The organism is Shewanella goraebulensis, assembly GCF_030252245.1.
In the GTDB taxonomy this organism is placed as follows: Bacteria; Pseudomonadota; Gammaproteobacteria; order Enterobacterales; family Shewanellaceae; genus Shewanella; species Shewanella goraebulensis.
Map to the genome: position 1 here is coordinate 1,845,489 of NZ_CP126972.1, position 461,373 is coordinate 2,306,861.

A 461,373-nucleotide genomic window follows, 5' to 3' on the forward strand; every position below is an offset into this window, starting at 1 on the left:
AAAATAGACAGTCTTTTTGCGGGAGCACTTGCATTTTGCATAGCTGTTTCCTAAAAATAAAGGGATATAATGTTTTAAAGCAATATATGTTCCTAGTTTTATTTATTGTTTATTATCATTGGTATAGGTGTTAATTCGCAATGTGCGATATTGTGTGTTTTCATTTTGCAAATTAATTTTTGCAAAATGCAACGAGGTGTTCCATAGTGAGTTGTGGCGTGCTAAATATTGTATATAGAATCAGTATTTACCCAACAATCTGGATAGATGTGCAAACTGCATTAGGAGAAGGAATTTGTCTTTTAGATTAAAAGCAATCATTGCGATTGGGTTAATGCAAGCCGCGTTACTCTTAATGCTAATTTATAGCAGTTTAGGTGTTATTCAAGTTGCCAATCAGACAGAAATTCAACAGCAAGGCCACATATCTGCCATCTTGGTGGCTAATAGTGTAGACGTTAATAACCCACGTCAATCGATACTCCTTCTCAAGCAATCCCTAGAAGAGCACCACATAAGTCACATCGAATCAGTTCAAGTATTCAAAGGTGATATACGACTTTATGCCGCTCAACGAAATAGCCAAGGTGTTTTTGAATTACTTGATGCTGCAATGTCTGTGCGAACTGAGGACTTAGTGTTAGTTGAGGCCGAATCGAATAATGGTACAGGTATCGACATCAAGTTGATGGTCAATACCATCGAGTTTGATGCCAGTGTTGAAAATGTAGCGATGAAATACAGCGCATTGATGTTACTAGTTATTATTTTGATTTCTATTTTGTCTTGGTTTCAAGGCTTACAGCTTATTAAGCATGTATTTAATATTCAACATGCTTCAAAGAGAGTGCTTGAAGGGGAAATGGGAGTGCAGGTTGATGAACCTGGCACCCAAGATATTATTGATACCACCAATGCGTTTAATGAAATGCTAAAAACCGTCGATGAAGAACGTCACGATTTAAAAGGCGCGAATGTGCGACTTAATACCATTCTCGATTCTGCCGCTGATGGTTTTGTCATAATCGATGTCGACGGTGTGATTAATGAAGTGAACAATGCGGTAAATAAGCTGTTTGGTTACCAAAAGGAAGAGTTAATTGATGAAAACGTATCAATCCTCATGCCGATGGCAGACCGTTTTATGCATGATGGTTATATTCAAGATTACTTGAATGGTGGCGATGCTAAAATTATTGGCTTTAGTCGTGGTCGTGAGCTTCAAGCGCAGCATAAAGAGGGGCACCTATTTCCTATAGAGTTATCAATTTCTAAAATGGAGATTGATGGTCAAGTGTTATTTTTAGGCTTCATAAAAGATGTATCCGAACTTAAAAACGAGCAAGCTTCAGCTGCAAGAACCCAATCGATTCACTTAGCCACGCTAGAGGCGAGTCATGATGCGTTAATTACCATTAATATTGCAGGGCGTGTAGAAGAGTTTAATGCTGCGGCGGTAAAACTATTTGGTTACGAGCGAGAAGAAGCCCTTGGAGAATTACTGGAAGATTTAATTATTCCTGATGGTTTTCACAAGGCGCACAAAAATGGCATGGACCATCACCGTAAGACCGGTGAAGGCCCTGTATTGAATAATCGAATAGAAGTACCAGCACACAATAAAGCGGGTGATGAGTTCCCTGTCGAATTAAGGGTCATCCCTGTTCAGCTTGGTGATGAGATGTATTACACCGCGTTTTTACGTAATATTTCAGAGCAAAAATCTAAAGAAGAAGAATTACGCCAAGCCAAAGAACAAGCGGAAGAAGGCAGTAAAGCTAAATCGCGCTTCTTAGCCACCATGAGCCATGAAATTCGCTCGCCTCTTAACGCTGTTTTAGGCAGTGTCGACTTATTACTTGATTCAAGTCTTGAAAAAGGTCAGCGAATGTATGCTCGCACAGCTAAAGAGGCTGGTTCGGTTTTATTAAGTACCATTAATGACATTCTCGACTTTTCAAAAATCGAAGCCGGCCAAATGGTACTTGAGCCGAAAGAGTTCGAGCCTGATCAATTAGTTGCACAAGTGCTGCAAATTCTATCTCATAAAGCTCATGATAAAGGCGTGCACTTAGCCAGTTACATTAACCGAAATGTACCGCAAATGCTGGTGGGTGATGCTCAGCGTATTAGGCAAGTTGTGCAGAACTTAGTGGATAATGCGATTAAGTTTTCGACCAGTGGTTGTATATCCGTTGAAGTATGGATCCCTAATCGCGGCAATGACAAGGTGGAACTATGTTGTCGTGTGACCGATCAAGGAATTGGGATAGGTGAAGCTTCCCAGGAAAAACTATTCCGTGAATTCTCTCAAGTACATGATACCCACACTACCAGTTACGCTGGGACGGGGTTAGGTTTGGCGATATGTTCAGAGCTGGCCAAAATGATGGGAGGCTCGATATCAGTAACGAGCACGCTAGGCGAAGGAAGTCAGTTCACATTATCTGTGCTATTGGATGAGTCCAGCCAAGCCACTAATCATAATGTGAGGCTGCCAGAGCATCCAAGAGTCTTATTACTACACCCTGATGAAACCGTATGTAAGCTAATTAAGAAGCAATATAGTCAATATGGCGTTGAAACTAGATATGAGCATCAGGTTAATAATGTATTTAATAGTGTTCGTGTGCGAGGGCGTTTTGATTTGGTGATGATAGATGATATTTGTTTAATAGCGGCGAAAGAAAAAGAGATTGGCTTATTAAGAAGCGATTATTTGTTTGAGTCAGGTTATATCTCGGCATTATCTTCTGGGGGCCATAACGATATTCAGAAGACGATCTCATCTTTTGGGATAGAGGAATCAGTAAGCAAGCCACTAAGTCGTGAAATGTTACTGAGCCTGATAAGTGGCGCAACTGCAGATAATACCCATGAAAAGCCATTAGAAAAAATTGCGAGTTTGCCTGAAGGTTGCCGTATTTTATTAGCTGAAGATAGCCCTGCCAATCAAATGGTTGCAGGCACTATGTTAACTAACGAAGGCGCCGTGATGACTTACGCCAATAATGGCGTCGAAGCAGTAGAGCAAGCACTTAACCATGATTTTGATTTAATCCTGATGGATATCAGAATGCCTGAGATGGATGGTCTTGAAGCTTGTCAGAAAATTTTGGCTCATAAACCAGACCAAATTATTCTGGCAATGACGGCAAACGTGTTTAGTGAAGAGATAGCAGCTTGTAAAGCTGTTGGAATGTTAGATTGTATTGGTAAACCGGTTAATAAATCTGACTTGATTTCTGGTGTCAGTCATTGGCTTGGGCAAGTGAAGCAAGACTCGGCAATGGGAATGGGCATGCAATTAAATCATTCTGTTGATAGCGATATAGATTCTAACAATGTTTCTAATTGCGATGCTAATGCAGATAAGCATGAGAAAGATACAGCAGCTGAAGCAACTGCAGTTAGTGAAAACACGATTTTAAGTGACACTAATACTGATACTGACACTGCTAGTGTAAGTAAAGAAGCTTCATTATTAAATCAGCAAGTGTTTGATGAATTACAACATGCAGTTGGTAAAGCCAGTTTAGCTAAAATGATGAATGTGTTTTATGGCGAAACTAAAATGAGGATTGATACCTTAAAAGAGCTGACGCCAGAAGGAAATCGAGAAGAAATTGAAGATCAAGTTCATACCATAAAGAGTAGTGCCGGTAGCTTTGGCGCACAAAAGCTATCAGAAGTCGCAACCGAGTTAGAAGCGGCTTCAAGAACAAGTGATGAGCCATTAACAGTACTGTTTGAACAAATATTTACAGTCTCTGAGCAAAGCTTATTACAGATTAAGCTGAGGTTTGATATTGAATCTGAAGATTAAATATCAAATCATAGTTATGGAAATCTGAATGGTTAAATAAAGAATCATTGGGTTAAGAGTCGTTGAAACAAAAGACATTGAAATAAAAAGGAATCACCTCATGGGATTTAGTGCCATTCTTGTAGAAGACAGCATGTCATTAGGCGCGTTATACAGTGAATACCTTTGCGCAGAAGGCGCGGAAGTCACCCATGTTAATTTTGGTGAAGACGCATTAAAAGAATTAGCGCTAAAGCAGCCTGATTTATTGGTATTGGATATCAAATTACCTGATATGTCAGGTATGGATATTTTGACGAAAGTACAAAAAGAATACCCAAACATTACGGTCATAATGATCACTGCCCACGGCACCATTGATTTAGCTGTCGATGCTATGCGTGCAGGTGCGTTTGATTTTTTGATTAAACCTTTTGATAGTAAAAGGTTGTCAATTACAGTTCGAAACGCCCTAAAGCAACGTGATTTACTCGCGTTAGTTTCAAACTATGAAAGTAGTTTACCGAAAACAAATTTTCATGGTTTTATTGGTGATTCATTGGCGATGCAAACGGTTTATAACACCATTGATTGTGTTGCGAACAGCAAAGCATCTGTATTTGTCGTGGGTGAAAGTGGCACAGGTAAAGAGGTATGTGCGCAAGCGATTCATGAAGCTGGAATTCGAGCGCAGGAACCATTTATAGCGTTAAACTGTGCATCTATACCTAAAGACTTGATTGAGAGTGAGATATTCGGCCACACCAAAGGGGCGTTCACCGGCGCTGTAAGTAATCGTGATGGCGCTGCAACACGAGCAGATGGTGGTACTTTATTTCTTGATGAATTATGTGAGATGGATTTAGAGTTGCAAAGTAAATTGCTGCGCTTCATCCAAACAGGTGTCTTTCAGCGAGTCGGTGGTAGTAAAGAAGAAAAAGTCGATGTACGTTTTATTAGTGCAACCAACAGAGATCCTTGGAAAGAAGTTCAAGATGGTCGCTTCAGAGAAGATTTATATTATCGCCTCCATGTTATTCCCATTGAATTACCGCCATTAAGGCAACGTGGAAAAGACGTTATTTCAATTGCGAAAAAACTGCTTAAACAATACAGCAAAGAAGAGGGTAAGACCTTTAAGCGTTTTAGCACAGAAGTTGAGCGTTGCTTCACTCAATATTCTTGGCCTGGTAATGTGCGTCAGCTGCAAAATGTCATACGGCAGGTTGTAGTACTTAATATTGCTGACGAAGTGAGTGTATCGATGCTTCCAGCTCAAGTTACAGCCGCGTTAACCTTAAAAGATAAGGTTGCTGGACAAGGAAGTACAATTGCGACAGTGACTGAGATTAATGCTAAATCAGTATCTGAATTGGAAGCTCAAACGGAACAACAATTGCAATCATCTGTAGAATCATCTGTTAACTCACAACAAATTACCAGTGCAAGTATTGCTTCGAGTGCGTCAGCTGCTGTTGCTGAATCGGTCGCTAGTGCACTTGTTGAGTCAGTCGCTAGCGCAGTGGTATCAGAAGAGGACATTCAGCCATTGTGGTTAACCGAAAAAATCACGATTGAAACTGCGATAGCACAATGTGATGGTAATATTCCCAAAGCAGCAGCTTTATTGGATGTAAGTCCATCAACAATTTATCGTAAAAAACAGCAATGGGAAGATAAAGGCTTATAACGACAGGTTCGTTTCAACGCTATAAAAAAGCCCATCAAACGTGATGGGCTTTGTTTCTATCATATTAAATACCAAGAATGATTTTTAACTTAACTCTTGCTATTGGGGGTTAAAAATCACGTTCCCAACCTGCATAGAAGGTGGTCTCCCAGTCGCTACTGGTGTCGATTTCTGGGTATTCGCTATAACCGACAGTACCACCAAGTTTGAGTTTTCCGTCATAGAAAGGGCGGTGATAGCTAGCATCTAATTGGTATAGGCGTTCATAACGACCTGGAGATACGGGGTTACCACCTTTGTTACTGTCAGGATAACTAACATCAGTACCATCAAAGTTAAGTTTAGCATAACGCAACTTAGTGCTTAGGCTCTGTCCGTGCTCTAATTGGGTTATACCACCTAGAACCATCACTCGAGAATCATTATCATAGGTGCTACCGAGACTTCTTCCGTAATAGCGGTAACCATCTTGGTAGAATCCATGCTCATACATACAGTTATAAACATCTGACTCAATACCACATGATGCTGCTGTGTCAGAATACTCAGCAAAAAAGCGTGTGCTTAACTCAGCAATGTAGATATCTATGCCACCCATGTTAGATGCATTAATTAACTGGTTTTTTCCGTTGTGGTAATCTTCGTGAATTCGTTCGTAATAAATGCCGTATGGCACGCCCCAAGCAGTATCTGACCATCTGAAATCATAGCCAGCAAGCATGTTTTCTTGACCATTTTCATAGTCACCTTCATCGACGCCGCCATTGGTTAAGCCATCCCACCAATCAGATAGACTATTACCATAGCCTTCACCGCCCCATTGCATGGTCCATGAGAAACCAATTTCTAATTTTGAAATAGGTTTAATCGTTCCGCGAGCGCCCCAGTGTTGGGTATCTGGCACGTAGCGTTCGCTTTCCATTTGGCTAAAACTGGTAGTAAATGTCCAAGGGCCAATCCAATTAAGCCACGGCGTTTCAAAGGCATTACTGTTGTTACGTGATAAAGTCACCCCAGGCATTGGGCGAGCATTAGTGGTTTGAATTAAGCCTGAATCCCATCCGGGGCCCCAGTACTTTTGCACTGCGCCGCCAGTGAGTATCCAGTTGCCAAGTTTCACCGCTGCAAAACTGTTATCAAGACGAGAATCATTACCATCAATGGCATCGTAATGATAACTTGCAGCAAGGCGACCACTAAACCAGTCTTGCGTCACTTCAGCTGTAAACTCAACTTCGGCTTTATCACGGTAATCATTACCGTAACCGATAAACCTAGCTTGTTCGTTCGCACCTGCAAGCCTGGCACCTAAATTGACCGCTTGGTGATCTTTGTTATAAGCGCGCAGCACACGATGAAAAGCATCTTTTTGATGCACAGACATCGGGTTTTCAGCAGCATTATCAAGATCAGACTTAATCCCTGACCACATTAATGGGAAAGTCGTGACAGGTTGGAGAATAATACCTGTATCGGCTAAAAGTTGAATGTCAGCGCGAAGTGGTAAGTCGGTAGGTTCAATCCACCAAGCAGCTTGTGTTGAAAAACTGCTCAGTAATGCTATCCCTGCTAGTATTTTTAACTTCATTTGGTTCTCATTTAGATGAAAGTGTTGCATCAAAAAATAAAAATAGGCTGTTATCAGTAATGATAACAGCCTATTGAATATGAGACCTAATATTGAAGTGAGTTTTTTACTGCTTGTTACACATGAGTAAGAGGGTCAGAAACTATAGTTAATGTAATTAATATAAATGTTATAAATTAGCCATTTAAACACTTTCATTAATACTTTGCGTCGTTTCAATATAAGTATTCAACATATCTTGTTGATTGTTCATGTTGGCAGCTTGAACGGTTGCAGCTCTAGCATCATCATTATTTTTAACCATATAGACTGAGGTTGCGCTCATCGAACCATCATTACCGTTAGCAACGCCAGCTAAGTCAGAATAGAACTGATATTGTGCTTGGGCTTTTTTGTAATGAACATAGTTCTCAACTTTTTCCCCGTCATTTGGCAGTGTTGGCTGAGTTTCTGGCTCAGAGTGTGTTTTAGCTGCTTCAGACAGAGATATTGCTTTAGCACTTAAGTTCACGGTATCTGATTGAGGGTTCGATTGGGTTATGGTTGAAGTCGCGATAGGTTGTGCAACTGCAGTGTTATTATCCACAGAACTTGAGGTATTGACTTGATAACTATTGACTGAAGATTGAACCTGCATTTCGAACTCCTAAATTAAAAATAATACTTATAACCACTCACCTAGACTAACAGTAGATGCTAATTCTAGAAGTTAATTGTAAACATAGTTCTTCACGGTATTAGCTGTTTTCATAATTGATTTGACTAAATATATGAGTCTATGAATTTAACTATAGCCTAGTTTAGCTTAACTGTTATTGAACCAAATCGTTATAAGCCATTTCTTGCTTATATACGATGAGGGTTCTATTTTCTTCAGCTAAATGAGCGATATCATTTAGAAACGACATCTCGAAATCTACCCCAAAAGAACGGTATGAAAATATTAGTCATTATTATAATGTTTACGTGCAATGTGCGTCATTGGTTTATTTTTCCGCAGTAAAACGAGTGCGATCTGCGCAACATTTGTATGTTATAGGTTATATCTTTAGCTGTTTTATATTAACAATTGATCTTTGGTTTAACATGCTAGAGGTTGATTATGGTCTTGAACTAAGGTTCATTGTTTTAGAGAGAATGTAAGCTTATTGATAGAGTTTATTGTTTTTTTGGGAAATTCAAATATTCACAGCGATTAATACTCCAGCGATAAGCATAATACTACCTGCAACTCGATTTATAACTCTATGAGCCTTAGCTGAACTGAATATTTTTTTAGCTTTTACAGCCATTAATGCATAACACAAGTTGATACTGCCAAATGCAAGGGTTGCAATCCCCATGACGATAGCTGCATCATTAAAGCTAATATTACTCGAAGGGACAAATGCTGGAAAAAATCCAACATAAAATATAATCGCTTTAGGGTTACTTAGTCCTATCATTAAGCCTGTTACTGTATTTTTAATTCCGTTTGAATATATTCCGTCTGTGATTTCGGTTATTTCAGCCGTATGTATTTTGCTAGAAATGAGTTGATACCCTAACCAGCAAAGGTAAGTGGCACTTAAGTATTTTATAACCACGAATGCTGTTCCCATTACGCTTGCTAATGCGGTTAGGCCAAACAGTGCAATACAAATAAATAAGTAATCTGCTATTAAAACCCCGACAAATAATTGTATTGCAGGGACTAAGCCGTGAGAAAAGGAGCGTGAAATTATTGCAAATACTACTGGGCCTGGAACCATTGCGAGGACTAGCATGGTAAATAAAAGGCTGAGTGATTGCTGTAGTTCCATTATAATTGTGCTTCCTGTGATATGAGTTGCTGAGCTTATCTTAATTAAATACAAAAACGCAATGTCCTCTTAATGCGTAATGCTGAGTTAAAAATCCTTTTAAAATGAAAATTATATTGCTCACCCATCAAAAAGAAACTACCAGACCGACTAATACTGGCCGTTGGGTCAAACAGATTATGGATGACAACGCGTTAGTTATTGAATGGGATAGAGTTAACCCAAATATTGATCTGATTAGATTCATAAATGAGGCAAGAGTAGGCTTACTATTTCCTGACACTACCCAGCAACATACTTTATCTAATTCTGCTGTTCATTCTGTGACTTCTTCTGTTCGTACTAGCGATAAAGAGACCAATGATGTGTCAGATTTTGATGCATTAATTATTATTGACTCTACATGGCAAGAAGCCCGTAAAATATACAATCGTAGTCCTTATTTAAAGGAACTCAAAAAGGTGTCAATTGATAGTTCTGTTGGTTCTATTTATGAACTAAGAAGAAATCAGCTAGAAGGTGGTTTGTGCACTGCAGAGTGCGCAGCGCATATTTTAAAACAATGCGGTAATTTACAATCCGCTGAGAAAATTATGGATTTACTTAGGTTACAAATCTCAGTTACAAATTGAATTGAAAGAATAGCGAGAACATGGACGTATTATGATTAGAAAATTATTAGCAGTCTTATTAATTCTATATGGGTTAATTGCTGCTATGTTATTGATGTTCGCACAGCCGACTCATACACAATGGTTTTATCAGTTTAGTTATAGCCTAGTGTTTATTGGTACTCCTTTTGCTGGGAGTTACTGCGTGCTTAAAGAAAATAGATGGGGAATATTTCCTTTGGTGTTTTTGTTTGCCACGCAAATCATAAGACCATTAACACCCTTTGAGTATTTTCCTTTTCAGGCGCCTTTTTCTCTTGCAATCCCTTTTGGTAACTTGTCACAGGGAGAAGGTTATCTAGTCGATTTTTTTGCTATTACCATGTTACTTGTTGTCGTCTTAATGTTAGCTAAACAGAAAGTTAAATAGGAATTGTGATTATATTTCGGAACTCGAGGCTAGTTATTCAGTCTTATTAAACATCAAATATCAAGTCGGTGCCTCCAATAGCGCTTTTGGGTAAGGTGTTCAAATAGATTAAGGGAAGAGTAATGTTTATCATCAAGGGATTGTTAATCACCGCTGCAGTAGTTGTTGCACTTTATCCATTATGGGGAGTATTGCAGCCAATGAGTTATTTGGCTGAAATACTAGAGACGTATCCATTTGCAAAGGGGGCTAATGAGGCGCAAATTAGAATAGCTTCAGGGTTACTTTTAATTAGTAACAGTATTATGAGCTTATCGCTTTTATTTATTTCATTTTACATAACACGTCCAATATCTACACATTTTTTAAAGTTATCTGCTTTATTGCTGATTAGTTACCCTTTAATATTAAGCGTTGTTGAAGTTTTTTCTTCTAAAGAGTTATCAAGACATTTGGACTCACCAATAGTTACGTTAGAGTTTTCAGCCATTAAATTGCTCTATATGGTATTCGGTATCGCTTTATTCGGCATTTATAAAACGCTAAAGCAAACAGAGCCTGCAAAACTTGGATCTAGAAGCTAGAAGTTAGAAACTGAAGAACGAATAACGTAAACCGAGAGTGAATTTGCTCGGTTTACGCAGTTTTGAAGGATGGACTTTAGCTCAGTTCTATTAAGCTATTGTTGATATTGAAAACTTTTATGTAATCGAATGTCTTCGACTGATGAACCAAGCATAACCTTAAACTCACCTGATTCAGCTAACCAGTCATTGGTTTTTACATCCCAAAACGATAAGTCACGCTTATTAAGATTAAAACTTACTTTGCCTGTCTGGCCAGCTTTAAGCCAAACTTTATCAAAACCTTTCAGCTCTTTAAGCGGACGAGGCACACTGGCCTTCATATCATAAAGATAAAGCTGCACAACTTCAGCGCCATCGGTTTTGCTGGTATTGGTGATACTGGCAGAAACAGTTAACGTGTCATCTCCGCTGAGCTTGCTACTGGAGAATTTAATATCGTCATAGCTAAATTCACTGTAAGACAAACCATGGCCAAACGGGAATTCTGGCGCAATTTTTTGTTGCTCAAACCAGCGATAACCAATAAATACGCCTTCAGAATATAACGACTCTTTTTCGTTATAGTCATTTAAAGCGATTGGCGCAGTATCTTGCAGCTTTTTAGGTAAAGTAATCGGCAATTTACCGCTTGGGTTAACATCTCCAAATAAGACATCGGTATAAGCATGGCCAGCTTCCATACCACCATACCATCCCCAAGCAATGGCATTCGCTTTTTCAGCCCAAGGCATTTCAACGGCAGAGCCACCAATTATGAATATTACGGTGTTAGGGTTAACAGACAATAGCTTGCTAATGATTTCATCTTGCTGGCCAGGTAATTTCATGTCTGGTCTATCAATGGATTCGCGGTCATCAGCATGGCTTAAACCTGCGTAATAAATGACCGCATCAGCACTTTTGGCAGCGTTTAAATACTCTGACTCTGAGTTATACAAGCTATTGGGTGTTTCCCAACCTAATGTGACATTTTTCTTACCTTGGTAAACTAATTTAAAGGCATAAGTTTCACCAGCTTTAAGTTCAATATCTTCATTAATCACATTGGTATGCTGAGCGTTTTGGCTAAATAATAGTTTATCATTAATCAGCAGAGAAACCTTACCATCACCTAGGACTTTTAATGTGTGTTTACCTGATTCCATCGGTTTGATATTTGCCTGTATTTCAACGTTTTGTTGCTGACCTTTGGCATCAAACTGCGGATCTGCTATCCATGACTCACTGGTTAACTGTTTAAGTTGATTATCTGCATAATAGTTAATTTGCCAAGAAGGGGTACCAGTCCAGTGACGTGTGGTTAAGTAGTCATTGGGAATAGGCATAAATTTGCTACTTGCTGGGCGCATATGCTGGATATTGACCTTGTTACCTACTTGCTCAAACTTGGCTTTTAGGCCATCAAGCGGGCTAACTTCATATAAAGCTTTTACCTCAGATGAACCGCCACCAAAACCGTGTCGTTTATCTGCGTTAGGTCCTAATACTAAGATGTTTTCGACCTTATTTGTATCAAGGGGTAATACTTGATTATTGTTCTTTAATAGCACCACGCCATTGGCCGCTATAGTGCGGGCATCTTCACGGTGGGCTTGAGTATTGCGCTCACCTGATAAACGTTGTTTGTCCATCATACCGATGCTTAATTGCACTCTAAGAATACGGCGAACTTTGTCGTCAAGCTCAGATTCAGGCACTTTACCGGCTTTTATCATCGCTAGTAGTGGATCTGCTAAAAAGTATTCATCATAACTCTCGACAGCGGTGCCCATTTCAATATCTAGGCCGTTCATGGCTGCGTCATAGGTATTGATGTCGACATTCCAGTCAGTAAGGAGCACACCTTCGTAGGCCCATTCACCTTTTAAAATGGTTTTAATAAGATGATGGCTTTGGTTAGCATTAGTGCCGCGAAACTCATTATATGCCCCCATAATGGCATGCACATTGGCTTCTTTTACAGCAGCTTCAAATGCGGGTAAATAAACTTCACGCAGAGTACGCTCATCGGGTTTCGCATTCACACCTGTACGGTTTAACTCTTGGGTATTAAGGGCATAGTGTTTAACCGTTGCCCCTACGTCATTTGCTTGAATTGCCTTGACTGTGGGAACGACCAAAGTAGCAGCTAAATAAGGGTCTTCGCCCATGTATTCGAAATTACGTCCGTAAAGCGGCAATCTGGCAAGGTTAACCCCAGGCCCGAGAATAAGGTCTTTATTACGGTGGCGCGCCTCAGCGCCAAGAACATTACCATGAAGACTTGCCATTTCAGGATCCCAACTTGCAGCTACGGCCGTGAGTGGTGGTAGATAAGTTGAGTAGTCATTGGTCCAGCCAGCAGGAGCCCATGAGTTTCTGTCAATTTCGTAACGTACGCCGTGGGGACCGTCAGACATCCACATTTCATGGATATTTAAACGCTCAATAGCGGGGATATGAAATTTACCGCCAGCATGCACCAGTGATACTTTCTCTTCTAAAGTGAGCTGTGGCAGTAAACGTTCAATTTCAGATTCAACCGTAGATAAGCGAGCTTGTAAGCGTTGTTGTTCGCTATTGCTAAGAACAGAAAGGGCATGAGGTTGACTGATTATACTCTCTGAAGGTGCCGCAACCGTTACAGTTGTACTAAGCAATAACATTGAAGCTGAAATGGGCAATGAAACCGACAATGTTCTAAGCATACGATTATTGAACATTTTTGTGTCTATCACACCTTTTGTAAGCGCTTTCATTTTTGGCCGTTTTTTGGCTGTCATCTCAGGCTCCTTGCTGATTAGTTATTGATTAAGTATTGATTGGGATATCTGTTAAATGCTCTATTCGAGTGAGCAATTTTTGGTGATGACTCATTTGAAGCTACACCTAGAAGCAATGTTAAATAGAACTAAATCCTAGCTAACATTGATAAATATATTGGCAGTCAAACGTCCAGTTTTGGGATTACTGTCAATATCAGTTTGGTGATTAACTAAAGTCGAATGCAATAAATTTCCTGGGTATATGACCAAGCGATGCTGTTTGTATTCTATGTGATGATGCTGTTGATAATACTCGTTACTTTCAACAAAATATTGAGCCGGAAAGGGGGCTAATTCTTGTAAGTAGGGCTCGGCCGCTCTGAAGTATTTGTCCATGTTCGATTGGGTGATACGTTCATAACCTGTGGGTTGGTGCTTAAAAAATGCAGTTGCACCGTGGGGGCTATCATTGAGGTATTGCAGTACAGCAAAGTAATAAGGAGCTGGTGTGTCAAAGTGTGGAATACGCTGCAAAGTGGTCAAGCTTTCAGGCTGTCGATTGATTAAAGAGAAGTAAGTCGCTTGGGGTTTGATGCGCAAATTGGTCGGGATCTTGTAAACATCATAAATTAATTGAAATACATGGTTCAGCACTTCGATGACGTAATCTTTTGGCAACTTAGCCCTTACTCCTGGGTAGTAAGAGCCTTTATCTAAATCAAAGTCGACTTGGTTAGCACAGTTTTGTAGCTCCGAGATATCAGCAGTAAAGTCATCGATGACAATCACAGGTGTACGCAGTTCACCGATATAATGGATCTCAGGCTTAATTGGCTTATTCACCAATATCAGCGGATTAAGATCGGTCATGTCCTGTGCTTGTTTACGCTGTGTATTTTGATCTGTCATATACAACCTTACTGACTCGCTAATTAAATAACACTACCATTGGATTTATAACATTTTTGACTTGCAATAATTCTGCACAAAGTCGTAATGATCAGGTAAGTTAGCCACTTTTTGCTTTGCTTTTAACTTTATATTACCTAAAAAATGCTCAAGCTCTTCATCTTCCATCATATCGACAATAGGGTGATACTGCTTTGGTGCGAGCCCTTGTCCCATCATCACCTGTATCCATGAGCTTTCGCCAAATAACTCATTGCCGTGCTTATAGACTTTGCCAGAGGCATCAAACATATCAATACGATGCTGCAGCGATGCTGGCACACTCATGTTTTTACAATAGCGCCAAAAGCGAGTATCAGTGCGGTCAGTGACTTTATAATGCAACACAATAAAATCGCGGATATTTTCAGTTTCAGTGCGGGTTTGTTCGTTAAATTCATTAATGTCTTCTTCAACAATACCTTGTGAAGGGAACATCTGGAGCAGGCGAACAATACCGCGTTGAATAAGGTGGATGCTGGTGGACTCTAATGGTTCTAAAAAACCAGATGATAGTCCTATTGCGACACAGTTTTTATGCCATGTTTTACGGCGGCTACCAGTGCGGAATTTGATCACCCGAGGATCGGTGAGTGGTTCACCTTCAATGTTGTTCATTAAGGTGGCTTTGGCATCTTCATCACTCATGTATTTACTGCAAAAAACGATGCCATTACCAGTGCGACTTTGCAGTGGTATACGCCATTGCCAACCTGAATCTCGAGCGATTGAGCGAGTATATGGAATCGGCTTTTCAGTGGTTTTAGTTTGTACGGCAATAGCGCTATCACATGGTAGCCAATGGCTCCAATCATCAAAACCTGTATTGAGTGTACCTTCGATAAGCATGGCTCTAAAACCCGTGCAATCAAGGAATAAGTCACCCTCAACCAGTTCACCTGACATCAGCTTTAAACCACTGATATTACCAGTATCTTCATGCTGAAGAACATCTGAAATCTTACCTTCAATTCGGGTGATGCCGTGCTTTTCGGCGATGACCCGTAAGAACTTGGCATAAAGCGTCGCATCCATATGATAAGCATGGTTGTAATCTTGATTTGGCAGTACAGCAAAGCGGCCTTCACGGGCGGCTAAATGCTCGGTGCAATAATCGCCTATTTCACTAACGATACCGCGCTGTTGGCCTTTAAGCCAAAAGTGTTGGAAACCACAAGCCCAGCAGTCTTTTCCCAAAAAACCAAAGGAGTGAATATAATCTTTGCCTACATCATGCCAATTTTCAAATGAAATCCCGAGCTTGAATGTGGCATTAGTCGCTGCCATGACATCTTGCTCTTTAATGCCCAGTAACCGATGAAAAATATGTAATGTGGGAATTGTCGCTTCGCCAACACCGACTGTACCAATTTCGTCAGATTCAACGAGTACCACTTCTAAATTTTTACCTAATAACTTTGTTAATGCAGCAGCCGCCATCCAACCTGCAGTTCCACCACCGGCGATAACCACTTTTTTAATCGGCTTATTGCCAGTGCTAGCTTTACTGTTTTCATTGTTGGAGTGTTGCTTTTGCATAACAGGGTTTCCTTAGGGCTAAGTCACTAAATAGTGATTTACTCTTTGTTATTCATTTCCAAAATTATCAATGAGCACATTATTAATCAGTTATCTGTTTAGTTGTGCTCATACACGATTATCGTTTTAGTTTATTAATCAAATCAGCTCTTAATTTTCTAGCATTTAATTCATCAAGTGGCTTGGTTTGCATCCCTTGGGCACCTTCGGGGATGTGACTGACATCATCGTCATCATGATCAAAAACATAATGGTCGAAGTGTGCTTTCCAAGCTTGTCTTTGCGCTTTAGGCAGTGAGCGAAGGCTTAACATTGCCATAGCGAGGGCGTTATTGGGTCTACCAAGGTAAGCGGGCGTATCACGCCACCAGTGGGTAATCAATACGTTAAATGATTCAATACCACTCACTTGATGCCACCACATACTAGGGACATAAAGTACATCACCGGCTTCAAGTTCTGCGGTTTTTGCAGCGGCTAATGCCTGCTTGTATTTAGGATATTTTTCAAAGTCTGGATTATCAAAATCAACCATACTGATTTCTTGACCACCGGGAGCAAACTCCATAGGGCCGATATACAAATTACTCACTTGTTCAGGTGGGAAAAGGGTAAAGGTACGTTTGCCAACTACATTACAAGCGAGATTTTGCGGAAAATCAAAATGGGCTGCGATTCTTGATTGATTGCCTAGCCAAACACTGGTTAAAGGCCTAATAGGCTCAAGCTTTAAGCTATTGTCATCAGCTAACCCCGGCAGGAACTGATTAATTTCAGTAGAGCCCATATAAATACTTGGTGGTAATTCGTCATCTTTATGGGCGAACAGCTTATCAATTACTTGATTTAAATTAAGTTGAGCAGCTTGGTAATTAAAACCATTAACCTGCTCATTATAAAACACTCGGCCTTTATGTTTTGGCTCAACATAATAAGCCGTTACAGGTGTATCTTTATAAAAACTAAGTAAGTAGTCAGCTGCTGCTTTAGCGGAATCTAAACCAGCTTGCACAAGTGGCCATGCCAGACAAGCGCCTTTAAAAATGACTGGCTCATCCGTTTGAGCCATCATTAATGCGATATCAGATAATGGACAATTTTCAATTACCTTAACTGTCTGACTATGTTCCATCTACAACAACCTTGTTTACCTAGTTACGGCTAATGACAATGCCTAATGTTATTGAGCGTTTTTAAAATTCAATAATTGCCTGATATTAGATTGTGACGCCAAGGTCATATAGATAGCATTGAGATAACCTTGCTGATGGAGTTCTGCCAATGTTTCAGCTGGGAGGGCTGCGAGGGTTTCTTCATTAATGGTATAAAAACCGATCATTTGATGCTTTTCACCGTTATCTAACTCAATATCTAAAGTAAATGACTCAAGTAATTCGAGTTTGATTAAGGTTTCAATAAAGTTTTTGCTATCAATTAACCCATGGTGAATGGTTTCTAGCATTTCACCGACTTCATCAAGATAAGGCGTGTTACCGCCATAAGGGAAGAACAACGGTTCACCTTCTTCCTCATTGATTCTTGGATGATTTGGGTCTAAGTGGATCACGCGTTGAATTTGTTCTACGCCATCTTCTTGAACGGTTTGCTGACCGATTAAAAATGGCTGACGGCGAACGGTTAATGGAATATAGGCAGCTTGCCATTTGCCATCTTGGAGGAATAAATTCTCTTTATGTTGGAACCCAAACATTGCAATTGAGTAAAATTGACCAGTATTGCTGTCTTTTTGAAAAAAGATGGGATAGTGCGCTTGAACACTTCTAAATTCAGCTGGGAAAGTCACTGTATACCAAAGATTATCACCATACTTTTCTGAACGTTCGGTGATGATTTTTAGATCTTTATGATCGACACTATTAAGTAATACTGGTTTGTTCATGCTGACATCCTAATCAAATACAGCCTTAGCTGTGCTTATTTTTTAATGATAATTTTTTAGTTTTAATGCTCATGTATTACAGCTCAAATATTCTTGTTTAGAGCTAAATCTTAGGTAATCCATATTGGGCAATTTTTGCCAATAACTCTCGGTTAGTGGGCAAAAGTTGTTTCAATCCTTGGGTGCGTTTTACATTTTCAGCAAACAGTTGTTGTGCTCGGTTTTGCAGTGATGGTTTTAAATGGCTTGGGATCATAGTTTGAAACTCCATGCCGTAGAGCACGAACTGAAAACTGGCGGCAGGAAATAATACATCGGTGTATTGAATATCATGCTTGTTTGGTGTTTGAGTTCGCCATAATTCAATTTGCTGTTGCAGTGAATCTGGTATGGTTGATGATTCACGATGGTCGTGCCAATAGTCACTGTCACTGCGTTTACTAAGCACATAATGTAACTTTAAAAATTCAATAATTTGTTGCCAATGCTGGCCAAACCTTTGATTGACTCGCGCAGCAATAATATCCATAACTTGTCTGTTACTCGGTAGCTGTTTGGCTAATGTATTGGCACTCCATTCAACTAATGCTAAAGCTGAAGCTTCAAGCGGCTCAATAAACCCAGAGGCCATGCCGATAGCCATACAATTGTTTTTCCAACATACTTTTCGATGACCAGGTGCAATCGATAGCTTTCTTATATCGAGGTTATCAACATCAATATTGACTGTGGGTCTTAGGTATTCAATTAATTGTTGTTCAGCTTGTGCTTGGTCAGTATGGCTTGATGAATATACATGACCGACCCCGCGTCTGGTAGGTAAGCCTATATCCCAAATCCAGCCATTGGTTTGTGCAGTCGAATGAGTACAAGAGGCAATTTCAGAATCAGCTTGTGGGTAAGGGACTTGTATCGCTAACGCAGAGTCGTTAAATAACACCGACTTTTGACACACAAAGGGAACGTTTAATTGCTCGCCGAGCAATAAAGATTGTACCCCAGTGCAATCGACAAAAAAGTCACCTTGTAGTTCTCCAGATTGTTTAGTCGATAAATGATTGATATCCCCACGGTCATTTTTATGAATTGCAGTCACATGGTCTCGAATGTGTCTGACCCCAAGTTTTTCAGTGCAATGCTTTTGCAGTAATTGGCTAAATTTCCCTGCATCGAGGTGGTAGCCATAATTGTTTTGAAACTGATATTCGCCAGTGGTGATTTGTTTAGGCGCTAAACTGCACTGACTTAATTGATTTTGCTGGCCAACGGCATCAGCAAAGCTAACTTGCTCTTGATGAGGCAACCAGTAAGGGCAAAGGTCTAATTCATTAGTACCGATAGGCAAGCTAAAAGGGTGCAGATAATGATCTGCTGAACTGTTATTCGCTTGGTGATCATGAGTCCAATTAATAAAACGTGAGCCTTGCTTAAAACTCGCATCGCAGCTCATTAAAAAATCTGTTTCACTAATACCGATGTTTTTTAACGTGGTACGCATCGAAGGCCAGGTGCCTTCGCCGACTCCAATGGTCGGTACATCAGGAGATTCTATTAAAGTAATATTGAGTTTAGGGGAGGGCGATAGTTTGCCATTATCAGCGTTATGCTCAGCAGCCAGTATCCCTGCTGTTAACCAACCTGCAGTGCCGCCGCCAACAATAATGATGTTTTGTATCGCTTGTTCCATGAGCTGCCTATTTTTAGTGTTATTGATAAGGCTATACTTTTGTTGTGCTAACTAATTTGAATTGAGGTAACACTTACCTAGCATTGAATATTTTTCAATCGCTTACAAGTGTTTGTAAGTAATAATTTGTAATAATGAAATAGAATTGTAAGTTCGTAAAAAAGGTGCAACTTCCTTGTTGCAAATTGGATTTAGCTTAAAAAAAGAGGTGACCATGGCGGCCACCTCAAACGACCTAATCTTTACAAAAGTACTGTTAGAAAGTGTAACGAGCACCTAGGCTGTAACGAGCTCCTGTTTGGGTATAGTTAAGTACTTGGCTATATGAGCGACCATGTGTACGAGTATTTTCTTCAGTAATATTTAACCCTTCAAAGAATACCGTTAAGCCTTCAACTGCGGCGATGTCATAACCAATATTGAAGTCAACTTGTGAGTATTCTTCGGTATAACTTGGGTTAGCACCAGTACCATCACCTGTTGAGTTCAAGAACTCATCACGCCAGTTCCATGCAAGACGTGCAGAGAAACCGTAGTTTTCGTAGATAGCAACAACGTTAGCAGTATCACTGATATTCGTTAGTACATTTTGTGGATCATCACCAGGACGGTTTAGGTTGAAATTGTCATAAGAATCCCCTGCATTTACTAATGTGTAGTTAGCTTGCATACCAAAGCCTGACTCACCGAAGAAATGCTGAACAGCGAACTCCCAACCATCAATCACAGAACTGTCGCTACTGTTAGAAGGTGTTGTAAGTACAAAGTTAAGGCTTGGGTCACCTGGGTTACCGGTGATTTCAATATTGCCGTTATCTGGGTTTAAAGTTACATTTGGATCGGTTGCACCGTAAGTGTCGTAAATCCACTGACGCTGATCAATTGCTGTTACATTTCCTGCGGCAATCGCTTCTGCAACATAAATCCCATTTGATGGATCTGCAATTTCATAAATAGTAGAGTTTACAGGGTTACTATCAATAAAATTGGTCACGTCTTTACGGAAGTAGCCAATAGATACGTAACTTGCGTCAGCGTAGTACCACTCACCTGAGAAGTCATAGTTAGTTGATTCAAGTGGTAATAAGCTTGGGTTGCCACTTTCACCACTACCACCGCCTCTGTTTGCTAGTGTACCTACAGTGGTACCACCTTGAATCGAGGTGTAATCTGGACGGCCAATAGTTTCACTATATGCTGCACGTAAGTAAACATCTTCTACCACTTCGATATTGAAGTTAAAGCTAGGTAGGAAGTAATCATAAGAGCCAGTTTGCGTACCAAATACTCGGTTATCTGTAGTCGTGCTTTCAAGCGCGATTTCTGTTTCAGCAATCCAAGTCGCTTGGTCATATGAAGACACTGCAGATTTAGATTCAACATCGGTTTTTTCATAACGTACGCCGAAGTGAACATCAAATGGCATATCGCCCCATTCGCCTTCGAAGTTGTATTGGATATAAGCTGATTGCGATTCTTCTTGAGTGAAACGGTCGGTATCGCTGGCGTAATCAGTAGATGGACAGAATCCATTACCACAATCACCAATTGCTGTTGAACCATATAATTCTGCAGCACGAGCTCTAACAGCTTCAAAATCCCATAAGAAAATCACATCTTGTGGGTCAATAGAGGCTGAACCTTCATAATCAGAGAAGTCACCTTGTGACCCATCAAATTTATCTTGAACACTACCTGCTGGGAACCAAGAAGGGTCGAAGTCACCTTCAGCGCCAACACCACCCCAGTCATTACGTTGGACGTTGACTGATTGAGAGTGATTATTTACGTCAGTAGCTGCGATACCAAAGTCAATGCTACCTGCTTCTTCAAAGACGTAAGTACCATTGATTTGTAGTTGCTCAACTTCTGATTTATTACGAGCATTACCAAATACTGAACCAGTTACACGCATATCTTCTGGGCGAACAGCATTACCACCGCCAACAGCCAATACAGGTACATCACCAGTAAAGTCAGTTGCAGCGCTTGTACGAATAAATGCCGCAGTACTTAAGTTACTGTTACTACCGTTCGGGCTATTTGGTGAACGTTCAGCTTCTGAAGTATGGTAATCCAATGATAAGAATAAGTTATCAGTAGCATCCCACTCTAAGTTAAAACCTAAAGAACCACTTTCATCACGGGTACCGTAATCACCCGCAGCCATTGATAAATCAGCGCCGCCATCAGGGTAAGTTTCAGAATAAACCAGTGGAGAAGATACTGGGCCGTCAGACCAAGTACTTTCTTGAGTTGGAACAAAGTTAAACCATGCAGAAACATCGTGTGACTGTGTATCTACATCATTTTGCATATAGGTGTAGTCTAATGTTGCACGTAACGAGTCAATAGGCTCATATTGCAACACTAACTGACCGTTAGTTCGGGTACGTTGTTGCTCTTCAAAACGGTAAACCGTGGTTTGAGGAACAGCATATACATCTCCTTCACCTGGGCGGTTTATTTGATTGTCATCTTTTGGAACACCACCCCATTCAGCGTTATCGCCGCCCCAGTCTTGGTCAACAATACCTGGGAAACTACGCCAACCTGTACCAACTTGTGCTTGTTGGTTACCACTTTCACGTTCTTGGTAACTGGCAGAAATCGAAATACCAAATTTGCCATCTGCAAAAGTGTTTGAGTATAAACCTGAAAGTTCTGGTGTGACTGAGCCTTCATCAGTTGATTGATCATCAACAGCTTTAACACCAAAGGTCGCTTTTAAACCTGGAGAGCTTAATGGGCGATGAGTTAGAACATTAATGGTTGCACCGATACCACCAGTTGAGTTTTTCGCTTGGCTAGTTTTTTCAACTTCAACTGCACTGATTGCTTCAGATGCAATGTTGGCGAAGTCGAAAGAGCGAGAACCCGTTGTTACTGGCATTTGACGATTATTGAGCATAACCAAGTTTTGGTCTGCACCGAAACCACGAACAGATACACGGCTACCTTCACCATTTTGTCTGTCGATTGATACACCAGTAATACGTTGTAAAGACTCTGCTAAGTTACTGTCTGGGAACTTACCAATGTCTTCAGCGTTAATTGCATCTACGATACCGTCAGAGCTACGCTTTAAATCCATAGATTTAATTAAGCTTCCACGAATACCAGTGACCTTAAGTACTTCAATGTTTTCATCTGCAGCGACTTCGTCGGCTGCAAATGCTGGCATCATGGTACTTGCACTCAGTACTACCGACAAACTAGTGGCAATTCTGGTCTTTTTAAATGTTCTAAATTTCATCTAAGTCTCCCCTCGACTAGATCTCAGGCTACTACTCTCTGATTTTTTTATTCGGATTACGAATGAACGTAATGTGTTTTATTCATCATTTGTAAACGCTTTTAAAAGCCTTTATGTAAAAGTTAATGTAAGCGCTTACATAAAACTAGATTAATTTGTTAACAGCGTCAACAATAATTACTACAAAAAATTACAATCCGTTAACCTTGTTTTTGTGGTAGCACAATCATCACTCTTGTAAGTTGTTGAAATAATTTATTTAAAATAAGTAAATTACCATTTTCAATAAAAGTAATAAATGAAATAATTTTGTGATAGCGCTTACATTTTTTTTGTTTTATCTGGGTTAGGGAGGTGCTTTGTTGCAGATAGAGGAAGGTCATTTTGTTACAAAGACAGTTTCATCATGATACATAGTTAACTATGCCTATTTTGTATGACAAATAAACAGTTCTTTATCAACAGAATAATGAGCGAAATTAAGCTCATTACGTAGGCATGTAAATGACATTGTTTATTGAGATAAGTTAACTATCTGAGATATCAAAAGTTGCAAAGAATCATTGGTTTTTTACTTTAAATAGGCTTAATTAGCTATTAATTGGCAATATTAAAGTTAATAGAAAGCCAAATCCAAACGTTACATGGGAAATGAGCAACAAAGTTAATTGAAAAGCTAGAAGAAAAATAACTTAAAAAGTCTTAGAGGCTATGGCATTTAAAAGCTTGAAAGGGTGGGACAAGATCTTTTTTAAAAAGAATTATTGATACAGATGACCTTTGAGCCTTATTGTCTCTAATACTGCTAATTAATTGTTGTACTTTGCCTTAAACAAGTGTGAAAAAAATGGGCAATAAAAAGCCGTAACTTAATATTTAAGTTACGGCTTATAAAGGTTAGCCTTTAAGCTTTAGTCTAAGATATCAAAGTATTACTTACTCATTGGCTTAGTCGCAGAGTCTCTTACGATAAGTGCTGGATTAAATGTGTTTTCAACTAATGGTTTAGGGTCATTATAAATATGCTTCAGCACCCATAAGGCTGCCATTTTACCCATTTCATGAATTGGGTTATTCACTGTGGTGAGTTTTGGTGAGATATATTGCGGAAAAGGAATGTTGTCGTAGCCAACAAACGATAGCTCTTCAGGAATACTCATGCCTTTCTTAAGACAAACCGCAATAGCACCAGAAGCCATTTGATCATTGGCACACACTACAGCTGTAAAGGGTTTATTAACTTTGAACAGTGCATCCATGGCTTCACTGCCACCTTGCTCTTTATAGTTTCCTTCGTAAAAAAGCTGTTGATCAAACTCAATGTTAAATTCAGCTAAAGCACGCTTATGGCCAGACAAACGGTCTTGCGAGTCGAGTTTAAACAGTGGCCCAGAAATATAGGCCAGGTCTTTGTGACCATGCTCCAGTATATGTTTTGTTGCTAGGTAACCACCAAGCTCATTATCTAGATATACACAGCGCTCACTGATTTCGTCAATGTAACGGTTAATGAGTACAATAGGAGTATTACCTTGGTGAAGCTTGATGAGGTATTCATCATCAACGGCTTCAACATCTAGAATTAATGCATCGCAGCCTCGGCTAATTAAAAACTCTACACCGTCTCTTTCTTGAGATTCGTCGCTGTGACCTGCTGCAATGATAACGTGCTTATTACCTGCACGAAGGGCTGTCTCAATTTCGGTCATCATCGGACCGTAGAATGGACCGTCAAGTTGCGAGACAAGAACGCCAACACTATTAGAGCGGCTAGACGCAAGTGATTGAGCAATGGTATTTGGGCGGTAACCCAATTGATCCATCGCACTCATCACTTTTTGTCTGGTTTTTTCACTGACCTTGGTGTTGTTATTCATCACGCGTGAAACGGTTGCCAGTGATACGCCAGCTAAGACTGATACGTCGTATATTGTCGCCATATATCCCTATTTAATACTGTTTAGCTTATGAAAATCAAAACGTCGGTTAGACTAGCATGAACTATTTAGCATAATCATTAAAAAAAAGTCTTAAACAGCGAAGAATAATGAAACAACTTAACTGTTAAATAGTTTTTTCTATTGAATGTATAAATTGTATCAGGCCATAAAACCGTTAACTATATACAATTTTGAATAGTTCATAAGAAATTCTTAAGCAATAAGTATCTGTTTATTGAGTTATTGCTGCATGCACTTCTTCAACTTGTTTATTGTCTAATTTATACCACTTCATCACTATTGCTACGATAATAGAACCTACAGCAGGGTAGATAGTGAATGAAATTAAAATACCTTGCTGAGTCGCTGCTGTTTGTTCAACATCGGCTTGATAACCATATAACGCTAGTAACCAACCTGCAGCTGCCCCGCCAATTGCGACACCTAATTTGATAAAGAAAATCACCGATGAATAAATCATTCCGGTTATTCTAACGCCGGTTTTATATTGGCCGTAATCAACAACATCAGCCATTTTAGCCCAAAGCAGTGGCGTGCCCATATTGAAGGTAAAGCCCCACAATATAAATAAGGCAAAAGCGATTTCAACTTGATCACCTGAGACAAAATAAGCAGCAATACAGAGGGCTGCAGCGATAAATTGAATCGTAATGTAGGCTTTGACTTTACAAACCCGTTTAGCTAATGGCTCAGCTAAAATACAACCAAAAATGTTACCAATCATACCTAAGGTAATAAAGAGAGTGATAGAGTCAGGCATATGCAAATAATATTTAACGTAATAAATCGCTAAACTGGTTTTAAGTACCATACCCGATAACAGCCAAATTGCGGCAATTGAGAGGATGCGCCATTGGTCGTTTTGCCAAAGTAACTTGAAGTCTCTTTTAAAGCTCAAGTTTTGATCTTTAGGTGGGTGTAAACGCTCTTTAGTACCTAAAAAGCATAAGACAAACATCACTACGCCTAACGCACTCATTGCCGCTATTGTAAGTTGGTAGCCTTTTGCTTGGTCGCCTTGGCCGAAATATTCCACTAACGGTAAAGTTAATGCCGACACCATTAATCCGCCAATCATGGCAAATACAAAGCGATATGATTGGACTGACACGCGTTCTTTAGGATCTGCAGTTAATACACCGCCTAATGCACAGTAGGGAATATTAATAGCGGTATAAACCATCATTAATGCCGTATAAGTGACGAAGGCATATATCATTTTACCTTCTTCGGCTAAATCTGGTGTGGTAAAAGCAAGTACACTGATTAAACCAAACGGCAGCGCGAACCACATAAGGTAGGGACGAAACTTACCCCATTTGGTTTCTGTTCTATCAGTTAATGCGCCCATTAGCGGGTCTGTTATCGCATCGATAAAGCGAACGGCAAGAAACATGGTGCCGACAAATGCAGGTGAAATACCAAAAATATCAGTATAAAAAAAGGTTAAAAACAACATTACTGTTTGGAACACTATATTACTGGCTGTATCACCTAATCCATAGGCTATTTTCTCTTTAATGCTAATCATGCGAACCTCTTTCGGGTCATTATTATTTTTAAAGTATAAAGTAGGGTATCAAGCACATACCTGTGCTGATTGGTGCCGGTAGTAATTATTTAGCTCTTTGGCTAATAAAATCACGATAAGCTAATCCGCTTCGCTTAATGGTGCGTTGTTGAGTTTGATAGTCAACATACACTATCCCGAAGCGTTTTAAATAGCCTTCAGCCCATTCAAAATTATCCATTAAGCTCCAAGCAAAATAACCATCTACTTTAACACCTTGCTCCATAGCATCATTAACCGCATTTAAATGCGCTTGATAATATTCAAGTCGGTCTAAATCATTTACAGCGTCATCAACAATTTTATCGTCCATCGCTGCGCCATTTTCTGTGATGTAAATTGGCGGCAATGTATAGGTGTTATGTAAGCTAGTTAATAAGTCAGTGAAAGCGGCTGGATAAATTTCCCACCCGATATCGGTTTTAGGGGCATCTTTCATGTCTATTTGGACAAATTGATTGTCACTGCAGGCTTGATATACAGCGCGGGTATAAAAGTTAATCCCCAAGAAATCAATTGGCTGGCTAATAATATCCATATCACCAGGTTCAATATTAGGTTTGTCACCATCATCAAAGTCATTAATGATGGCTGGATACTCACCATCCATAATGGGTTTCATGTACCACTGGTTAAAGTAGTCATCAGCGATTTGAGCAGCCTTTTTATCTGCGGGGCTATCTGAATAGGCATAACAAGGGGTGAAGTTGAGTACGATACCGTTTAAAGAGTCAGGGCTATTTTTTTGAATAACTTCCATCGCAAGACCGTGAGCTAATAATAAATGGTGAGCTGACTTACGTCCGAATGCTTTAGTCGCAAGCCCTGGAGCATGAATACCGATTTCATATCCTAAGTAAGAGCTACAAAAAGGCTCATTCAATGTGGCGTAGGAATGAACACGGTTACCTAGAGCTTGCGTTATTTTATCGGCATAGTCTTGAAAAAGATAAGCAGTGTTGCGGTTAAGCCAGCCACCTTGATCTTCAATGTGTTGTGGTAAATCCCAATGGTAGAGGGTTGCGTATACTTTAATACCACGGCTGATGAGTTCGTCCATTAGCTTGGTATAAAAGCTCACACCTTCTTGATTCAGGCTGCCATCTTGATTAATCACGCGTCCCCAAGAGATTGATAATCGATAAGCATCAACGCCCAATGACTGGATAAGCTCAACATCATTTTTCCATAATGCCACATGTTCACAAGCTTGCTTGCCGTCAGAACCATCACGAATTTTTTGTGGCGTCGCACAGAAGGTATCCCAGATACAAGGTAAGCGAGAATCTGCCGCTCCTTCAATTTGAAAAGAGGCGGTAGCAACCCCAAAAGTAAAATCCTTTGAGTGCATTTTAGAATCTGATGGTAAAGATATTTTCATATTTATTATTCACTTAATATGTTTCTGACGTATTCCTGTCAATTCAACTCCAATAGCTGAAACTCAAGCTGTTATTGAAGTGCTGTTACAATTTTTACTAACAAAAATCGTTGACTTTCGTTATCGGTATGTTAAAAATGAAAGCGCTTACATCGAGACTAGTGATTAATTAACAAAAGGTCAATAATTGATTTAGATAATTCTCGAAACAGCCTATCTGTGTACTACAAAAGGTGTAGAACAAGCGTGTTTAGATAGTCTTTGACCATAAATACATAATAATTAAAGAGGAAATGTCATGGCTAGCGCACCGGTAAATGCAGATGCTGCTGAAATGGGAAGTGTTCATCAAACGGGGAATTTCAAATTTGCCCTGATGGCATTAACGTCACTATTTTTTATGTGGGGTTTTCTAACCTGCTTAAATGACATCTTAATTCCTTATTTAAAAAATATGTTCGAATTAAGCTATACCCAAGCCATGTTAGTGCAATTTTGCTTCTTTGGTGCTTATTTTATTGTATCAATTCCAGCAGGGCATCTTGTCGGAAAAATTGGCTATCAAAAGGGCATTGTTACTGGGCTTGCCATTGCCTGTGTTGGCTGTTTGATGTTCTATCCATCAGCAAGTTACGCATCTTATTGGATGTTCTTGAGCGCTTTTTTTGTTCTTGCTGCAGGGATTACTATTTTACAAGTCGCAGCAAACCCATATGTCAGTGCACTTGGGCCTGCTGAAACGGCTTCATCAAGATTGACCATGACCCAGGCTTTTAACGCCTTAGGTACAACGGTCGCGCCATTTTTCGGTAGTTACCTTATTTTAAGCAACATGAGTCATGGCTCAGAATCAGGAGGGGCTGATTCGGCAGTGTCAACAGCAACGGTTGAAGCTGTTCATCAAGCCAGTACAGTGCAAGTGCCTTATTTAATGTTAGCTGGCGCATTATGTGTGTTAGCGATTATTTTCTTCGTTCTTAAACTACCAGTACTGGGTATTAATGAGCAAAAAGCTGACACAGATTCAACAGCAACAGGCAGTGCGTGGAAATATCCTCATCTTGTATTAGGTGCAGTGGGTATTTTTGTTTATGTCGGTGCTGAAGTCGGTATAGGTAGCTTTTTAATTAACTTTTTAACCCAACCTGACATTGGCGGTTTTACTGAAGCACAAGCAGCCAAGTACATCGCATACTACTTTGGCGGCGCTATGGTTGGTCGTTTTATTGGGGCGTTAGTAATGCAGAAAATTGCTGCAGGTAAAGTACTGGCATTTAACGCGACGTGTGCAGTGCTGTTAGTTGCAGTAGCAATGCTTGCAGAAGGCACCACAGCTATGTGGGCATTATTATTAGTTGGATTATGTAACTCCATTATGTTCCCAACGATTTTCAGTTTAGCGCTGGCTGATTTAAAACAACATACTAGTCAGGGCTCAGGTGTGTTGTGTTTAGCTATTGTGGGCGGAGCAATCGTGCCGTTACTGCAAGGCATGCTAGCTGATTCATTTGGTATTCAATTGGCATTTATTTTACCGCTAGTTTGTTATGCATTTATCGCTTATTACGGTTTAGTGGGCAGTAAAGCCAAGCGTCCACAACAAGCGGTTTAATTAAGTTTTAACTGAGTGGCTGACATCGTGAATTCATTCAGGCAATCAAATTTAGACATTACTAAAAGAATAGATAAGGCAAAATTTATGAAAAAGGCAAATAGGGTTATCGCAAGGAAGCAATTAACGTTGCCACTGCAAATCATCGCCGTATTGGTTGGACTGTCTGCTTGCTCGGATGATGATAAAAAGGCTATCCCAACTGAAGTTGAGTCAGATAAACAAGTGGTAGTGAAAGTTACAGAAACCAATGAAGCTGCTAACACAATGGAAAATAATATTGATATTTGGCCTACTTTAGATATTCCGTTAGCGAAAGACGCTGAATTAGAAGCACGTATTTCTAAGCTAATGGAAAAGATGACCTTAGAGCAAAAAATTGCCCAAATGATCCAACCTGAAATTCGCGATATCACTGTTGAAGATATGCGCAAATATGGTTTTGGTTCATATTTAAATGGCGGCGGAGCATATCCAAATGATGATAAGCATGCAACTCCAGCTGACTGGATCAAGCTTGCTGAAGATATGTATCAAGCATCCATTGACGACAGTGTTGATGGCATAGCGATTCCAACAATGTGGGGAACGGATGCGGTACATGGCCACAACAACGTGATTGGGGCGACTTTATTCCCCCATAACATTGGTCTAGGTGCAGCTAATAACCCTGACTTAATCCGTGACATTGCCGCGATTACAGCAAAAGAGGTGATGGTTACCGGTATTGATTGGGTGTTTGCACCAACGGTTGCAGTGGTACGTGATGATCGCTGGGGACGAACGTATGAAGGTTATTCAGAAGATCCTCGCATTGTGAAAGCGTATTCGCACTCAATTGTAGAAGGTTTACAGGGTAAGGTTGGTGATGACTTTTTATCTGATCAACATGTTATTTCTACCGTTAAGCACTTTTTAGGTGATGGCGGTACCGAGAAGGGCATCGATCAAGGCCAGAACATGGACTCTGAACAAGAGTTATTTGATATTCATGCTCAGGGGTATGTCGGTGGATTAACCGCTGGTGCGCAAACTGTAATGGCCTCATTTAACAGTTGGCAAGGTAAAAAAATCCACGGCGAGAAGTATCTGCTAAATGATGTCCTAAAAGATAAAATGGGTTTTGATGGTTTTGTAGTTGGTGATTGGAATGGTCATGGACAAGTTGATGGTTGTACCAATGAATCATGTGCCCAAGCTGCTAATGCAGGACTTGATGTATTTATGGTACCAACAAGTGCTTGGAAGCCATTATATGAAAACACGATTGCACAAGTAAAAAGCGGTGAAATTACTCAAGCTCGAGTTGATGACGCGGTTCGCCGTATTTTAAGAGTTAAGTTCCGCGCTGGTTTATTTGAAAAACCAAGCCCAGCTAACCGTGCTATTTCAGGTAAAACTGAATTAATTGGCGCCAAAGCACATCGTGATGTCGCAAGACAAGCAGTGCGTGAATCATTAGTGCTATTGAAAAATAACGCTAATATTTTACCGCTAGCACCTAATTCTAAGGTTCTTGTTGCTGGTGATGCTGCGGACAACATTGGTAAACAGTCAGGTGGCTGGAGTATTACTTGGCAGGGAACGGATAACTTAAACGAAGACTTCCCTGGCGCAACGTCTATTTATGCTGGTATTGAGCAAACAGTCAATGCGGCTGGCGGACAAGCTTGGTTAAGTGTTGATGGCCAATTTGAAGCTGTGAATAAACCCGACGTTGCGATTGTAGTATTTGGTGAAGAGCCCTACGCTGAAGGTAACGGTGATATTGATAACCTTGAATATCAGCGAGGTGATAAGCGTGATTTAGCCTTGCTAAACTCTTTTAAGTCACAGGGTATTCCAGTTGTTTCAGTCTTTATCAGTGGTCGCCCTATGTGGGTTAACCCTGAATTGAATGCATCAGATGCCTTTGTTGCTGCATGGTTACCGGGTACTGAAGGTGACGGTGTTGCTCAAGTATTATTTTCAAATGTTGATGGCAAAGTGAATGCTGACTTTGTCGGTAAGCTTTCATTCTCATGGCCAACGACACCGCAGCAAACCACAGTCAATGTGAATGATGAAAATTACCAGCCATTATTTGCCTATGGATATGGTCTTAAATACGGTGAAAAAAGCCAAGTTTCCGATAGTCTTTCAGAAGATAACTTTGCATCTGAAGCCAAACTTGAGCCGTTAGCTTTATTTGAACGTGCAGTGAAAGCGCCATGGAAATTGATTATTGGTACTGAGAGCACAATGGACACTGTAAGTAGCAGTATTCAACAGAATGATGCATTGACCCTAAGAACCTTTGATAAAGCTGTTCAAGAAGATGCTCGTTTGGTTAACTTTAACGGCACAGGTCTGGGTTTTGTTGGCTTAATCAGTAACTTCCCGCGTGACTTACGAGCTTATTCAAACAGTAATGCTGCCTTATCTGTATTAATCAAAACCACCAATAAGGTTGAAAAACCTGTCATGCTGGGTGTTGCGTGTGATAGAGATTGCCGCGCAGATGTTGATATTGCTGGTGCTTTAAATTCTTCAGTTGGTGATTGGCAAACCATTAGTGTTGATTTGAAATGCTTTGCTAACCAGCAAGTTGACTTCGGTAATATTAATACGCCTTTCTATTTGGCAACCGATGGTAAAGCTGAAATTAACTTCAGTGATTTATTAATCGTTCCAAATGCGGCAGATGACGCCACGATTACCTGTCCAGTTTCATAACTAACCTTGCTACTTGGCTAGTCTCTCACTAGGGATTCACTAGCCAAGTGGTTCTTTACTCCTGCACTGCTGTGAACTTGCAATTAACTTTGTAAGGGATTTTGTTGGATTTTTTTCAAGATTTTTTGCTATTTCCTTGGGGGGAAAATGAAAAAATTACCACCAGTTTTAACTCTCACTAGTGTTAGTGCTTTAGCTGCATTGTTAATCGCTTGCGGTTCAGACAATACATCAGAGGAGGTTGTAAATGATACCGCAGCCGCTGATAACAGTGTTGAACAACCACAAGAAAGTCCTTGGACGCTTATTTGGAGCGACGAGTTTGATGGGACTGCGATTGACTTAGATAAATGGAATCTCGCCCACAATTGTTATGGTGGCGGTAATCAAGAACATCAGTGTTATACCCAACGGGATGAAAACAGTAAGGTCGCTGACGGTTTATTGGTTATCACTGCAGAACGTGAAGATTTCAGTGGTCCAGCCGTTGCCTTGGGCGATCCTAATTATGATGCTGCAGACACTTCTAAACAGCAGCCATATACTTCGGCGCGATTAGATTCGACTAATAAAGGAGATTGGAAATACGGCCGCTTTGAAATCCGCGCCAAAATGCCACAGGGTCAAGGTACTTGGCCTGCAATCTGGATGTTACCGACAGACTGGGTTTATGGTCCTTGGGCAGGATCCGGTGAAATCGATATTATGGAGGCGGTAAACCTGAAAGTGGTCACAGAAGGCTCTGAACCTGAAGCTAAAGTGCATGGCACTTTGCATTACGGTAAAGCGTGGCCAGGCAATGTTTACTCAGGTGCTGAGTATACATTGCCAGAAGGCGCTAACCCTGCTGATGATTTTCATGTCTACGCCCTTGAATGGGAAAAAGATGAAATTCGCTGGTACGTTGATGACGTTCACTTTGCTACACAGCGCTCAACAGGTTGGTATAGCCAATACACAGACAGCGATGGCAATCTACAAAATGCCTTGGAAGATGGCCCATACAATCAATCATTTCATATGATTTTGAATTTGGCTGTCGGTGGTACTTGGGCTGCAAATGTCAATAATACAGGGGTAGATGAAAGTGTATTCCCACAAACTTTAGAAGTTGATTATGTACGTGTTTATGAGTGCAGTGTTTCGCCTGAAACTGGACAAGGTTGTGCTTCCATAGATGAAGCAGCAGAAGTGGTCGAAGGACATTTAGCACCAGAAATTAGCACACCATCAACAGATATTGGTGCAGGTCCTGAGTTCATTATGTACGACGATGCCCTAGCTGAAGGGTTGAGTTTAGACAGCTATAACCCAGATAATTCAGTGACGTTAACCTCAGTTCAGGTTGAAGACCGTGGTGAAGTACTTCAATTGGATAAAGTGGGTGCAACGGGTAACGCGTATTTTGCTTACCCGCCAACAGCAGACTTGTCCCACTGGTCAGCTAACGGTGTTTTGGTATTTGATTTAAACGTGATAAGCACTGACAACGATGTCGATTTGTTGGTCAAAATTGACAGTGGTTGGCCTAATGTCAGTGATACTAATGTTGAACTACCTGCGTTAAATACTTGGACAGAAATTCGCTTACCGATTGATGAACTTGTAGCAAGTGGTAATCAATTTTCACCGGGTAGTTTTGCTGATTTAGCATCCGTTTCAAATCCATTTGTTATCGAGCCATTGGGTAATATGAGTTTGCAAATTGATAATGTGCGTTATGAATATGATGTGGCACAAACAGATGAACTGATTGTATATGATGATGCTGTCAAAGCGCCTTTTGAAATTGGTTATTATGCGGCAACAGGGAGTGTCGGGATTGAGCAAGTTGATGTGGGCGGTGATAACGGATTAGTAAGTCAATTTAGTTTCAATACAAACGAAGCGGTGGTTTATTTTCAAAGTCCTAATTTTCAACAAGATGTGAGTAGTTTTAATTTTGTTGAATTTGACTTAAATGTCACCACAGATCCCAGAGAAGTTCGAGACTTTAATATCAAAATTGATTGCGGACACCCTTGTAGTTCGGGAGATTTTGCTATCAATGCACCAGCAGTAGGCGCATGGACTCACTATAAAGTAGCCTTAGCAGATGTAGTAGCCAATACTGGTTCTAGTTTAGATTTAACCAAAGTTGATACGCCTTTAGTTGTTTTCCCTGCATGGGGAAATCAAAATGGTGTGGTCATGCAAGTTGATAACGTCATGCTGACTAAATAACTTGAACTTGGTTTAAGGCGTATTATTTAATCCTAGTTGGGTTTTAACAGTTTGAATACGAATGCAGTCAAGGCGTTGAGGGTTTTATGCTCATCGTTCTTGGCTTACTATCAAACTGAGGTTACAAATAAGTAACAATGGTGTGTTTGTTATTTAGGTTCGAATACGTAAATTAGGAATTTTTTATATAAGTGCATTCATACAAATGAATTTGTACAAGTACATTTATATAAGTGGATTCATATAAGTAATTTTAATAGGCAGTTTTTAATGTCTAAGACAAACTAAATAGTTATAAATCTTTAATACAGTCAATGGCATAATGTGAGCTGATTATTTTCTGGCTTAAAAGTCAGTATTTTCTAAGGAATGACCTTTGACAATTAAAGCATTAGAACAACAAATTAGTTTAACTAAAGCACAACTAGATATCGTGATTGCCATTGCTAGACAAGCAGGCGATGCCATTATGCAAGTGTATTCGACACCTGACTTGCAAGTAGAGCAAAAACAGGATGACAGCCCGGTAACAGCGGCTGATATCGCCAGCCACAATGTGATTGTGGGCGAGCTTGAAAAATATTTTGCTGATATTCCAGTGATGAGCGAAGAAGCTGCGGATATTGACTGGGACGTACGTAAAACATGGGCCACTTACTGGTTAATCGATCCATTAGATGGCACCAAAGAGTTTATTAAACGTAATGGTGAGTTTACCGTCAATATTGCGCTTATTCATCAAGGTAAAGCGGTTGCAGGTGTTGTTTACGCCCCCGTTTTAGATAAATGTTATTCAGGAATAGTAGGTCAAGGAGCTTGGCTTGAAAGTGATAATACGCAACAAGTATTGGATATCAGTGAGCAACCCATTAATGCTAAACCTATTGTCGTAGGTAGCCGCTCACATATTAGCCCAGGCCTTGCTGAGTACGTTGCCAATATTGGTGAGCATCAAATGCATAGCGTTGGTAGTTCGCTTAAGTTTTGTTTAGTAGCCGAAGGCAATGCCGATGTTTATCCACGTTTAGGATTAACAAGTGAGTGGGACACTGGAGCTGCGCAAGCCGTATTAGAAAGTGCAGGTGGTCAGGTGCTTAAATTCCCTGAATTAACCCCACTTGAGTACAACCAAAAAGAAGATATTTTAAATCCGTATTTTATTGCCGCATCACCTAAATGGTTTGAGCGTAAATAGTTTTTGTATCAAGGTTTGATTGAACATCTGAGTGTATTTAAGTCATAGCACACAGTTATTTCATCAAGGATACAGGCTTTACACAATCAAGATTGCAGCACCAAATGCGTATTTAGCTACAAATTATAATTAAATGGAGAGAGAAGTTATGATGCGCATGGGTGTTGACCTTGGCGGGACAAAAATTGAGTTAGTGGCGTTAGCGGAAGATGGCAGTGAGCTGTTTCGTAAACGTGTTCCTACTCCTAAAAATTATCCAGGCACTCTAGATGCCATTATAGGTTTAGTGGATGAAGCCGAAGCTGAAACTAAACAAAAAGGTTCTGTTGGTGTTGGGATCCCTGGTGTGGTTTCTCCTTTTACAGGCTTAGTTAAAAACTCAAACTCGACTTGGATTAATGGTCATCCATTAGATAAAGATTTAAGCGCTCGACTTGATAGAGAAGTTCGCGTGGCAAATGATGCTAACTGTTTTGCGGTTTCTGAATCTGTGGATGGCGCTGCAGCGGGCAAAGGTGTGGTCTTTGGCGTTATCATTGGCACGGGTTGTGGCGGCGGACTATCGATAAATGGTCGAGTTCATGGTGGCGGTAATGGTATCGCAGGTGAGTGGGGACATAATCCACTACCTTGGATGACATCTGATGAATTTAATTCGACTTCATGCTTTTGTGGCAATAAAGATTGTATTGAAACCTTTATTTCAGGTACTGGCTGGGTTCGTGATTTTCGCCGTGCAGGCGGTGAAGCGGATAGTGGCATTCAAATTTCTCAAATGATGTCAGAAGGACATCCGTTAGCCACACAAGCATTTGTGCGCTATATCGATCGTTTAGCGCGCTCACTAGCACATTTGATTAATATGATTGACCCTGATGTGATTGTTTTAGGTGGCGGGGTATCAAACATTGATGCCATTTATAACGAACTACCAAAAGTATTGCCTAAATATGTCGTCGGACGAGAGTGCGATACCATTGTGGTTAAAAACCAATTTGGCGCTTCTTCAGGTGTTCGTGGCGCTGCTTGGCTTTGGGGCAAAAACGAACATTAAATTACAGTTTAAAATGTTTGATAAAATATTTAACGGCGCTTTTTAGCGTCGTTTTTTATTGTGAAATTGATGATTAAAGTGATTGATATCTGCTTATTTTCGCAATCTACTTCAACAGTCGATACAATAGGGGGATTCCACTTTAGCTAACTCTAATTGAGCAGATTAACAGCAGATGAAATTGATGTTTTGGTTTAAAAAAGTCCTGTCGCAATTTGTCATGCCAGTTCCATTTATATTGATATGCTTATTTGTTGCGCTTTTTATATGGCGTTTTAAAGCTAAAAAACTCAAATCATTTGGTCAGTTCTGTTTAGCGATGGGTTTATCGGTTTTAATGCTATTGAGTAACTCTTTTATATCTGCCAATCTCGCAGAAAGTTTAGAGTCTAGATACCCTGTAAATGAACTCCCTCTAACACAAATAAATCAAGATGCATGTTATGTGATGGTGCTAGGTTCAGGACATCGCGAAAAGCAAAACATCAGCGCGGTGCAGCAATTATCATCTACGGCATTATCTAGACTTTCAGAAGGGATTAGACAGCTTAAGCTGGCTGGTAGTCACTGTACTTTAGTTGTCAGTGGTTGGAGCGGTGGGCTAACTCCAACTCCTCATGCTGTGATCATGAGACAAGCTGCCATTGAACTTGGTGTTGCTGCTGACAACATCGTTATTTTTCCTGATGCGCTAGATACCATTGAAGAGGCACAATCGATGAAGTCGCTTGTGGGTAACACCCCATTTATTTTAGTGACTTCAGCAACTCATATGCCTCGCTCAATGATGATTTTTACCACCAATAAGCTTTATCCCGTTGCCGCACCCACTAACTTTCTAAGTTCGCTAGGGTACTGGTGGCGATTCAGTGCAGAAAATTTATTTATCTCTCAGCGCGCGATTCACGAATATGTCGGTATGCTTTGGATAAATGTTAAAGGGCTCATCACCAATGTCTTATGAAACACCTGAAACTGATAATCAGACCAACAAAAACAAAGGTCCAAACCAACAGACTACAAAAACACAGCTGATTAGTCCTTATGGCAAACGAAACGGCATAACACTCAGTGTGTTTGGCGCGATAGCGCTGTTTATCAGCCTTATTTTATTTATTAATGCTAAAAGCTTGTTTGGTATTGGCATTGTGTTATTTGGTTTCGGCAGTGTGAGCTTAATTTTAGGTATCGCCAAAATTAACCAGCCTAAAGCCAGTTTTAAACTTACTGAGACAGGGCTAGATTTTTTTCACCAACGGGGCACAGTTCATATTGGTTGGGACAATATTCAAAGAGTGGATGTGTCACGGGTCACTCAAAATCTTGAGTTAATTGAACTACCCTACATTGGGTTTAAATTAAAACGAATAAACCCCATTCTTGATTGTATTTCACCGCGTTTGGCAACGGGTTTATTAACAGAGCAACGTCCATTGCTCATGACTGCTGCAACCCAAGATGAAGACTTACAGAGTTTAGAAACCTATTTAGGGGCCGAGTTTACGCCACTTGTAGTCAATGGGGATAGGTATCGTGGAGTGTTAGCAATGTTCGGGCATCGTTGCCAAACATTAGAGAGTCACTTAGGATTTCATCTTTATATTTCAATAGATAGCCTTGATAGACCACCCGCAGAGTTTGTTGAGCTATTACGCGAGTGGCAACAAGAGCATTTACTTTAATAGAGTTAACTTCAGTAAGGCTTACTTCAATAAGCCCATTGAGCTTAAGCTATTTAGCTTATGGCAGATAGCTCATGGCAGATAGCCTACACACTAACTGCAGAAAGCTGTGGGCTTTCAGCTGGTTCATCAGAAGGACTGACGACTTTTTCATTTAGCAAGCTGTTGTGCTCTAAGCTTTCATCATAGGCTTTGCGGTAACCAATAAACTGGCCGTTATCTAAGATTTCCATACGTTTACTGTATACTTCGCCATCGAAAGTACCTGTGTTAGTGATGGACAGTTTTTCACAGGTGATATTGCCACTCATTAGGCCAGATACTGTAGCTTCAATACAGACTACTCCGCCTGTTACCACGCCAGAAGGTTCTACTGTTACATTGCCAGATGCGCGAATTTCACCATTGATTTTACCAGCGATGAGCACATCTCCAGCGACTTTTATATTACCCGTTAATTCACAATCATTAGCGATGAAACTTAAGTTACTGGTAGGGCTTTTTTTACTAAACATGTAGGCTCTCTTTTTTCGCAAATTAGTCCACTATCAATAAGCGACCGAAATGGCTTTATTATAAAATTTAACAATTAATATAACGGCAAATAAAATCAAAAAAAACCATTAAATTTTGACTACCATGTCTTTTTCTGGCGGATAGTAGAATAAATCACTACTATTCACTGATTTTTGACTCATTGATACTAATTGACGCAGCAGGACAAGGGGATACACAAGCACCGCAGCCTGTACATGCATCGGTATCGACAATGGGTTTAGGCACTTGACCGACAGCCATTTTAAAGCTGATGGCGCGAGGATCGCAGGCATCTTTGCAACTTTGACACCAAACACCTTTATATGTCAGGCAAGAGTCATTAATGATGGCTTTGATCGTCCAAGGAGTAGCTTGAGTAAGATCAAAAATAGGTTCTTTACATACAAGAGCGCATTGCTGACAAAAAGTACACTCGTCTTCGGTAAATTTGATTTCAGGGAACCCGCCATCTCCTTTGATTAATACTTTGGTTTCGCATGCATCAATACAAGCATTGCAGCGAGTACACTCGTCGGTAAACTCGATTTCTGATTTAACCCATGGTGGCCTTTGTGCATCAAACTTTTTGCGACGAAACAAATTTCTGCGACTGTGATTAATTGATTGGCTCATATTTATTCCGATGACACTGATGTCGTAGTTTGACTATTACTTTAACGAACTCTTGATTTAACTTCAGAGCGATTGATTGCACTTTTTAATCGTTATAACCATTAGGATTAGTTGATTGCCACAACCAGCTGCTTTCAACCATTGACTCAAGTGTATGTACTGGTTGCCAGTCTAATTCTTCATAAGCAAGAGTAGCGTCGGCAAAGTATGCCGCAAGATCGCCATCACGACGCTCACTAAAACGGTATGGGATTTTCTTACCGCAAACTTGCTCAAAGGCCTTAATGATTTCGATTACGCTATAGCCGCGACCGGTGCCAAGGTTATAGGTTACGATTCCGGGCTGTTTAGCTAATTTTTGCAGTGCTTTTAGGTGGCCTTGGGCGAGGTCTACCACATGAATATAATCTCTAACGCCTGTGCCATCTGGGGTGAGGTAATCACTACCAAAAATGTACAGTTCGGGAAGTTTACCCACTGCAACTTGGCAAATAAACGGCATTAAGTTATTTGGTGTATCAGTTGGATCTTCACCAATTAATCCGCTTTCATGGGCACCGACAGGATTAAAGTACCTCAACACAGCAATATTCCATTGCTTATCAGCAATTTGTAAATCTGTTAATAGCTGCTCAACCATCAGTTTTGATTGGCCGTAAGGGTTAGTTGCACCTGTGGAAAAGTCTTCACGAATCGGTAAACTCTCAGGGATCCCATAAACTGTGGCCGATGAGCTAAATACCAATTGTTTAACGTTATGCTCTGCCATCACCTGGCATAAAATAATCGTTCCTGTGACATTGGTCTCGTAGTACTGCAGTGGTTTATTGACCGACTCGCCAACGGCTTTTAAGCCAGCAAAATGAATTACCGCGTCTATTTGATGATCTGTAAAAATTTTATGTAATAAGGCTTTATTGAGCACACTGCCTTGGTAAAACACACAAACATTACCAGTTATCTTTTCGATACGATCTAGAGCGTTGACGTTGGCATTAGATAAATTATCTAAAATGATAACTTGCTGCCCAGCATTCAAAAGTTCAACAACAGTGTGGCTTCCAATGTATCCCGCACCGCCTGTTACTAAAATTGCCATGGTCTTTCCTTAACTCTGTAGAGCAACACTTTTTGTTGAGTCATGTGTCATATTACTAACTGTTTAGCACAACAGTGCTGAAATTGGGGCTGACCAACCTAATACAACAAAAGCTAACCTATTGTCGTTATTGTACTGAAGTTATCGGTTTGAATATAACATTTGTTGTTTTAAATCATTTTAAACCACTAAACCGTGAATCCGTAGCCTAGTAAACTGGGGATTTTTCCAATAGTTCTTCTTGTTTGTCAAACATTAACTACATTTTAGTTTATTGATTTTAAATGACTAAATAGCATTATATCGATGGTTGTAGTGAAAAGTTTACGTTTATAGCTACCACATGAACCAAGAATAAACCCTGAGGTTGTTAACAAATATGAAACCTTAGCACACTATGAAGGGAGAGAAGTTTACGTAAAGTGACACTTATGAGCAAAGCAACAAATTACCAAGCTAAGATCCCTGATAGTCAGGGCTATATTCAATACACAGATGAAGAGCACGATGTTTGGCATGAGTTGTATCAGCGCCAAGCTATCAATATGCCTGGCCGAGCATGTGATGCATATATGCAAGGGCTTGAGGCTTTGGCAATGCCAAGTAACCGAGTACCGCAATTAAAAGAAATTGATAAAGTGCTACTCGATGCAACAGGCTGGAAAACTGCAGGCGTGCCTGCACTTATTTCATTTGGCAAGTTCTTTGAACTGCTAGCCAATAAGCAGTTCCCCGTTGCGACGTTTATTCGTACTAAAGAAGAATTTGATTACTTACAAGAACCCGATATTTTTCATGAAATATTCGGTCACTGTCCATTATTAACTAATCCGTCATTTGCCCGTTTTTCGCATATCTACGGTCAATTGGGACTCGCTGCAACTAAAGAGGAAAGAGTGTATTTAGCTCGTCTTTACTGGTTTACCGTAGAGTTCGGTTTAGTGAAAGCCAGTGATGGCGAATTAAACATCTATGGTGGCGGTATCTTAAGTTCTCCTGGCGAAACCCTGTATGCGTTGAGTGATGAGCCTGAACGTAAACCTTTTGATTTAATTGAGGTGCTTAGAACACCTTATCGTATCGATATTATGCAGCCTATCTACTATGTAATTGAAAGTGTTGATTATCTTGATGAAATAGCCAAGATGGATATCATGGCCGCAGTGACAGAAGCACGAAAGTTAGGCTTACTTGAACCTAAGTTTGCACCTAAAACGATTGCCAGTTAGCGATAATGAACTAAAGAACATTAATAAGAAGAAATTATTTTACCCAGGAGTTGTTATGTCTGATCTATCAGAATTGAAATGTGAAGCTTGCCAAATTGATGCACCGAAAGTCACAGACCAAGAAATGGTTGAATTTAGTAAAATGATCCCTGAGTGGCGCGTTGAAAATCGTGATGGGATTAATCAATTAGAACGGGTATATAAATTTAAAAACTTTAAGCTTGCGATGGTATTTACTAATCAATTAGCGGAACTTGCTGAAGCAGAGTTTCACCACCCTGGAATCTTAACTGAATGGGGCAAAGTCACCGTAACTTGGTGGTCACATTCAATTAAAGGCCTGCATAAAAATGATTTTATTATGGCTGCGAAAACAGACCAGTTAATCGGTTAATCATTTTAACTATTAATTTCAGCAGGTTACGTTAACGCAACCTGCCTTTGTACTTCCTCTGTTACAATTCTACTGTAAACAACACTTGCCACACGCCTCATAACCTTTTAACGTATCGCTCACAAATAAAGAAGGATGGTATTTCTCATTATTTTTTAATGAGTTTTCTTTAATCCTCGTATATTCCAGAAAATGACTGATAGGGAATAGTTGTATATGCGTTTGGAAGTGAGCTGTTTAGATCGCATCGGCCTTGCGAAAGATATTCTCGAAGTATTAGAAAACTATGGCATTAATTTAATTGCCATTGATGCCAGTAATAAAGGTTTCTTGTACTTACAATTTGCTGAAATTGGTTTTGAAACCTTAAGCGAATTAATGCCTCTTATACGAAAAGTAGAAAGTGTTCATGATGTTCGTACTGTGTCATTTATGCCTTCAGAACAAGAACATTATGCATTAAAAACCTTATTGCAAACCTTACCAGACTCGGTTTTTTCCATTAATTCAAAAGGTCGCATTCGCATTGTGAATGAATCTGCATTGTTGACCTTAAACATGCATGAGCATGAGGTCATTGATGAGTCATTAAATCATTGGGTTCAAGGTTTTAACTTTTCACGTTGGTTGACTGAAGCGCCAGTACTTGCACAAGCAACCCGAGTGCAAATTGGTAGTAACGAATACTTAGCCGAAATGCTGCCGATATATCTGCCGGATGAAAACAATGCCAGTATCCTTGCTGGCGCAGTTGTGTCGCTTAAATCTCCAGCAAGAGTGGGCAAGCAATTTAATGCACTGCAAAACCAAACCACAGGGTTTGACAACGTGTTAGCGGTGAGTGACAAGATGAAAGATGTGCTTAAGCAAGCAAAGCGCATGGCACAATTGGATGCACCGTTACTTATTACTGGTGAAACAGGTACAGGTAAAGAGTTAATGGCTAAAGCGAGCCATGACGCTAGCATGCGCCGTGAACATCCCTTTATCCCAATTAACTGCGCCGCACTGCCTGACAGCGTTGCTGAAGAAGAATTATTTGGATTCGTTTCTAATGACGGTCAAGTGGTAAAACGTGGTTTGTTTGAAGAAGCTAAGGGCGGCACAGTCTTCTTAGATGAAATAGCTGAAATGTCGAAAGCGGCGCAAGTGAAACTGCTTCGATTACTACAAGATGGCACCTTTAGGCGTATTGGTGGCGATGAAGAAGTAAGAGCCGATGTACGTATAATTTGTTCTACCCAGAAAAATCTGGCTGAGTTATGCCAATCTGGTGAGTTCAGAGAAGACTTATATTATCGCATTCATGTGCTGAGTTATCACATGCCGTCATTGCGCGAGCGTAAAGTCGATGTCATACCGCTAACGGAAATGTTCTTAGAGCACTACAGCCAGCAGCTTTCTAGTCCACTTCGTCGTATTTCAGCTACTTGCCGAGATTACCTATTTACCTATGCGTGGCCAGGCAATGTCCGTCAATTAAAGAATGCAATTTTTAGAGCTGTATCGATGTGGGATGGTTCTGCTGAGTTAACTGTAGAGCAATTAAAACTACCATCTTATGCTGAAGGTTTTGGCTATTTTGATGAAGAGTTCGAAGGCAGTTTAGATCAAGCCATGAAAGAATATGAAGCGAGTTTATTAAGACGCTTATATCCAGCTTATCCAAGCACTCGTCAATTAGCGAAAAAACTTGGGGTTTCCCACACGGCGATTGCCAACAAACTGAGAGATTACAAAATTACCAAAAAGCGTTAACGCTTATTAGAGTTGCGGTTGTCATCAGTGACTCGATGGTATAAACAAAGTATGTGTAACGATTTAATGCCAGCCATATGCTGGCATTGTCGTGTTTTTAAGACGTATATTGGCTTAATTGGCAATAAGTTGAGCAATGTATCAAAAGGTTTACAAAACTGCTGACACCTTGCAAAAATGTGATTTGCCTCACGCTATATTAATTTGGCTAAGCTTAAGGTATTTCTAGCCTTAAGAAGGCTATTTTTGTTGATATTAACCTGCGAAAGTCATGATTGAATCATCAGTTAACGAGATTGATGGATTCAATATACTTAGCAGCAATGATAATTTTATAAATTTAATATCGACCTTATTTGTACCTATTTAGGAGTCAAAATGAAACTTGCAAGTTATAACAACGGTCGCCGTGATGGCCAACTTATGTTAGTTAGCAAAGATTTAACTAAAGCCGTTGCAGTACCTGCTATTGCTAAAACAATGCAGCAATTACTTGATGCTTGGGATTTACTTAATCCTCAACTACAAGAGTTGTATGAAGCGTTAAACGCAGGTCAAATGGATAATGCAGTGGATTTTGACGAAGCTCGTTGTTTATCTCCGCTTCCTCGTGCTTACCAGTGGGCTGACGGTAGTGCTTATGTGAACCATGTTGAATTAGTGCGTAAAGCTCGTGGCGCTGAAATGCCTGAAAGTTTTTGGACGGATCCTTTAGTTTATCAAGGTGGCTCAGATTGTTTTATCGCACCTAAAGCTGATATTGAAATGGCCAGTGAAGAATATGGTATCGACTTTGAATCTGAAATTGCTGTCGTAACAGATGACGTTGCTATGGGCGTTGATACTGAAAATGCGGCTAAGCACATAAAACTATTAATGTTAGTAAATGACGTGTCGCTACGTAATCTTATCCCTGGTGAGCTAGCTAAAGGTTTTGGCTTTTTCCAATCAAAGCCATCAAGTGCATTTTCGCCAGTGGCAATCACTCCCGATGAGTTAGGGGACAAGTGGCAAGATTCTAAAGTTCATTTACCATTAGTGACCCACTTAAATGGTGAATTATTCGGCCGCCCAAATGCGGGCGTAGATATGACGTTTGATTTTAGTCAGTTAGTGGCACATGTTGCCAAAACTCGTCCATTATGTGCTGGCGCTGTGATTGGTTCAGGAACTATTTCAAACTACGACCGTAGTGCTGGTTCTAGCTGTTTAGCAGAAAAACGTATGTTAGAAATCATTGCAGACGGCAAGCCAGCAACGCCATTTATGCGCTTTGGTGATACCGTTCGCATTGAGATGTTTGACGAAAACGACAGCAGTATTTTTGGTTCTATCGATCAAAAAGTTGTCGAATACAAAGGTTAATCCTTCATATTAATGAAGCATTTAATTAATCAAAAGCAATAACGTTGTGCGTTATTGCTTTTTTTATACCTTTTAAACACTCAGTTCAACACTGATAAGCTTTACACAAGATTGATGAATAAGGATATACGATGAAACTATACGGCTACTGGCGCTCTAGTGCGGCCTATAGAGTGCGAATTGCACTTAATTTGAAGCAGCTTAACGCTGAACAAGTCTCAATTCATTTAGTTAAAAATGGAGGAGAGCAGCACAGTGAGATGTTTAGTCAGTTGAATCCACATCACTTAGTGCCAGCTTTAATCGATGAAGATGAGCAAGGGGAATTTACACTTACTCAGTCAATGGCCATTGTAGAGTACCTTGAAGAGCAATATCCTCAGCACCCGATATTACCAACAAACCTGAAAGAACGCGCTATAGTCCGCGCAATGTCGCAGTCTATTGCTTGTGAAATTCATCCGTTAGATAACCTGCGTGTATTGCAGTTTTTAGTCAAAGAAATGGGCGTGGATGAAGAAGCCAAAATGAAGTGGTATCACCATTGGATCCATCTTGGTTTTAAAGCGCTTGAAGTTCAATTAGCTGACACCGCCGGACAATTTTGTTTCGGTGATTCGCCGACAATGGCAGATATCTGTCTGATCCCTCAGGTTTATAATGCATACCGATTTAATGTCGATATGACACATTATCCAAACATCGTCAGGATTTGGCTGCAGTGTAATCAATTGCCTGCATTTGCCAATGCCGCACCTGAAGCACAAGATGATGCTAGTTAGGACTTTATTTCGAGATAATAATTCGTAAAGTTTACATGTTATTGAGTGAAGCCCGAAAAAGATTGTGTTAGCTTTAGCTGATAAAAGCACGCTATTGATTACATTTGTTGTCAACTCATTTGCAATGATTATGTATTAATATTCTGTTTTTATTGGCTATTAATCATTATCGGTATTTTCTATGAACTATGAAACTCAGTTAAAAAATTGGTTGTTAAGTGAACCAATAAGAATGTCTGCGCTTAAGTTAGTTGCGGATTTTTTTGCTGAAAATGAAGTTCAAGATTGGTACATAGCAGCAGGGTTTGTACGAAATCTAGTGTGGGATAAATTACACGATGCTCCGGTGTCTGAATTAAAAGATATTGACGTCATTTATTGGTGCCATGAAGAAACCAGTATTTATCGAGATAAACTCATTGAGTTGGCATTAACGGAGCAAATCAATTTACCTTGGTCTGTTAAAAATCAGGCGAGAATGCATAAGAAAAACAAGCATCCAGCTTACAGTTCTTGCTTAAATGCAATGTCATATTGGCCCGAAAAACAAACAGCTGTTGCAGTAAAGCTAGATGAAAATGGTGAGCTTGTTATTAATTCGGTGTTTGGTTTGGAGACGGTATTCAACTTAACAGTTAATTATAATCCCAAAGCAGATGAGTCAGTTTTTATGAAGCGGGTATCAAGTAAACCTTGGTTTAATAACTATCCAAAATTGTCGTTAGAGCTGTAGATCTAAACCCAAATAAGGTCTAACTAGATATTTTGAAACAAGATTTCTAATGTGAATGTAAACACCACTTGATTGATTCTTTCAGCATCCTCTTCCTTAGTCCAAGTGTATTCAGGTGTTAATGCAAAAAACAGCCACTCTCTTAAATAGTTCTGACGATATGTTAGTCCAACACTGGCTGTCTCTATATAGTTGTACGGCTCAGTTACACCATTAATTCTTGCTTGATAACTGATTGCCTGTGTATCACTAATATATTGATAGAGTTGCAATCCTGTTCCTAATTCCCAACCATTATTTCTATTCTCATATTGAACCGCACTATTCCAGCGTAGTAAAAACTCGTCATTAAAAGCGTGTTCGAAATCGAACTCTGAGGTTTCACCGGTGACTTTTTTCTCTTGATATAGTGTCTGTGTAAATCGCCACAGGGTATTTTGAGATATTGGGTAGGTATAGCGATAGCGCGCTTCAATTTTAGGTTTAAAGCTGGCTTTTATGTTAAAGCTGGTTCTATCTTTTGCGTACCAGTCATAGCGCAAACTGACGTCGCGTTCATTGTCATCATCTGGGCTTTTGATAAATGAAAAGGGATCATCTTCGCCAGTTGAATCAAATATCAGCTTAAGCTTTTTACTCATACCAGGCAGATTCAAGTGAGCTTTGATATTAGAGCGATATTTAAAGCCTTCTTTTTCAAAATATGTAAAATCGTTGTACCAGCGAATAATGGTTCCCGCTCTTGCGTCGTCAGTAATTCGCTCATCAACAAAAAAGCTATCGAACCAAATTGCAGGCTGACAAAATTTGGTATTTAAATAAGCAAAGGTTTTGTCTAATGGCATATCGGTTTGCGAGCGGCTGTAGCAAGGTGAGTTTTCTATGCTTTCAGAGATAGACTCATCGACGTCTTTATTAACTGATTGCTGGTTTGACTCATTAGACTTTGTGGTTTTTTGAGGGTTAGCTTTAGTTTCCGTGCTTTTTGCAATGTCACTTTTAACACTACTTTCAATTTTGCTATTATTTTCAATCGTTCCCTCTAACTTTCTGTCCCTGATACTGCTTGTAATATTAGAAACGTGAGCAGCGTTTGCAGAATTGATACTTATCACAATTGAATTGATTGTTAGCCATAACATGGTTTTCCATTTACACGTCATTTGAAAAGAGCACTACCCAAAACTATTAAACACTTGTATCTCAATCGTATCATTTTTCGGCCTGTAAAGGTTTGCTAGATAAAATTTATTCACAGTTTGAATGTTGTATTTATGTAAGCAAAGTGCATATTTCAAGTAATTCTCTAGGGGCAGGGAAAGGACTATTAAGTGGTTATTTAATCGACAGTTGCGCTCTTTAAACATACATATAATAAGCATCTTTGTCATGAATTTAGTTGTTTTTGTGATCGAGATCAATCTAAGTGAGTACCTATTTAGGTGTAAGGGGTTTTATTGATCTGTATCAATATTGTAACGATTAAACTCTGGCAGTGTAGCGCCAATTGTTAAATGTGTTTACGTAAAAGCACTAATTATGTTGCATACATGGAGTCGTCATAATGAATAAAAAATTAGCCCTTAGTCTTGTTGCCGCCAGCATTTTATCTGCTGGAGTTTCTACTTCTGCATTCGCTCACCAAGCAGGTGATTTTATTGTACGAGTAGGTGCCGCTGCAGTGGTACCTAATGAATCTAGCCCAGTGATCGCTGGTATCTCAGAATTTAGTGTTGATGATAATACTCAAGTTGGTTTGAACTTTACTTATATGCTTACGGATAACTGGGCTGTTGAGTTATTGGCTGCGACTCCTTTTAGTCATGATATTTCATTAGATGGGGTGGGGAAAATTGCAGAAACTAAACATTTACCACCGACCTTAGTGGCTCAATATTATTTTGGTAATGCAAACTCGAAATTACGTCCTTATGTTGGTGTTGGTGTGAACTTTACTAATTTCTATGATAACGAAATTACTAATGAAACCTCACTTGAATTAAACAATTTAAGTCTTAGTAACTCATGGGGTTTAGCTGCTCAAGTGGGTATAGATTATCAAGTGAATCAAAACTGGCTAGTCAATGCTTCAGTTTGGTATGCTGACATTTCAACAGATGTGAACTTCAATGCGGGTGAGACTGCATACCCTGAAACGACTGTTGATATTAACCCTTGGGTTTACATGGTCAGTGTTGGTTACGTTTTTTAGAGTTAGAACTAATTTGAAGATATCTTAATGAATTAATCTTCCCCCAAAATAAACAGGAGCCTAGAGCTCCTGTTTTTATTTGATATTACTCAATATTTTACTTTTTCTTTTTAGCTTTCCAGTGACGGGTATTATAAATAAACTCTGGTAAGCCCATTGTTAACCAAGCCACTAAACGCCAACGCTTAGTCACATATACTCTCCGCTTACCTTTCTGCATCGCTTTGATGATTTGTGTCGCGACTTTAGGCAATGGCGGCAGCCACAATTTACTCTGCTGCATTGCTGCTTTATCTAATAAGCCTAATTGAATATCAGTGATGGTAATAGGTAACTTCAAGCGCTGTGCGTGCATACTCAAACCTTCAAGATAGTTTTGTGCATAAGCCTTTGAAGCATGATAAGCCACACTTGGTCCGCCACGTAAACCTGCGATTGAGTTTATAGCAGCAATTTGGCCGTAGCCTTGTTCACGCATCAAACGGAATGTCGTATTACAAATGGCGGTAAAGCCGCTGACATTCACATCAATAATATCTTGCTCTAATTGCCAAGGCAGTGATTCGTGATATCCATTTAATCCAGTATTGACCAATACCAGATGGGCACCATCCATGCTCAACCAGACTTTCTCTAATTGGCTAATAATTGCAGCTGGATTTTCAATATCCAATGGTAAAACGTCAACTTTAGTAGGAAGTTGCTCGGCAAACTCCTTCATGTCATCAGGATTTTGAACAAATAGCACTAATGAAACGTTTTGCTGCGCTAATTGGCTTGCGATTTCTTTACTAAGGTGTGAGCTAGCGCCCACTATTATTGCGTTTGCTTGTGTCATACGCTTTATGGCTTCGAAATGATGGCCTATCATAAAAACAACTGCTTTCGATAACAAGTAAGAATATTATTCAAGGTGAGACGTATAGACTTCTAGAAGTCTTAATGTATGATAAGGAGATTGGTTATGGGGAAAACGATGAAACACACACTCGCTAAATTAGTAATGCCTATTGCGTTATCTTTTGCGTTAGTTGTAGGACTGGTTGGTTGTGCTTCACATAATGATCTGGTGACGATTTCAGGCGATGTGATGTATCGAGAACGCATTGCATTACCAGCAGATGCGGTCATTAAAGTGCAGTTAAATGACGTCTCATTGCAAGATAAAAAAGCGATTGTGATGGCAGAAATGATCACTGATAACGTGACAACACCGCATCAGTTTGAGTTTCAACTTGCCAGAGATCAGTTTCAACAAGGCCATACTTATGCAATTGGTGTACGCATCGAAGTTGATGGCAAATTGTGGTTTATCAATACCCAGTCTTACGTTGTAGACATTAATGGAACTGAACCCGTTAATGTACTCGTGAATAAAGTCGGTGGGTAATCATTACAGTGCATTGAGTTAATATCTTGATAATTAACTCAATGCAATAATGGTTTATTGCACCGAATGTTTTTGTATTAAAAGGTGCCTTTAATGCCGGTTAGAATTCCAGACAATTTACCTGCTGCAGAAATTTTAGAATCAGAAAATATCTTCGTGATGTCCGAAACTCGGGCTGCAAACCAAGATATTCGACCTATGCGGGTACTTATTCTAAATCTTATGCCAAATAAGATTGAAACCGAAACTCAACTCTTACGTTTATTAGGTAACACACCTTTGCAAGTGGACGTCGACTTATTGCGTATTCACGACAAAGCATCAAAGCATACTTCTATTGACCATATGAACACCTTTTATCGTGATTTTGAGGCGGTAAAAAGTAAAAACTACGATGGCTTAATTATCACTGGCGCGCCCCTTGGCCAATTGGATTTTGAAGATGTGGTGTATTGGGAGCACATAAAAGAGATTATTGATTGGTCGCAGCAACATGTAACTTCAGTATTATTTTTGTGCTGGGCCGCTCATGCTGGTCTGTTTCACTTATATGATTTGCATCGTAAATTATTAGATGAGAAACGCTCAGGGGTATTCTGTCACCGTCGTTCAACGAAACCGCATCCTTTGTTACGCGGATTTGATGATGAATTTTTTGCACCGCACTCCCGTTTTGCTGAGATGAATGTGGAAGACATTAAACAACATCCAGATCTTGAAGTATTGGCAGAGTCTGAACAAGCTGGCGCCTATATTGTGCTGAGCCGCAATAGCCGTAACTTGTTTGTAATGGGTCACCCTGAGTATCAAAAGTCGACTTTACAAGATGAATACGAGCGAGATCTTGCACAAGGACTTAATCCATCAGTGCCCAGCCATTACTTTAGAAATGACGACCCAAACGAAGAAGCAATTGCAAGGTGGCACAGTCATGGCAGTTTACTTGTCAGTAATTGGCTAAACTATTACGTTTATCAGCTTACGCCATATGATCTTTCTGATATGAGCGGGATCACACCGTGGGAATCTGAAAGTTAACTCTGTTACCTTTTTCTGAATAAACTCCGTTAAAACACTTGTTTGAGAGTCATTTAGTCTTACTAGATGGCTCTTTTTGTATATATGCTAAATATAAAAATACCCATAAGAATTAGAGATTGATGCTGGCTTCATACTTGGGGATGAAATGTTTTACCGACTATGTCGTCATAGAGTTTCTTCGGTTAGGATTTTTGAATACTTAGTTAACGTAGCCGAGTCTTTCTGAGTAGAAATTTCAAACGGAACTGATTTTTATACGAGGGTATTCAATTGAATAACAACAAATTAATCCCACTAGCGTTCGCTATTGCTGGGCTCTCAGGAAGCTTGCAGGCTGCAGAGCATGCTCCAATACCACAAACCGGTGCTTTTGATATGGTGATTGCTGATGAGCAAAAACTAATTCAAATGCTTAAAAATTCTGGAAAAATATCGCAAACAGCCTCTTTAAAAGAAGCTGAGTCGGCGCTAAAAGTGTATTTGAAAAAGCGTCAAGCTGAAGCAATCGTGAATGCAGCAGCTCAAGATGCAGCAATCACCAATCATTATTCAATGACTCAAGAAATTAAAAGTAAAACTAAAATGGACCGCCGCCACGAAGCATCGAAAGGCAGCTTAACAGGGCGCTCTATTCGTAATAGTCCCGGTAATGTACAAGAAGAGTTATATGATGGTCCAACTCGTGAAGCACGAGTTCTCGCTATTCTAATGGAGTTTCCAGATTTTGTTCATAACTCAATCTTGCCAGAAGAGTCAGGCATGTATTACGAGGATTATAATCAAGATCATTACCGTCAAATCCTCTTTGGAGATGATGGTTGGGTAGCACCAAATGGTCATCATGCCAATTCGTTTCGACAATTCTATGAAAAGCAATCTGGTGATAGCTACACTGTCACTGGCGATGTTGCTGGTTGGTATATGGCAACAATGCCAGCGGCATTTTACGGTAATAATGTCGATGGTGATGCCCGTAGTTTAATTCGTGAGGCGCTAACAGCGGCATCATTAGATCCAACATTAGATTTGAGTCAATTTGATATTGAAGATCGCTACGATCTTGATGGTGATGGTAACTACTGGGAGCCTGATGGATTAGTGGATCACGTGATGGTGTTCCATTCTGCCGTGGGTGAAGAGGCTGGGGGAGGCCAAGTCGGTGAAGATGCTATTTGGTCACATCGCTGGAACCTCGGTGGTGTATACGGCATTCCTGGTTCGGCAACTGATGTTCCTTATTGGGGAGGTGTGATGGGGGCTTTTGATTATACAATTGCTCCTATTGATAGTGCTGTGGGTGTAATCAGCCATGAGTATGGCCATGATTTAGGGTTACCCGATGAATATGATACGCAATACACAGGTGAAGGCGAGCCAGTTTCCATGTGGTCAGTCATGTCTTCTGGTAGTTGGGCAGGTGAATTAGGCGGTACTGAGCCTGTAGGCTTTAGTCCATTTGCTAAAGAGCATCTTCAAGCCACTCTCGGTGGTAACTGGCAACATGGTGCGATTGTTAACTTTGATGATATTCCTCGTCGTGGAGTTGTGGGTTTACTGGACCAAGCATCCAGTAAAGGAACGAACCATGATGTAATTAAAATTACCCTTCCTAACAAGGTGCAAGTGGTTACTGAGCCGACAAGTGGTGAGTATGCTTATTTCAGTGGTTCTGGAGATAACTTACAAAACTTGATGGGAATGGCTGTCGATTTAACAGCTGCTACAACTTCCTCAATTCAGTTCCAAACGTGGTATGACATTGAAACTGACTGGGATTACGCTTACGTAATGGCGGTAGGTGAATTTGGTCAAGTGATGCTAGAGGGTAATATTACCTCTACAACTAACCCAAATGATACAAATCTAGGTAATGGAATCACGGGGGCATCTTCAGGTTGGATTAATGCTGAATTTGATTTAACGTCTCTTGCTGGTAATGCGTTTAATTTATACGTCATGTATCAAACTGATGCTGCCGTTTCTAACCCTGGAATGTACGTTGACGATATTAGTCTAGTCGTTGATGAAGTAGAGACCTTTGCTGCAAATGCTGATTCATCGCCAGAAATGATGATGTTAGATGGCTTTGAAATATCTTCTGGCTCTTCTGAAACTGAGCATTATTATCTGGTCGAGTGGCGTACTCATCATGGTGTTGATAGCGGCTTAGAGCATATAAATGTTGCTGGCCAACCGATGACCTATGAGAAAGGTATGTTGATTTGGTATGTCGATAATCAATTTTCTGACAACTGGGTTGGTGTGCACCCTGGCGATGGTTTCTTAGGTGTGGTTGATGCTGATCAAAATACCTTGTCTTGGAGTAATGGCAATGTTGCGACGACTCGTTATCAAATTCACGATGCAACCTTCAGAATAGATAGACCTGAAAAAATGTTTATCGATTTGTCGGAGCAATATGGCATCACTATGTATGATAACCGCACTCGTGCGCAACGTACATTTAGAGATTCGCGTGATTACACTGGCGGTGATTTACTTGACGCTGGACGAAATATTCCAGAATACGGACTAACGATTCGGTTAATCAATCAAAGTGAAGACAGAAGTGTGGGCGCTGTGATGATTACCAAATAAAGTGTTTTGAAGCGAAAACGGATTAAACCTTACAAAAAGCGCTGATATCAGCGCTTTTTTATTTTATTTTTTAAGCCTAATTACGGAGTAATCTATTGCAATTAATGTTTCTATAGCTAAGTTGAATGAGAAAAACTTAAACCTTAGAATTTTTGACTAATAATTGACTTTTAATCGCTTAAATACCTATGACTTAGTTTTTGATTTTTCACTGCTTTTCAGACAAAGTTACTATTGTTGTTATAATGTTAAAGTCGACATGGCTCAATAGGGACTTTCAGTGATTTTATACTCCTTCATGCATCACACACATACCAGACTTTATCGATACGCTTCTGTCATTTCGCTATTGAGCGCAATGGCATTGAGCAGTTCAGTACTCGCAGGCGATTTTCTAACTACTGAAGCGGGGACTGCAAATGCCTCAAAAACAATCAGGGAAGCTGCTGTTGAAGGCAGTAATGAAGTAAGAATTGAAGAATATCTCGAAAAGAATATTGAACAACTAAAACTCAAATTATCTACGATTGAAGCGACTGATGCCCGTTTAGCTTTTTTATTGGATCAAAAAGAGAAACTAGCTGATTGGAGCATACAACAACGAGCGCAGTTTTATCATTTGTTAGCGATTGAACAAGAGGCGAATGCGCAACTGGATAACGCTTATGCCAGCTACAATGATGCCATTGCGATACTTGAAACAGAGCCTGTGTCTGACATGCTGGTGACAAGTTACATTGAGCGCTCCTATATCATCTATTTACAAACTAACTCACAAGCCACTTATTGCCCTGACAGAGAACACGCATTAACCCTTGCTAGGCAATTAAGCTCCCCAGATATTCTCGTTAAAGCTCTGACTCAAAGTGCGTTTTGCTATGCAGATGTGGACCGATTCGAAGAAGGACTGAGTCGACTAGATGAAGCTTTGATATTAGCAAGAAAACATCAGTTTACGGCCAATAGACAAGCTATGATTTATAACTCCACTGGAGCTATTTATCGCTCTAATGGCTTACATAAATATGCCTTTGAGTATTTCCGTGAAGCTTATAATTTATGGCGTTCAGTTAACGATTACCAAGATATGTTTAACATGCTTCATAATATGGTGGGTGAATCGATAAAAGTATCGGATTGGGAAACGGCCGAAATTAATGTTGCTGCTTTATTTACATTAGCTGAGCAACACCCAGACTTTAACGATTTCCTGTTTTTTGCTTATAGTAATGCAGGAAGAACTCAGTTCTTTCAACAAAACTTTGATCAAGCTATCGAACATTTAGAGGCGGCATTACTGATAAAAGACACCACCAAAGAAACATATTTCATCGATTTGATTTATGGCTATTTATCCCTAAGTTATATGCAACAAAATGATGCTGAAAAAGCTTTTGAAATGGCATCTTTATTTATCAACTCTAATAGTTATCAGTCGAGTCCCATTTTTTTAAAATCTTCAGTATTGGCATTGGAGAAGTTCGCTGTTCAGGATTATCAGCAAAGCTTTAATTTATTACTTAATAGTCTCGGAAATGAGCGAAAAACCTACGCTTCAATGATGGATAAAGATGTTATTTACTCTTCTTTAGAGCACAGTGCCAAAGTTTCAGAATACGAAGTGCAAATTCTTGAAAATCAGTTATCAATAAACTTACTCAAACTTAAATCAGAAACAGACAAGCAACAGATTTCAAAACTGAGCTTATTAGTCACAGCCCTTATTATTGCGGTACTTTTGGTGATAATGGCATTTTTAGTACAGTCGCGCCGTTTTTTTAAGCGTCGCTCGCAGACAGACTATATGACGGGGATTGCTAACCGTCGATATACCATGGAGAAGGGCGGAAAAATATTTGCAGCTGCGCAAAAACGCAATGAAACTTTGGCTGTCATTATTTTTGATATCGATAAATTTAAAGCCATTAATGATACATATGGCCATGGAATTGGTGATTTGGCGATTAAAGCCACGGCAAGTAAAGCTAGAAATTGGTTTAAGAAGCGTGATTTGCTTGGCCGAATTGGTGGTGAAGAGTTTTTATTGATTCTTCCAAATACTAATTTAGACCAAGCTGTGGATATTGCTGAACGTCTGCGTTTGAGTATTGAGCAACACCAATTTCAATTTAACGATATAAAACTTCAGTTTACAATCAGCTTAGGGGTTAGCGTAAAGTTGGATGACACAGAAAGTCTGGCTCAATTAATCAAATGTGCAGATACAGCGTTATATAAAGCAAAAAACAACGGACGTAATCAGGTGTTTTCAGCTTAGAGTCATTTACTTAATTAAGCTGACGGTATAAACCTAAACCCGCAAGCGAGTTTGTTGTGACTTAAATACATATAACCAAGTGCAAATGGTTTATTGGTTTAGGCTCAGCTGTTTGTTAATGATGGCAGCTTATAGCTTTACTACCTAGAGTTTAGCCCTTAGATATTGCAGCAATCAACCTCGAAACCTTATCATAGCCCAACACCATGGTTTTCATATTCTAATACTCCACTTCCACACCTTAATACTTAATTTCTCCCCAGTATAGAGTTGTTCCATATCGGATGCTTAAAGGCCTTAATTAAGCTAATAACTCAGTTTAAGCTCAATACTGATTCGACTTTTAACTTACTTTAATCAAATTATTCAATATCTTATTGTGATTGTAAATTTTCAATGACAGCTATTTAAAATACTTGATGTTAATTTAATGGATTTTTCTTGCTTTACGTTAGCGTAAACGTCACAGTGTGAATATTGAACTAGATCACATTTTACTGTGTATTAATCTCGGCCATCTTGATAGCCGGTTTACAGCGGAGAAGTTATGAGCACTACATCACCACAAGATATCGTTATCGTCGCAGCAAAACGCACCCCAATGGGCGGATTTCAAGGCGCTTTATCAGCCGTTACATCACCTACATTAGCAGCTACAGCAATTAAAGGTTTAGTCGCGCAAACGAATATCGATACTCAGCAAATAGATGAAGTGCTAATGGGCTGTGTATTACCGGCAGGTTTAGGCCAAGCTCCGGCGCGTCAAGCAAGCCTAGGTGCTGAACTGCCGCTAAGTGTTGGCGCAACGACAGTCAACAAAGTTTGTGGTTCAGGCATGAAAACAGTGATGTTAGCTCACGATTTGATTAAAGCTGGCTCAAGTGAAGTGGTTATTGCTGGTGGCATGGAAAGCATGACTCAAGCGCCTTACTTATTGGATAAAGCCCGTGGTGGGATGCGTATGGGCCACGGGAAAGTGCTCGATCACATGTTCCTTGACGGTCTTGAAGATGCCTACACTGGCGGCGCAATGGGCACATTCGCTCAAAAAACGGCAGATGACTTCGGTTTAACCCGCGAAGGTATGGATCAATTTGCCCTAAGTTCACTCGAAAAAGCCAACGCGGCAATTAATTCAGGTGCGTTCAAACAAGAAGTTGTGCCAGTCACCATTACTAGCCGTCGCGGCGATGTCACTATCGATACTGACGAGCAGCCTGGTAACGCTCGACCAGAAAAAATTCCTACATTGCGACCTGCGTTTGCTAAAGACGGCACGATTACAGCGGCAAACTCAAGTTCAATTTCAGATGGCGCTGCAGCATTAATGCTTATGAGCCGTGAAAAATCTGAGTCATTAGGACTAGAAGTTATGGCAACCATTAAAGGCCATACAACTCACTCTCAAGAACCTTCAATGTTTACAACTGCGCCAGTCGGGGCAATGAACAAGCTCTTTGACAAAGTGAACTGGTCTAAAGGCGATGTTGATTTATTTGAAATTAACGAAGCGTTCGCCATGGTAACGATGTTGGCGATTAGTGAATTGCAGCTTGACGAAACCAAAGTGAATATCAATGGCGGCGCGTGTGCATTGGGTCACCCAATTGGTTGTTCTGGTGCCCGCGTACTCGTGACCCTTATTCACGCGTTAAAAGCGAAAGGGCTATCAAAAGGTGTCGCATCACTTTGTATTGGTGGCGGTGAAGCGACTGCGATGGCTATCGAAGTATAAAAACAGCACGAATTATTCAACAAGACTCAAGTACTGAAAGAGCTCGGCAGTTATTGGCAACAATAATTAGCCATAATAAAAAAGCCGTCAGTACTTAACTTTTACAGAGCTTTGGGGCTCAACAGGGATTTAGGAAGCATCATGACAGTTCAAGTTAAACATTATATTAATGGCGAATTTACCGAAGGAGTGGGTTCACAGGTTATTTCAGTCACTAATCCAGCTGATAACAAGGTTATTGCTAACATCAATGCAGCAACGTCTGATGAAGTTAATCAAGCCATTCATAGTGCCAAAGAAGCATTTCAAACATGGAAAGAAGTACCTGTTTCTGAACGTGCCCGCGTGATGTTACGTTATCAGCACTTACTAAAAGAACACCATGATGAGCTTGCAACCATCCTTGCTCAAGAAACGGGTAAAACTTTTGAAGATGCCAAAGGTGATGTTTGGCGTGGTATTGAAGTCGCTGAGCACGCTTGTAATATCGCGTCTATGTTAATGGGTGAAACCGTTGAAAATGTGGCTCGTAATATTGATACCTACAGTTATACCCAACCTTTAGGTGTATGTGCGGGCATTACGCCGTTTAACTTTCCTGCGATGATCCCGTTATGGATGTTCCCATTAGCAATTGCTTGCGGTAACACCTTTATCCTTAAACCGTCAGAGCAAGATCCAATGACGCCACAACGTCTCGTTGAGCTTTTCGTTGAAGCTGGCGCGCCAAAAGGCGTACTGCAATTAGTGCATGGTGATAAAGCTGCGGTAGATATTTTACTAAATGATCCTGCAATTAAAGCCATTTCATTTGTAGGCTCAGTTGGTGTGGGTCAATACATTTATAAAACCGGTACTGATAATTTAAAACGCGTTCAAGCTTTTGCGGGCGCAAAAAATCACTGCGTTATCATGCCTGATGCGAATAAGCAGCAAGTGATTAATAACATGGTAGGTGCTTCAGTAGGCGCTGCTGGTCAGCGTTGTATGGCTATTTCTGTCGCAGTATTTGTTGGCGCTGCGAAAGAGTGGATTCCAGAGCTTAAAGAAGCATTAGCAAAAGTGCGCCCAGGGTTATGGAATGATGAAAATGCCGCTTACGGTCCTGTTATTAGTCCTGCAGCAAAAGAACGTGTACTTAAGCTGATTGCTCAAGGTAAAGAAGAAGGTGCAGAGTGTTTGCTTGATGGCAGCGATTGCACTGTTGAAGGTTATGAGTCTGGTAACTGGATTGGCCCAACCATGTTCAGCAACGTCACTACCGACATGGCAATTTACAAAGAAGAAATCTTTGGCCCTGTTTTATGTTGTATGGAAGCTGAAGATTTAGACCAAGCCATTGAACTGGTTAATAACAGTCCTTATGGTAATGGCACTTCTATTTTTACCGCATCTGGCGGTGCTGCACGTAAATACCAACATCATATTGAAGTGGGGCAAGTAGGGATTAATGTACCAATTCCTGTGCCATTACCATTTTTCTCATTCACAGGTTGGAAAGGCAGCTTCTATGGCGATCAACACGCTTATGGTAAGCAAGCTGTACGTTTTTATACCGAAACTAAAACCATTACTTCACGTTGGTTTGCTGACGAAGTGGTCAGTGGCCCGAACATGAGCATCGATCTTAAATAATTACCTTGAAGTGAACAATTAAGGCCTTCTTTTGGGAGAAGGCCTTAGATAATGCCAACGACTATTACTAACAAATCGCAAAATATTAAGTAAATAATCTAACCGTTAGTATTTGCCGAGACATGCCATTCAGCAGGATGCTGAATAACTGCAGCAAACAACAATAACTCCGCTAAGATCATTCGCACTATCGGGCAAGATAGCTCATACAAAAAGAGTTGCGATGATTGAAGCTTAAGTGACCACAGAGTCATAGTAAAAAAGGATTCAGACCATGGATTTTAATTTCAACGAAGACCAACGCCAATTCGCCGATCTTGCTCGTCAATTCGCAGCAGAAGAACTCGCACCATTTGCAGCCCAATGGGATGAAGAGCATCATTTTCCTAAAGATGTAATGAAAAAAGCTGGAGAACTTGGCTTCTGCTCACTCTATTCGCCTGAGTCAGAAGGTGGCATGGGGCTATCTCGTCTTGATGCATCAATCATTTTCGAAGAGTTATCTCATGGTTGTACTGCAACAACAGCCATGCTGACCATTCATAATATGGCAACTTGGATGGTAACGACTTGGGGCACAGAGTCACTTCGTCAGCAATGGTCAGAAGGCTTAACTACAGGTCAGTTATTAGCCTCATATTGTCTAACTGAACCAGGGGCTGGAAGTGATGCAGCATCATTGCAAACTAAAGCGGTAAAAGACGGTGATGACTACATTATCAACGGCTCAAAAATGTTCATTTCAGGTGCAGGTGAAACCGAATTATTAGTGGTAATGTGCCGAACAGGTGAAGCGGGTGCAAAAGGTATTTCTGCCATTGCAATTCCAGCAGATGCCCAAGGCGTTACTTATGGCAAAGCGGAAGATAAAATGGGCTGGAATGCTCAGCCAACGCGTTTAATTAGCTTTGAAAATGTACGTATTCCTCAAGCAAACTTACTAGGTGAAGAAGGTCAAGGCTTCACTTTTGCAATGAAGGGATTAGATGGGGGGCGCATTAATATTGCCACTTGTTCAGTAGGTACAGCGCAAGCAGCATTAGAGCGCGCCACTGAATACATGAATGAGCGAAAACAATTTGGTAAACCCATTGCTGCATTTCAAGGGCTACAGTTTAAATTAGCAGATATGGCAACTGAGTTAGTTGCGGCGCGTCAAATGGTGCGCTTAGCTGCGTTTAAACTCGATCAAAACGATCCTGAAGCCACGGCATATTGTGCAATGGCGAAACGCTTTGCTACAGATATTGGCTTTCAGGTGTGTGATAGTGCATTACAAATCCATGGCGGCTACGGTTATATCCGTGAATATCCGCTTGAACGCCACTTTAGAGACGTGCGCGTGCATCAGATTTTAGAAGGTACGAACGAAATTATGCGCCTGATTATTGCTCGTCGTTTGTTAGCCGAAAACGCCCATGCAATTTTATAAATGTCACCATTTAAGGAACGAATAATGACAAGCTCTGATTCAACGCAAACAAACGATGCAGCACAAGCAATTATAGAAACCATCAATGGTAATACGGCAATATTAACCTTAAATAACCCACCTGCGAATACGTGGACTGCAGACAGTTTAGTGCTGCTGAAAAATATCGTGGAGCGCTTAAATAGAGATAACAACATCTATGCATTGGTGATTACAGGTCAAGGTGAGAAGTTCTTTTCAGCGGGAGCCGATCTTAAATTATTTGCCGATGGTGACAAAGGTAATGCTGCGACAATGGCTAAATGCTTTGGCGATGCTTTTGAAACCTTAAGTGCATTTCGTGGCGTGTCTATTGCAGCGATTAATGGTTACGCTATGGGCGGGGGATTAGAGGTAGCGTTAGCCTGTGACTTGCGTATTGCTGAGTCTCAAGCGCAAATGGCATTACCTGAGGCTACAGTTGGTCTTCTACCATGTGCTGGTGGCACCCAAAACTTAACCGCTTTAGTCGGTGAGGGCTGGGCGAAAAGAATGATTTTATGTGGCGAGCGAGTTGATGCCGCAAAAGCTGAGCAAATTGGATTAGTTGAAGAAGTGGTAGAAAAGGGGCAATCATTGGACGCTGCAGTAACATTAGCAACAAAAGTTGCTCGTCAATCACCAAGTAGTGTGACTGTGTGCAAAAAGCTGATTCAAGCTGGACGTACAATGCCACGCACACAAGCTTTGCCATTGGAACGCGAACTTTTTGTTAGCTTATTTGATACCCAAGATCAGGCTGAAGGCGTCAATGCCTTTTTGGATAAACGTGCGGCAAATTGGAAGAACTGCTAATGACTCAAGATGTAATATTTCAAACATTAGGCACCTTATCTGGTAAATCCATTGGGGTGATTACACTCAATATTGAGAAAGCATTAAATGCATTAAATCTTGATATGGTAAAGGCCATGACAAGCCAATTACGGGCTTGGAAAGACGATGATGATATCGCCTTTGTTGTGTTAGATGGTGCAGGTGATAAAGCGTTTTGTGCTGGTGGTGATGTGCGCGCAATTTACCATGCCTCAGTGGCTACCCCTGGTGAAATGACATCACAAGCCTGTGATTTTTTTACTCAAGAATACCAGCTTGACTATTTGCTGCACCAATTCGGCAAACCTGTTTTAGTGTGGGGTGATGGAATTGTAATGGGTGGTGGTTTAGGTCTCATGGCGGGCGGTAGCCACCGTGTGTTAACCGAGCGCAGCCGCATTGCTATGCCTGAAGTGACCATTGGTTTATATCCTGACGTGGGTGGCAGTTATTTCCTAAACAGAATGCCAGGAAAGTTAGGGCTATTTTTAGGCTTAACGGCTTATAACATGAATGCTGCAGATGCTTATCATGTGAATGTGGGTAACCATTTCATGGGCAGTGGCGAGAAAGAACCATTATTTGATGCCATCGCTGAAGTGAGCTGGAGTGATGATGAAAGCTTAAATCATCAGCAGCTCACTTTGTTACTGAATAAAATGCAAGTCAGCTCAAGCGCACAACTGGGTAATAGCCCGCTAGCAGACTACCAGCCTCAAATTGATCAACTAATGTCTGGTGAAATTGAACAAGTGCATCATCAAATCACCACATTAGATACTGAGCTAGACTGGCTAAAACGTGCTCAAAAAACAGCATTAGCTGGCAGCCCATTAAGTTGGTTCTTAATTTTTGCACAAGCCAACTTAGGCACCACAAAAACCTTAGCAGAATCGTTTAAATGGGAACTCGGTGTGAGTGTTAATTGCTGCTCCAATGGTGATTTCTGTGAAGGGGTTCGTGCATTGTTGATTGATAAAGATCGTCAACCACAATGGCGTTTTAATCATGCAAGTGACGTAACAGCTGAAGCAGTGACTCAGTTACTAACATCACCTTGGGAAGCTGATAAGCACCCATTAAAAGGCATCTAGATAAAAGACAAGTAAAAGGAATTTAACATGGCTACAGTTGCATTTATTGGTTTAGGTAACATGGGCGGCCCAATGGCGGCAAATTTAATCAAAGCGGGTATGACAGTAACCGTTTTTGACTTAGTACCTGCTGCGGTTGAAGCGTTAACAGTGCAAGGAGCACTCAGTGCTAAAACTGCGTGTGGTGCTGCTGCGGCAGCAGACTATGTGATTACCATGCTGCCAGCTGGCAAACATGTGCATAACCTTTATATCGGTAACGATGAAAATAAAGGCCTACTTGATGTGGTCGCTAAAGATACCGTTTTGATTGATTGCTCGACCATTGATGCAGGTACTGCGCAAGTTGTCGGTGCTCATGCTGCTGAAAAAGGCATCGAGTTTATGGATGCACCGGTATCGGGTGGTACAGCAGGCGCAGCAGCAGGAACCTTAACCTTTATTTGTGGTGGTAGTGATAACGCTTATCAAAAAGCGCAAACAGTATTAACGGTTATGGGCGCTAATATTTTTCATGCAGGAGCTGCTGGTGCGGGGCAAATCGCTAAGATTTGTAATAATATGCTGTTATCAGTATTAATGGTCGGCACCAGTGAGTCATTGCAATTAGGTATAGATAATGGCTTAGACCCTAAAGTGTTATCTGATATCATGAAAGTCAGTAGTGGTGGTAATTGGACCCTAGAGAAATATAATCCTTGTCCAGATGTGATGGAAAATGTGCCTTCATCCAATGATTATCAAGGTGGCTTCATGGTCGACCTGATGGTTAAAGACTTAGGTTTGTCTCAGCAAGCGTCGGTAGCATCGAATTCAAGTACACCAATGGGAGCGTTAGCACGCAGTATGTACGTTAACCATGCCCGTCAGGGAAATGGCCGTCGCGATTTCTCAAGTATTTTTGAACAATTTGCCCCTGCGGATGAAAAGTAATCAATCTATGTTGATAGATTCAATTGAAATAGTGTCAGTTTAAATAAGAGTAGAAAGGATCCAGTTAATGGAAATTAAAGATAAGGTCGTAGTCATTACTGGCGGTGCTGGTGGTTTAGGTTTAGCCATGGCGCAAGACTTTGCTGCACAAGGCGCGCGTTTGGCGCTTATCGATGTAGACCAAGAAAAATTAGAACGTGCTTGTGCTGATTTAGGCGCTTCTACCGAAGTTCAAGGTTATGCACTGGACATTACTGACGAAGAAGATGTAGTTGCTGGTTTTAATTACATTTTAGAAGATTTCGGTCAAGTAAACGTGTTAATTAACAACGCGGGTATTTTACGTGATGGCCTAATGGTGAAAGCCAAAGAAGGCAAAGTGACTGATCGTATGTCTTACGAGCAATTCCAGTCAGTTATCAATGTAAACCTAACAGGCACTTTCTTATGTGGTCGTGAAGCGGCAGCAGCAATGATCCACTCACAGCAAGCTGGGGTGATTATTAATATCTCCAGTATCGCTAAAGCGGGCAACATGGGGCAGTCTAACTATTCAGCTTCTAAAGCGGGTGTAGCTGCAATGAGCGTAGGTTGGGCGAAAGAGTTGGCGCGTTACAATATCCGTAGTGCTGCCGTTGCTCCTGGTGTTATTGCCACTGAAATGACTGCTGGCATGAAACCTGAAGCATTAGAGCGTTTAGAGAAAATGGTGCCGGTTGGCCGTTTAGGTGAAGCGCAAGAAGTCGCTGCTACAGTTAAGTTCATTGTCGAAAACGACTATGTTAATGGCCGTGTAATTGAAATTGATGGCGGATTAAGCATGTAATGCTTTTGAAGTGACGCTTTAATAGCATCTGCTTTTGGCAACTTTTAACGCACTTCACGTTTGTTTTAAGCTCACTTCAAATAAGACTGTAATTGAATTAAAGCCAGCCTGTTAATGGTTGGCTTTTTTATTGATTAAATTATTGCTACCATCTTAGCAGCGTTTAACGCTAGTAAATACATAAGTTCAATACCGAAAAGTAAAAATAGGGATAAGAAATGGAAAGGCTAGAGAAAGCAATGCGGATGACTATGCTAACTGTGGGTATTGCAGGAATAGCAGTGATCTATTTTGGTTTTTTCTACTTACAATTCAATGACCAACACGGTATGACTATGCCTTGGTACTTTTTACTTTCACCATGGATTTGTGTCTATTTTGGTTTAAAGCAACAACAGCAAATCGATACCATTGCTTGGCTCACCAAAAAGTTTAGCTTTAAAAAGTAATCTCGATATAGCAAAGCATTTGCTGCAATAATGGCCGACCTTGTTGGCTATTTTTATATTGAAGTTAACAGACACTTTAAATTCATCAATTTCCCCATTAAATTATCCTCCTAAAAGCCCTAAGTTAAGTTGAAAAAATAAGCTGAAATGCTATAGTACGCCGCCTAATTATTGTGACCATGCTTATTGTTTTAAGGGTGGTTTAAAACCAGTGCTATTTACATACAGCCGCTATACTCGTTAAGCAATACTCATTTTGTTAAACGCAGTGGCTAATAAAGTCGGCACTGGTTTTTTGTTTTTGTCATAACTTGAATTTTGGAATCTCATTTTGATTACTACAGCTAACATCACCATGCAGTTTGGTTCAAAACCACTGTTTGAAAATATCTCAGTTAAATTCGGTGGCGGAAACCGCTACGGTCTTATCGGAGCCAATGGCTGTGGTAAATCCACCTTCATGAAAATCCTAACCGGTGACCTTGAACCTACAAGCGGTAATGTTTCGATTGATCCAGGCGAACGCATGGGTAAGTTGAATCAGGATCAGTTTGCTTATGAAGCATTCTCAGTGGTTGACACTGTGATCATGGGTCACAAAGAGTTGTGGGAAGTAAAACAAGAACGTGACCGCATTTATTCTTTACCAGAAATGAGTGAAGAAGACGGCATTAAGGTTGCTGAGCTTGAAATGGAATTTGCTGAGATGGACGGTTACACCGCAGAATCTCGCGCAGGTGATTTACTGATGGGTGTAGGTATTGGTGTTGACCAACACTTTGGCCTAATGAGTGAAATTGCCCCTGGTTTCAAATTACGTGTACTGCTTGCTCAAGCGCTGTTTTCAGATCCAGACGTGCTGTTACTTGACGAACCAACCAACAACTTGGACATCGACACCATTCGTTGGTTACAAGAAATGCTTAACCAACGTAACAGCACCATGGTTATTATCTCGCATGATAGATATTTCCTAAACTCTGTTTGTACTCATATGGCTGATATCGATTACGCTGAGCTACGTGTGTACCCTGGTAACTACGATGAGTACATGATGGCAGCGCAGCAAGCTCGTGAGCGTTTGCAGTCAGACAATGCGAAGAAGAAAGCGCAAATTGCAGAGCTTCAAGGTTTCGTTGCACGTTTCTCTGCTAACGCATCTAAAGCGAAGCAAGCAACGTCACGTGCTAAGCAAATTGATAAGATTAAGATTGAAGAAATCAAAGCATCTAGTCGTGTTAATCCATTCATTCGTTTCGAACAAGAAAAGAAATTGTTCCGTAATGCACTAGTGGTTGAGCAACTAGCGAAAGGTTTTGACGAAAAGCCGCTATTCTCAGGCTTCGACATGATGGCTGAAGTCGGTGAGCGTATCGCTATTTTGGGTGAAAACGGTGTGGGTAAAACCACCTTGTTACGTACTTTAGTACACGACTTACCGCAAGATGCTGGTACTATCCAATGGTCTGAAAACTCAAATATTGGTTACTACGCACAGGATCACGAAGCGGATTTTGCTAACGACATGACTTTATTTGACTGGATGAGCCAATGGCGTAAACCAGAAGATGACGATCAATCTGTTCGTGGTATCTTAGGCCGTATGCTATTCGGTTCTGACGATATTAAAAAGTCAGTAAAAGTACTTTCTGGTGGTGAAAAAGGCCGCATGTACTTTGGTAAATTGATTATGCAAAAGCCAAATATTTTGCTGCTTGATGAACCTACTAACCACATGGATATGGAATCAATTGAGTCATTAAATAACGCCCTAGAAATGTATGAAGGCACACTGTTATTCGTTTCTCATGACCGCGCATTTGTATCATCGCTTGCTACACGTATTCTAGAAGTGACGCCAAACGGCATTAACGACTTCAAAGGAACTTATGATGAGTTCTTGGCCAGCAAAGGCGTTGAAGGATAAGTTAAAGTTTTTACTTTAGATGTCGATAGAAACCTGTAAGGCTAATTAACTAGCTGTTACAGGTTTTTTTTTGCGCGAACAACAACCAGCTACTATTTTGATCTAGAATTAAGTCGCCTTAATTACATCAAAGCATGTAATTAATCGCGAAATTGCATGGAGCACTTACTCTAAGGGTAAAGATACAATGAAATGGATTACTGACCTTAAAACGCTACACAAACTTCTTCTACTGATTATTCCACCCTTGGTTATTTGCCTCATATATGGCGGCATGTTTGTGCATAATAAATATGAAACCAAGTCAGAATTAACCACAGTACTTTCTTTAAGTGACCTCGCTGTTATTAATAGCGCACTAGTACATGAGTTACAAAAAGAGCGCGGCATGAGTGCTGGCTTTATTGGCTCTCAAGGGAAATCTTTTGCCAATGGTTTACCAAACCAAAGAGCAATGTCTGATAGGCAAATCAATACCTTTAATAATATTGCTGATATTGACGATTTTCCTGAGCAAATTAGTTCAACTCTTCGTCAAATTAAAAATGAATTACAGCAATTACAATCTATCAGACGCGCCGTTGATAGCTTATCGATTTCAGTCGCCGATGAAGTGAAGTATTACACTGGGCTCAACACAGCTTTATTGTCAGTGGTCGATGAAACTGCAATGCAAAGCACTGACAGTGAGTTGTCATTAAAACTCGCCTCATTCGGGGCATTTTTACAACTTAAAGAACGTGCAGGTATCGAGCGGGCGGTATTAAGCACTACCTTTGGCCAGCAAGGATTTAAAGACGGAGTTTACGCCCGTTTTGTTACCTTAGTATCTGAACAAAATACTTACGCTGAACGTTTTAAAGCGTTAGCGACATCAGATTGGATATTGAAGTTTGATCATGCCAGTCGCTCGCGAGAAGTGAGTGACGTTGAACAACTTCGCCAAATCGCATTTTCCCAAAGTGTTGCAGCTATCAGTGAGCAAAACCCAGAAGATTGGTTTAAAACGTCAACAGGTAGAATCAATGTTCTAACAGATTTTGAACACTTCCTTGCTGATGATTTGATGACCTTAACTCAACATCGTTTAGGTTCTGCGAGCCAAATGATGTGGACATCATTATTAGCGCTGACAGTTTCCATCGTATTACTGGCGTGGTTGAGCCTGTCAGTATCAAAGTACCTTAACCGCAGCTTGAGTCATTTATTTGATAAAGTGACTCATGCAGGGAATAACTTCGATTTAAGTACCCGCATTGAACATCAGTCTGCGGATGAGTTTGGGCAACTTTCAAATGCCTTTAATGCCATGATGAATGACTTTGAAACTATTATTTTACAAGTTCGCCAAAGTGCTACTCAAGTGGTGGGCGTGGTTGAACAAGTCAATGGTTATACCCATACCATGAAACAAGATGTGGAGTTGGGTTACCTTGAAGCTGAACAAGTTGCTTCAGCCATGACAGAGATGAGCGCCACTGTAACGCAAATTGCAGCCAATGCAGTACAAGCTTCAGATGCGTCTTCATCTGCTAATAAAGAAGCACAAGTTGGTAATAATGACGTTAACAAGACAACGGTATCGATTAAGCAACTCGCTGAAGAAATCAACGAAGCATCTCTCGCTATTGAAAAACTTGACCAAGATGTGCAATCGATTGCCACTATTTTGGATGTGATTAGTGCTATTTCTGAACAAACTAACTTGCTTGCATTAAATGCAGCTATTGAAGCTGCAAGAGCTGGCGAGCAAGGGCGTGGTTTTGCGGTTGTCGCTGACGAAGTCAGAACTTTGGCTCAGCGGACTCAATCTTCTACCGATGACATTAAGCGCATGACTGACCGATTAAAGTCTGGTGCACAATTAGCTGTAAAAACAATGCAACGGGGCATGGAGAGTGCTGAGGAAAGTGTTAATGAGGTTGAGCATGCAGGGCAAGAGCTTAAGCAAATTGTGGCTGATGTGGATGTGATTGAGAGCATGAATCAGCAAATAGCTTCAGCAACTCATGAGCAAGCAGCAGTGGCGGAAGAAGTGAATCAAAATGCAATGAAAATCAGTGAAATTTATAATCAAACGCAACAAATTGCGGTATCCCTGAGTCAGCTTAATGAAAGCTTGCTAGAAGACGCTGCTGCGATGTCTGAACAAGTGCAAAAGTTTACTTTAAGCAAAAACTAAGCGAGTCAAAATTATTATAACTCTATGAGTTATTTGCGTTAATATTTAAAGCCGACCTAGATAATGTCGGCTTTTTTATAGACAATTGATAGGTAAATATTAGCGCTAAAATGTGAATCTTTATTTTACTTTGCTAATATGAGCCAATAATATTGAATAATTAAAGTATTGGATAAGTTATGGACTACCTTAGCGTCAATCAGCATGCATGGAATGAACGAGCTAAAATACATTTTGACTCTTCTTTTTATGACGTGCCAAGCTTTATCGCGGGTAAGTCATCATTGACTGAAATCGAATCAGCAGAGCTTACTAATGTTGCTGATAAGTCTTTATTACATCTGCAATGTCACTTTGGTCTAGACTCGTTATCTTGGGCGAGAAAGGGCGCTGTTGTCACTGGCGTTGATTTATCTGAGACGGCAATTAAAAAAGCTGAAGAGTTGGCGACTGAGTGCAATATTGCTGCAGAGTTTGTTTGTTCAGATGTCTATAGTTATACAGCTAAACGTCAGCATAGTTTTGATATTGTTTTTACCTCGTTTGGGGTCCTATGTTGGTTACCATGTTTAACCCTATGGGCACAGGTAATTAGTGATAACCTCAAAACTGGTGGAACATTTTATATGGCTGAGTTTCACCCTGTACAAGATGTATTAGAGGGTTATCCCTACTTTCACAAACCAGAGCCGGATGTGGTAGTTGAGGGCTCATATACTCAAGCTGAAGACTCTGCGATAGAAAGTGAGGCAGAGGTAACAACTGAAAATGAAAAGCAGACTATGGTGACTTGGGCGCATTCACTAAGTGAAGTGATAAATGCACTAATTCAAGCAGGTATTCGAATCGATGCCGTTAATGAGTTTCCATTTAGTCCTTATAATTGCTTTGAAAACCTTGTAGAGAAACAGCCAAATCAATTTCATTCCATGATAAAAGGTCAATCTATTCCGCTGGTTTTTTCCATCAAAGGAACTAAGTGTTAATGCTATTTGACTCAGGAAATAAACTGGATATTGCCAATCGCTGGGGTCGCATATTCTTCAAAATTGCAGCTGGTATTTCAACCGTGATTCTATTGATGTATCTAAGCTACTTTTATGTCAGTCCAAGTTTGACAATAGAAAATCGTTCGGACTTTGTTATTGAATCAGCAGTGATTAATCTGCCACTTAGCCGGATGGATTTTGGTGAAATAAGCACTGAAAAAGACAATACTATTTATTATGATTTAGCTCAGCTTGATGGCCAATACGAGTATCAATTATTGCTTAATAGTGGTGATATGCTCCAAGGGAAGTGCGGTTACGTGACGAACTTTGAAATTAATAAGCGTGCAGTACTTATTCTGAATGACATTGGCGAGATAAGTTGTAATTTTTAAGGCTCAATTAGCCTTTTGGTATTAAATCCATTTACCTAGTCATTAAACCATCGTTTATATTACTAGTTGATAATACCTAGTAAATTTTAAAGTTTGGCGATAATATTTTCATAGCTTAACTTGTCTAGTTTATTCCCCTATAAGATACACTCCTAACGTAATGTATCGCTATCGATACAAGTGTTGATTTTAGCTGCCAAGGCTACGTTGAGTGTTAAGTCCTTCACTTTTACTGTTATCAGTTTAACGATATATACAGGTGTATCATTAGAAATATCTTATTTCTATTTTTTTTAAGCTTAAATTAATATCAAGTCTCTATTATCCTCCCTCCCCAAATTCTGCTGTTTAATTTATCTACAACGATAAATGAAAAATTGAATGCATGCTGAGTCATTATTTTTAAGCTCAGCCCAAAGCTTTATGTTGAGTTTTTTAAGGATTACCAGTTCTAATGCTAAGAATTTTCACTGTTTTTTTATTATTTACTATCACCGCATTTAGTCAATTTGTAGTTGCTGACGATGCCATTGAAGTGCCGCAAAAATATCAGCGTGCATTTCCTATTTGGGCGCAAGAAGCGATTGATTTAGGTCATGAATTACCTAAGCCTTATGGCTTTAGCATTAATTATATGACGATGGACCAACCTCTTGTTGTCGATAGTGTTGCCTTTACGGGGTTAGGGGACTTCATTGATGACAGGATTTCCATCAATGGCAGTGAAGCACTACAAGATTCTGAAACATTAACCTTTCGTGCAGACATGTGGGTGCTGCCATTTTTGAACTTGTATGGTGTTATTGGCCATACAAAAGGCAGTAGTGTCGCTAATGTTCAGGTGGATGTTGATTTACCTTTCTTCCCTGAACTCGATCCTTTTGATTTTGAATTAAACTTTAAAGGAACAACCTACGGGGTTGGTGGCACCATTGTAGGCGGTATTGATAATTGGTTTGCGTTATTGGATGTGAACTACACTAATACCGATCTGGATATTCTCGATGGAGAAATTAGCACGATTGTTGTGTCGCCGCGAGTGGGCTACCGAACAAAAATTTATGGCCAAGATCTGCAGGTTTGGGTCGGTGCTATGTATCAAAACGTTGAGCAAACATTCAGTGGATACCTCAAAGATATTTTACTTATCGGTGGTACAGAAATTGGTGAGTTTATCGGAGATGGTAAGTTTGAGGTTAATCAACATCTTGAAGATAAATGGAATACCTTAGTCGGTGCTCAAATAAGCCTAGGCAAAGGCTTTGATTTATTACTTGAAGGCGGTTTTGGTACTCGAACAAGCTTTATGGCTGGCATTGGGTATCGTTTCTAGTGACTTTTAAAACATTGTTTTTCATCTTGATGTCAATATTGATAAGTGGTTGCTCTACTGTATCAATGGTTGATAACTATCAACAGAATCAACTGTTCAAGGCTGGGTTTGAACAGCGTCAATTGACACTTGATGAAGGCGGGGAGCTGCATTACTGGCAAGGTGGTTCCCCATCTGACTCAGTGATTATCTTACTGCATGGTTTTGGTGGCACCGGCATGACGAGCTGGTACGAAATCATGCAAGATTTAGTTCAAGACTATCATGTTATCGTACCTGACTTGCTTTGGTTTGGCAGCTCGTACAGTGATGCTCCAGCGACAATAATGAGTGAAACCCAATCGATTCAGCAGCTTATAAATAAGCTTTCGCTGACTGATGTGAGTCTTGTTGGTATTTCTTTTGGTGGCTTCGTGACATTTGATCTGATGATCAACGAACCAGAAATTGATAAAGCCGTGATGTTAGCAAGCCCTGGCATCGTATTTGCCGATGAAGACATGGATGCAATGACAAAACGATTTGGTGAAACTTCACCTGAATCGGTATTTGTGCCGCAAGATAGGGCAGGTGTCAGGCATCTACTAGAAAATACTTTTGTAAATTATCCTTGGTATCCAAGCTTTATTGATGAGCAAATATATCAAGTATATTTCGCTGATCACCTGACCGAGAAACAATCCCTTATTACTACGTTACCCGCTTATCGTGACCAACTTAACCCTAATGAGTTTAAAGACCATTTGCCACCATCATTACTTATCTGGGGTGAAAATGACATGGTGTTTCCACAGGAAAAGGGCATAGAGTTTTCTGAGTTTTTGAACGCGCCAATTATTATTATTCCAGACGCATCCCATGGCTTGAGCAATGACTTTCCCGAACAAATTAGTCAAATGATCAGAGACTTTATTCAATGATGTGTAATTATCAGCAAACTGCTTTAATGGGCACGATTTTACTTACGACTTTACTTGCTGGCTGTTCAACCAGTGAATGGCAGGTAAGTGCAACGCCTAATGAATCAGCAGTAGTCGCGGCGTTAGATAGTCAACCTGATCCGGCATTATTGCGCGATATTAGTTTGCCGTTGAATGCGCCAATCACACTGCCTACAAGTGTAAGGCCCTGCTGCGCATTTGGCAGCGGACAAAAGGTGAAGCTTGGCGCCATGACGATTCCATTTTATCGTCATGCTAATACCATATCTCTTGAAGACTTAGGTGCCCATGCTTATGAAGCTGGTAGCTTTAGCCACCAAAAATCAGCGCCCGATGAGGGTCGAAGTGGGGAGAATAATGGCATAATTTATACTCGTAAAGGCGGTTTTATTGATTTAGCCCACGTACGAGATACCGCAGATAATGCCGTGGCATTGTTTTATCAAATACACCCGCGTCTTGGTGAACCGCTCTCAATCTCTCTTCCATTTGAAATTGGCCCAAGAACCATTGAAATTGAGGCCTTTAAAGTTGGCCATTTAACAGCCGCTCAACGTTGGGAGTTAGCAGCTGCGATGGCAGTTCGTTTGGCTTATTCAATGGCTGAGGCTCATGAAATAGCTCAGTACCATGGTTATCGCAGTTTTGCACCGTGGACTGAAGATGTATCGGCTTACTCGCCAGAAGACCTTTATTCCAACATGTTAGGGTCAAAAATTGCGCTCGCGGTGCTGACTAACAATTTAGCCATGACACGCCAGCAATATAACTACCATATGACCTCATGGATATCAGCAACGCTGGCATGGTTAGAACCTGTTTCGGCGACAGAAACTGATGCTTTATTTGATGTTATTGATGGTTATTGGTGGGATGCTAACGAGCCAATGCCAAATAAATTTATGTTACTTAAACGTCACTATGAGTTAGGTGATAAGCAATCGCCATATTTGGTGCCTAAAGACATGGCCATAAAAAGTAACAACTGGTCAGCGCTTGAGCATATATATCATTCAGACAAAGCAGCGCATGACCTTACATTAGCCAATAATGTCCACGGCATTGTTATTGATGATGTCGCTAAGCAGTGGCTTTATGTCGATGCCAAATTTGAGGCAAGTTTTAACCATATACCTGAATCATTGTGGCGTGATGGATTTACACAACAAGTCTTTTTTGAATTGAGCCAGTACAACCAAATATTAGACGAACAGATGCTACAGGACCATTTATCTCAGCGCCCGCAATTACCATTAGCGAAAGAGCAATCAACACAAGGGCAACTGTAATGTCGGTGAATCATTATTTTATCTCTGGGCTGTTGTCTGTTTGCATTTTTTTTTCAGCAAGTGCATCAGCGTCAGAGACAAGTCAACTAGCATCATCAGCAGGCGAGTCTTTAACAAGTGACGAAGAACTTGGCTGGCTTGAAGATTTTTTGCAAACTCTAGGTGCTGATGGTGAGTTTGATGCAGATAAACTGATTGATTTTAGTTTTTTACCTGGCCCTTTTTATAACCCCGAAATGGATTTAGGCGTTGGTATTTCAGCCGTTGGTTTGTATCAAGTTGACCCTAATGATGAAGTGAGCCAGTTATCTTCTTTGGTGATCAATGGTTTAGCATCAATCAATGGCGCACTCGGTGTCGGCATCGAAAATAAAACCTTTTTAAATGAAGACCGTCAGCGGTTTTATTTAACCGCTGAAATGTTTGATATACCAGATGTGTTTTACGGCGTCGGTTATGATGAAAATCATCAAGATGATAATCGAGTCGACTTTAACGGTCGGTTAGTTCGAGTCAACCCGATGTTTTTACATCGGCTAACATCCAATGTTTTTGTTGGAGCAGGGTTTGATTTTAATTATGCCAAAGCGAGTAGCATCGACATGCTAGATTCAGATGTCGATGTTAGCCCTTTACTCGAAACATCACGCAGTGTCGGGGTTAACTTTTTAATTAACTACGACAGCCGTGACAATGTGCTTAATCCTGAACAAGGTAAAATAGCGCAAATAGACACGGGTATTTATCGTCAGGATTTGGGCAGTAAAACTGACTTTGAAATCGTTAATGCACTTTACAGTACCTATTATCAAATGGGTGACTCTGATGTTCTTGCATGGCAAGTGCGTGGCAGATTTACCCATGGTGATGTCCCGTGGGATCAGCTGTCAAAAGCAGGCGGTGGAGATTTACTGCGGGGTTACACTTCAGGTCGATACCGAGACAAACAAATGGTATTGGCGCAAGTTGAGTACCGCCAAGACTTACCCGGTCGTCACGGGATGGTTTACTGGGTTGGCGCTGGCGTGATTTCAGATACGTTCAGTGAATTAGCTTCAGCCGACATATTACCTAATACAGGAATAGGTTATCGATTCGAGGTTAAACCAAGGGTGAACCTAAGATTAGATCTCGCTTTCGGTGATGGTGATACTGGGTTCTACTTTAACGTGAATGAAGCATTTTGATGCCTATTGCTTGTCGGTTATTTAGCTAAAACCGACAAGGTCAATTTTGTACAAAAGTGAGTTAGGAACCCCCTTGGCTAATTAGCATTTGATCAATAATTAAGTTTATTCTGACCCCACATGTTTAAATATTATACATTTCAATTCGTTAGGTGAAATTGTATGTCCTTTTCGGTGTAACATTGCATGACAATTGGGGCATACTGGAATAAGGTCTTTAACTGGATCAACTTCATATTCCTTTTTTATTTCTGATAATGGCACTATGTGATGAACATGAATGAACTCCTTACCACGTTCACCATAAGTTTTTTCAAAGTCAAACTCACAAATCTTGCAGAGATACCCCAATTCATCTAAACAAGCCTGACGTGCTTGAGGGTCTCTTTCATATGCATTAACGGTTATAGTTTTTTTTGCTCCCTCAAAAATCGAACTGCCACTTCCGGTAGTTTCTTTACTTTGGGTAACTTCTATTTGAACAGCTTTAAAAATATCACCTTCAACCACCAACTTTCTTTTTTCTATTAATGGATTAAACCCATTAGCTAATGTCTCACCTTTTTTATTCTTCTTAGTTATGGTCTCAAAAACTAAAAGGTCGTATCCTTGATTTAGAACTTTATCTATATGTTTTAGAGAATGTGAGTAGCCATTTCTCGACCATGAAGGGCTTAAAATCACATCCCCATTTCCCACATTCAGACTAAAAAGAATCTGCTTTTTTGAGTCACTACAATAAGAATACTTACCTTGGGTTGATTTAAATGAGAGCCCCATAACTCGATTAACAAATTCTGTTCGTGTTTCATTTGCCATTGTAATCCCTATTTACAGATAATTTATATGAATAAAGTGCGGACAATTGAGGCCCAGCTAACGCCCTAATAATGGGCAAAAAATTGTTTGCTAAAATGTTGAGGTACGAAAACAGCAAACTGTTTTTTGTCCTTATTAATTAGCTTGTTAAGTAGCATTATACGCTACTGCCTGAATCCAACCATTAAAGTTTTTGCTATATCTTTTTATGAACTCGAGCTGTTTATTAAATACATCTAGTCGCTCGTTTTCGTAACCACCTGCAATATATAATTGCCTAGTTGATGGCTTTATTTTTGAATGTAATAACATTAATGAAGCATGGCTATAACCGTTATAGAATTTCTTAGCCCCAACCAAAAACTCCACTCCGTCCTCGTTTAAGCCAAGTGCAACTTTATTTTTAACTACAACATCAATTACTTTATCAGCCCTAGTGTGGTTACTCTTTTTTAAGTAATCGTTATAGAAGTTAAATTTGTGCTTACCGTTAGCAACAACTAAATCGACTTCCTTTTTTAATAATGCCGAATAACAAAGAGATTCATAAGATATTCGCATGGAATTACCAGCGGGAGCAATATGTCCTAATACAAGTAATTGACTAGCAGTAACAGCTGATTCAATAGCTAGAAATATATACCCCGAAACAGTTGATGCTCTATTAGATGGATCGTTATTACACGGGGACTTTTCGAGTAAATTAAATGCATCTGAGAATATTTTCGAAAGTTCTAGAAGTTCAGTTTCAAAATCATTGATAAATGCTTCTCTCGATTTATCATCATCGCTTGAAATGTATTTATAAATTTCTGAATATTCCACCGAGCTAGTCCTTGCTACTTAACAGCGTATTAGCGCGAATTCCGATAAACACCCTAGGGTACCTTACCGAATTCTAATCACTTTCAGCTTTATTTATTAATAATTTTAGTAACTTATCAGTAAGAATTCTGTGAGGCAATGACCATTTTTGCGGCGAAAACGAGAATGTGGATAATCGAGAATTGTTTTGGGTCGTTATGTAAACTTTCTAAAGTTTAAAATGCATATATTTCAATGATATAAATTTATTAGTTTGGGAAATCGAGAATTTTTGGCTTTTACATAACGAGAAGCAAATACAGTTAATTGCTGCATTTTAATTATAACTGTATAAATATACAGTTAGTTGCAGAACTTTCGGGGCAAAAACGTTTTAAGTCCATCAACTCTATACTTCATTTATATTGGCTCTTATTCAGCAGTCCATCACTTCAGCTTAACCAATTGCCTGCCGCAGGCTTTTATGCAGATACATCCAAGACACGCCGTAAACACATCCATGTGGGCTCTGCGAAAACATCCATGTTTTCGAAGGTCTTGAACGCATCTACATTGGGGTTATTATCTCTTCGATTTGACTGTAATTGTGACAATTTAAAGAGTTAAAAGACTCAATTTGAATTGAGGACGTTGAAGAAAATCGCGTGAGTCCTGACATGGATGTCAGGCTAGCTTTCGAGGGGAAGGGAGGCCCCATCGGAAGCATTAGCATTTTCGAATAAGTCTGAAGTTAGCAAAAAACGAAGTTAAAAGCTGGATCATTCCCCATCGAAAATTATGCGCTTTTCAGCATTTTTCGTCTGGGGCGCTGAGGGTTTGTTAAGGGGGGACAAGCGCTTTCCCCCTTGACTCTGGTGTGGGCGAAGCACCACGACGTTAAATTGTCTAAAATTACAAACAAGGAATGGGGCATCAATCATTTAGCCCCAAGCAATTCTAGACTGTTTGATATTACTGCTTTTCGGCAATATGGTTGTATTTTAAGCCTGCTTCCTGAAAAATTTTTTCTAACGCTTCTTGGATCATGAAATCTGGATCTTTCCTAGCTAAAGAAGTTCGGAAAGACTCACCAGTAATTAGCAATTGCTTATTTTCAGCTTTTCTAAAATCTATCTTTATCTTGATCAAGTAATTCGTAATATCCCACTGCCAATTATCAACATAAGTGATAACAATATTAGCGTCATTTGGAACTTCAGTACCATCCAAAGGAGTGGCTGGATAACCTAGCAAAGTTAGCTTATCCGCAATAATGTAATTCAAGTTTCTTTTATCAGGGGAAAAATGTTGTACATATACATTACCTAATTCAGTCAATGATTGACCAGGGGCAACAGTTGCTTCAAGTCTCGTAGCGCAGCCCGTCATAGTAGCTATTACACTTAACAGCAATACAAATTTTAATATTTTCACAACCATACTCTTATAATTGTTATTTGGAGCGTAAATACTAAACTATCTAAAAACCTAAGTAATTGACTTAAAACAATGTTGAATATGCACAATGTTGTGGCTAAGTAATATTGGCCACCGTTCTAGATTGATTAGTGCAGAACATGTGAAATAAGAAAATCTATGGTAAACCGAAATTAATATATTGCGATTTAGAAACAACGTTAACTCATTTCGGGGCATCAACGTGTTACCTGCGTCAGCTTTTCTCTGTTTATGGTGCTCTTAAAACTAAGTCTGCTTTAAGCGACATAAGCATCACCGGTTTAGGTTATTTTATTCCCAAACCAATCTATGCAACACTAAGCCATTAAACTGTTTTGTTAACGCTGCAATTTGAGAATCGAGGTGTTATTTTGAGTAAAATCGTTATCTTTGGAAACTCAGGTTCGGGTAAGTCAACCCTTGCTAAACAGTTAGCAAAACAAAACCGTTTAGCGCATTTAGATTTAGATACCATAGCTTGGCAGCCAACCAACCCACCTCAAAGAACATCGATTGCAGAGTCGAGTCAGTTAATTGATAAGTTCTTACAACATGACTCATGGATTATTGAAGGCTGTTATACCGACTTACTGGAATTAGCCACGCCTCATGCTGATGAGATAATTTTTCTAAACCTTCCCGTTACTGACTGTATTAGTAACGCCAAAAATCGCCCTTGGGAGCCCCATAAGTATTCTAGCAAACAAGCTCAAGATGCCAATTTGGAAATGCTCGTTGACTGGATTGCTCAGTATGATTGCCGCACCGATACCTTTTCAAAGCAGGCTCATGAAACGTTATATGCCCAATTTACTGGGAAAAAGATCATGCATCTTACTAACCGGTCCACATAAGTTCACACCATATAAGTTCATAGCAAATAAGTTCATACCAATTAAGTTTATATAAGTGACAGACTAAGGCTTAAATAGTGTGCACTTCAATGATATTTATACCGTTTCTCTATTGGTTATGCTCAACTTAAAGCTAAACTGGGTGATGGGAATTTGCTATTAGCTATTGTAGTATGCCAATGGCTGCTAACTCAAAACGTGTGTTGGCACCATTCCATAAAACAATAACTAAATGGACTGTAAATGAATTCCCCAGATCAAACCCCAATTTCCTCAAATAACAGAATATCAGCTGTCGTTAACAGCTCACGGCAGATGCCAGATACTCTGGTGATTATTTTCTTTGTCGCATTAGCGGCTGCGTTATTAACTTATGTTGTTCCAATCGGTTCTTTTTCATCTCAAGATGCTCATTACGTGATTGATGGAGTTGAGAAAACTCGCAGTGTTATCGATCCCACATCATTTCAATATGCCTTGAATGAAGCGGGCGAGCCTAAGCTTGATCCCATTTCATTATTTAAAGGAAATGGCGAAATCGGTTTTTTTAATTTTGCCTTTGAAGGCATGGTGTCAGGTTCTAAATGGGGAAGCGCTATTGGTGTGATTATGTTCATGCTGGTCATCGGTGGCTCATTTGGGGTGGTCATGGCTACAGGGACAATTGATAACGGTATTTTACGGTTAATCGATAAAACCCAAGGGAATGAAAAACTCTTTATTCCGGTGATATTCAGTTTGTTCTCATTGGGCGGCGCGGTATTTGGTATGGGCGAAGAGGCGATAGCTTTTGCTATTATTATTTGTCCATTAATGATCCGCTTAGGTTATGACTCTATCTGTACTGTGATGGTGACTTATGTGGCGACTCAAATTGGTTTTGCCAGTTCGTGGATGAATCCATTTAGTGTAGCAATTGCCCAAGGAATAGCGGGCGTGCCAGTACTATCGGGTGCTGGGGTTCGCTCAGTGATGTGGTTTGGATTTACTCTTATTGGCATAGGCTTCACTATGCGATATGCCAGTAAAATAAAGCGTAATCCTACTGAGTCGTTTAGCTATAAAACCGATCAGTTCTTTCGCGAGAATCAACAAGGTGATGTTAAAGATAGTCGTTTTAACCTTGGTGATATTTTGGTGCTACTGACGATTATAGGCACTATTGCTTGGGTGATATGGGGAGTGGTTGCACATGCTTGGTTTATTCCTGAAATCGCCAGCCAGTTTTTTACCATGGGGATAATTGTCGGCATCATTGGGGTGGTTTTTAAACTGAATGATATTGATATGAATAAAGTCGCGGTGAGCTTTAAACAAGGTGCTGGCACCATGTTGGAACCTGCTGTGTTGGTGGGTTGCGCCTCGGGTATTTTGCTTTTACTGGGGGGGGCAGGAGCCACTGAACCTAGCGTGCTCAACACGATATTACACAGTGCTGGTAATGTGATTGGCCAATTACCGACAGCGTTATCTGCATGGTTTATGTTGCTGTTTCAGTCAGTGTTTAATTTCTTTGTCACTTCAGGTTCAGGGCAGGCGGCGCTGACAATGCCGTTAATGGCACCGCTGGCTGATATTGTTGGCGTGACTCGCCAAGTAGCAGTTTTAGCTTTTCAGCTAGGAGATGGTTTTACCAATGTTTTGGTGCCAACGTCAGCTTCACTAATGGCTACATTAGGTGTGTGCCGTGTTGATTGGGGTAATTGGTTTGCGTTTATTTGGCGCTTTCTACTTGGCTTGTTTGTGCTGTCTAGCATCATTGTGGTAACTGCACATTATTTAGGTTTTAGTTAATCTTAGACATAAAAAAACGGCATCAGATACATTTGATGCCGTTAGAGTCGGGAGACACTTAAAGTTGTATTACATTAACGCTAGAACTTAACTTCACCTTCAACAAACCATTCACGTCCGCGAGCGTTGTATACGCCACGAGGGTAGTGAGGCCATGATGTGTTGGTTGGATCAAAGTTAGGACCTACGTCAAATAGGTTGACGATACCAGCAGTTAACTTCATGTTATCAGTGAAGTTATATGCTGATGTTAGATTCCACTTAGTTTGTGATGCGACTTCTAAATCTTCTTCATCAAAAGCTTCATCATCAATGAATGAGCTGTAAGACACACCATGCATACGTGCAGTATGGTAAGCACCTAGCGTGGTTTCAAAGTCATTAATGAAGTAGGTGAAGATCATGTTGGCACGGTACTGAGGTAATCCGCCATCTTCAATGTCGTCATCAACATCTGAAGTTGGGTTTAATTGACCTTCAGATAACAAAATGTAAGTACCATTAAAGTTAACTCGCAATTCACCCATGTCATTGAAGTCCCAGCTGTAACCAGCTGTTAAATCAATACCACGAACTTTTTGATACGCTAAGTTTTGCGCTACAGTGTTGATGTGAGTAATCGTGCCACTTGCATCACGAGTAATCATATCTTCATAGGTATCGTATTCTTGTGCGGCAGTTGAAGCGCTGATATCGCTTACCATGTCGTCAAGTTTCCATTCCCATAAATCAATCGATGCTTCTAAGCTATCGCCACCCCATACAGCACCGATGTTTGCTGTGTAGCCGGTTTCAGCTTCAAGCTCTTTGTTAGCGCCCGTTGTAGTATCAATGTGTAATTCGTTACAGATTTCATTGATGGTTGGATCTGGGTTGGTAACACCAGGTTGGCCACCCATTGCTTGACACTGTTTAAAGTCGATAACTTGAGTGAAGCCGTTGGTTGCATCGCCGTATACGCGGTGCATATCTGGGGCACGGAATACGCTGCTCCAAGAACCACGAACTAATAACTCATCAACTGGACGGTATTCTACGGTCACTTGTGGTGATAAATTGCCACCAAAGTCGCTATAGTGGTCGTAACGAAGCGCTGCTGCGATCGTTAATTCGTCCATTAATGGCACACTTAATTCTGCATAAGTTGCCCAGAAATCACGTTCGCCCGCACCAGATGAACCGCCTGTTGTTAGCACTGAACCATTTTGGGTTTCTGAATCAGATTCTGTTTCATAATCTTGTTCTGTGTATTCAGCACCAAATGCAAACATGGCATCGCCATCTGGCATTTCAAACGCCATACCGGTAATGTTTGCTTGAATGTTCTTTTGAGTAGACTGAGCTCGTTCAAATGGAGAGTAAGACGCTGCTTCAACATCTTCTTCAGACATATTTTCAAGTAATGAATTACCGTTTTCACCTGCAGTGATGTAATCGAACATGCCACCAACAGTGGCAAAACCGCTGCGGTAAACATCGACGTTGGTACGGCCGTAGTTTACAGACATATCCCAGTCGTACTCATCAGCTAAAACGCCTTGTAAGCCTGCTGAGAAGAAGTAGTTATTGGTGTTCGTTTCGCCACTACGGTTATCAAATTCGTGTAGACGACGAACATAGTAGTAATCGCCATCAGTGGCATTAGCGAAGTCACCACCAAGCCCGGTAGATTTGTTGAATGTCTTGCTCATCAAATCGCCGTAACTCACGGTTAAGTCATCACCTGAAACATTGATATCGTAATCATCAATAGCCATTGGTTCAAAATTGGTGGTTGATTTAGCATTAGCAAAATCAAGACGACCTAAGAAAGTGATATCGTCAGCTAGTTCATAGTTGAAGTTGGTCGTACTGATAAAGCGGTAGCTTTCAGGTTCTAAGTCACGCCATTCTGAACGGTCAAAACCACAAATACTGCGGGCATCGTCCCAGAAGAATCCGCCATCAGTACATTCTTGTGGTGACAGCGAACGAGCACCAGTTCCTGTACCCGCAATACGAGCACCATAAGAGCTGTATTGTGAGTAATCACTGTGAGGGACTTTATCTGTATGTAGTCCGAAGTTTTCACGATCTGTGGCTTGTAATGCTTCATTACTGCTGAATTCAATGAAAGTTGATACGTTGCCTTTTTCGTTTGAAGAACCTAATGAAAGTGCGATACGGTCATTCATTCCGCCGCCTTCCATGGTGTCGCCATGACGGTATTTAAGGGCTACGCCGTCAAAATCTTTTTTCAAGATGATGTTGATAACACCACCAACTGCATCAGCACCGTAAATAGCTGAACCACCCGATTGCAGAACTTCAATACGTTCAACCGCTTCCATTGGAAGGTTGGCAGTATCAACAAAGTTATCCGTTCCGCCGGCAGGTTTTGGGTACTGGTTTAAACGCTTACCATCAATAAGCGTTAATGTACGGCTTGCTCCAGCGTTACGTAAACTGATTGAAGATGCTGCAGGGGTAAAACCATGGACTTCTTGTGTCGTCATCGCACCAGTAGTTGATGTGAGGTTTTGTAGTGCATCTTGAATTGTCGTGAAACCTTGTTTAGCCATGTCGTCAGCACTAAGTACAGTAACAGGGGTGGCGGTTTCTAGATCGGTACGTTTAATACGTGAACCGGTAATTTGAATTCGTTCTACATCAGCACCTTCTTCTGCAAGTACTACTGGCGAACCTAGGGCTGCGGTAAACGCACCACCTACCAATGCAATGCGAATTGCGCTGGCCAATCTTGAATTAAGCTGCATCTCATCTCTTCCTTATCACTTTTATTGTAACCGCGTTTTTATTTAGTAAATCTCATTGCTAACTTGTAAATCTGGTTAACAAGAGTTTGCGGGAGGTGGGTAAAACCATACTTATTCAACATAAACAACGGACTGTTTACATGTTGATTTTGTTGATTTTGTTACAGCTTAGTTGGTTGAATGTAATCCTGATTTAACAGCTTGTTCTGGGATCTAATTTGTTTGTGGAAAGGAGAGGTCTAGATCAAATAAATTGATGGATTTTTAGCTCGATTAGACTTTGATGTGTGTGTTTTTAGTGTTGAGGTTGTTAATGATTTGAGTGTTTGCAGGCTGGGGAGTGATTTGCTTGAAATGTAAAATGTTACAGAGTGCATCATTTTTACAATGAAGATTTAATGTTGCGTAATTGGATTTGTGAGGTTAATCACTATTTAACATTTACTCTGTTCTCTGTAATGCCTAGCTTTGGAAGGGATGTTGACGAGTTTGGATAGTATTTAAATGTTAAAAAAGCCCTTAATGGGCTCTTTTAAATATTAACAAGTTAAAGAATGTTCACGACGGTTTTATTTTACAACGCAGTAATGTGTGGCCTAAACCAATATTATCGACATCTTCATCGACATAAAGTCCAGCTTCACTGATCATCTTTAACATATCTTTACTGTGGTACATTCTACTGTAGCCATTGGCAATAGCGGTAAAATAAAGCGATGTGGCATTAACGCAGTAAGCACCAGCTTCATACGGTTGTCTGTCCCAGTATGTTTCTAATATGCACAGTTCACTGCAGGGGGTCATTGCTGCCACTGTTCGTTTTAAAATAGTGACGATTTGTTGTTTTGAGAAACAATCGAGAAATTGGCTCATCCAATACAAATCAGCGCCTTGGCAAAACGGTTTGTTTTCATCTAACAAGTCTGTTTCGAAAGGGATTACTCGTTCTGCAACATTATTATTGCGCGCATTTTCCATCGCAACTGCTAACTGCCCTGGTAAATCCATGATGGTGATGTTGACGTTAGGATCATAGCTTGTACAAGCAAAAGCCCATTTACCCGTATTGCCGCCAACATCCACGATATGCTGTGGTTTAGATTTAAAAATCATTGGCAAGAGGCTGTCAAAAGCATGATCGGAATAATAATGATCAAACTCGAACCAACTTTGTTTAGTTTGTTCTGGCAGTTGGCTTAAACCAGGGTAAATGGTCTCCCAATCACCTAAGTGTTTCAGACCTGCTGCATTGCCTTGCTTAAGTGATGCTTCAAGTTCAAATAAGCCTTGATAACAAACATCATGGATGAAGTTTAGGTTTTTAGATGCCATGTCATCATGCAGTAGAAAGTGACCAGTTTTATCCAAACGATAATGGTCATCTTTACACCAAAATAATCCCATACTCAGGCCCATATCCAGTAATACGTGAATCGCATATTCTGACAGGTCATTGTTTTCGGTGAGCTGTACCAATGTAATGCCATTTTCACCGGTGTCATCAACCTGTTTGAGTATGTCAAATTGGCTAAGGCAGCGAGCGACTTGGAAGCTGACTGGTGCAAAGGCAATTTTTTGTGCTTCAAATTTTGCATCGAAAGCGGATATTTTTTTAGGTGATTGGTAAAAAGACATAAAATGAGTCAATTTCTTGGAGTGGAGTTAAAAGTATGCGGATGTTAACAAACGTAATGACATAAGAATTTGATCTAGCTCTATTCCTGATTGAAATAGATGACGTAGCGATGTATCTATGGAGCCATAGTTATTTTCAATGGATATAAAATGATTAATACAGAGCGTTTAACGCTTAGAGAATTCACTTTGGACGACGGTGAATTCATTTATCAACTAATGAACTCACCTTTATATATTGAGTTTATTGGCGATCGCGGTATTAAGACATTAGAAGATGCACAGGAATTTTTATCAACCAATCTTATTCCAAGTTATGAGATTAATGGTTATGGGCTATTTGCCGTTATTCGAAATCAAGATGAATGCGTAATTGGCATGAGTGGCTTAGTAAATCGGGAAGGACTGCCTTATACCGATATAGGTTTTGGCTTTTTACCTCAATATATGGGAAAAGGGTATGCCTATGAGTCTGCAAAAGCTGTGATGGATTATGCTAGTGGTACCTTAGGCATAGCACCGATTTTAGGTATAACCAGTTTGGAAAATACTGCTTCAATTAGTTTACTTAATAAACTCGGTTTAGTGCATCAACAACGGATTTTATGGGGAGAAGAGCAGGAATTAATTTTAATGCTCAGCACCGAAGAGATTAGCTCTAGTCTTACTCTTGCAATGAGTTAAACTCATTGCATGATTTCAGTGAATCCTCACCTTGAGACATAAAAAAACCAGCATTTGCTGGTTTTTTGATTTACTGCTAACTATTTCAATAAATGATTATTGAACGTTTTCGCTGTCACCAAATGCACCTGCGAATAGTGCTGATGATAAGTAACGCTCAGCGGCAGAAGGAAGAATAACAACGATATTCTTGCCTGCAAATTCTGGCTTTTCTGCAATACGGTTTGCGGCTACAACGGCTGCGCCAGAAGAAATACCTACTAGGATACCTTCTTCTTCCATTAAACGACGTGCCATTTCAATAGCGTCGTCATTGCTAACGGCTTCAACAAGGTCAACCATATCTAAATCTAAGTTGCCAGGGATAAAACCTGCGCCAATACCTTGAATTTTATGTGGTCCAGGAGTTAAGTCTTGACCTGCTTTTGCTTGCGCGATAACAGGTGAGTCAACTGGCTCTACTGCAATAGATACAAGGTCTTTGTTTTTGCTTTTTAAGTAACGGCTAACACCCGTAATCGTACCACCAGTACCAACACCAGCTACAAATGCTGCAACTTCACCATCAGTATCATTCCAGATTTCTGGACCTGTTGTCTTTTCATGAATTTCAGGGTTAGCTGGGTTGCTGAATTGGCCTAAAATAAGGTACTTAGCAGGATCAGATTGGCGAATTTCTTCAGCTTTATCAATCGCACCTTTCATTCCTTTGGCGCCTTCTGTTAGCACTAGATTAGCACCTAAAGCTTTAAGCAATTTACGGCGCTCAAGGCTCATAGTATTTGGCATAGTTAGGGTTAATTTGTAACCGCGAGCAGCTGCAACATATGCAAGTGCAATACCTGTATTACCTGAAGTTGGCTCTACAAGCTCTACTTCTTTAGTTAGAGTGCCTTTCTTTTCAGCATCCCAAATCATGTTTGCGCCAATACGGCACTTAACACTAAAACTTGGATTACGTGCTTCAACTTTGGCTAACACTTTACCATTGCTTACTCGATTAAGGCGCACTAGTGGGGTATTACCTAGCGTATATGAATTGTCTTCGTAAATGTTGCTCATGGTTTGCTCCTATGTTGGCATTGTCTAATGATAATCGGTTTAGGGGGCTTTAACAGTGATACTTTGTTATTCGTTATTCCTTTTAGTTATTAAAGTTAACTCAATTATAATAATAAAGCATCTTCTTATATAACAAGATGTTAGTTAAGCACGCTAATAGGTTGTTGATGGTCTGACCATCGTTAAATCAACATTTAGTGCTTAATGAATAGCAAAGATAGTAATAGACTGAGATTACAGAAACGCAATTTATCCTTCTTTAATGGGCGAGTTATAAACCTGTATAACCGTTTCCAAGATTAAGCATTGTAAATTTACGATAAATTGCTGTATTCACCAATATAGATATGGCAGACATAATATGAATAAAGTGGTTATCTCAGGTAGTGGTTTATATACACCGCCGCACAGTGTCAGTAATGATGAGTTAGTTGAAAGTTTTAATACTTATGTTGACCAGTTTAATCGACAAAACCAAGTAGCAATTGATGCGGGCGACGTCATGCCTTTATCGCACTCATCTTCTGAATTCATTGAAAAAGCATCAGGCATTAAAAGTCGTTATGTGATGGTTAAAGATGGCATATTAGATCCAAATATTATGATGCCGCTTATTGAAGATAGACCATCAGATTCGTTATCGATGCAAGCTGAAATTGGCATTGAAGCGGCTAAACAAGCGCTGAATCAAGCGCAGCTGAGCGCTGAAAATATCGATTTAGTCATTGTGGCCTGTGCTTATACTCAACGTTCATATCCAGCAATCGCCATTGAAATTCAACAAGCGATGGGCACCAAAGGGTTTGCTTATGACATGCTGGTGGCCTGTTCATCAGCGACGTTTGCCATAGTGAATGCGGTTAATGCAGTTCAATCAGGAACGGCATCAAGAGTGTTAGTGATTAACCCTGAAATATGTTCGCCACAAGTGAATTACCGTGACCGTGACAGCCATTTTATTTTTGGTGATGTAGCGACAGCAGTTGTGGTGGAAAAAGCCTCATTAGCTCAATCCGAACACGCCTTTAATGTGCTTTCAAGCCAGTGCTTTACAGATTACTCCAATAACATTCGCAGTAACTTTGGTCATATTAATCGCTGCGATCCCGATACAGCAAACAGCAGTGACAAGTTGTTCCACCAACAAGGCCGAAAAGTATTCAAAGAGTTGCTGCCGATGATCTATCAACATTTAGATAAGCAGTTGGCAGAAGAACAGATACAAGCTAATGAATTTAAACGTTTATGGTTGCATCAAGCGAATATAAATATGAATATGTTTGTAGTTCGTAAACTTCTCGGTGATAATGTTACAGAAGGTAAAGCTCCTGTAGTGTTAGATGAGTTTGCTAACACTGCGTCAGCCGGGTCGATTATTGCATTTCATAAGTATAATCAAGATTTTAAAACCGGTGATTTAGGACTCCTGTGTTCATTTGGTGCTGGCTATTCTATTGGGAGCATCATTTTAGAAAAAACCTAATAGTAAAACGGGTGAATTAATTGCGTATTCTGATTGTTGAAGATAACGAAGCTGTATCTAAGGTACTTCGGCATTTATTAATGCAAGACTTGCATTGTGAAGTGGACATCGCTGCTGATGTCGCTTCAGCTAATGCATTATTAGAACAGCATAAATACTTTGTCGTTGTAGCAGAATTAAATTTACCAGATGCTCCAGATGGTGAAATAGCCCAACTTGTATTGATGTCATATCAAACACCCTGCATTGTTTTATCCTCTAACCTTGACTCTCGTCAGCGTAAAAAACTCCTTAAATTAGGCATTGCAGATTACGTTCTTAAAGAGAATCGTTTTAGCTATGAATATGTAGTTAAACTGGTGGCTCGTTTAGACCAAAATCAACATGTAAAAGTTCTAGTGGCTGATGATTCTGTTGTGAGTCGTAAGTTCGTTAAGGTTTTATTAGAACAACAGTTATTTACAGTGCTTGAAGCATGTGATGGCGCAGAAGCGATTCAGGTTTTAAATGAAACCCCTGATATTCAATTGCTGATTACTGATTACAACATGCCAAATGTTGATGGCTTCGAGTTAATTCTAAAAGTACGCGAAAAGTTTAGCCGTGAAGATTTAGCCATTATTGGTCTATCAAACGATACGGACGAAAGTTTATCTGCTCGTTTTATCAAAAATGGTGCTAATGACTTTTTACAGAAACCATTTGTACATGAAGAGTTTCATTGCCGCGTATTAAATACCTTAGACTCGCTTGATATGCTGCGTAGTCTCTGGGAGCAAGCTAACCGAGATTACCTGACGAAAGCTTATACTCGCCGTTATTTTTTCAAGCAACATGAAAAAGATGTCAGTGAGGCAGGGCAATTAGCCTTAGGATTAATTGATATCGATTTCTTCAAAAACGTCAATGATACCTATGGCCATGATGTGGGCGATCAGGTTTTATTTGAGTTTGCTAAGCGTTTGAAGAGTGCCTTTGGTCAGCACTTTACCGTTGCCCGTTTTGGTGGTGAAGAATTTGTGGTGGCATTTAAAGGCCTAGACGGCGAGCGCGCATTTACTGTGATGGATAAATTTAGGCAGCAACTTGCTGCGCAGCCATTTGCAACTGACGCTGGTGAATTAACCGTTAACTTTAGTTGCGGAATAGCGAGTGCTGAAAACACAGATATTAATCTAGATACCATATTACATCGCGCTGATTTGGGGCTGTATGAAGCTAAAGAAGCTGGACGTAATCGGGTTATTTATTGATAGTTTTTATTTGAATAACACACATTAAAAAGGACTGCTAAGCAGTCCTTTTTAATTCACTGATATTTTAGCTTTTATTAGGTTCTTTAGCTTTTTAAAGCTGAGTAGATAAGCCGTGCTTAACACTTAATTTGTTGAGGTGAACAGCTAAACTAAAACTAAAACTAAAACTATAGCAACCAAGCATAGCTAACTTTCATAAAATAGGTTTCATCTCTTTTAGTCAGTGAATCAATATCATCATTTGAAATTAATCCATCAGAGTAACCCACATAAAACACACTTTGTGGGTTGAGTTTATAACCGTATAAAATTTCATTGCCTAACTGTTGGTATTGCTCATTTGGCGACTGATATTTGTATAAATCAGGGTCACGTTCAATATCAGTATAAACACTGGTTAAGCGTAAAAAACTGTTTAAGGTGATCTGCCAGTTAAGACGCAAGTCAGTTAGGTTTGCAGTAAATAAACGTCCTTCATCGACATCTAACGCTTGGTATTTATGGTTAACATCTAAGATGACAGATTCGGTAATTTTCCACTCAAAAGCAGGATTGAACATGGTGATGGTCGCAGGGCGATCATTGGCATAATCAATATCATCACCATAGTTCATATCAAACTCTAACTTTAAAGATTCGATAGGGACAAAATTAGTGTAAAACCACATTAAATCAAGTGTATACATTGTAGTGTTGTCATCAATGGCAAGTGATGAACTGTCCTGACGGCGCCCGACTCGGTCTTTGTGAACAAAACCACTGGCAATATAGCTTTGCCAACCACCATTAAGGCGGATTGCAGCTTCTGCTTCTTGTTCGATTTTTTCATTATTTTGATTATGGGTAATATCCCAGTCGCCACCAAACTCAACCTTGTTAAAGAAGCTATCTGTTGGGTACCAATAGTAATTACCACCGGCAACAAATTTACTGGCATCGATTCTTTCAATAAAGCCTAAGTCGGCTCTAAAATCTTCCCCAATAGATTCATAACGAGAAAATGCTCGCCAGTTACGTTGCTCATGGTCATAACTTATTCGGTACATACTGTCTGAAAAGTTATCTTGTTTTTTGGTTCGTAACACTCGCTCGTTGTAATCACAATTACCTGTTTCGCATTCTTGTGGTGGGGTTGAGCAATCATCACCATTACAAAACTGCTGAAAAAAATCCTCTGGGTATTCGGTATCTGAAAACACATATTGAGCAGTGAAAGTATCTTGCTGTGTGGGTTGCCATTTCGTATCAAGACTAGCCACATAGTTATGGTAGTTGTCGGATTGTTTAGCTGTCACTAGACCGCCAAAGGATAGTTCTTTACTTGGATCGAATCGATATCTTGCTGCGAAGTTATAGCTTTCTTCGTCAATGGTCGCGACGTCCGAGCTTAAGTTGCCAGGTACTAAAAAATGGGTTTGTTCATCATTTGCAGCGAGAACAGCTAGTGTGTGGTCATCTGTTTTGCTGGTAAGTTTTACCCCGTAATCTGGCGAGCTGATATTTCGGGTATGCAGCAAACTCAGTTGAGTGTCGAAGTAGTCTTTATTGTCCAGGAAGAAAGCGCGTTTTTCAGGGTAGAACAAGGCAAAGTTGTTATTGACATCAAGCTGGCCTGAATCCGCTTCAACTTGCGAAAAGTCTGGATTAATGGTGGCGTTTAATAATGTAGTCGGTGTAATACCCCAACGTAAATCAAGGCCAACTTCAACATTGTCGTCATCTTCCCAAGGTTGGTTAGGGTTTAACTCTCGATTACTGTTACGTGAACCTACCACTGATGGGGTTATTTGAATATCTTGCCCTTGCTGAGCACCAGCAAGGCCAGTCGCTGTACCAAGCTGACATAGCTGACATGAAACATTACGGTCAATTTTGTGGCTAGATATTCTATGGGTTTCATTACGAGGGTAAAAACGAACTAACTCAATCCCCCAAGTCTGAATATCTTTATTATCATCAAAATTAAACAGGCGAAGTGGTAGTTCAACTTCGACTTGGTAACCTTGGTCTGTCAGTTTACCGCTGCTGTACCAAATACCATCCCATGCATCGCTTTCTTGGCCTGTTAACTCATTTTCTATGGAATCATTTTGCACCCCATAAGGGTTAATAAAAAACTGATAGGCAAGACGGGCATTATTGAAGGTGTCGAGCTTAATACCCACTTGATCGTCACCCCAAGAGTTATCTCGATCTCGTAAGTTGGCTCTTATTTTAGATGGGTCTGTGTCATGGGCGATAAAGGCGACAAATAAACTGGTTTCAGTAGCAAATATTTTGGCATCAGTGGTCACCGGCGCGGCGATGTTTTCACCCGGCGAAGTTTCGTATTTGAGCTGAACTTTTGCTGCTTGTTGCCATTGAGGTTCTGATAAATCGCCATCTACTTCGATGCCTGCTGCTAAAGTGGGAATATTGACATTAAATTGTGCAGGGTCGCCGGCTAATGCTGATGCTGATACGGTAGAGCCCGCCAATAACAATCCAGTTAAAAGAGTTTGAATCGATAAGGTTTTATTCACAATGCACGCTGATTTTTAATTTAGTTTGTGCAATTGTCGCAAATACTTTTAAAAAGGTCGTTAATTATTTGTAGGATAATAGTTTCAAATTGTTACTGGGTTGAAAGGTCACCAGTTGAATTAAATATGTAAATTAATAAATGTGTCAAATAAAAAGCCCCAACTAAATAGTCGGGGCGGTTACATAGGTTTTAGTGTTTCGTCAATATGGCGCTAACTTGCCTATTCAGGTGCGATTTCTGGGTGTTTGTAGGCTTCACGGTATTTATCTACCCACATTGCTGTTGCACCGCAAATGGCGACCGGCATGACAATAAAATTTACTATCGGGATCATCGAAAATAATGTCACGGCAGCGCCAAAGCTATAACTGGTTCCTTTAGTTTGGCTAAGGGCGAATTTCATATCATTAAAGGGCACCTTGTGGTTATCAAATGGGAAATCACAATATTGAATTGCCATCATCCATGCGCTAAATAAAAACCATAAAATTGGTGCGGCAGTTTGCCCGACAACAGGGACAATAAATAATACTAAAAAGATTAATGCGCGGGGCAGATAGTATTTAAGCTTTATCCACTCTCGGCCCATTATGCGGGGTAAATCTTTGATTAAATCAATAGTGGTGCCAGAGTTTAATGATTTACCTGTAAGGTGCATTTCTACTTTTTCAGCCAATAAGCCATTAAACGGTGCGGCAATCCAGTTCATGACAGAGCTGAACACAAATGACATCACCACTAATAAACTGACTATTGCCAGTGGCCATAAGAAGAAATTCAACCAAATGAGGTACTCTGGTATTTGGCTATTCATCCAACCAAAGAGCTCATCTAATTTGCCTATAGCAAAATAAATTGCGGTTGAGAATAATACCAAGTTAACCATTAATGGAATGAATACAAAGGTTCGAAGACCCGGCTGTTTAATCAGCTTAAAGCCATCTATAAAATAGTTAACGCCACTTTTTACGGGTTTGACTGCCATCTAATACGTCCTTGAAAAAACTACTTATTACTGATTGTGGTGATGCATTGGTCGGAAAACAAGCCTTAAAGTGTGTTTAAGTCATAAAAATCGTTACAAAATGCAGCGTGATTGGTAAAGTTAGTAAAATGTCTATCCTAGACAAATTGATTATTTTTCATCCTTACGGACGACCATAAAAGCACAATGCGATTAAAACAAATAAAACTTGCTGGCTTTAAGTCGTTTGTTGACCCTACCAAAATTCCCTTTAACCATCCCTTAACGGCCATTATCGGTCCAAACGGCTGTGGTAAATCCAATGTGATTGATGCTGTGCGTTGGGTATTGGGTGAAAGCAGTGCTAAAAATCTTCGTGGCGACTCAATGATGGACGTTATTTTTAACGGTTCCAGCGCGCGTAAGCCTGTATCTGTTGCTAGCATTGAGCTTAGTTTCGAAAACCTCGATGGTCGTTTATCTGGTCAGTACGCCAGTTATCAAGAGATATCAGTAAAACGCCAAGTGAGCCGAGAAGGTGACTCTAATTATTATTTGAATGGTCAAAAGTGTCGCCGCAAAGACATTACCGACCTATTTATGGGGACCGGGCTTGGGCCACGAAGCTACGCTATTATTGAGCAAGGCACCATTTCAAGACTCATTGAGTCTAAACCTCAAGAGTTAAGAGTATTTATTGAAGAAGCGGCGGGAATATCTCGTTACAAAGAGCGTCGCCGCGAAACGGAAAACCGTATTCGTCACACCCGTGAAAATTTAGAACGCTTAAATGACATTAGATTAGAACTTGGCAGTCAGCTAGAAAAATTAGATCAACAAGCACAAGCAGCAAAACAATATCGCGAATTGAAACAACAAGAGCGTGATTTACACGCGCAATTGCTAGTGATGCGATATCAAGAATTGCAAAGCCAGACTGATGGCCTTGCAAAAGAGATGCAGCAACTTGATGTCAGTATCGCAGCAGCCAATGCTGATGGAGAAAGCACAGAGCTTACGTTAACCCAGTTAAAGGCGCAGTTAGCTGATTTATCTGACTCAGAACAAAGCTTAGTGGCTGAGTTTTATCAAGCTGGCACTGAAATCGCCAAACTTGAACAACAGTTAAAGCATCAGCAACAACAAGACTCGCAACTTGAAAAACAACTGCAGGATTTGCTGATTCAACAGCAAACTGCCACCGAAGAGTTACAAGCGCTTAGCCTGCAAGAGAAACAACTCAATACCGATGTTATCGGCTTAAAGCCGAATTTACAGTTTGGTGAAGCAGAACTGCAAACCATTGACGAGCAATTGCATGACGTTGAAGAAAGAGCATCTGATCTACAACAACATTTAAGTCTACTTTCTGATTCTGTCTCTAATGCAAAAATGGAAGCGGCGCTCACTCAAAACAAACTCCAGCATCAGCAATTAATCTTAACTCAGCAACAGCAGCAATTAATCGAGTTGAAAGCTGAACAGCAACGTAATATCGATGAAAATAGCCAAGCTGAATTGACTCAACTTGATGCGCAAATAAATGCTTTTACCCAACAACTTGAAGTTGAAGATGAAGTGAAGCATCAGCTCAGTGAAGTTTTAGACGAAAGACAGGCTAACTTGCAGCAATTGAGTGATCAATATCAGCAGAATAAACAGCATTTAACCTCATTAACGGCTCGTCATGACTTAATTGACCAATGGCTGAGTAATAATGAACCTGATGACAACCAAGCCCTTTGGCAAGTGGTTGAGGTGACGCCCGGTTGGGAGCAGGCGGTTGAGCTCGTTCTGCAAGGTGTGCTGAATACTGCGGTTCATCCAACTAATATTGACGATGTTGAACAGGCGTTAGGATTTACATTTAATCCTGATGCAGGCACAACTAACGAGCAGTTTTCAGCGCCTGTTAATTTAACTCCATGGTTAAACAAAGTCACTTGGGCTGAAGATGTTGTGCAAGCGAAACATCTATTAGCCACGAGCGCTTTAATGGATGAAGCTACTTTAATTGCCAGTAAAGATGGTTATTTGTTAGGACATGGTTTTGTTATCAGCAAAACAGAAGGTAAGCAATCTGAACTTGCGTTAAAAAATGAGCGCCAACAGTTATCATTGCAAATTGAACAATTACAGGCGCAATTACTCAAAGAGCAAATAGCAGTTAGTGAATTGACTCAGCAAGTGGCAGATGTGCATGGGCAAATGAGCGCTTCGCAAGCTAAATGTCATCAACTGCAACTAGATTGCAGTAAACTTGATGCTCAAAGCCAAAGCCTACTTAAACAACAACAAGATAATCAGCGCAGACGAGCAAGCTTAGATGAGCAAGTTGCCAACTGCGAAAATCAAATTGGTCTAGGTGTGCTGCAAGTTGAGCTGTTAACCGCAGAAGCAGAGCAGCTTAAAAGTTTGCATCAGCAACAGATGAGTGAGCAACAACAAGCCAATCAAGGCTGGCAAACGGCAAGTAATCAGTTACGAGAATATAAAACTAAGCGCAGTCAGCAGGACAGAGAGGTGGTTCAGCTTCGCCACCAATTGCAGCAACTGCAAACTCAAGCCGCTGTGACTCAAGCTCAGCTGAGTAAACAACAGCAACAATGTGATGCTTTAGTAGAGCAAATTAGTTCACTTAGACTATCGCAACAGCAAAGCAATGAATCATTGGGTGATAAGCAGCTTGAACAACTGCAGCAGCAACTAGCTCAGCAGCTAGACGTTCAGCAATTAAAGCAACAATTGTTAAATTCAAATCGCACTCAACAAGCAGAGTTACAATCTCGGTTAGATAGTGCGGTATTGATTCAAAAACAACAGCTTGGTGGCCTTCAAAACTTGACTCAATCGCTCAGCGGGTTAAAGTTACGACGTGAAGGTTTAAAAGGTCAGGCTAATGGTCAGTACCAATTACTCGAAGAACAACAAATTAATATTCAGGCGGTGCTAAAACAGATCCCTGAAGATGCCAAAGTCAGTATTTGGCAGAAAAATCTTGATAAAGTAAGAGCTAGGATCAGTCATTTAGGCGCAATTAACCTCGCGGCGATTGAAGAATTTGAACAACAAAGCGAACGTAAAGCTTATTTAGATAATCAAGATGATGATTTGAATAAAGGGTTAGCAACGCTTGAAGAGGCTATTCGCAAAATCGATAAGGAAACCCGAAGTCGATTTAAAACCACTTATGATGCGGTGAATGCTGATTTATCAAAACTATTTCCGAAGGTATTTGGTGGCGGTAAGGCTTACCTTGCACTGACTGATGACGATTTACTTGAAACTGGTGTGACGATTATGGCTCAACCACCAGGTAAGAAGAATAGTACAATTCACCTTCTTAGTGGTGGAGAAAAAGCGCTAACCGCTTTATCATTAGTATTCGCCATATTTAGATTGAATCCAGCACCTTTTTGTATGCTAGATGAAGTTGATGCACCTCTAGATGACGCCAATGTTGAGCGCTTTTGCCGCTTACTAAAAGAGATGTCACAGAGTGTGCAATTTGTTTATATCAGCCACAATAAAATTACGATGGAAATGGCTGATCAATTAATAGGTGTCACTATGCATGAACCAGGCGTTTCACGTATAGTCGCAGTAGATATCGATGAAGCGGTGGCGTTAGCCGACGCGGAATAAACAGGATTACAGGGTCACCAATGGAAGATTTTCAACTGGTTTTGTTTGTACTAGGTGCAATAGCAATTATCGCAGTACTAGTTCATGGTTTTTGGTCTATTCGTAAACAACAACCTAAAACCCTAAAAGACAACCCGATGACGGGGTTTTATAAAGACCAATCACAGCAACGTGATTCCCAAGGTTTTGATGCTGATGGTATTGGTGAAGTCAGGCGTGTTTCGACCGAAAATGACTCAGCGGAAGAATCATCAGCGACAATGCAACCTAGGTCTTCTCAGCAAAGCATGTCTTCTCAACAAAATAAACCTGTTGGTCATAATACGTCTTCTCATAATGATGTTGAAATTAACGAAGCTGGCTCTAAAAAGGGCATTGGTTTACAAAATCAATCAGCAGTCAATTCACAGGCGCCAAGTTACAACCCTGGCCGTAAAGAACCTGTATTACAAACAGCTGCTGTAGAGCCGCAAGTTTCTTTTGAACCAGTAGCTGACAATACTTTTGAAAAGCCTGCGCCAGAAGCCGAGTCACATGTTCCAACTCAACAAGCTTTGTTTGCTGAAGACACTTTTGAGGCTGTGCAACAAGCACCGACTCAAGAATTAAAAACAGAAGCATTTACTGAAACTGCACCGGTTGATGAATATCCCGCTGACTTTGACGCAGAACCTCAATTTGAGCAAGCAGCTGAAACGGTAGCTAAACCGTTAACTGCTGAACCATTAAAAGAAGCAGAGGAGCCATTAGGCGACCCACAAGACGTACTAGTACTGCACGTTGTTGCCCGTGAAGGTGAACAATTACATGGTGCTGAACTACTGCCTTGCCTATTATCATTAAACTTCAAGTTTGGTGATATGGATATATTCCACCGTCATTTGGATAACGCTGGCAATGGCAAAGTCTTATTTTCGATGGCTAACATGTTAAAGCCGGGTGTGTTTGACCCTGATAACATGGAGCAATTCGTGACTCAAGGTGTAGTGTTATTTATGACATTGCCTTGTCATGGTGATCCGTTAATGAACTTCTCAATCATGCTTAATTCAGCTCAGCAACTTGCTGATGATTTAGGTGCTGAAGTGATGGACGATAAACGTCTAACTTGGACAGAAACCAACAAACAACAATATTTAGCAAGAATTAGGGCTGTATCATAAACCCTGATTGATTTCTTTTTTATGAGGCCGCGCTTGCGGCCTTATTTGTCTTTAGATGAGTAATTTTTATGCAAGACATTAAAACCGAACTACAGCAAATAAGCACTGAGCTTCATAGCCACAACATCCGTTATTATGTTGATGATGCGCCCAGCATTCCTGATGCAGAATATGACAGATTAATGCAGCGTTTGATTGCAATTGAAACTGCTCATCCCGAGTTAATCAGTAGTGATTCACCGACCCAGCGAGTGGGCGGTGCGCCGTTAGCCAAATTTGATCAAATTACTCATTTAAAACCGATGTTGAGTTTGGATAACGCGTTTGAACAAGCAGATTTTGAGGCGTTCAATAAACGGATTACCGATAAAGTTGATACCGTGAGCTATTGCTGTGAGCCCAAGCTTGATGGATTAGCTGTCAGCATTTTATATCGCAATGGAGTCCTTGAACGCGCTGCCACCCGAGGCGACGGTGCTGTAGGTGAAGATATCACTGAAAATGTCCGTACCATTAATTCTGTACCGCTAAAGCTGCGGGGTGATAATTACCCAGAACTATTGGAAGTACGCGGTGAAGTGATTATGCCAAAAGCTGCATTTGATGCCCTAAACGAACGTCAATTAAGCAAAGGTGAAAAGGTATTTGTTAACCCTAGAAATGCAGCCGCAGGCAGTTTGCGTCAATTAGACAGTAAAATAACCTCAACCCGCGCCTTAGGTTTTTACGCTTATGCTCTAGGCGTGGTTGAAGGTGAAGTGACCCCATTAGCTGACAGTCACTTTGGCCAACTTAACCAGTTAAAAGGTTGGGGCTTACCATTAAGTCAAGAAGTTAAAGTTTGTGACACCCTGCCTGAAGTGTTTGCCTACTACGCTGACATAATGGCAAGACGAAGCGCACTGTCATATGAAATTGATGGTGTGGTGATTAAGGTTAACGACATTACCAAGCAAACGACTTTGGGCTTTGTCGCACGTGCGCCTCGCTGGGCTATCGCTTACAAATTCCCAGCTCAAGAAGAAATGACCTTACTAGAAGAAGTTGATTTTCAAGTGGGCCGTACAGGCGCGGTTACGCCAGTTGCTAGGTTAAAACCTGTTTTTGTTGGCGGTGTGACGGTATCCAATGCCACTTTGCATAATGCTGATGAAATTGCTCGATTGGGTGTAAAAGTAGGTGATACCGTTATTATTCGCCGTGCGGGTGATGTTATCCCACAAATTGTCGCTATCGTGCCTGAAAAGCGCCCTGAAGATGCTAAAGATATTACATTTCCAACAGAGTGCCCAGTTTGTCAAAGCTTGGTTGAACGCCTAGAAGGCGAGGCTGTTGCTCGCTGTAGTGGCGGTCTATTTTGCGAAGCTCAACGTAAAGAAGCGATTAAACACTTTGCTTCACGTAAAGCACTTAACATCGATGGTATGGGCGATAAAGTTGTTGAACAACTCATTGATAAAGAGTTAGTTCAAAGCCCTGCAGAGCTATTCACCATTACTGCGTCAATGGTCACCATGCTTGAACGTATGGCAATGAAATCTGCCACTAAACTTATTGCAGCCATTGATGATGCTAAAAAAACGACCTTGTCGCGTTTTATCTATGCCTTAGGAATCCGCGAAGTCGGTGAAGCTACAGCTGCGAACTTAGCGAGTCACTATAAAACCTTAGAGGCGATAAAAGCCGCTAACGTTGATGAATTAATGGAAGTGGATGATGTAGGTGCTATTGTTGCTAAACATATTTGCCACTTTTTCGCTCAGCCTCACAACCTCGAGGTGATTGATAAACTTATTGAAGCTGGGGTAAGTTGGCCAGCAATTGATGCTGTGGATGAAGCAGAGTTAAGCCTTAAAGGTCAAACATGGGTCTTAACTGGGACTTTAACCCAGTTAAATCGTAATGATGCAAAAGCGCAATTACAAGCAATGGGCGCTAAAGTGGCAGGTAGTGTGTCTAAAAATACTGATTGTCTTGTTGCTGGTGAAGCAGCAGGCTCAAAATTGGCTAAAGCGCAAGATTTAGGGATAAAAATCATGGATGAAGACCAGCTTTTGGCTTTATTGAATGGTTAACCTAATACTTTAAGTAATAAGCCCTGAGCATTAACTCCTGTGCCCCATATGTATGTCGGTATGGGAGTTATTTACAGTGATATTACTGTTTAGATTTGGCATCTCGCTTGTTTTATGAGGTTTTGCCCTCATGTGTATTAAACAGTGACAGATTTTTTTAAATCTAAATCGTTAATAATAGGTACTCAGTGAATTTCAGTAATATCACTTGGCTAGATGAGAAAGGCCACATTAAACCACCCTTATTTTTGTATTTGATACTGATATTTTTGGCTCGTGGATGGTGTGTGTTTGCAACATCGCTAACTCAGTTTAATGACCGCTCTGGTTTAGTCCGTTTATTTTATCCTGATAAAAGCGATTTTTTAATGGCATTAGTTGCAGGTGTCGGGGCTGTTATTATTTATGCGCTTATTATCGCAGAAAGAAAACGTGCACCGCAGTTTGCTAGGCCATTATTTAATAAGATTAAATACGGACTTTGGCTATTATTAATAGTCGATGCCATAATATTAAATCAACGGCTTATGCATGATGATTTTTTGTTTCGTGTTAGTTTTGCATTAGATGCGCTGTTTATCTTTTGGTCTTGTATCTATTTACTGAAGTCAAAGCGACTTCATTATTATTTTAATGACTGGCAGCAAGAGACAAACTATCAGCAAGCTGAGAAGTTAAAACAACAAGAAAATCCTTCTGAACCCGATGAAGACAGTGATAAGCAATTAATTGAACAAGCGGTGGATGACCATCATATAAAGCATTACAATCGACCAAGAAATCACAGTGCTTTATCACAGCCTTTAACGCCTAGCGATGGCCATTCAGATAATGAGGAAGCCGATGATGAGAATGAAAGCGCAGAAGCAATATTGCAGAAAAAGTAACAACTAATAAATAACAATGAATAAGTAAGTGAACAGGGACTATTACTCTGTTCGATGCAATTACCCAATGGATTAAATGGATATTTCGAAGGTAAGCAATAGTGTCAAAAACGGAATCAATTAATATACCTTTGTCACAATTGGTGGTTGGCCTGACGGTTAAACTGCCAATTTCGTGGTTCAATAATCCATTCTTCAGAAATAAAGTCCCCGTGACATCTCGCGCAGAAATCGAATTAATAAACAGCCTAGATATCACCTATGTAACGGTGATTGATGGTCATCATTTGTTAGCAAATGATGAAGACGTTAAAGAAGTGGTTGTTGAAGAGGTTGTGGCCGAGTTTGATATTCAAGGTGCGATAAAAAAATCGGTTCATTCTAGTCAGCAAAGGTTTAACAAGGCAGCTAGCGACTTAAGGCCTGCTTTTAGTAAAGTCATCAGCGATGCAGAAGTCTCATATAGAGAATCCGCCACAGTGGTTGAGCAATTGATGACTCACCTCAATGAAAGTAAGCAACCTGAAATTGTTTTTGTAACCAGTGTGGATAAAGAGCATAGTATTACTCAGCACAGTGTGTCAGTTGCGGTGTTAGCAATGATGATGGCAAATAGTATTGGCTTGAGTCACAGCGAATTACGTGATTTAGCGTTAGGCTGTGTTTTCCATGATGTCGGCAAACTTAAAATTCCCGATGCAATTAGACGAAAACGCACAGATTTAACCACTGTTGAAGTTAATTATATGAAAACTCACCCAAATCTTGGTTATGAAATGCTAGATAGAAGTGGGTTATTTCCAGCGTCCGTGCTCGACATCGTGCTGCATCATCATGAGTTTTTAGATGGCAGTGGTTACCCCAATAAACTCACCGAAATTAAAATTCCTAAGTTGACTCAAATAGCGGCACTGGCAAATGACTATGCAGGCTTATTGATGAAGACTGGTTCACCGCAAGTGGCGCTGGGAACATTATTCAAAACTAGAATGGGCAAACACTCAAAAGACTTGATACAAGTATTAGTAAAAGTGTTGGGAATTTATCCACCAGGCTCAATAGTAAAACTATCTGATGGCAAGATTGCTAAAGTGATGATGACGTCACCTGAGTCAAAACAGCCTCATGTTTATAGTTGTAATGATCGCGGTGGACAGGCAACGTTTCGCTGTTTAACTGATGAAGATGTGACGATTATTGAAACTATTAAAATCGAATCTTTGTCAGAAAAATTAATCAGCACTTTACAAGCTAATAGCCCAGTTTGTTTCTATATTAGTCATATCATTGAGTAGCGTTCGAATAACGATCGAATTAATTCATCACACAATACCTTTAAACTCATATTACCCTCGGAATAATTAAATGAACAAAGTAGCAATTGTCGGCTGCGGCTGGTTCGGTTTACCGCTGGCTCAGCAATTAGTGAAAGATGGGCTGTTAGTGGCAGGCACTAAAAGAACTCAACAAGGTTGTGATGAGTTAGTTCAACAAGGCATTACACCGTTTGAGCTGGATTTAAGCCAAGTTAATGAGCAAACGATAGAGCATGATACGACGAGATTAGCGCCTCTTTTTGATGCTGATGTTCTAATTGCCAATATTCCACCAGGGCTAAGACGGGGGGAGAGTCATTATCTAACGCACATTCAGCGGCTGAAGCAGCTCATTAATGGTCATGAGTACAAACGGGTGATTTTTATCAGTACCACAGGTGTTTATCCTTCAACGGATAAAGATATGTTTGAAACTGATGCTACGGCTTATGATGATAAAAGTGCGGTTTTGCTTGAAGCTGAATCTCATTTTGCTGCGATGCAAAATAGCTGCATTATTCGCTTTTCAGGATTGATTGGGCCTAAGAGGCACCCTGGGAAGTTCTTTGGGGGAAGGCAAGATATTGCTGGTGGTAATGTTGCAGTAAACCTTGTTCATCTTGATGATTGTATTGAAGCGATTCGCACTATTTTACAAGCGACTGAAAAAGGCACTGAAGTTGCGAGTATTTATAATTTAGCGGCGCCCAATCACCCCTCAAGAGCTGATTTTTATCAAGCTGCCGCAGTGCATTTAGGCTTGGATGCGCCGCAGTTCAATCACCAAGTTTTGCCAAGTAAGACCATTATTGGCAATTTAATTTGCCAACAGCTAGGTTTCAACTATATTCATCCCGATCCTGTTAAAATGCTTGATGCTTGTTAGTCCAGTTAATTAATTTTAAGTTGAATTGAGCTCAATCAATTGTTTCAACGATTGATTGCTTTACTGGCAGGGTTTAAGCATTGGTATTAATCCATGTTCAGGTATAATGCCGAGCATATTTATGATGAAAGGCCAATATTAAATGAGCAGCGAAGTTGCAGAGTTCCCACTATTAAGTGGCGATGAGTTTGTAGAGTTATATAAAGTATTAAAAGTACAAGGTTTAGTAGATGGCGGCGGCGCAGCTAAGCACGTTATCTCTGAAGGTTTCGTTAAAGTGAATAACGAAGTTGATACTCGCAAGCGTAAAAAATGTGTTGTGGGTGATGTCATTGAATTTAATGGCGAGCTCATTAAAATTGTTGCCAGTGCATAAGGACAGAACAATGCAATTTCCTGATGATGATAATGGTAAAATGTTAGCGGCTATGGCTGAATCTGGTATCGATTTATCGGTAGCATTGGATGTCGATTTCTTTTTAATTTTTGATGATCAGCGTGATGCTGAGTCAGCGCTTGAAGCATTAGCACAAACTGATCTTAATGGTGAGTTAGAGCTTAACTTCAGCGAAGAAATCGAAAAGTGGGAACTGATTGTTTGTTTAAACATGGTACCTAGCTATGACGATTTAGTCGCAAAAGAGATTGAGCTGAATACCTTTGCTCAAGAATTTGACGGCATGACTGACGGGTGGGGCGTAATGCAACATCAAGAAGGCGATGATGAGTTTGCTGACGAAGATGATCATCAATGTGATGATAATTGTTCACACACGCATTAATTTGCGTTGCACTCTTAATATGCGAATAGTTGATATTTGAGAGTGAGTCGGTGAAAACTTGCTCTGTGAAAAACTCTTGCGAAAAGCTCTTCAGTACATGACGGTTTGAATATCATTCTAGCCAATATGTTCACCAGTTAAATGATGAATATGTAGTGCCTGAATTGATTCATCAGTTAACGAAATAATTACTGTTAAGTTTATGAAAACAAAAACCACCTTTATGGTGGTTTTTTTGTGTCTTTTTGGCACCTTTCTATTATAGGATGGAGCCATATGCAGAAATAGATAACAATAATTATTAATGGAGTCGCATTCTCAATGGCAAGACATATTAGTTTTGGTACACCAGTTAACGACGCCGAGCGTTGGGCATTTTCTCTTTTATCCGAAGAACTTCCAGAAGATTATTTACTCCTTACCAATGTCGAAATCCCTACTCATACCGGCCAAGCTATGGAAGTCGATGCACTAGTTGTTGGTGAATTTGGTGTCTATGTTGTCGATGTAAAAGGTTATATTGGCCGTTTAAATGCAGGGCTTCATGCGTGGTCATTAGATGGCCGTCATGTGGATAATAGTTTGTCAAAAGCTAACTATGTTGCCCGAGTGTTGGCGGGTAAATTAAAAAACAAAATCCCAGTGGGAGTGTATGCGCCTTGGTGTCAAGGAATGGTATTTGTCACTGGCCGTAAAGGCGAAGAAATTCTTGTTGAAAAAGATACCGGCAAACTCAGTATTTACACTCCAGCAAAAATCATTGCAGCGCTGACCAAAGAATGGGGCTTAACGGCGCCGCACATTCACCCAGTTACAGAAACACAAAAAGAAATGGTGTTAGACACCATAGGTCAAGTGGCTCTAGTTGAGCAGCGCAATAATAAGATTCAAGATTTTATTAAGCTTAAATGTCTGTTTTTACAACAAGGATTAGAAGTTTGGCAATCAGAGTATAACCCTGGTGGTTGGACTGCCCCTTGGTTACTTAAAATTTTAGTGATCAGTCAGTTTGAGGATGCTATAGAAGCTAACTCTCACGAACAGAAGTTACGTGATGAATTCAAACGAATTCAATCTCTGTCTGGGTGCAGCTGTGTGCCATTTTGCGCCCCCCTAATTCAAGACGGTGAGCAAGTCGTTCTACCCATCAGAATGCCCCGCGGCGTGCCATTGAATATTTTCGATGTAGAAAAACAAACAACTTACCAATTATTAGAGATTCTGCGTCGTAGTGTCACTGGACTGCAACAAATTCATCGCCGTGGCTACACCATTGGTGGCTGGGCTGATAACTGTATCTTTATTTCTGAAGATGCAGACGTTGAATTTATCGATATTAAAGACTCCTTGAACACCAGTGAGGATATTCAAGCTTACGCCAAAGCATTTTTGGATTTAGCTGAAAAGACATTGCAGCCACGTATTTACCAATGGTATCGCGCGGCAGCTAATGGCAGTACCATTGACTTAGATGCAATTCGCTGTGACTTATCGGCTCTTATCGACTTAGGTGTTTGTGATACTTTGCCGCAGAAAATCGAAGTGGAAAAAGGCGCCATCGTTGATCATCATTATCGTCTAGATCAATTTATCTCGGCGACTTCTCGTAGTCAGCTTTGGCGTGCAATGCATTTACAGGGTAATTATCCGTGCTGTGTTAGCGTTTATCAAGATGTTGATAGCCAATGGAATACTTTAAGCAATATGTACCGTAGTCTAGCCAAAATCTATCATCCACATGTTGAACGGGTACTCGCTTTTGGTCAGTTGCCTCAGTCAGATGATTTATTTATTGCCAGAGACTGGGTACAAGGTGTGGGACTTGATGAAGTGCCAACCATTGAAGTCGGTCAGCCTCGCTTGTGGTTTGTGCAAATTCTAACAGCTTTACAGTACCTTCACAGTTTAGATATTCACCACGGAGCTATTTGTCCGAAGAACATTATCTGTCGAGATGGAAAAGCGACGTTAGTCAATTTCGGTATTGGGTCAGATATTGCCGCCAGCCATTATGCCGCACAATATGCTGATCCAACTTTATGGTCTGTTGAAGGTGATGCTGAAAAAGATTTATATGGCCTTGTTGCAAGTTTTATCGACGCTATGGCGCCTGAATCAATTAAGCAAGGCTCAGGTGCAGATGCAATGCTACGCGCATTGCAACAATATGATAAACAATGGTTGGGTGAAGAGTTTTATGAAGCCTGTCATAAAATCTTAAAGTTTGAGTTTAGAATTGTGCCAAACATCAGCTATGCCAAACAATTAGGTTTAGATGAGAAGGAACTTGAAAATTCAGGCCTGTAAGTGAAGCACTTGCAGGCTTTAAAGAGTGTATGGAGCAGAAAAACAACCTTGAAAGATTAACAGACCATAGTAATCCATTAGGATTAATAACAATGTTCAATTGAGGAAAACGATGATTTTTAATCGTATAACTTTGACCGACTATAACGATATCTTGCCTTTATTTGCGCAATATATGTCGTTTTATGGTGTGGACTCTGCTGAGAGCGAACATGCATGTTATTTATCAGAGCGCTTAAAAAATAAAGATGCGTATATTTTTGCTGCTTATAATGATAAAAATCAAGCTGTCGGATTTGTGCTAAATTATCAAACTTTTTCTACCGTTGAGTTAGGTAAGGTGGTGGTTTTAAATGATCTATTTGTTGATGCCAGCTCAAGGAACCAAGGCATCGCCAATAAATTAATCCAATGCTCTATTGAATTTTCGCGAGGGATTGAAGCAGTACGTGTTGACTTAGATACCGCAAAAGTCAACTTTCCAGCCCAATCTGTGTATGAAAAAATTGGCTTTGTGAAAGACACACGCTTCTTTTCCTATAGCTTATCAGTGAAAGGGCACCCTCCAGAAGGTTAGCTTTTTGCTGGTTGTTATATAAACTCACACGGCTAATACAAAAATAATAATGATAACTAGGATAGATATGCAAACTAACGAGTCTTATGGCATAGGTGTAACTGGTCAAAAATGGTCGGACGAACATAAAAAGCAATGGTTGTCGCAGCAACAGATAAAGCGCAGTTATCAGCAAGAAGTCGTCAGTAAAATTGATGCTTTACGAGCGCGTTTTACCGTGTCTCAATATGGTGCTCTTTCTTATGATCAAGCTAAGTATCCATTACTCATGATTCAATCAGCATGGGACCCTAACAAGCCGTTTATTTTGGTGACTGGGGGAGTGCATGGTTATGAAACTAGCGGTGTGCAAGGCGCGATTCGTTTCGCTGAAACGAAAGCTGAGGAGTATGCTAAGCACTTTAATATTATCGTTGCCCCATGTGTGAGCCCTTGGGGGTATGAAACCATAAATCGTTGGAATCCAAATGCTGTCGATCCAAACCGTTCATTTTATGCCAATAGTCCTGCAGAAGAGTCCGCAGCTTTGCTTAATATGATGGCAGAGATTGGGGTTAATATTTTAGCTCATATTGATTTACATGAAACCACAGATACTGATAATTCAGAGTTTAGACCTGCACTGGCAGCTAGAGACGGTATAGTAAATAACAATTGGAATATTCCAGATGGTTTTTACTTAGTTGGCGATACAGAAAATCCACAAGCTGAATTTCAACGAGCCATTATTGAAGGGGTTGAAAAGGTCACTCATATTGCGCCTGCTGATGACGATGGGAAATTGATTGGTGTTGAATTAGCCCAGTTCGGCGTTATTAATTATCCATGCGGTAAACTTGGTCTTTGTGCAGGTTTAACTCAAGCGCAATATAAAACCACCACCGAAGTGTACCCAGACAGTCCATTATCTGACGATGAAAATTGTATTTTGGCGCAAGTTGCTGCTATTTGTAGCGGGCTTGATTACCTATTGGGTCTTTAACATGAGTTGTGCACCGTAATAAAATGCCGCTTAACATGTTGAAATAGCATTCGCTAATTGAAATTAATGAAATTCAGGGCTTAACTGACTATAACATTGGCTTTTTGTAGTGTCAGTCGTTTAATTATTGAATTAAAAACCTACTTTAGCGGTAGGTTTTTTTGTGCCTTTGATTTAGACCTTGCTCACGTTCTGGCTAATAAAGTCGCTTTGAGCTAGTCGGGCTGCTGGTTTGTTAGATATGGATCACAGTTTTTAAATGGGGTTAAACATTCAGTTCGAGTTGAACAAATCGCTAAATGCCTTGTTTTGGAACTTAATTACCACAACATAAGTATGGTTACTGTTCGTTTTGGTCGCATAATACCACTTAAGTGAGGCGTTGCTCACATTTAGCTTGATTTCAAAAGTAATAAATTAACCGAAAAACAGTGCTTTATCTTAGTCCCTTGTGTGCTTTACATTGTTCTCAATAAAAATAAGGGAGGGCGCTTTAATGGAAAACACACCAAACAAGTCATCAACGGCAGTATCGAATAAAAAAGACTTTATTATTTTGTTTAGTAATATTGCGCTATTCGCTTTGCTGTACAATTTTTTACCTTTTGAGCCTGGCATAAATACTGGCTTATCACTGTTAATATTTGCTGCGATTTTATGGTTAACTGAAGCTATTCATATCAGTATCACAGCAATTTTGATTCCAATTATTGCTGTCTTTTTAGATGTGTTTGATACGCAAACAGCCATGAGCAACTTTGCTAACCCAATCATCTATTTATTCTTTGGTGGTTTTGTTTTAGCGGCAGCGCTAAATCATCAGGGTATTGATCGCTTAATTGCACAAAAAGTCCTGTTACTTTCCAAAGGTAAGCTCAGTATTGCTTGTTTGCTGTTATTTTTGGTGACAGCTGTACTGTCTATGTGGATCAGTAATACTGCTACGGCGGCAATGATGTTGCCATTGGCGTTAGGTATATTGCATCAACTTGATTTTAAACATCATAAAACCACTTACTTATTTGTGCTTCTAGGTATTGCTTATTCAGCTAATATTGGTGGTATTGGTACTTTAGTCGGAAGCCCACCAAATGCGATTGCAGCAGCTCAAGTCGGGCTAACCTTTAGTGATTGGCTTGCATTTGGCTTACCTACTGTTGCCTTAATGCTACCTGCTATGTTGATAGCGTTATACATTTTTCTAAAGCCCGACCTATCGGCTACTTGTGAAATCAAGTCAGAGACAGAGTCTTTGTCTACAAGTGGTAAGCTGACTTTAGTCATCTTTTTAGCGACGGTTTGTTGTTGGATTTTCAGTAAACCGCTTTCTCAAGCGTTAGGTGGAATTAGTAAGTTCGATACCATAGTCGCATTAGGCGCCGTTGTGGTGCTTGCCGGTCTTAAGTTAGTTGATTGGAAAAAGATTGAATCGACTACCGATTGGGGTGTATTAATCTTATTTGGTGGTGGCTTAACATTAAGTGCAGTGCTTAAAGCGACTGGTACCAGTGTATTCTTAGCTCATTTCGTGACTGATATTTTTGGTAATGCGCATATGGCATTGTTTGTGATTGCTGTGATTGCTTTTGTAGTAATGCTGACTGAGTTTGCCAGTAACACCGCCAGTGCAGCCTTATTAGTTCCAGTATTTGCTGCTATTGCGGAGCCATTAGGTTTATCACCAGTAATGATATCTGTGGTTATCGGTATCGCAGCGTCGTGTGCATTTATGTTACCAGTGGCAACACCACCCAATGCGATAGTGTTTGGTTCAGGGTATATTAAGCAATCAGAAATGATGCGTGCGGGTATTATTATTAACTTCATCAGTATGTTTATTCTGTTCTTAATCACGAATTTTTTCTGGGGCTTTTAACTTAAGTTATCTTGTTTAGATGCTTCAGTTGTATAACAGACATAAAAAAAGCAGCCTTGGCTGCTTTTTTTATGTTTTGAGTTTAATTAAACAACAGAATTGTTAATGGTTTCTTGCAATTAGTTTTATAAAATACACAATCTTATCTTTGTATCAGATAGCTTTTGAATTTTGCTTTTAAAGCAGGTCTAATGGCCTATTAATAATAAATTAAGACCTTATTCATGTTTGAGCTGACTCTACAAATCGCTATTATTTTATTTTTTGTTGCTATTCTCGCAGGCTTTATTGACGCGATAGCAGGCGGCGGCGGGTTATTAACAATCCCAGCCTTGATGTGGGCAGGTTTGCCGCCAGCGGCTGCATTAGGCACCAATAAATTACAGGCGTGTGGTGGCAGCTTTTTTGCCAGTTTGTACTTTATTCGCAAAGGGATGATTAATTTAAAACAGGCAAGGCTTTCCATTATTTGTGCTTTTGTTGGCGCTGCTGTGGGAACCATCATAGTACAAATGATTGATGTCAGTATTTTGCAATTAGTTCTTCCTTTCTTGATTCTAGCAATTGGTTGTTATTTCTTATTTTCTAAGAAAATTTCAGAAGATGATAAACAGCAAGTGCTCACGCCAACAATGTTTGCGTTTACTGCTGCATTGGGCGTCGGCTTTTACGATGGCTTCTTTGGGCCAGGTACAGGGAGCTTCTTTGCTTTGGCTTTTGTATCACTGGCCGGATACGGGCTTGCTAAAGCAACCGCTCATGCCAAAATCCTTAACTTTGCCACTAACGTTTCGTCATTGATTTTCTTTCTTATTGGCGGCCAAGTATTTATTGTTTTGGGTTTAATCATGCTTATTGGTCAGGCTATTGGCGCAACATTAGGTTCGCGGTTAGTGTTGTCTAAAGGCGTTAAAATCATCAAGCCACTAGTGGTGACAATGTCATTCCTAATGAGTTTCAAATTGTTATGGGCCCAGTACGCATAAGCTTTGCTGCGTCTTTTCTAACAAATGCTTGCCATTAATTTACGTACAACTTTTAGCAATATATAGGTTCTCATGCGCATTATTCACACATCGGACTGGCATTTAGGTCAAAATTTTTACGGAAAAAGTCGCGCTCAAGAGCACCACTTATTCATGCAATGGTTATTAGCGCAAATACAACAGCATGACGTTGATGTACTGATTGTTGCAGGTGACATTTTTGATACGGGCACGCCGCCAAGTTATGCTAGAAGCTTATACAATCAGTTTATTGTTGATATTCAAAAGACAGGGTGCAAACTAATCGTGTTGGGTGGTAACCATGACTCGGTTGCTACATTAGGCGAGTCTAAGCAGTTACTTGCTTGTTTAAATGCAACGGTTATACCTGGGGCATTAGATGATCCCAATCAGCATGTCATTCTCGTTAATGACAAGCATCAAAAGCCTTGTGCTATTGTGTGCGCTCTTCCGTATCTGCGGCCCCGTGATTTGGTGCTCAGTCAGTCGGGTGAATCAAGTGCTGATAAACAGCGTAAATTGGGTAATGAAATAGCCTCTTTGTACGAGCAATGCTTTACTGAAGCCGAGCGTTTGAATGCGAAGCAAGCTCAGGCTTTACCGATTATTGCTACTGGCCATTTAACCACAGTGGGCGCAAGCACCAGTGAGTCCGTAAGAGATATTTATATCGGTAGTCTTGATGCTTTTAATGCATCACTTTTCCCCGCTGCCGATTACATTGCCTTAGGTCATATTCACAGACCACAAAAAATTGCTAAGACCGAACATATTCGCTACAGCGGGTCACCGATCTCACTGAGCTTTGATGAATTATCAGGGCAAAAAAGTGTGTTTCTTGTCGAGTTCGAGCAAGACAAACTAGCCGAAGTCACACCGATTGAAGTGCCACGTTTTCAAGCAATGGCGAACATAAAAGGTAGCCTTACTGATATTGAACAACAGTTATCGGAATTTGCGCTTAAACCGACTGAGAAAGGCGATATGACTGCTGAGTTAACTTGGCTCAGTATTGAAGTGGCACAACAAGACTTTTTAAGTGACTTACAGACTCGTATTGCCGATATAACAGAGCCTTTAGCGGTTGAGGTCTTACAACTCAAGCGTGCCCGTAATCAGCGTCAGCAGCAAATAGAGCAACTGGATAATGAAACCTTGTCAGAGTTATCAGTCAATGATGTATTTGAGCGCCGCCTTGCGCAAGAAGATTTTACAGAGACAGATCAGCTGCAAAGACTTGCAAGGGTAAAGCAACAATTTAGCCAAGTGGTGGCTCAGGTTGAAGCGCAAAGTGCTGAGGAAGACAAATAATGAAAATCCTTAGCTTGAGATTTAAAAACATTAACTCATTAAAAAATGAGTGGAAAATTGATTTTACCCAGTCACCCTTTAAAGAAAATGGCTTGTTCGCTATCACAGGGCCGACGGGTTCAGGTAAAACCACCATTTTAGATGCAATTTGTTTAGCGCTTTATCACCGCACACCAAGACTAAAAGTTATCTCAAAAACCACTAACGAGCTTATGACCCGTGGCACCAGTGACTGCTTGGCTGAAGTTGAGTTTGAAGTAAAAGGTAAAGGTTATCGCGCCTTTTGGAGCCAGCGTCGCTCCCGTGGTCAAATTGATGGTAACCTGCAAGATGCACAAGTTGAACTTGCAGAACTTGATTCGGGTAAAATTTTAGCAAGCCAAGTTAAACAAAAAACTGAGCTAACTGAGGCAGTTACAGGTTTAGATTTTGCCAGATTTACTAAATCAATGATGTTGTCTCAAGGGCAGTTTGCCGCATTTTTAAATGCCGATGCCAATGATCGCGCAGAGTTATTAGAAGAGCTTACTGGCACTGAAATCTATGGCCTCATTTCAGAACAAGTTCACGTAAACTTCAGTGAAGCCAAGCAAGGGCTTAAACTGCTCGAGGCGAAAACTGATAGTGTTGAGTTGTTAAGTGATGCTGACATAAAAGATAAACGACAACAGTCTGCGCAATTAGAGCAACAATCCAGTGAATTACACACACAAGTTAAATTGTATCAGCAGCAATTATCTTGGGCACAGCAGCATAGTAAAACCCAATCTCTGCTTAAACAAAGTCAAAGTGATCTTGCTAAAGCTGAAGCAGAGAGTGAAGCTGAGACATCATCATTAAATAAGTTGAGTGCTAGTGAGCCAGCTCAAGTTATCGCCCCTTTATTTACTGCGCTCAATAAGTTGAATGAGCACCAATCTCAGCTTTCTGCTAAGCAACGAACACTGAACTTAAGCCTGCAGCAAGCTAAAGTGGATTTTGATACCGCTGCCGCTCAACATGAGGATAACCTGCAAGTATGCCAACAGCTCAAACAAAGCCACCAAGTATTACTTGAGTTAATAGAGCAGCAGGTTCAGCCTTTAGACAATAAAATTGAACAGCTTAATTTTCGGCATTCGCAGCAGCAACAGGCTCAGGGGCAGTTGCAAATTCAGCAACAAAACTTAACGAGTGAGCAAGAACAAAATATAACCCAACTCTCTGGGGTAAACCAAGCTCAGGCAACTAATGCTCAGTTAATTGAACGTTTCCCTCAAGGACAATTTATCCAAAGCCATATTGCAGTTTGGAAGCAACAGGCAACTCATTATCTTGGATTAAGTCAGAAAGAATCACAATTAGCTCAATTAATTGAGACAAATAACCAGCAAGATGGAGAGAATCAGCAACAGCTAAATCTGCATCAGCAGAACCTTGTTTTGATACATAATGAAGCCAAAGACAAATTAGCGTTGGTAACAGCAAGTGAGCAAGCGTTATCGCAATTGCTAGGTGAAAGCTCAGAGGCTATCTTGCAAGGGCAATATCAAACCTTAATTGACCAACAAGTTTCTCGTAGTCGACTGCAGCAGCTTCAACATTTGCATAATGAACTGCAACAAGAACAAACAATTGAGCTTAATGAGTCACAGCAGTTAACTAGCCTAATTACGCAAATTGACCAGCAGCTTAATCAGGTGCGTAGTGAGTGGAGTGAAAAAAATCAGCAAGTTAAAGATTTACAAACCCTGCTCAAGCAAGAACAACACATTGTTAATTTAACCGCCGAGCGGGCTAAATTGATTCAAGGTGAGCCTTGTGCATTATGCGGCGCAACTGAACACCCGTTAGTCGAGCACTATCAAGCAATTGATGTCAGTGATACTGAATTACGTTTTCAAGCTCAATCAGATGCATTAAATGAGATTAAGGCACAAGGTGAAAAGCTTAGTCTTGATAAAAAGCAGCGCCAACATCAGCTTGAGCTATTAACAACCCAGCAATCAAAACGTCAGAGCCAGCTTGCGCAGTATTTAGTAGAGTTTACGCAACTTACTGAACATTTAGCTGTGGAGTATCTAGCGCCTGTTAACAATGTGATAGATGGTCAGTCAGTGGTGCAATTTATTGAGCAAGCAAACGAGTTACAACAGCAACGGCATCAACAATTGGAAGATATCCGTAAGCTTTCCCATGCGCACCAACAAAATATCGAACAATATCAAACTGCAAAATCAAAAGCTGAACAACAGCAGCATCAGCTGAACTTACTTGAGCAGCAATATCTAACCCAACAACAAAAGTCTCAAGAGCATAAACAGCAGCGGCAGGATATACATCAACAGCTTGCAGACTTATTAGCCGATAGCCAAACGAGCATCTCACAAGCAGGCTTAATCATGCCGGAAATGAGTCAATTTGAGACTTGGTTAATCCAATTAGACACGCAAATTGTTCAATGGCAAACAGCGATTGAAGCACAAGGTCAATTAGAGCAACAACATAAGTTGTGTGAGCAAAAAAGTGCGAGCCTTGTAACGCAAATTACAGACTTGACTGAGCAAGTAAAGCAGATAGATAGTCAAATTAAGCAAACGACAACAGAGTTGCAAAGTCTAACTCAGCAGCGTTTTGATTTATTTGCCGATAAACAATGTGTCAACGAGAAGCAAGTCAGCCAACAGTCAGTTCAGCAAGCTGAGCAAATTTTGAGTCAAGCCAGTGATAGTCGAATGACACAGCAGCAAAAGTTAGACAAAGTGGCGGCAGAGCTTCAAGCTAATCAGCAACAAATTGATCGTTTAAGTCATGAATTAACCCAAGCAAAAAGTGCATTTGATAGTGCACTTTTGCAAAGCCCGTTTGAAACTCAAGCTGAATTTGAACAAGCCGTGATGCCCACTGAGCAGCGAGAGGCTTTGCAACGACTTAAGCAACGATTAGAGCAAGGGATGGTTAAAGCTAGCACTTTAGTTGAGCAGGCAAAAAGTCAGCTTGCTGAGTTAACAAATCAAGGTGAGCAGTTAGGCTATGATCAAGTTGATATCGAACAAGTCAGTGAATTAAATCAACAAGCTGAAACTCATCTTGCAGAGGTCAAGCAACAGCTTTGGCACATCACCCATCAATTAGCGGAAGATGAAGATAAACGCACTAATCAGCAGCAATTAATGCAGCAACTGGCTAAAGCAAGGCAAGACTATGATGATGTGGCTTATTTACATTCGCTTATTGGCTCTCAAAAAGGCGATAAGTTCCGTAAATTTGCCCAAGGATTGACTCTTGATCATTTGGTGACTTTGGCCAATCGCCAATTGGATAGGTTACAAGGTCGCTATTTACTGGAAAGAAAACAATCTGAAGCGCTGGAGTTACAAGTCTTGGATACTTGGCAAGGTGATGCTGTACGTGACACTCGAACTTTGTCCGGTGGTGAAAGCTTTTTAGTGAGTCTGGCTTTAGCGTTAGCGCTGTCTGATTTAGTGAGTCATAAAACTAGCATTGACTCTTTATTCCTTGATGAAGGCTTTGGAACTCTTGATAGCCAAACATTAGATACTGCATTAGATGCATTAGATAATTTAAACGCGTCAGGAAAAATGATTGGGGTTATCAGTCACATTGAGGCAATGAAAGAACGTATTAGTGTGCAAATCAAAGTGAATAAGATGAATGGCCTGGGCGTTAGTCGATTACAAGCTGAATATAAATTCGATACACCCGCTGTATAAGTTTTGGTAATAAATGAGCGCAAATTCAAGCTTTAATTCAAATGTTACTTGAAGATAAAAGGGCGATAAGCGACAGCTTTATCGCCCTTTTTTGATTGAATTACTCGTCATGTTTGGGGTTAACAGTCTCTTCGCAAGATTAAGTTATCAGCGCTAACTTCAGATTAATTTAAACCTAATACGCTTATCGCTAAATCCTGATAACAGACTTTACCCAAGTGCGTCACTTACAGTTATCGATTGCCGCAATAGTGGGCAGGTGGCCTCTGCTGACTTCAAATTTATGCAGTTCAAACGCTAGATTATATTTTTATTAGGCTATTTATTTGGTATAACAGTTCGCTAATATATCTTCTAGTGCTTAAGTATGCACCTTATAGGTGGCCGCATTGTCTAATCGACTTAGCTAAAAGGTATTACTTTTTATATATTTATGGCGGATTTAGATTGCTTTCAGTTAAAAGAGGCGAGATGCAAGCACGATTGAGAAAAGTGCCGAACCTGCCTGTATTACATAGAAAATTATTGCTTGCCAGCGTATTTGTAGTAGCGGCTGCCTTGCTGTGGCCGACTCCGCAAGAATTCTCTTCCCAACGTATTCCAGTAGCTTTAGATATTGAATCTATAGTGACACATACATCTTCAACGTTTGAAGTTATCGAGCCAGTAAAGCCTGATTTTGAACGTGTGATCCAAAATGGCGATACATTAGGCCACTTGTTTGAGCTTGCAGGCATTGGCCAGCAAACCATGTACAAAGTGCTCGAAGCTGATTTAAATGTTTTAGCGTTAGATACATTGTCTTTGGGGAACCGAATTCAATTCTTTCAAGATGAGCAGCAAAACCTCACTAAACTTGAGTTGTATTTTAATCCTGCTTATCAAGTAATATTCACTCGGTTTGATGATGGTAGCTATGGCGTCGAAGAAATCAATATTGAAGGTATTTGGCAAAATCGCATCATTAGCGGTGAGATAAATGGATCTTTCTATCTATCCGCTCAAAGAGCGGGTTTGAGCGCGGCTAACATTCAAACTATTGAAACTTTGCTTTCAAGTAAACTCGACTTCTCACGTGATTTACGTGCTGGTGATACATTTAATGTATTGATGAACGATCAATATATTGAAGGGGAGTCAACTGGGATCTCGCAGCTACAAGCCGTTAGGATTAATACCCGTAGAAATAACGTTAATGCTTTTCAAAATGTTGATGGCAATTATTACGATGAGCGCGGTCAAGGGCTTGCAAGTGCATTCCAGCGGATACCGTTAGAGCGTCAATATCGCTTATCATCGCATTTCAACCCTAATCGCAAACATCCAGTAACTGGGCGAGTATCGCCTCATAACGGTACTGACTTTGCGACACCTATTGGCACCCGTGTGGTTGCACCAGGTGATGGTGTAGTATCAATGGTCACTAACCATCGCTTTGCTGGTAAATATATCGTGATTGAACATGATAACAATATCAGAACCCGCTATTTGCACTTATCAAAATTCTTAGTACGTAAAGGGCAGCGTGTTAAGCGAGGTCAAGTTATCGGTTTAACTGGGAATACAGGCCGTGTTACTGGGCCGCATCTGCATTACGAATTTCATGTCAACGGCCGCCCTGCGAATCCGATGAAAGTCAGTATTGTTGAAGCGTCAGTGTTACCTAAAAACCAAATGGCTAAATTTAAAGAGTTGGTGAGCAGCAAACAAATGATGATGGATTTAGGTTAACACCATCACAATCATTTTTTGTAGATTAAAACCACTTTCGATATTATTGAAAGTGGTTTTTTTATGGACTAATTTTAAGCTTCGTCATTGTCAGACTTGCCTAAATTACAAAGGTCACAGAGTATTTGTAGGTTGTCGATGTCTAAAGCAAGTTGAGGATATTTTGACCGTGGTTTTATATGGTCAACGTGCATGACGGCACCATCTTTTGCACTTCTTCCGCAGCAAATGCAGGTGCCGATATATTTATTTAATGCTTCTTTTCGAAGAGCTTTCCATTTTTGAGATGAATAAAAATCTATTGGCTTAGGTTCTTCAAATGGAATTTCTTCCCAGTTGTAAAATTCGTTAGGTTCAATTCCTGGCCCCATTAAACCAACAGAAAACCCTTTTAGTTGATTACCCATAAGCCAATGTCTTATGGCTTTCATAGCGGCTTTTTCTGATTTGTATTTACGGGTACGGCGATTATCACCTCTGAATGTTGCTACAAACATAACTATTTCCCCTGTAAATTACTTATATCAACACTAGTACATGCAGTTTAATACGGTGACTTTCCTAGCTCAATACAGGTTAGTAATAAGCGTAAATCTAATTCCAGTTGGTGATAATCAGCGGTCATGTATTTGCACAGTTGATAAAAAGCTTTGTTATGGTCTTTTTCTCTAAGATGAGCCAGTTCATGTACAACAACCATTCTTAATAATGGTTCAGGAACATGGCGCAGTCTTGAAGATATTCTAATCTCATTTTTGGCTTTGACCTTATTGCCTTGAACACGATTAGCATAGGTGTGAAGCCCTAAAGCTTGATGACTTAAACTGATTTTTTCATCAAAAATGACTTTTGATATAGGGTCTGACTGCTTTAAATATTGCTGCTTAAATTCCATAGCATAGTCATATAAGGCCTTATCGGTGCGTATGTCATGTATGGTTGGATAACGACTTAATAGCAAGTTTTCGAGGGTGTCATTTTCAATATGATGTTTAACTTGTTCTATGGTGCTGGCTGAATAGCCATTAAGGTATTTTAACTGGGCTTGCTGTTTTTGCTTTGCTTGCACATCTTTACTGGTCACAAGACCTGCTAAGGTATCTTTTGCCGCTGCAACTTTAGCTGAGCTGGTTTTAACTGCCATTTTAGGCGGCGCTTTACGAGCTGGTTTGTCTGCTAGTTTGCTGGATGCTTTTTTGGAGCTCATAGCTTGTTAGTTTGCCCAATGGAATATGATTAATTAGCGGATAAAACTAAGCCTACCAATTCATCTTAATGTTTTCATCAAACTGATGACTAAGGGAATCGATAGGCTTATTGTTTACTTTAGCTTAAGCTGATTTTTGTCTTAAACTTTGCCGTACATGCGACGGTTTTGCTGTGCGTAAGCAGCTTCAAAAGCAGGTAATTGTACGCGCTTTAGGCCAAGCGTCTCTAGATCCGCTTGTGGCGGGTTACGCTTTAGTTCTTCTTTAATAATAACAGGGCTAATGATGCTAACAGGTAATTCAGTAATTTGAATTGCCGCTTCTGCTTTGAAGCTAGTTGCAGAGCCCGCAAACTTTCCTTTTTGTTCACGTTCAATGATGACGATTTCGTCAACTTTGTAATCTTCCATTAATTTGTGGAAAGCAAAATGAAACTCACGAATTGATTCTGTTTCAGCTGATTTAGAAATGCTGAATGAGATTTGACGACATTCAGGTACATTGAATGTTTCTACTTCATAAGTTAATAAGCTAATGATGGCTTCGCCACCTTTTAATTCCACGCCACAAATTTTCATGTTTCACCTTACTTTGGTACTAGTTTGATTTTGCCTAACGCTGCGAAAGCTGCATTAGGCTTAAATTGGGTTTAATCTTCGCTAAGCTCTTGTTCATCATCTTGAACAATCGAGTTATCGTTTTCAGTAATCTTTACTGGTTTGGCTTTACGGCGCATTGGCGCATCACCAATATCAACACCAGTAATAAAGCGTTTATCACGCTTAGGTGCTGTTTTAGGCTTATTGCTTGTACTACGCTTTTTGTTCGATGTTTTGGCGTCGTTTGCTTTCGCATTTTTGTTGGCCGCTTTAGGCTTATCTTTCAGGCCATTGAACTTGCCTTGGAGACCTTCAATAGTCGAAAAGTCGAAATTCTTACGTAAGAATACTTGGATTTTCTTAAAACTGTCCCAGTCTTTAGGGCCAACTAATGAAATTGCATCTCCTTTGGCACCGGCACGGCCAGTACGGCCAATACGGTGTACGTATTCTTCAGCAAATTTTGGCATGTCAAAGTTAATCACTAATGACACGTTTAATAAATCGAGTCCACGAGATGCAACATCCGTTGTCACCAATATTTTTTGCTGACCGCGGCTGAACTTATCCATAATCTGATTACGGGCAGATTGATTTAAGTCACCACTTAACGCTGCAGTTTCTAAGCCTTGTTCAGCGAGAAGTTTTGCTAACCTGTCCGTGTCCGCACGAGTTGCTGTGAAAATAATTACTTGCTTGTGCTGTTCAGTTTTAAGTATGTGCTGCAATAGTGCTTGTTTGTGATCTAAGTGATCAACTAAATATACACGCTGTGTAATATCTTTATGTTCGTTGTGTGATGCACCAATAGCCACGTGGCTTGGGGTTTTCAGTAATGTCGCAGCAATATCATTAACATGGTCATGATCGAGTGTGGCTGAGAACATCAAGGTTTGTCTGCGCTTGTGATCCGCTGCGTCATTAATGGCTTTTAGTTGTGGTGCAAACCCTAAATCAAGCATGCGATCTGCTTCATCTAGAATAAGCAGTTCTAGGCCATTAAGGTAAAGATGACGCTGCTGAAGATGATCGGCAATGCGCCCCGGTGTAGCCACAATGAAGTGAGGATCACGGGATAACGATTTTGCTTGATCGTTAAAGTTCTCACCACCTAAAATGCTCACCGCTTTATATTGAGTGTTTGCCACCAATAAACGAAGCTGGCCATAAACCTGCTGAGCAAGCTCTCGGGTTGGTAATAAAATAAGTACACGCGGATCTTTTTTAGATAAGGCCTTTGTTGATATTACGCGCTGCAGTGCTGGTAATAAAAATGCCAGGGTTTTACCTGAACCGGTTTTTGAAGATGCCATTAAATCTTTACCCGCTAGGGCAATCGGCAGGGCTTGCTGCTGAATTTCAGTTGGCTCAGAAATGCCCATATGCTTTAGACTTTCAAGTAAGCGTTTGTCTAAAGAAAAATCGGTAAATAACAAAGGTAAATCCCCTAAAAAATGATAGCCAGATATTATAACGTGTAAGCCTGAGATAGCCAACAGCTTAAGCCTCAGTTATGCTGAGTTTTACCATTTTAATTTTGTCGTATTTTTCGTTAAAGGATGTATAAAAACATGTCGGATGTCCCCAAAGAAGCAACTAACACCAAACAATTACGAATAGGTGTTGCCTTAGGTAGTGGTGCGGCAAAAGGTTGGGCGCATATTGGTGTGTTAAAAGAACTTGCTGAAATGGGGGTTTATCCAGATAAAATTGCTGGATGTTCAGTGGGAGCATTAGTTGGCGCGGCTTACGCCAATGATCATCTCGATGAGTTAGAGAGCTGGGTACGCGGGTTTTCTAGCTGGGATGTTTTAGGTTTGATGGATTTAAGCTGGCGCAAGGGGGGCTTAATCAGTGGCGAGAAAGTGTTTGATGTCTTAGCAGGCCGAATTGGTGAACTTAAAATTGAACAATTGAACAAACCATTTTCTGCCGTTGCGACAGATTTATACTCAGGGCAAGAAATTTGGTTTAAAGAAGGTGATTTACGTCATGCCGTTAGAGCATCTTGTTCAATGCCCGGGTTTTTACCGCCAGTGCAACTCGAAGATCGCTGGTTGGTGGATGGCGCAGTAGTCAATCCAGTTCCAGTATCAATGTGCCGTGCAATGGATGTGGATGTGGTTATTGCGGTTGATTTGAATGGTCACCGTCGCAATAGTATGCATATGTTGCCACAACAAATGAAAAGCCGTGCGCCGACAGCACTTGAAAAACAACAGCAAGAAGCAAAAGAATCTGAGTCAGCGTTTATGGATATTCTGGGTAAAGGTAAAGAGTACATTTCTGGTCTGACTGAAAAGTTTTCGATGTCGACTAAATCTCACCCCGGAATGATCGCAGTGATGTCTCAATCAATGGATATTTTAGAGCAGCGACATAAGCGTGCACGTTTGATGGGTGACCCACCTGATGTTTGTTTGGTGCCACAGCTTGCAGATATTGGCACCATGGAATTTCATCGCGCTGCAGAAGCCATAGAAGCAGGTCGACAAGCAGTACGTCAAACCGCTCATTTAATCAACTCTTCGCTAGGCCGATAACGGTTTTCATAATTCTGGTCAAGCTCTGTATTGCTATTTAGTGCAGAGCTTGGCAGTAATTTTTTTCATTTTATATGCCTTCATTAAACTATGATCCAGATCATGGATTTCTAGTCTTCATTATTGCTTAATGCACCATATCTTGTGTTTGTTAGTTCTTTGCTGTGGATATATAGTGTTTATATCCTGTGCATAAATGGAGTAAAAGTAATGCCTGTAGTAATAAAAAGGGACGGTTGTCGGACTGTATTTGATGAGTCTAGAATAAGGGATGCCATTGTTGCTGCAATGGCGACGGCTACAGGTCATGCCGATGTAGATTACGCAGCTACTGTAGCTTGTGTGATTAAAGAGCAGCTATCACACAAACAAGAAGTAGAGATTCATCATCTTCAAGATTTGGTTGAAAACTTACTAATGGAAGGGCCTCATAAAGAAGTGGCTCGCCATTATATCGAGTATCGCCATGACCGCGATATTTGTCGTGAAGCAAAAAGTAAACTTAACTGTGAAATTCGTGGTCTAGTTGAACAAAGCGACAGCTCTATTCTTAATGAAAATGCCAATAAAGACGCAAAAGTTATTCCTACTCAGCGTGATTTATTAGCGGGTATTGTGGCTAAGCATTACGCTAAATCGCACTTATTACCTAAAGACATTGTTGCAGCTCATGAGTCTGGTCAACTGCATTATCATGACCTTGATTATGCACCTTTCTTCCCAATGTTTAACTGCATGCTAATTGATTTAGCGGGCATGATGACCCATGGATTTAAAATGGGTAACGCAGAAATTGATACGCCAAAATCAATTTCAACAGCGACAGCAGTTACTGCACAAATTATCGCGCAGGTTGCTAGCCACATATACGGCGGTACTACCATTAACCGTATCGATGAAGTGTTAGCAGAATTTGTACAAAAGAGTTACCAAAAGCAATTAGTGATTGGTAAAGAGTGGGGCGTTAGCGACGTTGAAGCCTTTGCTATGGCGCAGACAGAAAAAGAATGTCATGACGCATTCCAGTCTTTAGAGTATGAAGTGAACACACTGCATACAGCAAATGGCCAAACACCATTTGTGACCTTCGGTTTTGGTTTGGGCACCAGCTGGGAATCTCGATTAATTCAAAAGTCGATACTAACAGTACGTATGGCAGGCCTTGGTAAAAACCGTAAAACCGCGGTGTTCCCAAAACTTGTATTTGCTATTCGTGATGGGGTAAATCATAAAGCTTCTGATAGCAATTATGATGTTAAAAAGCTGGCATTAGAGTGTGCCACTATGCGCATGTATCCAGATATTCTTAACTATGAACAAGTTGAACGTGTCACTGGTTCATTTAAAACCCCAATGGGTTGCCGTTCTTTCTTAGGTACTTACGAAGAAAATGGCGAGCTTGTTCACGAAGGTCGTAACAACTTAGGTGTGGTTAGCCTTAACTTGCCAAGAATTGCGATTGAAGCAAAAGGCGACGAAAAAGCATTCTTCGCATTACTTGATGAAAGAATGACATTGGCTCGTAAAGCATTAGACACGCGTATCGCTCGACTAGTTGGGGTTAAAGCCCGAGTAGCACCAATTCTGTATATGGAAGGCGCATGTGGTGTTCGCTTAAAAGCTGATGATGATATTTCTGAAATTTTCAAAAATGGTCGCGCGTCGATTTCATTAGGCTATATCGGTCTGCATGAAACCATCAATGCGTTATACGGAACAGAAGAGCATGTATTTGATAGTGAGTTACTTCGTACCAAAGCCATTGAAATTATCAATGTAATGAAGCGTGCAACAGAGTCTTGGAAAGCAGAAACTGGTTATGGCTTTAGCTTATACAGCACCCCAAGTGAGAACTTGTGTAGCCGTTTCTGTCAGTTAGATGCAAAACAGTTTGGCGTAGTTGAAGGTGTCACTGATAAAGGTTACTACACCAATAGCTTCCACTTAGATGTTGAAAAGAAAGTTAATCCATACGACAAAATTGATTTTGAATTACCGTATCCAGAAATCACAAACGGTGGTTTCATTTGTTATGGTGAGTTTCCTAACATGCAACACAACATTGAAGCATTAGAAAACGTATGGGATTACAGTTATAGCCGAGTGCCTTATTACGGCACCAACACGCCAATTGATGAGTGTTATGACTGTGGCTTTGTAGGCGAATTTAACTGTACTAGCAAAGGTTTTGTTTGCCCTAAATGTGGTAATCATGAACCAAGCAGAGTATCGGTAACACGTCGTGTATGTGGTTATTTAGGTAGCCCAGATGCGCGTCCGTTTAACCACGGTAAGCAAGAAGAAGTGAAGCGCCGCGTTAAGCATATCTAGTTGTGTCATTGAGTTAAGATAGAATCAAATAAGGCGCTGAATAGCGCCTTATTTATTTGAAAGGTAAGTGTTATGAATTTTCATCAGTATTATCCTGTCGATGTGATTAACGGCCCCGGTACGCGCTGCACTTTGTTTGTATCAGGTTGCGAACATCAATGTCGCGGTTGTTATAACCAGTCGACTTGGGATCCTCGCTCAGGTCATGAAGTGGATAAGCAAATGGAAGATCAAATCATTGCTGATTTAAATGATACTCGAATCAAACGCCGTGGATTATCTTTGTCAGGCGGCGATCCGTTATTTCCAGCCAATCTCACCGCTATATTATCTTTAGTAAAACGTGTAAAAGCGGAATGCCCTGATAAAGACATTTGGCTGTGGAGTGGTTATAAACTTGATGAAATGTCGCTGAAACAACAGCAAGTGTTGTCGTATGTGGATGTATTAGTTGATGGCAAGTTTGAACAAGACTTAGCCGACCCAAGCCTAAAATGGCGTGGAAGTTCAAATCAAGTTATTCATGATATGAGTGAGTTAATTACTGTTGGTTAACTATTGCTGTTAGTAAACTTTTAGTTGTGGCTTGCTGATTGTCATGAAAGAGCTTTTTGAAGCTCACTTTTGATGGATTTGTTTTACAACTATTAATAACTGGGACATGAACAATCAGAGTTTGTTTTCATCGATAATGACGTTATTACTGTATCGAGTTTAACTTAAACGTTATAAAAAACTATAGTAATCAAAGTCCAATTTATACCCATTAGACGATGAAGTACCCATACCAGTGATGAAATAGTAAATTTATGCGTTGTAACGGGCTTTGAAGTTAGCTAATTCAACCTCTTTAGGTATATAATTTGCGTTCGAAAAAGTGTTGTTCGATATCAAAACAACTCATTGCTATCGATAACATGAAAGAATTTAAGGTAAAGAAATGAATTTAAAACAAGAACTGCAAGCATTAAACGATAAAGCAGAGAAGTTTCGTCGTAAACTTGCTGCCGCTGAAGCTCGTGAAGATAAAGCGATTATCATGCAGTTTAAGAAAGAAATTGCCACAGTCACTAAGCGAATTGCTAGTTTGAAAAACCAGCAATCACGTCAACTGAACAAACAAGGTCAAGAAGTTAAAGGCTTAAAGTTCAATCGTGCGCTGACTAAAGCTGAACAAGCTGATATGGGCAAACTTAAAAAGTCAGTTAAAGGACTTGTAGTTGTTCATCCAATGACAGCTATGGGCCGTGAAATGAATATCACTGTTGTCACCGGTTTTGCTCCTGCAAAATTCTAGTCCAATATACGAAATAGTCATGACATATATGTCAGTTCAAGGATGAATAGTCTCAAGGATTGAGCGTTGTCTTAAAGGTTTATCCATGTCGATTAAATATATCGCCACTTCTAAGTTACCTACGCCTTGGGGCGTATTTGCAATGCATGGTTTCGAAGATACAGAAACCGGCAAAGAGCATGTGGCGTTAACTTATGGTGAGCTCAATGCCACCGAGCCGATGTTAGGCCGTATTCATTCAGAATGCCTAACTGGCGATGCTTTATTTAGTTTACGTTGCGATTGCGGTTTTCAGCTGCAAACTGCAATGCAAAACATTGCTGAGCAAGGTCAAGGTTTTATTCTTTACTTGCGCCAAGAAGGGCGTGGCATTGGTTTATTAAATAAAATCCGTGCCTATGAATTACAAGATCAAGGTGCTAATACCGTAGAAGCAAATGAGCGTTTAGGCTTTGAAGCTGATATGCGTAAGTACGATATGATTGAGCCTATGCTTAAGCAAATTGGTGTGAGTAAAGTTAAACTCATGACTAATAATCCACGTAAAGTAAAAGCGATGCAATCTGTAGGTATTGAAGTTGCTGAAAGAGTGCCTTTGCAAGTGGGAAAAAATCGCTACAATGAAGATTATTTAAAAACGAAATCAACAGAACTAGGTCATTTAATGACTGAGCATCATTTTGTCGATAACGAAAAATAACCTTGATTCATTTTGAATACATTAACTTGTAATTAAAACAGCTTATTAAAATGGGTTACCGCAATTGAAAGCGTTTAGCTTTATCAATTCTAAGAGCGTTGCAATGTTATTTGCAGCGCTTTTTATTAGTTTTTTTATGATGCCTAGCAGTCATGCTGATGAGGCAAATAATCCCGATCTATCTCACTACGCTTTTGCCAATTACATTGGTAGTGGTATTTACCGCGCTTCTGGACAAAATGCTGCCGTAGTGAATATTCCGTTTGCGTTTGATATTGAAGAGTCTGAAGATCATATTTTGACATTAAGATTACCTATCTCATTAGGTTTTTTTAATTACTCTTTCAGTGACTTACCCGAAGGTGAATTGCCTGACAATGTTGGCACAATGACCATCACGCCAGGAATTGAATACAAATGGCTTTATGATGAGCAGCTGACATTGGAAAGCTATTTAGATTTAGGCTATGGGCACAACTTTTCCAATTCAAGCAATGTGGGTATTTTCTCAACAGGTGTGTCAGCCTTATATGAGTTGGAGCAAGCTAAATATACTCCGGTATGGGTGAATCGAGTTTATTATGCGGGCTATAAAAGTAGTATTAATGACAGTTCTGAGAGTTATTCAGTATTGCAGTCGGGAATAGACTTTGGCCTTGGCCAGCATTGGGATTGGGGGGATTATACTATTGAACCTAGACTATTCGTTGCTGGGCGCTGGTATTTTAATAAGCTTAAGTTTATTACGCCGTTAGAAGATGACATTCACACATCAAGCACTTATGAAGTAGGTGCGACCTTGGCGTTATCAAAACCACTTGGCTGGGGTTGGTTTAGCACCGACCGATTTGGTATCAGTTATCAAACTGATGGTGAGTTACAGGTGTGGCGTTTAATCTTTGAATTCCCGATGTAGGCAAGTTTAGCTTTAAGATTACTCAATAAAAAAGGCATGAATTTCATGCCTTTTTTATGCTTATTAATACTGTGAGTCAGCTAAAACGATAAAGTGACTACTTGCCCCAAATGTTGGCATTAACACCTTCAGTACTTTTATCAGTATGAAAAGACTTTGAGTCTTTTGCTGCAGGAGCGTCCTTTCTGTCCACATAAGGCTTTGGTGCAGGCAAAGGAAGTTTATTCATTTTAAGCCATAAGTATTCGACCTTGTCTCTAGCCCATTCGGTTTTACGTAAAAATTTTAAACTTGATTTAACACTTGGATTGTCGTTAAAGCAGCGAATGTTAATACGGCTTCCTAATTCTTCCCAGCCGTAATTATCGACTAAATCATTAACGATGGTTTCAAGTTTTATACCGTGCAGTGGGTTGTTTGCTTGTGTCATTACTCAGGCTTAATAAACTAATTTGTGGTCATTATAACAAATGACAAAAAAAATACTTAAAACCAATGAGTACAATCGCAGGTTAATTGATAACAATGAAAAGGCCGATAACAAAGTTACCGGCCTTTAATTAATCGTTTTTATAAACGTTTAATGAATGGTGAATCGTTAAGCTTCAGTTGAGGCTTTACCTGATAAGGTTTGCGTTAACTCTTCATCATCTTCAACTTCGCCTTCGCCTTTGCCTTTGGTTTTTACCATAATCAAAGCGGTAATCACTAAAGTAGAAATTACTCCTGCAATAGTCGATACCGTCATGTTCAAGCCAGCGCCTAATGTCGGTGAGCTTAATAAGAAGCTAATCACAACACAGGTCATGAACATTGCAGGTACGGTACAAATCCAGTGTAGTTTGTTGTGACGTAGTAAATATGCTGAAGCAGTCCAAAGCATCAATACTGCCGTTGTTTGGTTAGCAACACCGAAGTAGCGCCAAATAATACCAAAATCAACTTGGGTCAAAATTGCCCCAATCACAAATAATGGAATAGCCAGTAATAAACGTTTAGAGATTTGAGTTTGTGGCATCTTGAAAAATTCTGACAAGATCAAACGTGCAGAACGAAATGCGGTGTCACCAGACGTAATCGGTAATACAATTACACCTAAGATAGCTAAGAAACCACCTACAGCGCCAAGTAAACCGTTTGAAGCAGCATAAACCACATTAGCTGGATTACCGTCCATACCTGCGTTAAGACCTTCAATACCGCCAAAGAATGATAATGCGATAGCACACCAAATTAATGCGATAACACCTTCACCAATCATTGCACCGAAGAATACAAAACGACCATTAGATTCATTTTCAACACAACGTGCCATTAATGGTGATTGTGTGGCATGGAAACCAGATACGGCGCCACAGGCAATGGTAATAAACAATGCAGGCCATAGTGGCATATCATTCGGGTTTAAATTAGTTAAAAAATCTTTTGCTTCAAAACCAGGTAGCAATGAGTGCTCGCTTGAAACAATAATGGCTAAGGTCAGGCCGACAGACATGAACATTAACAATGCGCCAAAGAATGGGTAGAGGCGGCCAATGATTTTATCTACAGGCACTAAAGTAGCAATTAAGTAGTAGCTGAAAATAATACCAACAAAGATAGCCATGTCGTAGCCAGTTAGCTTACTTAATAAGCCTGCAGGGGCTGAAATAAATACCACACCCACAAGTAACAATAAAACTATGGCAAACACATTCATGAAATGTTTTGCTGGTTTACCTAAGTATTTACCCGCAAGGTTTGGTACCGATTGGCCGTTATTTCTAACTGATAACATACCAGAGAAGTAATCATGCACCGCACCGGCAAAAATACAACCGAACACAATCCATAACATGGCTGCAGGTCCATAAAGTGCACCAAGGATTGGACCAAAAATAGGACCTACACCTGCAATATTCAATAGTTGAATTAAGTACACTTTTCCTTTCGACATTGGAACGTAATCCACGCCGTCAGTTTTTGTGAATGCGGGGGTTTGTCTTTGAGTATTGATCCCAAATACCTTTTCAACAAACGCACCATAAATAAAGTAGCCGCCAATTAGCAAGCCTACACAAAGTAAAAACCAAGTCATTTTAAACATCTCCCATTTTCAATGGCGCCACTTTAACGAGGTTAAGGCAAGAAAAAAGGACAAACTGGGTAATGGGTCGATTTGAGAGGCTAAGCGGTACTATGGCAGATTAAGCGGTTAAACTAAGAAATGAGAGAGAGTGCTATGAACTCAGCGTTATTACTATCCGTTAAGCAGTCAAGGTGAAAATAGAATTAGACTGTCGCCTTTGAATTCTGATTCACCTTAAGTCGTCAATTAGCGTTTTTTGGACTTGTACTTATTCATTAGCGATATTACTGGAAACCGAGCACTTGTTTAAGCGGCTTTAAATAACGTCGAGAAACTGGGACTTTTTTACCACTGTGGGTGGTGACTTCCGCTCCTGTATCGAGCAACTCAATTTCTGAAATCGCTCTCGGTGCGAGTAAGTACTGTTTGTGGCATCTCACTAATGGGGTTTTTTCTTCTAACACCTTTAACGTTAATTGAGTATGGCAATAGTTGTTACTGGCATTTACATGAATGCCGCCAACATCACTATAAATGAATTCAACTTCTTCAGTGGCAACAACTTTTAATTTATTGCCGCAATAACAAGGTAAGTGTTCGATATATTCAGGCGCAATCGATTGAATCGCTTGTGGAGTTAAATCATTTCTGACTTTGGCGATGGTTTGCTTAAAGCGATTATCTTCAATGGGCTTAAGCAAGTAATCAAATGCATTATTATCGAAGGCCTTAACGGCATACTCATCAAAAGCGGTGACAAATACCACTCGTGGCATGTTGTCTGGCGATAGCATACTGATAAGTTCTAAGCCGGTAATTCTTGGCATTTGAATATCAAGGAATATTACCTGAGGTTGATGTTTATTAATGGCATGTAAGCCGTCAATGGCATTACTGCATTGTTCGATAATTTTAAAGTCAGCTTCTGATACTAAAAGATCAGCTAATTGCTGGCGGGCAAATGGTTCATCATCAATGATTAAACAGCTAATCATCATACATCTCCTGAATAAGGAAGGTGGATTGAAATACAGGTAAATTTATCCTTCTGACAATCTACTTTTACCCCATATTGATCACCAAATTGGTTTTGAATACGTTTATGAACAATGTTCATTCCAAGCCCTTCTGAATGTTCAGGAGGGTTGTATAAACCTGCGTTATCAGTGACTTTTAATATCAACTCTTCATTTATTGTTTCTGCAGTGACAGTGATGACCCCTTGTTCAATTAAATGCGAAGTACCATGTTTTACCGCATTTTCAATAATGGGTTGCAAGGTAAAAGCGGGCAGGCGCAAATAATGTAACCGTGTAGGAATATTAATATCTAGTTGTAGTTTATCGATAAACCTTGCTCGCTCAATAGAGAGATAAGCCTCAATGTGCTCAAGTTCATCACTGAGACTAACAAGACCTGTGGTTCGTTTTAAATTGATCCGTAAAAACTGTGAAAGTTGCTGTAGCAGTTGCTTTGCCATTTGTGGATCACGTTTAATAATGGCGCTGATAGTATTTAAAGCATTGAACAAAAAGTGAGGATTCACTTGAGCCTGTAATAATTTCAACTCAGATTGAGTCAATAAATTTTGCTGCTGCTCATAGCGGCCAAACAAGATCTGATTCGACATCAGTTTTGCTATCCCTTCACCTAAGGTTTTGTTGATATTTAAAAATAACTTATTTTTAGGTTCGTAAAGTTTGATGGTGCCAATCACTTCATTTTCACAGCGAAGCGGAATAACAAGGCTTGAGCCTAACCGGCAGCTTTTATCAGCAATAGAGCAGCAATAGCTTGTATCGACGCCATCGGCAAACATTACCGTGTTATTCGCTATGGCATCTAAGGTAATTTGGGAAGAAATAGGAGTGCCTGGAATATGATGGTCATCCCCTATGCCAATAAAAGCTAACAGCTTTTCTCTATCGGTAATAGCGACAGCACCCACTTGAGTCTCTTCAATGATAATTTGTGCGACTTTGCTGGTGGATTGCTGATTGAAGCCTTTAGACAGCAAGCCTACGCTGCGCTCAGCAATTTTTAATGCTTTAGTTGAGAAAGCAGAGGACAGTTTATCAAACATAGTTTTTTGATCGAGGATCATACTCATAAACAAAGCTGCACCTAAAGAGTTAACCAGTAGCATAGGCGGCGCGATTGCTCTTACCAACTCTAAGGAATGATCAAAAGGTTTAGCGACTAATAAAATAATGCTCATTTGCATTAATTCAGCACAAAAAGTGATTAAGAAAACTAAAAGCGGATTGTAAATTAGCTCTAAATTACCGCTACGTTTGAGGTAATAGCTGACCATTCCTGCTGAAAGGCCTTCTAAAGTGGTTGAAATGGCGCAGGCGAGGTCGGTAAACCCACCTAAACTGTAGCGGTGTAACCCACCAGTTAACCCAATGAAGAACCCTGTAACTGGCCCTCCTAACAATCCGCCGAGCACAGCCCCCATTGCCCGTGTATTAGCAATGGCACCTGTGGTTTGCTCACCAAAATAAGTTGCCATAATACAAAAGCTTGAAAACACCACATAGATAAAAATCTTATGGGGTAAGCGAGTTGATGTTTCAGCAAACATTTTGAACAAGGGGGTTTTACTGAACAGGTATACGATAACAAGGTACAGGCACATCTGTTGGGTCAGGAGGAGAATAAGTGCCATAGAGGTAGCCTATTGATTCAAACTTAAGTTATGTCAGCAGAAAGTAAATTAGTGCAATATAAAGTGCTTAAACGATCTTGGCGCAGCAAACTTAAATGAGCAACGGTTTTTGTGTGATAAGTTAGCAAAGATCACATTTTGTATCTGCACTAGCAATACACTGACATTTGTTTTTAGATAATCAACCCTGATGAAACAGGGTCTGGTGGTAATTAGTAATTAATAATTGCTTATGCGTCAAATTAAGCATTAATATAATCTTTAACCCCAAAATGAATTACAAGATTAAAACTCAAAGTTGTTATCAGGTGGGATGGCAAATAATTCTTCTGCAATGGCGCTAATTTCTTGTGCGGCTTTGCCTTCAGGATCGATCTCTAACACAGACGAGCCACTTTCTTCGCTGTCATCGTAAATATTGCGGTTAAAGGTCACCGCATTTAGTGCTGTAAGTCCAAATGATTTAACAACATCTTTAGCTTCTAGAATACGCTTGAACTGAGAGGGAAGTGCAGGGCACTGACTGATGACGACAGTTGCCACCATTTTAGGGTTAACCATTTTACAGGTACTGAGCATGTCTTCCATGTGAGGTAAGGTTTTTAAGTCTCGACGTTTTGGCCTTAGCGGTATGACGACATAAGTCGCCACTGACATGGCTGCACGCATTGCTAGATTATCTTGACCACCACAATCGACAATGACGTAGTCAAAGCGTTCGCCCAAGCTTAATAAATCATTACGGATTTTACCGTAAAGCTGAATACAATTAATTGGCTTTAAGTCAGTTTGGGTGTTGCGGGCTTGGATCCAATCTGATGTTGTGCGCTGAGGGTCACAATCAACCATTAATACATTAGCTTTAAAAGTATCGGTAACATATACAGCAAGGTTTTGAGCTAAACAACTCTTGCCGCTGCCGCCTTTTTCTCCACCTACCAGTATTATCATAGCGCTACCTTATTTGATGAGATATCTATCGCCCTAAATTAATCATAGTAGAAAATAACTCATTAAATCAGAAGTATTGAAATCAGCGGCAATAAAAATTTTTATATTAATAATCCAATTTGTAATTGGTTATCTCAGACATTACCGGTGAATTATCAAAGTAATTGCAATGCAATGTGAAAGCTTTGCGGATTTGCTTGTGTGCAGCGGCATACTTGACCTTTAATAGTATTTTGTTTTTCTGTATTTTGATTAAAGGTGATAGCGATTAAATCTCCAAGTTCGAAAGCGCTTTTGTAATCAATGAGTATCCCTTTGCGTGCTAAGTCAATACAAACACCGTAATCTTCATTAGGCTCGCCGGCACTATCAATCCAATGTAATAGAATGCGCTCAGCTTCCATATCCACTCTTAATGAGTTTCGTTTTTCTTCAAATCCTGTGGGTTCATTAGACATTGCCGCGTCACTCCGTGTTGGCTTTTGTTAATGCACATTGTTTATGTACATTGTTTATGCACTTAATTAATACTAATCAACATCCATAAAAAAAGCGATAAGTTAGTTACTTATCGCTTTAATTATCAATATTTGATTGGTGCTGAGAGGTTACTGATTAATGATCTAAATCTTTATTCTTCGGGTATGGCAGTTTGAGTTGACCCCAGCGTATAACAATAACGGTGCAGGCAAGTACAATGGTGGAAATCGAAATAGCCAAAATACGCCAGTCATCCATACCTTTCATATCCAGAATTAAATAACGGGCTAGGGCCACAATGGCGATATAAATCGGCATGCGGATTGGTAATTTACCTGACTCTAGATAGTTAACCACCATAGCTAATACTTCGAGATAGATGAATAGTAAGAGTAAATCTGCCAGCTCGACTGTTCTAATTTCGAACATGTGGAGGATTTCTTCGCCGATAGCAAACACGGTCGCAACGGAAATAATAAATAAAACGACGTGTTCAACGCTTTTTAGGCTCTTGATGCCTATTTGACGAAGGATAGGGAGCGGCATAATGATGTTATCTCTTGTTATAAATCTAATTGATAATTCAGTATATTCTGCTAGGAGCCAGTTTGCTGAGTGATCCAGATCAAAAAAGATAAATTTATATGATTTATACAATAAGCCATTGATAAATCGCAGACATAAAAAAACCGCCAATAACAATTAAGTCTGGCGGTTTTATGTTCTAACGGTATGTTGTTAGAAAAGTGATTAGCGTTTTAAGCCTTCATTCAATAAAGGACGCATGATCTTAACAAGCTCTGAAGTCACCTTAGGCGAACCAGCAACAACGTTACCAGATGCTAGGTAATTATGGTTACCAGTGAAGTCAGTCACGGTACCGCCAGCTTCACGACAGATTAAATCACCTGCTGCAATGTCCCATGGCTTAAGACCAATTTCGAAGAAACCGTCTAAACGACCAGCTGCTACATAAGCTAAATCTAACGCGGCAGAACCTGCACGTCGAATATCAGCACATACTGGGAATACTTCACCAAGAATGTTCATGTAGGTTTCAGTGTGTTGACGAGACTTGAACGGGAAACCAGTACCTATCATGGTATTAGCTAGTTCATTTACACCTGTTACACGTAGGCGGAAGTCGTTAACTTTAGCGCCTTGGCCACGTACTGCAGAGAATAATTCTTCGCGAACAGGATCGTAAATAACGGCAACTTCAATTTTGCCTTTATATTGAACTGCGATAGATACTGCGAAATGAGGGATACCACGAACGAAGTTGTTGGTACCATCCAAAGGATCAACTATCCATACATAATCTTTATTAGAACCACGGTTTTCACCGTCTTCTTCGCCAACAATCGTGTGGTCTGGGTAAGACTTGCGAATTTGGTATGTGATGGTAGCTTCTGCTTCCTTGTCTACACTTGTTACAAAGTCATTTAGACCTTTTGAATCAACTTCAACTTTGTCGAGTTCAGTATAGGCGCGCATAATAGTTTGGCCCGCAGCGCGTGCAGCGCGCGTGGCAATAGTCAGCATCGGATGCATAGCAATCCCCTGGATGTTAAAGAACGAATAAATCAGCCGCGTAATTATACGCATTTTGACAGGTTTATCAAATGCAGATTTTCATATAAGGAATTAATTGCTGCTTGTGTTACTATCCGCAAATAGTTTTTTAGACAATTAAAGTAGTTTCATGCTGAGTAATATACGCGTTGTTTTAGTTGGGACATCTCATCCCGGAAATATCGGCTCTACTGCTAGAGCCATGAAAACCATGGGCTTATCAAATCTGTACCTTGCAGAACCAAGAGTTGAGCCTGATGGTCAATCAATCGCACTTGCAGCAGGTGCCGCCGACTTGATTAGAGACGTCACCATTGTTGATTCATTATCTGAGGCCATTGAAGGTTGCAGCCTAGTTATTGCAACAAGTGCACGTAGCAGAACCTTAGATTGGCCAATGCTTGTTCCAAAAGAGGCGGGCGAAAAATTAGCACTTGAGAGTCTAAAAGGGCCTGTTGCTATTGTATTTGGTCGTGAAAACCACGGTTTAAGTAATGAAGAGCTGCAAGAGTGTACTTATCATGTTGCTATCCCAGCCAATCCTGAATATAGCTCACTTAATTTAGCTCAGGCAGTGCAAATCATTTGTTATGAAACCCGCATGGCACATTTAGCGTTGGATGAAAAAGCAACTTTTGAAGAGGAATACCCACTATCAGAAGACTTACAACGCTTTTATGTTCATCTTGAGTCGACATTGACTAAAACCAATTTCATTATTAAAAATCATCCAGGTCAGATTATGACTAAGCTGAAACGTTTATTCAGTCGTGCCAGAGTTGAGACGGCTGAAATGAATATTCTGCGCGGTATTTTAACCTCGATAGATAAAAAAATGCCGCAAGAAGATAGCAGCAAAGACAAAGAGTCATAAACTGTTGTTAGTGTCATTTGTATAACGAAGTAAGTAAGACATTCGAAGTTGTAAAAGAAGGACTGTGACATGGGCGTGATAGCGCGATTGAAGGAAGATATTGAATCTATTTATCACCGCGACCCAGCGGCAAATAGTAGTTTCGAGATTTTAGTAAACTATCCAGGCATGCATGCGATTTGGATTCACCGCATTAGCAATAAGCTTTGGAATGCTAAATGGCATTTGCTAGCACGATGTTTATCTACCTTCTCACGTTGGTTCACTGGTATTGAAATCCACCCTGGCGCAACCATTGGACGTCGATTTTTTATCGACCATGGTATGGGGGTTGTTATTGGTGAAACTGCCGAGATAGGCGATGACTGTACGCTTTATCATGGCGTTACATTAGGTGGCACCACTTGGCAAGCAGGCAAACGTCACCCAACGCTTGAGAACAATGTTGTTGTTGGCGCAGGCGCTCAAATTCTTGGACCAATTACAATGCATGACGGGGCAAGAGTGGGTTCTAATTCGGTTGTGGTTAAAGATGTTGCCAAAGAAACAACGGTTGTGGGTATTCCTGCTCGCGTTGTGGCAAAACCTTCCGAGCAATCGAAAGAGCAAACTGAGCGCCGCAGTGCTATGGCTAAGAAGTACGGCTTTGATGCATATGCAGTATCGCCAGATAATCCTGATCCTGTAGCAAGTGCCATTGGTCAGATGTTGGATCACATGCACTTAATGGACTCAAAAGTACAAGAGATTTGCCAAGCAGTACAAACCATGGGCGGCGAAGTCTGCACTGAAAAGTTACCTGAACTCAATGTTGATAACTTTACAGAAGCAGAGCAAGCAGCTGCTGAGAAGCGAATTCAAGAAATTGATAAGTTCGATCCAATTATTTAAGCATTAGCCTTGAAAATGACTTAGTCGATACCCATTTAAAGGTATCGACTTTTTTATTTCTAAGTGGTCGGGTTTTCACAGTAATCAATTTTTTTTGACATACTGCAGTTTTATCACATATTCGGTCAATTATTAGCTCTCTAGCATTGAATCTTGCGGTATAAAAAGGTTAAATACCCCTGCAATTTTTAAGACCTAAATTGTTAGACGCGAACGAGATATAATACTTGAGTGATTTAGTAGGTTAAATACTTGACTAATTTACTCGGGTATGGTGAAATTGCCCTATAGTATATGGGAGCAAATAACGTTATGAAACTGACATCAAAAGGTCGCTACGCAGTGACAGCTATGCTGGACGTTGCTATTCACTCAGCCACCGGGCCAGTTCCCTTAGCGGATATCTCTGAAAGACAGGGAATATCGCTTTCCTATCTTGAGCAACTCTTCGCTAAGCTTCGTAAACATGGTCTTGTATCTAGTGTTCGTGGCCCTGGAGGCGGTTATCGTCTTGGGCAAGAAGCGAACGATATCTCTGTTGGCATGGTCGTGCATGCTGTAGATGAGTCAGTTGATGCGACTCGTTGTCAGGGAAAAGGGAATTGCCAAAGTGGCTCCCGTTGTCTCACCCATTCTTTATGGGGAGATTTAAGTAAACAGATTTCAGAATTTTTAGATGGCATTACGCTTGCTGGATTAATGCATAAACGAGATGTTCAATTTATCTCTTTAAAGCAAGATGAAATGCAGAATGAGCACAGAGTTACTTTGTAGTTTTGTGTTGATGTATCGATAACAATATATGTACGTTGTAAGTGGTCACACAGATGACTACTCAGTACGGAGTGTATGATGAAGCTTCCTATCTATTTAGATTATGCCGCAACAACCCCTGTCGACAAACGTGTTGCCGACAAAATGGTCCAATTTATGACAATGGACGGTGTGTTTGGTAACCCTGCATCACGTTCTCACCGCTACGGTTGGCAAGCCGAAGAAGCAGTTGATATTGCTCGTAATCAAGTGGCTGATTTAATCAATGCCGATCACCGTGAAATTGTTTTCACATCTGGTGCGACTGAATCAAGTAACCTTGCTATTAAAGGTATTGCGCATTTCTATAACAAGAAAGGCAAGCATGTCATCACCAGTAAGACAGAACATAAAGCAACACTTGATGCTTGTCGCCAGTTAGAGCGCGAAGGCTTTGAAGTGACTTACCTTGAACCAGGTGACAATGGACTTATCCCATTATCAGTGATTGAAGGTGCAATGCGTGATGACACAATTTTAGTGAGCATCATGCATGTGAATAATGAAATTGGTGTTATTCAAGACATCAATGCAATTGGTGAATTATGTCGCTCAAAAGGTATTTTCTTCCACATGGATGCTGCACAAAGTGCAGGTAAATTACCGATTGATGTGAAAACGACTAAAGTAGATTTGATTTCAATCTCTGGCCATAAAATGTATGGACCAAAAGGGATTGGTGCATTATACGTGCGTCGTAAACCACGCATTCGTTTAGAGTCTCAAATGCATGGTGGCGGTCATGAGCGTGGAATGCGTAGTGGCACATTAGCTACCCACCAAATCGTTGGCTTAGGTGAAGCAGCAGCTATCGCTAAGCAAGATATGATTGAAGATAATGCGCGCATACTTCGTCTACGTGACAAGCTATGGGCTGGCATTAAGCATATCGAAGAAACCTATATCAATGGCGATATGGAACAACGCTACTGCGGTATCTTTAATGTGAGCTTCAACTTTGTTGAAGGTGAGTCATTAATGATGGCGCTAAAAGATTTAGCCGTATCTTCTGGTTCAGCTTGTACCTCTGCAAGTTTAGAACCTAGCTATGTACTACGTGCATTAGGCTTGAATGATGAAATGGCACACAGCTCAATCCGCTTCTCAATTGGTCGTTTTACCACTGATGAAGATATCGAGCATGCAATTAAAGTAATTGATGACTCTATCGGTAAGTTACGTGAAATGTCTCCACTTTGGGAGATGTTTAAAGATGGTATCGATCTGGACCAAGTTCAGTGGGCACATCACTAATACATTATTATCGATAGCGATAAACGGAGCAGAATTGTTATGGCTTACAGCGAAAAAGTAATCGAACATTATGAAAATCCACGCAACGTGGGTTCATTTGATAAGAATGATCCTTCAGTGGTAACAGGTATGGTTGGCGCACCAGCATGTGGTGACGTGATGAAGCTTCAACTAAAAATCGGCGAAGACGGTATCATTGAAGATGCTAAATTCAAAACTTACGGTTGTGGTAGCGCAATCGCTTCTAGCTCGCTGGTAACAGAGTGGGTTAAAGGCAAAAGTGTTGATGAAGCAGCAACGATTAAGAATGCTGACATTGCTGAAGAACTTGCATTACCGCCTGTTAAAATCCATTGCTCTATTCTAGCCGAAGACGCTATTAAAGCAGCATTAGATGAGTACAAATCAAAGCAAGACAAGTAATACCGGAGTTAAGATGGCAATAACAATGACCCCAGCTGCGGCTGAACGAGTGAAATCTTTCCTAGTTAATCGAGGAAAAGGCTTGGGTTTACGCCTAGGGTTAAGAACATCTGGCTGTTCTGGTATGGCTTACGTGCTTGAGTTTGTTGATGAAGCTAACGATGATGATGATGTTTTTGAGATTGAAGGCGTTAACATCATTATCGATGCTAAAAGTTTTATCTATCTTCAAGGCATTGAATTAGATTTTGTTAAAGAAGGCCTAAACGAAGGTTTCCAATTTAACAATCCTAATGCCAAAGGTGAATGTGGTTGTGGTGAAAGCTTTACTGTGTAGCAGTAGAGCCTCACTCTAATTTACCAACATAGAGCATGATATCTGCCAATGAATTACTTTGAATTATTTCAAATAACACCTTCCTTTGATATCGACACCGCTAACCTTGCAGAGCGCTATCGCGAACTGCAAAGGGCGGTTCATCCCGATAAATTTGCTAACGAGTCTGAACAGCAAAAATTGCTGTCTGTGCAACGTACAGCGCAGGTTAATGACGGTTATCAAACGCTAAAAAATCCATTAAGACGTGCAGAGCACATGCTGAGTTTACGTGGCATTGATATAAGCCATGAAACCACTACAGTCAAAGATACCGCTTTTTTGATGCAGCAAATGGAATGGCGTGAATCCCTAGAAGATATCAAAGATAGTCAACAAGCTGATGAATCAATTGATGATTTGTACCAATCGTTTGCTGACTTTGAAAAGACACTTTCGCAATTACTTGCCCAATTATTAGTAACCAACACAGATGAAGATAATTTATCTGCAGCGGATCAAATAAGAAAGCTAAAATTTATGGCAAAATTGCAGGATGAACTCGCAAGAATTGAAGATTCACTACTAGATTAACAATTTGCTCTGTTACTGTAACAGGGCTTTTTATTATCTTTTGAATGATTCTTGATTACTAAACAATTGGAATACTATGGCCCTTTTTCAAATCGCTGAGCCCGGTCAAAGCGCTGCGCCACATCAGCACCGCCTAGCTGTGGGCATCGACCTAGGTACAACAAATTCATTAGTTGCGGCTGTGAGAAGTGGTGAAGCACTGACTTTACCTGATAGTGACAACCAGCATTCGCTACCTTCGGTTGTGCATTACGGGGACGGCATTATCGAAACTGGCGTAGCAGCTCAAATTCACTCTGCCAAAGATCCTAAAAATACCATAGTTTCAGTGAAACGTTTTATGGGGCGAAGCCTTGCCGATATTCAAGCTGGTGAGCATCAACTGCCATACGATTTAACAGCCAGTGACAATGGTCTTCCTATTTTTAATACGGCTAATGGTGCTGTTAATCCTGTTCAAGTATCTGCAGAAATTCTTAAACCGCTTATTAGCCGTGCTGAAAAAACCTTAGGTGGTGATTTAGAAGGTGTGGTAATTACTGTACCTGCTTACTTTGATGACGCACAGCGTCAAGGCACTAAAGATGCTGCTGAGTTATTGGGCGTTAAAGTATTACGTTTATTAAACGAACCTACTGCTGCAGCTATTGCATATGGTTTAGATACTAAGCAAGAAGGTGTTATTGCTATTTATGATTTAGGTGGCGGGACTTTTGATATCTCAATCCTTCGTCTTAATCGTGGCGTATTTGAAGTCTTAGCAACTGGCGGCGACTCTGCGCTAGGCGGCGATGATTTTGACCACCTTTTACAAGCGCATTTACAGCAAGCTTTAGGGCTTAATGACCTTTCTGCCTCTTTATCGCGTCAGTTATTAATTGAGTCGTGTCGAGTCAAAGAGCAATTAACCAATACTGATACTTGTGTTGCGTCTGTCACTCTAGATAATGGCGATACGGTAAATACTGAAGTTTCAAAAGCTGAGTTTGAGTCATTAATCGGCTCACTGGTTAAAAAGACCATTGCAAGTTGTCGCCGCACTTTACGTGATGCAGATGTCACTGCTGATGAAGTTATTGAAACTGTCATGGTTGGCGGCTCTACTCGTGTACCGTTAGTACGTGAGCAAGTTGAGAGCTTTTTCAAAAAAGCACCACTGACGTCTATTGACCCAGATCGCGTTGTTGCCATTGGCGCTGCGATTCAAGCCGATATTTTAGTGGGCAATAAGCCAGAATCAGATTTATTATTACTGGATGTGATCCCGCTTTCCCTTGGTATCGAAACCATGGGGGGGTTAATTGAAAAAGTCGTTACGCGTAATACCACCATTCCTGTTGCCAGAGCACAAGAGTTCACCACATTTAAAGACGGCCAAACGGCTATGGCTTTTCATGTTGTACAAGGTGAACGTGAGCTAGTAGATGATTGTCGCTCATTAGCGCGTTTTACCTTAAATGGTATTCCTGCATTAGCTGCAGGCGCAGCGCATATTCGGGTGACTTTCCAAGTGGATGCTGATGGCTTGTTGAGTGTTACAGCGATGGAAAAATCAACTGAAGTTAAAACCACGATTCAAGTTAAGCCTTCATTTGGTTTATCTGATACCGAAATCGCGACTATGCTAAAAGACTCAATGAAACATGCGAAAGATGATATCACTCGTCGAATGTTAGCTGAGCAACAAGTTGAAGCTTCAAGAGTGGTAGAAACCTTGAGCGCAGCATTAGCCAAAGATGCCGATTTACTTAATCCTCAAGAGCAAGCTGAGATTAATACCGCCATTGAACAGTTACAATTAACTGCTCAGGGTGAAGATACCGACGCTATTGAAAAAGCGATTGAAGCATTAGATGCACAAACTCAAGAGTTTGCTAATCGTCGTATGGACAATTCAATTCGAGCAGCGCTGAAAGGTCAGTCTGTCGATAATATATAGGTGATGAAATGCCACAGTTAGTTTTTTTACCACATGAAGAGCTGTGTCCAGATGGAGCAGTTGTTGAAGCCGAAGTTGGCGAAACCATTTTAGATGTTGCATTAAAAAATGGCATCCACATTGAACACGCCTGTGAAAAGTCGAATGCATGTACTACATGCCATTGTATTGTTCGTGAAGGCTTTGACCAACTAGAAGAAAGCGATGAGTTAGAAGATGATATGCTTGATAAAGCATGGGGTTTAGAGCCTGAGAGTCGTCTATCTTGCCAAGCTAAAGTGGTTGATTGTGACTTAGTGATTGATATCCCCAAGTATACTGTCAACATGGTGTCTGAAGGACATTAGGCTAGATTCTAACTTAGAATATGAAAGGGCAATAACAGCAATGTTATTGCCCTTTTTTGTTTATTCATATTTGTGTAGTTCTGCTTCTTAATAGTAAAGGGGCATGTGTGTTTTAGCCGTTCGTCATAAAGCCATTTATCCCAAATTAGCAGTTTTGAGCAAGAGATTGGCTTTATTGAATTGACATCCAAAAGTATTGACAAGTAACAAGATTAATTTGAATGTTAATCTTCTGCTCATGTTATCTTTAGTATGATTATGTCATAGAGTTCGCCATATAGATTTTACTGAGTTTATTGTCCAAGCATTTAATTTTTAAAGTGGGGTTATATGAGATTATTGTTGGTCGAAGATTCTGAAGCATTACGTCGACCGGTGGTTAAAGCCTTAAAAGCATCTGGATTTGCAGTTGATGCCACAGGTGATGGACAAGAAGGTTTATGGATGGCATTAGAGCATGATTATGATGTCATCATTCTTGATATAATGTTGCCAGGCTTGGATGGCCGTGAAGTGCTTAAAAAACTACGTGAGGCAAACAATGAAACCCCAGTGTTGTTCTTAACTGCAAAAGATTCTATTGAAGATAGGGTAGCTGGACTGCGTTTAGGTGCGGATGACTATTTAGTTAAATCTTTTGCAATTGAAGAATTGATTGCTCGCGTCGAAGCATTAGCTCGACGTAAATATCAACACCGTTCGCCGAAACTTGTGGTTGCGGATCTTGTATTGGATAGGTCTGCCAAAACGGTAAAACGTGCAGAACAAGCCATCGCTTTACCTTCTCAGTTGTATGCATTACTAGAGTTGTTGATGTTGCACACTGATAGCGTTATTTCCCGTACTCAAATAGAACATCATATTTATGATGAACAAGTATCCCCAACGAGTAATGTTGTCGATACTGCAATATGTGCATTAAGAAAAGCCATTAGCGTATCTACATCAAGTGCACCGCTTATTCATACTCGAAGAGGTATGGGTTATATGATTAGCCCGAAAAAACCATGAAGAGTATTCGCAGTAAACTTTTAATATGGCTAGTACCAAGCTTTGTGATTATTGCCATATTAGCGGGTTCATTATTGTATTTTTCTGAACAGCGCAGATTAAATGCCAGTCTTAATAATGAGCTAAATGAATTTTCTCGGATCATGAAGTTAACGTTGATGAGACCAACACCTCGTTTCGGCGCTGTAGTTATAGAACAAGGCTTTGCTTCAAGCACCAAATTAAAACTCAACGATGTGGAAAGTGGTTACTATCTGCAAACTTGGGGCCTCAACGGTCAAACTCTGAGTAAATCAATTAGCTTAGGTAGTGAACAACTTCATCTCTCCGAAGAGCTAGTTGCAACGAACAATGTTGATGGGATTCAGTTCAATAGCCAATTAAGCTCCGGTGCTGATATCCGTGTTCACTCATTTACGCTAAAAGGTGGACCAAGACGACCTGCTATCAATGTTTCTGTGGCGATTAACCGAGAAGATATTAATCAGAGATTATCTGCGTTTGCTTTTCAATTATTGTTAGGCGGGCTGTTTTTCTGCAGTTTATTATCAGCGATTCTTATTGTTGTAATTAAAAGAGCATTAATTCCTATTCATGACTTGTCAGAGCAAGTGGCTAATGTCGAAGCGGGGTCATTACACAATCGATTAGTTGAAGTTGATGTGCCTGCTGAAATTACGCCGCTGGTGGCAAGATTAAATCAATTACTTGCTAGGTTAGAGCAAAGTTTTGCAAGAGAACGTCAGTTTAATAACGACTTAGCCCATGAGTTACGCACACCACTAGCGGCGATGCGCACCACAAGTGAAGTAGCGCTAAAGTGGCCTGAGCAATCCTCAACAGAAGATTTCCATTATATTGCTGAATCTTCAGCGCAATTGCAACAGACCATCGATGGTTTACTTTCATTAGCCAGAGTTGAAAACTCACGTGCTGAAGTTTTGTTAGAACAAGTGAACTTAGCGAGCCTTGTTGGAGAATGTATCTCGTTACACACTAATCAAATTAACCAACGCAACATGACAATTATTCAGCTTATTGATGATGGTTATTGTGTCCTGAGCGATCCTCGGCTTTTAAGGATGATTATTTCGAACTTAATCAGTAATGCGGTGGAATATGCCCCAGAGAATAGTGAAATCACAATCGACAGTGAAAGTAGATATTCCGTTATACGAGTCGTGAATGATGCACCTAATCTCAACCGAGATGATTTGAATACTATGTTTGATAGATTGTGGCGTAAAGATCTGTCTCGAACAGGAACTAAGCATGTAGGGTTAGGGCTTTCAATAGCACAAAGTGCAACACAAGCATTGTCACTTGAACTCATTGCTGAACTACATGGACAACAGTTATATATGAATCTCAAATATCCTATAGAAGCTAAGTAAACACAAAATTGTTATAAAGTTATTAGTAAAATCTAACTTAACCTTCAGTTATTTAATGATAAACATCTCTTTGCGTTATAAACCTTAAATCAATTTTATTTGCTCATCTTCCGCTCATCTTTGTCAGTTTATGATACAAAAAAGTTAACAACATATTGGAGCGGTATTGTGATAACCAAACTAAAAATTAAAAGCACACTTCGTATTCTCTGTTCTTTGATATTCATTTTTTTCTTAGCAAGCTGTGGTGGTAGCGATGACTCCAATTCCAGTAGTGATGAAACTGAAATAGGAGGCGACCCTGGTGAAGGAAATACGGGTGATGAAGATTCGGGGGAAGACGGTTCAGGTGGAGAAGATAATGAAGATGGTGGTGGCGATGGTGGTGAAGGTGGGAATGACGGTGGTTCTGGTGAGGCGCCAGTGCAAAATTTCAATCTTGGCATGGCTGCGCTCAATGACACCGGGATTGGTTTTGGGTCGGACTATGACAGAAACGGCACTGATTGCAGTGTGAGTATTACGGCAAGTGATAATGTAACGAATTTAGCGCAAGACTGCAGCCAAGGACGAAGTGCTGTTACTGACTCAGGGCAAAATGGTGCTAATGGGTTTGATTTCACTCGTATAAATGCAGATGGCTCTGAATATACTGGCAGTGGCAACTATACATCTTCCCCTTGGGCCTGCGTTCGAGATAATCGCACAGGATTAATGTGGGAAGTTAAAACTCGAGACGGTGGTATTCGTGATGCGAGCAATACTTATCGCTGGGGCGGGTTAACTGCACGAGAAAGGGAAGGGATTGAACGAAAAGGTGATTACTATGATGACTGGAATGGGTTAATCATCACAACCAATGAAGAAAACCTTTGTGGTTACAGTGACTGGCGAGTACCGAGTAACAGCCATTTAATGTCAATTGCGCACTTTGGTGCCTCAAGTCGTGCGACAAAAATAGATACCGATTACTTTCCGAATACTGTAAGTGAATTCTATTGGAGTGCGTTACCTTACAGTGGCGAGCATGGTGAGTTCTATGCTTGGGCTTTTCAATATGTATTTGGGAATAATAAAAATATTCAACGTTATCAATCTGCTGCAATACGTTTAGTTAGAGTGATTGATCCCGTTTCAACTGAAGCCAATATACAAGAAACGCCAGATGAGCGTTATGTGGTACATGATGATGGCACCGTAACAGATTCGGCTACAGGATTAATGTGGGCTCAATGTGTTGCCGGTCTTGATGGGCTGCAGTGTGATAACGGAACTGCTGATGCGATGGATTGGGGGGATGCGTTAGCGTTTGCGCAGAATCATGATTTGGCTGGCTACAGTGATTGGCGTTTACCGAACAATAAAGAGTTATTTTCGCTGGTTGATTTCACAACCGTTTCACCTGCGATTAATTTAAATGTATTTCCCGCCACAGCCCAAGAATACACTTGGAGCTCATCACCTATGATTGAGTTTTCACAGGACTCTTGGTTTATTAATTTCAAAACAGGGTTAAATTGGTTTAAGGGCCGCAGCGATGCAATGTTAGTGAGAGTCGTACGTTCTGGCATTGACGATTTACAGCTTTCAGAAGTTGATGTTCAAGAAGGAGAGGCCATCATAAGTGATGATGGTTTAGGTACGATATCTGGCAGCATGGAACCTGTTGATGTTCACGCTCAAGTGCTAATTAATGAACAAGGCTTAACGGGCGACCCAACTGTAGGCCGCGATTTACCTAACATCAATGATGCCAAAGCCCAATTAGGTAAAGCATTATTTTACTCTAAACGCTTAAGTGGCGAATACGATACTGCATGTGCATCTTGTCACCACCCGGTGCTTGGTGGTGGTGATAATCTATCTTGGCCAGTGGGATATGATGCGGTAGATGTTTTTCATGATTTTAACCCCAATTTGCTTGGATCAGGCCGTTATTTTAATGGCAGTGATGCAGGTGAGCTAGAAGGCTATCCTGTTATTGGTCGTAATGCGCCAACCATATTTAATCTGGGGTTGTTAGATAGGGGCTTATTTTGGGACTCCAGAATAGAAAGTGTTAATAATACGCCAGGTGCTCGCGGCACTGATGGCGGTATTATTACCCCAGATTCAACTAGTTCTACCACTGCTGATAACAACATTCCTTCGGGGGCATCGCTTGCCAATGCTCAGTCGCGTTTTCCAACCATTACTCACAATGAAATGCGCGGTGATGAGCCTTTAGGCTCAAGCAATCAAGCGTATCGCGATATGCTCGCTGAACGTTTTGAAGGAGATGCTGAATGGGAGGCATTATTTATTGATGCCTATGGCAATAACACTATTACGTTTGATTTAATTGCCGAAGCACTAGCCGCTTTTGAGGAGTCGATGATTTTTGCTGATAATCCATGGAAAGAATACCTCGCAGCTTTGCGTGGTGAATCTAATAAAGACATTGATACATTGAGTTTTAATCAAAAAGTCGGAGCGGTGTTATTTATGACCGCGGGTGATGAAGGCGGCGCAGCCTGTAGCCAGTGTCATTCAGGTGACAACTTTACCGATGGTGAATTTCATGCCATTGGTTTAGGTCAGGTTGGCCCAGGTAATGGTGATGACAACCAGTTTGTCACTGGTAGTGATTTTGGGCGTCAGAATGTGACGGGTGATATAGGAGATGCATATCATTTTCGCACTTCGCCTTTGCTTAACATTGCTGTGACAGGGCCTTATATGCACAACGGCGCGTTATCGACATTGACTCAAGTGATGGATGTGTATGGCAATCCTGGTGGTGCGATGAATAACTTACTCGGCATCAGTACAATTCTTAATGCTAATGCTTCATTTAATGAAATAGGTAATGCTGAGTACTGTGAGCTAACTTCGATAGTTGATATCATGAGTAAGTATGGTGAAAGTTGTGAGCAGGTTTATAACAACATGAATCCTTATGCGTTCGACAATACCCGCTTTTTATTTAGGCAGAGTTTTGATGAGACAACATCTAATTCTCCTGCGCCAGAAATCGATATTAACATCGATCAATCTAATACCGTTGTTGAGTTCATGGATGCGCTAACTGATCCTTGTGTGACCGATAGAACGTGCTTACAACCATGGATTTATGATGCTAGTAATTGGCAGCTGCACCCTGACTACAACAGCAACCCAAGTTGGATCCTCATTGGTGAAGATAAAAATGGTGAACAGCTATAGTTAGTTAGCAGCTTTAGTTAACTGCTGCTGGTAGGCCAATTTGGGCTAGCTCTGTTTAGCAAACACCAAGCAATTGACGTTGAGTTGATTGAGTCTACGTGAAAAGCAACGGCACTCAGCCGTTGCTTTTTATTTCGTCACTTGATTTTATAGCGTCAAATTGCGATATAAATAATGGCCACACAAAGTGAATTATCACTTTTAGGCTTTGAATTAACCTTGAGTTAGAGTTTGCCTACAATAAATTGTATGATGCGATGAGTTATTCTCACTTATTGATTTTGAATGGAATAGTCAATGTCAGCACCTGATTTACGTCCGAAACAAAAACGCAGTCAAGAAACCCATGATAAGTTCCTAGTGTCGTTACAAAACGCCCTTAAAGTTAAATATTTTGAGCACATCAGCATTAAAGAATTAGCTGAAGGTGCAGGGGTGTCCGTAGGTACTTTTTACCGTCGTTTTGAAAACAAAGAAGCGTTATTGCCGCTGCTTTACGATGCGTTTGGGAAGGAACTAGGACAATGGATTGATCAAATGGAGTCCGCAGAATGTCATACGCTTGAGCAGCAAGTGACTTTGTTGTGTCGTTCAACCAACGATTTTCTTGATGCTAGAAAAAGCGTTTTTAGGACTATTCATTTAAATGCACGGCTTCATTCAGATACTATGTTTGCTAACCCCACTCTAGATAGAAATGAAGCCTATAGCCGTTTATCAAATTTGTTATTAAAGTTTTCTCCCGACAACAATGATTCGATTCAAGTTGACCTTAAAAAGCAGCAAGCTGCCGACATGGCGATATACATGTTGATTAACAGTTTACTTGATAAGATTCTATACCCTAGTTTAACGCCTGCAATAGCATGCTCAATGGATCAAGAAACCTTCGTAACAGAACTCCCCCAAATGCTGCTTAACTACTTACTGCCGAGTTTTGCGAGCCAGTAATGTACAGTGCTTTATTGGTTTGAACTATGGCTAAACAGAGTCGTTTAAATGTGAGTTCTTTATTGCTGAGCAGCTTGAGGTTTATCACAAATTGAGTAGAACCTAAGTCACATGGTTACATTTTGATTATGTGATGCCATTAGGCCTATGCATGTTGACGTAAATTTCGTATAATCCGCGCGAATTTAAAAACCCTATATCAAGAAGGAAGCTTTTCATGGCTATCGAACGTACTTTTTCTATCATTAAGCCTGATGCTGTTGCAAAAAACCACATTGGCGCTATCTACAACCGTTTTGAAACTGCTGGCCTGAAAATCATCGCTTCTAAAATGGTTCACCTAAGCAAAGAACAAGCTGAAGGCTTCTACGCTGAGCACAGCGAACGTCCTTTCTTTGGTGCTTTAGTTGCATTCATGACTTCTGGTCCTATCATGGTTCAAACGCTTGAAGGCGAAAACGCTGTTCTAGCTCACCGTGAGATCTTAGGTGCTACTAACCCAGCTGAAGCAGCTGAAGGTACAATCCGTGCAGATTTTGCTGAAAGCATCGACGAAAATGCTGCTCATGGTTCTGATTCTGTAGCATCTGCAGAACGTGAAGTTGCATACTTCTTCAGTGCTGAAGAGTTATGTGCTCGCACTCGTTAATTCTTACTGAATTACGCAAAAAAGGAGCCTAATGGCTCCTTTTTTTGTGCCTAAAAATTGCTGATAGCTCTTCTTGCTTCTATTCCAACCCCTGCTCGGAACTTATAGCCGTTTTATCGATTGATTTTTCTTTGTGTTTCCAATCGAAACCGAGACTTTCTTATTTTCATATATGTGAATAAGTATTCCTTTTTTATTTGCTAAAAATTCAATTGTTGCAATTACCTTCGAATCAGATTGAGTTATTACTCTTTTCAAACCTGGCTGAATGTCGGTTATTTGTTAAATAATAAACAGGCTCAACTTCTAATTATTAATTTTATTGTGATTTAAAAATTATTTTTTAATAAAAAGCTGTTACTTAGGTTAAGATTTTGTTAACTCTAGGTCTTTTCTTGGATCTATTATTTAACCTAAAGCATAATTGAATTAACTTATTTGGTTAATATTTGATCTTATTTAATGTTATTAATAACCATTGGTTAACAAAAGTTATCATTATATTTAACCGCCAAAAGATGTATTTTTATAAGTCTTTGTTTTTATTTGTTTTCATTTGTTTTAACATTGTTTTAACACGTGTCAAAATTAAGTCTGTATCAACACTCCTGCACTTGGTTATTAATTTGTAATAGATGTTGACTAATGTGATTTTATTTAACAATAATGCTCTAGGTTAATTAAATGTTTAACCTAAAAAATAAAAAATATAACGTTATGGCTTTATATGTGGCATAGCGAAGGGAGTATTATAATGAGTTCAGTATCTTTAACAGCTAAGGCAATCCGCCGTGGCTTTTTGACAATAGCAGCAACAACTGTCGCAACAGGTTCAGTATTTTCAGGAAGTGTTATCGCTGAAGAAGCACAAGCTGAGAAAGTAGAAAGAATTGCGGTAACGGGTTCACGTATTAAGCGTACCGACATGGAAACTGCCAGCCCAGTAAGCGTAATTGATGCTTCGGCTATCATCGCTTCAGGCGCAACCTCTATTGATGACGTACTACAGAAGATGACTTCTTCTGGTGGTGCTATGACTAACGCAGCTGTGAACAACGGTTCTGGCGGTAATGCTCGTGTTAACTTACGTGGTCTAGGTTCAAACCGTACTCTAGTTCTTGTTAACGGTCGTCGTATGATTGCATCAGGTACAGGTGCAGCATCTTCAGTTGATTTAAACACTATCCCAGTTTCTATGATCCAACGTGTTGAAGTACTTAAAGATGGCGCATCAGCTGTTTACGGTACTGACGCTATCGCTGGTGTTGTAAACGTAATCTTAAAGCGTGATTTCGATGGTTTTGAACTAAACGTTCAAACTGGTATGTCTGGTCAAGGTGACGCAGATGAAACTAGCCTAGATTTCACTGTTGGTAACACATTCGATAAAGGTAATGTTGTTATTAACGCTCAGTACACTAAGCGTGGTGATGCAAGTCAAGCAGATCGTGACTTCTCTGAATGTCCAATTGCTGAAGGTGATGACGGCCTATATTGTGCCGGTTCTTCATACTCAGAAGGTGGTCATATTTGGGGCGCAAATGGTGCTGATTTAAGTGGTCGTGGTGGTGAATACCATGAGTTCACTGATGCAGACCGTTATAACTACTCAGCTTCTAGCTTTCTATCTACTCCAATGGAGCGTTTGAATTTAAGCATGGCTGGTACTTATGAGCTATCTGATTCAATCATGTTCTTCTCTGAAGCAATGTACTCTAAGCGTTGGTCTGACCAACAAATGGCGCCACAACCAATTTGGAACAGTGAGTCTTGGGAATATCAACCAATATCAGCTGGCGGTTGGATGACTGATGATCTATTACCATGGGTAGAAGATGGCGAACTTGTAGACTACGGCCGCCGTATGGTTGAATCTGGTTCTCGTGACTTCTCTCAAGTTGTTGATACTATTCGTTTAGTTGTTGGCCTCGAAGGTGAGTTCGATAATGGTTGGACTTGGGATGCTTCTTACAACAAAGGTAAGAATGACTCAGTTGACACACTAGCTAACTTACACAACATTGGTTCTATCAACGATGCTGTTCAAGCTGAAGAGTTTGACCCATTCCTTCAATCATCTTGGATGGGTGATAGTATTGCTCCATTCGTCTACACAGAAGTTAATGCTGGTGGTAGTGAGTTAGATATCGCTGCACTAACACTTTCTGGTGACATCGTTGATTTACCAGCGGGTACTATGGGCTTTGCTGCAGGTTACGAATTCCGTAAAGAGTCTGCTTACTTCACTCCAGACTCATTAACTGCACAAGGTCTTGCAAATGACCCTCGTGTAGAAGCTACATCAGGTTCATTTGATGTTAGCGAATTTTATGCTGAATTAGCTATTCCTTTATTGAGTGACTTACCTTTAGCACAACAAGTTGATATGAGCGCTGCAGTTCGCTATTTCGATTACAGCACATTTGGTGACGACAGTACTTGGAAACTTGGTTTAACTTGGCGTTTATTTGATGACTTAATGGTTCGTGGTGTTCAATCAACTGCTTTTCGTGCTCCTACTGTAGATGAGCTTTACGGTGGTAAGTCTCCATCATTCGACCAAATTGTTCACCCTGCTACAGACCAAACTCAAGCAGAAGTAACAGTAGGTGGTAACCCGTTACTAACACCTGAAGAAGCAGATATCACAACTATCGGTTTAGTATATTCTCCAAGTTTTGTTGATGGTCTATCACTAACTGTTGATTACTACGATATTGGCATTACAAATACAATTACATCTGTAGATTCAAACTACATTGCGAATCAGTGTCTAGATGCAAATGGCAACAAGATCAATGAAGGTACTGCACTATGTCAGGCATCTAACATTGAAATCGACGGTACTGGTCGTATTAGCTTCGAAAATGGTTTACAAAACATTGGTGAAACTAACACATCTGGCTTCGACATCAACGTTGCTTATACTTTCGAAGGTTTAGGCCTAGATTGGAAAGCGGGTCTTGATACTTCGATTCTTGATACATATGAAGAATTCGACCAAGATGGTAATGCAATTGATTATAAAGGTTACATCACTGGTGGTGTAGGTGCATACGCTGAGTTAAAAACTAACTTTAACTTAACTGCAGCTGGTGACGATTGGTCTGCTACATACGAAGCACGTTACATCGATGGTATGGATTCATTTGCTTGTAAGGATGATCCAAGCGATTGTTACGCACCTTCAGTTGACTCAATTGTTTACCACGATATCTCAGCTTCTTACGATATCAACGAAACAGTTAGATTGTCTGGTGGTGTGAACAACGTATTAGATGAAGAGCCTCCTTACTACACAGGTAACAACGATTCAAATACCGATCCGTACACTTATGATGTGTTAGGTCGTTACTTCTTCGTTCGTGCTAGCGTGAAGTTCTAATAGAGAAAACTTAACCTTTTAAGTCTTCTAGTTTATGAAGCCCCAGTCGAAATATCGGCTGGGGCTTTTTGTTTGTTAAACAAAATAATTGATTAACTTTTTATTTGTACATTGTCAGTTTTTTCTAGGTTATTTCTGCTTATTTTTTACAATTGTTTCAGTATGTTGTTTGGTTTTAACTGGCTAGTGACAGTTGTGGCAGGTTGTATCATTGAGTCTTATTTTGGGTGTGGTTCTTTTGTGTTTATTTAACCTTATGATTTTAATGGTTATTGGTTTTTCTAGTGTGATATTGGTCTCGCTAAAGTGTATCAGTTTGTACACTCCTGGTTAAATTTATGTGTTGCTTGTTGAATGATTTGCGTTGATTTAACAGTATCGAGTTGAGGTTATTAACTTCGGTTTAACTAAATAAAACAATAAAAAGTCAATATGTTAGCAAAACTAACATCCAGGGAGATTTACATGAGTTCATTAACGTTAACAGCTAAGGCGATTCGTCGCAGTATTCTAGCTGCGACAGCAGCATCGGTTGCTTTTTCAGGTGTAGCATTTGCTGAAGAAGTAGAAAAAGTAGAGCGTATTGAGGTTACAGGTTCACGTATTAAGCAAGTGGATATGGAAACGTCTTCGCCTGTTACCGTATTAAGTGCCGCAGATATTGCACTTACAGGTGAAAAAACAGTTGCTGATGTACTTAACAACTCATCTATTAACGCATTCGGTTCATGGCGTGGTACGTCTGGCTATGGTTCAGGTGCAAGTGCTACGAGCTCAATTAACATGCGTGGCCTTGGGTCACAAGCTACATTAGTATTACTTGATGGTCGCCGTATGCCTGGTACTAGTTCAAGTTCTGGATCTACAGCGGATACGTCACAAATACCAATCGCTATTGTAGAACGTATTGAAATTTTACGTGATGGTGCTTCAGCTGTTTATGGTTCTGATGCAGTAGCTGGTGTAATCAACATCATCACTAAAAAAGAATTTGAAGGTGTGCAATTAGATTACAGTGTTGAAATGCCTGATGTTGAAGGTGGTGACGCAACTCGTTTCTCTATTGCAACTGGTTACAACACAGATAAAGGTAACATCACTTTCACATACGAGTACTATGATACCAAAGCTGTAATGGATCGTGATATTTGGAATATGGATGATGATTCTTACGGTGATTATAGTTCATTCAGTTCAGTACCAAATGGTTATTACAACACTGGTAAAGTAGATGAAAATGGTGATGACATTTATGACTTCTACTCAAACTCTGAAATGTGTGATGAAACAGAAAATGTTGTAAACGGTACAGATGGCAATAACAATGGTCGTTGTTATTACAGTTATGGTGAAGTGACCAAACTTTTCGGTGATATGACGCGTAACTCGTTCATGACTAACTTTAGTTATGACATTACTGACGACATTCAATTCCGTGGTCGTGGTTCTGCATCATTAAGTGAAACTAACACTCGTTATGCTGGTACACCTGTTTCTACTAACTATCCAGTTATGTCTGCTGATAATGCCTATAACCCAACTGGCGAAGACATGACAGTATATATGCGTTCTGTGCAAATCGGTGAGCGTGATACCTTAACTGAAACCAATAACTACGATATGTTAGGTGGTTTTGTTGGATTCGCTGATATCGGCAACGGTATCGATTGGGAAATCAATGCTCAATATTCAGGCTCAACAACTAACTCATTTAATTACAATTTGATTAATGATGACATTATTCAAAGCGAAATCGATACTGGTAATTACGATATCTTCAACACCAGTGGTTTGAGCTATGATGAGTGGGATCAATCGATGACTGCACTTTATAGCGCAGCAAATCATACCGGTGTTTACCAAGGTAAATTCGATAGTACTCAGATTGATGGTTTAGCTTCTACAACATTTATTGATAATGACAACTTCACACTTGCTATGCTAGTTGGTGCTGAATATGAAATGATCAACTTTAAGCAAACTTCAGACCCAGAATCAGCAGCAGGTATTATCTCAGGTGGTTCAGGTGGTGATGATGTCGATGCTGAGCGTGACCGTACTGCTGCATATACAGAAATCCAAATGGGCTTACCAGCTAATATCGATGTTTCGCTAGCTGTTCGCTACGAGCGTTATGAGCAAGAGGGTTCGTTAACTGGTGCTACTGGTGTAGTGACTAACTCTTCAACATTTGATGCTGTTGTACCTAAGATTGGTGTGAGCTGGCGTCCAGTTGACAGCTTATTAGTCCGTGCAAGTTATGGTGATTCATTCCGAGCGCCTAATATGGGCGAGATGTTCTCATCTCAGTCGTTAAGCTTTGAAACTGCATATGACTCAGTATGGTGTGAAGAAAACAACGGTTCAGATGCTAACTACTGTGCTACAGGTAACCAGCATAAAACATGGTTTGGCGGTAACCCAGACTTAGAAGCTGAAGAAGGTAACTCGCTAACATTAGGTGCTGTTTGGAATGTCACAGATGCTTGGAGTGTTGAGCTTTCTTACTACGACATTACTTACGACAACAAGATTGAAGCAGTAAGTGCTACAGATGTTATTCGTGATGAAAAACTTAACGGCAGTTCAGACTTCGTCACTCGTGGAGCTGATGGTAAAATTGAATACATAGAAAGTGGCTACATCAATATGTCTTCTGTTGTAACCAGTGGTTTAGATTTTGCCACATCATATAATTTAGAAACTGGTTTCGGTGACTTTAACTTCAAAGTCGATATGACACACGTATTAGAATTTGAAGAGCAAGCTGATTCAGAATCTATTGCAATCGATTACGCAGGTATTCAGGATTACCCACAATGGCGTGGTAATTTAGCAGCAGCTTGGTACTACAACGACTTTAACGCTGCTTGGACTACTGTGTACATTGGTAGTCAATCAGGTCAATACTGGCGTGATCTAGGCTATGATTATATTACAGATACACCTGATTACTTTAAACATAATATCCAATTTGGTTATTCTCACGATTGGAATGGTTCTATCACAGTAGGTATCAATAACGTATTTGATGAAGAAGCACCAACTTGGTACGACTTCTCAGGCTACCGTGACGTGAATACTGACTTGTATGATGTACTAGGTCGTACTTACTACCTACGTATCAATCAAAAATTCTAAAGTGAAATTTAGCTAATAAAAACCTCCGCGAGTCGGAGGTTTTTTTATGGATGATACTCATCAAATAGTTGATTATTGAAAGTCAAAAGCTAAAAAGAAGGGAGATTAATAAAGGGCTAAGAAAATTAGTGGCTTAAGCGAAGTTCTTGACGGTGTTCTTGGCGGTGTTTTTCTCCACACTTGGCGCAACGTTGTTCTGTCGGATCGGCAGCTAATCTTTGTGCTTCAATTTCAGACTCACAATCAGAACATAAACCGTATAGGCCAAGTTCAAGCTGACAAAGGGCTGCATCGAGGCGAGTCAGTTGAGCAAATAAAGGGATGTCAGTTAGCTTTTGGGCACTCATTAGCTCAATGAGTTCAGTCAAGCTCATATTAAAGTGAATTTGAGCCGCACTATTAACATTCACCTGCTGGTTAAGTTGATGCACTAACTCATATTTAAGTTGTGCTTCTTTTTGCATTAATGTCTGTTGTATCTCTTCAATGCTCACAAAAGGGCCTAATTTTTAATCTCTTTACTGGGTATATTAGTCTAACGCTAATCAATTCTATTGTTATGATGGAGATCAAACCTATGCTTCATTTTAGTGAACTAACATTAAGGTTTGTTTATATTGAATCTAAACAATAAATTCGCAAATTCAATTAATGGCTATTTTGTTTATAGGCTTTTTCTAAAATTTTCACTATATCATCTGTCGTTTTCATTACTCTTAACTCTCTGAACAATATGTCAGCTTCAGGGTATTGCTTATTAAGATAGGTAAACCATTGTTTCACTCGAGCTGGATAGTAATCAGCTTTTTTACCAATAAGCTGTTTTTGGGTATAGCTCAGCAGTAAACTTAACGTTTGCGACCAGGTATAAGGCGCAACACCATCTTTGATGGTTGCGGCTAAATTAGGCAGCGACATGGCGCCGCGTCCAAGCATAATATTGTCACAGCCTGTGACTTCCATGCAGCGTTTAGCATCTTCAGCACTCCAAATTTCACCATTGGCAATCACAGGAATAGGTAGGCGTTCACGCACTTCGGTGATGTACTCCCAATAAGCTGGCGGTTTATAACCGTCCACTTTACTGCGGGCATGAATTGCAAGTTCTGTGGCGCCAGCTTCATATACAGCTAATGCATTTTCCATGAACAATGATTTGTCTTCAAAACCGAGTCGGATTTTAGCTGTTACGGGTTGCTCTGCAGGTACAGCATCACGCATGGCTTTTACAATGTCGTGAATGGTGTCAGGGTATTGCAGTAATACAGCGCCACCGTTACTGCGGTTGACCATTTTAGCTGGGCAGCCAAAGTTAGCATCAACCCCTTGTGAGCCCAATTCAACGGCACGTTGGGCATTTTCAGCCATCACACTTGGATGTTGTCCTAGTAATTGAATACGAACAGGTGTGCCTGATGCTGTAAAACCACCGTTATGGAGTTCAGGGCACAGTTTGTAGTACACCTTTTCTGGTAGTAATTGACTTATCACCCGGACAAATTCAGTGACGACTAAATCATAGGAATTAATTTCAGATAAAATTTCTCGCATCAAATCATCAATGACGCCTTCCATTGGAGCTAATACTACGCGCACGGCTGAACCTGTTGTAAATAAAAGGAGCGCCATTTTAGCGACTTTCGTTTTTTATACAAATTCATTTCGAAACAGTAAATAAACTTTAAAACGGCTTTGGTGAAATATTAATCTTAAATATCAGCTTGATAGATTGTTTTTTTACACTATGATTACAATTGAAATGAACTCTCTAGCAAGAAATTTTAAAAATATTTATGACTTAGATCAATTTTTGTGAAATAAAAGTAAACAGTTGTAGGTCTAATCAATTGTAAGCCAGCACTGTTAGCTGTTGGTCATCATTATAAAAGTTTAAATATAAGGAAGAATATTATGAACTCAGTAAAACAAACAACAGTAGCAATGGCTTTAGGCGCGGTAGTATTAACGGCTGGTGTATCAACTTCAGTTGAAGCTAACCCATTTGGTTTTGAGCAAATGAGTGCAGGTTACCAACTTGATGGCGGTGATGAAAAAGCCAAAGAAGGCAAGTGCGGTGAAGGTAAGTGCGGCGGCGACATGAAAAAAGCCAAAGAAGGTAAATGTGGCGAAGGCAAGTGCGGCGGCGACATGAAAGCCAAAGAAGGCAAGTGTGGCGAAGGTAAATGCGGCGGCGACATGAAAGCCAAAGAAGGTAAGTGTGGTGAAGGTAAATGCGGCGGTGACATGAAAAAAGCTGCAGAAGGTAAGTGCGGTGAAGGCAAGTGCGGTGGCGACAAGAAAGCTAAAGAAGGTAAGTGTGGTGAAGGTAAATGTGGTGGTGCTAAGTAATTTTTTTACTAGCATATAAACTTTACATCCATAACATTTTTTACCCCATTGAATGTTTAATGTGAATGTAAAGTACGTCATGATAAGGCCTGTTATGCAGGCCTTTTTAATTGATAAAAAGTAACAAACGGAGTGTTGTAATGACAGAGCAAGCTAAAGTTGGACTGGGTTTACGCCGAGAGATGCTTGATGAGTTTTGTCAGCAGGTACCAGATGAGATTAACTTCTTTGAAGTGGCACCAGAAAACTGGATGACTTTAGGTGGGAAATTTGGCAAACAGTTTAGACAGTTAACCGAACGGCATGAGTTTTTTTGTCATGGTTTATCACTCTCAATTGGTAGTCCTGAAAAGCTTGATACCGAGTTTGTTAAAAACATCAAAGCCTTTCTCGATTTACACCAGATTAATATTTATTCAGAACATCTAAGTTATTGCTCTGGTAACGGTCATATGTATGATTTGATGCCTATTCCATTCACGGAAGAGGCGGTCAATTACGTGGCTAAGCGTATTAAACAAGTTGAAGATATTCTTGAGAGGCCATTCATACTTGAAAACGTGTCTTTTTACGCCGCTCCAGGTGCGCAAATGAATGAACAGCAGTTTGTTAATGCTGTTTTAACGGAAGCTGACTGTAAATTGCTTTTAGATGTTAATAACATCTATGTCAATTCAATTAACCACCAATATAATGCTGCTGAGTTTTTGACATCAATGCCAACTGAGCGCATCGAGTACATGCATATAGCAGGGCATTACGAAGAAACTTCCGAGCTAATGGTGGATACTCACGGCGCGGATGTGATTGATCCAGTTTGGGCATTATTGCAACAAAGCTATCAGCAACACGGTGTGTTTCCAACCTTGTTAGAACGAGATTTTAATATCCCTAAAACGCCAGAGCTATTGCTGGAAATTAATCAAATTCATCAATATCAGCAGCAAACGTTAGCCTCGTCAAAAGCAAGGAGTGCTTAATGAATTTTATTGACACTCAGCAATCATTTATGGACTACATTCGAGATCCTAGTCGGCCGTTACCTGATGGTATGACTTTAGAGCGAATGACGGTATATCGAGAACTATTTTTTAATAATATAAATGGTTTTGTATCGGGTGCTTTTCCAGTATTAAAGTCTCTATATACAGATGAAGCCTGGCTCAAGCTTATTCAACAGTTTTTTGTCCGCTTTGATTGTAAAACACCAATTTTTATAGAAATTTCTCAAGAGTTTATCGCGTTTTTACAAACTCAATATCAAACTGTGGATTATGACCCGCCATTTATGATTGAACTGGCGCATTACGAATGGCTTGAGTTATATATCGCTACTGTTTTTGATAATGAAAAAGAACAATCAATAACCACCAAAATGCTCACCGAGTTGCCATTATCACTGTCAGTAAAAGCCACTGTCACTCAGTATAATTATGATGTGCAACATATTAGTGTTAATTATCAGCCAACAGAACCAAGTGAGCAGCCTTATAGCTTTTGTGTCTATCGTGACGAGGCTGATGAAGTTATATTTTTACAGTTGAACCCGCTAACAGCGCAAGTATTAGGGTTTATCTGCCAATCACAAGCTTGTTATCTGAGTGATATTATCGTTTGGCTGCAAACATCTTATCCTCAAATGAGTGCTGAAACCTTGTCAAATGGCTGCTTACAGATGCTCCAACAACTGGCTGAAAAGGGCATTATCTGCACTTTAGCTGATGCACAACAGAACAACTCAAAACACACAGTTATTTAAGGGTTTTTATTGACCATCTTTTTACTTACAATAGCGCGAATTTTGTGATCTAGTTCACGCTGCCAGAAGGTGGTTAACATTACTCTTAGGAATCAAATAACATGAGTCAGCCGTTTAAAGACCCATTTAACATTTTGTATTTTATTGGTTTTATCCTTGTTTTGCTGTTACCAACATTACCAGCTTCTATTTCAGCGTTGAGACTTGCAGGCTTAATTTAACTGTTAATCTCAGTTATTATACTGGGCTATTTTTAATAGCATCGGTTATCCAAAAACCATTCTATTGAATGGTTTTTTTGATTTGGCATGGAGTGATATGTCGTTAAAGCGCGGCTTTTTTGTAATTGTAGGTTTAACCAGCGTAACATTAGGTACCATTGGTATTGTGGTGCCGCTGTTGCCAACAGTGCCTTTTATATTACTGGCAGCGTATTGTTTCGCACGATCCAGTGACAGGTTACATCATTGGTTGATGACCCATCCATGGTTTTCTCAAGGTTTAAACGATTGGCAAAACAAACGGTCGATCAATAAGAAGTTAAAGCGTAAAGCGATGATAATGACCACGCTGAGCTTTGTAATCAGTATCGCAATAGTGCCATTATTTTGGGTACAGATAATGTTAGTTTGTATGTTATGTGTACTACTGATTTTTATGTGGCAGATCCCAGAGTTAGACTAAAAGTTGCTAGTATTTTGCTCGTTAGTTGCAACTCACTTAAAACATGCTTACTATCAGCCAAATCGAGTGATATGCCAGATACTATTTTTGCAATTTCAGTTTAATGAGTATTGCCAATCTGGCTATTAATCCATTCCTTTTTAAATAGACTACACAATATGACTATGAATCCAGCAAGTTTAGCGTTAATCAAAGATAGCATTAAAGCCATTCCTGATTATCCCATTCCAGGCATTATGTTCCGCGATGTGACCAGCTTATTAGAAGATGCTGAAGCTTATAAAGCTACTATCGCTTTATTCGTTGAACATTATAAGTCGCTTGGATTCACAAAAGTTGTAGGAACTGAAGCCCGAGGTTTTCTATTCGGTGCGCCATTAGCACTTGAATTAGGTATTGGTTTTGTACCAGTACGTAAGCCAGGCAAGTTACCTAGAAAAACAATTGCGCAAACTTACGATCTTGAATACGGCAAAGACACCTTAGAAATTCACGTTGATGCCATAAAACCAGGTGACAAAGTATTAGTGGTTGATGACTTACTAGCAACTGGCGGAACAATTGAAGCGACAGTTAAGTTAATTCGTGAACTTGGCGGCGATGTTGCTCATGCGGCATTTGTTATTTCATTGCCTGATATTGGCGGCGAGAAACGTATTGAAGCCTTAGGGATCGACATTTTGACCTTGTGTGAGTTTGAAGGCGAGTAATTTGATATCCTAGATAAGGCAAATAAGGGCAGTGCTAAAATGGAGACCATTTAGCGCTGCTTTTTTATGTCTGTTATATAGCTCTGCCACCTATTTATACCATTCTTGGTAACGTTTGCATTGGTATGTAAAGGTTTATAATACTTAATCGGAATATAGCGATTAACTTAGTCTAAATCTTCGCCAAACCCGCCCGACAAATGGCGTATCTATTGTGTATGCATAGCGCGTCAATCTGTTGCATGTTATTGTTAATTTTTATTTTCGGATACTGACTTTAGATACCGTTTTTAGATACCATATCTTACATACCGTATTTATTACAGTGACTATAATTTATCCCGTTTTATATAAAGCTTGGGGAATTCCATGTCTTATCAGGTGTTAGCCCGTAAGTGGCGCCCTGCAAAATTTGAAGAAATGGTAGGGCAGTCACATGTCTTATTGGCTCTTACAAATGCATTAACTCAGCAGCGCTTACATCATGCATATTTATTTACTGGCACTCGAGGTGTCGGTAAAACTAGTTTAGCTCGGCTATTTGCCAAGGGGCTTAATTGTGAGCAAGGCGTAACCTCTACGCCCTGTGGGGTGTGCTCGAGTTGTGTTGAAATTGCCCAAGGTCGATTTGTTGACTTAATCGAAGTCGATGCCGCGTCGCGTACCAAAGTGGATGACACCCGTGAGTTGCTCGACAATGTCCAGTACAAGCCTTCACGCGGTCGCTTTAAAGTGTACCTTATCGATGAAGTTCACATGCTATCGCGCAGTAGTTTTAATGCCTTGCTTAAAACACTTGAAGAGCCACCTGAGCATGTGAAGTTCTTATTGGCGACGACAGATCCACAAAAATTGCCAGTAACAGTGTTGTCTCGCTGTTTACAATTTAATTTAAAAAGCCTTTCCCAAGATGAAATATCTAAACAATTAGACTTCATCTTGACTCAAGAGCAACTTGAATACGAACCCCAAGCTCTTTCTTTATTGGCAAAGGCTGCTAACGGCAGTATGCGTGATGCGTTAAGTTTAACGGATCAAGCCATTGCATTTGGAAGTGGTCAAGTCATGCATCAGCAAGTGCAGACTATGTTAGGCAGTATTGACGCCCAACAAGTTATCGCACTTTTAAAAGCCCTGTGTGATGCAGACGTTGCTAATTTAATGGTAACAATTCAGCAAGTATTGAGCTTTGGCGCTGATGCCGATGAAGTGCTGCGAAGTTTACTCGAGTTACTCCACCAAATTACCTTAGGCCAGTTTGCTCCAGCTGCCGCGCAGCAATCACTTTACAGCGAGCAAATTCTAGCTTTCGCTGAGCAACTAACCCCCGAGCAAGTACAGCTTTATTACCAGTTGTTACTCACTGGTCGAAAAGAGCTGGCATTTGCCCCTGATCCTAAATCAGGGTTAGAAATGGCATTACTAAGAGCTATTGCCTTTGTGCCAGAAAAGCCTGTTAAACGTTGGCACACAGATGATGCTGCGCAAGTGTCATTACCTGCTGCGCCAAGTGCAGAAGCTATTGCTGAAGCTGTTTCAACGTCAGAGCTAAAACCAGAAGCTCAAGAAGTTAAACATACTGAATTAGAGCCAGAATCTAACCTAGAGCCTAAACTAGAGGCTCAATCAGACGAAGCTCTTGCTGCTGAACAAGCAATACTATTAAGCCAAGCAAGTAGCTTAGGTTTTAATGCTAATTCAGAACCAGAGCAGGAAACAGAGCTTGCAACTAAACAAAAAGCTGTATCAGTCACAGAGCAAAAATTAACGCAGTCAAACACTGAAACAGCACCTGCTGAAGCGCAAGTACCCCCCCCTACAGCTGACGATGATAAGCCGCAATCTACTGCGCAGTCTTTAACAGAGCCTGAAATTAAACCTGAACATAAAACAGGACCTTTAAATCAGCCTCAAGCGCAGTCAAATGACAGTGATGGCATGCCAATGGATGCTTATGAGCAATTTGCCCAAGCAAGTGAAGAAGGCTCAATGGATGATTATCAACACGATGATATGAATTCATTTTCAGCCTCTTCGTTTGATGATAGCCAGTTGATGGTAAGTCATTCAACTAATAACGCGCCGCAAACTCAAGTCAATGAGACTAAAGCTGCGCCAGAGCCAACTGCAGAAGAAGCGGCGGACTTAGATGCGCTGCTTGATGCTGTACTGGCGACCAATGATTCATTAAAAGCTGATTTAACAACACTTGCCACAGAAGGTGAACAAGTAAAAAAGCAACAGGCGGCAGCGAATCCTAGTATTAAGGTACCCGCACCACGCAGTAAAATTGCCGCAGAAGGAAATGCACAAACTGAATCAAACCAGCAATCAAACTCGCATTCAGAAGATCATTCATCTAACGCGACTTCTGCCGAAACAGATGAAGTTAAAAATGGGAATGATAGAGCGCCTTGGAATAAGCCTGAAGGTGCTGTCGAGCCACCAATGGCTCAAGCTCAGATAACTAAAGAGCAATTATTAACTAAAGCTGAATCAACTGAGCAAGTCGATACAGCTTCAGTTAAGACAGAGACTGTATCATCTTCATTATCGAATGATGCCACAAATAACATAGTGGATAGTAACGAAGTTAATGCTAGTGAACAGAGTGATGCCTTAGCTCCATCACAAACAACTCCATCACAAACACCTCTGTCGCAAGTGGCGCCATCAACAGCAATTGCTGTCAGTGGTGAACATGAAATATCAGGTGATGAGCTAGACTTACATTGGTACAAGGTGATGGCATCATTGAACATTGGTGGCCGAGTAAGGCAATTGGCAGTCAATTCTGTTTGCCAGCGATTGGAAAACCCAATTCCATTATTATTAAAGCCAGATCAGAAACATTTGGCTGCTGATGTGGCGATTGAGCAACTTCAAATCGCTTTATCTGAACATTTAGGTGAACCAACAACAGTATCAATTACAGTTGGTTTAGACAGAAAACATGAAACACCGCTAGAATTAAGAAAAAGATTCCATCGTGAGTTATTAGCTAATGCAAATTACTCTTTAATTAATGATGACAAAGTACAATGGATGTTCACACGATTAGCTGCACAGTTAAATCCTGATACCTTGGTGTATCCAGCAGAGAAGTTACAGGCTATTGGCCAACAAATTCCTGCTTTAGTCGCACAATAATTGCGCGAAAGCGCTAGCGGCTTCAAAAGTTTGATAGCAATAAACTGAGATTTATTGCCAATTTATTTTTTTTCAGTAAGATTAGCCCCACTTTGGCTGCTTGCTAATAACCTAATTAAGAGAAAAGACTATGTTTGGAAAAGGCGGTATGGGCAACTTAATGAAACAAGCCCAACAAATGCAAGACAAAATGGCTAAAATGCAAGAAGAAATCGCTCAGTCAGAAATGACTGGTGAAGCGGGTGCAGGTTTAGTTAAAGTGACCATGACAGGTGCACACAACATCCGCAAAGTTGATATCGACCCAAGCTTAATGGAAGACGACAAAGAGATGTTGGAAGATCTTATCGCTGCAGCATTCAACGACGCAGCTCGTCGCATCGAAGAAAATCAAAAAGCTAAAATGGCAGAAGTGACTGGTGGTATGCAATTACCTCCTGGAATGAAAATGCCATTCTAAGACTACAAGTATCTAGCTAAGCAATATGCAGAGTTAGAAGCTCGTTAAGTTTAAATGAAAGCCCAAGTCATCGACTTGGGCTTTTTTGTGGGCGACGATTGACTTAATATTTCGTTTTGTTATGCCATTTGTTGATGAAATTTCCCTTTGGTATATGGTTAACTCATGCAAGGAAAATAGCTGCTAATTCTGCGAGTAATTATGAAAAATTTAAATGACATTGTTGCAGTTTACCAAAATGAGCTTCGTAAGGGAGACATAATCGTTGCATATAACCAGTTAGTTAAACTTATGATGAATACCAGAACGGAGCTTGCAAAAGAGCTAGGGCATCAATATTCGTTTGCAACAATCCTTCATGGTTATATGGATTACACGTATTTCTATTACACCAATGATTTTTTAAAGAGTAAAAAGCTTAAGCTAGGTCTTGTACTTAATCACTTAGAGATGAGGTTCGAGGTTTGGTTGTTGGGTAATACCATCCCAATCCAAAAAGAATATTGGAACTTGTTAAAATCTACCAAGTGGAACAAATATAAAACTGAAATGCCTCAATATTCAATAATTGAGGCTGTAATAATCGCTAAACCTGATTTTAATAATTTAACGTTACTGTCTCACCATATTCATCAGAATATGATACAAGTATCTGATGAAATCATAGAGTTACTTGAAAATACTTAATATGAAATCAATAACAAAGTGAACAGTATTGAGCTCATACAGCATTATCATTGAACTAAGGTTATTAGCTAAGGAAGGCTTATGGTTAACTTAACGGTATTTAATGTAATTAAGTGTTTATCGATTTTATCTCTTTTGGCAATGACTTGGCGTTTTTGGGGAAGTGGGGTTACTGCAACTATTCTAATGATGCTCCCATATGCGGTGGTTTATTTATTATCGAATAAAAATACTTATTCCACTTCGTTAAAAACGACTTGCAGAGCTTTAGCTGGCTTTTTTGTTTCAATACTGGCGATAGGTTTATTGTTTGGGATTGACCCAGATCCTCAAGCTGGAATAGGTGTTATGTTTGGTGTCAGTCTCCAATATGGGGTTATCTTTATCTCTGAAGCTATTATTGGCATGGCTGCTATGTATGAAAAAAACAAATAAAAAAGCAGGCATTGAGAGTATGATAAGTAACGCTATAAATCATGCTTCTTCTCTATAGTTTAACGAGGTAACAGTGATAATGTCGGTTAAAAAACATTTTCAATTGTTAGTCTATAGCTTTATTACTTGGCTGAGTTTTTACTTAATTGGCTTACCTGATTACTATCAACAATGGTATTTAGAAGCTAAACTAATTATCGTGCCTTTGGTGACACTGGCTTACTTTCCTGTTACTCGCTATACCCTTAATAAAATGTGGGACGACAACAAGCATTTTGTAAACTCGTGCTGGCTCGCTTTTTATCTCACCCTTCCATTGTTCATTTATGATTATTTATTGCTAGCGCTATATAAAGATCTCGGTATTCAGTTTGTTTACCCATACTGGTATTTAACATTCTTTTACTTCTCTTTTTGGATCCAGTTTCCATACATAGGTTGGAAAATGGAGCATAGCTGATGTTTGTCTTTTGTTAGATAAAAGTAGTTTTTGAAACTCCCTTAGCTTGATGTTCAAGAAGTTATTTTGTACTAAAGTTAATTTATGCATCAGTTAATAAATGCATCCGCAAAAATATACTTTGTTAGTTATGGCTTTGTATTACTAACCATCATTATAAAAGGAGTTTAAATGACTGAGGTTGAACAATTCCTGTCGAATATTGACAAGGAAACAAGAAAATCAGACGCTCACACTTTACTGACTATCTTGGAAGAAGTATCAGGATACAAACCGTATTTAACTGGCAGTATTATTGGTTTTGGCCAATATCATTATCGATATGAAAGTGGCCGAGAAGGAGACTCACCAGTCATTGGTTTTTCGCCCAGAAAACAAAACTTAGTGGTCTATATTATGCCAGGTTTTAATGAGTTTGAGAGCTTACTTAAAAACCTTGGCAAGTATAAGTTAGGTAAATCGTGTCTATATATTAATAAGTTATCTGATTTAAACTTAGATGTGTTTAAAGACATCGCTCGCTTGTCAGTACAATACATGCAGCAAAAGTATCAATGTTGAGCAAAAGGGCAGAAAAGAAGGGTAGAACGGAAAGGTAGAACTGGAAGTGCAGAAAGAAGGCTAGAAAATGAGGATAGAAAGCTTAACAAGCCAGAGATGGCTTTTATATTCTCACAACGGCTGCAGGTACAAAAAAATACGTAGAAAGAATCAACAAAAAGTATATACAAAAAATAACTACAAAAAGTAACTACATTTCATTATATATCTTCAGTAGATGGCGAGAGAATTAAGTTGAAATATCATCCCTTATGAAAACCCTTGTTTATACCCTGTTAGCATTACTCGCGTTTGCGGGAAACTCCATTTTATGTCGAGTCGCACTGGGAAACGATCTTATCGATCCTGCAAGCTTTACAGCAATTCGGTTATTGTCAGGAGTAGTGGTGTTAATTGTTATTTTGCAATTGGCAAATTGGCGACAAGTCAATTCTACTGACGAGGAAAAGTTACGAAGCAGTCGCCATTCAACTGCAGGTTTTAAATCATACCATCCTCAAGCTCTCTCTAAAGGTAGTTGGAAAGCCGCCTTGATGCTATTTATTTATGCAATTACCTTCTCATACGCTTATACCTCCCTAGATACAGGAACTGGTGCGCTAATTTTATTTGGTACAGTCCAAATGACTATGATTGTTGGCGGGGCAATGTCAGGTCAAAAACTGCATTTTGCTGAGTGGTTTGGTGTCATGATTGCCTTTGCAGGTTTTGTTTACTTAGTCATGCCAGGCGCGAGTGCACCTTCAATATCTGGTTTTGTATTGATGGCGGCATCTGGTGTTGCTTGGGGCTTATATACCCTTGAAGGTAAGCGGTCTCGCGAACCTATTAGCGATACCAGTTTTAACTTTATCCGCACTTTGCCACTGGTGTTCATTTTATCGATGGCAACTATCTCGTTTTCGACAATAACACCTACAGGAGTTTTATTAGCGATAATCTCTGGCGGCCTCGCATCGGCTGTGGGTTATGTCATTTGGTATACAGCATTAGCTGGATTATCTGGAATTCAAGCTGGTGTGGTGCAATTACTGGTACCAGTTATAGCGGCCGTTGGCGGGGTGATATTTGCTGATGAAGTGTTTACTTTAAGCTTAGCTATATCATCATTGGTGATTTTGAGCGGGATTATGACTGTGCTTTTAGGTAAATACTATTTCAATAAGCGTTAGTTTTTAAACATTAGTAAGTGAGCATACCCGAACCATTTAGGTTAAAAGGGTTATTACGACAGGTTTAGACGCATTTTGTTTTGCCTATCGATAAGTGACTAGAATGTTAATTGTCGATGAGAGTGAAAGTGTGAACATGGTATGTTGTTGATTAATAATGGCAGTATTTGATTTTTTGTTGGTTTTTTATTACAAAAAGATACTGAGCTATTGTATGATGAAAATACTTCAATCGTTCTGTGTTTGTAAGTAGAACAATAATAAATATCACACAGTGTGCGTTGTCTTGAGCAGATTTTAAGTAAATTTAGGCTTGTTGATTAAGGCCACGCCCTCTGTGTTTGATAAAAAACTTAAATCCCAGGGTATGTATTTATGAAATCTAGACAATCGGTGGCACGTAAAGTGCTCTTTTCCGTTTCTGGCATCATTGCAGTTATCGCCATTATCGTTGCTTATGCTGTAACCACTTATCGCGCTGAAAGTGTTGAACAATCGGTTATTCAAGAGATCAGGCGTGCGACTCAAGAAACATCGAATGGTATTCATGAGTTCTTTAGAGAACGTAGCCGAGTGGTTACTTCGCTTAAAGGCAACTCTTTCGTTAATGGCTGGTTCAGCCAATACACCCAGCGTGGCTCAGACATTGATAGTGATCCTCAATATCAAAACTTGGTTAAACTATTCAAACACGAGTCTGCTTATGACCCGATGATAAAGTCTGTATTTTATGCACCTGCTGCCACACAAGAGTATTTTGACATCAATGGTCGCTACAACGACTCAGCCTATTTCACAGGTAAGCGACCTTGGTGGGGAGAAGCGCTAAAGAAAGATCGACTTTTTATCACGAACCCAGAAATTGATGCCAATGACGGTTCTATTGTTACATCTATAAAAACAACGGTTTATGGTTATTCTGGCCAACTACTTGGTGTGATGGGCATCGATATCTTAGCGTCTGAAATTAAAAGTGGCCTGATTGATACCATGACGTTTGAAAACGAAGGCTTTGGTTTTTTGTTTACCCGCGAAGGGCAAATTATCTCTTTTCCTGATAATCAGAACCGAATAGATATGAGCCAGCTGCCGAAATTGGATCGCGTTGATAGCATTTTCAATGACGCAAATGGATTTGGCCAATTACTTAGTGACAGCCAAGATACAAAAGAGCTGATCAGTGAAGTGACCTTTAAGGGGGAAACCTACCTTGCTTATGTCACCTCAGTGAATGATGATGTTCAAGCGCTCGACTGGCGAGTTGGCTTCATGGTGCCAATGCATGTTATCGATGACCCTGTGTTTGACACCATAGTGTCATCAATCATTATGGTTTTATTGGTGATGCTAATTACCTCTGCAGTAATCTTTTTTACTATTCAAAAACTCCTGACTACACCACTTAACCGTATCGTTGCCGCAATGGATGATATTGCTTCTGGTGAAGGTGACTTAACAAAACGAATTGATATTAATAGTAATGATGAGCTTGGCCAGTTAAGCGACTCATTCAATGCCTTTGTACAAAATATTCAAGCCATTATTGGCCAATGTAATAATACGACAGAGCAGGTTATGAGGGAGTCTGACAATGTGAGCATCTTGGTCAACGACTTTACAACGACTGTGAATACTCAAAAAGGTTATATCGAACAAATCGCTACCGCAGCCACACAAATGACGCAAACGATTCACGGTATCTCTGATAATGCACAAACATCGCTAGATTACGCTACACGAGCGACAGAAGAGTCGTCACAAGGGAGCCAGCTTGCTGATAACGCAAACACCTTGATGGAAGATCTTACTGAAGAAGTTGGCAATGCGACTGAGGTTGTGAGTGATTTACATAAAAACTCTGAGTCTATTTCTGAAGTGTTAGAAGTGATCAAAAACATTGCTGAGCAAACCAATTTACTGGCACTTAATGCGGCGATTGAAGCGGCAAGGGCGGGTGAGCAAGGACGTGGCTTTGCCGTTGTTGCTGACGAAGTCAGGACCTTAGCGAGTCGAACTCAAGATTCAACCGGCGATATTGAGAAGATTATTGCCAAACTACAAGAGTCTGCTTCAAGCGCGGTATTAGCGATGAATCAAGGTAAACGCAAAACAGATCAAGGCGTAGAACTTATTAGTAAAGTCAGCGATAAACTTGCGCAAATTAATCAAGCTATAGCACTGATTAAAGAGCAGTCGAATGAAACCGCATCGACCATCAAAGAGCAAGCTTCTGCATCAGATGAAATTACTAAGCAAACCGTTTCTGTAAACCAGTTAGCTGAAACTGCTGTGTCACAAACGGAAGAAATGGCCACTAAAAGTAAAGCCCAAAAGGACATTACTCAAGAGCTGACTCAGACGATTTCACAATTCAAAGTGGCATAGTTCATGTCATATTTAATGAATAGCACCTGAGTTAGTAAACGGCTTATCATTTTCCAATAAAAAAGGAAGCTTAATCGCTTCCTTTTTTATTGCTGTCAGTTAAGTAACCCTATAACAAATCTAGCGGTTAGCGAGGTTCCAAAAAAACAAACTATCCCCCAAAACAATGAAAAGTCGACAGTTGCTAAGTGCCTAGCATTGGTCTGTACCTTTATATCGAATACAACTTAAGTACTTAATACTTTACTTCAGGTTAAAAATATTTGACATGAAAAAAAAGTAAGCTTAAATTAATCATAAGTTAAAAATATTTAACATGAAGTGGGGTTTGGTTAACATGAATATTAAACATAAATTATTTCAGTGGCTGCAAGAAACCAGTTTTAGGGAAGTTACGTTATCGGTGGATTTATTGGTGACGGCATATATTTTTTATATTTATATTAATCGTATGTATTATGCGAGCGCTGAAGAACTTGCATCAACTGTATGGATTTCTGGTGTTTTATTAGAAGTCATTATCTACTCAGTCGTATTAATGGTTATCAGTTATATCCTGCTTGCATTTGTTAGTGACGATGAACTGAATCAGCCCATGGATGTGCGTGAGAAACAGATTAACCTTGTTGGTTATAAATATTCTGCAATGATTTTGCAGGTAGGTGTGGTGTTGGCGATTGTGCAATACAGTTTGGATCAACAATCAGAAGCCTTATTTTTTGAGCCTATCCCACATTTACCTTTGCACATTTTGTTAGTGGCATTTCTTGTTGCTGAAGTCGCTCATTATGGCGTGCAGTTGTACAAAGGTCGCACGGGAGAGATTTATGGGTAAAAATGATCAAGGTGGTGTTGGGATCACTAACTCAATTCGTACCTTACGTTTTTTACATGACGAAATGACCCAAAAGCAACTTGCTGAGCTTATCGGTGTCACTAGACAAACGGTAATGGCTATCGAATCAAATAAGTATTCGCCGACATTAGAAGTCGCGTTCAAGATTGCTGAGGTATTTAATTTACCTCTTGAAGAGGTGTTTCGCTATCGATCTGCAAACGATAACCTACAAACAGACTAGCTGTTTGTAGGTTTTTATTAGGATGATGAGTTGCTGCTATCTACTACCACTTCTTGAAAGCACTTCTTGAAAGTAATAAACGATAGTAGAGAATGATAGTACTGGCAGCTTGAGATGAGCTGCGGTGAGGTTAATGGTTCAGCATGAATGATTCACAGGGTTGTAAAGCCTAACCGCGCTTTCAGCTCAGATACTCTTTGCAATCTTTATCGCTTACGATAATAATCACCCATTCATTTAGCTGATAAAATGTTGAGTCAGCCAATCCCATTTTTATGAAGTGCAATAGCACTGTTAAGGCCAGTATTAGGTTATGAAATTTAGTCCGCTAGTTGATGAGTTAATTGAATCTTTACGTTGCCTACCCGGTGTCGGGCCTAAGTCTGCGCAGCGTATGGCATTTCAGTTATTGGAACGTAACCGTAAAGCGGGGCAAAAACTGGCAAACGCTCTTGAGCGCTCTATGAGTGAAGTAGGGCATTGCCAAGCGTGCCGTACGTTTACAGAACAAGATTTATGCCCAATCTGCAGTAGCCCTAAACGAGGAAACGCTAGCGTTATATGTGTGGTGGAAACCCCAGCAGATGTACTTGCTATTGAAGCTGGTGGCCATTTTATGGGGCGTTACTTTGTTTTATTAGGCCATTTGTCACCACTTGATGGCGTGGGCCCTGACGAGTTAGGTCTTGCGTTACTTGAAAAGCATTTGTCGTCAGAAGATGTTACCGAGCTTATTTTAGCGACAAACCCAACGGTTGAAGGTGATGCAACAGCGCACTTTATTGCTGATATTGCACGTCGTCATAATGTGGTTATCAGCCGCATTGCTCACGGTGTTCCCGTTGGTGGAGAGCTTGAATATGTCGATAGCACTACTTTGGCATTATCATTTAACGGTCGCATTCCGCTATAGGCATTATATTAGACGGCATAACCTTGACGTGTAATAAATAAAAAGGGGCTAATTTAGCCCTTTTTGCGTTTTTTTTAGCCATCAGAAAAAAATCCCCTTGAAAACGTAATTTCACGCCCCATTTCCTAGGTAACAAAGAATTTTAGTTTTATTGAGCATACCGAAATGGTTTCAATAAAATTGCTGTATTAACGTTAAACCAAGGGAAATTTTCATGTCTCAACAAGAAACACATGGCTTTCAAACCGAAGTAAAACAACTTCTTCATCTGATGATCCATTCTTTATATTCAAATAAAGAAATTTTCTTACGTGAACTAGTTTCAAATGCGGCCGATGCTGCAGACAAGTTGCGTTACCTTGCCTTAACTGACAACACCTTATTTGAAGATGATACAGAACTTCGCGTTCGTATTAGCACCGATAAAGAAAAAGGCACCGTTACGATTGAAGATAACGGTATCGGTATGACACGTGATGGTGTAATTGAACATTTAGGTACTATTGCTAAATCAGGTACTGCTGATTTCTTTAAGAACTTATCTGGCGAAGAGTCAAAAGATTCACAACTTATTGGTCAGTTCGGTGTCGGTTTCTACTCTGCATTTATCGTTGCCGACAAAGTTACTGTTCGTACTCGTGCTGCAGGTGCTGATGTTAACCAAGGTGTGGTGTGGGAATCAGAAGGTGAAGGCGACTTTACTGTTGATACCATCACTAAAAACAGCCGTGGTACTGAAATCACGCTACATTTACGTGACGAAGAAAAAGAATACGCAGACGATACACGTTTACGTTCAATCATTACTAAGTACTCTGATCATATCTCAGTACCAGTAGAAATGTTTGAAGAAGGTACGCCAGCGGTTGAAGCGACTGAAGAGGGCGGTGAAGCTATTCCTGCTACTGAAGGTCAGTGGAAACCAATGAACAAAGCTACTGCGCTTTGGACTCGTAGCAAATCTGATATCTCTGATGAAGAGTATCAAGAATTCTATAAGCATATTTCACACGATTATGGCGATGCTGCGAGTTGGTCTCATAACCGTGTTGAAGGTAAGCAAGAGTACACTAGCTTACTGTACATTCCGAGCAAAGCGCCGTGGGATATGTTTAACCGTGATGCTAAAAATGGCCTTAAATTATTTGTTCAACGTGTATTCATCATGGATGACGCTGAGCAGTTCATGCCGACTTACCTGCGTTTCGTTAAAGGTCTAATCGATTCAAATGATTTACCGTTAAACGTGTCGCGTGAAATCTTACAAGATAACAGTGTGACAAAAGCACTACGTGGTGGTGTGACTAAGCGCGTACTGGGTATGCTTGAAAAAATGGCTAAAAATGATGCTGAAAAGTATCAGGCATTTTGGGCTGAATTTGGCCAAGTATTAAAAGAAGGTCCAGCTGAAGATTTCGCAAACCGTGAACGTATCTCAGGCCTTTTACGCTTTGCTTCGACTCACAATGATACCCCGGCGACTGATGTATCTTTAGATGATTACATCAGCCGTATGAAAGAAGGCCAAGATAAGATTTATTATATTGTTGCCGACAGCCATGAAGCCGCAGCAAACAGCCCACATCTTGAATTGCTGCGTAAAAAAGACATTGAAGTACTCTTAATGTCAGAGCGTATCGATGAGTGGTTAATTAACCATTTAACTGAATTTAAAGACAAGAAACTGCATTCAGTGACTCGTGGTGATTTAGAGTTAGGTGAGTTAGAAGATGCGGCTGAAAAAGAAGCACAAGAAAAATTGGCTGGTGAAGCTGAAGGTTTAGTTGAGCGCATGAAGACTGCTTTAGGCGCTAAAGTAGCTGACGTTAAAGTGACTTCACGCTTAACTGATACCCCTGCTTGTGTGGTTGCTGGTGAAGGTGAAATGTCATCGCAAATGATTAAGCTTATGCAATCAGCTGGTCAGCCTGTACCTGAGTCTAAACCAACGTTTGAAATTAACCCGCATCATCCACTGGTTGAGCGTTTAAACAACGAGCAAGATGAGCAGTTATTTGCTAACTGGGCAGATTTATTACTGCAACAAGCACAGCTTTCAGAAAAAGGTAGCTTAGCGGATCCTTCTGCGTTTATTAAGCTAACCAATGAAATGCTAGTAGCAAGCTTGAAGTAAGCACAGTTCATCCTGTTACTTAGTAAGTTATAACCAAAAAGCGGACCCAGTGTCCGCTTTTTATTAGCAATCATTTTTAGCCAGTGTGATACTGAGTTAATGGGATAGCTAACAAGGATCCGAGATGGAACATATAATTAATTTAACCAAAGATAACATCCAGCAAGTGGTTGATGCCTCGATGGATAACTTTGTTGTTATGTCTTTTTGGGCGCAGCAACAGCCTGAAAGTGTGCAAATGCTGCAAGTGATGGAGCAAATTGCCAACGAGCAAGCAGGTCGCTTTATTTTGGCTAAAGTGAATTGTGAAGCAGAGTTAGAAATTGCGAATTACTTCCAAATTCAAAGCTTGCCGACTCATTTGGTGCTCAGTAAAGGCCAGCCTGTTGATGGTTTTGCTGGCACGCAAAGTGCTGCGCAAGTCAACGAGCTACTGAATAAGCATTTACCTGCTGTGTGGGTGCAAGACTTAAATGCCGCTAAAGCAATACTTGTTGAAGAAAAACCAGCTAAAGAAAAGCTTGAAGAAGCATTGGCGCTATTAAAAAGTGCTTATGCTGAATCTGAGCAGAATGGCGAAGTGGCATTGGTCTTAGTTGATGTATATTTGCAGCTTGGCATTTTAGCTGACGCTAAAACCTTATTAGAGACGATAGGGCTTGCGGACCAAGATAGCTATTATCAAAACCTTAAAGCCAAGCTTGCGCTAGCTGAGGATGCGGCTGATACGCCTGAAATCCGCCAGTTACAACAGGCACTAGATCAACAACCTGATAATACAGACATTTCAATTGACCTTGCTAAAGCGTTAAATCAAGCAAATCGCGGCGAAGAAGCATTAGAAAGCTTATTTGTGATTTTGCAAAAAGATTTATCAGCGGCCGATGGCAAAGTTAAACAAGTGTTTATGGAAATACTGACTGCTTTAGGGCAAGGCAATACCTTTGCCAATCAGTATCGCCGCCGTTTATACAGCTTACTGTATTAAACAGCACCCTTATAAGTACGCCGAGGCGTATTAGATATTGGTCTAACTCTTTCGCTTTTTGCCTTCTAAAGACAGGCTAAATGTGCGAGAATCGCGGCCTAAAAATATGAAAGCAATAAAGAGGACTTTTGAGATGCGCATTATACTATTGGGTGCCCCTGGTGCCGGTAAAGGCACACAAGCTCAGTTTATTATGGAGCAATACGGTATCCCACAAATCTCAACTGGTGACATGCTTCGTGCTGCAATTAAAGCTGGCACAGCATTAGGCTTAGAAGCAAAATCAGTGATGGATGCAGGCCAGTTAGTATCAGATGACCTAATTATTGGTTTAGTTAAAGAGCGTATTGCACAAGATGATTGTGTGAAAGGCTTCTTATTAGACGGTTTTCCGCGCACTATTCCTCAAGCAGATGCGATGGTTGCTAACGGTATTGAAATCGATCACGTTGTCGAAATTGACGTACCAGACGAAGAAATCGTTAAGCGTATGAGTGGCCGTCGTGTTCACTCTGGTTCTGGTCGTGTTTATCACATCGTTTACAATCCACCTAAAGTGGAAGGTAAAGATGATGTGACGGGTGATGATTTATCTATCCGTCCTGACGATGAAGAAACAACAGTACGTAAACGCCTTGGTATTTACCACGAGCAAACTAAGCCGTTAGTAGAGTACTACGGTAAAGTAGCTGCTGAAGGTAATACTCAGTACACCAAGTTTGATGGAACACAAACTGTTGCCGCTGTTAGTGAGCAAGTTAAACAGTTACTAGGTTAATTACCTAAGTTATGTGTTAAGCAACAGTATCTGATTGCTGTTGTTCATAAAAAAGCCTGCATTGCAGGCTTTTTTATGGCATAAATAAAATCACCGTCACAAAAAGAAACAAAGATAGATATCTATCTTTGTGTTGATTGTTTTTGTGTTAAAATTAGCGTTTGTTAATAAGCAAAATGCCGTATTTATTCATTATCCCTTTTAGCACGGATGCCTACTCAGAGAGTTTAAGATGAAGTTTCCTGGTCAACGCAAATCTAAGCATTATTTTCCTGTCAATAACAGAGACCCATTACTGGCTCAGTTAACCCAACAAGAGCAGTCGGTGTCGACTTATATTTGTGGTATCGACCAAACCTTGGTAGATATTGAAGCTAAAGTAGAAGACGAGCTTTTAAGCCGTTATGGTCTTCCAAAAGGGAACTCAACCCTCATTGATGACCAACAAGCCCATGAACTTTACCATGAGCTAAAAAGCAATGAGATGATCAGCGACGAGTTTGCTGGCGGCACCATTGGTAATACAGTACACAATTATTCCATTTTGGCTGATGACCGTTCAGTGTTGTTCGGTGTGATGAGCCAAAATATCATGGTAGGCAGCTATGCTTATCGCTACCTTTGCAATACCTCATCAAAAGTTGATTTGAACTATCTGCAACCTGTTGATGGCCCTATTGGTCGTTGTTTCACGCTTATCTCTGAAGACGGTGAAAGAACCTTTGCCATTAGTAAAGGCTCTATGGATAAACTCACTCCTGAGTATATCGATCAAGAAGTTGTGCAAAATAGTTCAGCTTTGGTGATCACTGCATATTTAATGCGTGCCAGTGAAGGCGACGGTATGACATCAGCAGCAATGAAAGCGATTGAATATGCAAAAGCTGCGGATGTACCAGTGGTACTAACCTTAGGTACTCGCTTCTTAATTCAAGAAGATCCGAAGTGGTGGCAAGATTTCATCCGTGAAAATGTGACTATTTTGGCGATGAATGAAGATGAAGGTGAGGCGTTAACTGGATTTAGCGATCCGTTACTGGCAAGTGATGCTGCGCTTGAGTGGGCGGATATGGTGCTTTGTACAGCTGGCCCACTAGGTTTATATACTGCAGGTTACGCTGAAGATACTGAAAAGCGTGCAACCAGCCATATACTTCTTCCTGGCGCTATTCCTGAATTTAACCGTTACGAGTTCTCTCGTCCAAAGTTAAAAGCAGATTGTGAAACACCAATTAAAGTGTTTGCACATATTTCTCCTTACATGGGTGGCCCTGAGTTAATCAGAAATACCAATGGTGCAGGAGATGGTGCATTAGCGGCGTTATTACATGATTTATCGGCCAATACTTTCCATAAAACTAACGTGCCGGGTTCGAGCAAGCATCAGCGTGATGGTCTGTGTTACTCATCGTTCTCACAAGTATGTAAATACGCTAACCGTGTCGCATACGAAGTGCTAGCCCAACACAGCCCAAGACTTTCTCGCGGTTTACCAGAACGCGAAGACAGTTTAGAAGAGTCTTACTGGGAAAGATAAATCAATATTTGATGAAAAGGCGGCCATAGTGATATGGCCGCCTTTTTTGTTTACTCACAACAAGGTAAATTAGCGCAACTTGCACTTGTACCTGCGGTAAATTTCAGTAGGATGTTTGGGTAAATTGATTAACTACCTCATTGTAAGTAAATCAAGCCTATTTAAACTCGCGGTAAACTTGGGAGAGCATTGTGAAGGGACAAATCTTAAGAGAAATGAAAGTACTTAAGGCGATTGAACCGGCTTATGAAGTTGAACGTCGTGTGGCATTTTTGAAGACTAAATTGGTTGAAGCACATGCACACTGCCTAGTGCTTGGCATAAGTGGTGGTGTTGACTCTTCCGTGACGGGCAGATTGTGTCAGTTGGCGGTTGATAGTTTAAACGAATCGAATCCTGAACAAGCTTATCAATTTATTGCGGTGCGTTTACCTTATCAAGTACAAAAAGATGAAGATGAAGCGCAGTTAGCTTGCCAGTTTATTAAACCAAGCAAACAGATCACTGTGAATATTGCTGACGGAGTTGTTGGGGTTCACAATGCAACAGTAACAGGCTTAGAAGATGCCGGCATCACCGTTGCTGGAAATGATAACCTTGATTTTGTCAGAGGCAATGTCAAAGCGCGTATGCGTATGATTGCTCAATATCATATTGCTGGTTTAACGGGTGGCTTAGTGGTTGGTACTGATCATAGTGCTGAAAATATTACTGGTTTCTATACAAAATTTGGCGATGGCGCTTGTGATTTAGCCCCGTTATTTGGTTTAAATAAGCGTCAGGTACGTCAATTAGCTAGCTTTTTAGGTGCGCCAGAGGTGTTGGTGATTAAAGCGCCTACTGCCGATTTAGAAGACGACAAGCCACAGCTTGAAGACGAAGTGGCGCTTGGACTAAGCTACGATCAAATTGATGACTTTCTAGAAGGCAAATCAGTTGATGAAAGCGTTGAGGACAAGTTAATTGCGATTTACAAACGCACTCAACATAAGCGTCAGCCAATTCCAACTATTTATGATTAAACGAAAGACTTTATATATTGTCTTAGCTCGGAAATGAGCTGATTAGGAAACTGACGATAATCTAAGTATGGCGCAATAAGTATCTGCTTATGCGCCATTATTTTTTGTTTATCGCCCAGCACTGTGACGGTCTGATTATCATTTAAATGAGCCAACGGTTCAATACGAGACAAATCGTCAAATGCTTGCTGACCACAAATAATATGTATCTTAGCGTTTGAACAGAGTTTCTCAGACTTAATGTGCAGAATGGTTTTTAGCCCAGAACCGTTGACACTCAATACTTGGTTTCTGTGGTTGCGCCAGCTTTCAGGCTTGTCATCTGATACGGTGATTTTTGCCATTATCGTAAAAATTTTACGCCAATGATTGCCGTTCAATTCGATCACTTTTTCAATGTCAACATCGGCACCAATATCAACATTAACTTGGTGTTCTAGGTTTAAACATATCCCCGAATATAGAGCGCTATTAAAATTTGGCATTAGCGGGGCGTTAGGCAGGTAGAAGGCAATTTCTGGATTATCCACACCTATTTTTAAACCATACTTTTTATCGTCATACAGGTCAGATGTCATGTTAATATCTGTTAATTCAGTCATTTTTGTTAGATTATCATTATTGTAGGCTAGACTCTAATAGAGTATTCACCAGCGTAAATCAGAGCAGTTATCAATTTGATTCACATAGTTAGTTTACCCACTTCAAGGATAGATGAATGAAAGCGCTCGTAATTGGCTCAACTAAGCAACTACTATTCTTTGCTGTATACGGTCTCATTGGCAGTATTATTGTTTTTCTAGCCGCTGTGGTGTGGTTGCTTAATGCTCGCTCAGAACTTGATCTTTGGCATACCACCGAACTGAAACATGAATATCATCAACAATCTGGTTTAAAAACTTTTAATGAATATATTGCACTAGAAAATGACTTATTCAGCGAACTTGAAAGTAAGATTTATCAAACTTATCAGCCAAGTAAGTCTTCTTTAATTAATCGCTACGAAACAAGTAGTTTATCAGATCCTAGAATGTGGAAAACTAACTGGAACCGCACATTTGAGTGGTCTAATCCCTCGGCTGAATATGGTGTGTTGTTAATTCACGGCATGTCTGATTCACCTTACGCGATGTCTCATATAGCTAAACATTTTCGAGATTCCGCTTATGTGTTAGGACTAAGACTACCTGGCCACGGTACCATTCCTGCAGGTTTAACAGATATTACTTGGCCAGATCTTGCCAGTGCAGTAAATCTTGCCACTGAACATATGAAAAGTAAGCTTAATGGCAAGCCTTTATATGTGGTTGGTTTTTCAACTGGCGCTGCGCTGGCATTAAATCTAGAGCTGGAAAATAGTGTTAAAACTGTTTTATCTACTCACTCTAGTGAGCCATTAGCAATGAAGTCTGTATACTCAGGGATGGTCTTTATCTCACCTGCTATTGGGCTTCAGCCTATAGCTGCTGGAGCAAAGTGGCAAGCGTTGCTAGGAAATGTGCTAGGTTATGAAAAGTTATTTTGGAATAGTATTTCTGCGGAGTACGATCCATTTAAATACACTTCATTTGCCGTGAATGCAGGTGATGTTGTTTATCAGTTATCACAGCGAAATTATCAAATCACCTCGACTATGAATAATGAGCAACTAAAGTCATTACCGCCGATACTCACTTTTCAATCGTTAGCTGACGATACTGTGTCTTCTACTGCTGTAGTGGAGCATTTATATCAGTTTTTACCTTCGAGTAGGCATCAGTTAGTTATATTTGATATCAACCGTAACCCTAATAATCGTCAATTGATTGTGAATGACCCAATGGAGGAGATGGCACCTTTATGGCTAAATAACGCCATGGATTATAGATTAACCTTGATTGAAAATGACATTGAACGCGAGCACTATGTTCAAGAAACTAAGATTCAAAACACTATTACCGATAAAGGAAAGAGCCAAACCTCTGAACCATTAAAGCTTGAATGGCCGCGAGGAGTTTACTCACTTTCTCATGTGGCGTTACCATTTCCTGAGCCGGATCCCTTATATGGACCTCATTATCAAAAAGAAAATGCACATATTCAAATTGGCCAAGCAATATTTACAGGTGAACGGGGATTATTCGGTATCCCTGCATCTGAAATGTTAAGACAAAAGTGGAACCCTTTTTATCCTTATATGATTGAGCAAATTGAAGGTTTTATTGTGCCTTTTGCTCAGTAACCTGTTCGTTAATCACATTAATGATGACTTTGTTTCTGCCTTGTTCTTTGGCGGCATAAAGATTGTCATCAGCCACTTTTATCCAAACATCGATATCATTCGAAAAGCTTGCGTTAGCAGTAATTGCTCCAATGCTAGTAGTGACAGAAAACTGCTGTTCACTCGTAGGAGAGGTTATTACAACCTCTGATAGCTTTTGTTTGAATTTATTTAAGTGTTGTTCGATTTTGAGCGCATTTGATAGTGGCAGGATCAGTAAAAACTCTTCACCGCCGTATCGAGCCACAATATCAGTATCACGTTTAAATTCATTTTTTAGTAACCCTGATACCACACGTAAACATTCATCACCAGCTAAATGCCCATAAGTATCATTCACCTTTTTAAAGAAATCTAAATCTAAGATGACTATAGTAATGGCATGTTCTCCACGAAGGCAGAAGTCTAGTACGGCTTCAAATTTATCTTCGGCAAAACGACGATTCTTAAGCCCTGTGAGCGGATCTTCTTCGACTAACGATAGTAACTTTTTATTGGCTTGTTCTAGTTCATCGGTGCGAATAGCCACCGTTTCTTCCAATTCGAGTTGGTGCTTTAACAAAGCCCGTTTACTGGCGGTTAAACTCTGGTATAAATTAAACACTTCTTTGGAAGAGTTTTCATCAATGACTTGGCTTTTAAGTTCTTCATTGCTCATTTGCCCAAATTGATTAGCGACAATTTCTAATGGAGCTGTGAGTAACTGACACACTTTTCTCGATATAAAAGAAGTGAGAATAATTGAGATAATAAGCAGTATAAATGTGCCCAACATTTGGCTTTCAGCCGTTTTTAATAATGGGGAAAGTGGCTGAAGTACATATAGTTGCCAACCATTATTTAATTTCTTTTTGGTATAAACATATTCAGGCGAGGTTGCTTCTAAATTATTAATTTTAATTACATCTAAAGTGATGTGATACTGACCTTTATCATTTGAGTACTTAAAATCTTCGTGTTCGGTTAATCCAAGCTCTGTTGTCGCATAAATAATGTGATTATTATTATCGACTAAAACAAGCAACTCTTTATCGCCATAGTTATTTTTGCTATCAATACTGGAAAAAAAGCGTAAATCTAATGATCCTTCGATAATGCCTGCGGCTTTGGTTGCGTTGTTGCCATGGTAAAAAGGTGCGCTAATGGCAATTATTGAATCGTTACCAAACCCTCGACCTTTAAATACCGGTGATACATATACCTGATGATTGTGAAATGATTCAATGAAATAGTCTCTATCTTTAATCGACATATCTTTGATGTCTCTATTTTCATCTAACATCATTACACCCGGACTTCCTGCAACTACTTTTGCTTCGTCATTAGCGATAAGCATGGTGATAAAGCTTGGGTAATTGTTGTGCAACTTACTCAGCATGGGTTGCCACTCATTGCTGCTTGTATTCGCTAAACTGAGAAAATTTGCTGCGTACTCGACGACTCTTTTATGGTTTTCAATATATTGCTCGGTGGCAGAACTGAGGTGCACAGCTGTTTCAGTTAAGTTTCGATGTAAAAGTGTTTGCTGCTTTTCTAAGAATAAATAATTGAATGTTAGCGCCGAAATTAACAAGCATAATGTAAGCATTAATGTCATGAAATAGGTGACTTGGTCATTAAAAGAACGGCGAGTTCTAGCGATACTTCGACCATTGAATTGCCATAGTTTCGGAATCAATACTATAAGTAATGAAGCCAAACTAGCGTAGATTAATCCATTAATCCCTTGTTTAATAATAGCAAAAGGCATGTGGCTGCCTGGTAGGTCACTAAAGGTTTTCATATAAAGGTAAGTCAATGGCATACCGATAGTGAGCCAGTAGAGTGCGCTACCATATAATGGATATAAGCCTTTTCTACGAGAATAACCAATGAAAAGTACTTCGACACTGAATATTAAGTAGACGTGAGGACTCCCCCAAGTAAGCATTAAACCAGAAGCACTCAATAGAGCAGTGATTAAGGCATACCATGGGCCTAAGATGACAGCTGAAATAATGCTAAAAGTATTTCCGATCACCAATTGAACATTGGCAAAAATGGGAATGGGGTAGCAATTGATGATAAAACCGAGCACACCTAAAATAAGCGCAAAAAGAAGGTGTTGTGGATTAATGGTTTTGGTATTCAATGAATCATCCTTGTCATTATTATAAAAAAATACTACCTGCCTTATTCTGCGAGTACAAGTCTTTGACGTGTTTAGGGTGATTTTGTTTTATGCTTTATTTAATGCAGCGATTACAGTACTTAATTGTTACTGACCTCGCCAAAGCAGCTCGCCACTTTTCGTTAACTGATAGCCCGATAATAAATTGGCGAGTTGTGTCGTTTGAGTTTGGTTTAACAAGTTAATTAATGCTTGAAGTTGACGTCTAAAAAAGATGCTTTGTGACATAACAAAGTCGAATGATTCGGTCAGTTTAGGGATGAAGTGTAAGCCACTTTCGGCAGCAACAGCTTGGCAGCCAAAGCCAATGTCAGCATTATTACGAGCAATATAGCCTGCTAACTCACGCTCAGATTTCGCTGTGGCGGTGTAAAGTAGTTCATTTACATTAACATTTTGCTCTGTTAACCATTGTTCTAAGTGTCGTTGACTGCCTGCGCCTTTTTGGCGTGATACCCATCTTAGTGGTTGTTGTGGTACAGCTATATTACTTTCAAAAAGTGAAGCCATTTCTTGTCGCACCATTAAACCTTGATGGCGCTCATAGCCACTGACCAATATCCATTGCTGATGATTAGGGTAGCTTTTTAATAATGAAAATAAGCTATCACGGTTACCGTGCTCGCTTTCCCAGTGAATACTGCAAACATCAGCATAGCCACGTGAAAGTAACTCTAAACCTGACTTTGAACCCGTTGAGCTATAACTGATTATTTCTTGGTGATCACCTTCGGACATTAACTGTGCAACTAACATCGACAGTAGCGGGTCGTCACTACCCGTGATATGCATTCTGTCGGACAACATACCACTGTGACATGAGTCCATAAGCCATCTATCGATTAACACTTTGGGAAATAACCATTTCCCCGTGACTTTTGTCGCGGGTAAAATACGATGGTTTGCCATTGAGTAGACTTTTTTCTCGTTTAAATCCAAATATTCAGCAACTTGCTTAGTGCTCATATAAATGATGTTTGAGTCAGCGGGCATAGTAATCCTAAAGTAAATGGAATCGATAAAGCTAAATATAATTACAAGCTAGTGTAATTATTGCTGTTTCAGTTGCAAATTAACATACAAGCAAAAGTTTATATTTGTGGGCAAGGTTGGATTTCTTGCACTGGAATTGACTATTAACTTTGCGATGAAACCTGTTCGCATTATCTTTAAATAATAAGTATTAATAAATTATTTTTGTCCATGGTGTTTGTGAATAAACAAGGCTGAATATTGCTAATGCTTAGAGCCTTTTATCTTCCGATACAGCTTGTTTGGGAACAACACCTTTGAATAAAACATCACAAGCTATAAAACCCCTTGAGGCTGCGGTACTGGTGATAGAGCCAAATGTCAGTGTGTGGCAAAAGGTAGAGCCGACATTATCTCAGCACTTTGGATTGGTTCAATATGCTAGAAGTGTTGAGTTAGCCGTGGTGAGTTACAGGCGCTTTAGTTTTAATCTGGTTATTATTGATATTAAGCAAGTGTCTGCATTTTGGCAGGCCTTAACTGAAAAGAATAATCAGTCTAGTTTTGTTCAATTAAATCAAGCTAAGTTAAATAGCTTTCAGTCTAATCACTCTCAACCTAAGCTCATTCAGCCAGAGAACATAAAACCAAAGTCCATTAAGGCAAAGCCTATTAAACAAGAGTTTATTCAATCTAAACCTCATGAGCCTAAATTTATAGAGCCTAAGTTTATTGAACCTAAGTTTATTGAACCTTATGAAAATTATAACTTTAATGTTTATCCAGAATTAACTGAGCAACAGATATTTCCCAAAGACTTTATGGTTTTGAGCCGTATTGTTGAAGCTGAAGATGTACTCAGCATGATGCGGTTGGGCGCAAAAGACGTTATCAGTAAGCCTATTAATGTTTCTCGTCTTGAATCTGTTATTTCACGCTGGTGTGTAAAACATCAATGTAAAACCCAAAACAATACTAAGGTTTCTAGCCTGAAGCTGGATAAACATATTGGCGACAGCAAAGTTGCTGATGCTATTCGTTTAAATATCATTAATGCCAGTATCAGTTGCAAACCTTTGTTAATTGAAGGGCAGAGCGGTACCGGGAAAAAACTAGCAGTTCGACATTTACAGCAGTTATCGGTTAATAAAAGCCAGATAATTAATATTAATTGCCGTTATGAAGCGCAATTTAGTCTGGATAATTTAAACCTTTATCAGCAGACAGAGCTTGGCAAGTTGAGTTTTGAGAAAACTCAATCTACCTTAGTTGTTTTTAACCATATCGATGAGATTTCAGTGTCTGGTCAAATTGCCTTAATGCAGTTGTTATCTTCTTCTGAACTAATCAGTAACCCACAATTTCGCCTCATCAGTTTAAGCTGTTCTTCACTGTTAAAACGGGTTCAAAGCGGGGCATTTTCCTCAGAGCTTTATTATCAACTTGCAGGTCTTAATATGTACTTAGCGCCACTAAATCAGCGCGCTGAAGATATTGTATTGTTGGTTAAGTATTTCACTAATCAATTAATCACAAACAGTGACTCTAATAGGGAAGTGCTACTTAATCGTTTTCAAGCTTGGCGAGTAACGGACTTTCAAAGTCTGACTGAGTATCGCTGGCCAGGAAATATTCAAGAGTTAAAGAATACGGTAGAGCAATGTTTGTTGATGGACCTATTGCCGAATGAATTTTTTAAACAAAACCCGCAAACGGACTGCCTACAAACCCAAAGGCTGGAAAAAAATGAGCTGCCTAGTTCAAGCCAACACTTCTTTCCCGTAGATTGGGATTTAAAACAAATTGAAAAAGCCCACATTTTAAGGGTTGTGAACCTCTATCAAGGTAATCGGTTACTTGCCGCTGAACATTTGAATATCTCTCGCAAGACAATTGATAGGAAGCTGAACGAATGGGCAGAAGAGGGCAATGCATAATAGTTATTCGTTATAACAGTTATTTACCGAACAATTTCAAAGGACATTTTGTCCTTTTTTTGTTTTTGGTTTTCCATTTTTTAGGCTTTTGTGGTTTCAGCAGTAGTTTTTAAGGCTTCTTGTTGAGTGTTGACTAAGTGGAAGTAACAATGCGCGCAACAAAAATAAGACCTTCCAATTAGGACGTTGCAGCAAAATGAACTTTATCAAGCCATCCCATAAGTCACTACATCTTTCAATCTTATCAATTGCTATTTTAGCCAGTTTTAACGTACATGCAGAAAAGGTTGAAAGAGATCCTATTCTCAATATTCAAGAAGTGATCGTCGTTAAAGGAGAAGGTCCAACTGCTGCTCAATCTTCAATGACTCACTGGGATATATCAAGAGAAGAAATTGAGGCATCTGGTGCTCAAAGTCTTGATCTAATTCTGGCAAATGTACCAGGCATATATGTACGAGTTGGTGGCCAAGGTGCACCAAGGGTGGATATCCGTGGTTTTAAAGCTCGCCATGTTATTTACTTAATTAATGGTGTTCCAGCAAATGATGCTGAAGATGGGCAATTCGACCCAAGTGTTATTCCTGCATCACAAATTGAATCAGTTGAAGTGTCAGTTGGCCCAACGTCTGTTCTTTACGGACCAGGTGGTGCTGGTGGTGTGATCAATATTATCACTCGACAAGGCGATAGCTCTCCAAGTGTATCCGGTAACCTTGAGTTCGCAGAAAATGACACAATAAATGGCAATGTGAACTTAGCCGGTAGCGGTGAAAAGTGGCAAGGTTTTGCCAGTTATAACCGCCAGCAAACTGATGGATTCCCTATGTCATCAGATTTTGAAGACACGGATGAGCAAAGTGGTGATACACGTTTAAATGCTGATAAGACTGTCGATAACTTTTACGCCCAAGGAAGCTACTTTGTTTCTGATGAAACGATGTTGACCGCAAATGTGAACTATAAATCTGGTAATTGGGGTAAACCAAGCACGGATGGCACTGGAACCAGTAAATCTAAGTTTGAACGAGTTGATGATTTTGAAAGCACCATTGTTCAGTTAGGCTTTGCACATAAGTTTTCTGATCGTCTCGCATTACGAGGCTATGGCTATCATAACGAGAGTCAGGTATTTGAAACAGTCTATACCAGTAGTGATTACAGCGATATCGATTCTACGCAAGATGGCATATCAACGGTGCAGGGCGGGAACTTACAGCTGATTGCAGATTTTGATACAGCGGGTTTATTAACAGGGTCAATTATTAGCGAAAAGCAAACTTGGGAATCCGTTAATTACGAAGCTAATGCAAGCAGTGCCTCTATTCTTGGCAGTGGCAGTGGTTCGGGTTCTGGAAGTGGCGATGGTTCAGGTTCAAGTGATGATTTTAATAAGGATGGCTGGCTAAATACGCTGGCCGTCGAATATCAGTACCAGAATGACGGTAAGTACGGTGTCACTATAGGTGGTGCGGCTCACAGTCAAGAGCGTGATGATGCTGACGATACTAATTACTCGGCGCAACTTTCTAGTTTTTGGCGAGTGACTGACGACAGTAAATTGCATGCAGGTATTGCTCGTAAAGTGCGTTTTCCATCATTAAGAAACCTTTATGCACAATCATCAGGTAACAGTGAGTTAGAGCCTGAGGAATCATCACATGTTGAGTTAGGTCTGAATCAAGGATTAGCTTATAACACCAGTTTAGATATTACCGGCTATTACACTGACGCTGAAAACTACATTGCCAAAGACAATGACGGTGTTTATCAAAATATCAGTAACTACGCGTTTAAAGGTGTCGATTTTTCAGTCAGAAACGAATACTTCGATGACTTAGATTTGACGGTGTCTTACAGCTATTTAGATGCTGAGGATTCTGATAATGATCTTATGAACGAATTAGAGTATCGACCAAAACATCAGTTTAGATTTCAAGGCCTTTATCAATTCGATTTTGGTATGAGTGTAAACCTGAACGTCGAATATATTGCCGATCAAATTTATTACACCAGTGAGAAAATATCAGGCGAAACTGTTTCAGTTAAAAATGAGATGGACAGTTATACCTTGGTGGACATTAATTTAGTGCAGCCATTGCTGGTTGATAATTTAGAAGCTTATATCAGAGCGACTAATCTACTTGATGTTAATTACTACCAAAGTGAAGCGCTTCCTCAAGCAGGCAGACAGATCTTTGTTGGCATAAACTGGCAGATATAGTCCATGACATTATTGGCATTGCATGAAGTTGTTTTTAGGCAATATTCAGCAACTGAAGACTTGTTTCATCAGCTTAACTTTTCAGTTTCAGCGGGTGAGTGCCACTGTATTTGTGGTGTCACAGGTGCTGGCAAATCGACGTTGTTACAACTCATGGCAATGCCAAGTGATTTCGATTACCAAGGCGAGGTAATACATCACTCTGAACTTCGTTTGGGCCTAGTGATGCAAGATCCCAACGTGCAACTCATACGCGAATCTATTGGCGCTGAAGTTGCGTTTGGTTTGGAAAATATCGCTATTTCTGCTACCGAAATGATTGGGCAGGTAGAGCAAGCATTAAAGCTAGTTGGACTTGATTTACCACTAGATTCTTTAGTGATTAATTTGTCTTTAGGGCAAAAGTATCGACTGATGCTGGCAGCTCAACTGGTATTAACCCCCAATCTAATACTCATTGATGAGCCGTGGGCGCAGCTTGATAATGTAGGTGTAAAAGAACTTGTTGATGCACTTAAAAGCCTAATTGACAGTGGTGTCAGTGTGATCATGACAGAACATCACTCGGGGGCTTTTGCTGGGATCATCGATACATATTGGTTATTAGATAATGGCTTATTGAAACAGCAAGACTCAGGGCCAAAGCAAGCTAAAAGTGTCTGTCCTTTCACAAGAGCTAAAGTTAAAGCTAATTTACCAGTGAATGATGCTGCTACTCAAAAGTCACCAAGCATAGCCGATACTGATAACACAGCAACAAAACTTACGATTTTTCCGCTAACTATTCAGTTCGAAGATGCTCAGCCATTACTCCAAATCAAACAAACCTTACATGCCAACTCTGGAGACCTGATAGGTGTATTTGGTGAAAATGGCTGTGGTAAATCAAGCTTACTGAATCAAATCGTGGGTATTGATAACAGCAATCAAAGCGACATTTTGTTTTTAAATAAGCCTATAAAACTCGGCTCTTTTGGCAAAGATCTTGGTTTTTTAATGCAGCGTCCGTCAAGGCAGTTGTTTGAGATGACTGTTATGCAGGAACTTGAATTTAGCCTCAAACGTTTTGGTCTGCCTTTAGCTCAAGCAAGCGAGATATTAACTCAGCTTGAAATCAGCCATATAGCACACCAATCTCCTCATAAACTTTCCTACGGACAACAACATTTGGTTGCTTTGGCTTCAGTGCTTTGTATTAAACCGAAATTGTTATTGTTAGATGACCCCTTTGCAGGCCTTGATAACCGATATTTCTCTGAAGTAATTGAGGTGTTAAAGCATTTTTTACATCAAGGTGGAGCCATTATTGTCACTAGTCATAGACCGATACTTGAGAACTTAATTAACAAGAGCTGGCAAATAACAGATAGAGAGTTAACCGAGCAGTTATGTAACGTATCAGGCTATCAAGAGTTGGTGATGAGTTCAGCAAGGTTTCAACAGGTAAATCTATGAAAAAGATTTACTCTCAACGTTGCTGCCATGACAAGTCAAATCTGCCACCAACTGCATCGCTTCCTATTGTTGATATGTCTTCAGATATTAGTCAGAGGTTAAGACAATCTAAAAATGCTCAATGGATATGCGGATTAGCCATTATTTTTAGTATAGCTTTATCTAGCAGTGCTTTTTTAGTGCCAACAGAGCAACTCGTCTATTTAGTGCTAACCAACCTAGGTTTGCTTATCCATGCATGGTTTCGTAAAGCTCGCCTAAAACCATTACTTAAATTATTTGTCATTCAATCAGTCATGACTGTGGGGCTCTACTTTTTGTTTTATGGCAGTGTCAGGGTAATAGAAGCGATGATAGTGGTGTTAAGGATTATTTTAGTCATGTTGCCAAGCTGGTGGCTAGCTAGCACCCAAACTGCGCAGCATATGAGCCAAATTTTGTGTTTGTTACTACCGAATAAATGGGCATTTGTGATTACGACTTCTATTAAGTTACTCCCCTTTATCACCCAAGAAGTAAGAGATATTTACCACATCCAGTGTTTACGTGGCGCGCATATTGCCCCAAAGAATTTGGTTAATCCATTTAATTGGGCAGAGTTGATTCGTTGTGTGTTATTTCCATTACTCATTCAGTTACTTAGTTTATCTAAACATATCGCTAAATCCGCACAACAACGACATTTTGATAAACACAGTAAACATACCCATTGGCCATTACATTAGTTACTTAAACAAAGAGGATTGATAAATGAAGCAAGGCTTCACTTTACATAATGCATTATTCATTGGTTTTTGTGCCACGCTGCTGGTAGCCATTAAAAGCATGATGAGAATGAAACTGGGATTAACGGGCCATTCGATGTTTTTAATGAGCTTATTTTATTTAGTGTGTTACGGCGCAACGAATAAAGTTGGCGGCATGACGCTATGTGGCCTGCTAGCGGGCATGTTAGCGATGATTTTAGGCGTAGGGAAAGGTGGTCCTTTTATATTGTTGAAATTTGCCTTACCCGCTTTTGCGATGGATATTGCATTGATATTTATGGCTAACTTACTCACTTTACGCTGGCGCTGCATCCTACTGGCTATTATCGGCAGTATCGCTTGGGCGAGTAAATCTTGGATACAGAATTTATTGGTTGGAATGGATCCGCAAGTCGCATTTATCCAATTTGGGTTAAGCAGTTTAAAAGGAGGTGGCTTTGCGATTGCCGCAGCTTTACTTGTGCCAATAATTATTACTCGTTTGGATGCTCATGATTTAATAACAAGAAATAGGACGCCGCAATAATGATGAAAACGTGGTTAATTTGTATTGACGATACAGATGATATTGGCACTAAAGGAACTGGTGAAATTGCTGAAGAAATATTGAGTTTGTTAATGTCAAAAGCATTTAACGAAGAAGATATTGGTCAATATAAGCAGGCGTCATCTCCAACATGGGTAACTCGACATCAGTTATTTGTTCACCCAGATATACCTTATACCTCTCATAATAGTGCGATGTGTTTTGAAGTGACGACTTCACAATCGTTAGCTGAAATAAAGGATATTTGTGTTGTTCATTTAAAAGCTGAAAGTGCACCCGCTGCAGATCCAGGTTTAGCGATTATTGAAAAAAGCCAGCTAGCCACTAATGATATACAGAGACTGATGACATTCGGGTTTGAGTCCAAGCAGCAGGTTAAAACCAAGTCGGATGCATATGAATTAGCTGCCGATATTGGTATCGACTTATCAGAACATGGCGGAACAGGGCAAGGTGTCATTGGTGCCATAGCGGGCATTGGCTTGAGGCTTTCAGGACGAGACGGAAGGGTAAAAGGTCAACTAGATGTCGGCTTACCTGATTCAAGGTCAGAATTAGCGCTAACGGTAGGAAAAATCAAACAGCTAACAGGATTGGACGAGATAATTGAGCTAAATGGATTTTTACTTAATGACAATGAAATCGTCCATGTTAAAGGAAAAATCAAAGCCGTCATGCAGAACCATCAGTTTGCTTTGTTAGTGTATCAGCAGCGAGATGAACTGACAGGTGAGCCTCTTTGGCGTAACGCTTTAAAGCAGCATTTGAAAAAGTATTAATGGGTAGGAATTATGACTAATAACACGTCTTTTAATCGAGAAAATTGGTTTTATCTAAAAGAAGGGCATTGGGTATTCCGCTTTACTAATGACGATATCGATAAAGCCCAACAAGCTGCATTTTCTTGTAAGCAGTTCATGGAAGATGATGAAGATGAAATGATTGATGATGAGTTGAGAAGCTGTTTTAATTGTATGAAACGTCGCTGGCTTATTGAAAGCTTTGAATGCCGTGATGTGACAGCCTTTTCTTGATACCGATACGATTTGTCTTGATGCAGCTTCGCTATAACCTCTTTCTTTTACCACTTAATGATTGGCAGAAAGTTTAATGGGAGTCATTTATTGTGATTCCCATTATGAATAACTATAAATTTCTTGAATAATAAGTAACTTATTCGCTTAGCCATCCTTTTCCTTTCGTTATTTATCACTTTTATCACTCTAAAAGTCGTTTAAAGTCGCTTCAAATTGTTCATATCCCTAACATTCCGTTTGCTACTTTCTTGCTAAGTTCTTTTCTTTTTATGCTTTTTTAATTCGACCTTGGTCTAAACAGTGCTCGATGTAATATTTGAAAATATTAAGTAAATGGTTGTGTAAGTCATTGAATTTTAAGTTGTATATTTGATTTTCGCAAACCTGTTAGAAGACCTCTTTAGACTAAGGTCGTGATTGTGGTCACATTTTGAGTTGCTAGATTAACTATCGACTTTAAAAATAATTAGCACAGGGGAGTCACAATGGCTTTTGAAAATGAAGACAAGGCAAATGGATATTGGAGCGAAAACTTACGATTAGTTTTAAAACTACTCGCAGTTTGGGCGTTTGTATCTTTTGGGTGCGGCATTTTATTAGTGGACGTACTAAATGAAATTACCTTTATGGGGTTTAAGTTAGGTTTTTGGTTTGCACAACAAGGTGCCATGTATGTGTTTGTTGCACTAATTTTTGTGTATGTAGCGAAAGCGAATGCTTTAGACAAAAAATATGATGTACACGAAGACTAAGGAATAAATCATGGATGTTCAAACGTTAACTTATCTTATTGTTGGGGTCACTTTTGCCCTATATATCGGTATTGCTATTTGGTCTCGTGCTGGTTCAACTAAAGAATTCTATGTTGCTGGTGGTGGGGTTCCTCCAGTCATGAACGGTATGGCAACTGCAGCAGATTGGATGTCAGCGGCATCATTTATCTCGCTTGCTGGTATCGTATCTTTTACAGGTTATGACGGTTCAGTTTACCTAATGGGTTGGACGGGCGGCTATGTTCTGCTAGCGCTATGTATGGCTCCCTATCTACGTAAGTTTGGTAAATTTACAGTGCCAGACTTCATTGGTGACCGTTATTACTCACAAGCTGCACGTACTGTTGCTGTTATTTGTGCCATTTTCATCTGCTTTACCTATATTGCAGGTCAAATGCGTGGTGTAGGCGTCGTGTTCTCTCGCTTCTTAGAAGTCGATGTAGAAACGGGTGTGTACATTGGTATGGCAGTGGTGTTCTTTTATGCGGTTTTAGGTGGCATGAAAGGGATTACTTATACTCAGGTTGCTCAGTACTGCGTACTTATCTTTGCCTTTATGGTTCCAGCCATTTTCATCTCAGTGATGATGACAGGTCATATTTTACCTCAAATCGGTTTTGGTGCTGAAATGGTCGATGCAGCAGGCAACGGTACGGGGGTGTACTTACTTGATAAGCTCGATGGATTGTCGGCAGAACTCGGATTTGCCCAATATACTGAAGGCTCGAAGAGCATGATTGATGTGTTCTTTATCACTGGTGCATTAATGTTCGGTACGGCTGGTTTACCTCACGTTATTGTTCGCTTCTTCACTGTGCCTAAAGTTAAAGATGCACGTGTTTCAGCGGGTTGGGCATTAGTATTTATTGCGATTATGTACACAACAGTCCCAGCATTAGCAGCGTTCTCTCGTGTAAATATGATCGAAACCATTAATGGCCCAGATTCAACCGGCGTTTCTTATGAATCAGCACCTGAGTGGATTAAGAACTGGGAAAAAACAGGTCTTATTACTTGGGATGATAAGAATAATGATGGCAACATCTACTATACCAATGGCGATGCCAATGAAATGAAGATTGACCGCGATATCATGGTTCTAGCGACTCCTGAGATTGCATCACTACCAGCATGGGTTATTGCATTAGTTGCAGCGGGTGGTTTAGCGGCGGCACTTTCTACTTCAGCAGGTTTACTATTGGTTATTTCAACTTCAGTATCCCATGATTTATTGAAGAAGAATTTAATGCCTGATATTTCTGATAAAGAGGAGCTCAAGTACGCTCGTATTGCAGCAGGTTTAGGTGTTGTGATGGCAGGTTACTTCGGGATTAATCCACCAGGTTTCGTGGCTGCGGTAGTGGCGATTGCATTCGGTCTTGCTGCATCATCACTGTTCCCTGCTATTATTATGGGTATCTTCTCTAAGACTGTGAATAAAGAAGGCGCTATTGCAGGTATGTTGTCTGGCCTACTATGTACAGCGGCTTATATTGTTTACTTTAAGTTCGTTAATCCAAGTGCCAACGTCAGTGACAACTGGTTCTTAGGTATCTCACCTGAAGGCTTTGGTCTGGTGGGTATGTTTATTAACTTTGGTGTCGCATTTGCTGTAACTAAAGTGACTAAGAAAATACCTGATGATGTGGTTGCAATGGTTGAGTCGATTCGTTTCCCTAAAGGTTCAGGTGAAGCGCACGACCACTAGTATGAGTTGTTAATCGACTAGCATTAACGACCTTGTTAATGACTTCACTAAAAAGGGCGCTTCGGCGCTCTTTTTGTTTGTTTCATCTAGCCATAACAATAAGATTATAGACGCGAAATTTCATTCACTAACCTTAAAGTCGAATAGAGCCAATTTTAAGATCTACGTATAGTTAACACAGTTTAGCGAGATTAATTTACTGTTTTAAGCAGTGTAAGCATGAGGCCAATATGAAAGATGCCAGTGAAATTCAGCCTATTTTGCAGTTTATTCATGCATTGATCCCGTTTGATTCTTTATCTGAATCAAATCTCGTACGTTGCTGTCAGCAACTCACCATTGGTTATTACAGTAAATCCAACAAAATGGTTCCTCTAGATGAAAACCATCCACAGCTATACATTGTTAGAAGTGGTGCGTTTGAGGTCAGAGATGAGCAAGGCGAATTACTCGATAGGTTAGGAGAAGGAGATTACTTTGGTTTCCCATCTCTATTGTCGGGTGAAAAAGTCAGTAATCAGGTACAAATTTTAGAAGATAGCTTGGTATATCACCTCGATCCTGAGACGTTTAATTATCTTAGAAATGAAAGTAGAGTTTTTGACCGCTTTTTTAATCGTGCCTTTGCGAAAAGAATGCGTCATCAAGCAAGGTTTAAAGCGAAAGACTTAACCACGACCAGTCGCGTTAATAGTTTGATGTCAGCAGACCCATTAAGTATTGATTGCCATGAAACCGTCAGCGAAGCCGCAAAAAAAATGCGCCTAGCTCGAGTATCTTCTGTATTGGTGATAGATAACAATAAACTGATAGGCATTTTAACCGATAGGGATTTACGCAACCGCGTTTTAGCAGAAGGCTTTGATGGCAACTTAGCTGTTCATCAAGCAATGACGGCGGCCCCTAAGACTTTGGCTGCCAATGCATTGGTTTTTGAAGCCATGTTATTAATGAGTGAGCACGGTATACACCACTTACCCATTTTAGCTGAACCTCCCATTGATGAAAAAACACAACCGCCTGCGGTAGGTATACTGACCAGTACCGATATTCTTCGTGGCCAAAGCTCACAGCCTTTGCTGTTAATTGGTGAAATTGAAAGGCAACAAGACATTGAATGTTTGATCAATGTCAGTAAGCAGATCCCTGTTTTACTGCAAAACCTAATTAGTGCAGATGCAAGAGCTGAAGAAGTTGGTCGTGTATTGACCTCGGTAACAGATGCGTTAACGCGAAGACTGATTATTTTAAATCAGCAGTTATTAGGCGCAGCGCCAATGGCATTTTGTTGGCTAGCTTTTGGGTCTCAAGGCAGGCAAGACCAAGCAGCCTGTAGTGACCAAGATAATGGTTTATTACTGGCGCATGAACCAGATGAACATGCTAAAGGTTATTTCAACGCATTATCCCATGCGGTTTGTGAAGGTCTTGATAAGTGTGGTTATATCTATTGCCCTGGCGATATCATGGCGCAAAATCCTAAGTGGCGTTTATCACTTGATAAATGGCAGCAGCATTTTGAGCAATGGCTAAATGCACCTGAGCCCAAAGCCTTAATGCACGCGAGTATATTTTTCGATATGCGTGCCGTTTATGGCCCACAAAATTTGTTCGACCAATTGCAGCGACACGTATTAGAACGCACAAAGGGTAATGATATTTTTTTAGCTGGAATGGCAGGAAACTCCCTAGTTGAATCGCCGCCTTTGGGCTTTTTTAGAAAGTTTGTCCTTGAACGAGATGGCAGCGAAGTCAAAGGTATGGACTTAAAGCACAAAGGTGTCGCACTCATTAATGATATTGCTAGAGTGTATGCGTTAAGTGCTGGGATCACTGAGGTAAATACCCCGAAACGTATCCGAGCACTTATGGATGCTAATATTATTAATCGTAAAGATGCACTTAATCTTGCAGATGCCCATGAGTTTATCGCTCATATGCGCCTAGCTAATCAAGGCGAGCAATATACCAGTCAGCAAGAGGCGACGAATTATTTAAAACCTCAACAAATGTCTTCGTTAATGCGTCATCAATTGCGAGATGCTTTTAAAGTGGTTCATGATGCGCAATCAGGTCTCAGAATGAAGTTCATGCGGAGCTATTAATCTGTGAATGAACTCTGGCTCAAAACGCGGCTTTATTTTGACACTTTCGGTCAAAAAGATCAGTTGTCTGAATATCAGCTACATTGTTTAAGTGTGATTGATAAACCCATCATCAAAGCTCCTTTAATGGCTATTGATTTAGAAATGACGGGCTTAAATCCACTTCAAGACCAAATTATTAGTATTGGTATCGTTCCTATTGAACCAGGTCTAATTCCTTTATCAATTCCGCTTTCAAAAGCGCAGCAGGTAATGATAAATATCGATGGTAGTGTCGGTCAAAGTGCGGCGGTGCATGGCATTATTGATAATCACTTATCGAATGCTCTTAGCTTAGAGCAAGCTATGGAATGGTTTATTGAACAAACAAAAGGACATATATTGGTTGCACATCATGCGCCAATGGATATCGGTTTTTTACAATCTCATTTATTAAAAAGTCATAATAGAGCTATTAAACTTCCTTATATTGATACCTTAGCACTAGAAAAGCAGCGATTGCTTCGCCAACATGATGTGTTAAAAGAGGGGAGTTTACGCCTAGATGCATGCAGGCAGCGATATGGTTTACCTACGTATTCTGGGCATGATGCTTTAATTGATGCATTAGCCTGCGCAGAGTTACTTGTCGCGCAACTCAATTCTGTTGGCGATATTAACAAATTGTCAGTGTCAGAGTTTATTTCAATTTAAACTGGTTTATTCAAGCTTTTTTATATAGGCCGCTTTTATAAGCTGTTCATTACAGGTTTTTCCATACCGCTTGCCCAGTTTTAGGCACAAAAAAACCAGCATTATGCTGGTTTTTAAATCTGTTAGATGAGTTAAGTTTAATTAACCCAGTTTATTTTTTTTATTACAGAAAAAGTCAACCGCCGGTTTAATCAACTCTAAGGCTGAGACCTCACACGGTGGTAGTTCAGCTGTTGGAGGATTAATTGGTTGAGTACGCTGCCCCCATTTCAGTAATAACGCTGCAGAAGTCAGTCCTGCGCCAAAAGCACAAGATAAAATCGTTTGGTCAGCAGTTATTCGGCCTTGATCTAACGCATCACAAATTGCGATAGGAATGGTTGCAGCTGAGGTGTTACCGTAGTTTGCAATATTCACGAATGCTTTTTCTTTCGGGATTTTCATTCGGCTGATTAACGTATCAATAATACGTTCATTGGCTTGATGAGGGATAACAAGATCAACTTCTTCCTTAGTCATCTCACAATTAGCAAGCACCTTAGTACTTAAGCCCCCCATGCCATGGATTGCACGCTTAAAGACTTCTTGTCCATTTAGATTAATATAGAAATCTAAAGATGAAGAATCAAAACGATCCATCTGGGTACCAAAACCTGAATATAAAATATCACGAGCAGCAGGATCATTGTTTAATTCATAACCTAATACACCACCAGGTTCGTTGCTGGCTTCAATAACAACAGCACCAGCGCCATCTCCGAATAGCACTGCGGTTTCACGACGTGACCAGTCTAGGTAGAAAGATAAGCGCTCTGCACCTATTACTAATATCTTTTTATTTTGGCCGCTCTTAATCATTGAGCTACCCATGCCTAAAGCATATAAAAATCCACTGCATGCAGCGTTGATATCAAATGCGCCACAGGTAGCGCCCACATTCGCTTGAACTGTTGATGCTATATTTGGAATCAGCGTATCAGGGCTCGCTGTTGCTAAAATGATTAAATCTAATTCGCTTCCATCAATACCTGCTGCTAGTAGTGCGTTTTTTGCAGCTACTGTCGCAAGCTCAGATGTATTCACATGACTGATATGTCTTTCGCTAATGCCTGTACGAGTTTTAATCCACTCATCAGACGTTTCCATAAATGTGGCTAGGTCATCATTGGTCAATGTTGCTGGTGGGACACATTTTCCCCAACCGGTAATATGAGCATACTGCATGTGTTTATCTCTCAAATAAAATTTAAAATTGTTTGTTAAAACGACATTAGACGAGTGTGCAAATTATTTAATTTGCTGAATCACCAATTTTTTAATTGCTTTTGCGGCATGTAGAATATGCTCGCGTAAAAGCTGCGTCGCTTTATCGATATCTTTGTTTTTACATAACTCGAATAGTTTGCGATGTTCTCGCTCAGCGGTGGGAATACCACCTGTTAACAATAGCTGTAAGCGAATATAGCGATCACAGTTGTTATTCAGTCCATGGACAACTTCGAGTGTATGTGGTTTGTTTGCGGCTTCGTATAAACAGGTATGAAACTGAGTATTGAGTTCGCTCCATGTTGCGACGGAGTCTTGTAACTTTAATGCCGACTCTAATTTAGCTAGAACTGCATCAGCCTTATTGAAATCTTCTTCTCGCAAATTGGGAATTGCTTTTGCGAGTAAATCAGTCTCAATCATAGCCCTTAATTCAAATAATTCTGTGACTTGTTCTACAGAAAGTTCAGTCGCAGTAGCGCCTTTATGCGCTTCAAACTTAACTAAGCCTTCCGCTTCAAGTTGAACTAACGCCTCGCGTACTGGAATACGACTTACATTGAGCTGTTCAGCAATTGCAGACTGTCTTAGAGGTTCGCCTGCTTCTATATAGCCAGACAAAATACGCTCTCTAAGCACTTCAACAACTGCTTGGGTTCGTGTTTTATGAATTATTGGTTGTATTTGACTCATTACTTCTTAATAAATGCCACAAAATATCTACGGAAGGGTAACCTTTACAGAATGCATTATAAAGTACAACCGCAAAAAATGTACCTTTTATAATACAAGTGCATATTTTTCTCAGTAATGGGATAATCACGCTAATAAAGAATTTAGGAGTAGTACCGTGAATAAAGCCGTTTTTTTAGATCGTGACGGAGTCATTAATGTTGATAAGGGCTATGTGCACCTTGTGGATGACTTTGAATATATCGAAGGGGTTTTCGAAGCTTGTTTAGCATTTAAAGAGATGGGTTATAAAATTGTAGTCGTGACAAATCAGTCAGGTATTGCTCGTGGCATGTATTCAGAAGACGATTTTCATCATTTAACGGAGTGGATGGACTGGAACTTTGCAGATAAAGGTGTCGAGTTAGATGGTATCTATTACTGTCCGCATCACCCTGTAAATGGTTTAGGCGAATATAAGCAGGATTGCGATTGTCGTAAGCCTAAACCTGGAATGATGCTAGATGCTGCCGCGTTCCTTAAAATAGATATGGCTAACTCTATAATGGTGGGTGATAAAGCTGATGATATTCGTGCAGCTAAAGCTGCGGGTATTAACACTGCAATATTAGTTCGCAGTGGCAAAGTGGTCGATGAGGCAGGTTTAGAGCTTGCTACGACAGCCGTAAATAGTATTGCTGATGTACCAGCTTATATTAAACAACTATAATTTGATTAGATTAAAGCGCATTTAAATTGTCTTAAAAAGTCATGAATACGCCTATTTTGATGATTTTTAGGTCGAAACGTTTAAAAAATGTGCTTTTGAACTGTTTTTTATAAATAAATTTATAAAATCACTTGCGGGATAAAATGATTTCCCTATAATGCGCAACCACTGACACGGAACAAGGCGTCTAGCGCTAGTTACCGAGTCCGCTCTTTAACAATTTATCAAGTAATCTGTGTGGACACTCACAGGTGTTGAGTTAATCGAAATTGCTTCTTAGGAAGCAATCAAAATTATTATCAATATTTTCTGAATCACGTAAGTGATGAGTGTTCATAGCAATATGTAACAAACAGGATGTAGATTCTTCCGAGTCTGCATAATGTAATCAGAATTCATTGAGCCGAAACTTCTCTTTTATTTATAAGAGTGAATGTTTCAAAAAAACTTTAATTGAAGAGTTTGATCATGGCTCAGATTGAACGCTGGCGGCAGGCCTAACACATGCAAGTCGAGCGGTAACAGAAAGAAAGCTTGCTTTCTTTGCTGACGAGCGGCGGACGGGTGAGTAATGCCTAGGGATCTGCCCAGTCGAGGGGGATAACAGTTGGAAACGACTGCTAATACCGCATACGCCCTACGGGGGAAAGGAGGGGACCTTCGGGCCTTTCGCGATTGGATGAACCTAGGTGGGATTAGCTAGTTGGTAAGGTAATGGCTTACCAAGGCGACGATCCCTAGCTGTTCTGAGAGGATGATCAGCCACACTGGGACTGAGACACGGCCCAGACTCCTACGGGAGGCAGCAGTGGGGAATATTGCACAATGGGGGAAACCCTGATGCAGCCATGCCGCGTGTGTGAAGAAGGCCCTAGGGTTGTAAAGCACTTTCAGTAGGGAGGAAAGGTAGTTGTTTAATAAACAACTGCTGTGACGTTACCTACAGAAGAAGGACCGGCTAACTTCGTGCCAGCAGCCGCGGTAATACGAGGGGTCCAAGCGTTAATCGGAATTACTGGGCGTAAAGCGTACGCAGGCGGTTCATTAAGCCAGATGTGAAATCCCCGGGCTCAACCTGGGAATTGCATTTGGAACTGGTGAACTAGAGTCTTGTAGAGGGGGGTAGAATTTCAGGTGTAGCGGTGAAATGCGTAGAGATCTGAAGGAATACCGGTGGCGAAGGCGGCCCCCTGGACAAAGACTGACGCTCATGTACGAAAGCGTGGGGAGCAAACAGGATTAGATACCCTGGTAGTCCACGCCGTAAACGATGTCTACTCGGAGTTTGGTGCCTTGAGCACTGGGCTCCCAAGCTAACGCATTAAGTAGACCGCCTGGGGAGTACGGCCGCAAGGTTAAAACTCAAATGAATTGACGGGGGCCCGCACAAGCGGTGGAGCATGTGGTTTAATTCGATGCAACGCGAAGAACCTTACCTACTCTTGACATCCAGAGAATTCGCTAGAGATAGCTTAGTGCCTTCGGGAACTCTGAGACAGGTGCTGCATGGCTGTCGTCAGCTCGTGTTGTGAAATGTTGGGTTAAGTCCCGCAACGAGCGCAACCCCTATCCTTATTTGCCAGCGCGTAATGGCGGGAACTCTAGGGAGACTGCCGGTGATAAACCGGAGGAAGGTGGGGACGACGTCAAGTCATCATGGCCCTTACGAGTAGGGCTACACACGTGCTACAATGGCGTATACAGAGGGTTGCAAAGCCGCAAGGTCTAGCTAATCTCACAAAGTACGTCGTAGTCCGGATTGGAGTCTGCAACTCGACTCCATGAAGTCGGAATCGCTAGTAATCGTAGATCAGAATGCTACGGTGAATACGTTCCCGGGCCTTGTACACACCGCCCGTCACACCATGGGAGTGGGCTGCACCAGAAGTAGATAGTCTAACCTTCGGGGGGACGTTTACCACGGTGTGGTTCATGACTGGGGTGAAGTCGTAACAAGGTAGCCCTAGGGGAACCTGGGGCTGGATCACCTCCTTACCTATACGACTAACTTGATGTTTGTTGAGTGTTCACACAGATTACTTGATAGAAAGAAAGAGCAAAATTACGTTGGGTCTGTAGCTCAGCTGGTTAGAGCGCACCCCTGATAAGGGTGAGGTCGGTGGTTCAAGTCCACTCTGACCCACCAAAATCTTCTATTTCTCCTAAAATGAAGGTTTTGTATTAACGTATTTTGTTTGACTGCATGTAAATGGGGCTATAGCTCAGCTGGGAGAGCGCCTGCCTTGCACGCAGGAGGTCTGCGGTTCGATCCCGCATAGCTCCACCATTTACTTACTTTTATTTAAACGTAAGTCATGCATATTTGGATAGAGACGCCAAAGATAAAGCGACAGCTTTATCTTTGGCTTTTTTAAGCCCGTTCTTTAACAATTTGGAAAGCTGATAGTATTTAATTGCATGAGTCTGTCATGTTAATTAATACAAATCGTATTATTGGGAAGTTAATCCCTTTTCAGTAATACATTGAGTTCTCAAAACACTTTATTAAGTGTCTTGAATATTCTAAAAACTAAGGCGAATTTGTGTACTCGTAAGAGATGCAAATTAGTAATAAACCAGCTAGTTACGGTACAACTTGAGTTTCTTTTGAAACTTATTTGGGTTGTATGGTTAAGTGACTAAGCGTATACGGTGGATGCCTTGGCAGTCAGAGGCGATGAAGGACGTAGTAACTTGCGAAAAGCGTTGGCGAGCTAGTAACAAGCATTTGAGCTAACGATGTCCGAATGGGGAAACCCGGCCACATAAGTGGTCATCATAACGTGAATACATAGCGTTATGAGGCGAACCTGGGGAACTGAAACATCTAAGTACCCAGAGGAAAAGAAATCAACCGAGATTCCCCTAGTAGCGGCGAGCGAACGGGGATTAGCCCTTAAGTCTATGGGGTGTTAGTGGAATGTGTTGGAAAGCACAGCGGCACAGGGTGATAGCCCCGTACATGAAAACTAACCATAGATGAAATCGAGTAAGGCGGGACACGTGACATCCTGTTTGAATATGGGGGGACCATCCTCCAAGGCTAAATACTCCTGACTGACCGATAGTGAACCAGTACCGTGAGGGAAAGGCGAAAAGAACCCCTGTGAGGGGAGTGAAATAGAACCTGAAACCGTGTACGTACAAGCAGTGGGAGCGGTTCTTGAGACCGTGACTGCGTACCTTTTGTATAATGGGTCAGCGACTTACATTTTGTAGCGAGGTTAAGCGAATAGCGGAGCCGTAGGGAAACCGAGTGTTAACTGCGCGTTTAGTTGCAAGGTGTAGACCCGAAACCGAGTGATCTAGCCATGGGCAGGTTGAAGGTTGAGTAACATCAACTGGAGGACCGAACCGACTAATGTTGAAAAATTAGCGGATGACTTGTGGCTGGGGGTGAAAGGCCAATCAAACTCGGAGATATCTGGTTCTCCTCGAAAGCTATTTAGGTAGCGCCTCGAGCGAATACCACTGGGGGTAGAGCACTGTTAAGGCTAGGGGGTCATCCCGACTTACCAACCCTTTGCAAACTCCGAATACCAGTGAGTACTACTCGGGAGACAGACGGCGGGTGCTAACGTCCGTCGTCAAAAGGGAAACAACCCAGACCATCAGCTAAGGTCCCAAAGTTATTGCTAAGTGGGAAACGATGTGGGAAGGCTTAGACAGCTAGGATGTTGGCTTAGAAGCAGCCATCATTTAAAGAAAGCGTAATAGCTCACTAGTCGAGTCGGCCTGCGCGGAAGATTTAACGGGGCTAAGCAATACACCGAAGCTATGGGTTTGCACTTAGGTGCAAGCGGTAGAGGAGCGTTCTGTAAGCGGTTGAAGGTGAAGGGGTAACCCACACTGGACGTATCAGAAGTGCGAATGCTGACATGAGTAACGATAATGGGGGTGAAAAACCCCCACGCCGAAAGACCAAGGGTTCCTGTCCAACGTTAATCGGGGCAGGGTGAGTCGACCCCTAAGGCGAGGCCGAAAGGCGTAGTCGATGGGAAACAGGTCAATATTCCTGTACTTTTGCTAACTGCGATGGAGAGACGGAGAAGGCTAGGCTAGCGCGGCGTTGGTTGTCCGCGTTTAAGACTGTAGGCTGTTCACTTAGGCAAATCCGGGTGAACACTAGGCTGAGAGTTGATGACGAGTCCCCAAGGGGATGAAGTAGTTGATGCCATGCTTCCAGGAAAATCTTCTAAGCTTCAGGTTAGTAGGAATCGTACCCCAAACCGACACAGGTGGTCGGGTAGAGAATACCAAGGCGCTTGAGAGAACTCGGCTGAAGGAACTAGGCAAAATGGTACCGTAACTTCGGGAGAAGGTACGCTCCTGGCGGTGATGAGACTTGCTCTCTAAGCTACTGGGAGTCGCAGATACCAGGTGGCTGCAACTGTTTATCAAAAACACAGTACTGTGCAAAATCGCAAGATGACGTATACGGTATGACGCCTGCCCGGTGCTTGAAGGTTAATTGATTGGGTTATCTTCGGAGAAGCTCATGATCGAAGCCCAAGTAAACGGCGGCCGTAACTATAACGGTCCTAAGGTAGCGAAATTCCTTGTCGGGTAAGTTCCGACCTGCACGAATGGCGTAATGATGGCCACGCTGTCTCCAGCCGAGACTCAGTGAAGTTGAAATTGCGGTGAAGATGCCGTATACCCGCGGCTAGACGGAAAGACCCCGTGAACCTTTACTATAGCTTGGCACTGAACATTGAACCTACATGTGTAGGATAGGTGGGAGACTTTGAAGCTTCGTCGCTAGATGGAGTGGAGTCAATCTTGAAATACCACCCTTGTAGTTTTGATGTTCTAACCGCGGCCCCTTATCGGGGTTCGGGACAGTGCCTGGTGGGTAGTTTGACTGGGGCGGTCTCCTCCCAAAGAGTAACGGAGGAGCACGAAGGTTGGCTAAGTACGGTCGGACATCGTACGGTTAGTGCAATGGCATAAGCCAGCTTAACTGCGAGACATACACGTCGAGCAGGTACGAAAGTAGGTCATAGTGATCCGGTGGTTCTGTATGGAAGGGCCATCGCTCAACGGATAAAAGGTACTCCGGGGATAACAGGCTGATACCGCCCAAGAGTTCATATCGACGGCGGTGTTTGGCACCTCGATGTCGGCTCATCACATCCTGGGGCTGAAGTCGGTCCCAAGGGTATGGCTGTTCGCCATTTAAAGTGGTACGCGAGCTGGGTTCAGAACGTCGTGAGACAGTTCGGTCCCTATCTGCCGTGGGCGTTGGATGATTGAAGGAAGCTGCTCCTAGTACGAGAGGACCGGAGTGGACGAACCGCTGGTGTTCGGGTTGTTATGCCAATAGCATTGCCCGGTAGCTACGTTCGGAATCGATAACCGCTGAAAGCATCTAAGCGGGAAGCGAGTCCTAAGATGAGTCATCCCTAGGAATTTAATTCCTCTAAAGAGCCGTTCGAGACTAGGACGTTGATAGGCAGGGTGTGTAAGCGTTGTGAGGCGTTGAGCTAACCTGTACTAATGACTCGTGAGGCTTAACCATACAACCCAGATGAGTTTTTATCTGAGTTGATGGTAACTAGATTTATTACTTACTGTTAAAGGTAAGACTTAGTGAAGAATATAAAGCGCTTAATAAAGTAAGGTCATAAAATGCTCCTGCATTTATGACATCAAGTACATCCATGTACTTGAAACTCAAACAAACAGCTTTCCGAATTTAGTTAATTGCGATAAGCGATTAACACCAAATTTGCTTGGTGACAATAGCATTGTGGTACCACCTGATCCCATCCCGAACTCAGTAGTGAAACGTAATAGCGCCGATGATAGTGTGGGGTCTCCCCATGTGAAAGTAGGTCATTGCCAAGCGCCTAATTTCTCTTTTTAAGAGAGCAGATAGCCCGTTACTCACGTAACGGGCTTTTTTGTGTCTGTCATTTAAGATAAACATGTTCAGAAACGCAGCTAAAGCTTAAGTTTAGACACATCAACAGCTGATAGTGTGATTGATATGCCCATATGAAAGTCAGTCATTAGCAGGTGCCTAATTTCTCTTTTTAGAGAGTCGAGAAAGCCCTGACTTAACAGTCAGGGCTTTTTTCGTATATAGCGAGTAAGAATTTAGTGAAGCGAAAGACAGTGTGATTGATATGCCCATGCGCAAGTAGGTCATTGCCAAGCGTTTAATTTCTCTTTTTAAGAGAGCAGATAGCCCGTTACTCAGGTAACGGGCTCTTTTGTGTCTGTCATTTAAGATAAACATGTTCAGAAACGAAGCTAAAGCTTAAGTTTAGACATATTTACAGCTGATAGTGTGGCTGATATGCCCATATGAAGGTCAGTTATTGCCAAGTGCCTAATTTCTCTTTTTAAGAGAGTAGATAGCCCGTTACTCATGTAACGGGCTTTTTTGTGTCTGTCATTTAAGATAAAAATGTTCAGAAACGAAGTTAAAGCTCAAGTTTAGACATATTCAGAGCTGATAGTGTGGCCGATATGCCATGTGAAAGTAGGTCATCGGCAAGCGCCTAATTTCTCTTTTAAGAGAGCATATAGCCTGTTCCGATGAAGTAGTTTTTTTCGTTTATGGGCTTTCGTTTGATCATCATTACGATGAATTAGGACCACTTAAATAAAATAGTAAGAATTTCTGTATTTATCATTGATTTCGGTCGCTGTATTTAATTACTAATAAAATTAACAAGCCTATACATTTTTCTAAATTTTACTTCGATCCCCAGATTGATGTTGCAAGTAGGAAACGGTTTGGTGTCGAAATGTGAGGTCTTGGTCTTTTAATGTTGCATGTTGTTTAACGGTAAAATGATCTAGTTGGCATATACTGTATTTGATTATTCTATTATCGAATTTTAGTTATATAATTCTAAAACTGATGGCTGCCGTAATGGTAGGGACAAGCTTTAAAATGAAAGAAATGACAAATCCAATATTTCTACGTTGGCAAGAAAGTATTAATTTAACTGCTGAAGTATTAAATTCTAATGTTTTTATTTTTTCATTAGAAGAGAACCATAAGTTTTCATTATCAGTAAGTTCGTACCAATCAGTTGAAACACTTCATGCGATCTCACTGCAAAAGCTACAAGCACAATTAATTAATTTTATTAATAATAATGAATTATCGACAACTATTAACTCGGTAACGCAGATTAACCTTTTAGGTAAAGACTATTTCCTGCATGCAAAAACTATCTCTGACGTAGATAATTTGGGAGTCGCACTTCTGGTTTCTATCAGCGATATAAAAGTGGTTAATAAATCTAGCTGCGCTGTTCTGACTTTAGCTGCAGAAAACTTAACTCTTATTTATTCCGAAGAAAATCGGAAACCAATTCAAGAAGCTGATTCGTTAACATCACCATTACAGATACCTGATGCAATAAACTTACAAAATTTCATTAATGCTTTTGATGAACACATTTGGATTAAAAACCTGAGTGGACAATATGTTGTATGCAATGAGAGTGTCGATTTAGCGTGGAATAAATCCCATTCTGATATTATTGGAAAGTATGATGACGAGTTGTTTGGCAGCGAAACAGCTGAGACTTTTAAAGATGGCGATTATCGAGCAATTAAAGCTAATAAACCGATTGTTGTTGGAGAATGTGAAAGAATTGATCATCAACAGAACAGCCATTGGTTAGAGACTATTAAAGCGCCGCTCTTAGATAAGGATAATGATCTTGTAGGTGTTATCGGTATAACACGTAATATTGGCCGTCATAAAGAAACACAAACACAACTGATGTTAGCTGAAAGTGTATTTGAAAATACCGTTGAAGGTGTACTGGTCACTGATAGGGATGGCGAGATTACTGAGGTTAATACTGCATTTGTTAATATCACAGGGTTTAGTCGTGAAGAAGCTGTAGGCAAAAATCCGCGTATTCTAAATTCAGGAAAACATGATAATTTATTTTTTTCTCAGATGTGGAATACTTTACTGGTTAAAGGTAAGTGGCACGGTGAGATTTGGAATAAACGTAAATCAGGTGAGATATTTCCCCAATTAGTAACGATTAATGCTGTGTACGGGCAAAAAGACGAAATCAACTTTTTTGTTGCAGTGTTTGCTGATATTTCGGAACAAAAAATCACTGAAGAAAAATTGGCAAACTTATCGTACTACGATCCGTTAACCCAGCTTCCAAACCGAGTGTTATTTCGCTCGAAATTACAACAACAAGTAGACAGAGCTTTTAAACAGCAAACACAACTTGCTGTAGTATTTTTTGACATCGATTTCTTTAAACATATCAACGATAGTTTAGGTCATAACATTGGTGACAAATTATTAATGGAAGTGGGCCGTCGGCTCTCAGAACTGAAAAGTGAACAATGTTTAGTCGGGCGCCTCAGTAGTGACGAGTTTGTAATTTTATTGACTGATCTCAGTCAAAATGATCTGTTCATTAGTCAAATTAATCAAATCAAAGCATCTATAGAGCAGCCATTTAAATTAGAAGATAAACCATTAATTAGAATTACATTAAGTATGGGGGTTTCTGTATTCCCTAGTGATTCTTTAAACAGTGAACATTTGTTACAGAATACTGATACGGCCTTACACATAGCTAAACAAAGTGGACGCAATAACGTCACTTATTATGATTCGGCTATGACTATGAATTCAGTTGAGCACGTCAAGATACAGAGTGCACTCCATGAAGCTATTCAAGAAAACCAATTCCATTTAGTGTATCAGCCCAAACTATCGTTAATCACTGGAAAACTGGTAGGGCTTGAAACACTTATTAGGTGGGAACATCCTGTATATGGATTAATCTCACCAGCAGAGTTCATACCTATTGCTGAGAAAACCGGTTTGATCCATGAAATAGGGCAGCAAGTACTCATTATGGCTTGTAAGCAAGGTAAGCAGTGGTTAGATGATGGTTATCGCTTTGGTCATTTAGCTGTTAATGTAGCGAGTCTTCAATTTCAGCGTACTAACTTTATAGATAATGTTGAATTGATCCTCACTGAAACAAACTTTCCTGCAGAATTACTCGAACTAGAAATGACTGAAAGCTGCATGATGTATGAGCCAGAGCGAGTTATCTCAGATTTAAAACGTCTAGGTGATTTAGGTATTCAATTATCTGTAGATGATTTTGGAACAGGTTACTCATCACTTAGTTATCTTAAGAAATTACCCATTAATGTTTTAAAAATTGATCAGTCTTTTGTGGCTGATATTCCGTTTGATAGTAATAATACGGCCATTGCCAGGGCAATCATTGTGCTTGGTCATGCATTAAAGTTAACCGTAATTGCTGAAGGAGTGGAAACTAAAGAACAAGCAACTTTCTTATTAGAAAATGGTTGCGATCAAGCTCAAGGTTATTATTTTAGTAAGCCTCAACTAGCGACGTCTTTAACAGCACAATTACCGAATAGATAATTCGATATCGAAGCGATAAGTTAGTATTTCTTTCAATTTATATAAATGCTCGACTTAAGTCATCTCCTTTGATGAGCTATTTTGTTCAAGCTAGGTTCAATTTTATGAACATACATGCTTGAATATAATCAACAAAAAAGTTTTATCCCCCTTTAGCATAGTGATGTTCAATTGTTTCTTGCTGACTGATTTTCGATAACATATCGAAAAAAACATGACCTAAATCTTGATTTGATATGTTCTGTATGTGTGGCCTCAACTCGTCTAATGATAATTTAAGGCCAGCTCGTTGTGCATAATTCAACGTCGCTAGCATATGTGATATTAATACTTGCTCATCTTCAGCCATTGAAGCGACGCCTCTGTCTAAACCACTCGGTATTATTGAACGTTTTGGAAGTGGTGTTCCATCTGGCAATAACGTTTTATCTGTTGGGTTTAGTTGGTTAGGTTTATTGATAACATTCAATGGCATTAAATTGAACATTTTAGCCTCGATTTCCTTTAGAACGACCTTTTTGCTGATGATCTTCTGGTACAGCGACGAGTTCATCGCCCATCAGTTGGCAGATTGCAGTGATTTCATCCCCTCTAGGAGTTGTGATAGTCACTTCATCTAACTCATTTTTGTCTTCACATATGTCAAAAGCTTCTTGTGGAGGTTTACGCATCTGACGGCGATCTTCTTCAGCAATGGCTCCTGAAATACAACATAGGGTAAGGCTTAATAAAGTCATGCTACTTAGTGTCTTAATCATTTTAATTTCCTTTAATTTATTCGTTACCAGAGAAGAATAGCAATTAAGCATGTAGAAATTGTGCAGAAAACAAGGATTTTCGATGGTTTGGTAGTGAGATAGTATTTTGATGGATATACTAATAAGTAAGCTATGTTCTTTAATGTATTTGCTGAATATTCAGATTTTTTTGGTCAATTTTCCTGTCGTAAAATTTATTGACTAACGGAATAACTGTTTAGCGTTCAGATAATGAAGAAGTATTAAATTAATTTCAATAAGGCACCAACTGGTTAGGTTGAATGAAAATATCTCAGAAACTTTTTTTAGCATTTATTGGTCTGACGAGCATAGTCTTAGTTGCAACATTATCTCTTGCAAGGTGGAGTTTTGACCAAGGGTTTAGCAATTATATCCATTCCCTAGAAGAAAATCGTCTAACCCATTTGTCAAAATCACTTACCACTTTATACAGTCAATCTGATTTTAATTGGAATAACGTGACTTCAGAGCAATATGAAAGACTATTGAGTTTTTTCATTCCTGATATAGCGAAAATAGCAAAAACTGACAGAAAAGGTCCTCCGCCAAGAGCTGGCTTCAGAGAAGGTCGGATTAAACCTCCTCCTTCTGCCTCTGGCGATACTAGGGCAGGGATCGCACCACATCTTCGAAATCCTGAAAGACGGGGGCCTCCGAGAAGAAACGGACCACCAACAGCAATCTATACACCGGATGGAGTGCTATTGGCTGGCGAGACATTCGACAGTCTTGAGGAGAAAATAAGCATCCCTGTTACTTATGATGGTGATGTGATAGCTATTTTGTATAGCAACCCAAGAGTAGAGGTTGATAGTCAGTCTGCTCAAGCTTTTTTTGAGCAACAATTATGGACTAGTTTATGGATAGGACTGTTATGTTTAATGTTAGCGAGTTTAATTTCTTGGGTGCTTGCTCGCTTACTTCTTTTGCCAGTAAAAGAAGTAATAAAAAGTATATCTCATCTATCAAAAGGCAATTATTCAGAGCGCTTTAATGAAAAACGTTTAGATGAATTAGGTCAATTAATGAATGATATTGATCTTCTGGCGATGACGTTAGATAAAAATCGTACTGCTAAAAATCGATGGTTTGCTGATATATCCCATGAGTTAAGGACACCTCTTAGCATTTTATGTGGAGAAATTGATGCTATAAAAGCAGAGATTAGGCCTTTTAATCAGGTCCAGCTTAAATCATTAGAACAAGAGGTTATGCGGATTAAGCACTTAGTTGATGATTTATATCAACTTTCTTTATCAGATTTAGGTGGTCTTAAATATCATTTTGAACCTCTTAACATCACAGTCTGTATCACAGAAACATTGAACTCATTAATAGATAAGGTATCGGAAAAAGGGCTATCAATTAATTTCATCAACAGTGAAAAAGTGATAGTCAATGGCGACAAAATGAGGTTGCAACAACTGTTTACTAATGTTGTTTTAAATGCTGTTGCTTATACAGATAGTCCTGGTCATATCGATATTGATCTAATTGAAGAGTCCGCTTCATTGCTTATTTTAGTTAATGATACCAAACCCAGTGTGCCGCTTGATGACTGCGAAGTATTATTTGATCCTTTACACAGGCAAGACAGTTCAAGAGCGAGAAGAAATAACGGTGCTGGTTTAGGGTTAACCATTAGTCGTAATATCGTAGAAGCTCATAGCGGCAGTATTACTGCAAGACCATCAAATTTAGGTGGTTTATGTATTGAAATCATATTACCAATATTTAAAGAGTCTCATTAACTATGAATGTTAGTCACCCCAAAATGAAAGTATTAATCGTTGAAGACGAACCTAAAATTGCTCAAGTACTCGTTGATTTTCTTACACTTGAAGGTTTCGATACTCTTGTACAACACGATGGACAGATTGCGGTAGAAACAATTAAGCAAGGGGTGGCTGATTTTGTCATTTTGGATTTAATGCTGCCTCATAAAGATGGTCTAACAATATGCAAAGAAGTGCGTCAATTTTCCCAAATCCCGTTACTAATGTTAACTGCTAGAGTAGAAGAGATTGATCGCCTAATCGGTTTAGAAATTGGGGCAGATGATTATGTATGTAAGCCTTTTTCTGCAAGGGAAGTTGTTGCCAGAGTAAAAACAATTCTTAGACGAGTTGAGGCTGTTCCTCAAGCAAGTGAAGATGAAATTGTCTATAAACATCTTCTCATCAATATTCAGCGCTTTAAGTGTAATGTATCCAGTGTTGAAGTGGATTTAACCCCTGTAGAATTTAGATTACTGCATACCATGCTCAAACGCCCAGGTGTCGTGCATTCCCGCGATAGTCTCATGCAAGTGTGCTATGTAGATGACAGAGTGGTGAGTTCACGAACAATTGACAGTCATATAAAAAATCTTCGCTCTAAACTGACATTAAATAGCACTCAATGTAATCTACTTCATTCAATTTACGGTGTTGGCTATAAAGTGGAGTAGCCATAATTAATGACTTTGCATCACCAAGTTTAAAGCAAGAAATCTCAATATTGGGTCTTTTTGAATAAACTCAGTTTGTTTTCTCGCGCCTAGGCCTGCTTTTGTTTAGAATAGCCTTGATAAAATCACTCTCTTTAGCCATCGCTATTTGGGATATGTTAACTGAGGCGGACTGTTTTTCTGCCTAGGAGCCTTAATGCAATTGTTCGTAAAAGATTTAACCGTTATCGATTTTTCCTATTTATGTCCGATACGCGGCATGGTCGGTGAGAGCTGGATTGTTGACGTCTTACTTGATGGCGGCTTAGATGAGCAAAATATGGTGCTTGATTTTTCTAAAGTCAAAAAAACCATTAAAAATACCATTGATGACGTTGCTGATCATCGATTATTGATCCCCACTGCTTGTAGTGAGGTACGTTGGCAACAAAAGGGTGATCGCGTTTGGATGGATTTTTCTAGTAAATTAGGTGATATTCACCTTGCTTGTCCATCTGAAGCATTTGCACTTGTTCCAACTGAAGTCATCGACTTTGACAGTGTAAATTCATTTCTCATTAAAGCATTACGCGAAGCTTTGCCAGATAACGTCGAAGGTATAAGCCTTACGTTGCGTAATGAGGTGTTAGATACGCCTTATTATCATTACACCCATGGCTTACGTAAGCATGACGGCAATTGTCAGCGCATCGCTCATGGTCATAGAAGTCCGATCACCGTATTTGAAAACGGTATTGCTGCGCCAAATTGGGATCAATACTGGGCTGACAGATGGCAAGACATTTATTTAGGCAGCGAAGAAGACGTTGTTAATGTTTCAACATTGGAGTTATCAAAACAAGCGAATGTTAATGATAAAAGCCATTATGGATTTCATTACCAAGCTCCACAAGGTGACTTTCAGTTAGCCATGCCAAGAGATTGTTGTGACATTATTCCTCATGACACCACCGTTGAGTTACTTGCTCAATTTATTGCTGAAACTATGGCAGCTAAAGCGCCAAGTTCTGACTTTAAAGTTATTGCATTTGAAGGTATTGGCAAAGGCGCCATCGCAGTAAAGTAATCAGTGAACCATTGTTAATTTAAGCAATGAGTGACTTAATCCAGTGACTCATTGCTTTTTATTATCTACAGCCGTTGGCAGTTTGTCATTCCTCTACAGTTAGTTCTTTATTCATTGTTAGTTATTCATTGTTACTATTCCTACTAATCAATTATCTATTGATTTTTTATTGCGCAACATTAATTATTTTAGGTTATATATGATGTTTTTATTTCAGTTGTAAATTTGAATAAAACGCCTTAAGCCCTTAGTATTTAAATCATAATAATTAATTGTATTCAAACTCTTTAAGGTTAAACATGGCCGCAAAACAATTTAATCGTATCTATCCAACATCTATATTGGCTCTTGTATTAATGGCTTTTAATGCCCAAGGCGAAATTCAATTAGACGGTATATTCGAACAAGGCGCTTTAGTTCGAGGATCTGTGCCAGCAGGAAGCGTAGTAAAGCTAAATGGTGAAGAGATAGGAGTGACACCGCAGGGTCAGTTTGCCATTGGGTTTGAAAGAGAAGCGAAAGCAGAGCAAATGCTTGAAGTGGTTTATCCTAGTGGTTTAACTGAACTCAAGCCACTGAGTATAGCGACTAAAGAATATAAAATTGATCGTATTACGGGGATCAGTAAAAAAATAATGAAACCCAACCTAGCCGCTCAAGAAAGGGCTGCAAAAGATTCAAAGCAAACAAGAGCAGCAAGAAACACCTTTAGTGAACAAACTTCGTTTATGCAAGATTTTATATGGCCAGTCACAGGTCGAATTTCAGGGGTGTACGGCAGCCAAAGAGTCTATAACGGAAAACCTGGAAATCCACACTACGGTGTAGATGTTGCGCGTCCAACAGGTACTGTGGTGGTTTCACCTGCTGATGGCGTTATTACCTTATCTGAACCTGATATGTTTTATTCAGGTGGCACTATGATAATCGATCATGGTTATGGTATTAATTCGACGTTTCTTCATTTAAGTAAGTTATATGCAAAAGAGGGTGATGTGGTTACTCAAGGTCAGCAGCTCGCAGAGATTGGCGCCACAGGACGAGTAACCGGACCGCATTTAGACTGGCGGTTAAACTGGTATCAAATGCGTTTAGACCCAGTGACAGTCGTACCACCAATGACAGAAGTACTTGCGGCCGAAAAAGCTGTTAAAAACAAATAAAAATCATGGATTATTGGTTACTAGTTAATACTAAATTGCCAAAAATTATTTAGACTTTATCGCTATTCCAACAATCGGTAATAGCGATAAACGGTTTTAATTAACTTTCGCTAGCAATAATGGCTTCAATGCTTTGTGGATGAACTTTTACACATATTCCGTTCGATTTGAAAGCAATTGTCGGATTTGCTAAACGCTCATTATCGCCTTTAGGTGAGCTTTGTTTCACTTTAATATCGATCACGTTACCATTAATTATATCGCTTATATCGGGTACTACAGAGACTAGATCTGCAATTAACTGCTCGCAAGTTAATGCTGGTGATGGAAAGACTAACTCAACATGCTCCCAACCTTCTTGTGGATACACTTTGTCAGATGGATAAGGCAGTTCGACACAATTAACATCTAAACCTTCAAGGGATAATGGCTTATTTAACTTGATTATCAGGATGGGGCGGCCATTAATCATATTATTAGAAATAACCTGACCGTGTTGTTCAAATTCTTGGCTAAGTTGCGTTGCAGCTTGGTGACTATTTACTCGAAGTGCGCAATGGTCACATTCCAATTGTAAGCTGTCTAACCCTAAGCGTTGAATAAAGGTGGTAATGCGCTGACTAAAATCAGGCCAGTTTTGAATTAACTGGTCGTAATGCATAAAGGTTTCCTATTACATCGTGAAAGGGGAATGATATCGGTTAAGGCCAAATCTCAATGGGAGTGCCTTCTTCAACTACGCGCCAAAGCTCGTCCATCTCTTTATTGGTGACTGCAATACAGCCATTGGTCCAATTATACTGCTGGGCTTGCTCTGGTGTTAGTGAAGAATTAGGGTTTTGTCCATGGATCATGATCATTCCCCCAGGGCTGACGCCTAATGCATTGGCGCGTAATCTGTCTTCTTCGTTTGGATAGGAAATATGAATAGATTTGTAAAAGGCGCTATCAGACTTTTTGTAATCTAAAATATAACGACCTTGAGGAGTACGTTGATCGCCTTCTTTGACTTTATGTCCCTTTGGCGCATCTCCCATAGCAATTTGATATGTTTTAATTATTTTTCCTTCATGATAAATCGACATACTAGATTCAGATTTATTCACTACCACTAAATCGACTTTTGAGCTGGTTAACTGGCTGACAGAGCCATAGGCAAAGGGTGCGCTGAATATAGCCATGAAAATAAAGCATTTAACCAAGTACATGAAGTCTCCAATAAGCGGTTTTATAGGTTTACGGTGTTAGCTTGTATTGTTAATAGTGTTAACATGAGTATCACCGATTAGGCAATTTATCAGAACAGCGATTAATTGCGATAATAATTTGAAATTTTTTAAAGATAATACCGTACTTTATCATGTATGCGGGATTAAATTCTCTGTCATTACTGAGTGAGCTATGACCTTAGAAGAAAAACAAGATACCCCATTTAAAAAACAAATAAGAACGGTGATTTTCGGCACTGAAACCCGTTTAGGGCGCTGGTTTGATATTGGGTTAATGATCTGTATTTTACTTAGCGTATTGCTGATAATTTTAGATACGATAGAAAGCTATCATCAGCAATATGGCCAAGTTATTTACTATGCTGAATGGGCATTCACTTGGTTGTTTACAATTGAATATCTTTTGAGGTTATATGGTTCAGTGAGTCGATTGGCGTATATGCGTAGTTTCTACGGTATTGTTGATTTACTGTCGATTCTACCAAGCTTTTTAGCGTTGATATTCCCAGGAGCGAACGTATCTCTCGCTTTCAGAATACTGCGTTTATTCAGAATCTTTCGCGTACTCAAATTATTGCGTTATTTAAGTGAAGGCAATTTGCTGTTAAAAGCGATGGTGCAGTCAAGAAGGAAAGTGTTTATCTTCTTCTTTTCGGTTAGCCTGATCATTATGGCGTTGAGTGTCGTAATGTACGTGGTAGAGGGACCTGCTAATGGGTTTACCTCTATTCCTAAATCCATGTACTGGACGATTGTGACGATTACCACCGTAGGTTATGGCGATATCACGCCCCAGACCAATTTAGGTCAAGCAATAGCCTCATTTACTATGTTAATTGGTTATTCCATTATTGCTATTCCAACGGGGATACTTACCGCTGAAATCTCCCATGAAATGGTCGCTGAGCGAGATTTACGAAAGTGCAGTAACTGCGGTACTCGCGGTCATCATTTACAAGCATTATATTGCCATCATTGCGGTAGCGAGTTAGAGCAACAAAATTCAGAAGGGAACTCATGACCGAAGCTAAGTTTGTTCAAGGCTCGATTTTACGTCACATATTAGTGATGAGCTCTACTGCTGCAGTAGGGATCTCAGCGCTGTTCGTGGTCGATTTACTTGATATCTTTTTCTTAAGTTTATTAGGAGAATTAGAGCTTGCTGCTGCAGTGGGTTATGCAGGCGCGATTTCATTTTTTACCACATCGATAGGTATCGGTTTATCCATTGCTCTAGGCGCCTTAGTGTCGCGAGCGGTGGGAGCAAAGAATTTAGTTCTGGCAAAGCGCATGTTACTTAACAGCGCAGTGGTGTCATTAATTACCAGTATCGTAGTCGCAGTAACCGTATTTATTTTTATTCCCGAGCTGTTAGCGTTAATTGGCGCTAGTGGCGAAACTGCAATTTTAGCAGAAAGTTATCTACGTATATTAGTACCATCATTGCCCTTTATCTGTTTAGCAATGGCACTAGGCGGTGCTTTAAGGGCTATTGGTGATGCCAAGTTATCTATGATGTCGACGCTTGCAGGTGGCGGTGTTAACTTGGTTTTAGATCCAATATTTATTTTTGCCTTAGGCATGGGGATTGAAGGCGCTGCTGTAGCATCAGTGTTTGCCCGCATTGCGGTATTTATTATTTCGGCTCGGGGAATAGTGGTTAAGCATAAAATGCTTGGTCAGTTTAATCGCCAGCATTTTATCGAAGACATCAGGACTATTTTTGCCATTGCATTGCCTGCGATGCTTACTAACGTCGCGACCCCAATAGGTAATGCGGTTGTGACTAAAGCGATTGCTGATTTCGGTGACAGCTATGTGGCAGGTTGGGCGGTATTAGGACGATTAATTCCTGTTTGTTTCGGAATGATATTTGCGCTAAGTGGCGCTGTAGGGCCTATTATCGGCCAAAACTATGGCGCCTTGGAGTTTGGCCGAGTAAAAGAAAGCCTGACAAAAGCGATTCAATTTTGCATCGTGTTTGTATTAGGTGTTTCTATTTTATTATTTGCACTCAAACATCAAATAGTTGCTGCGTTTGATATGCAAGGTGAAGCAGCTGAGCTCATTGTATTTTTCTGTCAATATATTGCTATATTTTTTATTTTTAACGGTATTTTGTTTGTTGCTAACGCATCGTTTAATAACTTAGGTAAAGCCAAATATTCCACCTTTTTTAATGTAGGTAAAGCTACCATTGGCACAATACCTTTTGTGTATTTTGGGGCTCAAATTGGTGGAGTATATGGGGTGTTGATTGGTCAAGCCCTTGGTTCGATTTTGTTTGGCCTGGGTGGTGTGTGGGTTGGTTATCGATTAATAGATAAAATTACTGCGAAATCGCATCAGCAACCAGCAATTGAGCCGGTATCAGAAGATGATGAAATAGAACTTGAAATGAGCCCAACGTCATCGCCACAGTCTTCTTCATACATTCAGTTAGCTCAGCTTAACGAAGAGCCTTTATGTGAAGAAATCATTAGAGATGGTGACTTAGACAATCCGTTATCTTCAAAAGATAAATGATCTAACACTCATTAAATTTATTGCTAGTATTTTAAACTAAAACTTAAGATTAGCGCTTTAGGCTACAGATTATTTGATTTAAAACTTAATTGTTTATGACAAAAAGCCCCGCAATCCTATTCAGGTTTGCGGGGCTTTTTATATTCTGTTTAAGCACAAGAGCTTTATACTTAAGAGCTTTATGCTTCAGAAGCTGGCGCTTCAGTATTTTCAGTGCTTGCTTCTGTTTCAGCAGCTAATTTTTGCTGCTCTTCAAGTTCCATCTGAGCGCGCACGGCTTTAGAGATGTAACCCACCTTTGGATTTTTTTGCGGGTTATCTTTTACTATCTTGTTTTGCTTAGCTTTAGCCCGCTTGGCGGTCTTTTTGATCATCAGCTGTTTTCTGTTCATGGTCTATCTAACTCGCTTAAATGTGCCGCTGGCACTTGTATAACTTAAAACAGGTAGCCAGTACTATCGCTCTGTATGATTGGTAAGTGCTGGTCACATGTTTTTGAAAATGATTTAAGGTAAGTTTAGCTCAAACTGGCAGGAGGTTATAGTTAAACCCTTTATTTATCGTAGTTCACGGGCTTTTTATTCAATTACCACAGTCCTTGTAAACCTTTAGTTAATAATTACGGCTAAACTTTTCAATGTCTTCAGGTGTCGCACCATCATTGCATTCGCCACGAACTTCGCCGCGACCTTCACTGATACTTTTATTGAGAACAATGAACCCCTCTTTGCAGTAACCCGTCATATCAATTGTTTTCTGTAAGCCTAAATCCACTTGTCGGCCCCACAAGTCCAACAGATCCTGACGACGCTCTTGTTCGATGGCATAACTGCGGGCATCTTGTCGACGGCGATCAACACGTTGCTGGTGCGGCAATGGATCTTCAATACCACGATCTGTTGCTGTCGCGACTTTAGCTTGGTAAGTGAAAAGTTTAATACCTTCGCCTTTGATGGAAGTAGTGAATCTATCTTTAAATTTTCCAGCGTAAGCTTCAGGTTCTATAGGTGCAGAAGAGCAAGCAGATAACAGTAGCAAACTAATAAATAACGTAGGGTACTTTGGCACCAGTAATAATCCTTTATAAAACTTAAAATAGAAACGATTCATATTAAAACGAAAGTGGCAGTCATTGATAGTTTTTACAGATATTTACTATGTTAAAGAGGATATTAGTGTCTTTAGAGTGTGGTAGTAAATGATTAAACGTGTGCTTTTGAGTCAACGTCAACTGTGTGAATGTTTGTAGCTATCATTTTTAAACTTAAGTGTACTGGGCTTAACATAAAGCTCAGTACACAAAATCTATCTAAAGTAGTTTAAGCGTATTGCTTTGATAAATAAGCAATGATGTCATTTGACTCGTACATCCATTGAGTCTGACCATCTTTTTCAATTTTTAAACAAGGAACTTTTAACTGACCACCTTGTTGAACAAGTTCTTGCTTATTGGTTTCTTGTTTAGCATCGACAGTGACAATATTCAGTCCTTGACGACGAATTGCGCGACGAACTTTTACGCAGAACGGGCAAGCCGCATATTGATACAAGGCTAATGCTTTAGTCTGCTCATCTATTTTTGCTTGCTCTGAAACAGGGCGTTGGAATTTTTTACCTGGGAATAAAAAGTTTACTAACAGGATAATGCGGCCAAGTAGCCAACGAATTACAAACATACCACTTCCTTTAATAATCGAATTTAACAAAACAGTTAAAAACAGACGTCTAAATATTATCTAAGTTAATTTTCAGCGATAGTTTACGTGATGTTGTTCACAGATAATAGTCATCTGTGAATAGAACCCAAGTTAATGCTGATTAAACCGCCAAAGACGTTTGTTTCAGGGTTGAGCGAGTGAAATCTCAGCCCTATGTTTTATGGTTCTAGCTATGTTTAGTTCGCGTCTAAAGTCAGTAAGGCTTGTGCATCTGTTTGGTCCATATGCACTCGACTTTCTAATATAAACACACGACTAGGGTCAATATTTGCTTGGTCAACTAAGTAGGTTTTGACGACTTTAGCTCTTTGCTGAGCTAAAGTGCCTAGTTTGGACTCATTTATATCTTGTTGGTTTAAGCTGAAGTTATACAAAGCAATAAGCCAGCGCGCATTAAGCTCGGTAGCTTCAATATCAGAATTTTTTTCAGTGAGTTCTTGTTTTATCAGTTGCGGGTCTAATTGTGTTTCTGATTGATATACCGATATCAACGCATCAGTTATAGCACCTTGTTGAGGGAACTGGCTGGCAGATAAATCAGCAGGCAATGCTGAAACTTCAACTCCTGCTTGAGTGGCTAATTTTTGATGCAGTTGTTGCTGTTGTAAGGCAAATTGGTCATTGGCTAAATCTACGCCACCTTTAATATTAAGCATTAATAACGGGCGATCGTTAAGAGCCTTAGCTAGTGAGGTTAAAGTAGCTTGTTGGTCTTCACTAATGTCAGCAAGTCCATATTGAAATCCAATTTTGTCCATTTCATCTTCATCACCGCCAACAAGTCCTGCTAACAATGAAAAGGGGGCTGTAATAGCTTTAGTGATGACATTAGTTATCGCGGTCATCACAATGCTACCAAAGCTAAAACTTGGCGAATCTAAGTCGCCGTCTACATTGACCCCTAAATCTATGACGCCATGTCTGTCTTGTAATAGCGCAATGGCCAAGGTGATAGGTAATGATGTTGCAAGAGAGCTATTACTCGGTTTTCCTAGTTCTAACTGGTCTATGACTAGATGGTTACTGCCTACCAGTTGATTATTTTCTAGTTGGTATTTAAGTGCCAAAGATAGTTGGCCTTTATCAATGTAGTAACCTGCATACGTACCTGAGTATGGGTTAATAGAAGTTAGTTCGACTTTGTTGAAGGCAAAATTTAAATCCAAATATGGGTTTTTCAATAGTGGATTTACATCGCCCTTTAAAGTGACTGGAGCATATTTATCGATTTTTCCAGCTAAATTAACCGAGGCTCGAGTTTGCGGATTAGTTGATATATGGGCTATTTCTCCATTTAGTTGCTCAATGCCTGAAGCGAAGTTGGGGGTTAAAGAGTTATCTGCAAAGAATGCAGAACTATCTTTAATACCAATACGTTTTATATCGATAGCAAAGGCTGAGGTTAGATCGTCATGTGGCTTTTCAGTTTCGCCTTGTTTAGCGTTTGTGGTTACCTCGAGTTGAATATCGTCTGAGTTATCAGCTCTTTCGCCATTTACAGTGCTGTTATCTGAATCTGCAGGTTTAGCCACTAAGTCAGCAATATTGGTCGTTCTGTCTTCAGAAATGATCAAGCGGCTAAATAGGCCATCAAATAGTATTTCATCTATCGCTAATGACCGACCTAAGTTATCGAAGGTGAGGGCAGTTATGTCCATTAACTCCCAATTCAGCAAAGGTTGCTTTAACAAGTTATCACTTATCTTAAGCTGATTAACTGAAGCTTGGCCTTGATAAATAAACTTCTGATCTGCATTAGCACTAATGTGACCTTTAGTATTAAAGAGCCCCGACTCTAGTGTCACGTTCATAAATGGCGCAATGTAGGGTTGGAACTTAGTTAAATTAACCTTTTGATAATCTATATCTGCCTCTAAGCTTAAGAGGTCGGCATCAAATTGACCTTGCGATATGAACTCACTTTGATCGTTTATTGAAAGTGACAATTGATACTCAATGGGTAACGATAAGTCTGATTTGATTGTTTGAGTTGAAAAGTTAATGTCAGCAATCTTCCAAAAGTTAGCGGTTTTATTGGCAACACTTTCAGTTAATTCGAATTGATAATCTTTTAGCTCTAACGCATGCAATGTGACAAGCCAAGTTGGTGCGTTTTCAGCTTCATTTTCAACAACTTCATTTTCAACAACTTCATTTTCAACAACTTCATTTTCAACAACTCCATTTTCGCCAGCTTTGCTTTCTACTGTAGAGCTTGATGCTTCTTTATTTGTAGCCGTTTCAACAAGCGTGCCTTTATTTGCATCTTCATCGACAAAAATTGGGGTGAATAAATCAACTAAGTTAACTTTATCTGGGTCAATAGTAATCCAAAAATCGCCATTAGTTGTTTGCAACTCTTGTATATCAACGGTTTGATTTTTCGTAGAAACAGCTATGTCATTTAAGGCAAGTAAATCAATGGTCGTTACCTGGCGTTTTGCATCTTTTGCCACGATGCTATCGACTTTGATATCTGTATTTAAAATATTGATATTAAGCGGCGAACTATGTTGTTTCGCTTCTTCTGGTGCGTTGGGCACATTAACTGCTGCATATTGCATATCTTCTGTGATATCAAAAGCCGATGAAACATTGAGGTTGGCAGATTGCAATGACACCTTAAATAACGATTCAACAAAGGACCAATATTGAGTTAAGTCCATGGAATCTATTGTTACTTCCCCTTTGGCATCAAGTGGTGCTAATTGGGTTTGAGTTTTGAGTGTTATCTGACCATTTTTATCATCGGCTATCATCAGCTTGAGTTTATTGGCATCTGGAAATTCAGCTAATAAAGCATCGGTTTTAAAGTCGGTCGCAGATAGGGTGATGTTGGGATAAAGTAACTGAGTGTCAGTGAGCTTATCGTTTATCTGTAAACTTGCGTTATTAAAGGCAAATTGATTGATATGAATCGCTATAGGCTCTGAGGGTTCGTCTATTTCGCTATTGTTGTCTTGTTCTGGGGTGGCTTTTACGAGTTCAGCGGCTCGATTATCAAACGTTTTAATAATGTCGGTAAAATTAAATTGATATCCTAACTTTGCACTCGTTTCTGCCGATTGGGTGAGTGCAGTTAAGCGTTCAATAGAAAGCGCTGTACCATCAATCGTTAAATAATCTAAGCTGATATTAAGATTAAACAAGGAACGCCAAAACATGATATCGACATCCAAGCTATCAAGGTGAAAAAATGCCTGCTTGTTGTCATCTTCATTAATCGTAAACTGACTTAAGCTCACCTCGAAAGTAAAAGGGTTGACTTTTATGGCTTCAATACTGACTTGCCTTCCAAGTAACTCTGATAAAGATTTAGGTGCCTGCTTAGTAGCAATAAACGGAATGAGTAGCCCTAAAGTCAACACGAAAAGTAAATAAATGAATGATCCAATTATCGCGATTTTTTGATAACGGGGACGATTAATGAAGGCTTGTTTTAGAGTAATTATCGACGGCATCATAGGGACGACTGCTTCTTGTTGGTTTAAGTCAGTAATTGTTTAGACATTTTAGCGAATTTAAGGTTCAGTTGTCCGCATGTTTTAGAATATTTCACAATTTTTATTCATTAGTTATTTTTAATGGACAAAAGTAGTATTTATAATTAAGCTTATGTATTAATGAACTTTTTAAGCCGTTTGTTGATTGGTATGGCTTGACTCTCTCGATTGTATAAACTAGTAAGTAAATACTTTGTTGTATGATTGTCACAAAGAGCATGTTGATATTGAAATAATATTCAAGGATGACCATCACACAGGCATATTGCTTTAAAACTACCATTTTCAAGGATGAAAGCATGCAGATTCGACTAGCTTCAGAGTTAGATACCGTCGTTTTAGTTAATTTATTTGATGACTATAGGCAATCTATGGGATTTAAATCTGAACCTAAGAAGTGCCTTCAGTTTATTAAAACTCGTTTAGTTGAAAATGACTCAATGATTTTTATGGCATTGGAGCAGCAAAAGTGCCTCGGTTTTGTGCAACTTTATCCTTCTTATTCTTCATTGTTACTTAAGCCTGTTTGGTATTTTGATGATGTATTTGTTGAGGCATCTCGTCGTGGTGAAGGTATTGCTGCTCAGTTAATCGACAAAGCCAAAATGTTAGCAGCTGGAACCGAAGTCATGTTAGTTAAGCGGACTAAAGTGCTTGATAACGAACTCGAAGGAAGTTTATCGAATATGACCGAAACTGAAGGGATGTACTTGTACCATTCTGGTTTGTAGTTAAATTTATTAAATAGTCAGTAGCACATAGCCTTTGGAAATTGATAAAATGCCAGAGGTTTTTTTATGTCCGAGGATTTAAGGTTGAACAAGAGTTTAGTGACGAATGTCATTGCAGCAGCATTAGTGTTGATTGGCTATTTTGCAGAAATCACCATGGTATTTACTATAGGATTATTTGCCTTATCTGGCGCGGTAACCAATTGGCTAGCTGTGCACATGCTATTTGAAAAAGTTCCTGGGTTATATGGTTCAGGCGTTATTCCTTCAAGATTTGAAGAGTTTAAAGCGGGTATTAAACATCTGATGATGGAACAGTTTTTTACTCAAGAGAATATAGATCGTTTACTAACTGAAAATAGCGCAAGCGCTATCGATTTAACCCCCGTAATAGATAAAGTGGATCTTGAACCGTCTTTTAACGCACTAGTGACGACAGTTGAAAACTCTTCGTTCGGCGGGATGTTATCTATGTTCGGTGGTACTGAAGCACTAATACCGCTGAAAGAGCCTTTTATTGATAAGATGAAACAATCACTGACAGAGTTGACTCAGAGCGAAGAGTTTAACCAAATTTTAATCAATGAGCTTGAGCAGCCTAATGTTATGGCTGATTTGCAAGATAAAGTGTCTAATATTGTTGATCAGCGTCTTGATGAATTAACTCCTGAAATGGTCAAAGATATTATTCAAGAAATGATCCGCAAGCATTTAGGTTGGTTAGTGGTGTGGGGCGGCGTATTTGGTGGTTTAATTGGTGCAGTAGCGGCATTTTTGCAGTCGTAATTTATTATTCTGCACTTTTGAATTAGTACTTTTAAATCAGAGCTTTTGCATTTAAGTTTTGCAACAGAAAGTTTGTACTTAAAGTTATAAATACTTCATTTTTCTGATAAAGCCATGGTCTTAGATATTCTGGCCATGGTTTAGTCATTTATGTACAGCAATGCATGAGTTACTGCTGTTACATTCAAGTTCGACATCCTCTGATAATTATTCTATTTTGAACTAAGATCTAGACACTTTCAAAGTCTGAACAGAACGTAGAGCGAATTAGGGTGTGTTAGATATCACCGATATTTCGAAAAAACTCTTTATATCGTCAAGCTTTCAAAAATATCCATCTTACTTAAGGGGTTACTTATGTCTCAACATCATAAAATTAACTACTTAGAAATTCCTGTCCTCGATTTAGTCAAAACAAAAGTATTTTTTACTGAAGTATTTGGTTGGCATTTTAAGGATTATGGATCCGAATATAGCTGCTTTTTGGATGTGGGTATAGATGGTGGCTTTTACCAAGCAGAGCAGGGCTTTAGCCTAAACACGGGCTGTCCATTAATTGTGCTTTATAGCCAATGCCTTGAAACCAGCGAGCGTAAAATTTTAGCGGCTGGTGGCGCAATTCTTAAACCTGTATTCAGTTTCCCAGGTGGTAAGCGATTTCATTTTGCAGATATTAATGGGAATGAATATGCCGTCTGGTCTGAATGATGTTCGCTCGCCATGTGTGGCCAATTGCTGTTTAAATGAAAATGATGTTTGTCTAGGCTGCCATCGCACCCATCAAGAGATTTTAGCCTGGCATAAAATGAACTACAGTGATAAAACAGCGCACTTAGCTGATTTGGCAGAGCGCGCGCGTTTGGTGAAGAAACCAGTATTTTTAGATGAATAACAGTTTGAATGAATTAGGCTTAGAGTAATCGACTATTCAGAAGGTTACACTTTGAACTTTCCCTTTTCTTAAGCTTCAATTTCTGTTTTGAACAAGGTAAACCCTCGAGCTTGATAGTTTTTAAGCGCACTAGGGTGATCAAGCGAGCAAGTGTGCACCCAAACTCTTTGGGTGTTATCAAGAGCCCATGCTTGTTCAATGGCTTGGCTTAGTAAGTATCCGCCCATGCCTTTGCCGATAAATCGAACTCCAAGTCCAAAATACATAATCTCAACAGTGCCATTATCTTGTTGCTGAAGCTCAAAGTAACCGGCAGGGGAACCCTCAAAGTAGGCCACATACAAATGAAGCTTGCTATCTTGACTGTAATCTTGCCACTGCTTATCTGTCCAAGCCAGTTTGTCAGTCCATTCCCAAGCTGCGCCGACAAACTGATATAGAAAACGGTTAAATTCATATTGAGCAACTTCAGCTTTTGTCACTGTTAACCCTTTCGCATCAGTTTTAGCTTTTAGTTGATCGGCTGAATTCATTTCTAAATGAAAAATGGTCACATCAGACATAAGTTACCTATTGAAGAATAAAGCAGTATTGCTATTGAAAATGTGTGATGAATTATCTGTAATCTGCATTAAAACAGCAACATAAATTAGCAAGTGAAAATTCTAAAGACCTATACAAAAAAGCCACCTTTATAGGTGGCTTTACTGAAATTAACTTAATAATTAATAAGCGCTGTCATGAACGTTTTTAACAGCTCGACCTGATGGGTCGTTAATTCCTTGTAAGCTTTCATCCCAAAGTAATGCTTCAGGTGTTGAACACGCCACTGTTTTGCCACCCGGTACCGTTTGCGCTGCAGACTCTAGTGGGAAAAACTCTTCAAAGAAACTGCGGTAGTAATAAGCTTCTTTAGATTCTGGTGTGTTATACGGGAATCTAAATTTAGCGTTGGCCAGTTGTAAGTCATCCACTTGCTCTGCAGCGATGTCCTTAAGACCATCAATCCAAGAGTAACCAACACCGTCACTGAATTGCTCTTTTTGACGCCATACCACTTCATGTGGCAATGCATGTTCAAAGGCTTCACGTAAAATGTTTTTCTCAATACGGCCATCTTTAGACATTTTTGCTTCAGGGTTGATGCGCATGGCAACATCCATAAATTCTTTGTCTAAGAAAGGTACTCGGGCTTCAAGTCCCCATGCTGCCATAGCTTTGTTTGCACGTAAGCAGTCGAACAAATGAAGTTTATCTAATTTACGTACTAACTCTTCATGGAATGCTTGTGCATTTGGCGCTTTATGGAAGTATAAGTAACCACCAAACAGTTCGTCAGCACCTTCACCTGATAACACCATTTTGATACCCATGGCTTTAATTTTACGGGCCATTAAGTACATTGGAGTCGCAGCACGAATAGTCGTAACGTCATAGGTTTCAAGGTGATAAATCACTTCTTTAATCGCATCTAAACCTTCTTGGAAAGTGAAATGGATTTCGTGGTGAATCGTACCAATATCGTCAGCGACTTTTTTCGCTGCAATTAAATCTGGTGCGCCTTCTAAACCAACAGCAAATGAATGCAGTTGCGGCCACCAAGCATCGGTTTCACTGTCGTTTTCAATACGACGCTTTGCAAACGTTTGAGTAATTGCCGAAATAACGGATGAATCTAGACCACCTGATAATAAAACGCCATAAGGTACATCAGACATAAGTTGACGTTTTACTGCAGCTTCGAGTGCATCTCGCAGCTCATCTTTACTTGCAGGGTTGTCTTTAACTGCATCATAGTCACGCCAATCACGTTGGTAGTACTCGGTTAAATCAGTATCTTCAGAATAGTGGTAATGACCAGGTTTAAACTCTTCTACAGTCTTACATACAGGCATTAGTGCTTTCATTTCAGAGGCAATGTAGTAGTTACCTAAGCTATCGCGGCCAGAGTAAAGTGGGATAATGCCCATGTGATCACGGCCAATTAAAAAGGCATCTTTTGTTTTATCGTAAAGAACGAAAGCAAAAATACCGTTTAGCTTGTCTAAAAAGTCTACACCGTATTCTTGGTATAAAGCTAAGATGACTTCACAGTCTGAGTTGGTTTTGTATTGGTATTTTTCACCTAACTCTTCTTTAAGTTGTTTATGGTTATAAATTTCACCATTTACTGCTAAAACGATACTGTCATCTTCGCTGATTAATGGCTGAGCTCCGTGGTCAACGTCAACAATGGCAAGGCGTTCATGGGCAAGAATCGCTTTATCATCAGCATAGATGCCAGACCAATCTGGTCCACGGTGACGTAATAGCTTTGACATTTCTAAAGCCACTTGACGCAGTTCTTTAGCGTCTGATTGAATATCTAAAATCGAAAAAATTGAACACATAATGTGGCTCCAGAAAACGTAAAACAAACTAAATAATCTTTATCTGAGATTCACTTTGACAGCATTTTAGGTAAGGTTCAATAGTGTTTTTTGAGTAATCCTCATCATTTTGGTGTTTTTGGTGGTGTTAATTTGTTTTTGTGTGGGGTGGTTTTGAGGATCACTTAAGAATTGGGTTGGATTATTGTTGAATATTTATTTTTAGCCAATTAATCCATAAGCCTATTTGAGATTATGGAATCATGACGAGCTAAATTAAAATAGTGAGAAAAGTGATTTATTTGCTGTTAATTTAAACAAAAATCCCTTGGGAAGTTTCACCAAGGGATATTGCTGTAAAGTAAGTGAGGCTAGCTGAGTTAGTCTTTAGCTGGTCGTAAGCTGTTAAACTCCGATCCCTTGTAATAACCCGGCCAATCTTGATTGTTAGCCAGTGCTTGCGCAGCTTGATAGTAAACAGCTAAGTCTTGTAATGCGCCAGATAAATCCCAGTCAGCTCGATAATGGTCGCAGACATTGTGATAACAACCTTTCATTTGTGCCTGCATAGCTTCTTTATATTGTGCAGTTGCTTCATCTAGCGGAACACTGCCGCCACCGGCAAATACTGCAGGTACACCGAGTTTCGCAAAGCTAAAATGATCTGAGCGGAAGAACCCGCCTGATGCCGGGTTACGTTCACGGGTTACAGTTCTGTTTTGCCCTTTGGCTGCTTCTATTAAGTATGCTTCAAGTTCTGACTGACCTTTACCAACGATGGTGTAATCTTGGGTTTTACCGTAAACATTTGTGCTGTCTAAGTTGAACACCGCAACGGTTTTATCAATCGGGTAAATTGGATTTGCTGCGTAATAACGCGAACCCAGTAAGCCTTGCTCTTCACCTGTTGTTGCAATAAAAGTCAGCGAGCGTTTTAGCCCATTACCTTGCTTTGCTTGCGCAGCAAACTGACGAGCGATTTCTAATATACCTGCGGTACCCGATGCATTATCAAGGGCGCCATTATAGATATTATCGCCATCTTTTGTTTCATCAATACCAATATGATCCCAGTGAGCAGTAAACAAAATATGCTCTTGGCTGGCGTCACTTCCTGGAAGTGTTGCAACAACATTATAGCTGTCTGCGTATTCAGCTTTGCTGGAAAAACTAATGTCGGCGGTTTGGTTTAAATCTACGTTAATTGCGCTATCAGCTGCGCGTGCCATTAAGGGTTCAAGTTCAAAACCTGCTTTTTTGAATAGGGCTTTAGCGCTGTCCATTGTTATCCAACCTTCAACATCAATACGTGCATCTTGTATTTCTTGACTGAAGACCAAATCTTGTTGAGCACCTGTCCAACTGTTTTCAACGACTGCCCAAGGGTAAGATGCTGGCGCAGTATCATGGATAATGATTGCACCTAATGCGCCTTGGCGACTAGCTTCTTCAAATTTATAACTCCAGCGGCCGTAGTAAGTCATGGCTTTACCGTTGAACTTATCGGACTCTGGATGGGCAAACCCTGGGTCATTAACTAAGATAACAGCGATTTTTCCTTTCATATCGAGATCTTGATAATCGTTCCACTGATACTCAGGTGCATTAACGCCATAACCAACAAAAACGAGGGGAGCATCTTTAATATCAACGCCACCTTTGTCATGACGGGTGCTTAAAACAATATCATCTCGGTAGTTCATGTTAATGTCAGCCAAGCTAATTTTTTGCGCTTCGCTTGCGGTATAACTCACCATAGGCACTGGTTGTAGGTAGGTATCTTGGTATGTTGTGTCTAGCCCCATTTCTTTAAAAGCAGCTGACAAATAGTCTAATGTGAGCATTTCACCCTTAGTCGTGGGCGCTCGGCCTTCAAATTCATCAGAAGAAAGGGTTTTAATATCACTACGAAAACGCGCTTCATCAAAACTTATCGATGAGGTCGTTTCAGATTTTGTTGCTGTCGGAGTAGGTACTGATTCGGATTTATCCGAATTTTGTGGGCTACATGCACTTAATAAGGCAAGCGCACATAAAGAGAATAATTGCTTCATAGGTAATCCTATTGTTATTTTTAGATGATATAGGGGCCAGAATTCAGAAAATAACGTAACGATTTCATAGGTGAACTTCTTTCAATGAATTCACGGTTCAGGCACACAAGGGTTATTACTATGAAGGCATAATGAATCAAGCAAATATCTCAAACAAGTGTCCAAGCCTGAAATTATGTTACCTAATGTTAACCGAATGGATGTGTAGCAGATTAATCTAAATTATAGTGGTTTGACAGAGCATTACAGTGAGACAGTTATCACCGAATGCTCTGTAAACTTAAATAAGACAAGATAGAGTCTTTAGCATGGTTAAGGATTTAAACTTATACGACATCGATATCGCCAGCACATTTAAATACATGATTAGGTCTGAACGGTTCTTTATCGATATCAGCCATTTGGCTGACACCACTGGTGACTAGAATCGTTTCAAGACCCGCTTGAAAACCTGCCAATATATCGGTGCGCATGTTATCGCCAATAATGACGGTATTTTCTGAATGGCCTTTAATGTGGTTTAGCGCCGAGCGTATTATCCATGAGCTTGGTTTGCCCACATAAAATGGCTTTTTACCGGTAATGCGTTCGATAGGTGAGCATAAGGCGCCACAAGCAGGACTGTATGCTGGACCATGAGTATCGGGGTTTGTAGCAATAAAGCGAGCCCCATCAGCGATAAAACGGGAGGCTTTGTGGATCATGTCCCAGTTAAATGAGCGAGTCTCACCAACAATCACAAAGTCAGGATTAATATCAGTAATCGTAAAGCCAGCGTTGTAAAGCTCGTGAGTCAGGGCGCCTTCACCAATAACGTATGCTTTACTGCCTTTTTGGTGCTTTAAAAAGTCCGCGGTAGCCATTGCTGATGTGTAAAAACAGGTTTCAGGAACATTAATGCCTGCAGCACCAAGGCGGTTTTGTAAATCTTTGCCAGTTTGAACAGGGTAGTTGGTCAGAATCACCAGAGGATTGCCTTGCTCGAGCACTCTGTGGATAAATTTATCACTTCCAGGAATGAGCTTGTTGTCGTGCAGTAAAACGCCATCGATATCGCAGATAATATTTTTCATTGATTGCTCTTTATTGATGAATGCATTCACATACTAAAAGTATTTTTATCTAAAAAACAATCAAAAGGCTCACGCTTTAAACAAAAAAGAGGCTGAATAGCCTCTTTTGTCGTCATCACTAAGCTGTAAAACAGTGCTCTAGTGTTTTAAAATATCGCACTATGTGTGAGTTAGCGGATTTAACATTCAACGATATTGACTGCTAGGCCACCTTTGGCAGTTTCTTTGTACTTACTGCGCATGTCTTTACCGGTATCCATCATGGTTTTGATGACTTTATCTAAACTCACTTTATGATTACCGTCACCGCGAAGTGCCATACGTGAAGCGTTAATGGCTTTTACTGCCCCCATTGCATTTCGTTCAATACAAGGTACTTGTACTAAGCCGCCAACAGGGTCGCAAGTTAATCCTAAATTGTGCTCCATACCAATTTCAGCGGCATTTTCTACATGTTCGACCGTGCCGCCCATGATTTCGGTTAACGCAGCAGCAGCCATTGAGCAAGCAACGCCCACTTCACCTTGGCAACCGACTTCAGCACCAGAAATAGAGGCATTTTTCTTATATAAAATACCAATGGCAGCAGCAGTCAATAAGTAGCGGCAACATACATCAATGTCTACTTCTTGCACAAAGGTGTGGTAATAACACAGTACAGCAGGAATGATGCCAGCTGCGCCATTAGTCGGAGCGGTGACGACGCGATCGCCCGCGGCATTTTGTTCATTAACTGATAACGCAAATAAATCGACCCAATCCATTGCTGTTAATGGATCCATGTTATTACGGCCTTCGGCTTGCAGACGACGATAAAGCGCAGGGGCGCGGCGACGAAGTTTAAGGCCGCCAGGTAACATACCTTCTTTTTGATAACCACGTTCGATGCAGTTTTTCATGGTTTGCCAGATATTCCACAAACCTTGTTTAACGTCTTCTTCTGAGGCGATGCTGAGTTCGTTAGCCATCATGAGCGATGAAATACTTAACCCATTATCACAACATACATCCAATAATTGGCTAGCAGAATCAAAATCATAAGGAGCTGATTTGATTGGAGTAGCTGGGGATGCGTTAGTTTGGGTTATTTCATCTTCATCAAGAATGAAACCGCCTCCGACAGAGTAATAAGTTCGTTCATATATACAATCGCCTTGGCTAAATGCATATAAGGTCATCGCGTTAGCATGGGCGGGTAAACTTTTGCGGCGATGATAGGTAATGCCGTTATCACGGGTAAATTTAACGGAGCGGCCATCAGCGAGTATCAGTATTTGATTAGCGGAAACTTGCTCAAGAATGTTATCAATGGCATCAGTATCAACGGTATCAGGATCTTCACCCATTAGGCCTAAAATAACCGCTTTACCCGTACCATGACCTTTACCTGTCTGGCCTAACGAACCAAACAGTTCTGAACGTAATTCATCGGTTTTTTCTAACAAACCTTGGTTTGCTAAATGCTGCATAAACAGCTTACCGGCTTTCATCGGTCCGACAGTATGGGAGCTCGATGGCCCAATACCGATTTTGAACATATCAAATACGCTAATCATTGTTATCAACCTTAGTATTCAGTCGTTTTTATTATAGTCGTTTATTCAATTACCGCGGTGTTGATAAAGCTTCCACTTAGATTAACAATTCTTGGTTAACTGTATCTCTATCTTGTGTTTCTCTGCATAATAGTCAGTAATTAAAAACAGATTTAAAAGCAGTATTTACCTAACGGTTTTGTAAACTTTTTTAGTTATTTTACTGAGTATCCCATACTTTTTATGAGAGTGTTCATTAGATTTTTTTATGCGATTAGCTTCAGATTAGTTGAAGTAATTGCAGCCGAGATCACAATGGCGATTTTTTCGTAATATGGACAATCAAGCTGGTAGCGTTACGGTATAAATAGGAGTTAGCGTGAGTTATTTAATGATGGATTTAGCTGGACTCAGTGTCAGCGATGAAGAAACCGCTTTATTACAGCATCCACAAGTGGGGGGGATCATTTTATTTACCCGCAATTTTTCTAATAAAAGCCAGTTGATTGATTTAGTTAAGTCGGTTCGCAGTATTCGTGCTGATTTATTGATTGCAGTTGATCACGAAGGTGGTCGAGTGCAGCGCTTTAGAGATGAGTTTTCCCTTATCCCTGCTATGGGAGATATTCTACCCGCTGCAAATGGAGATATGAGCTTAGCGCAGCGCTGGAGCAAAGAGCTGGGTTTCTTGATGGCGATAGAATTAGTGGCTTGTGATATTGATTTAAGTTTTGCCCCCGTGCTTGATGTAAACGGCATTAGTGATGTTATTGGTAAGCGCAGTTTTAGTCCAAACCCACAGGAAGTCAGCTTGTTAGCTGCAAGTTTTATTGAAGGAATGAATCAAGCGGGTATGGCCGCAGTGGGTAAGCATTTCCCCGGTCATGGCAGTGTCAAAGCAGATACCCATGTGGCAATGGCTGAAGATAACCGCCCTAAAGAAGACATCTTTAACCATGATATTAAGCCATTCCAACAGCTGATGGCTCAACAACAACTGAATGGGGTAATGCCTGCACATGTGGTTTATACACAAGTCGATGTTAACCCAGCGGGCTTTTCATCTTATTGGCTACAAGATGTGTTGCGCCAAGATTTAGCATTTGATGGCGTTATTTTTTCAGATGATTTAGGTATGAAAGGGGCTTCATTTGCCGGTGATTATTTAGGTCGCGCTCAAGCTGCATTATCAGCAGGCTGCGATATGATTTTGGTCTGTAATGACCTAGAAGGGGTGAAAACCTTATTGTCAGAGTTTACTTGGCCTGCACAGGCACCCAAATCAAATGCTCAGCAGCTTAAAGCAGATATGACGCAAGTAATGATCAGTCTTGGCTCAACTGAACGTTGGGAAAAAGCGCAGATGTTAGCCAAGCAAATTTTAGCTAAGTAACCTATAGCTAAGTAACGTTATTGCCATTTTTAAAGATAAACTGACTCTTTGGTTAATTGCTGAGCAGTTAAACTTTAATAGTTAGCATAAATGTTGTGATTGTGTTACAAAATGATACAAGTGAGTTTAACATGCGACTTAAACTCATTTATATCAATGTCATATTATTTGCAAATTTTTGCTTAATACAGCTAGCCGAATGGTTAGCTGTTTTTTTATGTAAAAAAACCGAACGTATTATTAATAATACCCATTCGGTTTTCATTTTGCTAAAGCTAGTCTAGTAACTGGCGTTTAATTAAGTTGCCTTTGAGTCGAATTGATACCAGAAGCCATCGATTCAGTTACAGGTTCAGCATTTAATTCAATCAGTGAATCATCTTCAATTACTAAATCTGCAGGTTTTGTCGTCGTGGGTTGTTCCATTTTTCTGATTTGCATAATAATCCCCATATTTGGATGATCAAAATAATGCACTTCACCAGATCTTACCCGGCGGTTTTGAACCATAGGTATAGATTGTAGGAATGGACTCATGACTGTTTCGTCATTGCCTTCGGTACTGTATTGATAGTAATCGTTAGTGTTAGTTTGTTTTTTAATTGGCTTACGCAGGGCAAGGTTGGTTTCAATAAACAAGTAGTGGCTAAGATATATATTTATATTTCCGTCGAGTTCCCATACTGGTTTAGTTTGTGGCTCATCAACAAAACTGCCAAACGATGAAGAGAAATCAAATGTAGTGAATTCGTCTTCTATCTCTTCGGCAACGGGGTTTCCTGCATAATCATATTCTTCAGAGAAGTCTTTACCTGCAAAAATTCGGATAGGCTTAGCTCGGTTACGTGACTGCATATCTTGCTGCCAAGTTAAGTGTAGTAAACTGCGTACATCTTTCTCACGACGAACCGTTTTAATAATGTCTGCAAATTCACTTTGAGACTCTGCTAATAGCAACGGTCCTTCTTCTAAATAAGCTACTTGGGGCTCATCAGCTGCAATTGATAATGGTACTTGGCTTGGGAACGTCGTTTTATTTGCACTGACTAATGGGTCTTGGCAATCGACTTCACTGCTGGTCCAGTCTGTAGAAGTGCAACCTGTTAAGCCTAGCGCAACACCTGTTATGTCATTACTGATCATTGGCGTGATTAAGTCGATATTTTTGCGGTTAGCAGGCATTGCAGTGTTTTCTTGCCACTGCTCCAAGCTGTTTGACTGTCTTTCGAATACGAATACTTCAACCTCAAACCAAGTTTTTGCTTGAGCTTGAATTGATACAGTTATCGCTGTTAAAGCGGCAATGGAAATAGCAAAGTTACGCAGCACTATTTAGTTTCTCCAATACGGTGTTTAGCTAATTGCTCTAACAATGTCTTAATTAAGTCTAGACGTTGTTTGCTTGTTTCTGCAGGCATAGTGAACTTTAACTTATTTGAGCCTTCCATTCGATAAATTTGTGGCTGACTTTGTAATAAACCAATGATAAACATAGGGTCAATTTTATGGTCATCAGTAAACTCGATACTGCCGCCTTTAGCATGCATCTCAATTTTACTGGCGCCTAGTGCAGTCGCTTGGTGCTTATAAAGTGTAAGCTCCATTAAATTTCGAGTCGCATCTGGCAGTAAGCCAAAGCGGTCAATAAACTCAACTTTAAGCTCATCAAGCATCTTTTCGGTTTCACAGTTGGCGATACGTTTATACAATGATAAACGCATATTAACGTCGGATACATAATCGTCAGGCAATAGTGCTGGAATACGTAAATCTACTTCACATTGCGAATTGAGCATGTAAGCGAGTGATGGCTCTTTGCCTTCTTTTAATGCTTTTACTGCTGATTCAAGCATTTCCATATAAAGACTGAAGCCAATTTTTGAAATATGACCACTTTGCTCATCACCGAGCAGTTCGCCAGCACCGCGGATTTCTAAATCTTGAGTAGCAAGCATAAATCCTGCACCTAAATCTTCTAATGCATCAATTGCTGCTAGACGTTTACGGGCATCTGCACTCATAAGCTTAGGATGTGGTGTCATCAAATAAGCATAAGCTTGGTGGTGCGAGCGACCGACACGACCACGTAATTGATGTAACTGAGCTAAACCAAACTTATCAGCACGATCAATAATAATGGTGTTGGCACTAGGAACATCAATACCGGTTTCAATAATCGTGGTACACACTAAAACATTAAAGCGCTGGTGGTAGAACTCTGACATCACTTTTTCAAGTTCTCGTTCTCGCATTTGCCCATGGGCTGTAACGACTCGAGATTCTGGCAGTAATTCACGAATGTCTTGGGCACATTTTTCAATGGTTTCAACATTATTATGTAAAAAGTAAACCTGACCACCACGAAGGATCTCACGTAAAATGGCTTCTCTTACCGTCGCGATATCGTATTCACGCACAAAAGTTTTAACAGCTAAACGTTTCGCTGGTGGCGTGGCAATAATAGATAAATCGCGCATGCCAGACATCGCCATGTTTAAAGTACGCGGGATTGGTGTTGCTGTTAATGTGAGGATATCGACATTGGCACGTAATGCTTTGATTTTCTCTTTTTGACGCACACCAAAACGGTGCTCTTCGTCAATCACTAATAAACCTAAATTATCAAAGTTGGCTTCAGCCTGAAGCAGTTTGTGGGTACCAATTACGATATCCACTTTACCTTCCGATAGCTGTTGTAATACTTGGTTTTGCTCTTTTGCTGACCGAAAGCGTGACATAACTTCAATCACCACAGGCCAGTCGGCAAAGCGGTCTTTGAAGTTTTCGTAATGCTGCTGGGCAAGCAGGGTGGTTGGCACGAGTACGACCACTTGTTTGCCAGCATTAACGGCAACAAATGCAGCTCGCATGGCCACTTCGGTTTTACCAAAACCAACATCACCACAGACTAATCTGTCCATTGCCATTGGAGTTTGCATGTCAGTTAAAACTGCTTCAATAGCCGTTTCTTGATCGACGGTTTCTTCAAATGGGAAACCTTGGGCAAACTGGGCATATTCCTCAGCTTCAATTTTCATCGCATCGCCAGGGCGAGCTTGTCTACGCGCATAAACATCGAGTAATTCTGCAGCCACATCGCGAATTTTTTCAATGGCTTTTTTCTTGGCTTTAGCCCAAGTTTCATTGCCAAGTTTATTTAAGCTAGGCGTTTCATCTGCGCCGACACTGTAACGACTGATTAAATGCAATGATGACACTGGTACGTAAAGTTTATCGCCGCCAGTATATTCAAGCTGCAAATACTCAGCGACAAGGCCACCTGTATCGAGTGTCACTAGGCCTTTATAAAGGGCAACACCGTGCTCAAGGTGGACAATGGGCTCACCGACTTTTAGTTCTGCTAGGTTTTTAACTAATACATCAGAACTAACTTGTTTTTGCTTTTCTCGGCGGCGTTGCTGTGAGATTCGTTGGCCGAATAACTCAGTTTCACAAATAATGCTGACTTCGCCTTTAGGCGAGTCATGAATGACACAACCGCGAGACAGTGGTGAAACGACAAGGCCAATACTGTTTTTTGCCGTTTTGGCATTGAGGTATTCATCAAGATGAGTAAATAGCTTGGGTTTTATGTCTATTTTGGCTAATAGTTCGATTAATGCTTCGCGCCGGCCTTCTGATTCAGCACAAAAAACAAGCTGTTTAATGTTTTCGCTGTATTGTTGCAGGTTAATTAACGGCTGCTTTAATTTATGATTGGCATTGATGTCGGGCAATGCAGAGACATTAGCAGATTGGGCTTTAGCGTGTTCTTCGGTGCATAGCGCAAACTGCGAACGCTGATAATTTTTAAACAGCGCGAATAGCTCATCAATCAGTAAATAAAGCTCTTGCGGGGCTAAAAGGGGTCTTAGTGGATCTACGCGCCTGTCTTCATAACGAGCATTAATCTCAGTTAAGTGATTTTTACTGGCTTGTTCTATATCGCCCAAAGTGATTAGCTGGGTGTTCTCTGGCAGGTAGTCAAATAAGTTGGCGGAATCATCAAAAAATAGCGGCAAGTAATTCTCAATACCCGCAGGCATTAGGTTGCGACTGACTAATTGGTATACGGATTCTGCTTCTTTTGAGATGACTTCAAAGCGGCGACGATAACGTTGTCTAAAGCCCTCAATGCCTGCTGCGTCAGTAGGAAACTCTTTAGCTGGCAGCATGCGCACCGCATCGACTTCTTGTTTCGAGCGTTGGGTATCTACATCAAAATAGCGAATTGATTCAACTTCATCATCAAACAGTTCTATGCGTAAGGGTTCATCAGAACCTGTTAGGAAGATATCCATGATAGAGCCGCGAATAGCAAATTCACCGTGCTCATAGACTTGGTCTACTAAGTAGTAACCTGTGTCAGTCAGGTGCTGTCTAACTTGTTGCAAGCTGTAGGTGTCACCTTTTTTAAGCAACATCACATTAGCGGTTAAAAAAGACTTAGGTGGCAATTTCACCATTAACGTGTTCACCGGCACAATAATGACATTGTGCTGGCTTTGGCTCATTTGAGCTAAGGTTTCTAACCGTTGAGAAATCAAATCCTGATGAGGGGAGAAACTGTCATAAGGCAAGGTTTCTCTATCGGGAAATAAACACACATTGACATCAGATTGAGACAATAAATAGGCAAGTTCAACTTCCAGTTGTAATGCACTGGGTGTATCGCTGGTGACGATTAAACTGGTACCAGAATGCTGGGTGATTAAACTCGCAAGCGTTATGGCTTGAGAAACGCCCCCTAGAGTTGATAAGGTCTGAAATTGTTGGCCTTTTTTGACACTAGGCGGTGTTAACACGCTAAAATTCTTCATTGAATTACTAAGTTGGCTTCTATAAATGTGTGATTTATCCCGTTTTGATTATTACATACCAGTGGTAATAAATAGTTTAAACGGGTCATAACCAAGGCAAGCTTCCTCGCTGCCTTTATTGCTGGCAGCTATTATAAGCGAGCAAAAGCTAAGTTGCAGGAAATATTCGTTAGTCAGCAGCTTGTTGGCGGTTTTGTTTACGCATCTTAAGCATTTTTTGTTGCACATTTAAGCTGGCTTTTACTAATTGTTCGACGTCAGCATCTAATACTTGGCTAAATTCAAGGCTAATGTTGTAGCTTTCAGTATTAGCTGCTTCGTTATCCGTACTAGGGTTTTGAGGATCAATGCTTTGGCATTGAGTCACCTGACATAAACATAAAATCGCCACCAGTTCACTGTTGATATAGATGGAGGTTTTAAAGTAATCACCGACATTTAATGGTGTGTCTGACTTTAAGCTAATTCCGCTGCCACCAAAATGAGATCCATGGAATTGCTCACCAGACTGAACTTCTTTTTCTAACACATGATGTAACACTAAATCGACTTTACGGGATTGGAGCTTTAAAAAGTCCACTACAGCTTTTGCATCGTTATCTAAGCTGCGAAGTTGTAGAAGGCAGCTTGCTTCAAGCTCTTTCACTTCAGAAAGTAGCTTTAAGCCAACTGATTGCATTGAACGCAAGTCTTCTTCGGTTGGGATCCCTTTCGATTCAGGCCAAGTTTCAAGGTAGACATTAAATTGATGAGGCACAGTAAAATATGCATTGGATTCAGTGAACAAGGTTTGCCTCTTTATTTATCAAACTAATACCCCTATTATCATGCTCATCTTTATCATTTAGCAAGTTTTAGCCCGCTTGCTTAATTAAATGGTTGTTTTTTATTCCAATAAACGCCTTTTTAATTCAAATTACGTCTGGGATGCATTTTTCTTTATGAATTTTAGGTTTTCATTATTTATTGGTTACCGCTATTGGCGCACAAGAAAAGCCAATGCTTTTGCATCTTTCATTACGCTATTTGCCGTTTCAGGAATTTTTTTAGGTGTGGCTGCGCTGATTATTGTCAGCTCAGTTATGAATGGCCTAGAAGGACAGCTTAAAGAGCGGATCCTTGGTGCTGTCCCGCAACTAACCTTAGTTAATGAGGCTGGTTTCAGTGACTGGCAGCAACAAACTCAATCATTAACTGCCCAATCACAAATTCATGGACTTGCGCCTACAGTCACCACGCAAGCTATGGTGCAATCCAGTCAAAACATTAGCGCTGTGCAAGTGTATGGCGTATTTCCTGAGTTTGAACAAAACCTATCAGCGATTATTGCCAATACCTATTCTAGCGCGTTCGAGCAGCTCACGCCTGGCAGTTATAACATTGTATTAGGCAGCGAACTCGCCCGTAAATTATCGATTAATATCGGTGATAAAGTCAGGTTGCTCAGTGGCGATGGTGTGGTGTATTCACCGCTTGGGCCTGTACCCAGTCAGCGTAAGTTTACTGTGGCGGGTGTGTTTGAAATGGGCTCGCAAGTCGACTCGGCATTAGCTTACATTCACTATAAAGATGCAAGACGTTTAATGCGCTTAAAGCCAAGTGAAATCAACGAGCTTCGCGTGTATTTGGCTGACCCTTTTTCGGCCCCGCAAATGGGCGAAAGCTTAGTTGCTGAATTTAAACAGCAAGACATTACTATCACGACTCGAGATTGGCGTGATGATTTCGGCCATTTATTCGCTGCTGTGAAGATGGAAAAGAACATGATGTCGCTGATGCTCTCACTGATTGTGGCAGTCGCCGCGTTTAATATCGTATCTGCATTAGTGATGATGGTAATAGATAAAACCACGGATGTGGCAGTATTAAAAACTCAAGGTCTGACAACTAAAGCTGTCATGAATATTTTTATTGTTCAAGGATCACTTAATGCTGTCATTGGCCTCGCTCTGGGGGCGCTCGCAGGTGTAACTGTTACCCTGAATTTGAACATGATACTCAATGTGCTGGGAATTTCAGTGCTTGGCACTGGTCAAATGTTACCAGTTGCTATATCAGTTCCCCAAATTGCTATCATCGTTGTAGGCACCTTGGCGATGACGCTTATTGCCACAATTTATCCTGCATTAACCGCTGCTCGAGTTCAGCCTGCAACCGCATTGAGATATGAATAATGAATAATGAACGCCCTGTGATTTTGCAAGTGAGCAACGTTAGTAAACAATTCCATGATGGTGAAAACACCACCACAGTACTGACGAATGTTGACTTAAACGTATTCAAAGGTGAGCAACTTGCCATCGTCGGTAGCTCGGGATCGGGTAAAAGCACCTTGCTGCATATTATGGGAACACTCGATATTCCAACATCAGGTGAAGTTTTACTCGATGGCGAAAATTTATACCAGCTAAATGCATCTCGTCAGGCTGAAATCCGTAACCAAGACTTAGGCTTTATTTATCAATTTCATCATTTATTACCTGAATTTTCGGCACTTGAAAACGTTGCGATGCCAGCTTTCATACAAGGTCGAGATAAAAAGCAAACTTTAAAAGAAGCGACAGAATTACTTGAACGAGTGGGGCTAGGGCACCGTTTACAACATATTCCAGCACAGCTTTCTGGCGGAGAACGCCAACGTGTGGCTATTGCTCGAGCACTCATCAATAAACCTAAATTGGTGCTTGCTGATGAACCTACAGGTAACTTAGATGCCAGCAGTGGTGACAGTGTTTATTTACTTATTCGTGAACTTGCTCAGCAACTAGGGACTGCGTTTGTTGTGGTCACTCATGACTATAAACTAGCTGCCAAAATGGACAGACAGTTGACAATGAAAGATGGCGTATTGCAAACGTTGCATGACTCACCAATACACGAAGCCAATACCATGGAAAATAGCTAATGAAGTCACTATTGCCGCTGACAATAGGTTGGCGTTTTTATCGCGCTAGGCAGTCAAATGGATTTATTGGATTTATTTCATTTGCCTCGACAGCGGGCATTGCGCTTGGTGTTGCAGTACTTATTTTGTTGTTATCCGCCATGAATGGATTTGAGCGTGAATTAGAACAACGCTTATTAGGCGTGGTTTCTCACGGTGAGTTACTTAGTGTCAACGAGCCATTACATGATTGGAAAGGGATTGCTGAAACGGCCAAGCAAATGCCAGAAATTGTGGCGACAGCGCCGTTTATTCGGCTGCAAGGTTTAGTGCAAAAGCCGGGCGGCTTTCAAGGCATACAGCTAACAGGAATAGAGCCTGAATTTGAACAGCATGTGTCTACGCTTGCTGAATTTATGTCAACTGATAGCTGGAATGCATTAGATGAACCCGTTAATAATATTGTCTTAGGCCGCAGTTTATTAGATAAGTTAGGTTTAAGTGTCGGTGATACATTATCTATGTATACCCCAGATATGAGTCAATCGAACAAATTGTCTGCCGCTAAAAGTCACCGATTTATTGTGGCGGGAGTTTATGATTTGGGCGGTGAAATTGAATCGACTCAAGCTTATGTGTCGATGTCGTATCTTGCAAAGGTGTTAAAAATCCCTCAAGACTCAGCTACAGGGCTTAGGATCACGGTTAATAATGTTTTTAGCGCACCAAGAATAACCCGTGACTTAGGTTATGCTCAAAACCAGTATTTACATCTCAATAATTGGACTCGCTCTCAAGGCCACCTATATCAAGATATTCAATTGGTTAGAATGGTGATGTACCTAGTATTAGCACTGGTTATTGCAGTGGCGTGCTTTAATATCGTCTCGACATTAGTGATGGCCGTTAGAGATAAAAGCGCCGAAATAGCGATTTTAATGACAATGGGCTTAAAGCGCGGCGCAGTTATGGCGATTTTTATCATGCAAGGTGGCTTAAATGGATTATTAGGCTGTTCCATTGGCGCAATCATCGGGGTCATATTGGCAACTAACTTAAGTACCTTTGCCAGTTTCATAGAACAGACATTTGGCATTCAGCTGTTGGCTTCTGATATCTATTTTATCGACTTTTTACCATCTGAATTACAACAACAAGATGTGATTGTTGTGGTGGGAATGGGAATGGTAATGAGTTTACTAGCAACGATTTACCCTGCATATAAAGCCACTAAAATAGCCCCTGCATCAGCGCTTGCAGGTCGTTAAAGCTTAATCTCTATATAAAATACACATACGATAAATAAAAAAAGTTATCGTATGTGTACGCTAATGAACCCTTACCCTTAAAAACATAGTTATGGTGAATTGCATATTTCATCTCAATAACAGGTAAACCGATCTTTTTTGACACATCTTTCTTAAGTCCCTGTGATTTTTGATGAGATGTGAAATATTTCCAACGCAGGAGCACTCAGCTTTTTACTTTGCTTGTTGCTAATTGAGTTATTGTTTTAAGTCTGATTTTAAAATAGTTCTAGCCCTATTAAAGCTTATAAACTTTAAGTTAAAAACTTAACTATTGGCTTATTTGATAGCTTGAACCTCAAACCTAACACTTTTAAAAAAATCCACTTTTTACACTATCAATATCTGATAAACGATCGAATGGACTTATTGTTCTTTGCTCTATTTTAACCAAGAACATGAGTGTAAATTTCTGTCGTTCGCAAATCATTATGGCCTTGTTCTTCGCAAGATTTAGTAGACTCACACTCATTACTTTGAGGAGGCGTTATGCGTATGATCATGTTTAGCTACGTACTCCTATGGTAAAATTCTCATTTTGAGATTGGATTACAAAATGAGCGATGAGCATTTTCAAGGTAAATATGAGGTAGAGCTTAAGTACCGCCTTGAGTCGAAGACTAATTTTTTGAATATTTTGAAAAATACCCCCCATGAAGTAATGCTTGAAGACAATCTAGAATCCGACTGTTATTTTGATACTCCAGATAAATCATTGCACCAGCAGAATAAGAGCGTCTGTATTCGTACTATGAAACCATCAGGTATCAAGCTTTGGATTGTTAAAGGCCCAGAGGTAGACCGATGTGAAGCGACCAATATCACTGATGCAAAAAGTGCTAAAAGTATGCTGGAAACGATGGGTTACGAAATTACATTAAAAGCGACCAAAACTCGAAGTATCTATTTTGTCGGCAAGTTTCATATTACGGTCGACTCTTTAGATGGCATTGGTGACTTTGCTGAGTTCGCCATCATGACAGACGATGAGCTAATGTTAACTGCTTATAAGTCGGAACTTGAAACTCTAGCGAGTAAGTTTGGGTTAACAGATTCAGCATTGCAGACTAAATCCTATAAACAGATGTTCGTGGAAAAATACGTATAACAAAGCATTTAAGAGTGATTTGCGACGTTTGCAGTTTTGCTTCAAGTATAGGCAAGTGCTGCTCACGCATTAATGCTGCGTTAAGTACCATTTCATTCTCAAGTCATTGAGATAAAATAATCCACTTGAAATAAAAACAATCATCTTAATCAAAGTAACTTTTGAAATTGTCCCAAATACCCAGTGATGTATCAGGAAATAAGTCGATACCCAGTGCTGATTTTAAAAGATAGAGCATCAGTAGTCCAAGTAGCATACTCATGACTATAAAACCGCTGACGGTGGCAAACATCATCAACAACGACATGTTCTTTTCTCGCCTTGTGTAAGCGCGTTTATTTTTACCCAGTAAAAATACGTAATAAAAGCGCCATTTAATAAATGGAAACTTAAAGGTGCCACGTTTATCAATAAAATGACCGCCCCATGTGTTGGGGCCCAATGACATTTTTATTGCATTAAGTTGTTCATCAGTAAAACTGGCGGCAATATTTGAGGGTGAGCGTTTAAGCACTTTTTCAATAAGTGGATCTCGTCTTATGGCGTCGTTAGAAGCTTGAGGTTTTTCTGCCATAGATGTCCTAAAGTGTGTCTAGATAAAAGTCTATTTTAAATCTAGCATACAATTGTTAAGTTACTGCAATGGATATAAAAATTGAGGAAGCGCTATGAATGATTTTCAGCAGGTGATTTCATTTTGGTTTGACGAGATAGACCACGCTTTGTGGTTTAAAAAAGATAGTGAGTTTGACAGGATTATTATGTCAAAATTCGCAACTCTGCATGCTCAAGCTATGGCTGGCGAACTCTATGAGTGGCGAGTAAGTCCTCTAGGCAGGCTAGCAGAGATTATTGTGCTCGATCAGTTTTCTCGAAATATGTATCGTGAATCGCCTAAAGCGTTTCTATCTGACCCTCTTGCTTTAGTGTTAGCACAAGAAGCGGTAGCGCAGGGGCAAGATAAGCTGTTAACACAGACTGAGCGTAGCTTTTTATACATGCCTTATATGCATAGTGAGTCAATGATGGTACATCAGCAAGCACTGACACTGTTTAATCAAGCAGGTTTAGAGTCAAATTATGCATTTGAAAAGAAGCATCTCGAGATTATCGAACGCTTCGGTCGTTACCCGCACCGTAACAGTATATTAGGCCGAGAATCGACAGCTGAAGAAATTGCCTTTTTGATGCAACCAGGTTCTTCATTTTAGCCAAGTAATCTGAAAGTAAGATTGGAAGTATGTTCAGCGAACAATAAGGTTTTCGTTGTTAAAACAAAACGCCTATTACAGAAGTAATAGGCGTCATCATGACTTATCTAGAGCAGATTAACCTTTAGAGCTTTATCTGAAAACCAGTTTATGCGTCGAAATTTTGCTGTTCGTAACGCAGTAAAACTAAATCATCGTTACCATTCAAAACGTGTTTAACAAACGGATTATTAAACAAACTTTCACTTTTAGCTGAATGCAGAGTGATAGGGCCGTTTGTTGGTATTTTTTCAAGATAAATATCATTTAATAAGTTACTGTAGTAACTGATAAAACTTGGCAGAATAAGGATGATGTCAGATGACAAGGTGTGAATAAACTTAATAATATTCATTCGAATGTTTTTATCAATTGCAACGATACTGGCTAGTTTGATGAAGCCATTTTGGGCAACACAAAAAGCTAAATGTCCGATGATTGAGTTGTTAAAATAAAAACAAACAACTTTCACACGCTTACACTCAATGTGCTCAAGGGTTTCGTTAAAGTCATAACCGCTTTGCACTTTATGAGCGTGATAGATACCTTCCTTCTCATCTTCAGTCATTTCATCAAACCAAAACTCTTTGATTTGGTTAATGCTGTAGTTGTAGATGTTTGGCATTTGACCATCGTTAATACGATTTTTACGCGCTTTTTTAATCACTTTTAATTCATGCTCGTCATATTGATAACATTGATTAAAGAAATTAGCTAAGCCAACTCTTCTGTTTAAAGAAGGTAGGATGGTACCTTTTTCCCACAGACTAACCATTGATTGGTTAATGTTCTTAAATAGACTGTGATTATTCGCTAAGTCATCAGCTAAAGACTGTTGTGATAAACGATAAGATTTACGGTATTGTCTTAGTACTGTTGCGAAGGTTTCTTTACAAAACTCTGGCTCTGTTACCTGATTTGTCACTATCTTCCCCTAGATACATATGTGAACTTGATGGCTTTTTAACGTAAGCAATGCAAATCCTAGTTAACATATGTGACGAGTGCTACTGATAACAGTTATAAGCTAAGCTAATATAACAGCTGGTTTGAGACTTGGTTATTAAGTATGTATAGAAAGTACCCCGAACAAATTAATTTAAATTATTTAAGAGTTTTCAATGAGTTGTATAGAACTAGAAGTACTACGCTTGCGGCGGCTAAATTAGGGATATCTCAATCCGCAGTTAGCCAAGTATTGTCTAAACTGAGACATGCGACAGGTGATCCTTTATTTATTAAGGGTCAAGGACAGTTAGTACCGACCGTACGAGCAACAGAAATTGGCGAAGGTCTCGCAAATGAATTGATACAATTAGATAAACGGTTTTATCCAGATGACTTTTTAAACCAAGGCGACTTTGATGGCGAGATCAATTTTGCTATTGCAAGCCCGCTTATTGATGTTATCGCTGAAGAATTAATGGCCACTAGCGCTAAAGTCATACCAAAAGGGAAAATTAATTTTAACCATTGGAATGACCATACGCTCGATCAAATTATCAATGGTGATATTCACATTGGCTTAAACCTATTTCCTATTAATGCCCCTAAAGAGATAAGGCAAATACCACTATTAGAGAATGAAGCAGTTTTCATTAGCAAGACGCCGAACAAATGGATTGAAGAAGGGATGGAGCAAAGTGGTTTTGCTGAACATGTTTTTGGTGGAATTATTTTTTCTGGCATCAATCGATTACAGCCAGTATTAGAAAATAACTCTCTTACTGAGGGGTTTAAATTTAAATACCGCAGCGAATCCCATTCGCTGCTGGCGCAGCACTTAATGACAGAAAAGAGTGTGGTGTTAACGGATAAATTTTCTTGTCATTATTATCCCGGTCATTACTGCTATGAAGCACCTGAACGCTTAGCAAGCTTACTGCCTTCAAGGTTAAGTTATGCTCTGTATTATTTACAAGCAAATCATCAACATCAAATCTATTCAGATTCAGAGAGAGTGGTAAAAAAATTACTCGAGCAATTTGATTCAAGTGTTCAACTGATCCCCAATCGCAATAAGTTCTAACCACATGAGAACAGAAATTAAATAAAGCGCCTAAGAATAAGGCGCATTATTATTCGCTGATTTAAACGATGCTAAGTTAAACATAGCACTAGCTCCAATCTTAGCGCTTAATCTGAGATTGAGCGTTAAAGTTTTACCATCAACTTGCCTTTATTTTCACCAGTAAAAAATAGGTTTAATCCCTCAATTGATGACTCCAAACCTTCTAATACATGTGAGCGATGTTTGATTTGACCTTTTAATACATAAGGAGTTAATTTTTCTAATAGACTAGGCACTTCGCCAAAGTGATCTGGCATGGTAAAACCTTGAACAGTAATACGTCTTTTAAGGATATTCATCCAGCTTGGGCCTGGTGCTGGGGTTTGTTTGCTGTAATCGGCAATTAATCCGCAAACCATTACGCGGCCATGGGGATTCATTCTATCGACAATTAAGCTTTGGATAGGGCCTGCGGTATTTTCAAAGAACAAGTCGATGCCTTGAGGGGCTAATTTATCTAACTCAGCTGCTAAATCTGCCGTTTTATAATTTATTGCTGAATCAAAACCAAGTTCATTTACAATCCAATCTGCTTTTTCATCGCTGCCGACAACGCCAATTACGTGTAATCCGTCTGCTTTAGCCAATTGACCCACGATTGAGCCTACAGAGCCAGCTGCACCAGTAACAATAATCGTTTCGCCTGCCTTTGGTTTACCGACATTGAATAAGCCTTGTGTGGCTGTTAAGCCCGGTAGGGCGAATATTGATAATATGGTTTCGTCAGGAAGGGGGGCGTCGACTTTATTTATCCCTTTACCATCAGTTAAAAAATACTCCTGCCAACCCATCATACCCATAACCCGATCGCCTGTTTTAAAGTCTGGATGATTGCTTTCGACCACTTCACCTACACCGCTGCTTCGCATGACATCGCCTAAATTAACTGGTGGGATGTAGCTATCAGTGTCTGGTTGCATCCAACCAAACATGGCTGGATCTAGTGACATATGATTTTGTTTAATCAGTAGCTCTCCAGGTTTAACAACGGGTATAGGCTTTTGGACAACTTCAAATATATCAGAAGTGATTGGGCCGCCTTGAGGGCGTTTGACAAGATTAATGGCGGTATAAGTGTTCATGAAATTATCCTTAATACTGTTTGTTCTTTAATAATTGAATCTATTATTCCTTTTCTTTTTTATAAGATATAGTGGCTAAAAAGCGATTCTTTATTGCTTTTAAGACAATAATGGTTGGGTTATGGATCAATTAAGAGCGCTGAAATACTTTGTTAAAGTGGTGGAACTGGGCAGTTTTACACAAGCTGCGAAAGCCTTTTCTGTTCCTGCTTCATCTTTATCGCGGCGGGTTGCTGATTTAGAAAAAAGTCTTGGGGCGACCTTATTAAAACGCTCAACCAGAGCCGTTAATTTAACTGAAATTGGCGCAGATTATTATCAGCAAGTATCACTATTATTAACTCAGCTAGAGCAAAGTAATGAAGCTGTGCGCAGTTACCAAACCGAACCCATGGGAAAGTTACGGATAAGTGCTATGGTGGGTATTGGGCGCGAGGTGTTAATTCCGCTTATGGAAGAGTTTTCCAAGCTGTACCCTAAGGTTATTTTAGATATTGAGCTGAGTGATGAGCTGTCTTCAGTTGGCCGTGATGATGTCGATATAGCCATTAGAGGCGGATATGCCCCCAACGATCGAGTCGTGGCGATTAGATTAATGGATAATCAATTTATTCCAGCAGCGAGTAAGCAATACCTTGAACATATGGGTACCCCAACCCATCCCAGTGAATTATCACAACATAAAGGTTTGTATTATCGCTCCCCTAACGGCAGAGTGCCTTGGTTAAGCCTTATTGAGGGACAATGGCAAGATGTGTCTGCTCCAGCTACTGCCATTAGTAATGTTGGCGAGTGGCTAATTGAAAAAGCGAAAAAAGGTGAGGGGATTGTAATGATGCCAAGGTGGGTTCTATCACCATTTCTGGAAAGAGATGAGTTATTAGAGCTTGATTTTGAACCGCGGTTATCAGCGACACAGAGTGCTGATTTTGGAGTGTATTTGATATATCAAAAACAACGATATCATGTACCTAAAGTTAAAGCAGCTGTGGATTTTTTAGTGGCAAGAATTAAAAGTAATCAATAAATTATTATATAACATACTGTTTAAAATAAATTTGTAGGTTTAAAAGTATATGAAATTTAAGATAATGACTCAACGGACTTGTATTCGAGCTTTTGAGTATGATGATCTAGTTTTATTCACTGAATATAGAGCAGATCCATTTATAGCTAAATATCAAAGTTGGACAGATTACAATTTTGAGCAATCACAATCTTTGTTTGCTGCGATGGACTATAACGCATTTGGTATGCCAGGTTTATGGTTTCAATTGGCCATCGCTGATAAGCAAACTCAGCTCATTATGGGTGATATAGCGCTGCATTTTATTGATAATGAGCAAATGGAAATAGGATTTACCTTAGCTCAGCAATATCAGCAGCAAGGCATTGCCTTTGAGGCACTATCCGCATTGATAGACTATTTATTTATTGAACTTAACAAGCATCGAATTATAGCGACGACTGATGCTGAAAATATCCCATCGATGGCATTACTGAACAAGTTAGGTTTTAGAAAAGAAGGTCACTTCTATAAAAATATCTTTTTTAAAGGACAATGGGGCGATGAATGTGTTTTTGCTATGTTAAAGGATGAGTACAGTTCAAATGCGAATAGTTAAGTTGAAGGATATATGAATGGCATGTAATGATTGCCAAGAGTCTCTATTCAAACAAAAAATAGGCAGGTGTAAGTCGTGTATGTTACAACTGACCTTTCTATCGTTGGTGGGATGGCCGTTATGGTGGTGGCTTTATGCTGATGATATGTCGTCGGTTGAATCGATAGCGATGATGTTTTTCTGTGGTGCTTTTAGTGGCTTATTGTGCGTTCATTTAATGGTATTGGCTTATCGTAAGGTAAATAATACAGCCGAATAGACCTGTTTTAAATCTAAAAAGTCAGCAACATGGCTGACTTTTTTATATTTTTATTTGTATTGAGTGGAGCTTTTAGTTAAAGACTAGTTTCTGCGATTCCACTTGAATAATACTGAATACTTCCAAAGACTCTTAATCACAAAATAGCTAATTAGAGCAAAAATACAACCTAGCACGACACACCCCAAAAGGAATGGTGGGCCAATGGTGCCAATAGAACTTTCTACCCATTGCCAGCTGGCTTCAAAAGCAAAGTCAGTGGTATCCAAGCCTAAAATTTTAGAGCCCAACAAATATGCTGCATAAAACATAAATGGCATTGTGATTGGATTTGTTAGCCAAACAAGGGCAACTGCGAGTGGAATATTGACGTTAAAAAATATCGCCATGCCAGCAGCTATGACCATTTGGAACGGTACTGGAAGCCAAGCTACAAATAAGCCCACCGCAAATGAGCCAGGAGCAGATTTGCGATTCAAACTCCAAAGGTTGGGTTTATCCAACAAATTTCCGAAAACCCGCAAATATTTGTGATTACGCAAGGTTTCAGGCTTCGGCATAAATTTTTGTAATAATTTTTTTGGCATATACGCGATTACTGTCTTTAATTAATCAATGATAAATCGATTCATTTATGGTTTTTGCGCCAGTATGCTTTTTAGCAATTTATTGCCAAGCTTACTTCCTATATGGATGGCGTCATTCATTCTGATTGTCGTTTTATCCACCTTCATAAAGTGGCCTTTCATCAGCGGGGCACTTTGTGGAGTGATGTTAGTTTCTTTTTGTTTTAATTCATTATTTTCTTCACATGAATCAGAAATCCCTGTTCAAAAACAATTTAAGGCAGAGATAGTATCACTAGTTAGCACAAACAGCGACTGGATAAGTTTCGACATTAGGGTGATTTCTGAGCAATACGAATTTTATCACTCTAACTATAGACTCACATGGCAACAACCGCCTGAAGTAAAAGTGGGTCAGGTTTGGATTTTTACTGCGCGAATGAAGCCAATCACTAGTCCGTTGAATCAAGGTGGGTTTAACCAACAAAAATACTTCTTAAGTCGTCATATCGTTGCTAAAGGCCGAGTCAAACAGGCTGAACTACTCGATTATAATACCCCATTGCGACAGCTTATCATTAATAAAATGGACCCTATATTACAAACACGCTCAAATGGGGCAATATTGAAAGCGCTGCTGTTTGGCGATAAATCTAATCTCACTCCAACTCAATGGCAGCAACTAAGACAAACTGGCACCGGACATTTAGTGGCCATTTCAGGCTTACATTTATCGGTTGTATTTGGTTTGTTCTGGTTTATTTTTCGCAGTGGCTTGCAGATTTTTCCTTCATTTAGTAGACGCAACTTACTCATCGCTATGGTGTTGGCTGCTTTAATGGCGACGGGTTACGGATACTTAGCAGGTTTTGCCATCGCCACTCAGCGAGCGTTGATAATGCTCCTCATCTTAATTGTCTTAACTATGGTGAATCAATATTCATCGCCTTGGCAACGATTAATTTGGGCATTGTTTGCCGTATTACTTATCGATCCGTTTGCCAGTTTAAGTGCAGGTTTTTGGTTATCTTTCAGTGCGCTTGCCATCATATTATTTACGCTAGAGTATTCAGTTGCTAAAGCAAAGATAAACAGATCTGATAGCGAAAGTACGTTTAATAATTCAAAAAATGAGCTTGAAATTAGTCATAATGAGATTGAGTTTACAGGCACTCAAGTAATTGAACCTAATGTACAAAATCTTCCATTTCTTGAACGCCTCGTAAGCAAGTACCAAGATTATAAAAATAAACTTATTGGCTTCTGGGTTGGGTTTTGGTCGATTCAATGGCGACTGGCTATAGGGCTAGGATTAATGCAGGCAATATTGTTTGGCACTATTTCAATTAACAGTATTTGGGTCAATTTACTTATGGTTCCTTGGTTCAGTATTGTGGTCATTCCGCTAAGTATTATTGCCTTGGTGTTGAATCTCTGTTTAATGTTTATTCCAATGACAGATGAATTGAGAGTCTTTTTTGGCGAAAAATTGATGAGTTTTGCCGATGTTGCTTTAACGCCGTTTCAGTTACTTATTAGTGGGAGCGATCATTGGCCTATGTCTCTGATACATCTATCAGACAAGTTAGTTATCAGCATAATGCTATTCATATTGGGCATATTTTTAATGATGTGGGCAGTCAATACATTGTGGAGACTGGCGGTCGGCGTATTATGCATCCCTTTAATTCTGTATTCATGGGCTGCTTTTTATTCTTCACCTTCGCAACTTGTACCTTCTTGGCAAGTACATGTGCTGGATGTTGGCCAAGGTATGGCTGTACTTGTTCAGCAAGGTAATCGAGGTTTGTTGTATGACACTGGCGCAGCATATGGTGATAACTTCAGTTATGCCGATAGAGTGATAATCCCTGCACTCAATGCGAAGGGAATAAGTAAACTTGATTACATCATAATTAGCCATGATGATAACGATCATGCTGGTGGCCTAGATGCTTTAATGAGGCAATATCCTAATACTCAAATTATTAGCGATTCTGCTGCACACCACTTCAGCTCCCCTTTAGAAGAACGAAGTCAAAACCCTTGTACTAATCGTCAATTTGATTGGCACGGAGTAACGCTGAGATTAGCGATCAACCCTACGGCTAAAAATGACAATAATCGTTCATGTATTGCGTTTATTACTGATGGTCAGCATCAAGTTTTGCTCGCAGGGGATATTGAGAAAAATTCAGAGAGATACTTTACCAATAACAATATGTTATCTAGGTCAGATATATTACTTGCGCCGCATCATGGCAGTCGTACATCTTCCACACTGGCATTTATAGATGCGGTATCACCACAACATGTTATTTTTACTGCAGGGTTTGCCAATCAATATGGATTCCCTAAAAATGATGTTGTCGAGCGATATAAAATGAAAGGAGTTGAAACACTCGTTAGCGGAAACTCAGGCCAAATTAGTATAGATTTTGAACCATCAACTTATACAATTCGTCAATATCGTTCAGATATTGCGCCATTTTGGTATAACAAGGTGTTTAGATTTGGTGAGAAAGTTAAAGCAGAGTAGAATGTGCCTTTGTTTGCTATTCAAGTGTTAATGTAATCAATGACAACAACTAATAACGAAATGTCGAGCGTGTTTAAACGCCTTCTTACTTATCTCGTTCCAATGAAAGGAATGTTCCTATTAGCCATTGCTGGCCTATTAACTTATGGCCTTGTCGATGCAGCTTTCATTGCATTCATTAAACCTTTTATTGACGAAGGTTTTGGTCAAGCTCCTGCTGTAGTCGGTGGCGTCGAAGTTGATGTTCCAACTCACGGTGGCTTTAATGCCAATAAAGATATAATGCTGATGGCACCTCTAGTGGTGATAGGCATGTTTACGTTGCGCGGTATTGCTAACTTTGTATCGACTTACTGTGTCTCGTATATGAGTGCGAAGTTGATCATGGATATGCGTCAACAAGTTTTTGAGCATTATCTGCGTTTACCTGTGAGCTACATTGACCGTGAAAATAGCGGCAATTTAATTTCCCGTGTGACATTTGATACAGAGCAAATTGCTCGTGCATCAGGCAGTGCGTTGATTTCTATTGTTCGTGACTCTATAACTGTTATCGCGATGCTCGCTATTATGTTCTTTTATTCGTGGAAGTTATCACTGTGTATTTTAGTGATAGGTCCATTGATGGGCGTTGTTATCAGTGTGGTCAGTAAGCGCTTTCGGAAAGTATCTAAACAAATTCAGTCTGCCATGGGGGGGGTAACCGCTACCACCGAGCAAATGATTAAAGGCCACAAAAATGTGTTAGCTTTTGGCGGACAGCAAACGGAAGTGAATCGCTTCTTTAAAGTGAATGATTCTAATCGCCATCAGAATATGAAACTGGCTGTAGCCCAAGCAATCAGCCAACCGGTTATTATGGTTATTGGCTCATTCGCACTGGCATTTGTATTGTATGCAGCAACATTCCCAGGTTTAAAAGATGATATAACCGCGGGTACTTTTGCTGCAATTCTAGGCGCAATGATGGCCATGCTTCAGCCAATCAAAAACTTAACCCGTGTGAACGCTGAATTTCAACGGGGTATTGCAGCTTGTACTACTGTGTTTGAGTTATTAGATACCGCACCAGAATCAGATACTGGTGAGTTTGAAACTCAGCGCGTTAAAGGCAACTTGAAGTTTAACAACGTCACTTTTAGTTACCCTGATACTGAAAAGCCTGCATTAACCAATATAGATTTTGAAGTTAAGCAAGGTAAAACCATTGCGTTAGTGGGCCGAAGTGGCTCAGGTAAGTCAACCATTGCTAGCCTTATGACCCGATTCTATACCGGCGTGTCCGAAGGGGATATTACCCTCGATGACGTCAGTATTTATGATTACAAGTTAAAGTCGCTTCGTAACCAAGTAGCATTGGTATCTCAGCAAGTCACATTATTCAATGACACGATTGCCAATAACATTGCTTATGCTTATCCAGGAGAAGTGTCCCGTGAGCAAATCATTAAAGCTGCTGAACTTGCTTATGCGATGGAGTTTATTGAAACCTTGCCTGACGGACTAGATACCGAGGTCGGTGAAAATGGGGTGTTGTTGTCAGGTGGACAACGTCAACGTATCGCTATTGCGCGAGCTATGTTACGTGATGCACCTGTATTAATTTTAGATGAGGCAACATCGGCATTAGATACAGAGTCTGAAAAAGCAATTCAGCATGGTTTAGACAATTTACGCCATAACCGCACGTCAATTGTGATAGCTCATCGTTTATCAACGATTGAATCTGCAGATGAAATCTTAGTGATTGACCAAGGTTCAGTGGTTGAACGGGGCACTCACACAGATTTGATTGCCAAAGAAGGCATTTATTCCAACCTGTACCAAATGCAATTTGGTAATTAAATGCAATCGTTAGTGAATAAAATTTGGTACCAAGGACATCCAGCTAAATGGTTATTACTGCCATTGAGCTGGTTGTTTGCTTTAGTGTCTTTGCTAAGGCGTTTAGGATATAAATTTGGTTTTAGCACTGCAGAAACCCTACCAGCACCGGTTATTATTGTGGGTAACATCACGGCTGGTGGCAGTGGTAAAACCCCAACGGTTATCTATTTAATTGACTTATTGCGCGAGCATGGTTATAAGCCTGGGGTGATAAGTCGTGGCTATGGAGTTAATATTGACGGTGTGAAAGCCGTGAGTGTTGCTGATAAAGCCACTGATGTGGGTGACGAGCCAGCGATGATAGTGGCTCGAACGCAGGTTCCTATGGTTGTTGGTGCTAAGCGAATTGACGCTGCTAAAGCCCTTTTAGCTCAATTTGATGTTGATGTGATTATTAGTGATGATGGCTTGCAGCATTATGCATTAGCTCGAGATATTGAGCTGGCAATTGTCGACGGTCAGCGCCGATATGGTAATCAGTGTTTGATCCCTGCTGGGCCTTTACGTGAAGGTTTGTGGCGATTAAATACGATTGATTGGGCAATTAATAATGGTGGTAGCCCTCAAGCAAATGAAATTGCGATGAGTCTAGAACCTTCTGCTCTAAAAGCGGTAAAACCTTCTTTGAATGATGAGAAGTGGCAACAGCAAGAAGCTATAGCGATGGCAGGTATCGGTAATCCACAGCGATTTTTTGATAGTTTAGACCATTTAGGTTACCAAATTAAGCAAACCAAAGCGTTTGAAGACCATCAAGCGTTTGATGAAGCTGAGCTACAGCAGCTCTCACAACATACTCCATTGATAATGACCGAGAAAGATGCGGTTAAATGTCGCGATTTTGCACAACAAAACTGGTGGTATCTACCAGTTAATGCGAAGCTTAATGAAAGTTTTGACCAAGCATTTTTGAATAGACTTAACGAAGTCGTCAAAGTTAAACAAGGAAACCTCCATGGCGTTCGATAAAAAATTACTTGAGATTGTGGCTTGTCCAGTATGTAAAGGTAAGTTGGAATTTGATAAAGAAGCAGATCAATTAATCTGTAAAGCTGATAAGTTAGCGTATCCAATCACAGAAGGTATTCCTGTTTTACTTGAAAATAGAGCGGTACCACTAGAGTCGTAAAGGGTTATCACTTGTAGAAAGTGAATAAGAACTCAATTATAACTTGTAAAAAGCGCCAGTAATGGCGCTTTTTTTGTGCGCGTTTTTCAATGTACATTTGATTTCTTTGGTTAAATGTTGTGCGAGTCTTGTTATTTGTATGTGGATTTCGTTTGTAGAGTAATTGCACTAAATATAATAAAAGGTAAAAGTTAGCAATTTAGTGCTAGCTAAATTTGCGGTTATTGTCTGTATATCGGGATACTGAATATTCAAAACGATAACGGACAGCCCATATGACTCAAATGCAATCCTTTAAAGATAAAGTCTCCCAAATGCTGGTATTAAACCAAGGGCAGAGGATCAGCCATTTTCAATATGGTGGAAAACGTTATTGGTTAAAGCAAGTAGAACACCTCGAAGGTGCGATGCGCTTTTTAAAAACGGATTCAGCCAAAGCACTGACCAAAGAAACTCAAGTATTGAAGCAATTAGACAATGAGGGGGCGCCTGTACCTAAAGTTGTTGCCAATGGTGACGGTTACTTGGTTGTGGAAGATGCAGGTAGAACAATCCGTGATTGGTTAGATAGGGATGATGTTGGGGCTGCGAAACAACAAAATATCCTTGATGATGCAAGCCAAGCATTAGCAAACTTACATTCAATGCAGTTAGCTCATGGTCGCCCCGCACTTAGAGACATTAGCTGGCGTGCAGGTAAAGTTAAATTTATCGATTTTGAAGCAAACCAACAAAAGGGTTCGGTAGCTGAGAAACAGATCCGTGACTTATTGGTGTATGTTCATAGCTTATACCGCTATTTAGGTGAAGATAGTGAACGGATTTCGAAGGCTATTTCTGTTTATAGAGAGGCTGGCGGAGAAATTATTTGGCAGAAAGCCAAGCAGTTTTTGGCATCATGGCAATGGTTGTATTATTTTTCTCGCCCTTTTAAAAATATTGGTGGCAAAGATTTAAAGCCAGTATATTGGGTTCTGTGGCACTTTAGAAACAACTAGTAAATCAATCGAAATCAATAAAAAAGCTTGTGATATTCACAAGCTTTTTATTTTAAAAATCAAATCGATTTGAATGTTACTTTTTCAAATCTTGATATAGCGTATCAATCCATTTTTTTTCAGTGATGAAATTCCAGCTCCAATCTTTCCATTTTTCAGGAAAGCCTTCTGCATGAAGCTGTTCAAGCGTTTTGCCTTGAGTTATCTTTTCATTCATCCAATTTATAGAATGATCAAGCATATGCTTAAACTTCATTAAATCATCTTTATTTGCAAGCTCACCATGACCCGGAATAATCTGGGTTTGACTGTCAATCTGGGCAATCACTGTTGCTACATTATTCCTGTAACCTATAACCGAACCGCCTCCGTTTAAATCAACGTAGGGAAACCGATCTTTAAAGAATAGGTCCCCCATATGTACGACATTATCTTTAGTCCAAAATACCACGCTGTCACCGTCAGTATGGCCTGGCCCCATATGTTTTAAGGTCATAGTATCGTTATTAAAACGAATCGAAACATCTTCAGAGTAGGTCACGACAGGGAGCGCTGCTTTGGGTGTACCTTCTTTAGCACTGAGCCGCTTTAAAACATTGTGATGGGCAAAGATAATTCCTTGTTCGCCAAAGTGTGCGTTACCACCAGTATGATCGCCATGATAGTGTGTGTTGATGACGTACTTTGGATTCCCAGGTTGGATTTGATTGAGTGAAGCGCTAATTTTATCGGCTAAAGGTGCAAATTGGTCATCGATAATTAATAGGCCGTCACTGCCTGCTGAAACGCCAATGTTGCCACCGGAACCTGTAAACATATAAGTGTTTTCAGTGAGTTTTTGAGAAACGATTTCTACATCTTTAAAGCGGTCATCGTCAGCAGAAACACTGGTATTAACAAGGGATAGTTGAATTATCGATAGGGTGAGTAAACTAAGACGTTTCAGCGTCATTGTGGGCTCCTGTGTCGTGTAACCATTGAGCAAGCACATTATTTTAATTATGTAATGTGCTGGCGAAAATGGCTTAGTTTCCGTATTACTAATTACTTACAGTGTCCAAGGTAGCAGCTTTTTAGCTCTTTTGTCAGCTAAACCTAATTTTACCGATGACTGATAGCGAATACGGTATAGGGCTTGATAACACAAAGGCACTAAATACAAACTGGTGACAGTTGAAAAACTCAAACCACCTATGATTGATATGGCCATTGGTGAATAGGGTGGACCACCACCACCAATTTGAGTGTCACCCATTGCTAATGGCACAAGCCCTAGCACAGTCGTCGCCACTGTCATCAATACTGGACGTAATCGAGTAATACAAATAGATTTTATCGTAGTTGAAAGATCGGTTAACTTTGGCGTCATTTGGTTTATTTGGTCGACCAAAACTATGCCATTGTTTACTACGATCCCCATCAAGATAAGGATCCCTATCATCGCCATGACTGACATTGCGGTGCCCGATATCCATAATGCCCAAAATACCCCTGTGATTGAAAACAGAATCGAACTAATAATCGCAGTGGGTAAAAGCAGTGATTCAAATAGGGCTGCCATGACAATATAAATCATTGCTAGCGCCAGAATCATATTTACCGCCATGATGGATTGATCTTCATCTTGACGCTGAAAACCACCACGCAAACTATAGTCATAACCGTATGGGAAATTAACATTTTGCATGACCTTTTCGATTTGCTCTTGGGCTTCTTCTGTGGTGATTTCATTAACATTTGCGCCAATCGATAGCGCGGTTTGACGGTTGTAATGTCTAATTGTGTCAAAACGTGGTTGAATTTTAATTTCAGCTAAATTATCTAAGTTGTAAACACGCTCACCTTTACGAATAATCGGCAGTTGTTTAAGTTGCTCCAGCGAACGTTGCCAGCTTTTATCATAGGCAAGCTCGATACGTAATTCGCCATTGGGATCATGTCTATATGAACGCAGTGGTGTGCCACGCAGTGCCATTGAAATGTGTGAAGCAACTTCATTGAGTTTTAAATCTAAACGAGCTGCCATTTCACGGTTGATGGTCACAATTACTTCTTGCTGAGCGGCATTTACCTCAGAGCGCACATCCTCTAGGCCTTCAATCGCACTTAATAGCGGTACCACTTGCTGACTTAAGGTAATTAATTCAGAAGTAGACCGGCCTGTTAAGGTGATCCTTAATCCAGAGTTTTCATTTCCCCAACCAAACTGAGGTGTAGCTGCGGCGTACTTAGGGAAACCTTCTCGGATGGTTTGCTTAAGTTCTGACATCGGTGTTTCTATATCTTTTTCGAGTAAAATAGTGGTTTGGATACTGTCAGCTGAATAATAGCTATACACAGAGTCAATCATGAAAGCTTCTTTATTACCGTAAAGGTAGTCTTCCATTTGATTAATCATCGCTTCAGTGACCTTTAGATTATGGCGGCCTTCTAATTGATAATTAATGTATAAGCGGTCATTGCCTTCGCCATCAGATTGATCTTGTTTAACTAAACTTAAAGGCAAGGCAGTTGATACAAGTATTAATACTGCAAGTACACCTGATATTTTTGAGTGTTCTAATACCCAAGTTAAACTGCGCTGATAATAACGCTGCAATCTAGACTCTTTTTCTTCAGTATCAATCTCAAAATGTAGTTTGGTTAGCAGCAATGGGATTAAGGTTTTCGCTACCAATAATGATGCAGCAAGAGATATACAAATCGAAATAGCTACATGTTCAAGGAAAATAGTTAACTCAACCTTTACCCCAACGATATTAGGCAAGAACACAATTGCGGTGGTTAAAGTGCCAGCGAGGACTGCTAAGGCAACCTTTTCAACTCCTGTCAGTACTGCAGATTCATTAGCCTTTTGGCTATGAGGCTTAGTATCTTCATTACCCGTTAAACCACTGCGCTGTTTTTCTTGCAGAACACTTTCAGTGACCACAACCGCGTTGTCAATTAGCATACCGACGGCTAACAATAGTCCCATCATTGATAAGATATTTAAGCTGTAACCCAGTAAATACATGCCTGCAAGGGTCATACATATCGAAATAGGCACAGATGAAACCACGACCAAGGTCATCTTTAAATTGCGTAAAAATAGATATAAAACACCAAAAGATAAGAATGCACCGATTAATCCTGAAATCAGTAAGTCTTGTAGTGATGATTTAACCCCATAGGCTTGATCTTCCATGACAAACAACTTAATGCCTTGGAATTGTTGATCTTGTTTAGTTTGTTCAATCACTTTAAGTACACGTTCAGAAACATGGACTAAGTTGGCACCCGATTCTTTAAATACATCTAAACCTACTGCGTATTTTTGATCTAAATGGCGGCCTTCGAAGGGTTCTGGCAAGGTAAATTTAACAGAGGCAATATCACCAAGGGTTGTGGTTGTATTCAGTTTAACCGCTTTAATATCTTCAAGAGATAAAAACTCTCCCTTAGGTGAAACCTGAAATACCTGATTGTTATTCCGCACTGTACCTGCGCTAATAACAAAATTTTCTTGTTGCAGACGCTGTCTAAGTTCTGATGGGTTAATACCAGAAGCTGCTAGCTTATCGGCATCAAGTCGAATTTCAATTTGCTTTTGATCAACACCATATAAGGTAACTTTAGACACCCCCTCAATACGTTCAAGTGGTTTACGCAATTGTTTATCAAGCAAATCAAATGCGTTTGATAGTTCTCGCTCGCTTGATATACGAATGGTCAGGACTGGCATATCAGCAGTGGAGAACTGCTGAATGAATACTCGTTCAACATCCTTTGGCAGTAGATGCCTGACTGAATCAATTTTCTCGCGGGCTTCTAAACTTTTAGTGGCGACGTCTTGTCCCCATTTCATATTAAGCTGAATATTAGCGCCGTCTTGCGATGAATTTGATCGAACTTCTTCAATCCCACTCATGGTTGCCAACGACTCTTCCAGCACGCGAGTGATATCGCGTTCTACTTCGGCAGGAGTCGAGCCTTTATAAGGAACGTTAACCTGGATTTGTGGAATGTCGATACCAGGAAACATTTCTAGTGGTAACAAGCGACTCGATGCCATGCCAAATAGCAGTATAGCGAGAAAGAACATGCTGGTGGTCACAGGCCTTTTAATCGCAAGACGTGTGATACTAAAACCTTTTTCAGATGATTGAGAATCACGGGCTGAAGCTTGATTGCTCTTATTCATGATTGTCCCTCCACCGAAGCGTCAGTTGGCATGTTTGTAGAGAGTACCGCTTGTTCTTTTTCCGCTTGTTGATAGTTCTTTTTATCAAAAATACCGTATAGGGCAGGGATCACTAACAGAGTTAGCATCGTTGACATACTTAAGCCGAATATAACCGTAATTGCCATTGGGGCCCGGATTTCACTGCCATCACCCACACCAATAGCCATAGGTAATAGGCCTAATGTCGTGGTTAAAGTAGTCATCATGATTGGGCGAAGACGTGATTTAGCAGCAGTGCTGATGGCTTGGTCTTTCTCAATGCCTTCTTTACGCAACTGGTTGATTCTATCGACCAGTACAATGGCATTATTCACGACGATACCGGCGAGCATAATCAGTCCGATAAATACCACCACGCTTATATGTGTGCCTGTGATAAATAAGCCGATGATACTGCCACCTACCGCCATAGGAACGGCAAACAGAATTAACAGTGGATGTAATAGAGACTCAAATTGACTGGCCATCACTAAGTAAACTAAAAATACAGCAAGAATAAGCGCAATTTTTAATGACTCAAAAGAGTGTTCCATTTCTTCATTTTGACCACCAAATCGTGCCTGTATCGAAGAGGGAAACTGCTGCTGGTTCAGTATCTGCTGTGCCTGATTAACGGCTTCACTTAAATCGCCATAACTTAAGTTTGCAGAAACGATAGCAACGCGCTGTTGGCTAACACGGTTAATGGCTGAAGGGCCGACTTGCAGAGACACATCAGCTACCGCGCTAAGTGGTATAGCGTGTTGACTATTTGGGTTAATGATTAGTGCATTTACGTCTTCAATATTATTACGCTCTGCGAGTTCGCTGCGTACTAAGATATCCACTTTACGATCGCGCACGGTATATTGGCTTGCGATAGTGCCGCCAACACGATGTGCAATTCGACTCGCAACGGTTGGTGCGTCCATGTCTAATGCTGCTAAGCGAGCATGATCAAAGCGAATACTAATTTCAGGCTGACCGTCACGCAGCGAGGTATTGATATCGCTGAATCGACTAGACTGAGATAGCGCAGATACCAACTGATCGCCACTTTGTTTTAATTGAGCTAAATCATATCCAGATAGTTCAATTTCAAGCGGCGTTTTAAAACTAAATAACTCAGGGTGTTCAATTTTGGCATCAAGCGCAGGAATGCGTCTTGCTGTTTCACGTAATGTTGTAGCAACGCTATCAAAGGCATGAGTGTTGGCCAGAACAACCTGTAAACGTCCCCAGTTTTCGCCGCCACGAGCGGTGTCTGATGTCATTAAGCCTCCACTACCTGCTTGGCTGAATGTGTGCTTTACATCTTCACTGTCACTGATTGAGTAGGCGAGTTGCTCAAGTACAGAATCGGTTTTTTGAACCGCTGTTCCTGGTGGTAATAAAATTTCGACATAAAACTCGCCTTGATTCATCGGTGGGATTAACTCGACACCTAATCGTGGGAATAAACTACCTGCGCCAACAGTAAGGATGATGGCAATAACAACTGTAATCACTTTGTGTGCCATTGCATGCTTTAAGACTCGGTGATATATCCTTTCAATAAAGCGATAAAACACATTAAACCCTGCGCTTAAAGGACGCATTATTAAACTGAACAACCACGAGATAAACCGAGTTAAAATAATGACTAAGTTCAATAAAGCATTAGGAAGATAACTCAGTAGCACTTTGAAAGGAAATCCAAGCACTAAACCGCAATAATGACCTATTTTTCCTTTAGTGGTGGATGGTTTTACTTTTGGCTCTGCTATGATTTCTTCAGGTAATTGTTTAAAGCCTTGACGAGAGGCCAGCATTGGAATGGCAGTTAACGCAACAAATAAAGAAGCTAATAACGCGAAGGTCACCGTTAGGGCTTGGTCAGAAAATAAAGCACCTGCAATACCATCAACAAACACTAATGGTACAAAAACTGCCAGTGTCGTTAAGGTTGAGGCGAAAATAGCCCCTGCAACTTCTTTACTGCCTTTTACTGCAGCATCTAATCTTGCTAAACCTTTTGCTTTATAACGGTCGATGTTTTCCAGCACCACGATGGCGTTATCGACTAATAAACCAATGGCTAGAGCGATACCGCCAAGTGACATAATGTTTAAGCTGATTTCAGCGAAATACATCATATTAAATGTGGCAATAACTGAAAATGGAATTGAAATTGAAATAATTAAGGTGGCAATAATGTCACGTAGGAATAGGTAAATCACCAGCATGGCTAATAAACTGCCGAATAGTGCTGCGGATGTTACTTCGCTGACGGCGCTTTGGATAAATTCAGATTGGTCATAAATAACTTTTAACTGGTTTTCTTCTGATTCAGCATTAATGTTATCAAGTTCTGCTTGGATCTTTTTCGCCACAGAAACCGTATTCGCGTCACCTTCTTTATAAATCGCCAACTCGATGGATTCAACATCACCAATACGAGTGACATCGCTTCGCTCTTTGTATCCATCAACGATGTCAGCAACTTCACGTAAGCGTATTAGAGTCTGGCCGTTACGGTATACGATAACATCACGTAATTCTTCTAAAGAGTTAAACTGGTTTAAGGTTCTGACCAAATACTCTTTGTCACCTTGAATCACTTTACCTGCTGATAAATTGATATTTTCTTCATTAATTCGACGTTTTATGTCGTCCGCATTTAAGTTTAATTGTTGAAGCTTTTGCTGATTTAATAGAATATGAACTTCCTGTTCTAATCCCCCTGATAAACGAACAGCTGCTACACCTGATAATGCTTCTAAACGGCGCTTTAGTTCTTCTTCTGCAAAAGTTCTCATGCTTTTTAATTGAGACTCACTTGCATCAGGCACTGATAATGCTAAGCGCATGATGGGATCTAAATTTGGATTAAAGCGAAGCAATAGTGGTTTATTAATATCTAAGGGCAGCTCGATAGTATCGATTTTTTCTCGAACTTCCAGGCTTGCCATATCCATATTCGTGCCCCATTCAAATTCAAGTACCACATCTGACATACCTGAGCGTGAAATAGAACTAATTTTACGTAAGCCTTTTACCACACCAACGGCTTCTTCAATTGGTTTAGAAATCAGCTGCTCTACTTCAACTGGTGCAGCGCCATCGTAAGCTGTGCGAACTGTGACACTGGGATAACTTAAATCTGGCAGTAATTTTACTGCTAAACGGGTAAATCCGACCATTCCGAACAGCATAATGGCAAGCATAAACATCCATACTGTTACAGGACGTTTAACCGAAGTATTAATCAATGACATAGTAACTCCCTTACTTAGCGTTTAAGCTGTTTTTGGCATAAGAAAGAGGTGTAATGATTTCAACTAATGATTGATCTTTAAGGTTTTGTTGCCCGCGTATTACGATTTGCTCGCCTTGCTTAACACCCGAAATTACTTCCACTTTATCTTTTTCGCGATAACCCAAGCGTACTTCACGGCGGGTGGCAGTGTTATCTTCAATCACATATAAGGCTTGAGTATCATCTTGATTAATAACGGCATTGAAAGGCACAGTCACCACATCTTCATGGGTGTCGTATTTAAGCTCGACTCGGGTGAACATACCGGCTTTTAGGTTTGCTTTGGTGTTATCAATTGCAATTGTGACTTTAAAGGTACCGCTTTGAGCATCGACGATAGGACTGATACGTAACACATTGGCAATTATTTCATTTGCTTTGGAAGCATTCGTGCTATTTGAGTATTGGTTACTGATTCTAGCTTGTTGACCTAAACGCAAGCTTGTCAATTGCTGCTCTGGTAAATGAACAATACCGTGTAGTTCATCTTGGTTAACGATATAAAATAGCTCTTCAAACTCCTTGGCCATATTACCTTTTTTAACATGTCTCATCGCAACTATGCCATCAATTGGTGATACGATTTGGCTTTCGATAACATGTAATTCAGCTAAGTCGCGTTGTGCGATAGCTGCTTGTAAGTTGAACTCTAATTTGGCCATCACATCCTGACTAACAAATTCTCTATTTTTCATTTGCTTCAGGCGATTCAGTTCTTGCTCAATGATTTGAACTTCAGCTTGTGAACGTTTGTAATCATAGTGCTGACGTTTGGCGTCGATTGTCGCTAAAGCTTGACCTTTAGTCACTCGGTCGCCTTCTTCAACGTTAATCTCTTCAATTAAACCTGCAATACGCGTGACTACATGGGCTTCTTCTGGTGCTTCGAGTGTTGCTGTGGTGCTATAAAATGAAGATACATTACCTTGAGTAACATGAGATACTTCAACAGGGACTGCGTATTTTTCTTCTTCTTTTGACTCTTCCTGCTCACCAGTACAACCAGTCAATCCAGTTGTCAGTGCTGCGATACAAAGTAGTGGGATTGTCATTTTTTTCATGTTGATTAACCTATCCATGGGGTACCTGCCAGTTCAATATTTTGAATTAATGACGCTCAATAAAGCTAAGTGTGAAACCTTAACTTGTAAACGTCACGTTATCATTTGTAACTAATGTTAACTTTCTTATATCTAAGCAGTAACCGTGCCAAAGTTAATTGTTGTTTAATATCAGTAGTTTACCTGTTTGATGGTCATTCTTTAGCTATGGGTAATATTAATATGTAGTGAAAATGTTTATTTTTTAGTGTTAATGGTTAATTTAACCTTGAGCATAAATTATTCAATTTGGGCTGACGTTGTTTATTTTTTGAGGTAAGTTAACTATCTAAAGGAAATCAGATAGATGTTAAGGGTTACAGCCATTTATTAAGCAAGTTTTAAGTTATACCTTGTGTAAAGAGTTTTAGTTACAAGCCCAAACCAAAATAATATGGCTGCAGATATAAAGGAGACTGTTTTGAAAATCATCCAAGCAACAATTGAACAATTAAATTTGGTTACAGCCTTATTCGATGAATATCGTCAATTTTATGGGCAATCTGCAAATACAGAACAATGTAAAAAGTTTATTAAAGAGCGTTTAATCGAGAGTGATTCGGTGATTTTTATTGCGACTAATGATGAAGGAGACGGTTTTGGATTTGTTCAGCTTTACCCAACATTTTCGTCTGTAGCGATGAAGAGAATGTGGATATTGAACGATATGTTCGTAGCAACCGCTGCAAGACAGCAAGGAGTTGCCAATAAACTCCTTAAGCAAGTTGATCTGTTTGCGCAATATACAGATGCTAGTACTGTGAAATTAGCAACTGCAGTAGATAATGATGTGGCTAAAGCTTTATATGAGTCACTTGGCTATACTAAAACCACCGCTTTTGACCATTACACCAAGCTATTTTAGTTACCAATTACAATATAGTTGTAGCGACTAAATATACCACTAATACGAGGACCTGATCCTTCAATTGTGATTAACCCGTTTTTTACTCGAGTTTTACCATATTCATAAATTCACGTGTTTATGTAGTCGGGTATAAAATGAAAGATTTAATTTTCGGTGTTGTCGGTAATATGGGACCTGAAGCAGATATCTTATTTCAAGATATTATTTTCAAAGAAGAGGTTGCCCATGGAGCTGTGAAAGATCAAGATCATATGGGAATGGTGGTAATTAAAAATCCTGATATTCCAGATCGTTCAGAAGCAATCAACGAAGGTGGTAGCGATCCTATTCCTGAAATGCTTGAATCAGTAAAGTTCTTGGAAAGAAATCAAGTACATTTTGCTGTGATGACATGTAATACCGCACATTATTTTAGAAATGATTTGCAAGCTCAAACAGATGTATATCTTTTGGATATGCTAAAAGCAACCACTCATAAAATTCAGCAAGAAAACCCTCAAGCTACTGTCGGTATTTTATCTACTAATGGTACTTATAATTCTGCCATTTATGATAAATACCTCGAAGAAGCGCAAATAGCGTTTTTCAAACCCACTGTTGAAATCCAGGAGCGCTACGTGCACAGTGCGATATATGGCGCTAAAACGGGTGAAAAAACTCAATGTGGCCAAGATATTCGTACACCTTTTGGCATTAAGTCTGGCGAGTTTGTCAACAATGCTAAATTGCTTTGCAAGGCTATTGAAACGTTAACAGAGCAAGGTGCTGACACGATTATTTTAGGTTGTACTGAACTGCCATTAGTCCGCTCAATTCTGGAAGCTGAGTTCATAGATGTTGAATTCATCGATCCGATGGAAACGGTTGCTGAAAAAGTAGTGGAAGTATATGAAGCAGCAAAACACTTATATTTTAATACACAATCAATTGCCGAAATTGAACAGGTGAATTTAGTTGAAATCCACTCTGTTGATGATGTAGCTCACTATATTGTCTCAAAAGCGAAAGCACATCAGTTGCATATAAATAGCTAAGAGGCATTAACCAACGATATTTATTTCGACCCATTCATTTTGAGTATTGAACTATAAATACACATGTAATGAACTTGCTGTTACTGCACGAACTAGGGCTTGTTTCGCTTTATTAATCACAGCTAGGAGATTGATCAAGTGGGATAGGGCGTTGAGCCTACAGTAACAGCCGATTTATTGGTTCATAATGTTGCTTTGCTCATTTTACTATTTTTGTATTAGCAGAAAATTAGCAGTGCTTTGAAGTGCAGATTTTGAGTTTACTGAAGGTGTTCGTATATTTAGATTTTTATTCGGTAATTTATTTATTTTCAGGTTCTTGTTTTGAAATTGAATTGAATGGTTCTTACCAATATCTAATCAGATTAAGTGAATATTCTAATGTTCTTTTGTAGCATGCATTGGCGTAATCCAGTCTTTTATTGGAACAGATTTTGTCATTTATTTACATAATATCAATATTCCGTCACCTCAAATCTTCGCGTTTTTACGTGAAATCAATGATTTTTAAATTCTTAAAATAGTAATCATACTATGTGAGCTTTGTGATTATGGCTTACAAAATTGCAATTTAGGTGTGTTTTTTTAGGTATAAATGAAAATATTTTATTTTTATTTAAAATAATTTTTATGCGCTAACATTGAGCATGGTGCACTTTTTGTGCGCATTTCTTGTCATTGGCGTTTAATCTACCAAGAATTGTTAGTTTATTTGCTTTTTATTAACTATTTCTAATTAGGTATAAAAATAAATTTTTAAGTCGTTTTTATTTAGGATATGCAGATTTTTATAATGATGACGAAATAGTTATATTTATTTCGAATAAAAAAGTGCTGAATAAACTCTTTTTTCAGTAAAAAATCCATCTTGGTGCAGCAAATTGATACATTACATTAAGCTTGCTGATGAATAATCATTCAATTTTTAATGTTGGATTTATCGTTCAGTATATTACTTGGTCAAGTGGGTAAAGTTTTTTGGTTAAACACTTACTGAAATTGGTCATATCGATTTGAATGGTATTTTAGGTTGTATTTTGCTGTTAATTTTTCGTTTAAATATAAAATTTGAGACGTTATATACTCTTACTAGCTAAGGTTTAGTCAATAAATTTACTACATTTAAAGATTAGAAAGTAAGATTTTAATTGCTTATAACGGTTAAATTAAAGTTTATGAGTTAAAAAATTAGTAAATAATTCATCCATTATATGATTAATGACGCTACCTCCACTTCAAACAGATTCTAGTGTTTGGTGTAAGGGATCTAATAATGCCAAATTAATACGCAAAGCCATTGTCGCTGTCACGTTTTATTAATAGATAAGACTTATTACTTTAATGCTTGAGTAAGTACCAGATTAGCCCAATAGAGTATCAATTAGTAGAGCACTTTCATTGATATCATGCTCCTTTATGTTTGCTAAAAAATCTCGTTAGGTTTATCAAACTATGTTTATACATTAAGAATGGATTCTGAGCTAATAAGAACGGAAGAAGGTGGAATAGTGGGTTAAATGTCTCGTAAGATAACTGCCGACATATTGCCTTGATTATTAATTGCAGACATAAAAAAAGCGCCTCAAAGGCGCTTTTTAATAAACAATAGGAATGAACTTTATCGTTTATCTAAGCTTACAAAATCACGGTCTTCAGAACCAGTGTAGAGCTGGCGTGGACGGCTAATTTTGTGACCTGGTTGGTCAAGCATTTCTTTCCAATGTGCAATCCAACCAACAGTACGAGAAAGTGCAAATAACACTGTAAACATACTAGTAGGAATACCGATTGCTTTCATGATAATTCCTGAGTAGAAATCAACATTTGGATAAAGCTTCTTAGATACGAAATATTCGTCTTCTAATGCAATGCGCTCTAGTTCCATTGCTACATCAAGTAGAGGATCTTGAACATTTAGTTCAGCTAAAACTTCATGACAAGTTTCACGCATAACTTTCGCACGAGGGTCGAAGTTTTTGTATACGCGATGTCCAAAGCCCATTAAACGGAATGGATCAGCTTTATCTTTAGCACGAGCAACGAACTCAGGAATACGATCAACACTGCCAATTTCTTCTAGCATGTTTAAACAAGCTTCGTTAGCACCACCATGAGCTGGACCCCATAGTGAAGCAATACCTGCAGCGATACATGCAAATGGGTTAGCACCTGATGAACCGGCTAAACGTACTGTTGATGTTGATGCATTTTGCTCATGGTCAGCATGTAACACAAAGATTCTGTCCATTGCTTTTTCAACAATAGGATTCACTTTGTATTCTTCACATGGAACAGCAAACATCATCGACAAGAAATTACCTGCGTAACTTAGGTCGTTGCGTGGATAGACGAAAGGTTGACCAATTGAATATTTGTAGCACATTGCTGCAATCGTTGGCATTTTAGAAACTAGGCGGAAAGCCGCAATTTCACGATGTTTTTCATCATTTACATCAAGAGAATCTTGGTAGAACGCAGATAATGCACCGGTAACGCCACATAGCATCGCCATAGGGTGTGCATCACGACGGAAGCCTCTAAAGAAAGAAGCTAATTGCTCATTAACCATTGTGTGGTTTTTAACCATAGCAACAAACTCTTCGTATTGAGTTTTGCTTGGTAATTCACCATACAACAACAAGTAACAAACGTCTAAATAGTTAGATTCAGTAGCTAACTCGTAAATTGGATAGCCACGGTGTGTAAGCACACCTTTCTCACCATCAATATAGGTAATAGCAGATTCGCAAGAAGCGGTTGCTAAAAAACCAGGATCAAAAGTGAAATGTCCTGTCTTTCCTAATTTACTGATATCGATTACGTCAAAGCCAGCAGTTCCCTGCTTAACTGGCAATTCGATTGATTCATTCCCCGGTAACTCTAATTTGGCTATATTGTCAGCCATACCCCGTTCTCCTTACTTCATTCTTTTCTGTGAGTGCGGCATGTTAAGCGGACATTACTTTACAGTGAATCGTGATCACATTTCAATTTAAATAAGCGTTTAAATTTATTAGACCATGGTATAAACCTTGCTAGACGCCTTGCCAGCATTGGCTTGAAACGAAAAAAAAGACAAAAAAACAAATTTTGCATAGTGTGACGTTTGTATTTGACAATGGGCTTGAGTATACTTGGCCTCGCCCACAAAGGGCGACAAACATCACATTTTTGAAATCATTTTTTGGCTGGCTAAATTAGTGAATTCTCAAATAGTTAAGTGTTTGATAGTAGTCTGTTAAGTTTCAACAATTTGTTTACATTAGTAGTTTGATGTATCAAATAGAAGCAAACAAGATGAATAATAAAAATAATGCTCAATGGAGCTGAGTGAGCAGAACGTGAAAAAGCAAAGACCTGTCCATATAGACCTACAGACCATTCGCTTTCCTGCAACAGCGATTGCGTCAATTCTTCACCGCGTATCCGGTGTCATCATGCTGTTTGCTGTCGGTATTCTTATTTGGATGCTAAATGAATCTTTAGCATCTCCTGAGAGTTTCGCTGGCCTACAATCTCTTTTTGATAACTTGCTGGTTAAGTTTGTTATTTGGGGAATTCTTACTGCGTTGGGTTATCACTTAATCGTTGGCTTACGTCATCTGATTATGGATACCGGTCGTTGGGAAGAATTAGCCTCAGGCTTAGCATCAGCAAAAATCGCCTTTGTTCTATCAGCGGCGTTTTCAATCATAGTGGGGATTTGGGTATGGTAACCAACGCAGCAAGCCTTGGACGCAGTGGTGTTCATGACTTTATTTTAATCCGTGCTAGTGCAGTAATTTTAACCTGTTACACCATTTTTATGGTTGGGTTTATTGCTTGTAGTGCCCCATTAACTTACGAAATTTGGCATGGTCTGTTTAGCACCTTACCAATGAAAGTATTCACTCTGCTGGCACTTGTTGCTGTATTAATTCATTCGTGGATTGGTATTTGGCAAGTTCTGACTGATTACGTTAAAAACGTATCGGTTCGTGGATTACTTCAGTTCGTATTTGTCGTAGCGGCTTTTTGTTATCTAGCTGCAGGCATCATCATAGTGTGGGGTGTTTAAGTGGGTATTCCAGTACGCGAATTTGACGCAGTAGTGATCGGCGCTGGTGGCGCTGGCATGCGAGCGGCTTTACAAATTTCTAAAGAAGGTAAGAGCTGTGCGCTTTTATCTAAAGTGTTCCCAACACGTTCTCATACGGTTTCTGCGCAAGGTGGTATCACTGTTGCGTTAGGTAACGCGCATGAAGATCATTGGGAACAGCACATGTACGATACTGTAAAAGGTTCTGATTTTATCGGTGACCAAGAAGCAATTGAGTTCATGTGTAAGACAGGTCCTGAAGCTGTTATTGAACTTGAGCAAATGGGTCTCCCTTTCTCTCGTTTCGAGAACGGCACTATCTATCAGCGTCCATTTGGTGGTCAATCAAAGAATTTTGGTGGCGAACAAGCGGCACGTACTGCAGCTGCAGCTGACCGAACAGGTCATGCTTTGCTTCATTGTTTATACCAACAAAATGTTAAGCACAAAACTGAAGTGTTTTCTGAGTGGTATGCATTAGATTTAGTTAAAAACGATGACGGCGCAATTGTGGGTTGTACTGCAATTGAAATTGAAACTGGCGAGATTGTTTACTTTAAGTCGAAGGCAACCATTTTAGCAACCGGTGGTGCAGGGCGTATTTATGCTTCTACTACTAATGCTCACATTAACACCGGTGATGGTGTTGGTATGGCAATGCGCGCTGGTGTTCAGATGCAAGACATGGAAATGTGGCAGTTCCACCCAACGGGTATTGCTGGCGCAGGTGTACTTGTAACTGAAGGTTGTCGTGGTGAAGGTGGTTATCTTTTAAATAAAGATGGCGAACGCTTCATGGAGCGTTATGCACCTAATGCAAAAGATTTGGCTTCACGTGATGTTGTTGCTCGTTCAATGATGACTGAGATCCGTGAAGGTCGTGGATTAGATGGTCCACTAGGCCCGCATTGTTTGCTTAAGCTTGATCACTTAGGTAAAGAAACATTAGAAGCTCGTCTTCCTGGGGTTTGTGAACTTTCTCGTACTTTCGCGCATATTGATCCTGCAGATGGCCCAATCCCTGTATTGCCAACATGTCACTACATGATGGGTGGTCTACCCGCTAAAGTTAGTGGTCAAGTTGTACGTCAAAATAGTGATGGCACTGAGCAAGATATTGTAGGTTTATTCGCTGTAGGTGAGATTGCTTGTGTATCAGTACACGGTGCAAACCGCTTAGGTGGTAACTCACTACTTGATTTGGTGGTATTTGGTCGTGCAGCAGGTCAGCACTTAGGTAAAGCCCTAGATGAAACTGCTGATCCTATTGCGCCATCTGAAGCACAAATTTCAGCATCACTTGATCGTCTTAATCGCTGGGAAAGCAATAAAGATGGTGAAGATCCTGCTGTTATTCGTAAAGACTTACAGTTATGTATGCAGCTTAACTTCTCAGTATTCAGAAGTGGCGATGCAATGGCTGAAGGCCTTAAAGAGCTTAAAGCAATTCGCGAACGTTTAGCGAATGCTAAGTTGTCTGATAACTCTTCAGAGTTTAATACTCAGCGTATTGAATGCTTAGAATTAGATAACTTGATGGCTACTGCGATTGCTACAGCTTACGCTGCTAACTTCCGTACAGAAAGCCGTGGTGCGCATTCTCGTGAAGACTTCTTAGACCGTGATGATGACAATTGGTTATGTCACAGTGTCTTTGACCCTATCACTGAACAAATGACAAAGCGTGAAGTGAACATGGAGCCTAAGCTTCGTGATGCATTCCCGCCTATCAAGCGTACTTACTAGGAGCAGAACGATGAAATTGGAATTTGCAGTTTATCGCTACAATCCTGATGTAGATGCTAAGCCTTATATGAAGGATTACAGCTTAGAAGTGGATGAAGGTACCGACATGATGGTATTGGATGCACTGATGAAGCTGAAAGAGTCAGACACTTCGTTGTCATTTAGACGCTCATGCCGTGAAGGTGTTTGTGGTAGTGATGGCGTAAACATGAATGGTAAAAACGGATTAGCGTGTATCACGCCTGTTTCTACCTTCAAGGGTAAGAAAATTGAAATTCGTCCATTACCAGGTATGCCTGTAGTACGTGATTTGATTGTTGACCTGACTCAGTTCTACACTCAGTACGAAAAAATTAAGCCGTTTCTTATCAATGATGAGAAAACTCCGGCTCGTGAACATCTGCAGTCTCCAGAAGAGCGTGCTCATCTAGATGGTTTGTATGAATGTATCATGTGTGCTTGTTGTTCAACTGCTTGCCCATCTTTCTGGTGGAACCCTGATAAATTTATCGGTCCAAGTGGTTTACTTCATGCATATCGCTTCTTAATCGATAGCCGCGACACGGCGACTGAAGAACGTTTATCTGGTCTAGACGATGCTTACAGTGTATTCCGTTGCCACGGTATTATGAACTGTGTTGATGTTTGTCCTAAAGGGCTAAACCCAACAAAAGCTATTGGCCATATCAAGTCAATGCTATTGAAGCGAGCAGTATAAATGCACAATGTAGAGCTAGGACTATCTCTTAAATAGCTCTTGATGAGAGCCATCTTCATCTTCGTAGATGGCTCTTTGTGTGTATTAGGAAGACCTTTGTATTTAACTCTGTAAAATTATATAGTTAGATACGATTCGATTGCGGTGCAAAAGGTATCGTAATTTTGATTATGGCGAAGCACGTGTATCAAGTTTGTAAGGAAAAGTAATGCACCAAGGCATCATGAAAGCTTGGCTCGAATCGTCACATCTAAGTGGCTCAAATTCGACCTACGTAGAAGAGATGTATGAAGCCTATCAAGAGGACCCAAGTTCAGTTACTGCTGATTGGCAAGCCGTCTTTGATAATCTCCCTGCGGTAAATGGTACTTCTCAAGATATACCTGAAGCTGCACACTCTAAAGTACGTGATTATTTCCGCAGTTTAGCATTAGAAAGTCGTGCCAAAGGCGCCAGCCGTGTAACCGACCCTGAATTAGATGCTAAGCAAGTTAAAGTTCTCCAATTAATTAATGCTCACCGTTTTCGTGGCCATCAAAATGCCAATCTTGATCCTCTAGGTTTATGGCAACGCGAAGCCGTTCAAGAACTAGACCCAGCGTTTCATGGTCTTGATGCTGAAGACATGTTGCGTGAATTCAATACAGGTTCATTTGCATACGGTAGCGACACATTAAAACTGGCTGACATTGTTCACGCACTTAAGAGCACATATTGTGGTTCAATTGGTGCTGAATACATGCACATTACCGATACAGACGAAAAACGTTGGATTCAACAACGTCTTGAACCGTCTTTAGGTAAAGCAAATTATGACAACTCCACTAAGAAACGTATCTTAGAAGGCCTAAACGCTGCTGAAGGTATGGAAAAATACCTTGGCGCGAAATTCCCAGGCGCAAAACGTTTCTCACTTGAAGGTGGTGATGCTTTAGTTCCAATGATGCGCGAGATTTTATACCGCGCTGGTGAAGCTGGAACTAAAGAAATCGTTGTTGGTATGGCTCACCGTGGCCGTTTAAACGTTCTTGTTAACGTTTTAGGTAAGCGTCCTGCAGAATTATTTGATGAATTCGCAGGAAAACACGACGAAGTCCAAGGTTCTGGTGACGTTAAGTACCATCAAGGTTTCTCATCAGATTTTGAAACGCCAGGTGGCAATGTCCATTTAGCGTTAGCGTTTAACCCATCACATCTTGAAATCGTAAACCCAGTGGTTATTGGTTCAGTTCGTGCTCGTCAAGACCGACGTGGATGTACTGACGGTTTACAAGTGATGCCAATTACCATTCATGGTGACTCGGCAATTACAGGCCAAGGTATTGTTCAAGAGACATTCAACATGTCTCAAGCTCGTGGTTTCAGAGTTGGCGGTAGTATTCGTATCGTTATCAACAACCAAGTGGGCTTTACTACTTCTAACCATGAAGATGTTCGTTCTACAGAATACTGTACCGATATCGCGAAAATGGTTCAGGCGCCTATTTTCCACGTAAATGCTGATGACCCAGAGGCTGTTGCCTTTATTTCGCAGCTAGCTGTTGATTACCGCAACGAATTCAAACGTGATGTCGTCATTGATTTAGTCTGTTATCGCCGTCACGGCCATAATGAAGCTGATGAGCCTAGTGCTACGCAGCCATTAATGTACGCTAAAATCAAAAAACATCCGACACCGCGTAAGATTTATGCCGATCGATTAATCGAAGAAAGCAGTATTTCAGCAGATGATGTGACAGGTTTAGTGAACACTTATCGTGACTCATTAGATGCGGGCGATTGTGTGGTTAAAGAATGGCGTCCAATGACACTTCACACAGTGGATTGGACACCTTATCTAAACCGCGAATGGGATGAAACCTATCAAGCCGCGATGAAACTTGAGCGTTTAAATAATCTAGCGCAAAAAATTGTCGATATTCCAGAAAGTCACAAACTTCAGTCTCGTGTCGCTAAGATTTATAAAGACCGCGTGTTAATGGCTAATGGTGAAAAACCACTGGATTGGGGCTTTGCTGAAACCTTAGCGTACGCGTCTATCTTAGAAGATAACAAACGTGTTCGTATTACCGGTCAAGATTCTGGTCGTGGTACTTTCTTCCATCGTCATGCTGTACTACATAACCAAAATGACGGTACAACTTATTTGCCATTACGTAATGTGGCCGATGAGCAAGGTGAGATTGATATTATCGATTCGGTATTATCTGAAGCATCAGTACTTGCATTTGAATACGGTTATGCCACTGCTGAACCTGGCGGGTTAACTATTTGGGAAGCGCAATTTGGTGACTTCGTAAACTGCGCTCAAGTGGTTATCGATCAATTCTTGTCATCTGGTGAGCAAAAGTGGGGCCGTTTATGTGGTCTGACTATGTTGTTACCACATGGCTATGAAGGCCAAGGCCCTGAGCATTCATCTGCTCGCCTTGAACGTTTCCTACAATTATGTGCTAACCACAATATGCAGGTGTGTGTTCCTTCAACACCGGCTCAGGTTTATCACATGTTGCGTCGTCAAGTTGTACGTCCTATGCGTCGTCCTCTTGTGGTGATGTCACCTAAATCATTACTGCGTCATCCTCTAGCTGTGTCATCACTTGATGAACTTGCTAATGGAAGTTTCCAGAGTGTGATTGGTGAACTTGATGCATTAGACGCGAGTAAGGTTGATCGCGTTGTCTTCTGTAGCGGTAAGGTTTATTTCGAGTTACTCGACAAGCGTCGTAAACAAGAAATCACCAACGTTGCTATTTTACGTGTGGAGCAACTGTACCCGTTCCCGCAAGAAGAAATGCAAGCAGCACTTGCTGAGTATCAGCATGTTAAAGATTTTGTATGGTGTCAGGAAGAACCGCAAAACCAGGGTGCTTGGTATTGTAGCCAACATCATTTCTGGGCAGCGATTCCTGCAGGCGCACAGTTAACTTACGCTGGACGTGAAGCATCTGCTGCACCAGCTTGTGGTTATCCAGCTCTGCATGCTCGCCAGCAAGAAGAATTAATCAATAGCGCATTAAAACTGTCGTAATAAAATTTATAAAAAGGAAAGCTTTCCATGAGTATCGAAATTAAGGTACCCGTTTTGCCAGAATCAGTTGCTGATGCGACTATCGCGACATGGCATGTGCAACCTGGAGAACAGGTTTCTCGTGACCAAAATCTAGTTGATATTGAAACTGATAAAGTGGTTCTAGAAGTTGTTGCGCCAGAAGATGGATCTCTAAGTGAAATACTATTCCCAGACGGTGAAACCGTTCTTGGCGAACAAGTTATTGCTAACTTTGTTGCTGGTGCTGTTTCAGGCCAAGAAGTCACTAAAGCTGAAGCAGAAGCTGCTAGTCCAGTCGCTGCTGAATCTGATGAGTCAAATGACGCTTTAAGCCCATCAGTTCGTCGTTTAATTGCTGAGCACAACCTTGATGCTGCAGCTATTAAAGGCACTGGCGTTGGTGGACGTATCACTAAAGAAGACGTTGAAACATTTGTTAAGTCAGCGCCTGCTGCAAAACCTGCTGCAGCACCTGCACCAGTTGCACCGCTTGAAGGTCGCAGCCAAAAACGTGTTCCTATGACACGTTTACGCAAAACAATTGCTAATCGTTTACTTGAAGCTAAAAACTCGACAGCAATGCTAACGACGTTTAACGAAGTTAACATGCAGCCAATTATGGATATTCGTAAGCAGTATCAAGAAATCTTTGAAAAGCGCCACGGAATCCGTTTAGGCTTCATGTCTTTCTACGTTAAAGCTGTAACTGAAGCGCTTAAGCGTTTCCCAGAAGTTAACGCTTCAATTGATGGCGATGAAATTGTTTATCACAACTACTTTGATGTGAGCATTGCAGTATCAACTCCACGAGGTTTGGTAACGCCAGTATTACGTGACACAGATACTATGAGCCTTGCTGAAATCGAAAAAAATGTTCGCGAATTAGCGCTTAAAGGCCGTGACGGTAAATTATCTGTTGATGATATGACTGGCGGTAACTTCACAGTGACTAATGGCGGTGTTTTCGGTTCATTGATGTCGACCCCAATTTTAAACCTTCCTCAAAGCGCAATCTTAGGCATGCATGCTATTAAAGATCGCCCAATGGCAGTGAACGGTGAGGTTGTTATTCAACCTATGATGTACCTAGCATTATCTTACGACCATCGTATTGTTGATGGCCGTGAGTCAGTTGGATTCTTGGTTGCTATTAAAGACTTCCTTGAAGACCCAACACGTCTATTGCTTGACCTATAAGAGTCAACTAGACAGTACCCTCGTAGCTGGCTCAAACGAGCCAGTAGGATTTTTTAAGAAGTATATGGATAGATCATCATGAATTTGCATGAGTATCAGGCAAAATCCTTATTTGCCGAATATGGTTTACCAGTTTCAGAAGGCTTCGCTTGCGATACAGCCCAAGAAGCGGTAGAAGCTGCTGGTCACATTGGCGGTAATATGTGGGTTGTTAAGTGTCAAGTACACGCAGGCGGCCGTGGTAAAGCTGGTGGCGTTAAAGTTACCGGCGATAAAGAAGAAATCAGAGCATTTGCTGAAAACTGGTTAGGTAAGAACTTAGTCACTTATCAAACTGACGAGAAAGGTCAGCCGGTTGCTAAAATCTTAGTTGAAAGCTGTACTGATATCGCAAACGAATTATACCTTGGTGCAGTTGTTGACCGTGCAACACGTCGTGTTGTATTCATGGCTTCAACTGAAGGTGGCGTTGAGATTGAAACTGTTGCTGAAGAAACTCCTGAGTTAATTCACAAAGCAATCATCGATCCATTAGCGGGTCCTCAGCCATACCAAGCACGTGATCTTGGCTTCAAGTTAGGTTTAAACCCAACTCAAATGAAGCAGTTCACTAAAGTGTTCATGGGCTTAGCAAAAATGTTTGAAGACCATGATTTCGCTTTACTTGAAATCAATCCACTTGTTATCACTGACGAAGGCAATATTCACTGTCTTGATGGCAAAATTGGTATCGATGGTAATGCTTTATTCCGTCAACCAAAAATCCGTGAAATGCATGATCCATCACAAGATGATGCACGTGAAGCGCACGCAGCTAAGTTCGAACTTAACTACGTTGCACTAGACGGAAACGTTGGTTGTATGGTTAACGGTGCAGGCCTAGCGATGGGTACTATGGACATCGTAAACCTACACGGCGGCAAGCCAGCTAACTTCTTAGACGTTGGCGGAGGAGCAACTAAAGAACGTGTTGCTGAAGCATTTAAAATCATTCTTTCTGATTCAAATGTTAAAGCAGTATTGGTTAACATTTTCGGTGGCATCGTACGTTGTGACATGATTGCTGAAGGTATTATCGGTGCAGTTAAAGAAGTCGGTGTTCAAGTGCCTGTTGTTGTTCGTCTTGAAGGTACTAACGCTGAATTAGGTCGTGAAGTTCTAGCTAACTCAGATCTTGATATCATTGCAGCTACAAGTCTAACTGACGCAGCTGAGCAAGTTGTTAAAGCTGCGGAGGACAAATAATGTCTGTATTAATTAACAAAGATACTAAAGTTATCTGTCAAGGTTTCACTGGCGGTCAAGGTACTTTCCATTCTGAGCAAGCAATTGCTTACGGTACTAAAATGGTTGGTGGCGTATCTCCAGGAAAAGGCGGTCAAGTTCATTTAGATCTTCCAGTCTTTAACACTGTTAAAGATGCTGTTGCTGAAACAGGTGCTACTGCTTCTGTTATCTATGTACCAGCTCCTTTCTGTAAAGATGCTATCTTTGAAGCTATTGACGGTGGCATTGAGCTAATCGTTTGTATCACTGAAGGTATCCCTACGTTAGACATGCTTCAAGTTAAAGTTAAACTTGAAGAAACTGGCGTTCGTATGATCGGTCCTAACTGTCCAGGTGTTATCACTCCTGGTGAGTGTAAGATTGGTATCATGCCAGGTCACATCCATAAGCCTGGTAAAGTCGGTATTGTTTCACGCTCTGGTACCCTAACATACGAAGCTGTTAAGCAAACAACCGATGAAGGTTTCGGCCAATCAACTTGTGTTGGTATTGGTGGTGACCCAATTCCTGGTACTAACTTCATCGACGTATTGGAAATGTTCCAAAACGATCCACAAACTGAAGCAATCGTAATGATTGGTGAAATTGGTGGTACTGCTGAAGAAGAAGCAGCTGAATACATCAAAGCTAACGTTACTAAACCTGTTGTTTCTTACATTGCTGGTGTAACTGCACCAGAAGGTAAGCGTATGGGTCATGCTGGCGCAATTATCGCTGGTGGTAAAGGTACTGCTGAAGATAAATTTGCAGCATTAGAAGCGGCTGGCGTAAGCACAGTTCGTTCTTTAGCTGATATCGGTAAAGCACTACGTACAAAAACTGGCTGGTAATTACTAGCAAGTGATATAAAAGGCGCTTCGGCGCCTTTTTTGTTGGGCAATAAATGGTTGATGATGAAATATTATTCATTTTATTATGTGGTTATTGATAAATCGTCAAATCTTGATAAGGTTATTTTGCTAAAGTTAAACATGTAGTTAGCCCACAACAATTCAGAATAATAAAGGTTAAGGATAATCGTGTCTCATATAACCCCTGTGATCCCCGCTGTAATTGCAGAAACACAACGTCTACTCATTCGTCCATTTAATCAACACGATATAGAAGCTATTTTATTAATGAATAGTAATCCTGATGTGCTGACTTACATTCCACAATCGCCGTTAAAAAGTCTATTAGAGGCTGAACACGTTTTTAAAGAGGTGATACAAGCGGATTATAACGATAAAGGTTTTGGACGCTGGGCGGTGTATCATAAAGCTGACAAAAAAGTGATAGGTTTTTGTGGACCTAAATACATTCCCGAATACGACAAAGTGGAACTGGGTTATCGTTATCTTCCTGAGTATTGGGGCAAAGGGATAGGTACTGAAGCTGCCAAAGCTGTGATGGAAACTTTGAAACCGATGTTCGATATAGAAGAAGTTATCGCCCTCATTTTACATGGCAATGTAGGCTCAGAAAAAGTAGCAGCAAACAATGGTATGTCGTTGTATGAACAAAACGAATACAAAGGCCATAAGGTGCATGTGTATCAAAGAATGCTATAAATCATCAACCTATCCGATTGCAATTTTATTTACATTTCGTTAGTTTCGAATCTTATAAGCAAAGATAGATATTGTTTTTCTATCTTTGCCTTAGAAGTAAAATCCCCAAAATCTCTAAGGAAAGAGTCGATCGCAACATTGCGATGTAGGAATAAAGATATGGATATTATCTTCTATGGCTCTTTCTTGTTATTTAAACAAGGAACAAACATGATTCAAAAAGGTTTATATTTAGCCACTCTTACCGTATTTTCTTCGTTATCTACATCAGTGATGGCAGATGATTACCAACATGATGGTAATGTTACCTATTATGATCAAACTGAAAGCAGTTCTGACGGTACATTCAAAGTTGATTACCGTTACCATTTTTCGCCAATTAGCGATGCCAATAAACCATATCTTTTAGCGGACTACCTTGGTCAAACATCTAATATCGGCGGCCATTATTCAGGTATCGGTAATGATTTCGACCAATATGATATTTCTGGAGAATATGTATTTGATTCAAAGTGGTTTATAAAAGCGCAATACGCTAATTTTGAAGCGGATACTGGTTTTGACAGTGACATATATGGGGCTGCATTAGGGTATTACTTCAACTCATCAAGTTCTTTTTATCTAGAGTATGTTCGTAGTTCAGGTGGCTATGAAATCAGTGACTCAGGTGGGTTTAGAAAGTCTGATACTGAACAAGATAACATTACCTTAGGTGTAGATACCTACATTCAATTTGATTGGACTGAAGGACTATTTTTGAGCGGTAGATATATTTATAGTGATTATACTGTTGATAGTATTTTTGACATGCCAGAATTCACCTCAGCTGGTTCTTATAGTGATAATCACTCTACTGCTATGGTTGACGCAGATTGGTATATCACAAACTCTTGGTCTGTTGGAGCTAGCTACTTTTATGATTTTGATGAGAGTGGCAACGACAGCTGGTTGTTAAGCTCGGATTACTATTTACCAATAATAGACACTATCGCAGCAGTCTTTAGCGCAGCTAAAGAACTGGATTCTGATATTGATGGTTTCTCTTATAGTATCGGCGTGAATGGCCGTTTTTAAGCTACTCATTTAATGATAAAAAAAGCCAGCTAAATGCTGGCTTTTTATTTGTTAAAGTTAATTAACTAAAACAATAAAGCTATTCGTCTGCGTGATCACACTCATCATTAGTGCAGTGACCATATAGATATAAACTGTGATGAGTCAGCTTAATATTATGACGCATAGCGATTTCATCTTGACGGCGCTCAATTACTTCATCAGAGAATTCAATAACCTTGTCACAGGTTAAGCAAACTAAGTGATCATGATGCTTTTGAGTCGACATTTCAAAAACGGCCTTACCACTTTCAAAGTGGTGACGGTTTAGAATACCAGCATCGTCAAATTGGTTTAATACACGGTAGACAGTTGCCAAGCCGATTTCTTCCCCAATATCGAGTAATTTTTTGTATAAATCTTCAGCACTGATATGTTGGTTTTCAGGGGCTTGCATCAATTCTAGAATTTTGACTCGTGGGAGGGTAATTTTTAATCCCGCTTTTTTGAGTGCTTGATTTCCATCTGTCATCGCTAATCTCTTGATTGCAGAACCTTAAAGGTTCGTCCGTGGATAGTTAAGATCATTATATGTGGTGTAATACCAAACTGGAACCTTTCATCGAGGTTTATCGGCATTTAACAGTGAATTTTCTTTCATCATCTCAATAAAACAATCTGTTAAGTTAATAAATGGACAATAGTCTTACTTATACTAAGGGATTATTGAGAGTATTAGCTATTTATATCACTATTAAGCTTATAGAGGTGACTTGTTGGGTTTTAGGGTTAGTCTCGAAGATAAAGACGAAGATAGGGGCTAGATGTTATGGTATCGACAACTGGCTTAATATAATAAAAATAAGGAAATCAGTATGTATCAGCAGATTGTTGTCTTAACCGGCGCAGGTATTTCAGCTGAGTCTGGGATTAAGACCTTTCGCGATCAAGATGGGTTATGGGAACAGCATCATATCGAAGATGTGGCTACGCCTGAAGGTTATGCTCGGGATGTTGATTTAGTTGAAAGATTTTATAATAGTCGCTGGGAAAACCTCCATAGTGGTGAGGTGCAACCCAATGCAGCCCATGAAGCATTAGCGAAACTAGAAGCTGAGTTTCCTGGTAAGTTATTAGTTATTACTCAAAATGTCGATGATTTACACGAACGTGCGGGTTCAAAGCGTTTGTTACATATGCATGGCGAGTTGTCGAAAGGTCGTTGCCCACAATCATTACAAACCTTCGTTTTACGTGAACCGTTTAGTGAAGACAATTGCTGTACTTGTTGTATCCCTGCTAAACGATTACGTCCACATATTGTTTGGTTTGGTGAAATGCCTTTTGGCATGGATAGAATTCATGATGCACTGGATAACTGCGACTTATTTATCGCAATTGGTACTTCTGGTACTGTTTATCCTGCTGCAGGTTTTGTAGATAGTGCTAATCACCATGGGGCACAGACTGTTGAAGTAAACTTGGTTGAAGCAGACAGACACAGTCAATTTCAATATCATTTCACAGGTAAAGCAGGAGATATTGTTCCTCAATTAGTTGAGTCGATTTTATCTGGTGAAACTGTGGGTAATCAGACGTTTACTGAGCAACTAACGAATGCTATTTCCGCATAATGTTATTCAAGATAGATAATCTTGAAGGTGTGGTATTTCTTAGTAAAAATAGAGAGAGATTATGAAGCTGCAAGCTAAACTTGCCATCATTATGCGAGGGTTACCTGGCAGCGGGAAATCTTTTTGGGTGAATGATTACCTTAAGCAGCTCGGTATTGAGCAAGCGTTGCATGTAAAACAACATGGTTATTTTTCCACTGACAGTTATTTCGAAAAACAGGGTAAGTACCAATTTAATTCCAAGATGCTTAGTCAGTACCATCAAGCTAATTTAACCGCATTTATCAATGCAATGGCTAATAATGAACCATTAGTCATTTGTGATAATACCAACGTAGCAAAATGGGAATATATGGCTTATGAGGCTGCAGCTAAGTCATTAGGTTATCGAGTTCGAGTTGTGCTCATTGGTGAGCCTAAAGATTATAAGCACCAAGAGTTGTGCGTTGAAAGAAACAGCCATCAAGTCCCATTAAGTCAAATTAAACGAATGGCAAAATTATTTGAGCTAGATGACTAGCTAAGCTAGATGGCAATAAAAAAGGCGCTTATTAGCGCCTTTTAATATTTACTCCAATACTAAATGAATCAAGCGTTTAGTATTAGTTTTGCAAATCAATATTATAAATGGCGAATCCAAACTCATCAGTTAAGTCTGTGCGTTTTGTCATTGGACGCACTTGATAGTCTTCAACAAACTTATCAGCGGTTTCACTGTCTTGAGTTTCAAAACGTATATCGAGTTTAGTACTCGTGTCGATTGTCACAAAGTCCCAGTTGTTGTCAGCACTTGGGTCTACTTCACCATTGGCTTCTGACTCTTCCGAAATATATTGAGCTAACGCTTCGCGGTTAGTATCTGGTAGTTCCATTACAACAAACTCAGCGCCCGTACCTGCAAATTTACCACCAAATGCACGGTAGTTATTCGAAGCAATAATAAATTCTTTGCTTGCTAGTTCATCGCCTGTAAATGTCGTGCCATCGGAGTCTGTATAGCTTAAATCAACAATACGACTTGCATCAGCATTGGCTACAGCGCAATCACCGTCAAATTTATTAGGCTGAGTGACGTCAATTTTATAACTTACACCATCAATGACATCATAGTTATATGTTCTATGAGTATCCCAATTAATTAAGTTTTGAGCGGCAGTTGAAGTAGGATCAATTTGATTAAATTGATTCGCACTGCATTCAAGCCAATCTTTAACTTCAGCACCTGTCACTTTAACTGCGACCATGGTATTTGGATAAAGATAAAGATCTGCAGCATTCTTATAAGTTAAGTCTCCAGCAGGGACTTGCACATAACTATCAGCATCAGATGTAGTGCTATGTCGACCGCCTGCTTTAAATGGAGCAGACGCTGATAAAACTGGAATGCCTTTTAGTGCATCAACCTTTGAGGCTGCTTCTGCTACAGCATCAATTTGGGCATTTGATACGATTTGCACGGTTGGATCATCTTGAACAAGCGAGAGGAAGCTGTACATGTCGGTAGATGATTTACCGATTGGCGCATTCACATAATCAAGGGTGGCGTTATGTTCAATTTCAACCATAGCGTGAATATCTGCATCAGGCTCAACAGCAAATTCTTCAGTCGTATCAGTCGCTTTTATAAAAATTGGGCGAGCATCCGATTGGCTGTTAACTACAGTCCAAGCACCATCTTCTTGTGTTAGCGTTAAATCGACTACACCTAAATTATCTCCCCAACGGCCAGGCATGACTGCCGCAACACCATTAATGGTGCCTTTATCTAAATCAACATTTTCAACATCAGCAAATTGGGAGCTTGGAAAAACGGAGTGACTGTGGCCAAACATGATGGCATCAATACCTTCAACAGTCGTTAATGCCCACGTTGCGTTTTCTGCATTCATGTCACTTGGGTTTTCTGATGAGCCAATGCCTGAATGTGGAATCGCGATAATAACGTCTGCTCCAGCGGCCTTCATTTGAGGTACGTAACGCTCTGCTGATTCAACTATGCCGCGTGCAACGACTTTGCCGTCAAGGTTTTGTTTGTCCCAAATTTTTATTTGTGGCGGAACGAATCCAATGTAACCAATTTGAATCGTATGCTCGTCACCATTTTTATCAACGACAAGCTGATCTTTTATGATGAAGGGCTCAAACAATGGTTCACCTGCTTTAACTTCTCTGAAGCAATCATCAACTTCACAATAGACGTTGGCACTGATATAAGGAAAGTTTGATTCTGCTGTTGCTTGATCTAAAAATTCTAAACCGTAGTTAAACTCATGATTACCAATGTTACCCACTTCATAATTTAGGGTATTCATTGCTTTGTAAGCTGGGTGAGTATCGGCTAATTGGTTAGTCGATTTAAATTCATGAGCAATATAATCGCCCATAGGGCTGCCTTGAAGTAAATCACCATTATCGACTAACACACTATTACTGACTTCTGCACGTGCTTCATGAATTAATGCTGCAGTGCGGGCTAAACCAATAGTTTTATCGGTTTGACCACTATAGTAATTATAATCCATGATATTGGCATGGATATCGCTGGTTTCCATGATACGCAAATCAACTTCAATGGTTTTAACATCGTCATCTGATGAGCTACAACCAGTAATACCTAACGCACCCGTAATAACAACTGCTAAAAGCTTTTTGTTCAACATAATAGTCTCTCTTTTAAACGCTTTTTTCTGACCCCGGAGCTTATTATTTTTTGTGCTCCATATTGTTGTGAGCAATTTACAGAGATGAAATGTAAATTAATCAATGTAGATTGTATTTAAAATAAATCACTGTGTTGTGATCTAGGAACGATAATGTAAAGATAAGTTATTTAAGCTGTAATTGTGTTAACAGTTGAAGTTTTCGATATTTATTAAGCGTTGTTGTAGTGCTTTAAACTTGAGCGATCGCTTAATTACTATATTAATCGCAGTTGGTGTTAATTAAGGAGACGGCGTTTGAGTGATGAAGTAATAGGAATAGGGTTGATGGCAATGCCCCTGAGGTATAGGAGCATTGTCGTCAGCCAGTAGGTTTATCATGGGCTGTTTTAGTATTGAGTCGTGCTTAAATACCACATAGGTACTCAAAAAGTATTTGTTTGAACACTATATGTACCTAATTGATTAAGCACTTCTTTTTGTCAATCTTTACCAACATTTCATCAAGTATTATTGACACATTACTGACGCATTAATTTAAGTCGTTACTTAAGTCGTTACTTAAGTCGATACTATAAATCGCGAAACCAGAAACTATATTATCAGCTTCAAGTTTGGTCATAGGACGCTGTTGGTTCAGTTTAATAAATGCATCTGCTAACGGTGAGTCCTGCGTTTCAAAACGAATATCAAGCTTAGTGTTTGATTCAATTGTTTTGAATTGCCAGTTATTATTAGCGCTAGGATCCACTTCACCATTGAGCTCTGACAATTGTGTAATGTATTGAGTTAAGGCTTCTCTGTTAGTATCTGGTAATTCCATCGCGATATAATCAGCGCCAGTACCGGCAAATTTATTACCAAATGCTCGAAAGTTATTGGTCGCAATAAGAAAGCTCTTATTTGCAAACTCTTCGCCTTTAAAAATAGTGCCAGAATCATCTGTGTAACTTAACTCAACAATTCGATTTGCATCAGCATTGACCACAGCGCAATCACCGTCAAATTTATTAGGCTGAGTCACATCAATTTTGTAGTTAACGCCATCAATGACATCAAAGTTATATGTTCGATGAGTTCCCCAATTAATTAAACTTTGACTTGCTGCAGAATTTGGATCAATTTGATTGAACTGATTTGCACTACACTCTAACCAATCTTTAACTTGTTTACCTGTTACTTTTACCGCAACTAGGGTATTGGGATAAAGGTATAAGTCGGCAGCATTTTTGTATGACAATTCTCCCGCTGCCACTTGTACATAACTGTCAGCATCAGAACTTGTACGATGACGCCCGCCGGCTTTAAATGGCGCAGCTGCGGATAAAACAGGAAGGTGTTTTAATGTATCAATTTTTGCTGCGGCTTTAGTGACTGCATCTATCTGAGCGTTCGACACAATTTGTACGGTAGGATCGTCTTGCACTAAAGATAGGAAGCTATACATATCCGCAGATGATTTGCCTATTGGGGCATTAACATAGTCGAGTGTGGCTTGATGGTCTGAAGCAACCTTTGTATGGATCTCTTTGTCTGGATTGACAGAGAACCCTGCTACTTTATCGGTCTCTTTTATAAAAATAGGGCGAGCCTGTGACAAGCTGTTGGATACTCGCCATTTACCTTCCTCTTGGCGTAATGTTAAATCGATAATACCTAAATTATCTCCCCAACGGCCTGGCATCACAGCGGCGACACCATTAATCGTGCCTGTTTCAATATTGACTTTAGCGACATCAGAAAACTGTGCACTTGGGAAAACAGAGTGGCTGTGACCAAACATGATGGCATCAATGCCTGCAACCGTGGTTAATGCCCAAGTGGCGTTTTCAGCATTCATGTTACCTGGATTTTCTGATGAGCCAATGCCTGAGTGTGGAATCGCGATAATGACGTCTGCGCCTTGAGCTTTCATTTTAGGTACGTAACGTTCTGCTGATTCGACAATACCTTTAGCGATAACTTTACCGTCTAAATTTTGTTTATCCCATACTTTAATTTGTGGTGGTACAAAACCTATGTAGCCTATTTTGATGGTGTGCTTAGCGCCCTGATTATCAATAACTTCCTGTTCTGTAATGATATAAGGCTTAAATAAAGGTTCACCAGCTTTGACGTCTCTAAAGCAATTATCAATCTCACAATAAACATTGGCGCTTATATAAGGAAAGTTGGCTGCTGCTGTTGCTTGATCTAAAAAGTCTAAACCATAGTTAAACTCATGATTACCAATATTACCCACAGCATAGTCGAGAGTATTCATGGCTTTATAAGCTGGGTGAGTATCGATTAGTTGATTATTTGCTTGGAAAGTATGCGCAATATAATCCCCCATAGGGCTGCCTTGGAGTAAGTCACCGTTATCGACTAACACACTGTTTTTAACTTCAAGGCGTGCTTGTTTTATCAGGGAAGCGGTTCTTGCTAAGCCAATGGTGTTATCGACTCGGCTCGTATAATAATTGTAATCCATGATATTGGCATGGAGATCACTGGTTTCCATGATGCGCAATTCGACTGCTACAGCTGATTTAATTTCATCAGATGAGTTGCATCCACCCAGCGTTAGTGAGCTAGCGATAACAACGGCTAAAAAGTTTTTTTCTAACATAGTTTCTCTCTTACTTGACCCCAGAGCATACTTTTAGTGCTCTTATTATGTTGATTAATTTCATTTTTGTTTTTATTAATCGCAAGGAATTATATACAAAGTTAATTACAGAATGATAATTTAGCCAAAATAAAATTAACTATCTCGATTGAAAATAGGAACGTCTATTTTACTAAGTTAATACTCGGAATTTTAATGGCTTACAGAGTTTAATATTGTAGGGCAGGGATAAAAGAAAAATAATTAAGACAATAAAAAAGGCGCCGAAGCGCCTTTTAAAGGTTGAGATAAATTACTTATCTTCTAATAAGCCACGGCTTCTTAACAATGGCTCAATACCCGCATCTTTACCACGGAATTGACGGTAAAGTTGCATAGGATCGGCGCTACCACCTTTAGACAGAATATTATCTCTGAAGGCTTGTGCCGTTGCTGGGTCGAAAATACCATTTTCTTTAAACGCTTCAAATGCATCTGCGCCTAAGATATCTGACCAAAGGTAACTGTAGTAACCCGCTGAGTAGCCGCCCGCGAAAATGTGCGAGAAATACGTACTACGGTAACGTGGTGCAATTTCTTTAATCAGCCCCATATTAGCTAATGATTCAGCTTCAAATTTTGCTGCATCACGTACAGTGTTATCAGTTAATGTGTGCCAATCTAAATCCAGTTTTGTTGCTGCCATATATTCAACTGTCGCAAAACCTTGGTTAAATTTACTTGCTGCTTGGATTTTTTTGACTAATTCTTGCGGGATAACTTCGCCTGTTTGATAGTGCTTAGCAAATTGCGCTAATACTTCAGGTTGGGTCATCCAGTTTTCCATGACTTGTGATGGGAATTCAACATAGTCACGTGGTACTGATGTACCAGCTTGTGAGCGATATTCTACGTCAGACAAAATCCCGTGTAGTGCATGGCCGAACTCGTGGAATAAGGTGCTTGCTTCGTCAAATGTCAGCAGTGCTGGCTCATCACCCGTTGGGCGAGGGTAGTTCAATACGTTTACAATGATAGGCTTTGATTCAACGCCATTCATGTTGTATTGCTGGCGGTATGAGTTCATCCAAGCGCCACCACGTTTACTGTCACGTACGTAGTAATCACCCATAAATACAGCTAAGAATGAACCATCTTTATCATAGACTTCCCATGTTCTAACATCTGGGTGATATTTGGGTAAATCAGTACGTTCTTTAACTGTGATGCCAAATAGACGGTTAGCAGTATAAAATACGCCATCTAATGTTGTTTCAAGTGAGAAGTATGGACGAGTTTGTTGCTCATTGAAGCTGTATTTAGCAACACGGATTTGATCAGAGTAATACCACCAATCCCATGCTTCTAATTTGAAGTCGCCACCTTGTGAGTCAATTAGCTTTTGCATTTCGACAACTTCAGCATTTGCTTGAGCAAGTGCTGCAGGCCAAACTTTGTCTAATAATCCATATACATTTTCAGGTGTTTTAGCTGTGCGCTCTTCTAATACAAAATCAGCGTGGGTTTTGTAACCCATTAATTCAGCTTTTTCTGCACGTAATGAAGCAATTTTCGCTAAGGTTTTTTTGTTGTCATTCGCGTTGTCGTTATTAGCGCGTTCGATATAACCTTTAAATATTGTTTCACGCAGTTCGCGATTTTCTGCATAGGTTAAAAATGGTGTGATAGAAGGGCGTTGCGTTGTGAAAACCCATTTACCATCATGACCACGTTTAGTGGCAGTCGCTGCAGCACTATCAATAATATCTTGTGGTAAACCTGCTAAATCAGCCTTGTTATCAATAACTAGCTCAAAAGCATTGGTTTCAGCTAATAAGTTATCGCCAAACTCAAGATTAAGCTTACCAATTTGCTCGTTTAGTGAGCGTAATGTGGCTTTGTCTTCAGCTGATAAGTTAGCACCACCACGGGTAAAACGTTTGTAGGTGTCTTCAAGCAATTTAGTTTTAGCTGTATTGAGGTTTAAGCTGTCTTTTTGTAAATAAACGGCTTTAACACGCTTAAACAACTCATCATTTAATAAAATGTCATCGCTTGCTGCTGATAGCATTGGCGACACTTCTTTTGAAATTTCTTGAATCGCTGGGTTTGTATGCGCGCCAGTTAAGTTATAAAAAACACTGGCTACTTTTGTCACCAATTCACCTGAAAACTCCATTGCTTCGATGGTATTTTCAAATGTTGGTTTTTCTGGGTTCGCAACAATGGCCGCTATTTCTGCTTTTTGAGCAGCGATACCTGCTTTAAAGCCCGGTAAATAATGTTCATCTTTTATTTTATCGAAATCAGGGATTTCCATAAAAGTACCGTATGGTTTAAAGAATGGGTTATTAGCATTTTGCTCGATGATGTTGCTAGCCACGACATTTGGTGCTTGTGTCGTGTTTGTTTGTACATTGTCATTGGCACAAGCACTTAACATGACTGTGAGTGCCATAGCTGAAACAAGCGGTTTGAGGGTTAATCCCTTCATAGTTATTTCCCTGTTTGCATAAGAATGGTTAAAAATGAGCTTTTAATCGAATGGTCGGTTTAAGCTTCTGTTTATCATTATTGCATTATGATTTGTGAATAGTTTATCAAGTTTTGGTCGCAATCTTGTTTTAGTTTGTAACAAAAAATAAAGGGACCTGATGTTTATCAGATCCCTTTAGCATTCCAATTGAAGGGGGGAGTATAAAATACTTAAAACACAATCACTAAAACTTAATTTAAGACTATGGTGTTAAGTCGTTTTTATGGCTTTAAAATCACTTTTACGCTGCCATCGACATCAGCTTCATCAATGTAGCCAATCGCATTAGGGTTTGAAGCTACTGCTGATTTCATCGCCGCAGCATTAGATACTGTTGCTGGCGGGTTACCTTTACCAGTAAAAACTTGCTTTGACCAAAATGCTTTAAGTTGAGAGTCTGATTTGCCTGTGACAGCACCATGAAACTCTGAACGTGTTGCATTACCTTCAGCAAGTTCATAAACCACAGCAGATTTAGAACCTTTACCTAAGAATAATTTTTTAGCATCTGATGCGCTAATATCTGCCGCACCAGGTGCACCAATGACGACAACCGCTGCTTGTGCTGACATAACTGAACACACGCTAAGCGCTAAAATAGATAGGACTTTTTTCATTTTATCGCTCCTTAAAATACAACGTCGAACTGAACTGTGTAAACTGTAGTGTCATCAAACTCTTGGGCTATGTTGGTATCAAAACCGCCAGAGGTGTCACCGAAGTCAGTGGCATGTGTTACATCAAACTTAAGCGCTAAGTTATCCATTGCATCCCAACGAACACCAGCACTGTAGGCAGTGCGTTCGCCGTTAAAAATTGCAGCATGTACTGGGTTAGTTCGGACATCATTGTCTTTTGTTTCGTAGTAAGATGCAGTCACATAAGGTGTAAATGCATTGATACGGTAACCTAGAGTTAAATAACCTGCGTCAGAATCTGGGTACTCTTCATCAGTTTCGATACGAGTCCATTCAGCAATGGCTAACAAAGAGCCATTATCAAAACTACCACCAAAACCAACGAAAGTGCCTTTAGCATCATCGATTTCTAGAATGTTTACATTTACTTCAGACTCAAGCGGTAAACCTGTGCTTGGGTCATTTCCAATTGGAACATTTGTTTGACGAGTCACAGTTCCATCAAGCGTTGCTTGCCCGTAAACTGCGCGGAATGTCCAGGTTAAATCTGTCCAGTTAACGTTAGCACCTATTACATTACCAATATCAATCCCTCTTTCTTCAGATTGACCGCCAAAAGCTTGGAATGTAAGCGTTGAGTCATCAAATTCAACATCGTAACTTGCGTCACCACCAGTGTAAGAGGTGAATGGCACTGCGTCATAAACTTCAGAAGGTGGGCGTACGAATGGTTGTGCGTAACCCACGTCTAAGTAATCAGAGTACATAAATAAAGGTACACGAAGTTTACCGGCACGAGCTTGAAGGCCATTTTCAAAACGGTGTGAGATATAAGCCCATTCAGCTTCTACTTCCCAATCGTTGCTGCCTTTCATCATAAGCTGCATTACGGCTTGAGTTTGATCTGTAATGGCAAAGGTACCTTGAAGACCAAACTTGCTGCCGTCATCGAAGTTAGCAGAGGTAGTAGCACCTGCATAACCAGTGTTATTGTCAGAGCTGATATATGCACCAGTCATGAAGCCGTTGAAGCTAAAACGTTCTGTTAAGCTTGCATTTTGACTTGCTTGAAGTGATTGCACTTGTTGTTCAAGCTTGGCAATTTTCTCTTCACTTGTTTCTTCAGCTGCAACATAGGCAGGAAGAATTGCAACAGAAATAGCTAAGGGTAGCGCTTTCAAGTTGAATTTCATGGTGTAACTCCTGTTCATCTTTATCATTACTCAAGATAAATCTCGTTTATCTTAAGATATTATTATTGTTAGACTTTAAATTGACCTGTTATGTTTTGAAGCTGTTTACTAACACCTTCAATGTCATAACTGATCCCGCCCATTTCATCCGTGGTCATTTTTACTTTAGCGGCATTGGTTTCAATATCAGCGACATACTGCTGGATAAGCTCTGAAGTGTTATGTTGTTCTTCAGTGGCGGCAGCAATCTGTTCGTTAACGACGGTAATCGCACTCACTTTATTGGTGATACTGATTAATGCATCTCCGGCTAATGAAGTGGTTTTGACACCTTCTTCAGCGGTTTCAATTCCACGTTGCATTGCATCAACTGCTTGAGTTGAAGTAGAGCGAAGCTCTTGCAATACTTGTTGAATTTCTTGCGTTGACGCTTGTGTTCGAGAAGCAAGGGTTCTTACTTCATCGGCCACCACGGCAAAGCCTCTTCCTTGTTCACCTGCTCGAGCTGCTTCAATTGCTGCATTCAAGGCAAGTAAATTGGTTTGATCTGCAATACCACGAATGGTATCGAGAATATCGTTGACGTTACTGGTGAACGCCTCGAGTTGATTCACCACAACAGCAGTTGTTTGTACTTCTTCTGCTAATTTATTAATGGTAGTGATGGCTTGAGACACAACCTCTTGCCCTTGTTTAGCTTCATCATTTGCGTTGTCAGCTTCAGATGCAGCATTAGCGGCATACTCAGCAATATGTGCAACACTGATGAACATTTCACGCATGGCATTAGAGATTTGTTCAACGAACTCGTTTTGCTCGATAACGGTGTTTTCACTGTTTTTACAGCTTTCTAATAACGTGTGAGATACAGCACTTAAACTGTCTGTGGTTTGTTTAGTGTCGGCAATCGAGACTTGTAATTTCGATACAAACTGGTTGAACCAATGTACGAGCGTCGCGATTTCATCTTTACCGTTATATTCAATCCGAGAACGAAGATCGCCTTCACCTTCTGATATATTCTGTAATGAATGGGTGACATCCTGAATGGTAACAATGATTGAACGGTTCACTAATACGCCAACGACCACCAAAAATAGTGAAGCGATAACACCGATAATCAACATCAATGATGCCGCATTATCTGAACTTACTAAAGTCGTGCTAATACTCGTTGTGAAAGCATCGGAGTAATCTTGCTGTTTTTTAGCAAAAACCGCTGTTAGTGATTCAAATCGCTTGGCATTTTTAGAAGCCTGGTTTGTGATCTTGTTAAAGTCGACATCATCTTTTAAAAACTCAGCAACCAAAGTTTTGGCATTGTCATGATAAGTGGCCAAATCGCGTTGCATATTATTGGCATCATTAGCTTCATGAGGTAATAAACCCTTAATAGTATTTAGATTACTATTAATTTGGTTAACCATATTTTCAGCAGTGATCAATGATTCTTCTTCACCAGTTGTTACTGCGGATTGAATATTCTGGTTTAATTGCAATAACAAGCCATCGTTAATAGTGGCTAAATTTAATACTGGGTAAAGTTGTGATTGAAGTCCATTTAAACGTTCAGCATTTTGTTGCACGCTTTGATTGTTAATTACAAGTGAAATAACAAACGAAGAAATTGCAACGACTGTCAATAAAGCGATCCGGTGCTTTATTTTTAAGCTGTTTAACTTCATCAAGTTGGGCCTGTTTTTAGGTTCTGTTTTCGAGAATCGAGTTTTTCTTTTTTGCGTTAATTTATTGTCATTTCTATTGCGACAATTCCCATCTTCTTAGTAAGTTATTTAATTGTTTATAAATTAATTACTTATAAATTGATAATTTATGAGATAAAGCAGTATATAAACGTGCAATATAAAAGTTAACAAAGTGTAAAGTCTATTTTTTGTTTGTTTAACCTTAACCTCTTGTTAATTAGTGTTACTTATTGGTCATCACAACATTAACAAGTGCTAAGTTTAAGTTGTCAGGCGTTAACAAGTCTGTTCTGGCAATAACACTATCGGCAAAATTTTTATATTCTTAATAGTTGGGGCGAATATTTTTGAAATAATTAAGAGAAGACGGACTTTAGGAAGGGTATTAATGTAGTTAATAACCATTCTTATTTAGGTGGTAAATAAGAATGGTCTAATTATTAATTACTTAAGATGGAAATCTAAAATAGATTAATTAATGGCCTAATGACTCTGAACCTGCTCGTCTGGGGTCGGACGCACCATAAATACCATTTTCGGTTACGACAATAGACTGGGTACTGCCCATCGCACTACTGGTTTTCACTTTGTGGCCTTTAGCCTCTAATAGAGTCACAGTGTCATTATTTAAGCTGGTTTCAACTCCAATATAGTCCGGCAACCACTGGTGGTGAATCCGTGGTGCTGCAGTTGCCTCTGCAATATTTAAATGGTGGTCCACTACATTCATAATGACTTGCAAAGTGGTGGTGATAATTCGTGATCCACCTGGGCTGCCAGTTACAATAAAAGGCTTTCCATCTTTCATTATAATAGTGGGACTCATTGAACTCAAAGGCCGCTTGTTGCCTTGCACCGAGTTGGCTTCACCGCCAATAAGGCCATAGCCATTCGGGCTACCTGGTTTTGCGGAGAAGTCGTCCATCTCATTATTGAGTAATATTCCAGTTCCAGCAGCAACTAAACCAGAACCATAACTAAAGTTAAGAGTATAAGTATTTGATACTGCGTTGCCCCATTGATCGACGACTGAGTAATGCGTGGTTTGATTACTCTCATATGGGCCGATATCTCCCGCTTTAATTTCTGAACTTGGGGTTGCTTTGTTATAGGCAATCTTTTTAGCGATACTATCTGCGTATTTCTGGCTGGTTAATTCATCAATTGGTACTGGAGTGAAATCTGGATCGCCAAGATATTCACTTCTATCAGCATAAGCATGCTTCATCGTTTCAACCATCAAATGTAATGTTTGAGCAGTATTATGGCCAAGTTTTTGTATAGGATAATTTTCTAATACATTGAGCATTTCAATAATATGGATGCCACCAGATGAAGGAGGTGGCATAGAAACAACTTCATAGCCTCGATATTGTCCTCTAACAGGTTCTCGCTCAACTACCTGATAGTTTTTAAGATCATCTAATGTCATTATGCCGCCAGCTTGCTCGATTGTGGCGACAATTTTTTCAGCCGTTTCACCTTGGTAAAACCCTTTACTGCCTTGTTTAGCGATTAATGACAAAGATTGAGCTAAATCGGTTTGTACTAATGTGTCGTTTACCGAGAAGCTATCACCATTTTTTTTGTAAAAGATTTCAGCAGAGCTAGGCCATTGAGAAATTCGTCTTTTTAAACCATCTAAAGAAGCCGCTAAATCAGAGTTTACTCTGATACCATTTTTTGCGAGTGCAATTGAAGGTTGAATCACTTCATTTAAACTCATGGTGCCATATTTGGCCAAAGCCAGCTCAAATCCCATTACAGTTCCAGGTACGCCCACGGCTAACCCATGCTCGCGGCTTAGCTTTGGATTTGCATTGCCTTTTTCGTCTAAAAAAATATCTTTATGTGCCTTTGACGGTGCGGTTTCGCGATAATCTATGGCAATAGTTTTATTGTTTTCAGCTAAGTGAACCATCATAAAACCACCACCGCCTAAATTGCCCGCACGGGGTAGCGTTACAGATAGTGCAAAACCAACTGCGACAGCGGCATCAATGGCATTACCGCCTTTTTTAAGAACATCTACTCCAATGCGGGTTGCTAAAGACTCTTGGCTTGAAACCATGCCATGTTCAGCCCAAATTGGTTGCGCTGTTGCTGCTCTGCTATAAATTGACTGCTCATTAGCAGCCTGTACTGAATAGGTAGAAATTGATGAAAAACCAATCGCTAGTGCAATTGAAGTTGAAATGACGATAGGTTTCAATTGAGAAAAGATACCCATTTTCAGTCCTTTGTAATTGTAATCATGTTTTGCAATGTGCCATAAGTATGATCTAATGCACAATATCTAATGCTGTTTTTTGAGGAAATATGTCAGAGTTTTTAGTTGAAGATAGGCTTGATGATATTGAACTGAGTTTTTATGATTCAGTTGCCTCAATTGGGCAGCCTAATTGGCAGCGTGTTTTTAGTGACGATAATCCATTTACGCAGTTTGAGTATTTGTTGGCATTAGAGCAAAGTTTGAGTGTATGCAGTGAAGCAGGTTGGCGTCCTCAGCATTTAGTCGTGACATCTGCAAAAGAAGTGATCGCTATTTTACCTTGTTATGAGAAATCTCATTCTTGGGGGGAGTATGTCTTTGACTGGTCTTGGGCTGAAGCCTATGAAAGAAATGGCTTGGAGTATTATCCTAAGTTAGTGGCAGCCATTCCGTTTACTCCTGTGTCTGGTCAACGTATTGGTATAGCGGCAGGTATATCCAAAGTAGTGCGTGAATTGATCATTAATAAAATCTGCCATTATTTAAATCAAACAATTAATGAGAAGCAATTTTCGTCATGGCATTGTTTGTTTTTACCTCAAAGAGATTTCAACCACTTAAGCCATTGTTCTATTGCAAGAATAGGAACACAGTTCCATTGGCAAAATAAGCATTACTTAAACTTTGATGACTTTTTAAATCAATTAGTGTCTAGAAAACGCAAAAGTATTAAAAAAGAACGAAAAGCCGTAGCTGAATTTAACTACAAATTTATTGATGGTCATAAGGCAACACCAGAACAATGGCAAGGTTTTATCCATTGTTACCAACAAACTTACCTAAAACGATCAGGCCATACTGGCTATTTAAATGCTGAATTTTTTACTCAAATAGCCTCAACAATGGGAAGGCAAGTGCGTTTGTTATTAGTCACCAATATACAAGGAAACCTGATTGCATCGGCCTTGTATTTTGTCTCTTCAACGCATCTTTATGGACGCTATTGGGGATGTTTACAAGAAGTAGACGGCTTGCACTTTGAAACTTGTTATTACCAAGGTATTGAATATGCAATACAACATGGGTTAGCTACGTTTGATGCTGGTGCGCAAGGGGAACACAAAGTTGCTAGAGGGTTTGAACCCATTGCAACGTACTCAAATCATGAAGTCGTTCATCCTGAGTTTAGAAAGGCGATTTACGATTACTGCCAGCAAGAGCAGCTTCACATTAAGCAATACATGCAGCAGTTATCTGAAAAGTTGCCTTATAAATTGTGATAAACCATAACTTATTAAAATCGCGCTAAATCTAAGGGGGATGTAATTTGTTCATTAACGAATGAAGTGTGATTTAAGTTATGACAGTTAATTGATTTACTTCCATCAAATTAAACAAGGCTCACCTAATTTACCGTGTGCCTTAGAATAACTTCAAAAACGTGCTAATGTTTACAAGTCTTTAACTTAGTCGTTATCCCATATGAACTTAAAAAATATTATAAATCTGGGTACCAGCAGACAATCGTTTTCTTCCGCAAATCGCACTCGAACAATGAATATAATCGGTTTAATCACCGTGGTTATTTCACTGCTTTACTCTATCAATTACATTTTTTTTCTTGAAAACCATACTGTAGGTTTTATTAATTTAATTTTCACCGTCGCGTATCTTTTCACTATTGCTTTCAGTGCAACTCATCATCCTAAGTTGGCTAAAATATGGTTTTTTAGTGTTTTGATGGTTCATCTATTAATTTGCAGTAATGTGTATGTCACCAACGCTAGTGGTTTTCACCTTTATTTTTTCCTTGTGCCAACAGGTGTGTTTTTATTATTTGAGTTACGAGAAAGAGTAGAGCAGGTATCACTGAGTTTAATCGCATTAGTACTATTTTTTTATTGTGAAAATACTTTCAATACTGAACCATTGATTGTACTGACGGAACAAATGAATCACATGCTTTATCAGTCTGTTGTGTTTGTAACTATGCTAGAAGTCATTTTTGTACTGTACATATTTGCCAAACAAATTGATAAAAATGAGCAGCAGTTGATATTACAAGCTACGACGGATTCGTTAACTCGGTTAGCTAATAGACATTATTTTTTTGAGGAAGGTAAAGTATTATTTGAAAATGCGGTAGATAACAAATTGCCATTCACTTTAATGTTGTTAGATTTAGATTTTTTCAAAAAAATAAATGATCAATACGGTCACCTCGTGGGTGATAAATGCCTTATTGAAGTGACAAGTACCATTAAAGCTTTATGTCGTGAACATGACTTATGTGCTCGAATAGGTGGGGAAGAGTTTGTCGTGGCTATGCCCAATACATCTTTAGCTGATGCACAAAAGGTGGCAGAGCGAATGAGGAAACATATTGAAGATTGTAAGATTTCGCTTTCAGAGGCACACCAATTAACGTGTACAGCAAGCTTTGGTTTAGCTGATAAAACGCAATGTGCTACCGAGTTAAAAGATTTACTGATACGAGCTGATAAAGCACTATATGTTGCTAAAGAAAACGGCAGAAATTGTGTGAAACCTTATTGTGAACAAGCGGCATAAGTTTTGGTTGTAAGGTTTTTACTGGGTTAGCGTTATTTTAATGGTTTAAATTTCGCTGGTGGAATAATGCCGCGATGCTGATTGGCTTACTTTACACCAATTAGAATGCTTAACCCTTTGCTGATGACATTCAAATGCAGCTTTATCAATAAATGTTTCTTCCACATCAAATCTCAAAGGGTCAATGATATTTTGGGCGACCTTAAATCTAATACAACCCACTTCATTTAAGGTTAGCTGAGAATGTATTGCCAATTCAGCACGTATGCATGCTAAATCTTCATCGCTTGTGTTTTGAGGGAACTGGATATAACCCGTTAACAGAATCTTAGGCATAACTTCCTTGTTATAAACGGTCTAATGAGCTTCCTTAAATATATTTTCTTTGAGTGGAATGCCTTCGAATGAAATAACTTTAAATGAAGTATCTTAAATCAAAATGTCTACATCATCCCAGTGCCAACCAAAAGCCGACGCCTATCATTAAGCTTCCAGCAATGCGATTCATTAACTTGATGTTGTCACCCCGAGATAAGAACATTCTTAGGCTTTTACCACCGCTTGCGTAAGCCAGCATTGATACGCTTTCTGTCACCATGATAATTGAAAGCAACCAAAACAATTGTGGTGCTACGGCTTTATCGACACTGATGAAGGGTGGCAGTAATGAGATCATAAATGCCCAACCTTTTGGGTTGGCAATTGCGGTGACAAACCCTTGTGAAATTAGCGCATAATTACTGATGGAATTATCTGTTTGTTGTCCTTCAATAATGGCCATTTTACCCTTTGAACGCCACATGTTTATGCCAATATAGGCAAGGTATGCACCGCCAATCCATTTTAATACAGCAAACACATCAGGGTAGTTAAGCATCACACTAGCAACACCCATTACTGCGGCAATTGCCACTAAAGCAACACCAATCAGTTCGCCGACCATCATCCAAAGTGTTCGTTTAACGCCGATACTCATGCCAAGTGTCATGGCTAATGTCATGCACATACCTGGAGTGATAGAAACGAAAAAAAATGTTGGAATGAACACTGCAAGTACTGCGAAATCTGGCATGAAATGGAATTCTTAAATGAGAAAAGCTTGAGTTTAAGGATTTAATGTATTTGTGCAATATAATTTTTAACTGCACAGTTTAGATATAAATAGTCTAGATATAAACAGTCTAGATATAAATTGTTATAAACAACAGGATGAAAGCATATGACGCTTTGGAGTGAGCCAAAGCATCATATTCATCATTGGGGCAGTTTCTAGCTTGGCTCTACCACAATGTGTTCAAGCTCAATTGCGGCAACAGCTTGCAGGGTATCCATGGTTGCATTAACAAGGCTAATTTTACCCGCTGATGATTCAATTAGTACGGCGCGATTAATGTCACTGTAATCTCGGTTATGGCGGATTAAGTTAGATAAGGCCATTTGCATTGGCATCATTGAAGGGTTAAATGCGGCATTTTCTGCATAGCGGCCACAATAGGTTTTACCGTCTTTCGTTTCAATAACAACTGCGGCAAAGTTTTTGGTATAAGGTGCGTAACTTAAACCTGCTTGATCAACGGCTTCAATGATCATTGGATCATCAGAGTTTAAACTGAACTCAATATTGCTTTTAGACAATAGTGGTTTAGTGACTTGTAAATCCTTAGGGCCAAAAGCGTAAGGTAAGTAATGTGCCAACATTTTCGGTTGCTGACCAGGTAAGTGGATTTTAATATCAATACCGCTGACTAATTCATTGATGAATTGGCGGCAATGGCCACAAGGGCTAAAATTGACGACGATATCAACAATTTTTTGCTCGCCATTAAGCCAAGCATGACTGATAGCGCTTTGTTCGGCATGAACGGTGTGAAATAACGCTTCTGAAGAGAGTTCGAAGTTAGCTCCCATGTAGATGTCACCGCTTTCACCTTTTGCGATAGCGCCAACGTAAAACTCACTGATACTGGGTTTTGCTAATGCTGCAGCAATAGGTAACAAACTTAATAGTAAATCTTCTTCGGTCATTTCACTTACTTTAACAAGCTCAGCAAGTTGACTAGCATCAATATGACCGCAAAAATCCTCATTGAGTAATGGGATTAAGGCTGTAGCTACCGGTTTAGGTAGTTGGGTGATGCTATCAATGAAACGATTTTGCATGACCAATTCCTTTTAATTTAACAATATGTGCAAAATAAGCTATTTGATTAATCGCTTATAGTGATTGTAAGTAAAGACAAAGCGCTTTTAATAACTTCTGCTTGTGTTCATTCTCGCTGGTTTCTTCCAATAAGTTTTCGAGATTAATCACATAATCAGCATCAGATAAGCGTTGTTGGCAAAATTCTCGCCAGATTAATGACTCATCATGATTAAGGGTTTCAGGGTAATTACGGGCGCGATAGCGGAAAAACATCGTATCCAAACGCTCATCTTCAAAATTAAGCTGAAGTGCAGCAAGATTCTCGGGCTTGGTATTACGGATCATTTCCATTTTGCTTTTATCGGCATGGCTAAAGAAACCGCCGCTATAAAGCATTAAGTCAGGATCTGTGGTTACAGGATGATCATTGATTTCGAATACTGCTTGTAGTTTTTCTCTTAATTCAGGGTGTTGTTTGAAAAACTTATATTGGCTACGAGCAAATTCCATATCAAATTGATGGCGCTCAGCGACTTGTTCAGTTAATAGTTTTGGCGTGCCAATAAAAGGGCATTTATTCAAATGAATTTGTTTAAGCGCTATAGGCAACTCATCTGGTGCTAATTCACTTCTTGGCGTATACATACGCTGGGAAATTTCTTCTGCTGATAACTCGACAAGTGGAGTTAAATCCATTGCAAGATTAACGCATATCATGGCGTTTTTATTAGTTGGATGCGGAGCTGCGGGAGCAATTAGAGTCACACAGCCATTAGCCGCGCTGATTTTTGAGCTAACGTGTACAAGCGGTTGCATGAAATCGCCTTGAATTTGCTCGGCGACCTTTTTCTTATTACGAAGCTCAAAATAGTATTCGTATAACTTGGGTTGCTTCTCTTTAATGAGTTTGGCAATTGCAATGGTGGCGTAGACATCACTCATGGCATCATGGGCTTGCTCATGACTTAAGCCGTTTGCCTGTGTAAGGTGCTCTAGCTTAAAGCTAGGCGAGCCATCTTCTTTTAACGGCCAATTGATGCCTTCTGGTCTGAATGCATAACAAGCTCTTACTAAGTCAATGATATCCCAACGGCTATTACCGTTTTGCCATTCACGAGCATAAGGATCGATAAAGTTACGATAAAAACCATAACGACTCACTTCATCATCGAATCTTAATGAGTTATAACCAACGACACAGGTATTAGGTTGAGTAAATATTGCGTTAATACGCCCCATAAACTCAGTCTCAGCCATCCCTTTTTGGTTAGCAAGCTGTGGCGTTATACCGGTCACTAAAATGGCTTCAGGGGCAGGCAAGTAGTCTGTTGATTGCTTGCAATAAAAGTTTTCAGGTTCACCGATGATATTAAGATCTAAATCAGTTCGAATGCCTGCAAACTGAGACGGTCGGTCTTTTGCTGGGCTAACACCAAAGGTCTCATAATCGTGCCAAAAGAGTGTTGGTTGGTTATTTTTATTCATAACTGCTTTGGGTTATCCGTTACTTATTAAGGTTTGAGTCATTAACAGGCTTTCAATCTTAAACACTATCCTGTGTATTGAATGGGTTTAAGTGCGTATATAAAATTGAGTTTAACTGATAGTAAACTTAAAAAGCACTGATTAAAATATGATAAACCTTTTATAGAGCCATATCGAGGTTCTATAGGGTTAAGCGCTCAAACAAACAACATGATGTGACTTTTTAACAACGAGATAGATATGAATTAAATCTCGTTGTCATCAATATTGCCTACTGACTTACTGAAGCCCATAAAACGTTCAATTTATCGTTTAACTTTACCGAACATATCAGCTCATACTGCAACCTAGATATCATTTCGTTCAGGCACTATTAGCTGGCCACAAAAAGAGTAAATTCTCCTTTAAATGGCAAATCAATATTGTTAATTATCTCTACATCTCTATTTGCATCTATTTAATTCTATGAAAACGAAGATTTATCGCAGAAAAAGGCGCTGGTGTAAGGTTTTGTAAAACTAATAGTCACACTTGATTAACTTAGTATATTGGTCAAATAACTCTGTGATTCTTTATATATTAGTTATTTACAATAGGTACAAGTATTTCAACCCCGAAGAGGTAAACACCCTAATGGCAATATATGGAAAATTGAAGTCAGAACATTCATTGGCTATTACAGCAGTACTGATTTCAGCATGTTTGATGGCGGGGTGCGGTGGTTCAGATGACTCATCTGATAATGACCCAAATGATACAGTCACCCCAATTAATAATATACCTGTAGCTGATGCGGGTTCTGATCAAATGGTTATTACCGGTTCGCTTGTGCAGCTCGACGGTCATTTAAGTTCTGATATTGACGGAGATACGCTCAGCTACCAATGGACAATCGATTCTGCGCCAGATGATTCTGTCACCCTAACAGATGCGCAAAATGTGATGGCTTCTTTTACAGCGAGCATTGATGGTGATTATGTTATTTCGTTAATCGTGAATGATGGTTCTGACAATAGCGTTGCCGACAGTATTATTGTCAGTAGTCAATCAAGCACTGTGACAGAGACTCTATACTCTATTGTCGATACTCATCAAAGCATTTGTTATAGCTCATCCTCGGGTGACGAAAATAAGTGCGATGGCAAAGGTTATGATGCTGATTACAATGGTCATCAACCTGATTACACATTGAGTAATGATGGCTTAATAGTGACAGATAATGTCACCGGATTAATCTGGCAACAAAGTTCAGATATCAACGAGGATGGTTTATTAAATTACGATGATAAATTGTTTCAGCCAGATGCTGTCGAGCACTGTGACAACCTGACATTAGCGGGGCGAAGTGATTGGCGTTTACCTAGTGTTAAAGAAGCATATTCACTTATTTTATTTAGCGGCAAAGACGCAAGTGATTATCAAGGGACTGACACTTCAACCTTAGTGCCTTTTATTGATCAAGTCTTTGATTGGGCTTTTGGAGATTTGGATTCAGGTGTTGATCGCATCATTGATGGTCAATATGCATCAACCACCTTATATCAAAGTACCACAATGAATGGCGATGCAACCATGTTCGGCGTTAACTATGTTGATGGACGAATTAAAGGTTACCCAAGCGATACCAAACCATTTTATGTTCGATGTGTTGCAGGAAACGAAGACTACGGACTAAATGATTTTGAAATTCTAACTTCAGATACTGTAAGCGACCTTGCCACGGAATTAATGTGGCAAACAAGTGATAGTGATTCAAGCAATTGGGATGATGCAGTATCCCAATGTGAAACCGCGACAACAGCGTCTTTTAGTGATTGGCGTTTACCTAATGCAAAAGAACTTCAAAGCCTAGTGGATTATTCTATCTCACCAGATACCCATAGTAGTGCAGCAATTGATGCCGTATTTGATAGCAGTTCGTTTACTAATGAAGCTGGTGTAAAAGATTGGGGTTATTACTGGAGCTCTACGACACATGTGTCTAACAGTGGCGATGGAAGTAATGCTGTGTATGTGTCATTTGGTCGAGCTTTAGGCTATATGCAAAGTACCATTTTAGATGTTCATGGCGCAGGTTCTCAGCGTAGTAACGATAAAGTCGATGTGATAACAGAACCCGGAGCACAATCAGCGACAGGTAGCGAAGGGGAGTTTTATTACAAAGGCCCTCAAGGCGATATATTACGTCACAATAATAAAGTGAGATGTGTGCGAGATACTTAATAATTTAATTCGTAGATTTAACTGAGAACATTGTTTTTTATTTGCTCGGCCTCTCGAAGTCTATTTGGTCATTATACAAGCAAATGAGAACTCACCGGACTGAAGATATATTTAAAGATTGATTATCTCGATGTTGTATTTTGGTTTAATAAATATGCAGTAAATCTAATGTAATGTAGTTAATAAGATGACGTAATTGAATTTGCTGGTTACAATCTAGAAAGGTATTCAGGAGTTCAAAAATGTACAATCATTTATTTAGTCAACCAGTTAAGTATCAAATCAATCAGGGGCAAACCTTATTGATTGCACTTGCAGAAGACGTGAGTGATTTTATTTTATTACCTGCATTAAGCCAGCCATTAGCAGAAATTATTATCTGCGAGTCTCATTGCGCCCAATCTGCGAGTTTTATTTTAACCTGCCAGCCATTTTTTAAAGTTGAATTGTTAGATGAGCGCCTTAACCTGCCTGCTGCCATTGACCCTGCAGTTATTGATGAAGCTGAAATTGAATCTGACACTGAATCAAGTCCTCCGGCTATAAATTTCACGTTTAACCGAGCCTTAGGCCAAGGGTTTCGTCTATATGCCAAAATAGGCATTGCACCAAGGATTTCTGCTCAGTCATTAAGAAAAGGTGTTGGTTTATCATTTGATGTTGAAAACTTATCGCAAAACTTGGTTAGCGTCAGTTACCAGCATTCAGTATGTGAATCGGTGAACCTTGAACAAGACTTGCGCCTGAACCAAGAGCCAAAAGAGCTTATGATGGCCAAAGCGATCCTTGCCAGAAACTTTAATTATGAAGAGCCACCTGCCACGTTAGCATTAAATATTAGCGAGATTGAACAGGTAAGGGCGGATATCAATTTGTATTTATCACAAACGCATCATAAAGTTCATGCGGTCATTGCTGCTCAACTGCTGAAACTCGATAATTTACTCAACCACAAACAACAGTGGCTACTGAGAACTTATAGTCAGTCTCAACAGCGAACCAATTACGCTACAGCAGCCAATGAGCTCTCAAAAGATGTTGAAGATTTGCAGCGTAAATTAGAGTGCTTTACTTTATTAGCGCCAGCGGATGTGAGCCTAATGGTAGATAAGTTGACTGAAGAAACCTGACATTTCCCCGTTCATTGCGTAAAATCCTTGCCAATTCGTTTTAAGCAACTCTTTAATTAGAGTTCAACCATGCCTTTTATTTATTATATATAGAGTTATTTGATGCAATATATTTGTCCTATATGCCGTACTTCTTTGTCACTTAATGCTAAGTCTTGGCAGTGTGAGAATCGTCATCAGTTTGATTGTGCAAAAGAAGGCTATGTCAATTTGCTACCGGTTCAAAAGAAAAATTCAAAAGATCCTGGTGATAATAAAACCATGATGTTTGCGAGACGGGAGTTTTTAAATAAAGGTTATTATCAAAAACTCAGTGATAGAGTCAACGAACTCGCGATTCAATTCAGTTATTCAGAGGCTGAAACCACACAGCAAAGAATTTTAGATATTGGCTGCGGTGAGGGCTATTACAGTCATCGTTTATTCAAAGCAATTATGGATAACGCTACGGCAAAGGGTCATGTTACCGTTGGTACAAGTGCCGATGAACGGTCTGGACAGGGAATTGGATGTCACTTGCAAGGATTAGATATTTCTAAATCAGCGATTAAATACGCCTCTAAACGATATTCTGAATTAGATTTTTGTGTTGCGAGTGCATATGAAATGCCATTTGCCGATGGTTTGTTCGACTTGTCCATGCGTATTTATGCGCCTTCTAAACTTGAAGAATTGCAAAGAGTGATCAAAAAAGGCGGCATTTTAATTACGGTTTCGCCTGGTCCAATGCATCATTTTGCCATGAAAAAAATCATCTACAGTGAACCTAAACCCCATGATGAGCCAAAAGCTGAGCTTGAGGGCTTTAATTGTTTGCATCAAGAAAGATTACAGTACCCATTAGAGTTATCAGACCCTATTGATATTGAAAACTTTTTAAATATGACACCGTATGCATGGAAACTAACTCAAGAGCAAAAAGCCCAAATTGCAGATCAAGGACTTAGCTGCGAATTAGACTTTAGTATTGAAATTCATCAACGTAATTGATTTGTCATCTAAATTTGCTATTTTACTTTTTGAATCTGATATTTAGTTTTTAGTTGTTATCTCATTCGCGAATTTTAAGCGTGGTAATAACTAATTGAATTAAAATGTTGATGTTAGTTGACATCCCCGTAGAAAGGTTCATAATCTATCGGGCTTGAAGGTTGGGCTTAGTTTATGTGTTTCAATACGACCAGTTTCGTCCTGTGAACATAAGTAAAACCGGCATTTTCAGCTCTACCGCCGTTAAGGCTTTATTTTTTATATACAGGATTTATATCATGTCTCAAGTTACTGGTGTTGTTAAGTGGTTCAACTCTGACAAAGGTTTCGGATTTATCGAGCAAGAGTCTGGTCCAGACGTATTCGTTCACTTCCGTGCTATCAACTCAGACGGTTTCAAAACTCTTGACGAAGGTCAAAAAGTTCAGTTCACTGTTACTCAAGGTCAGAAAGGACCTCAAGCTGAGAACGTAACTGTAGTTTAATTATTCCTAGCTTCGGCTAGATAATTAAATAAAACTGTAGTCTTTGACTACAGTTTTTTTTTGCCTTTAAAAAAGTTTCGATAAATACTTTAGTAAAACCTCTACCAACTCCTGCAGCTGTTCTGTCGTCCAATAACGCTCCATAAATTTAAAGTACTCCGCTTAATAAAGCCTATACTGTGGTGTTTCCTACTATACGACGCTGAATCGGGTTACATGCCATGCTTATAAGGGGTAGTTATATGTGTTAGTTACGTGCGGTGGTTATAAGAAATAGGCACTATCTGGTTAAAGCTCCCTATAAAAAAATCAGCTAAAGTTAAAACTATATATAGAGTTGGCTTAAGGTTTTTCAATTAAAGGGCGGAGGCGGCATTAGTTGAGAGTCATTGAGCACTATTTATTTGTTAGCTTGCTATAGGCTTAGCCTGCTTAGTATCACGTTTATTCAATAGAAAATCCCAATAAAAAGCCCAGTAATAATACTGGGCCTTTAAACATTCTCTAACTTTCATGTCGAAACCATCTATCGTTGAACACTAGATAGCGAGCAACATTTAGTTGGAGAATAAGGTTTCTTCTAAACTTCTGCCTTTCATAATGGCTTTATATTGCCAGCCTTGTTCGCTAAATAACGCAAGCAGTGACGATTCCAGATTAAAGCTATGATCAATGTGATGTTCAATAATGATTTGTTCGTCATTATTAATTTTAACATTGATGATTTTCGGCATGCTTTTCACTTTATCACTGAGTAATTGAATATCAGATTGCTGCATAGTGAGGGTTAAGAAGGCTGTTTCAGCATCAGCTTTCATTGAAACGGATTGTTGCAGCTGGCCTTGCTCAAGATATAACACCTGATCACAAAGTTTTTCTAACTCTTCTAAGTTATGTGAGCTAATGACAAAAGTAGTAGTAGCGGATAAATCCTTTACGATTTGACGGATCTTTTTGGCGTTAGCTGGGTCGAGGCCTGCTGTAGGCTCATCCAACAATACTAATTTAGGTGAGCCCATCAACGCCTGAGCAATAGAAACACGCTTGCTCATACCATGGCTTAAGCTTTTGGGAAGCATTAAAGCTGACGAGGTCAGATCGACTAAATCTAAAACTCTTAAAGCCTCTTGTTTTGCTTGTTTGCCCGTCATACCTTGCAACTTTCCAAAAAAGGTCAGTTGCGACACTATGGTAAAGTTTGGATCGAGCGCTGCATCTTGAGGTAAAGCTGATACTAAATTTTGTAGTTTTTGACTGCCAGGCTGTTCACCCAAAATGGTAATGTCACCGGCACTTGGATGAATATAACCACACAACAAACTAAATAGGGTGGTTTTACCTGCACCGTTAGGTCCCACAAGAGCAATAGGTGCACCAGTATCTAAAGATAAATTAATATTAGATAACGCAGCTTTGGCGCCGTATTGCTTCGATACGCCTTCACAAGTAATTAGCTTCATAGTGCACTCCGTTGCATGTAAATACGACCTGCAATTAATACTGCGAGCGTTTGAATCAAAGGAATGGGAGCGTAAATCAACGAGCCTAAGCCTTGGGTATTTATCATCAGAGATAATTGCGAACCAGGCAGCACCCAGCTTAAAAATGACATTGCGGGTATTTGGCTATTAATGAGCATAATTAAAATACCACTAACTGCCCACAGAATGACTGCATAAATACTCGCTTGTCTAGCACTGTTGGCATACCAAGATAATACTGCCATTACCGCGGTATAAGGCAGTAATGCGATAAACACATTAATGAACACAGAAAAGCCACTTAATAGTGCATCAGCAAATAAGCTGGCATCTCGACTCAGTACCATTAGGATCGTGGCGATAATTGTCAGTAATAGTAAACAAGATTGAATCAGCATCTGACCTAAGAAGCGGCCAAAGAAAATACTATCGCGACTGACTCTTAATGTCAGAAACCTGAATGAACCACGGTGTTTATCTGAACTAAATTGGTCGGCGGTAATAAAGATGCTAAACATGGGGAACACATAAAGTGCAATACACCAAAAGACAGCAAACTCGGCGACTTTCCAGCTAAAAAGCTGGCTTAACGCATCTGGCCCATATATGCCTTGGACCAACTCTTTAAATCCTGGTTCTAGCATGTATACCGATGCACTTTGCACTGGATATAGCAAGATAATTGCCCAAAGGAGCGAGAATGCGATTAACGCCGCAATCCCTTTAGTATTGGTAAATCGCTTACTCAGTTCGTAACTGGCAATCAGCCAAGTCTGACGAAGTGAGGAAGAGCGAGGAGATGAGTCCATAAATAAAAAATATCCTTGAGAAAACGATGATGTGTCCGCCATCATACTTGATAGCGGACTCGATGAAGATTAATTTTTGTTAAGTCTGTGTTAACTTGAACATTAATGGTTAATCAAGAAGTTGTTCAAGCTCAGATAAACGCTGGGTTAAATCACTGACTTGAGCTTCTAGTGTATCAACTCGCTCAAGTAATGCATTCGTTGCCTCATTATTCACTGATTTACTTATCGGAGCGGCGCTGACTTCAAATTGAGTACTACCTTGCTCGAGAAATTGTTTATCTGAAAATAGTTGCGCATAACGGCTATCCCGACGGTTAGCTTCACGGGGTAATTGTACCACTAGAGGTTCATCGCGAGACGCTAAAGATTGTAATGCGGCTTCAACTTGCTGCGGACTATCAAATTCATGTAATCGATTGCAGCGTGTTTTCAATTCACCAGGGGTCTGTGGGCCACGAAGTAACAATACAATAAGCACTGCAAGTTGCTCACTAGAAAACTGAAGATCACTAAATTCGGTGTTACAAAAACGATGTTTGTATTTGACGACTCGACTGCCAAACCCTGTTTGCTCACTGATCAGTCTTTTCTTGGTGAGATCATCTATGAGTGATTGTGTTTCTTGGTCAGTGAGACTCATAACGGGTTCACGGCTACTTTTTTGATTACACGCCATGGTTAAGGAATTGATTGAAAGAGGGTATTGCTCGGGGGTAGTAATTTCTTTTTCTAATAAACAGCCGATAATACGGGCTTCTTGATTGCTAAGTTCCATAAATTACTCCAAATAAAAAAGCATGGTTTGTTATAACAGAACCATGCTTTTTATCAAATAATTCAGGCTGGATGCAGTTTATTTAAGCAATTTGATGCCATCGTCTTGGATACTAATTTGTCCACCTTTGAATAAGCCACCAATACTTCGCTTGAAAGCTTTTTTACTCATGGCCAATTGATCATAAATAATAGCTGAGTCAGTCTTGTCATTCAGTGGCAAGAAGCCACCTGCACGGTGTAATTTGTTGATGATGGTTTCAGCATTTCTGTCTAAGTTCTTTTGATCGGCTTTTTGTAAAATCAAATCCACTTTGCCATCATCACGAACTTGTTTGATGTAACCTTTAATAGATTGACCGAAACTCAAACGCTGGAAAACTTCATTTTGGAACAATACGCCCCAATGAGCGTTATTGATAATGGCTTTAAAGCCTAAATCTGTGCTGCCACCAATGACTAAGTCGACTTCTTGTCCTGCTTCGTAATCAGCTGGCGTCTTATCTAAAAACTTATCGACTTTTGATGAAGCCATAATACGTTCATCTACATGGTTAGCATGAACATAAACTAGGTATGACTTACCTTCTTCGATGCTTCTATGTTGCTCACCGAAAGGAAGTAATAAATCTTTATCTAAGCCCCAATCTAAAAAAGCGCCAAAAGGACCTGTCGCGATTGCTTTTAAATAAGCGAACTCACCGACTTGAGCGTAAGGTTTTTGGGTCGTCGCAATAACAATATCTTCAGAATCAAGATAAAGAAATACATCAACCATATCGCCAACTTGGCAGTTTTTAGGGACGAACTTATTAGGTAGTAATACTTGACCTAGTTCTTGCGCATTCACATAAATGCCAAAACTGACTTGTTTAACGACTTCTAGGGAGTGACTCTTTCCGATTTGTATCATTTGCGGCTCTATTTAACTAAAGATAAGGAGAAAACTGGGTAATTATATACGCAATATCGATGCTTGTAACTGTGCTTATTTCTGCGTTTGATACTTGAGATAATAATCTCAAGCTTAAAAGCTTAGTTTGAAAATGGCTAGGTTAATAAACTATCTCAATTGAGCACAAATTATTTGCCAGAACTGTCTGGTTTTTAACAAAAAAAACATAACATTGCTGTTGCAGTTAAATAATGAATTAAATTTATACTAAAATTGCTTTTTCATCCTTGCATTATCACGGTTTGCAGGGTTTAATTGCGCCGCTTTTTTAATTGAACCAACGAATCCTAATATTCGTGATTTTAGATAAAAAGAACAGATTATATAGTTGGGTAGTGAGTGACCCCTTGCTTTTATGAAGTAAGGTTACAGATACCCGATTAAAACCATAGAAGCATTGATTGAATTCTGTCTAAATAGCATTGGCTCGAATAATGAGTTTGACTATAAAAAAACAGTACAAGCTTAATGATTCACGTTTTTAACTTACATCTACGCTGTGACGGTCATCGAATTTATGGCAGCGTTGGACTTTGGCATGCTAAACAAATCAAATATTTATTACGAAACATTGCATACCGGCTACGGTCAGTATTTTGAAGTTGAACAAGTTCTGTTTGAACAAAAAACAGAGCAGTGGCATTTAAGTATTTTTGAAAATACTAATTTTGGCCGAGTAATGGCACTTAATGGCGCTATTCAAACAACTGAAAAAGATGAATTTGTTTATCATGAAATGATGACTCACGTACCTATCCTTGCGCATGGCAGTGCTAAAAAAGTACTTATCATCGGTGGTGGTGACGGTGGAATGCTACGACAGGTATTAAAACATCAATCTATAGAGCAGGTTACTATGGTTGAAATCGATGCTAATGTAGTTGAAATGTGTAAAACCTATTTCCCTCAACATTCACAAGGTGCATTTGAAGATGCACGTGTTAATTTAGTGATTGATGATGGGATGCATTTTATTGAACATTGCCAGCAGCAGTTTGATGTGATTATTTCTGACTGCACCGATCCTGTGGGGCCTGGTGAAGTGTTGTTCAGCTCGGCATTTTATGAAAATTGCACTCGCAGTTTAACAGACAATGGTATTTTTGTCGCTCAAAATGGGGTGGCATTTATGCAACCCCAAGAGCTGCAAGATACAGTAAGGCGCATGAGTCCTTATGTAAAAGACTGCTGGTTTTATAATGCTGCAGTACCTACATATATTGGTGGCACAATGGCTTTTGCATGGGCGACTAATGATTTAACGGCTCGCGAGCAAGATTTAACGACATTAAAGCAACGTTTTGAACAGGCTAATATCAGCACTCGTTACTATACGCCTGCTTTACACATGGCAAGCTTTGCATTGCCTGCATTTGTTGAAAGTGCAGTAAAAGACGCTCAAAGCGTTTCTGCATAATCGGCTGAATAGACGGAATGAAGAATATGAAAGATTGGTCTATCGAAAACGCACGTTCTAGCTATAACGTAACGCATTGGAGCCAACAATACTTTGGCATTGATGATAGTGGTGAAGTCACAGTGACCCCAGACCCAAGTAAGCCAGATTGCACTATTGGCTTAAATGAGCTTGCCAAAGATATGGTTAAAGCCGGCGTTGCTTTACCTGTGCTTGTGCGCTTCCCGCAGATTTTACATCGCAGAGTCGAAAACCTTTGTGATGCATTTAATGAAGCTATTCAGAAGTACGAATATCAGAACGATTACTTATTGGTTTACCCAATAAAAGTAAATCAACAACAAACGGTTGTTGAAGAGATTTTAGCAAGTCAAAAGTCTAAAGAAGTCCCGCAGTTGGGCTTAGAGGCAGGTAGTAAGCCTGAATTGATGGCCGTTCTTGCCATGGCTCAAAAAGCCAGTTCAGTGATTGTTTGTAACGGTTATAAAGACAAAGAATATGTACGCTTAGCTTTGATTGGTGAAAAACTTGGCCATAAAGTCTATATCGTTATTGAGAAGATTTCTGAGTTAAAACTGATTCTTCAAGAGTCTGAAAAGTTAGGCGTTACACCACGTTTAGGCCTTCGTACTCGCCTTGCATTTCAGGGTAAGGGGAAATGGCAAGCAAGTGGTGGCGAGAAGTCAAAGTTTGGCTTATCAGCAGCGCAGGTTTTAAAAGTCCTTAACGAGTTAAAAGAGCTCGACATGATGAGTTCTTTGCAATTAATTCATTTCCACTTAGGGTCGCAAATCGCCAATATTCGCGATATTCGCCAAGGTGTAAGTGAAGCTGGGCGCTTTTACTGTGAGTTACGCAAGTTAGGGGCATTGATTGATACGTTTGATGTTGGTGGCGGCTTAGCCGTAGATTACGACGGCACGCGAAGCCAAAGCAATAACTCAATGAATTATGGCTTAACTGAATACGCTAATAACATTGTCAGCGTGTTGAGTGATATTTGTAATGAATATGAGCAACCAATGCCGCGGATTATTTCTGAGTCTGGTCGTCATTTAACCGCTCACCATGCGGTATTAATTACCGATGTGATTGGCACTGAATCTTATAAACCAGAAGACATTCAGCCACCTGAAGAAGATGCGCCACAACTATTACACAACATGTGGGAGTCGTGGACGGATATGAGTGAACGTCCAGATAATCGCGCGATTATTGAGATTTATCATGACACTCAAAGTGATATTGCTGAAGCGCATTCGTTGTTCTCTGTAGGCCAATTGACCTTGATGCAACGTGCTTGGGCTGAGCAAACCAATTTACGAGTTTGCTATGCATTAAAAAGCTTATTAAGTAATAACAACCGATTCCATCGACCTATTATTGATGAGTTAAATGAGAAGTTAGCGGATAAGTTTTTTGTCAACTTTTCATTGTTCCAATCAATTCCAGATGCATGGGGGATTGATCAAGTTTTCCCAGTGTTGCCGTTAAGTGGTTTGGACAAACCGCCTGAAAGACGAGCTGTTATGCTGGATATCACTTGTGATTCTGATGGTATTGTTGACCAGTACGTTGATGGACAAGGTATCGAAACCACGTTGCCAGTGCCAGCTTGGACTCCAGAGAGCCCTTATTTAATCGGCTTTTTCATGGTTGGTGCTTACCAAGAGATCTTGGGTGATATGCATAACTTGTTTGGTGACACTAATTCAGCCGTCGTCCGTGTTGAAGAAAACGGTTTACCTAATATTGAATCAGTATTAGCTGGTGATACGGTTGCCGATGTACTTCGTTATGTAAACTTAGATGCTGTGGCATTTATGCGAACCTATGAAGAATTGGTGAATCAGCATATTGCTGAAGAAGAAAGAACCTCGATTTTGGAAGAGTTACAGTTAGGTCTAAAGGGTTACACCTATTTAGAAGATTTCTCGTAAAAAGTGTGTCAGCAGAGCCACATGAGTGGCTCCGCGTTTTTAGGTTTTGAAATATGTTTTTTGAAGGTTCGGAAAAAAAGATTGAAGTCATACTCGCTGACTCATCTAAAAAACTTCGCAGTTTTGGTCAACCCTTTTGGGCTGATATTGTGGCTTGCGCTAACGCTGAAATTCTCTCGTCAATCAGTAATGAATATTGCGACGCTTATTTATTGAGTGAATCGAGTTTATTTGTGTGGGATGACCGTTTTGTCATGCTTACCTGTGGCACAACCACACTTGCTGATGCGGTGATGTCGTTTATTGCTCATGTCGGTGAAGAAGCTATAGGCTTTGCCAGTTATCAGCGTAAGAACGAATATTTATCTCACCTGCAGTCGAGTTCGTTTCAAGATGATTTGAAAAAAATTCGTCAAACTATTACGGGTAATGCGTATCGCATTGGTCATTTAGACTCGCACCATCATTATATGTTCAGTTCTAAAAAGCCATTTATAGCCCCAGTAACGGACGTGACGAATGAGCTATTGATGTACCACATTAATGGTGAAGCAGCAGATTATTTGCGTGGTGTGAATCAATCTTCCCAAGGGATCCGTGATTTATTAGCACTATCAGAGTTATTCCCTGACTTTATTGTGGATGATTTTTTGTTTGAACCGTTTGGTTACTCAATAAACGGCATTAAAGGGCTGGAGTACTTTACGATTCATATTACCCCTCAAGAAAAAAGTTCTTATGTGAGCTTAGAAACTAACGTGAACTTAACTAATCACCCAGTCGATATTTACTCAAGATTATTAAGTAGCCTAAACCCTGGAAGTTGGGATGTCATTGGTTTTAATTCACCTAAAAACACTGAAGGGTTCCCTGCACATTTGTGTTTAGGCAGCTGCTCGCTTGCAACTGAACAAGGGTACGATGTCAACTTTAGTCATTATCAGCAACTTTGTCATGAAGTACTGATACCAGAATATTTGTAGTTATTGGCGTTCAGCCTTTACGGAGATTTTTATGAGCACTTTTGCTGAAAAAGCAGATTATTCATTGTATTCCAATGCATTTGGTTACTTACGTCAGCCACTTAACTTTAAGCCGATAGAAACAGACGCTGATGTAGTTGTGATTGGTTTGCCATTTGATATGGCGACAACAGGTCGCTCAGGTGGTCGTATGGGGCCTGATGCTATCCGCCGCGCTTCTGTTAACCTTGCTTGGGAAGAAACCCGCTGGCCGTGGGATTTCTCCATCAGCGAAACCATCAATATTGTCGATGCTGGCGATTTAGTGTTTGATTGCGGGGATCAAGAAGATTTCACTACAAGACTAGAAGGCTTTGCTACTCGAATCCTTGATAGTGACAAAGCATTATTAAGTTTTGGAGGCGATCACTTTGTCACTTTGCCATTACTGCGCGCACATTATAAAAAATACGGCAAAATGGCGTTATTACATTTTGACGCCCACACAGACACTTACAGTCAGGGCAGCAAGTATGATCATGGAACCATGTTTTTCCATGCGCCAAATGAAGGCCTAATAGCACCAGAAAACTCGATTCAGGTGGGTATTCGCACAGAATACAATACTGCAGAGCATGCTTTTAAAGTCATTGATGCCGCAACAGCCAATGATTTAACCGCGGCGCAAATTGTTGAGCAAATTAAAGCCCGTGTCGGTGATATGCCATTATACGTGACCTTTGACATTGATTGTTTAGACCCTGCTTATGCGCCAGGTACAGGCACGCCAGTATGCGGCGGTTTAACCAGTGATAAAGCCATGAAAATCATCCGTGGTCTTCGTGGGATGAATATCGTGGGTATGGATGTAGTTGAAGTCGCTCCAGCTTACGATTCTGCAGATATTACAGCGCTTGCAGGTGCTACCTTAGGTCTTGAGTTGCTACACGTGTGGGCGGAAGGCAAAGGCTTAGTTAAAAAGTAATTTTAGCTGTGAGCTTTTAATAAAAAACCAACGATTATCGTTGGTTTTTTTATACCTTCTTTTTGCAATTAGCGCTTATAAGCATAATTATCAGCGATGTCATGATCATATATCAGTAACTGTGAGTATAATGACAGTAATTGAAGAGGTATCTAAATGAATGATTTAACTGATATCCGCCGTGAATATACTCAAGGTGGATTGCGACGAAATGATTTACCAAATAATCCAATGGACTTATTTACATTATGGATTGAGCAGGCAAAACAAGCTGAATTAACTGATCCAACCGCGATGTGTGTTGCCACTGTCGATGAGCATGGTCAGCCGTTCCAACGTATAGTACTCCTGAAAAAGTTTGATGATGACGGTTTTGTTTTTTTTACAAACTTAGAAAGCCGAAAAGCCACCCAGTTGGCAAACAATGCTAAAACCAGTTTATTGTTTCCTTGGCACCCTTTAGAAAGGCAAGTTGCCGTCACTGGCGAAGCTGAGCCATTATCTATGATAGAAGTGACTAAATACTTTATGAGCCGCCCAAAGGACAGCCAAATAGCTGCATGGGTATCGAAGCAGTCGAGCAAAATAAGTGCTCGCCAAGCTCTAGAAGGCAAGTTTAATGAAATGAAAAGCAAATTTGCTAAAGGTGAAGTGCCATTACCGAAATTTTGGGGTGGTTACCGAATAAAGGCCGAAAGCATTGAGTTTTGGCAAGGTGGTGAGCGTAGACTTCATGACCGCTTTATATATCAAAAAGCACCATCTGGTTGGAATATTGATCGTTTAGCGCCGTAATTGCATTGATTATATCGCTACAACACAAAGCTATTGAGAATATGAATGAGTAAAACAATTTGGGTCGATGCTGATGCATGTCCAAACCCTGTAAAAGAAATGCTATTTCGCGCAGCTGATAGAAAATCCATACCATTAGTTTTGGTGGCGAATCAGCTTATTCGTGTGCCTGCTTCACCGAACATCTCAGTTGTTCGAGTGAGCTCAGGATTTGATGAAGCCGATAATTATATTGTGGAGCAGTTACATAGTGGTGACTTAGTGATAACCGGTGATATCCCATTAGCCTCTGACGCTATTGAAAAGGGCGCGATGGTCTTTAACCCTCGTGGTGATATTTATACTACTGATAATATAAAGCAGCGTTTAACTATGCGTGACTTTATGGAAGAGTTAAGAAATAGTGGTGTGCATACCGCAGGACCTAATAGCTTTTCACAAGCGGACAAACATGCGTTTGCTCAAGCGCTTGATAAATGGCTAAGTCGTTTATAGCTGTTGTAGTAATTTAATGTTTAGCTGATACTCAGTTGCCATAAAGGATAATTAACTCGAAGTGGGGATAGTCTCCGAGTTAATAAATTTTAATCTATAATTTAACTGTTTTTATTCACAAAAGGGATTAATGATGAAAAAATGGCTCGCAGTATTACCTATAGCGTTACTGTCTACTTCTTTATTATCTTCAGCTGTTTTTGCAGCCGATTGGCAAGTTAAGCAGGGACACTCAAAAGTCAGTTTTATATCAGTGAAAAAAGGCGACATTGCTGAAGTTCATGACTTTAAGAAAGTAAGTGGCAGTTTAACCCCAGAAGGAGCGTTTAATTTATCGATTGATTTAGTGAGCGTCGATACCGGTGTTGAAATTCGTGATGAGCGAATGCAGACAATGCTTTTTGAGGTAGCTAAATTTCCCGAGTTAACGTTATCAGCGGTCGTTAACCCTAAGTTATTGGCAGATTTGAGCGTGGGTTCAACGTTAGTTACTCAAATTGATGGCACCATTGATTTGCACGGTAAAAGTCGGTTAAAAACATTTGATGTGCTAGTGGCAAAATTATCGGATAAAAAAATGGTGGTAAGCAGTATGTCGCCAGTGATTATTCAAGCCAACGACTTTGATTTAGTAGAAGGTGTGAATAAGCTCCGAGAAGTAGCTGGTTTAAGTAGCATTAGTTTAGCGGTTCCAGTGTCTTTTGTGCTTACTTTGTCGCAATAGAACAGTGTGTTAAGCATATTAAATTAGAAAATTCACAAGTGGCTTTTGTCAATCAAAAGCCACCTAATTAGGGGACATAATGGTCACTGATAAAGATGGCTATATTCATTTAATTCAATATCTAACTGAACATCTTGGCCTATTTGAAGCTTCTGAAGATAACAGCATTAATAGCCAAACGGTTATGGAATTATTTGAAGATCAACTATCAGCTCAAATAATTATGGTTTGTGGTCAAAACCCAAATTTATCTTTCGCACAGCGTAATAAAGTCATCCGAGAGATTGATGCCATTGTGTATGATTTGGAAGAGATTTTAGCAAGTGTTGCCAGTCATAATGCGACACCAGAGCAAAGTGTCTTTATCACTGAATTTTCTGGGTTAATCAAAAACTTATTCGATAAAGAAATCGAACAAATTCTTAGATAAACTTCCTTCTAAACACCTTCATTCATTTTATTTTTAGGATTATTGCATGTTCAAAACAATCGTTACTGCCACCTTATTCAGCTGCATTTCATTTTCGAGTATTGCTGCTGAAAAAGAAGTGTTAGGCCAAACTGAAATGATGTCTGTCAGTGCAAATGGAATTGTATTTGAAGCGAGAATGGATACGGGTGCAGTAAACTCATCTCTACACGCATTAGATATTAAAGTAGAAGGCGGTAGTGCTAAAAAAATGAAAGATAACATTGGTAAAAATGTATCTTTTACTACTTTCAATGAAAAAGGTGACAAAGAAACTGTTACTGCGGAAATTATCGGTACTTCCACTGTAAGTAATTCTCAAGGCACTGAAACCCGTTATGCAGTTAAATTGCCCATCACTTTCGGTGACAGCACCCGTAAAGTGAAAGTTAATTTGAAAAATAGAACCACAATGGACTACAAGTTACTTATTGGTCGTAACTGGCTTAAAGGCAAATATGTTGTTGATGTGTCTGAAAAGAAGTTTATCGGACCAACCGCAGGGATAAGCATTGTGGAGTCAGGGTTAATATTTGATACCCGCATCGATACTGGCGCGGTTGAAAACTCTTTGCATGCAGTGAATTTGCGAATTAATGATGAAGATAAAGCCAACATGGAAAACAATGTTGGTAAAGACGTCACGTTCACAACCATGAACGAAAAAGGCGAAACAGTTGACGTCACAGCCCGTATCCATAGCACATCGTTAATTCGTAATGCACAAGGTAGTGAAATCCGTTATATGGTGACATTGACCATTGGTGAGCCTGGCGAAGAGTTTAAAGTTGATGTGAACCTGCGTGATCGCAGTAAAATGACCTACAAATTACTCATCGGACGTAATTGGTTGCAGGGACATTATATTGTAGATGTGAACATGTAGTTCACTAATACTAATGAAATTAAGAAAACCGCATTATTGCGGTTTTTTTCATTTTAGTCGTCATTTACATAACGGCTAGGCTGGTTTAATGTCGATTTTTCACAAGCATGTGATGGTGTTAAAAATTTGAATAAACTCAGCTCTTTCCAATTAGACTGAATATTCATCAATATGAGTGTTATTAAAACTGTATTTATTCGAGAAAATTGAATCAAGGTATTTCGAGTGTAGGTTAATTTAACTTTTGTGAATTTTGTTTTTGTTATCAACATACAAGCTGCTATTCTTGAAAGTAGTTTGCGTGAATGATCATGCTGAAAGGCGCCGTTAGGGCTAATGGAGTTTATATGAAAGTTGTTATACCAGTCGCGGGTTTAGGTACAAGGATGTTACCAGCGACAAAAGCAATCCCGAAAGAAATGTTGCCTATTGTTGATAAACCGCTTATTCAGTACATTGTTGATGAATGTGTTAGTGCTGGTATTACTGAAATTGTTTTAGTAACTCATGCAAGTAAGAATGCCATTGAAAATCATTTCGATAAATCATATGAGCTCGAATCTACTTTAGAGCAGCGTGTTAAGCGTCAGTTATTACATGAAGTACAATCTATATGCCCTAAAAATGTCACTATCATGCAAGTTCGCCAAGGTGAAGCGAAAGGCTTAGGTCATGCAATTTTATGTGCGAAGCCTTGCATAGGCGATAGCCCTTTTGCTGTAGTGCTTCCGGATGTGATTTTAGATGGTCACACAGCTGATCAACGTACTGAAAACTTATCTACTATGATTAGCCGATACAATGAAACAGGTGCCAGCCAAATCATGGTGGCGCCAGTGGATGAAAAAGATGTGAACAAATACGGTATTGCAGATTGTAATGGCGAAACTATTTTGCCTGGTTTCTCTTCAGCTATTGTTAAGATGGTGGAAAAACCTAAAGTAGAAGAGGCTCCTTCAAATCTTGCTGTAGTGGGCCGCTATGTTCTTTCTGAAAAAATTTGGGGCTTATTAGCTAAAACACCACCAGGAGCAGGCAATGAAATTCAATTAACTGATGCTATCGATATGTTGATTGAGTCAGACTCTGTTGAAGCCTTTAATATGTCAGGTAAGTCCCATGACTGCGGTGATAAATTAGGCTATATGAAAGCGTTTGTTGAGTACGGCTTACGAGACCCTAAATTAGGCGCCGATTTTTTAAAAGAAATTAAAAAATCATTAGCTGAATTTTAGAAAAGTAAAATTGATGATGTAAGCTCAGTCTGGGCTTAATTTCAATATTATATTTACTTAAACGAACACATAACAAGGGTGGCTTAATTGCCATCTTTTTATTACCATTCTCGGCTTATCGATTGTTTAAGGCTGAAATGACAGAATTTATTGCCCCACCTTGTAAAGAACAAATTTCAATTCTATATCAGGATGAGTATATCTTGCTGATCAATAAGCCAAGTGGCTTATTGAGTTTATCTGGTAAAAATCCATTAAATAAAGATTCTGTTCACTTCAGACTTGTCCAAGATTTTCCCACTGCTACTTTAGTGCATCGATTAGATTTTGGCACGTCAGGTATCATGCTGGTGGCGCTTAATAAATCGGTCAATGGCTTATTAACCAAACAGTTTCAAGAAAAAACGATTGTTAAGTACTATCATGCGACTTTGTATGGGCATGCTTCAAAAGCATTGGAAGATTCCGCTGTGATAAATGCAGCTATTAGCAAAGATACTGAAAATTTTCCTTTTATGAAAATCTGTCCTGAAACTGGCAAAACAGCCTTATCTGAAATTGAAATCATTGAACGAACGTATTTACAGGCGTTTGCTGATGGCAAATCTAACTTAACTCCTGTCACTAGGGTGAGATTTAAACCGATTACTGGGCGAACACATCAATTAAGAATTCACAGTCAGTATATTGGTCATCCTATTCTGGGCTGCGATTTATATTGCAATGAGGACTCACAGACGCTCGCACCAAGACTGTTACTTCATGCAAGTAACTTAAGCTTTACCCATCCAGTGACATTTGAGCCTTTTGAAATCAAGTGCGAAGTGCCGTTTTAATTGCTAAAAATATGATTGTAGTAAATTAAAAGCCCGTTACTTGTTTAAGTAACGGGCTTTATTGTTTTACTAAGCGGCAAATATTAAGGTTTACAGTACGCCACGCTTCATTTGATCACGTTCTATAGATTCAAATAATGCTTTAAAGTTACCCTCACCAAAGCCTAGGTTATTCTTACGTTGAATGATTTCAATAAAGATTGGACCAAATAGGTTTTTAGTGAAAATTTGAAGTAAGTAACCATCGTCATCACCATCAACTAAAATTTGATGATGCTTGATACGATCTCGATCTTCTGTCACTTGTGGTAACTTATCGAAAATCGTGTCGTAGTATTCAGGGATAATATCCAAGGTCTTGATTGCTGTGCCTTCCATAGCATCAAGAGAGCCAACAATATCACGGCTTCTAAATGCTAAATGCTGAACGCCAGGGCCATTGTATTCACCTAAGTATTCATCAATTTGGTTGTTATTGTTGCCTTTACCTTCGTTAATCGGAATGCAGAAACTACCGTCTGGTGAACGAAGTGCATAAGAAACTAGTGCTGTTTGTGCACCGCTGATGTCGAAGTAACGAACTTCAGTAAAGGCAAAAATGTCTTTATAAAAGTTAGCCCATTTTTCCATAGTGCCTTTATAAACATTGTTGGTTAGGTGATCGACTTCCATAAAGCCTTTCTCTTCAACAATCATTGGCTCTGCTAAGTCTTCAAAATCATTTTTATAGATATTTTGCGCATCACCAAACACATCAATAAAGTAAATTAAGCTGTCACCAATACCATAAATTGCAGGGTAGGCCATATCTTTTGCTGCATCATCAGCTGGCTTTGCTCCACGCGCTACCGCTTCGTTAAAGGCAAATTCAGCATCTTCAACACGCCAACCCATTGAGCAGATTGCTGGGCCGTGAGACTTAGCGAAATCTGCTGAGAATCCTTGCTTAGATTTATTCAGTAAGAAATTAATATCGTTTTGCTTGTAGTAAACAATATCGTTCGCTTTTGCTTTTTTAAGCATAGAAAAACCAAAGTCAATAAACACTTGATGCATAAAATCAGTGTCTGGGCTGGCAAATTCTGTAAATTCAATGCCTAAAAGACCAAGTGGGTTTGTTTCGCTCGCCATTGTGTTTTCCTTAATTTTATTTGCTTTGAGCGTCACTCTTTGGTGACGTTTTAATCGGTTAAAGCTGAATCAAAAAACTGCTTATGATTCAATCCATGAACGGTTGTAGTCGTCACTCATGCAGTTTCTAACATGAGTGGTTAAATTGAGTGGCGCAAAGGTGTCTACCATTACGGCATATTCATAGGTTTCTGTTTTGCCTATCGATGCTTCAGTTTTCCCAGGTTGCGGGCCATGAGGGACGCCTTTTTGATGGAGTGTCATATATCCAGCTTCAATACCCGTTCGACTCATGAAGTCACCATCGACGTAATACAGGACTTCATCACTGTCGATATTATTATGGTAGTAAGGTGCAGGTATTGACTCAGGGTGGAAGTCATAAAGACGAGGCACAAAGTTACACACAACAAAATTGTTTGCAGTAAATACAATATGATCAGAAGGAGGTAAATGAATTTTCCCTACTTTAGGCGCATATTCTGTGATGTTAAATGCCCACGGATAAACACATCCGTCCCAGCCAACAAGATCAAAAGGGTGCCATTCAAGCGTGGTGACTTGATATTTGTCACCAAACTTGCTGACAAGAGGGAACTCACCTTGTTCAACAATTGCTTCTGTTAAGGTTGGGGTTCTAAAATCTCGCTCGCAGTAGGGAGCTGATTCGAGCATCTGGCCATATTCATTACGAAAATGTTTTGGCACCTCAACCATTGAAAATGACTCGATAATAAATAAACGAACATTTTCGTAGTCGTTAAATTTAAGCTGATAAGTCGTACCACGAGGGATCACTAAATAATCCCATTGTTTAACGTCTAGTTCGCCATACTCACTGAGTAATTTACCTTCACCTTGATGCACAAATACGATTTCATCAGCGTATGCATTACGATAGAACTTAGCAGTATCTGTAGTGACTTTGGCGGTGTACATCGCCACATCACTGTTAAAAAAAATCTTATTCCGTGCACTGAAAAAGTTACCTTCACAGTCAGCTTGGCGAGAGTCGAGTTTATAGTTTTGAATTAATGAATCTTGCCAAGCCTTACCGTGCTCTAGTGAGTATGGAGCGACTTCTAACGCCTTCGTTGGCATATTATGGTGATATTTATTGGAGTAAATATTTGAAAAACCGTGGGTCGAAAATAACTCTTCACGGTACAACTCGCCTGACTCTTTCTTAAAAGCGATATGACGTTTAGCAGGTATCTGACCTTGCTGAACATAAAAAGGCATACTGACTCCTTAACCCTATTTACTCATTTTATAAGCCTTGATTAGCTTGTTGCACGATTATTGTTAGTGTTTCTAGCGCAAAAGAATCAAATACTTTGTGATCTAGTTATCAATTTAGTTGCTAGAATGAACAAAAAAAAGAATAATAAACCACTTAACTCAATTAGATTTTTTGATGGTATCGATTTGTTTACAATAGTGTCACGGCAATTGGACAGAGCCTAAGCGTGAGGGATATATGAAAATTGATGTAGAAGCCTTTAATGTTCTGCAAGTACTTGTAGAAGAAGGTAGTTTTGCTAAAGCATCTGAGCGTTTGCATAAGGCTCAATCAGCCGTAAGTTACCAAGTGAAAAAGCTTGAGCAGCACTTAGGGGTACAATTATTTAACCGCGAGCAATATCGAGCCGAATTAACTCCAGAAGGAAAGGTTATCTTAGCTGAAGGCCAACGGTTACTGCAGCATTTATCCAATATTGAACACTTAGCGAGTCGCTTTAGTGAAGGGTGGGAGCCAAAGCTTGAATTAGTCATAGATGGTGCACTCCCAATGGAGCCTATTATGACTGCGCTGCAACGAATGTCTGAACATAATGTGCCGACTAAAGTACAGTTGAATATGGAGTTTTTAGGCGGAGTTCAACATCGATTTGAACGAGATAAAGCGGATTTGATGTTAGTTAAAGATTATACCGCCGCACCATATTTCTCTGCTAAACAGTTGCCCACCGTTACAAGCCTATTAGTGTGTGCAGCACAGCATCCGTTAGCCACTAAGCAATCAATCAGTTTAACTGAATTACAACAGCATGTTGAACTCACCATTGAAGACTCAGCACCGACTCAGCAGCGAGATGAGCTACAATTTGGCGGTGATAAAGTGTTTTACTTGTCAGGTTTTATCATGAAAAAAAATGCGTTATTAAAAGGGTTAGGCTTTGGCTGGATGCCGGAGTTTCTAATTAATGAAGAACTTGCTGCAAATCAGTTAGCGCTTGTAGATTTTGTTGGTGGTCATCGGTTTCGTTTTACGCCGCAACTTGTTTCAACACTAGAGCGACCTCTTGGTAGAGCAGGGCAGTTATTTACTGATTTAATTTTAGAAGAATTCGCATTATTTGATAAACAGCGCCAAATAGAGGGAGCATGATATGGCTTTTTGGTTAATGAAGTCTGAGCCAGATGAGTTCAGTATTGATGATTTAGCACATTGCGAAAATCAAACAGAAACTTGGGATGGGATCAGAAATTATCAGGCTCGTAATTTTTTACGGGATAAAGTAGATCTTGGCGATATTGTGTTTTTTTATCACTCTAGCTGTAAAGTGCCAGGCATTGTGGGTTTAGCCACTGTGTCGTCAGCGCCATTTATTGATCAAAGTGCTTTTGATCAAGCTTCAACTTACTTTGATGCGAATTCCTCTATTGATAACCCACGCTGGGTGGCTGTAGATTTGACTTTTAAAGCTAAATTTAGCCGTATTATAACGCTGACAGAGTTAAAAGCAGATCCTAATCTAGCTGAAATGGTGCTCGTCAGTAAAGGAGCAAGACTTAGTGTACAACCGGTTACTCAGCAAGAGTTTGATTACATATTGTCCCTTGAGTAAATGCATTAATATTGTCATTGATATTTAAAACTAAGTGATTAAAAGTGTATAAAAAAGGAACTCAATTGAGTTCCTTTTTCGTTATTATCTAGCTATCAGCTTAATACTAACCACTTTATGTTATATCGGTTAATAGCTTTCTTTAGCTACAATGGTTTGACCAATAGGCGTAAGACTTAATAGTGCTAGTTTTACATGCTGTATCGCAAATGGGATACCTATAATGGTAACAAAACAGGCTAATGCATGGGTCAGATGGCCAATGGCTAACCATATTCCGCAGAATAGAAACCAAATCACATTACCCACCATACCTAATGGGCCTGTACCAAAGTCTTCAATTCCTGAAAGGTGTTTACGGTTTACATTTTCTTGACCAAATGGCCAAAATGCCATTTCACCAATAACGAAACATGCGCGACCAAAAGGAATACCAATAATACTGATAAAACATAAGATGCCCGCAAGCCACCAAGCAAGCCCCATCACAAAACCACCCATGATGAACCATGCAATATTAAATATTAATCTCAACACTGACATTGATAATCCCTTAATTTCGATTGAATTGATTATTAACCTAATCGTTAACTTATATACTGATAAGCGAGAAATATGCCAACTATAGAGAAGGAGTGTTTGAAATTACCAGTTTTTAATCGTAAGCTTCTGATTGTAAGACGTAAAATGTGTGTTTGGTGTTGGGGTTTTAAAGGCGGGTTAAGTTTTTAACACTATGTAAGTTCTGAGTGTAAAAGTTAGATATAGCGGTTTTCACTAAATATTAGGTAAAATACTCCTTTAAAGTTTTTAAATAAATTAACAAGTGAAAAGTTATGTTTGCTGCAACTCCTGTCGAGTCGATGATGTTTGCCGGTCGAGAAATATTTGTTAAAAGAGATGACCTTATTCACCCTGATTTTAGTGGTAATAAAGCGCGGAAGTTTCAATATTTTTTAGCTAATGATTTCCCTCACATCAGTAAAGTAGTGGGTTATGGCTCAGCCCAAGCCAATTCGCTCCATTCACTCGCTGTGCTGGCTAAAATGCGTGGTTGGCAACTCGATTATTATGTTGATCATATTGCTGATTACTTAAAGAAAAATCCTCAAGGCAATTACCTTGCTGCATTAAATAATGGCGCCAATATCATAGAGAAATCTGCGATAGACAAGCTGCAGGCTAAAGACTTTGAAAGTGCGACTGACTTTAAAAATGTTAGCATCTCTGATTATATTAATGTAGATCAAAACTTATCACTGGAAGAATATGTGGTGAGTTTATCTAAAAACGCATTGGCAAATGAGTTGTACATTCCTGAAGGCGGCCGCTGTGAGTATGCCTCTGTTGGACTTGAGCAACTTGGTAAGCAAATTTTAGATTGGGCGCAGCTGCACAATTGTATTGAATTAAATCTATTTCTGCCCTCAGGTACTGGTACTACCGCTTTATTCCTCCAGCGTTTCTTTATCAAGCAGGCAAGTAATAACAAGCCTAAAGTGAATGTACTGACATGTAGCTGTGTGGGCGGTGACGAATATTTAAAGCTGCAATTTAATCAGTTGACTGATAATAGTGCCTATCACCCAACAATAATTTCAAATGGCACTAAATATCATTTCGGTAAATTGAATCGGCAATGCTACGAAATGTGGCAACGAGCGTGTGAAACCGGAATTGAATTTGAACTGCTATACGACCCTGTGGGTTTTATTATGCTAGAACATTTTCTGACAAGCCCAGCAAGAGTGCCTCAAATTGACAGTTCATTGCCATTGATGTATTTGCACCAAGGTGGACAGCTGGGTAACCCAAGTATGTTGGCTAGATATAAACGAAAGTATGGCTGATTGAGCGTCCTTTGAAACTAGATTAAAGGGTATTTGAGAAGAATAAAAGTGAAGTATTAATATAAACGGGTTGAAAGAGGGAGGTTCTTTTCATATTGCTCAGTTCTAATAAACGTCCGGTATAGTGTGAGATGAAATACCGAGAAGCGATGTTTATTGAGTAACTGAGCAAATGAATAACGCAAGCGTTATAGAAAGTGTTACTTGTTAGCCGTAATCAACCATTTCATAAATTTTAACGCTTCTGTGCGCTTTGAAAAAGTTGTTTTAGTTTTACCTTGGCTGTCAGTAAAAGCTATTGAGTTTTTGTTTGATGATATTGAATTTACAGGGAAATTAACTGTAATTTCGTGACCATTAATGTTGTATGACATATGCCACACTCCTTGTTTGAAATTTCACCTTATGGTGAGTAAGTAATAACAATAATTATCCTTAAGCAGTTGTGTTGCGTAAGTTTGTGCTTATTGAAGCTAATGTGTGTGCTTAAGTTAGTTGTGCTCATTACACTTACAAGTAGGCTTATAGATTAATTTTTTTAATCGCCAACATACTTGCTTTGAATAGTTGAACATAGGCATATGACAAACTAATGACAATGTTTAACTTTGCAGGATGACTTGTAGTGTGGGTTTACAGTTGCGGTTATAACTAACAGAAGGGTAAACGAATAAATACAAGTTAACTTAATAACATAAAGGATAATATGCGTATATTTTTTATATAGCAATACATTTTTTTCAAAATAAAACAGTTTCAGACGAAAAGGTGAGCTAAATAGCTTTTTTTTGCATGTTAATTCACCAAAAAGTGTAAAGTCAGCGCAATAATTACCAGAACGACGGATTTTTTAGGTCCTTATTATCGGTTATTAATACACTGACAATACTTTAGTAGGTGTTTATTGAATTAATAAATCAATTCACCAATTGGGTTGAGTAATTTACTGATCCCTTTAGTGAAGTACAGTGGCGCATCCACAACGGTGTAACACAGGCAACCTTCAATCGTTTTAGGGCTGTGCTCATGTTCGCTATTAAGCACCATAAAATCACCTGCGGTATAAGTGTTATATTCGTCACTAAACTCACCAGCAAGCAATAAGGTTAATTCTTCGCCTTTGTGGCTGTGCTGAGGGATCTCGCCGTTTTCAGCAATGTGTAATAAACTTGCCCTGGCTTTGTTTTCACCGGTATCTAGACGTAGGCGACTGACTTTACCAATTCCTTGCCATTGGTTAGCTACTTGCTGTCTAAAGGCGCGGGGTAACCTATAGTCTTGTCCTTTGACAGTGATATCGATATTAGAGACAGTCGGATTTGTTTGTTGTGAGCTGTCTGCAACATCTAACCTGTTGTCCGTCATCATATCAGCCAGTAAGGCCTCTAAGTCTGAATCTAATTCAGCGTTCATTTGGCTATCATCTGAACTAATTGCCGATAAGGTAAAATTATCTTCAGTCGCTGCTAAGGTAAGCGAGGCTAACTTGGCTGCACATTCTGAACACAACTCACAATGTGCCGAAACTGCGATCGATAGCGACAGTGGTAATTCGCCTTGGGCATGGAGAGTTAGCAAATCTTGATTTGGGTGATATTTAATCATAATGTTTCTCCATGAAGCCTTTTAACTTTTCTAATCCAAGTCTTAGTCTTGATTTTACGGTACCTATTGGTACTTTTAATTTATCTGCCAGTTCTTGTTGAGTCAGTTCCTGCATGTAGATCCCTTGAACAACTTGCTTTTGTAATGGGGGGAGGTCATCAACATGTTTAAGTAAAGTGGCTGACAGCTTAAAGTCGTTTTCTGTTTCATCACTTTCATCAGATTCAAACAAAGGCCATATATCATCGCCAAAAGCGTCTTCACGGTTATTTTGCACTTTACGCAGCATATCAAAGCACTGATTTCTCATTACCGTAAACACCCAAGTGCTTACAGCAGCTTTGTCAGCATTATATAAATGGGCTTTGGTCCATACGCGCGTCATGGTTTCTTGAACCAGATCCATCGCTAGGCCTTGTTGACTTAATCTTTGCACGCCAAATGCTCGAATCTTTGGGGAGAAGTGTGCGAACAACTTCGCAAAGGCGGCCTTGCTACGCTGATTAGCAACTTGGTGCATTAATTCGGCAAGATATTGAGCTTCGTTGTCACTGGTATCTTCTGATTTCATAGCACTATGTTTTGCATTATTATTTTTAGATAACATGCCTTTATCATAGCGATTTTTTATAGGTTGTGATTGAAAATTTTCCATTTATTTTCGCTCGCATTGTCAAAAGAAGTCTCAAAAGAGAAAGCTTCAAGAAAGTCTTAACATTTTTGATTGTAACGTCATGTGCAAACAGCTTTGACTCACAACATCAATATGTCACTTATTGATTGATACGCGGCGGTTTGAGAAAAAGATCATAATGATTGGAGATTTATAAGAATATAGTTAGATTATCGATATGCTGTAATTATTCTTTGTCGATTTTAGTTCAATTTTTTATGAATTAGCTGAGTTAAGGCTGCCATTTATATAAGTAAAAATTAACAGCATCATTATTTAATGATGCTGGAGATTAAGTTTTGGGTCATTTCATGATTATGGCTGTTGATGCACTGGTATTTTTCTTCAGCTGAAATAGGCATAATTTCTAACCATCGCTGACAGACCCAAGAAATATTATCAAAATCACTTTCATTGTAGTGAGATAAATGTGTTGGGTATTGTTCGAGCAATTGTTGTAACGTTTCACTTAGATATTGTTGATGTGGCACAATGTTACTGCTTGGCCAGTCAGGGATTAAACTGACATTACCACGTTTAAGTCCATCGTCTTCAATCAAAATATCATTAACTTTAAAACGTTGTTGACCTTGAATGCTTACCCCAAGCAATCCGTCATCTAACATCTCAAAATCTATAATGTGTACCCAAGTACCAATCGGCATAAGCTCGTTATTACTGTTTAACATACATAAACCAAATCCATCACCAGATTTAAGCGATTCAGTGACTAAACGTTTATAGCGTGGTTCAAAAATCCTTAATTGCGTAAAGCCTTGAGGCAATAAACAAATTGAAAGAGGAAATAAGGGTAAAATCATAACTGCACCTATATGATGGATGACTCAAATATCGAGACAAGGTTTAAAATTAAATCAACTATGTATACGAGGTTTAGCCACGCTATGATCACTATTTACAATTTAGTTTTGTTTTACCCAAATCAGTTGTTCTTGCTCAATGCCTAATTGCTCCATTTTACTGATAAAACGTTGTTTAATATCAGTAGATAGTGTGTTGTTACGTGCAAGTATCCATGCGTATTCATTATTAGGGCCGATAACCAATGATGCTAGGTAATCGCCTTGTTCATCTGATACTAAGTCATGAATTTGATACGCACCGTAAAATGGACCAAAGAAAGACACTTTTAAACGGCCAATATTATCTGACTCGATAAAGTAGGCTTTACCCTCGGCTTGCTGCCAACCAGATTTATCTTCTGAGTAACCTTTATTTATCACGACTACTTTGTCGCCTTCTACAGAGTAATTAGCAGTGACTTGGCTTAAACCTCGTTCGAATGAGTGATCTAAACGGGCGATTTCATGCCATGTTCCTAGGTAATTATCTAATTTAAAGTCGTTAACCACTTCAACTTTAGTGTCAAGCATAGTGCAGGCACTGGTGGATAAAAGTAATAAGGCTGAAGCGATGATTTTTATTGGTTGTTTGAGCATCTTATTTCCTTCAAAGCAGTTCATTAATAATTGGCTATCTAGATTAGTAAATTAAGATGTAGATAGTAACATTTCTTAAGTAAGCCAAAGAATCTGATATGGTTACATTTTTAATCTAATAACTAATGATACGTGGAACTCAGCCGATAAGATCTGTATTAAAAGAGGATTGTTGAATTTGTATGCTATCTGGCAATGTTTTCAACAATTGGCTGAATATTTTAGATAAAGGCTGCAGTTTTTGGGTCTAAACCATCTTATAATTTGATGAGAATCGATGTTGAGTTAACTGAGAAATAATAATGAAGAAAGTTCTTGATACTGTAGATCAACGCACTCAGTTAGTGGGTGAAAACCGGTTGGAATTACTACTGTTCAAAATAAGTGCAACTCAATTATTTGCGATTAATGTATTTAAAGTAAAAGAAGTCGTTAAGTTACCGCCTCTAAGCGCCTTACCAGGCAGTAATAATAATGTCAGTGGTGTTGCCAATATCCGCGGCATGTCTATTCCGGTAATTAACCTCAGAGGGGCTATTGGCTTTAGTCCTATGCCTGTATCTGAAGACTGTAACTTGATTATTACTGAGTATAACCGCAGTGTGCAGGGTTTTTTAGTGGGTAAGGTTGAGCATATTGTTAATATGACATGGAGCGACATTATGCCACCGCCTAAATCTGCTGGGGCAAATAACTATCTGACGGCCATCACTAAGCTGCAAGATAATAATGTTGAGCGTTTGGTTTCTATTATCGATGTTGAAAAAATATTAGCTGAAATTATTGATTATGATATTAGCTTATCTGATGGCGTGTTAGATGAACATTTAGCCGAGCATATGCCTGGTAAAAAAGTGCTTATTGTTGATGACTCATCTACAGCTAGGAAGCAGGTTAGGGATACGCTCAGTCAATTAGGTATTGAAATTATTGAAGCTTCAGATGGATTACAAGCTTTGAACCTATTGCAGCGTTGGGCTGATGAAGGCAAAGACGTGGCTTCTGAGTTATTAATGATGATTACCGATGCAGAAATGCCAGAAATGGATGGTTATAAATTAACGTCAGAAATTAGAGCAGATAAGCGTATGGCGTCGTTATTCATTACGCTTAATACATCGCTCAGTGGCAGTTTTAACCATGCGATGGTTGAGAAGGTCGGTTGTGATGAGTTCATTTCTAAATTCCAGCCAGACTTATTAGTAGGTGTGGTTCAAACACGCTTAAAAGCCTTATTAGGCTAACCCTGTTAATCTTTTTTCTTATTGCTGAACTTAATAGGCTAACGACTCAATGATTAGCCTATTAAGTTTCAAGAATATCGTTTTCAGATTTATGAGTATTGTTGGTTATTGTTCAAATTCCTCATGCACTTGCTGCAGTAATAACTTTTGATGTTCCTTAGTGATGCCAATGTTCATTCGACATAATCTAATGGCATAGGCAAACTTTTCTTTACCAACAATGTTTAGTATTTCGCATAACAGATGCTTATTCAGTGAAAGCGTGTCGCAATAATGATTTATCGCTTTTGTGAGGGAATTAAAAGTGAGTCCATCGAACTCAAATTGAGCGCTGTAACCTTGCTCTATATCCACAGCATTAAGTACCAATGGCCAACCTCTAGCATTAATCCGGCCCTTAGCGATTTTGTACATCATCCAAGCGCTTTCTTTAAAGCCTGAAAGAATTCGGCAATCAAAACCTGATTCTTCAAGTTCTTCCTCAGTCCAATTAATCCCTATGGCTAAATCTTTGTGGTAAATCCGCATTAAGTCATCTTTAACGGCATCTCGGCAATCCCAAATTGATGTGAGCAAGTTCTTTTTAGCTAAACGTGCACATTCCGTGCAAGCAGGTAAGGTCAGTGAAGGGTGCGGCGTACTTGGTTTGGCGTAATAACTGAATACATCATTTGACGGCTCGGCGCAAAACCAGCATTGATGGCGGAGATCAAAAGGGATTTCAACTAATGGGGGTAAATGATTCACAAAAGACCTTTAATCAATTAGTACTTAATAAATATGATTCAATAAAAAAGCTGCCGAGTTTCGCAATAGATACGATTCCTCAATGCAGCTTTATTTCAAACAGTCGTTTTATACTCACATTGATTACTTAAAATCAATGTATTCTAACCAATTATTCAGCTTCTACGTCAACTAATTCTTTAGCTAAAACGATAGGGTCGACTTCGATACACTCTTCATCAGCTATCCAATCTAAACCGACTAAAACACCATCTTCGTTTAAGTCACCAACCCAGTATTCTAAAAACTCATTTAGGCTGATTTTAACGGCTTTGTATTCAGCCCACTCTTCAGTGCAATGGCTTGACGCAGCAGATTCTGTTGACCATAAAGGCATAACATCAGTTTCTTCAAATTCAGAAGAGTCACATACAACCCAACCTTCGCCCGTTTCATCCGCTAAGCCCCATAGGACTTGATGTTCTTTAACGTTCTCAATAAAGCTTGTAACAGCAGGGGTTTGTTCAATCATGATTAGTCTCTTTGATGAATTCAATTAACACAACGATTATACGGTAACTCTAATCAATACAAAACACTATTAAGCTAATGTGACAAGATCAATTTAAACATGAACTGAAATTAACCTTATAAACACATATTTTCAATATTTAAGACTTAAAGCCTCTTGTTTCCTGAATCGCTATCAGTCACGATGTGAACAGTCATTATTTGTAGAAGTATTCATTTATGGTGAGTGTTAAAGTGTCCCCAGTTTTAAAGTCGGTGTTATTACTTTCTAGTTGCTTTGTAAGTCTTCAATCTATTGCAGCGCCTGACAATTTTTCTCAATGTGTTGATAACCTTAAAATCAAAGCTCGTAGTGAAGGTTTATCTGAACAAACCATTAATACTAGCGTTGCTAGTCTCAAATTTATTCCTCGCGTCATAGAACTCGATAATCAGCAGCCTGAATTTAGCCAAACTTTCGGTAATTATTTTAATAAGCGTGTTACAGACTGGCGCGTCAAAGAAGGGCGCCGTTTATTGGCAGAAAACCGTGAGTTATTGGACAAGTTAACAATTAAGTATGGTGTTCCTGGGCAATATATTATTTCCTTTTGGGGTCTAGAAACCAATTTCGGTGGCTACAAAGGGAAAATGTCAGTGCTCAACTCTTTAGCCACATTAGCATGCGATCCTCGACGTAGTGATTACTTTACTAATGAGTTAATGCAGGCATTGAAACTTAAAGAAAAGTATCTGTTCGATGATGCCACTATGGTGGGGTCTTGGGCTGGCGCTATGGGGCATACTCAATTTATGCCAACTAATTATGCCAAATATGCCGTTGATGGTGACGGTGATGGTAAAGTTGATTTGTGGAATAGCACAGCAGATGCTTTAACCTCGGCAGCTAACTTTTTACAACAATTAGGTTGGAAGCCCAACGAGCGTTGGGGGCGAGAAGTAAGCCTACCTGAAAATTACGATTACCAATATTTAGGCCGTAAACATCCGCAATCGTTAACCAAGTGGTCAGAACTTAATATCACTCAAACAAGTGGTAAAGCGCTGTCTACGCCAGATATGAATGCGTCATTGTATGTGCCGTCTGGTCATACGGGACCTGCTTTTTTAGGGTATGACAATTTTGACGTAATTATGCGTTGGAATCGTTCAGAGTTTTATGCCATTGCCGTCGGGCATTTAGCTGACCGAATCAATGGTGCTGCGCCACTGGCAGTAAGTGCCCCAGAGCATGGTATGTTTAACCGTAGCGATATTAAAGTCATGCAAGCAAAACTGAATGAGTTAGGTTTTGATGTTGGCAAACCAGATGGCGTTTTAGGGCGTAATTCGATTGCTGGTGTGCAAGCTTTTCAGCGCAGTAAAGACCTTGTTGCTGATGGTTTTCCAGATGAAAAAACCTTTACCGCTCTGGGTATGACTTTAAATGAGTAAGTAAGGGGATAATCAAAAATCTGACTCGATAGCGGTTAACCTCTCCCTCAAGCTCTTTATTGTAGATTCACAGCAATGCCGATTTAATACGGCTTTTGCTGGCAGCTTGTTAGACGATTTGTTAAGCTGCGGCAATTATTGAAATCGAAGTAAATTAAGGACATTCGATGACAGCTCAAGATAATATGGTAGTACGTTTCAACTACACGCTTCGTGATGAAAAAGGTGAAGTAATTGAGACTAATGAAGGTGGATCACCTATTGCTTACTTACATGGCCATGACAACATGATGCCAGGTATTGAAGATGCGATTACAGGCAAAGAAGCGGGCGCTAAGTTTAGCGTGACACCTCCAGCTGCTGCTACTTACGGCGAACGTATGGAAGCAGCTGAGCAGCGCGTTTCTGTTAAGCACCTGCAAGGCGCTAAAGTATGGAAAGCGGGTATGCCTGCAATTGTTAACACTGAACAAGGCCAGCGCCAAGTGACAGTGGTTAAAGTAGGTAAGTTTATGGCAACCATCGATACTAACCACCCTTTATCAGGCCGTGAATTGACCTTTGATATTGAAGTGGTTGAGATTCGTGAAGCAACTGATGAAGAAATTGCTCACGGCCATTCACATGGTGAAGGCGGTCATCAGCATTAATTTTGATTAATAATCAATGATTAAGTGACAATTTTAAATGATAACAAGTTTCTGTTTAAACCCAAATTCTTGTTTTGATCCCAAGTGAATATCACTTGGGATTTTTGTTTTCAGCTCAGTTAAATCGGAAATGTATTAATGATTATTGAATTTTCACAAGGCAAATTAGTCGTCACTCCTTTTGAAGTGCAATGCCGTTTGAATGTGAATAATATTGTATTAATTGCAATGGTTGATGACATCAAATGTATTGCTGACAGATTACTACTTATTGCCGATGCAGGCGCGGTGCGTTGGAGTATTCAGCTCGACAATAACCAGCAATTTTATGAAGTGTTAGAAGTGATAGGTATTGCTCCTGAGTAACGCTATACTCAGGTGCAATTGACGTTTATAAACTAGCTCGATGGTGTGGGCGCATATAGTCAATAATAGGGCCTGCGGGAACCACTTGAGTTGGGTTTATTTGCTGGTGACTGAAATAATAATGTTGTTTGATATGTTCGAAATTAACGGTTTCTGCGATACCGGGTTGCTGATATAAATCGCGCACATAAGCTGATAAATGTCGGTAAGATTCAATCGTACGTATATTGGTTTTAAAATGGCCAACGTATACACAATCAAATCGTATTAATGTGGTAAATAGCCGCCAATCCGCTTCGGTGATATCTCTACCTGTTAAGTATCTTTGCTGACTAAGTCGTTTATCTAAAGTGTCTAAGGTTTCAAACAGCGGATATAGTGCCTCTTCATAAGCTTGCTGGCTTGTCGCAAAGCCTGAACGATAAACACCATTATTGATATTTGCATAAATAATGTCATTGAGAGCATCAATTTCGCTGCGTAATTGATCTGGATAGTAGTCATCTTCATTACCAGTTATGTGATTAAATGCAAAATTGAACATTCTAATGATTTCAGATGATTCATTACTCACAATGGTATTTTGCTGTTTGTCCCATAAAACTGGCACAGTTACACGACCGTTGTAATCGGGTTTCGCTAGTTGGTATATTTGATACATAAAGTCTTTATTGAATAAGGGCTCGTTCTGAGCTCCGGCAATAGAATGAGCTGTTTGTGACTGGTTCGGCCCTTTAAATTCCCAGCCATTAGTCAACATATGTGGCTCAACGACAGTGATATCAATATGATTGGTAAGTTGCTTTAATTGTCTAAAAATCAAAGTACGGTGAGCCCAAGGACAGGCCAGTGAAACATATAAATGATATCGAGCAGACTCAGCTTTAAACCCTGAGGTTCCATTAGGTCCAGCAGTACCATCTTGAGTAATCCAATTTCTTAATTGGGCTTCTTCTCTCTGGAATTTACCGCCATTTTCTTTCATGGCATACCATTGATCAACCCACTGACCATTCTGTAATAACCCCATACTAACCCCTACGCTTGAATGCTAGAAATTAATCATAGCAATGAAGTAAATCGAATAAAATCTCATAAATTTGGCTATTTTATTCGATTAAGTGAAACGGTTTAATCGTTGAGTAAAATCGAACTACATCATGGAGTGGAAAAGTCAAACTGTGACTTAGCTCCAGTTGTGAGATTTTTTGTGGATGTTCGTATTAAAAGACAATCTAGTTGGAAGCTTGTTTCGATTTATTTTATGCGTAAATAAAGGCTTAACTCGGTTTTTAATTGATTGTTTTGATTAACGAGCATGCTAATGCACAGCCCCAAAAACATTGTCTTTGTTGTTAATGTAATTATTTGTGTAACTTATTGTTATTATTGGGTTAAATGTCACAGTTTGTAATGAAAATGACATGAAACTAGTCCAGTGTTTGCTACCATTCTGCGTAGAGCTGGGTAGCTCGTAAATATAAAAATGAAATTGATTAGGGGTTAGATCATGAAAAACACATTATACAAAGGATTAGTCGCTACAGCCGTTATTGCTGCATTGTCTGGTTGTAGTAGTGACGATGATAAAGATCAAACAGCATGTGAAGCTGCAGGCGATGCTTGTACTAGCTTTACCGTCATTCATACCAATGATAACCACGGTCGCTTTTGGGAAAACAGCGATGGTGAATACGGTATGGCTGCACGTAAAACTGTTATCGACCAAATTCGCGCAGAAGTCGAAGGTCGTGGAAACGAAACGATTTTATTATCAGGTGGTGACATCAATACAGGTGTTCCTGAATCTGATATGCAAGAAGCGATTCCTGACTTTGTAGGGATGAATTTACTTGGCTACGATGCGATGGCAGTGGGTAACCATGAGTTTGATAACCCGCTAAGCACGTTAGATATGCAAGCGACTCTTGCTAACTTCCCAATGCTTGCTGCAAACATTTACGATAAAAATGCTGAAGAACGTTACTTTGAACCATACCGTGTTTTCGAAATAAACGGTCTTAAAGTGGCTATCATTGGTTTCACAACCGTTGATACGCCTAAAATCGTTAACCCTGAAAATGTTGATAACTTAGAGTTTACTGATCCACAAGTTGAGTTACCAAAAGTATTAGCTGAAATCGAAGCGAACGAAGAAGTTGATATGGTGTTTGCTGTAACGCATATGGGCCATTATGCCGATGGTAACCACGGTACTGAAGCCGCTGGTGATGTGATGTTAGCGCGCTCTGTAGAAGAAGGTCAATTACACGCAATCATTGGTGGTCACTCACAAAATCCTGTATGTATGGAAGGTGACGAGTACGCAGATTTTGCACCTGGTGATGAATGTAAACCTGATCAGCAAAACGGCACTTACATCATGCAAGCACATGAGTGGGGTAAATACGTCGGCCGTGCTGATTTTGAATACATGGACGGTGAACTAACGTTAGCAAACTACTCGTTAATTCCAATTAACTTAAAAGAAGAAGATGATAACGGTGAGTTAGTCTTTATCACTGAAGAAATCGAAAAAGATCAAACGGTTTACGATATGTTAAAGCCATATCAAGAACGTGGCCAAGAGTTACTTGATGTAGTGATTTCATACACTGACGGTAAGTTAGAAGGCGACCGTGAAGTGGTGCGTGTTGAGCAAACTAACTTAGGTAACTTACTCACTACAGCTTACTCAGAATTTGTGACTAACAACTTCAATGTTACAGCTGATTTTGGTGTGATGAATTCAGGTGGTATTCGCGCATCAATTGCTGAAGGTGATATCTCTTACCGTGACGTATTAACTGTACAACCATTTGGTAACTTTGTTGCTTACGTGACAATGACAGGTAGCGAAGTAAAAGATTACTTAGCTAACGTAGCAGTTAAAACTGGTGGCGGTTACCCACAATTGAATAATGTTGCTATGGATGTTCAATGTACTGAAGGTACTGTCGATATTGCTTCATTAGGTGGTCGTGCATTTGATGAACAAGAAAACTACACATTCTCAGTGATCCATTTTAGTGCTGCAGGTGGTGATGATTACCCAATCATCAATCAACACCCGAACTATATTGATACTCAGCTAGTAGACGCTGCAGTATTCCGTGAGTACTTTGTTGCTAATCCTGAGATATCAGTAGAAGATTATGCGCCAGTAGAAGGTCAATTAAACTTTTACCGTGATGGAACTCTCGTTAAAAGCTGTGCTGAATAATAGGTGTTGATAGCAGCTCTTTATTTAGAGAAACGCAGTTAATTAAAAAGGTAGCTTAGGCTACCTTTTTTGTTTTTCATTCTTAAGTTAGAGGTTAACGGACTAGATTGTTTAAGTTAAGATAGCCGCAAAAAATTAATAGGGAATAAATCATGTCGTCTGCAACTACTGCACTTGAACGTATTACTGTTGAACCTACTACTTTAGCCACTGCTTGTGTGATTTGGTTACATGGTTTAGGTGATTCGGGAGCTGGCTTTGCACCAGTGGTGCCTTTATTGGGTTTACCACAAGATCACAGCATTCGATTTGTATTTCCTCATGCACCAGAACAACCCGTAACTATTAACGGTGGTTACATCATGCGCTCATGGTACGACATTAAAAGTATGGACTTACACGATCGTGCGGACATTAATGGCGTATTAGCATCAGAAAAAGCAGTTAAGGCGCTGATTCATGAGCAAATAGAAGCAGGTATTGCCGCTGAGAACATTATTCTTGCAGGCTTTAGCCAAGGCGGCGTGATGAGCTTATTTAGTGGCTTACGTTTTGAGCACAAACTTGCAGGTATTATGGCTTTATCTTGTTACTTACCAGCAGGTGAAACCTTACCAGATGATTTGCATCCAGCTAATGCTAATACGCCTTTGTTGCAACATCATGGTGAGCAAGACGAAGTAGTGCCATTATTTGCAGGAAAAATGGCCTATGATGCGTTAAATAAAGCCGGTTATGTGTCGACTTGGAAAACTTTCCCTATGCCGCACAGTGTTATTCCTGAACAATTAACTGAAATAGGTCAATGGATCACAGGGCGATTAATTAACTAGTTGTTTCAATAAAAAGATAATGTCTCTGTTATAGCAGAAGCATCAGTTAGAGCAATAAATAGCGTTAAATAAAAGGCTTAAGTGAAGCGGCTTAAATAAGTTGCCTAGCTTAAGCTTTTTTTATTTTTAATGGGTATCAGTCACTTTGATTGTTGTTCTTAAATAAAGATAATCCACTTCAAAATATATAACTAAATATCTGTTATTTAAGGTTTTGATTTAAAAAAAACTGACATGAATTGATGGTAATTTGTTATTATGTTTGGCGATTTTTGTAATCGATATACGTTTACTGTTAATACCAAGGTTTAAACGATTGCGCTTTTAGTGCTAAAGACCTGACTCTTTACGGATAAAATAATGAAAAAAACGATTCCGACGTTTTTGGCTTCCGCTTTGAAAACCAAAATGAGTAAGACAATACTGCCGTTACTTATTGCCACGAGTGGGTTGGTGGCTTTATCGGGCTGTGAACAGCGGCCACAATGTGACGATAATAACTGTACTAAATTTACTGTGCTACATACCAATGATAACCATGGCCGTTTTTGGCACAATAAAGCGGGTGAAGCCGGAATGGCTGCGCGTTTTACAGTAATTGATGGTATTCGCAAACAGGTCGCTGCTGAAGGTGGTCATACACTGGTGTTATCAGGCGGAGATATTAACACTGGTGTACCAGAATCTGATTTACAAAAAGCAGTACCTGATTTTATTGGTATGAACATGATTGGTTACGATGCCATGGCCGTTGGTAATCATGAATTTGATAACCCTTTATCTATTTTAGATGAGCAAGCGGAGCTGGCTAACTTTCCAATGTTAGCGGCAAACATTTATCGAAAAGGTACTCAAGAGCGTTATTTTGAGCCTTACAAGATGTTTACCTTGGGGGATTTGAATATTGCGGTAGTGGGTCTGACGACAGATGACACCCCCAAATTGACCAATCCGTTACATACCGAAACGCTTACCTTCACTAATCCTATTGCAGAAATGAAGCAGCTTATTCCACAAATAAAGGCAAATGAAAAAGTCGATCTTGTGTTTGCTGCAACGCATATGGGCCATTATGAAAATGGCGAATTTGGTAGTAATGCACCAGGTGATGTCACTATGGCTCGTGAGCTTGAAGAAGGCATGCTTGATGCGATTATCGGTGGACACTCCCAAAACCCTGTGTGTATGAGTGGTCGCAACAGTGAGTATGATAAACGCTTTATGCCGGGGGACTCATGTCGCCCAGATAAGCAAAATGGCACCTATATAATGCAAGCTCACGAATGGGGACGTTATGTAGGCCGTGCAGATTTTGAGTACATTAATGGCAAACTTTATTTAGTCGACTATCAATTAATTCCTATTAACCTTAAGCGTATGGCTTTTGGTAAAAAGCTAGCTTGGCCAGTTGCTGAACCAATAGAGAGAAATGCCAAAGTAGAAGCTGCTTTACTTCCATATCAAGAAAAGGGCAGTGCTGAACTCGATGTGATTATTGGTCGTGTTGACGGCTTATTACAAGGTGAGCGTAAAGTGGTTCGTGCGCAGCAAACTAACTTAGGTCGCTTAATCGCTAAAGTACACAGTGAAAAAGTACGTGCTGATTTTGGCATTATGAATTCAGGTGGTGTAAGGGCATCCATTCAAGCAGGCGAGGTCGCATATCGTGATGTATTAACGGTACAACCTTTTTCAAATACCATAGGTTTTGCTGAAATGACCGGTGAAAAGCTGGTTAAATACTTATCAAAAGTAGCATCTAATACGCGTACTAGCGGAGCTTATGCACAGTTTTATGGTATTGATATGACAGTGAAATGTCGCGATCAAGATGTTGAAATCCATAGCATAAACAACAAGCCTTTTGATATTAACGAAACTTATACCTTCTCGATCCCAAGCTTTAGCGCCGCAGGTGGTGATAACTATCCTAAGATTAATATTTTAGAAGCAGGCTACGTGGATGCTATTGAACTTTATGATTATATTAAGACGCAACAGCAAATTAATATTGAAGATTATGAGCCAAATGGTGAAGTCAAGTTTGTTCAGTCTAAGAGCAGTTTAGGGTGCAGTATTTATTAATACTAACTTTTAGTTAAGCCACTAATGATGTCTGTAAAGTGACACTGCAATACTCAATATAGTTAAAGGCAACCGTAAGGTTGCCTTTTTTTTAAAATAATTTTCTATTTAAGTTATTGAATTTTAGTGGTTAAAATATATTGATAAAATAAAAATGAAATTAATTTATCAACTTTACTTGAAAACGAAAATATCGCTCTCATATCTAGTTATAAGTTAGGCACGCTCAATAGAGGGCTTAGCTTCCATTACGCCGTAAGGGTAATGACAACCGCCAAAAATGGCATATTATTTTTTACATATTGCTTTAGACAAGGGTATGAACATGCGTAAATTTAACTTAACTCCAGATTTAACTCCTCTTTACCGCAGTGCGATTGGTTTTGACCGTTTAGCTAAAATGGCAGAGCACGCCGCAGTGCAAAATGGTAACACTGGTTACCCTCCTTACAACATCGAATTACTAGGTGAAAACCGTTATAGCATCACAATGGCTGTTGCAGGTTTTACTATGGACGAACTTGATATCACTAGTGAAGGTGACAAGTTGCTAGTCAAAGGCAGCAAAGTAGCTGCAGTAAACGATGAGCGTAAATATTTACATCAAGGTATTGCTGAGCGCGGATTTGAGCGTACATTCCAGTTAGCTGATCACGTTAATGTGGTTGGTGCAGGCTTAGAAAATGGCCTATTAAATATTGAACTGGTACGTGAAATTCCAGAAGCATTAAAGGCACGTAAGATTAAAATCAATACTGCCAATGCGACCAATACTATCGAGAGCTAAGGTTCTCATTGCTATCTCTTATTATTGATAAGAGATAGCGAACTTTAAAGACATTAGTTTTTATCGTGCTTCCTATCTCCCAATACACTCATCATGTATCTAGTCGCACGAAGTTTCACATCTTCCCTGATTATTTTGCCCAACGAGAATCTATTTCCTTGTTGGGCTTTTTACGTCAGAAGTCTAGTTTTTAAATTTACAGACTATTAATCATCATTAAAGGCTTTATCAAGAATTACAGAGCCAACACCTTCAATACCCAAATTGTCTTCAGGGTTGTAAATAGGGCAAGACTTCATTGATAGACAACCACAACCGATACAAGCATTTAGAGAATCCCTCAAATCGGTTAAATAATTAATCCGTTGAGTTAACTGTTTGTTCCATGACTCAGACAATTTAGCCCAATCATCTTTATTCGGTGTCCGTTCATTGGGTAAATAACTAAATGCATGTTTAATTTCTTGTAAACTCACGCCCATTTTTTGTGCCGCTTTAATCACTGATATTCTTCTGATCACGTCTCGGTGGTATCGGCGCTGGTTCCCTTGATTACGTAGGCTTTTAATCAAACCTTTATTTTCATAAAAGTGCAGGCTGGATACCCTAACACCGCAACGCTTAGCTACTTGACCGACACTTAAATCCATTTCATCCAGCATCTGTTATCCCTATATATTTTTACAAACCCTTCTGTATTAATTTCTTTCTTAGATTGAAGTTAGTGAAATCATTGCTTCAAAAATAAATTTCAAAAATAAATTTCAAAAAACTCAAAATACCGCTTTACCTCAACCTAGGTTGAGGTTTTATAGTAGCTCTATCTTATATAGCAAGCAAGTAAGCCCTTATATCAAGACAAGGAGGCAAGCATGATTCAGCTGATAATCAATCAACAAATGATGGATCAAGTTGTAAAAAATAAAGCCAATAAAAGAGCTAATAACAATCAGGTTCTGGATAGAACTGACAGCTATGCAGTATTAAAAGCCAATCAACGAGACATTGCTGCAGTGATAGCCAAAAGTCGCATTTTGTTTAATAACACAATGGCACTGAAATAACCCAAGTAGAACGAAGTGAAATAACCCAAGTAGAGCGAAGTGAAATAAAAAACGTACACAGACTAATTAATAAAATTAAAGGAATAAACTATGCGATTAGAACATTTAAATTTAGTGGTGAATGACTTAACTGAGACTCTGGCTTTTTATCAAGCTGCTTTTCCTCATTGGACTGTTCGTGGTGGCGGTGAGGGCGAGTGGCATGGAGTGCAGCGTAAATGGATTCATTTTGGCGATGATAATAACTATTTGTCACTTAACGATAACGGTAAAGGAACAATGAGGCCAATAGAAGGATACGATCTCGGCCTTGCTCATTTTGCTTATGAGGTGTCAGATCTCGAAAGTTTACGAAACAGAATGGAAAAAGCAGGGTTTGAAATCGCTATTGTTGGTGGAAAAGATGCTAACTACGACAGTGTTTATTATAACGATCCCAACGGTTATGAAGTTGAGTTTGTTCAATATACAACAGATATTCCGAGTGAAAGAAATCAATATCATTAAGTTAGCATTTAACTTTAAAGGAAATCGTGGAACTGCCATTTAGTTAGAGTAAAAGGTAGGACTATAAACATAAGGCAATAAAGGTAAAAGATGCGATTGAATCAAATTACATTGCCAGTAAATGATATGGCTCAATCGTGCGAGTTTTATCTGTTGTTAGGGTTTACTCAAATTGTCAGCACTGCTCAAAGTGGTAACCATTACGCACGTTTTGCTTGCCCTGAAGGTGAAGCGACATTTTCATTGTCATTAAAGCAATCAGAATTACCTGCAAGAGAATGTAATAATTCCAGTGTGATTTACTTTGAGCATCAAGCGCTGGATGAATGGGTAGCAGACTTGATACATAAAGGGATTCAGTTTGAGCAACTTCCAGTTGATGAAGCATATTTATGGCGTGAGGCTATTTTGTTTGACCCAAGTGGAAATAAAATCAATCTGTATTGGGCTGGTGAAAACAGACTCAATCCGCCATGGCGAGTTGATATCCAAGCAAGCAGTTAACTTATGTATGTGAGAGTTCATTGCACAAATTCAATAAAAAGCCTACTGAATAACGCAGTAGGCTTTAATTTATCCTAATTACACATTAAATCTGATATGCATGGAGATTGGCTTAGTAAGCTAGTTGTTGAATTATATTATTGCTTCCACGGGTTTTCGTTGCCACTACCATTAGGTACAGAGCTTGCTTTGTTATCCGATGAACGTTCATTGCGTCGGTTTTGTGATGAGCCATAACTGCTTTTAGAAGTATTGGATTCGTAATGTGACCGTGAAGACCCACTGGCTTCTTCTTGGTTAAACTTTTTGGCTTTATTTTTGTTGTAGTGGTTATTCTTTGGTTTGTCCGACTTACCACGAGACAATTTAGGCTGTTCTTGATCCGATTTTGGCTTTGGCGTTTTAGGGGTCTTAGGCACAAAATCTAAAATTGAAATAGGTACTTCTTTTCTTGGTGCAAAACCTTCAATCTCTTTACGTTCAATGATATGGCCTAAACGTCGCTCGATGGCACAAAGGTTTTTAAAGTCATCCTTGGACACTAAAGAAACAGCAGTACCTTGAGCTCCAGCACGTCCCGTTCGGCCAATACGGTGAACATAGTCATCAGCTGGGAAGGGTAAGTCGTAGTTAATTACCAATGGTAAATCATCAATATCAATACCACGAGCTGCTACCCCCGTTGCGATTAAGTAAGTAATTTTGCCTGCTTTAAAATCAGCTAAGATTTGTTCACGAATAGGCTGACTTCGTCCGCTATGGAAAGACTCAGCATTAATGCCGCGTTTTTCTAGTTGGCTTACAAGTTTCGCTGCGCCGTGCTTGGTTTCGATAAAAATTAATGCTTGTGTCCAGTTATTTTCTTGGATCAAATGACTTAATAACGCAGACTTTTTATCTTTATCAACGGTCACTAACCATTGATCAATTTTAGGCTTGGCATCAGCATCAGTTTCAACAGAAATTTGCACCGGCGTTTTCATTGCCGTTTTAGCTAAAGCGCGAACTTGATTGGAAAGCGTTGCTGAAAACAGCATATTTTGGCGGTCATCAGGCAACAACTCGATGATGCGATTAATGTCCTCAATAAAGCCCATATCGAGCATTCTGTCGGCTTCATCTAGGACTAAAACTTCTAATTCATCAAAATTAACTGCACGTTGGGTGTATAAATCTAATAAACGACCAGGCGTGGCAACCAAAATATCAATACCTTCAATAAGGCGCTGCTTTTGTTGTTTGCTATCAACGCCACCGTACATCACCATTGAATTGATGGATAAATGCTTACTGTATTGCTGAATATTTTGTTCGACTTGCACGACAAGTTCACGAGTTGGAGCAAGTACCAGTGCTTTAACTCGTTTACCACGGACTTTACGAGGCTCTTTAAAGCGTTCAAGTATCGGCAATACAAAGCTGGCCGTTTTACCTGTGCCTGTTTGCGCTGCAGCAATGATATTTTTACCCGATAAGGCCACTGGAATTGCTTTTTGTTGAATTGGAGTCGGTGCACTGTAGCCTAATTCATTAAGAGCAAGTGTAATAGGTTCGCTTAATCCAAGCTTGGAAAATGGCATGTGTTATCTCAGGTAAAATGTCAGTAATAGCAGTAAATTTAGTTGATGTAATTACTGCTTTGAAAAGCAGATTATTATAGCAGAGTGGATAAAGTATAGGGTAGTTGAGTTTATGGCTAAGAATTATAAAAGGGAGCAAATGCTCCCTTTATGTTTTAAGATTTAAAGCTTTTAAAGCAATATACACTGTTAGTTATTACAAGGTTTAGGCTTTCATGGCCTTATCACCTCGCGCTAGACCCACAACGCCAGAGCGTGAAACTTCAATCACTTTAGTGACTTCGGTAAGTGCACTAATAAAAGCATCAATTTTTTCACTGGTACCCGCCATTTGAATGGTATATAAGCTTGAGGTTACGTCAACAATCTGTCCGCGGAAAATATCAGCTGTACGTTTCACTTCTTCACGCAGCTCACCCTGTGCTTTGACTTTGACTAATGCTAACTCACGTTCAATATGCGCATTTTCGGTAATGTTGGATACTTTTAATATATCAATGAGTTTATGTAGCTGTTTTTCAATTTGCTCATGAACATTGGCTTCGGCATTGACTGTGATATTCAGTCTAGAAAGTGTGGTGTCCTCAGTTGGCGCCACGGTTAAACTTTCAATGTTGTAGCCACGTTGAGAGAATAAGCCAACCACACGAGACAATGCACCTGGTTGGTTTTCAAGTAATACAGAAATAATACGACGCATTAGCTTCTCTCCGTTTTGCTTAACCACATATCTTTCATTGATTCACCACGAATTAGCATTGGGTAAACGTGCTCAGTTTCATCGACACTGATATCAACAAACACGAGTTTGTCTTTCATTGCGAGTGCTTCAGCTAATTTTGATTCAAGCTCATTTGGATCGCTAATAGTCATACCTACATGACCATAGGCTTCTGCAATCTTGGCGAAGTTAGGTACAGAGTCCATGTATGAATGCGAATGACGGCCTGAATAAATCATATCTTGCCATTGCTTCACCATACCTAAAAAGCGGTTATTTAGGTTGATGATTTTTACAGGCGTATCGTATTGAAGTGCTGTTGAAAGCTCTTGAATGTTCATCTGGATTGAGCCATCACCAGTGACACAAACAACGGTTTCATCTGGCATCGCCATTTTAACGCCCATAGCTGCAGGTAAACCAAAGCCCATGGTGCCTAGACCACCTGAGTTAATCCAACGACGTGGTTTATCAAATGGGTAGTAGAGTGCTGCAAACATTTGATGCTGGCCGACATCTGATGTGACGTAAGCATCGCCATCAGTTAATTTATGTAATGTTTCAATGACCTGTTGAGGCTTAATTCTATCTGATGACTTGTCGTAAGCTAAGCTATCTCGTTGACGCCACTGATTGATTTCTTCCCACCATTGGTTAATGGCTTCTTCGTCATTAGATTTTTGTGTTTCATCAAGTAGGTTGAGCATACTGTCGAGAATGTTTTCAGCAGAACCAACAATGGGAATATCGACACGCACCGTTTTAGAAATCGATGATGGATCGATATCAATATGTAAGATTTTTGCGTTAGGGCAATACTTTTCAACATTATTGGTTGTCCGATCATCAAAACGAACCCCAATACCAAATATTAAGTCACTATTATGCATTGCCATGTTAGCTTCATAGCGACCATGCATCCCTAGCATGCCTAGACATTGTGAGTGAGTGCCAGGAAATGCGCCTAATCCCATTAAGGTATTAATAACAGGAATATTGAGGCGTTCTGCAAGTTGTAGAATTTGCTTGTCGCACTCTGAGATAATTGCGCCACCGCCAACATATAATACGGGCTTTTTAGCAGCGAGAAGGGCGTGTAAGCCTCGGCGGATTTGGCCTTTATGCCCCGAGGTTGTTGGGCTGTAAGAGCGCATGTTTATGCTTTCTGGATAAACATATTCATGTAAAATTTCAGGATTTAAACAGTCTTTTGGTAAATCGACCACCACAGGACCTGGTCGACCTGTTGAGGCTATATAAAAGGCTTTTTTAATTATCTCAGGGATTTCCTGAGGATCCTTCACTAAAAAGCTGTGTTTAACGATTGGGCGTGAGATACCAATCATGTCACATTCTTGGAATGCATCATTGCCAATCAAGTTGCTATGAACTTGACCAGATAATACCACCATTGGAATGGAGTCCATGTAGGCAGTAGCGATTCCGGTAATGGCATTAGTTGCCCCCGGACCAGATGTTACAAGAACAACACCAACATCACCCGTGGCACGGGCATAACCATCAGCCATGTGTACAGCGGCTTGTTCGTGTCTTACAAGGATGTGTTCGACACCTGCAATTTCATGCAGTGCATCGTAGATATCGAGAACTGAGCCACCTGGGTAGCCAAAGATGTGTTTTACGCCTTCATCGATTAACGAGCGCACAATCATACTTGCGCCGGATAATTTTTCCATTGCTAAATCCTCTTAAGTTACCGTTGTGGGTAAACAGTATCTTGTTACAACGACGGTAATCGTTCTAAAAATGAAGTTTGAACGGTAATTCAAACTCGTCTATCTCAGTGGTCAATAACCACATAAGATAATGAACTTATTCAAGGTTGAAACTTTTCTAAGATTCAATGAAGTAAGATAATTTCATCATATTTATTTTTGGCGTTGATACAAGAGGATTTTAAAAATAGTTTGCTAAACTTGAATGAAATTCATGATTATTTAATAAAATTGATTGTTTAGTCATATTAACGAGATATAACCGTCAAAAATTACATTTTATTGAATAGTGTTAGAAGAAGTAACTTCGACTAGATTTGTCGTCGTAAGCAAATTCGTTGGTTGAAGCTTAACATTGTGAGGTCACGGCTTTATTTAAATTGGGCGTATTGGTTTTTGCCATTCTCTTTAGCGTGGTACATGGCGGTATCCGCTTGTTTAATGATTGCTTCCATTCTAAATTTAACTTTCTTGTGTAATGGCAGTTGCGGATGTCTAGAATATGAAAAACCAATACTGGCACTGACTTGTAATACTTGCTCTTTATAGTGGTAAGGTTGACTGATTGTTTTGCATAAGTTTTCAGAGATTTTCTCAATACTATTAATATGATTAATGTCATTAAGTAACACTGCGAATTCATCACCACCTAGGCGGCAAACGATGTCTGAATTACGCACCACATTTTTCATTCTTTTTGCTACTTCAATCAAAATAAAGTCACCCGCATCATGGCCGACATTGTCGTTTACGGCTTTAAAACCATCAAGGTCAATATACAGTAAACCAAAAAAGTGACTGTTTATATCAAGGTTATCTTCTCTTTTTGAGTGGCGTTTAGAACGGGTTTCTTGATCTAAAAACATTTTAAATAATCGGTCATCAAAAAAGGCCCGATTGGCCAGTTTTGTTAAAGTATCATGGTGCGCTTTATGGAACAGTTTACGCTCGCATTCCTTATGAATTAAGATATCACTCAATAAACGTTTATTTTTAAAAGATAAAAATATCACCAAAAGTGTAATCACTAACGCGACTTGTATTGAGAAACGAATAGTATTTTCAGCTTCACTGATTTGCTTCGACAAGGCGAGGTTACTTTCATGTATTCGAAGTTGTTGCTTGGTGACGAGAGCCTCTAATTCTTTTGTGAGCTCTTTGAGTGTCGGTGTGATGCTCTGCTTCATTAATTGACGATCGGCTCGCCAATTATTGCCTGCATGAATGTTAATCGCTTGAACAAGCGCTGCTTGATACGCCGCGGTATTTGCTTCAAATTCATCCAATAGGTCGAGTTGATCGTCATCCATTTCATAGCGACGTTTCTCTAATGCTTCAAATGATTGATTAACACCTGTTTTAAATAGCGCAATTTCATCTATGGTTGGCAATTGCCTAAAGGCCAGATAGTTTCTGACTTCACTGACGAGCATAATCCAGTTATACCTAAGGTCTTCAATCAAAGGTAAGATGCTTTGCTGTTCATTAATTGCAGTTGCCAGCAATAAGTCATTAACGATTTGATTCATATTGATGGCAATAGGCTCAAGTTTTGACGATGCGATCCCAATTGCAGGCATATTTTTATTGTTGTTTTGAGCTAACTCCAGCATTGATAAATTATGAGTTATGATTTTGTCTACTAACTGCCTAATTCGTAATAGTTGTTCAGAATCATCCAATTCGGGATTTAAGTTTGTTAAGTTAACCAGTTCAGTTAATGTGGAATTGATGTCATTTACCTTTTCCCTATATAGGTTCATGTTGTAATCATCTTTCTCAATGAGGTAATTCCCTAATACACTCAAACTATGGTAAAAATGTGAGGTTAATTGCATTGCGCTAAGCATTTTAGGTTGATATTGCGATGTTACTTTGGTGAGTTTTTCTTGGGTTGAAGAAAAGCTCACAAGTGAAACTAACGTGATAGAAAGTAGCACCAAGACAAGAACAATTGTGGCAGCGATGGCTTTTTGTTTGAGACTAAATCGAGTTAACATATTCATCATGGATTAATTTGTGCCACTGTAAAAATTTGAAAATATAAAGTCTCTATCTGCAACGTTTTGGTGACAACCAGCACATTGTTGCTTCACCGTTTTATTTTCACGGCTCCCCTTGAGCATTTGTTGCCCATTTACTGAAAATTGCATGTACTCCCAGTTTCCCCCTTCAGCGTCGTATCCTTGGGGGTGCTTAACCATTACTGTGATGGATTTGGGATCAGCAGGTTTGCCATTAAGCATTTGATAATTTTCTTTAATAAAAATGGTGCCAACTGGATAAGTGAAATACTCAGGCTGGTTATCTTCATCTTCTGGGTCGTCAAACCAGGCACTGAATTCTAGAAAGTTATTGCGATAAGTACGTTCTCCATGATTAGTGTAAATTACAACGAACTGTTCCCAATGCAAACCTGAGTGTTCAAAACCTGTCAGTCTACGCCATTGCTGTTGATAATTTTCTGAATCAGGAATGAGTTGCTGATCGAAGTTAAATAGATCGACTTGATAAGCTCGAGTGTTGTCTATTTCAGTTTGTGAAGCGACCCAAGTCGAAGTGGTAAGCGTCAACAATATTAGGGAAACCTTTATAAATTGATATGATTTCATGGCGGCCTACTTTTGATTAATGGTAAGAAGACCACGGACTTTACCTTTTTTGGTAATCTCAGCTGTCCAGATAGAACCTGATGTTAACTCGACGGTAAGTAAGTCATATTTGGGAATGCTAAAGACGACTTTGTTTGAGTCTGCTGGCACATTTTTGATGCTAAAGGTATATTCTTGTGTCCCTTTTTGAAATTCAAGAATTTGATGAAAGGGCGTATCTATTGCTGCTAGGTAAGTTCTCATTTTAGGGTGAATTTTACAGCCAACTCTCACGATACTGTTTCTATCCCAATCGACCTTTATTTTCTTTTCTCCTCCAGGCGACATTAATCCAACATCAAATTTTGCGGATTGACTTGTGTCATTGGCAAATACGTTGTGTTCAACATCATCTGAATTTTTAAAGGTCACTAGGTTACCCGCATTAACAACAGCCATCTTGCTAGTGAATTGTTTATCAACTTGATCGATAACCGGCGCATATTGGTCTGATTGACTTGCTGGCACATACACAATTCCAACCATTGGCGGCTTTTTTATAAATGATATTGTGCCAGTAATTTCAGTCGCGTAAGCGGCTGGCAAGGCAAGAATATTGGCGAGTAGAATAGTTAACAAGTATTTCGTCATTGTCGTTTTTGAAGGGTTCATTTCCATATGTTTTCTCCCTTATGCATCTCATTTGGTGATATCTGAACCTGTGTCATGCTTGGCGGACGCGCTATAAGAACTGGATCAGTTAAGGCTGATAAAAAAGCAATTAAGTCACGAATTCTTTATTTGGACCAGAGCCGCCATCATTATAAAAAGTCATTACGGACTCTAAATCAGGTAACGATCCATCATGCATATAAGGCGCGGTTAAGGTGATATTGCGAAGAGTCGGTGTCTTAAATCGGTATGCCAGAGAGTTATCTTTAATGACATTGGCTCTGCCTTTATCCTCAAATGCAATACCTAAACTATGAAAACTGTCGTCGGTAAAATTTGCACCGTCATGGCACTCAATACATTTCGCTTTTCCTTCAAATAAAGCTAATCCGTTTTTTGCTTGAGGACTTAGTGCGTTTTCTGCTCCCGCGAGGTATTCATCAAACGGAGAGTTGTTGGTAATGATGTTGCGCATAAACGCCGCTAAAGCTTGGCTAATTAAATGAGGAGTGATGTTGGTTTGCTGGTAAACCTGTTTAAATTTTGATTGATAGAATTGGCTCTTAGCGATTCTTTTTAATAAAACTTTCTCTGATAAATTCATTTCTGAAGGGTTATAAATTGGCATAAGCACTTGATGTTCAAGTGATGATGCTCGTCCATCCCAAAATAGGCTGCTTGACCAAGCTAAATTGTATAAGGGAGGGGTGTGTCGCGTTAATGGTTTGCCGTCATGACCTGCACTTAATTTTAATCCGTCACCAAATCCGTTATCAGGGTTATGGCAAGTTGCACATGAAATGGTGTGGTTTCCCGATAACTGTGGGTCAAAGAAAAGGTACTTGCCAAGCATGATCTCTTCGGCACTTGGAGGCATATCGACTGGGTATTCAATATCATCAATATCTGGTGTTGATAAAGGCTCAGCGATCACGCTAGCACTCGTCAGCATGGACAGTGTGATTAAACAAATTGTAGAAGCTGACAAACGTCTTTTAAGCTTATCAGTTAATAGCCGTTTTAGTACCGAATGTATGATGGTTATTACTCCGTTAATGTCATCATGGGCTGACGTGCTTACTTTGTGTCATCCTTAAATGTTATTAGCAGCTCTGCACTAGCATTCGCACTTCAATGTCACTATGGATTGAGTGTCATTTTGACAATAGCTTAATCCATTCTATGGTGTGCAATTCACTGCCGTTTCTTGTTCATTCATTAACATATCACTAGTCAGTCTAGTAGAGTTCTGTGAATTAGCTAAAGATATGATTGTTTTTTTTACTTCAAGACAAATCTCGATATTTGAGTGCTTTAGGCTCGATTTGAATGACGAATACATGGCTGGTGACAGGCAAATGACGGAGTAAAACGTGGTGGTTTTGATAGGCCAAGTAGGGAAATGACTTCCTCTACAGTTCCAATGAAAGTAGAGGAAGTTAATTGAAGCGTATGATTGTTTAGCGAGTCTCAGTATGAGCTAACGTTTTATTCTTGGTCGTTAGCTTATTAACTGTCGTTTTCGCAAGTCGTTTATGGGTTATAAGGTTGCGTGCGTTGATATAGCAAACAGGCCATGACCATCACCACTGAAATCAGCATCAATGCAGAGAATGGAACAGCGGTGCCAGTATAAAAGAACGCAAGTAAAGGACCAGCTAAAGAGCCAAACCCAAAACGTAATGTTCCAATAACCGCAGTGGCAGTACCCGTTTCTTTTTTAAACTTCATCAATACAATGGCATCAGCATTGACAGACATGATACCTAAACAGCCCATTAAAGGGATCAGCATTGCAACAGTGTAGTGATAACTTAAATCGACAATATTGACGATTAATAATCCTGTGGCAGCTAATGAGCCAAAAACTGTTGCCACAAATAACATACGGCTTGAACCATATCGAGTTACGATTCTAGAATTGATTATATTTGCCAGCATGAGTGCACCGACGTTGGTACTAAATAAAACAGCAAATAAGGTTTTATCGAGTCCGAATACTTCCATATAAATAAATGGTGAAGCAGTTAAATAACAAAAAAACGCAAATGAGGTTAATACACCACATGTGATGTTTACTTTGACCCCTTGGCGAGTTAATACGGTTTTATATGCAGCAAAGAAAGATTGCTTACTTCGTGTATCAGCCGCTTTATCACTGGGCATTTTTAGCTTGAACAAGACAATCAGTAGCAAGGCAATTGCATAGCAGCTTTGACTGAGAAAAATTAACGGCCATTCACCCAGCTCCAGTATCAAGCTACCTAAAGAGGGAGCTAATAATGGTGCGAGCATCATGATTAAGCTGACATATGACATCCCTTTAGCGGTGTTATCACCATATACCTCTTTGATATAACCCGGAACCACCACTGTGGCAGCTGCGCCAATAAATGCTTGCACAAAACGCAATGCTAAAAATACTTCGATTGAGCTACATATTGAAATAAAGAAGCTGATTACGGTAAATCCGCTGAGACCAAAAATAACTAGTGGTCTGCGGCCAAAACGATCAGCAAGCGGGCCGAATGTAAGCATGCCTAATGCATACCCAGCAAGATAGATACTCAATGACTGCTGCACAGTGGTAACGTGCGTTGAGTATGTTTGAGCGATATTCGACATGGCAGGTAGATACATGTCGATAGCGAGTGGCGTAATGGCCACAATTGCAGCAAGCATTGGAATTAGCATTGCTAAATTCGGCGTTTTTGGCGCAGTAGTATTGTGATGCGTGTTTAAAGACTGGCTCACTCTAACCTCAGTTTATTGAAAGAATTGGGAAATATGAAGTAGATGAAGAATTAAGTGTTTAAATTTTATCATGAGAACTTGCTAATAGAGCGAAATAATTTTTATGAACTTGTATCAATTTATTTACTGGTTAATACCAGGTTTTTGTCACAATACCTTAACAGTCTCGTCGTTTGATTGTCATTGAGTTTGCGTAGCTTACATGAAATTTTTATAACAAGTACGCAACAGGAACGAACATGAAAACAGCAGTTTTACCTTTAGTCGCAATGATGTCTGTAATGACTTTATCAGCGTGTGATGGCGATGATGGCAGTAATGGACAGGACGGCAGTAATGGAATCAATGGTCAAAGTTCATTATTACTAGCAAATGAGCTACTGACTGGACATGCACAATGTCCTTTTGGCGGACAACAGATTGAGACTGGCTTGGATGTCAACGGTAATGGAATACTGGATGTTGACGAAATTGATTCTGCACAAACTCAAATCATGTGTCATGAGCAACAAGGTGCATTATCAGCAGAATTAGTTGGACGTTATCAGTCTGGTATTTTTGGACAAAGTGCTGCTGAAATTGTTGATTACCATACACAAAGTAGACTTGTTTTTGTGGTTAATGCTCATAGCGGCCAGGTTGATGCGTTAGATATTTCAGTGCTATCTACAGAAGGTGATAACACTGTAATGACAGCTGATGATATAGCAGCGACTAATTTAGATAATTTAACTAAGGTGTTTAGTTTAGATGTAGCTACCGATGTAGAAATAACAGGCTTAGGTAATGTAAATAGCATCAGTATATATGACGACTTGTTAGCTGTTGCAGTTGAAAGGGCCGATGAGTTAAGGAATGCGACTCAAGGCAATGGCGTTATAGCCTTTTATCGATTATCAGCAACAGGAGAAGCCAGTTATATTAAAGCGGTTACCGTTGGTGCTTTGCCAGACAACCTCGTATTTAGTCATGACGGCGCTCTTGTCATCGTAGCAAACGAAGGTGAGCCCAATAGTGATTATAGTGTTGATCCACAAGGTTCAGTTGCCGTAATTACAATTGCTGATAATAGTCCTGCAGATAGTGCGACAATCATTGATTTTAATGACTTTGATGCTGGTGGTACGCGCCATGATGAAATGAGCGAATTGATTAAGTTAAATGGTCCTGGCGCTTCGGTATCACAGGATCTTGAGCCTGAATATATTGCTGTTTCATTAGATAATAAATATGCCTATGTTAGCTTGCAGGAAAATAACGCCATTGCGGTGATTAATTTAACTGATAATACTGTTGAGCAGATTAATGCCCTAGGTCTTAAGCATTATGGTGATGTAGGAAATGAAATTGATGCAAGTGATAAAGATGATGCTATTAATATCCAAGCTTATGAAGGTGTTTATGGTATGTATCAACCAGATACGATCGCTTCTTATCAATGGAATGAACAAACATTTGTGGTCAGTGCTAATGAAGGAGATGCCCGTGATTATGATGGCTTTTCTGAAGAGGCACGAGCGGAAGATTTACTCTTAGATGCTAATCATCCTCAAGTCGCTGCAGCTCAAGATAAAACGCAATTGGGCCGACTAAAGGTGACAACGACAATGGGGGATGATGATGGCGATGGAGATATGGATAGAATCGTTTCTTATGGTGCTCGCTCATTTTCTATTTGGACTCATGATGGTCAATTAGTCTTTGATAGTGGTAGTCGATTTGAGCGTATTACCGCTGCAATTTTAGCTGACAACTTCAATAATCATAATGAAGAAAGTAAAGGTGACAGTCGAAGCGATGATAAAGGACCTGAGCCAGAAGCATTAGCTATTGGTCAAATTGCAGGTAAACAATATGCATTTATCGGCCTTGAGCGTACGTCTGGTTTTATGATTTACGATATCAGTAACCCTTTTGATGTTCGATTTGTCGATTATGTTGTTAATCGTGATTTTGATATTGAATTTGAAATTGACGGCAGCGACATTTCTGGTCAACCAGAATTAGCAGGCGATCTTGGCCCAGAAGGAATGAAATTTGTTAGCCCTGAAAACAGTCCAAATGGTTTGCCATTATTGATAGTTGGCAATGAAGTGAGCGGAACGACGAGTGTTTATCAACTATCTTTTGCGCAATAAGTATCTAAAAGCATTGGTATTACAGTCGTTAACGATTATGCCGTAATTGAGGCGTCCATTTGGTTAGTCAAAGGTCAATATTGATTTATTGGCCTTTTTACGTTTCAACTTAGTAAATCTTGTCCTTTTAGGTCGCTAACACACTAATCGAAAACAATAATTATGTTTCTGTACTGATAAAGATGATTTTTTTCTGATTCAGATCATGTATTCTGTCATTGTGTGACTAAGTTAACTATTTGGTAAGGGAGTAAGAATGGCAAACATAGACAGTCATAGTGTGCTAACCGGCGACCATGTCATTTTAGAACCGCTAAGTATCGATCATGTTGCTGCTCTTAGTTTAGCAAGTGCAGATGGCAACCTTTGGGAGTTATGGTTTACCTCGGTTCCACACCCAGACGAAATGAAAGCTTATGTAGAGAAAGCGCTACAACAAGAAAAACAAGGTGAGTCATTAGCGTTTGTGGTCAGGGATAAAACTTCAGGTGAAATTATTGGCTGTACTCGAATTTGTCATTGGGATCAGCCTAATCGTCGTCTAGAGATTGGCTACACTTGGTACGCTAAACGTGCCCAACGGACGTCAGCCAATACCGAAACCAAGTTATTGTTATTGGATTATGCTTTTAATACGTTAGATGTCATGGCAGTGGAGTTTAGAACACACTGGCATAACCAAGCATCAAGACAAGCCATAATGCGCTTAGGTGCTAAACAAGACGGTGTGCTGAGAAACCATAAAATTCTTAAAGATGGCACAGTAAGAGATACGGTTGTGTATTCCATTATTGATACTGAGTGGACAACGGTTCAAAAGCATTTAAAGCACCGTTTAGATTATTATCGTCAGCAATATGCTAATGCGATGCTTAATACAGAAATAAACTACTAACTAAAACAAGTAATTAAATATCGTTAGCCTTGTGAATCTAAGGTAATGATTGTGTTGTAGAAATAAAATACGTAAAGGAAATTTCATGGGCAAAAAAGGATATATGTTATCTGCCGCTGTGTTGATGACAGCAAGTTTTCAGGCAAGTGCGCAAGATAAGGCTGAAGCGGCGTTTAGTAATGAGTTAGTTCAATGTGCAGCTTATTATGAAATTGCCTCTGGTGTGATCATGGGAATGGATGCGCCGCAGATGCAAGCTGTGGGTTCTCGATTAAAAACCTCAGGTGAAGAAGCTGAAAAATTAGCTGGGCAATATATGGCAGCAGATGCTGTGACAACCGCAGTCGCTGAAGCCAAAGAGCAACAGATTGCAAGTTTAGGTGGCTCAAGTGGTTTAGGCCCTTTAATGGGAAAATATAAAGATCTATGTAAAAAAGTCGTCTTAGATCCGCAATCACGCCTAGAATATTGGGCTATGGTTACTATGTAATATCAAATATAAAGCCGAACGAAATACGTTTGTTTTTTAATCATTTACCCCATTAATTGAATAATTAATGGGGTAAATTTTTATCTGGGTTTTATCGCTAAATCGTATTTTTTTGCTATTCGATTGAGTCGACCTGATGCCCTTAAATCAGACAACCATTTTTGCAATTTAGCTTTAGAAATTACAGCTTTGGGGTTTAACAAAATACTATGAGAATATGTTTGATCTAATTTCTCTGAAATTAGCAGGTTATCTCTGATTTTTGGATACATTTTAATGTAATGCTGCAGGTAAGATAAGGTGACAGGGGCAATGTCAGCTCTGCCTTTTAATACGCTTTCAATCGATGCTCGGTTAGTATGTACAAATTGAATATCAAAATCGCTCATTAGATCTTGTTCATTGTTATTCCACTGGGCAAACTGATAATGATAACCGCTGACTAAACTGAGTGATTTATTTTCAAAAGTATCAAAGTACTGCTGATCTTTTACCCCATCTCTAAGTGTTATAAACACTTCGCCATCAACAATGTCTAGAGGAATAAATTCGGCAGTGAAGCTTTTCCAGCCCCAAATAGGACTTTCAAAAAACATCATATCAAACCGTCCTATATCGTAGGCTTGGTAGCGATTCTCGATACTTGTATTAACAAATTGAAACTCAACTTCTGTTTGTAGTTCATTAAATGCTGCAACTAAATCAATGGTAAAACCTCGAAATAGCCCTTCATCAGTCAAATTAACATAAGGGGCAAACAAATATCCTCCAACATTAATAACAGGTTTAGCTTGTGCTGGAGTGATTAGAATTATGAGTGCTGTTATTGTAGAAAAAATCTTGTTCATATGCTCAAAAGTAAATACGTCAGTGAAACGACACTAGACAAAAAAATGACTATGCAACAAATGTAACACTTTTGCATTACAAAAAGAATACCCACTAAGTGAATGTGGGTATGTGGTTATGACTAATGAACCTAGTTGTTAATGCAAAAAGCAGGACTAACATATTATAAAAAAGTTTTATGAGTTTTATAACTTTACTTAAGTATAATTATGTATATTTTTTAGTGAGTTAATAAAGAGAAGGTCGATTGATTTCAAAGATGCTACTTATATTCAATGTATAAATGTCATCGCTTTTAAAGCTGTTTAAGATTGGCTAGCTTGAAAATTATAATGACAATTTACAGTGTAAGTACAGTTAAGATCTTGGAGTAGAAGGGCTATTTTTGTTGCCATTTACCTGCGGCAGTTTGAATGTAATGATTTTTATCCGCAGCTGCGATTGCTTTTTTTGCCGCTCTATTCGCCACATCAGCAGTTGAGAGTTTATTCTTCTTGGCTATTTTTTGATAATGCTGTTTGCGTTTATTGTTAACTTGCAGCATTAATGTTTTAGCTTCAGAATTATTAACGACTAAGCCTAAATATCCATTAGTTTGCTCGCCAACTAAGCCTTGTGTTTTAGCTTGTTGTAGTGTCATAGCATAGGCATTTACAGACATTAATAGCCCTGTTAATAAGGCAATGATGGGTAACTTCATAATGTGATTTCCTTATTAATTAAAATAACTCGTCATCTTCTAATAGTATGTCGAGTTCTTTATCAATTTTAATGATGATTTCATGCTCGATTTTTACATTGAGGTTAATCTCAATGGGTTTATCGGGTGGTGCTATTTTTACTGTGGGTGAGCACGCTGAGATCATTAAGGTGCTGGCACACATTAGTAATAAATTATTAATCGAATGAGTTTTCACTGAGTCGTCCTTACTGCTTAAAAGTCATTAAATAAATTGCTTCAATAATTCACGTTTAAATGTTCTGTTCAAGTATTCATTTAACGGAACGTTCTATGTCATTTTGCAGTTGGTTTCCAATTTGAGTACTTTTGTACAGTTGAAATAAGTTCTCTTCATGAGAGTAGTTCAAATGTATAGGCCTTTCAATATCTTCGCTTTTCCCTTTAACCTGAACTTTGAGAAGTGCATCACCGTTGTCTTCCATATCAAAGCTACTGCTCAATTGGCTATATTCTAAATGTTCAAGAGCTTGCACTACAAAATCTAAGTATGGCTGTGTGGTTCTAATTTGTTCAAGGGCTGGGTTGTTAGAAACTTGAATGAGCCCGCCAGGTTGTCTAGCTGCTAAATGACCTCCTTTAATCGTCACTTTCCCATCGACTAAAGAGGCGGGTAACACGCCGTCAAAAATACCGTCTGCGTATACACCAACCTGAGGTTGTGCCGCTAATAATGCCTCTAAACTGATGCCATTTAAAACAAAATAACCTTCTGATTGATCATGCAACTTTACATAAAATTCTGGTACTAAGAATTCCCCATCTAATAAATCACCACTCGCGGTTAAATTAATGTCAGTATCACTGAGTCCACTAATTTCTTGTAACCAATTTTTCGCTGCAATTTCATCATTCTTTCCTAAGGAAATATTGGCGTTGAGCTTGATGTTTTCAAGGTTAATACCGACATAGGCATCAGCAATATTTAGCTCAGCTTTTTGACAAAGTAGACGGCTTTGGCTGTAGGTAGTTGGCTGACTAGGCTTGCTATGCACTTGCTGCCAGTTAAATTGGCAGTCAGAGGTTAAGTTAGCATCATAAAAGAAGTTATCATTATATTGCGCATCTAATTGACTTAGTTGTTGCTCAAACTTCATTTCAAATAAAGACACACCTTGACTTTCATTTAATGCAAAACCGGCATTTAGCTTGTTATGCCCCGAAATCGTTAAGTTTTCAGGTAGCATTTGAGTTTGTCCCAGTGTGCTGATCACCGAGTGCAAATCAGTATCAACCTGCCATTGGCCAGCTAACGATACTGGCACGCCTTGTTGAGGTAATCTTAATAAGTGATAACTTGATAAATTGAGCTCATCCAGTTGCCAGTATTCTGTACCCGTTAATAACTGTTGCTGCAAAGCTAATGTTTGTTTGAGTGTCACATCGTCAAGACGTAACACTTTATAACGTCTAAGCTTTGATTTAGAGGGAATAAGCTTATCTATACGAACGTCGCTTAAATGCCAATCTAATTGAGTTTGATTGGTTTGCGCGAGTATTTGTTCAATTAATGGCTGCTGTTCATTGTCGGTTTCTGAATCATAATCAGCATTAGAACGGGCTAACAGTTCAATATTTTGTTGCGCATTAATCTCAAATTGTCCTAAATGAACCTCAAATTTTTCTGTTGTTAGCTGTTTTTCGTCGTTTACCGTATAAGCAAACGAGTCAAAACCAAGCTTGAAATCAGCTATGGTGAACTTTGATTCTGCCTCAGTGGACGAGATTATAGAGGATTGCTTACTTATTGGGCTTAACGGTTTCGTTAAGCTAATGACTGATTGCTTTTCAAGTCGCCAGTGCAATTGATCAAAAACCAATGAGTTATGAGACAATTGCATATGAAGTTGCTGTGTTTGAACTGCCGACTGGGGTAATAAAATCAACTCAGCCAAATGGTCTTTAACTGACATTTTTGCACTTAGGTTTATTTGTGAACCAGCAACAAAAATGCTGTTATTTACCGACTCTGATTTGTGTGGCTCAGTTAAGCCATGACTTATTTGATGGTTAGTTTTTTTAGCCGTTGCAAGATTTTTAGCGGCTATTAAATCAAAAGTTTGATGTTGATTAATAGTAAGGTCTAGTTGAGAGGTTAATTGTAAAGCACCCCCATCATTTTCAGTTATATTATTAATACTAGAGATAGGCAAACTAGTTGCAGATAGTTTGTTTATTTTCAATGTCGAAGAGGCTATAGGGTGCGCAATAGAAAACTTAATATCAGTTTCCATGACATTAATTAGTGACGGAGTATTCAATGGCATTTCAATAGTCAGCGGCTGTTCAAGCGCTAATGACCAATCAATTTCTTGTTTAAGTTCTGCAAGAAATGGCTGCAGTTGATGATTAATCTCTGGGTCATCTAATAACGCGATAATATCTGTTAATTGCCGCTGATTGGTACTAATTTGCCACAAAAAAGGTTGAAGATTAAACATCAGAGTCGCAATTGATTTTTCCTGTTGAGGTGTTGGTACTTTATCAGGCGAAAGCTCTTTTTCAGGCGCGTAAATTATTGAAAAAGCCAATGTATCCTCGGGTGAAAAATCAATATTTGGCAGTAACTCACTGCTAACCATTGGGATAAAAACTGATTGATTTACAATTTGCGCTTGGGACGATATTGGAATAATTTGGTGTTGGCTAAGGATAGAACCATGAATCAAATCAAGTTCAGTTTGACTTTTCCATTTGCCATTAACCATTAATTTTAAATCTTCGATGGGTCCTAAAATAGTTTCTATAGCATCAATTAGCTGTGGTTTCTCAGGCTTTATAATTGAATTGTTATCAGCTGAATTAGCACTAGGTTGATGAGACAGGTTATCTTGCCAGGCGATGTAAAGTGCTTGATTTAAGCCTGACAAAGCTGAAATTAGCGTCGCTATATCTGATTGATGATTTAAGACCCACTGCGTTTGCTTCATCTTTAAGTCAAACAGCGATACCGATTGCTCCATCAAACTTAGCTCACCTGACAAGGTATGTTTAATGTCTGAAACTTTTGCTTGCTCAAGCTTTAGGTTATGAGTTTGAATAATCGGGAATGGTATTTTTGCTTGAAGCGATTTAGGTAGGTAAACACTGATATTATCTAACGATATTTGCGGGATTTGATTTAAGCTTAAACCTATATCACCGGAGTTTTCACCTTGCTCTTGGCGAGTGATAAAACTTTTTCCTAATGTGACGTTTATATCGCCAATGTGCAACTCGCGGATATCTTCAACAGATAATGACATGCTCTTTAGGGTATTGTAGCCATCCTTTAAATCTAATCTGATATCTTGAAGTTCTATTAAACTATCTTGATAGCGCATTTGTAACCAAGGCAATGATAGTTGGTTTAAATCGCTAAGCTTATATTTGCTAAGTTCTGTGACATCAATTTCGACATCTTTGACTTCAACATCTATAACCTCAATATTGTAAGGCAGAGTTAAGGAGTTTACGAAATTGAGCGCGATAGGTCTGAAGTTTTGTTGGAGCAGCAGTAGACCTAATGCGATTAAAAAAAAGCAGAATAAAAATAATCGTTTAACAGTAAAAATTCGAACTGCCATTAGGGTTTTATGTCTTTTAAGATATTGATTTATTTGATTGAGCAAAGGATAACATAGCTTAACTATAATGGCTCCGTGTCATTGATATTTGATACTGAAGCATTTGAATTCCAGCAAATTTATGGGCTTGATGATAGAATTTGAAGCTGGCTAACTTCGATTTAGCTACAGTTTTAGTTTTAGTTTTAGCTTGGATAAAACCTACTGAGTGGGCTAGACCAAGCTAAATCAAAAATCGACATGAGACTGAGTCTGGCTTAAGCCCAACGAATATGAGTGGTGAGGGTATGACTTCCCCCAGGCGCTAATTGTACTTCATCTTCGAGGACATTCGCTGCTTCGTGGCACACCATGGTTAAGTAGTCATTATCATTAAAGCGCGATAATCGCTGAGATTTATCAATCCACGGATTCCAAAGCACTGCAGACAGACTGTTCTCACGACTGACTTCAATAGTGCCATTTGGAGTATGTAACAGCTGTTTGTTGGCTAAATCTGTATAGACGCGGTCAGTTTCTCGAGTAAAGCTGACTTCATCACCGTCTTGCTGATATGGGCCTTTACCAAATTCAATATATTTTGACCCGCTAAAGCCAGTGGCTTTTAAATGATGTATATCTTCAATAGGAAAATAAGTATGTAATGCTTGGGTAAGGTTAATTGGATAGTCGCAGTTGTTTTTATTCACAATGCTGACTGACAATGATTCACCAAGGGTAAACAGCACACTCACTTCGGTATCGTGAGGCCAATATTGTTTGTTTTCTTCGGTAATTTTTAGGGTGAAGATTAAATCAACCAATTGGTTACGCATTTTAACTGATGCTAAAGACCAGATACTGGTACGGGCAAAACCATGTTGCGGATAACCTTCAATGGGGTTTGCTCCAAACCAAGGCCAACACACGGGAATACCACCACGGATCCCATTACCAGGCTGGTAATCATCAGCTTCAGACACCCAAAGCAATGGTGCTTTGTTTGCTGGTTTAAAAAAATCTATTTGTGCGCCCTGAAGAAAAATACTCGCTTGGCATAAATCAGTATTCACTTCGACATAATCTAAACCGTTAGGGTGTTTTTTAGTGGTAACCGAACCCATAATGCGCTGTCCTTATGTGAGATTTTATTGTGTATCTGATACTAGCTTACAAATTTTTTACTAGTAATTTAAGGGGCTAACTCTTTGTTATTACGGTTTGAGTGTTTGATAAATGACATAAACTGAATCAATTAACATCGTCTAAAATGAAGAAGGCGATTATTAGCAGGCATTTCGATATCTGATTCTAATCTTAAGCCCTGTTCTTGAGCCAATTTTATGACCCATTCAATATCACGAATGCCACTTTCAGGATTGTTTTGTTTTAACCATTGATCAAATGACGCGTTGCTGTCACTGCTAAACTGGCCTTGATAGTTAAAAGGGCCATATATTACAACATTTGCAGTTGTTGATAACGCTTGTCCTAAGCCATTAAAGAAGGCTTCAACCATCGCTTTACTCATAATATGTAAAGTATTTGCGCTGAATAAACCATCTAGCATGGGAGATATTCTACTTGTAGGCCAATCAAGGGTCACGTCTAGTCCAAAAGCAGGTAATAAATTAGGACTGCCGACTAACTCAATTCGAGCGTTTAAGTGGGTTAAATAACTGTTTTGATCGCTGGCTTGCCAAGTTAAATGGGGCAGGTTAGCGGCAAAGTGAACGCTATGTTGACCTGTGCCGCTACCGATTTCTAATACCTGCTGGCTATCTGAAAAAATATTCTTTAACTCAGCAAGTATTGGTTCCTTATTGTTTTCACAGGCTTGAGAAAACGGCAATTGCGAAACATGACTTAAGATAGGTCTACCTTTTCCATTTCAAGTTGCTGTAATGCAATAACTGCTTGCGTGCGATTTCTAACACCTAATTTACGGAAGATAGCCGTAGCATGAGCTTTGATTGTCGCTTCAGAAACACCAAAGTCATAGGCAATTTGTTTATTGAGTAACCCTTCAGCAAACATCTGTAAAACGCGATATTGTTGTGGAGTTAAGTCAGATAACTTGCTGGCCATTTGACTGGTTGGATCGTCATTGACTTCAAGTATTTCAGTTCCTTCTGGCAACCAGATATCACCATAAAGCACTGCGTCTAGCGCTTCTTTTAATGTATCCATCGAAGCAGATTTAGGAATAAAACCTGAGCTGCCATAATGTATAGCGCGGCTGATAGTCTGAATATCTTCATGGGCTGAGATAACAACGACAGGAATATCTGGATAATGGCCTCGAAGGTGAATTAACGTCGAGTAGCCGTGAGAGCCAGGCATTTGAAGATCAAGTAAAATCAAATCAAGATCAGTTTCTTTATCATCAAGAATTTTTTGCAGCGCATCGGCACTGTCTGCTTCAAACCAATTAGTACCTTGAAAAGCATTATTTAATGCTTGTCTTAAGGCATTACGGAATAAGGGATGATCGTCAGCAATAATAATATTTAAATTTTGTAGCTTCATGGCTTTTTAGTTGTCTTGGTTGCACGTGAAGGTAATTTTAATGTAACAGATAACTTGGTTATCGATCCACGCTAAAATGCAAGAGTATAACGAAAACAGTTAAATAATATTATGAGTTAGACTTTGGTCTAGTATTGATGCAGCATTCTGGCAAAATCCAAAATTATTAACTGCTTGCGAACAGTTGCAAGCAGTTAATCTTTGGCTTGTTTTATGAACAATAGTGTAAAACGAACATCTTCAATTGTTGTTAACTAATACTACAAGCAACGAAAGGAATAATTCATGTGCTTTCGGATTGTAGTTTTGTTAATCACTACCACTGGTTTGTAAGTTGGTATTTACTGGCCAAACTGGAATCGGATTTCTTTGTTCGTCCACAGCCACAAAAGTGAACACGCCTCTTATGGCATGTTCACGTAAGTCTTGGTACATGTCTTCGACAAATATATTGACCTCAACTTTTAAAGATGTGTTACCAACATGAATAACCCGTGCGACGAGTTCGGCTAAACTGCCTGCCGGTATCGCTTTTTTAAAATCAATTCGATCAGAACTGACTGTCACCAAGGCTTTTCGGCAAAAACGGGTCGCAGCAATAAAGGCGGTTTCATCCATCCATGCTAATGCATCTCCACCGAATAAAGTGTTGTGATGATTAGTGTTTGACGGAAAAATTGCTTTAATCACTTTTGCTTCAGATTGATCGATTCTGTCACTAATTTCTTTTGGCAATGATGGATTTTCTTCTGGTGATACATTACTGGTAAAGGGCATTCAACTACCTAATTGTTATTTTTAGTACTTCTAGTTGGAGGCCGGATTATACGGATATGTGATTTAAATAGGTAGAGTAGATAAACAGACTTATTCATTTATCTTTATCAAAAGCAAAACGAATAGAACAAACATCATACCAAAGAGATTTCTAATAATTAGTGATGATGTTAGCTGTAGATTTTTACTGTTGTTGTTCAGTGCTGGAGCTAAGAGCAGGTAAAGTCTATATCGCTAAACACAGGGTTAGGTGTGAGGACTTTAACGGACTTAATCTGTTCTATCTCAACAATAACCTGAGAGTTATCATCATTTATAGCGCCTTTGATTACTTCCTTTTTATTACCGTTAATTTCGGTGAAACCAGTATCAAAAAATTGGCCGTTAATTACCGAGTTATCTAACATGGTTAACTCTACTTGGTATTGATATAAACACATTATTTCAAGATAATCATGTAAGTCACACCTGAGCATAATGCTTCCTTTACAGTCTTTGGGGATTCAATTATTGGCATCCTAGACGGGTGGCATACCAGACTTAGATATTTGCTTGGTCCTTAATAACGTAATACTAAGGTGCTTACTTCATTACCTATGCTGGTTAAAATGTATAACCTATCAAACTCACTCTTTTCATTAATATCTTCACCAGCATTTCCGCCTAAGTGTGTCACCAGTTTTGGCGTGGTATTGCTATGGCCAACAACTAAGATATGCGATTGAGAACTGGATTGAAGTTTTGATGCAAAAGCTGCTAATTGACGTGGGTCGTAATGCGTTAAAGGGATCGCAGTGAGCTCAGAAGTCGGCAGGGCTGTTAATTTTGTTCTTTTGTAATCAGTACTATAAATCGCAGATAATGGCACAGAAGAGAGTATGTGAGCGAGCCGCTTAGCTCTTTGCTGGCCTTGTTGAGTTAACTCGGGATTATCACCTTTTTGTTTCTCTGCATGGCGAACTAAAATGTAAGTCTTTTTTTGCTTATCTGAAGCTTGATTAATTGAGTTTTCCGCAGCGATTAAACCGCTACTGAACATCATGATACTTAATACTGTTATTAATCCAAAGGTCATCAATAATCCAGTGATATACCTTCGGTTAAGTTGTTTTTTGTAGTTGCTATCCATGTTGACTTCCACGTTTTTATTGTAATTATTTTTGTGATTTCATTGATTAATCTGCTAGATAATACTCTATGGTTGACACCACTCTCACACGTTTAATGTGCGGGTTATTTTTATCTCTATTGGAAATACTAAATTGACCTTGGGAAGCACGTTTAATTTTGCCTAGCTGGCTTTGTGAGTCAGTAGCAAACTTTTCAGCGACTAAGCGTGCATTATTAGTGGACTGTTCAATCATTTTCGGTTTTATTTCGTTCAAGCGGGTAAAGATGTATTCAATCTGCGCATCGTAATTGTTTTGCGAAAAAACGATCCCTTGTTTACCTAGCTGAGAAAGTGTCGGCATTGCAGCGCGCACCTTATCTATATCTGTAGAGTAAACGGTAATAGTTTGTAATGCGGTATAACGAAATTCTACGGTTTGGTTACCGCCATATTGTTGAGCTAACTTATCTGTAATGGTTGGTGCTGAAATTGAAATTTCGTCAGTACTAATGCTATTTTTTATCAAAAAGTCATTAATGAGAACGTTTTGCTTATCAACCTGCGCGTATAAATCTTCTAACTTATTGCTTGCTGCCGTGTATTGGATTGGCCAAATAACTACATCAGCAGGGTATTCGTTTTCAGCGAGCCCTTTTACGGTGACGCTTCGATCAAGTAATTTGTACTCAATGATGGCCTGTTTGAGTGACAAGCCTAGTACTGATAAGCCAATCAAAAGCAAAAAACCAAGAATGGCGGCGCTGGTTTTAGACTGGGTATTTAGCGTGCTGTTCACTAGATATTCTCCTGTAGCCTTCTTAATCATTTACTTGAGTCGATTTAAGTGTTGGGCGATAGAATCTATAACTGTGGGTGATTTTATCTGGCGAAATTTAACGTCAACCTAACACTTTATCGTTAAAGACCTTAGCCGTAAGTTGACGTCTTAGTCAACTTTTTAGGTTTTTAGGTTAGTTAATGCACATTGAAGTGCTAAAGGAATAAAGGATTATGATTAAATTTAAGTATCGAGTATTACCTTTGATAGCCATCAGTTTTATTTTGATAAGTCAGGTTTCTTTTGCCGAAACATATCAACATGCTGACTCATTTGAGCCTTTTACGGTTGAATATGATGCGGAAATTGATTTTAAAGTGGTTAAACAATTGGCACTGCAAGTCAGACGTGATCGAAAGCTTGTGTTAGGTTAATTAAATCAATCGATTGAATATAAAGGCACACCAATAAAAGAGCCATTGTTGGTCATTATTTCGAAAACCAAACGAAACCCTTATCAAGATTGGAATACAATTCATATTCCAGAAACTCGAGTATTACAATAGGTGGCAAATCAAGAGCATAATGGCATGGCACTTATTCATGAGTTAACTCATGTGTATGCCGTGAGTTATCAACCCAAAAAAATTAAAAATGGTTATGAAGATTGTTTTTATGGTGATGGTTTAGCTGTTTTGTTACAGCACCGCTTTGGCAGCAAACCTGAATATCCTAATTTTGGTATTGATTAATATCCTCAGATTACAAAATTAGTGGCTAAACACGGACAGTTAATTCCATTCTCTAAAGCAGAAGATGCTAGACATGAAACTACAGCAGGAGTTGAAAGACAATTAGCTTAAGTGCAAGAAGGTGCATTTACTCAATTCTTGATTGAAAACTCTTAGCTATGAATAGTGGGCTAGATGCTTATTTTAAAATCTATAAGGTCAGGGTGTAAAAGAGGTCACAGGTAAAAGCTTTGGGAAATTAGAGCAAGAGTGGATCGCAATGGTTAATCTATTTAATTAATTTTTGATGCTCAGTGTTTAAGAGATTGGAGGACAATGGCTGTTGCCCTCCAATCTCAAATATCTAACCTATCTTATAATCCAATTGAACGGTTGATTTTGCTTTAACAGGTTTACCATCAATGAATTTAGGGGCATAGCGCCAATGCTTAAGGACTTTAATACTTTCCTTTTCAAAAGCTTCACCACCTTCAGATTTAATGACTTCAGGTTCTGATACAAAACCTTGTTCATCGACAACAAAGCTTAATTGCACCATGCCTTCGGTACCTCGTCTTGCTTTGTTGATTGGATACTTAGGGTTTACACGGTAGATAGGTGTTTGTTGCTGTTCTTCACTCCAAGGCTTCATGCTTCCAATTGCTAAGCAATGTTGAGTGGCAAGATCTGACTTTTCTCTTTCACTATACATGGCAACTAAACGTGCATGCGCTGCCAACTCATAAGGGTGAGTATAATCCAGAGCTTGGTATTGATTGATTACTTCCAGTAATTCAATTTCAGCTTTGTCATATTTTTTATCTGCTAGATATACTGCTGAACTTTCAAACCTCGAGTTTACTAGGACTGTAGAGTCTGCAGGAAGTAATTCACTATAAATTTCTTTGGCTTGCAATATATATTTACGAACTTGCTTCTTATCATATTTGGTTTGAACAAGTTTAGAATAACTTGCAGATAGCGTATGGGCGTACAGAATTGGCTTGTCACTGTCATCAGCAATTGCTCTAGCTTCTGAGAGTAATGTTTTCGCAAGCTTTAAGTCTTTAGTCTTATCTGCATAGGTTAAAAGGGGATCAACAAGTTGCACACTACCTTTACCAAAGTGGGCTTTATATAAGACTAAAGTGTTGGAAAAATATGGTTCAGCCTCATCAAACTGATAATTATTAGCGAGCGAAATGGCAAGATTAAACCCAAGGTTAGCTGTATCTATACTTGTTTCACCGTAAATAACTTTGCCTAAGTCATAAGCTTGCTGAGCTGATTTTGCTGCTTGCTTTGTATTGCCTGCTTCAAAAGCGACGTTATAAGCATGGTAAGCTTTTTTGAATCCTTTCGGAGTTGCACTTGATTGCGGAGAAAGTACTAAACTGCCTAAAAACAGGCTGACATAACTTAATTTAATTGTATAACGATTCATTCCAATCCTTTGAATATTACTTATCGATCCCATGTTGTATTAGAGAAGCTTAACCTTTGCCTTATTTCATAACAATATAATTTACTCATCATAGTCATAAATCTACTTGCGCTAAATGCTAGCTGTTGCGTTATTGAAAAACTCGACAATAATTATAATTAACATTCGCTACTTTTAAATCGTTTGTAGAGTAAACACGGCACTTCAAGGATGAAACATGTCACTAGCAGGATTGCAGTTTATTGAAAATATCACTATTGGAGATTCTCTAGCTTATTGGCGAAGAGTGATTTTTAATCGAATTTTTGGTTTGTTAGCTATTGTCTGTATCCCCGTATATTTCACGAGTATTTACCTGTGCATTCAAGCTAATCTTTACTCTATGGCAGTATTCGACACTATCGTCTATGCCATCTTGCTGTTTATCATTTATGACAAAAACCTCACTGATAGGGCTCGTTTTAACATTGGCTGCATGTTGGCTTTCAGTATTGGGCTCGGTTTTTTAATCGCCATAGGGCCAAGTGGTGCTGGGTTCTTCTGGTTGTTTATATTTCCACCACTAACCTGCATTTTACTTGGTAAAGTAGCCAGTAACTATGCGCAACTCATAAATCTTGTTTCTCTTGTTTTACTGGGCATTGCTTTTCATTTAAATTTTCACATCTGGCCAAAAATTGAAGGTTATAGTTCGATTATATGGGCCGTAGTTGTGATAAATTTTATTGCTACCAATGCCATAGTGACTATGTCTATTGCCTTCTTATTAGGCAAACTATCGCATTCTTTAGAAAGCACTTTAACATCAAGGCGTGCTACGGTTATCGGTTTAGCTAAATTAGCTGAATATCGTGATAACGAAACTGGTGCGCATTTGTTGAGAATGCAGCGATACGCAGCAATGTTAGCCACCCAAAGATACAGCGAGTTTGACGCGCCAAAAGAACTTACCGTGTCTTTTATTGAAGAAATCACTTTGTCTTCGGTATTACATGATATAGGTAAAGTTGGTATTGCCGATGCTATTTTACTTAAACCTGGCAGACTAACCCCTGAAGAGTTTGAACAGATAAAAGCTCACCCTGTGATTGGCGCTTCAGTTTTAAATAGCCTGACTGAATACGCACCAGATTGTAATTTTATCAAAATGGGACGTGATATTGCTGGTGGTCATCATGAGAAGTGGGATGGTAATGGGTACCCTAAAGGCGTATCAGGTACTGATATTCCTCTTGCTGCGCGTATCGTTGCCTTAGTTGATGTGTATGATGCGTTAACTTCACCTCGATGTTATAAAAAGCCCTTTAGCCATCAAGATGCCGTTAAGTTAATCATTGAGGGGAAGGGCAAACATTTCGACCCTAAACTAGTAGAAAGCTTTATGGTAATAAACCATTTATTTCAGCAACTCTCATTGGCATCAATTGAAGAGGATGCAATCAATGTCAATATTGCCTGAATCAAAACTCACAAAGTTTTATAAACTTATTATCAGCCAACAAAAAAGCCAGTCATATTCATGACTGGCTTTCATTTTATCTGTTTCGAAAGTTTACAAAACTCATGCAAGATAAGTGCGAATGAGCCTATGGTATTTTAAAAAGTACTTTTTAAAGGTGCTTTTTAATTAACATATATAGGTCTATTTGCTTAGCAGCACTTTTCGGTCTTTTGAAGCCTGAGCTAAATCACGTAGAAGCTTTTCAGAGTCTTCCCAGTGTAAACAAGCATCGGTAATACTTTGGCCATAAGTTAAAGGCTGACCTTCTACGACTTTTTGATTACCTTCAATCATAAAGCTTTCAGCCATAATACCAGCAACAGCGGTGCTGCCACTGCGCATTTGTTGCATGATGCTGTCGGCAACGTTTAACTGGTTTTTATGTTTCTTTTCACTGTTACCGTGACTAAAATCAACAACCATACGTTGCGTGACACCTACTTTTTCAAGTTGCGCACGCACGACTTCAACATCTTCTGCTGAATAGTTTGGCTTTTTGCCACCACGTAAAATGATGTGACCATATGGGTTACCGTGAGTACGGTAAACTGCCATTGCGCCATCTTTGTCCGGAGAATAAAAAATGTGCGGAACTTGCGCTGCACGAACGGCGTCAACTGCAATATTGATATTACCGTCAGTACCGTTTTTAAAGCCTACAGGACATGAAAGTGCTGATGCCATCTCGCGATGAATTTGGCTTTCAGTTGTACGAGCACCAATAGCGCCCCAGGTAATTAAATCAGCTATATACTGACCATTCACCATGTCTAAAAACTCGGTTGCGATAGGGAGTTTTAATTCAGTAATTTGTTGCAGCAAGTGGCGAGCCATTCTCAAGCCTTTGTTTGGACTAAAGCTACCATCCAAATCAGGATCCGAAATGAGTCCCTTCCAACCTACGATAGTGCGTGGTTTTTCAAAATAGACACGCATTACAATGCATAAGTCTTCTTTTAGCTCATGATGTAATTTGGCAAGACGCTGAGCATATTCTAATGCCGCTTCTGTATCGTGAATTGAGCAAGGACCGATGATAACGAGTAAACGTTGATCTTCGCCTGCAATAATGGCTTCAACTTCACGACGTTGCTCAACTAAATAGTCAGCAGCATCTTGGGTTAATGGATATTCAGATGCGAGTTGCGCAGGTGAAATTACCTTACATAAAAGTGAGGTACGTAGTTCATCAGTTTTAATTGTCATTCATTTTACCGAGCATGTTTGCGATGAATTAACATCATATTGCTCGGGATTATAACTAATTAGCCAGCGTTAGACACGCTGAAATCGAGTTAGATATAGAACAAAAGCAGTCAAATTGGAATAAGTTAGCCGAAAATGCGGTGTTATTATCATTTTCGGCCATTCAAGCAGTCGTTATCGTTTTGAATCGATAACCATTGCGGCTTAAAACATGTGACGTTTTAAGCCTGTGATATCAAGAATTTTTGCCGAAATTTCTTCTACCGAATGGAAAGTAGTGTTGACAAAAGGAATGCGCTCTTTCTTATACATCATTTCAACTTCTTTCACTTCAATTCGGCATTGCCTTAATGAAGAGTAGCGACTATTTTCCATGCGTCCTTGACGTATTTCATGCAATCGATTTGGATCAATGGTGAGACCAAATAACTTCGATTTATTGCGTTTTAATGCTTCAGGCAATTTTAAGTTATCCATATCGTCTTCAGTAAACGGATAATTGGCAGCTTTTATCCCAAATTGCATCGATAAATACAAGCTTGAAGGGGTTTTACCACAACGTGAAACACCCAGTAAAATGATGTCGGCTTTATCCATGTGCTTCATGGTTTGACCATCATCGTTCTCCATTGTGTAATTTATCGCTTCTATCCGAGAGTCATAGCCCAAGTTACTTTTACCATGAGTTCGGTTCATCACCGGCTTCGCTTCTATACCCAATTGTTTTTCTAACGGGCTAACGAAAGTGTTCAAAAAATCATAATCCAAGCCTTCGCTGGAATAAATAATGTCACGGATTTCATGTTTGACGATTGAATGGAAAAGTATTGGTCTTTCGCCTGTTGTAATAAAACAATCATTAATTTGTTGTTTAACCTTCTCCGCTTTTTGAGTTGTTTCTACAAATGGAATTGTAAGTGCCTCAAATTCAACTGGAAATTGTGAAAGCACTGCATGTCCAAATACTTCTGCAGTGATTGCAGTCCCGTCTGAGATATAGAATACTTTTGGTGCCATTATGACCTCTTGTAGTAATAAAATTACAAATAAAATTATAGATTTACGTCACTTGTGTGGGAGTGTAGAATGCCGCTGCCCTCGTGTGAAGGGGCCATCGAAATAAACTTGTGGAGAGATAACTGTGCAGCAATACATACTCTGGTATCAAGAACTAGGCATGGGTGATGTTAACAAGGTTGGCGGCAAGAATGCGTCACTTGGTGAAATGATCAGTAACCTAGCAAACGCAGGCGTTCAAGTTCCAGGCGGATTTGCTACAACTTCTCATGCGTTTAATGAGTTCCTAGAGCAAAGTGGTGTTAACCAGAAAATTTTCGACATTCTAGCAACTTTAGATGTTGATGACGTTAATGAATTAGCGAAAGTTGGTGCACAGATTAGACAGTGGGTTATTGATACCCCATTTCAACCAGAACTAGAAGACGCGATTCGCGAAGCTTACGAGCAACTTTCTAGTGAGACTCAAGAAGCATCATTTGCAGTGCGTTCATCAGCAACAGCTGAAGATATGCCAGATGCATCTTTTGCAGGTCAACAAGAAACTTTCCTAAACGTTAAAGGCTTTGATGCTGTACTACTTGCTATCAAGCACGTTTATGCATCGCTATTTAACGACCGTGCAATTTCTTATCGTGTTCACCAAGGTTACGAGCATCAAGGTGTAGCATTATCTGCTGGCGTACAACGTATGGTACGTTCAGATAAAGCATCATCAGGTGTGATGTTCACTATGGACACTGAATCAGGTAACAACGACGTTGTCTTTATCACTTCATCATTTGGTTTAGGTGAAATGGTAGTGCAAGGTGCCGTTAACCCTGATGAATTCTACGTGCACAAACCAATTTTAGCGCAAGGGCATCAAGCCGTTGTGCGCCGTAATATCGGCAGTAAGTTGATTCAAATGGTTTACTCTGACGATGCTTCACATGGTAAGCAAGTGAAGATTGAAGATATCCCAGCTGAACAACGCAGCATTTTCTCAATTAATGATGAAGAAGTGATGGAGCTTGCAAAGCAAGCTGTCATTATTGAACAGCATTATGGCCGTCCAATGGACATCGAATGGGCCAAAGATGGCAACGACGGTAAGTTATATATCGTTCAAGCGCGCCCAGAAACAGTTCGTAGCCGTGAAGATGTTCAATTAATTGAGCGTTACCATTTAAAAACCAAAGGTGATGTTGTTTCTGAAGGCCGTGCAATTGGTCATAAAATCGGTACTGGTGTGGCTAAAGTGCTTGCATCTATCGAAGACATGGATCAAATCGAGCCAGGTGATGTACTTGTCACTGACATGACTGACCCAGATTGGGAACCAATCATGAAGCGTGCAAGCGCAATCGTCACTAACCGTGGCGGCCGTACTTGTCACGCTGCGATTATCGCACGTGAACTTGGCGTACCGGCTGTTGTTGGTTGTGGAGATGTCACTGACCGTATTAAAAATGGTCAAGTGGTGACAGTATCTTGTGCTGAAGGTGACACCGGATTCATCTATGACGGTAAGCAAGAGTTTGAAGTTATCACTAACCGTGTTGACTCATTACCAGATTTACCAATGAAAATCATGATGAACGTGGGTAACCCTGATCGTGCATTTGATTTTGCTCGCCTGCCAAACGAAGGTGTAGGTCTAGCGCGTCTTGAGTTCATCATTAACCGCATGATCGGTATTCACCCGAAAGCATTGCTTGAGTTCAACTCACAGCCTGCTGAGCTTCAAGAAGAAATCAACGAGATGATTGCCGGTTATGAATCACCAGTTGAATACTATGTTGCTCGTCTTGTAGAAGGTATCGCGACTATCGGTAGCGCATTCTACCCTAAGAAAGTTATCGTACGTATGTCAGACTTTAAGTCTAACGAATACGCTAACCTTGTTGGTGGTGATCGCTACGAGCCAGAAGAAGAAAACCCAATGTTGGGCTTCCGTGGTGCTAGCCGTTATATCTCTGAGTCATTCCGTGACTGTTTCGCACTTGAGTGTGAAGCGATTAAACGTGTTCGTAACGATATGGGTCTGAAGAATGTAGAGATTATGATCCCATTCGTACGTACTGTTGATGAAGCTGCTCAAGTCATCGAATTGCTGAAAGAGCAAGGCTTAGAGCGCGGAAAAGACGGTCTTCGCGTTATCATGATGTGTGAGCTACCTTCAAATGCATTGTTGGCTGACCAGTTCTTAGAGCACTTCGATGGTTTCTCTATCGGTTCTAACGACTTAACTCAGTTAACTTTGGGTCTTGATCGTGACTCAGGCATTATCAGTCATTTATTCGATGAGCGTAATGATGCGGTTAAAGCATTACTATCGTTAGCGATAAAAGCGGCTAAAGCGAAAGGTGCTTACGTGGGTATTTGTGGTCAAGGCCCATCTGATCATGCCGACTTTGCACAATGGTTAGTTGAGCAAGGCATCGACACCGTATCACTTAACCCTGATACCGTAATCGACACTTGGTTATACCTAGCTGAAGAACATGGTTAAACGCTTATTAATTTGGCTATTAAGTTAGCTAAATGACAAAAGCCGCTTAATTGCGGCTTTTTTGTGTCTGTAATATTTGTTTTGGGCATGGTGTTTCTTATCAATAGCGAGTAGCTAGATGCAAATTGAGATTAATAAATAAAGGATAGAATCATATGGCTGTAGCTAAAATCATAAATTGTCAGGTTGCTTACGAACAAAAAGAGAGTTTTAGCCACAGACAAAGTCAATTGGGCTTAACCGCATCTTGTGAAGGGTTCATTGCCCAGTTAGGTGGCTGGGTGCAAGAGGAGGGTGAACAAGTTAGCGAGGAATATAATTCGGTCAGTTACAATCAAGCCGTTGTGATTGGGTTATGGCAGTCACAGCAAGATTTAACTGCTTTCATGGAATTTACTCATGACAACATCATTGAACAAAACCAGCAAACGTCAACTTACATAGCATGTCAGGTTAATCGACAACAGCATGTGTTAACAATGGGCTTAAAAGTACTGAATATTCCTGAGATACAACTGATAAGCATGGTTACTTGCGAAGGTGCAATTGATAAACAAAATTTTATCAATGAGCAGAAGGAATTTTGGATTCCTACATTACAAAAACAACCTGGGTTTGTTGGTGGGGATATTTGGCAACCAGAGAAAAAAACCAATAAATACCTTGTATTGACATATTGGTCGTGTGAACAAGGTTATGAGACATATAACTTTGAAACTTTGCCGAAATTAACTCAAGTGCTCAATCAAGAAAACATCACACAAGTCTCGGCTCAGAATATCTCGAGTAAGAAACTCTCGCCTCGGAAAGCCACGAGTAAAACAGTATTAGTCGAACGTCGATGGGACGTTATAGCGGGATAAAATACGTCTAAATCGAGGTTAGAGGTTAGTGGTTAGAGGTAACAGCCACTCAATATATGAGTCATTATGTATGAGGCATATCAATCGCGTTATAAGCATCGATAATGTGCTGCACTTCTTGTTTCCGTCCAATCTGTATTCGTTGATAATGGCTTAATGTTTTGTTGAGGTAACGACGAGATATACTTTGTTTATCTTCAATGTTATTAAACCAAATTTGCTCTCCTACTGCAGATATTGCATGAGAAGTTTTATGTTGCTTGGGGTTTAACGAGTCAGTGGTACAAGCCGGTTTTGAATCATTAGCAACTAATAGAATTTCATAAAAACGTTTGTTGTCTTCAACCAGACATTCCTGTTTTAAGCTGAAATCTAGCGAAATGAGGTTCTGTCTTAAACTATATTGATGATGAACAGGGCAAAATAAAAAATCGATCTTCAAATTAGCATGCAGCTTTTGAATACTATTGATAAACTCAATCATTAAATCACCTCCCACACCTGCAATGATAACCAAATGCTTACCACAATATTTATCTAAAGGAAGCTTTGCTACATCCATACAGTGAGTAAACCAGTTGGATGTAACAGCAGGATTAAGCTCTGAGCTTAAATCAAGTTTAATTAATTTTTGCTCGAGTTCATTCATTAACTCAGCAACGATATCAACAAAGTGAATATTTGGGGCCGCTTGACGTGTGAGTAACGACCCTCCTAAAAAACCATGATCGCAACAACAATCCCAAATATGATCGTAACCATGCATGACCATATTATCTATTTGTTGTAATCTTTTACTGAGTTTCATGGAGGGATCCGAGTATAAAGGTAGGGTACTTCACTGAAAGCGGCACATTGTAATTGTTTTCAAGTTAACTGGCTAAGGCTTTTTGAGATTGGTATGCATTATTGAATGTGTCATTATCTTTTAATAAGAAGATAAAAGTAATAGATATAGGTATTTGAAAGAACCTAACTTTTTAACTTTAGCTAACATTACTTTGATAAATTTAAACCTTTACAAGGAAAACAAATGAAATTGTTCACAACTTATATTGGTTGGTTGTTCACCTTTTTCTTAATGTTGTCAATGAGTGTAAATGCCATCGAACCAACTAAGGATATCGAAGTAACAAAGCTGCTAAAAGCAACTCATAGTTGGGATGGTAAAAAGTTACCAGAATATCCAACAGGTCAACCAGAAATTACCATCCTTAAAATTTCCATTGCAGCGGGTTCAAAGCTTCCCTTGCATCAACATCCTGTCATTAACGCTGGAATCCTAACTAAAGGTCAATTAAAAGTGACGACAGAATATGGTGAAGAGTTAATGCTGACAGCAGGAAGTGCTATCGCTGAAACGGTAGATAAATGGCATTTTGGTGAAAATGTTGGTGAAGAAACGGCTGAGATTATTGTTTTTTATGCGGGAATTGAAGGAGCGTCATTAACAATAAAGCATTGATGTTATTCTAAAACTATCTAACAGAAAATTATGAAGTTGCCTAAATTATGAATTTTGAATCTGTGTTTTTAAACTATTAGACTTTTAAAATGACTTTATTCTTTTTATTTTATAAATTACAGATAGTTAGACATATTTTAGATTTAGTTTATTATCATTTAGTCTGTAAATAAAATGCTAATGAATTTTTTTAACTCAACTACTTAGCAGCCCATTTTTTGTTTATAATGATGATAAAATTACTATAACCAGAAGTCCATTATGCTGCCGCTGCTATCTCATCATCAAACTTTAGAACCGATTTATTTACGCTTTTTAGATGCGCTTGAAGCATCTTCTTTTGCGGGTGAAATAGATAAGCGTTACAGTGCCAGATTGATTCAAGCTACAGATAATTCTGTTTATCAGTTCTTACCACAAGCCGTTATTTATCCCCTTAATCAAGTTGATGTTGAATTGGTATTAAGCTTGGCATCTGATCCCCAATATAAACAAGTCACTTTTAGTGCGCGTGGCGGTGGTACGGGAACTAACGGTCAGTCTTTAACTAATGGCTTTATTCTTGATGTATCAAGGCACATGAATCAAGTGCTTGAAGTCAATGCCGAAGAAGGCTGGGTCAGAGTACAAGCCGGTGTCGTTAAAGATGCATTGAACGATTCACTGCGACCGCATGGTTTCTTTTTTAGTCCAGATTTATCTACTTCGAATAGGGCAACCGTTGGTGGCATGATCAACACAGATGCTTCTGGTGCGGGCTCTCTTGTCTATGGTAAAACTTCAGACCATATATTAGGGCTAACCAGTGTGCTGGTGGACGGCAGTGTACTGGCAACATCACCAATGCAAGGTGATATTGCACTGGGTAAACAAGGCGATTTACACCAACAAGTTAATCAAAATTCCTTTGCTCAAAATATTGTCAGCCATATTGCGAGTCGTTGTCATGAAAAACGAGATTTGATTGTTAAGCAATTCCCTGCGTTAAATCGTTTTTTAACTGGTTATGATTTACGCCATGTCTGGAATGATGATCTGACTCAATTTGATTTATCGCGTATTTTAGCAGGGTCTGAAGGCACGCTAGCGGTATTAACCGAAGCTAAACTTAATATTACGCCGCTTCCGAATACGCGAATGATGCTGAATATCAAATATGACTCGTTTGAATCAGCATTACGCCACGCACCTTCTTTGGTGGCTGCGAGCGCTACAGTGGTTGAGACCATAGACTCTAAAGTATTAAACCTTGCCCGCGAAGATATCATCTGGCATTCAGTTTCACACCTTATTGAAGCGGTACCCAATAAAGTCATCGAAGGACTTAACATGGTTGAGTTTGCGGGTGATGAAGAGGATGTCAAAGCACGTATTAGCAAGCTTGAATCTGTATTGGCAAGCCAACTTGCCAATGAAGAGGCTGGTGTTGTTGGTTATCAAATCACTTCAGATAAACCAAGTATCAATAAAATTTATGCGATGCGTAAAAAAGCTGTGGGATTACTTGGGGCAACAAAAGGTCGCCGTAAGCCACTAGCTTTTGCCGAAGATACTGCCGTGCCACCGGAAAACTTAGCCGATTTCATCATGGAGTTTCGTAATTTATTAGACGGGCATAAGCTGCAATATGGCATGTTTGGTCATGTTGATGCTGGTGTGTTACACGTGCGTCCCGCACTAGATATGTGTGATGAAGCAGATGAAAAGCTCCTCAAAACCATTTCAGATCAAGTTGCTGAGTTAACCCTTAAATATGGCGGCTTGATGTGGGGTGAGCATGGTAAGGGAGTACGCGGCGAGTATGGTCCAGCGGTATTTGGCGATGAACTGTACGGTGAGCTTGAAGAAATTAAAGGTTTATTCGATCCGCAAAACCGTTTAAACCCTGGTAAATTGGTTGCTCCAAAAGACAGTGGCCCAATGATATTTAACGTTGATAGTGTTAAACGTGGCACATTCGACCGTCAAATCCCAATCCAAGTACGTGATGCGTTTCCTGATGTGATGAACTGTAATGGTAATGGCCTTTGTTTTAACTACAGTAGCTATTCATTCATGTGTCCGTCGTTTAAAGCAACGGGCGATCGTATCCATTCACCAAAAGGGCGCAGTGGCTTAATGCGGGAATGGTTACGTTTACTAGAAGCTGAAGGTGTTGATGTTGACGCCTTAGCTAAGTCAAAACCATTAAGCTTTTTACAACGAGCTCAAAATAGCTATAAAGAAGAGCGTGACTACGATTACTCCCATGAAGTTATGGACTCATTAAAAGGCTGTTTAGCCTGTAAAGCATGTTCTGGGCAATGTCCTGTAAAAGTAGATGTGCCGAAATTTAGAGCTCAGTTCTTCAATATTTATTACAAGCGGTACATGCGTCCAGCAAAAGATTATCTTGTTGCAGGAATCGAAGACTTGCTCCCTATGATGGCAGCTATGCCAAAAGTGACTAATTTAGCGTCACAAAATAAGTTAAGCCAATGGGTAATTAAAAAGTCGATTGGGTATGTAGATTCGCCAGCGTTATCTGTTCCTACACTTAAACAACGCTTAGACGGACATGAAAGCCGCGGCTATGATTTAGAAGCACTACAAAAAATTCCAGAATCTGAACGCGCTGATTATGTGTTAGTGGTACAAGATCCTTTCAATAGTTTTTATGATGCAGAGCTTGTATATCGCTTTATTCAGCTGATTAAAGCAATGGGCTTAAAGCCAGTGTTACTTCCATTTAAACCCAATGGTAAGCCGACACATATTAAAGGTTTCTTAGATAAGTTTGCTAAAACAGCGCAATCAAGTGCCGACTTTTTGAATCAAGTTCATACACTTAATATGCCGATGGTGGGGTTAGATCCAGCACTCGTGCTTTGTTACCGAGATGAATATCAACAAGTGCTTGGCGATTCTCGAGGTAACTTTGAAGTGTTATTAGCAAATGAATGGCTAACGGATGCCATTAAATCAATGCCTAAACTTACTAAAACTGAGCAAAAGTTTAGCTGGTTTAGTCACTGTACAGAATCTACAGCAAAACCTACCACGCCAGCAGAGTGGAAAACCATTTTTAGTCATTTTGGTGCTGAATTCGATGTGATAAACGTCGGCTGTTGCGGTATGGCAGGCACTTACGGCCATGAAGAAGAAAATTTAGGTCGTTCCACTAAATTGTTTGCTATGTCTTGGCAACCGACGTTAGATAAGATTGATGATAAAACTCAAATTTTAGTGTCTGGGTATTCTTGCCGTAGTCAGGTTAAACGATTTGCAGGCTTTAAACCTAAGCATCCAATTGAAGCACTGCTTCAATTGATTATACAAAAGAGCGAAGCTAATGGCTGAACCAATTAATATTGCTAAGCAGCTTGGGCAGCTATCAATAGCTCATTCTAATAACAATGAAGTTGAATTATGCAGTGAAACGCCCATGTTTGATATAAACGGCGAGGGGGACTGGTTTTATCTAAACAGTCCGCTTCCTGCTAAGTTTGCTAAGCTCTTTTCCAGTGTGCTTAATTACATTGATGGGCAGTATTTTTTAATAACCCCTGTTGAGAAAGTCAAAGTGCTCGTCAAACGGCATGCGATTGTGCTAGTTGATTACGATATAAACAATCAAGATGGAATAACATTCATTAGCAGTATCGGTACTGAGCATGCTATAGCTAATATATCTGCTGTTATTTTGTTAGATGATGCCATTGAAATTGAAATAGAAAGAGGCGTTAAAGCCGGCTTAGGCCGTGCTTGTTACTACCGATATATTAATCAATTTGTAACAGACTGACTAAAATAGCGGTCTTTTACGTACTATGTCTAATAATCCGTGGCATTTTTAAAGCTAGATTAAAGTGAAAACTTGTTTATATGATAGTAATCTAAAGTACAACTCAACAGTCGTATTCTTAGCTTGATTCATCTACTGACCAGTAGCTAAGATTTGATGAGCATGTAGGAGCGGTTTATGAAACGTTATGAAAGTCTTTATTATCAAGTATCTCATCTCAACATTATGCTGCAAAACGAGCTTGATGAACGCCTGAAACGCTACGAGCTAGACGTTAAACTTTGGCCTGTTTTGTTTTCGTTGTGGCAAGAAGAGGGCATAAGCCAAACTGAACTATCAAAGTTATGTGATGTGGCTAACTACACCATGACGCGTCTACTCGATCAATTACAAGTGCAAGGCTATATTACTCGCCATCAAGAGTCAGACAATCGCCGTGCATTCCAAATTTTCTTAACTGACGCGGGCAAAGCGCTAGAACAAGACTTAATCCATGAAGCGCAGTGGGTCAATGAGAAGTGTCTGGAAGCTCTCGATGAGCAAGAACAGCAAACCTTATTGCAATTGTTGAATAAAATAAATAAATAGCCTGAGCATGAGTAAGAGTAAGAGTAAGAATATGAGGGAGTCTATTTACAGTTTAAGGTATATTCATCTATCACTTTAAAGGCCGTTAATGTTTTATTAACGGCCTTTTGTTTCTTGTCAGTTCAGCTTATGGTTTGTTTAGGCTGACAATTCTTCATGCTTATGCACGAGATTAAAATCAGCTAATACGGCATAAGCACTTGGTATAATAAATAATACCAATAAGGTAGAGGTGAAAATACCAAACACAATAGAGATTACAATCGGTTTTACGACTTGTGCCTGTAATGAGGTTTCCATTAGTAATGGCAGTAACCCAGCAGCTGTAGTAAGCGACGTTAAAAATACCGCTCTAAACCTATCTCGGCTCGCTTTGACTACTGCTTCTTGAATGTCATCACCTATATCAACGTGGTGCCTTATGTATTGCACCAGTAAGATGGAGTCGTTGACGACAATACCAGCTAATGAAACAAAGCCTAAAATTGATGGCATTGATAGGCTGTGACCTGTTATTAAGTGTCCCCAGAATACCCCAATTAAGGCAAGTGGGATGGCTAACATCACCACAAATGGTTCTAAGTAACTTCTGAATTGAAAACTTAAAATGGCAAACAAACCAAACAAACCTATGATGAAACCTTGCATGAACGATGCACCGGTTTTAGCAGTTTCTTTAGCCGCGCCTTCATAGTCCACTCGTAAACCTGGGTATTTTTCCCGTAATTCATTGGCATATTCATTACGTACTTTGCTGACAATTTCACTACCATTGGCTTTAGCATTATCAATATCAGCCATTACGGTTACTGTGCGCTGACTTTCAATTCGCTGTATACGTACGTAAGAGCGCTCATAATTCAATGTAGCGACAGCATTAAGTGGCAGCTGATTACCATCACTAAGCATAATTGGGAAGTTGGCTAATGCCTGTAAATTGCCTGCTTGTTGCTTATTTAGGCGTACTTGAATTTCAATGTTTTCAGGACCAGCTTGCACGTCATCGGCTGTTTGCCCAAAGTAGGCCGCACGCAGTTGTGATGCGATCATCTCGCCATCGACACCGAAATTTTCTGCGCCGTCACGCAGTTTTACGAGCACTTCTTCTTTACCTGGGCGCATGTCGTCCAAAATACCATTTACGCCTGAGAACTGGCTTAAATAAGATTGCAGATCGACTGAAGCCATTTTGAGTAAGTCTAAGTCATCATGTTGAAGTCTGACTTCCACATCACGCCCAGCTGGGCCCATACTTGGTTGCTTAAAGACTAGCGATAATGGCTCAGCGATGTCTCCACTTTCTAGACGCCAATCTCGAATAAAGTCATCGATTAAGCTTTCTCGAGTCTCCGCTGACAATAAATCTAACCTGACTGTTGCAACGTGGGGACCTGATTCACCTGCATCGGCGTTCATGTTGTATTGTTCGGTGATATAGCGAATCAAATTTGAGTCTTCTTGATTCTCTTTGGTATAACGGTCACCCACTTTATTCGCACTGGCGACTAACTTTTCGACTACTTGTTTCGTTTGAGCCAGTGTTGAGCCTGGCGGCAATATAATGCGCGCTTCAGCGATATCACCATCAAGTTCAGGGAAGCCAACAAATTTCACAGCGCCGCCTGCAACTAGGGCAATAGAGACAAATAGTAAACCTAAGGTTGCCCCAAGGCTTGCATAACGCCACTTAACCACAAAGGTGACAGCTTCAACTAAATTGTTATTACGAAAATGCTCAAATTTTTCTAAAAAGACACGCTTAAATTTAAGCGGTGGCTTTTCTTGTTTATTTGATTTTAATGAGTGGCTTAAATGGTTCGGTAAAATCAAAAATGCTTCAATCAAACTGACGCTGAGCACCATAATTAAGACTAGTGGTACAACGGATAGCACATCGCCCATTTGGCCGTCGAGCCACAACAAACTGCCAAAAATAAACACAGTAGTTAAAAAGGATGAGAATACCCCTGGTGCGACCTTTTTAACTCCTTGAGTAACAGCCTCATTAATGGGTAAGCCTTTTTCTACATGGGCGGCAACTGACTCTGCAATCACAATGGCATCATCCATCATGATACCAATAGCCATCAACAAACCGACTAGGCTCATGATGTTAATGGATACGCCAAACACCCACATTAAAAATAACCCGCCCATGAAGGCGACAGGCAGACCTGCGGACACCCAAAAAGAATAACGTAACGAGAAAAACAGCCACATTGAAAAGAACACTAAGATGATCCCTTGCCAGCCATTCTTAAGCAGCATGGATAATCTGTCTTGAAGCAATGATGACATATCATTTGTCAGCGTGAGCGTTACGCCATCAGGGGCGACGAGTTGCTCTTGAGCCACAAACTCGGTGACACGCTCTTTAATGCGCAAAGCATCATCAGCTTTATTTTTTTGAACTTTTAATACCGCTGCAGCTTTACCATTAAATATGGTGTGCTCTTCTTCTAGTTCAAATAAGTCTTCAATTTTAGCGATGTCACGTAAGCGAACCACACCGCCTTCAGGGTTTGATGATACGATTATTTTCCCCAAATTATCTGGGGTAATTTGCCGCTCATCAAAACGGATCAGTAAGTTTTTATCTGATAACTCTACGCTGCCTGCTGGCATTTGAACGTTCTGACGGCCAACTTTATCGGCGATTTCCGCCACGGTAAGCCCTAAACGTCTTATGTCAGCTTCGTTTAGCTCGACTCGGATTTGATGATCTGAAAAGCCTGATACCGTGACTAAGTTAACCCCAGCATCAATCTTTAACCGTCGTTTTAAATCTTCAGCGTAAGACTTTAAGTGAGGCAAACTGGCATCGGCTGCAATAGCAATATCGACGACAGGTTCTGCCCAATCAAGCTCTTTGACGGTTGGTGGGTCAATTTGTGATGGGAAGTCCTTAATGGCGTTAATTTCAGTCTGAATATCGACTAAACTACGGCCCATATCGGCATCACCTGTTAGCTTAACGGTAAGAGAGGCAAAGCCTTCTTGTGCATCACATTTAGTTTCTTCAATGTCACTTAGGCCATCAATGGCATCTTCCATTCTCAAACATAAGCTTTCTTCAACCTCTGCAGGAGAGGCACCAGGATAAACGACACTGGCAATAATGTAAGGCGGGCTAAATTCTGGGAATGTTTCTCGCTTAATTTTGCCAATACTACTTAGGCCGACAACAAAAAACGCCAGCATCATCAAGTTTGCGATGGTTGGATGACGAGTGAAAAAGTTAATCACTGGTTTGACTCCTCATCACTTTGACTGTTTTGTTGCGCCACTTTTAAACTCATGCCTGCAATGGCAGGAATAAGATCGTTAGTAACGATTTGCATGTTTTGAGTTAATGGTGCAGTTGTAGTCTGGCTTTCGATTGCGACGCCCTTATCAGTGCGATATACCACTTTAACCTTAATAATCTGTAGTTTTCCTTCAAGATCCATGACATAAATTTGGTCGCCGTGGAGGGCTTTTTCAGGGATAACAAATTGCTCTGACGGGTAGCCATGGATATAAGCAGTAACAAACATGCCATTGGTTAATGGTGGGCGTTTTACCAGATCCATATCATTAAAGTCTTGTTCAACTTCAAGGTAAAAGCCTATGGTTGCTTGATCAGGATTAATGGTATCGGCTATACGAGTGAGTTTTGCTTGCCACTGGTGATGTTTTTGTCCCATGTTGATTTCAACATAAGCATCAAAGTTGACTTTTTCGATTGATGGCAATGATGCTGTATCACGTGGGATCCCAGAGATGCTGCTAATCAGTGTTTCAGCATCTTGCAAAGAGAGCTCGGCTTTGATTTCTACAGCACCGAGCTGGTGGGCTTCAAATAACACCGAACCATTTGTCACCGCTTGAGCTCGCTCTATGTTCACCTCAGCAATTCGGGCGTCAAAGGGCAGGGTAAAGCGGGTATTGTTAAGTTGTCGCTGTGCATCATTCAGTAAGGCTTGATTAACTTTGACTTGAGCTTGGGTCACTTTTCTGTCATCTGGCAGTAAACTCAAGCTGCTGTTTAAGTCTTGAACTAGGTTACGCTGGGCAAGTAGTGCTTGCTTTTGGGTTTCGAGTTCTGACTTAGATATAAGATTTTTAACATTAAGCGCTTGTTTACGCTGGTACTCTTGATCCACTAACGTGAGTTTTTGCTTTTCAATTTGCAAACTGGTTTCAAGGTTAACTTCTTTTTGGTTTAACTGAATTAACTGTGCCTCAGCGGCATTCACATTAGCTTCAGCTTGCGCCAATTTAAGTTCGTATTCGAGTGGATCAATAGCCAATACTAAGGTGCCAGCTTTAATTAAGCGGCCAGTTTCAAGTTCTGGGTGACGATAAATAATCTTACCACCAACCTCAGCAATACCTTGCCAACTGTGCTTGGGCGCGACTCTGCCATACGCTTTAATCACTGGCATACTTTGTTGTTTGTCCAGATTAATGACTTCAACTAAACGAGATTTGTCATGACCTGCTTCCAGTTCAGGTGATGAGCGCATTGCAATTGCGATAAATAAAATAATAAAACCGGCAGCAATCCCCGGGAAAACATAACGTCTTTTTAAGCTGGTCATTTTTTGCAGTCCTGGCTTGGTTGGTTATCATCGGCAAAAAGCCCATGACGTAAAAGTGATGCATTGTGCTTCGCAAGCTTTTGCATAAATTCAGGTGAGGTTTCAATGCCTACGGCTTTTTTAAATAGCTCAGGCATCAAAAAAGGGAAAATCAATAAGCTAATAAAACTCATTTTGGCGCACATTACATCAACATCCGCTTTTAAAATATCGGCATCTTTAATTTTGTCTATGATGGCGAATTTTGGTGATGGCATTAAGGTTAATAGTCTTGCTTGTAGCTCACGATTTTGCGGTGAGTCAGGCAAACTTGCAGTGCGATAAATGAGCTTCGGAAAATCTGGGTTTTGACTCATCATACTGTAATAAGTGCTAAGTATTTCTTCTGGTGAGTTGTGGATCATTGCTCTGTTAGTCTGGGATATTTTTTGCGTCAGTGGTGATAATGTTTCTTTTAGCATTTCACTGAATAAGCCTAATTTGGATTGAAAATAATAACGGATCAGACTGGCATCAACATTCGCTTGCTGTGCAATCGCGCGAACAGATACTTTGTCGTAATCGCTTTCAACAAAGAGTACGCGGGCAGCTTCGATCAATGCATTGCGATTATCGACCTGAGTTAACGGTCTACCAGCTGTTTTTTTAAGAATGGGCATCGGTAAGCACTAATGTATGAATAATTCTTCAAGTGTAGAATATAGTAAGCTAACCTGAGTCTTTCGTTTACTATTTAAATTCATCAATATTCCACATTTGATGAATTAATTGAAAATTTCAACACTAGATCACACTTCTTGCAGTGGTGATTAAAATATTAAAACAGTATAAAAAACAAAAGCTAGCAAGATGCTAGCTTTTAGTCACAACAGAGTAAAAATCTGTGTTCAGTTAAGTTAAATCAATTATAACGCTGTTGTCAGTATTTCTCGGCTGACGGTTAAATCAATATCACCATGCTCACCTAGTTTAGTCATACCGTGTTTTTCAAGGGCATTAACCATTACATCGACTTGGTCTGTGCCTAAATCAATATCTCCTAAGCGAATTGGCACTTGCATTCGTTTAAAGAACGCTTCTGTTGCAAGAATCGCTTGATCAATTTTTTGATCATCAGTGCCTGTAGTGATCCCAAATACACGTTCAGCATATTGAACTAGCTTGTCATGCTTTTGTACTCGGCGCACTTTCATTACCGCAGGCAACACGATTGATAAAGTACGAGCATGATCAATACCGTGGCTGGCTGTTAATTCATGGCCAATCATGTGTGTCGACCAATCTTGTGGTACGCCAGCACCAATTAAGCCATTAAGTGCCATGGTGGCTGACCACATGATATTAGCTCTGACTTCTAGATCTTGTTTTGTCTCGGCAGCCAGTGCTTTAGGGCCTTCTTCAATTAAGGTTTGTAGTAAGCCTTCACTGAATCTGTCTTGTACTTTACCGTTGACGCTGTAGGTTAAGTATTGCTCCATAATATGAATGTAAGCATCAATAACCCCATTACTAATTTGTCGATCTGACAGTGATAGTGTCACTGAAGGATCGAGTACAGCAAATAATGGTCTGACTAATGGGCTACCAAATGGCAGTTTATTACCATCACGAGTGACTACGGAGCCTCCATTAGACTCTGAACCTGTCGCTGGCAGGGTTAAGACTGCGCCGATTGGCAGTGCTTGTTTAACACTTGCGCCTTTTGCAACGATATCCCAAGGATCTTGGCCTTCATATTTTGCTGCAGCGGCTATAAATTTAACGCCATCAACAACTGAGCCACCGCCTACTGCAAGAAGGTAATCAATTTTTTCCGCTTCAATGATGGCTTGCGCTTTCATTAAAGTATCGTATTGCGGGTTAGGCTCAACACCAGAGAACTCAAACCAAGTATGGTCTTTAAGTGCTTCGGTGACTTGTTGGTAGACACCATTTGATTTGATTGAACCACCGCCGTAGATCATGAGTACTCGCGCATCAGCTGGAATTTCATTGCTAATGCTACTTATTTGGTTTTCGCCAAAAAGAATTTTTGTATTGTTTTGAAATGAAAAATTAAGCATGAGATTGTCCTAATACAATATTATTCGTTACGCGTTAATGTGTGATGCTAGCTTTTGCGCTGTTAGTGAAGAACTTGCAGGATTCTGTCCTGTAATGACTAAGCCATCTTGAACTGAAAATACATGCCAGTCAGCGACTTTTTGATAGTCTGCATCACGTTTTTGTAATTCATCTTCAAGCAGAAAAGGTACAACATCTGTTAATTGCACAGCATCTTCTTCAGTATTACTAAAACCAGTTACAGCTTTACCTGCCACTAAGTAGCTGCCATCGTTATTTTTAGCATTTAATAATGCAGCACTTGCATGACACACAGCCGCCACAGGTTTGTTTTGTTTAATAAACTGCTCGATTAATTGAATTGAATTTGTGTCATCAGTTAAATCCCATAGCGGGCCGTGACCGCCTGGATAGAAAACTCCATCGAAATCGTCAGCATTAACTTCTGATAACACGAGCGTTTTAGCTAGATGTGCTTGAGCTTGTTTATCGTTATCAAATCTGCGGGTATCATCTGTTTGAAAATCAGCAAGTTCACTGCTTGGATCAATCGGTGGTTGACCGCCTGCAGGTGATGCTAGGGTAATTTCAAATCCTGCATCTTTAAAAACAAAATAAGGTGCGGCAAACTCTTCAATCCAAAATCCTGTTTTGTTACCTGTATCGCCTAATGCATCATGTGATGTAAGCACCATTAATACTGTTTTTTTGTTTGCTTGAGTCATGCGAATTCCTTGTGAGCTGCTTATAACAAACCATAATTTTGTTTGTTACCTAAATCTTAAACTCAGTATAGAAACTAGAATACAATCTAACAATGCAGACTTTGTAGACTTCATTGTTTAAAAAATTGATACAATATTAAGATTACGATAGATTTACGCCTAATATTTACAACTAAAATTGGCATCGGTACTAACAAGCAGAGAAAAAAATGAATGTTTCTTTTGAACAATTAAAAAGTATGGTGGTTTTTTCGCAAGTGGTTGAACAAGGCAGTTTAAGCGGAGCGGCCAAGCATATCGGTTTATCAAGGGCGGTAGTGAGTTACCATTTGAAGAAACTGGAAGCTCATTTGCAGGTTAAACTTCTTAACCGTTCAACGCGAAGTATTAGCCTTACAGAAGAAGGTCAAGCTTATTATCAATCTTGTAAGGTTATTGCTGAACAAGCTTATTCTGCCAATAAACAAATTGAAAACATGAAAAGCGAGCCAATGGGCTTGATTAAAATAACCTGCCCAGTCAATGCTGGACTTGAAACCATCGTGCCAGCTTTGAATGAATTTAAAACTTTGTATCCTAAAATTGAATTAGACGTGATGTTGACTGATGAAGTTGTCAATATTATTAATCAAGGTATTGATATTGCTATTAGAGGTGCACCACTTGTTGATTCAAGTCTACAAGCCACTAAATTATCTGTGTTAAAAACCTGCTTATGTGGTTCTCCTGAATATTTTGAAAAGCACGGCAGACCAAAAAGCCCTGGGGATCTAAGTGCTTATGATTGGGTGGTATATAAACCATTAAAAAAAATATTAGAACTTAAAAAGGGCTCTCGTTCCTTTAGTATCGAAATGAAAGGTAGTATTACGACTAACAATGCATCTGCTCGAACGGCTTTTGTAGAAGGAGGGCACGGCATCGGTCGGATACCGACATATGATGCTTGGCCTAAAGTAAAACAAGGGACGTTAGAAACTGTGTTAGATGATTATCAATTATCTGACATCAACATTTATGCGGTATTTCCCCCTGGTGCTGCCGACTCCAAAAAAGTCCGTTTACTACTAGATTTTTTGAAAGACTACTTCGACAAAAGAGTGAATAGTCTTCAGGTCGGGCGATAGATTAATGTTGAAGTTAACTTTAATATTCAATTGCTTAGGTGTTGTTTTTGATTACGTTTATTGAGAAGCCTGTGTTTAACTAAAGTAATATTTCGATACGATAGTATTTCAGGAAGTGTGATGACGATGCAGTAGCAACCAATAAAAAATGACCATGCCGCGAAAATAAATGCAAATTTCTCAAAAGGGTGCTCGTAGGTGAGGGAATACATTTTAAAGTCGAGAATTACAGAAAACCAAAACCAAATAGGTAATGAAATTGATATGCAACTGCCAATAAGTAAACAGAGCGAGTAAACTGTACGTTGTTGACGTGCTGAAACTTTTTTCATTTTAAAATGAGCTATATAATGGCCTTTACAACTCTCACACTGTCTTCGACATTGACACTTTTTCTTAAAATCTGTCAGTTCCGCCTGACAATGAGTACAAATGACTTTACCCTGATTAACTCCACCCATTACTTCGGTACCCCAATACCTTAGAATTCTTGCTTATTTTTTTTATTACTTTAACGATTGTTGCAATTGTTTTCTTTGCAGTAAATCAATAAAAATACAATTGTTAAAAAAGGGTAGTTAATTTTTAATGTATTCATTAATATAAAAGCAATTTTTGATGAGAATAAAGTCATTTTAATAATATTTTTATCGTTAATGAAAGTTTTTGGCATGTCCTTAGGTCTTATTGATTGTGTGTTGTGAAATGATTTTTATATGGACTAATTTATTGAGATTGGAGTTTGACATGAATACTAAATTAACTTTAACCGCTGCATTAAGTTTACTTGTTACAAGTTTTGCTGCGCAATCATCTAGCATTACTTTACATGATGATCTTGATATCGATAGCGTCAATGGTGTCGTAATCGAATTTCAACGAGAAGTTGACCTTGTTGCAGGAGAACAATTAATTGAGGTCAGTTACAGTGACTTGTTCCAAGATAACGCTGATGACTCAGGGCATTGGGTTAAGTCAGAACCGTTATATTTAAAGCTAGATGTAGCGGGAAATGAGAATTACCATCTCGAATTGCCTGAGTTATATTCAGCAGAAGATGCCAAAGATTTTTTACAAAACCCTGTAATGTCTTTATCAATTGATGGCCAAGCTAAAGATGTCACTTTATTGAGCCAGTCTCAATTATTTACTTTACTATTATTAAAGCAGTAGAAATAACAATAGACTTATTAGTTGTTTGATAAATTATAATATTGGTTATTTATAAAGATATTTATTTTAAAATTTTTTGATGCTAGTCATTTTTTGAGGAGTTAATATCAACCCTCGTTTAGCATATGAATATTTCCAATGTTAAGCTGTTATTTATCTTGCGAAATTATATTGTTGTTTAGTATATAAATAGTAGAACTCTTTGTATGATGCTGATGAATATAGGAACTATCCTAGGTTAAACGCCATTTATTATTTAAATGGCGTATTTATTTAAAAATTTACTATATTTACTGCTAAGCAGTTGGTTAGCCCACAAAACCCGTCTATTTGCTGATTGTAACTTGCGTTCCCATGTTAGGATCCTTATCATCGCGATCCCAAAATGAAAAAGGCAACATCATGGCTATCAGAATCAAGCTAAGACCCAAGCGTGAAAAATCACTAGAACGTAAACACCCATGGGTTTTTGCTAGTGGCATTCATAACATTAAAGGTAAACCGCAAGCGGGTGAAACTGTAGATGTTGTTGCGCATGACGGGCATTGGTTAGGTCGTGGTGCATGGTCACCTGAATCACAAATTCAAGTGCGTGTTTGGACGTTTGATAAAGAAGAACAAATTGATAAGGACTTTTTTGTTCGCCGTATTCAGCGAGCACAATTGGGGCGTGATGCATTAATTGAAGAACAAGGCCTTACTGGCTATCGTCTTATTGCTGCGGAGTCAGATGGCTTACCGGGTATTACCATTGATAAGTACGCGAATGTTTTGGTCTGCCAGTTATTAAGTACTGGTGCGGATTATTGGAGAGAGACGTTAGTCGAAGTATTAGCTGAACTATATCCTGATTGCGCTATATACGAACGTTCTGATGTCGACTCTCGCAAGAAAGAAGGCCTAAAACCAGTTACGGGTTTATTGCACGGTGAATTGCCAGAAATGCCTGTGGTAATTGAAGAAAATGGTATAAAAATTTCTGTTGATGTGACAAAAGGCCATAAAACGGGTTTTTATTTAGATCAACGTGATAACCGCGCTATTGCTGCGCGCTTCGTAAAAAATAAGTCAGTACTTAATTGTTTTTGCTACACAGGTACCTTCGGTTTGTATGCTGCAAACGGCGGCGCAGCGAGCATTGAAAATGTCGATGTATCTAAACTTGCGTTAGATACCGCGCGATTAAACATGAAAATTAACGGCTTTAATGATGAACACGTCAATTATCATGAAGCTGATGTGTTTAAGTTACTACGTCAGTATCGTGATGAAGGCAAAACCTTTGATGTTATTGTGCTAGATCCACCTAAGTTTGCTGACAATAAAGCACAACTGAATGGTGCTTGCCGTGGCTATAAAGACATTAATATGATTGCTATGCAATTGCTTAACCCTGGTGGAACTTTGTTGACTTTCTCATGCTCTGGCTTGATGGCTGCTGACTTATTCCAAAAAGTGGTTGCTGATGCAGCGTTAGACGCTAAACGTGATGTACAGTTCATTGATAGATTAAGCCAAGCAAGCGATCATCCTATTGGTAGTGCATTTCCTGAAGGCTTCTACCTTAAAGGTTTAGTGGCGCGAGTTTTCTAAATTTGGTCGCTAGTTCTAGTTATCAGCTAAAAGTTAAAGGCTACCTAAGGTAGCCTTTTTGTTTTAAATTGGCTATTTAGCCTAATTGGGCTAATGATTATAGTAATAAGTTGATGTCTTTATTTCTATAAATTAGGGTCTGTCGTATATAGGTGAAAGTGATGCAGTTATTTACTAAAACAATAGTGTTAATATCAATGTTCATGCTCACGTTTGTGAGCATTGCTCCTGCTCAATCACAAGAGGTGTATGAGCTAACGACATCAAATGGTGGCACATATGTGAAATCCTTCACCTTTAAGAATGGTCAAAGCGTTGTGGTTGCAGAAGGACGTATCGAACCTCGATCGATTGGTTCGATAAGCATCAAATTATATAAAGACCTTAATGTGGGAGATTTTACTCAGGGAATTTTTATACCAAGAGATGGCACTATTTTATCTGTCGATGTTGTTGAAGATACGATGAAAAAACAGAAACTTAAAATAATTACAGCAACAGCTGGTAGTGGTAACTATCAGGCTATTGGCTATTTTTGTGTTGAAAATGAGCAAGTTGCCCTGTGTGAATAACACACTAATTTTTGGTGGAAAAGTGACATAAAAAGCCGTAATAACGGCTTTCTTATGTGATTAAGTTTAGTACTGCTTCTAGACTGACATTATTAAATCATTGATTAAGAGTCTGGATGTTTAACTTAACCAATACAGTCCTAAGCTGCTCATACATGCCAGCATCAAAGAAGCTTCAAAAACCGTTTTACTACTCAAAAAGCTCTGCTTTCCTTGCTTTAAACTCGCTATAAACTCGTTCTGCTTATAAAGCTTGCAGGTGAGTCTCTCAGTTTGAGGATCAATCAGTAGTTGTAAACGACAGGGTTTACCGTTGTTTAGTTTAATTTTGTGGGTACTACGTTGTCCAAAATTAACTTTAGTCGATACTATTTTGTCATTAACAAGTACACGCTCCAAGCCAATCCAATCACTAGCCAGTAATTCAATTTTTTCCTGATTTAAATGATATTTAAAACTCGTCATGAGTATCTCCTTGGCCTGTGAACCTACCTTAAGATAAGCAGACAAATGTGACGTTTTCCACCAAGAAACATGAAGTTTATTTGAATGAATAGGTATGTGACTGTTGGAATTAAAGATTTTATTTTTATTATTTTTTATTGACAAAAATCGCTTATAAGCTAAGCGTTTTAATTGAAGAAAGTAACAGTGAGGTTAAGATTTAGTCTTTAAAACCAATATCTTATTTTTTTATGTGTGATATTTATTCAGTACTTTTCAACCCACAATAATGACCCAACAAATCTCGCCAGCTGACGATTCCAACTAATTCAGCTTCTTGCAAAACAGGAAAACAAGTTATTCCTTTGGTTAACATTAATTGCGCTGCACTATCAATATCCAGAGAAGGAGCGACAGTAATTGGGCCATGTGCCATTACCTGATGTACACGTTTATTAAGGGTTTCAATATCACGGGTGAGCTCCGCAGCTGTACCTAAGTTGGGACTAATTGCATTGATTAAATCAGTACGTGCCAAGATCCCAGATATAGTTTTGTCTTCATCCACAACCACTAAGTGATGAAAAGGCACATTATCAAAGATTTCTTTGGCGGTACTGATGCGATCATCCATTTCTACGGTGACAACCCTTGGGCTCATTATTTGCTCAATTGTGACCATGATGTTTCTCCTTTTCAATTAATCTAGTTATATCAGACAATTGTAAGGTGAACAAATCATCCCAAGGTTATAGCTAGTATCTAAACGCGAGAATTTCTCAATGCATGATAATTTTTAAGTTATATGGTTTTACGCTTTTTTATCATGATTTAAATGATATTCAATGTAGCGTTGTCTTTTTTTAGGCTTTAGCGCATGAACATCAACGAGTACCAAGCCATCTATACAGTTACCAAAATCGGTATCAATACCGAAATCAAGAAACTTGACCCCGTCACCTTGGCACAGTTCACCGTATTGTTTATAAAGAGGTGGCACTGCAGCCCCCATATTGGCTAGAGTGTGTTTTAACACCTTGAAACAACTTGAATAGTCATCATCTACATATAAACGGTTTAATTGGTGTAAGCGTTCATCAGTGAACTGGTATGGAGTATTTGACTGAGCAAGCTTATCTAGCATGGCAAAATGTTGTTGGTAAAAATGAACCATCATTTCTTTGGCTTGTTCTGGTAATTGATCGCTAATAGACACGGGACCAAATAAGTATCGGAACTGCGGGTTTTTAGCCAAATACGCGCCAATGCCTAACCAAAGGTAGTCAAGGCTTCGCTTGCCCCAGTATTTAGGTTGCACAAAACTTCTACCAAGTTCCAATCCACTTTCGAAATAGGGCGCGAACTCTTCAGAGTAATTGAACAAGGATTGACTATATAGCTCTGTTTTACCTTGTTGCTCATGAACTTGTTTTGCACTGGCAAATCGGTACGAGCCTACTATCTCTAAAGCATCTTTATCCCATAGGACTAAGTGTTGGTAGTACGGGTCGTATTGATCATTATCTCGGCGATTACCGCTACCTTCGCCTACTGCGCGAAAGGCAATTTCCCGCAAGCGACCAATTTCTCGCATAATCGGGCTGCAATCGAGATGCTGATATAGAAATATTTGTTTGTTGTCGTGAGTTTCGCCCAGTAATTCACATTGGTGTAATGCATTTTGTAATTCAGTGCGCGACTCAGGGTGAGCAATGGCATTTTGAGTGGCAAATATTGGGCTACGGTCTTTTCCGATACGATATAGGTGATTCTTAAGTAATTGCACTTTGGTTTTGCGGGAAAAGTCATTACTGGTAATGGCTTCTTTAGGGATTAACTTGCCAATTCTTACAGGCATGGTGCGCTTAGCTTGTTTGAACATCTCTTTGACTAATAGCAAACTTGCTAATGGTTTGTATATCATTGAGGCGCCATAAAAAGCGGCTGAATTTTTTGCATCAACATATATAGGTAATAGTGGTGCGTTACAGGTATTGGCCATTTTTAAAAAGCCTGAATGCCACTTTAAATCTGTTACACCTGTCGGTCTTAATCTAGACACTTCACCTGATGGGAAAATAAGCACAGCGCCTTCATTTTTAAGATGACAATGGATGTTTTCAAGATGCTGCCTAGGCGTGCCGCCAGACATGTTATTAACAGGCAGCAGTATTGAATGCATTGGCTCTAATGCCATTAATAGCTCATTAGCCACAACTTTTATGTCAGGTCTCACTTGGCTAATCAATTTGATTAATGCGAGTGCGTCGAGTGAGCCAATAGGGTGATTGGCGTAAATCACTACTCGACCTTCAATGGGAATATTTTCTATTTCATTACTTGGCACAGAGTAATTAAAGTCGAAGCAATCCAAGACGTGCTCAACAAAATCAACGCCCTTTAAATATGAAAACTCAGCGGCAATGTCATTACATTGTTTTTCATTTAATAAATAACGCAGCATGGCCTTTGTAGGGGTTGCTAACCAGGGAGTTTTATTTAAATTAGGTAAGTTTTGTTGAACCACATTCTCTACGGTAAAAATCATTGTAATGACCTTTTTGCTCTTATCAAGTTGATGTGCGTAGCGTTCTAAACACGTCCTTCGCTATGCCACTTTTTGTTTATATTCCGGTGTTTGTTGTACATTTAGCTGAAATTGTTTGAGTACTTTTGTGGTTGATGATTCGTCACTCCATCGTAATAGCTGTAATTCTCCGGTGAGTGTTTCAGCTATCAAGGTACAGTTCTCAACCCAGTCGCCATCGTTGGCATAAATGATGTCATCGTGAAGGGAAAGTTCTGGCTGATGAATATGTCCACAGACAACTACTTGAACATCTTGTGTTTTGGCATATCGAAGGACAGCATCACGGTACATATCTATGGCATGCTGAGCTTTGTTTACCCGCAATTTCACGTAACTGGCTAATGACCAATATGAAAAACCACAAGCATGTCTTATCTGATGCAGCTTACGGTTTAGGAATAGTAAGACATCGTATAAATGATCGCCGAGCTTGGCGTAAGTGCGACTGATACAGACCTCAGAATCAAATTGATCGCCATGAAGCATCAAGACTTTTTCACCACTAATGCATTGGTGGACATATTGATTAGCCATGGTAATTCCCCAAAAATGAAAGTCGGTATATGACTTAAAGGCTTCATCATGGTTTCCAGGTATGTACTTAATTTGAGTGCCATCTTTTGCGAGTTGCAATAACTTTTGCAGTACCAAATTATGGTTTTCAGGCCAATAAACACGCTTTTTTAATGCCCAGATATCAATAATGTCGCCAACTAAGTAAATCTGGTTAGCCTGTGTTTGCGATAATAGGTTTAATAAAAACTCAGCTTTACAATCTAGGCTCCCAAGGTGGACATCAGAAAGCCAAAGGGCGTTAAAATTTTGTTTGATGTTAATAGGGGGAAGGTCGATTCCATCTGAGGAGGTCGTTTGTGAAAATGGATTAAAGCTTGCTTTGCTATCAACATGACTTTGAGACATTTACGCTTCGCTTAACAATGGATTTCAAAGCTAGCTTAGGGGATGTTTTTGAATAATAGATGACGTAATCATGTCAAATTGGTGACAAGGTTAATAAATTGTTGGTTCTATCAAGATTAGCTTTGCGGATCTTTTTAAAGAAAATACCAAACTAGAAAGTGATAAGTAATTAATGATTTAATTGCTTTATACGCCGTAATTATTGATGTTGCTGAAATAAAAAAGGAGTAACTGAATCAGTTACTCCTCTTAATATCTTTACACCGCAACTTAATCAGTAGCAGTGAAATGATTTACTTAGCAGCATTAATGATGGCGCGTGCCATATCATCAGCAACATCACCTGTAGTACGGTTGTCTTTTTCCGCTTCATCAAAGATTTTAGTTAGCGTGTTATAAATCTCTTCAACTTTAGCTGTCGATTTAGCAGCATCATAATCACTTTCAAACGAAACATTGATGATACCACCAGCATTAATCACGTAATCTGGTGCGTATAAAATACCTTTTTCTTTAAGTGTTTCACCGTGACGCACTTCTGCAAGTTGATTATTTGCACATCCAGCAACGATGGTTGCTTTTAACTGAGGAATAGTAGTGTCATTGATTGTTGCACCTAATGCACATGGCGCGTACACATCTACATCTTGGTTATAGATGTCTTGTGGTGCCACGATAGTTGCTCCAAATTCAGTGGCAACTTTATCAAGTGATGCTTGATGGATATCTGTAACGATAAGTTCAGCGCCTTCTTCATGTAAATGCTTACACAAGTAGTAACCAACGTGACCAACACCTTGTACTGAAATCTTGAGGCCTTTAAGGCTGTCAACACCGCGCTGATGCTTAACTGCGGCTTTGATACCTAAATACGTGCCTAATGCAGTGAAAGGAGATGGATCACCACTCTTACCTTCAAGGCCAGCCATATATGGGGTTTCTTCATGAGCAATCATAATATCAGCAGTTGATACGCCTACGTCTTCTGCAGAGAAGTATTTGCCGCCGAGAGTATGAATGCAACGGCCAAATGCACGGAATAATGCTTCTCTATCTGTCATTTTCGGATCGGCAATAATGACTGATTTGCCACCGCCCATCGTTAAACCTGCAAGAGCATTTTTGTATGTCATGCCACGAGAAAGACGCAGTACATCGTTTACTGCTTCATCATCTGAATCGTAGTTCCACATACGACAACCACCTACGGCAGGGCCTAGGTTGGTGTTATGAATTGCAATAATTGCTTTTAAGCCACTTTCTTGATCGTGACAAAAGACGACTTGTTCGTGGTTATCAAACGATACATGATTAAATAAAGCCACTTGTGTTCTCCGCTGTGCGATAAAATAGTCGTTAGAGTGTATGGGATAACGACTGCTTGTTATTATTTATTGCAGAACGATAGCATTTAGCGATACTCTCAACAAAGATAGATTCATATAATTTTGTGATCTACGTGGCAATTTAGCTTGCCACTTTACGTAAACGTAAACTTTTTATGCGTTTCGTTACATTTGTCACCTTTTTTGAGGTGTTGATGTTATTTTTATGATGGCAAATATAACAATAAAATAGGAAGAAACAATGACCGAGTCAGTGGCCGAGCCGAAAACAGAACAGCAAGATCCTGAAGTATTAAGACAGCAGTGGGTTCAAGCGCAATTTCAAAAAGCCAACCGCTTCCTTGCAGAGAAAGGGGTCATCCCATCCAAAGTACTCGCTGATGAAAGCCGTTATTTAGTGCCTTACCTCGCTATTTGGAAAATGGAGTCTAAGCAACCAACTAAGCAAACTTTCTGGGTGATGTCTGGTGACTTACCTTCAGATTATGTAGATGTAAAAGTCGCTGGAACTGCCCGTGAAGCTATCCGTCATTTCTCAATGATGTGGCAACTTAAAGCAGAGAACCTACATAAGTCAGGCGTTACACGCGATGAAACCCAGCTGAAATTTGCTAACTTATTAGTTTCTCGCGCTGAGAGTTTATATAAACTTCAAAATGATGAGAAATTGTGGGAAGAACAAGCTTAAATCTTACCTGATAAGTTTGAGTTAAGTTTTATACTTATCAAACGAATAGCGATATTAAAAAAGGCACCTTAAAGGTGCCTTTTTAGTTTAATGCATTAATTATTAATACTCGCTTTTAACGTCAGCTATAAGCCTTAGTTTTCATTAATGTTTACGCTATAAATCATCTGCCTATTTACTTTCTAAGTGGCGCTGCATTAAGTTGTTATTCACTTCAGCCATTGATAGTTGTTGATCTTCTAACAATACAATTAAGTGATACATTAAATCAGAGGCTTCATTGATTAACTCTTCTTTATCATGAGTCGCTGCTGCTAGTGCAGTTTCTAAACCTTCCTCACCGACTTTTTGCGCAATTCTTTTAGTGCCACGCTCAAATAAAGAGGCGGTATAGCTTGAATCAGCACTCTGTCTTTTACGAGAAATAATTAAGTTGGTTAAGTTATCGATAAAAGGGTGGGCGTTACCGTCAGGCCAGCAACTTTCAGTACCCGTATGGCATGTTGGACCGTTAGGTATAACTTGAATCAGTAAACTGTCATTGTCACAGTCTTTATCAATTGCCACTAAATCTAATGTGTTGCCAGAGGTTTCCCCTTTAGTCCATAAGCGCTGTTTTGAACGACTGAAAAAGGTCACCTTGCCAGTTTCTAAGGTATATTCTAATGCGGTTTTATCCATATAACCTAGCATTAATACTTTACCAGTAAGGTGATTTTGAACAACGGCTGGGATCATATTGTCTTGCTTGTCCCAAGCAAGTGTAGATATATCAAAATTTACTGTTGAAGATTGGGTCATCATTTTTACTCTTCTTTTCTTGTTCATATCAGTTATCGATTATGCAAACTATCTATTAAAGGCGTATTGCAATGTTTTCATTGGCTAAATATTGCTTTAGCTCATTGATATCGATAATGCCTTTATGGAACACACTCGCGGCTAGTGCTGCATCTACTTTAGCTTGTTCAAAAACATCTTTAAAATGAGTCATTGTACCTGCACCGCCTGAAGCGATTAACGGTACATCACATATCGCTCTGACAATACTGAGTTGTTTTATATCATAACCGCCACGTACACCATCTTGGTTCATGACATTAAGTACGATTTCACCACAACCACGTTTTTGCACCTCTTCTACCCAATCCTGTGTAAACCATTGAGTATCTTTGGTGGCAGCTTCATCACCAGTAAATTGCTTTACTTTATAACTGTCAGACTTAGCGTCGTAAAATGAGTCAATTCCAATGACGATACATTGGCGACCAAATTCATCTTGTAAACGTGATATTAAACTTGGATCGGTTAATGCTGGTGAGTTAATCGAAATTTTGTCTGCGCCAAAAGCCAACATTTGTCTAGCTTGTTCAACGGTTTTAATGCCGCCAGCAACACAAAAAGGAATATCGATTTGTGCTGCAACACGGCTAACCCAAGACTTATCAATGACTCTGTCATGGGCGCTTGCGGTAATATCGTAAAAAACCAGTTCATCAGCGCCTTCGAGTGCGTATCTTGCTGCTAATGGCTCAATGTCACCGATGACTTCATGGTTTCTAAATTGAACCCCTTTAACCACTTGTCCATCACGAACATCAAGGCAAGGAACTAAGCGTTTGGCCAACATGTAATAGCCTCCTCAACAGTGAAGTTCTCGATTAAAAGCGCTTTACCTATGATGATGCCGTCAGCTTTGCTGTCTCTTACTGCAACGACATCATCAAGAGTGGCAATACCACCAGAGGCTTGCCAATTAATATCTGGATAAGTTGTAGCAAGCTCTTGATACAAATTAGTGTTAGCGCCTTGTAAGGTGCCATCACGGCTGATGTCGGTCACTAGAGCGTGCTTAAGACCTACAGTACTAAATTCACTTACGAGAGATTCAAGTGACTTGCCACCACCAGTTTGCCAGCCCGATACCGCAACAATTTTTTCGCCTTGCTCATTAATGTTTACGTCTAACGCTAAGCAAATGGCGTCACTGCCATATTTTACAAACCAGTTTTTAACTAACTCAGGCTCTTTTACCGCTAATGAACCGATAACAACGCGCTTAACTCCGATGTCGAGTAACTCTTTTACTTGTTGTTCGCTACGAATACCGCCGCCTACTTGAATATCTGTTTTTAAGCCTGCGACTAACTCTGAAATCAGTTTGATTTGACGTTTTTCAGGATCTTTAGCTCCGGTTAAATCAACAATGTGCAGTAAATTTGCACCTTGTGCCTCATAGGATTGAAGTTGAGATAGTGGACTTAAATCAAAGGTCGTTTTTTGTTGGTAATCGCCCTGATAAAGTCGGACAACTTGACCATCGATTAAATCAATTGCTGGAATAATCATGCTTGGTTCCCCATATTTAGGAAATTCTGTAATATTTTTGAGCCAATAGCAGCGCTTTTTTCTGGGTGGAATTGCACGCCGAAAAAGTTGTCTTTACCAATTGCGGCGCTAAATTGTTCGCCGTATTGCGATGTGGCAATAGTGTATTCGCTGATTGGTGCTTTAAAGCTATGGACGAAATACACATAGCTACCATCTTCAATATCAGCAAAAAGAGGGTGGTCAGATACCGTAATTTGATTCCAACCCATGTGCGGTAAAGGTAAACCTTGACTGTTTAAATCGTTTATTTGAGTTGGGATTAGCCCTAAGCATTCGATGTCATTGTCGCTACGACCACCATGTTCGTTAGATTCATCAGTCATCAACTGCATACCTAAACACACGCCCAAGACTGGTTGAGTCAGGCTTTTGATGATGGTAACTAAGTCTCGGCTAACTAATGCATCCATCGCTGCACCTGCAGTACCCACACCAGGTAATACTACTCTGGCAGCTGACTTAATAACGTCATGATCCGCCGATACAATGACATCTGCTTGTAAACGCTCAAATGAGAATCTTACAGAGCTTAAGTTAGCGCAGCCCGTATCCAGTATCACTGTGGTATTTTGGCTAGTTTTTGTTGTGGTATTTGTCATTGCTACAACCTTTAAAGAACGCCTTTACTTGATGGCAAAATATCGCCTTCGACTTTCACTGCTTGACGAAGCGTTCGGCCTAGCACTTTAAATAGAGCTTCAACTTTGTGGTGATCATTATCGCCATCAGCACTGATGTGTAATGTGCAGCGAAGTCCGTCAGCAAATGAGCGGAAAAAGTGCGGTACCATTTCAGTGGCCATTTCACCCACCATTTCACGATCAAATTGAGCATTAAATTTAATCAAAGGTCGACCTGAGATATCCATTAAACATTCACCATTAGCTTCATCCATGGGCAGACTAAAGCCAAAACGAGCGATGCCTCGTTTATCTCCAAGGGCTTGACGTAGGGCATCACCAATGGCGAGAGCAGTATCTTCAACACTGTGGTGGTCGTCAATTTCTAGATCGCCATCAACAGATACATCCATTTTAAAATTACCGTGAGTTTGAATTTGATCTAGCATGTGATCGAAAAAACCAATGCCAGTATCAATTTTACCTTTGCTGGTGTCGTCTAAATCGATATTTACTTTGATGTCTGTTTCTTTGGTGGTGCGAACCACTTCACTACTGCGACCTTTATTAAGCAAGGCATCGGTAATCGCTAACCAATCGAGGCTTTCACGTGCATATTGGAAACTGACAATGCCCATTGCATTGGCAAGGTCTACATCAGTGTGACGATCGCCAATAACCGCTGAGGTGGTGAAATCAACTTTACCTTGAGTTAAGTAATCTTTGACTAGGCCAAGCTTTGGTTTACGGCAGCTACAATTTTCATGATCAAAATGCGGACAAATCACCACGTCATCAAACTTAACCCCTTGGCTTTCGAAAATCTGCATCATCATATTATGAGGTGCATCGAAGTCTGCCTGCGGAAACGAGTCAGTGCCTAACCCATCTTGATTAGATACCATCACCAGTCGATAGCCTGCATTTTGTAACTTCAATAAAGAAGGAATGACTTGTGGCTCAAATACTAGTTTATCTAGACGATCTAATTGTTTATCGATGGCAGGTTCTTCTACTAAGGTGCCGTCTCTATCGATAAATAAAATTTTCTGCTTCATGGGACTTCCTTTAATATTTCATTATTCTGTTTCGTTACCGGGCGCTGACTTACTAGCTCTGCTTCAAAGCTGATAACTTAATTAATTTTTTTGACTAAAAATGGCAATGAGTCGGTCAGTATCAGACGGCTCACTAAAGCTGAATCGAATGCGGTTTTGTAAACGGGCATCTTTATAGGCTCTTGCCACAATGCCAGCTTGTTGAAGTGCATGGCTAACTTCTGCTGTATTTTCAAATTCTGCTAAAACAAAGTTCCCATTAGCGGGTAATACTTTAGCGCCATATGCAGTTAATGCTTGGCTTAGGCGTTTGCCTTGTTCTGCAAGTCGTTTTACTTGCTGCTCCATTAGAGCAATACCCTTGGAAGATAGCGCCTTTTCTGCCACTTGAGATACCGGTAGCGGGACAGGGTAAGGGGCTATAACTCGCATGATTAAATTAATGATGTCGGTATTTGCCATTAAAAACCCACAACGTGCACCTGCTAAAGCAAAAGCTTTAGATAAGGTTCTAAGTACGACTAAATTGGGATAAATTTCTACTAAATCTGCAACTGTGTAGTCTGCTGAAAACTCAATATAAGCTTCATCTACCACGACAATCTTATTTGGCATCGCGTTAATGGCTTGTTCAATCGATTGTTTATTGATGATGGTGCCGGTGGGATTATTGGGGTTACAAATGAACACGATTTTGGCATCAGCAGTTTGCTTAGCAAAACCAGTTGGTAATTGATACTCATCGTTAAGTGATAGGTTTATTACATCAATATTAAACGTTTGTGCGCTAATGGCGTACATGCCGTAAGTTGGGCCAAAACAAGCAATGCTGTCTTTACTCGGAGTACAAAAAGCGCGTATCAATAATTCAATACCTTCATCAGCGCCGCGAGTCGATACGATGGATTGAGCTGCCACACCTGAATAATCACTATAAGCATTAATCAAACTTTCAGGTTGACACTCTGGGTAACGGTTTAGTTTGTCTAAATCACTATTATTGAATGGTGATTCATTAGCATTGATCCACACATCGCCGCGACCGCCAATACGTCTAGCACTTTCATAGGGCGTTAATGCCAATAACTCAGGTCTCGCTAACTGTTCAGCTAGGCTTAAAATGCTATTAGGTGCTATTGAGTCAGTACTTTTTGTGTTTACATTGGCCATTATCAATTCTTCTGTTATTTGCTTTCTGCTATGTGTTTTCAATCATCAATTTTGTTAGTTAGCGTTACGACTTATCTGTCAAAAATCTTGAACTATAAAGTACTCAAACGAATCGCAACGGCATTTTTATGAGCATCTAATAATTCGTTTTCAGCTAATACCATTACTGTTTCCCCCAAGCTCTGCAGACCTTGCGGTGTTAGCTCTTGCACAGTGAACCTGCGGCAAAAATCTGCTAATGAAAGACTCGATACGCTGCGGCTATAACCATATGTTGGTAATACATGGTTGGTTCCGCTGGCGTAATCACCCACTGATTCAGGTGTGTAAGCGCCTAAAAATACACTGCCAGCAGCGCGAATATTGGCAAGTATCGCTCTTGGATTTTCAGTTTGAATAATTAAATGCTCTGGTCCGTATAAGTTAGAAACAACCGCTGCTTCTGCCATGTTTTTAACGATAATCGAGCGACTACAACTTAACGCTTGCGCAGCAATATCTTGTCGCGACAATTGCGCCAGCTGTTTTTCAAGCTCACAATTTACAGCATCTGCAATAGCTATTGATTCTGTTACTAACATGACTTGTGAGTCTGGGCCGTGCTCTGCTTGAGACAATAAATCAGCTGCAATAAAAGCTGGGTTTGCTTGCCCATCAGCAATCACGAGTACTTCAGAAGGACCAGCTGGCATATCAATCGCAACGCTACAACGACCATCTTGTGACACTAATCGTTTCGCTTCAGTAACAAAACGATTGCCAGGGCCAAAAATTTTATCGACAGCAGGAACTGATTCGCTGCCAAAGGCGAGGGCTGCAATAGCTTGCGCGCCGCCAACTTGGTAAATCTCGGTGATGCCACAAACCTTGGCTGCATAAACAATAGCGTCATTGATTGGCGGAGGACTGACTAATACGCGCTGCTCACAACCTGCAATTTTTGCAGGTAAAGCTAACATCATCACTGTTGAAATCAGCGGAGCGCTGCCACCAGGAATATACAAACCCACTTTTTCAATCGCTTCAGAGCGTAATTCGCAGCGTATACCAGGCTGAGTTTCTACATCTATAGGATTGAATTTCTGTGCTTGGTGAAAAGTATCAATATTGCTAACTGCATTTGCGACAGCTTGCTTAACTTCAGATGATACTCTTTTACAAGCTTGCTCAATTTCATCTGATGCTAACGCGATTGATGAAATCTCCACACCGTCGAAACGTTGGCTATATTGCTTAAGTGCGCTATCACCATCTGCTACAACAGTATTAATGATGTCACGAACGGACTGCTCAACACTGTTATCACCAATCAAGGGCGAGCGTGATAATGCTTGCTGCTGAGATTCAGTGCTTAACTGTGCCCAATTCAGGATTTGCATTGATTGTTTAGTTTGCATTCGTGGCTCCGCTACTACTATTTTGGCTCTGACTATTTGAAACGTTACAGTGCGAGTTAAATTAACCTGCCATTTTCTCTATTGGCATAACAAGAATAGAACTTGCACCTAATGCGGTTAATTCTTCCATAGTGTCCCAGAATAAATCTTCAGTGCTCACGGCGTGGATAGCGACGCGATTGGTATCATCATTAAGTGGTAATACTGTTGGGTTTTCTGCACCAGGAAGTAAAGCAACAATTTGGTCTAATGTTTCTCGAGGGGCGTGTAAAAGGATGTACTTGCTTTCACGAGCCCGGACAACGCCATTCATACGAGATAAAATTTTGTCAATTAATGCTTGTTTGCCTGGCTCTTGCTCTTCAGCTGATTGAATAATACAAGCCATAGATTGATAGATAATGTCAGTTTCATACAAGCCGTTAGCTTCAAGGGTTGCACCGGTAGACACTAAATCGCATATACCATCAGATAGACCTGCACGAGGAGCTACTTCAACCGAGCCTTTTAACATACAGTCACTGTAGTTAATGCCTTTCTCTTGCATGTAACGACGAAGCAGGTTTGGATAAGAAGTTGCAATACGTAAACCTTCAAGTGAGCTAGCATTTTCATAGCTAAATTCGTTAGGAACAGCAAGTGATAGCCGACATGCGCCAAAGTCTAATTCGCGAAGTTTTACACAGTCAGCTGGCTTGCCTAACGTTTGACGTTCTATTTGTTCTTCTTCTAGAACATTCTCACCAATAATCCCTAAGTCGACGACTCCATCCATCACTAAACCTGGAATATCATCATCACGAACACGAAGTAAATCGATTGGCATATTATCAGCGTGAACAATTAATCTTTGCTCATTAACGTTGAATTTTACGCCACAACTTTTGAGTAGTTTTTGTGACTCTTTTGAAAGTCTACCTGATTTTTGTATCGCTATACGCAGTCTGTTATTTTCACTCATAATGTAACCCCTAATAAATTTAATATAAAAACAATAATTTAAAGCCTAAAAACTAAAAAACCCCTGAAATTTCTTTCAGGGGTTTGTGTATATTTTTACAACCGCCTGAAGGAAATAGTCCTCCGGCAGTGAGCATCCGAAGGCTACCGCAAATGGTGATGATGATGGTTTGTATTGATTCGGATGAACATAATAAATTCTCTTTTAAATTAGCTTGTGTAATTTCATTACAGACAATCTAACCCCTTTTAAATTTGTTTGCAATACAGAATAAAGACTAATTGTGATTTTTTTTAAAATAAAAAACATAACTTATATCAGTATGATTTATAGAGTTATTTTTACACTGCTTGTGTATACAAGTTCGTTAAAAGTAGTCATTAAATTAGCTATCAATACAAGCTAATCTCATTAGTGAAATAAAGTATTGGAAATTTTCTTTCATTGTTAAGCGCACTAATTAATTAGATAATACGATCATTATGATTAAGTACATCGGTTTCTCCCAAATAGTGATGCAAATGAGTCAATTTATAAGAGTTAATTGTGAGCAGTAGGTTACAAAAAGAAGTTGAATTGGCTTTTTCTTCTGTGGGCGCTTTAGCTAAAAGTGTTCATCAATATCGCCCGAGACAAAGTCAGTTTGATATGGCAATGGCTGTGAGTAGTGCAATTGCTGATAAACATAATTTGATTTTAGAAGCGGGTACTGGCGTAGGTAAAACTTATGCTTATTTGATTCCTGCATTGTTAAGCGGTAAACAAGTCATCATTAGTACTGGTAGTAAAAACTTACAAGAGCAATTATTTTTTAAAGACTTACCTCTGCTACTGAAGATGTTTTCTGTTGCGCCCAAAATTGCATTATTAAAAGGCCGTAGTAATTATTTATGTCAGCTAAGGCTTGAAAAAAACCTACAGCAAATCAGCCAAATGTCGCCTCAAGTAGTTGATGAACTGATCAAAATAAATCAATGGGCGAGTATGACCAAAGACGGTGATACCGGTAATTTAACCTCTGTTGCTGAAAATTCTGCCACTATCGCGACTGTCACCAGTACTAAAGAGAGCTGTACGGGTAAAAGATGTAGTTATTACGACGCATGTTTTAGCCGTAAAGCAAAAATTAAGGCGCAAGATGCCAAAGTGGTAGTAGTGAATCATCATTTATTTTTTGCTGACAGGTTACTTAAAGACACAGGCTTTGCTGAGCTATTACCAGAAGCTGATGTTGTCGTTTTTGATGAAGCCCATTTAGTCCCTGATGTGTGTATTAACTATTTTGGGCAGCAAATTTCGACTCGAGATATTGACCGTTTACTTAATCAAGTTATCGAAATTTACCGCACTGAACTGCGTGACAGTATTCAATTAGAACAACTTAGCCAACGCATTTTAGTGAAACTATCCCATTGGCAAAATGAGTTACTGGAAGCTGAAGTAACAGATTGGCGTCAGGTAATATCCAACAAATCACTGGCGACGCACTCATGGGATTTATTAAAAGAACTTACCTTGATATTAACGGTGACTACAGAACATGTTGGTCGAAGTGAGTTGCTAGATGATGTGGTGACACAGTTATCAGCTGTGATTGGTAATTTACAAAGCTATTTTGAATGTAACGATCAAAACGCTGCTTATAGTGTCGAGCCAAGTGGACGCTTTACCATGTTACGAATTGCGCCTATTAATATTGCTAAACAATGTCAGCAATTATTTGATAAACAAACTCAATGGATTTTCACTTCGGCTACTTTGCAAGTTAATCGTCAGCTAAAACATTTTGCAGATGAACTAGGGCTTGGCAAAGTTAAACAAATTATCCTCGACAGTCCGTTTGATTATCCCAATCAAGCCTTATTTTGTGTGCCAAGACATTTGGCAAAGTCTGGGCAGTCGGCCGCGAATGTAAATCAATTAGTCGATGTGTGCACTCAAGCGATAAACGCCGCTCAAGGTCGTACCTTTATTCTGTTCACTAGCCACCATATGTTGCAGCAGGTAGCTATAGCGCTACAACGAAAGGTTAATTATCCTTTGTTAGTACAAGGACAAGCGAGTAAGCAAAGCTTGTTAAATAAATTCCGGCAGCTTGGTAACGGGGTACTCTTAGGAACAAGCAGCTTTTGGGAAGGGATTGATGTAAGAGGGCGGCTATTGAGCTGCGTAATAATCGATAAGCTCCCATTTGTGTCACCAGATGACACCCTATATCGAGCCAGAGCAGCTAACGCAGAGAGAAGTAATAAAGACCCATTTAATACTATTTCCTTGCCACAAGCTGTCATTAGTTTAAAACAAGGTGTCGGCCGGCTTATTAGAGATGAAAAGGATCGCGGAGTATTAATATTGTGCGATAACCGCATTGTTAATCGACCCTATGGTGAGGCATTTATTAACTCATTGCCGCCAATGAGCCGTACTCGTGATTTAGATGCCGCGTTAAGCTTTTTAAAAAGTATCCCATAAGTTATTATATTGACCATTATTTAAAGATTTACTCTAGGGTTAACACGTCTTACATGACTCAAATTGATTCAAATTTAACGATACTTGCATTAGATACATGTACAGAATCTTGTTCTGCTGCGTTATTACATCAGCAAGGTTTACATACCCGTTCAGCTAATGCTCCAAGAGAACATAGCCAACGCTTATTACCTATGGTTGATGAAGTACTAAAAGAAGCTGAGATTAAAATTGCGAATGTAAACTTGATTGCATATGGCCGTGGACCAGGTAGTTTTACTGGGATCCGTATATGTACCAGCATGACGCAAGGGCTAGCATTGGGTCATGATATTCCTGTTATTGGGATTTCAACTTTGGCAGCAATGGCGCAAATGGCGATTGATTCAGCCCAAGCTAAACAAGTTTTTGTTGCGATTGATGCACGAATGAATGAAATCTACTGGGCGCAATTTGTTGATATCGATGGCATTGCGACCTTAGTTGGCGACGAGCATGTAACTAACCCAGATAAAGTACTCATTAGTTTGGATACCAAACAAGAGATCATCTTATGTGGTACTGGTTTTGATGCTTACCCAGATTTATTAACTGATATTGACTCAACCAAGATGTCTGATATTAAATTACCCGATGCTGCAGCAATGATAAAACTTGCTCAGGTCGGTTTCGCACAAGGTTTATCAACGCCAGTTGATGATTTAGCGCCTGTATATTTACGTGATACGGTGACTTGGAAAAAACTTCCGGGAAGAGAATAAATCCGTTAACCTCAAATTCGTTAACGTCTTAGTTTATTCAAAATGGTTTATTCAATTTAGTTTCAGAAAATAATAGGAGGACAATTTTAATGCAATCTACAATATATTCGGCCATTCAGCCATTGTCTTCTTATAATCCTTTCTCGCTCAATAAGAGTGCTGCAACACAGGCTATTAAACAAAACAGCTCAGCAACTAAAGTTGATGGTTTGAATGACATTTCCGCCATCAATAAACAAGCGAAAGTAAATGAAACTGTTAATAGTCAGCTAGGAGGCCAGCATGAAAGCCATGCTGACTTGAATTCTATTTTCGATCAGCAAGTATTGTATTTTGATGAGTCAGCGATTAAGTCTGCTGTTGATGCAAAAGTACAATATGACAATCAAACATCGACTAATGCTCAACAGCATCACTCCCAAGGAAGTGCAGGAGCGATAAAAGAATACTTGCTTAACCAGCATGCTGTTCAGCGAGAACAAATTCAACAAATGGTGGGTATTGATTTATATGCATGATCCTAAGCCGAAAAGCTTATCTGCTATTCCTTCTAAAGGAATATTCTTCCTAGAAGTCCTTGTCGCATTCCTTATTACCAAACTCCCTTTTATCAGTATTCCGTTTAAATGGTTTGAAAGTTATTTCCATGAGATCTCTCACGGGCTTGCTGCAATTGTTTCTGGCGGAATGGTTAACCAAATTCAATTGTTTCCAAATGGCGCTGGTTTGTGTTTTACCCAAGGTGGCTTTGCACCGTTAATTACATTTAGTGGTTATTTTGGCGCAGCTCTTTGGGGTTATCTTATTTTTTTGTTAGCGACTTGGCGTGCGGGGATTCGATTAACCCTAGGTTTATTAGGTTTGACCGTTGTCGCTTCAATTTTATTTTGGGCTCGAGATTTATTAACCATTGCTATTCTTATTAGCCTTGCTTTATTTTTACTACTGCCACTTAAATTTGACCATTCAAGTTGGTTGAATAGTTTACTTCGTATGCTCGGTCTTATGATTATCCTTAATGCCATGACGAGCCCAACAGTGTTATTTGGCTTATCAACTCAAGGCGATGCGGCTAAACTTTCACAGTTAACATGGCTGCCGTCTTGGATATGGGTCATCATGTGGGTAGCGTTTAGTTGCTTTATGTTATGGATGTGCTGGCGAAGAGTTGACGACAACAAGCCACAAACAGTTTAGAGTGATCGACTTAGCAATCTTTGCCGTATCAGTTGCTGTTTTTAAAAGACAATTTCTTCAGGGAGAAGACAATGAAACGTACGTTACTGTTAACCACCGCGCTTGGTTTAAGCACGTTAGGTTTAGCTACCGTTAGTCATAGTGTAATTGCACATGACCATGCAAGCAGCGAAAAATCTCAAGCTGTTAAAATTAATCCTCAATTAGCAGCTGCGGTTGCGAGTGATTTTCGCAGCGAAAAAAATACTGCCCGTGATAACTACCGTAATCCAGCTGAGACACTTGCATTTCTTGGTATTCAAGCAGATGACACAGTGATCGAATTATGGCCTGGAGGTGGTTGGTATACTGAAATTTTAGCCCCTTATTTAGCTGAAAAAGGCCGATACATAGGCGGGATTTTCGAAACAAATCCAAAAGAAGATACCAAACGTACTCAGTATTACGCTAAAGCAGGTAAAAAGTTTGAAGCTTGGTTAAGCGACAATAAAGAAGCCGTTGGTAATGCATCGACTGTGACTTTTCAGCCTCCTGCATCAGTTGATTTAGGTATTGATAACAGTGCAGATTATGTACTGACGTTTCGTAACCTTCATAACTGGGCTGGACAAAAACAGTTAGAAAATGCCTTTACTTCGTCTTATAAAGTATTAAAAGATGGCGGTGTTTTTGGTGTTGTAGAACATCGCGCTAATCCTGGTATGTCTTTTGACAGTGGCTATATGGATCAAGCTGAAATGATCGCGTTAGCTGAAAAAGTAGGTTTTACATTCGTAGCATCTTCAGAAGTTAATGCTAACCCTAAAGACACCAAAGATTACGCCAAAGGCGTGTGGACGTTACCTCCACGCTTAGCACTTGAAGATGAAGATAAGCAAAAGTATCTTGATATAGGTGAAAGCGATCGCATGACACTTAAGTTTGTAAAAAAAGCGAAGTAAGCTTTTTAATAGCCTTTACAAGTCACCTTTTTGAATACTTAAAAGTATTCTGCAAGATAAGAAGTCATCAATGAATGAGCCAATTGTAAAATCGCCGCAATATGAGGATGTCGATTTTCAATTGGCTCATATTCGTTTAGCGGCAAAGCGATACGGACAAAAAGATAAACCCATCTTATTAGCGCTTCATGGCTGGTTAGATAATGCAGACAGCTTCGTGCCTTTAGTTGCAGCATTTGAACAACAATCGCTATTTGAAGACTTCCAACTCATTGCGATTGATTGGCCAGGCCATGGCTTATCACAACATCGACCAGGGCATTATCCATTGCATTGGATTGATTACCTCTATGATCTCGATGAGTTAATGACCAAGTTAACTCAAACACAGCCCGTAAGCATTATTGGTCACTCCTTGGGAGGAATCGTTGCAGCTGCTTATAACGCAGCTTTTCCTGATAAAGTCACCCAATTAATATTAATTGAAGCACTATCGCCTATATTTGAATCAGCTAAACATTCTAAAGATCGTTTAAATAGAAGCTTTAAGCAGCATCACCGCTTTAATCAATCCAGGATGAATGTTGAAAACGAAAGTCAATTGGCACCTAATGAGCATATTCGTGGCTTAACCATCGAGCGTGCGGTAAACGCACGGCATCAGTTAACGGGAATGGACAAACAATGGTGTGAGTTAATTATTAAGCGCAATCTTGAAATTAAAAATCAGCAATATTGTTGGAAAAGTGATCCACGTTTAAAACTGGATTCGCCTTATAGATTAACCTTTGAACAGGTTGATGTTTTAATGAGCGTCAGTGACACACCTTGTTTATTAATATTAGCCGAACAGGGCTTTAAACAGTTAAAATTAGCTTTGCCCCAAGCAAAGTTGTGGTTTAACCATTTAATGTATGTGCAAATTGAAGGAGATCATCATTTGCACATGGGCAGTGCGGAGCAAGTTGCTAACAAGATTAGAACATTTATTCTAAATTAAGTATCTTGAGGTGCAAAATCACTAGGATTTTATTTTCATTTATGTGATTATGGTCTGAATTTAAACGGTCGTATGATTTTTAGTATGGCTGAAAATAATAATTATCAATAACGTTTTTACTGTAACTAGTAACAATAATAAGAATTTACGCTAGTGTTGATGCAGTGATCTTTGACACCTTACTTATTGAACTAATTGGTTCATAAAAAGTGTCAGGATAAATAGGAGAAAATTGTGGACCAGCCTTGGATAAATAACTTACCAGAACACGTACCGGCAGAAATTGATACTCAGCAATTTGCTTCCTTAGTCGATATGTTTGAATCTGCAGTATCAAAATACGCTGATCAACCTGCATTTATTAATATGGGGGCGACGCTTACTTACCGTAAGTTAGAAGAAAGAAGTCGTGCATTTGCAGCCTATTTACAAAATGAATTAAAGCTTGAAAAAGGTGACCGTGTTGCCTTGATGATGCCAAACTTACTGCAATATCCTATTGCATTATTTGGTGTCTTAAGAGCGGGTATGGTAGTGGTAAACGTAAACCCACTTTATACCCCTAGAGAACTAAAGCACCAACTAGTGGATTCAGGTGCTAAAGCCATTGTAGTCGTTTCAAATTTTGCACGAACTTTAGAAGAAGTTGTTGCTGAAACGCCTGTTGAGTCCGTGATTATTACTGGTCTTGGAGACCAACTAAGCGCGCCTAAACGTACTTTGGTTAACTTTGTCGTTAAATACATTAAGAAGATGGTACCTAAGTACAACTTACCCCATGCGCTTTCTTTCAGACAATCGCTAACTAAGGGCCGTCGCCAGCAATATATCAAACCTGAAATTACCTCAGAAGATTTATCATTCCTACAATACACTGGCGGCACTACAGGTGTATCAAAGGGGGCAATGCTAACCCATGGAAACGTAGTGAGTAATGTTCTACAAGCAAACGGTGCTTATTCACCGGCGCTTAAAGACGGAACTGAGTTCGTTGTCACTGCATTACCGCTTTATCATATTTTTGCCCTTACAGTAAATTGCTTACTGTTCCTTCATAAAGGCAGCAAAAACCTATTAATTACTAACCCGCGCGATTTGCCAGCTTTTGTAGGCGAGCTTAAAAAATATCCTTTTACTGCGTTAACAGGCGTTAATACACTATTTAATGCCCTAGTTAATGATGAAGATTTTAAAAGCCTTGATTTTAGTCGATTGAAATTATCTATCGGCGGCGGCATGGCTGTGCAAAAAGCTGTTGCTGATAAATGGCAGAATATTACTGAGACTCGTTTATTAGAAGGTTATGGCTTAACAGAGGCATCACCTCTGGTAACTTGTTGTCCGTATAACCTAGAAGGTTACAATGGATCAATTGGTTTCCCTGCGCCTTCAACTGACATTCAAATTCGAGATGATGAAGGTAAGGTGTTAGCACAAGGCGAAACTGGAGAACTTTTTGCTAAAGGCCCACAAGTAATGAAAGGCTATTGGCAACGCCCAGAAGAAACAGCCAAAGTGATTGATAAAAACGGTTGGTTAGCCACAGGTGATATTGGTTACATGGATGAAAAGGGTTTTTTCTTTATCGTTGACCGTAAAAAAGACATGATTCTGGTTTCTGGTTTTAACGTTTTCCCTAATGAAGTTGAAGATGTAGTTGCTCTGCATCCGAAAGTGATTGAGGTTGCTGCAGTCGGTGTACCGAATGATGCCAGCGGGGAATTGGTTAAAATATTTGTCGTGGCTAAAGATAGCAGTTTAACTGAAGGCGATATTATTAAGCATTGTCGTCATCATTTAACAGGATATAAGGTACCAAAGCTGGTAGAATTCAGAGATGAGTTACCAAAATCCAATGTAGGTAAGATTTTACGACGAGAACTTCGAGACGAAGTTAAATCAGCGTAAAGTAGAGCCGGCAATAGCCGGCTTTTTATTGCATGTCATTTAGGCTTACATTGGCGATAAGTTTATACTGGAGAGAATTTTGTTATCGTTTGAATACATTAGCGACCAAGCAAGCCTTGAGCAATTAGTCGCTCAATATCAGCAGAGTGATTTACTGGTATTAGACACAGAGTTTGTCAGAACACGAACCTACTATGCCAAGTTAGGTCTCATTCAAGCATATGATGGTAAAACGTTGGCTTTAATTGATCCAGTAGCGTTACCTGATTTGAGCTGTTTTTGGCAGTTATTATCAGATACTAAAATTACTAAACTAGTACACTCATGCAGTGAAGATTTAGAAGTGTTTGCTCGATATGGTAATTGCCAACCAGTACCGCTGTTTGATAGTCAAATTGCTGCCAGCTTATGTGGTTTAGGCCACGGTGTCGGCTATGCTAAGTTGGTCCAGATGTTTTTAGAGATAGAGATTGATAAAGGCGAATCTCGCACCGACTGGATGAAAAGACCGCTAACGGATGCGCAACTTCAATATGCAGCTAATGATGTTTATTATCTCTACAAACTTTATCCGCAACTGTTAGCCAAAGTTAATGAAGCCAACCGAATGGAATGGCTACTTGAAGAAGGTGAGCGCATGACGGAAGGGCGCCTTACACCGCCTAACGAAGAGCTTGCCTATTTAAAGGTGAAGAACGCGTTTCAACTTTTTCCGAAGCAACTTGCCTATTTAAAAGTCCTGGCGACATGGCGTTTGCAAAAAGCCTTGAAAAAAGATTCTGCGCTTGGTTTTATCATTAAAGATCATGCGATGATTGCATTAGCTAAAAAACAACCTAAAACGGTAACCGAGTTAAATCAGTTGAATGATTTAACTGATCATGAGAAACGTTTTCATGGCAAAGACTTGGTTAAGGTTCTACAAACTGCAGATCTAGAAAATTTACCCGAAGCTGTTGATGTTATTGCACTTAAAAATGGTTATAAAACCTCATTTAAAGAAGTAAAGGCGATATTAGCTGCGATTGCAGAAGAAAAAGATGTAGCAATTGAGTTTATTGGGTCAAAACGTTTGATACATGAATTTTTGCTTTGGCTACACCATAAAAAGCAAACTCCAACGCCTTTATTGCTTTCAGGTTGGCGTGGTGCGCTTGTAACTAATGCACTGGATTCCATTAAATTTGGCTAATTATGTTTGCTGTAAAGTTGGCTAAAGCGCTCAAAGTTTTGATAGATTTTTAGTCAAATAACAAAAAGCCCAGATGACACAATGTCATCTGGGCTTTTTAATATAAAACTAATATCTAAAACCAAAGAGAAGTTTAGTAACACTTAGTCCGCTAACTGGAGCATTATATTCTCCAACCTCTCAGTCGGTTATATCATTACTTCCCGTCTGGAAGGGTTACATTAAGCTCTAATACTGAGAGTTTGTCATCGTTTTGGTCAAGTTGTACAGAAACCTGATCTTCAGATATTTGTACATATTTACGAATAACTTCAATAATTTCTTGTTTCATTTTAGGAAAGTAATCAGGCGCATCACGTTCACCACGTTGATGAGCAACAATTATCTGTAAACGCTCTTTTGCCGTCACAGCAGTATTGGTTTTTTTATTGCTTCTGAAATAATCGAGTATTGACATAATTAGCTACCAAATATCCTTTTTAAGAATCCTTTTTTCTCTTCAGTAAGAAACCTAAATGGTACTTCTTCACCAAGTAAACGTTGGACAGTATCAGCGTAAGCTAAGCCCGCATCACTTTCATCATCATTAATCACAGGAATACCCGAGTTTGATGCTTTTAATACAGCTTGTGACTCAGGAATAACACCGAGTAATTTAATGGCTAAAATCTCTGATACATCTTCAACACTTAACATTTCACCTGTTTTAACTCTAGCAGGTGAATAGCGAGTGAGTAATAAAAACTCTTGAATAGGCTCAAGATTTTGTTCTGCTCGTCGAGAGCGACTTTGTAACATACCTAAAATGCGGTCTGAATCGCGTACAGAACTAACTTCTGGGTTGGTTGTTACAATAGCTATATCAGCAAAATATAGCGCCATCATCGCACCTTGCTCAATACCGGCTGGTGAGTCACAAACAATGTAATCAAAATCTTTGCTTAACTCATCTAATACGCCGCCAACACCTTCTTTAGTCAAGGCGTCTTTATCGCGAGTTTGTGAAGCGGGAAGAATAAATAATTTGTCGCAGCGCTTATCTTTAATTAAGGCTTGGTTTAGGTTCGCTTCGCCATTAATAACGTTGACGAAATCATAAACTACACGACGTTCACAACCCATAATTAGGTCAAGGTTTCGTAGACCAATGTCAAAATCGATAACAACAGTTTTTTTGCCTTTTAAAGCTAAACCTGTTGCAATTGCAGCGCTTGAAGTTGTTTTACCAACGCCACCTTTACCTGATGTGACAACAATTATTTGTGCCATTTGTTATTATATCCTTTTATGTTGCCAACTATTGAGGCAATGATTCAACCATGAGTGTATCGCTATTTAAGCGAACGCAACCTCGTTGATCGCTACAATGCTGCTGCAAATGTTCTGCTAGCCAATATTGTCCAGCAATTGAAACTAATTCGGCGTCGAGAGTGTTTGCGATGATAATACTGTTTCTATCTCCTGCAGCACCCGCCATCGCTTTTCCACGTAAAGCGCCATATATATGAATGCTACCATCAGCAATGACTTCTGCACCATTACCAACTGCACCAAAGATGATTAAGTCAGCATTTTTTGCATAAATCTGTTGTCCTGAGCGGACATTTTGCTTAATGATTTTGGTTTCTTTAGTTGGGGCGGGCATGTTCTTAGCTTGCTTGCCTGATTTCACAATCGCTAAACCCAAAGCTTTTGCCTGCTCACTAATGCTTTCGTTAGCTGATGTTACACCAACAATGATGAGTTGGTTATCAGTGAGAAGTTGTTTTAATGCTGCGAGATCAACATCATGATTTTCAATTGCACTTAAATTTAAGATTAATGGTGCACCAATGAAAAACTGTGGTGCTTGAGATAACTTAGTATCAAGATCAGCAGCAATTAGATTAAAATCATGAGTATTAATATGCAGTACTGAAAGAGTAAAAGAAGTGGCTTTTAACTCAAGACTTTGTATAGCCATCCAGGCGTTAATCTCCAAAAAAGTCAGTGTGAGAACTGAATTGCAATTAAATTATTAACTGTCCATGTTATAGTGTGCGTTGTTGACTATCAAGCTAGAAACAGAGGAATTTAATCCCAAAATGATATGCGCCGTATATAAAAGTAGTCGAAAACTCGATACCTACTTATTTGTTGAAAAACGTGATGTTTTTGATGCTGTTCCAGAGCCTTTAATGAAGATGTTCGGAACACCTAAGTTAGTGATGATGGTACCACTATCAAAAAGAACTGAGTTGGCCATGGCAGATATTGAAAAAGTAAAATCAGAGTTAGTTGATAAAGGTTTTTATCTTCAACTACCACCACCAGTGACCAATTTATTAGAAGAGCACCGAGAAAGTTTAGGGATAAAAGATTAGTGTCGCTTTAATAAGAAGTAGTAATTTAATACTGGCACTGGCACTGTTATAAATGCCAGTCTGTATTAATTAATAGCCTGAAATTGTGTGGTTATATTTGGTATTTCGATGTTAGTACAAATATGTTAACGTTTAGTTGAAAAAAATAAGAATAGCAATAATGAGTTAATTTAGGACATTTTATGATTGGGAAGATCATTTCATCTGTAATAGTAATTTTTTTTACTATTAACTTTGCTTACGCACAACAGAGCGTAAGTTTTGATGATTATTTAGCTACATTAAAAGATAAAGCGGCACTTGCAGGTGTGTCACAACACACTATTGATAAACACTTTTCGAATATTAAGGTGTTCAAACGTGCCACTGCTAATGGGTCAAACAAAGCATTAAACCTCGAAAGTTATATCCCACAAAATTCACCAGAAATAACAGTAAGCACTGCACGCGCAATGTTTAAAGAACAACAACAATCATTAATTGCTATAGGTGACCGTTACGGTGTACAACCTCGCTTTCTAGTGGCGCTATGGGGCATGACATCTGAATTTGGTGAACAGAAGGGGAATTTCCCAATATTATCAGTTACAGCATCAAATGCTTATTCCGGTAATAAAGAACAGTTCTATATTGAGGAATTTATCGCTGCTTTAAAAATCCTTGATACTGACCAAGTTCAATATGAACAGTTAATTGGCTCGTCAACAGGTGCTATGGGACACATGCAGTTAATGCCTTCGCAATACCTGGCTCACGCACAAGATGGCAATGGAGATGGTATAAAGGATATTTGGAACAATCAATTTGATGCATTTGCAACTGCAGCATCTATGTTAAGAGATGCTGGTTGGAAAAACAGTGAGACTTGGGGACGTCAGGTGAGTGCTATCAACCCAATTGAAAGCTTTCTCGTTGGCACTGACCACACTGAAACATTCAATGAATGGCAAGATCTAGGGGTAAGACGATATAACGGTAATGACTTACCTAAACGTGACGATATGCAAGTTTCACTATTAATGCCTGATGGTGCTAATGGTCGACAATATTTGGTCTATAACAACTTTCGCTTGTTACAAGCATGGTCGGTAAAAGAACATTTTTTACTCACTGTGACTTACCTTTCAGAACGAATCAAAAATCCTCCAATCAATTAATGATATAATGCCAGTAATTTAAGGTTAATGCTGTACTGAATTATGTCTTTTTGGGTTGAAAAAAAACTTAACGAACTTACCACCGTACAATGGGAAGCATTGTGCGATGGTTGCGGTAAGTGCTGTTTAAATAAATTAATTGATGACGAAACAGAAGAGCTGTATTACACCGATGCTGCTTGTCATTTGTTAGATGATGAAACGTGCGGTTGTCGCCGTTACCCTGAACGTTTTAAATATGTGCCAGCTTGCACTGCAATTACAGTAGACAATGTTGCTCAATTAACTTGGTTACCAGATTCTTGCGCTTATAAACGTTTGCATGAAGGTAGAGAACTACCAACTTGGCACCCACTCATTACTGGCTCGAAAGATGAAATGCATGCTGCTGGTATTTCAGTTAAAGGCAAAACCATTAACGAAAATAAAGTTCGTGATGTATTTGATCATATCGTACTTTGGCCACTTAAAGACTTAGATTAAGCAACTCAAATACTAGTATTTCTTGTCTAAGACAATCAAAAAAGCACTCTTTAATGAGTGCTTTTTTATGCGTATTTGATTAAGCCAGAGTTTAAATTGTCATCAATGTTTTATTTTTAATCTATAACAAATCAGCTATTTAGATTTTAATGGTTTTATCGCAGGGATAACCATGACTGCAAGCACAATAAGATAAATGATAAAAGTCACTATCATCCACTGAGCCATACTGACAGATAAAAAAGTCCAAGGGTCGTCGCTACACATTCCTGTAGGAGAAAAGACTGAAGGTAACCATTCATCTAATGGCATCCAACTAGGAAACTCAGGGAAGAATGAACAAGTTGAAAAAGGAGATGGATCGACTTGTAATCCATTTAATTCGAGGGACAACTTTAATCCCCATACGGCACTAACGGCCCATCCAACTAAGCCTGCAATTCTGGTTAACCAGAAATTAGGCGCTAAAGTTCCAATAATACCTGCAATGATTAACCCCAAAACTGCAACACGCACATATACGCACATTACACAGGGATCTAACTCCATAACGTATTGAAAAAATAATGCAGCAGCTTCAAGGCCAATAGCGGATAAAAGCAACACCATCCATGCGGTGCGAGTGCGAGTAAATTTCTGTAATCCAGTCAAATCAATCTCCTGTCGATTTATGACGATAAAAAAACACCCTCGAATGAGGGTGTTTTCAAAACAAACGTTAAATCAAATCAGCATTAATGTCCAACAGCACCGCCAATAACATCTTTAGCGGAGTGGTGAATAATAATGTGATTATCATAATAGTATTGCGTCATATCAGTTAAGAACCCAGATTCAATCATAACGATACCAACGATAGATAATACAATTGTATAAGGCAGTGCCATCCATACCATGCGACCGTATGACAGTCTAACTAATGGTGCTAGTGCTGAAGTTAGCAAGAATAAGAAAGCCGCTTGACCGTTTGGTGTCGCAACAGAAGGTAAGTTAGTACCTGTATTAATCGCTACGGCTAGAAGATCAAATTGGTCTCGAGTAATTTGACCACTAATTAAGGCTGCTTTTACCTCATTAATGTAAACGGTGCCAACAAATACGTTATCACTGACCATGGACAAGAGGCCATTGGCAATATAGAAGATTACTAATTGCGCATTACCTTCGAAACTTAGTGCCCACTGAATCACTGGCGCAAATAAATGTTGGTCGATGATGACACCAACAACTGCGAAGAAAACGGCTAACAATGCTGTAAAAGGAAGGGCTTCTTCAAAAGCTTTTCCTAATGCATGTTCATCTGTTACACCATTAAATGCAGTAGTTAAGATAATAACTGAAAGACCAATTAGTCCCACTGAAGCTAAATGGAAAGCTAGGCCAACTACTAACCAAACACCCACTAATGCTTGCACTAGGAGTTTCATCTTATCTGCTTTAGTACGATTTTGATCTTCGTAATCAGAATAATCACTCAATATTTTATGGACTGCATCAGGAAGCTCGGCACCGTAACTAAACCATTTAAATTTTTCGACAATAAAGCAGGTGGCGACACCTGCAATAAATACCGGAATAGTGACAGGTGACATGCGAATAAAGAATTCACTAAACTGCCAATGGGCTTGAGCTGCAATGATTAAGTTTTGTGGTTCACCGACCATAGTGCAAACGCCACCTAATGCAGTACCAACACCAGCATGCATTAAAAGATTACGTAAGAAACCACGGAAAGCTTCTAGCTCCTCATTATTCAATTGCTCACGTTCTTCAGAGGTATGATCATGGTCGCTGCTAAAGTCTTTACCTGATGCCACTTTGTGGTAAATCGAATAGAAACCAATAGCTACAGCAATAATTACCGCGATAACGGTTAATGCATCTAGAAAAGCAGATAAAAAAGCTGACGAAACACAAAACATTAATGAAACTATGATTTTAGAGCGTACTTTAGTGATCATCTTAGTGAACACAAAAAGTAGCAATTGTTTCATGAAGTAAATACCTGCAACCATAAAGATTAGCAATAGTAACACTTCTAAGTTAGCTTCAATTTCGTGTAAGACTTGCGTTGGGGAAGTCATTCCAATAAAGACTGCTTGTATGGCCAGAAGACCACCAGGTTGAAGTGGGTAGCACTTTAACGCCATCGCAAGTGTGAAAATAAATTCTAAGACTAGTACCCATCCGGCAACGAATGGACTGACAAAGAAAAATAATATTGGGTTTATAACAAGAAACGATAAGATTGCATATTTGTACCATCTTGGTGAATTACCCAAGAAGTTACTAAAAAATGCAGCACCAGTGGTTAACGGCATAATAGCCTCTCCAATTGTGAATTTATGATAGTGAACTTTTGAGGAAGGAATCTGACAGACAAATTGAAGCTGAAACGAGAGTTTAAAGATAAAAAACAGAATTATAGTGCGTTAACTATGTTGTTTATTAGCTACTATTTCTATTTTTACCGTGTTGATACAATTATTTCTTAGCGCTTAAAATTTGATGTTTCAAAATTCGTTAGTTGTGCCACTAACTTACATCCATTTTGTTTGGCGCGTAGTTTAGCGCAAACGGTCGTTATTGTAATGCGATAAAAAAAAATCCACGACAAAAACATAACCAATATAACTACTACCTCACAATCTTTTCGTTGACTGCGCATTTTATGAGCAGTGGTGTGTCTAAATCGATCGTTTAGCCGCTATCAATGGTGTGTAATTGCAAGAGCTCTGGTATGATCAGTTCATAGGATAACTACGGGATGTTCAAGTTGACAATTATCAATGCAAAAGGTCCTGCAAGTTTTGCAGAGAAGTATATTGTTCGTTCGATATGGGAAAACAAGTTTCCACCAGGTTCGATATTGCCTGCAGAGCGCGAACTGTCAGAATTAATTGGTGTTACAAGAACCACGTTACGTGAAGTGTTACAGCGTTTAGCGCGTGATGGTTGGTTAAAGATTCAACATGGTAAGCCTACGCAAGTAAACAATTTTTGGGAAACATCAGGTCTTAATATTCTTGAGACAATTGCTGATTTAAATCCAGATGGCTTTCCGTTACTTGTAGATCAGCTTTTATCAGCAAGAGCCAACGTTAGTACGATTTATTTCCGCGGTGCAGTTCGTAATAACCCTGATAAAGCGCGAGAAGTTTTAGCCAAAATACACCAACTAGAAGACAGTGCTGAAGCCTACGCAGACTACGATTATGAATTACATCACGCTTTGGCGTTTTCATCGGGTAATCCGTTGTATGTATTAATTCTGAATGGGTTTAAAGGTTTATACAGTCGAGTCGGGCGTTATTACTTCTCGAGTCAAGAAGCCCGTACTATAGCTTTAGATTTTTATAAAGCATTAGAAAAACTGGCTATTGAAGGTAAATACACCGAAGTTAATGCTTTGATGAAAACCAATGGTATTAACAGTGGCATTATGTGGCAAAAGCTTCGTGATGATATGCCAGCAGAAATTGCTATCAACGACAAATAAAATTCGGCTGTGACTAGAAGGTACAGTGTCTGGCAATAATAAAAACCAACCTCAAGGTTGGTTTTTTTATGAATGAAACTTTTTAATCATGCTTATAGCGTCGTCATTTTACTATCTTCATTGGCAGGAGGGCATTGAGCCAGTTTTATGACCTTGCCACTGGCATCGACTTGCTCTAAAGTGACGTCAAATCCCCATAATCTATGTAAATGTTTCAAAACTTCTTCATTAGTTCCGCCAAGAGGAATTCGTTTATTAGGTACATACCTTAATGTTAATGAACGATCACCATTAATATCCACTCGCTGCACTTGAATATTTGGCTCAAGGTTTGACAAGTTATATTGTTGAGAAAGCTTCTCTCGAATTAGGTGATAACCTCGGTCATCATGTATAGCTGATACTGATAATTTATTACAACTGTCATCATCAAGTATACTGAATAACTTAAAGTCACGAATCACTTTTGGCGAAAGGTACTGACTAATAAAACTTTCATCCTTAAAGTTTTCCATTGCAAAAGTCACTGTGGTTAACCAATCACTACCCGCAATATCAGGAAACCATCGTTTATCTTCTTCTGTCGGCTCTTCGCAAATTCGTCTGATATCAACAAACATGTTAAAGCCGAGAGCATAAGGGTTAATGCCACTGTAATAAGGGCTGTTATAGGCAGGCTGAGCGACTACGCCAGTATGACTTTGTAAAAACTCCAGCATAAACCTGTCGGTCACTGTGCCTTCATCAAACATATGATTCAAAATAGTGTAATGCCAAAACGTTGCCCAACCTTCATTCATCACTTGGGTTTGTTTTTGCGGATAAAAATATTGCGCCATTTTACGCACTATTCTTACTATCTCACGTTGCCATGGTTCTAACAGTGGCGCATTTTTTTCGATAAAATATAAAATGTTCTCCTGAGGCTCATCAGGGAAATTGATTTGATCATCTATTTTTTGTTCATCAGGATTTTTAGGCACAGTACGCCATAAATCATTAACTTGACTTTGTAAGTAGGCCTCACGATCTTTCTGACGCATTTTTTCTTCTTTAAAGGACACTTCAGCAGGGCGTTTATACCTGTCTACACCATAGTTCATTAATGCATGGCATGAGTCGAGTGTAAGTTCGACTTGTTCGACACCAAATGTTAACTCACACTCATGGATATAATTTTTGGCAAAGACCAAATAGTCGATAATTGAACTGGCATCTGTCCAGGTTTTAAATAAGTAATTATTTTTAAAGAAGCTGTTATGACCAAAACTTGCGTGTGCCATTACCAACGCTTGCATTGTGATGGTATTTTCTTCCATTAAGTATGCGATACAGGGATCTGAATTAATTACAATCTCATAAGCTAAGCCCATTTGACCACGGCGATAACCTTGCTCGGTTTCGATAAAACGTTTACCAAAAGACCAATGGGTATAACCTATAGGCATCCCAATGCCTGCATAGGCATCCATCATTTGCTCTGCAGTTATCACTTCAATTTGATTGGGATAGCTGTCTAGATTGTAAAAAGCAGCCACTTTTTCAATTTCTTCCATATAAATTTCGAGTAATGAAAAGCTCCAATCAGGCCCATCATCAAGAGGTTGTTTTTTAGCTTTGTCAGCTTCGGTCGAACGATTCTGTTCTGTTGTCATTGTGTTCTCCTTAGCTTGGTTGCTTTTTAAATAACTCACGGAACACGGGATAGATGTCATCAACCTCTTTAATATGTTGGACTGCAATATTGCCAAACTCTTGTTGTAAGGCTTCATACTCACGCCATAGTGTTTGATGTGCGCGACGAGTGATTTCGATATAACTAAAATATCGTGAAACTGGGAGAATTTTATCTGCTAATAATTGTTTACAGGCTGGTGAATCATCGGCCCAATTATCACCATCAGATGCTTGAGCTGCATAGATATTCCATTCATCTGCAGGATAACGGGCTTGTTGGATTTCATGCATTAAATTCAATGCACTAGAAACAATGGTGCCGCCTGTCTCTTGAGAGTAAAAAAACTCATGCTCATCAACTTCTTTAGCTTGGGTATGGTGTCGAATATAGACGACTTCTAAATTTTTGTATGTTTGGGTTAAAAATAAGTACAGTAAAATGTAAAAGCGTTTTGCCATATCTTTGGTTGCTTGATCCATAGAGCCTGACACGTCCATTAAACAAAACATTACCGCCTGGCTTGAAGGTTTCTCTCGTTTGGCGAAATTATTAAACCTTAAATCGAAGCTATCGATAAACGGCACGCTGTCTATTTTCTTTTGAAGTTCCTCTATTTGTTGCCTTAAATCCATTATGACTTCAGCTTGAGTACCTGGGGTGTTTTCAAGCAAATTTAATTCAGCTTTAAGTTCTGCTAATTTTTTCTTTTTGCTGGCTGTCATAGCAATACGACGGGCATGGGATGATCGTAGTGAACGAACAATATTGATATTGGCAGGGACACCAACGTTAGTGAACCCTGCACGATAGGTTTCAAATTCAACCATTTGCTTGGCGTTAGTTTGTTGAAGGTCTGGCAGGGCTAAATCTTCAAAAAGCAGTTCCAAATACTCGTCGTTGGAAATCTCAAATAAAAACTCATCTTTACCTTCACCAGTGTTGGATGCATCTCCTTCACCACTGCCTTCGCCAGCTCCACCACCTTTAGGGCGTTCTATTTGGTCACCTTGATTAAATTGATCATTACCTGGATGCACTCGTTCACGAATACCACCTTGTCCTTGATGAAAAATCGGCTCGCTAATGTCACGGGTAGGGATACTAATTTTTTCGCCTTTATCAATGTCAGTGACACTTCGACGGGTCACAGCTTCGCTAACTGATTTTTTGATTTGTTTTTTATAACGTTCAATAAATCGTTGTCGGTTAACGGTACTTTTGCCCTTAGCATTGAGACGTCTATCTATAAAATTTGCCATACACAACTCCTAATGAACTTTGACCTTAACCCAAAACACATTGAGTAAGGCCAAAGTGAGCAAGACCTATGACGATTTACGAACCCTCAAGTACCACTCTGAAAGTAATCTAACTTGTTTTTGGGTATATCCTTTCTCCATCATACGATTGATAAAGTCGTCATGTTTGCGCTGATCATCAGCAGATGTTTTAGCATTAAATGAAATAACCGGTAGTAAGTCCTCTGTGTTAGAGAACATTTTTTTCTCTATGACTACTCTCAGTTTTTCATAGCTGGTCCATAGCGGATTATTACCTTCGTTATTGGCTCTAGCACGTAATACAAAGTTAACGATTTCATTACGAAAATCCTTTGGATTACTTATTCCAGCTGGTTTCTCAATTTTCTCAAGTTCAGCATTAAGCGCTGATCTATCAAATAACTGTCCTGTTTCAGGGTCGCGAAACTCTTGATCTTGGATCCAAAAGTCTGCATAGGTAACATATCTATCGAAGATGTTTTGACCGTATTCAGAATAGGATTCAAGGTAAGCTGTTTGGATCTCTTTACCGATAAATTCGACATATTTCGGGATCAAGTAGCCTTTTAAGAATTCTAAATAACGTTCACTGAGTTCATTAGGGAATTGTTCCTGCTCGATTTGCTTCTCGAGTACATAAAATAAGTGCACAGGATTTGCGGCAATTTCAGTGTCATCGAAGTTAAATACTCGCGATAAAATTTTAAATGCAAAACGGGTCGATAAGCCTTGCATACCTTCATCTACACCTGCGTAATCACGATACTCTTGGAATGACTTAGCTTTGGGGTCGGTATCTTTTAATGTTTCACCATTATAAACCCGCATTTTAGAGTAAATTGATGAGTTTTCTGGTGCTTTTAAGCGAGATAAAATACTAAACTGTGCTAGTGTTTCTAGAGTACCAGGAGCACAGGGAGCATTAGAGAGCTCAGAGTTACTCAGCAGTTTTTGGTAAATCTCCATTTCTTCAGATACACGTAAACAATAAGGTACTTTGACGATATAAACCCTATCTAAGAATGCTTCGTTATTTTTGTTATTTCTAAATGTTGTCCACTCTGACTCATTCGAGTGAGCGAGAATCATGCCATTATAAGGTAGGGCAGATAAACCTTCTGTACCGTTGTAATTTCCTTCTTGTGTTGCTGTTAATAATGGATGAAGCACTTTAATTGGTGCTTTAAACATTTCCACAAACTCCATTACTCCTTGGTTTGCTCGACAAAGTGCACCTGAATAGGCGTAAGCATCAGCATCATCTTGAGAGAAATGCTCTAATTGTCGGATATCTACTTTACCGACAAGGGCTGAAATATCTTGGTTGTTTTCGTCTCCTGGTTCTGTTTTAGCTATGGCTGTTTGGTCAAGTATTGAAGGGTAGACTTTGACCACTTTAAATTGAGTAATATCGCCACCAAACTCATGCAATCGCTTAACTGCCCATGGGGACATGATGGTTTTAATGTAACGAGTTGGAATATTATATTCGTTTTTTAATAGCTCACCGTCTTCTTCTGAGTCAAATAAACACAGTGGACTGTCATTGACTGGGCTGCGAACACCGTCAGCGGTTAGAATAAAAATCGGTACTTTTTGCATTAACGATTTTAGCTTTTCTGCCAGAGAAGATTTACCACCACCCACTGGGCCTAGTAAATACAGAATCTGCTTTGATTCCTCTAACCCTTGAGCTGAATGTTTAAGGTAAGACACAATCTGTTCGATAGACTCTTCCATACCATAAAAGTCTTTAAAGCTTGGGTAGTGAGTGATAAGGCGGTTTGAAAATATTCGGCTAAGCACCGGATCTTTTGAAGTATCAATAGTTTCTGATTCCCCGATGGCCATTAGCATTCTTTCAGCTGCAGACACATATGCGCTTCTATCTTCTTTACAGATTTCAAGAAACTGCTGGAGTGAATATTCTTCATCTAGCTTTTGTTCATAACGTTGTTGGTAATGTTCGAATATGCCCATAAGAAACCCCTTGAAACTTAGCTGAAAGAAAGTGATGGATAGCGCATTTTTAGTGACTAAAGCTGAAAATATTTTCCATTATTTTTGGTCTTTAAAAATCAGTTGTCAGCTTAAGTCTAGGTCAGAGGATTGATATTTGCGAGGAGGTGAAAATAAAAACTTCAATAAAAACAAAGATAAACAGTTGCAATTGCAACTGTTGCAAAAGTTGGCAGTTGTTTTGAACATAAAAAATGTGGGGCTATTCAGTTATTAACTATCTCGTTTTGAGTAATAAAAAAGGAGCCAAAAGGCTCCTTTTACATCATCTCATTTGTACCTAAATAGGTAGATTAACCTGCAAAGTTTGCGTTAACGAAATCCCAGTTAACAAGTTCCCAAAACGCAGCCATGTAGTTAGGACGAACGTTACGGTAATCGATGTAGTAAGCATGTTCCCAAACATCAACAGTAAGTAGTGAAGTTACTGATTCATCAGTTAAAGGAGTAGCAGCATTGCTAGTGTTAACAATTGAAACTGAACCATCAGCATTTTTTACTAACCAAGTCCAAGCACTACCGAAGTTATTTACTGCAGAATCAGTAAATTTTGCTTTAAATTCTTCGAAAGAACCGAATGCAGCGTTGATTGCATCAGCAATCGCGCCGGTAGGAGCGCCGCCAGCGTTTGGTGCTAAACAGTTCCAGTAAAAAGTGTGGTTCCAGATTTGAGCAGCATTGTTGAACATGCCACCAGTAGAAGTTTTAACAACTTCTTCTAATGTTTTATTTGCAAATTCAGTACCTTCAACAAGACCATTAAGCTTAACAACGTATGTGTTGTGATGCTTACCGTAGTGATATTCAATAGTCTCTTCAGAAATGTGTGGTGCAAGTGCGTTCTTAGCATATGGTAATGCTGGTAATTCGAAAGCCATTTTTATCTCTCCATGGACATAGGTTATCGTTTTTATGAGTACCACTTAGGCATCATTGCTCTGCCGACATTGTACTGCAAATTTTTGTGATGTGAATCATTGTTTGATGAATAATGTCGATAGACGCAATCTATAAAAGCTATTTTTATTATAACCCTACAAACTGTGGGATTTTGTTCTTGGCTAAGCTCGCGTACAATGGCAAAAGATTATTAAGTTGCACTTAGGAATTACAATGGAAACAGTAGACAAGATTAAACAGCAAATCAGTGAAAACCCAATTATCGTATACATGAAAGGGTCACCAAAGTTACCAAGCTGTGGTTTTTCATCGCAAGTTGCACAAGTTATGATTAACTGCGGTGAGCAGTTTGCATTCGTTGATATTTTACAGCATCCAGATATTCGTGCTGAATTACCAAAATTTGCTAACTGGCCAACATTCCCACAACTGTGGGTAGAAGGTGAGTTGATTGGTGGTTGTGACATCATCACTGAAATGTATCAAAAAGGTGAATTACAGCCAATCATCAAAGAAACTGCTGATAAGTTTCGCACTGAAGAAGACGCTGAATAATTTAAGTTAACTTTATTTATTGATTAAATATTGTTAAAACAAAAAAGCCCTAAACTGATCGCAGTTAGGGCTTTTTATTTTTGAAACCATTTAAGCAATTACATTTATTGTGCTTTTTGATCTTCAGGCGTTTTAGGCAGGATAAGATTCATTAGAATAGCGACTAAGCCACATAAGCTGATCCCGGTTAAACTAAACTCACCGATACCAAATGCCATTCCACCAATACCAAAAACTAATGTAACCCCAACAATACTCAAATTTCTTGGTTCATTTAAATCGACTTGATTACGTATTAAGGTGTTAAGCCCTACTGCTGCAATTGAGCCAAACAATAAACACATAATGCCGCCCATGACCGGTAATGGAATGGTTTGCATTAACGCACCTAATTTACCGATAAATGCAAGAGTGATGGCTGTAATTGCCGTCCAAGTCATGATTCTTGGGTCAAAACTTTTGGTCAGGGTAACTGCGCCTGTGACTTCTGAGTATGTTGTATTAGGTGGGCCCCCAAACGCTGATGCAGCCATTGTGGCAATACCATCGCCAGTTAGTGTGCGATGTAAGCCAGGTTTTTTCATATAGTCTTTGCCAGTTACATTGGATATTGCCAATAAATCTCCAATATGCTCAACAGCTGGTGCGATAGCGACAGGGATCATAAATAGAATCGCTTGCCAATGAAACTCTGGGGCAACAAAATTTGGAACAGCAAGCCAAGGTGCTTGATTCACTGGAGTAAAGTCAATAATACCAAAAACCATACTGAGGCCGTACCCCACTAAAATACCGGCAAGAATTGGCATTACCTTTAATATTCCTTTTGCGAGTACCGCAATGGCGACGGTAGTTGATAGCGACATAATCGCAATAAATAACGCAATGTTTTGCTCAACCAGTACAGCGCTTCCATCACCTGTTTTACCTAAGGCCATATTGACGGCCATTGGCGCTAGCCCTAGGCCGATAATAATGATCACAGGGCCAACGACAACAGGTGGTAATAATTTATGAATAAAACCACTGCCATTAATTTTAACCAGGGCTCCAAGGATTACATAAACAAAACCAGCAACCATTAATCCCCCCATGGTTGCGGGGATCCCCCAAGTCTGTACGCCATACATAATTGGAGCAATAAAGGCAAAAGAGGAAGCTAGAAATATTGGAACCTGTCTTTTGGTAATAACTTGAAACAGCAAAGTCCCTAAACCTGCAGTGAACAATGCCACGCTGGTGTCTAAACCACTGAGTAATGGCATTAACACTAAGGCGCCAAATGCGACAAATAACATTTGCGCCCCTTGTAATGGGATGAATAGACGATTCATATGTAGGTGATTTCCTGTCAGGTATAAATTAAGCTGTAAGATAGGCTAATATTGGTTAAATGTCTGTAATGTAAATCAAGTTTAAATCCTTTTACGTAACAATTAGTGGTTAATTCGTCCGTTAAATTGGTAAGGGAATGTAATTTTAGAAGCAAAATTAATATGCTACACTTCGCTTACTTTCATCTATTGCTTATATCTTCCTTATGCAAAAAATATTTTTACAAATTATTGTTATCAGTGCGCTATTTGGCTTATTTAGTCCTAAAGCGATTTCAGCTGAAGTCGGTCTGTTAGATGAGGCTGATGTGGTTGTTACTTCAAGAGCAAGAGCTGAGAGACAAGCTGCACTAAAAACTGCGCTGTCAGCGGTATTTGTAAAAAATTCAGGCTTACCTTCGGTATTAGAGCATCCTCTAGTTAAGGCTCAAATCAATAAACCAGAAGTGTTATTGACCCAATATGGCTACAGTGAAGTTGATAAAGAATTAACTTTAAAAGCTAACTTTGACCACAAGCGGATTATCTCTACACTTCGTCAAGCTGAATTACCCGTTTGGGGGCGTCAACGTCCGCTAACATTACTTTGGTTGTCCATTGAAGATGAAGGCGAGCGCAGTATTTTATCTGATGCGTCTGAAATGGATACACGTTCCCAAATCGATTTAGATTCTAGTAATAAAGGAATTCCAGTCATTTTGCCGATTATGGATTTAGATGATGTCATGAAGATAAGCGTATCTGACGTGCGGGGCATGTTTACCGATGTTGTTGCAGAGGCATCTACTCGATACCGTGCAGATTATTTTGCTGTAGCAGATATGGATAAAGTCGGTGGTTTTGTTCGTTTTCAAGTTTCTCTGTTTGATAAAGACAGTAAAGCAGGGTTAATGCAGCCGCTTATTCATCATCAAGCAGAAGTCCTTGATTATCAGGAAGCCACAGATCAAATATTAAGTACCTTAGCTGAATATTTTGTTAGTCAGTATGCTTTTGCTGATAGCGGCAACAGTGCAGAAACATTGCTGTCATTAGCAGGCGTTCAAAGTATGGCGCAATTAGTTGAAATTGAAGCTTACCTTAATCAACTGAGCGCGATTAAAACGGTGAGCTTAAACCAGTTTAAAGCCAATACCGTGACTTATAAACTTGAATTATTTGGTGATGCTGAAGATTTACAGAAACTATTGAATATCAATAAGCGTTTAACAGAGATACCATTGTTAGAGCCAGTAGATGAGTTGTCTGACTTAGAGTTCTCGCCAGAGCAGCAAGCAACCAAACTATTTTACCAATGGCATTAAGTCATGATTTATTTATTTGAGAACTGAGCTTTATCAGTTTGATTGTCTGTTTCTACATAGTTGATAGTTTTATAGCCACTCGATACGTGATAACGATCTAACTGTTCATTGTTGAACTCGTTAGTCTGACTAAACAACAGCAGACCTCAAAACGATTGTGTTATACTCATCATCGCTTGTTTACATTATTAGAGAATTTTTGAGTGACCCAAAACTCACCAAAACAGTTATCGTTACCCGTATATTTACCTGACGATGAGACTTTTCAAAGTTATTATCCTGCAGTGGGTAATGATGAATTAATTCAAAAGCTTCAAGCTACTGCAGAAGGTAGTTTGTCGTCTAGTTTATACTTATTTGGCCCGATTAAATCAGGCCGAACCCATCTTATGCATGCTGCTTGTGCCCATGCAAATGAACTTGATAGACGTACGCTTTATATCCCTTTAGGCATTCACGCCAGTATATCACCTGAGCTTTTTGAAGGTGTTGAATCTTTGCAGTTAATTTGCATCGATGACATTGATGCCATAGCAGGGCACCCAATTTGGGAAGAAGCATTATTCCATTTATATAATCGTGTTGCTGAGCAAGAAGATTGTCGCTTGATTGTCAGTGGAAGTTCATCACCCACTGAAGCAGGCTTCGCACTTCCTGATTTGATTTCTCGGATGCAGTGGGGGTTAATTTATCAACTGCAACCGATGGCAGATGAAGAAAAGTTAGTTGCGTTACAGCGTCGCGCTGCAATGCGAGGACTGCAATTATCTGATGAAGTAGGACGGTTCTTATTAACTCGCATGGCGAGAGATTTACGAACCTTATTTGATGTACTAGATAAACTTGATAAAGCGTCTATGGTACATCAACGTAAACTCACAATTCCTTTTATTAAAGAAATGCTTAGGCTGTAATCTTTGCTGATTATTTGAATAAAAAAGCCACCTTTTTGGTGGCTTTTAATGTTTTAAAATCTGAAACACTGAGCTAACGCTGAGGAATAGGCATATCTCTATGTTCTCTTCCTATCTGAACTGGGCGTCTTTCTTTGGCGTTATCATTAGTGCTTAAGCTACTGACTTTTGATAGCGATTGACTACTAGGGCTTATCCCAATATTGTCATACCAATCTTCTCCAGCTGTCATATTTATTGGCTCTGGCAAATTATTGAGTAAAGTTTTACCGTCTTCTTCAGGCATAATTTGGTCAATTACAAATGCTCCTCTTTCCAACAATTCAGGAGAACCAATTCTGCCACGTTGTCCCCAGTCGACAATTAATTCAGTAGGGTCAGTAACCGCAACATCCCTGTGTATTTGATAGCGATGACTCATAAATGATTCTTCAAATAACATTGCTGCATCTTCGCGAGTAGAAGAATAAGCATAAAAGTCATTTGCGTGATCAGTTAAGAAAAAACTGGTCACATCATTTGGAAGGTAGGCTTTTTGTGTACTGTTGGCTGTTTCACCTTGAAAACTCACACCAGCTAAACCATACATTTCACTACTCGTTAGTGGGTCAATATTTTTCAGCTGATCAGATACCAGTGCGTTATCATCTGTTCGACGATAAAAGTCATCAATTAATGTTGGTCCTGTTAACGTATTATGAATAGAGCGGGGGAAGAAGTCATTGGCATGGGCTAACTCATGATAAAGCAAACTGGCTAAGTTAGGTGTTATGTCTGCTAATGAACGTGTTTGTCTTACTGCTCGGTCGATACGGCTATAGGCGTAATCATTATTTTTTACGTAACGCCAAGGCATGATGAATTGTAAATCGTTACCAAAGTCACTGCGATAATCAGGCGCTTCATTAATGGTGTCACGCTGCTCTGGAGTAAACCACAGATATTCAGGGTCAAGATAAATGGCACCAGTGGCTACCCAATAAAAAGAAGGTCTAACATCATAACTAATCACAACGGCTGTGACTGATTGAAGTAACTTTATAAAGTCACTATTGGGATCTGCTTGAGTTAAAAAAGTTTCAAAGTTTTCGCCCATCCAGTCATGAGAAACGACAACTCTGTCCATGACTGATTGAACATTTTCTGAATTAGCCACTTGGCCAACTAATGGTAAGTCGGCGATATTACAAGTTTGATTAAGCTGATTTGAGTACACACAGTTTGATGCATTAGCAGCATATTTGGATGAATCTTTATAGGAATATGTACGTGCTACGGGCTGATCAAAATACGGAGAAGAAATTGTTGATTCGTTAGTTACTAACACAAATACTTCATCAGATAAGGTTTCACCTGCAAATTGACCAGTGGCCTTGAGCCCAATGACGCTATCAGAGTTGACATTAGGTGCTGTAAATAAAGGGCGCTCCGGGTTGGTTAAATCAAGTTCAACCGCTTGATTAGAAAAGTAGCACCACTCTATTTCATCAACAATAAGATCGTTTATCCGCGCAACTCTAAGACTAACTCCATTACCTTCAACCACTTGATGATCGCTATTAATATTTAATTGATTGATGGACGCGTTTGCTGTGATAGAAACTGATTCAGTTAAATCTGTTTGGTTGCCAGAAACGTTTACAGAAAAACTATATTCGCCAGACTCTGGAATGATGAATGATAAGACAGGGCTGTTTTCTGATACTAGAGAAAGTGCGGGGCCAGAAGTTTGCTGCCATTGATAAGTTAGCCCTGCTGAATCAGTGTTAACGACACTGGCAAGGATTGTCGCAGATTGACCTGCAGTATAAGTTTGCTCAACATTAAAGCTTAAATCTGAAGACGTGGTAACTAAAGTGAGCTCTGAACTTGCTTCACAAGTATTGATGGGTAATGAATTATCAGGTGTTCCAGAGTCAGCACTTGATGAATCACTTGAACTACCTCCACAGCCGGTTAATATCGCTGCGATAACTAAATTCGTTATCGCAAAATATTTTGTTCTGCTTTGATAACTTTTGTTAGTTATTGTATTCAAAATACTTTGGCCGATAAAAGTCTTGTTAAACAATGTGTTCATATACAATCTCCGTTGCTTATTACTACATTCAATCAAGTGACTGACATGTCACTATAGCATGGGATTTATTGTACAAAAAGAAGGAATTAACCAGTTGGCAACCAGGTTGCAATCATTTGTTTACCTCTAAAAGTGATATAAAAAAAGCGCCGAAGGCGCTTTTGGTTTCCAATAAAATTCAAATTAGTCTTTTTTTGACTTCTTTTTTAAGCCTAACCCTAACTCTCTGCCGCGTATTCGTGCGTAGAAAGGGAATCCGACGAGTAATGCACTAATCAGTACCGATTCGATTAACGCAAAATAAAGCGCGTCTTCTGTGACGTAGACTAAAGTCAATCCATGAAGTAAATATAGGCAGAGAATAAAACTTGCCCAAGCATAGGTGTATGGCTTGCCGGTTAAGATCCCCTTAATAGGGAGTAATAAAGGTAAAATCCATAATAAGCTAAACGCCATTGAATATTCACCGGTCAATCCTTGCTGTATAAACCATCCTGATAGCAGCATGAGTAAAGCAACATAACCGACACGGCATAATTGAAATAAAGTATGTGTTGTCATTTTGAAGCTCACAATATCGCTAAAATATTTTCTGGAGGGCGGCCTATTGCAGCTCTTCCATTTGCTAAGGCAATAGGTCTTTCAATTAATTTTGGTGTTTCGATCATTGCTTGAACTAATTGCGCTTGAGATAAAGACTCGTCGGCTAAGTGAAGTTCTTTATATTCTTTTTCTTTGGTGCGCATTAACTCTCTAGGTGAAAGCGCTAATAAGGTCAAAATATGGTTTAGTTCTTCGGTTGTTGGTACCGTTTTGAGGTATTCAACGATCGTGACGTTAGCATTATTTTCTTCAAGCAATGCTAGTGATTGACGACTTTTCGAGCAGCGAGGGTTATGGTATAGCGTTACATTTGTCATAGGATCACTTGTTATCTTTATTTTGGCGACAGTTTATCAAACTTTAGATGAGATGGTTAGCCACATCGGATTGATGTGGCTGAGTAATAAATAACTTTATAGAGTTATTTTAATGCATCCAAAGACCGTTTAGCTTGTCTAAATTGACGTATACGGGCTTCTATTCGGGCAATTTGTAATGTTTGTCCTTCAGAATGGCGGTAAGCATAATTAAGTTGGTCAATTGCGCCGTCATAATTGGCAGCAAGAGCCATGGCTTCGGCATTACTGTAGTGTTCGAGCGCTTTATTCCCAAGCTTGCGATAGGCTTGAGTCATTAGCTGATAAGGTAAAGTATTTTGCTTATCTAAGAAAATGAGATCTTCTAATAATGGAATTGCTTTACGCGGCTGGTCTGCCTCCACATAAATGTTAGCGAGGTTGGCAGCAATAACCAGTGATGTTGGCTTAAGACGTTTATGATGTTTTAGGAGTTCTATTGCTGCTTCATAATCATCTTTTTGGGCTAATAAATCTGTTTTGGTATCGATGTAAAATAAATTATTACGATCATTTTCAAGTAACTCATCGATAATTTTTTCAGCTTCATCAAACTTTTTCACTCTAAATAACGCTAAAGCTTTACCGTAAAGTGCTGCACTTTTAAAAGTATATGTTTTCTTTTTTAATTGTTTATCAAATAGAGACATTGCAGCTTGGTCGCTATAACTAGAAAATCGAACTTGTATACGCGCTTTAGCAAGTTGGTAATTTAATTGGTCCGGTATATATCGATTAGGATATTGTGCTGCTCGATTTCTAGCATCAGTAATACGTGATTCAGGTAAAGGGTGAGTCAACAACATTTGAGGCGGAGTAGTGGTAAAGCGATAACGAATGGCTAACTTTTGGAAAAAATCAGAGGCGCCATTAGGATCGAAACCTGCATCGGCTAGAATTTGCATACCAATTCTATCGGCTTCACGTTCATGTAAACGGGTGAAGTTAATTCTAGCTTGCGTTGATAATGCTTGAGTAGTTGCTAAAGCAGCCATACCCGCTTGAGGGGCTGCAATAGTGAGTAAAATAGCGCCTAGCATTCCAACAATCGTTGCGGTAGAGCTTTTATCTTGCGCTTCAAGTGAGCGAGCTAAATGTCGTTGGGTAACGTGAGTGATTTCGTGCGCAAGCACAGATGCAAGCTCACTTTCAGTATCAGCATGTAAAAACAAACCAGTATGGACACCGACATGACCGCCAAAAAAAGCGAATGCGTTGATTTCATCATTTCTTAATAAAAAGAAATAAAAGGGGGTTTTTACTCCCGTTGCATGAGCCACCAATTTATTACCAAGCTCTGACAGATATTGGTTTAAAACTGGATCGCTAATAACAGGTGCTGATGAACGGATAACACGCATATAGGCATCGCCATACACCATTTCTTTTTCAAGACTAAATGTGTTTACGGCGGCAGTACCAAGATCTGGAAGGTCATTATTCGCGAAGCTTTTAGCAACTCCAGCAGTTAGTAGTAAACTTACTGCGGTTGTTAAAACACCTTTAGAAAACTGAGTAAACGATAATTTGCGCAAATGAAACCTTTATTATAATTATTTCAACAGGGTGGCAAGCAAAATTACATCAACACCTTAATGGTATCGCTTGTGGTTTATTGTCCTTGCTAGGATAATAGCCATAGAATGTGTAAAGCAAGTTCATAATGAAATTTATTGATTTAACTGCTCATCAATGCCCCTATCCCTTGGTGCAAATTAAGCTAGCTTTAAAAAAGATGCTACCGGGTGAAACATTGGCAATTAGTATCTCTGACTCTGGTTCACGTCGAGATGTTCCGCTGTTTTTTAAAAAAATTGGCTATCAAGTTCAAATTACTGATGATAATGATAAATCTATGTCATTGAACATCACAAAACTTAACAATATATAAGTATAATCATATAGTTCTAATAAGATAGAATCCGATTATAACAACTAAAACTGTATTTCTTTTTAGGTAAAACGATGCTCTCATTTTTAAGTGATTGGTATAAAGCCAGATTCAGTGATCCTCACGCGATTACATTAGTGTTTATTTTACTTGGGATAGGGTTACTACTTTATTTTGCTGGTGGACTACTGGCGCCATTATTGGTGGCGTTAGTGTTGGCTTTTTTATTAGAGTGGCCTGTTGCTCAGATAGCAAAATTTGGTATCAATCGCACTCTAGGTGCTTCGTTAATTTTAGTATTGTTTATCGGTTTGATGGTATTACTAGCATTCGGTCTTGTTCCGAGTCTTTGGCGCCAAGGCATCGCGTTAGCGACAGATTTACCATTAATGATTGATACAGGGATGCAGTCTCTCGTTTCCTTAAGTGAAAACTACCCGCAATATATTAGTATCGAACAGATTGATGCTATGGTGATTGAGCTAAAAAAACTTGTTGATACCCAACATTTACTGGATATAGGCAAGCAATTATTAGGTTTTTCTGCTTCTTTATTAGTATTGATGGTATATGTGATTTTAGTACCGTTACTCGTATTCTTCTTTTTAAAAGACAAAGACCAACTTATTAAGAGCAGTAAACGCTTTTTTCCTAATAATCGTGATTTAGCCAGAAAAGTTTGGTTCGAAATGGATCAGCAAATTTTCAACTATATCCGCGGGAAAGTCATTGAAATCGTCATCGTAGGTACTGTCAGTTATATTTTCTTTGCTGTAATGGGTCTTAGATACTCTGCATTATTAGGGGTGCTGACTGGGCTTTCAGTTCTTATCCCATATGTCGGTGCTACATTAGTAACCTTGCCAATTGCATTGGTTGCATTTGTTCAATGGGGGGTCAGTCCTGAGTTTGGCTATGTGATGATAGGTTACGGTATTATCCAAGCTTTAGATGGCAATGTGTTAGTACCAGTCTTATTCTCAGATGCTGTTGATTTACATCCAGTTTTGATTATTGCAGCAGTACTTGTTTTTGGTGGTCTGTGGGGGGTATGGGGCGTATTCTTTGCAATACCTTTGGCATCTTTAGTCAAAGCCGTTATCAATGCTTGGCCTGATAATAGACCTCCAATAGAAGTTAAAGTAGATGAAGAAGTACCTTCTAAGTAGGTCAATTAGATTTCTAATGTAAAAAAAGGAGACTCATTTGAGTCTCCTTTTTTGTTAAAGTGTTCAGTATATTACTTGTCGATTTTACTTGTTGATTTCAGTATCGCTATTATCATCGATGGCACTTTCAGTTTTATGACTATTGTCAGCGTTATTATCACTGTTTGGTTTTTTGGGTTCACCAAATTGAGGCATTTTAAACTTAGCACTATATTTTAAAACGGCTAAATTACTGGCAATAATACCAACAACTAAGATGATAATGATCCACACTTCTAAACCAGATAAATCCATGCCTACCTCATTTAATAATAACTTGTCTAATCAACAGCTAAACGTTGTTCACATTTGCGTATATCTTCAGGCGTGTCAACTTCTGGGGAATCAAAGGCACTAATTGCAACTTTGATTTTATGGCCATATTCTAAGGCGCGAAGTTGCTCTAATTTCTCTAAATCTTCTAAACGCCCTAGAGGCAACTTAGCAAAGGCATTAACAAAGCGACGGGTATACGCATAAACGCCAAGGTGCTTATAAACAGGGTAGTCATCTGTGTCACGGCCAAATGGAATGCATGAGCGCGAGAAATATAATGCATTAAACTCATTATCGAAAACCATTTTAACGTGAAGCGGGTCATCACGTTCTTGCTTGTCGATAATTTCAAAGCCTAATGTCGCCATTTCAAACTCACCTGGATGGCGTTCAAAAAGGCTAATAATCTGTTCAATTGAAATAGGGTCAATAAGTGGTTGGTCACCTTGAAGGTTTATCACCAAATCATCATCAGCCAAACCAAGTTGGCTAATAGCATCATTAATGCGATCGGTGCCTGATGCCGCTTCTGGGCTAGTCATGACAACTTGGCCACCAAATGACTCTACCGCTTCTTTTATACGGTCGTCATCAGTTGCAACATAAATATTATCTAATCCTTTAGCTAATGATGCACGTTCGAAAACGTGTTGAATCATTGGCTTACCATTAATAGGTGCTAGTGGTTTGCCAGGGAAACGGCTAGAACCATATCTAGCAGGGATTAAAAGAGTAACTTTCATCAATAAACCTACTTATCTTAAAACGATAAACAAAAGGGCTCTAATGAGCCCTTAAAGATAGCTTTTAGGGCTAAATTAAATGCGACGGAATAACTTAGTCAGCATTTCATCAGTAACTTTTTCTTCCCAGCCTGCGCCGTAAACATTGTCCCATAATGGGCCCATGCTCTTAGTCACTGCAACCATCTTAGCGATAGTTTCATCTGGTAAATCTTTACAGATGTTTTTCGGTAACGTGATGTTATGAACTTCCATCATTTTACGGAATTCTTTAACGCCTTCTGGGTAAAACTCTTCAAGTACGTCAAATGCTAAACAGTTACCGATACCGTGATGGTAACCTAATACATAACCTAAGCCGTATGAAACTGCGTGACATGCGCCAACTTGACTATAAGCGATACTCATACCACCCATGTAAGATGCCATCATTAACTTGTCGTCTTTTTCTTCGTGATTGTCGATGAAAACTTCACGGCATAAGTCCATAGACTTTTCAGCGAATGCTTTAGCAAATTCGTTTAGGTATGTACCTTCTAGTGATTCAACACAGTGGATGTAACAATCCATACCTGTATAGAACCACTGATCTGTTGGAACACCTGCAATCAGTTCAGAATCCATAATGATTTGGTCAAAAACAGTGTAATCTGAGTTTAAACCAAGCTTACGAACAGGGCCACAAAGTACAGCAGTACGTGACGCTTCAGCACCTGTACCAGAAACAGTTGGAATACCAATGTGATGAACGGCTGGATTCTTAATTAAATCCCAACCTTGATATTCAGCACTGCCACCTTCGTTGGTTAGCATAAGTGATACTGCTTTAGCTAAATCAAGGGTAGAACCACCACCAAGACCAATAACACTCACTGGAAGTTTAGTATTAAAAGCTTGAACTTGTTCTGTTAGTGCATCCACTTGTTTCGTTGTAGGCTCATCATCTACATTCACATAGATTAATAAGTCATGATCCTTTGCAGGAACACGGCCAGCAAGTTGTTTATCTTGATGCACATCATCAACTAAAAAAACCACGAAATCGTTAGCTTCTTTACGCTCTTCTGCAAGTACGGCATCAAGTTGAGCAAATGAACCGCGACCAAAAATCATTTTTGGTACGCATTTAAAATTTTTGAAACTCATTACAACATTCTCCGTTGAGATTAGTACTGTAAAAAGTACTATCGCGCCAATTTGCAAAAGGCGCGATAGAAATAATCTGATTAATTAAGCAAAAGCACGTTTGATGTTTTCAATACGCTGGGCTATTTCTTCTTCTGTCCAAGACAGTTTAATTAGCATCGAAATAGTACGGCTCATGATGGCATCAGACTTAGGTGTTTCAACCTTAGTGTAATCTGGACGATCTTGAATTAATGTGATCGGTAATGCAGCCGGAGATTTAAGCTCTTGAATGTGCTTCCAGTTATTTAGGTAATGCCAGTTGTTTACATACCAGTAGAAACAACCATCAACGCCGTTTGCAGCTAACTTTTTGTTAATTTCGACAGTACGTTCTTCTGTTGGCATTAAGAAAGTTAAGAAACCAGCTGAATCACCTTCAGGATCTGGAATTTCACGGAAAGTCACTTCTGGGATATCAGCCATGGCATCTTTAATCAGCTTTTTGTTGGTACGCTGAATATCGATGATTTTATCTAGCTTACGTAACTGAGCAAGACCCATTGCAGAATTCATTTCAGAAATACGGAAGTTTAGACCCATGATAGGGTGTCCTTCTGCACCGCGGTCATTACCAACGTGGTCATGGCCGTGATCTGAAAACATGTGCGCATGGTTATAAATAGTTTCGTTATTCGTCATGATTGCGCCGCCTTCACCACAGGTGATGGTTTTAACAGAATCAAATGAATAACAACCCACATCACCAATAGTACCTAAGGCTTTACCTTTATAGCTGCCGCCAATGGCTTGACAAGCATCTTCAAGAATAACTAGGTTGTGCTTTTTACATACCGCTAAAATTTCGTCCATTTTAGCCATTGAACCACACATGTGAACAAGGTTGATTGCTTTAGTGCGTGGTGTGATTGCCGCTTCAATCCCTTCTGGAGATAAACAAAGTGTTTCATCAATCTCGGCAAAAATAGGGACTGCGCCAGCCATAAATACTGCTTCCACTGAAGCAACAAAGGTAAACGGAGGAACGATAACTTCATCACCGGCGCCAATACCTGCTGCAGCCATAGCTGTTTGTAATGCGGCGGTGCCACTAGAAACAAGATGAGCATGCTTAGCATTCATCTTTTCGCAAAGAAGGGCTTCCATCTCACGAGTCTTCCAACGATCGTTACGCATGTGATCGAAGTTATAACGAAAGGTAAAACCATTTTCCATCACATCAGCGACTTCTTGCTTTTCCTCTGGACCAAATAATTCAAAACCTGGCATGGAAATTATCTCCTAAAAAATGCAGTGCGCGAGGTCGCGCTAAATAAACCCGAAGATTATAACTGGGTTAGGGCGTTAATTGCATTAACTATATGACGTTTACGTGTGATTGCATGGAAGTTTCAGCATATTAGATTCATTAAATGCTAATTTTTATATGACAGAAGCTAAACTCGAGTATGTAACTGTTTAAAATTAATAGATAAAAACAACAAAGCCCACATTATCAGTGGGCTTTGTTGTGTGTTATTTGATTTTATTGATCTTACTTCATGGATATCAACTTGTTGGCGTTTCGTCCTTCGCGTTAGCATGTTCACTGAAAACAGTCACATCTAAGTCGGTTAATAACCCATTATTAATTCCGTAAATCCAACCGTGAATAGCGACTTCTTGACCACGATCCCAAGCATCTTGAACAATTGATGTGCTGGTGACATTGGCAACTTGTTCCATCACGTTTAATTCGCATAGACGATTAAAACGTTGTTCTTCATCAAGCTTCTCAAGGTCTATGCTATGTAGGCGATAAATATCCTTTAAGTGACCTAGCCAGTTATCAATAAGTCCAAAACGTTCGTTACTCATTGAGGCTTTAACGCCACCACAACCGTAATGGCCAACCACCATAATGTGTTTAACTTTAAGGACTTCAACGGCATACTGAATAACAGACAAACAGTTTAAGTCAGTGTGAATGACCATATTGGCAATGTTACGGTGAACAAAAACTTCACCTGGCATCAAGTCAATAATCTGATTAGAAGGTACGCGGCTATCAGAACACCCTATCCATAAATACTCAGGATTTTGTTGTTCGGCGAGTTGTTTGAAGAAATCAGGGTCTTCTTCGTTTATACGTTCAGCCCAGCGGCGATTGTTATCAAATAGAGGCTTAAGTAATTTCATTTATTGTTTAGACCCAAATAATAGTGAAAGATGTAGAGTGATTTTTATTCAGCCATTAGCTGATTATTATCATTTTCAAGAGTATATCAGCAATTTAAATTATGCTGGTCTATCCATTCAATTTATTAAATTGAAATCATTTCACGCTTAGCTAAGAAATGTTTCTAAGGTTTGATTCACTTTCTCAGCTTGTTCAATATTTGAAAAGTGTCCACCATTAGCGATTTGCACCAGTTGACTACCTGAGATGCAATCTTGCATTAAATAAGCTTCTAGCATTGTTCTAAGTTGGTTTTGTTCACCAATCATGATTAAGCAGGGTAAAGCGAATTGTTCAACCAATTCTAAAGTGTCACGTTTATATAGTGCTAATGGGCTAAACAATGCGAGTTGTTCAATTTGTAAAGCTGATAAATTAGTAAGCTTATGAACTAAAGCATTTTTTGCTTCAGACTCTTGTGATGCAATAAAGAATTTGTTTGCGACTATTTCAGCTAATGAAGCGCTGCACTCTTTTTGCTCATTGGCTTGGTCTATCCACCCTTGATATTTGGCGCAATTAACTTGAGGCTCAAAACCGATAAAAGCATTTGAAAGTACCAGTTTTGAAATTTTTGTAGGCTTTGACAACACCATTTCAGCAGCAATTGCGCCACCTGTGCCATTACCTAAAACAGTGCAGTTTTCAATTTCAAGTGACGTAAGTAATGCCAAGCAGTGCTCAGCAATTGTAATCAACGAGGTAGTGCCTGAAGGCATTGCTTCTGACTGACCATGAGCCCACAAATCAACAGCAATACAGCGATAGTTTTGGCTTAATTGTTCGATCTGAGGTCGCCACATCGTATTATCAGAGAGGAAACCATGGATAAAAAATAACACAGGTCCTTGACCTTCATCTGTGTAATGAAGCTGGTGACTATCGATGTTAACACTTAGCGGTACTGATTGAGTCATGGTGTTCTCTAAAACGGGAAACGATAAAAATTATCAGCTTAGGCTGATGTGAATGACAGTGCTTAAATATAGCGACAATATTGGTTTACGATTATGCATCATTAAACAGTTACTTCAGATAACTCGGGCGAATTAGCGACAAAAAACACATAATGGTCAACTAGAGTATCAAGTTTTTTAAGCAGGGCTGATTGTAAAGTGATTTCAGCTTGAGACAAGAGCTGTCGTAAGGAATCTTGCTGATATTGTGATAATAACTTTGAAGACTCGGGAAAATAGCTTAAATGCCATGGCTCAGGGCTAACACCACTTTTTTTTGCCTGATAAGGTAAGTAAAATCCATGTTCTTTTGCATGCTGATTTAGCCAACTAGCTAACTGAGCGCAAGGGCCATTATCAACATACTCATCACTGATTAATTTTAAATCAGCCTTGCTAATGTTATTACCATCAAATACATCAATATCTGTCCCCCAATGATGCCGTGAAGCTCCTGGTAGCGCAGACCAACATAGAATGGCATCTACTAATTGCTCATCTGTTAAGCGTGAGTAATCAATTGGCTGGTTATTAATATCAAGCAACGTGCGCTTACCTTGTGCTTTACCATTCCAAATAGCCATTTGGCGCTCGAAATTTCGATAAGCTGAACAAATCTGAATATCAATACCATCAGATAGGGCATGTTGCTGCATTTTATTAAACGCAGTTAACGTTCCTGACGTCAGTAAGAATTGGCCTAGTGGTACAAGGTGAGATTCATCCAGCCCATATAAGGCTGGATGTTGCAGATTTGTCAATTTAGCCAAGTTTTGTGGCTCTGACAGGTTGGTTACTCGCAAAGCAGTTTTTCTAAAATTGATTCATAGCAAAGCGCTAAAATTTCTAGGTCAGACACTTTTACGCACTCATTAATTTTATGAATGGTGGCATTCACAGGGCCAAGCTCGATGACTTGAGCGCCTGTTGGTGCGATAAAGCGTCCATCTGATGTGCCGCCTGATGTTTGTGGATCGGTTTCGTAACCTGTGACATCCAAAATAGCAGCTTTTGTAGCTTCCAGTAATGGCCCGTCACCGGTTAAAAACGGCAAGCCGTTAAATACCCAATCGATGTCATAATCTAAACCGTGGGCATCAAGAATATTTAATACTCGTTTAATTAATTCTTCCGCAGTGACTTCAGTTGAGTATCTGAAGTTAAACATCACCTGCAAATCACCTGGAATTACATTTGATGCGCCAGTTCCGCCATTAATGTTGGCTATTTGAAAACTGGTCGGTGGAAAAAATTCGTTACCATTATCCCAATGCATTTGAGCAAGTTCAGCTAAAGCTGGTGATGCTTTGTGTATCGGGTTATCAGCAAGATGAGGGTAGGCTACATGGCCTTGAATTCCTTTGACAGTTAAATTACCAGTAAGACTTCCTCGGCGGCCGTTTTTAACTACATCACCTAGTTTATGAGTCGATGAAGGCTCTCCTACTAATGACCAAGTGATTTTCTCATTTCGAGCTTCAAGAGTATCAATAACACGCGTAGTCCCATTGATGAACGGTCCTTCTTCATCACTGGTAATTAAAAACGCAATTGAGCCTTTATGATCAGGATGCTTAGCAACAAAACGTTCAGTTGCCACAACCATTGCGGCTAGCGAGCCTTTCATGTCAGCAGCGCCGCGGCCGTGAATATAATCATCAATGACTGTTGGCTCAAAAGGGGGCGTGTGCCACTTACTTAAATCGCCAGTAGGCACCACATCAGTGTGGCCAGCAAAACAAAAGACTGGACTTTTTGTCCCACGTCTTGCCCACATGTTAGTGGTGTCATCAAATACCATAGATTCAATATTGAACCCGGCTATAGCGAGTCTGTCACCCATCAGCTTTTGACAACCTTCATCTAGCGGGGTAACTGAAGGACGAGCAAGCAAGTCTTTAGTGAGTTCTAATACTTCCTGAGTCATTATTTAAACCACGCTTGGTAATCTGCAGCCTTGAAACCGATTAAGATTTGATTGTTTTGAACTAACACTGGTCGTTTAATTAAAGTTGGAAACTCCACCATTAACTGCAGCGCTTTTTCTTTCGTAATATCGGATTTTTGATCATCGGTTAAGTTACGAAAACTCGTGCTACGTTTATTAAACAGTAACTCCCAATCTGCTAGTTCAAACCATTGGTTAATGATGTCAGCGTTAATGCCTTGTTCACGAAAATCGTGGAAAGTGAAAGCTTGGTTTTCAGATTCTAACCATTTACGTGCTTTACGAACGGTATCGCAATTTTTGATGCCATAAATAACGCTATTACTCATTGTGTGTTTTTTTCCTTGGATCTTGTTTTATCGCAGTACTGACTATTGAATTATCCAGTCGAACATTTCAAAGTCATTTATTGCACAGTACTACTTAATCATTCGTAGGGTTAAATAAATTGATTCTATAAAAGTTTGAGCTCAACTATTACAACTCAACAGTAAAGATGACATCTTTACCGGCGATAACCTGACCTTGCGCTTTAACTAAATATTGTACATCTTCCATATTTGCCAGCACGACAGGGGTCAATAAGCTTTCTACTTGGTCAGTTAAGTATTCCAAGTCAAATTCTAATATTGGATCGCCCACTTTTACTTGTTGGCCTTCTTCAGCTAAGCGTTTGAATCCATTGCCACGAAGTTCGACTGTACCAACACCAAAATGGACGAACAGCTCAAGACCTTGAGCTGACTCAATACTAAAAGCATGATTGGTTTCAAATATTTTGCCGATCGTGCCATCAATGGGCGCTAAAATGAGCTTGCCTGTTGGATTAATCGCTAATCCATCGCCGACGATTTTCTCTGCAAAAACTACGTCTGGTACTTGTTCAATTTCTACTAGATCGCCTGATACAGGAGCAAAAATTTCAATACCGCCGTTTAAGGTCGGTTGTCCTGAAATAAGTCGGCGTATACGGCTTAAAAATCCCATGAGATATAGCCTCTTTTTATAATGTTTTTATGGTTTTATTCTAGTGTTGTCTGATTTTTTTATAAACAATAAATATTGAAAAATACTAAATAAAGTCAAATTAACTGAATAACTGGTTTAATTGTTCTATGTGGCTAAAGCCTAGCGCTTGTTGTGCTTGGGTGTAAAAATGTTGATATTGGCCATTACAAATAGTGGCTTTAACATCCAATAAGCTGGCCGTATTAACACTTAGCTCATCAATTCCTAGACCGACTAATAAACTAATTAGTTTCGTATCACTGGCTAATTCACCACACAAACACACTTTGGTTTGATGTATTTTACAGGTATCGACCGCCATTTTTATAAATCTGATCATTGCAGGGGACACTGGCGGATAGTCTTTCACTAATACTGGGTTGCCCCTGTCTGCCGCTAATGTATATTGAGTTAAGTCATTGCTACCAATACTAATAAAATCTAACTTAGGCAATAAGTGCGGCAAATTAAGTACTGCGGCTGGTGTTTCGACCATAATGCCTATATTTAGCTCTCCAAACCCTTTCTCTTCTTCAATAAGCTGCTGTTTGCACCAATCGATTAACTCGAAAGCTTGTTCAAGCTCTTCAACCTGGTTCACCATTGGAAATAACAGTCTTATTCGGCCGTGATTAGCAGCTCGCAGCACTGCTTTGATTTGGGTAGTAAATAGTGATTGATGTTGAAGACTATAACGTATGCCACGAACACCTAAGGCAGGGTTATCTTCATACTGCTGGCTTAAACAAGGGATTTCTTTATCTGCACCGATGTCGAAGGTTCGAATGGTGAGTACTTTGCCATTTAAACTATGCAGTGCATCACAATATTGTTGATATTGCTGTTTTTCATCGGGTACGGAATCAACTTGCATCAGTAAAAACTCGGTTCTAAATAAGCCAATGCCGGCAGCGCCACTGTGTTCGATTTGAGTAATATCGTTGAGGCTGCTGACATTTGCCAGTAAGCAAACAGGATGGCCATCAAGGGTAACGCTTGGCTTATCAACATAGTGTAATAAAGCAGCGCGACGTTGAGTTTCTTGTGCTAATTTTTGTTGTAATAACTGCTTGGTTTCGGGTGATGGATTGATATGAAGCTCACCGCTGAAAGCATCTAATATTAGCGGGCTACCATCATTGATATCATAAGTATTAAATTGGCAACTGAGTAGAGCGGGGATCCCAGCAGCTTTGGCCAAAATAGCGGTATGACTGGTTAAGCCGCCTGTTTGTAGAACAATCCCTTTAATTTTGTTTAACGGAATAGTGGCAAACTCAGCAGGGGTAATATCTTCAGCCAGTAAAATGCTGTTATCAGTAAGCTTTGAAACGTCCCATTGCAATGTTCCGTTTACCGCCGACATGAGTCGCTTACCCAAGCAAATAACATCATTACTGCGATTTGCCATATAAGGGTCATCGAGTTGCGCTAGTTCTTCTGCATGTTGGGCAAATATTCGTTCAACCGAAACAACAGCAGAAAATCTAAAGCGGGTAATATAGTTTTTGAGCTGCTCTGCTAAATCATCATCTTCTAAAAGCATGATGTCGGCATCGATTAAGTGGAAGTGTTCACTGTCTGGCTCAATTTTTGACTGACAATGTTTTAAGTGGCTGCTAAGAAAGCCAATTGCTTTGGTAGCTTTTTCACATTCTTTTGCAATGTCGGCAACAGGTAATAAACGATAATCGACAGTTTGATTATGCAGGTTAATATGAACCGCTTGTCCAAATGCGACCCCGGGTGACACTACAATACCTGTTACTGCCATAAACGTTCCTGTTAGCTTAGAGTGATAAGTAATTCAGAGACAGTTTCTACCGCTATTTGAGCCTGTGCTCCATCAGCAAATACCTTAACAGATTGGCCTTGATATAACCCTAAGGTTTGTAATTTAAACAAACTTTTGGCACTCGCTTGTTTGCCATTACATTCGACTATGACGTCACAGTCAAAGTTTTTTGCAGCTTTGACTAATAAAGCGGCAGGGCGGGTGTGTATTCCGTGGGGAGCAATAATGGTGACGGTCTTTTCGTACATCTACACTAACTCGTTCATTAATAATGAGACAAATAGTACCGTAAACTCGACCCTGCTAACAGTAAGTTTGCAGCAATAGTCTAGTTTAGAAATTAATAATGATTCATTTATCTTGAAAGCTAACTTGAGTGGTTAAATATAGGGTAAGTGATAGAGTTTTATTAGGAAAAAAGGTGCCACTCAAATTGATGGCACCTTGGGAAAGTTAGTCTGTTTTGAATTGACCTAGATTTTCAGTCACATTTTGACTGATGATTTGCAATGATTGCGCAGCATGAGAGTTAGTTTCGTTGGTTCTTACCGCAATTTCAGTTAACTCTGAAATTGTCGTGATATTGCGGTTGATTTCTTCAGTGACTTGAGACTGTTCTTCGGTTGCACTAGCAAGCTGAGTGTTCATGTCGCTGATGGTTGCTATAACGGCTAATATTTCCGTCATTGCTTCTTGTGACTGAATCGCTTTGCTTTGTAATTGTATTGATTGCTCTTGGGTTTCTGTATTGCTTTTAATTACTAACTCCACACCATCATGGATGTTGGTAATAATTTTATTGATTTCATTGGTAGAGGCTTGAGTACGAGTTGCTAACGCACGCACTTCGTCAGCAACGACTGCAAAACCACGGCCATACTCACCAGCACGGGCTGCTTCAATCGCTGCATTAAGTGCAAGTAAATTAGTTTGGTCAGCAATACCACCAATAGTGTCCAGAATTGAGCTAATTTCTGCAGAAGACTTGCCTAAATCGTGAGTAACATTTTCAGCATTTTTAAGTTCGGTCACCAACAGATCGGTTTCATGCACAGTTTCTTGCATAAAGGTATGAGACTGCTGTGCTTGTTGCTTAACGTTATTTGCCCCATCAGCAGCTTGATAAGTATTTTGTGCCATATCGTTGGTGGTCGCGAGCATTTGATTAACTGCTGTTGCAACACTTTGAGTTTCACTGTGAATGAGCTCAGCACTTTGATTTGACTCTTCAACAGCGACTAATAAATGCTGTGCATCGGTATCTAACTCTTTGCCTAGTGGCTTCAGCTCTGATACAACAGCTGTAATTTTGATGACAAAATCATTAAAGGCATCAGCCATTTTGGCTACTTCATCTTTACCACTATTATCTAGACGTCTAGATAAATCGCCTTCACCTTGTGCTATATCTTCCATTGCAGCAATCGCAGCATTAATAGGCGAGGTGATAGACACATTTAATAGTAAGAAAAAGCCAAAAATTGGAATAGAAATAAGCATCATGATTATTAGATAATTAATCACCACACTACCCATACTCTCTTTTACATCACCGGCACTAGCATGGGCGATAATAGTCCAGCCCCAATCTGAGAAGTACTCGGCTCCTGATAAAATGGTTTCAACCCCTGAGGTCGATGACAAGTTATGTTGATACTCAAGTTGGCTGGTGGTCATTCTACGCGCATTGCTGACCAGTTCGATTAATGGTTTTGAACCATCAGATGCTACATAGCTATCAAACGAACGTCCTTCAAGAGAGCTGACTTCTGGGAAACTAATAATGACGTTATCTTGGTTTACTACAATGTAAGATTCATTGTGACCGTAACGTAGCTCGGATATAAGGGTTAAAGATTGTTGCTTTAAACTGGCTAGATCTTGTTGGTGATTACTTTGTCTAAGTAAGGCATTTAATAAAGATGTCGCAGTGGAGACTTGCGCTTCTATTTGCACTTTCTTTTGATTGATAAGGTTATTGTATTGTTCATTGATTGAAAAACTCGCAAAACAGACTGTACCTATTGCCGCCAGAGCCAACATAATGATGAGACGTTTCAAAATAGTTAACTGTCGTAAGAAGGCGATCATAAATATCCTTAACAATGTTTTTTTACAATATATTGGGCAAATATAGACAGTTTTAGTTCTGGAAAGAACTTCTTAATACGAGAAGTGTGATCCATTGATGTCTTTTTACATAAAGATACAAATATTGCCCAATAAAGAGTCATCGAGCTAAGTTTAGAAAATCATAATTTTCAAATTGTTAATGCACTCAGTGTTACGTCAGTTTTTTATTTTTGCTAATGAGATGTTTTGGCTTTGATTTATTATTCGATAAGCCTCAGAATGAGGAAAAAGTAAAACTAGGTAAAAATTGCTATGGATTCAGTTCAAATTGTTACTACCGATGACATCTTGCTTAAGCTATGTCACTCCGTTTCCCACGTTCTTTCTAGTACCAGTGACAGTCAAGTTACCCATGCCGGTATGGTGCAAAATATTACCCGCACCTGTTTGAAGCCTGATTTAGGTTGTTTTTCCATTTTTGATGGCGGTTTCTCGGGTTTAGTGGTGATTAATTTTTCAAAAGAAGCTGCTATTGAAATCTATCGTCGCTACATGATCAATATGGGCATGCCTGAGTCTGAATTAGCTTTTTCCCATACTTCTGATGATGTTGGTAACGTGATGGGAGAATTGATGAACCAAATTTTAGGAGATTTCATCAAAACAATTTCAAAAGAGTTGCAAACATCGATCAGTCAAAGTCAACCAAAGATGTTAACCATTAATAAAGAGTTAACTATATCGATTGACACTAATTTAGATGAAGCGGTATCAAGAAGAGTGTCATTCAAAACAGCTGATAATCATATTTTTTACCTTGAATTTGCAATGGACAAAACTGAATTTATTAAACTGAAAGAGTTTGAATTAGATGAAGAATTTGATCCAGATTCACTTATCGAAGCCCATGGGAATGGCAGTAATAAGCAAGCAAAACCCGTGGCTAAAAAAGATGAACAAGTTGTTGTTACAGATGATGCCGATGATTTATTGAATGAATTGGGTTTATAAATTAAATTAAAACGGTGATTATTAGCGTTATTTTAGGTATAAACAGAGTGTGAGTACCTAAAATAACTATAAAAAGGCCTGATGCTAATATGACATCTAAAGCTACCTCAATTGATATCGCCTATCGCGCAGGTGTTTCTCAGTCAACTGTTTCTCGGGCGTTGAGAAACAGCCCCTTAGTCAATCTAGAAACTCGTCAACGAATTCAAGCCATTGCCAAAGAGCTTAATTATAAAGTTGATAAAAATGCCAGTAATCTACGCACTCAAAATAGCCACACATTAGCTTTATTAATTTGTGAAGATCCGACCAACGATGAATCATTAATTAACCCTTTCTTTTTGTCCATGCTCGGCTCAATCACACGAGCTACAGCGCAACAAGGCTATGATTTATTAGTTTCTTTCCAACAGCTTTCCAGTGACTGGCACGCTGATTACGAAGACAGTAATAAAGCTGATGGTATTATCTTGTTAGGTTACGGCGATTACGTGGATTATGAACACAAGCTGCAAAAACTTTTAGAACAAAATACCCATTTTATTATTTGGGGGGCTGAACATAATAACAAAGAAGTCTTATCTATTGGTTGTGACAATCATCAAGGTGGTGTAATTGCCACTGAGCACATTATCTCTCTGGGATTAAGTAAGATTGCTTTTTTGGGTGATGCATCTGAACACAGCCCTGAATTTCGCGACCGTTACCTTGGCCATGCAGAAGTGTTAAAAAAACAAGGTATTAAACTGAATAAAAAATGTCAGTTTGATGCGATTAGCACCGAAAGTTCAGGTTTTGATGCTGCAATGAAACTTTTAGATAGCGGTCATGGATTTGAAGCCATTTTTGCTGCAAGTGATCTTATCGCTATTGGGGCTATTCGCGCACTTAAAAAACGTGGTGTTAGAGTTCCAGAAGATATAGCAGTGGTTGGTTATGATGATATACCTGTTGCAAGCTTTGCTAACCCTTCACTAACGACAGTTAAGCAAAACACTAAGCTTGCGGGGGAAATCTTAGTAGAAAGTTTATTGAAATTAATTCGAGGCAAAGAAGTAGGACCCCAACTTATTCCAACTAATATGGTGGTTCGTCATTCTTGTGGCAGTAATGCTGACTCTGAAGATGAGTCATAAACGTGCAAATATGGCTGTGAATTTATTTGAAACAAGATAGTGATTGAATGGGATTAAGTCGCTATTACTCCAGAGCTATTACTCCAGAGTATTGGCGGCAAAATTTAAATAGCCTTTTGTTAAAGGCTTGATTTAGCGCTCAGTTATTTAAGAAAAACTTCGAACGTAAACAATTCAATATAAGAGCAATTATGGATAATGCTTCGAATCAATCTGACCACTTTACTATTTCAGTTTGCTCATTTTCCTCTAGGTATACATTCATCATTGTTGCCCTATGCAGCTTACTCTATTTGATAGCTTTTTCAGTTAACTCACAAGATCTCGAACCCCGCAGTTATACAAATATACCTATCGATATGCATTTTATGGCAGCGGGATACCTGCATTCAGAAGGTGCGCTATCTCCGTCTCCATCAGTACCATTAAAAGATGCAGAGTTGAACCTTGATGCTGCCGTTTTAGCTTATGCTCATTCATTTGCATTAGCTGGTAGCTCTGCAAAAGTTGACATGTCGATGGCTAGAATTTGCATGCAAGGTTCAGCAAATTATCAAGGCGAGATAGTTGAAGCTGATCGCTGTGGATATGGCGACCCTAATGTGAGACTTACCTGGAACTTCTATGGTGCGCCAGCTATAGAGCGAAAAGATTTTGCTAAATATCAAGAAGGCTTAGTGATGGGAGCCAGTTTACAATTAAGTATACCGCTAGGTACATATGACGAAAATAAATTGATTAATGCCGGTGCTAATCAATGGGTGTTCAGACCCGGCTTCGGCATGTCTTATACCGTTGGCGATTGGCAATACAGTGCGATGACCTCGATTCGGTTTTATAGTGATAACGACAAGTTTTATAACCAAACATTTCTTGAAAAACAGGCACAATATACCTTTCAAGGGCATATTATTTATAGTATTGCTCGAGGACAGTGGCTGTCATTAAGCGGTAACTATTTTATTGGTGGTGAAACAAGCAAGAACGGC

General features: G+C 39.6%; 390 protein-coding genes, 2 tRNA genes, 3 rRNA genes and 1 pseudogene (2 of these 396 running past the window's edge). 229 read left to right on the top strand and 167 right to left on the bottom strand.

Annotated elements, in window-relative coordinates; all coding sequences use genetic code 11:
* A protein-coding gene (locus QPX86_RS07715; protein ID WP_285164833.1) for a SpoIIE family protein phosphatase crosses the window boundary here: on the bottom strand, positions 1–41 show its beginning. Its footprint begins 1,195 nt before the window's first position; only the first 41 of its 1,236 coding nucleotides appear in the window; its start codon is at positions 39–41; the stop codon falls past the left edge of the window.
* Positions 42–295: 254 nt separating this feature from the next.
* Between QPX86_RS07715 and QPX86_RS07720 the strand changes: the two genes are divergently transcribed.
* Positions 296–3,826: a hybrid sensor histidine kinase/response regulator gene (locus QPX86_RS07720; protein ID WP_285164834.1), complete on the top strand. Its 3,531-nt coding sequence runs from the start codon at positions 296–298 to the stop codon at positions 3,824–3,826.
* A 100-nt stretch (positions 3,827–3,926) separates the two neighbouring features.
* Positions 3,927–5,495, top strand: a complete 1,569-nt coding sequence (locus tag QPX86_RS07725) for a sigma-54-dependent transcriptional regulator (protein WP_285164835.1) — start codon at positions 3,927–3,929, stop codon at positions 5,493–5,495.
* Between the two features lie 109 nt (positions 5,496–5,604).
* Here the strand turns inward: QPX86_RS07725 and QPX86_RS07730 are convergent, their stop codons facing one another.
* The 3 genes from QPX86_RS07730 to QPX86_RS07740 all read right to left on the bottom strand — a co-directional run bounded on the left by QPX86_RS07730 (position 5,605) and on the right by QPX86_RS07740 (position 8,885).
* Positions 5,605–7,083, bottom strand: coding sequence for a capsule assembly Wzi family protein (locus QPX86_RS07730; RefSeq protein WP_285164836.1), 1,479 nt, complete (start codon positions 7,081–7,083; stop codon positions 5,605–5,607).
* A 184-nt stretch (positions 7,084–7,267) separates the two neighbouring features.
* A complete protein-coding gene (locus tag QPX86_RS07735) occupies positions 7,268–7,720 on the bottom strand; it encodes a hypothetical protein (protein WP_285164837.1) in 453 nt (150 codons plus the stop codon).
* A gap of 541 nt (positions 7,721–8,261) precedes the next feature.
* The gene (locus QPX86_RS07740) at positions 8,262–8,885 is read right to left on the bottom strand and encodes a LysE family translocator (protein ID WP_220753348.1); all 624 of its coding nucleotides are present in this window, start codon (positions 8,883–8,885) and stop codon (positions 8,262–8,264) included.
* 104 nt (positions 8,886–8,989) lie between these two features.
* Here QPX86_RS07740 and QPX86_RS07745 point away from each other — a divergent pair, with 104 nt between their 5' ends.
* From QPX86_RS07745 to QPX86_RS07755, 3 genes are all read left to right on the top strand, one after another.
* The gene (locus QPX86_RS07745; RefSeq protein WP_220753349.1) at positions 8,990–9,517 is read left to right on the top strand and encodes a tRNA-uridine aminocarboxypropyltransferase; all 528 of its coding nucleotides are present in this window, start codon (positions 8,990–8,992) and stop codon (positions 9,515–9,517) included.
* A 31-nt stretch (positions 9,518–9,548) separates the two neighbouring features.
* Positions 9,549–9,926 carry a hypothetical protein gene (locus QPX86_RS07750; protein ID WP_220753350.1) on the top strand — a complete coding sequence of 126 codons (378 nt, stop codon included), beginning with the start codon at positions 9,549–9,551 and terminating at the stop codon, positions 9,924–9,926.
* A gap of 122 nt (positions 9,927–10,048) precedes the next feature.
* Entirely contained in the window at positions 10,049–10,510 is a 462-nt protein-coding gene (locus QPX86_RS07755; protein ID WP_220753351.1) for a hypothetical protein, read from the top strand.
* Between the two features lie 95 nt (positions 10,511–10,605).
* On the opposite strand, the gene QPX86_RS07760 is transcribed toward QPX86_RS07755, so the two are convergent.
* The 10 genes from QPX86_RS07760 to QPX86_RS07805 form a co-directional block, all read right to left on the bottom strand.
* Positions 10,606–13,275 (bottom strand): beta-glucosidase, encoded by a 2,670-nt coding sequence (locus tag QPX86_RS07760; RefSeq protein WP_285164838.1) that lies wholly within the window; start codon positions 13,273–13,275, stop codon positions 10,606–10,608.
* 135 nt (positions 13,276–13,410) lie between these two features.
* Positions 13,411–14,166 (bottom strand): DUF6445 family protein, encoded by a 756-nt coding sequence (locus QPX86_RS07765; RefSeq protein WP_285164839.1) that lies wholly within the window; start codon positions 14,164–14,166, stop codon positions 13,411–13,413.
* Positions 14,167–14,211: 45 nt separating this feature from the next.
* Positions 14,212–15,744, bottom strand: coding sequence for a tryptophan halogenase family protein (locus tag QPX86_RS07770; protein WP_285164840.1), 1,533 nt, complete (start codon positions 15,742–15,744; stop codon positions 14,212–14,214).
* Between the two features lie 118 nt (positions 15,745–15,862).
* Positions 15,863–16,876 carry a cupin-like domain-containing protein gene (locus tag QPX86_RS07775; RefSeq protein ID WP_285164841.1) on the bottom strand — a complete coding sequence of 338 codons (1,014 nt, stop codon included), beginning with the start codon at positions 16,874–16,876 and terminating at the stop codon, positions 15,863–15,865.
* A gap of 48 nt (positions 16,877–16,924) precedes the next feature.
* A complete protein-coding gene (locus tag QPX86_RS07780) occupies positions 16,925–17,644 on the bottom strand; it encodes a SapC family protein (RefSeq protein WP_220753355.1) in 720 nt (239 codons plus the stop codon).
* A 103-nt stretch (positions 17,645–17,747) separates the two neighbouring features.
* Positions 17,748–19,331: a tryptophan halogenase family protein gene (locus tag QPX86_RS07785; RefSeq protein ID WP_285164842.1), complete on the bottom strand. Its 1,584-nt coding sequence runs from the start codon at positions 19,329–19,331 to the stop codon at positions 17,748–17,750.
* A 256-nt stretch (positions 19,332–19,587) separates the two neighbouring features.
* A complete protein-coding gene (locus QPX86_RS07790) occupies positions 19,588–22,587 on the bottom strand; it encodes a TonB-dependent receptor (protein WP_285164843.1) in 3,000 nt (999 codons plus the stop codon).
* Between the two features lie 932 nt (positions 22,588–23,519).
* Positions 23,520–24,527, bottom strand: coding sequence for a LacI family DNA-binding transcriptional regulator (locus QPX86_RS07795; protein ID WP_220753358.1), 1,008 nt, complete (start codon positions 24,525–24,527; stop codon positions 23,520–23,522).
* Between the two features lie 232 nt (positions 24,528–24,759).
* Positions 24,760–26,079, bottom strand: a complete 1,320-nt coding sequence (locus QPX86_RS07800; protein ID WP_285164844.1) for a glycoside-pentoside-hexuronide (GPH):cation symporter — start codon at positions 26,077–26,079, stop codon at positions 24,760–24,762.
* A gap of 85 nt (positions 26,080–26,164) precedes the next feature.
* Complete coding sequence (locus QPX86_RS07805) at positions 26,165–27,499, bottom strand: GH1 family beta-glucosidase (protein ID WP_285164845.1); 1,335 nt, start codon at positions 27,497–27,499, stop codon at positions 26,165–26,167.
* Between the two features lie 298 nt (positions 27,500–27,797).
* Here QPX86_RS07805 and QPX86_RS07810 point away from each other — a divergent pair, with 298 nt between their 5' ends.
* The 7 genes from QPX86_RS07810 (at position 27,798) to QPX86_RS07840 (ending at position 37,980) form a co-directional block, all read left to right on the top strand.
* Positions 27,798–29,111, top strand: coding sequence for a sugar MFS transporter (locus QPX86_RS07810; RefSeq protein ID WP_220753361.1), 1,314 nt, complete (start codon positions 27,798–27,800; stop codon positions 29,109–29,111).
* Positions 29,112–29,198: 87 nt separating this feature from the next.
* The gene (locus QPX86_RS07815; protein ID WP_285164846.1) at positions 29,199–31,826 is read left to right on the top strand and encodes a glycoside hydrolase family 3 protein; all 2,628 of its coding nucleotides are present in this window, start codon (positions 29,199–29,201) and stop codon (positions 31,824–31,826) included.
* Positions 31,827–31,973: 147 nt separating this feature from the next.
* Positions 31,974–34,049 carry a glycoside hydrolase family 16 protein gene (locus QPX86_RS07820; RefSeq protein ID WP_285164847.1) on the top strand — a complete coding sequence of 692 codons (2,076 nt, stop codon included), beginning with the start codon at positions 31,974–31,976 and terminating at the stop codon, positions 34,047–34,049.
* Positions 34,050–34,425: 376 nt separating this feature from the next.
* On the top strand, positions 34,426–35,244 hold the full coding sequence (cysQ, locus tag QPX86_RS07825) for a 3'(2'),5'-bisphosphate nucleotidase CysQ (protein ID WP_259651276.1): 819 nt from the start codon (positions 34,426–34,428) through the stop codon (positions 35,242–35,244).
* Positions 35,245–35,392: 148 nt separating this feature from the next.
* A complete protein-coding gene (gene mak / locus QPX86_RS07830; protein WP_285164848.1) occupies positions 35,393–36,298 on the top strand; it encodes a fructokinase in 906 nt (301 codons plus the stop codon).
* A gap of 184 nt (positions 36,299–36,482) precedes the next feature.
* Positions 36,483–37,262 carry an ElyC/SanA/YdcF family protein gene (locus tag QPX86_RS07835; protein WP_259651277.1) on the top strand — a complete coding sequence of 260 codons (780 nt, stop codon included), beginning with the start codon at positions 36,483–36,485 and terminating at the stop codon, positions 37,260–37,262.
* Positions 37,252–37,980: a DUF2982 domain-containing protein gene (locus QPX86_RS07840; RefSeq protein ID WP_285164849.1), complete on the top strand. Its 729-nt coding sequence runs from the start codon at positions 37,252–37,254 to the stop codon at positions 37,978–37,980. The genes QPX86_RS07835 and QPX86_RS07840 overlap by 11 nt, the downstream gene beginning before the upstream one ends.
* Before the next feature lie 86 nt (positions 37,981–38,066).
* Here the strand turns inward: QPX86_RS07840 and QPX86_RS07845 are convergent, their stop codons facing one another.
* The 3 genes from QPX86_RS07845 to galE all read right to left on the bottom strand — a co-directional run bounded on the left by QPX86_RS07845 (position 38,067) and on the right by galE (position 40,249).
* Positions 38,067–38,495, bottom strand: coding sequence for a bactofilin family protein (locus tag QPX86_RS07845; protein ID WP_220753367.1), 429 nt, complete (start codon positions 38,493–38,495; stop codon positions 38,067–38,069).
* A gap of 160 nt (positions 38,496–38,655) precedes the next feature.
* Positions 38,656–39,150 carry a ferredoxin-type protein NapF gene (gene napF / locus QPX86_RS07850; RefSeq protein ID WP_285164850.1) on the bottom strand — a complete coding sequence of 165 codons (495 nt, stop codon included), beginning with the start codon at positions 39,148–39,150 and terminating at the stop codon, positions 38,656–38,658.
* Between the two features lie 85 nt (positions 39,151–39,235).
* Positions 39,236–40,249 carry a UDP-glucose 4-epimerase GalE gene (gene galE, locus QPX86_RS07855; protein WP_285164851.1) on the bottom strand — a complete coding sequence of 338 codons (1,014 nt, stop codon included), beginning with the start codon at positions 40,247–40,249 and terminating at the stop codon, positions 39,236–39,238.
* Positions 40,250–40,671: 422 nt separating this feature from the next.
* Here galE and phhA point away from each other — a divergent pair, with 422 nt between their 5' ends.
* From phhA to QPX86_RS07885, 6 genes are all read left to right on the top strand, one after another.
* Entirely contained in the window at positions 40,672–41,478 is an 807-nt protein-coding gene (gene phhA, locus QPX86_RS07860; protein WP_299570423.1) for a phenylalanine 4-monooxygenase, read from the top strand.
* A 55-nt stretch (positions 41,479–41,533) separates the two neighbouring features.
* Positions 41,534–41,872 (top strand): 4a-hydroxytetrahydrobiopterin dehydratase, encoded by a 339-nt coding sequence (locus QPX86_RS07865; RefSeq protein WP_285164853.1) that lies wholly within the window; start codon positions 41,534–41,536, stop codon positions 41,870–41,872.
* A 216-nt stretch (positions 41,873–42,088) separates the two neighbouring features.
* On the top strand, positions 42,089–43,630 hold the full coding sequence (gene tyrR, locus QPX86_RS07870) for a transcriptional regulator TyrR (protein ID WP_220753372.1): 1,542 nt from the start codon (positions 42,089–42,091) through the stop codon (positions 43,628–43,630).
* A 378-nt stretch (positions 43,631–44,008) separates the two neighbouring features.
* The gene (locus tag QPX86_RS07875) at positions 44,009–44,995 is read left to right on the top strand and encodes a fumarylacetoacetate hydrolase family protein (protein ID WP_220753373.1); all 987 of its coding nucleotides are present in this window, start codon (positions 44,009–44,011) and stop codon (positions 44,993–44,995) included.
* Between the two features lie 131 nt (positions 44,996–45,126).
* Positions 45,127–45,777, top strand: coding sequence for a maleylacetoacetate isomerase (gene maiA / locus QPX86_RS07880; RefSeq protein WP_285164854.1), 651 nt, complete (start codon positions 45,127–45,129; stop codon positions 45,775–45,777).
* A gap of 181 nt (positions 45,778–45,958) precedes the next feature.
* A complete protein-coding gene (locus QPX86_RS07885) occupies positions 45,959–46,510 on the top strand; it encodes a nucleotidyltransferase family protein (protein ID WP_285164855.1) in 552 nt (183 codons plus the stop codon).
* A 23-nt stretch (positions 46,511–46,533) separates the two neighbouring features.
* Here the strand turns inward: QPX86_RS07885 and QPX86_RS07890 are convergent, their stop codons facing one another.
* The gene (locus QPX86_RS07890) at positions 46,534–47,652 is read right to left on the bottom strand and encodes a hypothetical protein (protein ID WP_285164856.1); all 1,119 of its coding nucleotides are present in this window, start codon (positions 47,650–47,652) and stop codon (positions 46,534–46,536) included.
* A 422-nt stretch (positions 47,653–48,074) separates the two neighbouring features.
* Here QPX86_RS07890 and ompW point away from each other — a divergent pair, with 422 nt between their 5' ends.
* Positions 48,075–48,722, top strand: a complete 648-nt coding sequence (gene ompW / locus QPX86_RS07895; protein ID WP_285164857.1) for an outer membrane protein OmpW — start codon at positions 48,075–48,077, stop codon at positions 48,720–48,722.
* 97 nt (positions 48,723–48,819) lie between these two features.
* On the opposite strand, the gene QPX86_RS07900 is transcribed toward ompW, so the two are convergent.
* On the bottom strand, positions 48,820–49,560 hold the full coding sequence (locus QPX86_RS07900) for an SDR family NAD(P)-dependent oxidoreductase (protein WP_285165150.1): 741 nt from the start codon (positions 49,558–49,560) through the stop codon (positions 48,820–48,822).
* A 138-nt stretch (positions 49,561–49,698) separates the two neighbouring features.
* On the opposite strand from QPX86_RS07900, the gene QPX86_RS07905 reads away from it, so the two are divergent.
* The 20 genes from QPX86_RS07905 (at position 49,699) to QPX86_RS08000 (ending at position 75,231) form a co-directional block, all read left to right on the top strand.
* Positions 49,699–50,112 carry a YbaY family lipoprotein gene (locus QPX86_RS07905; RefSeq protein ID WP_285164858.1) on the top strand — a complete coding sequence of 138 codons (414 nt, stop codon included), beginning with the start codon at positions 49,699–49,701 and terminating at the stop codon, positions 50,110–50,112.
* Positions 50,113–50,205: 93 nt separating this feature from the next.
* Positions 50,206–51,150, top strand: a complete 945-nt coding sequence (metA, locus tag QPX86_RS07910) for a homoserine O-acetyltransferase MetA (protein ID WP_285164859.1) — start codon at positions 50,206–50,208, stop codon at positions 51,148–51,150.
* A gap of 273 nt (positions 51,151–51,423) precedes the next feature.
* Positions 51,424–53,751: an immune inhibitor A domain-containing protein gene (locus QPX86_RS07915; protein ID WP_285164860.1), complete on the top strand. Its 2,328-nt coding sequence runs from the start codon at positions 51,424–51,426 to the stop codon at positions 53,749–53,751.
* A gap of 358 nt (positions 53,752–54,109) precedes the next feature.
* Positions 54,110–56,029: a tetratricopeptide repeat-containing diguanylate cyclase gene (locus QPX86_RS07920; RefSeq protein WP_285164861.1), complete on the top strand. Its 1,920-nt coding sequence runs from the start codon at positions 54,110–54,112 to the stop codon at positions 56,027–56,029.
* 547 nt (positions 56,030–56,576) lie between these two features.
* Positions 56,577–57,764 (top strand): acetyl-CoA C-acyltransferase, encoded by a 1,188-nt coding sequence (locus QPX86_RS07925; protein WP_220753380.1) that lies wholly within the window; start codon positions 56,577–56,579, stop codon positions 57,762–57,764.
* A 141-nt stretch (positions 57,765–57,905) separates the two neighbouring features.
* Positions 57,906–59,399, top strand: coding sequence for a CoA-acylating methylmalonate-semialdehyde dehydrogenase (locus QPX86_RS07930; RefSeq protein ID WP_220753381.1), 1,494 nt, complete (start codon positions 57,906–57,908; stop codon positions 59,397–59,399).
* Between the two features lie 274 nt (positions 59,400–59,673).
* Entirely contained in the window at positions 59,674–60,831 is a 1,158-nt protein-coding gene (locus QPX86_RS07935; protein ID WP_220753382.1) for an acyl-CoA dehydrogenase family protein, read from the top strand.
* A gap of 24 nt (positions 60,832–60,855) precedes the next feature.
* The gene (locus QPX86_RS07940) at positions 60,856–61,665 is read left to right on the top strand and encodes an enoyl-CoA hydratase (protein ID WP_285164862.1); all 810 of its coding nucleotides are present in this window, start codon (positions 60,856–60,858) and stop codon (positions 61,663–61,665) included.
* Positions 61,665–62,780, top strand: a complete 1,116-nt coding sequence (locus QPX86_RS07945) for an enoyl-CoA hydratase/isomerase family protein (RefSeq protein ID WP_285164863.1) — start codon at positions 61,665–61,667, stop codon at positions 62,778–62,780. The genes QPX86_RS07940 and QPX86_RS07945 overlap by 1 nt, the downstream gene beginning before the upstream one ends.
* 27 nt (positions 62,781–62,807) lie before the next feature.
* A complete protein-coding gene (gene mmsB, locus QPX86_RS07950) occupies positions 62,808–63,713 on the top strand; it encodes a 3-hydroxyisobutyrate dehydrogenase (RefSeq protein WP_220753385.1) in 906 nt (301 codons plus the stop codon).
* Positions 63,714–63,780: 67 nt separating this feature from the next.
* Entirely contained in the window at positions 63,781–64,539 is a 759-nt protein-coding gene (locus tag QPX86_RS07955) for an SDR family oxidoreductase (protein WP_285164864.1), read from the top strand.
* A 218-nt stretch (positions 64,540–64,757) separates the two neighbouring features.
* Positions 64,758–64,988: an NUDIX hydrolase gene (locus QPX86_RS07960; RefSeq protein WP_220753386.1), complete on the top strand. Its 231-nt coding sequence runs from the start codon at positions 64,758–64,760 to the stop codon at positions 64,986–64,988.
* Between the two features lie 331 nt (positions 64,989–65,319).
* Positions 65,320–66,915 (top strand): ABC-F family ATPase, encoded by a 1,596-nt coding sequence (locus QPX86_RS07965; protein ID WP_220753387.1) that lies wholly within the window; start codon positions 65,320–65,322, stop codon positions 66,913–66,915.
* A 187-nt stretch (positions 66,916–67,102) separates the two neighbouring features.
* Positions 67,103–69,097 carry a methyl-accepting chemotaxis protein gene (locus QPX86_RS07970; protein ID WP_285164865.1) on the top strand — a complete coding sequence of 665 codons (1,995 nt, stop codon included), beginning with the start codon at positions 67,103–67,105 and terminating at the stop codon, positions 69,095–69,097.
* A gap of 179 nt (positions 69,098–69,276) precedes the next feature.
* On the top strand, positions 69,277–70,083 hold the full coding sequence (locus QPX86_RS07975; protein WP_220753389.1) for a class I SAM-dependent methyltransferase: 807 nt from the start codon (positions 69,277–69,279) through the stop codon (positions 70,081–70,083).
* On the top strand, positions 70,077–70,481 hold the full coding sequence (locus QPX86_RS07980) for a hypothetical protein (protein ID WP_285164866.1): 405 nt from the start codon (positions 70,077–70,079) through the stop codon (positions 70,479–70,481). Before QPX86_RS07975 ends, QPX86_RS07980 begins: the two co-directional genes overlap by 7 nt.
* A gap of 454 nt (positions 70,482–70,935) precedes the next feature.
* The gene (locus tag QPX86_RS07985) at positions 70,936–71,814 is read left to right on the top strand and encodes a virulence protein (protein WP_285164867.1); all 879 of its coding nucleotides are present in this window, start codon (positions 70,936–70,938) and stop codon (positions 71,812–71,814) included.
* A complete protein-coding gene (locus QPX86_RS07990; RefSeq protein ID WP_285164868.1) occupies positions 71,814–72,734 on the top strand; it encodes an alpha/beta fold hydrolase in 921 nt (306 codons plus the stop codon). Before QPX86_RS07985 ends, QPX86_RS07990 begins: the two co-directional genes overlap by 1 nt.
* Positions 72,731–74,044 carry a DUF4056 domain-containing protein gene (locus tag QPX86_RS07995; protein ID WP_285164869.1) on the top strand — a complete coding sequence of 438 codons (1,314 nt, stop codon included), beginning with the start codon at positions 72,731–72,733 and terminating at the stop codon, positions 74,042–74,044. The genes QPX86_RS07990 and QPX86_RS07995 overlap by 4 nt, the downstream gene beginning before the upstream one ends.
* Complete coding sequence (locus QPX86_RS08000) at positions 74,044–75,231, top strand: BamA/TamA family outer membrane protein (protein WP_285164870.1); 1,188 nt, start codon at positions 74,044–74,046, stop codon at positions 75,229–75,231. Before QPX86_RS07995 ends, QPX86_RS08000 begins: the two co-directional genes overlap by 1 nt.
* Positions 75,232–75,336: 105 nt before the next feature.
* On the opposite strand, the gene QPX86_RS08005 is transcribed toward QPX86_RS08000, so the two are convergent.
* The 3 genes from QPX86_RS08005 to QPX86_RS08015 all read right to left on the bottom strand — a co-directional run bounded on the left by QPX86_RS08005 (position 75,337) and on the right by QPX86_RS08015 (position 78,288).
* The gene (locus QPX86_RS08005; RefSeq protein WP_285164871.1) at positions 75,337–76,050 is read right to left on the bottom strand and encodes an HNH endonuclease; all 714 of its coding nucleotides are present in this window, start codon (positions 76,048–76,050) and stop codon (positions 75,337–75,339) included.
* Between the two features lie 147 nt (positions 76,051–76,197).
* On the bottom strand, positions 76,198–76,875 hold the full coding sequence (locus QPX86_RS08010; RefSeq protein ID WP_285164872.1) for a hypothetical protein: 678 nt from the start codon (positions 76,873–76,875) through the stop codon (positions 76,198–76,200).
* A gap of 951 nt (positions 76,876–77,826) precedes the next feature.
* Complete coding sequence (locus tag QPX86_RS08015; RefSeq protein WP_248954501.1) at positions 77,827–78,288, bottom strand: hypothetical protein; 462 nt, start codon at positions 78,286–78,288, stop codon at positions 77,827–77,829.
* Between the two features lie 395 nt (positions 78,289–78,683).
* On the opposite strand from QPX86_RS08015, the gene QPX86_RS08020 reads away from it, so the two are divergent.
* Together QPX86_RS08020 and yfcC are read left to right on the top strand one after the other, a co-directional pair.
* Positions 78,684–79,166, top strand: a complete 483-nt coding sequence (locus tag QPX86_RS08020) for an AAA family ATPase (protein WP_285164873.1) — start codon at positions 78,684–78,686, stop codon at positions 79,164–79,166.
* 315 nt (positions 79,167–79,481) lie between these two features.
* On the top strand, positions 79,482–80,960 hold the full coding sequence (yfcC, locus tag QPX86_RS08025) for a putative basic amino acid antiporter YfcC (protein WP_220753427.1): 1,479 nt from the start codon (positions 79,482–79,484) through the stop codon (positions 80,958–80,960).
* Between the two features lie 80 nt (positions 80,961–81,040).
* Here the strand turns inward: yfcC and QPX86_RS08030 are convergent, their stop codons facing one another.
* Positions 81,041–83,716 (bottom strand): TonB-dependent receptor, encoded by a 2,676-nt coding sequence (locus QPX86_RS08030; protein ID WP_285164874.1) that lies wholly within the window; start codon positions 83,714–83,716, stop codon positions 81,041–81,043.
* 558 nt (positions 83,717–84,274) lie between these two features.
* Positions 84,275–85,351, bottom strand: a complete 1,077-nt coding sequence (locus QPX86_RS08035; RefSeq protein ID WP_285164875.1) for a methyltransferase — start codon at positions 85,349–85,351, stop codon at positions 84,275–84,277.
* 150 nt (positions 85,352–85,501) lie between these two features.
* On the opposite strand from QPX86_RS08035, the gene QPX86_RS08040 reads away from it, so the two are divergent.
* Complete coding sequence (locus tag QPX86_RS08040; RefSeq protein WP_285164876.1) at positions 85,502–86,035, top strand: GNAT family N-acetyltransferase; 534 nt, start codon at positions 85,502–85,504, stop codon at positions 86,033–86,035.
* Positions 86,036–86,131: 96 nt separating this feature from the next.
* Here QPX86_RS08040 and cysK read toward each other — a convergent pair whose 3' ends face one another.
* A complete protein-coding gene (gene cysK / locus QPX86_RS08045) occupies positions 86,132–87,097 on the bottom strand; it encodes a cysteine synthase A (RefSeq protein ID WP_220753403.1) in 966 nt (321 codons plus the stop codon).
* A gap of 361 nt (positions 87,098–87,458) precedes the next feature.
* Between cysK and QPX86_RS08050 the strand changes: the two genes are divergently transcribed.
* On the top strand, positions 87,459–88,580 hold the full coding sequence (locus tag QPX86_RS08050; RefSeq protein ID WP_220753404.1) for a beta-ketoacyl-ACP synthase III: 1,122 nt from the start codon (positions 87,459–87,461) through the stop codon (positions 88,578–88,580).
* A gap of 20 nt (positions 88,581–88,600) precedes the next feature.
* A complete protein-coding gene (locus tag QPX86_RS08055; protein WP_285164877.1) occupies positions 88,601–89,833 on the top strand; it encodes a response regulator in 1,233 nt (410 codons plus the stop codon).
* A gap of 170 nt (positions 89,834–90,003) precedes the next feature.
* Here the strand turns inward: QPX86_RS08055 and QPX86_RS08060 are convergent, their stop codons facing one another.
* Together QPX86_RS08060 and cysZ are read right to left on the bottom strand one after the other, a co-directional pair.
* Entirely contained in the window at positions 90,004–92,358 is a 2,355-nt protein-coding gene (locus QPX86_RS08060) for a carbohydrate binding family 9 domain-containing protein (RefSeq protein ID WP_285164878.1), read from the bottom strand.
* Between the two features lie 222 nt (positions 92,359–92,580).
* A complete protein-coding gene (cysZ, locus tag QPX86_RS08065) occupies positions 92,581–93,345 on the bottom strand; it encodes a sulfate transporter CysZ (protein WP_285164879.1) in 765 nt (254 codons plus the stop codon).
* A 186-nt stretch (positions 93,346–93,531) separates the two neighbouring features.
* Here cysZ and QPX86_RS08070 point away from each other — a divergent pair, with 186 nt between their 5' ends.
* The 16 genes and pseudogenes from QPX86_RS08070 to QPX86_RS08145 all read left to right on the top strand — a co-directional run bounded on the left by QPX86_RS08070 (position 93,532) and on the right by QPX86_RS08145 (position 117,582).
* Positions 93,532–96,969, top strand: coding sequence for a chromosome segregation protein SMC (locus QPX86_RS08070; RefSeq protein ID WP_285164880.1), 3,438 nt, complete (start codon positions 93,532–93,534; stop codon positions 96,967–96,969).
* 20 nt (positions 96,970–96,989) lie between these two features.
* Positions 96,990–98,132 carry a cell division protein ZipA gene (gene zipA, locus QPX86_RS08075; RefSeq protein ID WP_285164881.1) on the top strand — a complete coding sequence of 381 codons (1,143 nt, stop codon included), beginning with the start codon at positions 96,990–96,992 and terminating at the stop codon, positions 98,130–98,132.
* Between the two features lie 68 nt (positions 98,133–98,200).
* A complete protein-coding gene (gene ligA, locus QPX86_RS08080) occupies positions 98,201–100,207 on the top strand; it encodes an NAD-dependent DNA ligase LigA (RefSeq protein ID WP_285164882.1) in 2,007 nt (668 codons plus the stop codon).
* A 188-nt stretch (positions 100,208–100,395) separates the two neighbouring features.
* Positions 100,396–100,857: pseudogene (locus tag QPX86_RS08085) on the top strand (DUF2919 domain-containing protein); the annotation flags it as partial.
* 338 nt (positions 100,858–101,195) lie between these two features.
* The gene (locus QPX86_RS08090; protein WP_285164883.1) at positions 101,196–102,389 is read left to right on the top strand and encodes an HD-GYP domain-containing protein; all 1,194 of its coding nucleotides are present in this window, start codon (positions 101,196–101,198) and stop codon (positions 102,387–102,389) included.
* Positions 102,390–102,459: 70 nt separating this feature from the next.
* Positions 102,460–103,296, top strand: a complete 837-nt coding sequence (locus tag QPX86_RS08095) for an SDR family oxidoreductase (RefSeq protein ID WP_285164884.1) — start codon at positions 102,460–102,462, stop codon at positions 103,294–103,296.
* A gap of 142 nt (positions 103,297–103,438) precedes the next feature.
* The gene (locus QPX86_RS08100) at positions 103,439–103,672 is read left to right on the top strand and encodes an RNA-binding S4 domain-containing protein (protein WP_153915639.1); all 234 of its coding nucleotides are present in this window, start codon (positions 103,439–103,441) and stop codon (positions 103,670–103,672) included.
* 10 nt (positions 103,673–103,682) lie between these two features.
* Positions 103,683–104,078: a ribonuclease E inhibitor RraB gene (locus tag QPX86_RS08105; RefSeq protein WP_220753414.1), complete on the top strand. Its 396-nt coding sequence runs from the start codon at positions 103,683–103,685 to the stop codon at positions 104,076–104,078.
* A gap of 321 nt (positions 104,079–104,399) precedes the next feature.
* Complete coding sequence (locus tag QPX86_RS08110; RefSeq protein WP_220753415.1) at positions 104,400–106,385, top strand: NERD domain-containing protein kinase family protein; 1,986 nt, start codon at positions 104,400–104,402, stop codon at positions 106,383–106,385.
* Positions 106,386–106,497: 112 nt separating this feature from the next.
* A complete protein-coding gene (locus QPX86_RS08115) occupies positions 106,498–106,962 on the top strand; it encodes a GNAT family N-acetyltransferase (protein ID WP_285164885.1) in 465 nt (154 codons plus the stop codon).
* Positions 106,963–107,029: 67 nt separating this feature from the next.
* Entirely contained in the window at positions 107,030–107,944 is a 915-nt protein-coding gene (locus QPX86_RS08120; RefSeq protein ID WP_285164886.1) for a M14 family metallopeptidase, read from the top strand.
* 496 nt (positions 107,945–108,440) lie between these two features.
* The gene (locus QPX86_RS08125) at positions 108,441–109,820 is read left to right on the top strand and encodes an SLC13 family permease (RefSeq protein WP_220753418.1); all 1,380 of its coding nucleotides are present in this window, start codon (positions 108,441–108,443) and stop codon (positions 109,818–109,820) included.
* Positions 109,821–110,044: 224 nt separating this feature from the next.
* Positions 110,045–110,806: a TSUP family transporter gene (locus QPX86_RS08130; protein ID WP_285164887.1), complete on the top strand. Its 762-nt coding sequence runs from the start codon at positions 110,045–110,047 to the stop codon at positions 110,804–110,806.
* A 72-nt stretch (positions 110,807–110,878) separates the two neighbouring features.
* On the top strand, positions 110,879–112,138 hold the full coding sequence (sbcD, locus tag QPX86_RS08135) for an exonuclease subunit SbcD (protein WP_220755095.1): 1,260 nt from the start codon (positions 110,879–110,881) through the stop codon (positions 112,136–112,138).
* Positions 112,138–115,851 carry an SbcC/MukB-like Walker B domain-containing protein gene (locus tag QPX86_RS08140; protein ID WP_285164888.1) on the top strand — a complete coding sequence of 1,238 codons (3,714 nt, stop codon included), beginning with the start codon at positions 112,138–112,140 and terminating at the stop codon, positions 115,849–115,851. Before sbcD ends, QPX86_RS08140 begins: the two co-directional genes overlap by 1 nt.
* A gap of 471 nt (positions 115,852–116,322) precedes the next feature.
* Positions 116,323–117,582 carry a peptidoglycan DD-metalloendopeptidase family protein gene (locus tag QPX86_RS08145; RefSeq protein ID WP_220755097.1) on the top strand — a complete coding sequence of 420 codons (1,260 nt, stop codon included), beginning with the start codon at positions 116,323–116,325 and terminating at the stop codon, positions 117,580–117,582.
* Between the two features lie 74 nt (positions 117,583–117,656).
* Here QPX86_RS08145 and QPX86_RS08150 read toward each other — a convergent pair whose 3' ends face one another.
* The 4 genes from QPX86_RS08150 to QPX86_RS08165 all read right to left on the bottom strand — a co-directional run bounded on the left by QPX86_RS08150 (position 117,657) and on the right by QPX86_RS08165 (position 120,771).
* Complete coding sequence (locus tag QPX86_RS08150) at positions 117,657–118,079, bottom strand: HNH endonuclease (RefSeq protein ID WP_220755098.1); 423 nt, start codon at positions 118,077–118,079, stop codon at positions 117,657–117,659.
* 47 nt (positions 118,080–118,126) lie between these two features.
* Positions 118,127–118,726, bottom strand: a complete 600-nt coding sequence (locus tag QPX86_RS08155; RefSeq protein ID WP_220755125.1) for a M48 metallopeptidase family protein — start codon at positions 118,724–118,726, stop codon at positions 118,127–118,129.
* Positions 118,727–118,930: 204 nt separating this feature from the next.
* Positions 118,931–119,368 (bottom strand): DUF3010 family protein, encoded by a 438-nt coding sequence (locus QPX86_RS08160; protein WP_220755099.1) that lies wholly within the window; start codon positions 119,366–119,368, stop codon positions 118,931–118,933.
* Between the two features lie 71 nt (positions 119,369–119,439).
* The gene (locus QPX86_RS08165) at positions 119,440–120,771 is read right to left on the bottom strand and encodes a DEAD/DEAH box helicase (protein WP_374758523.1); all 1,332 of its coding nucleotides are present in this window, start codon (positions 120,769–120,771) and stop codon (positions 119,440–119,442) included.
* A gap of 189 nt (positions 120,772–120,960) precedes the next feature.
* Between QPX86_RS08165 and rssA the strand changes: the two genes are divergently transcribed.
* From rssA to QPX86_RS08195, 6 genes are all read left to right on the top strand, one after another.
* Complete coding sequence (rssA, locus tag QPX86_RS08170; RefSeq protein ID WP_220755101.1) at positions 120,961–121,932, top strand: patatin-like phospholipase RssA; 972 nt, start codon at positions 120,961–120,963, stop codon at positions 121,930–121,932.
* A 210-nt stretch (positions 121,933–122,142) separates the two neighbouring features.
* Positions 122,143–124,263: an anaerobic ribonucleoside-triphosphate reductase gene (nrdD, locus tag QPX86_RS08175; protein WP_220755102.1), complete on the top strand. Its 2,121-nt coding sequence runs from the start codon at positions 122,143–122,145 to the stop codon at positions 124,261–124,263.
* A gap of 72 nt (positions 124,264–124,335) precedes the next feature.
* The gene (gene nrdG, locus QPX86_RS08180; RefSeq protein ID WP_285164889.1) at positions 124,336–124,818 is read left to right on the top strand and encodes an anaerobic ribonucleoside-triphosphate reductase-activating protein; all 483 of its coding nucleotides are present in this window, start codon (positions 124,336–124,338) and stop codon (positions 124,816–124,818) included.
* 385 nt (positions 124,819–125,203) lie between these two features.
* A complete protein-coding gene (locus tag QPX86_RS08185; protein ID WP_220755104.1) occupies positions 125,204–125,560 on the top strand; it encodes a YibL family ribosome-associated protein in 357 nt (118 codons plus the stop codon).
* 85 nt (positions 125,561–125,645) lie between these two features.
* Complete coding sequence (gene ribA, locus QPX86_RS08190; protein WP_220755105.1) at positions 125,646–126,260, top strand: GTP cyclohydrolase II; 615 nt, start codon at positions 125,646–125,648, stop codon at positions 126,258–126,260.
* A gap of 103 nt (positions 126,261–126,363) precedes the next feature.
* Positions 126,364–127,176, top strand: coding sequence for a hypothetical protein (locus QPX86_RS08195; protein WP_285164890.1), 813 nt, complete (start codon positions 126,364–126,366; stop codon positions 127,174–127,176).
* Between the two features lie 97 nt (positions 127,177–127,273).
* On the opposite strand, the gene QPX86_RS08200 is transcribed toward QPX86_RS08195, so the two are convergent.
* From QPX86_RS08200 to suhB, 8 genes are all read right to left on the bottom strand, one after another.
* Positions 127,274–127,606 carry a VF530 family protein gene (locus QPX86_RS08200; RefSeq protein ID WP_285164891.1) on the bottom strand — a complete coding sequence of 111 codons (333 nt, stop codon included), beginning with the start codon at positions 127,604–127,606 and terminating at the stop codon, positions 127,274–127,276.
* Positions 127,607–127,774: 168 nt separating this feature from the next.
* The gene (locus tag QPX86_RS08205; protein WP_285164892.1) at positions 127,775–129,253 is read right to left on the bottom strand and encodes a carbon starvation CstA family protein; all 1,479 of its coding nucleotides are present in this window, start codon (positions 129,251–129,253) and stop codon (positions 127,775–127,777) included.
* 275 nt (positions 129,254–129,528) lie between these two features.
* On the bottom strand, positions 129,529–130,239 hold the full coding sequence (gene btsR, locus QPX86_RS08210) for a two-component system response regulator BtsR (RefSeq protein ID WP_220755109.1): 711 nt from the start codon (positions 130,237–130,239) through the stop codon (positions 129,529–129,531).
* Positions 130,239–131,915 (bottom strand): sensor histidine kinase, encoded by a 1,677-nt coding sequence (locus QPX86_RS08215; protein WP_285164893.1) that lies wholly within the window; start codon positions 131,913–131,915, stop codon positions 130,239–130,241. Before QPX86_RS08215 ends, btsR begins: the two co-directional genes overlap by 1 nt.
* Before the next feature lie 285 nt (positions 131,916–132,200).
* On the bottom strand, positions 132,201–132,866 hold the full coding sequence (locus QPX86_RS08220; protein WP_220755111.1) for an AAA family ATPase: 666 nt from the start codon (positions 132,864–132,866) through the stop codon (positions 132,201–132,203).
* A gap of 155 nt (positions 132,867–133,021) precedes the next feature.
* On the bottom strand, positions 133,022–133,324 hold the full coding sequence (locus QPX86_RS08225) for a PilZ domain-containing protein (protein WP_220755112.1): 303 nt from the start codon (positions 133,322–133,324) through the stop codon (positions 133,022–133,024).
* Positions 133,325–133,481: 157 nt separating this feature from the next.
* Positions 133,482–133,892, bottom strand: coding sequence for a phosphate-starvation-inducible protein PsiE (locus QPX86_RS08230; protein WP_220755113.1), 411 nt, complete (start codon positions 133,890–133,892; stop codon positions 133,482–133,484).
* A 204-nt stretch (positions 133,893–134,096) separates the two neighbouring features.
* Complete coding sequence (gene suhB / locus QPX86_RS08235; protein WP_220755114.1) at positions 134,097–134,900, bottom strand: inositol-1-monophosphatase; 804 nt, start codon at positions 134,898–134,900, stop codon at positions 134,097–134,099.
* Positions 134,901–135,051: 151 nt separating this feature from the next.
* Here suhB and trmJ point away from each other — a divergent pair, with 151 nt between their 5' ends.
* From trmJ to QPX86_RS08315, 16 genes are all read left to right on the top strand, one after another.
* Positions 135,052–135,795 carry a tRNA (cytosine(32)/uridine(32)-2'-O)-methyltransferase TrmJ gene (gene trmJ / locus QPX86_RS08240; protein ID WP_285164894.1) on the top strand — a complete coding sequence of 248 codons (744 nt, stop codon included), beginning with the start codon at positions 135,052–135,054 and terminating at the stop codon, positions 135,793–135,795.
* A 69-nt stretch (positions 135,796–135,864) separates the two neighbouring features.
* Positions 135,865–136,686, top strand: coding sequence for a serine O-acetyltransferase (cysE, locus tag QPX86_RS08245; protein ID WP_220755116.1), 822 nt, complete (start codon positions 135,865–135,867; stop codon positions 136,684–136,686).
* Between the two features lie 312 nt (positions 136,687–136,998).
* Positions 136,999–137,460 (top strand): Fe-S cluster assembly transcriptional regulator IscR, encoded by a 462-nt coding sequence (iscR, locus tag QPX86_RS08250; protein WP_220755117.1) that lies wholly within the window; start codon positions 136,999–137,001, stop codon positions 137,458–137,460.
* A gap of 78 nt (positions 137,461–137,538) precedes the next feature.
* The gene (locus QPX86_RS08255; RefSeq protein WP_220755118.1) at positions 137,539–138,753 is read left to right on the top strand and encodes an IscS subfamily cysteine desulfurase; all 1,215 of its coding nucleotides are present in this window, start codon (positions 137,539–137,541) and stop codon (positions 138,751–138,753) included.
* Between the two features lie 39 nt (positions 138,754–138,792).
* Positions 138,793–139,176: a Fe-S cluster assembly scaffold IscU gene (gene iscU, locus QPX86_RS08260; protein ID WP_102526360.1), complete on the top strand. Its 384-nt coding sequence runs from the start codon at positions 138,793–138,795 to the stop codon at positions 139,174–139,176.
* Between the two features lie 13 nt (positions 139,177–139,189).
* On the top strand, positions 139,190–139,513 hold the full coding sequence (gene iscA / locus QPX86_RS08265) for an iron-sulfur cluster assembly protein IscA (protein ID WP_102526361.1): 324 nt from the start codon (positions 139,190–139,192) through the stop codon (positions 139,511–139,513).
* 48 nt (positions 139,514–139,561) lie between these two features.
* Complete coding sequence (gene hscB, locus QPX86_RS08270; RefSeq protein WP_220755119.1) at positions 139,562–140,086, top strand: co-chaperone HscB; 525 nt, start codon at positions 139,562–139,564, stop codon at positions 140,084–140,086.
* A gap of 76 nt (positions 140,087–140,162) precedes the next feature.
* Entirely contained in the window at positions 140,163–142,025 is a 1,863-nt protein-coding gene (gene hscA, locus QPX86_RS08275) for a Fe-S protein assembly chaperone HscA (protein ID WP_285164895.1), read from the top strand.
* A gap of 8 nt (positions 142,026–142,033) precedes the next feature.
* On the top strand, positions 142,034–142,372 hold the full coding sequence (fdx, locus tag QPX86_RS08280; RefSeq protein WP_102526364.1) for an ISC system 2Fe-2S type ferredoxin: 339 nt from the start codon (positions 142,034–142,036) through the stop codon (positions 142,370–142,372).
* Between the two features lie 330 nt (positions 142,373–142,702).
* Entirely contained in the window at positions 142,703–143,383 is a 681-nt protein-coding gene (locus tag QPX86_RS08285) for a response regulator transcription factor (RefSeq protein ID WP_285164896.1), read from the top strand.
* Positions 143,380–144,777, top strand: coding sequence for an ATP-binding protein (locus QPX86_RS08290; RefSeq protein WP_285164897.1), 1,398 nt, complete (start codon positions 143,380–143,382; stop codon positions 144,775–144,777). Before QPX86_RS08285 ends, QPX86_RS08290 begins: the two co-directional genes overlap by 4 nt.
* A 168-nt stretch (positions 144,778–144,945) precedes the next feature.
* Positions 144,946–147,981, top strand: a complete 3,036-nt coding sequence (locus tag QPX86_RS08295) for an Lcl domain-containing protein (RefSeq protein WP_285164898.1) — start codon at positions 144,946–144,948, stop codon at positions 147,979–147,981.
* Between the two features lie 297 nt (positions 147,982–148,278).
* The gene (locus QPX86_RS08300; protein WP_285164899.1) at positions 148,279–148,932 is read left to right on the top strand and encodes a TetR/AcrR family transcriptional regulator; all 654 of its coding nucleotides are present in this window, start codon (positions 148,279–148,281) and stop codon (positions 148,930–148,932) included.
* 217 nt (positions 148,933–149,149) lie between these two features.
* Positions 149,150–149,581: a nucleoside-diphosphate kinase gene (gene ndk, locus QPX86_RS08305; protein ID WP_102526368.1), complete on the top strand. Its 432-nt coding sequence runs from the start codon at positions 149,150–149,152 to the stop codon at positions 149,579–149,581.
* 754 nt (positions 149,582–150,335) lie between these two features.
* On the top strand, positions 150,336–152,966 hold the full coding sequence (locus QPX86_RS08310; protein WP_285164900.1) for a TonB-dependent receptor: 2,631 nt from the start codon (positions 150,336–150,338) through the stop codon (positions 152,964–152,966).
* Positions 152,967–153,431: 465 nt separating this feature from the next.
* Entirely contained in the window at positions 153,432–156,107 is a 2,676-nt protein-coding gene (locus QPX86_RS08315; protein ID WP_220754967.1) for a TonB-dependent receptor, read from the top strand.
* Between the two features lie 125 nt (positions 156,108–156,232).
* On the opposite strand, the gene QPX86_RS08320 is transcribed toward QPX86_RS08315, so the two are convergent.
* Positions 156,233–156,601 carry a TraR/DksA family transcriptional regulator gene (locus tag QPX86_RS08320; protein WP_220754968.1) on the bottom strand — a complete coding sequence of 123 codons (369 nt, stop codon included), beginning with the start codon at positions 156,599–156,601 and terminating at the stop codon, positions 156,233–156,235.
* A gap of 154 nt (positions 156,602–156,755) precedes the next feature.
* Positions 156,756–157,703, bottom strand: a complete 948-nt coding sequence (locus tag QPX86_RS08325) for a tRNA-dihydrouridine synthase (protein WP_220755004.1) — start codon at positions 157,701–157,703, stop codon at positions 156,756–156,758.
* A 315-nt stretch (positions 157,704–158,018) separates the two neighbouring features.
* Here QPX86_RS08325 and QPX86_RS08330 point away from each other — a divergent pair, with 315 nt between their 5' ends.
* From QPX86_RS08330 to nadE, 21 genes are all read left to right on the top strand, one after another.
* Positions 158,019–158,456, top strand: coding sequence for an HvfA family oxazolone/thioamide-modified RiPP metallophore (locus QPX86_RS08330; protein WP_285164901.1), 438 nt, complete (start codon positions 158,019–158,021; stop codon positions 158,454–158,456).
* Positions 158,457–158,596: 140 nt separating this feature from the next.
* A complete protein-coding gene (locus tag QPX86_RS08335; RefSeq protein WP_285164902.1) occupies positions 158,597–159,436 on the top strand; it encodes an HvfB family MNIO-type RiPP peptide maturase in 840 nt (279 codons plus the stop codon).
* A complete protein-coding gene (locus QPX86_RS08340) occupies positions 159,436–160,215 on the top strand; it encodes an HvfC family RiPP maturation protein (RefSeq protein ID WP_285164903.1) in 780 nt (259 codons plus the stop codon). Before QPX86_RS08335 ends, QPX86_RS08340 begins: the two co-directional genes overlap by 1 nt.
* A 318-nt stretch (positions 160,216–160,533) precedes the next feature.
* Complete coding sequence (locus QPX86_RS08345; protein ID WP_220754972.1) at positions 160,534–160,899, top strand: YbaN family protein; 366 nt, start codon at positions 160,534–160,536, stop codon at positions 160,897–160,899.
* Positions 160,900–161,057: 158 nt separating this feature from the next.
* Positions 161,058–161,609: an adenine phosphoribosyltransferase gene (gene apt / locus QPX86_RS08350; protein ID WP_220754973.1), complete on the top strand. Its 552-nt coding sequence runs from the start codon at positions 161,058–161,060 to the stop codon at positions 161,607–161,609.
* A gap of 369 nt (positions 161,610–161,978) precedes the next feature.
* The gene (gene dnaX / locus QPX86_RS08355) at positions 161,979–164,759 is read left to right on the top strand and encodes a DNA polymerase III subunit gamma/tau (protein WP_285164904.1); all 2,781 of its coding nucleotides are present in this window, start codon (positions 161,979–161,981) and stop codon (positions 164,757–164,759) included.
* A 130-nt stretch (positions 164,760–164,889) separates the two neighbouring features.
* Positions 164,890–165,219 carry a YbaB/EbfC family nucleoid-associated protein gene (locus tag QPX86_RS08360; protein ID WP_153916128.1) on the top strand — a complete coding sequence of 110 codons (330 nt, stop codon included), beginning with the start codon at positions 164,890–164,892 and terminating at the stop codon, positions 165,217–165,219.
* A 201-nt stretch (positions 165,220–165,420) separates the two neighbouring features.
* Positions 165,421–165,906: a DUF7000 family protein gene (locus QPX86_RS08365; protein WP_285164905.1), complete on the top strand. Its 486-nt coding sequence runs from the start codon at positions 165,421–165,423 to the stop codon at positions 165,904–165,906.
* 81 nt (positions 165,907–165,987) lie between these two features.
* Entirely contained in the window at positions 165,988–166,341 is a 354-nt protein-coding gene (locus QPX86_RS08370; protein WP_285164906.1) for a hypothetical protein, read from the top strand.
* Positions 166,342–166,420: 79 nt separating this feature from the next.
* On the top strand, positions 166,421–166,801 hold the full coding sequence (locus tag QPX86_RS08375) for a hypothetical protein (protein WP_220754977.1): 381 nt from the start codon (positions 166,421–166,423) through the stop codon (positions 166,799–166,801).
* Between the two features lie 171 nt (positions 166,802–166,972).
* Positions 166,973–167,362 (top strand): DUF1801 domain-containing protein, encoded by a 390-nt coding sequence (locus QPX86_RS08380; RefSeq protein WP_285164907.1) that lies wholly within the window; start codon positions 166,973–166,975, stop codon positions 167,360–167,362.
* A gap of 251 nt (positions 167,363–167,613) precedes the next feature.
* Positions 167,614–168,534: a DMT family transporter gene (locus QPX86_RS08385; protein WP_285164908.1), complete on the top strand. Its 921-nt coding sequence runs from the start codon at positions 167,614–167,616 to the stop codon at positions 168,532–168,534.
* A 375-nt stretch (positions 168,535–168,909) separates the two neighbouring features.
* The gene (locus tag QPX86_RS08390) at positions 168,910–170,919 is read left to right on the top strand and encodes a methyl-accepting chemotaxis protein (protein WP_220754980.1); all 2,010 of its coding nucleotides are present in this window, start codon (positions 168,910–168,912) and stop codon (positions 170,917–170,919) included.
* 337 nt (positions 170,920–171,256) lie between these two features.
* Entirely contained in the window at positions 171,257–171,754 is a 498-nt protein-coding gene (locus tag QPX86_RS08395; RefSeq protein ID WP_220754981.1) for a hypothetical protein, read from the top strand.
* On the top strand, positions 171,747–171,998 hold the full coding sequence (locus tag QPX86_RS08400; protein ID WP_220754982.1) for a helix-turn-helix transcriptional regulator: 252 nt from the start codon (positions 171,747–171,749) through the stop codon (positions 171,996–171,998). The genes QPX86_RS08395 and QPX86_RS08400 overlap by 8 nt, the downstream gene beginning before the upstream one ends.
* A gap of 313 nt (positions 171,999–172,311) precedes the next feature.
* Positions 172,312–172,911, top strand: a complete 600-nt coding sequence (gene recR / locus QPX86_RS08405; protein WP_285164909.1) for a recombination mediator RecR — start codon at positions 172,312–172,314, stop codon at positions 172,909–172,911.
* A 214-nt stretch (positions 172,912–173,125) separates the two neighbouring features.
* Positions 173,126–175,045, top strand: coding sequence for a molecular chaperone HtpG (gene htpG / locus QPX86_RS08410; protein WP_285164910.1), 1,920 nt, complete (start codon positions 173,126–173,128; stop codon positions 175,043–175,045).
* Between the two features lie 124 nt (positions 175,046–175,169).
* Positions 175,170–176,033 carry a co-chaperone YbbN gene (locus tag QPX86_RS08415; protein ID WP_285164911.1) on the top strand — a complete coding sequence of 288 codons (864 nt, stop codon included), beginning with the start codon at positions 175,170–175,172 and terminating at the stop codon, positions 176,031–176,033.
* A gap of 133 nt (positions 176,034–176,166) precedes the next feature.
* Complete coding sequence (adk, locus tag QPX86_RS08420) at positions 176,167–176,811, top strand: adenylate kinase (RefSeq protein ID WP_220754986.1); 645 nt, start codon at positions 176,167–176,169, stop codon at positions 176,809–176,811.
* A gap of 232 nt (positions 176,812–177,043) precedes the next feature.
* Positions 177,044–178,348, top strand: coding sequence for an inosine/guanosine kinase (locus QPX86_RS08425; protein ID WP_285164912.1), 1,305 nt, complete (start codon positions 177,044–177,046; stop codon positions 178,346–178,348).
* Between the two features lie 191 nt (positions 178,349–178,539).
* Positions 178,540–179,370: an ammonia-dependent NAD(+) synthetase gene (gene nadE, locus QPX86_RS08430; RefSeq protein ID WP_220754988.1), complete on the top strand. Its 831-nt coding sequence runs from the start codon at positions 178,540–178,542 to the stop codon at positions 179,368–179,370.
* Here nadE and QPX86_RS08435 read toward each other — a convergent pair.
* Positions 179,367–179,972: a DUF6942 family protein gene (locus QPX86_RS08435; RefSeq protein ID WP_220754989.1), complete on the bottom strand. Its 606-nt coding sequence runs from the start codon at positions 179,970–179,972 to the stop codon at positions 179,367–179,369. The two genes, nadE and QPX86_RS08435, sit on opposite strands and share 4 nt — an antisense overlap.
* Before the next feature lie 116 nt (positions 179,973–180,088).
* Between QPX86_RS08435 and QPX86_RS08440 the strand changes: the two genes are divergently transcribed.
* Positions 180,089–181,591 carry an alpha/beta hydrolase gene (locus QPX86_RS08440; protein WP_285164913.1) on the top strand — a complete coding sequence of 501 codons (1,503 nt, stop codon included), beginning with the start codon at positions 180,089–180,091 and terminating at the stop codon, positions 181,589–181,591.
* Here the strand turns inward: QPX86_RS08440 and QPX86_RS08445 are convergent.
* Positions 181,569–183,761: a diguanylate cyclase gene (locus QPX86_RS08445; protein ID WP_285164914.1), complete on the bottom strand. Its 2,193-nt coding sequence runs from the start codon at positions 183,759–183,761 to the stop codon at positions 181,569–181,571. The genes QPX86_RS08440 and QPX86_RS08445 overlap by 23 nt on opposite strands.
* 126 nt (positions 183,762–183,887) lie before the next feature.
* Complete coding sequence (locus QPX86_RS08450) at positions 183,888–184,793, bottom strand: helix-turn-helix transcriptional regulator (protein WP_285164915.1); 906 nt, start codon at positions 184,791–184,793, stop codon at positions 183,888–183,890.
* A 296-nt stretch (positions 184,794–185,089) separates the two neighbouring features.
* Here QPX86_RS08450 and QPX86_RS08455 point away from each other — a divergent pair, with 296 nt between their 5' ends.
* From QPX86_RS08455 to QPX86_RS08505, 11 genes are all read left to right on the top strand, one after another.
* Positions 185,090–186,709, top strand: a complete 1,620-nt coding sequence (locus QPX86_RS08455; protein WP_285164916.1) for an AAA-type ATPase lid domain-containing protein — start codon at positions 185,090–185,092, stop codon at positions 186,707–186,709.
* Positions 186,710–186,905: 196 nt separating this feature from the next.
* A complete protein-coding gene (locus tag QPX86_RS08460; protein WP_285164917.1) occupies positions 186,906–188,933 on the top strand; it encodes a TonB-dependent receptor plug domain-containing protein in 2,028 nt (675 codons plus the stop codon).
* Positions 188,934–188,936: 3 nt separating this feature from the next.
* Positions 188,937–190,388 (top strand): ATP-binding cassette domain-containing protein, encoded by a 1,452-nt coding sequence (locus QPX86_RS08465; RefSeq protein WP_285164918.1) that lies wholly within the window; start codon positions 188,937–188,939, stop codon positions 190,386–190,388.
* Positions 190,385–191,113 (top strand): energy-coupling factor transporter transmembrane component T, encoded by a 729-nt coding sequence (locus QPX86_RS08470; RefSeq protein ID WP_285164919.1) that lies wholly within the window; start codon positions 190,385–190,387, stop codon positions 191,111–191,113. The genes QPX86_RS08465 and QPX86_RS08470 overlap by 4 nt, the downstream gene beginning before the upstream one ends.
* Before the next feature lie 25 nt (positions 191,114–191,138).
* Positions 191,139–191,681, top strand: coding sequence for a core component of ECF transporter (locus tag QPX86_RS08475; protein WP_220754996.1), 543 nt, complete (start codon positions 191,139–191,141; stop codon positions 191,679–191,681).
* A 2-nt stretch (positions 191,682–191,683) separates the two neighbouring features.
* A complete protein-coding gene (locus tag QPX86_RS08480; protein WP_285165151.1) occupies positions 191,684–192,481 on the top strand; it encodes a DNA-binding protein in 798 nt (265 codons plus the stop codon).
* Between the two features lie 12 nt (positions 192,482–192,493).
* Entirely contained in the window at positions 192,494–192,736 is a 243-nt protein-coding gene (locus tag QPX86_RS08485; RefSeq protein ID WP_220754998.1) for a hypothetical protein, read from the top strand.
* A 488-nt stretch (positions 192,737–193,224) separates the two neighbouring features.
* Positions 193,225–193,491 (top strand): DUF4212 domain-containing protein, encoded by a 267-nt coding sequence (locus tag QPX86_RS08490; protein ID WP_153916452.1) that lies wholly within the window; start codon positions 193,225–193,227, stop codon positions 193,489–193,491.
* 10 nt (positions 193,492–193,501) lie between these two features.
* On the top strand, positions 193,502–195,220 hold the full coding sequence (locus QPX86_RS08495) for a sodium:solute symporter family protein (protein WP_220754999.1): 1,719 nt from the start codon (positions 193,502–193,504) through the stop codon (positions 195,218–195,220).
* 230 nt (positions 195,221–195,450) lie between these two features.
* The gene (locus QPX86_RS08500) at positions 195,451–197,325 is read left to right on the top strand and encodes a DUF294 nucleotidyltransferase-like domain-containing protein (protein ID WP_285164920.1); all 1,875 of its coding nucleotides are present in this window, start codon (positions 195,451–195,453) and stop codon (positions 197,323–197,325) included.
* 3 nt (positions 197,326–197,328) lie between these two features.
* Positions 197,329–198,018, top strand: coding sequence for a 3'-5' exonuclease (locus QPX86_RS08505; RefSeq protein WP_285164921.1), 690 nt, complete (start codon positions 197,329–197,331; stop codon positions 198,016–198,018).
* Positions 198,019–198,159: 141 nt separating this feature from the next.
* Here the strand turns inward: QPX86_RS08505 and QPX86_RS08510 are convergent, their stop codons facing one another.
* The gene (locus QPX86_RS08510; protein WP_285164922.1) at positions 198,160–199,242 is read right to left on the bottom strand and encodes a ketoacyl-ACP synthase III; all 1,083 of its coding nucleotides are present in this window, start codon (positions 199,240–199,242) and stop codon (positions 198,160–198,162) included.
* A gap of 63 nt (positions 199,243–199,305) precedes the next feature.
* Positions 199,306–199,977: a GntR family transcriptional regulator gene (locus QPX86_RS08515; protein WP_285164923.1), complete on the bottom strand. Its 672-nt coding sequence runs from the start codon at positions 199,975–199,977 to the stop codon at positions 199,306–199,308.
* A 157-nt stretch (positions 199,978–200,134) separates the two neighbouring features.
* Here QPX86_RS08515 and gmhB point away from each other — a divergent pair, with 157 nt between their 5' ends.
* From gmhB to QPX86_RS08550, 7 genes are all read left to right on the top strand, one after another.
* Positions 200,135–200,686: a D-glycero-beta-D-manno-heptose 1,7-bisphosphate 7-phosphatase gene (gmhB, locus tag QPX86_RS08520; protein ID WP_285164924.1), complete on the top strand. Its 552-nt coding sequence runs from the start codon at positions 200,135–200,137 to the stop codon at positions 200,684–200,686.
* A 450-nt stretch (positions 200,687–201,136) separates the two neighbouring features.
* Positions 201,137–202,681, top strand: a 16S ribosomal RNA gene (locus tag QPX86_RS08525).
* Positions 202,682–202,755: 74 nt separating this feature from the next.
* Positions 202,756–202,832 (top strand) — tRNA-Ile (locus tag QPX86_RS08530).
* A gap of 65 nt (positions 202,833–202,897) precedes the next feature.
* Positions 202,898–202,973, top strand: a tRNA-Ala gene (locus tag QPX86_RS08535).
* A gap of 342 nt (positions 202,974–203,315) precedes the next feature.
* Positions 203,316–206,207, top strand: a 23S ribosomal RNA gene (locus QPX86_RS08540).
* 213 nt (positions 206,208–206,420) lie between these two features.
* Positions 206,421–206,536 (top strand): 5S ribosomal RNA (rrf, locus tag QPX86_RS08545).
* The 16S, 23S and 5S rRNA genes sit together here with 2 tRNA genes alongside, the layout of an rRNA operon.
* 1,057 nt (positions 206,537–207,593) lie before the next feature.
* The gene (locus QPX86_RS08550; protein WP_285164925.1) at positions 207,594–210,095 is read left to right on the top strand and encodes an EAL domain-containing protein; all 2,502 of its coding nucleotides are present in this window, start codon (positions 207,594–207,596) and stop codon (positions 210,093–210,095) included.
* Positions 210,096–210,237: 142 nt separating this feature from the next.
* Here the strand turns inward: QPX86_RS08550 and QPX86_RS08555 are convergent, their stop codons facing one another.
* Positions 210,238–210,582, bottom strand: coding sequence for a hypothetical protein (locus QPX86_RS08555; protein WP_220754599.1), 345 nt, complete (start codon positions 210,580–210,582; stop codon positions 210,238–210,240).
* 1 nt (position 210,583) lies between these two features.
* Positions 210,584–210,853, bottom strand: a complete 270-nt coding sequence (locus QPX86_RS08560) for a hypothetical protein (RefSeq protein WP_220754598.1) — start codon at positions 210,851–210,853, stop codon at positions 210,584–210,586.
* Between the two features lie 281 nt (positions 210,854–211,134).
* Between QPX86_RS08560 and QPX86_RS08565 the strand changes: the two genes are divergently transcribed.
* The 4 genes from QPX86_RS08565 to QPX86_RS08580 all read left to right on the top strand — a co-directional run bounded on the left by QPX86_RS08565 (position 211,135) and on the right by QPX86_RS08580 (position 215,552).
* Positions 211,135–212,625, top strand: coding sequence for an ATP-binding protein (locus tag QPX86_RS08565; RefSeq protein ID WP_285164926.1), 1,491 nt, complete (start codon positions 211,135–211,137; stop codon positions 212,623–212,625).
* Between the two features lie 2 nt (positions 212,626–212,627).
* Positions 212,628–213,323: a response regulator gene (locus tag QPX86_RS08570; protein ID WP_220754596.1), complete on the top strand. Its 696-nt coding sequence runs from the start codon at positions 212,628–212,630 to the stop codon at positions 213,321–213,323.
* 196 nt (positions 213,324–213,519) lie between these two features.
* Positions 213,520–214,389 carry a 6-carboxytetrahydropterin synthase gene (locus QPX86_RS08575; protein ID WP_220754595.1) on the top strand — a complete coding sequence of 290 codons (870 nt, stop codon included), beginning with the start codon at positions 213,520–213,522 and terminating at the stop codon, positions 214,387–214,389.
* A 299-nt stretch (positions 214,390–214,688) separates the two neighbouring features.
* Positions 214,689–215,552 (top strand): M23 family metallopeptidase, encoded by an 864-nt coding sequence (locus QPX86_RS08580; protein WP_220754594.1) that lies wholly within the window; start codon positions 214,689–214,691, stop codon positions 215,550–215,552.
* Positions 215,553–215,652: 100 nt separating this feature from the next.
* Here QPX86_RS08580 and QPX86_RS08585 read toward each other — a convergent pair whose 3' ends face one another.
* Together QPX86_RS08585 and QPX86_RS08590 are read right to left on the bottom strand one after the other, a co-directional pair.
* Positions 215,653–216,213, bottom strand: a complete 561-nt coding sequence (locus tag QPX86_RS08585; protein ID WP_285164927.1) for a VOC family protein — start codon at positions 216,211–216,213, stop codon at positions 215,653–215,655.
* Between the two features lie 40 nt (positions 216,214–216,253).
* On the bottom strand, positions 216,254–216,733 hold the full coding sequence (locus tag QPX86_RS08590; protein WP_285165152.1) for a L,D-transpeptidase family protein: 480 nt from the start codon (positions 216,731–216,733) through the stop codon (positions 216,254–216,256).
* 220 nt (positions 216,734–216,953) lie between these two features.
* Between QPX86_RS08590 and QPX86_RS08595 the strand changes: the two genes are divergently transcribed.
* Positions 216,954–217,802 carry an ion transporter gene (locus QPX86_RS08595; protein WP_220754591.1) on the top strand — a complete coding sequence of 283 codons (849 nt, stop codon included), beginning with the start codon at positions 216,954–216,956 and terminating at the stop codon, positions 217,800–217,802.
* Complete coding sequence (locus QPX86_RS08600; RefSeq protein ID WP_285164928.1) at positions 217,799–219,307, top strand: MATE family efflux transporter; 1,509 nt, start codon at positions 217,799–217,801, stop codon at positions 219,305–219,307. The genes QPX86_RS08595 and QPX86_RS08600 overlap by 4 nt, the downstream gene beginning before the upstream one ends.
* A 179-nt stretch (positions 219,308–219,486) precedes the next feature.
* On the opposite strand, the gene QPX86_RS08605 is transcribed toward QPX86_RS08600, so the two are convergent.
* The 4 genes from QPX86_RS08605 to QPX86_RS08620 form a co-directional block, all read right to left on the bottom strand.
* On the bottom strand, positions 219,487–219,699 hold the full coding sequence (locus QPX86_RS08605) for a DUF2986 domain-containing protein (protein WP_220754589.1): 213 nt from the start codon (positions 219,697–219,699) through the stop codon (positions 219,487–219,489).
* 220 nt (positions 219,700–219,919) lie between these two features.
* Positions 219,920–220,375 carry a hypothetical protein gene (locus tag QPX86_RS08610; RefSeq protein WP_285164929.1) on the bottom strand — a complete coding sequence of 152 codons (456 nt, stop codon included), beginning with the start codon at positions 220,373–220,375 and terminating at the stop codon, positions 219,920–219,922.
* Between the two features lie 251 nt (positions 220,376–220,626).
* Positions 220,627–220,983, bottom strand: coding sequence for a glutathione S-transferase N-terminal domain-containing protein (locus QPX86_RS08615; protein ID WP_220754588.1), 357 nt, complete (start codon positions 220,981–220,983; stop codon positions 220,627–220,629).
* A 218-nt stretch (positions 220,984–221,201) separates the two neighbouring features.
* Positions 221,202–224,489: a DUF748 domain-containing protein gene (locus QPX86_RS08620; RefSeq protein ID WP_285164930.1), complete on the bottom strand. Its 3,288-nt coding sequence runs from the start codon at positions 224,487–224,489 to the stop codon at positions 221,202–221,204.
* 338 nt (positions 224,490–224,827) lie between these two features.
* Between QPX86_RS08620 and QPX86_RS08625 the strand changes: the two genes are divergently transcribed.
* The 4 genes from QPX86_RS08625 to QPX86_RS08640 all read left to right on the top strand — a co-directional run bounded on the left by QPX86_RS08625 (position 224,828) and on the right by QPX86_RS08640 (position 226,937).
* Entirely contained in the window at positions 224,828–225,259 is a 432-nt protein-coding gene (locus tag QPX86_RS08625) for a GNAT family N-acetyltransferase (protein WP_285164931.1), read from the top strand.
* Positions 225,260–225,343: 84 nt separating this feature from the next.
* Positions 225,344–226,045, top strand: a complete 702-nt coding sequence (locus QPX86_RS08630) for a DUF445 domain-containing protein (RefSeq protein ID WP_285165153.1) — start codon at positions 225,344–225,346, stop codon at positions 226,043–226,045.
* A 357-nt stretch (positions 226,046–226,402) separates the two neighbouring features.
* Positions 226,403–226,753 carry a VOC family protein gene (locus QPX86_RS08635; RefSeq protein ID WP_285164932.1) on the top strand — a complete coding sequence of 117 codons (351 nt, stop codon included), beginning with the start codon at positions 226,403–226,405 and terminating at the stop codon, positions 226,751–226,753.
* Complete coding sequence (locus QPX86_RS08640) at positions 226,728–226,937, top strand: DUF1289 domain-containing protein (protein ID WP_285165154.1); 210 nt, start codon at positions 226,728–226,730, stop codon at positions 226,935–226,937. Before QPX86_RS08635 ends, QPX86_RS08640 begins: the two co-directional genes overlap by 26 nt.
* A gap of 68 nt (positions 226,938–227,005) precedes the next feature.
* Here the strand turns inward: QPX86_RS08640 and QPX86_RS08645 are convergent, their stop codons facing one another.
* The 5 genes from QPX86_RS08645 to QPX86_RS08665 all read right to left on the bottom strand — a co-directional run bounded on the left by QPX86_RS08645 (position 227,006) and on the right by QPX86_RS08665 (position 233,989).
* Positions 227,006–227,500 carry a GNAT family N-acetyltransferase gene (locus tag QPX86_RS08645; protein WP_220754584.1) on the bottom strand — a complete coding sequence of 165 codons (495 nt, stop codon included), beginning with the start codon at positions 227,498–227,500 and terminating at the stop codon, positions 227,006–227,008.
* A 162-nt stretch (positions 227,501–227,662) separates the two neighbouring features.
* Positions 227,663–229,327: an asparagine synthase B gene (gene asnB, locus QPX86_RS08650; protein WP_285164933.1), complete on the bottom strand. Its 1,665-nt coding sequence runs from the start codon at positions 229,325–229,327 to the stop codon at positions 227,663–227,665.
* Positions 229,328–229,686: 359 nt separating this feature from the next.
* Complete coding sequence (locus tag QPX86_RS08655; protein ID WP_285164934.1) at positions 229,687–231,360, bottom strand: M28 family metallopeptidase; 1,674 nt, start codon at positions 231,358–231,360, stop codon at positions 229,687–229,689.
* A 326-nt stretch (positions 231,361–231,686) separates the two neighbouring features.
* Entirely contained in the window at positions 231,687–232,433 is a 747-nt protein-coding gene (locus QPX86_RS08660) for an HAD-IIA family hydrolase (protein WP_220754581.1), read from the bottom strand.
* Between the two features lie 179 nt (positions 232,434–232,612).
* Positions 232,613–233,989: an L-serine ammonia-lyase gene (locus QPX86_RS08665; protein ID WP_220754573.1), complete on the bottom strand. Its 1,377-nt coding sequence runs from the start codon at positions 233,987–233,989 to the stop codon at positions 232,613–232,615.
* Between the two features lie 358 nt (positions 233,990–234,347).
* Between QPX86_RS08665 and nagZ the strand changes: the two genes are divergently transcribed.
* Positions 234,348–235,361, top strand: a complete 1,014-nt coding sequence (gene nagZ, locus QPX86_RS08670) for a beta-N-acetylhexosaminidase (protein WP_285164935.1) — start codon at positions 234,348–234,350, stop codon at positions 235,359–235,361.
* Positions 235,362–235,655: 294 nt separating this feature from the next.
* On the opposite strand, the gene QPX86_RS08675 is transcribed toward nagZ, so the two are convergent.
* The 3 genes from QPX86_RS08675 to QPX86_RS08685 all read right to left on the bottom strand — a co-directional run bounded on the left by QPX86_RS08675 (position 235,656) and on the right by QPX86_RS08685 (position 240,968).
* A complete protein-coding gene (locus tag QPX86_RS08675; protein ID WP_285164936.1) occupies positions 235,656–236,690 on the bottom strand; it encodes a peptidoglycan binding protein CsiV in 1,035 nt (344 codons plus the stop codon).
* Positions 236,690–240,181 (bottom strand): transcription-repair coupling factor, encoded by a 3,492-nt coding sequence (gene mfd / locus QPX86_RS08680; protein WP_285164937.1) that lies wholly within the window; start codon positions 240,179–240,181, stop codon positions 236,690–236,692. The genes QPX86_RS08675 and mfd overlap by 1 nt, the downstream gene beginning before the upstream one ends.
* A gap of 169 nt (positions 240,182–240,350) precedes the next feature.
* A complete protein-coding gene (locus QPX86_RS08685; RefSeq protein WP_220754569.1) occupies positions 240,351–240,968 on the bottom strand; it encodes a hypothetical protein in 618 nt (205 codons plus the stop codon).
* Between the two features lie 154 nt (positions 240,969–241,122).
* Between QPX86_RS08685 and QPX86_RS08690 the strand changes: the two genes are divergently transcribed.
* From QPX86_RS08690 to cyaB, 4 genes are all read left to right on the top strand, one after another.
* Positions 241,123–242,355: a lipoprotein-releasing ABC transporter permease subunit gene (locus QPX86_RS08690; RefSeq protein ID WP_285164938.1), complete on the top strand. Its 1,233-nt coding sequence runs from the start codon at positions 241,123–241,125 to the stop codon at positions 242,353–242,355.
* Complete coding sequence (lolD, locus tag QPX86_RS08695) at positions 242,355–243,086, top strand: lipoprotein-releasing ABC transporter ATP-binding protein LolD (protein ID WP_285164939.1); 732 nt, start codon at positions 242,355–242,357, stop codon at positions 243,084–243,086. The genes QPX86_RS08690 and lolD overlap by 1 nt, the downstream gene beginning before the upstream one ends.
* Positions 243,086–244,333, top strand: a complete 1,248-nt coding sequence (gene lolE / locus QPX86_RS08700) for a lipoprotein-releasing ABC transporter permease subunit LolE (protein ID WP_285164940.1) — start codon at positions 243,086–243,088, stop codon at positions 244,331–244,333. Before lolD ends, lolE begins: the two co-directional genes overlap by 1 nt.
* 595 nt (positions 244,334–244,928) lie before the next feature.
* Complete coding sequence (gene cyaB, locus QPX86_RS08705; protein WP_285164941.1) at positions 244,929–245,480, top strand: class IV adenylate cyclase; 552 nt, start codon at positions 244,929–244,931, stop codon at positions 245,478–245,480.
* 145 nt (positions 245,481–245,625) lie between these two features.
* On the opposite strand, the gene QPX86_RS08710 is transcribed toward cyaB, so the two are convergent.
* Positions 245,626–246,054 (bottom strand): hypothetical protein, encoded by a 429-nt coding sequence (locus QPX86_RS08710; RefSeq protein ID WP_285164942.1) that lies wholly within the window; start codon positions 246,052–246,054, stop codon positions 245,626–245,628.
* Between the two features lie 94 nt (positions 246,055–246,148).
* Between QPX86_RS08710 and QPX86_RS08715 the strand changes: the two genes are divergently transcribed.
* Positions 246,149–246,691 (top strand): DUF924 family protein, encoded by a 543-nt coding sequence (locus tag QPX86_RS08715; protein WP_220754563.1) that lies wholly within the window; start codon positions 246,149–246,151, stop codon positions 246,689–246,691.
* A 148-nt stretch (positions 246,692–246,839) separates the two neighbouring features.
* On the opposite strand, the gene QPX86_RS08720 is transcribed toward QPX86_RS08715, so the two are convergent.
* Positions 246,840–247,655 carry a helix-turn-helix domain-containing protein gene (locus QPX86_RS08720; RefSeq protein ID WP_220754562.1) on the bottom strand — a complete coding sequence of 272 codons (816 nt, stop codon included), beginning with the start codon at positions 247,653–247,655 and terminating at the stop codon, positions 246,840–246,842.
* 144 nt (positions 247,656–247,799) lie between these two features.
* On the opposite strand from QPX86_RS08720, the gene QPX86_RS08725 reads away from it, so the two are divergent.
* Positions 247,800–248,759 carry a LysR family transcriptional regulator gene (locus QPX86_RS08725; RefSeq protein WP_299573289.1) on the top strand — a complete coding sequence of 320 codons (960 nt, stop codon included), beginning with the start codon at positions 247,800–247,802 and terminating at the stop codon, positions 248,757–248,759.
* A gap of 125 nt (positions 248,760–248,884) precedes the next feature.
* Here the strand turns inward: QPX86_RS08725 and QPX86_RS08730 are convergent, their stop codons facing one another.
* Positions 248,885–249,883: an NADP-dependent oxidoreductase gene (locus QPX86_RS08730; protein ID WP_285164944.1), complete on the bottom strand. Its 999-nt coding sequence runs from the start codon at positions 249,881–249,883 to the stop codon at positions 248,885–248,887.
* A 121-nt stretch (positions 249,884–250,004) separates the two neighbouring features.
* On the opposite strand from QPX86_RS08730, the gene QPX86_RS08735 reads away from it, so the two are divergent.
* The 3 genes from QPX86_RS08735 to QPX86_RS08745 are packed head-to-tail and all read left to right on the top strand — an operon-like array spanning position 250,005 to position 251,767.
* Positions 250,005–250,910, top strand: coding sequence for a LysR family transcriptional regulator (locus QPX86_RS08735; protein WP_285164945.1), 906 nt, complete (start codon positions 250,005–250,007; stop codon positions 250,908–250,910).
* A 49-nt stretch (positions 250,911–250,959) separates the two neighbouring features.
* On the top strand, positions 250,960–251,508 hold the full coding sequence (locus QPX86_RS08740; protein WP_285164946.1) for a GNAT family N-acetyltransferase: 549 nt from the start codon (positions 250,960–250,962) through the stop codon (positions 251,506–251,508).
* Between the two features lie 16 nt (positions 251,509–251,524).
* Positions 251,525–251,767 carry a DUF3624 domain-containing protein gene (locus QPX86_RS08745; protein ID WP_285164947.1) on the top strand — a complete coding sequence of 81 codons (243 nt, stop codon included), beginning with the start codon at positions 251,525–251,527 and terminating at the stop codon, positions 251,765–251,767.
* An 83-nt stretch (positions 251,768–251,850) separates the two neighbouring features.
* Here QPX86_RS08745 and QPX86_RS08750 read toward each other — a convergent pair whose 3' ends face one another.
* Positions 251,851–252,354: a DUF2062 domain-containing protein gene (locus tag QPX86_RS08750; RefSeq protein WP_220754556.1), complete on the bottom strand. Its 504-nt coding sequence runs from the start codon at positions 252,352–252,354 to the stop codon at positions 251,851–251,853.
* 64 nt (positions 252,355–252,418) lie between these two features.
* On the opposite strand from QPX86_RS08750, the gene QPX86_RS08755 reads away from it, so the two are divergent.
* The 5 genes from QPX86_RS08755 (at position 252,419) to QPX86_RS08775 (ending at position 258,886) form a co-directional block, all read left to right on the top strand.
* Positions 252,419–254,872, top strand: a complete 2,454-nt coding sequence (locus QPX86_RS08755; protein ID WP_285164948.1) for a DNA internalization-related competence protein ComEC/Rec2 — start codon at positions 252,419–252,421, stop codon at positions 254,870–254,872.
* A gap of 39 nt (positions 254,873–254,911) precedes the next feature.
* Positions 254,912–256,717 carry a lipid A export permease/ATP-binding protein MsbA gene (gene msbA / locus QPX86_RS08760; protein WP_285164949.1) on the top strand — a complete coding sequence of 602 codons (1,806 nt, stop codon included), beginning with the start codon at positions 254,912–254,914 and terminating at the stop codon, positions 256,715–256,717.
* A complete protein-coding gene (gene lpxK / locus QPX86_RS08765; RefSeq protein WP_220754553.1) occupies positions 256,718–257,728 on the top strand; it encodes a tetraacyldisaccharide 4'-kinase in 1,011 nt (336 codons plus the stop codon).
* Positions 257,715–257,888, top strand: a complete 174-nt coding sequence (locus tag QPX86_RS08770) for a Trm112 family protein (protein ID WP_220754552.1) — start codon at positions 257,715–257,717, stop codon at positions 257,886–257,888. The genes lpxK and QPX86_RS08770 overlap by 14 nt, the downstream gene beginning before the upstream one ends.
* Before the next feature lie 275 nt (positions 257,889–258,163).
* Complete coding sequence (locus tag QPX86_RS08775) at positions 258,164–258,886, top strand: phosphotransferase (protein ID WP_285164950.1); 723 nt, start codon at positions 258,164–258,166, stop codon at positions 258,884–258,886.
* Positions 258,887–258,962: 76 nt separating this feature from the next.
* On the opposite strand, the gene QPX86_RS08780 is transcribed toward QPX86_RS08775, so the two are convergent.
* The 4 genes from QPX86_RS08780 to QPX86_RS08795 form a co-directional block, all read right to left on the bottom strand.
* Positions 258,963–259,838: an MBL fold metallo-hydrolase gene (locus QPX86_RS08780; RefSeq protein WP_220754550.1), complete on the bottom strand. Its 876-nt coding sequence runs from the start codon at positions 259,836–259,838 to the stop codon at positions 258,963–258,965.
* Between the two features lie 96 nt (positions 259,839–259,934).
* Positions 259,935–263,069, bottom strand: a complete 3,135-nt coding sequence (locus QPX86_RS08785; protein ID WP_285164951.1) for an efflux RND transporter permease subunit — start codon at positions 263,067–263,069, stop codon at positions 259,935–259,937.
* Complete coding sequence (locus QPX86_RS08790) at positions 263,066–266,347, bottom strand: efflux RND transporter permease subunit (protein ID WP_285164952.1); 3,282 nt, start codon at positions 266,345–266,347, stop codon at positions 263,066–263,068. Before QPX86_RS08790 ends, QPX86_RS08785 begins: the two co-directional genes overlap by 4 nt.
* A gap of 10 nt (positions 266,348–266,357) precedes the next feature.
* Positions 266,358–267,449, bottom strand: coding sequence for an efflux RND transporter periplasmic adaptor subunit (locus QPX86_RS08795; RefSeq protein ID WP_374758508.1), 1,092 nt, complete (start codon positions 267,447–267,449; stop codon positions 266,358–266,360).
* 460 nt (positions 267,450–267,909) lie between these two features.
* On the opposite strand from QPX86_RS08795, the gene QPX86_RS08800 reads away from it, so the two are divergent.
* Positions 267,910–268,353, top strand: a complete 444-nt coding sequence (locus tag QPX86_RS08800; RefSeq protein ID WP_220754546.1) for a GNAT family N-acetyltransferase — start codon at positions 267,910–267,912, stop codon at positions 268,351–268,353.
* A gap of 137 nt (positions 268,354–268,490) precedes the next feature.
* Positions 268,491–269,390, top strand: coding sequence for an aspartate/glutamate racemase family protein (locus QPX86_RS08805; RefSeq protein WP_285164953.1), 900 nt, complete (start codon positions 268,491–268,493; stop codon positions 269,388–269,390).
* 1,618 nt (positions 269,391–271,008) lie between these two features.
* On the opposite strand, the gene QPX86_RS08810 is transcribed toward QPX86_RS08805, so the two are convergent.
* Positions 271,009–272,295, bottom strand: a complete 1,287-nt coding sequence (locus QPX86_RS08810) for a citrate synthase (protein ID WP_220754215.1) — start codon at positions 272,293–272,295, stop codon at positions 271,009–271,011.
* A gap of 415 nt (positions 272,296–272,710) precedes the next feature.
* Here QPX86_RS08810 and sdhC point away from each other — a divergent pair, with 415 nt between their 5' ends.
* The 10 genes from sdhC (at position 272,711) to QPX86_RS08860 (ending at position 284,092) form a co-directional block, all read left to right on the top strand.
* A complete protein-coding gene (gene sdhC / locus QPX86_RS08815) occupies positions 272,711–273,106 on the top strand; it encodes a succinate dehydrogenase, cytochrome b556 subunit (protein WP_102528518.1) in 396 nt (131 codons plus the stop codon).
* Positions 273,100–273,447: a succinate dehydrogenase, hydrophobic membrane anchor protein gene (gene sdhD / locus QPX86_RS08820; RefSeq protein ID WP_055023360.1), complete on the top strand. Its 348-nt coding sequence runs from the start codon at positions 273,100–273,102 to the stop codon at positions 273,445–273,447. Before sdhC ends, sdhD begins: the two co-directional genes overlap by 7 nt.
* Positions 273,448–275,214, top strand: coding sequence for a succinate dehydrogenase flavoprotein subunit (gene sdhA / locus QPX86_RS08825; protein WP_220754214.1), 1,767 nt, complete (start codon positions 273,448–273,450; stop codon positions 275,212–275,214).
* Between the two features lie 10 nt (positions 275,215–275,224).
* Positions 275,225–275,932 (top strand): succinate dehydrogenase iron-sulfur subunit, encoded by a 708-nt coding sequence (locus QPX86_RS08830; protein WP_220754213.1) that lies wholly within the window; start codon positions 275,225–275,227, stop codon positions 275,930–275,932.
* 208 nt (positions 275,933–276,140) lie between these two features.
* Positions 276,141–278,963, top strand: a complete 2,823-nt coding sequence (gene sucA, locus QPX86_RS08835; protein ID WP_220754212.1) for a 2-oxoglutarate dehydrogenase E1 component — start codon at positions 276,141–276,143, stop codon at positions 278,961–278,963.
* A 27-nt stretch (positions 278,964–278,990) separates the two neighbouring features.
* On the top strand, positions 278,991–280,181 hold the full coding sequence (odhB, locus tag QPX86_RS08840) for a 2-oxoglutarate dehydrogenase complex dihydrolipoyllysine-residue succinyltransferase (protein WP_285164954.1): 1,191 nt from the start codon (positions 278,991–278,993) through the stop codon (positions 280,179–280,181).
* Between the two features lie 78 nt (positions 280,182–280,259).
* Complete coding sequence (sucC, locus tag QPX86_RS08845) at positions 280,260–281,426, top strand: ADP-forming succinate--CoA ligase subunit beta (protein ID WP_220754210.1); 1,167 nt, start codon at positions 280,260–280,262, stop codon at positions 281,424–281,426.
* Entirely contained in the window at positions 281,426–282,298 is an 873-nt protein-coding gene (gene sucD, locus QPX86_RS08850) for a succinate--CoA ligase subunit alpha (protein ID WP_220754209.1), read from the top strand. Before sucC ends, sucD begins: the two co-directional genes overlap by 1 nt.
* A 189-nt stretch (positions 282,299–282,487) precedes the next feature.
* The gene (locus QPX86_RS08855) at positions 282,488–283,018 is read left to right on the top strand and encodes a GNAT family N-acetyltransferase (RefSeq protein WP_285164955.1); all 531 of its coding nucleotides are present in this window, start codon (positions 282,488–282,490) and stop codon (positions 283,016–283,018) included.
* A 159-nt stretch (positions 283,019–283,177) separates the two neighbouring features.
* Entirely contained in the window at positions 283,178–284,092 is a 915-nt protein-coding gene (locus tag QPX86_RS08860; protein ID WP_285164956.1) for a putative porin, read from the top strand.
* 79 nt (positions 284,093–284,171) lie between these two features.
* On the opposite strand, the gene fur is transcribed toward QPX86_RS08860, so the two are convergent.
* The gene (fur, locus tag QPX86_RS08865; protein WP_220754207.1) at positions 284,172–284,603 is read right to left on the bottom strand and encodes a ferric iron uptake transcriptional regulator; all 432 of its coding nucleotides are present in this window, start codon (positions 284,601–284,603) and stop codon (positions 284,172–284,174) included.
* Between the two features lie 343 nt (positions 284,604–284,946).
* On the opposite strand from fur, the gene cobB reads away from it, so the two are divergent.
* Entirely contained in the window at positions 284,947–285,705 is a 759-nt protein-coding gene (gene cobB, locus QPX86_RS08870; protein WP_220754206.1) for a Sir2 family NAD+-dependent deacetylase, read from the top strand.
* A 67-nt stretch (positions 285,706–285,772) separates the two neighbouring features.
* On the top strand, positions 285,773–286,225 hold the full coding sequence (locus QPX86_RS08875) for an ATP-binding protein (protein WP_285165155.1): 453 nt from the start codon (positions 285,773–285,775) through the stop codon (positions 286,223–286,225).
* Between the two features lie 82 nt (positions 286,226–286,307).
* Here the strand turns inward: QPX86_RS08875 and QPX86_RS08880 are convergent, their stop codons facing one another.
* The 7 genes from QPX86_RS08880 to ggt all read right to left on the bottom strand — a co-directional run bounded on the left by QPX86_RS08880 (position 286,308) and on the right by ggt (position 299,258).
* Complete coding sequence (locus QPX86_RS08880) at positions 286,308–288,365, bottom strand: bifunctional 2',3'-cyclic-nucleotide 2'-phosphodiesterase/3'-nucleotidase (protein ID WP_285164957.1); 2,058 nt, start codon at positions 288,363–288,365, stop codon at positions 286,308–286,310.
* A gap of 532 nt (positions 288,366–288,897) precedes the next feature.
* Entirely contained in the window at positions 288,898–290,976 is a 2,079-nt protein-coding gene (locus tag QPX86_RS08885) for a bifunctional 2',3'-cyclic-nucleotide 2'-phosphodiesterase/3'-nucleotidase (RefSeq protein ID WP_285164958.1), read from the bottom strand.
* A 292-nt stretch (positions 290,977–291,268) separates the two neighbouring features.
* Positions 291,269–293,449: a M3 family metallopeptidase gene (locus QPX86_RS08890; RefSeq protein WP_285164959.1), complete on the bottom strand. Its 2,181-nt coding sequence runs from the start codon at positions 293,447–293,449 to the stop codon at positions 291,269–291,271.
* A gap of 263 nt (positions 293,450–293,712) precedes the next feature.
* Positions 293,713–294,108 (bottom strand): type 2 periplasmic-binding domain-containing protein, encoded by a 396-nt coding sequence (locus QPX86_RS08895; protein WP_285164960.1) that lies wholly within the window; start codon positions 294,106–294,108, stop codon positions 293,713–293,715.
* A gap of 11 nt (positions 294,109–294,119) precedes the next feature.
* Entirely contained in the window at positions 294,120–295,322 is a 1,203-nt protein-coding gene (locus tag QPX86_RS08900) for an outer membrane protein (protein WP_220754201.1), read from the bottom strand.
* 68 nt (positions 295,323–295,390) lie between these two features.
* Complete coding sequence (locus QPX86_RS08905; protein ID WP_285164961.1) at positions 295,391–296,965, bottom strand: methyl-accepting chemotaxis protein; 1,575 nt, start codon at positions 296,963–296,965, stop codon at positions 295,391–295,393.
* Positions 296,966–297,503: 538 nt separating this feature from the next.
* Complete coding sequence (gene ggt / locus QPX86_RS08910; RefSeq protein ID WP_220754199.1) at positions 297,504–299,258, bottom strand: gamma-glutamyltransferase; 1,755 nt, start codon at positions 299,256–299,258, stop codon at positions 297,504–297,506.
* Positions 299,259–299,347: 89 nt separating this feature from the next.
* On the opposite strand from ggt, the gene QPX86_RS08915 reads away from it, so the two are divergent.
* Together QPX86_RS08915 and QPX86_RS08920 are read left to right on the top strand one after the other, a co-directional pair.
* Positions 299,348–300,520 carry a GNAT family N-acetyltransferase gene (locus QPX86_RS08915; RefSeq protein ID WP_220754198.1) on the top strand — a complete coding sequence of 391 codons (1,173 nt, stop codon included), beginning with the start codon at positions 299,348–299,350 and terminating at the stop codon, positions 300,518–300,520.
* Positions 300,521–300,722: 202 nt separating this feature from the next.
* A complete protein-coding gene (locus QPX86_RS08920) occupies positions 300,723–301,811 on the top strand; it encodes a GGDEF domain-containing protein (protein ID WP_407696623.1) in 1,089 nt (362 codons plus the stop codon).
* Between the two features lie 45 nt (positions 301,812–301,856).
* Here QPX86_RS08920 and QPX86_RS08925 read toward each other — a convergent pair whose 3' ends face one another.
* From QPX86_RS08925 to sbcB, 4 genes are all read right to left on the bottom strand, one after another.
* The gene (locus QPX86_RS08925) at positions 301,857–302,147 is read right to left on the bottom strand and encodes a putative quinol monooxygenase (protein ID WP_285164963.1); all 291 of its coding nucleotides are present in this window, start codon (positions 302,145–302,147) and stop codon (positions 301,857–301,859) included.
* 112 nt (positions 302,148–302,259) lie between these two features.
* Positions 302,260–302,883 (bottom strand): LysE family translocator, encoded by a 624-nt coding sequence (locus tag QPX86_RS08930; RefSeq protein WP_220754195.1) that lies wholly within the window; start codon positions 302,881–302,883, stop codon positions 302,260–302,262.
* A 197-nt stretch (positions 302,884–303,080) separates the two neighbouring features.
* Positions 303,081–303,971, bottom strand: coding sequence for a cytidine deaminase (gene cdd / locus QPX86_RS08935; RefSeq protein ID WP_220754194.1), 891 nt, complete (start codon positions 303,969–303,971; stop codon positions 303,081–303,083).
* Between the two features lie 55 nt (positions 303,972–304,026).
* Positions 304,027–305,439 carry an exodeoxyribonuclease I gene (gene sbcB, locus QPX86_RS08940; protein ID WP_220754193.1) on the bottom strand — a complete coding sequence of 471 codons (1,413 nt, stop codon included), beginning with the start codon at positions 305,437–305,439 and terminating at the stop codon, positions 304,027–304,029.
* 633 nt (positions 305,440–306,072) lie between these two features.
* On the opposite strand from sbcB, the gene QPX86_RS08945 reads away from it, so the two are divergent.
* The 4 genes from QPX86_RS08945 (at position 306,073) to QPX86_RS08960 (ending at position 310,267) form a co-directional block, all read left to right on the top strand.
* Positions 306,073–307,662, top strand: a complete 1,590-nt coding sequence (locus tag QPX86_RS08945) for an Lcl C-terminal domain-containing protein (RefSeq protein ID WP_285164964.1) — start codon at positions 306,073–306,075, stop codon at positions 307,660–307,662.
* Positions 307,663–307,904: 242 nt separating this feature from the next.
* Positions 307,905–308,792 carry a hypothetical protein gene (locus QPX86_RS08950; protein WP_285164965.1) on the top strand — a complete coding sequence of 296 codons (888 nt, stop codon included), beginning with the start codon at positions 307,905–307,907 and terminating at the stop codon, positions 308,790–308,792.
* Between the two features lie 102 nt (positions 308,793–308,894).
* The gene (gene rlmA, locus QPX86_RS08955; protein ID WP_285164966.1) at positions 308,895–309,782 is read left to right on the top strand and encodes a 23S rRNA (guanine(745)-N(1))-methyltransferase; all 888 of its coding nucleotides are present in this window, start codon (positions 308,895–308,897) and stop codon (positions 309,780–309,782) included.
* A gap of 278 nt (positions 309,783–310,060) precedes the next feature.
* A complete protein-coding gene (locus QPX86_RS08960) occupies positions 310,061–310,267 on the top strand; it encodes a cold-shock protein (protein WP_012155714.1) in 207 nt (68 codons plus the stop codon).
* A gap of 557 nt (positions 310,268–310,824) precedes the next feature.
* Here QPX86_RS08960 and QPX86_RS08965 read toward each other — a convergent pair.
* The 4 genes from QPX86_RS08965 to QPX86_RS08980 form a co-directional block, all read right to left on the bottom strand.
* Positions 310,825–311,727, bottom strand: a complete 903-nt coding sequence (locus QPX86_RS08965) for an ABC transporter ATP-binding protein (RefSeq protein ID WP_285164967.1) — start codon at positions 311,725–311,727, stop codon at positions 310,825–310,827.
* A complete protein-coding gene (locus QPX86_RS08970; RefSeq protein WP_285164968.1) occupies positions 311,724–312,557 on the bottom strand; it encodes an ABC transporter permease in 834 nt (277 codons plus the stop codon). The genes QPX86_RS08965 and QPX86_RS08970 overlap by 4 nt, the downstream gene beginning before the upstream one ends.
* A gap of 109 nt (positions 312,558–312,666) precedes the next feature.
* Positions 312,667–313,335, bottom strand: a complete 669-nt coding sequence (locus QPX86_RS08975; protein ID WP_220754188.1) for a YceH family protein — start codon at positions 313,333–313,335, stop codon at positions 312,667–312,669.
* Positions 313,336–313,413: 78 nt separating this feature from the next.
* A complete protein-coding gene (locus QPX86_RS08980) occupies positions 313,414–314,247 on the bottom strand; it encodes a CvfB family protein (protein WP_285164969.1) in 834 nt (277 codons plus the stop codon).
* A gap of 580 nt (positions 314,248–314,827) precedes the next feature.
* Here QPX86_RS08980 and speE point away from each other — a divergent pair.
* The 11 genes from speE to QPX86_RS09035 all read left to right on the top strand — a co-directional run bounded on the left by speE (position 314,828) and on the right by QPX86_RS09035 (position 325,033).
* Positions 314,828–315,706, top strand: a complete 879-nt coding sequence (speE, locus tag QPX86_RS08985) for a polyamine aminopropyltransferase (RefSeq protein WP_220754186.1) — start codon at positions 314,828–314,830, stop codon at positions 315,704–315,706.
* Between the two features lie 26 nt (positions 315,707–315,732).
* Complete coding sequence (gene speA / locus QPX86_RS08990; protein WP_285164970.1) at positions 315,733–317,646, top strand: biosynthetic arginine decarboxylase; 1,914 nt, start codon at positions 315,733–315,735, stop codon at positions 317,644–317,646.
* Between the two features lie 53 nt (positions 317,647–317,699).
* Positions 317,700–318,629: an adenosylmethionine decarboxylase gene (locus tag QPX86_RS08995; RefSeq protein WP_285164971.1), complete on the top strand. Its 930-nt coding sequence runs from the start codon at positions 317,700–317,702 to the stop codon at positions 318,627–318,629.
* Positions 318,630–318,660: 31 nt separating this feature from the next.
* Positions 318,661–319,593 carry an agmatinase gene (gene speB / locus QPX86_RS09000; protein ID WP_220754183.1) on the top strand — a complete coding sequence of 311 codons (933 nt, stop codon included), beginning with the start codon at positions 318,661–318,663 and terminating at the stop codon, positions 319,591–319,593.
* Positions 319,594–319,749: 156 nt separating this feature from the next.
* Entirely contained in the window at positions 319,750–320,388 is a 639-nt protein-coding gene (pdxH, locus tag QPX86_RS09005; protein WP_220754182.1) for a pyridoxamine 5'-phosphate oxidase, read from the top strand.
* 45 nt (positions 320,389–320,433) lie between these two features.
* Positions 320,434–320,883: a YaiI/YqxD family protein gene (locus QPX86_RS09010; RefSeq protein WP_285164972.1), complete on the top strand. Its 450-nt coding sequence runs from the start codon at positions 320,434–320,436 to the stop codon at positions 320,881–320,883.
* Between the two features lie 133 nt (positions 320,884–321,016).
* Positions 321,017–321,607, top strand: a complete 591-nt coding sequence (locus tag QPX86_RS09015) for a YceI family protein (protein WP_220754180.1) — start codon at positions 321,017–321,019, stop codon at positions 321,605–321,607.
* Positions 321,608–321,686: 79 nt separating this feature from the next.
* Positions 321,687–322,037: a DUF3802 family protein gene (locus tag QPX86_RS09020; RefSeq protein WP_220754179.1), complete on the top strand. Its 351-nt coding sequence runs from the start codon at positions 321,687–321,689 to the stop codon at positions 322,035–322,037.
* Positions 322,038–322,083: 46 nt separating this feature from the next.
* The gene (locus QPX86_RS09025; RefSeq protein WP_220754178.1) at positions 322,084–322,962 is read left to right on the top strand and encodes a putative ATP-dependent zinc protease; all 879 of its coding nucleotides are present in this window, start codon (positions 322,084–322,086) and stop codon (positions 322,960–322,962) included.
* Positions 322,963–323,309: 347 nt separating this feature from the next.
* The gene (gene galU / locus QPX86_RS09030) at positions 323,310–324,197 is read left to right on the top strand and encodes a UTP--glucose-1-phosphate uridylyltransferase GalU (protein ID WP_285164973.1); all 888 of its coding nucleotides are present in this window, start codon (positions 323,310–323,312) and stop codon (positions 324,195–324,197) included.
* Positions 324,198–324,334: 137 nt separating this feature from the next.
* A complete protein-coding gene (locus QPX86_RS09035; protein WP_285164974.1) occupies positions 324,335–325,033 on the top strand; it encodes a pseudouridine synthase in 699 nt (232 codons plus the stop codon).
* A gap of 90 nt (positions 325,034–325,123) precedes the next feature.
* On the opposite strand, the gene hppD is transcribed toward QPX86_RS09035, so the two are convergent.
* Positions 325,124–326,164, bottom strand: a complete 1,041-nt coding sequence (hppD, locus tag QPX86_RS09040; protein ID WP_220754175.1) for a 4-hydroxyphenylpyruvate dioxygenase — start codon at positions 326,162–326,164, stop codon at positions 325,124–325,126.
* A gap of 81 nt (positions 326,165–326,245) precedes the next feature.
* A complete protein-coding gene (locus tag QPX86_RS09045; RefSeq protein WP_285164975.1) occupies positions 326,246–327,406 on the bottom strand; it encodes a homogentisate 1,2-dioxygenase in 1,161 nt (386 codons plus the stop codon).
* 238 nt (positions 327,407–327,644) lie between these two features.
* Here QPX86_RS09045 and QPX86_RS09050 point away from each other — a divergent pair, with 238 nt between their 5' ends.
* Together QPX86_RS09050 and QPX86_RS09055 are read left to right on the top strand one after the other, a co-directional pair.
* Positions 327,645–328,556 (top strand): LysR family transcriptional regulator, encoded by a 912-nt coding sequence (locus QPX86_RS09050; protein WP_285164976.1) that lies wholly within the window; start codon positions 327,645–327,647, stop codon positions 328,554–328,556.
* 1 nt (position 328,557) lies between these two features.
* Positions 328,558–329,016 carry an EVE domain-containing protein gene (locus QPX86_RS09055; protein ID WP_220754172.1) on the top strand — a complete coding sequence of 153 codons (459 nt, stop codon included), beginning with the start codon at positions 328,558–328,560 and terminating at the stop codon, positions 329,014–329,016.
* A gap of 129 nt (positions 329,017–329,145) precedes the next feature.
* Here the strand turns inward: QPX86_RS09055 and QPX86_RS09060 are convergent, their stop codons facing one another.
* The gene (locus tag QPX86_RS09060) at positions 329,146–329,559 is read right to left on the bottom strand and encodes a YccF domain-containing protein (protein ID WP_220754171.1); all 414 of its coding nucleotides are present in this window, start codon (positions 329,557–329,559) and stop codon (positions 329,146–329,148) included.
* Between the two features lie 293 nt (positions 329,560–329,852).
* On the opposite strand from QPX86_RS09060, the gene QPX86_RS09065 reads away from it, so the two are divergent.
* The gene (locus QPX86_RS09065) at positions 329,853–330,866 is read left to right on the top strand and encodes a 1-aminocyclopropane-1-carboxylate deaminase/D-cysteine desulfhydrase (RefSeq protein ID WP_285164977.1); all 1,014 of its coding nucleotides are present in this window, start codon (positions 329,853–329,855) and stop codon (positions 330,864–330,866) included.
* A gap of 200 nt (positions 330,867–331,066) precedes the next feature.
* Here QPX86_RS09065 and QPX86_RS09070 read toward each other — a convergent pair whose 3' ends face one another.
* The 5 genes from QPX86_RS09070 to QPX86_RS09090 form a co-directional block, all read right to left on the bottom strand.
* The gene (locus QPX86_RS09070; protein ID WP_102527949.1) at positions 331,067–331,240 is read right to left on the bottom strand and encodes a hypothetical protein; all 174 of its coding nucleotides are present in this window, start codon (positions 331,238–331,240) and stop codon (positions 331,067–331,069) included.
* 535 nt (positions 331,241–331,775) lie between these two features.
* Positions 331,776–332,471, bottom strand: a complete 696-nt coding sequence (locus QPX86_RS09075) for a ChrR family anti-sigma-E factor (protein ID WP_285164978.1) — start codon at positions 332,469–332,471, stop codon at positions 331,776–331,778.
* Positions 332,464–333,042: a sigma-70 family RNA polymerase sigma factor gene (locus QPX86_RS09080; protein WP_374758502.1), complete on the bottom strand. Its 579-nt coding sequence runs from the start codon at positions 333,040–333,042 to the stop codon at positions 332,464–332,466. Before QPX86_RS09080 ends, QPX86_RS09075 begins: the two co-directional genes overlap by 8 nt.
* Positions 333,043–333,416: 374 nt before the next feature.
* Positions 333,417–333,965: an LON peptidase substrate-binding domain-containing protein gene (locus QPX86_RS09085; RefSeq protein WP_220754166.1), complete on the bottom strand. Its 549-nt coding sequence runs from the start codon at positions 333,963–333,965 to the stop codon at positions 333,417–333,419.
* Positions 333,966–334,067: 102 nt separating this feature from the next.
* The gene (locus QPX86_RS09090; RefSeq protein WP_220754165.1) at positions 334,068–334,604 is read right to left on the bottom strand and encodes a lipocalin family protein; all 537 of its coding nucleotides are present in this window, start codon (positions 334,602–334,604) and stop codon (positions 334,068–334,070) included.
* Positions 334,605–334,906: 302 nt separating this feature from the next.
* Here QPX86_RS09090 and QPX86_RS09095 point away from each other — a divergent pair, with 302 nt between their 5' ends.
* Positions 334,907–335,848 carry a chemotaxis protein CheV gene (locus QPX86_RS09095; RefSeq protein WP_285164979.1) on the top strand — a complete coding sequence of 314 codons (942 nt, stop codon included), beginning with the start codon at positions 334,907–334,909 and terminating at the stop codon, positions 335,846–335,848.
* Positions 335,849–335,953: 105 nt separating this feature from the next.
* Here QPX86_RS09095 and QPX86_RS09100 read toward each other — a convergent pair whose 3' ends face one another.
* Positions 335,954–336,595, bottom strand: coding sequence for a hypothetical protein (locus QPX86_RS09100; protein WP_285164980.1), 642 nt, complete (start codon positions 336,593–336,595; stop codon positions 335,954–335,956).
* A gap of 151 nt (positions 336,596–336,746) precedes the next feature.
* Positions 336,747–337,106 (bottom strand): DUF2750 domain-containing protein, encoded by a 360-nt coding sequence (locus tag QPX86_RS09105; protein ID WP_220754162.1) that lies wholly within the window; start codon positions 337,104–337,106, stop codon positions 336,747–336,749.
* A gap of 218 nt (positions 337,107–337,324) precedes the next feature.
* Here QPX86_RS09105 and QPX86_RS09110 point away from each other — a divergent pair, with 218 nt between their 5' ends.
* From QPX86_RS09110 to QPX86_RS09120, 3 genes are all read left to right on the top strand, one after another.
* Positions 337,325–338,539, top strand: a complete 1,215-nt coding sequence (locus tag QPX86_RS09110; RefSeq protein ID WP_285164981.1) for a lytic murein transglycosylase — start codon at positions 337,325–337,327, stop codon at positions 338,537–338,539.
* A 167-nt stretch (positions 338,540–338,706) separates the two neighbouring features.
* Entirely contained in the window at positions 338,707–339,189 is a 483-nt protein-coding gene (locus QPX86_RS09115) for an FKBP-type peptidyl-prolyl cis-trans isomerase (RefSeq protein ID WP_220754160.1), read from the top strand.
* Positions 339,190–339,327: 138 nt separating this feature from the next.
* On the top strand, positions 339,328–339,555 hold the full coding sequence (locus QPX86_RS09120; protein ID WP_220754159.1) for a DUF3389 family protein: 228 nt from the start codon (positions 339,328–339,330) through the stop codon (positions 339,553–339,555).
* Positions 339,556–339,580: 25 nt separating this feature from the next.
* Here the strand turns inward: QPX86_RS09120 and QPX86_RS09125 are convergent, their stop codons facing one another.
* Positions 339,581–340,585, bottom strand: coding sequence for a glutathione S-transferase family protein (locus QPX86_RS09125; protein WP_285164982.1), 1,005 nt, complete (start codon positions 340,583–340,585; stop codon positions 339,581–339,583).
* Between the two features lie 480 nt (positions 340,586–341,065).
* Between QPX86_RS09125 and ushA (QPX86_RS09130) the strand changes: the two genes are divergently transcribed.
* The 4 genes from ushA (QPX86_RS09130) (at position 341,066) to QPX86_RS09145 (ending at position 346,483) form a co-directional block, all read left to right on the top strand.
* The gene (gene ushA, locus QPX86_RS09130; protein ID WP_220754157.1) at positions 341,066–342,778 is read left to right on the top strand and encodes a bifunctional UDP-sugar hydrolase/5'-nucleotidase UshA; all 1,713 of its coding nucleotides are present in this window, start codon (positions 341,066–341,068) and stop codon (positions 342,776–342,778) included.
* A 152-nt stretch (positions 342,779–342,930) separates the two neighbouring features.
* Entirely contained in the window at positions 342,931–343,611 is a 681-nt protein-coding gene (locus QPX86_RS09135; RefSeq protein WP_285164983.1) for an alpha/beta hydrolase, read from the top strand.
* A 408-nt stretch (positions 343,612–344,019) separates the two neighbouring features.
* Entirely contained in the window at positions 344,020–345,696 is a 1,677-nt protein-coding gene (gene ushA / locus QPX86_RS09140; RefSeq protein ID WP_285165156.1) for a bifunctional UDP-sugar hydrolase/5'-nucleotidase UshA, read from the top strand.
* A gap of 325 nt (positions 345,697–346,021) precedes the next feature.
* A complete protein-coding gene (locus QPX86_RS09145; protein WP_220754154.1) occupies positions 346,022–346,483 on the top strand; it encodes an Hsp20 family protein in 462 nt (153 codons plus the stop codon).
* 206 nt (positions 346,484–346,689) lie between these two features.
* On the opposite strand, the gene soxR is transcribed toward QPX86_RS09145, so the two are convergent.
* Positions 346,690–347,145, bottom strand: a complete 456-nt coding sequence (gene soxR / locus QPX86_RS09150) for a redox-sensitive transcriptional activator SoxR (RefSeq protein WP_220754153.1) — start codon at positions 347,143–347,145, stop codon at positions 346,690–346,692.
* 210 nt (positions 347,146–347,355) lie between these two features.
* Here soxR and QPX86_RS09155 point away from each other — a divergent pair, with 210 nt between their 5' ends.
* The 3 genes from QPX86_RS09155 (at position 347,356) to QPX86_RS09165 (ending at position 348,558) form a co-directional block, all read left to right on the top strand.
* Entirely contained in the window at positions 347,356–347,547 is a 192-nt protein-coding gene (locus tag QPX86_RS09155; RefSeq protein WP_285164984.1) for a hypothetical protein, read from the top strand.
* A 90-nt stretch (positions 347,548–347,637) separates the two neighbouring features.
* Positions 347,638–348,054 (top strand): VOC family protein, encoded by a 417-nt coding sequence (locus QPX86_RS09160; protein ID WP_285164985.1) that lies wholly within the window; start codon positions 347,638–347,640, stop codon positions 348,052–348,054.
* 90 nt (positions 348,055–348,144) lie between these two features.
* Positions 348,145–348,558 (top strand): VOC family protein, encoded by a 414-nt coding sequence (locus QPX86_RS09165; protein WP_285164986.1) that lies wholly within the window; start codon positions 348,145–348,147, stop codon positions 348,556–348,558.
* Between the two features lie 137 nt (positions 348,559–348,695).
* Here the strand turns inward: QPX86_RS09165 and QPX86_RS09170 are convergent, their stop codons facing one another.
* From QPX86_RS09170 to QPX86_RS09205, 8 genes are all read right to left on the bottom strand, one after another.
* Complete coding sequence (locus QPX86_RS09170; protein WP_285164987.1) at positions 348,696–350,138, bottom strand: DEAD/DEAH box helicase; 1,443 nt, start codon at positions 350,136–350,138, stop codon at positions 348,696–348,698.
* Positions 350,139–350,343: 205 nt separating this feature from the next.
* Positions 350,344–350,838 (bottom strand): acetolactate synthase small subunit, encoded by a 495-nt coding sequence (ilvN, locus tag QPX86_RS09175; RefSeq protein WP_220754148.1) that lies wholly within the window; start codon positions 350,836–350,838, stop codon positions 350,344–350,346.
* Positions 350,838–352,556, bottom strand: a complete 1,719-nt coding sequence (locus tag QPX86_RS09180; protein WP_220754147.1) for an acetolactate synthase 3 large subunit — start codon at positions 352,554–352,556, stop codon at positions 350,838–350,840. The genes ilvN and QPX86_RS09180 overlap by 1 nt, the downstream gene beginning before the upstream one ends.
* A gap of 410 nt (positions 352,557–352,966) precedes the next feature.
* Positions 352,967–354,604: a GGDEF domain-containing protein gene (locus QPX86_RS09185; protein WP_285164988.1), complete on the bottom strand. Its 1,638-nt coding sequence runs from the start codon at positions 354,602–354,604 to the stop codon at positions 352,967–352,969.
* A gap of 3 nt (positions 354,605–354,607) precedes the next feature.
* Entirely contained in the window at positions 354,608–355,171 is a 564-nt protein-coding gene (locus tag QPX86_RS09190) for a cytochrome P460 family protein (RefSeq protein ID WP_285164989.1), read from the bottom strand.
* A 42-nt stretch (positions 355,172–355,213) separates the two neighbouring features.
* Positions 355,214–355,864 carry a cupredoxin domain-containing protein gene (locus QPX86_RS09195; RefSeq protein WP_285164991.1) on the bottom strand — a complete coding sequence of 217 codons (651 nt, stop codon included), beginning with the start codon at positions 355,862–355,864 and terminating at the stop codon, positions 355,214–355,216.
* A 103-nt stretch (positions 355,865–355,967) separates the two neighbouring features.
* Entirely contained in the window at positions 355,968–356,792 is an 825-nt protein-coding gene (locus QPX86_RS09200; RefSeq protein ID WP_285164992.1) for a cytochrome-c peroxidase, read from the bottom strand.
* A 599-nt stretch (positions 356,793–357,391) separates the two neighbouring features.
* Positions 357,392–358,552, bottom strand: a complete 1,161-nt coding sequence (locus QPX86_RS09205; RefSeq protein WP_055023416.1) for a multidrug effflux MFS transporter — start codon at positions 358,550–358,552, stop codon at positions 357,392–357,394.
* Between the two features lie 299 nt (positions 358,553–358,851).
* Here QPX86_RS09205 and QPX86_RS09210 point away from each other — a divergent pair, with 299 nt between their 5' ends.
* The 3 genes from QPX86_RS09210 to QPX86_RS09220 all read left to right on the top strand — a co-directional run bounded on the left by QPX86_RS09210 (position 358,852) and on the right by QPX86_RS09220 (position 362,135).
* A complete protein-coding gene (locus QPX86_RS09210; RefSeq protein WP_285164993.1) occupies positions 358,852–360,750 on the top strand; it encodes a choice-of-anchor I family protein in 1,899 nt (632 codons plus the stop codon).
* Between the two features lie 256 nt (positions 360,751–361,006).
* Positions 361,007–361,645: a GNAT family N-acetyltransferase gene (locus tag QPX86_RS09215; protein ID WP_080915900.1), complete on the top strand. Its 639-nt coding sequence runs from the start codon at positions 361,007–361,009 to the stop codon at positions 361,643–361,645.
* Positions 361,646–361,730: 85 nt separating this feature from the next.
* The gene (locus tag QPX86_RS09220) at positions 361,731–362,135 is read left to right on the top strand and encodes a hypothetical protein (protein WP_247663187.1); all 405 of its coding nucleotides are present in this window, start codon (positions 361,731–361,733) and stop codon (positions 362,133–362,135) included.
* An 80-nt stretch (positions 362,136–362,215) separates the two neighbouring features.
* Here the strand turns inward: QPX86_RS09220 and QPX86_RS09225 are convergent, their stop codons facing one another.
* From QPX86_RS09225 to QPX86_RS09275, 11 genes are all read right to left on the bottom strand, one after another.
* Positions 362,216–362,983, bottom strand: a complete 768-nt coding sequence (locus QPX86_RS09225; RefSeq protein ID WP_220755466.1) for a substrate-binding periplasmic protein — start codon at positions 362,981–362,983, stop codon at positions 362,216–362,218.
* Between the two features lie 380 nt (positions 362,984–363,363).
* Positions 363,364–363,684, bottom strand: coding sequence for a YdbL family protein (locus tag QPX86_RS09230; RefSeq protein WP_220755465.1), 321 nt, complete (start codon positions 363,682–363,684; stop codon positions 363,364–363,366).
* A gap of 19 nt (positions 363,685–363,703) precedes the next feature.
* Entirely contained in the window at positions 363,704–363,868 is a 165-nt protein-coding gene (locus tag QPX86_RS09235) for a YnbE family lipoprotein (RefSeq protein ID WP_220755468.1), read from the bottom strand.
* A 109-nt stretch (positions 363,869–363,977) separates the two neighbouring features.
* The gene (locus tag QPX86_RS09240) at positions 363,978–367,289 is read right to left on the bottom strand and encodes a YdbH domain-containing protein (protein WP_285164994.1); all 3,312 of its coding nucleotides are present in this window, start codon (positions 367,287–367,289) and stop codon (positions 363,978–363,980) included.
* 257 nt (positions 367,290–367,546) lie between these two features.
* Positions 367,547–368,392 (bottom strand): D-hexose-6-phosphate mutarotase, encoded by an 846-nt coding sequence (locus QPX86_RS09245; RefSeq protein WP_285164995.1) that lies wholly within the window; start codon positions 368,390–368,392, stop codon positions 367,547–367,549.
* 131 nt (positions 368,393–368,523) lie between these two features.
* Entirely contained in the window at positions 368,524–369,120 is a 597-nt protein-coding gene (locus tag QPX86_RS09250; protein WP_259651399.1) for a class I SAM-dependent methyltransferase, read from the bottom strand.
* Between the two features lie 14 nt (positions 369,121–369,134).
* Positions 369,135–369,797: a response regulator transcription factor gene (locus tag QPX86_RS09255; RefSeq protein WP_220755462.1), complete on the bottom strand. Its 663-nt coding sequence runs from the start codon at positions 369,795–369,797 to the stop codon at positions 369,135–369,137.
* Between the two features lie 309 nt (positions 369,798–370,106).
* Positions 370,107–370,574, bottom strand: coding sequence for an acyl-CoA thioesterase (locus QPX86_RS09260; protein WP_220755461.1), 468 nt, complete (start codon positions 370,572–370,574; stop codon positions 370,107–370,109).
* Between the two features lie 209 nt (positions 370,575–370,783).
* Positions 370,784–371,050 (bottom strand): Rho-binding antiterminator, encoded by a 267-nt coding sequence (locus QPX86_RS09265; RefSeq protein WP_220755460.1) that lies wholly within the window; start codon positions 371,048–371,050, stop codon positions 370,784–370,786.
* A gap of 83 nt (positions 371,051–371,133) precedes the next feature.
* The gene (locus tag QPX86_RS09270; RefSeq protein WP_220755459.1) at positions 371,134–371,703 is read right to left on the bottom strand and encodes a SixA phosphatase family protein; all 570 of its coding nucleotides are present in this window, start codon (positions 371,701–371,703) and stop codon (positions 371,134–371,136) included.
* A 46-nt stretch (positions 371,704–371,749) separates the two neighbouring features.
* Positions 371,750–372,511: an SIMPL domain-containing protein gene (locus QPX86_RS09275; protein ID WP_285164996.1), complete on the bottom strand. Its 762-nt coding sequence runs from the start codon at positions 372,509–372,511 to the stop codon at positions 371,750–371,752.
* A 185-nt stretch (positions 372,512–372,696) separates the two neighbouring features.
* Between QPX86_RS09275 and QPX86_RS09280 the strand changes: the two genes are divergently transcribed.
* Entirely contained in the window at positions 372,697–372,897 is a 201-nt protein-coding gene (locus tag QPX86_RS09280) for a hypothetical protein (protein ID WP_220755457.1), read from the top strand.
* A gap of 156 nt (positions 372,898–373,053) precedes the next feature.
* Positions 373,054–373,215, top strand: a complete 162-nt coding sequence (locus tag QPX86_RS09285; protein ID WP_285164997.1) for a hypothetical protein — start codon at positions 373,054–373,056, stop codon at positions 373,213–373,215.
* 343 nt (positions 373,216–373,558) lie between these two features.
* On the opposite strand, the gene QPX86_RS09290 is transcribed toward QPX86_RS09285, so the two are convergent.
* The gene (locus QPX86_RS09290) at positions 373,559–374,638 is read right to left on the bottom strand and encodes an energy transducer TonB (RefSeq protein WP_285164998.1); all 1,080 of its coding nucleotides are present in this window, start codon (positions 374,636–374,638) and stop codon (positions 373,559–373,561) included.
* Between the two features lie 217 nt (positions 374,639–374,855).
* On the opposite strand from QPX86_RS09290, the gene QPX86_RS09295 reads away from it, so the two are divergent.
* Complete coding sequence (locus QPX86_RS09295) at positions 374,856–376,097, top strand: HD-GYP domain-containing protein (protein ID WP_285164999.1); 1,242 nt, start codon at positions 374,856–374,858, stop codon at positions 376,095–376,097.
* A 183-nt stretch (positions 376,098–376,280) separates the two neighbouring features.
* On the opposite strand, the gene QPX86_RS09300 is transcribed toward QPX86_RS09295, so the two are convergent.
* Positions 376,281–377,345 (bottom strand): 3-deoxy-7-phosphoheptulonate synthase, encoded by a 1,065-nt coding sequence (locus QPX86_RS09300; RefSeq protein WP_220755453.1) that lies wholly within the window; start codon positions 377,343–377,345, stop codon positions 376,281–376,283.
* A 204-nt stretch (positions 377,346–377,549) separates the two neighbouring features.
* Entirely contained in the window at positions 377,550–378,362 is an 813-nt protein-coding gene (gene ppsR, locus QPX86_RS09305) for a posphoenolpyruvate synthetase regulatory kinase/phosphorylase PpsR (protein WP_220755452.1), read from the bottom strand.
* A gap of 124 nt (positions 378,363–378,486) precedes the next feature.
* Here ppsR and ppsA point away from each other — a divergent pair, with 124 nt between their 5' ends.
* Entirely contained in the window at positions 378,487–380,856 is a 2,370-nt protein-coding gene (ppsA, locus tag QPX86_RS09310; RefSeq protein WP_285165000.1) for a phosphoenolpyruvate synthase, read from the top strand.
* A 155-nt stretch (positions 380,857–381,011) separates the two neighbouring features.
* Positions 381,012–381,719, top strand: a complete 708-nt coding sequence (locus QPX86_RS09315) for a DUF4937 domain-containing protein (RefSeq protein WP_285165001.1) — start codon at positions 381,012–381,014, stop codon at positions 381,717–381,719.
* A 64-nt stretch (positions 381,720–381,783) separates the two neighbouring features.
* On the opposite strand, the gene QPX86_RS09320 is transcribed toward QPX86_RS09315, so the two are convergent.
* Entirely contained in the window at positions 381,784–382,527 is a 744-nt protein-coding gene (locus QPX86_RS09320) for a tRNA (adenine(22)-N(1))-methyltransferase (protein ID WP_285165002.1), read from the bottom strand.
* Between the two features lie 225 nt (positions 382,528–382,752).
* On the opposite strand from QPX86_RS09320, the gene QPX86_RS09325 reads away from it, so the two are divergent.
* From QPX86_RS09325 to QPX86_RS09340, 4 genes are all read left to right on the top strand, one after another.
* Positions 382,753–383,184 carry a cupin domain-containing protein gene (locus QPX86_RS09325; RefSeq protein ID WP_285165003.1) on the top strand — a complete coding sequence of 144 codons (432 nt, stop codon included), beginning with the start codon at positions 382,753–382,755 and terminating at the stop codon, positions 383,182–383,184.
* Positions 383,185–383,445: 261 nt separating this feature from the next.
* Positions 383,446–386,523, top strand: a complete 3,078-nt coding sequence (gene ydiJ, locus QPX86_RS09330) for a D-2-hydroxyglutarate dehydrogenase YdiJ (RefSeq protein WP_285165004.1) — start codon at positions 383,446–383,448, stop codon at positions 386,521–386,523.
* Positions 386,516–386,968, top strand: coding sequence for a DUF1285 domain-containing protein (locus QPX86_RS09335; RefSeq protein WP_285165005.1), 453 nt, complete (start codon positions 386,516–386,518; stop codon positions 386,966–386,968). The genes ydiJ and QPX86_RS09335 overlap by 8 nt, the downstream gene beginning before the upstream one ends.
* A gap of 177 nt (positions 386,969–387,145) precedes the next feature.
* Positions 387,146–387,556 carry a MarR family winged helix-turn-helix transcriptional regulator gene (locus tag QPX86_RS09340; RefSeq protein ID WP_220755512.1) on the top strand — a complete coding sequence of 137 codons (411 nt, stop codon included), beginning with the start codon at positions 387,146–387,148 and terminating at the stop codon, positions 387,554–387,556.
* A 138-nt stretch (positions 387,557–387,694) separates the two neighbouring features.
* On the opposite strand, the gene QPX86_RS09345 is transcribed toward QPX86_RS09340, so the two are convergent.
* The 5 genes from QPX86_RS09345 to QPX86_RS09365 form a co-directional block, all read right to left on the bottom strand.
* Positions 387,695–390,802, bottom strand: a complete 3,108-nt coding sequence (locus QPX86_RS09345) for an efflux RND transporter permease subunit (RefSeq protein WP_285165006.1) — start codon at positions 390,800–390,802, stop codon at positions 387,695–387,697.
* Positions 390,799–392,139 carry an efflux RND transporter periplasmic adaptor subunit gene (locus tag QPX86_RS09350; RefSeq protein WP_220755514.1) on the bottom strand — a complete coding sequence of 447 codons (1,341 nt, stop codon included), beginning with the start codon at positions 392,137–392,139 and terminating at the stop codon, positions 390,799–390,801. Before QPX86_RS09350 ends, QPX86_RS09345 begins: the two co-directional genes overlap by 4 nt.
* A complete protein-coding gene (locus QPX86_RS09355) occupies positions 392,136–392,798 on the bottom strand; it encodes a TetR family transcriptional regulator (protein WP_285165007.1) in 663 nt (220 codons plus the stop codon). The genes QPX86_RS09350 and QPX86_RS09355 overlap by 4 nt, the downstream gene beginning before the upstream one ends.
* Positions 392,799–393,044: 246 nt before the next feature.
* The gene (locus QPX86_RS09360) at positions 393,045–394,202 is read right to left on the bottom strand and encodes an iron-containing alcohol dehydrogenase (protein WP_285165008.1); all 1,158 of its coding nucleotides are present in this window, start codon (positions 394,200–394,202) and stop codon (positions 393,045–393,047) included.
* 27 nt (positions 394,203–394,229) lie between these two features.
* Complete coding sequence (locus QPX86_RS09365) at positions 394,230–394,928, bottom strand: type 1 glutamine amidotransferase domain-containing protein (protein ID WP_220755516.1); 699 nt, start codon at positions 394,926–394,928, stop codon at positions 394,230–394,232.
* Between the two features lie 209 nt (positions 394,929–395,137).
* Here QPX86_RS09365 and QPX86_RS09370 point away from each other — a divergent pair, with 209 nt between their 5' ends.
* From QPX86_RS09370 to QPX86_RS09385, 4 genes are all read left to right on the top strand, one after another.
* Positions 395,138–396,055 carry a LysR family transcriptional regulator gene (locus tag QPX86_RS09370; protein WP_220755517.1) on the top strand — a complete coding sequence of 306 codons (918 nt, stop codon included), beginning with the start codon at positions 395,138–395,140 and terminating at the stop codon, positions 396,053–396,055.
* A gap of 747 nt (positions 396,056–396,802) precedes the next feature.
* Positions 396,803–397,228 carry a DUF2057 family protein gene (locus tag QPX86_RS09375; protein WP_220755518.1) on the top strand — a complete coding sequence of 142 codons (426 nt, stop codon included), beginning with the start codon at positions 396,803–396,805 and terminating at the stop codon, positions 397,226–397,228.
* 402 nt (positions 397,229–397,630) lie between these two features.
* Complete coding sequence (locus QPX86_RS09380) at positions 397,631–398,821, top strand: class I SAM-dependent rRNA methyltransferase (RefSeq protein ID WP_285165010.1); 1,191 nt, start codon at positions 397,631–397,633, stop codon at positions 398,819–398,821.
* 161 nt (positions 398,822–398,982) lie between these two features.
* Complete coding sequence (locus QPX86_RS09385) at positions 398,983–399,393, top strand: PliI family lysozyme inhibitor of I-type lysozyme (RefSeq protein ID WP_285165011.1); 411 nt, start codon at positions 398,983–398,985, stop codon at positions 399,391–399,393.
* A 120-nt stretch (positions 399,394–399,513) separates the two neighbouring features.
* On the opposite strand, the gene QPX86_RS09390 is transcribed toward QPX86_RS09385, so the two are convergent.
* The 5 genes from QPX86_RS09390 to QPX86_RS09410 all read right to left on the bottom strand — a co-directional run bounded on the left by QPX86_RS09390 (position 399,514) and on the right by QPX86_RS09410 (position 404,673).
* Positions 399,514–399,858: a hypothetical protein gene (locus QPX86_RS09390; RefSeq protein WP_220755522.1), complete on the bottom strand. Its 345-nt coding sequence runs from the start codon at positions 399,856–399,858 to the stop codon at positions 399,514–399,516.
* 241 nt (positions 399,859–400,099) lie between these two features.
* Positions 400,100–400,522 carry a CBS domain-containing protein gene (locus tag QPX86_RS09395; RefSeq protein ID WP_407696631.1) on the bottom strand — a complete coding sequence of 141 codons (423 nt, stop codon included), beginning with the start codon at positions 400,520–400,522 and terminating at the stop codon, positions 400,100–400,102.
* A gap of 126 nt (positions 400,523–400,648) precedes the next feature.
* Positions 400,649–402,385, bottom strand: a complete 1,737-nt coding sequence (locus QPX86_RS09400) for a lysophospholipid acyltransferase family protein (RefSeq protein ID WP_285165013.1) — start codon at positions 402,383–402,385, stop codon at positions 400,649–400,651.
* A 60-nt stretch (positions 402,386–402,445) separates the two neighbouring features.
* Complete coding sequence (locus QPX86_RS09405; RefSeq protein ID WP_285165014.1) at positions 402,446–403,348, bottom strand: UDP-2,3-diacylglucosamine diphosphatase; 903 nt, start codon at positions 403,346–403,348, stop codon at positions 402,446–402,448.
* 293 nt (positions 403,349–403,641) lie between these two features.
* Complete coding sequence (locus QPX86_RS09410) at positions 403,642–404,673, bottom strand: Glu/Leu/Phe/Val dehydrogenase dimerization domain-containing protein (protein ID WP_285165015.1); 1,032 nt, start codon at positions 404,671–404,673, stop codon at positions 403,642–403,644.
* Between the two features lie 262 nt (positions 404,674–404,935).
* Here QPX86_RS09410 and QPX86_RS09415 point away from each other — a divergent pair, with 262 nt between their 5' ends.
* On the top strand, positions 404,936–405,382 hold the full coding sequence (locus QPX86_RS09415) for a DUF4826 family protein (RefSeq protein ID WP_220755397.1): 447 nt from the start codon (positions 404,936–404,938) through the stop codon (positions 405,380–405,382).
* Positions 405,383–405,553: 171 nt separating this feature from the next.
* Here the strand turns inward: QPX86_RS09415 and hisIE are convergent, their stop codons facing one another.
* From hisIE to hisG, 8 genes are all read right to left on the bottom strand, one after another.
* A complete protein-coding gene (gene hisIE / locus QPX86_RS09420) occupies positions 405,554–406,186 on the bottom strand; it encodes a bifunctional phosphoribosyl-AMP cyclohydrolase/phosphoribosyl-ATP diphosphatase HisIE (protein WP_285165016.1) in 633 nt (210 codons plus the stop codon).
* A gap of 52 nt (positions 406,187–406,238) precedes the next feature.
* On the bottom strand, positions 406,239–407,012 hold the full coding sequence (hisF, locus tag QPX86_RS09425) for an imidazole glycerol phosphate synthase subunit HisF (protein WP_285165017.1): 774 nt from the start codon (positions 407,010–407,012) through the stop codon (positions 406,239–406,241).
* Positions 406,994–407,731: a 1-(5-phosphoribosyl)-5-[(5-phosphoribosylamino)methylideneamino]imidazole-4-carboxamide isomerase gene (gene hisA, locus QPX86_RS09430; protein WP_285165018.1), complete on the bottom strand. Its 738-nt coding sequence runs from the start codon at positions 407,729–407,731 to the stop codon at positions 406,994–406,996. The genes hisF and hisA overlap by 19 nt, the downstream gene beginning before the upstream one ends.
* Positions 407,728–408,372 (bottom strand): imidazole glycerol phosphate synthase subunit HisH, encoded by a 645-nt coding sequence (gene hisH, locus QPX86_RS09435; RefSeq protein WP_285165019.1) that lies wholly within the window; start codon positions 408,370–408,372, stop codon positions 407,728–407,730. Before hisH ends, hisA begins: the two co-directional genes overlap by 4 nt.
* Positions 408,373–408,383: 11 nt before the next feature.
* Complete coding sequence (gene hisB / locus QPX86_RS09440) at positions 408,384–409,451, bottom strand: bifunctional histidinol-phosphatase/imidazoleglycerol-phosphate dehydratase HisB (protein WP_220755402.1); 1,068 nt, start codon at positions 409,449–409,451, stop codon at positions 408,384–408,386.
* An 81-nt stretch (positions 409,452–409,532) separates the two neighbouring features.
* Entirely contained in the window at positions 409,533–410,621 is a 1,089-nt protein-coding gene (gene hisC / locus QPX86_RS09445) for a histidinol-phosphate transaminase (RefSeq protein ID WP_285165020.1), read from the bottom strand.
* A 92-nt stretch (positions 410,622–410,713) separates the two neighbouring features.
* A complete protein-coding gene (gene hisD / locus QPX86_RS09450) occupies positions 410,714–412,000 on the bottom strand; it encodes a histidinol dehydrogenase (RefSeq protein WP_220755413.1) in 1,287 nt (428 codons plus the stop codon).
* A 79-nt stretch (positions 412,001–412,079) separates the two neighbouring features.
* Complete coding sequence (gene hisG, locus QPX86_RS09455; RefSeq protein ID WP_220755404.1) at positions 412,080–412,979, bottom strand: ATP phosphoribosyltransferase; 900 nt, start codon at positions 412,977–412,979, stop codon at positions 412,080–412,082.
* 546 nt (positions 412,980–413,525) lie between these two features.
* Between hisG and QPX86_RS09460 the strand changes: the two genes are divergently transcribed.
* From QPX86_RS09460 to rnd, 8 genes are all read left to right on the top strand, one after another.
* Positions 413,526–415,451 carry an ATP-dependent DNA helicase gene (locus QPX86_RS09460; RefSeq protein WP_285165021.1) on the top strand — a complete coding sequence of 642 codons (1,926 nt, stop codon included), beginning with the start codon at positions 413,526–413,528 and terminating at the stop codon, positions 415,449–415,451.
* A gap of 53 nt (positions 415,452–415,504) precedes the next feature.
* Positions 415,505–416,212 (top strand): tRNA (adenosine(37)-N6)-threonylcarbamoyltransferase complex dimerization subunit type 1 TsaB, encoded by a 708-nt coding sequence (tsaB, locus tag QPX86_RS09465; RefSeq protein WP_220755406.1) that lies wholly within the window; start codon positions 415,505–415,507, stop codon positions 416,210–416,212.
* An 89-nt stretch (positions 416,213–416,301) separates the two neighbouring features.
* Positions 416,302–416,730, top strand: a complete 429-nt coding sequence (locus tag QPX86_RS09470) for a hypothetical protein (RefSeq protein ID WP_285165023.1) — start codon at positions 416,302–416,304, stop codon at positions 416,728–416,730.
* Entirely contained in the window at positions 416,723–417,409 is a 687-nt protein-coding gene (locus QPX86_RS09475) for a M50 family metallopeptidase (protein WP_285165024.1), read from the top strand. Before QPX86_RS09470 ends, QPX86_RS09475 begins: the two co-directional genes overlap by 8 nt.
* Positions 417,410–417,480: 71 nt before the next feature.
* Positions 417,481–418,350 (top strand): class I SAM-dependent methyltransferase, encoded by an 870-nt coding sequence (locus QPX86_RS09480; protein ID WP_285165025.1) that lies wholly within the window; start codon positions 417,481–417,483, stop codon positions 418,348–418,350.
* A gap of 70 nt (positions 418,351–418,420) precedes the next feature.
* Positions 418,421–419,350 (top strand): alpha/beta fold hydrolase, encoded by a 930-nt coding sequence (locus tag QPX86_RS09485; RefSeq protein ID WP_220755410.1) that lies wholly within the window; start codon positions 418,421–418,423, stop codon positions 419,348–419,350.
* A gap of 234 nt (positions 419,351–419,584) precedes the next feature.
* Positions 419,585–421,258, top strand: coding sequence for a long-chain-fatty-acid--CoA ligase FadD (gene fadD / locus QPX86_RS09490; protein WP_220755411.1), 1,674 nt, complete (start codon positions 419,585–419,587; stop codon positions 421,256–421,258).
* 79 nt (positions 421,259–421,337) lie between these two features.
* Positions 421,338–422,450, top strand: coding sequence for a ribonuclease D (rnd, locus tag QPX86_RS09495; RefSeq protein WP_220755412.1), 1,113 nt, complete (start codon positions 421,338–421,340; stop codon positions 422,448–422,450).
* A gap of 196 nt (positions 422,451–422,646) precedes the next feature.
* On the opposite strand, the gene minE is transcribed toward rnd, so the two are convergent.
* Genes minE through minC form a run of 3 tightly spaced genes read right to left on the bottom strand, consistent with a single transcriptional unit; the run spans position 422,647 to position 424,413 of the window.
* On the bottom strand, positions 422,647–422,907 hold the full coding sequence (gene minE, locus QPX86_RS09500) for a cell division topological specificity factor MinE (protein ID WP_285165026.1): 261 nt from the start codon (positions 422,905–422,907) through the stop codon (positions 422,647–422,649).
* Between the two features lie 2 nt (positions 422,908–422,909).
* Positions 422,910–423,719, bottom strand: a complete 810-nt coding sequence (gene minD / locus QPX86_RS09505; protein ID WP_102526246.1) for a septum site-determining protein MinD — start codon at positions 423,717–423,719, stop codon at positions 422,910–422,912.
* A 28-nt stretch (positions 423,720–423,747) separates the two neighbouring features.
* A complete protein-coding gene (minC, locus tag QPX86_RS09510) occupies positions 423,748–424,413 on the bottom strand; it encodes a septum site-determining protein MinC (protein WP_220755390.1) in 666 nt (221 codons plus the stop codon).
* A gap of 121 nt (positions 424,414–424,534) precedes the next feature.
* Here minC and QPX86_RS09515 point away from each other — a divergent pair, with 121 nt between their 5' ends.
* The 3 genes from QPX86_RS09515 (at position 424,535) to QPX86_RS09525 (ending at position 426,453) form a co-directional block, all read left to right on the top strand.
* Entirely contained in the window at positions 424,535–424,813 is a 279-nt protein-coding gene (locus QPX86_RS09515; RefSeq protein ID WP_220755392.1) for a YcgL domain-containing protein, read from the top strand.
* Between the two features lie 182 nt (positions 424,814–424,995).
* Positions 424,996–425,970 carry a lytic murein transglycosylase gene (locus QPX86_RS09520; RefSeq protein ID WP_285165027.1) on the top strand — a complete coding sequence of 325 codons (975 nt, stop codon included), beginning with the start codon at positions 424,996–424,998 and terminating at the stop codon, positions 425,968–425,970.
* A gap of 42 nt (positions 425,971–426,012) precedes the next feature.
* A complete protein-coding gene (locus QPX86_RS09525) occupies positions 426,013–426,453 on the top strand; it encodes a YcgN family cysteine cluster protein (RefSeq protein WP_220755388.1) in 441 nt (146 codons plus the stop codon).
* Between the two features lie 135 nt (positions 426,454–426,588).
* On the opposite strand, the gene dsbB is transcribed toward QPX86_RS09525, so the two are convergent.
* Both dsbB and nhaB read right to left on the bottom strand, forming a co-directional pair.
* Positions 426,589–427,104: a disulfide bond formation protein DsbB gene (dsbB, locus tag QPX86_RS09530; RefSeq protein ID WP_285165028.1), complete on the bottom strand. Its 516-nt coding sequence runs from the start codon at positions 427,102–427,104 to the stop codon at positions 426,589–426,591.
* A gap of 83 nt (positions 427,105–427,187) precedes the next feature.
* Positions 427,188–428,774, bottom strand: a complete 1,587-nt coding sequence (gene nhaB, locus QPX86_RS09535; protein WP_285165029.1) for a sodium/proton antiporter NhaB — start codon at positions 428,772–428,774, stop codon at positions 427,188–427,190.
* A gap of 446 nt (positions 428,775–429,220) precedes the next feature.
* Here nhaB and fadR point away from each other — a divergent pair, with 446 nt between their 5' ends.
* Positions 429,221–429,952: a fatty acid metabolism transcriptional regulator FadR gene (fadR, locus tag QPX86_RS09540; RefSeq protein ID WP_220755385.1), complete on the top strand. Its 732-nt coding sequence runs from the start codon at positions 429,221–429,223 to the stop codon at positions 429,950–429,952.
* Positions 429,953–430,044: 92 nt separating this feature from the next.
* On the opposite strand, the gene QPX86_RS09545 is transcribed toward fadR, so the two are convergent.
* The 4 genes from QPX86_RS09545 to sodB all read right to left on the bottom strand — a co-directional run bounded on the left by QPX86_RS09545 (position 430,045) and on the right by sodB (position 435,807).
* On the bottom strand, positions 430,045–431,607 hold the full coding sequence (locus tag QPX86_RS09545; protein WP_285165030.1) for a SpoVR family protein: 1,563 nt from the start codon (positions 431,605–431,607) through the stop codon (positions 430,045–430,047).
* 10 nt (positions 431,608–431,617) lie between these two features.
* Positions 431,618–432,889, bottom strand: coding sequence for a YeaH/YhbH family protein (locus QPX86_RS09550; protein ID WP_285165031.1), 1,272 nt, complete (start codon positions 432,887–432,889; stop codon positions 431,618–431,620).
* A 66-nt stretch (positions 432,890–432,955) separates the two neighbouring features.
* Positions 432,956–434,890 (bottom strand): PrkA family serine protein kinase, encoded by a 1,935-nt coding sequence (locus QPX86_RS09555; protein ID WP_220755382.1) that lies wholly within the window; start codon positions 434,888–434,890, stop codon positions 432,956–432,958.
* Between the two features lie 332 nt (positions 434,891–435,222).
* Positions 435,223–435,807, bottom strand: coding sequence for a superoxide dismutase [Fe] (sodB, locus tag QPX86_RS09560; protein WP_102526236.1), 585 nt, complete (start codon positions 435,805–435,807; stop codon positions 435,223–435,225).
* Positions 435,808–436,042: 235 nt separating this feature from the next.
* Here sodB and QPX86_RS09565 point away from each other — a divergent pair, with 235 nt between their 5' ends.
* A complete protein-coding gene (locus QPX86_RS09565; RefSeq protein ID WP_102526235.1) occupies positions 436,043–436,384 on the top strand; it encodes a Grx4 family monothiol glutaredoxin in 342 nt (113 codons plus the stop codon).
* A gap of 104 nt (positions 436,385–436,488) precedes the next feature.
* Here the strand turns inward: QPX86_RS09565 and QPX86_RS09570 are convergent, their stop codons facing one another.
* Positions 436,489–437,718: a uracil-xanthine permease family protein gene (locus QPX86_RS09570; protein ID WP_285165032.1), complete on the bottom strand. Its 1,230-nt coding sequence runs from the start codon at positions 437,716–437,718 to the stop codon at positions 436,489–436,491.
* A 206-nt stretch (positions 437,719–437,924) separates the two neighbouring features.
* Between QPX86_RS09570 and QPX86_RS09575 the strand changes: the two genes are divergently transcribed.
* Both QPX86_RS09575 and hda read left to right on the top strand, forming a co-directional pair.
* Positions 437,925–439,022, top strand: coding sequence for a DUF2066 domain-containing protein (locus tag QPX86_RS09575; protein ID WP_220755380.1), 1,098 nt, complete (start codon positions 437,925–437,927; stop codon positions 439,020–439,022).
* 203 nt (positions 439,023–439,225) lie between these two features.
* Positions 439,226–439,936, top strand: a complete 711-nt coding sequence (gene hda, locus QPX86_RS09580) for a DnaA inactivator Hda (protein WP_220755379.1) — start codon at positions 439,226–439,228, stop codon at positions 439,934–439,936.
* A gap of 73 nt (positions 439,937–440,009) precedes the next feature.
* Here the strand turns inward: hda and QPX86_RS09585 are convergent, their stop codons facing one another.
* From QPX86_RS09585 to bepA, 4 genes are all read right to left on the bottom strand, one after another.
* Positions 440,010–442,016, bottom strand: a complete 2,007-nt coding sequence (locus QPX86_RS09585; RefSeq protein ID WP_285165033.1) for a PKD domain-containing protein — start codon at positions 442,014–442,016, stop codon at positions 440,010–440,012.
* Between the two features lie 183 nt (positions 442,017–442,199).
* Positions 442,200–442,577: a DUF2069 domain-containing protein gene (locus tag QPX86_RS09590; RefSeq protein ID WP_285165034.1), complete on the bottom strand. Its 378-nt coding sequence runs from the start codon at positions 442,575–442,577 to the stop codon at positions 442,200–442,202.
* A gap of 8 nt (positions 442,578–442,585) precedes the next feature.
* Positions 442,586–442,936 (bottom strand): arsenate reductase (glutaredoxin), encoded by a 351-nt coding sequence (gene arsC / locus QPX86_RS09595; protein ID WP_220755376.1) that lies wholly within the window; start codon positions 442,934–442,936, stop codon positions 442,586–442,588.
* 104 nt (positions 442,937–443,040) lie between these two features.
* Positions 443,041–444,510: a beta-barrel assembly-enhancing protease gene (gene bepA, locus QPX86_RS09600; RefSeq protein WP_220755375.1), complete on the bottom strand. Its 1,470-nt coding sequence runs from the start codon at positions 444,508–444,510 to the stop codon at positions 443,041–443,043.
* Between the two features lie 128 nt (positions 444,511–444,638).
* Between bepA and QPX86_RS09605 the strand changes: the two genes are divergently transcribed.
* Both QPX86_RS09605 and QPX86_RS09610 read left to right on the top strand, forming a co-directional pair.
* A complete protein-coding gene (locus QPX86_RS09605) occupies positions 444,639–444,866 on the top strand; it encodes a sulfurtransferase TusA family protein (protein ID WP_220755374.1) in 228 nt (75 codons plus the stop codon).
* A 74-nt stretch (positions 444,867–444,940) separates the two neighbouring features.
* Positions 444,941–446,035 carry an AI-2E family transporter gene (locus QPX86_RS09610; RefSeq protein WP_285165036.1) on the top strand — a complete coding sequence of 365 codons (1,095 nt, stop codon included), beginning with the start codon at positions 444,941–444,943 and terminating at the stop codon, positions 446,033–446,035.
* 84 nt (positions 446,036–446,119) lie between these two features.
* On the opposite strand, the gene QPX86_RS09615 is transcribed toward QPX86_RS09610, so the two are convergent.
* From QPX86_RS09615 to QPX86_RS09675, 13 genes are all read right to left on the bottom strand, one after another.
* Positions 446,120–446,329 (bottom strand): DUF2897 family protein, encoded by a 210-nt coding sequence (locus QPX86_RS09615; protein WP_285165037.1) that lies wholly within the window; start codon positions 446,327–446,329, stop codon positions 446,120–446,122.
* 26 nt (positions 446,330–446,355) lie between these two features.
* Positions 446,356–447,093, bottom strand: coding sequence for an 8-amino-3,8-dideoxy-manno-octulosonate cytidylyltransferase KdsB (gene kdsB, locus QPX86_RS09620; RefSeq protein WP_153913475.1), 738 nt, complete (start codon positions 447,091–447,093; stop codon positions 446,356–446,358).
* Between the two features lie 75 nt (positions 447,094–447,168).
* On the bottom strand, positions 447,169–448,239 hold the full coding sequence (kdnB, locus tag QPX86_RS09625; protein WP_285165038.1) for a 3-deoxy-alpha-D-manno-octulosonate 8-oxidase KdnB: 1,071 nt from the start codon (positions 448,237–448,239) through the stop codon (positions 447,169–447,171).
* 84 nt (positions 448,240–448,323) lie between these two features.
* On the bottom strand, positions 448,324–449,508 hold the full coding sequence (gene kdnA / locus QPX86_RS09630) for an 8-amino-3,8-dideoxy-alpha-D-manno-octulosonate transaminase KdnA (protein ID WP_220755560.1): 1,185 nt from the start codon (positions 449,506–449,508) through the stop codon (positions 448,324–448,326).
* 279 nt (positions 449,509–449,787) lie between these two features.
* Positions 449,788–450,417 (bottom strand): carbonate dehydratase, encoded by a 630-nt coding sequence (can, locus tag QPX86_RS09635; RefSeq protein ID WP_220755561.1) that lies wholly within the window; start codon positions 450,415–450,417, stop codon positions 449,788–449,790.
* 147 nt (positions 450,418–450,564) lie between these two features.
* Positions 450,565–451,374: an alpha/beta fold hydrolase gene (locus tag QPX86_RS09640; RefSeq protein ID WP_220755562.1), complete on the bottom strand. Its 810-nt coding sequence runs from the start codon at positions 451,372–451,374 to the stop codon at positions 450,565–450,567.
* Positions 451,375–451,475: 101 nt separating this feature from the next.
* Entirely contained in the window at positions 451,476–452,183 is a 708-nt protein-coding gene (locus QPX86_RS09645; protein ID WP_259651405.1) for a M15 family metallopeptidase, read from the bottom strand.
* Between the two features lie 23 nt (positions 452,184–452,206).
* Positions 452,207–453,340 carry a succinyl-diaminopimelate desuccinylase gene (dapE, locus tag QPX86_RS09650; RefSeq protein ID WP_220755563.1) on the bottom strand — a complete coding sequence of 378 codons (1,134 nt, stop codon included), beginning with the start codon at positions 453,338–453,340 and terminating at the stop codon, positions 452,207–452,209.
* The gene (locus QPX86_RS09655; RefSeq protein ID WP_220755564.1) at positions 453,340–453,690 is read right to left on the bottom strand and encodes an ArsC family reductase; all 351 of its coding nucleotides are present in this window, start codon (positions 453,688–453,690) and stop codon (positions 453,340–453,342) included. The genes dapE and QPX86_RS09655 overlap by 1 nt, the downstream gene beginning before the upstream one ends.
* Before the next feature lie 148 nt (positions 453,691–453,838).
* The gene (gene crr, locus QPX86_RS09660) at positions 453,839–454,348 is read right to left on the bottom strand and encodes a PTS glucose transporter subunit IIA (protein ID WP_285165040.1); all 510 of its coding nucleotides are present in this window, start codon (positions 454,346–454,348) and stop codon (positions 453,839–453,841) included.
* 100 nt (positions 454,349–454,448) lie between these two features.
* Entirely contained in the window at positions 454,449–456,143 is a 1,695-nt protein-coding gene (ptsP, locus tag QPX86_RS09665; RefSeq protein ID WP_285165041.1) for a phosphoenolpyruvate--protein phosphotransferase, read from the bottom strand.
* An 11-nt stretch (positions 456,144–456,154) separates the two neighbouring features.
* Positions 456,155–456,412, bottom strand: a complete 258-nt coding sequence (locus QPX86_RS09670; RefSeq protein WP_220755567.1) for an HPr family phosphocarrier protein — start codon at positions 456,410–456,412, stop codon at positions 456,155–456,157.
* 205 nt (positions 456,413–456,617) lie between these two features.
* Entirely contained in the window at positions 456,618–458,255 is a 1,638-nt protein-coding gene (locus QPX86_RS09675; RefSeq protein WP_285165042.1) for a methyl-accepting chemotaxis protein, read from the bottom strand.
* A 294-nt stretch (positions 458,256–458,549) separates the two neighbouring features.
* Between QPX86_RS09675 and QPX86_RS09680 the strand changes: the two genes are divergently transcribed.
* The 3 genes from QPX86_RS09680 to QPX86_RS09690 form a co-directional block, all read left to right on the top strand.
* Positions 458,550–459,248, top strand: coding sequence for a DUF3334 family protein (locus QPX86_RS09680; protein WP_220755569.1), 699 nt, complete (start codon positions 458,550–458,552; stop codon positions 459,246–459,248).
* Positions 459,249–459,337: 89 nt separating this feature from the next.
* Complete coding sequence (locus QPX86_RS09685; RefSeq protein WP_220755499.1) at positions 459,338–460,384, top strand: LacI family DNA-binding transcriptional regulator; 1,047 nt, start codon at positions 459,338–459,340, stop codon at positions 460,382–460,384.
* 191 nt (positions 460,385–460,575) lie between these two features.
* On the top strand, positions 460,576–461,373 hold the 5' portion of the coding sequence (locus QPX86_RS09690) for a transporter (RefSeq protein WP_285165043.1). The gene runs 162 nt beyond the window's last position; the window shows 798 of its 960 coding nt (coding positions 1–798); it begins with the start codon at positions 460,576–460,578; its stop codon lies off the right edge, out of view.

Bases quoted from the DNA above. Each gene is read 5' to 3' on its own strand.
- speE (WP_220754186.1), top strand. From the start codon at position 314,828: ATGCTAAACAAATCAAATATTTATTACGAAACATTGCATACCGGCTAC.
- QPX86_RS07795 (WP_220753358.1), bottom strand. From the start codon at position 24,527: ATGGCGACAATATACGACGTATCAGTCTTAGCTGGCGTATCACTGGCA.
- QPX86_RS09375 (WP_220755518.1), top strand. From the start codon at position 396,803: ATGAATACTAAATTAACTTTAACCGCTGCATTAAGTTTACTTGTTACA.
- QPX86_RS08365 (WP_285164905.1), top strand. From the start codon at position 165,421: ATGAAAAATTTAAATGACATTGTTGCAGTTTACCAAAATGAGCTTCGT.
- QPX86_RS08490 (WP_153916452.1), top strand. From the start codon at position 193,225: ATGGCTTTTGAAAATGAAGACAAGGCAAATGGATATTGGAGCGAAAAC.
- QPX86_RS08460 (WP_285164917.1), top strand. From the start codon at position 186,906: ATGAACTTTATCAAGCCATCCCATAAGTCACTACATCTTTCAATCTTA.
- QPX86_RS08960 (WP_012155714.1), top strand. From the start codon at position 310,061: ATGTCTCAAGTTACTGGTGTTGTTAAGTGGTTCAACTCTGACAAAGGT.
- QPX86_RS09405 (WP_285165014.1), bottom strand. From the start codon at position 403,348: ATGTCTCAAAGTCATGTTGATAGCAAAGCAAGCTTTAATCCATTTTCA.
- QPX86_RS08300 (WP_285164899.1), top strand. From the start codon at position 148,279: ATGTCAGCACCTGATTTACGTCCGAAACAAAAACGCAGTCAAGAAACC.
- QPX86_RS07765 (WP_285164839.1), bottom strand. From the start codon at position 14,166: ATGACAGATCAAAATACACAGCGTAAACAAGCACAGGACATGACCGAT.
- hisC (WP_285165020.1), bottom strand. From the start codon at position 410,621: ATGGCCAATGTAAACACAAAAAGTACTGACTCAATAGCACCTAATAGC.
- QPX86_RS08385 (WP_285164908.1), top strand. From the start codon at position 167,614: ATGAAAACCCTTGTTTATACCCTGTTAGCATTACTCGCGTTTGCGGGA.
- QPX86_RS07955 (WP_285164864.1), top strand. From the start codon at position 63,781: ATGGAAATTAAAGATAAGGTCGTAGTCATTACTGGCGGTGCTGGTGGT.
- iscR (WP_220755117.1), top strand. From the start codon at position 136,999: ATGAAACTGACATCAAAAGGTCGCTACGCAGTGACAGCTATGCTGGAC.
- QPX86_RS08110 (WP_220753415.1), top strand. From the start codon at position 104,400: ATGGCAAGACATATTAGTTTTGGTACACCAGTTAACGACGCCGAGCGT.
- hisB (WP_220755402.1), bottom strand. From the start codon at position 409,451: ATGAAGCAGAAAATTTTATTTATCGATAGAGACGGCACCTTAGTAGAA.
- recR (WP_285164909.1), top strand. From the start codon at position 172,312: ATGAAATTTAGTCCGCTAGTTGATGAGTTAATTGAATCTTTACGTTGC.
- fadR (WP_220755385.1), top strand. From the start codon at position 429,221: ATGTTCAAGTTGACAATTATCAATGCAAAAGGTCCTGCAAGTTTTGCA.
- sbcB (WP_220754193.1), bottom strand. From the start codon at position 305,439: ATGAATAAAAATAACCAACCAACACTCTTTTGGCACGATTATGAGACC.
- QPX86_RS07975 (WP_220753389.1), top strand. From the start codon at position 69,277: ATGGACTACCTTAGCGTCAATCAGCATGCATGGAATGAACGAGCTAAA.
- QPX86_RS08980 (WP_285164969.1), bottom strand. From the start codon at position 314,247: ATGATACAAATCGGAAAGAGTCACTCCCTAGAAGTCGTTAAACAAGTC.
- QPX86_RS09485 (WP_220755410.1), top strand. From the start codon at position 418,421: ATGAATGAGCCAATTGTAAAATCGCCGCAATATGAGGATGTCGATTTT.
- soxR (WP_220754153.1), bottom strand. From the start codon at position 347,145: ATGCTGGATGAAATGGATTTAAGTGTCGGTCAAGTAGCTAAGCGTTGC.
- pdxH (WP_220754182.1), top strand. From the start codon at position 319,750: ATGAATGATTTAACTGATATCCGCCGTGAATATACTCAAGGTGGATTG.
- QPX86_RS09020 (WP_220754179.1), top strand. From the start codon at position 321,687: ATGGTCACTGATAAAGATGGCTATATTCATTTAATTCAATATCTAACT.
- QPX86_RS09380 (WP_285165010.1), top strand. From the start codon at position 397,631: ATGGCTATCAGAATCAAGCTAAGACCCAAGCGTGAAAAATCACTAGAA.
- nrdD (WP_220755102.1), top strand. From the start codon at position 122,143: ATGCCTGTAGTAATAAAAAGGGACGGTTGTCGGACTGTATTTGATGAG.
- hisF (WP_285165017.1), bottom strand. From the start codon at position 407,012: ATGTTGGCCAAACGCTTAGTTCCTTGCCTTGATGTTCGTGATGGACAA.
- QPX86_RS08330 (WP_285164901.1), top strand. From the start codon at position 158,019: ATGAACTCAGTAAAACAAACAACAGTAGCAATGGCTTTAGGCGCGGTA.
- QPX86_RS09235 (WP_220755468.1), bottom strand. From the start codon at position 363,868: ATGTGTGCCAGCACCTTAATGATCTCAGCGTGCTCACCCACAGTAAAA.
- QPX86_RS07875 (WP_220753373.1), top strand. From the start codon at position 44,009: ATGAAACTTGCAAGTTATAACAACGGTCGCCGTGATGGCCAACTTATG.
- mmsB (WP_220753385.1), top strand. From the start codon at position 62,808: ATGGCTACAGTTGCATTTATTGGTTTAGGTAACATGGGCGGCCCAATG.
- kdsB (WP_153913475.1), bottom strand. From the start codon at position 447,093: ATGAAAGTTACTCTTTTAATCCCTGCTAGATATGGTTCTAGCCGTTTC.
- QPX86_RS08920 (WP_407696623.1), top strand. From the start codon at position 300,723: ATGAACTTAAAAAATATTATAAATCTGGGTACCAGCAGACAATCGTTT.
- QPX86_RS08360 (WP_153916128.1), top strand. From the start codon at position 164,890: ATGTTTGGAAAAGGCGGTATGGGCAACTTAATGAAACAAGCCCAACAA.
- QPX86_RS09015 (WP_220754180.1), top strand. From the start codon at position 321,017: ATGAAAAAATGGCTCGCAGTATTACCTATAGCGTTACTGTCTACTTCT.
- QPX86_RS08665 (WP_220754573.1), bottom strand. From the start codon at position 233,989: ATGATTAGCGTATTTGATATGTTCAAAATCGGTATTGGGCCATCGAGC.
- QPX86_RS08370 (WP_285164906.1), top strand. From the start codon at position 165,988: ATGGTTAACTTAACGGTATTTAATGTAATTAAGTGTTTATCGATTTTA.
- QPX86_RS07970 (WP_285164865.1), top strand. From the start codon at position 67,103: ATGAAATGGATTACTGACCTTAAAACGCTACACAAACTTCTTCTACTG.
- tsaB (WP_220755406.1), top strand. From the start codon at position 415,505: ATGACTCAAATTGATTCAAATTTAACGATACTTGCATTAGATACATGT.
- kdnB (WP_285165038.1), bottom strand. From the start codon at position 448,239: ATGAGTTTCAAAAATTTTAAATGCGTACCAAAAATGATTTTTGGTCGC.
- QPX86_RS07925 (WP_220753380.1), top strand. From the start codon at position 56,577: ATGAGCACTACATCACCACAAGATATCGTTATCGTCGCAGCAAAACGC.
- cysE (WP_220755116.1), top strand. From the start codon at position 135,865: ATGGGCGTGATAGCGCGATTGAAGGAAGATATTGAATCTATTTATCAC.
- yfcC (WP_220753427.1), top strand. From the start codon at position 79,482: ATGCCAGATACTCTGGTGATTATTTTCTTTGTCGCATTAGCGGCTGCG.
- QPX86_RS09110 (WP_285164981.1), top strand. From the start codon at position 337,325: ATGGTGAGTGTTAAAGTGTCCCCAGTTTTAAAGTCGGTGTTATTACTT.
- QPX86_RS08565 (WP_285164926.1), top strand. From the start codon at position 211,135: ATGAAAATATCTCAGAAACTTTTTTTAGCATTTATTGGTCTGACGAGC.
- QPX86_RS07885 (WP_285164855.1), top strand. From the start codon at position 45,959: ATGAACTATGAAACTCAGTTAAAAAATTGGTTGTTAAGTGAACCAATA.
- QPX86_RS09670 (WP_220755567.1), bottom strand. From the start codon at position 456,412: ATGTACGAAAAGACCGTCACCATTATTGCTCCCCACGGAATACACACC.
- QPX86_RS07750 (WP_220753350.1), top strand. From the start codon at position 9,549: ATGATTAGAAAATTATTAGCAGTCTTATTAATTCTATATGGGTTAATT.
- QPX86_RS09280 (WP_220755457.1), top strand. From the start codon at position 372,697: ATGATTAAATTTAAGTATCGAGTATTACCTTTGATAGCCATCAGTTTT.
- QPX86_RS08655 (WP_285164934.1), bottom strand. From the start codon at position 231,360: ATGAAGCAATTATTCTCTTTATGTGCGCTTGCCTTATTAAGTGCATGT.
- QPX86_RS09575 (WP_220755380.1), top strand. From the start codon at position 437,925: ATGCAAAAAATATTTTTACAAATTATTGTTATCAGTGCGCTATTTGGC.
- QPX86_RS08465 (WP_285164918.1), top strand. From the start codon at position 188,937: ATGACATTATTGGCATTGCATGAAGTTGTTTTTAGGCAATATTCAGCA.
- QPX86_RS09070 (WP_102527949.1), bottom strand. From the start codon at position 331,240: ATGTCATACAACATTAATGGTCACGAAATTACAGTTAATTTCCCTGTA.
- QPX86_RS09095 (WP_285164979.1), top strand. From the start codon at position 334,907: ATGAAGAAAGTTCTTGATACTGTAGATCAACGCACTCAGTTAGTGGGT.
- QPX86_RS09210 (WP_285164993.1), top strand. From the start codon at position 358,852: ATGAAAACAGCAGTTTTACCTTTAGTCGCAATGATGTCTGTAATGACT.
- QPX86_RS09475 (WP_285165024.1), top strand. From the start codon at position 416,723: ATGCATGATCCTAAGCCGAAAAGCTTATCTGCTATTCCTTCTAAAGGA.
- QPX86_RS08285 (WP_285164896.1), top strand. From the start codon at position 142,703: ATGAGATTATTGTTGGTCGAAGATTCTGAAGCATTACGTCGACCGGTG.
- QPX86_RS08880 (WP_285164957.1), bottom strand. From the start codon at position 288,365: ATGTTGAACAAAAAGCTTTTAGCAGTTGTTATTACGGGTGCGTTAGGT.
- mfd (WP_285164937.1), bottom strand. From the start codon at position 240,181: ATGAAGAATTTTAGCGTGTTAACACCGCCTAGTGTCAAAAAAGGCCAA.
- QPX86_RS09025 (WP_220754178.1), top strand. From the start codon at position 322,084: ATGTTCAAAACAATCGTTACTGCCACCTTATTCAGCTGCATTTCATTT.
- QPX86_RS09220 (WP_247663187.1), top strand. From the start codon at position 361,731: ATGGGCAAAAAAGGATATATGTTATCTGCCGCTGTGTTGATGACAGCA.
- QPX86_RS08105 (WP_220753414.1), top strand. From the start codon at position 103,683: ATGCAATTTCCTGATGATGATAATGGTAAAATGTTAGCGGCTATGGCT.
- QPX86_RS09290 (WP_285164998.1), bottom strand. From the start codon at position 374,638: ATGAATCGTTATACAATTAAATTAAGTTATGTCAGCCTGTTTTTAGGC.
- QPX86_RS08480 (WP_285165151.1), top strand. From the start codon at position 191,684: ATGAAAACGTGGTTAATTTGTATTGACGATACAGATGATATTGGCACT.
- hisIE (WP_285165016.1), bottom strand. From the start codon at position 406,186: ATGATGACCCAATCTTCAACAGTAAATTTTGATATATCTACACTTGCT.
- QPX86_RS09055 (WP_220754172.1), top strand. From the start codon at position 328,558: ATGGCTTTTTGGTTAATGAAGTCTGAGCCAGATGAGTTCAGTATTGAT.
- QPX86_RS07740 (WP_220753348.1), bottom strand. From the start codon at position 8,885: ATGGAACTACAGCAATCACTCAGCCTTTTATTTACCATGCTAGTCCTC.
- QPX86_RS08035 (WP_285164875.1), bottom strand. From the start codon at position 85,351: ATGTCTTTTTACCAATCACCTAAAAAAATATCCGCTTTCGATGCAAAA.
- QPX86_RS09565 (WP_102526235.1), top strand. From the start codon at position 436,043: ATGGAAACAGTAGACAAGATTAAACAGCAAATCAGTGAAAACCCAATT.
- QPX86_RS08120 (WP_285164886.1), top strand. From the start codon at position 107,030: ATGCAAACTAACGAGTCTTATGGCATAGGTGTAACTGGTCAAAAATGG.
- QPX86_RS09520 (WP_285165027.1), top strand. From the start codon at position 424,996: ATGATTGGGAAGATCATTTCATCTGTAATAGTAATTTTTTTTACTATT.
- sbcD (WP_220755095.1), top strand. From the start codon at position 110,879: ATGCGCATTATTCACACATCGGACTGGCATTTAGGTCAAAATTTTTAC.
- galE (WP_285164851.1), bottom strand. From the start codon at position 40,249: ATGGCAATTTTAGTAACAGGCGGTGCGGGATACATTGGAAGCCACACT.
- sodB (WP_102526236.1), bottom strand. From the start codon at position 435,807: ATGGCTTTCGAATTACCAGCATTACCATATGCTAAGAACGCACTTGCA.
- QPX86_RS09295 (WP_285164999.1), top strand. From the start codon at position 374,856: ATGTCACTAGCAGGATTGCAGTTTATTGAAAATATCACTATTGGAGAT.
- QPX86_RS09680 (WP_220755569.1), top strand. From the start codon at position 458,550: ATGGATTCAGTTCAAATTGTTACTACCGATGACATCTTGCTTAAGCTA.
- QPX86_RS07865 (WP_285164853.1), top strand. From the start codon at position 41,534: ATGTCTGATCTATCAGAATTGAAATGTGAAGCTTGCCAAATTGATGCA.
- QPX86_RS08600 (WP_285164928.1), top strand. From the start codon at position 217,799: ATGACCGAAGCTAAGTTTGTTCAAGGCTCGATTTTACGTCACATATTA.
- msbA (WP_285164949.1), top strand. From the start codon at position 254,912: ATGACAACAACTAATAACGAAATGTCGAGCGTGTTTAAACGCCTTCTT.
- cysZ (WP_285164879.1), bottom strand. From the start codon at position 93,345: ATGGCAGTCAAACCCGTAAAAAGTGGCGTTAACTATTTTATAGATGGC.
- QPX86_RS08725 (WP_299573289.1), top strand. From the start codon at position 247,800: ATGTATAGAAAGTACCCCGAACAAATTAATTTAAATTATTTAAGAGTT.
- QPX86_RS09685 (WP_220755499.1), top strand. From the start codon at position 459,338: ATGACATCTAAAGCTACCTCAATTGATATCGCCTATCGCGCAGGTGTT.
- QPX86_RS08615 (WP_220754588.1), bottom strand. From the start codon at position 220,983: ATGTTTGTAATTCGTTGGCTACTTGGCCGCATTATCCTGTTAGTAAAC.
- ggt (WP_220754199.1), bottom strand. From the start codon at position 299,258: ATGGGTATCTTTTCTCAATTGAAACCTATCGTCATTTCAACTTCAATT.
- QPX86_RS08945 (WP_285164964.1), top strand. From the start codon at position 306,073: ATGGCAATATATGGAAAATTGAAGTCAGAACATTCATTGGCTATTACA.
- QPX86_RS08620 (WP_285164930.1), bottom strand. From the start codon at position 224,489: ATGATGCCGTCGATAATTACTCTAAAACAAGCCTTCATTAATCGTCCC.
- QPX86_RS07735 (WP_285164837.1), bottom strand. From the start codon at position 7,720: ATGCAGGTTCAATCTTCAGTCAATAGTTATCAAGTCAATACCTCAAGT.
- QPX86_RS09145 (WP_220754154.1), top strand. From the start codon at position 346,022: ATGCGTAAATTTAACTTAACTCCAGATTTAACTCCTCTTTACCGCAGT.
- QPX86_RS09010 (WP_285164972.1), top strand. From the start codon at position 320,434: ATGAGTAAAACAATTTGGGTCGATGCTGATGCATGTCCAAACCCTGTA.
- QPX86_RS08895 (WP_285164960.1), bottom strand. From the start codon at position 294,108: ATGAAAAAAGTCCTATCTATTTTAGCGCTTAGCGTGTGTTCAGTTATG.
- QPX86_RS09255 (WP_220755462.1), bottom strand. From the start codon at position 369,797: ATGAAGCTACAAAATTTAAATATTATTATTGCTGACGATCATCCCTTA.
- ligA (WP_285164882.1), top strand. From the start codon at position 98,201: ATGCAAGACATTAAAACCGAACTACAGCAAATAAGCACTGAGCTTCAT.
- QPX86_RS07995 (WP_285164869.1), top strand. From the start codon at position 72,731: ATGATGTGTAATTATCAGCAAACTGCTTTAATGGGCACGATTTTACTT.
- QPX86_RS09325 (WP_285165003.1), top strand. From the start codon at position 382,753: ATGAAATTGTTCACAACTTATATTGGTTGGTTGTTCACCTTTTTCTTA.
- crr (WP_285165040.1), bottom strand. From the start codon at position 454,348: ATGGGATTTTTAAGCCGTATACGCCGACTTATTTCAGGACAACCGACC.
- QPX86_RS09155 (WP_285164984.1), top strand. From the start codon at position 347,356: ATGATTCAGCTGATAATCAATCAACAAATGATGGATCAAGTTGTAAAA.
- QPX86_RS09195 (WP_285164991.1), bottom strand. From the start codon at position 355,864: ATGGAAATGAACCCTTCAAAAACGACAATGACGAAATACTTGTTAACT.
- QPX86_RS08155 (WP_220755125.1), bottom strand. From the start codon at position 118,726: ATGGCAGTTAAAACCAGCTCAGCTAAAGTTGCAGCGGCAAAAGATACC.
- QPX86_RS08255 (WP_220755118.1), top strand. From the start codon at position 137,539: ATGAAGCTTCCTATCTATTTAGATTATGCCGCAACAACCCCTGTCGAC.
- QPX86_RS08660 (WP_220754581.1), bottom strand. From the start codon at position 232,433: ATGAAAAATATTATCTGCGATATCGATGGCGTTTTACTGCACGACAAC.
- QPX86_RS08970 (WP_285164968.1), bottom strand. From the start codon at position 312,557: ATGGACTCATCTCCTCGCTCTTCCTCACTTCGTCAGACTTGGCTGATT.
- QPX86_RS09385 (WP_285165011.1), top strand. From the start codon at position 398,983: ATGCAGTTATTTACTAAAACAATAGTGTTAATATCAATGTTCATGCTC.
- QPX86_RS09300 (WP_220755453.1), bottom strand. From the start codon at position 377,345: ATGACAATTAAAACTGATGAACTACGTACCTCACTTTTATGTAAGGTA.
- QPX86_RS07940 (WP_285164862.1), top strand. From the start codon at position 60,856: ATGACAAGCTCTGATTCAACGCAAACAAACGATGCAGCACAAGCAATT.
- QPX86_RS07785 (WP_285164842.1), bottom strand. From the start codon at position 19,331: ATGGAACAAGCGATACAAAACATCATTATTGTTGGCGGCGGCACTGCA.
- QPX86_RS08165 (WP_374758523.1), bottom strand. From the start codon at position 120,771: ATGGGCATTTCTGAGCCAACTGAAATTCAGCAGCAAGCCCTGCCGATT.
- QPX86_RS08710 (WP_285164942.1), bottom strand. From the start codon at position 246,054: ATGGCAGAAAAACCTCAAGCTTCTAACGACGCCATAAGACGAGATCCA.
- QPX86_RS08380 (WP_285164907.1), top strand. From the start codon at position 166,973: ATGACTGAGGTTGAACAATTCCTGTCGAATATTGACAAGGAAACAAGA.
- QPX86_RS08315 (WP_220754967.1), top strand. From the start codon at position 153,432: ATGAGTTCATTAACGTTAACAGCTAAGGCGATTCGTCGCAGTATTCTA.
- dapE (WP_220755563.1), bottom strand. From the start codon at position 453,340: ATGACTCAGGAAGTATTAGAACTCACTAAAGACTTGCTTGCTCGTCCT.
- QPX86_RS07930 (WP_220753381.1), top strand. From the start codon at position 57,906: ATGACAGTTCAAGTTAAACATTATATTAATGGCGAATTTACCGAAGGA.
- odhB (WP_285164954.1), top strand. From the start codon at position 278,991: ATGAGTATCGAAATTAAGGTACCCGTTTTGCCAGAATCAGTTGCTGAT.
- QPX86_RS08995 (WP_285164971.1), top strand. From the start codon at position 317,700: ATGTTTTTTGAAGGTTCGGAAAAAAAGATTGAAGTCATACTCGCTGAC.
- QPX86_RS09315 (WP_285165001.1), top strand. From the start codon at position 381,012: ATGGCTGTAGCTAAAATCATAAATTGTCAGGTTGCTTACGAACAAAAA.
- QPX86_RS09355 (WP_285165007.1), bottom strand. From the start codon at position 392,798: ATGCCCATTCTTAAAAAAACAGCTGGTAGACCGTTAACTCAGGTCGAT.
- QPX86_RS09470 (WP_285165023.1), top strand. From the start codon at position 416,302: ATGCAATCTACAATATATTCGGCCATTCAGCCATTGTCTTCTTATAAT.
- QPX86_RS08375 (WP_220754977.1), top strand. From the start codon at position 166,421: ATGTCGGTTAAAAAACATTTTCAATTGTTAGTCTATAGCTTTATTACT.
- QPX86_RS07770 (WP_285164840.1), bottom strand. From the start codon at position 15,744: ATGCAAAAGCAACACTCCAACAATGAAAACAGTAAAGCTAGCACTGGC.
- hscA (WP_285164895.1), top strand. From the start codon at position 140,163: ATGGCCCTTTTTCAAATCGCTGAGCCCGGTCAAAGCGCTGCGCCACAT.
- QPX86_RS09080 (WP_374758502.1), bottom strand. From the start codon at position 333,042: ATGAAATCAGAAGATACCAGTGACAACGAAGCTCAATATCTTGCCGAA.
- QPX86_RS08225 (WP_220755112.1), bottom strand. From the start codon at position 133,324: ATGTCTAATGAACCCACAGGATTTGAAGAAAAACGAAACTCATTAAGA.
- QPX86_RS07905 (WP_285164858.1), top strand. From the start codon at position 49,699: ATGAAACACACACTCGCTAAATTAGTAATGCCTATTGCGTTATCTTTT.
- QPX86_RS08115 (WP_285164885.1), top strand. From the start codon at position 106,498: ATGATTTTTAATCGTATAACTTTGACCGACTATAACGATATCTTGCCT.
- ydiJ (WP_285165004.1), top strand. From the start codon at position 383,446: ATGCTGCCGCTGCTATCTCATCATCAAACTTTAGAACCGATTTATTTA.
- QPX86_RS08205 (WP_285164892.1), bottom strand. From the start codon at position 129,253: ATGACTTGGTTTTTACTTTGTGTAGGCTTGCTAATTGGCGGCTACTTT.
- QPX86_RS08050 (WP_220753404.1), top strand. From the start codon at position 87,459: ATGAATAAAGTGGTTATCTCAGGTAGTGGTTTATATACACCGCCGCAC.
- fur (WP_220754207.1), bottom strand. From the start codon at position 284,603: ATGACAGATGGAAATCAAGCACTCAAAAAAGCGGGATTAAAAATTACC.
- QPX86_RS08150 (WP_220755098.1), bottom strand. From the start codon at position 118,079: ATGTTTGTAGCAACATTCAGAGGTGATAATCGCCGTACCCGTAAATAC.
- tyrR (WP_220753372.1), top strand. From the start codon at position 42,089: ATGCGTTTGGAAGTGAGCTGTTTAGATCGCATCGGCCTTGCGAAAGAT.
- QPX86_RS08580 (WP_220754594.1), top strand. From the start codon at position 214,689: ATGGCCGCAAAACAATTTAATCGTATCTATCCAACATCTATATTGGCT.
- QPX86_RS08095 (WP_285164884.1), top strand. From the start codon at position 102,460: ATGAACAAAGTAGCAATTGTCGGCTGCGGCTGGTTCGGTTTACCGCTG.
- QPX86_RS09285 (WP_285164997.1), top strand. From the start codon at position 373,054: ATGGCACTTATTCATGAGTTAACTCATGTGTATGCCGTGAGTTATCAA.
- QPX86_RS08890 (WP_285164959.1), bottom strand. From the start codon at position 293,449: ATGAAGGGATTAACCCTCAAACCGCTTGTTTCAGCTATGGCACTCACA.
- QPX86_RS09590 (WP_285165034.1), bottom strand. From the start codon at position 442,577: ATGACAACACATACTTTATTTCAATTATGCCGTGTCGGTTATGTTGCT.
- QPX86_RS09545 (WP_285165030.1), bottom strand. From the start codon at position 431,607: ATGACAACAGAACAGAATCGTTCGACCGAAGCTGACAAAGCTAAAAAA.
- QPX86_RS07730 (WP_285164836.1), bottom strand. From the start codon at position 7,083: ATGAAGTTAAAAATACTAGCAGGGATAGCATTACTGAGCAGTTTTTCA.
- QPX86_RS08590 (WP_285165152.1), bottom strand. From the start codon at position 216,733: ATGGCTATATTCAGCGCACCCTTTGCCTATGGCTCTGTCAGCCAGTTA.
- galU (WP_285164973.1), top strand. From the start codon at position 323,310: ATGAAAGTTGTTATACCAGTCGCGGGTTTAGGTACAAGGATGTTACCA.
- QPX86_RS07805 (WP_285164845.1), bottom strand. From the start codon at position 27,499: ATGAAAATATCTTTACCATCAGATTCTAAAATGCACTCAAAGGATTTT.
- QPX86_RS08730 (WP_285164944.1), bottom strand. From the start codon at position 249,883: ATGAACACTTATACCGCCATTAATCTTGTCAAACGCCCTCAAGGCGGC.
- QPX86_RS09205 (WP_055023416.1), bottom strand. From the start codon at position 358,552: ATGCTAATTCCAATGCTTGCTGCAATTGTGGCCATTACGCCACTCGCT.
- trmJ (WP_285164894.1), top strand. From the start codon at position 135,052: ATGCTGAGTAATATACGCGTTGTTTTAGTTGGGACATCTCATCCCGGA.
- QPX86_RS08975 (WP_220754188.1), bottom strand. From the start codon at position 313,335: ATGGAACTTAGCAATCAAGAAGCCCGTATTATCGGCTGTTTATTAGAA.
- iscA (WP_102526361.1), top strand. From the start codon at position 139,190: ATGGCAATAACAATGACCCCAGCTGCGGCTGAACGAGTGAAATCTTTC.
- QPX86_RS09160 (WP_285164985.1), top strand. From the start codon at position 347,638: ATGCGATTAGAACATTTAAATTTAGTGGTGAATGACTTAACTGAGACT.
- QPX86_RS08515 (WP_285164923.1), bottom strand. From the start codon at position 199,977: ATGAGTCAAATACAACCAATAATTCATAAAACACGAACCCAAGCAGTT.
- ushA (WP_285165156.1), top strand. From the start codon at position 344,020: ATGAGTAAGACAATACTGCCGTTACTTATTGCCACGAGTGGGTTGGTG.
- QPX86_RS07725 (WP_285164835.1), top strand. From the start codon at position 3,927: ATGGGATTTAGTGCCATTCTTGTAGAAGACAGCATGTCATTAGGCGCG.
- maiA (WP_285164854.1), top strand. From the start codon at position 45,127: ATGAAACTATACGGCTACTGGCGCTCTAGTGCGGCCTATAGAGTGCGA.
- QPX86_RS09400 (WP_285165013.1), bottom strand. From the start codon at position 402,385: ATGATTTTTACCGTAGAGAATGTGGTTCAACAAAACTTACCTAATTTA.
- QPX86_RS08100 (WP_153915639.1), top strand. From the start codon at position 103,439: ATGAGCAGCGAAGTTGCAGAGTTCCCACTATTAAGTGGCGATGAGTTT.
- QPX86_RS08185 (WP_220755104.1), top strand. From the start codon at position 125,204: ATGAATTTAAAACAAGAACTGCAAGCATTAAACGATAAAGCAGAGAAG.
- QPX86_RS08140 (WP_285164888.1), top strand. From the start codon at position 112,138: ATGAAAATCCTTAGCTTGAGATTTAAAAACATTAACTCATTAAAAAAT.
- QPX86_RS08830 (WP_220754213.1), top strand. From the start codon at position 275,225: ATGAAATTGGAATTTGCAGTTTATCGCTACAATCCTGATGTAGATGCT.
- QPX86_RS08555 (WP_220754599.1), bottom strand. From the start codon at position 210,582: ATGTTCAATTTAATGCCATTGAATGTTATCAATAAACCTAACCAACTA.
- QPX86_RS07945 (WP_285164863.1), top strand. From the start codon at position 61,665: ATGACTCAAGATGTAATATTTCAAACATTAGGCACCTTATCTGGTAAA.
- QPX86_RS09115 (WP_220754160.1), top strand. From the start codon at position 338,707: ATGACAGCTCAAGATAATATGGTAGTACGTTTCAACTACACGCTTCGT.
- QPX86_RS08335 (WP_285164902.1), top strand. From the start codon at position 158,597: ATGACAGAGCAAGCTAAAGTTGGACTGGGTTTACGCCGAGAGATGCTT.
- QPX86_RS08605 (WP_220754589.1), bottom strand. From the start codon at position 219,699: ATGAACAGAAAACAGCTGATGATCAAAAAGACCGCCAAGCGGGCTAAA.
- cyaB (WP_285164941.1), top strand. From the start codon at position 244,929: ATGAGCGATGAGCATTTTCAAGGTAAATATGAGGTAGAGCTTAAGTAC.
- QPX86_RS08470 (WP_285164919.1), top strand. From the start codon at position 190,385: ATGAAAAAGATTTACTCTCAACGTTGCTGCCATGACAAGTCAAATCTG.
- QPX86_RS08785 (WP_285164951.1), bottom strand. From the start codon at position 263,069: ATGAATAAGAGCAATCAAGCTTCAGCCCGTGATTCTCAATCATCTGAA.
- btsR (WP_220755109.1), bottom strand. From the start codon at position 130,239: ATGATTAGCTGTTTAATCATTGATGATGAACCATTTGCCCGCCAGCAA.
- QPX86_RS08475 (WP_220754996.1), top strand. From the start codon at position 191,139: ATGAAGCAAGGCTTCACTTTACATAATGCATTATTCATTGGTTTTTGT.
- hscB (WP_220755119.1), top strand. From the start codon at position 139,562: ATGAATTACTTTGAATTATTTCAAATAACACCTTCCTTTGATATCGAC.
- QPX86_RS08810 (WP_220754215.1), bottom strand. From the start codon at position 272,295: ATGGCTGACAATATAGCCAAATTAGAGTTACCGGGGAATGAATCAATC.
- QPX86_RS07935 (WP_220753382.1), top strand. From the start codon at position 59,674: ATGGATTTTAATTTCAACGAAGACCAACGCCAATTCGCCGATCTTGCT.
- QPX86_RS08220 (WP_220755111.1), bottom strand. From the start codon at position 132,866: ATGATAATACTGGTAGGTGGAGAAAAAGGCGGCAGCGGCAAGAGTTGT.
- can (WP_220755561.1), bottom strand. From the start codon at position 450,417: ATGAAATTACTTAAGCCTCTATTTGATAACAATCGCCGCTGGGCTGAA.
- QPX86_RS08690 (WP_285164938.1), top strand. From the start codon at position 241,123: ATGAATTTTAGGTTTTCATTATTTATTGGTTACCGCTATTGGCGCACA.
- QPX86_RS08005 (WP_285164871.1), bottom strand. From the start codon at position 76,050: ATGGCAAATGAAACACGAACAGAATTTGTTAATCGAGTTATGGGGCTC.
- QPX86_RS09350 (WP_220755514.1), bottom strand. From the start codon at position 392,139: ATGACCAGCTTAAAAAGACGTTATGTTTTCCCGGGGATTGCTGCCGGT.
- nrdG (WP_285164889.1), top strand. From the start codon at position 124,336: ATGAATTTTCATCAGTATTATCCTGTCGATGTGATTAACGGCCCCGGT.
- QPX86_RS09085 (WP_220754166.1), bottom strand. From the start codon at position 333,965: ATGATTTTACCCTTATTTCCTCTTTCAATTTGTTTATTGCCTCAAGGC.
- QPX86_RS07960 (WP_220753386.1), top strand. From the start codon at position 64,758: ATGGAAAGGCTAGAGAAAGCAATGCGGATGACTATGCTAACTGTGGGT.
- QPX86_RS07775 (WP_285164841.1), bottom strand. From the start codon at position 16,876: ATGGAACATAGTCAGACAGTTAAGGTAATTGAAAATTGTCCATTATCT.
- QPX86_RS08625 (WP_285164931.1), top strand. From the start codon at position 224,828: ATGCAGATTCGACTAGCTTCAGAGTTAGATACCGTCGTTTTAGTTAAT.
- QPX86_RS08805 (WP_285164953.1), top strand. From the start codon at position 268,491: ATGAAAGATTTAATTTTCGGTGTTGTCGGTAATATGGGACCTGAAGCA.
- QPX86_RS08215 (WP_285164893.1), bottom strand. From the start codon at position 131,915: ATGGCACTTATTCTCCTCCTGACCCAACAGATGTGCCTGTACCTTGTT.
- mak (WP_285164848.1), top strand. From the start codon at position 35,393: ATGATGCGCATGGGTGTTGACCTTGGCGGGACAAAAATTGAGTTAGTG.
- QPX86_RS09365 (WP_220755516.1), bottom strand. From the start codon at position 394,928: ATGACTCAAGCAAACAAAAAAACAGTATTAATGGTGCTTACATCACAT.
- QPX86_RS08645 (WP_220754584.1), bottom strand. From the start codon at position 227,500: ATGTCTGATGTGACCATTTTTCATTTAGAAATGAATTCAGCCGATCAA.
- QPX86_RS09180 (WP_220754147.1), bottom strand. From the start codon at position 352,556: ATGGAAAAATTATCCGGCGCAAGTATGATTGTGCGCTCGTTAATCGAT.
- QPX86_RS07780 (WP_220753355.1), bottom strand. From the start codon at position 17,644: ATGAACAAACCAGTATTACTTAATAGTGTCGATCATAAAGATCTAAAA.
- kdnA (WP_220755560.1), bottom strand. From the start codon at position 449,508: ATGCCAGGTTTTGAATTATTTGGTCCAGAGGAAAAGCAAGAAGTCGCT.
- cdd (WP_220754194.1), bottom strand. From the start codon at position 303,971: ATGCAAAATCGTTTCATTGATAGCATCACCCAACTACCTAAACCGGTA.
- QPX86_RS07840 (WP_285164849.1), top strand. From the start codon at position 37,252: ATGTCTTATGAAACACCTGAAACTGATAATCAGACCAACAAAAACAAA.
- dnaX (WP_285164904.1), top strand. From the start codon at position 161,979: ATGTCTTATCAGGTGTTAGCCCGTAAGTGGCGCCCTGCAAAATTTGAA.
- QPX86_RS09165 (WP_285164986.1), top strand. From the start codon at position 348,145: ATGCGATTGAATCAAATTACATTGCCAGTAAATGATATGGCTCAATCG.
- QPX86_RS09390 (WP_220755522.1), bottom strand. From the start codon at position 399,858: ATGACGAGTTTTAAATATCATTTAAATCAGGAAAAAATTGAATTACTG.
- QPX86_RS08070 (WP_285164880.1), top strand. From the start codon at position 93,532: ATGCGATTAAAACAAATAAAACTTGCTGGCTTTAAGTCGTTTGTTGAC.
- arsC (WP_220755376.1), bottom strand. From the start codon at position 442,936: ATGACAAATGTAACGCTATACCATAACCCTCGCTGCTCGAAAAGTCGT.
- QPX86_RS08310 (WP_285164900.1), top strand. From the start codon at position 150,336: ATGAGTTCAGTATCTTTAACAGCTAAGGCAATCCGCCGTGGCTTTTTG.
- QPX86_RS08925 (WP_285164963.1), bottom strand. From the start codon at position 302,147: ATGCCTAAGATTCTGTTAACGGGTTATATCCAGTTCCCTCAAAACACA.
- ompW (WP_285164857.1), top strand. From the start codon at position 48,075: ATGAATAAAAAATTAGCCCTTAGTCTTGTTGCCGCCAGCATTTTATCT.
- QPX86_RS09260 (WP_220755461.1), bottom strand. From the start codon at position 370,574: ATGCCCTTTACCAGTAATGTATCACCAGAAGAAAATCCATCATTGCCA.
- sucC (WP_220754210.1), top strand. From the start codon at position 280,260: ATGAATTTGCATGAGTATCAGGCAAAATCCTTATTTGCCGAATATGGT.
- speA (WP_285164970.1), top strand. From the start codon at position 315,733: ATGAAAGATTGGTCTATCGAAAACGCACGTTCTAGCTATAACGTAACG.
- QPX86_RS08290 (WP_285164897.1), top strand. From the start codon at position 143,380: ATGAAGAGTATTCGCAGTAAACTTTTAATATGGCTAGTACCAAGCTTT.
- QPX86_RS08900 (WP_220754201.1), bottom strand. From the start codon at position 295,322: ATGAAATTCAACTTGAAAGCGCTACCCTTAGCTATTTCTGTTGCAATT.
- adk (WP_220754986.1), top strand. From the start codon at position 176,167: ATGCGCATTATACTATTGGGTGCCCCTGGTGCCGGTAAAGGCACACAA.
- ushA (WP_220754157.1), top strand. From the start codon at position 341,066: ATGAAAAACACATTATACAAAGGATTAGTCGCTACAGCCGTTATTGCT.
- QPX86_RS09135 (WP_285164983.1), top strand. From the start codon at position 342,931: ATGTCGTCTGCAACTACTGCACTTGAACGTATTACTGTTGAACCTACT.
- QPX86_RS08775 (WP_285164950.1), top strand. From the start codon at position 258,164: ATGACTCAAATGCAATCCTTTAAAGATAAAGTCTCCCAAATGCTGGTA.
- zipA (WP_285164881.1), top strand. From the start codon at position 96,990: ATGGAAGATTTTCAACTGGTTTTGTTTGTACTAGGTGCAATAGCAATT.
- QPX86_RS08230 (WP_220755113.1), bottom strand. From the start codon at position 133,892: ATGCCGCTCCCTATCCTTCGTCAAATAGGCATCAAGAGCCTAAAAAGC.
- QPX86_RS08790 (WP_285164952.1), bottom strand. From the start codon at position 266,347: ATGTCATTGATTAATACTTCGGTTAAACGTCCTGTAACAGTATGGATG.
- QPX86_RS09090 (WP_220754165.1), bottom strand. From the start codon at position 334,604: ATGCTCAAACAACCAATAAAAATCATCGCTTCAGCCTTATTACTTTTA.
- QPX86_RS08200 (WP_285164891.1), bottom strand. From the start codon at position 127,606: ATGACACAAGCAAACAACCCACTGCACGGTATAAAACTTGAAACCATC.
- rssA (WP_220755101.1), top strand. From the start codon at position 120,961: ATGTCGGATGTCCCCAAAGAAGCAACTAACACCAAACAATTACGAATA.
- QPX86_RS09655 (WP_220755564.1), bottom strand. From the start codon at position 453,690: ATGAGTAATAGCGTTATTTATGGCATCAAAAATTGCGATACCGTTCGT.
- QPX86_RS07755 (WP_220753351.1), top strand. From the start codon at position 10,049: ATGTTTATCATCAAGGGATTGTTAATCACCGCTGCAGTAGTTGTTGCA.
- QPX86_RS09605 (WP_220755374.1), top strand. From the start codon at position 444,639: ATGAAATTTATTGATTTAACTGCTCATCAATGCCCCTATCCCTTGGTG.
- lolE (WP_285164940.1), top strand. From the start codon at position 243,086: ATGAAGTCACTATTGCCGCTGACAATAGGTTGGCGTTTTTATCGCGCT.
- QPX86_RS07760 (WP_285164838.1), bottom strand. From the start codon at position 13,275: ATGACAGCCAAAAAACGGCCAAAAATGAAAGCGCTTACAAAAGGTGTG.
- QPX86_RS08735 (WP_285164945.1), top strand. From the start codon at position 250,005: ATGGATCAATTAAGAGCGCTGAAATACTTTGTTAAAGTGGTGGAACTG.
- QPX86_RS08550 (WP_285164925.1), top strand. From the start codon at position 207,594: ATGAAAGAAATGACAAATCCAATATTTCTACGTTGGCAAGAAAGTATT.
- apt (WP_220754973.1), top strand. From the start codon at position 161,058: ATGACTATGAATCCAGCAAGTTTAGCGTTAATCAAAGATAGCATTAAA.
- QPX86_RS08440 (WP_285164913.1), top strand. From the start codon at position 180,089: ATGAAAGCGCTCGTAATTGGCTCAACTAAGCAACTACTATTCTTTGCT.
- hisG (WP_220755404.1), bottom strand. From the start codon at position 412,979: ATGAGTGAAAATAACAGACTGCGTATAGCGATACAAAAATCAGGTAGA.
- QPX86_RS07790 (WP_285164843.1), bottom strand. From the start codon at position 22,587: ATGAAATTTAGAACATTTAAAAAGACCAGAATTGCCACTAGTTTGTCG.
- QPX86_RS07900 (WP_285165150.1), bottom strand. From the start codon at position 49,560: ATGACACAAGCAAACGCAATAATAGTGGGCGCTAGCTCACACCTTAGT.
- QPX86_RS08340 (WP_285164903.1), top strand. From the start codon at position 159,436: ATGAATTTTATTGACACTCAGCAATCATTTATGGACTACATTCGAGAT.
- QPX86_RS08560 (WP_220754598.1), bottom strand. From the start codon at position 210,853: ATGATTAAGACACTAAGTAGCATGACTTTATTAAGCCTTACCCTATGT.
- QPX86_RS08595 (WP_220754591.1), top strand. From the start codon at position 216,954: ATGACCTTAGAAGAAAAACAAGATACCCCATTTAAAAAACAAATAAGA.
- QPX86_RS09120 (WP_220754159.1), top strand. From the start codon at position 339,328: ATGATTATTGAATTTTCACAAGGCAAATTAGTCGTCACTCCTTTTGAA.
- QPX86_RS09060 (WP_220754171.1), bottom strand. From the start codon at position 329,559: ATGTCAGTGTTGAGATTAATATTTAATATTGCATGGTTCATCATGGGT.
- QPX86_RS09340 (WP_220755512.1), top strand. From the start codon at position 387,146: ATGAAACGTTATGAAAGTCTTTATTATCAAGTATCTCATCTCAACATT.
- QPX86_RS08000 (WP_285164870.1), top strand. From the start codon at position 74,044: ATGTCGGTGAATCATTATTTTATCTCTGGGCTGTTGTCTGTTTGCATT.
- QPX86_RS09415 (WP_220755397.1), top strand. From the start codon at position 404,936: ATGACCGAGTCAGTGGCCGAGCCGAAAACAGAACAGCAAGATCCTGAA.
- QPX86_RS09245 (WP_285164995.1), bottom strand. From the start codon at position 368,392: ATGGGTTCGGTTACCACTAAAAAACACCCTAACGGTTTAGATTATGTC.
- lpxK (WP_220754553.1), top strand. From the start codon at position 256,718: ATGCAATCGTTAGTGAATAAAATTTGGTACCAAGGACATCCAGCTAAA.
- speB (WP_220754183.1), top strand. From the start codon at position 318,661: ATGAGCACTTTTGCTGAAAAAGCAGATTATTCATTGTATTCCAATGCA.
- QPX86_RS09275 (WP_285164996.1), bottom strand. From the start codon at position 372,511: ATGATTAAGAAGGCTACAGGAGAATATCTAGTGAACAGCACGCTAAAT.
- QPX86_RS08395 (WP_220754981.1), top strand. From the start codon at position 171,257: ATGAATATTAAACATAAATTATTTCAGTGGCTGCAAGAAACCAGTTTT.
- QPX86_RS09640 (WP_220755562.1), bottom strand. From the start codon at position 451,374: ATGACTCAATCAGTACCGCTAAGTGTTAACATCGATAGTCACCAGCTT.
- QPX86_RS08510 (WP_285164922.1), bottom strand. From the start codon at position 199,242: ATGCAGTATGCTCATATTACCGGTTGGGGAAAATGTGTCCCACCAGCA.
- QPX86_RS08130 (WP_285164887.1), top strand. From the start codon at position 110,045: ATGTTTGAGCTGACTCTACAAATCGCTATTATTTTATTTTTTGTTGCT.
- rlmA (WP_285164966.1), top strand. From the start codon at position 308,895: ATGCAATATATTTGTCCTATATGCCGTACTTCTTTGTCACTTAATGCT.
- ppsR (WP_220755452.1), bottom strand. From the start codon at position 378,362: ATGGCACCAAAAGTATTCTATATCTCAGACGGGACTGCAATCACTGCA.
- QPX86_RS08915 (WP_220754198.1), top strand. From the start codon at position 299,348: ATGTCAGAGTTTTTAGTTGAAGATAGGCTTGATGATATTGAACTGAGT.
- hppD (WP_220754175.1), bottom strand. From the start codon at position 326,164: ATGGCGAGCGAAACAAACCCACTTGGTCTTTTAGGCATTGAATTTACA.
- minD (WP_102526246.1), bottom strand. From the start codon at position 423,719: ATGGCACAAATAATTGTTGTCACATCAGGTAAAGGTGGCGTTGGTAAA.
- QPX86_RS09050 (WP_285164976.1), top strand. From the start codon at position 327,645: ATGAAAATTGATGTAGAAGCCTTTAATGTTCTGCAAGTACTTGTAGAA.
- QPX86_RS08585 (WP_285164927.1), bottom strand. From the start codon at position 216,213: ATGCATTACGACCAGTTAATTCAAAACTGGCCTGATTTTAGTCAGCGC.
- QPX86_RS08145 (WP_220755097.1), top strand. From the start codon at position 116,323: ATGCAAGCACGATTGAGAAAAGTGCCGAACCTGCCTGTATTACATAGA.
- QPX86_RS07845 (WP_220753367.1), bottom strand. From the start codon at position 38,495: ATGTTTAGTAAAAAAAGCCCTACCAGTAACTTAAGTTTCATCGCTAAT.
- ilvN (WP_220754148.1), bottom strand. From the start codon at position 350,838: ATGCGTCGTATTATTTCTGTATTACTTGAAAACCAACCAGGTGCATTG.
- QPX86_RS09075 (WP_285164978.1), bottom strand. From the start codon at position 332,471: ATGATTAAATATCACCCAAATCAAGATTTGCTAACTCTCCATGCCCAA.
- QPX86_RS08930 (WP_220754195.1), bottom strand. From the start codon at position 302,883: ATGCCAGATTTCGCAGTACTTGCAGTGTTCATTCCAACATTTTTTTTC.
- QPX86_RS09360 (WP_285165008.1), bottom strand. From the start codon at position 394,202: ATGCTTAATTTTTCATTTCAAAACAATACAAAAATTCTTTTTGGCGAA.
- QPX86_RS07985 (WP_285164867.1), top strand. From the start codon at position 70,936: ATGCTAAGAATTTTCACTGTTTTTTTATTATTTACTATCACCGCATTT.
- fdx (WP_102526364.1), top strand. From the start codon at position 142,034: ATGCCACAGTTAGTTTTTTTACCACATGAAGAGCTGTGTCCAGATGGA.
- ndk (WP_102526368.1), top strand. From the start codon at position 149,150: ATGGCTATCGAACGTACTTTTTCTATCATTAAGCCTGATGCTGTTGCA.
- sdhC (WP_102528518.1), top strand. From the start codon at position 272,711: ATGGAGCTGAGTGAGCAGAACGTGAAAAAGCAAAGACCTGTCCATATA.
- asnB (WP_285164933.1), bottom strand. From the start codon at position 229,327: ATGTGTTCAATTTTTTCGATTTTAGATATTCAATCAGACGCTAAAGAA.
- QPX86_RS09215 (WP_080915900.1), top strand. From the start codon at position 361,007: ATGGCAAACATAGACAGTCATAGTGTGCTAACCGGCGACCATGTCATT.
- QPX86_RS07920 (WP_285164861.1), top strand. From the start codon at position 54,110: ATGGCATTGAGCAGTTCAGTACTCGCAGGCGATTTTCTAACTACTGAA.
- QPX86_RS09335 (WP_285165005.1), top strand. From the start codon at position 386,516: ATGGCTGAACCAATTAATATTGCTAAGCAGCTTGGGCAGCTATCAATA.
- QPX86_RS08485 (WP_220754998.1), top strand. From the start codon at position 192,494: ATGACTAATAACACGTCTTTTAATCGAGAAAATTGGTTTTATCTAAAA.
- QPX86_RS08415 (WP_285164911.1), top strand. From the start codon at position 175,170: ATGGAACATATAATTAATTTAACCAAAGATAACATCCAGCAAGTGGTT.
- hisH (WP_285165019.1), bottom strand. From the start codon at position 408,372: ATGACAAATACCACAACAAAAACTAGCCAAAATACCACAGTGATACTG.
- QPX86_RS09035 (WP_285164974.1), top strand. From the start codon at position 324,335: ATGACAGAATTTATTGCCCCACCTTGTAAAGAACAAATTTCAATTCTA.
- QPX86_RS07800 (WP_285164844.1), bottom strand. From the start codon at position 26,079: ATGATTAGCATTAAAGAGAAAATAGCCTATGGATTAGGTGATACAGCC.
- sucD (WP_220754209.1), top strand. From the start codon at position 281,426: ATGTCTGTATTAATTAACAAAGATACTAAAGTTATCTGTCAAGGTTTC.
- QPX86_RS08770 (WP_220754552.1), top strand. From the start codon at position 257,715: ATGGCGTTCGATAAAAAATTACTTGAGATTGTGGCTTGTCCAGTATGT.
- cysK (WP_220753403.1), bottom strand. From the start codon at position 87,097: ATGAGCAACATTTACGAAGACAATTCATATACGCTAGGTAATACCCCA.
- QPX86_RS08750 (WP_220754556.1), bottom strand. From the start codon at position 252,354: ATGCCAAAAAAATTATTACAAAAATTTATGCCGAAGCCTGAAACCTTG.
- QPX86_RS09270 (WP_220755459.1), bottom strand. From the start codon at position 371,703: ATGGATAGCAACTACAAAAAACAACTTAACCGAAGGTATATCACTGGA.
- QPX86_RS08755 (WP_285164948.1), top strand. From the start codon at position 252,419: ATGCTTTTTAGCAATTTATTGCCAAGCTTACTTCCTATATGGATGGCG.
- QPX86_RS09550 (WP_285165031.1), bottom strand. From the start codon at position 432,889: ATGGCAAATTTTATAGATAGACGTCTCAATGCTAAGGGCAAAAGTACC.
- hisA (WP_285165018.1), bottom strand. From the start codon at position 407,731: ATGATTATTCCAGCAATTGATTTAATCGATGGTCAAGTTGTCCGACTT.
- QPX86_RS08030 (WP_285164874.1), bottom strand. From the start codon at position 83,716: ATGCAGCTTAATTCAAGATTGGCCAGCGCAATTCGCATTGCATTGGTA.
- QPX86_RS09065 (WP_285164977.1), top strand. From the start codon at position 329,853: ATGTTTGCTGCAACTCCTGTCGAGTCGATGATGTTTGCCGGTCGAGAA.
- QPX86_RS07820 (WP_285164847.1), top strand. From the start codon at position 31,974: ATGAAAAAATTACCACCAGTTTTAACTCTCACTAGTGTTAGTGCTTTA.
- QPX86_RS08195 (WP_285164890.1), top strand. From the start codon at position 126,364: ATGTTATTTGCAGCGCTTTTTATTAGTTTTTTTATGATGCCTAGCAGT.
- metA (WP_285164859.1), top strand. From the start codon at position 50,206: ATGCCGGTTAGAATTCCAGACAATTTACCTGCTGCAGAAATTTTAGAA.
- suhB (WP_220755114.1), bottom strand. From the start codon at position 134,900: ATGCATCCGATGCTGACTATTGCCACGCGCGCTGCACGCGCTGCGGGC.
- nhaB (WP_285165029.1), bottom strand. From the start codon at position 428,774: ATGCCGTTAACCACTGGTGCTGCATTTTTTAGTAACTTCTTGGGTAAT.
- QPX86_RS09370 (WP_220755517.1), top strand. From the start codon at position 395,138: ATGAATGTTTCTTTTGAACAATTAAAAAGTATGGTGGTTTTTTCGCAA.
- QPX86_RS09675 (WP_285165042.1), bottom strand. From the start codon at position 458,255: ATGATCGCCTTCTTACGACAGTTAACTATTTTGAAACGTCTCATCATT.
- QPX86_RS07835 (WP_259651277.1), top strand. From the start codon at position 36,483: ATGTTTTGGTTTAAAAAAGTCCTGTCGCAATTTGTCATGCCAGTTCCA.
- QPX86_RS08160 (WP_220755099.1), bottom strand. From the start codon at position 119,368: ATGAAAATTTGTGGCGTGGAATTAAAAGGTGGCGAAGCCATCATTAGC.
- QPX86_RS09525 (WP_220755388.1), top strand. From the start codon at position 426,013: ATGTCTTTTTGGGTTGAAAAAAAACTTAACGAACTTACCACCGTACAA.
- QPX86_RS08390 (WP_220754980.1), top strand. From the start codon at position 168,910: ATGAAATCTAGACAATCGGTGGCACGTAAAGTGCTCTTTTCCGTTTCT.
- QPX86_RS08040 (WP_285164876.1), top strand. From the start codon at position 85,502: ATGATTAATACAGAGCGTTTAACGCTTAGAGAATTCACTTTGGACGAC.
- QPX86_RS08500 (WP_285164920.1), top strand. From the start codon at position 195,451: ATGAAAGATGCCAGTGAAATTCAGCCTATTTTGCAGTTTATTCATGCA.
- sucA (WP_220754212.1), top strand. From the start codon at position 276,141: ATGCACCAAGGCATCATGAAAGCTTGGCTCGAATCGTCACATCTAAGT.
- QPX86_RS09265 (WP_220755460.1), bottom strand. From the start codon at position 371,050: ATGCTCAGGTGTGACTTACATGATTATCTTGAAATAATGTGTTTATAT.
- QPX86_RS09125 (WP_285164982.1), bottom strand. From the start codon at position 340,585: ATGGGGTTATTACAGAATGGTCAGTGGGTTGATCAATGGTATGCCATG.
- QPX86_RS07810 (WP_220753361.1), top strand. From the start codon at position 27,798: ATGGCTAGCGCACCGGTAAATGCAGATGCTGCTGAAATGGGAAGTGTT.
- QPX86_RS08435 (WP_220754989.1), bottom strand. From the start codon at position 179,972: ATGACTGAATTAACAGATATTAACATGACATCTGACCTGTATGACGAT.
- QPX86_RS09610 (WP_285165036.1), top strand. From the start codon at position 444,941: ATGCTCTCATTTTTAAGTGATTGGTATAAAGCCAGATTCAGTGATCCT.
- iscU (WP_102526360.1), top strand. From the start codon at position 138,793: ATGGCTTACAGCGAAAAAGTAATCGAACATTATGAAAATCCACGCAAC.
- QPX86_RS08345 (WP_220754972.1), top strand. From the start codon at position 160,534: ATGTCGTTAAAGCGCGGCTTTTTTGTAATTGTAGGTTTAACCAGCGTA.
- QPX86_RS08640 (WP_285165154.1), top strand. From the start codon at position 226,728: ATGAATATGCCGTCTGGTCTGAATGATGTTCGCTCGCCATGTGTGGCC.
- htpG (WP_285164910.1), top strand. From the start codon at position 173,126: ATGTCTCAACAAGAAACACATGGCTTTCAAACCGAAGTAAAACAACTT.
- QPX86_RS08860 (WP_285164956.1), top strand. From the start codon at position 283,178: ATGGATATTATCTTCTATGGCTCTTTCTTGTTATTTAAACAAGGAACA.
- lolD (WP_285164939.1), top strand. From the start codon at position 242,355: ATGAATAATGAACGCCCTGTGATTTTGCAAGTGAGCAACGTTAGTAAA.
- QPX86_RS09225 (WP_220755466.1), bottom strand. From the start codon at position 362,983: ATGAACAAGATTTTTTCTACAATAACAGCACTCATAATTCTAATCACT.
- QPX86_RS08885 (WP_285164958.1), bottom strand. From the start codon at position 290,976: ATGTTAGAAAAAAACTTTTTAGCCGTTGTTATCGCTAGCTCACTAACG.
- QPX86_RS08795 (WP_374758508.1), bottom strand. From the start codon at position 267,449: ATGAAAAAAATGACAATCCCACTACTTTGTATCGCAGCACTGACAACT.
- QPX86_RS09240 (WP_285164994.1), bottom strand. From the start codon at position 367,289: ATGGCAGTTCGAATTTTTACTGTTAAACGATTATTTTTATTCTGCTTT.
- QPX86_RS09230 (WP_220755465.1), bottom strand. From the start codon at position 363,684: ATGAAGTTACCCATCATTGCCTTATTAACAGGGCTATTAATGTCTGTA.
- QPX86_RS08950 (WP_285164965.1), top strand. From the start codon at position 307,905: ATGTACAATCATTTATTTAGTCAACCAGTTAAGTATCAAATCAATCAG.
- QPX86_RS09555 (WP_220755382.1), bottom strand. From the start codon at position 434,890: ATGGGCATATTCGAACATTACCAACAACGTTATGAACAAAAGCTAGAT.
- QPX86_RS08780 (WP_220754550.1), bottom strand. From the start codon at position 259,838: ATGACGCTGAAACGTCTTAGTTTACTCACCCTATCGATAATTCAACTA.
- ptsP (WP_285165041.1), bottom strand. From the start codon at position 456,143: ATGGCAGTAACAGGTATTGTAGTGTCACCCGGGGTCGCATTTGGACAA.
- hisD (WP_220755413.1), bottom strand. From the start codon at position 412,000: ATGCAAATCCTGAATTGGGCACAGTTAAGCACTGAATCTCAGCAGCAA.
- minE (WP_285165026.1), bottom strand. From the start codon at position 422,907: ATGTCAATACTCGATTATTTCAGAAGCAATAAAAAAACCAATACTGCT.
- minC (WP_220755390.1), bottom strand. From the start codon at position 424,413: ATGGCTATACAAAGTCTTGAGTTAAAAGCCACTTCTTTTACTCTTTCA.
- QPX86_RS08715 (WP_220754563.1), top strand. From the start codon at position 246,149: ATGAATGATTTTCAGCAGGTGATTTCATTTTGGTTTGACGAGATAGAC.
- QPX86_RS09045 (WP_285164975.1), bottom strand. From the start codon at position 327,406: ATGCCTTTTTATGTTCAGCAAGGTCAGATACCTGCTAAACGTCATATC.
- QPX86_RS08965 (WP_285164967.1), bottom strand. From the start codon at position 311,727: ATGAAGCTAATTACTTGTGAAGGCGTATCGAAGCAATACGGCGCCAAA.
- cobB (WP_220754206.1), top strand. From the start codon at position 284,947: ATGTATCAGCAGATTGTTGTCTTAACCGGCGCAGGTATTTCAGCTGAG.
- sdhD (WP_055023360.1), top strand. From the start codon at position 273,100: ATGGTAACCAACGCAGCAAGCCTTGGACGCAGTGGTGTTCATGACTTT.
- QPX86_RS08635 (WP_285164932.1), top strand. From the start codon at position 226,403: ATGTCTCAACATCATAAAATTAACTACTTAGAAATTCCTGTCCTCGAT.
- QPX86_RS09585 (WP_285165033.1), bottom strand. From the start codon at position 442,016: ATGAACACATTGTTTAACAAGACTTTTATCGGCCAAAGTATTTTGAAT.
- QPX86_RS09170 (WP_285164987.1), bottom strand. From the start codon at position 350,138: ATGCCATTTTCCAAGCTTGGATTAAGCGAACCTATTACACTTGCTCTT.
- QPX86_RS08740 (WP_285164946.1), top strand. From the start codon at position 250,960: ATGAAATTTAAGATAATGACTCAACGGACTTGTATTCGAGCTTTTGAG.
- QPX86_RS07815 (WP_285164846.1), top strand. From the start codon at position 29,199: ATGAAAAAGGCAAATAGGGTTATCGCAAGGAAGCAATTAACGTTGCCA.
- QPX86_RS08450 (WP_285164915.1), bottom strand. From the start codon at position 184,793: ATGCCCGCTGACTCAAACATCATTTATATGAGCACTAAGCAAGTTGCT.
- QPX86_RS08125 (WP_220753418.1), top strand. From the start codon at position 108,441: ATGGAAAACACACCAAACAAGTCATCAACGGCAGTATCGAATAAAAAA.
- QPX86_RS08425 (WP_285164912.1), top strand. From the start codon at position 177,044: ATGAAGTTTCCTGGTCAACGCAAATCTAAGCATTATTTTCCTGTCAAT.
- QPX86_RS09105 (WP_220754162.1), bottom strand. From the start codon at position 337,106: ATGATTGAACAAACCCCTGCTGTTACAAGCTTTATTGAGAACGTTAAA.
- ribA (WP_220755105.1), top strand. From the start codon at position 125,646: ATGTCGATTAAATATATCGCCACTTCTAAGTTACCTACGCCTTGGGGC.
- QPX86_RS09615 (WP_285165037.1), bottom strand. From the start codon at position 446,329: ATGGATTTATCTGGTTTAGAAGTGTGGATCATTATCATCTTAGTTGTT.
- QPX86_RS08745 (WP_285164947.1), top strand. From the start codon at position 251,525: ATGGCATGTAATGATTGCCAAGAGTCTCTATTCAAACAAAAAATAGGC.
- QPX86_RS09515 (WP_220755392.1), top strand. From the start codon at position 424,535: ATGATATGCGCCGTATATAAAAGTAGTCGAAAACTCGATACCTACTTA.
- QPX86_RS08575 (WP_220754595.1), top strand. From the start codon at position 213,520: ATGCAATTGTTCGTAAAAGATTTAACCGTTATCGATTTTTCCTATTTA.
- QPX86_RS08570 (WP_220754596.1), top strand. From the start codon at position 212,628: ATGAATGTTAGTCACCCCAAAATGAAAGTATTAATCGTTGAAGACGAA.
- napF (WP_285164850.1), bottom strand. From the start codon at position 39,150: ATGAGCCAATCAATTAATCACAGTCGCAGAAATTTGTTTCGTCGCAAA.
- QPX86_RS09185 (WP_285164988.1), bottom strand. From the start codon at position 354,604: ATGATGAATATGTTAACTCGATTTAGTCTCAAACAAAAAGCCATCGCT.
- QPX86_RS08495 (WP_220754999.1), top strand. From the start codon at position 193,502: ATGGATGTTCAAACGTTAACTTATCTTATTGTTGGGGTCACTTTTGCC.
- QPX86_RS08400 (WP_220754982.1), top strand. From the start codon at position 171,747: ATGGGTAAAAATGATCAAGGTGGTGTTGGGATCACTAACTCAATTCGT.
- QPX86_RS09320 (WP_285165002.1), bottom strand. From the start codon at position 382,527: ATGAAACTCAGTAAAAGATTACAACAAATAGATAATATGGTCATGCAT.
- QPX86_RS07745 (WP_220753349.1), top strand. From the start codon at position 8,990: ATGAAAATTATATTGCTCACCCATCAAAAAGAAACTACCAGACCGACT.
- QPX86_RS09480 (WP_285165025.1), top strand. From the start codon at position 417,481: ATGAAACGTACGTTACTGTTAACCACCGCGCTTGGTTTAAGCACGTTA.
- QPX86_RS07890 (WP_285164856.1), bottom strand. From the start codon at position 47,652: ATGTTATGGCTAACAATCAATTCAATTGTGATAAGTATCAATTCTGCA.
- QPX86_RS09570 (WP_285165032.1), bottom strand. From the start codon at position 437,718: ATGAATCGTCTATTCATCCCATTACAAGGGGCGCAAATGTTATTTGTC.